Annotated in this window: 334 protein-coding genes, 4 tRNA genes, 3 pseudogenes and 2 riboswitches (1 of these 343 cut by a window edge); of the genes and pseudogenes, 151 read left to right on the forward strand and 190 right to left on the reverse strand. The window is 74.1% G+C overall.

What is annotated here, in order from left to right:
- Window positions 1-114: the 5' end (the start) of a helix-turn-helix domain-containing protein gene (locus H505_RS0103175; protein ID WP_084549797.1), read on the reverse strand. The gene continues 702 nt to the left of window position 1, outside the view; 114 of the gene's 816 nt are visible here — the first part of the coding sequence; its start codon is at window positions 112-114; the stop codon falls past the left edge of the window.
- A gap of 99 nt (window positions 115-213) precedes the next feature.
- Between H505_RS0103175 and H505_RS39595 the strand changes: the two genes are divergently transcribed.
- The 3 genes and pseudogenes from H505_RS39595 (at window position 214) to H505_RS0103185 (ending at window position 1,522) form a co-directional block, all read left to right on the forward strand.
- The gene (locus H505_RS39595; protein WP_051300136.1) at window positions 214-642 is read left to right on the forward strand and encodes an ATP-binding protein; all 429 of its coding nucleotides are present in this window, start codon (window positions 214-216) and stop codon (window positions 640-642) included.
- Window positions 643-709: 67 nt separating this feature from the next.
- Window positions 710-832 (forward strand): annotated as a pseudogene (locus H505_RS51400) (IS5/IS1182 family transposase); the annotation flags it as partial.
- A 207-nt stretch (window positions 833-1,039) separates the two neighbouring features.
- Window positions 1,040-1,522 carry a protein-tyrosine phosphatase family protein gene (locus H505_RS0103185; protein ID WP_051300138.1) on the forward strand — a complete coding sequence of 161 codons (483 nt, stop codon included), beginning with the start codon at window positions 1,040-1,042 and terminating at the stop codon, window positions 1,520-1,522.
- A 35-nt stretch (window positions 1,523-1,557) separates the two neighbouring features.
- On the opposite strand, the gene H505_RS0103190 is transcribed toward H505_RS0103185, so the two are convergent.
- Window positions 1,558-2,007, reverse strand: coding sequence for a pyridoxamine 5'-phosphate oxidase family protein (locus tag H505_RS0103190; protein WP_245592438.1), 450 nt, complete (start codon window positions 2,005-2,007; stop codon window positions 1,558-1,560).
- A gap of 720 nt (window positions 2,008-2,727) precedes the next feature.
- Between H505_RS0103190 and H505_RS0103195 the strand changes: the two genes are divergently transcribed.
- Genes H505_RS0103195 through H505_RS0103205 form a run of 3 tightly spaced genes read left to right on the forward strand, consistent with a single transcriptional unit; the run spans window position 2,728 to window position 3,948 of the window.
- Window positions 2,728-3,027, forward strand: coding sequence for a hypothetical protein (locus H505_RS0103195; RefSeq protein ID WP_026400807.1), 300 nt, complete (start codon window positions 2,728-2,730; stop codon window positions 3,025-3,027).
- A 43-nt stretch (window positions 3,028-3,070) separates the two neighbouring features.
- Complete coding sequence (locus H505_RS0103200; protein WP_157432885.1) at window positions 3,071-3,586, forward strand: SH3 domain-containing protein; 516 nt, start codon at window positions 3,071-3,073, stop codon at window positions 3,584-3,586.
- Entirely contained in the window at window positions 3,583-3,948 is a 366-nt protein-coding gene (locus H505_RS0103205; protein WP_026400809.1) for a hypothetical protein, read from the forward strand. Before H505_RS0103200 ends, H505_RS0103205 begins: the two co-directional genes overlap by 4 nt.
- A 51-nt stretch (window positions 3,949-3,999) precedes the next feature.
- On the opposite strand, the gene H505_RS52270 is transcribed toward H505_RS0103205, so the two are convergent.
- Window positions 4,000-4,632, reverse strand: a complete 633-nt coding sequence (locus tag H505_RS52270) for a hypothetical protein (RefSeq protein WP_034516490.1) — start codon at window positions 4,630-4,632, stop codon at window positions 4,000-4,002.
- A gap of 211 nt (window positions 4,633-4,843) precedes the next feature.
- On the opposite strand from H505_RS52270, the gene H505_RS0103215 reads away from it, so the two are divergent.
- Window positions 4,844-5,350, forward strand: coding sequence for an ArsR/SmtB family transcription factor (locus H505_RS0103215; protein ID WP_026400811.1), 507 nt, complete (start codon window positions 4,844-4,846; stop codon window positions 5,348-5,350).
- 12 nt (window positions 5,351-5,362) lie between these two features.
- Window positions 5,363-6,232 carry a M23 family metallopeptidase gene (locus tag H505_RS0103220; RefSeq protein WP_026400812.1) on the forward strand — a complete coding sequence of 290 codons (870 nt, stop codon included), beginning with the start codon at window positions 5,363-5,365 and terminating at the stop codon, window positions 6,230-6,232.
- A gap of 234 nt (window positions 6,233-6,466) precedes the next feature.
- Here H505_RS0103220 and H505_RS39600 read toward each other — a convergent pair whose 3' ends face one another.
- Window positions 6,467-7,960 (reverse strand): carboxylesterase/lipase family protein, encoded by a 1,494-nt coding sequence (locus H505_RS39600; protein ID WP_051300142.1) that lies wholly within the window; start codon window positions 7,958-7,960, stop codon window positions 6,467-6,469.
- Window positions 7,961-8,256: 296 nt separating this feature from the next.
- Between H505_RS39600 and H505_RS0103230 the strand changes: the two genes are divergently transcribed.
- The 16 genes from H505_RS0103230 (at window position 8,257) to H505_RS39610 (ending at window position 29,732) form a co-directional block, all read left to right on the forward strand.
- A tRNA-Trp gene (locus tag H505_RS0103230) sits at window positions 8,257-8,332 on the forward strand.
- 49 nt (window positions 8,333-8,381) lie between these two features.
- Window positions 8,382-8,454, forward strand: a tRNA-Trp gene (locus H505_RS0103235).
- Between the two features lie 2 nt (window positions 8,455-8,456).
- Window positions 8,457-10,649, forward strand: coding sequence for a hypothetical protein (locus tag H505_RS0103240; RefSeq protein ID WP_051300143.1), 2,193 nt, complete (start codon window positions 8,457-8,459; stop codon window positions 10,647-10,649).
- A gap of 192 nt (window positions 10,650-10,841) precedes the next feature.
- Complete coding sequence (locus tag H505_RS0103245) at window positions 10,842-11,312, forward strand: hypothetical protein (RefSeq protein ID WP_245592424.1); 471 nt, start codon at window positions 10,842-10,844, stop codon at window positions 11,310-11,312.
- The gene (locus H505_RS0103250) at window positions 11,312-12,691 is read left to right on the forward strand and encodes a hypothetical protein (protein WP_026400815.1); all 1,380 of its coding nucleotides are present in this window, start codon (window positions 11,312-11,314) and stop codon (window positions 12,689-12,691) included. Before H505_RS0103245 ends, H505_RS0103250 begins: the two co-directional genes overlap by 1 nt.
- A complete protein-coding gene (locus H505_RS0103255; protein WP_026400816.1) occupies window positions 12,688-14,175 on the forward strand; it encodes a vWA domain-containing protein in 1,488 nt (495 codons plus the stop codon). The genes H505_RS0103250 and H505_RS0103255 overlap by 4 nt, the downstream gene beginning before the upstream one ends.
- Before the next feature lie 28 nt (window positions 14,176-14,203).
- The gene (locus H505_RS0103260; protein ID WP_026400817.1) at window positions 14,204-15,313 is read left to right on the forward strand and encodes an ATP-binding protein; all 1,110 of its coding nucleotides are present in this window, start codon (window positions 14,204-14,206) and stop codon (window positions 15,311-15,313) included.
- Window positions 15,310-18,135 (forward strand): DUF5682 family protein, encoded by a 2,826-nt coding sequence (locus tag H505_RS0103265; protein ID WP_034516493.1) that lies wholly within the window; start codon window positions 15,310-15,312, stop codon window positions 18,133-18,135. Before H505_RS0103260 ends, H505_RS0103265 begins: the two co-directional genes overlap by 4 nt.
- Before the next feature lie 124 nt (window positions 18,136-18,259).
- Entirely contained in the window at window positions 18,260-20,794 is a 2,535-nt protein-coding gene (locus tag H505_RS0103270; RefSeq protein WP_084549801.1) for an outer membrane protein assembly factor BamB family protein, read from the forward strand.
- 429 nt (window positions 20,795-21,223) lie between these two features.
- Window positions 21,224-21,742: an ATP-binding protein gene (locus H505_RS47260; RefSeq protein ID WP_051300145.1), complete on the forward strand. Its 519-nt coding sequence runs from the start codon at window positions 21,224-21,226 to the stop codon at window positions 21,740-21,742.
- Window positions 21,739-22,566, forward strand: a complete 828-nt coding sequence (locus H505_RS0103280) for an SAM-dependent methyltransferase (RefSeq protein ID WP_051300147.1) — start codon at window positions 21,739-21,741, stop codon at window positions 22,564-22,566. The genes H505_RS47260 and H505_RS0103280 overlap by 4 nt, the downstream gene beginning before the upstream one ends.
- 111 nt (window positions 22,567-22,677) lie before the next feature.
- Window positions 22,678-23,724, forward strand: a complete 1,047-nt coding sequence (locus tag H505_RS0103285; protein WP_026400821.1) for a hypothetical protein — start codon at window positions 22,678-22,680, stop codon at window positions 23,722-23,724.
- 48 nt (window positions 23,725-23,772) lie between these two features.
- The gene (locus tag H505_RS0103290; RefSeq protein WP_051300148.1) at window positions 23,773-24,540 is read left to right on the forward strand and encodes a class I SAM-dependent methyltransferase; all 768 of its coding nucleotides are present in this window, start codon (window positions 23,773-23,775) and stop codon (window positions 24,538-24,540) included.
- Window positions 24,541-24,549: 9 nt separating this feature from the next.
- The gene (locus H505_RS0103295; protein WP_026400823.1) at window positions 24,550-25,152 is read left to right on the forward strand and encodes a methyltransferase domain-containing protein; all 603 of its coding nucleotides are present in this window, start codon (window positions 24,550-24,552) and stop codon (window positions 25,150-25,152) included.
- A 163-nt stretch (window positions 25,153-25,315) separates the two neighbouring features.
- Window positions 25,316-26,443 (forward strand): FKBP-type peptidyl-prolyl cis-trans isomerase, encoded by a 1,128-nt coding sequence (locus tag H505_RS0103300; RefSeq protein WP_026400824.1) that lies wholly within the window; start codon window positions 25,316-25,318, stop codon window positions 26,441-26,443.
- A 181-nt stretch (window positions 26,444-26,624) separates the two neighbouring features.
- Window positions 26,625-29,732 carry a transglycosylase domain-containing protein gene (locus tag H505_RS39610; RefSeq protein ID WP_157432886.1) on the forward strand — a complete coding sequence of 1,036 codons (3,108 nt, stop codon included), beginning with the start codon at window positions 26,625-26,627 and terminating at the stop codon, window positions 29,730-29,732.
- A gap of 10 nt (window positions 29,733-29,742) precedes the next feature.
- On the opposite strand, the gene H505_RS0103310 is transcribed toward H505_RS39610, so the two are convergent.
- Complete coding sequence (locus H505_RS0103310; RefSeq protein ID WP_125621187.1) at window positions 29,743-30,117, reverse strand: hypothetical protein; 375 nt, start codon at window positions 30,115-30,117, stop codon at window positions 29,743-29,745.
- A gap of 263 nt (window positions 30,118-30,380) precedes the next feature.
- On the opposite strand from H505_RS0103310, the gene H505_RS0103315 reads away from it, so the two are divergent.
- From H505_RS0103315 to H505_RS49665, 3 genes are all read left to right on the forward strand, one after another.
- The gene (locus tag H505_RS0103315; RefSeq protein ID WP_026400826.1) at window positions 30,381-36,725 is read left to right on the forward strand and encodes an SseB family protein; all 6,345 of its coding nucleotides are present in this window, start codon (window positions 30,381-30,383) and stop codon (window positions 36,723-36,725) included.
- A complete protein-coding gene (locus tag H505_RS0103320; protein ID WP_026400827.1) occupies window positions 36,722-37,090 on the forward strand; it encodes a hypothetical protein in 369 nt (122 codons plus the stop codon). Before H505_RS0103315 ends, H505_RS0103320 begins: the two co-directional genes overlap by 4 nt.
- A gap of 270 nt (window positions 37,091-37,360) precedes the next feature.
- Window positions 37,361-38,227, forward strand: a complete 867-nt coding sequence (locus tag H505_RS49665) for a hypothetical protein (protein WP_157432887.1) — start codon at window positions 37,361-37,363, stop codon at window positions 38,225-38,227.
- 7 nt (window positions 38,228-38,234) lie between these two features.
- On the opposite strand, the gene H505_RS0103330 is transcribed toward H505_RS49665, so the two are convergent.
- Window positions 38,235-39,050, reverse strand: a complete 816-nt coding sequence (locus H505_RS0103330) for a TrmH family RNA methyltransferase (RefSeq protein ID WP_026400829.1) — start codon at window positions 39,048-39,050, stop codon at window positions 38,235-38,237.
- A gap of 210 nt (window positions 39,051-39,260) precedes the next feature.
- Here H505_RS0103330 and H505_RS0103335 point away from each other — a divergent pair, with 210 nt between their 5' ends.
- The 3 genes from H505_RS0103335 (at window position 39,261) to H505_RS0103345 (ending at window position 45,147) form a co-directional block, all read left to right on the forward strand.
- On the forward strand, window positions 39,261-41,600 hold the full coding sequence (locus tag H505_RS0103335) for a substrate-binding domain-containing protein (RefSeq protein WP_026400830.1): 2,340 nt from the start codon (window positions 39,261-39,263) through the stop codon (window positions 41,598-41,600).
- A gap of 260 nt (window positions 41,601-41,860) precedes the next feature.
- The gene (locus H505_RS0103340) at window positions 41,861-43,444 is read left to right on the forward strand and encodes a sigma factor (protein ID WP_026400831.1); all 1,584 of its coding nucleotides are present in this window, start codon (window positions 41,861-41,863) and stop codon (window positions 43,442-43,444) included.
- A gap of 224 nt (window positions 43,445-43,668) precedes the next feature.
- Entirely contained in the window at window positions 43,669-45,147 is a 1,479-nt protein-coding gene (locus H505_RS0103345) for an RNA polymerase sigma factor (protein WP_026400832.1), read from the forward strand.
- A 13-nt stretch (window positions 45,148-45,160) separates the two neighbouring features.
- Here the strand turns inward: H505_RS0103345 and H505_RS0103350 are convergent, their stop codons facing one another.
- Window positions 45,161-46,264, reverse strand: coding sequence for a phosphotransferase family protein (locus H505_RS0103350; RefSeq protein WP_026400833.1), 1,104 nt, complete (start codon window positions 46,262-46,264; stop codon window positions 45,161-45,163).
- Between the two features lie 430 nt (window positions 46,265-46,694).
- Between H505_RS0103350 and H505_RS39615 the strand changes: the two genes are divergently transcribed.
- Window positions 46,695-47,333 (forward strand): hypothetical protein, encoded by a 639-nt coding sequence (locus tag H505_RS39615; RefSeq protein WP_084549804.1) that lies wholly within the window; start codon window positions 46,695-46,697, stop codon window positions 47,331-47,333.
- Here the strand turns inward: H505_RS39615 and pdxR are convergent.
- The gene (gene pdxR / locus H505_RS0103360) at window positions 47,330-48,673 is read right to left on the reverse strand and encodes a MocR-like pyridoxine biosynthesis transcription factor PdxR (RefSeq protein WP_026400834.1); all 1,344 of its coding nucleotides are present in this window, start codon (window positions 48,671-48,673) and stop codon (window positions 47,330-47,332) included. The two genes, H505_RS39615 and pdxR, sit on opposite strands and share 4 nt — an antisense overlap.
- A 69-nt stretch (window positions 48,674-48,742) precedes the next feature.
- Between pdxR and H505_RS0103365 the strand changes: the two genes are divergently transcribed.
- The 4 genes from H505_RS0103365 to H505_RS47265 all read left to right on the forward strand — a co-directional run bounded on the left by H505_RS0103365 (window position 48,743) and on the right by H505_RS47265 (window position 51,158).
- Window positions 48,743-49,390, forward strand: a complete 648-nt coding sequence (locus H505_RS0103365) for a pyridoxamine 5'-phosphate oxidase family protein (protein WP_026400835.1) — start codon at window positions 48,743-48,745, stop codon at window positions 49,388-49,390.
- Window positions 49,391-49,435: 45 nt separating this feature from the next.
- Window positions 49,436-50,029 carry an oligoribonuclease gene (gene orn / locus H505_RS0103370; protein WP_026400836.1) on the forward strand — a complete coding sequence of 198 codons (594 nt, stop codon included), beginning with the start codon at window positions 49,436-49,438 and terminating at the stop codon, window positions 50,027-50,029.
- A 53-nt stretch (window positions 50,030-50,082) separates the two neighbouring features.
- A tRNA-His gene (locus tag H505_RS0103375) sits at window positions 50,083-50,158 on the forward strand.
- Window positions 50,159-50,600: 442 nt separating this feature from the next.
- Window positions 50,601-51,158, forward strand: coding sequence for a hypothetical protein (locus H505_RS47265; protein WP_157432888.1), 558 nt, complete (start codon window positions 50,601-50,603; stop codon window positions 51,156-51,158).
- Window positions 51,159-51,164: 6 nt separating this feature from the next.
- On the opposite strand, the gene H505_RS39625 is transcribed toward H505_RS47265, so the two are convergent.
- Entirely contained in the window at window positions 51,165-51,986 is an 822-nt protein-coding gene (locus H505_RS39625) for an ABC transporter permease (protein WP_034516503.1), read from the reverse strand.
- On the reverse strand, window positions 51,983-52,858 hold the full coding sequence (locus H505_RS0103390; protein ID WP_026400838.1) for an ATP-binding cassette domain-containing protein: 876 nt from the start codon (window positions 52,856-52,858) through the stop codon (window positions 51,983-51,985). Before H505_RS0103390 ends, H505_RS39625 begins: the two co-directional genes overlap by 4 nt.
- 63 nt (window positions 52,859-52,921) lie before the next feature.
- Here H505_RS0103390 and H505_RS0103395 point away from each other — a divergent pair, with 63 nt between their 5' ends.
- On the forward strand, window positions 52,922-53,680 hold the full coding sequence (locus H505_RS0103395) for a TetR/AcrR family transcriptional regulator (protein WP_026400839.1): 759 nt from the start codon (window positions 52,922-52,924) through the stop codon (window positions 53,678-53,680).
- A gap of 3 nt (window positions 53,681-53,683) precedes the next feature.
- On the opposite strand, the gene H505_RS50500 is transcribed toward H505_RS0103395, so the two are convergent.
- The 7 genes from H505_RS50500 to H505_RS0103430 all read right to left on the reverse strand — a co-directional run bounded on the left by H505_RS50500 (window position 53,684) and on the right by H505_RS0103430 (window position 60,716).
- Window positions 53,684-54,331 carry an NUDIX hydrolase gene (locus tag H505_RS50500; RefSeq protein ID WP_051300150.1) on the reverse strand — a complete coding sequence of 216 codons (648 nt, stop codon included), beginning with the start codon at window positions 54,329-54,331 and terminating at the stop codon, window positions 53,684-53,686.
- The gene (locus tag H505_RS50505; protein ID WP_026400840.1) at window positions 54,328-55,860 is read right to left on the reverse strand and encodes a hypothetical protein; all 1,533 of its coding nucleotides are present in this window, start codon (window positions 55,858-55,860) and stop codon (window positions 54,328-54,330) included. Before H505_RS50505 ends, H505_RS50500 begins: the two co-directional genes overlap by 4 nt.
- Before the next feature lie 79 nt (window positions 55,861-55,939).
- Entirely contained in the window at window positions 55,940-57,532 is a 1,593-nt protein-coding gene (locus H505_RS0103410; protein WP_026400841.1) for a hypothetical protein, read from the reverse strand.
- Window positions 57,529-58,419 carry an ATP-binding cassette domain-containing protein gene (locus H505_RS0103415; RefSeq protein ID WP_026400842.1) on the reverse strand — a complete coding sequence of 297 codons (891 nt, stop codon included), beginning with the start codon at window positions 58,417-58,419 and terminating at the stop codon, window positions 57,529-57,531. Before H505_RS0103415 ends, H505_RS0103410 begins: the two co-directional genes overlap by 4 nt.
- A gap of 2 nt (window positions 58,420-58,421) precedes the next feature.
- Entirely contained in the window at window positions 58,422-58,811 is a 390-nt protein-coding gene (locus tag H505_RS0103420) for a hypothetical protein (RefSeq protein WP_026400843.1), read from the reverse strand.
- A gap of 95 nt (window positions 58,812-58,906) precedes the next feature.
- Window positions 58,907-60,079, reverse strand: coding sequence for a sensor histidine kinase (locus tag H505_RS39635; protein ID WP_084549810.1), 1,173 nt, complete (start codon window positions 60,077-60,079; stop codon window positions 58,907-58,909).
- Window positions 60,066-60,716, reverse strand: coding sequence for a response regulator (locus tag H505_RS0103430; protein WP_026400844.1), 651 nt, complete (start codon window positions 60,714-60,716; stop codon window positions 60,066-60,068). The genes H505_RS39635 and H505_RS0103430 overlap by 14 nt, the downstream gene beginning before the upstream one ends.
- A gap of 168 nt (window positions 60,717-60,884) precedes the next feature.
- Here H505_RS0103430 and H505_RS0103435 point away from each other — a divergent pair, with 168 nt between their 5' ends.
- Window positions 60,885-61,454, forward strand: coding sequence for a response regulator transcription factor (locus H505_RS0103435; protein ID WP_026400845.1), 570 nt, complete (start codon window positions 60,885-60,887; stop codon window positions 61,452-61,454).
- Window positions 61,455-61,538: 84 nt separating this feature from the next.
- Window positions 61,539-61,611: transfer RNA gene (locus H505_RS0103440), tRNA-Lys, on the forward strand.
- Window positions 61,612-61,770: 159 nt separating this feature from the next.
- Here H505_RS0103440 and H505_RS0103445 read toward each other — a convergent pair.
- The 3 genes from H505_RS0103445 to H505_RS0103455 all read right to left on the reverse strand — a co-directional run bounded on the left by H505_RS0103445 (window position 61,771) and on the right by H505_RS0103455 (window position 66,939).
- Window positions 61,771-62,178, reverse strand: coding sequence for a DUF3592 domain-containing protein (locus H505_RS0103445; RefSeq protein ID WP_157432891.1), 408 nt, complete (start codon window positions 62,176-62,178; stop codon window positions 61,771-61,773).
- Between the two features lie 106 nt (window positions 62,179-62,284).
- Complete coding sequence (locus H505_RS0103450) at window positions 62,285-63,127, reverse strand: alpha/beta fold hydrolase (RefSeq protein WP_026400847.1); 843 nt, start codon at window positions 63,125-63,127, stop codon at window positions 62,285-62,287.
- A 131-nt stretch (window positions 63,128-63,258) separates the two neighbouring features.
- Window positions 63,259-66,939 (reverse strand): WD40 repeat domain-containing serine/threonine protein kinase, encoded by a 3,681-nt coding sequence (locus H505_RS0103455; protein WP_026400848.1) that lies wholly within the window; start codon window positions 66,937-66,939, stop codon window positions 63,259-63,261.
- 456 nt (window positions 66,940-67,395) lie between these two features.
- Between H505_RS0103455 and H505_RS0103460 the strand changes: the two genes are divergently transcribed.
- Complete coding sequence (locus tag H505_RS0103460) at window positions 67,396-69,360, forward strand: TerD family protein (protein WP_245592440.1); 1,965 nt, start codon at window positions 67,396-67,398, stop codon at window positions 69,358-69,360.
- Here the strand turns inward: H505_RS0103460 and H505_RS39640 are convergent.
- The 6 genes from H505_RS39640 to H505_RS0103495 form a co-directional block, all read right to left on the reverse strand.
- On the reverse strand, window positions 69,342-71,117 hold the full coding sequence (locus tag H505_RS39640) for an ABC transporter ATP-binding protein (protein ID WP_051300153.1): 1,776 nt from the start codon (window positions 71,115-71,117) through the stop codon (window positions 69,342-69,344). The genes H505_RS0103460 and H505_RS39640 overlap by 19 nt on opposite strands.
- Window positions 71,114-71,614, reverse strand: coding sequence for a thioredoxin domain-containing protein (locus tag H505_RS0103470; RefSeq protein WP_026400850.1), 501 nt, complete (start codon window positions 71,612-71,614; stop codon window positions 71,114-71,116). Before H505_RS0103470 ends, H505_RS39640 begins: the two co-directional genes overlap by 4 nt.
- Window positions 71,615-71,642: 28 nt before the next feature.
- A complete protein-coding gene (locus H505_RS0103475; RefSeq protein WP_026400851.1) occupies window positions 71,643-72,164 on the reverse strand; it encodes a MauE/DoxX family redox-associated membrane protein in 522 nt (173 codons plus the stop codon).
- Window positions 72,165-72,184: 20 nt separating this feature from the next.
- Window positions 72,185-72,325 carry a hypothetical protein gene (locus tag H505_RS50510; protein WP_169528792.1) on the reverse strand — a complete coding sequence of 47 codons (141 nt, stop codon included), beginning with the start codon at window positions 72,323-72,325 and terminating at the stop codon, window positions 72,185-72,187.
- A gap of 159 nt (window positions 72,326-72,484) precedes the next feature.
- Window positions 72,485-72,994, reverse strand: coding sequence for a S26 family signal peptidase (locus H505_RS39645; RefSeq protein WP_084549864.1), 510 nt, complete (start codon window positions 72,992-72,994; stop codon window positions 72,485-72,487).
- Between the two features lie 78 nt (window positions 72,995-73,072).
- Window positions 73,073-73,702, reverse strand: a complete 630-nt coding sequence (locus H505_RS0103495) for a hypothetical protein (protein ID WP_051300157.1) — start codon at window positions 73,700-73,702, stop codon at window positions 73,073-73,075.
- A gap of 98 nt (window positions 73,703-73,800) precedes the next feature.
- Between H505_RS0103495 and H505_RS0103500 the strand changes: the two genes are divergently transcribed.
- Both H505_RS0103500 and H505_RS0103505 read left to right on the forward strand, forming a co-directional pair.
- Window positions 73,801-74,775 (forward strand): helix-turn-helix domain-containing protein, encoded by a 975-nt coding sequence (locus H505_RS0103500; RefSeq protein WP_034516506.1) that lies wholly within the window; start codon window positions 73,801-73,803, stop codon window positions 74,773-74,775.
- 150 nt (window positions 74,776-74,925) lie between these two features.
- Window positions 74,926-78,273 (forward strand): DUF4132 domain-containing protein, encoded by a 3,348-nt coding sequence (locus H505_RS0103505; protein ID WP_051300159.1) that lies wholly within the window; start codon window positions 74,926-74,928, stop codon window positions 78,271-78,273.
- Window positions 78,274-78,542: 269 nt separating this feature from the next.
- Here the strand turns inward: H505_RS0103505 and H505_RS0103510 are convergent, their stop codons facing one another.
- The 3 genes from H505_RS0103510 to H505_RS0103520 form a co-directional block, all read right to left on the reverse strand.
- Window positions 78,543-79,556 carry a zinc-binding dehydrogenase gene (locus tag H505_RS0103510; RefSeq protein WP_026400856.1) on the reverse strand — a complete coding sequence of 338 codons (1,014 nt, stop codon included), beginning with the start codon at window positions 79,554-79,556 and terminating at the stop codon, window positions 78,543-78,545.
- A 134-nt stretch (window positions 79,557-79,690) separates the two neighbouring features.
- A complete protein-coding gene (locus H505_RS0103515; protein ID WP_051300161.1) occupies window positions 79,691-80,308 on the reverse strand; it encodes a TetR/AcrR family transcriptional regulator in 618 nt (205 codons plus the stop codon).
- 59 nt (window positions 80,309-80,367) lie between these two features.
- Window positions 80,368-81,003 carry a TetR/AcrR family transcriptional regulator gene (locus tag H505_RS0103520; RefSeq protein WP_026400858.1) on the reverse strand — a complete coding sequence of 212 codons (636 nt, stop codon included), beginning with the start codon at window positions 81,001-81,003 and terminating at the stop codon, window positions 80,368-80,370.
- 88 nt (window positions 81,004-81,091) lie between these two features.
- On the opposite strand from H505_RS0103520, the gene H505_RS0103525 reads away from it, so the two are divergent.
- Together H505_RS0103525 and H505_RS0103530 are read left to right on the forward strand one after the other, a co-directional pair.
- Entirely contained in the window at window positions 81,092-81,922 is an 831-nt protein-coding gene (locus H505_RS0103525; protein WP_026400859.1) for an SDR family oxidoreductase, read from the forward strand.
- A 44-nt stretch (window positions 81,923-81,966) separates the two neighbouring features.
- A complete protein-coding gene (locus H505_RS0103530) occupies window positions 81,967-83,130 on the forward strand; it encodes an NADH:flavin oxidoreductase (protein ID WP_026400860.1) in 1,164 nt (387 codons plus the stop codon).
- A 40-nt stretch (window positions 83,131-83,170) separates the two neighbouring features.
- Here the strand turns inward: H505_RS0103530 and H505_RS0103535 are convergent, their stop codons facing one another.
- Complete coding sequence (locus H505_RS0103535; protein WP_026400861.1) at window positions 83,171-84,694, reverse strand: CocE/NonD family hydrolase; 1,524 nt, start codon at window positions 84,692-84,694, stop codon at window positions 83,171-83,173.
- An 80-nt stretch (window positions 84,695-84,774) separates the two neighbouring features.
- Here H505_RS0103535 and H505_RS0103540 point away from each other — a divergent pair, with 80 nt between their 5' ends.
- Complete coding sequence (locus H505_RS0103540; protein WP_026400862.1) at window positions 84,775-85,362, forward strand: TetR/AcrR family transcriptional regulator; 588 nt, start codon at window positions 84,775-84,777, stop codon at window positions 85,360-85,362.
- Window positions 85,363-85,386: 24 nt separating this feature from the next.
- Here the strand turns inward: H505_RS0103540 and H505_RS0103545 are convergent, their stop codons facing one another.
- Complete coding sequence (locus H505_RS0103545; protein WP_026400863.1) at window positions 85,387-85,803, reverse strand: MerR family transcriptional regulator; 417 nt, start codon at window positions 85,801-85,803, stop codon at window positions 85,387-85,389.
- Window positions 85,804-85,850: 47 nt separating this feature from the next.
- On the opposite strand from H505_RS0103545, the gene H505_RS0103550 reads away from it, so the two are divergent.
- A complete protein-coding gene (locus H505_RS0103550) occupies window positions 85,851-86,660 on the forward strand; it encodes an MBL fold metallo-hydrolase (protein ID WP_034516508.1) in 810 nt (269 codons plus the stop codon).
- Window positions 86,661-86,804: 144 nt separating this feature from the next.
- Here H505_RS0103550 and H505_RS0103555 read toward each other — a convergent pair whose 3' ends face one another.
- Window positions 86,805-87,614, reverse strand: coding sequence for an SAM-dependent methyltransferase (locus tag H505_RS0103555; protein WP_026400865.1), 810 nt, complete (start codon window positions 87,612-87,614; stop codon window positions 86,805-86,807).
- Window positions 87,615-87,659: 45 nt separating this feature from the next.
- Here H505_RS0103555 and H505_RS0103560 point away from each other — a divergent pair, with 45 nt between their 5' ends.
- From H505_RS0103560 to H505_RS0103580, 5 genes are all read left to right on the forward strand, one after another.
- Window positions 87,660-88,949 carry a cytochrome P450 gene (locus H505_RS0103560; RefSeq protein ID WP_084549812.1) on the forward strand — a complete coding sequence of 430 codons (1,290 nt, stop codon included), beginning with the start codon at window positions 87,660-87,662 and terminating at the stop codon, window positions 88,947-88,949.
- Between the two features lie 135 nt (window positions 88,950-89,084).
- On the forward strand, window positions 89,085-89,459 hold the full coding sequence (locus H505_RS48710) for a CHAT domain-containing protein (RefSeq protein WP_084549814.1): 375 nt from the start codon (window positions 89,085-89,087) through the stop codon (window positions 89,457-89,459).
- A gap of 111 nt (window positions 89,460-89,570) precedes the next feature.
- Entirely contained in the window at window positions 89,571-90,608 is a 1,038-nt protein-coding gene (locus H505_RS0103570) for a hypothetical protein (protein WP_157432892.1), read from the forward strand.
- An 88-nt stretch (window positions 90,609-90,696) separates the two neighbouring features.
- Window positions 90,697-92,478 carry a glycoside hydrolase family 15 protein gene (locus H505_RS0103575; RefSeq protein ID WP_425248241.1) on the forward strand — a complete coding sequence of 594 codons (1,782 nt, stop codon included), beginning with the start codon at window positions 90,697-90,699 and terminating at the stop codon, window positions 92,476-92,478.
- A gap of 10 nt (window positions 92,479-92,488) precedes the next feature.
- The gene (locus tag H505_RS0103580; protein WP_026400870.1) at window positions 92,489-93,541 is read left to right on the forward strand and encodes a glucose 1-dehydrogenase; all 1,053 of its coding nucleotides are present in this window, start codon (window positions 92,489-92,491) and stop codon (window positions 93,539-93,541) included.
- On the opposite strand, the gene H505_RS39650 is transcribed toward H505_RS0103580, so the two are convergent.
- Both H505_RS39650 and H505_RS0103590 read right to left on the reverse strand, forming a co-directional pair.
- Window positions 93,525-94,784 carry an acyl-CoA dehydrogenase family protein gene (locus H505_RS39650; RefSeq protein ID WP_051300165.1) on the reverse strand — a complete coding sequence of 420 codons (1,260 nt, stop codon included), beginning with the start codon at window positions 94,782-94,784 and terminating at the stop codon, window positions 93,525-93,527. The two genes, H505_RS0103580 and H505_RS39650, sit on opposite strands and share 17 nt — an antisense overlap.
- A 9-nt stretch (window positions 94,785-94,793) precedes the next feature.
- Complete coding sequence (locus H505_RS0103590; protein WP_026400871.1) at window positions 94,794-96,353, reverse strand: class I adenylate-forming enzyme family protein; 1,560 nt, start codon at window positions 96,351-96,353, stop codon at window positions 94,794-94,796.
- Window positions 96,354-96,479: 126 nt separating this feature from the next.
- On the opposite strand from H505_RS0103590, the gene H505_RS0103595 reads away from it, so the two are divergent.
- Together H505_RS0103595 and H505_RS0103600 are read left to right on the forward strand one after the other, a co-directional pair.
- Window positions 96,480-97,076 carry a TetR/AcrR family transcriptional regulator gene (locus tag H505_RS0103595; RefSeq protein ID WP_026400872.1) on the forward strand — a complete coding sequence of 199 codons (597 nt, stop codon included), beginning with the start codon at window positions 96,480-96,482 and terminating at the stop codon, window positions 97,074-97,076.
- A gap of 184 nt (window positions 97,077-97,260) precedes the next feature.
- On the forward strand, window positions 97,261-98,526 hold the full coding sequence (locus H505_RS0103600) for an SLC13 family permease (protein ID WP_026400873.1): 1,266 nt from the start codon (window positions 97,261-97,263) through the stop codon (window positions 98,524-98,526).
- 18 nt (window positions 98,527-98,544) lie between these two features.
- Here H505_RS0103600 and H505_RS0103605 read toward each other — a convergent pair whose 3' ends face one another.
- A complete protein-coding gene (locus tag H505_RS0103605) occupies window positions 98,545-98,997 on the reverse strand; it encodes a CBS domain-containing protein (RefSeq protein ID WP_026400874.1) in 453 nt (150 codons plus the stop codon).
- A gap of 324 nt (window positions 98,998-99,321) precedes the next feature.
- On the opposite strand from H505_RS0103605, the gene H505_RS0103610 reads away from it, so the two are divergent.
- Window positions 99,322-100,599: an ArsB/NhaD family transporter gene (locus H505_RS0103610; RefSeq protein WP_245592425.1), complete on the forward strand. Its 1,278-nt coding sequence runs from the start codon at window positions 99,322-99,324 to the stop codon at window positions 100,597-100,599.
- A gap of 86 nt (window positions 100,600-100,685) precedes the next feature.
- Window positions 100,686-101,114, forward strand: coding sequence for a ChaB family protein (locus H505_RS0103615; protein ID WP_026400876.1), 429 nt, complete (start codon window positions 100,686-100,688; stop codon window positions 101,112-101,114).
- 310 nt (window positions 101,115-101,424) lie between these two features.
- On the opposite strand, the pseudogene H505_RS52665 reads toward H505_RS0103615, so the two are convergent.
- Window positions 101,425-102,021: pseudogene (locus H505_RS52665) on the reverse strand (esterase/lipase family protein); the annotation flags it as partial.
- A 120-nt stretch (window positions 102,022-102,141) separates the two neighbouring features.
- Here H505_RS52665 and H505_RS0103625 point away from each other — a divergent pair.
- From H505_RS0103625 to H505_RS0103635, 3 genes are read left to right on the forward strand one after another with little or no spacing between them, the layout of a single operon-like run.
- The gene (locus H505_RS0103625; protein ID WP_051300167.1) at window positions 102,142-102,993 is read left to right on the forward strand and encodes an enoyl-CoA hydratase; all 852 of its coding nucleotides are present in this window, start codon (window positions 102,142-102,144) and stop codon (window positions 102,991-102,993) included.
- The gene (locus tag H505_RS0103630) at window positions 102,983-104,113 is read left to right on the forward strand and encodes an acyl-CoA dehydrogenase family protein (protein ID WP_026400878.1); all 1,131 of its coding nucleotides are present in this window, start codon (window positions 102,983-102,985) and stop codon (window positions 104,111-104,113) included. The genes H505_RS0103625 and H505_RS0103630 overlap by 11 nt, the downstream gene beginning before the upstream one ends.
- The gene (locus tag H505_RS0103635; protein ID WP_026400879.1) at window positions 104,110-105,024 is read left to right on the forward strand and encodes an acyl-CoA dehydrogenase family protein; all 915 of its coding nucleotides are present in this window, start codon (window positions 104,110-104,112) and stop codon (window positions 105,022-105,024) included. Before H505_RS0103630 ends, H505_RS0103635 begins: the two co-directional genes overlap by 4 nt.
- Here the strand turns inward: H505_RS0103635 and H505_RS0103640 are convergent.
- From H505_RS0103640 to H505_RS0103650, 3 genes are all read right to left on the reverse strand, one after another.
- Window positions 105,021-106,583: a FadD3 family acyl-CoA ligase gene (locus tag H505_RS0103640; protein ID WP_026400880.1), complete on the reverse strand. Its 1,563-nt coding sequence runs from the start codon at window positions 106,581-106,583 to the stop codon at window positions 105,021-105,023. The two genes, H505_RS0103635 and H505_RS0103640, sit on opposite strands and share 4 nt — an antisense overlap.
- A gap of 51 nt (window positions 106,584-106,634) precedes the next feature.
- Window positions 106,635-108,026 carry a glycoside hydrolase family 1 protein gene (locus tag H505_RS0103645; protein ID WP_026400881.1) on the reverse strand — a complete coding sequence of 464 codons (1,392 nt, stop codon included), beginning with the start codon at window positions 108,024-108,026 and terminating at the stop codon, window positions 106,635-106,637.
- 83 nt (window positions 108,027-108,109) lie between these two features.
- Entirely contained in the window at window positions 108,110-108,475 is a 366-nt protein-coding gene (locus H505_RS0103650) for a DUF1330 domain-containing protein (RefSeq protein WP_026400882.1), read from the reverse strand.
- Between the two features lie 230 nt (window positions 108,476-108,705).
- On the opposite strand from H505_RS0103650, the gene H505_RS49670 reads away from it, so the two are divergent.
- The gene (locus tag H505_RS49670) at window positions 108,706-108,876 is read left to right on the forward strand and encodes a hypothetical protein (protein ID WP_157432893.1); all 171 of its coding nucleotides are present in this window, start codon (window positions 108,706-108,708) and stop codon (window positions 108,874-108,876) included.
- A gap of 125 nt (window positions 108,877-109,001) precedes the next feature.
- Complete coding sequence (locus tag H505_RS0103665; RefSeq protein ID WP_026400883.1) at window positions 109,002-110,216, forward strand: MFS transporter; 1,215 nt, start codon at window positions 109,002-109,004, stop codon at window positions 110,214-110,216.
- On the opposite strand, the gene H505_RS0103670 is transcribed toward H505_RS0103665, so the two are convergent.
- Complete coding sequence (locus tag H505_RS0103670; RefSeq protein ID WP_026400884.1) at window positions 110,188-110,781, reverse strand: TetR/AcrR family transcriptional regulator; 594 nt, start codon at window positions 110,779-110,781, stop codon at window positions 110,188-110,190. The genes H505_RS0103665 and H505_RS0103670 overlap by 29 nt on opposite strands.
- Window positions 110,782-110,851: 70 nt before the next feature.
- On the opposite strand from H505_RS0103670, the gene H505_RS0103675 reads away from it, so the two are divergent.
- Complete coding sequence (locus H505_RS0103675; protein WP_245592426.1) at window positions 110,852-111,652, forward strand: class I SAM-dependent methyltransferase; 801 nt, start codon at window positions 110,852-110,854, stop codon at window positions 111,650-111,652.
- Window positions 111,653-111,791: 139 nt separating this feature from the next.
- Here H505_RS0103675 and H505_RS0103680 read toward each other — a convergent pair whose 3' ends face one another.
- Window positions 111,792-112,838, reverse strand: a complete 1,047-nt coding sequence (locus H505_RS0103680; protein ID WP_245592427.1) for a DUF4267 domain-containing protein — start codon at window positions 112,836-112,838, stop codon at window positions 111,792-111,794.
- A 265-nt stretch (window positions 112,839-113,103) separates the two neighbouring features.
- Between H505_RS0103680 and H505_RS52610 the strand changes: the two genes are divergently transcribed.
- Window positions 113,104-113,469, forward strand: a complete 366-nt coding sequence (locus tag H505_RS52610; protein ID WP_064743471.1) for a cold-shock protein — start codon at window positions 113,104-113,106, stop codon at window positions 113,467-113,469.
- Window positions 113,470-113,549: 80 nt separating this feature from the next.
- Here the strand turns inward: H505_RS52610 and H505_RS0103690 are convergent, their stop codons facing one another.
- Window positions 113,550-114,032: a DoxX family protein gene (locus H505_RS0103690; protein WP_026400887.1), complete on the reverse strand. Its 483-nt coding sequence runs from the start codon at window positions 114,030-114,032 to the stop codon at window positions 113,550-113,552.
- A gap of 247 nt (window positions 114,033-114,279) precedes the next feature.
- Between H505_RS0103690 and H505_RS0103695 the strand changes: the two genes are divergently transcribed.
- From H505_RS0103695 to H505_RS0103720, 6 genes are all read left to right on the forward strand, one after another.
- Window positions 114,280-114,513, forward strand: a complete 234-nt coding sequence (locus H505_RS0103695) for a hypothetical protein (protein WP_026400888.1) — start codon at window positions 114,280-114,282, stop codon at window positions 114,511-114,513.
- Between the two features lie 139 nt (window positions 114,514-114,652).
- On the forward strand, window positions 114,653-115,555 hold the full coding sequence (locus H505_RS0103700; RefSeq protein ID WP_026400889.1) for a LysR family transcriptional regulator: 903 nt from the start codon (window positions 114,653-114,655) through the stop codon (window positions 115,553-115,555).
- A 99-nt stretch (window positions 115,556-115,654) separates the two neighbouring features.
- On the forward strand, window positions 115,655-116,599 hold the full coding sequence (locus H505_RS39660; protein WP_034516514.1) for a cucumopine synthase-related protein: 945 nt from the start codon (window positions 115,655-115,657) through the stop codon (window positions 116,597-116,599).
- Window positions 116,596-118,860 carry an FAD-dependent oxidoreductase gene (locus H505_RS48720; protein ID WP_157432894.1) on the forward strand — a complete coding sequence of 755 codons (2,265 nt, stop codon included), beginning with the start codon at window positions 116,596-116,598 and terminating at the stop codon, window positions 118,858-118,860. Before H505_RS39660 ends, H505_RS48720 begins: the two co-directional genes overlap by 4 nt.
- Window positions 118,861-119,041: 181 nt before the next feature.
- Window positions 119,042-119,581, forward strand: coding sequence for a putative immunity protein (locus H505_RS0103715; protein ID WP_026400891.1), 540 nt, complete (start codon window positions 119,042-119,044; stop codon window positions 119,579-119,581).
- A 33-nt stretch (window positions 119,582-119,614) separates the two neighbouring features.
- Window positions 119,615-120,571: a threonine ammonia-lyase gene (locus H505_RS0103720; protein WP_026400892.1), complete on the forward strand. Its 957-nt coding sequence runs from the start codon at window positions 119,615-119,617 to the stop codon at window positions 120,569-120,571.
- On the opposite strand, the gene H505_RS0103725 is transcribed toward H505_RS0103720, so the two are convergent.
- Window positions 120,568-120,975 carry a hypothetical protein gene (locus H505_RS0103725; protein WP_026400893.1) on the reverse strand — a complete coding sequence of 136 codons (408 nt, stop codon included), beginning with the start codon at window positions 120,973-120,975 and terminating at the stop codon, window positions 120,568-120,570. The two genes, H505_RS0103720 and H505_RS0103725, sit on opposite strands and share 4 nt — an antisense overlap.
- 49 nt (window positions 120,976-121,024) lie before the next feature.
- Here H505_RS0103725 and H505_RS0103730 point away from each other — a divergent pair, with 49 nt between their 5' ends.
- The gene (locus H505_RS0103730; protein ID WP_084549816.1) at window positions 121,025-121,639 is read left to right on the forward strand and encodes a TetR/AcrR family transcriptional regulator; all 615 of its coding nucleotides are present in this window, start codon (window positions 121,025-121,027) and stop codon (window positions 121,637-121,639) included.
- A gap of 1 nt (window position 121,640) precedes the next feature.
- Here the strand turns inward: H505_RS0103730 and H505_RS0103735 are convergent, their stop codons facing one another.
- Window positions 121,641-122,228 (reverse strand): TetR/AcrR family transcriptional regulator, encoded by a 588-nt coding sequence (locus tag H505_RS0103735; protein WP_034516521.1) that lies wholly within the window; start codon window positions 122,226-122,228, stop codon window positions 121,641-121,643.
- Window positions 122,229-122,307: 79 nt separating this feature from the next.
- Here H505_RS0103735 and H505_RS0103740 point away from each other — a divergent pair, with 79 nt between their 5' ends.
- Window positions 122,308-122,634, forward strand: a complete 327-nt coding sequence (locus H505_RS0103740; protein WP_026400896.1) for a rhodanese-like domain-containing protein — start codon at window positions 122,308-122,310, stop codon at window positions 122,632-122,634.
- A 272-nt stretch (window positions 122,635-122,906) separates the two neighbouring features.
- Here the strand turns inward: H505_RS0103740 and H505_RS48725 are convergent, their stop codons facing one another.
- A complete protein-coding gene (locus H505_RS48725) occupies window positions 122,907-123,080 on the reverse strand; it encodes a DUF397 domain-containing protein (RefSeq protein WP_084549817.1) in 174 nt (57 codons plus the stop codon).
- Complete coding sequence (locus H505_RS39665; RefSeq protein WP_084549818.1) at window positions 123,077-123,889, reverse strand: helix-turn-helix domain-containing protein; 813 nt, start codon at window positions 123,887-123,889, stop codon at window positions 123,077-123,079. Before H505_RS39665 ends, H505_RS48725 begins: the two co-directional genes overlap by 4 nt.
- A 103-nt stretch (window positions 123,890-123,992) precedes the next feature.
- Between H505_RS39665 and H505_RS0103760 the strand changes: the two genes are divergently transcribed.
- The 3 genes from H505_RS0103760 to H505_RS0103770 all read left to right on the forward strand — a co-directional run bounded on the left by H505_RS0103760 (window position 123,993) and on the right by H505_RS0103770 (window position 125,362).
- Window positions 123,993-124,391, forward strand: a complete 399-nt coding sequence (locus tag H505_RS0103760) for an ATP-binding protein (protein ID WP_084549819.1) — start codon at window positions 123,993-123,995, stop codon at window positions 124,389-124,391.
- The gene (locus H505_RS0103765; protein WP_026400898.1) at window positions 124,388-124,609 is read left to right on the forward strand and encodes a hypothetical protein; all 222 of its coding nucleotides are present in this window, start codon (window positions 124,388-124,390) and stop codon (window positions 124,607-124,609) included. The genes H505_RS0103760 and H505_RS0103765 overlap by 4 nt, the downstream gene beginning before the upstream one ends.
- Window positions 124,610-124,738: 129 nt before the next feature.
- Entirely contained in the window at window positions 124,739-125,362 is a 624-nt protein-coding gene (locus H505_RS0103770) for a glycoside hydrolase family 25 protein (RefSeq protein ID WP_026400899.1), read from the forward strand.
- A gap of 276 nt (window positions 125,363-125,638) precedes the next feature.
- Here the strand turns inward: H505_RS0103770 and H505_RS0103775 are convergent, their stop codons facing one another.
- Together H505_RS0103775 and H505_RS0103780 are read right to left on the reverse strand one after the other, a co-directional pair.
- Window positions 125,639-126,427 carry a DUF6585 family protein gene (locus H505_RS0103775; protein ID WP_026400900.1) on the reverse strand — a complete coding sequence of 263 codons (789 nt, stop codon included), beginning with the start codon at window positions 126,425-126,427 and terminating at the stop codon, window positions 125,639-125,641.
- 51 nt (window positions 126,428-126,478) lie between these two features.
- Window positions 126,479-127,159, reverse strand: coding sequence for a hypothetical protein (locus H505_RS0103780; protein ID WP_026400901.1), 681 nt, complete (start codon window positions 127,157-127,159; stop codon window positions 126,479-126,481).
- 98 nt (window positions 127,160-127,257) lie between these two features.
- Here H505_RS0103780 and H505_RS0103785 point away from each other — a divergent pair, with 98 nt between their 5' ends.
- Window positions 127,258-128,124, forward strand: coding sequence for a hypothetical protein (locus H505_RS0103785; protein ID WP_026400902.1), 867 nt, complete (start codon window positions 127,258-127,260; stop codon window positions 128,122-128,124).
- Here the strand turns inward: H505_RS0103785 and H505_RS0103790 are convergent.
- The 14 genes from H505_RS0103790 to H505_RS0103855 all read right to left on the reverse strand — a co-directional run bounded on the left by H505_RS0103790 (window position 128,102) and on the right by H505_RS0103855 (window position 141,957).
- On the reverse strand, window positions 128,102-128,905 hold the full coding sequence (locus H505_RS0103790; RefSeq protein WP_026400903.1) for a MaoC/PaaZ C-terminal domain-containing protein: 804 nt from the start codon (window positions 128,903-128,905) through the stop codon (window positions 128,102-128,104). The two genes, H505_RS0103785 and H505_RS0103790, sit on opposite strands and share 23 nt — an antisense overlap.
- Entirely contained in the window at window positions 128,902-130,077 is a 1,176-nt protein-coding gene (locus H505_RS0103795) for a lipid-transfer protein (protein ID WP_026400904.1), read from the reverse strand. Before H505_RS0103795 ends, H505_RS0103790 begins: the two co-directional genes overlap by 4 nt.
- Window positions 130,074-130,478: a MaoC family dehydratase gene (locus H505_RS0103800; protein ID WP_026400905.1), complete on the reverse strand. Its 405-nt coding sequence runs from the start codon at window positions 130,476-130,478 to the stop codon at window positions 130,074-130,076. Before H505_RS0103800 ends, H505_RS0103795 begins: the two co-directional genes overlap by 4 nt.
- Window positions 130,475-131,530, reverse strand: a complete 1,056-nt coding sequence (locus H505_RS0103805) for an acyl-CoA dehydrogenase family protein (protein WP_026400906.1) — start codon at window positions 131,528-131,530, stop codon at window positions 130,475-130,477. Before H505_RS0103805 ends, H505_RS0103800 begins: the two co-directional genes overlap by 4 nt.
- Window positions 131,530-132,468, reverse strand: a complete 939-nt coding sequence (locus H505_RS0103810) for a bifunctional MaoC family dehydratase N-terminal/OB-fold nucleic acid binding domain-containing protein (RefSeq protein WP_026400907.1) — start codon at window positions 132,466-132,468, stop codon at window positions 131,530-131,532. The genes H505_RS0103805 and H505_RS0103810 overlap by 1 nt, the downstream gene beginning before the upstream one ends.
- The gene (locus H505_RS0103815; RefSeq protein WP_026400908.1) at window positions 132,465-133,628 is read right to left on the reverse strand and encodes an acyl-CoA dehydrogenase family protein; all 1,164 of its coding nucleotides are present in this window, start codon (window positions 133,626-133,628) and stop codon (window positions 132,465-132,467) included. The genes H505_RS0103810 and H505_RS0103815 overlap by 4 nt, the downstream gene beginning before the upstream one ends.
- Window positions 133,629-133,642: 14 nt before the next feature.
- On the reverse strand, window positions 133,643-135,316 hold the full coding sequence (gene casI / locus H505_RS0103820) for a steroid-22-oyl-CoA synthetase (protein WP_026400909.1): 1,674 nt from the start codon (window positions 135,314-135,316) through the stop codon (window positions 133,643-133,645).
- Window positions 135,309-135,440: a hypothetical protein gene (locus H505_RS52275; RefSeq protein ID WP_267898560.1), complete on the reverse strand. Its 132-nt coding sequence runs from the start codon at window positions 135,438-135,440 to the stop codon at window positions 135,309-135,311. The genes casI and H505_RS52275 overlap by 8 nt, the downstream gene beginning before the upstream one ends.
- Before the next feature lie 116 nt (window positions 135,441-135,556).
- The gene (locus tag H505_RS0103830) at window positions 135,557-135,904 is read right to left on the reverse strand and encodes a hypothetical protein (RefSeq protein ID WP_026400910.1); all 348 of its coding nucleotides are present in this window, start codon (window positions 135,902-135,904) and stop codon (window positions 135,557-135,559) included.
- A gap of 7 nt (window positions 135,905-135,911) precedes the next feature.
- Window positions 135,912-136,661: an ABC transporter ATP-binding protein gene (locus H505_RS0103835; RefSeq protein ID WP_026400911.1), complete on the reverse strand. Its 750-nt coding sequence runs from the start codon at window positions 136,659-136,661 to the stop codon at window positions 135,912-135,914.
- A gap of 29 nt (window positions 136,662-136,690) precedes the next feature.
- Entirely contained in the window at window positions 136,691-137,440 is a 750-nt protein-coding gene (locus H505_RS0103840; protein WP_026400912.1) for an ABC transporter ATP-binding protein, read from the reverse strand.
- Window positions 137,427-139,661 carry an ABC transporter permease gene (locus H505_RS0103845; protein ID WP_026400913.1) on the reverse strand — a complete coding sequence of 745 codons (2,235 nt, stop codon included), beginning with the start codon at window positions 139,659-139,661 and terminating at the stop codon, window positions 137,427-137,429. Before H505_RS0103845 ends, H505_RS0103840 begins: the two co-directional genes overlap by 14 nt.
- 34 nt (window positions 139,662-139,695) lie before the next feature.
- On the reverse strand, window positions 139,696-141,111 hold the full coding sequence (locus H505_RS0103850) for an ABC transporter substrate-binding protein (protein ID WP_026400914.1): 1,416 nt from the start codon (window positions 141,109-141,111) through the stop codon (window positions 139,696-139,698).
- 84 nt (window positions 141,112-141,195) lie between these two features.
- Window positions 141,196-141,957: an SDR family NAD(P)-dependent oxidoreductase gene (locus H505_RS0103855; RefSeq protein ID WP_026400915.1), complete on the reverse strand. Its 762-nt coding sequence runs from the start codon at window positions 141,955-141,957 to the stop codon at window positions 141,196-141,198.
- A 245-nt stretch (window positions 141,958-142,202) separates the two neighbouring features.
- Here H505_RS0103855 and casG point away from each other — a divergent pair, with 245 nt between their 5' ends.
- Window positions 142,203-143,828, forward strand: a complete 1,626-nt coding sequence (gene casG / locus H505_RS0103860; protein ID WP_026400916.1) for a steroid-24-oyl-CoA synthetase — start codon at window positions 142,203-142,205, stop codon at window positions 143,826-143,828.
- A 9-nt stretch (window positions 143,829-143,837) separates the two neighbouring features.
- Here casG and H505_RS0103865 read toward each other — a convergent pair whose 3' ends face one another.
- Window positions 143,838-144,614 carry an AraC family transcriptional regulator gene (locus tag H505_RS0103865; RefSeq protein WP_026400917.1) on the reverse strand — a complete coding sequence of 259 codons (777 nt, stop codon included), beginning with the start codon at window positions 144,612-144,614 and terminating at the stop codon, window positions 143,838-143,840.
- Between the two features lie 64 nt (window positions 144,615-144,678).
- Here H505_RS0103865 and H505_RS0103870 point away from each other — a divergent pair, with 64 nt between their 5' ends.
- Both H505_RS0103870 and H505_RS0103875 read left to right on the forward strand, forming a co-directional pair.
- On the forward strand, window positions 144,679-145,293 hold the full coding sequence (locus H505_RS0103870; protein ID WP_026400918.1) for a TIGR03086 family metal-binding protein: 615 nt from the start codon (window positions 144,679-144,681) through the stop codon (window positions 145,291-145,293).
- Window positions 145,294-145,409: 116 nt separating this feature from the next.
- The gene (locus tag H505_RS0103875; protein ID WP_034516524.1) at window positions 145,410-146,510 is read left to right on the forward strand and encodes a serine hydrolase domain-containing protein; all 1,101 of its coding nucleotides are present in this window, start codon (window positions 145,410-145,412) and stop codon (window positions 146,508-146,510) included.
- Between the two features lie 2 nt (window positions 146,511-146,512).
- Here H505_RS0103875 and H505_RS0103880 read toward each other — a convergent pair whose 3' ends face one another.
- The 3 genes from H505_RS0103880 to H505_RS0103890 all read right to left on the reverse strand — a co-directional run bounded on the left by H505_RS0103880 (window position 146,513) and on the right by H505_RS0103890 (window position 149,402).
- Window positions 146,513-147,895: a family 2B encapsulin nanocompartment shell protein gene (locus H505_RS0103880; RefSeq protein WP_026400920.1), complete on the reverse strand. Its 1,383-nt coding sequence runs from the start codon at window positions 147,893-147,895 to the stop codon at window positions 146,513-146,515.
- Window positions 147,896-148,041: 146 nt separating this feature from the next.
- A complete protein-coding gene (locus H505_RS39670; RefSeq protein WP_051300175.1) occupies window positions 148,042-148,731 on the reverse strand; it encodes a DedA family protein in 690 nt (229 codons plus the stop codon).
- 122 nt (window positions 148,732-148,853) lie between these two features.
- Window positions 148,854-149,402 carry a winged helix-turn-helix transcriptional regulator gene (locus tag H505_RS0103890; protein ID WP_026400921.1) on the reverse strand — a complete coding sequence of 183 codons (549 nt, stop codon included), beginning with the start codon at window positions 149,400-149,402 and terminating at the stop codon, window positions 148,854-148,856.
- A gap of 80 nt (window positions 149,403-149,482) precedes the next feature.
- Here H505_RS0103890 and H505_RS0103895 point away from each other — a divergent pair, with 80 nt between their 5' ends.
- Window positions 149,483-150,232 (forward strand): class I SAM-dependent methyltransferase, encoded by a 750-nt coding sequence (locus tag H505_RS0103895; RefSeq protein WP_026400922.1) that lies wholly within the window; start codon window positions 149,483-149,485, stop codon window positions 150,230-150,232.
- Window positions 150,233-150,403: 171 nt separating this feature from the next.
- Here the strand turns inward: H505_RS0103895 and H505_RS49675 are convergent, their stop codons facing one another.
- Window positions 150,404-150,661, reverse strand: coding sequence for a hypothetical protein (locus H505_RS49675; protein WP_026400923.1), 258 nt, complete (start codon window positions 150,659-150,661; stop codon window positions 150,404-150,406).
- Between the two features lie 282 nt (window positions 150,662-150,943).
- Window positions 150,944-151,849, reverse strand: coding sequence for a LysR substrate-binding domain-containing protein (locus H505_RS0103910; protein ID WP_026400924.1), 906 nt, complete (start codon window positions 151,847-151,849; stop codon window positions 150,944-150,946).
- A 71-nt stretch (window positions 151,850-151,920) separates the two neighbouring features.
- Here H505_RS0103910 and H505_RS39675 point away from each other — a divergent pair, with 71 nt between their 5' ends.
- Window positions 151,921-152,955: a YeiH family protein gene (locus H505_RS39675; protein ID WP_084549825.1), complete on the forward strand. Its 1,035-nt coding sequence runs from the start codon at window positions 151,921-151,923 to the stop codon at window positions 152,953-152,955.
- 61 nt (window positions 152,956-153,016) lie between these two features.
- Here H505_RS39675 and H505_RS39680 read toward each other — a convergent pair whose 3' ends face one another.
- Both H505_RS39680 and H505_RS0103925 read right to left on the reverse strand, forming a co-directional pair.
- On the reverse strand, window positions 153,017-154,552 hold the full coding sequence (locus H505_RS39680; RefSeq protein WP_084549828.1) for an SMI1/KNR4 family protein: 1,536 nt from the start codon (window positions 154,550-154,552) through the stop codon (window positions 153,017-153,019).
- A 37-nt stretch (window positions 154,553-154,589) separates the two neighbouring features.
- Entirely contained in the window at window positions 154,590-155,969 is a 1,380-nt protein-coding gene (locus tag H505_RS0103925; RefSeq protein WP_026400925.1) for an MFS transporter, read from the reverse strand.
- A gap of 92 nt (window positions 155,970-156,061) precedes the next feature.
- Between H505_RS0103925 and H505_RS0103930 the strand changes: the two genes are divergently transcribed.
- Window positions 156,062-156,640: a TetR/AcrR family transcriptional regulator gene (locus tag H505_RS0103930; protein WP_026400926.1), complete on the forward strand. Its 579-nt coding sequence runs from the start codon at window positions 156,062-156,064 to the stop codon at window positions 156,638-156,640.
- 37 nt (window positions 156,641-156,677) lie between these two features.
- Here the strand turns inward: H505_RS0103930 and H505_RS0103935 are convergent, their stop codons facing one another.
- Genes H505_RS0103935 through H505_RS0103950 form a run of 4 tightly spaced genes read right to left on the reverse strand, consistent with a single transcriptional unit; the run spans window position 156,678 to window position 159,133 of the window.
- Window positions 156,678-157,508 carry an EamA family transporter gene (locus H505_RS0103935; protein ID WP_026400927.1) on the reverse strand — a complete coding sequence of 277 codons (831 nt, stop codon included), beginning with the start codon at window positions 157,506-157,508 and terminating at the stop codon, window positions 156,678-156,680.
- Window positions 157,505-158,026 carry a MarR family winged helix-turn-helix transcriptional regulator gene (locus tag H505_RS0103940; protein ID WP_026400928.1) on the reverse strand — a complete coding sequence of 174 codons (522 nt, stop codon included), beginning with the start codon at window positions 158,024-158,026 and terminating at the stop codon, window positions 157,505-157,507. Before H505_RS0103940 ends, H505_RS0103935 begins: the two co-directional genes overlap by 4 nt.
- 52 nt (window positions 158,027-158,078) lie before the next feature.
- Window positions 158,079-158,603: a nitroreductase family protein gene (locus H505_RS0103945; protein WP_034516527.1), complete on the reverse strand. Its 525-nt coding sequence runs from the start codon at window positions 158,601-158,603 to the stop codon at window positions 158,079-158,081.
- Window positions 158,600-159,133 (reverse strand): sugar O-acetyltransferase, encoded by a 534-nt coding sequence (locus H505_RS0103950; protein ID WP_157432907.1) that lies wholly within the window; start codon window positions 159,131-159,133, stop codon window positions 158,600-158,602. The genes H505_RS0103945 and H505_RS0103950 overlap by 4 nt, the downstream gene beginning before the upstream one ends.
- Window positions 159,134-159,382: 249 nt before the next feature.
- Here H505_RS0103950 and H505_RS0103955 point away from each other — a divergent pair, with 249 nt between their 5' ends.
- Window positions 159,383-160,297, forward strand: a complete 915-nt coding sequence (locus H505_RS0103955; RefSeq protein ID WP_026400931.1) for a TIGR03854 family LLM class F420-dependent oxidoreductase — start codon at window positions 159,383-159,385, stop codon at window positions 160,295-160,297.
- A gap of 15 nt (window positions 160,298-160,312) precedes the next feature.
- On the opposite strand, the gene H505_RS0103960 is transcribed toward H505_RS0103955, so the two are convergent.
- The 3 genes from H505_RS0103960 to H505_RS0103970 all read right to left on the reverse strand — a co-directional run bounded on the left by H505_RS0103960 (window position 160,313) and on the right by H505_RS0103970 (window position 164,076).
- On the reverse strand, window positions 160,313-160,789 hold the full coding sequence (locus H505_RS0103960) for a (2Fe-2S)-binding protein (RefSeq protein ID WP_026400932.1): 477 nt from the start codon (window positions 160,787-160,789) through the stop codon (window positions 160,313-160,315).
- Window positions 160,790-160,799: 10 nt separating this feature from the next.
- Window positions 160,800-163,076, reverse strand: coding sequence for a molybdopterin cofactor-binding domain-containing protein (locus H505_RS0103965; RefSeq protein WP_026400933.1), 2,277 nt, complete (start codon window positions 163,074-163,076; stop codon window positions 160,800-160,802).
- A 238-nt stretch (window positions 163,077-163,314) separates the two neighbouring features.
- Window positions 163,315-164,076, reverse strand: coding sequence for a DUF899 family protein (locus tag H505_RS0103970; protein WP_026400934.1), 762 nt, complete (start codon window positions 164,074-164,076; stop codon window positions 163,315-163,317).
- Between the two features lie 372 nt (window positions 164,077-164,448).
- On the opposite strand from H505_RS0103970, the gene H505_RS47275 reads away from it, so the two are divergent.
- Window positions 164,449-165,252, forward strand: a complete 804-nt coding sequence (locus H505_RS47275; protein WP_051300179.1) for an alpha/beta hydrolase — start codon at window positions 164,449-164,451, stop codon at window positions 165,250-165,252.
- 257 nt (window positions 165,253-165,509) lie between these two features.
- Window positions 165,510-166,268, forward strand: coding sequence for a class I SAM-dependent methyltransferase (locus H505_RS0103985; RefSeq protein ID WP_034516530.1), 759 nt, complete (start codon window positions 165,510-165,512; stop codon window positions 166,266-166,268).
- A gap of 12 nt (window positions 166,269-166,280) precedes the next feature.
- Here the strand turns inward: H505_RS0103985 and H505_RS0103990 are convergent, their stop codons facing one another.
- Genes H505_RS0103990 through H505_RS0104005 form a run of 4 tightly spaced genes read right to left on the reverse strand, consistent with a single transcriptional unit; the run spans window position 166,281 to window position 171,829 of the window.
- Complete coding sequence (locus tag H505_RS0103990; protein ID WP_051300181.1) at window positions 166,281-166,892, reverse strand: PaaI family thioesterase; 612 nt, start codon at window positions 166,890-166,892, stop codon at window positions 166,281-166,283.
- Window positions 166,889-169,054, reverse strand: coding sequence for an acyl-CoA dehydrogenase family protein (locus H505_RS0103995; RefSeq protein ID WP_026400937.1), 2,166 nt, complete (start codon window positions 169,052-169,054; stop codon window positions 166,889-166,891). The genes H505_RS0103990 and H505_RS0103995 overlap by 4 nt, the downstream gene beginning before the upstream one ends.
- 2 nt (window positions 169,055-169,056) lie before the next feature.
- A complete protein-coding gene (locus tag H505_RS0104000) occupies window positions 169,057-170,217 on the reverse strand; it encodes a steroid 3-ketoacyl-CoA thiolase (RefSeq protein ID WP_026400938.1) in 1,161 nt (386 codons plus the stop codon).
- Window positions 170,210-171,829, reverse strand: coding sequence for an acyl-CoA synthetase (locus H505_RS0104005; protein ID WP_026400939.1), 1,620 nt, complete (start codon window positions 171,827-171,829; stop codon window positions 170,210-170,212). The genes H505_RS0104000 and H505_RS0104005 overlap by 8 nt, the downstream gene beginning before the upstream one ends.
- Window positions 171,830-171,999: 170 nt before the next feature.
- On the opposite strand from H505_RS0104005, the gene H505_RS0104010 reads away from it, so the two are divergent.
- Window positions 172,000-172,923: a 3-oxoacyl-ACP reductase gene (locus H505_RS0104010; protein WP_026400940.1), complete on the forward strand. Its 924-nt coding sequence runs from the start codon at window positions 172,000-172,002 to the stop codon at window positions 172,921-172,923.
- Window positions 172,924-172,978: 55 nt separating this feature from the next.
- Here H505_RS0104010 and H505_RS0104015 read toward each other — a convergent pair whose 3' ends face one another.
- The 3 genes from H505_RS0104015 to H505_RS0104025 form a co-directional block, all read right to left on the reverse strand.
- Complete coding sequence (locus H505_RS0104015; RefSeq protein WP_026400941.1) at window positions 172,979-173,767, reverse strand: SDR family oxidoreductase; 789 nt, start codon at window positions 173,765-173,767, stop codon at window positions 172,979-172,981.
- Between the two features lie 13 nt (window positions 173,768-173,780).
- Entirely contained in the window at window positions 173,781-174,530 is a 750-nt protein-coding gene (locus H505_RS0104020) for an SDR family NAD(P)-dependent oxidoreductase (protein WP_026400942.1), read from the reverse strand.
- 63 nt (window positions 174,531-174,593) lie between these two features.
- Window positions 174,594-175,208, reverse strand: a complete 615-nt coding sequence (locus H505_RS0104025; protein WP_026400943.1) for a TetR/AcrR family transcriptional regulator — start codon at window positions 175,206-175,208, stop codon at window positions 174,594-174,596.
- A gap of 150 nt (window positions 175,209-175,358) precedes the next feature.
- Between H505_RS0104025 and H505_RS0104030 the strand changes: the two genes are divergently transcribed.
- Both H505_RS0104030 and H505_RS0104035 read left to right on the forward strand, forming a co-directional pair.
- Window positions 175,359-176,876 carry an FAD-binding protein gene (locus H505_RS0104030; RefSeq protein ID WP_026400944.1) on the forward strand — a complete coding sequence of 506 codons (1,518 nt, stop codon included), beginning with the start codon at window positions 175,359-175,361 and terminating at the stop codon, window positions 176,874-176,876.
- Window positions 176,877-176,878: 2 nt separating this feature from the next.
- On the forward strand, window positions 176,879-178,057 hold the full coding sequence (locus H505_RS0104035) for an alpha/beta hydrolase family protein (protein ID WP_026400945.1): 1,179 nt from the start codon (window positions 176,879-176,881) through the stop codon (window positions 178,055-178,057).
- Between the two features lie 39 nt (window positions 178,058-178,096).
- Here the strand turns inward: H505_RS0104035 and H505_RS0104040 are convergent, their stop codons facing one another.
- The 5 genes from H505_RS0104040 to hsaA all read right to left on the reverse strand — a co-directional run bounded on the left by H505_RS0104040 (window position 178,097) and on the right by hsaA (window position 181,413).
- Window positions 178,097-179,302 carry a phospholipase D-like domain-containing protein gene (locus H505_RS0104040; RefSeq protein WP_051300184.1) on the reverse strand — a complete coding sequence of 402 codons (1,206 nt, stop codon included), beginning with the start codon at window positions 179,300-179,302 and terminating at the stop codon, window positions 178,097-178,099.
- A gap of 29 nt (window positions 179,303-179,331) precedes the next feature.
- Complete coding sequence (locus H505_RS0104045; RefSeq protein WP_026400947.1) at window positions 179,332-179,574, reverse strand: DUF6411 family protein; 243 nt, start codon at window positions 179,572-179,574, stop codon at window positions 179,332-179,334.
- A gap of 135 nt (window positions 179,575-179,709) precedes the next feature.
- The gene (locus tag H505_RS0104050; protein WP_026400948.1) at window positions 179,710-180,042 is read right to left on the reverse strand and encodes a helix-turn-helix domain-containing protein; all 333 of its coding nucleotides are present in this window, start codon (window positions 180,040-180,042) and stop codon (window positions 179,710-179,712) included.
- On the reverse strand, window positions 180,039-180,185 hold the full coding sequence (locus H505_RS39690; protein WP_245592428.1) for a type II toxin-antitoxin system RelE/ParE family toxin: 147 nt from the start codon (window positions 180,183-180,185) through the stop codon (window positions 180,039-180,041). The genes H505_RS0104050 and H505_RS39690 overlap by 4 nt, the downstream gene beginning before the upstream one ends.
- A 61-nt stretch (window positions 180,186-180,246) precedes the next feature.
- The gene (hsaA, locus tag H505_RS0104060) at window positions 180,247-181,413 is read right to left on the reverse strand and encodes a 3-hydroxy-9,10-secoandrosta-1,3,5(10)-triene-9,17-dione monooxygenase oxygenase subunit (protein ID WP_026400949.1); all 1,167 of its coding nucleotides are present in this window, start codon (window positions 181,411-181,413) and stop codon (window positions 180,247-180,249) included.
- A gap of 158 nt (window positions 181,414-181,571) precedes the next feature.
- On the opposite strand from hsaA, the gene H505_RS0104065 reads away from it, so the two are divergent.
- From H505_RS0104065 to H505_RS0104085, 5 genes are all read left to right on the forward strand, one after another.
- Window positions 181,572-182,732 (forward strand): 3-ketosteroid-9-alpha-monooxygenase, oxygenase component, encoded by a 1,161-nt coding sequence (locus H505_RS0104065; RefSeq protein WP_026400950.1) that lies wholly within the window; start codon window positions 181,572-181,574, stop codon window positions 182,730-182,732.
- Window positions 182,729-182,971 carry a hypothetical protein gene (locus tag H505_RS0104070; RefSeq protein ID WP_026400951.1) on the forward strand — a complete coding sequence of 81 codons (243 nt, stop codon included), beginning with the start codon at window positions 182,729-182,731 and terminating at the stop codon, window positions 182,969-182,971. Before H505_RS0104065 ends, H505_RS0104070 begins: the two co-directional genes overlap by 4 nt.
- Window positions 182,964-183,776: an SDR family NAD(P)-dependent oxidoreductase gene (locus H505_RS0104075; protein ID WP_026400952.1), complete on the forward strand. Its 813-nt coding sequence runs from the start codon at window positions 182,964-182,966 to the stop codon at window positions 183,774-183,776. Before H505_RS0104070 ends, H505_RS0104075 begins: the two co-directional genes overlap by 8 nt.
- Window positions 183,773-184,567, forward strand: coding sequence for an SDR family NAD(P)-dependent oxidoreductase (locus H505_RS0104080; protein ID WP_026400953.1), 795 nt, complete (start codon window positions 183,773-183,775; stop codon window positions 184,565-184,567). Before H505_RS0104075 ends, H505_RS0104080 begins: the two co-directional genes overlap by 4 nt.
- Before the next feature lie 157 nt (window positions 184,568-184,724).
- A complete protein-coding gene (locus H505_RS0104085) occupies window positions 184,725-185,207 on the forward strand; it encodes an RICIN domain-containing protein (RefSeq protein ID WP_026400954.1) in 483 nt (160 codons plus the stop codon).
- A gap of 48 nt (window positions 185,208-185,255) precedes the next feature.
- On the opposite strand, the gene H505_RS0104090 is transcribed toward H505_RS0104085, so the two are convergent.
- Entirely contained in the window at window positions 185,256-186,920 is a 1,665-nt protein-coding gene (locus H505_RS0104090) for an AMP-binding protein (RefSeq protein WP_051300186.1), read from the reverse strand.
- Window positions 186,921-187,116: 196 nt separating this feature from the next.
- On the opposite strand from H505_RS0104090, the gene H505_RS0104095 reads away from it, so the two are divergent.
- The 5 genes from H505_RS0104095 to H505_RS0104115 are packed head-to-tail and all read left to right on the forward strand — an operon-like array spanning window position 187,117 to window position 192,660.
- Window positions 187,117-188,727, forward strand: a complete 1,611-nt coding sequence (locus tag H505_RS0104095; RefSeq protein WP_026400956.1) for an ABC transporter substrate-binding protein — start codon at window positions 187,117-187,119, stop codon at window positions 188,725-188,727.
- A gap of 16 nt (window positions 188,728-188,743) precedes the next feature.
- A complete protein-coding gene (locus H505_RS0104100) occupies window positions 188,744-189,700 on the forward strand; it encodes an ABC transporter permease (protein ID WP_026400957.1) in 957 nt (318 codons plus the stop codon).
- The gene (locus tag H505_RS39695; RefSeq protein WP_034516535.1) at window positions 189,693-190,718 is read left to right on the forward strand and encodes an ABC transporter permease; all 1,026 of its coding nucleotides are present in this window, start codon (window positions 189,693-189,695) and stop codon (window positions 190,716-190,718) included. Before H505_RS0104100 ends, H505_RS39695 begins: the two co-directional genes overlap by 8 nt.
- Window positions 190,719-190,726: 8 nt before the next feature.
- Window positions 190,727-191,698, forward strand: a complete 972-nt coding sequence (locus H505_RS0104110; RefSeq protein WP_034516537.1) for an ABC transporter ATP-binding protein — start codon at window positions 190,727-190,729, stop codon at window positions 191,696-191,698.
- Window positions 191,698-192,660, forward strand: coding sequence for an oligopeptide/dipeptide ABC transporter ATP-binding protein (locus H505_RS0104115; RefSeq protein ID WP_026400959.1), 963 nt, complete (start codon window positions 191,698-191,700; stop codon window positions 192,658-192,660). Before H505_RS0104110 ends, H505_RS0104115 begins: the two co-directional genes overlap by 1 nt.
- A gap of 345 nt (window positions 192,661-193,005) precedes the next feature.
- Here the strand turns inward: H505_RS0104115 and H505_RS0104125 are convergent, their stop codons facing one another.
- The 13 genes from H505_RS0104125 to H505_RS39705 all read right to left on the reverse strand — a co-directional run bounded on the left by H505_RS0104125 (window position 193,006) and on the right by H505_RS39705 (window position 206,370).
- Window positions 193,006-193,794 (reverse strand): ABC transporter permease, encoded by a 789-nt coding sequence (locus tag H505_RS0104125; RefSeq protein WP_026400960.1) that lies wholly within the window; start codon window positions 193,792-193,794, stop codon window positions 193,006-193,008.
- Window positions 193,791-194,732 carry a daunorubicin resistance protein DrrA family ABC transporter ATP-binding protein gene (locus H505_RS0104130; RefSeq protein WP_026400961.1) on the reverse strand — a complete coding sequence of 314 codons (942 nt, stop codon included), beginning with the start codon at window positions 194,730-194,732 and terminating at the stop codon, window positions 193,791-193,793. Before H505_RS0104130 ends, H505_RS0104125 begins: the two co-directional genes overlap by 4 nt.
- Window positions 194,733-195,206: 474 nt before the next feature.
- The gene (locus H505_RS0104135) at window positions 195,207-196,049 is read right to left on the reverse strand and encodes a DUF4097 family beta strand repeat-containing protein (RefSeq protein ID WP_026400962.1); all 843 of its coding nucleotides are present in this window, start codon (window positions 196,047-196,049) and stop codon (window positions 195,207-195,209) included.
- Between the two features lie 41 nt (window positions 196,050-196,090).
- Complete coding sequence (locus H505_RS0104140; protein WP_026400963.1) at window positions 196,091-196,618, reverse strand: hypothetical protein; 528 nt, start codon at window positions 196,616-196,618, stop codon at window positions 196,091-196,093.
- Window positions 196,619-196,879: 261 nt separating this feature from the next.
- Window positions 196,880-197,674, reverse strand: a complete 795-nt coding sequence (locus H505_RS0104145; RefSeq protein ID WP_026400964.1) for an SDR family NAD(P)-dependent oxidoreductase — start codon at window positions 197,672-197,674, stop codon at window positions 196,880-196,882.
- Entirely contained in the window at window positions 197,671-198,132 is a 462-nt protein-coding gene (locus tag H505_RS0104150; protein WP_026400965.1) for a nuclear transport factor 2 family protein, read from the reverse strand. The genes H505_RS0104145 and H505_RS0104150 overlap by 4 nt, the downstream gene beginning before the upstream one ends.
- Window positions 198,129-199,007, reverse strand: a complete 879-nt coding sequence (locus H505_RS0104155; RefSeq protein ID WP_026400966.1) for an LLM class F420-dependent oxidoreductase — start codon at window positions 199,005-199,007, stop codon at window positions 198,129-198,131. Before H505_RS0104155 ends, H505_RS0104150 begins: the two co-directional genes overlap by 4 nt.
- The gene (locus tag H505_RS0104160) at window positions 199,004-200,482 is read right to left on the reverse strand and encodes an FAD-dependent oxidoreductase (protein WP_026400967.1); all 1,479 of its coding nucleotides are present in this window, start codon (window positions 200,480-200,482) and stop codon (window positions 199,004-199,006) included. The genes H505_RS0104155 and H505_RS0104160 overlap by 4 nt, the downstream gene beginning before the upstream one ends.
- A 4-nt stretch (window positions 200,483-200,486) precedes the next feature.
- Window positions 200,487-201,389, reverse strand: a complete 903-nt coding sequence (locus H505_RS0104165; protein WP_026400968.1) for a VOC family protein — start codon at window positions 201,387-201,389, stop codon at window positions 200,487-200,489.
- A gap of 77 nt (window positions 201,390-201,466) precedes the next feature.
- Window positions 201,467-202,651, reverse strand: coding sequence for an acyl-CoA dehydrogenase family protein (locus H505_RS0104170; RefSeq protein WP_026400969.1), 1,185 nt, complete (start codon window positions 202,649-202,651; stop codon window positions 201,467-201,469).
- 44 nt (window positions 202,652-202,695) lie between these two features.
- Entirely contained in the window at window positions 202,696-203,742 is a 1,047-nt protein-coding gene (locus H505_RS0104175) for a ferredoxin--NADP reductase (protein ID WP_026400970.1), read from the reverse strand.
- A 13-nt stretch (window positions 203,743-203,755) separates the two neighbouring features.
- Window positions 203,756-205,462 carry an FAD-binding protein gene (locus H505_RS39700; RefSeq protein ID WP_051300188.1) on the reverse strand — a complete coding sequence of 569 codons (1,707 nt, stop codon included), beginning with the start codon at window positions 205,460-205,462 and terminating at the stop codon, window positions 203,756-203,758.
- A complete protein-coding gene (locus H505_RS39705) occupies window positions 205,459-206,370 on the reverse strand; it encodes an alpha/beta fold hydrolase (protein WP_051300190.1) in 912 nt (303 codons plus the stop codon). The genes H505_RS39700 and H505_RS39705 overlap by 4 nt, the downstream gene beginning before the upstream one ends.
- Window positions 206,371-206,574: 204 nt before the next feature.
- On the opposite strand from H505_RS39705, the gene H505_RS0104190 reads away from it, so the two are divergent.
- On the forward strand, window positions 206,575-207,177 hold the full coding sequence (locus H505_RS0104190) for a flavin reductase family protein (RefSeq protein ID WP_026400971.1): 603 nt from the start codon (window positions 206,575-206,577) through the stop codon (window positions 207,175-207,177).
- Window positions 207,178-207,194: 17 nt separating this feature from the next.
- On the opposite strand, the gene H505_RS0104195 is transcribed toward H505_RS0104190, so the two are convergent.
- Entirely contained in the window at window positions 207,195-208,103 is a 909-nt protein-coding gene (locus H505_RS0104195) for an IclR family transcriptional regulator (RefSeq protein ID WP_026400972.1), read from the reverse strand.
- A gap of 179 nt (window positions 208,104-208,282) precedes the next feature.
- On the opposite strand from H505_RS0104195, the gene H505_RS0104200 reads away from it, so the two are divergent.
- Both H505_RS0104200 and H505_RS0104205 read left to right on the forward strand, forming a co-directional pair.
- A complete protein-coding gene (locus H505_RS0104200) occupies window positions 208,283-209,152 on the forward strand; it encodes a TIGR03619 family F420-dependent LLM class oxidoreductase (RefSeq protein WP_026400973.1) in 870 nt (289 codons plus the stop codon).
- On the forward strand, window positions 209,149-209,643 hold the full coding sequence (locus H505_RS0104205; RefSeq protein ID WP_026400974.1) for a nuclear transport factor 2 family protein: 495 nt from the start codon (window positions 209,149-209,151) through the stop codon (window positions 209,641-209,643). The genes H505_RS0104200 and H505_RS0104205 overlap by 4 nt, the downstream gene beginning before the upstream one ends.
- A gap of 7 nt (window positions 209,644-209,650) precedes the next feature.
- Here H505_RS0104205 and H505_RS0104210 read toward each other — a convergent pair whose 3' ends face one another.
- The 3 genes from H505_RS0104210 to H505_RS0104220 all read right to left on the reverse strand — a co-directional run bounded on the left by H505_RS0104210 (window position 209,651) and on the right by H505_RS0104220 (window position 213,418).
- A complete protein-coding gene (locus H505_RS0104210; RefSeq protein ID WP_026400975.1) occupies window positions 209,651-210,454 on the reverse strand; it encodes a maleylpyruvate isomerase family mycothiol-dependent enzyme in 804 nt (267 codons plus the stop codon).
- Window positions 210,455-210,601: 147 nt separating this feature from the next.
- Window positions 210,602-212,638 (reverse strand): elongation factor G, encoded by a 2,037-nt coding sequence (gene fusA / locus H505_RS0104215; protein WP_026400976.1) that lies wholly within the window; start codon window positions 212,636-212,638, stop codon window positions 210,602-210,604.
- Between the two features lie 129 nt (window positions 212,639-212,767).
- Complete coding sequence (locus H505_RS0104220; RefSeq protein ID WP_026400977.1) at window positions 212,768-213,418, reverse strand: GntR family transcriptional regulator; 651 nt, start codon at window positions 213,416-213,418, stop codon at window positions 212,768-212,770.
- A gap of 156 nt (window positions 213,419-213,574) precedes the next feature.
- Between H505_RS0104220 and H505_RS0104225 the strand changes: the two genes are divergently transcribed.
- Window positions 213,575-214,366, forward strand: a complete 792-nt coding sequence (locus H505_RS0104225; protein WP_026400978.1) for a DUF1932 domain-containing protein — start codon at window positions 213,575-213,577, stop codon at window positions 214,364-214,366.
- A 35-nt stretch (window positions 214,367-214,401) separates the two neighbouring features.
- On the opposite strand, the gene H505_RS0104230 is transcribed toward H505_RS0104225, so the two are convergent.
- From H505_RS0104230 to H505_RS0104285, 11 genes are all read right to left on the reverse strand, one after another.
- Window positions 214,402-215,361 (reverse strand): catechol 2,3-dioxygenase, encoded by a 960-nt coding sequence (locus tag H505_RS0104230; RefSeq protein ID WP_026400979.1) that lies wholly within the window; start codon window positions 215,359-215,361, stop codon window positions 214,402-214,404.
- Entirely contained in the window at window positions 215,351-216,496 is a 1,146-nt protein-coding gene (locus H505_RS0104235; protein WP_245592429.1) for a 4-oxalomesaconate tautomerase, read from the reverse strand. The genes H505_RS0104230 and H505_RS0104235 overlap by 11 nt, the downstream gene beginning before the upstream one ends.
- A complete protein-coding gene (locus H505_RS0104240) occupies window positions 216,493-217,218 on the reverse strand; it encodes a 4-carboxy-4-hydroxy-2-oxoadipate aldolase/oxaloacetate decarboxylase (RefSeq protein WP_026400981.1) in 726 nt (241 codons plus the stop codon). Before H505_RS0104240 ends, H505_RS0104235 begins: the two co-directional genes overlap by 4 nt.
- Complete coding sequence (locus H505_RS0104245; protein ID WP_026400982.1) at window positions 217,215-217,955, reverse strand: PIG-L deacetylase family protein; 741 nt, start codon at window positions 217,953-217,955, stop codon at window positions 217,215-217,217. The genes H505_RS0104240 and H505_RS0104245 overlap by 4 nt, the downstream gene beginning before the upstream one ends.
- 40 nt (window positions 217,956-217,995) lie before the next feature.
- The gene (locus tag H505_RS0104250) at window positions 217,996-219,090 is read right to left on the reverse strand and encodes an FUSC family protein (protein ID WP_026400983.1); all 1,095 of its coding nucleotides are present in this window, start codon (window positions 219,088-219,090) and stop codon (window positions 217,996-217,998) included.
- 102 nt (window positions 219,091-219,192) lie between these two features.
- Window positions 219,193-219,987 (reverse strand): VOC family protein, encoded by a 795-nt coding sequence (locus H505_RS0104255; RefSeq protein ID WP_026400984.1) that lies wholly within the window; start codon window positions 219,985-219,987, stop codon window positions 219,193-219,195.
- A gap of 78 nt (window positions 219,988-220,065) precedes the next feature.
- Complete coding sequence (locus H505_RS39710) at window positions 220,066-220,848, reverse strand: VOC family protein (RefSeq protein ID WP_051300192.1); 783 nt, start codon at window positions 220,846-220,848, stop codon at window positions 220,066-220,068.
- 85 nt (window positions 220,849-220,933) lie between these two features.
- Window positions 220,934-222,208, reverse strand: coding sequence for an alpha/beta hydrolase-fold protein (locus H505_RS39715; RefSeq protein ID WP_051300194.1), 1,275 nt, complete (start codon window positions 222,206-222,208; stop codon window positions 220,934-220,936).
- Between the two features lie 407 nt (window positions 222,209-222,615).
- Window positions 222,616-223,347 (reverse strand): DUF4097 family beta strand repeat-containing protein, encoded by a 732-nt coding sequence (locus tag H505_RS0104275; protein ID WP_026400985.1) that lies wholly within the window; start codon window positions 223,345-223,347, stop codon window positions 222,616-222,618.
- Window positions 223,348-223,443: 96 nt separating this feature from the next.
- Entirely contained in the window at window positions 223,444-224,412 is a 969-nt protein-coding gene (locus H505_RS0104280) for a TIGR03557 family F420-dependent LLM class oxidoreductase (protein WP_026400986.1), read from the reverse strand.
- 44 nt (window positions 224,413-224,456) lie between these two features.
- Window positions 224,457-224,993 carry a ferritin-like domain-containing protein gene (locus H505_RS0104285; protein ID WP_026400987.1) on the reverse strand — a complete coding sequence of 179 codons (537 nt, stop codon included), beginning with the start codon at window positions 224,991-224,993 and terminating at the stop codon, window positions 224,457-224,459.
- A gap of 249 nt (window positions 224,994-225,242) precedes the next feature.
- Here H505_RS0104285 and H505_RS0104290 point away from each other — a divergent pair, with 249 nt between their 5' ends.
- From H505_RS0104290 to H505_RS0104305, 4 genes are all read left to right on the forward strand, one after another.
- Complete coding sequence (locus tag H505_RS0104290; protein ID WP_026400988.1) at window positions 225,243-225,509, forward strand: hypothetical protein; 267 nt, start codon at window positions 225,243-225,245, stop codon at window positions 225,507-225,509.
- Window positions 225,510-225,626: 117 nt separating this feature from the next.
- A complete protein-coding gene (locus tag H505_RS0104295) occupies window positions 225,627-225,854 on the forward strand; it encodes a hypothetical protein (protein WP_026400989.1) in 228 nt (75 codons plus the stop codon).
- The gene (locus H505_RS39720) at window positions 225,851-227,221 is read left to right on the forward strand and encodes a hypothetical protein (protein ID WP_199747912.1); all 1,371 of its coding nucleotides are present in this window, start codon (window positions 225,851-225,853) and stop codon (window positions 227,219-227,221) included. Before H505_RS0104295 ends, H505_RS39720 begins: the two co-directional genes overlap by 4 nt.
- Before the next feature lie 200 nt (window positions 227,222-227,421).
- On the forward strand, window positions 227,422-228,435 hold the full coding sequence (locus tag H505_RS0104305) for an alpha/beta hydrolase (RefSeq protein ID WP_026400990.1): 1,014 nt from the start codon (window positions 227,422-227,424) through the stop codon (window positions 228,433-228,435).
- A 17-nt stretch (window positions 228,436-228,452) separates the two neighbouring features.
- On the opposite strand, the gene H505_RS0104310 is transcribed toward H505_RS0104305, so the two are convergent.
- A complete protein-coding gene (locus tag H505_RS0104310) occupies window positions 228,453-229,694 on the reverse strand; it encodes a PP2C family protein-serine/threonine phosphatase (RefSeq protein WP_245592430.1) in 1,242 nt (413 codons plus the stop codon).
- A 296-nt stretch (window positions 229,695-229,990) separates the two neighbouring features.
- Between H505_RS0104310 and H505_RS0104315 the strand changes: the two genes are divergently transcribed.
- The 3 genes from H505_RS0104315 to H505_RS0104325 all read left to right on the forward strand — a co-directional run bounded on the left by H505_RS0104315 (window position 229,991) and on the right by H505_RS0104325 (window position 233,576).
- Window positions 229,991-230,854 (forward strand): HalD/BesD family halogenase, encoded by an 864-nt coding sequence (locus H505_RS0104315; protein WP_026400992.1) that lies wholly within the window; start codon window positions 229,991-229,993, stop codon window positions 230,852-230,854.
- A gap of 70 nt (window positions 230,855-230,924) precedes the next feature.
- Window positions 230,925-231,734: a class I SAM-dependent methyltransferase gene (locus tag H505_RS0104320; protein WP_026400993.1), complete on the forward strand. Its 810-nt coding sequence runs from the start codon at window positions 230,925-230,927 to the stop codon at window positions 231,732-231,734.
- Between the two features lie 60 nt (window positions 231,735-231,794).
- Window positions 231,795-233,576 (forward strand): choline/carnitine O-acyltransferase, encoded by a 1,782-nt coding sequence (locus H505_RS0104325; RefSeq protein ID WP_026400994.1) that lies wholly within the window; start codon window positions 231,795-231,797, stop codon window positions 233,574-233,576.
- A 3-nt stretch (window positions 233,577-233,579) separates the two neighbouring features.
- On the opposite strand, the gene H505_RS0104330 is transcribed toward H505_RS0104325, so the two are convergent.
- From H505_RS0104330 to H505_RS39725, 4 genes are all read right to left on the reverse strand, one after another.
- Entirely contained in the window at window positions 233,580-234,155 is a 576-nt protein-coding gene (locus H505_RS0104330; RefSeq protein ID WP_026400995.1) for an antibiotic biosynthesis monooxygenase, read from the reverse strand.
- A 107-nt stretch (window positions 234,156-234,262) separates the two neighbouring features.
- Window positions 234,263-235,471 carry an ABC transporter permease gene (locus tag H505_RS0104335; RefSeq protein ID WP_034516542.1) on the reverse strand — a complete coding sequence of 403 codons (1,209 nt, stop codon included), beginning with the start codon at window positions 235,469-235,471 and terminating at the stop codon, window positions 234,263-234,265.
- Window positions 235,471-236,154 (reverse strand): ABC transporter ATP-binding protein, encoded by a 684-nt coding sequence (locus H505_RS0104340; protein ID WP_026400997.1) that lies wholly within the window; start codon window positions 236,152-236,154, stop codon window positions 235,471-235,473. Before H505_RS0104340 ends, H505_RS0104335 begins: the two co-directional genes overlap by 1 nt.
- Complete coding sequence (locus tag H505_RS39725; protein ID WP_157432896.1) at window positions 236,151-237,287, reverse strand: peptidoglycan-binding protein; 1,137 nt, start codon at window positions 237,285-237,287, stop codon at window positions 236,151-236,153. The genes H505_RS0104340 and H505_RS39725 overlap by 4 nt, the downstream gene beginning before the upstream one ends.
- A gap of 63 nt (window positions 237,288-237,350) precedes the next feature.
- On the opposite strand from H505_RS39725, the gene H505_RS39730 reads away from it, so the two are divergent.
- Window positions 237,351-238,325, forward strand: coding sequence for a sensor histidine kinase (locus tag H505_RS39730; protein WP_084549832.1), 975 nt, complete (start codon window positions 237,351-237,353; stop codon window positions 238,323-238,325).
- On the opposite strand, the gene H505_RS39735 is transcribed toward H505_RS39730, so the two are convergent.
- The gene (locus H505_RS39735; RefSeq protein ID WP_051300196.1) at window positions 238,307-239,065 is read right to left on the reverse strand and encodes a helix-turn-helix domain-containing protein; all 759 of its coding nucleotides are present in this window, start codon (window positions 239,063-239,065) and stop codon (window positions 238,307-238,309) included. The two genes, H505_RS39730 and H505_RS39735, sit on opposite strands and share 19 nt — an antisense overlap.
- Before the next feature lie 281 nt (window positions 239,066-239,346).
- On the opposite strand from H505_RS39735, the gene H505_RS39740 reads away from it, so the two are divergent.
- From H505_RS39740 to H505_RS39745, 5 genes are all read left to right on the forward strand, one after another.
- On the forward strand, window positions 239,347-240,708 hold the full coding sequence (locus H505_RS39740) for an ATP-binding protein (protein WP_051300197.1): 1,362 nt from the start codon (window positions 239,347-239,349) through the stop codon (window positions 240,706-240,708).
- Window positions 240,705-241,151, forward strand: a complete 447-nt coding sequence (locus H505_RS0104370) for a roadblock/LC7 domain-containing protein (RefSeq protein WP_233617898.1) — start codon at window positions 240,705-240,707, stop codon at window positions 241,149-241,151. The genes H505_RS39740 and H505_RS0104370 overlap by 4 nt, the downstream gene beginning before the upstream one ends.
- Window positions 241,148-241,501, forward strand: coding sequence for a DUF742 domain-containing protein (locus H505_RS0104375; protein WP_026401000.1), 354 nt, complete (start codon window positions 241,148-241,150; stop codon window positions 241,499-241,501). The genes H505_RS0104370 and H505_RS0104375 overlap by 4 nt, the downstream gene beginning before the upstream one ends.
- Window positions 241,479-242,114, forward strand: a complete 636-nt coding sequence (locus H505_RS0104380; RefSeq protein ID WP_084549836.1) for a GTP-binding protein — start codon at window positions 241,479-241,481, stop codon at window positions 242,112-242,114. Before H505_RS0104375 ends, H505_RS0104380 begins: the two co-directional genes overlap by 23 nt.
- Window positions 242,115-242,317: 203 nt before the next feature.
- A complete protein-coding gene (locus H505_RS39745; protein WP_051300199.1) occupies window positions 242,318-243,499 on the forward strand; it encodes a cytochrome P450 family protein in 1,182 nt (393 codons plus the stop codon).
- On the opposite strand, the gene H505_RS48735 is transcribed toward H505_RS39745, so the two are convergent.
- The 6 genes and pseudogenes from H505_RS48735 to H505_RS39760 form a co-directional block, all read right to left on the reverse strand.
- A complete protein-coding gene (locus H505_RS48735) occupies window positions 243,471-244,112 on the reverse strand; it encodes an ADP-ribosylglycohydrolase family protein (protein WP_245592431.1) in 642 nt (213 codons plus the stop codon). The genes H505_RS39745 and H505_RS48735 overlap by 29 nt on opposite strands.
- Before the next feature lie 199 nt (window positions 244,113-244,311).
- Window positions 244,312-244,467, reverse strand: a pseudogene (locus H505_RS52615) (ADP-ribosylglycohydrolase family protein); the annotation flags it as partial.
- A gap of 107 nt (window positions 244,468-244,574) precedes the next feature.
- Entirely contained in the window at window positions 244,575-245,072 is a 498-nt protein-coding gene (locus tag H505_RS39755) for an STAS domain-containing protein (RefSeq protein ID WP_125619355.1), read from the reverse strand.
- Window positions 245,073-245,133: 61 nt separating this feature from the next.
- The gene (locus tag H505_RS0104400; protein WP_026401002.1) at window positions 245,134-247,191 is read right to left on the reverse strand and encodes a xanthine dehydrogenase family protein molybdopterin-binding subunit; all 2,058 of its coding nucleotides are present in this window, start codon (window positions 247,189-247,191) and stop codon (window positions 245,134-245,136) included.
- The gene (locus H505_RS0104405; RefSeq protein ID WP_026401003.1) at window positions 247,188-248,189 is read right to left on the reverse strand and encodes an FAD binding domain-containing protein; all 1,002 of its coding nucleotides are present in this window, start codon (window positions 248,187-248,189) and stop codon (window positions 247,188-247,190) included. The genes H505_RS0104400 and H505_RS0104405 overlap by 4 nt, the downstream gene beginning before the upstream one ends.
- On the reverse strand, window positions 248,186-248,785 hold the full coding sequence (locus H505_RS39760; RefSeq protein ID WP_199748083.1) for a 2Fe-2S iron-sulfur cluster-binding protein: 600 nt from the start codon (window positions 248,783-248,785) through the stop codon (window positions 248,186-248,188). The genes H505_RS0104405 and H505_RS39760 overlap by 4 nt, the downstream gene beginning before the upstream one ends.
- Window positions 248,786-248,896: 111 nt before the next feature.
- Between H505_RS39760 and H505_RS0104415 the strand changes: the two genes are divergently transcribed.
- Window positions 248,897-251,047: a terpene synthase family protein gene (locus H505_RS0104415; protein WP_026401004.1), complete on the forward strand. Its 2,151-nt coding sequence runs from the start codon at window positions 248,897-248,899 to the stop codon at window positions 251,045-251,047.
- Between the two features lie 7 nt (window positions 251,048-251,054).
- Here the strand turns inward: H505_RS0104415 and H505_RS0104420 are convergent, their stop codons facing one another.
- The 5 genes from H505_RS0104420 to H505_RS0104440 form a co-directional block, all read right to left on the reverse strand.
- Window positions 251,055-251,828, reverse strand: a complete 774-nt coding sequence (locus tag H505_RS0104420) for a sulfite exporter TauE/SafE family protein (protein ID WP_026401005.1) — start codon at window positions 251,826-251,828, stop codon at window positions 251,055-251,057.
- Entirely contained in the window at window positions 251,825-252,376 is a 552-nt protein-coding gene (locus tag H505_RS0104425; RefSeq protein ID WP_051300206.1) for a rhodanese-like domain-containing protein, read from the reverse strand. The genes H505_RS0104420 and H505_RS0104425 overlap by 4 nt, the downstream gene beginning before the upstream one ends.
- A 14-nt stretch (window positions 252,377-252,390) precedes the next feature.
- Window positions 252,391-253,761, reverse strand: a complete 1,371-nt coding sequence (locus tag H505_RS0104430) for an MBL fold metallo-hydrolase (protein ID WP_026401007.1) — start codon at window positions 253,759-253,761, stop codon at window positions 252,391-252,393.
- Between the two features lie 100 nt (window positions 253,762-253,861).
- Complete coding sequence (locus H505_RS0104435; protein WP_026401008.1) at window positions 253,862-254,131, reverse strand: metal-sensitive transcriptional regulator; 270 nt, start codon at window positions 254,129-254,131, stop codon at window positions 253,862-253,864.
- Window positions 254,132-254,190: 59 nt separating this feature from the next.
- Window positions 254,191-254,712 (reverse strand): NADAR family protein, encoded by a 522-nt coding sequence (locus H505_RS0104440; protein ID WP_026401009.1) that lies wholly within the window; start codon window positions 254,710-254,712, stop codon window positions 254,191-254,193.
- A 212-nt stretch (window positions 254,713-254,924) separates the two neighbouring features.
- Here H505_RS0104440 and H505_RS49680 point away from each other — a divergent pair, with 212 nt between their 5' ends.
- The 7 genes from H505_RS49680 to H505_RS39780 all read left to right on the forward strand — a co-directional run bounded on the left by H505_RS49680 (window position 254,925) and on the right by H505_RS39780 (window position 262,410).
- The gene (locus H505_RS49680) at window positions 254,925-255,074 is read left to right on the forward strand and encodes a hypothetical protein (protein WP_157432897.1); all 150 of its coding nucleotides are present in this window, start codon (window positions 254,925-254,927) and stop codon (window positions 255,072-255,074) included.
- Window positions 255,075-255,315: 241 nt separating this feature from the next.
- On the forward strand, window positions 255,316-256,587 hold the full coding sequence (locus tag H505_RS0104450; protein ID WP_026401010.1) for a nucleotide sugar dehydrogenase: 1,272 nt from the start codon (window positions 255,316-255,318) through the stop codon (window positions 256,585-256,587).
- Window positions 256,584-257,942 carry a glycosyltransferase family 2 protein gene (locus tag H505_RS39765; protein ID WP_051300207.1) on the forward strand — a complete coding sequence of 453 codons (1,359 nt, stop codon included), beginning with the start codon at window positions 256,584-256,586 and terminating at the stop codon, window positions 257,940-257,942. Before H505_RS0104450 ends, H505_RS39765 begins: the two co-directional genes overlap by 4 nt.
- Window positions 257,935-259,536, forward strand: a complete 1,602-nt coding sequence (locus H505_RS0104460; RefSeq protein WP_026401011.1) for a polysaccharide deacetylase family protein — start codon at window positions 257,935-257,937, stop codon at window positions 259,534-259,536. Before H505_RS39765 ends, H505_RS0104460 begins: the two co-directional genes overlap by 8 nt.
- Before the next feature lie 35 nt (window positions 259,537-259,571).
- Window positions 259,572-260,927 carry a polysaccharide deacetylase family protein gene (locus H505_RS39770; protein ID WP_051300209.1) on the forward strand — a complete coding sequence of 452 codons (1,356 nt, stop codon included), beginning with the start codon at window positions 259,572-259,574 and terminating at the stop codon, window positions 260,925-260,927.
- Window positions 260,924-261,670 carry a polysaccharide deacetylase family protein gene (locus H505_RS39775; RefSeq protein WP_051300211.1) on the forward strand — a complete coding sequence of 249 codons (747 nt, stop codon included), beginning with the start codon at window positions 260,924-260,926 and terminating at the stop codon, window positions 261,668-261,670. The genes H505_RS39770 and H505_RS39775 overlap by 4 nt, the downstream gene beginning before the upstream one ends.
- Window positions 261,670-262,410, forward strand: a complete 741-nt coding sequence (locus H505_RS39780; RefSeq protein ID WP_051300213.1) for a hypothetical protein — start codon at window positions 261,670-261,672, stop codon at window positions 262,408-262,410. Before H505_RS39775 ends, H505_RS39780 begins: the two co-directional genes overlap by 1 nt.
- On the opposite strand, the gene H505_RS0104480 is transcribed toward H505_RS39780, so the two are convergent.
- Complete coding sequence (locus tag H505_RS0104480; RefSeq protein WP_157432898.1) at window positions 262,391-263,401, reverse strand: hypothetical protein; 1,011 nt, start codon at window positions 263,399-263,401, stop codon at window positions 262,391-262,393. The genes H505_RS39780 and H505_RS0104480 overlap by 20 nt on opposite strands.
- Before the next feature lie 125 nt (window positions 263,402-263,526).
- Here H505_RS0104480 and H505_RS39785 point away from each other — a divergent pair, with 125 nt between their 5' ends.
- Together H505_RS39785 and H505_RS51420 are read left to right on the forward strand one after the other, a co-directional pair.
- On the forward strand, window positions 263,527-263,979 hold the full coding sequence (locus tag H505_RS39785; protein WP_051300215.1) for a hypothetical protein: 453 nt from the start codon (window positions 263,527-263,529) through the stop codon (window positions 263,977-263,979).
- 110 nt (window positions 263,980-264,089) lie between these two features.
- Window positions 264,090-265,676, forward strand: coding sequence for a hypothetical protein (locus H505_RS51420; RefSeq protein WP_026401013.1), 1,587 nt, complete (start codon window positions 264,090-264,092; stop codon window positions 265,674-265,676).
- On the opposite strand, the gene galT is transcribed toward H505_RS51420, so the two are convergent.
- The 4 genes from galT to H505_RS39790 are packed head-to-tail and all read right to left on the reverse strand — an operon-like array spanning window position 265,663 to window position 270,456.
- Entirely contained in the window at window positions 265,663-266,727 is a 1,065-nt protein-coding gene (gene galT, locus H505_RS0104495) for a galactose-1-phosphate uridylyltransferase (protein WP_026401014.1), read from the reverse strand. The two genes, H505_RS51420 and galT, sit on opposite strands and share 14 nt — an antisense overlap.
- 9 nt (window positions 266,728-266,736) lie before the next feature.
- Window positions 266,737-267,318, reverse strand: coding sequence for a GTP-binding protein (locus tag H505_RS0104500; protein WP_026401015.1), 582 nt, complete (start codon window positions 267,316-267,318; stop codon window positions 266,737-266,739).
- Window positions 267,299-267,664 carry a DUF742 domain-containing protein gene (locus tag H505_RS0104505; RefSeq protein WP_026401016.1) on the reverse strand — a complete coding sequence of 122 codons (366 nt, stop codon included), beginning with the start codon at window positions 267,662-267,664 and terminating at the stop codon, window positions 267,299-267,301. The genes H505_RS0104500 and H505_RS0104505 overlap by 20 nt, the downstream gene beginning before the upstream one ends.
- Window positions 267,661-270,456 carry a nitrate- and nitrite sensing domain-containing protein gene (locus tag H505_RS39790; RefSeq protein WP_051300217.1) on the reverse strand — a complete coding sequence of 932 codons (2,796 nt, stop codon included), beginning with the start codon at window positions 270,454-270,456 and terminating at the stop codon, window positions 267,661-267,663. Before H505_RS39790 ends, H505_RS0104505 begins: the two co-directional genes overlap by 4 nt.
- A gap of 137 nt (window positions 270,457-270,593) precedes the next feature.
- Between H505_RS39790 and H505_RS39795 the strand changes: the two genes are divergently transcribed.
- Window positions 270,594-271,862, forward strand: coding sequence for an ABC transporter substrate-binding protein (locus H505_RS39795; protein ID WP_084549842.1), 1,269 nt, complete (start codon window positions 270,594-270,596; stop codon window positions 271,860-271,862).
- 129 nt (window positions 271,863-271,991) lie between these two features.
- Entirely contained in the window at window positions 271,992-273,734 is a 1,743-nt protein-coding gene (locus H505_RS0104520; protein WP_034516547.1) for a glycoside hydrolase family 3 protein, read from the forward strand.
- A 44-nt stretch (window positions 273,735-273,778) separates the two neighbouring features.
- Here the strand turns inward: H505_RS0104520 and H505_RS0104525 are convergent, their stop codons facing one another.
- From H505_RS0104525 to H505_RS0104545, 4 genes are all read right to left on the reverse strand, one after another.
- A complete protein-coding gene (locus H505_RS0104525; protein WP_026401018.1) occupies window positions 273,779-274,819 on the reverse strand; it encodes a family 2 encapsulin nanocompartment cargo protein polyprenyl transferase in 1,041 nt (346 codons plus the stop codon).
- 243 nt (window positions 274,820-275,062) lie between these two features.
- Entirely contained in the window at window positions 275,063-276,454 is a 1,392-nt protein-coding gene (locus H505_RS0104530) for a family 2B encapsulin nanocompartment shell protein (RefSeq protein ID WP_233617452.1), read from the reverse strand.
- 596 nt (window positions 276,455-277,050) lie between these two features.
- Window positions 277,051-278,427, reverse strand: coding sequence for an MFS transporter (locus tag H505_RS0104540; RefSeq protein ID WP_051300219.1), 1,377 nt, complete (start codon window positions 278,425-278,427; stop codon window positions 277,051-277,053).
- Window positions 278,428-278,490: 63 nt separating this feature from the next.
- Window positions 278,491-279,051, reverse strand: a complete 561-nt coding sequence (locus H505_RS0104545; protein ID WP_026401021.1) for a hypothetical protein — start codon at window positions 279,049-279,051, stop codon at window positions 278,491-278,493.
- A gap of 211 nt (window positions 279,052-279,262) precedes the next feature.
- Between H505_RS0104545 and lpdA the strand changes: the two genes are divergently transcribed.
- Window positions 279,263-280,666, forward strand: coding sequence for a dihydrolipoyl dehydrogenase (gene lpdA, locus H505_RS0104550; protein WP_026401022.1), 1,404 nt, complete (start codon window positions 279,263-279,265; stop codon window positions 280,664-280,666).
- Window positions 280,667-280,720: 54 nt separating this feature from the next.
- On the opposite strand, the gene H505_RS0104555 is transcribed toward lpdA, so the two are convergent.
- The 8 genes from H505_RS0104555 to H505_RS47285 all read right to left on the reverse strand — a co-directional run bounded on the left by H505_RS0104555 (window position 280,721) and on the right by H505_RS47285 (window position 287,407).
- Window positions 280,721-281,584 carry a phosphorothioated DNA-binding restriction endonuclease gene (locus H505_RS0104555; protein WP_026401023.1) on the reverse strand — a complete coding sequence of 288 codons (864 nt, stop codon included), beginning with the start codon at window positions 281,582-281,584 and terminating at the stop codon, window positions 280,721-280,723.
- 27 nt (window positions 281,585-281,611) lie between these two features.
- Window positions 281,612-282,112, reverse strand: a complete 501-nt coding sequence (locus H505_RS0104560) for an Imm21 family immunity protein (RefSeq protein WP_026401024.1) — start codon at window positions 282,110-282,112, stop codon at window positions 281,612-281,614.
- A gap of 29 nt (window positions 282,113-282,141) precedes the next feature.
- The gene (locus H505_RS0104565) at window positions 282,142-282,579 is read right to left on the reverse strand and encodes a DUF1707 SHOCT-like domain-containing protein (RefSeq protein WP_064743473.1); all 438 of its coding nucleotides are present in this window, start codon (window positions 282,577-282,579) and stop codon (window positions 282,142-282,144) included.
- A 123-nt stretch (window positions 282,580-282,702) separates the two neighbouring features.
- Window positions 282,703-284,007: an MFS transporter gene (locus H505_RS48740; RefSeq protein WP_199747654.1), complete on the reverse strand. Its 1,305-nt coding sequence runs from the start codon at window positions 284,005-284,007 to the stop codon at window positions 282,703-282,705.
- Window positions 284,004-285,227 carry a M20 metallopeptidase family protein gene (locus H505_RS0104575; RefSeq protein WP_084549878.1) on the reverse strand — a complete coding sequence of 408 codons (1,224 nt, stop codon included), beginning with the start codon at window positions 285,225-285,227 and terminating at the stop codon, window positions 284,004-284,006. Before H505_RS0104575 ends, H505_RS48740 begins: the two co-directional genes overlap by 4 nt.
- Before the next feature lie 440 nt (window positions 285,228-285,667).
- Window positions 285,668-286,288, reverse strand: coding sequence for a hypothetical protein (locus H505_RS39805; RefSeq protein WP_157432899.1), 621 nt, complete (start codon window positions 286,286-286,288; stop codon window positions 285,668-285,670).
- Window positions 286,289-286,371: 83 nt separating this feature from the next.
- On the reverse strand, window positions 286,372-286,566 hold the full coding sequence (locus tag H505_RS0104585) for a DUF397 domain-containing protein (RefSeq protein ID WP_026401028.1): 195 nt from the start codon (window positions 286,564-286,566) through the stop codon (window positions 286,372-286,374).
- Window positions 286,535-287,407: a helix-turn-helix domain-containing protein gene (locus H505_RS47285; RefSeq protein ID WP_341849553.1), complete on the reverse strand. Its 873-nt coding sequence runs from the start codon at window positions 287,405-287,407 to the stop codon at window positions 286,535-286,537. Before H505_RS47285 ends, H505_RS0104585 begins: the two co-directional genes overlap by 32 nt.
- 112 nt (window positions 287,408-287,519) lie before the next feature.
- On the opposite strand from H505_RS47285, the gene H505_RS0104595 reads away from it, so the two are divergent.
- The gene (locus H505_RS0104595) at window positions 287,520-287,882 is read left to right on the forward strand and encodes an ATP-binding protein (protein ID WP_169528794.1); all 363 of its coding nucleotides are present in this window, start codon (window positions 287,520-287,522) and stop codon (window positions 287,880-287,882) included.
- 177 nt (window positions 287,883-288,059) lie between these two features.
- Here the strand turns inward: H505_RS0104595 and H505_RS0104600 are convergent, their stop codons facing one another.
- Complete coding sequence (locus H505_RS0104600; RefSeq protein ID WP_026401030.1) at window positions 288,060-288,791, reverse strand: class I SAM-dependent DNA methyltransferase; 732 nt, start codon at window positions 288,789-288,791, stop codon at window positions 288,060-288,062.
- A 114-nt stretch (window positions 288,792-288,905) separates the two neighbouring features.
- Here H505_RS0104600 and H505_RS0104605 point away from each other — a divergent pair, with 114 nt between their 5' ends.
- Window positions 288,906-289,745 (forward strand): alpha/beta fold hydrolase, encoded by an 840-nt coding sequence (locus H505_RS0104605; protein ID WP_026401031.1) that lies wholly within the window; start codon window positions 288,906-288,908, stop codon window positions 289,743-289,745.
- Here the strand turns inward: H505_RS0104605 and H505_RS0104610 are convergent.
- Window positions 289,726-290,172: a hypothetical protein gene (locus H505_RS0104610; RefSeq protein ID WP_157432901.1), complete on the reverse strand. Its 447-nt coding sequence runs from the start codon at window positions 290,170-290,172 to the stop codon at window positions 289,726-289,728. The genes H505_RS0104605 and H505_RS0104610 overlap by 20 nt on opposite strands.
- Window positions 290,173-290,342: 170 nt before the next feature.
- Here H505_RS0104610 and ddaH point away from each other — a divergent pair, with 170 nt between their 5' ends.
- Window positions 290,343-291,182, forward strand: coding sequence for a dimethylargininase (gene ddaH, locus H505_RS0104615; RefSeq protein WP_084549845.1), 840 nt, complete (start codon window positions 290,343-290,345; stop codon window positions 291,180-291,182).
- Here ddaH and H505_RS39815 read toward each other — a convergent pair.
- Complete coding sequence (locus tag H505_RS39815; RefSeq protein WP_051300222.1) at window positions 291,179-292,255, reverse strand: FAD-dependent oxidoreductase; 1,077 nt, start codon at window positions 292,253-292,255, stop codon at window positions 291,179-291,181. The two genes, ddaH and H505_RS39815, sit on opposite strands and share 4 nt — an antisense overlap.
- A gap of 50 nt (window positions 292,256-292,305) precedes the next feature.
- On the opposite strand from H505_RS39815, the gene H505_RS0104625 reads away from it, so the two are divergent.
- On the forward strand, window positions 292,306-292,869 hold the full coding sequence (locus tag H505_RS0104625) for a TetR-like C-terminal domain-containing protein (protein ID WP_034516550.1): 564 nt from the start codon (window positions 292,306-292,308) through the stop codon (window positions 292,867-292,869).
- Here the strand turns inward: H505_RS0104625 and H505_RS39820 are convergent.
- Window positions 292,828-294,174, reverse strand: coding sequence for an MFS transporter (locus tag H505_RS39820; RefSeq protein ID WP_245592432.1), 1,347 nt, complete (start codon window positions 294,172-294,174; stop codon window positions 292,828-292,830). The two genes, H505_RS0104625 and H505_RS39820, sit on opposite strands and share 42 nt — an antisense overlap.
- A 16-nt stretch (window positions 294,175-294,190) precedes the next feature.
- Window positions 294,191-294,766, reverse strand: a complete 576-nt coding sequence (locus H505_RS0104635; protein WP_026401035.1) for a helix-turn-helix domain-containing protein — start codon at window positions 294,764-294,766, stop codon at window positions 294,191-294,193.
- A 65-nt stretch (window positions 294,767-294,831) separates the two neighbouring features.
- Here H505_RS0104635 and H505_RS0104640 point away from each other — a divergent pair, with 65 nt between their 5' ends.
- Window positions 294,832-295,767, forward strand: a complete 936-nt coding sequence (locus H505_RS0104640; protein ID WP_034516551.1) for an NAD(P)/FAD-dependent oxidoreductase — start codon at window positions 294,832-294,834, stop codon at window positions 295,765-295,767.
- A gap of 34 nt (window positions 295,768-295,801) precedes the next feature.
- On the forward strand, window positions 295,802-296,872 hold the full coding sequence (locus H505_RS39825) for a hypothetical protein (RefSeq protein ID WP_051300226.1): 1,071 nt from the start codon (window positions 295,802-295,804) through the stop codon (window positions 296,870-296,872).
- On the opposite strand, the gene H505_RS0104650 is transcribed toward H505_RS39825, so the two are convergent.
- Entirely contained in the window at window positions 296,850-298,295 is a 1,446-nt protein-coding gene (locus H505_RS0104650) for a WS/DGAT/MGAT family O-acyltransferase (protein ID WP_026401037.1), read from the reverse strand. The genes H505_RS39825 and H505_RS0104650 overlap by 23 nt on opposite strands.
- 245 nt (window positions 298,296-298,540) lie before the next feature.
- Between H505_RS0104650 and H505_RS0104655 the strand changes: the two genes are divergently transcribed.
- Window positions 298,541-299,218, forward strand: coding sequence for a uracil-DNA glycosylase (locus tag H505_RS0104655; RefSeq protein WP_026401038.1), 678 nt, complete (start codon window positions 298,541-298,543; stop codon window positions 299,216-299,218).
- Window positions 299,219-299,224: 6 nt separating this feature from the next.
- On the opposite strand, the gene H505_RS0104660 is transcribed toward H505_RS0104655, so the two are convergent.
- The gene (locus tag H505_RS0104660; protein WP_026401039.1) at window positions 299,225-300,085 is read right to left on the reverse strand and encodes a hypothetical protein; all 861 of its coding nucleotides are present in this window, start codon (window positions 300,083-300,085) and stop codon (window positions 299,225-299,227) included.
- Window positions 300,086-300,216: 131 nt separating this feature from the next.
- Here H505_RS0104660 and H505_RS39830 point away from each other — a divergent pair, with 131 nt between their 5' ends.
- Window positions 300,217-300,990, forward strand: a complete 774-nt coding sequence (locus H505_RS39830; RefSeq protein WP_034516554.1) for a lysophospholipid acyltransferase family protein — start codon at window positions 300,217-300,219, stop codon at window positions 300,988-300,990.
- 142 nt (window positions 300,991-301,132) lie between these two features.
- Entirely contained in the window at window positions 301,133-302,326 is a 1,194-nt protein-coding gene (locus H505_RS0104670; protein ID WP_026401040.1) for a DUF5925 domain-containing protein, read from the forward strand.
- A gap of 201 nt (window positions 302,327-302,527) precedes the next feature.
- Here H505_RS0104670 and H505_RS39835 read toward each other — a convergent pair whose 3' ends face one another.
- The 3 genes from H505_RS39835 to H505_RS39840 all read right to left on the reverse strand — a co-directional run bounded on the left by H505_RS39835 (window position 302,528) and on the right by H505_RS39840 (window position 306,181).
- The gene (locus H505_RS39835) at window positions 302,528-303,667 is read right to left on the reverse strand and encodes an RNA-guided endonuclease InsQ/TnpB family protein (RefSeq protein ID WP_034516557.1); all 1,140 of its coding nucleotides are present in this window, start codon (window positions 303,665-303,667) and stop codon (window positions 302,528-302,530) included.
- 185 nt (window positions 303,668-303,852) lie between these two features.
- Window positions 303,853-305,034 (reverse strand): trans-sulfuration enzyme family protein, encoded by a 1,182-nt coding sequence (locus tag H505_RS0104680; protein WP_026401041.1) that lies wholly within the window; start codon window positions 305,032-305,034, stop codon window positions 303,853-303,855.
- A gap of 271 nt (window positions 305,035-305,305) precedes the next feature.
- Complete coding sequence (locus tag H505_RS39840; RefSeq protein WP_051300227.1) at window positions 305,306-306,181, reverse strand: DUF2470 domain-containing protein; 876 nt, start codon at window positions 306,179-306,181, stop codon at window positions 305,306-305,308.
- A 62-nt stretch (window positions 306,182-306,243) separates the two neighbouring features.
- On the opposite strand from H505_RS39840, the gene rpsD reads away from it, so the two are divergent.
- Window positions 306,244-306,849: a 30S ribosomal protein S4 gene (rpsD, locus tag H505_RS0104690; protein WP_026401042.1), complete on the forward strand. Its 606-nt coding sequence runs from the start codon at window positions 306,244-306,246 to the stop codon at window positions 306,847-306,849.
- Between the two features lie 3 nt (window positions 306,850-306,852).
- Here the strand turns inward: rpsD and H505_RS0104695 are convergent, their stop codons facing one another.
- From H505_RS0104695 to H505_RS0104740, 10 genes are all read right to left on the reverse strand, one after another.
- Window positions 306,853-307,329, reverse strand: a complete 477-nt coding sequence (locus tag H505_RS0104695) for a MarR family winged helix-turn-helix transcriptional regulator (protein WP_051300265.1) — start codon at window positions 307,327-307,329, stop codon at window positions 306,853-306,855.
- A gap of 96 nt (window positions 307,330-307,425) precedes the next feature.
- Entirely contained in the window at window positions 307,426-308,412 is a 987-nt protein-coding gene (locus H505_RS0104700; RefSeq protein WP_026401044.1) for a hypothetical protein, read from the reverse strand.
- A 21-nt stretch (window positions 308,413-308,433) separates the two neighbouring features.
- A complete protein-coding gene (locus tag H505_RS0104705) occupies window positions 308,434-309,750 on the reverse strand; it encodes an MCE family protein (protein WP_026401045.1) in 1,317 nt (438 codons plus the stop codon).
- Window positions 309,747-310,856 carry an MCE family protein gene (locus H505_RS0104710; RefSeq protein WP_034516563.1) on the reverse strand — a complete coding sequence of 370 codons (1,110 nt, stop codon included), beginning with the start codon at window positions 310,854-310,856 and terminating at the stop codon, window positions 309,747-309,749. The genes H505_RS0104705 and H505_RS0104710 overlap by 4 nt, the downstream gene beginning before the upstream one ends.
- Window positions 310,856-311,914 (reverse strand): MCE family protein, encoded by a 1,059-nt coding sequence (locus H505_RS0104715; protein ID WP_051300229.1) that lies wholly within the window; start codon window positions 311,912-311,914, stop codon window positions 310,856-310,858. The genes H505_RS0104710 and H505_RS0104715 overlap by 1 nt, the downstream gene beginning before the upstream one ends.
- Window positions 311,914-312,942, reverse strand: a complete 1,029-nt coding sequence (locus H505_RS0104720) for an MlaD family protein (RefSeq protein ID WP_026401048.1) — start codon at window positions 312,940-312,942, stop codon at window positions 311,914-311,916. Before H505_RS0104720 ends, H505_RS0104715 begins: the two co-directional genes overlap by 1 nt.
- Window positions 312,942-314,021, reverse strand: coding sequence for an MCE family protein (locus H505_RS0104725; RefSeq protein ID WP_026401049.1), 1,080 nt, complete (start codon window positions 314,019-314,021; stop codon window positions 312,942-312,944). Before H505_RS0104725 ends, H505_RS0104720 begins: the two co-directional genes overlap by 1 nt.
- Entirely contained in the window at window positions 314,018-315,139 is a 1,122-nt protein-coding gene (locus tag H505_RS39845) for an MlaD family protein (RefSeq protein ID WP_064743475.1), read from the reverse strand. The genes H505_RS0104725 and H505_RS39845 overlap by 4 nt, the downstream gene beginning before the upstream one ends.
- A complete protein-coding gene (locus tag H505_RS0104735) occupies window positions 315,136-315,990 on the reverse strand; it encodes an ABC transporter permease (RefSeq protein ID WP_026401050.1) in 855 nt (284 codons plus the stop codon). The genes H505_RS39845 and H505_RS0104735 overlap by 4 nt, the downstream gene beginning before the upstream one ends.
- Window positions 315,991-316,794 (reverse strand): MlaE family ABC transporter permease, encoded by an 804-nt coding sequence (locus tag H505_RS0104740; RefSeq protein WP_026401051.1) that lies wholly within the window; start codon window positions 316,792-316,794, stop codon window positions 315,991-315,993.
- A gap of 320 nt (window positions 316,795-317,114) precedes the next feature.
- Between H505_RS0104740 and H505_RS39850 the strand changes: the two genes are divergently transcribed.
- The 3 genes from H505_RS39850 (at window position 317,115) to H505_RS39860 (ending at window position 319,511) form a co-directional block, all read left to right on the forward strand.
- Window positions 317,115-317,669, forward strand: a complete 555-nt coding sequence (locus H505_RS39850) for a MarR family winged helix-turn-helix transcriptional regulator (protein WP_051300230.1) — start codon at window positions 317,115-317,117, stop codon at window positions 317,667-317,669.
- Between the two features lie 423 nt (window positions 317,670-318,092).
- Window positions 318,093-318,767 carry an aggregation-promoting factor C-terminal-like domain-containing protein gene (locus H505_RS52900; protein WP_482146146.1) on the forward strand — a complete coding sequence of 225 codons (675 nt, stop codon included), beginning with the start codon at window positions 318,093-318,095 and terminating at the stop codon, window positions 318,765-318,767.
- A 78-nt stretch (window positions 318,768-318,845) separates the two neighbouring features.
- On the forward strand, window positions 318,846-319,511 hold the full coding sequence (locus tag H505_RS39860) for a TetR/AcrR family transcriptional regulator (RefSeq protein WP_051300233.1): 666 nt from the start codon (window positions 318,846-318,848) through the stop codon (window positions 319,509-319,511).
- A gap of 49 nt (window positions 319,512-319,560) precedes the next feature.
- On the opposite strand, the gene H505_RS0104760 is transcribed toward H505_RS39860, so the two are convergent.
- The 3 genes from H505_RS0104760 to H505_RS49690 form a co-directional block, all read right to left on the reverse strand.
- Window positions 319,561-320,667 carry a hypothetical protein gene (locus H505_RS0104760; RefSeq protein WP_157432902.1) on the reverse strand — a complete coding sequence of 369 codons (1,107 nt, stop codon included), beginning with the start codon at window positions 320,665-320,667 and terminating at the stop codon, window positions 319,561-319,563.
- 166 nt (window positions 320,668-320,833) lie between these two features.
- Window positions 320,834-321,217, reverse strand: coding sequence for a hypothetical protein (locus H505_RS0104765; protein ID WP_026401053.1), 384 nt, complete (start codon window positions 321,215-321,217; stop codon window positions 320,834-320,836).
- Window positions 321,218-321,291: 74 nt separating this feature from the next.
- Complete coding sequence (locus H505_RS49690; protein WP_157432903.1) at window positions 321,292-321,465, reverse strand: hypothetical protein; 174 nt, start codon at window positions 321,463-321,465, stop codon at window positions 321,292-321,294.
- 214 nt (window positions 321,466-321,679) lie between these two features.
- Here H505_RS49690 and H505_RS0104775 point away from each other — a divergent pair, with 214 nt between their 5' ends.
- Window positions 321,680-322,264: a TetR/AcrR family transcriptional regulator gene (locus tag H505_RS0104775; RefSeq protein WP_233617448.1), complete on the forward strand. Its 585-nt coding sequence runs from the start codon at window positions 321,680-321,682 to the stop codon at window positions 322,262-322,264.
- A gap of 50 nt (window positions 322,265-322,314) precedes the next feature.
- Here the strand turns inward: H505_RS0104775 and H505_RS0104780 are convergent, their stop codons facing one another.
- The gene (locus tag H505_RS0104780; protein ID WP_026401055.1) at window positions 322,315-323,778 is read right to left on the reverse strand and encodes a flavin-containing monooxygenase; all 1,464 of its coding nucleotides are present in this window, start codon (window positions 323,776-323,778) and stop codon (window positions 322,315-322,317) included.
- Window positions 323,779-323,893: 115 nt separating this feature from the next.
- On the opposite strand from H505_RS0104780, the gene H505_RS0104785 reads away from it, so the two are divergent.
- Entirely contained in the window at window positions 323,894-324,484 is a 591-nt protein-coding gene (locus H505_RS0104785; RefSeq protein ID WP_051300235.1) for a TetR/AcrR family transcriptional regulator, read from the forward strand.
- Between the two features lie 44 nt (window positions 324,485-324,528).
- On the opposite strand, the gene H505_RS0104790 is transcribed toward H505_RS0104785, so the two are convergent.
- Entirely contained in the window at window positions 324,529-325,209 is a 681-nt protein-coding gene (locus H505_RS0104790; protein ID WP_245592433.1) for a TetR/AcrR family transcriptional regulator, read from the reverse strand.
- A gap of 109 nt (window positions 325,210-325,318) precedes the next feature.
- On the opposite strand from H505_RS0104790, the gene H505_RS0104795 reads away from it, so the two are divergent.
- From H505_RS0104795 to H505_RS0104805, 3 genes are all read left to right on the forward strand, one after another.
- Window positions 325,319-326,425 (forward strand): ferritin-like domain-containing protein, encoded by a 1,107-nt coding sequence (locus tag H505_RS0104795; protein ID WP_026401058.1) that lies wholly within the window; start codon window positions 325,319-325,321, stop codon window positions 326,423-326,425.
- A 45-nt stretch (window positions 326,426-326,470) separates the two neighbouring features.
- Window positions 326,471-327,331: an SDR family NAD(P)-dependent oxidoreductase gene (locus H505_RS39865; protein WP_051300237.1), complete on the forward strand. Its 861-nt coding sequence runs from the start codon at window positions 326,471-326,473 to the stop codon at window positions 327,329-327,331.
- A gap of 109 nt (window positions 327,332-327,440) precedes the next feature.
- Window positions 327,441-328,427: an AurF N-oxygenase family protein gene (locus H505_RS0104805; RefSeq protein WP_051300239.1), complete on the forward strand. Its 987-nt coding sequence runs from the start codon at window positions 327,441-327,443 to the stop codon at window positions 328,425-328,427.
- A 325-nt stretch (window positions 328,428-328,752) separates the two neighbouring features.
- Here the strand turns inward: H505_RS0104805 and H505_RS0104810 are convergent, their stop codons facing one another.
- Window positions 328,753-329,514, reverse strand: a complete 762-nt coding sequence (locus tag H505_RS0104810; RefSeq protein WP_026401060.1) for a hypothetical protein — start codon at window positions 329,512-329,514, stop codon at window positions 328,753-328,755.
- A gap of 76 nt (window positions 329,515-329,590) precedes the next feature.
- Here H505_RS0104810 and H505_RS0104815 point away from each other — a divergent pair, with 76 nt between their 5' ends.
- Complete coding sequence (locus tag H505_RS0104815) at window positions 329,591-331,126, forward strand: ATP-dependent DNA ligase (RefSeq protein ID WP_026401061.1); 1,536 nt, start codon at window positions 329,591-329,593, stop codon at window positions 331,124-331,126.
- Between the two features lie 9 nt (window positions 331,127-331,135).
- Here the strand turns inward: H505_RS0104815 and H505_RS0104820 are convergent, their stop codons facing one another.
- Together H505_RS0104820 and H505_RS39870 are read right to left on the reverse strand one after the other, a co-directional pair.
- A complete protein-coding gene (locus H505_RS0104820) occupies window positions 331,136-331,498 on the reverse strand; it encodes a YybH family protein (RefSeq protein ID WP_026401062.1) in 363 nt (120 codons plus the stop codon).
- Between the two features lie 67 nt (window positions 331,499-331,565).
- The gene (locus tag H505_RS39870) at window positions 331,566-332,651 is read right to left on the reverse strand and encodes a hypothetical protein (RefSeq protein ID WP_064743477.1); all 1,086 of its coding nucleotides are present in this window, start codon (window positions 332,649-332,651) and stop codon (window positions 331,566-331,568) included.
- Window positions 332,652-332,736: 85 nt separating this feature from the next.
- Between H505_RS39870 and cds1 the strand changes: the two genes are divergently transcribed.
- Window positions 332,737-333,873: an L-cysteine desulfhydrase Cds1 gene (cds1, locus tag H505_RS0104830; protein WP_026401063.1), complete on the forward strand. Its 1,137-nt coding sequence runs from the start codon at window positions 332,737-332,739 to the stop codon at window positions 333,871-333,873.
- On the opposite strand, the gene H505_RS0104835 is transcribed toward cds1, so the two are convergent.
- Complete coding sequence (locus tag H505_RS0104835; protein ID WP_026401064.1) at window positions 333,866-335,164, reverse strand: M50 family metallopeptidase; 1,299 nt, start codon at window positions 335,162-335,164, stop codon at window positions 333,866-333,868. The genes cds1 and H505_RS0104835 overlap by 8 nt on opposite strands.
- A 292-nt stretch (window positions 335,165-335,456) precedes the next feature.
- A riboswitch (glycine riboswitch) is annotated at window positions 335,457-335,552 on the forward strand.
- Window positions 335,553-335,556: 4 nt separating this feature from the next.
- A riboswitch (glycine riboswitch) is annotated at window positions 335,557-335,645 on the forward strand.
- A 74-nt stretch (window positions 335,646-335,719) separates the two neighbouring features.
- Here H505_RS0104835 and gcvT point away from each other — a divergent pair.
- Genes gcvT through H505_RS0104860 form a run of 5 tightly spaced genes read left to right on the forward strand, consistent with a single transcriptional unit; the run spans window position 335,720 to window position 340,205 of the window.
- Window positions 335,720-336,829, forward strand: coding sequence for a glycine cleavage system aminomethyltransferase GcvT (gcvT, locus tag H505_RS0104840; protein WP_026401065.1), 1,110 nt, complete (start codon window positions 335,720-335,722; stop codon window positions 336,827-336,829).
- Window positions 336,830-336,845: 16 nt separating this feature from the next.
- Complete coding sequence (gene gcvH / locus H505_RS0104845) at window positions 336,846-337,250, forward strand: glycine cleavage system protein GcvH (protein WP_026401066.1); 405 nt, start codon at window positions 336,846-336,848, stop codon at window positions 337,248-337,250.
- A gap of 2 nt (window positions 337,251-337,252) precedes the next feature.
- Entirely contained in the window at window positions 337,253-338,515 is a 1,263-nt protein-coding gene (locus H505_RS0104850; RefSeq protein WP_425248239.1) for a serine hydroxymethyltransferase, read from the forward strand.
- Window positions 338,516-338,568: 53 nt separating this feature from the next.
- Entirely contained in the window at window positions 338,569-339,942 is a 1,374-nt protein-coding gene (locus H505_RS0104855; protein ID WP_026401068.1) for an L-serine ammonia-lyase, read from the forward strand.
- 23 nt (window positions 339,943-339,965) lie between these two features.
- Window positions 339,966-340,205 carry a hypothetical protein gene (locus H505_RS0104860; protein WP_026401069.1) on the forward strand — a complete coding sequence of 80 codons (240 nt, stop codon included), beginning with the start codon at window positions 339,966-339,968 and terminating at the stop codon, window positions 340,203-340,205.
- A gap of 292 nt (window positions 340,206-340,497) precedes the next feature.
- On the opposite strand, the gene H505_RS0104865 is transcribed toward H505_RS0104860, so the two are convergent.
- The 9 genes from H505_RS0104865 to H505_RS0104905 all read right to left on the reverse strand — a co-directional run bounded on the left by H505_RS0104865 (window position 340,498) and on the right by H505_RS0104905 (window position 345,962).
- A complete protein-coding gene (locus tag H505_RS0104865; protein ID WP_026401070.1) occupies window positions 340,498-341,070 on the reverse strand; it encodes a hypothetical protein in 573 nt (190 codons plus the stop codon).
- A complete protein-coding gene (locus tag H505_RS0104870) occupies window positions 341,070-341,684 on the reverse strand; it encodes a DUF6286 domain-containing protein (protein WP_026401071.1) in 615 nt (204 codons plus the stop codon). Before H505_RS0104870 ends, H505_RS0104865 begins: the two co-directional genes overlap by 1 nt.
- Window positions 341,681-342,064 carry an Asp23/Gls24 family envelope stress response protein gene (locus H505_RS0104875; protein ID WP_026401072.1) on the reverse strand — a complete coding sequence of 128 codons (384 nt, stop codon included), beginning with the start codon at window positions 342,062-342,064 and terminating at the stop codon, window positions 341,681-341,683. The genes H505_RS0104870 and H505_RS0104875 overlap by 4 nt, the downstream gene beginning before the upstream one ends.
- The gene (locus tag H505_RS0104880; RefSeq protein ID WP_425248240.1) at window positions 342,061-342,261 is read right to left on the reverse strand and encodes a hypothetical protein; all 201 of its coding nucleotides are present in this window, start codon (window positions 342,259-342,261) and stop codon (window positions 342,061-342,063) included. Before H505_RS0104880 ends, H505_RS0104875 begins: the two co-directional genes overlap by 4 nt.
- Before the next feature lie 13 nt (window positions 342,262-342,274).
- Window positions 342,275-342,673, reverse strand: coding sequence for a hypothetical protein (locus H505_RS51430; protein WP_245592434.1), 399 nt, complete (start codon window positions 342,671-342,673; stop codon window positions 342,275-342,277).
- On the reverse strand, window positions 342,670-343,167 hold the full coding sequence (locus tag H505_RS0104890; RefSeq protein ID WP_026401074.1) for an Asp23/Gls24 family envelope stress response protein: 498 nt from the start codon (window positions 343,165-343,167) through the stop codon (window positions 342,670-342,672). Before H505_RS0104890 ends, H505_RS51430 begins: the two co-directional genes overlap by 4 nt.
- Before the next feature lie 161 nt (window positions 343,168-343,328).
- Window positions 343,329-343,493 (reverse strand): hypothetical protein, encoded by a 165-nt coding sequence (locus H505_RS49695; RefSeq protein WP_157432904.1) that lies wholly within the window; start codon window positions 343,491-343,493, stop codon window positions 343,329-343,331.
- A 76-nt stretch (window positions 343,494-343,569) separates the two neighbouring features.
- Complete coding sequence (locus H505_RS0104900; protein ID WP_026401075.1) at window positions 343,570-344,283, reverse strand: response regulator; 714 nt, start codon at window positions 344,281-344,283, stop codon at window positions 343,570-343,572.
- Window positions 344,280-345,962, reverse strand: coding sequence for a sensor histidine kinase (locus H505_RS0104905; protein WP_245592435.1), 1,683 nt, complete (start codon window positions 345,960-345,962; stop codon window positions 344,280-344,282). The genes H505_RS0104900 and H505_RS0104905 overlap by 4 nt, the downstream gene beginning before the upstream one ends.
- Before the next feature lie 111 nt (window positions 345,963-346,073).
- On the opposite strand from H505_RS0104905, the gene H505_RS39880 reads away from it, so the two are divergent.
- A complete protein-coding gene (locus H505_RS39880; protein ID WP_245592436.1) occupies window positions 346,074-347,483 on the forward strand; it encodes a cation:dicarboxylate symporter family transporter in 1,410 nt (469 codons plus the stop codon).
- Window positions 347,484-347,564: the final 81 nt, after the last annotated feature.

Genomic DNA, 347,564 nt, shown 5'->3' on the forward strand with positions numbered 1-347,564 from the left:
TCGGCCGCACTGGGTCAGCGACAGCCCGGCCCTCTCTCGAAGAAACCGCAGGTAGAAGGCAAGGAAGTGCCACTGAGACGCCTTGGGGTCGAGAGGTTCGCGGACGATCGGCAAGACCGCTCCTGTTTATGTCTGTTTACATCAACACGCCGACCATAGAAGACGTCAGCGACCCTCGTCACAGGAAAACGAAAATCGAGGCGAGGGGGATCGATGTCGATCACTGCGACCGGGGACCTGATCATTCCGCTGCTGGGGACGCCGTCGGCCGTGGGGCTTGCGCGGACGCTAGCGGGCGCCCGGCTAAACCAGTGGAATTGTCGCCACATTTCGGACGATGCGCTTCTCATCGTGTCGGAACTCGTCACGAACGCGGCGCGGCAGACGCCGCATGAGGAGATCCGGCTCCAGGTGAGCCGGGACGTCGGCGGGATCGTCGTCGCGGTGTGGGACGCGAGCCCGGAGATCCCGCAGGCCCGGCCGCTGCCGGAAGTCGTACCGGACGACCTCGGCGCGGCGGACGGCTCGTTCGAGGATGCCGGTGGGCGCGGGCTGCCGCTCGTCCAGGCGCTCTCGTCCGCGTGCGGCGTCACACGGGATCCCAAGGGCGGGAAGTGGGTCTGGGCCCGGCTCAGCCCTTAGAGCCTGTCCGGTGAATCTTGGTGTTCGGCTACCCGGCGGGACGAGCCGGACACCCCGACAGGTCGGCGGGCAGGCGCTCGGGCGGTCGCGGGGCGGGCTGACCACCAAGGTCCACCTGACCGCCGACGGGCGCGGCCTGCCGCCGTCGATCCAGGTGACCGCCGGGAACGTCAACGACCGCACCGCCTTCCCACGGCGGGCGCCTGGCGGAGCAGGGCGAGAGTACGGTCACGTTCGCCGCCGCGACACCCCATTCGTACTGCGGTCGACCACAGTACGCCGTGAGGGGAACCCCATAGCGAATGCCGCATCGGCTTCGTAGCTTTGAGTTCGTGATCAGGACGCCTCACAGAAAGCACGTCGTCACCATCTCGCGCAATGGGCAGGGAGGTTCCTGATGAACGAAACGACGAACGAGCAGGACGGCAAGGGCACCGGCACGGGCGGACGCCTCGCGGGCGCGATCCGCCTACCGGACGACTCCTGGGTGCGAGGACGCGGCCTGCGCAATGGACCCGCGTCCGGTCCTGAACCCGGCTTCGGGCTCTACCTCGGCACCGCGAAACTCCGCGAGCGCCACGAGGACGAGTTGCGGTGGCCGCACACGTGGATCGAATGGCCCGACTTCCGGCTCCCCCGCGACCGGGACACGGCCGTCCGGGAGATCCGGGGCCTGCATGAACGGGCCAAAGCGGGCGAGGCGGTGGAGGTCGCCTGCGGGGGCGGCATCGGCCGCACCGGAACGGTCATCGCCTGCCTCGCCGTCCTGGCGGGAGTCGCCCCGGGGAACGCCGTCGGCTGGGCGCGCGAGCACCACCACAAGCGGGCCGTCGAGACCCCGTGGCAGCGCCGCTGGGTGCGCAACTTCCCACCAGGCTGAGGCGGCGCCCCTACGGGACGGGCGGAGTCCGCACGTCACCGGGTGGTCGACCACGACCCGTCACGGTGCTCGGCCGCGGCCGGAACCAGTCCGTAGGGGTCGGGGTGGATCCTGCGGGAGAAGTCCATGAGTTCGACCATGTGCGGAGTGAGCCGGATCAGCACGAAGTCGTTCCCGGCCGGGCCGTCCGGAAAGAAGCTCTTCAAACCCTCCTCCCACCGGGCCACCCGTTCCGCCACGTCGTCGACGACTTCGGCGTCCGCTTGGAGGCACACGTAGGCGAAGGCGGCCCGGTCTTCCACCGCATAGGACACATGCGGCCCCCGCGAGACCTCGGCGGCCTTGCGGGAGGCCGGGCTCGTCCCGATCCAGACGGTCCCGTCGTCATCGACCCCCACATGCTGGACGAGCCGGGTATGCGGTCGCCCATCGTCGACCGTCGTCAGGAACCCGTACGGGTTGGTCCGCAGAAGCTCCAACGCCACCTCGACCAATTCGCCTGGCACCGCTCCCCCTGACCACTCGCGACGTTCCGAAGCATCCTTCACCGACCCGACTTGCTGATCAAGAGGGCTGGTTCTCCGGACAACGCTGATGTCCCGTGCCCACCACGGGCTCATGCGACCATCGCCGACGCACCATGAGCGGGCCAGGCAGCATCCCTCCCCCGCCGAGGACTCCCCCGAACCACCCGCTCTCCGCTCGCACGAAGATCTCCCGGCCCTGAGTTGCACGGAACCGGCGCGGAACACCAGAGCACCCTGTCACCCCCTACGCCCGGCTCGCCCGGCTCGCCCGGATCGCCCCAACCTTCACCCCCCTGCGGCCGTGTCGGCGCAGGCGGCGCCACCCGATGGAACAACTCGCACAACTCGTCCGGCTGCCAGCCGTCGCCGCGGGTCCTGTGACCGGGGAGTGACCGGGGTGAGAGTGCGGCGGGAAAGCATCGGCGGCATCCGGAGTCGGTCGGCTCTCGGCAGGTTGTGAAGTCGTCGCGGTGCCCGCCGAACGAACCGACCGTCATCCGGGCGGATGTCCATCAGGCCGAGGGAGGCCAGTGCATGGTGACGAAGTTCAGGGCCGTGGCTCGAAGACGGGGGGCGTTCACCGTCGCGACCGTGGCGGCCGCCGTTGTGGCGGCGCAGGGAGTCGGTACGGGTACGGCGGCGGGGCGGGAGATACGCAGTGCGGAGTCGGCGACGCGTGTGAACTGCGTGGTGCCGGGTCTGTCGGTGGTCTACACGGTGTGCAGCAACCCGTTCCTGGTCGCGCCCGGCCAGGAGGTGCACATCCGCCTGGTGGCCTCGGGCGGCAAACCGGTCGCATTCTGCCTGGAACCGGCGGGCGGAGGCTGGGACCACGGCTGCGTCAAGTACGCCATGCGCCCCGGCGAGAGCGCCCGCGTCTGGCACAACAGGACCGGCGCGACGCACAACGTCCAGCTCATCGCCAACACCAACGAACGCGTCGACGTGCGGGTGCAGGGCGACCTGACGCTCCGGTAGCGCCGCCCGCGTTCACCTCGCTCAGCCGAAAGGAAAGACGACCATGACCGCCCCGAAACTCTTGGGGGTCGGCCTCCTGGCCACGGCCGGCGGCCTGCTCATGACCCTTTCCGCGCCCGCCGGGGCCGCGGAGACCACGTCCGCCGCGCGCGCGGCGGCCCCGGCGGAAGCGGCGGCCGCCAGCGGCCCGTCCGCCGTGTCGACATCGGCCCGCCGGGACGTCCGCGTCCAGGTCGCGCAGTGGGCGCAGCCCTTCCTGCGTGTCCGGAACAGCCCGGGTTGGCCGGGCGGGCAGCCGGGCGACGTGATCGGCACGATGCGGCCCGGGGCTCCCGCCTCGGCCGTCTGCTGGACCAAGGGCGCCGACATGACCGCCTACGGACGGACCGGCTCGATCTGGATCAAGATCAGGCTGGGCTCGCCGCCCACCGCCTGGGTGTGGGACGGCGGGCTCAACCCCCACGCCGCGCCTCCCCCGTGCGGCGGGTGCGACAGGAGCGCACCGGGCGGCGCGGCCGGCCCGGACGACTGCCCGGCTCGTGAGGAGGAAGGCCGATGAACATCACCCGCATCGGGGCCGGGACGGTCGCGGCGTTGGCGCTGCTGGCCGTGGTGCCGCCCTCGGCCGCGAACGCCGACTCTCCGGCCCGCACCCGCGCGGACCGGGTCACCGTCGGCGACTGGGCCAGGCCCCTGCACATCCGGAGCGATCCAGGCGCGCCGGGCATCCCGCCCGGCAGAGTCATCGGCTCCATCATGCCGCCCGCCGAGGCGAGCGCCCTGTGCCAGATCCCCAACGGCGCGACGATGACCTCCTGGGGCCGCACCAGGTCGGACTGGGTCAAGATCCGGTACGGCTGGGAGGGGCATGCGTGGCTGTGGGGCGGCGGCCTGAATCCCTACTCGCTCCGCGAGTGCTGAACGCCGCCGAGCGGAGGCCGGGCCCCGGCACGGTGTGAGCGGGGCGTTCGGTCAGTTCCCCGGGACGGGCGGCAGGTCCTTGTGGACGACCGTGAAGCCGCCCCGGGTGACCGGACCGAACGGGGCCGGCGCCATCCCCTTCCCGGTGTGGGGGTTCTCGATCCACCGGCCGTTCTCGTCCTGCGTGAGGTTCATGAACTCCCAGCCGTAGCCGACGCGGTCGCGGGTGCGGCCGGGCCTGTCCTTGCCGCCGTCGTAGACGCTGAACCCGAGGCGGCGCCCGACCCAGTCCGGGCCGCCCTCGCTCACCTCGTCGATGACGGCGGTCATGGCCGCGTAGCCGGGGGCGGTCGTCAGGGAGTCGACGTGCCCGGACGCCGTGATCGTCACGTTCAGGCCGGGCGAGTAGTGCGAGATGCGGACCGTGCCCTTCGCGTCGTTGGGGGAGCCGGGGAAGTCGCCCTCGGCGGTGGCGTAGGGGGTCGCGCGGGCGTCGAAGGCGAACGCGCGGACGTCCTGGTCCTGGTGGTACGTCCGGCGCATCTCCCCCCATCCGGTGACGCTCGCGACCTTCGGCTCCTTCTTCTCGGGACGGGCGGACGCGGCGGGGGCGACGGCCGCCGTGACGGTGAGGGCGGTGGCGGCGGCCACGGTCAGGGCGGCGGCGGTGCGCAGTTTCGGCATGGTTCCCTCCGGGGTCTGGTCGATCTCCGTCGAGGCTGCCGAAGGGCCCCGGGGAGGCGCCTCGCCCGTGCGGGCGGGCCGCCTCCCCCGCACGGGCGAACCGGCCCCTCCTCGCGCTCCCCCCTCGCCCTGACTACGGAATTACGTAGAACTCACCTCGCCGACCTCCCTTCGGGTCGCCACTCCTACGGAATTACGTTATTCTGGAGCCATGGAGGACGGACTGGAGGAGCGGCTCGCGCGGCTCGAGCGGCGCGTCGAACGCCTGGAGGGGCCCGGCGACGCGGCCCCGGCGGCGTCCGAACCGCTCGACGGCGACGTCTTCTGGGCCCTGAACGGACTCAAGGTGCGGGTCGCCGAACCGGGCGCGGTGATGTTCACCGGCACCGTCGACCTGCCCACCGGTGAGCACTACGAATGGCAGGAGGGCCGGACGGCCGACGAGCTGCTCGACACCGACTGGGGCGAGCTGGCGCCCGCCCTGGCGGCGCTCAGCCATCCCGTGCGGCTCCTGCTGCTGCAGGAGATCCTGCGCGGCGCGCGGACGGCGTCCGAGCTGGCGGCGCACGAGCGGCTCGGCACCACCGGGCAGCTCTACCACCACCTGCGCGCCCTCGTCACCGCCGGATGGCTGCGCGCCGGAACCCGCGGCCGGTACTCGGTCCCGGGCGAGCGCGTCGTCCCGCTACTGGCCGTCCTCGCCGCCGTGCGCAGGTAAGGAAGGAACCCGATGAACGGCAAAGTCGTGCTCCAACTGAGCAGGTACCAGCTCCCGCTGATCGTGGCGGGCCTGGCCCTGGTCTTCACCGAGCCGCTGCACGGCTCGGTGTGGCTCAGCGCGGCGGGCGCGGTGCTGATCGGCGCCGGGCTGCTCGTCTTCGTGGCGGGGCTGGCGGTCACGCCGGCGGAGCCGCCGCGCGCCCCCGTGCCGCTGCGGGCGCCCGTCCGGGGCCGCTGGGTGGCGGTGAACAGCCCCGCCGACAAGGTCCCGAGCCACGGGACGCACGAACTGGGCCAGTCCTACGCCATCGACCTCGTGCACCAGCCCGACGAGAAGGCGTCCTGGGAGGCGCTGCACGCGTGGCCGCCGATGCGCCGCCCGTCCGCCTTCCCGGCGTTCGGGGAACCCGTGCTGGCCCCGGCGGACGGCGTCGTCGTCTCGGTGGGCCGGTGGCAGCGCGACCACTGGAGCCGCAACTCGTGGATCGCGTTCCCGTACCTCATGGCGGAGGGCATCGCGCGGGGCATCCTGTCCATGGCGACGCTCTCCAGCGGACGGTTCATCCTCGGCAACCACGTCATCCTCGACCTCGGCGACGGCGTGTACGGGGTGTTCGCGCACCTGAAGCGCGGGTCGGTGCGGGTCCGCAAGGGCGACCGCGTGACGGCCGGGCAGCCGCTCGGCGACTGCGGCAACTCGGGCAACTCGTCTGAACCGCACCTGCACTTCCACCTGATGGACCGGCGGCGTCCGGGAATGGCCGCCGGGCTCCCGTTCACGTTCGCCTACGAGTCCGGCGGCGCCGCGCACGAGGGCGTCCCCGCAGGCCGCCACCCCTTCACCGTCCCGGCCGGCGACCGCCTCGACCGGGCCGCCTGACCCCCGCCCGTCCGAGCCCCGGAGCCGACGACTTGGCCGAGGAGCTCGACCGAAGACCCGGCCCGGCGGCACGGGGCGGCCCGGACCGCGCAAAAGCGCCGGACACGGCGGAACCGGGGCTCGTCGGAAGACGGCCGAAGCACGCCGGTGGCCCGGGCGGGCCGCCATAGAGCCGGCCCGCCCGGGCCCGGTGCGAGCGGGTTGAGTGGGAGCCGCTCGCACGTCAGGGACAGGTCACGCGGTCCCCGGGATGTCCGGGAGCCCTTCCGTGTTGTCCCAGAGGGCGCAGGTGTGGTCGGTGTAGTAGCGGGCGTCCCGCACGTTCGTCACGCCGTCCGCGTGGAGGTTCTGCACCTTGCCGATGACCGGACGGTACGCGGGCCACTCCGGCAGCCCCGCGCCGTTCGGGTCGCCGGTGGCGGCGAACCGGCTCCAGTAGCCGACCATGGTCGCGGCGAGCCGCTCCTGCGCCGCGTCCAGATCGATCGGGCGGGCCGGGAAGTCGAACAGCAGCGGCAGTTCGGCCCCGTGGTAGGCGCCCAGTTCGAGCTCCGGCGGGGTCGCGTAGACGCTCGGGACGTCCGGCTCGGTGAACTCGTACATGTGCACCGGGACGCCGTCCTCCAGCACCTTCGCGTCGCGGCGGGCGGGGCAGGCGAACGCGGCGTTCGTCAGCGCCCGGACGATCGGCGAGTCGGGGGCGCCCTCGACGCCGGACGACAGCAGGAGCGTGCTCGCCTCGTGCAGGGTCGTCCCGATCATCATCGGGACCTTCGCGTACTCGCCCGCCGGGAACGCGTCCGCCGCGGCCTTCGGCAGGACGGGGGTGCCGGTGGTCGGCGCGAGGGTCAGCGCGAGCGCCGACTCGCCCTCGGCGGGGACGGTCGCGTCGAGCAGTTCGGCGGCGGGCCTGCCGCGCAGGCACTCGGCGGTGGTGCAGCCGACCTCCTGCGCCAGCTCGGTGCCCGCGGCCTCGGCGTCCGGCAGGGTGCGCGCCACGAGCTGGCACGGGCCGCTCTGCATGACCGCCCGGTGGAACAGGCCGCGCGACGACGGCGACAGGACGTGCGAGCAGACGCTGCCGCTCCCGGCCGACTGGCCCGCGATCGTCACGTTGCCGGGGTTCCCGCCGAACGCGGCGGCGTTCGCCTTCACCCAGCGCAGCGCGGCCTGCTGGTCCAGGATCCCGAAGTTCCCGGCCCCTTCCGCGGCGGGCAGCTCGGGATGCGCGAGGAACCCGAACACGCCCAGCCGGTAGTTGATCGACACGACGACGTTCCCGGCGGCGGCGAGCCGCTGCGCGTCGTAGGTCGAGCCCGACCCGTACGCGAACGCGCCGCCGTGGATCCACACGATCACCGGGAGGTCCCCGGACGCCTGCTCGGGCGTGTAGACGTCCAGGTAGAGGCAGTCCTCGTTGGTGACCTGGTCGCGCCCCATGAACGGCGAGGCGTTCTGCGCGCAGGGCCCGCCGTGCTCGGTCGCGGGGCGGACGCCCTCCCACGCGGCGGCGGCCCGCGGCGGTTTCCACCGCAGCGGACCGACGGGCGGGGCGGCGTAGGGGATGCCGCGGAACACCCGGCCGAGGCCGGTGGCGACACCCTCGACCCTCCCCTTGTCGGTGGCGACGACGGGTCCGCCGTCCGCCGCGGCCCCCGTCGCCGGCGCCGCGAGGAGCGCCGCGGCGACGGCGCAGGCGGCCGCGAGGCCGAGTACGCGTCGAATCATGCTTCCTCCCTGGGTATGGGAGGCGAAGACTGCCCTCCGGCGCCCCGGACGGGTATGCGTTCGCCGCGCAATCGGGCGCCGTGATCCGCGAACCTGGATGAGTGGCGGCGCCCGGGGACGCGGTGCCGTTGCGCGGCGGGATGACCGTTCGCGGTGCCGTGTGCGGCCGGCGGCGTGCAGCTCAGCCAGGAGAGCACCGGGCTCAGTCCCCGAAAGGCGCGGGGACGGATTCCGCTACGTGCGGCGACGTTATCCGGTTGCCGCCGTAAAGGCGGCAACCGTACCGTTCGCCCGATCGGCGTGTAGCTCAGCCAGGAGAGCACCGGGCTCCAGTCCCGGAGGGCGCGGGGGCAGGACCCGCCACGCCGGCCACGTTATCCGGTTGCCGCCGAAAAGGCGGCGACCGTACCGTTCACCCGATCGGCGTGTAGCTCAGCCAGGAGAGCACCGGGCTCCAGACCCGGAGGGCGCGGGGGCGGAACCCGCCACGCCGGCTATGAACGAGGTGCAGGCGAACCCCGGTTACGCCGCCGGGCAGATGGCCAAGGCGTTCACGACCGCGATGTCGCACGAGGACGCCGACACGCGCCGCCGCGCGGAGGAGCGGCTGGCGCGCTGGCGGCGCGTCCTCGACGGGATGGGCGACGGCTCCCTGACCGTGGGATCGCGGACGCCCGTCGCGGGGCTCCCCGCCTGGGCGACGCTCGAGGTGGCGCGCGGCGGGTTCGCGACGGGCGCGGCCGCGGCGGGCGGCGCCCTGCTCGGCTTCGAGGCGGACGCGGCGCGGCGGGCCGGGGTCCCCGCGCGGCGCGCGGCGCTGTTCCGGCGCATGCTCACCGAGGACGGCGTCCGCGAGCTGGAGGAACGCCTCGACGACGGCCGGTACGAGATCGTCCTGCCGGAGGAGTCGGCGCTGCTCGTCGTGGCGTGGCTGCTGCGGGCCGGTGACCGGGCGGGCGCGCTGGAGGTGCTGGAGGAGATCGGCCCGTTCGCCGACCGGCTGCGGTTCGCCCCGCGGCCCGGCGCGCAGCCCGCGGACGCGTCGCTCGTGCGCCGCGAGCCGGTCGGGGAGATCCGGCGGCGGATCGCCGGGCGCGGCCCGAACGCGGCCGTCGAGACGATGAACGAGGCGCTCGCGGTGTGGAACCCGTTCGCCGACGAGCTGCTGGAGCACTGGCTGGAGACGGTCCGGGACGGGCGCGTGCTCGCGGTCGAGCCGGACGGCTGGCGCGGGCGCGGCACCGCGCTGCTCGCCCGGTACGAGCGGCTGGCGGCCGAGCACACCCGCTGCACGAAGCACCGCCGGCCCAAGGAGAACGCGGCGGTCCTGCGGACGTCGCTGGCGGACGTCCTCGCGGGCCGCGCGCCGTCGCGGCTGCTGCGGCACGCGATCGCGTCGATGGTCGCCCGGCGCGGGACGCCCGGATCGGCGGAGCACGCGGCGCTGCGCGGGCGGCAGGCGGCGGACGCCGCGCGGGGCACGCACCACGCGCTCGCGCAGGTCGTCCTCGCCCGGCTGGCGGACGAACCGGACGACGCGGGCGTCCCGGCGGTCGAGCCGTTCGTCGGTCCGGTGACCGCGGACGAGGCGCGCCGCACGGGCGTGGCGGAGGGCACGCGGGTCCCGGACCGGCTGCGGGACACGGTCGAGACCGCGCTGGAGGCCCCGGTGGCGACGCTGGTGGAGCGCGGCGTCGTCCCGTCGGCGGAGGTGCTGGCGGCGCTCGTGCCGCAGCTGACCGCGGCGGCGACCTCGCAGGCGTACGCGGACCCGGCGCTGCAGCGGGTGATGGCGGCGACGTACCGGGCGTTCCGGAACCGGCGGTCGCTGCTGCTGACGAACCTGGAGAGCCAGGTCCGGCTGCACGAACTGCCGTGGGTGCGGGCCGCCGAACGGCACCGCGACGCGGGCGCCACCGCGCCGCGGGTGCGCGGCGTCCTGACCCGGCTCGCGGAGCTGGCGCTGCAGGGCTTCCCGGGCACGATCCTGCCGAACCCGCTGGTCGCGGAGCTCCGCGCCCTCGCCGAACGCGCGGGCCTGGACCTCCCGTTCGTGGAGGAACTCGCCGCGGACATCTTCATGGGGCGCTTCTCCGGCAAGTTCGCGAAGGCCGCCGCGCACGCGGGGGAACTCCTCGACGGCACCCTCTACGCCCGCTACTACGGCATCGACTACCGCGCCCTGGACGCGCGGCGGTTCGGCGACCTGTGCCGGGCCCGTTCCGGCGTGACGGGCCTCTGGTCGGTCGCCGGGAACGGGATGGTCATCGAGCAGGCGCAAATCCTGACGACGCACAACCTGGCGTCCCTCGTGCACCCGGTCGGGGCGGACCCGCTGGACGGGTGGGACGGTCTCGCGCGCCGCGCGTTCGGCACCGCCTGCCGGCTCGTCCGGAAGGTGCACGGCGACCCGCACCCGCTCGGCGCGATCAAGGACGCGGCGTACGCGTGGCGGCAGGCGGTCTTCTTCCTGGCGCTGTGCGGGCTGAAGGAGCAGGTCGCGGTGGTCGCGTGGATGCAGGACGAACTGGACCGGCAGGCCCCGGGCGTCGTGCGGCGGCTCGATCCGGTGCTGGCGGGGCTGCGGCACGTCCTGGCGGGCGGGAGCCTCGACGACGGCGCGGCCCCGCCGCGCGTCCGGCGCCTGCTCGGCTGGTCGGCCGGCGGCCACTGGATGCGCGACGCCTGACGCTCCCCGGTCCGGTTCGTCCGATGGAGCTCTGCCTCCGCCCGTCACCGCCGCGGCGTGACGAACGCGCAGGTCGTCCCGGCTCCGTCCGGTCGGGGCCGGGTGGCGGTCACCGGTTTGTCGGACCTCGCTGCAAGTGTGGATCACGGCTGAACGGTTCGTGTTCCACCGGCGGGAGGTCGTGGTTTGGGCGTGTTCGAACGGTCGAGTTCGGTGCGGGTGGTCCCGCCCGTCCGGCCGCGGAAACTGGCGAAGGTGCCCTTCGTCGAACTCGCGGACGGGCGCCTCCAGGGCGTCGTGTCGAGCGGGTCGGACGTCGCTCGCGTGTACGTGTCGTCGATCACGGCGGGCACGCACGGGCTGAGCTGCAGCACCAACAACAACCGCCCGTGCGGCGGGCTGCGCGGGTCGTACCCCTGCAAGCACCTGCAGTCGCTCGTCGCCGAGGCCGTCCTGCAGTACGGGCGGGAGCGGGTCGGGCGGTACCTGAAGGTCGACGCGGGCGAGGACGGCGACCTGGCCGGCGCGCTGAACGGGACGAAGGACGCGGCGCCCGCGGCCGTGGTGTTCAACCGGTTCCTGCGGCACCTGGCGTACCTGGAGGTGCCCGCGTCGCCGGAGCCGCTGCCCGAGATGCACTGGTTCCCGGGAGGGGCGCACTGATGCAGGCGGTGGGGCTCGAGGAGCTGACCGGCGGGACGCCCGCCGGGGTCGACGAGGCGCTCGGCCTGGTCGACGGGTTCGACGCGGCGCTGGCGGGCGGGTTCGGCCGGCTGGGCGCGGAGCAGGCGGCGGCGCTGGCCGCGCTGGCCGGGGCGCTCGCCGGGTCGCCGCTGGGCGGTCCGGCGGCCGAGGCGGCCGAGAAGATCGCCGCCGGGGCCGTCGCGGAGGCGCACCTGCTGACGCTGGCCGGGGCGCGGACGGCGCTGCTCGGCTCGGTGCACGACGCGCTGCTCGCGCGGCTGGACGGGGCCGCGGGCCGCACCCGCGCGGACGGCCCGGCCGCCGCGGGCGACGACATCGCCGCGAACCTGCTCGCCGGCTGCCGGTCCTGGCTGGCCGAACTGGCGATCGCGGGCTGGCGCGGCGTCGACCACGACCTGGTGTCGGCGGCCGACCAGTTCGTCGAGGGCCTGCTGAAGGAGCCGCGGCTGCGCGGCGCGGCCGTCCTGCTGGACGGGCTCGCGGCCGAACTGCGGGCGTCGTCGCCGGTCGCGGCGATGGAGGCGGTCCCGGAGCGCCGCTGGGCCGACCTGTGGGCGCGCGGGATGCTGCTGACCCGCGCGGGCGCCGCGGCCGCCGAGGCCGAACCGGTGTCGGGACGGCTGCTGGTGCTGGGCGCGGACGTGCACGAACACGGCACGTCCGTCCAGGTGCAGGTGCACGGCGTGCTGGAGGTCGCCGGCGGCGACGCGCGGCTCGTCCGGACGTCCGTGGCGGCGTCGAAGGTCGACACCATCACGGGGCCGCAGATGTGGCGCCTCCTCGACGCCCACCCGACCCTGCTCAAGGCGCTCGCGGAACGCCGGTGCCTCAACGTCGCGGACATGGCGCTCCGTCCGGGCGGTGACCTCATCTGGGACGACGCGAAAGCGCGCGCGGGCAAGGAGGCGGATCCCTTTGCGGTGGCACGGGTGCAGCTTGCGGAGGCGGTCGCGCCGGGGCCGCCGCCGCTGGACCGGCACCCGGTGCGCATCGCCGAGCCGGTGTTCCTGGAGGGGTACGCGGTGAACGGCACCGCCCTCGAACTGGACGGACGCGCGATCGACCTCGACGTCGAGCGGCTGCCCGCGTGCGGCCCCGTCACCCCCGACCTCGTGCGGGCCTCGTCGTCCTGCATCGGGCTCGTCCGGTGGGACGCCGGCACGTGGCGCGTGCAGCCGCTGGCCGTCCGGGCGACGGTGAAGAAGAAGCCGGTCGAGGCGTGCACGGGCGACTGGGCGCTCGGCCCCACGGACCCGAAGGTGCTCAAGGCGGCCAACCGGACCGGCGACGCCGTCGGCGTGCTGCGCGAGCGGGCGGGACGGTTGCTGCGCAAATGAGCGATATCGAGGAGAAGCGGCGGCAGGTGCTGTACTGGCGGCTGCTGGCCCGCCTGTTCGAGCCCGAGGAGCAGCCCGCGCTGGAGTCGTCGAGCGTCGCGATCGTGGACGACCTCGGCCTCCCGCCCGCACTGCTCGCCCCGGGCGTTTCGGTCGACGGCCTGGTCCAGCGCTTCCCGGACCTCGGCCCCGAGTTCGAGGCGCTCGCCGACCTCGCCGAGCCCCCGGCCGCGCCGGACGTCCCGTCCGCATCCCCGCAGGCGGGCGCCCCCGCCGGGGCGGGCGAGGCGGCCGGACGACCGGCGCCCCCCGCGGCACCGCCCGACGATGCGGCGGACGCGGAAGCATCCCCGGGCGCGGACGACGATGCGGCGGACGCGAATGCGCCCGCCGGGGCCGGGGGCATCGTCGCCGGTGACTCGGCCGGTGGTGTGGAGGAGGGTGACGGCGGTTCGGTGCGGCGGGCGGCGCTGATGTCGAAGCTGCTGCTCAACGTGTTCTCGACCGGGGCCGGCGCGGTGTCGGCGACGCAGCTCGCCGACTGGCAGCGGGACGCCGGGTGGCTGAAGTGCGCGCTCGGCGACGAGGGCGGCCGGGAGGTCGCGGGGACGCTGTCGGAGCTGGAGGGCGACCTCGTGCGGCGGATGGCGCTGCGGGAGGTGCTGTCGGACTCGCGGCTGGCGGGGCGGCTGTCGCCGAGCATGTCGCTGATCGAGCAGCTCCTGCGGGACAAGGCGAACCTGTCGGGGGTCGCGCTGGCCAACGCGAAGGCGCTGATCCGCCGGTTCGTCGACGAGGTCGCCGAGGTGCTGCGGACGCAGGTGCAGCAGACGAGCACGGGCGTCATCGACCGGTCGGTGCCGCCGAAGCGGGTGTTCCGCAACCTCGACCTCGACCGGACGATCTGGAAGAACCTGCCGAACTGGAGCCCGGAGGACGAGCGGCTCTACGTCGACAAGCTGTTCTACCGGCGCACGGCGAAGCGGACGACGCCCGCGAAGATGATCGTGGTGGTGGACCAGTCGGGGTCGATGGTCGACTCGATGGTGAACTGCACGATCCTGGCGTCGATCTTCGCGGGGCTGCCGAAGGTGGACGTGCACCTGGTGGCGTACGACACGCGGGCGCTGGACCTGACGCCGTGGGTGCACGACCCGTTCGAGGTGCTGCTGCGCACGCGGTTGGGCGGCGGGACGGACGGGCGCGTCGCGCTGGAGCTGGCCCGGCCCAAGATCACCGATCCGCGCAACACGGTCGTGGTGTGGATCTCCGACTTCTACGAATGGGCGGGCGAGGCGATCTTCGCCCAGTTCGAGGCGGTGCACCGGTCGGGGGCGAAGTTCATCCCGGTCGGGTCGGTGAACAGCTCGGGGAGCGCGGTGGTGAACCCGTGGTTCCGGGAGCGGTTCAAGGGGCTCGGGACCCCGGTGCTCTCGGGCCGCATCCAGAAGCTCGTGACCGAACTGAAGAACTTCCTGGCCTGAGGCCAGGGCACAGACGATGAGGAGAGCGATGTCCGAGATGCTGCGCGCCCCCGCCGAGGTCAAGTACGCCGAGGAGCTCGACTACCTGGAGTCGGTGGACGACGGCCCGAAGCCGTTCGCGTGGCGGCTGTCGCCCCGGATGGTGCGGCTGTTCGTGCTCGGGTCGGAGCGGGCGGACGGCCTCGACCGGGAGATCCCGCAGAAGTGGTTCGGCGACCGCAGCTTCGTGGAGCGGAGCATCGTGACGCTGGCGTCGGACCGGGGGCTGCTGCTGATCGGCGACCCGGGCACCGGCAAGAGCTGGCTGGCGGAGCTGCTGTCGGCGGCGATCTGCCGGAACTCGACGCTGGTCGTGCAGGGCACGGCCGGCACCACCGAGGACCACATCAAGTACTCGTGGAACGTGTCCATGGTGATCGCGAAGGGGCAGTCGCGGGAGGCGATGATCCCGTCGCCGATCATGACGGCGATGGAGTCGGGGGTGATCGGCCGGTTCGAGGAGCTGACCCGCTCGACGAGCGACGTGCAGGACGCGCTGATCTCGATCCTGTCGGAGAAGTACGTGTCGATCCCCGAGCTGGACGACGACAACATCGTGTTCGCGCAGCCCGGGTTCTCGATCATCGCGACGGCGAACAGCCGCGACCGGGGCGTGAACGACCTGTCGTCCGCGCTGAAGCGGCGGTTCAACTTCGTGCGCATCCCGGTGGTGACGAACAAGAAGAGCGAGGCGGAGATCGTCCGGTTCCGGACGGCGGAGCTGCTGCGCCGCCACGAGATCGACCTGGAGGTGCCGCCGACGCTGCTGGACGTCCTGCTGCAGAGCTTCTCCGACCTGCGGGCCGCCGCCGAGTCGGCGACCAGCGACGACGAGAAGCTGGAGTCGGCGCTGTCGACGGCCGAGCAGATCGGCGTGCTGGAGGACGCGATCCTGCACAGCCAGTTCTTCGGCGACCGGACGCTGACGGCGGAGACGCTCGGCAGTTCGCTCGTCGGGTCGCTGGCCCGCCGCTCCCCGGAGGACCTGGCGATCCTCAACAAGTTCTGGCACGGGGTCGTCGAGCCGCGCGGCAAGGACGACGGCACGTGGCGGGGCTTCCTGGAGGGCGGCCGCGACACCATCGCGACGCTCTCATGACCGGAACCGCCACGAAGGGCACGGCCGCGGGGGTGTTCGGCCCGCTCCGCGAGCAGCTGCTGGACGCGGCGCGCGCGTTCGGGGACGGCGAGGCCGCCGGGGACGGCGTCGCGCGGCTCCTCGCCGGCATGGTCGACGACGTCGACCGGGCGCTCCGGGAGGAACTGGAGATCTTCCCGGTGTGCCACCATTCGCCCGCGTCGGCGCTGGCGATGGCGCGGCGGCTGCGGGAGAAGCGGCCGAAGGTCGTCTACCTGGAGCTGTGCGAGGACTTCGCGCCGCTGCTGGCGGAGCTGAAGAACTGCCGGCTGCCGGTGGCGCTGCAGTCGTTCGCGAACGAGCTCGACGGGTTCCCGAAGAAGTGGGCGCCGCTGAGCGTGGTCGCGCCGATCACCGAGGCGTCCGCCGAGTACCAGGCGATCGCGTACGCGCAGGAGACCGACGGGGTGGAGCTGGTGCTGGTCGACCGGTCCACCGACCACGTCTACCAGTGGGACCCGCCCGAGTCCGACGGCCCCGCCGGACCGGACGTCCCGGACGGGTCCGGCGACGAGGACGGGCTGCACGGCGACGCCGTCGGAATCGAGATCGGCGACCTGCGGCCCGGGTTCGCGGAGCTGGAGGAGCACCTGCTGCACCACGGGAAGGTGCGGCACTGGTCGGAGTGGTGGGACCAGTACGTCGAGCAGCCGCTCGTGGGCGCCGACTACGCCACGTACCGGCAGGTCATGACGCTGATCGGCAGCCTGTTCCGGCGGCTGGACCCGCACGCCCGCAACCGGGAGCGCAACGAGCGCCGCGAGCGGTTCATGTGGACGCGGATGCGCGAGCACATCGCCGCGACCGGCGCCGACCCGGCCGACTGCCTGTACGTGTGCGGCGCGGCGCACGCCGTCAGCCGGGTCGACGGGTTCGGGCTGCGCCCGGAGGCGGCGGAGCCGTTCGACATCCCGCCGCGCACCGGCACGAAGTGGCGGTACGGGCTGATCCCGTCGAGCCATTCGGCGATCGAGGCGCAGTTCGGGCTGGCGTCGGGGTCGGTGTCGATCGCGGCGGCGACGTTCGCGAAGGCCGTCAAGCGGGGCGGGGTGGCGCCGTTCCGGCTGAAGGGGCAGCGGGGCGCGTCCGCCGCCGGGCGGAAGAAGGCGCCCGCGCCGGCCGTCCCGGCGGGCGCGGGCGCCGCGGACCGGTTGTCGGGGTTCCTGGCCCGGCCGCCCGCCCTCGACCCGCTGGACGAGTCGGAGCTGCTCGGCTGGTGCGTCGACATCGTCGGGCTCGCCCGCCGCAACGGGTACCTGGCGTCGACCGCCGACGCGATCGCCGTGTTCGAGACGTCCGTGCTGCTCGCCGGGATGCGGGGCCGGACCCGCCCGACCCCGTACGACTTCCAGGACGCCGCCGTCACCTGCATCGAGAAGGACCGGGTGCCGGGGCGGCGGGACGTGGCGCGGCTGTGCGAGATCCTGCTCGGCGGCGACCGGGTCGGGCAGGTCGGGTACGAGTCGCTGCCGCCGCTGGCCCGCGACGTCCTCGACCGGCTGGAGCCGCTGGGCCTCGACCTGGGCAAGCGGACGGTGCAGCGGGCGCTGCTGAACCTCGACGCCGATCCCGCCCTGCGCCCGTGCTCCGACCTGCTGTGGGTGCTGCGGCGGCTGCTGCCCGACGACGCCGTCCGCCCGATCATGGGGGCGCGGGAGCTGGGCGAGCGGTCGATCCAGGAGAGCTGGGACCTCGCGATCGGCCGCAACCAGCGGTCGCTCGTCGAGCTCGGCTACGAGGGCGTCACCGCCGAGCAGGTCCTCGAGCGGCGGCTGCGGCGCGCCGTGTACGACCCGAAGGCGACGGCGGCCGCGGCGCTGCGCGCGGTCGAGGACGCCGTGGTGTACCTGGACGCGGGGCGGTTCGCCGACGAGCTGGGCGCGCGGGCCGTCGAGCTGCTGGCCGCCGAGCGGACCGTGGACGACGCGCCCGAGGTGCTGCGCCGGATCCGGCGGCTCCTCGCGCACTACCGCGCGACCGAGCCGGAGCTGCCGGAGTGGTGCCGCGAGTTCGTCACCGCCGGGTACGCGCACTACTGCACGCTGCTGCCGACGGCGTTCGTGGACGAGCACTCGGGCGTCCGGCAGGTCGCGGCGATGCTCGGGTTCCTGCTCGGGATGGAGAGCCTCGCGCTGTCGCTCGGCTGCGACCGGGCGCAGCTCGAGCTGGCGGTGCGGCAGTCGCATCCGGAGGCGCCCGCGAAGGTCGCGCTGCTGTGGGCGGCGAAGTCGCAGCTCGGCCTGATGCCGCTGGCGGACGTGCGGGCCCAGTGCGACGAGCTGCTGGCGTCGCCGCTGTCGGTGCCGTCGTTCCCGCACTACCTGAGCGGTTTCGTGCAGGCCCTCGATCCCGCGCCGGGGCTGGCGCCGCTCGTCGTCGAGGTCCTGTCGAAGGCGTTCGGGCGGCTCCCGGACCGGGTGCTGCTGCCCTGGCTGCCGAAGCTGATCACGACGTTGAAGGACCACGCGCGGGAGATGGTGCCCGTGCTCGTCCACGAGGCGTCCCGCACGTTCCCGGGTTCCCTTCCGGCCCTGGACGCGTGGACGCCCCCGTGGTCGGGCGACGCGGAGGCCCCGGCGGCGGCCGCTCCGTCGGCGGCGTCCGGTCCGGTGGCGAACCTGCTGGCGGGGCGCCCGGCGACGACCGAGGCCGTCGCCGCCCTGCTGGGCCACCCGGTGGAGTGGCGCTCGGCCCCGGCCGCCGCAGGCGGCGGTGAGGCCGCGGCCCTGGTGGCGCGGCACCCCGAGGCACCGGAGGCCGTCGCGGCCCTGCTCGCCCGGTAGCGGCGCACGAAACCGGTGCCGCGGCGGGCCGGCCGCCGCGGCACCGGCCGTGTCCGGCCGGGGCGGAACCGGGGACGCGCCACGGCCGTCCCAGCCGGGACGTCCGATCACCGGGTTTCCACGCATGAGGTGCCGCTTGCTGCCGAAGTCGAACCGGGCGCGCGCGATGGCCGCGGGAGCCGTCCTCCTGGCGGTGGTGGCGGTCCTCGGCGCGGTGTGCGTGCTCGGGGACGAGGCCGCCGCGCCCCTGCCGGACGGCGAGCGCCGCCCGGCGCCGGTCCGGTTCGGCGAATCCCCGATGTGGACGACCCGCGACCTCGGCATGGTGGAGGCCGCGGGGATCGGGCTGCACGGCGGCGACGCCGTCGTCGCGGGCGACGCGGGCGGCAGGGACCGGCTGGCCGTCACCGGTCTGCGGACCGGCGAACCGCGCTGGGTCCTGGAGAGCGGGGAGCCCCTGCTGGACGGTGACGGCGCGCACGCCGATGCGGGGCCCGGTGCCCTGTGGGGCGCCATGGGCGAGCCGCTCGCGTACGGCCAGGGAGACGACTGGTCCGTGCTCGTCCGGTACGCCGGGAAGCCGCCGCACCGGGCGGAGACCGGGGTGGCGGCGCTGTCGGGCGAGGACGGCGGCGTCCGCTGGAAGCGCGCGCTCGCCCGCCCCGGGTCCGGCGGCGACGGCCCCGGGCCGAGGGTGCGGCTGCTCGCGGCGGACACGCGAGCGATCCTCGCGAGCGTGGAGGCGGAGCGGGGCGCGCGTCCGAAGACCGTCGCGCTGGACCCCGCGACCGGCCGGGTGCTGTGGGAGCACGAGGGCGGCTGGGCCTACCGGTTCGCCGGCGACGCGGTGCTCGGTGAGACGCGCGGCGAGCAGCCCCCGGCGGAACGACTGGGGCCGCGGCGCACGGGCACGGACGTGTTCGCCTTGGACGTGCGGAGCGGCCGGAAGCTCTGGGACTCGGGCGACGTGTTCGGCAGCGCCCATCTGGACGCGGTGGCGGGCGACACGGCCGTCGTCGACGTGACGGAGCCGGAACCGGGAAGGATGCTGCCGGACTACCGGACGGTCCTGCTCGACTCGGCCACCGGCCGCGTCCGCGGGTACGCCGACCGCCTGCGCGACTGCGCCGACGACGGCCGGACGCTGATCGCGTGCTCGACCCTGCACGGGCGGCTGGCGACGGTCCGCTCCGGTACCGGCGGGAAGGTGTTCACGGCGGGGACCCCGCCGTTCGACGAAAGGACGTCGTTCCGCGTCAGCTCGGTCTGGCGGGACCGCATCTTCGTCACCGAACAGCCCGGCGGGCTCCCCCGGCAGGCGATGGTCGACCGGGCGGCGAACCGGCTCGGCCCGGTGCCGTCCGACGGGATCGCCGCGCTGTCGCCGGACGCCGCCGCGTTCGAGGTCGACGACGGCGACCTGGCCGTGGTCCCCGCCGCCGTCGGCAGGAAACCGGCCGAAGCGGCCGAACCGGCCGAACCGATGCCGCGGTCTCCCGGAATCGCGACGGCGCCGCTGTGGCGGGCCGAGGTGGAACCCGCCCCCGACCCGCCCGGCAGGGACACCGGCCTGAGCAGGGTGATCGACATCGAACTCGCCGGGGACTCCGTCGTCTACACCGGCCCGCGGCGCGACCACGACGAGACCGACACGCAGGTCGTCGCCGACGCGGGCACCGGGAAGGTGCGGTGGTCCGTCGCCGAGGGCGCGCCGCTCGGCGACGGCGCCGAGGCGGCGGACGTCCTCCGGGTCCGCGTCGTCTCCGCGGGCGGGGAGCGGCTGTCGCTCGTCCGCTACCGGGCGTCCGGCGGCGCGGAGGGCGTCGCCGCGCTCTCGCTGGACGACGGCGGCGTCCGGTGGAAGAAGGAGGTCGTCCGGGGGGACGGCTTCGTGTCCCTGGCCGCGGCCGGCGACGAGGCGTTCGCGGTGGAGATCTCGCCGGCCGTGCGCGGCGGCGAGGACGTCATGGCGGTGTACGCGACCGGCACGCGGCGGGAGCTGTGGCGCGAGCGCGGGATGACGCCCGAGAGCATCGGCGGCGGGCTCGTCCTCGCCGCCGAGACCGCCCGCGACGAGGAGGGGAAGCGGAAGCCGCGCGACCTCGTCGCGTACGGGACGGCGGACGGCGAGCCGCGCTGGCGGCTCGGCGACCGGTACCGGGAGCCCGGCCTGCTGTACGACGGCGGCGGCGCCGCGGTCGTCGGGACGGCGGACGGCGGCGCCGTGCTCGACCGGGCCACCGGCCGCGAACTCGCCCGGACGGTGCGGCTCCGCCGGTGCGAGGGGGACGGCGGCGCGCTGATCGTCTGCGAGGCGGGGGCGGTGGGGGCGACGGGCCCGGTCGGGCGCGCGGTGACGGTGCGGGTCCGCGACGGCGCCGCCCGGGTCCGCGACCTGCTGGAGACGGGCTCCCTCTCGCTCTACGGGGCGGCCGGGGACCGGTTCACGGCCGTCCACCGGCCCGACGGCGTCCGGCCCGGCGGGGAGGGCGAGCGGTTCCTCCTCTTGGACGCCGCCGGACGCCGCGTGTCCGACGGCCTGCCGGGACGGCCGGCGACGATCGGCGGCGGCTTCGCGGTCCTGACCCCGTCCGAGATCGTCCACCGGGTCGGCGGGTCCGGGGTGCGGGGCTTCGCCGTCCACCGGGTGCGGGGCTGACCCGCCGGCACGGCCGGCGAGTGCCGACCGGCGCGGGTGCTCCGGTCAGCGGAACTGGTGAACCCCAGGGCGTCCGGGCCGAGGTGCCGTCGACGGCACGGGACGGAAGGTGTCCGCGCGCCCGGCCGGACGGCACGGCCGCGTTCGGCCACGGGGATTTCGGCGGGTTCCGGTGGCGGTCCGGTCCGTTACCGGATCGGTATGCGGTGGATCTTGGACGGTGCGTGACGCGGTGCAGGCGGGCGCAAGGTGCTTGCGCGCGTGCAAGCGACCGTGACCGGGGCCCGCGCGCTGCGTCAGAGTGGATGTCGTGCGAGCGGAAACGCCAGGTCGCCCGCAGAGTTCCTGCCCATGCCCGAGACTCCCACCAGGTCATGGAACATGATGTTCGCTTACAGCCCGACACGGAGACGTGAAGCCGTCGCTGCCATGAACGCCACCGACACGTGGTCCGGGACGCCGGTGCTCGTCCCGGTCTCCGCGCCCGCCCTGGAACTCTCCGCTCCCGCCGCCCGCGCCAACGGCTCGTCCGGCCGGCTGATCGGGGAGATCGACCTCGCCGCCACGCCGCCCGCCGTGCGGCTCGCCCGGTCCTACGTCCGCGAACTCGTCGGGCAGCACTTCGGCGCCGACCGGTCCCGGCTCGGCGACCTGGAGCTGCTGACGAGCGAGGCCATGACGAACGCGGTGCTGCACGGCCGGCCGCGGCCGGACGGCACCGTGATGCTGGCGGTCCTGCACATCGACCGGTTCGTCCGCGTGGAGATCACCGACGGGGGGCCGCCGCCGGGGCGTCCCGGCGGACCGGACGAACCGGGCCCGGCGGACGGCCGGGCACTGGCGCTGATGCAGGCGCTCGCCGCCGACTTCGGCGTCCACCGCGGCCCGAGCGGGACGGCGGTGTCCTGGTTCGGGATCGCGGTCGACGAAGGGTGGCGGCTGCCGTGACGCGGGGGATCGCGTTGAGCGCGGGCCGCCGGCCCGGCCCGTCCCCGGACGGGGGCGTGGACGGCGGCGCGCGTTTCGGCGGGGTCCTCCCGAACATCGCGCGGATGTGCGACTACTACCTCGGCGGCAAGGACAACTACGCGCTCGACCGGGAGTCGGCCGAGCGGGCAAGTCGGCTCGCGCCGGTGATCACGCGGCTCGTCCAGGCGAACAGGGGCTTCCTGGAACACGCCGCACGGCTCCTCGCCGAGACGGAGGGGGTGCGGCAGTTCGCGGACATCGGCTGCGGACTGCCCGCGCCCGTCAACACCGCCGACGTCGTCCGCCGCGCCGACCCGTCCTGCCGCGTCGCCTACGTCGACAACGACCCGATGGTGCTGGCCCACGCGCGCGCGTTGCTCGCCGCGGAGCCCGGCACGGCGGCCGTCGCGGGCGACCTGCGCGACCCGGCGGGGCTGCTCGCCCGGCTGCGCGGCCCGCTCGACTTCGACCGGCCGGTCGGGGTGCTGCTGTGCGGGGTGCTGGAGTTCCTGACCGACGCGGACGACCCGCGCGGCGTCGTCGCCGCGCTGGTGGCGGGGCTCCCGCCGGGCAGCAGCGTCGCGCTCACGCACGTCGAGCGGACGCCCGAGCTGGCCGAACTGGGGGCGCGCGGCCACGAGACGGGCCTGCCGTTCACCCCGCGGAGCCGTGCGGAGATCGACCGGATCTGCGGGGCGCTCGCGGTGACCGGCCCGTACCCGGCGGCGGTGCCGCTCGCCGCCCCCGGCCGCCGGTCCGGTCCGACGCCGCTCGTCGGCTGCATCGGCCGCAGGCCGGACTGACCCGGGCGCGCCGCCATGCCGTGTCACCGCGCGTCCGCCGTTCCGGGGCGCCCGAAGCGCCCCGCTTCGCTACGATCGAACCGTCCATACCTGCCACTCCCGGGACGGGCGATGACCGCGGACGGCGAGCCGAAGTCACTCTCCGAGATCACCAAGGACATGGGCCTGAACATGTCCGACGTGGCCGCGTTCTCGGGGCTGGACGAGAGCACCGTGTTCCGGCTGTGGGACAACCCGGAGTGGCTCGACCGGGTGACCGGGCGGTCGCTGCAGGCGCTGATGTCGTCGATCCCCGGGATCGCCGAATACTCGATGGCGCACGCCGTCCGCAAGCGCCGCGACGCGCTGGTCGCCGACCTGCACGCCGCCGGCCTCGACGTGGACGTGGACGTCCTGGAGCGGTCGACGCTCCCGCAGCAGCACCTGCTGAACGCGCTGGAGGCGGGGCTGCACATCGTCCGGGGGCAGGCGACGCAGAAGACGTCGTCGTTCATCGCGCGGTTCTGGGGCCGCGAGCAGGACAGCGCGCTGGAGTCGCTCTACTCGGCCGAGCCCGGCCAGGGCCTCCTGCGCAACCCGCAGCGGCTCTTCGAGTCGTCGGTCGATCTGGCGCCGCGGCTGAACCGCAAGTCGTACTCGTTCCACTCGATCCTGGCGCTGAACATCCTGACGCACCAGGTCAGCAAGGTCGGGGCCGAGCTGGAGACCGACCTCGGGTTCGAGGTGCCCGGACGGCAGGACGCGTTCATGATGCGCGGCGTCGTCATGGGCCAGCTGATCAAGACCGGCGACCTCGACCTCGCCGAGCGCTACCGCAGGGAACTGGACGCCACGCCCGTCTACGCGGCGCTGGAGGAATGGTCGTTCCCCACCTACATGCGGGACGGGCGGATCAGCTCCGACTTCACGCTCCCCAGCTCGCTGTCGCTGCGCAACACCGCGAACGAGGTCCTGCGGGAGATCACCGCCTACAACGACGCCTGCGTGTACTACCTGGCGTCCACGTACGTTCCGCTCGCGCTGAAGCGCGACCCCGCGTTCGGCGGGAAGCTCCCGGAGCTGGTCCGGGCGCTGCAGCTGCGGATGGCCGACTGCACGGACCGCAGGGTCCGCGAGAGCTGCGAAACGCTGGTGCGCCAGCTCAAGGGCCGCATCTGAATCGACGTCCCGGACGCGGACGCTATGACGGGAAAGAATGGGGAGCCGGTGGAGGACACGGCGGAAGCGATCGCGAAGCTGACGCGGCAGCGATGGGAGGACAACGCCGAGTACTGGGTCAGGGTGATCCGGGAGCGCCGCGACCGGTACCGGACCGAGCTGACCGACGCGGCCGTCCTCGACGCGCTCGGCGACACCGCGGGCCTGCGCGTCCTGGACGCCGGATGCGGCGAGGGGTACATCGCCCGGAAGCTCGCCGCGGACGGCGCGGACGTCCTCGGCGTCGACGTGTCGCAGGGGCTGGTCGACGCGGCCGCGGCGGCCGCCCCGCCGGACGTGCGGGGCTCGCTGTCGTTCGTCCGCGCGGGCGTCGACGACGTCCCGGCCGCGGACGGCGAGTTCGACCTCGTCGTCTGCAACCACCTGTTCAGCCACTTGCAGGACCCGACGGCCGCGATCGGCGAGTTCGCGCGGGTGCTGCGCAGCGGCGGACGGCTGGTGGTGCTGACCCTGCACCCCTGCTTCTACGTGGAGAACTCCGAGCAGGGCGCGATGAACAGCGTCCCCGCGTCCCGCTACTTCCGGCCGCGCGGCGTCGACCAGTACTTCAACGTGGACGGCCTGGAGTCCCCCGCGATGATCACATCGTGGCTGCGGCCCCTCGAGTACTACTCTGGAACGCTCCGAGACGCCGGCTTCGTGATCGCCGACCTGCGCGAGCCGCACCCGACGCCGGAGCAGCTCCAGGACGACCCGTGGTGGCGCAAGGGCTTCCCGACGGCACTGTTCATGCTGCTGATCGCGGAGCGCCGCTAGCCTCGGGGCATGGACGACAGCGTACCGCCGGACCTGGCCGACCACCCCGACCGCCTGCGGTGGAACGCCAAGTACGCCCCGGACGGCTCCGCGGGCGCGGACGCCGACGCGCCGGTGCCCCCGGCGCATCCGCTCGCGGCCGACGCGCTCCGCGCGGCCCCGGACGGGCCCGTCCTCGACCTCGCGTGCGGGCCGTCCGGCGCCGCGCTGTCGGCCGCCGCGGCCGGACGTCCCGTCACCGCGGTCGACATCTCGGACGTCGCGCTCGCCCGGCTCGGCGCCGCGGCCCGCCGCCGCGGGCTCGCCGCGCGGATCACGCTCGTCCAGGCCGACCTCGGGACGTGGCGGCCGCCCGCCGCGGCGTTCGCGGCCGTCCTGTGCACCGGGTTCTGGGACCGCGCCGCCTTCGCCGCCGCCGTGCCCGCCGTCGCGCCCGGCGGCGTCCTGGCGTGGGAGGCGTTCACCGCGGCGGCGCGCCGGGACCGCCCGCACCTGCCCGCCGCGTGGTGCCTGGCCCCCGGGGAGCCCGCGTCCCTGCTCCCGGCCGGCTTCCGCGTCCTCGACCAGCGGGACGTCCAGGGCGGGAAGCGTCGCATCCTGGCGCGGAGTTAGTACGCTGGGGGCCGCTTCCAAGCCGCCGAGCGGCCCCTTCATGGGGGTATGACCGGTAGATTGCGGGTCGGCCTCCTTCACGCGGTTTTCACACTGCGCTTAGCCCGGGCCTGGAAGGGTGGTCAATCCGTGTTGTCGTCGAACCCGGAGCGAGTGAGGAAACATGTCCGAGGATGACAAGCCCCGGGGCGAACCGGCGGTCAAGGCGAAGATCCCGAACGCCAAGAGCATCCGGAGCCCGGAGTTCACCCCGCACGGCATCAGCGCCGGACGCGGCAGCGGCCTCAACCGGCCCTCCGCGCTCACCGCCAAGCAGGCGAAGCGCCGCCGCATCGCGGCGATCGCGGGCGCCGTCGTCGCCGTCGTCGCCATCGCGGGCGGCACGACCTACTACCTGACGCGCCCGGACCCGGCCGTGTCCGTCACCGGCGCCTTCGGCAAGGCGCCCAAGGTCGAGATCCCGACCGAGGTCGCGCCGCCCAAGTCGCTGCAGGTGTCGACGCCGATCGTGGGCGAGGGGAACAAGGTCGCCAAGGGCGACACCGCGTTCCTCCAGTTCGTCTACTACAAGTGGTCTCCGAAGGACGACCCGGAGAACTCGAAGGTCAAGAGCTCCAGCGAGAAGTCCGAGAGCACCTACGAGCAGGGCGAGGGCGTCACACCGATCAAGGTCGGCGAGAGCCCGGTGAAGGGCCTCGACGAGGGCCTCATCGGCAAGACCGTCGGCAGCCGCGTCGTCGTGGAGGTCCCGCCGGGCAAGGGCTTCGGCGAGCAGGGCGCCCAGCTCGGCATCGAGAAGACCGACTCGCTGCTGTTCGTCGCCGACATCCGCGCGTCCGTCCCGCAGAACGCGGTCCCGAAGGGCACCGAGAAGAAGGTCGACGACGACGGCCTGCCCACCGTCGAGGACAAGGGCGCCGGCAAGGCCCCCGAGGTGAAGATCCCCGACGCGGACGCGCCGAAGGCGCTGAAGGCCGTCACCCTCGTCGAGGGCACCGGGCCCGCGCTGGCCAAGGGCGACAAGGCCGTCATGAACTACCAGGGGCGGCTCTGGCGGAACGGCGAGGTCTTCGACTCCAGCTGGGAGACCGGCCAGATGCAGGCGTTCCCGATCGGTGAGGGCGCCACCATCCCCGGCTTCGACAAGGGCCTCACCGGCGTCAAGGTCGGCAGCCGCGTCATGCTCGTCCTCCCGCCGAAGGAAGGCTACGGCGAGCAGGGCAACCCGCAGGCCGGAATCAAGGGCGACGACACCCTCGTCTTCATCGTGGACGTCCTCGCCAAGTTCTGAGCGCGCGAGTTCTGAGACCGAGCGCACTTCCGCGAGCGGCGGGACCCGGAACCGGGTCCCGCCGCTCGCGCGTTCTCCGATGACGACAACCGCGCGGGGACGTCGGCCGTCCTTCTCATCGACGGCTCGCCGCACCGACCCCCTCGGGTATCGTCGGTAACGCATTGATCACGGGGGGCTTGTGAGCAACAGGAGAAAGGGCGCCGGGCGCGCCCGGGACGGCGACGGCACCGCGCCCGACCAGGCGTCCGACCAGGCGCCCGAAGGGACGTCCGAGCGGCCGGAATCCGCGGCTCCACCCCCGCCCGAACCCGAAAAAAGCCGCGAGAACGACATATCTCAGAACGGCGACAAGGCGCCAGGAGCTTCCATCCCTCACGACGACGAATCCCCGCGGACCCCCGAATCGGAACGCCCCGCCCCCGATTCCCCGCCCCCCGCCACTTCCCCGACGCCCCCCGCCCCGGACGCGGACACGAACGGCCCCCGCCCACCGGAACCGGACGCCCCAGCGGACGCCGGGGCGGACGAACCGGCGGACGACACGGCGGACGACGAGACCGACCGCGAGGCCGACGAGGCGAACCGCGAGGCGGACCGCGAGGCGGACCGCGAGGCGGACGAGGCCGCCACGGACGCGGCGAGCACGGCGAGCAGCCCGCCGGAGACGGACAAGGCGAGCGCGGCGGATAAGGCGGATGAAACGGGCGCCGAGCCGGACGCGAGTGACGCGGACGCGGCCGTCCGCCCGTCCGGCGCCGACACCACCCGCGCAGAGGATGAGATCGCCGACGCCGACGACACCGGCGCAGACGAGACCGCCCCCGCTGGCGCCGCCGCCGCAGTCGGCACCGCCGCCGGGGCCGGGGGAATCGACCGCGACAGCGACGACGCGGACGGGGACGGCCACCGGGACGGGGACGGCGCTGCGGAAGGCTTCGGTGATCGGTCCGCGGGAACGGGTGCCGGGGAGACGGCCGTCGATCCGGGCGGGACGCCCGCGGGCGGTGCGGGTCGGGGACGCGCGGAGGGCGCGTCCGAGGCGAGAACTGCGTCGGGGGGCGTGGTGTCCGAGGAAGGACCGGACGGGCCCGGGAAGAAGGGGCCCGGGAAGAAGACGCGCAGCAGGAAGCGGCGGATCATGCGGCGGGTCGTGTTCGCCGTGCTGGGGTTCCTCGGGTTCTGCGCGGCGGCGTTCGCCGTCGCGTACCTGTTCACCCCGGTGCCGTCGCCGCAGGAGAAGGCGCTCGCGCAGGGCCCGATCTTCTACTACGCCGACGGCGAGACGCAGATCGCCAAGACCGGGGTGAACCGGACGGCGGTGGAGCTCGACCGGATCCCCGAGCACGTCCGCAACGCGGTGATCGCGGCGGAGAACGACACCTTCTACGACGACCCCGGGGTCTCGCTCCAGGGCACGACGCGCGCCGTGTGGTCGACCGTGACCGGCAAGCAGCTGCAGGGCGGGTCGACGATCACCCAGCAGATGGTGCGGAACTACTACGGCGGCATCGGCCGGGAGCAGACGATCACCCGGAAGCTCAAGGAGATCATGGTCGCCCTGAAGGTCGACCGGTCGAAGTCGAAGGACTGGATCCTCGAGCAGTACCTCAACACCATCTACTTCGGGCGGAACGCGTACGGCGTGCAGGCCGCCGCGAAGGCGTACTACGGCAAGGACGTCAGCGAGCTGACGGCGGCGGAGGGCGCCTACCTCGCCGCGGCGATCCAGCAGCCGAGCAACTTCTCCGAGCTGACCGAGGAGAACCAGGCGCGCGTCGAGGCGCGGTGGCGGTCGGTGCTCGGCAACATGGCCGACAACGGCATGGTGACGTCGTCGCAGGCGTCCTCGATGCGGTTCCCCGAGCCCGTCGAGCAGCACGTCACGGACATCCTCAAGGGCCAGAAGGGCTACATGGTCAACGTGGCCCGCAAGGAGCTCGTCGAGCGGCGCGGGTACACCGAGGACGAGATCAACCGCAGCGGCCTGAAGATCACCACGACGTTCGACAAGCGGCTGATGGACGCCGCGAAGGAGGCCGTCGAGTCGAACGTCCCGGACGGGACGAGCAAGAAGACCCGGGCCGGCCTCATCTCGGTGGATCCCGCCACCGGGAAGGTCGTCGGCTTCTACGGCGGCCGCGGCTACCTCGAGGAGGCGCTGACCAGCACGTTCGGCGACTGGGCGCAGGCCGGGTCCGGATTCAAGCCGATCGCGCTGATCGCCGCGCTCGACGCGGGCAAGTCGCTGTCCACGACGTACAACGGCAGCTCGCCGATCTACATCAACGGCACCCCGATCAGGAACGACGGCGGCCGCAGCTTCGGGACGGTCAACCTCGCGCAGGCCACCCAGAACTCGGTCAACACCGCGTACGTGAACCTCGGCCGGGACATCGGCAACGACACCATCCTCGAGATGGCGGAGAAGCTCGGCATCCCGTCGTCGCAGATCACCGAGGGCCAGCGGGGCGCCGCGACGCTGCCGCTCGGCATCGTGTCGCTGCACCCGGTGCAGCAGGCGGGCGTGTACTCGGCGTTCGCGTCCGAGGGCGTGTTCCGGCAGCCGTTCACGGTCGAGTCGGTCACCGACAACGAGGGCCACAAGCGCACGTTCACCGAGAAGGGCGAGCGGGCGTTCAGCGCCCAGGACGCCCGGGACGCCACGTACGCGATGCAGCGGGTCGTCCAGTACGGCACGGGGACGGGCGCGCAGCTCCCGGACGGGCGCGACGTCGCGGGCAAGACGGGCACCACGGACGAGGGCAAGGCGATCTGGTTCAACGGGTTCATCCCGCAGATGGCGACGAGCGTGGCGATGTTCAACAGCGACCGCAAGCCGCTCGACATCCCCGGCTACGGCGCGTACGGCGGGGCGCTCCCGGCGCAGATCTGGCGCTCCTACATGTCCGAGGCCGTCCGGATCGCCGACCTGGAGCCGAAGTCGTTCGGCGAGCCGTCGATGCGTCCGGGCGGCGGCTACGGCGGGGCGCCGCAGACCGGCGGCACCGAGGACCGCGACGACCCCGAGCCGTCCGGCCCGCCCGACGGTCCGCCGTCCCAGGGGCCGGAGGAGCCGGACGGCCCGCCCCCGCCGACCGGCGACGGCGGCGGCACGGCCCCGCCCGACCCGGGCGACGGCGGAGGCGACGGCGGCGGCGGGGACGACGGCGGCGGCGACACCGGCGGCGGAGGCGACACCGGCGGTGGCGGCGGCGGTGGCGGCGACGGTGGCGGCGGCGACACCGGCGGCGGGGGCGGGGGCGGCCCGCCCGGCGGGACGGGCTGACCCGCCCCGGTCACCCGTCGCAGACGGCGCCGATCTTCGCGGGGGCGTCCCGCAGGACGGCGTCCAGCTCGGCGACGTCGCCCTCCGCGAGCCGCCCCGAGGCGGCCTGGAGGCGGGCGGTCTGCTGCTGGAGGACGTCCTTCAGCCGCGGATCGTCCGCCTTCTTCGCCAGCGCGTCGATACGCCCCGCGAAGCTCTGCGTCGCCTGCCGCCACGGGCCCCCGTCGGACGCGGACGCCCGCTCGATCTCGTCCGTGAACCGCCGGTACTCCGCGGTGACGGACGCGCACACCTCGTCGGAGTTGCCGCTGAGCACACCGCACCCGCCCAGCAGTCCCGCGGCGCCCGCCAGCAGCACGGCCCCGGCAAGTGTCCGAATCGGCATTGATTCCTCCCGCTCGATGCACGTTCGCCCCCGCACATACTTCCGTATCGCGCCGGGTTCACCGGACCGGTGGAAGGCGCGCGGGACGACGCTTACGCTGTCGGTGGACCGGGACCCGCAATCGGATCCGCGTCACCCTCGCGGACCGGGCCGTCCCGCTGACCTGCGGGGACTCCCGCACCGCCGGACGTATAGGCTCTTTGGTCCTGTTCGCCCATGTAGCGTAGGCAGTCGCGTGGGGACGAGCACGGAAGAAACAGGGGGTGGCGACCGTGGCCGACGCGTGGCGACCCACGTCGGAACTCGAGCGCCGACTGCACGAGAGCGTACGGGCCGGCGACCAGGAAGGCTACTTCCGCGTCCTCGCGGACAGCGAACTGGTCCTGCCCGTCCCGCCGGACGTCGTCGACGACGTCCTCGCGAACACGGCGCAGCCGACGTGGCCCACCCAGGAAGAGGACGGCCGCGTCCACGTCCTGACCTACACGTCCGCCGCGGCGATGCGCGCCTGCCTCGGCCCCTCCTACCGGCACTTCATGACGCTGCGGTTCGAGGACATCGCGCAGAGCTGGCCGGACGCCGCCTGGTGGCTCGCCGTGGACGTCCCCGGGCCCGGCGTCGACGCCGCCCTGCCGATCGAGGCGCGGCTCCCGTCCTGGTTCGTCCGGCAGGTCGCCGAGGGCGACGGGCGCCCGCCCCGCGTCGGCCGTCCCGGCGCGCCCGCCGAGGGACCGTGGGAGGAGCTCCGCGGGCAGCACCGCGACCTGCCCCGCGAGGCCCGCCGGCCCGAGTTCCAGCCCGCCAACGACGTCGAACGCGAACTGCTGCGGGCCGCCGCGAACAACGACCACGACCTCTTCCTGCAGACGCTCGCCGGAACCGAGGTCCTGCTCCCCGTCCCCGAGGACACCGACTACTCGCTGCGCCCCGGCCGCCCCGGCTTCCCGTGGCAGACCCGCGACGTCGACGGCGCCACGGTCGTCCCCGTCTTCACGTCCCCGGAACGGCTCATCGAGGCCGCGCGCGCCGCCGGGACCGGCACCGAGTACATCCGGCTGCCGTTCACCGTCGCGCTCCGCTACTGGCCGCACCCCGACTGGCAGCTCGCGATCAACTCCGGCTCCCCCGCCGGCGGCACCGTCCAGGCGCAGCAGCTCCCCGGCCTCGCGACCTGGGCCGACCAGCGCGCCGCGCAGCGGATGACCGACGGGTTCGAGCCGCAGAACGAGATCGAGCAGCGCCTCTTCGACGCCGCCCGCCGCCGCGACACCGACGCCTTCTACAAGATCCTGCTCGGCGCGCAGGTCCTCGTCCCCGCCGACCCCGACACCCCGTGGGGCGTCGCCCCGGACGACCCCGCGTTCCCGTGGCAGCCCGTCGACGTCCACGGCCGCACGTCCATCCAGGTGTTCACGTCGCTGAAGTGGATGAACGACGCCCTCAGCTCGTCGCGCTTCGTGATGCCGACCCTGCACGAGATGGTCGCCGCGTGGCCCGACACCGCGTGGACGTTCGTCCTCAACCCCGGCACCCCGATCGACGCGAGCATGCCCGGCGACCAGGTCCGCGCCCTCGCGGGCCGCACCGTCCCCGAGGAGCCCGCGACTCCCCCGTCCGCCGCCACGCCCCCGCCGCCGGACGCCCCCGCCGTGCCCGTCGCCCCACCCGTCCCCGCCGGGCCCGAACCGTCCGGCGGCGACCCGTCGCAGACGGCGGTCGACGCCCTCGAATCCCTCGGCACCCGCGTCGCGCCCGGCCCGGACGGCCCCGGCACCGCGTGGCCGCAGCACGACGCCGCGGGCACCGGCCCGTCCGTCCGCGAACCGGCACCGCCGACGGGCGACCCGATCGGCTGGCCGCAGCACGAGCCGTCCGCGCACGCGGGGGCCCCCGGCCCGCAGGCGGACGTCCCGCTGGACGGCACGGGAACCAGCGAACACCCACCCCCGTACGGCACCACGGACCGCCCCTCGGCACCCGAAGGACTCGGCGACCCCGCGCAGCCGCCCACCGGCCCCGAACACGCCCAGGCCCTCCCCGCCTACCCCACCGGCACCGACCCGACCGCGCCCCCCGGCGAACTCGGCCACCACGCCCAGACCGGCGCCGACCAGCCCGCGGCAGCCCACGGGCTCGGCGACCCCGCGCAGACGCCCATCGGACCCGAAAGCGCCCAGGGCCTCCCCGCCCGTCCCGATCCGGCTGCGGTCCCCCATGCGCCCGGCCACGCCGCGCCGACGGCCACCGGCACCGACCAGCCCCCGCCCCTTGAGGGGTTCGGCCAGTCCGCGCAGGGCACCGACGGCAACGGGCCCGCCCCGGCAGCAAGCGGCGCCGACCGGCCCGCAGGCCCCAACGAACCCGCGCAGACGTCCATCGGCGACGAACACGCACGCCCCCAGGGCGTCCTCGCGCACCCCACCGGCCCGACCGCGGCACCCGATGCGTTCGGCGCCGCCCCGACGGCGACCGGCACCGAACCCGCCACGGCCGCGCCCAGCGATAACGACCACGCACGGACCGACGGACTCCCCGGCCAGCCCGCCCAGACCTCCGGCGGCCCCCAGCCCGCCCCGGCAGCGACCGGACCCGGGGGCGACCCGGCGCAGGTGCCTGGCCTCCCCGGTCAACCCGTCGGCACCGACCACCCCGCAACACCCGGCGAACTCGGCCACCACGCCCAAGCCGTCGGTGGTGCCGAGCCCGTCCAGGCGACCGGCGACCAACACGCGCGCACCCCCGGACTTCTCGGGTACCCCACCAGCGTCGACCAGCCCCCAACACCCGACAGGCCCGGCGAGCCCGCGCCGTCCATCGGCGGCACCGACCACGCCCCAACGGCCACCGGAGGCGACCCGGCGCAGCCACACGCGCTCACCGGCCACCCCGGCCAGAGCACCAGCGGACCCCAGCACGGCCCGATAGCAACCGGCGACGCCGAACACGCTGGCACGCACGGGCTCCCTGGCCAAGCCGCCACCGACCAGCCCGCCCAAACCGTCGGCGGCGCCGAACCCGCCCAAGCGGCCGACGACCAGCACGCGCGCACCCCCGGACTTCTCGGGTACCCCACCAGCATCGACCAGCCCCCGGCACCCGGCGGGCCCCAGCACGGCCCGGCAGGACCCGGGGCCGGGGACGACCCGGCAGACGGCCTCCCCGGCCACCCTTCCAGCACCGAACAGGCCCCGACATCCGACGGGCTCGGCAACCCCGCCCAGGCCACCGGCACCACCGGGCACGGTCAGGCAGGGACCGGAGTCGGCGGCGACCCGGCACAGCCACACGGCCAGCCAGCCCAGGCCACCGGCGGCCCCCAGCACGGCCCGATAGCAACCGGCGACGCCGAACAATCACGCACGCACGGACTCCCCGGCCAACCCACCGTCGGCGGTGCCGAGCTCGCCCAAGCGGCAGGCACCACCGGGCACGGTCAGGCAGGGACCGGAGTCGGCGGCGACCCGGCCCAGCCGCCCGGCCAACCGACCCAGGCAACCGGCGGCGAGCACATACCGCCGCAGGGAGCCCCCGGCCGTACCGGCGGCGCCGAACAGACCTCGGCACCCGACGGGCTCGGCGAGCCTGGTCAGACCACTGACGGCATCGAGCCCGCCACAGCGGCGAACGGCGACATCGGGAACGGCGTCCCTGGCCAACCCGCCCACACCGAGCAGGCCCCCACACCCGACGGGCTCGGCCAGCACGCCCAGGCCACCGGCGACACCGGACACAGCCCGGCGGCCGGGATCAGCGGCGACCCGGCACAGCCGCACGGCAACACCGCCCAACCGGCCCAGGCGACCAGCGGTGGCGAGCACGTACCGCCGCAGGGAGCCCCCGGCCAACCCGGCGGCGCCGAACAGACCTCGGCACCCGACGGGCTCGGCGAGCCTGGTCAGACCACTGACGGCATCGGGCACGCCCCGGCGGCCGGGGTCGGCGGCAACCCGGCACAGCCGCACGGCCTCACCGGCCAACCGGCCCAGGCGACCAGCGGTGGCGAGCACGTACCGCCGCACGGGCTTCCCGGCCAGCCCGGCGGCACCGAACAGGCGCCGACGTCCGGGGCGCTCGGCGACCCCGCCCAGGCCACCGACGGCACCGGGCACGCCCCGGCGGCCGGGGGCGACCCGGCGCAGCCACATGGGCTCACCGGCCAACCGGCTCAGGCGACCGGCGGCGAGCACATACCGCCGCAGGGAGCCCCCGGCCAGCCCCGCGGCGTCGAACAGCCCTCGGCGCCCGACGGCCTCGGCGACGACGCACAATCCGCCGACGGCACCGGGCACAGCCCGGCGGCCGGAAGCGAGGGCGATTCGGCACCGCCACACGGGGTTACCGTCGAACCGGCCCAGGCCACCGGCGGCACCGGGCACGCCCCGGCGGCCGGGGTCGGCGGCGACACGGCGCGGCCGCACGACCTCACCGGCCAACCGGCTCAGGCGACCGGCGGCGAGCACGTTCCGCCGCAGGGAGCCCCCGGCCAGCCCGGCGGCGCCGAGCAGACCGCGGCACCCGACGTGCTCGGCCAGCCTGCTCAGACCACTGACGGCATCGAGCCCTCCGCAGCGGCGGCCGGGGGCATCGAGAGCGGCCCGGCAGCGACCGGCGGCGCCGGACAGGCGCCGACGTCCGGGGGGCTCGGCGACCCCGCCCAGGCCACCGGCGGCACCGGGCACGCCCCAGCGGCCGGGGACGAGGGCGACACGGCGCGGCCGCACGGGCTCACCGGCCAACCGGCCCAGGCGACCGGCGGCGAGCACGCACCGCCGCAGGGAGCCCCCGGCCAGCCCGGCGGCGCCGAACAGACCTCGGCACCCAACGGGCTCGGCCAGCCTGCTCAGACCACTGACGGCATCGAGCCCGCCACAACGGCGACCGGCGACACCGGGAACGACCCAGCAGTGATCGGCGGCACCGAACACGCACCGCCGCACGGGCTTCCCGGCCAGCCCGGCGGCGCCGGACAGGCGCCGACGTCCGGGGGGCTCGGCGACCCCGCCCAGGCCACCGGCGGCACCGGGCACGCCCCAGCGGCCGGGGGCGAGGGCGACACGGCGCGGCCGCACGACCTCACCGGCCAACCGGCCCAGGCGACCGGCGGCGAGCACGCACCGCCGCAGGGAGCCCCCGGCCAGCCCGGCGGCGCCGAACAGACCTCGGCACCCGACGGGCTCGGCCAGCCTGCTCAGACCACTGACGGCATCGAGCCCTCCGCAGCGGCGGCCGGGGGCATCGAGAGCGGCCCGGCAGCGACCGGCGGCGCCGGACAGGCGCCGACGTCCGGGGGGCTCGGCGACCCGGCCCGGGCCACCGGCGGCACCGGGGACGGCCCGGCGGCGACCGGTGGTGAGCGCGTGCCGCCGCGGGGGCTTCCCGGGCGGACCGGTGCCGAACGGCCCCCGGCGTCCGATGGTGGTGAGTCGGCTCAGGCGTCCGGCGGGTACGAGCACGCGCAACCGGTGCAGTCCGCCGGTCCGGCCGCGGTGTCCGATGTGCCCGGTCAGGGCGCGTCGGGGGGTTACGGGCTTCCGGGCCGGACGGGCGGGTCGGACGGCGGGCGCGGACTGCGGGCCGTTCCGGACGCCGAAGCGGGGTTCGAGCCCGGCAACCGCATCGACCAGGAGCTGTACGACGCCACCCTCGCGGGGGACTCGGACGCCTTCCTGCGGGTCCTGCTGAACGCGAACGTGCTCGTCCCGATACCGGAGGACGCGCCGCTCGAGGTGACGCCGATCCAGCGCGACTTCCGGTGGGACGCCGCGCTGCGGGACGACGCGGCGGTTCGGGTGTTCACGTCGCTGGTGCGGCTGCGCGAGATCCTGCCGGAGGCGCGGTTCGTCTACGCGGACTTCCGGGAGCTGATCGGCGCCTGGCCGCGCGAGGACTGGGCGATGCTGCTCAACCCGGGGACGCGGATCGGCGCGTCGCTGCGGGGGGAGCAGGTGCGGGCGCTCAGCGAGTGGGCGATCCGCGTGGGGCTGATCCAGGCGCGGCCGGCCGCGCCGCCGTCCCGCGAGCCGCGGCCGGAGCCCGAGGCGCGACCGGTGCCGCAGCCGGCCGCGGACCCGGACGACCGGGTGTCGCAGCTCGCGATCATGCAGAAGGTCGTGCCGCACGGGCATGTCGCCTGGTACCTGGAGCAGGGGTACGACCGGGTCGGCGGGTTCGTGCATCTGACGAGCGACGTGGCGGAGTTGCAGACGCCCGCGCAGTTGTACGAGGCGCTGGGGCTGCTCTACGACGACTCCCCGTTCGCGCCCGGGGACGAGGGCGTCTACGTGATCCGGTGGCCCGCGTACTGCCCGGACGTCTACCGGGTGCCGTTCGGCGGCGCGACGGAGGCGGAGATGGCCGCGTGGGGCGAGGCCGGGTGGGTCGTCGAGCGGGCGCCGTTCGTCGGGACGGGGTTCGCGCCGGGCAGCGCGGGCTCGATCCGCGAGTTCAAGGTGGACAGCATCCGGCTGCCGTACGGGTCGGAGATGTACTACCTCGCGCCGGACCGTTCGGAGCGGTTCGTGGCGATGTACGACCCGGACCGGCTCGGCTGGCTGCGGCCCGAGCCGGGCGCCGAGGGCGGGGACGGACGGACGGAGGCCGCGCAGTGATCCGGGACGGGTACGTCGCACGGTGGCTCGGGCGGGACTTCGAGGCGTCGCCCGGTGCGGACGGCGAGGTCCGGCTGTACACGCCGGATCCGACGGAGGGGTTCGAGGAGCTGCGGCCGGGCCGGTACCGGCGGGTCGTCCCGGCGTCGGAGGTCGAGGAGCTGCGGTACGTGCGGACGGCGTGCACGTGGCGCGGCGAGCCGTTCGTCGTCGTGGGCGAGCACGAGTCGTGGGTGCGGGTGGAGTACACCGGCGGCCGGGCTCCGGCCGCCGAGCGGCTCGGGCTCGACCGGATCGACCACGGGGTGTGGCAGGCGTGGGCGCCGCGCGCCGAGGTGGAGGACGTCCGCCAGGAGTTCGTCTGATCGGGGGTTGATCCGGGCCGGGATCCGTGTTCGCATGTGTCCGGGGCCGATCCCCCCTTGCGTTACGGCCGTTCATGAGACGACGGAGGTGCTGCGGCGGTGGTCTGCCGACCGGCGGTGAAACCGCTCTTCGTAGGGTTCGCCGCCGCGGCGGTGCTCGCGGCGGGCGGTGCGTCCGCCGTCGCGGCCACGGATCCGACCCCGACGCCTTCGACGTCCCCCTCGGACAGTCCCGCTCCCACGCCGACGGAGACGCCCGGCACACTCGCCGTGCAGGTCACGGTGCCCCCCGAGAAGTTCGAGGTGGGGGACGAGGCGAAGCTGACGACGCACATCGCGGCGAAGGACGGGACGCTCGAAGAGGTGCGGATCGTGGGCGTCAAGGCGACGTCGACGGGTCCGAAGCCGATCGTGGCGAGCGACTGCGCGGAGCCGTTCGAGTCGGCGGCGTGCGTCATCGGGACGGTCGGGAAGGGCGACAAGAAGGAAGTCATCACGACGGTTTCGGTGCCGGAGTCGGCGAAGAAGGACGTCAAGGTCACCCTCGTCGTCACGGTCGGCGCGGCCGGCGTGGAGGAGGACGTGCCCGCTGAGGCGTCCGTCACGTTCAAGGCTCCGCCGCCCCCGACCGGCGGTCCGACCGGCAAGCCCACGGGCAAACCGACGAAGACCCCGTCTCCGAGCCCGTCCGGCGGGAAGGACGACGACGAAGGTTCGTCCGGTTCGTCCGGTTCCGGCGACTCCTCCGGGTCGAGCGGCTCGTCGGGCTCGTCGGGGTCCGGCGGGTCGGCCGACGTGGACGTGCCCGACTACCCCGACACCTCGCCGAACGCGTCGTTCGGCGCGCGGAGCCCGGGCGTGGAGCTGCCGTCGATCTCGGCGCCGAGCCCGTCGGTGGCGCCGAACCCGGTCCCGGCGACGCCGCAGAGCCGGCTGCGGGAGAACAAGGCGCCGGTCGCTCAGGAGCTCACGTTCGAGCGGATGGCGAGCACGCAGGTGGCGTGGCTCGCGGCGCTGATCGTGGTGTTCGGGCTGCTGCTGACGCAGGTGCGGCTGGGGCGGCGGGCCGCGATGGCGCGGGGACGGGCGCCGCGGGGGCAGCACCGGCGGACGCGCCGCGGCATGTTCGGCCGCTGAGCCCCCGTCAGCCGCGCAGCAGCGCGTGGCAGGCGATGGCGGCGGCCGCCGTGACGTTGAGGGAGTCGACGCCGTTCGCCATGGCGGCGGCGCTCATCGGGATGCAGACCCGGTCGTCGGCCTCGTCGAGCCAGTGGGACGACAGGCCGTCGCCCTCCGAGCCGAGCATGAGGGCGACGCGGTCGCCCATCGGGGCGCCGTCCAGCGGGGTGGCGGACTGGTCGGGGGTGAGGGCGAGGAGCGTGAACCCGGACGCGCGCAGCTTCGCGAGGTCGTCCCGCCGGTTCGCCATGCGCGCGTAGGGGACGGCGAAGACGGCGCCCATGGACACCTTGACGGCGCGGCGGTAGAGGGGGTCGGCGCACCGCGGGGACAGGACGACGGCGTCGACGCCGAGGGCGGCGGCGCACCGGTAGATGGAGCCGACGTTGGCGTGGTCGACGAGGTCTTCGAGGACGAGGATGCGGCGGGCGTCCGCGACGACGGCGTCGACGGGCGGCAGCGGCAGGCGGGCCATGGACGCGAGGGCGCCGCGGTGCACCTGGAATCCGGCGATCTCCTGGAGGACGTCGTCGGCGGCGATGTAGACGGGGGCGTCGAGGCCGTCGAGGAGGTCGGCGAGGGGGTCCGCCCAGCGCCGCGCCATGAGCAGGGACCGGACGGGGTGCCCGGCGGCCACCGCGCGGCGGATGACCTTCTCGCCCTCGGCGACGAACAGTCCGTGCTCGGCCTCGAGGCTCTTGCGGAGGTTGACGTCGCGGAGCCGGACGTAGTCGGCGAGGCGCGGGTCGGTGGGGTCGGTGACGGGGACCAGGGTGGCCATCCCCCCATTGTGCCGGGCCCGCAAGGCCGGTTACGGCCATGCGGCGTCGTTGTGTGCCCGCGCCGCTACTGTGGTGCAGGATGCCAGGTTCGTCCAAGCATACGCTCATGACCTGCGTCATTAACAGTTTTGCGCTCTTTGTAACCTCTATGTCGTACTACTACAGTGCCGGGGAACATCGGCCGGGTTTTGGGTGAATCGAGGGCAGCCATGAGCGGACGTCATCGCAGTGACTTCCCCGAGGGGGACGACGGGTGGGACCCGTCCAAGCCCATCTTCGGACCGGCGAACGACGGATCGTCCGACTGGTTCGGCACCCGGGACCCGCAGACCCCTCCGGCCGGGCAGGGCGGGACGGGACGGCCCGGTGAGACCGGCGAGTGGTCGGGCTCGCGGCGGTCGTCCGAGCAGCCCTCGTACGGCGGCCCGTCCGGTACCGGGGGGTACGGCACAGGGGGGTACGGCACGGGGGGTTACAGCACCGCGCGCCCCGAAGGCTCCGGTTCGTCCGGTGGCTACGGGACGGGCGGGTACGGCGGCGGCTCGGGCGCCTACGAGCAGCCCGGACGGCAGGGCGGTCCCGGTTCGGGCGGTTACGCGGCTTCCGGCGGGACCGGCCCGTACGGCACGCCGCCGGAGCGGTCCCCGGAGAGTTCGCCCCTCGCCGGCACCGGATACAGCGAGTACGAGTCGATCCGCGGCTCCGACGAGACCCCGTCCGGGTTCTTCGGCGGACGGGCGGGCGGCGGCTCCGGCGGGTCGGGCGAGTACGGCGGCTCGGGCGAGTACGGCGGGTCGGGCGGCTACGAGTACGGCCGGAAGCGCAAGAAGAAGAAGCGGAAGGGCGCGCTGCTGGGGCCGCTGGCCGGGGCGGTCGGCCTGGTGGTGCTGCTGGGCGGCGGCGTGTACGCGTTCGCGCAGAGCGGCGGCGGCTGCTCGGGCGACGACGCGATGACGCTGTCGGTCGCGGCGGCGCCCGACATCCAGCCGGTGATCGTGAAGGCGGCGGGCCGGTTCAACGACGCCGGGCACGAGGTGTCCGGGAAGTGCGTCCAGGCGCACGTGAAGTCGGCCGAGCCCTCCGCGGTGGCGACGCTGCTGTCGGGGCAGGGCGTGGCGGCCGACTCCGAGGACCGCCCGGACGTGTGGATCCCGGACTCGTCGCTGTGGCTGTCGCGCGCGGCCCGCAACGACGGCAAGGCGGAGGTCGCGTCGTCGACGTCGGTGGCGAAGAGCCCCATCGTGATCGGGATGCCCTCGACGCTGGCGCAGCAGCTCCAGCAGAACGGCGTCACCTCGACGCCGTCGTGGGACAACCTGCTGAAGGCGGCGGGCGGCGTCGCGGGCGGCGCGGTCACCAAGAACCAGATGATCCCGGCCGGGTCGGTGCGGCTCTACGTCCCGGACCCGATGCGGAACGCGGCGGGCATGGGCTCGCTGATGGTCACGAGCACCCTGCTGGCGAACGACCCCAACCGCGACTCGATCTTCACCGGGATCGTCCGGACGGTGCGGGAGAGCCAGGTCCCGACGGTGGACGCCCAGTTCGAGCAGTTCGGCAAGGGGCAGGGCGGCGGCAGGCAGCCGATCTCGCTGTCGTCGGAGCAGGCGCTGTGGTCGTTCAACCAGAAGAACCCGAAGGTCTCGGCGGTGGCGCTGTACCCGATCGAGGGCACGCTGTCGATGGACTACCCGTACACCGTCGCCGCGCAGGACGCCGGCGAGCGGGAGGCCGCGAAGCTGCTGGAGGAGGCGCTCGGCGACTCCGCGACGCAGGAGGACCTGCAGGCGGCCGGGTTCCGCACCTCCGACGGCAAGGCCCCGGCGGGGTTCAGCGAGCAGGGCGGCGTCAGCCAGGCCCGGCCGCGGCAGCTGCCGGCGCCGAAGACCGAAGAGGTCAACAACGTCATGCAGGCGTGGGCGAAGCTGACGCTCGGCCTGCGGATGCTGACGCTCATCGACGTGTCCGGCTCGATGGCGGAGATGGTCGACGAGAACACCAACCGGCTGCAGGCCATCGGCGCGGTGGCGCAGGGCGGCCTCGGCATGATGTCGGACGACACCGAGCTGGGCCAGTGGCTGTTCTCCACGAACATGAAGGAGGGCGCGCCCTACGAGGTCGCGGTGCCGATCGGGCCGCTCGGCGAGCGGATCGGGTCCAACTCGCGGCGGAACCGGGTGCTGTCGATGCTGAGCAAGATGCGCCCGAACCCGACGGGCGACACGGCCCTGTACCGGACGATGCTGGACGCCTACGAGAAGATGAACGAGACGTTCAAGCCGGAGTTCGGCAACTCGATCCTGCTGCTCACCGACGGGAAGAACGACGACGCGGAGGGCCCGTCGCTGGACGAGACCCTCAAGCGGCTCAAGGACATGCGCGACCCGAACAAGCCGATCCAGGTCAACATGATCGGGTTCGGTCCGGGCGTCGACCGCAACGAGCTGGAGAAGATCGCCGAGGTGACGGGCGGCGGTGTGGCGGTCGCGCAGACGCCGGAGGACATCCAGAAGATCTTCCTGCAGATGCTCTCCCGCCGCATGACGTGACACTTCCGACACGTTAAGTAGTTTCCACTTTTTCCGCATAGATCTGTCAACCGGGCGCCGGGGTCGCCCGTCGAACATATGGAGGCCCGACGGGGAGCGGGGCCGTCGGGCCTCCGACCTACCTTCCTCCTCTCCGGCCCAGCGCCGACGCCCTCGAGCTCGGCGGCCGGGAGAGTCGAACGCTCCCCCCCTGTCTCACCGGCCCGCCCGTCCCTGCCGACGCGGACGGCGGCCGTGCTCTCAGCCCGCGGGAGGACCTCGTGTCCGGATGGCCCACCTTCGATCGCGCCGACGACGAACGGTCGGCCCTCGCCCTGGCGGGCGGCGACCCCGCCGCGCTCCTCCAGGTCATGGACCGCTACGCCGCCCGCCTCTACGACTACTGCCACGCGCTGCTGCGCGACCGCGACGAGGCCGCCGGGGCGCTGCACGACGCGCTCGTCGGCGCGCACGCGCAGATCTCGCGGCTCCGGGAGCCGCACCTGTTCCGGGCGTGGCTGTACGCGCTCATCCGCGCCGAGTGCCTGCGGCGGCTGGGCGACCCCGGCCGTCCGGTGGAGCGGCACGAGGCGCCCGAGGTCGAGGACGGCTTCCTCGGCGAGGACGAGCTGGCGCGGCGCCTCGAGGCGCGCCGGCTCGTGCGCGGCGCCCTGGCGGTGCTGCGCGGCCGCGAGCGCGAGTCGCTGGACCTGATGCTGCGGCACGGCCTGGACGACGCGGAGATCGGCGGCGTCCTCGACATGGACGCGCCGGAGGCGGCCGAGCTGACCGGCGCCGCCCGCGCCCGGCTGGACGACGCGATCGCCGCCGCCCACCTGCTGCGCACGGCGCCGGACGCCTGCCCGCACCTCGCCGGCGTCGCGGGCGGCGGCGACGCGTGGCCGCTGCCGGCGCCGGCCGTCCGGGACCTCGTGCGGCACGTCGGGTCGTGCCCGCGGTGCGCGCCGCACGTCGACCGGTCCCCGTCCGCGGGACGGCTGCTGGGGCTGCTGCCGGTCGCGATGATGCCGCACGACCTGCGCGGCCGCGTGATGACCACGGCCACCGACCCGGCGATGGCCGCCGAGTACGCCGCCGTCGCGGACCGGTCCGGGCCGTTCGACGAGTGGGGCTGGCCCGTCTCCGGCGACGGCGCGTCCGGGGCCGCCGCCGGGACGTCCGGCGGCGCCGGACACGGGGACGGGCGGGACGGGCGCGGGCGGCGCGGGCTCCTGCCGGCCCTCGGCGCCGGGGCCGCCGTGGTCCTGGTCGTGCTCGCGGCGTTCGCGATGATGCCGGACGCGTCGGACGAGAGCCCGCTCGGCGCCCGTCCCGGCCCGAGCGGCACCGCCGCCGTGGCGCCCGACCCGTCGCGGTCGCCCGCGGACTCGGCGTCCCCGTCGGAGTCGCCGTCCCCGAGCGACACCCCGACCCCGTCGGCCACGCCGTCGACGACGTCCGCGTCGCCCAGCCGGTCCGCGACGCCGCGCCGGACGCCGACGCGCTCGTCCCGGCCGTCCCGCCCGTCCGGCCCGGACGGCGGCGGGCAGGCGTCGGGGGCGCTGCGGGTGGACGGCGGCGGGTGCAGCCTGAGCGGTTCCGGCGACGGGTGCTCGATTCCCGTGCGCGCGGTCGGCGGCCCCGTGCGCTGGTCGGCCGGCGCGTCGGCCCCGCTCTCGGTCTCGGGCGGCGGCACGCTGGCGAGCGGCGGCAGCGGCGCCGCGAGCGTGTCGCTGTCCTGCTCGGAGCCCGGATCGGGGACGGGCGCGGTAGCGTTCTCCCCCGGCGGCGCGTCGGTCCAGGTGTCCTGGACGTGCCCGGGAGGGGACGACGGCGACGGGCAGGGCGGCGGCGCGGACGGGTAGCGACCGGCCGGTCATGAGACCCACATCACTTCCGCGCGCGTAGTACCTGATCAAGGCGCGGAAACGGCCACGGGGCGTGCGTCGCCCGTCACAAAGATTCGGTCATCAGGGAGAAATCCGCGAAATTTGGTGGCAAGATCGGGCAACCAGAGCGCCCCGGCGGACGTCGGCGCTCACCGGGGGCACACGATCGCACACACCGAAACCGACCGAGGAGGACACCCGTGGCCGGTGAGCCGAGGTCCGGGCAGCACGACGCCGTCCGGCTGACGGAGTCGCTGCGCGCCGGGGACGTCATCGCGCTGACCGAGGTCTACGACGCCTACGCGCCGTTCCTCTACGACTACTGCCACGGGCTCCTGCGCGACCGCGTCGAGGCGGCCGGGGCCCTGCGGAACTGCCTGATCGCCGCGCGCGAGCACGCCGACCGGCTGACCGAGCCGGAGCGGCTGCGCGGCTGGCTGTACGCGATCGCCCGCAAGGAGTGCATGCGGCGCCGCGACAGCCCCAACCGCCACACCGGGCAGGAGGCGCCGGAGGCCGACGACGGCCTGTCCCCCGAGCAGCTCGCGCGCCGCGACGAGCGCCGCAAGCTCGCGCACAGCGCGCTCGCGGCGCTGAGCGGGCGGCAGCGCGAGACGATCGACCTGCACGTCCGGCACGAGCTGGACGAGGTCGACCTGTGCGGCGTCCTGGGCGTGCCGCTGGAGGACGTCTACCCCCTCGTCGAGCAGACGCGCCGGGACCTCGGCGCCGGGGTCCGCGCGGCGCTGATCGCGCAGCACCACCTCCGGGACTGCCCGGCGGCCGCCGGGCTCGCCGACGCCTGGCCGCTGCCGCCGCAGGCCGCGGCGGCGCTCGTCCGGCACGTCGCGGAGTGCCAGGCGTGCGGGTCGCGGGAGCTCCAGGTGCCGCCGCCGGACCGGCTGCTGGCGGTGCTGCCGATCGCCGCCATCCCCGCCGACCTGCGGCTGGACGTGCTGACCGCCGCGACCGCCGAGGACCGCGCCGGGAACCGCCGCGCCATCGCCGCGTGGACCGAGCCGTTCGACGAGTACGGCTGGCCGCTCCCCTACGAGCCGACCGTCACGCGCGCGAAGGAGAAGCCGCAGCGCAAGCGCGGGCCGGTGTACGCGGTCGCCGGCGCGGGGATCACCGCGGTCGTGGTGCTCGCCGGGGCGCTCACCGCGTTCGGCGGCGAGGACGACGGCACGTCGGCGCTGCCGGAGATCAGCGTCCAGCCGAGCATCAGCGAGGCGACCGGCGGGCCGGTCCCGACCGAGTCGAAGCCGGTCGACCCGTCGCCGACGAGCTCGTCGCCGAGCCCGACCGAGTCGGCGTCGCCGTCGGAGTCGCCGACGCCGTCCGAGACGCCCTCGCGGACGCCGACGTCCACGCGTCCGGCGGAGCCGCCGCCGAGCACCCGGGCGCCCGAGCGCCCCTCGCCGGGGACGCTGCGGGTGTCCGGATGCAGCATGGGCCGCGACGAGTCCTGCGCCGTCACGATCAGCGCCGTCGGCGGGCCGGTGAGCTGGCGCGTCACCGGGACGTCGGGCGAGGTCAGCGCGAACGGCGGCGGCCGCCTGTCGCCGGGGGAGAGCGCCACCGTGGCCGTGTACCGGCCGGACTCGTGGTGCTGGGGGGAGAAGTCCGGTTCGGTCTCCTTCTCCCCCGGCGGATCGGCCCCGGTGTCCTACTGCTGACGCGGCCCGCGGGTCAGAACGTGCCCGTGTCGAGGACGCGGTGCGCGCGGGCCAGCAGCACCGGCACCGCGTCCCCGATCCGGTCGAAGCCCTCGCCGACGGTCGCCTTCTGCAGGTACCGGGCGTGGATGCCCTCGAGGATGACCGCGAGCTTGAAGCAGGCGAACGCGACGTAGTAGTCGAGGTCGGCGACGTCGAAGCCGGTCAGCTCGGCGTACCGGGCGGCGAACTCGGCACGGGTGAGGAACCCGGGCGCCGCGGTGATCGTCGCGCCGACGGGCAGCAGCTCGTCCTCGGCGTCGGCGGCCTCCGCCCAGTACACGAGCGTCAGGCCGAGGTCCGACAGCGGGTCGCCGAGCGTGGACATCTCCCAGTCGACGACCGCCGCGATCTCCGGTTCGGGCTCCAGCCGGGCCAGCGCGTTGTCGAGCCGGAAGTCGCCGTGCACGAGCCGGGCCGGGGCGTCCGCGGGCAGCCGCTCGCCGAGCCGCGCGACGAGCCGGTCGTACTCGGGCAGGTCGCGGACGGCCCCGGTGGCGCGGATCGCCTCCTGCGAGCCGTCCCACTGCTTGCCCCACCGCTTCAACTGCCGCGCCATGTAGCCGTTCGGACGGCCGAAGTCGCCGAGGCCCGCGGCGTCGACGTCCACGGTGTGGATCGCGGCGAGCGCCCGGACGAGCGCCTCGCTGAGCCCGCGCGCCTGCTCGGGGCTCATCCCCGCGGCGTCCTCGCGGGTGCGCAGGACCTTGCCGTCGACGAAGTCCATGAGGTAGAAGCGGGCGCCGATGACGTCCTCGTCGTCGCAGAACGCCAGCGTCCGCGGCACCGGGACGGACGACTTCCCGCCGAGCGCGCTCAGCACCCGGTACTCGCGGGCCATGTCGTGGGCGGTGGGCTGGACGTGCCCGAGCGGCGGGCGGCGCAGCACGATGCGGCGGCCGCCGCCGTCCGCCCCGCCGTCCAGCGCGATGCCGTAGGTGAGGTTCGAGCGGCCGCCGGCGATGAGGTCGATCGCGGTGATCCGGCCGCCGCCGGGCAGCGCGCCGGCCAGCCAGTCCGCGAGGCGGGGGACGTCGATGCCGGGGACCCCGGCCGGAAGGTCTGCGTCAACGGTCATGACGCCCTATTAGAACGCGACTCGGTTCGGAAGGTAAACCCCCGCGGGGTTTGGGTGCGGTCGGATGTCCTTGCTCACCGTAATTAATCGGCCACATCCGGCCGTCGCGTCACACTGATTTACCGAGCGTCAAGTGCCAGTGTTGACTTGCGCCGGATTCACCCCCGCATGGACCGGTTCATGAGAATCTCGCCCGGCTTTTCGGCACCGCGCCGGGCTCCGGGACCGCGGGGGGCCGCGCGAGCGACGACGACCCGGGTGAAGTGGGCACCCGGGGCGACGTCGCGGCCGCCGACACCGGCCCGTGGCGGCAAGCTGGACATTCCGGTCTCGCTGGGCTATGAGAATAGGACTAGACCATTCGGGGCCGACCCCGGCCCGATTGGGGGGACGCACCGTGGCAGACGCATGGCTGCCGGGAGCCGCACGCATGCCCGTACGAGTCGACGGCGGAGGAATGCAGGGAGGTGCGCCCCGGGTCGTCTGGTTCACCGGGGACCACGATCCCCGCTCCGTCTCCGCCCGCTCCGTGGCCGCCGACCTGGCCAAGCAGAACCGCCCGACGCACCTGGTCTGGCATCCCGGCACCGGCGAGGTCGTCCAGCTCCTCCCCGCCACCCGCGCCGCCCGGCTGCTCGCCGCCCCCGTGTGCCGTGAGGGCCGCACCTGCCTGCAGATCATGGTCGTCGGCCAGGCCCGCGTCCCGTTCACCGGCTCGCTGCTCACCGGCATCGACGGCATCATGCGCTGGCTGGACGCCTGGCACATCGCCCGCCGCTGGCCCGCCGGACCGCCGCTGCCGTCGCCGCAGTCGTACCACTCGCAGCGCAGCCGCCGCGACTGGGCCCGCGGCGGGCACTTCGGCGCCTCGCAGGCCCCGCTCGCCGAGCGCCCCGACCCGGGCGGCATCGACATCCGCCGCATCACCGGCCCGGACACGCCCGTCGCGCCCATCCCCCGGCCGCGCGCGCCGCTCCCCGAACCGTCCCTGCTGACCCGCACGGCGCCGCTCCCCGGCCCGGCACGCCCGCCGGCCGGTGACCCCGTCCCGGTCGGCGCGCGCTCCTAGCCGGCGAGCCCGCGGATCACCGCGCAGCCCGCCCGCAGCTCCGCCGGGCCCGCCGCCGTCCCGTACCCGATCACCAGCCCGGACGCGGCCGGCGGCCCGGCGGAGTGCTCCTCCAGCGTGTCCACCAGCACGCCCCGCGCCGCCGCCCGCGCCGCGACGTCCGCCGGATCCCCCGGGACGTCCACCACCAGGTGCAGGCCCGCGGTGTCGCCGTGCAGCCGCAGCCCGTCCAGCGCCCCCACGACCGCCGCCCGCCGCCGCGCGTACTCCCGGCTCATCCGGCGGACGTGCCGGTCGACGTCCCCGCGCTCCAGCAGCAGCCGCAGCGCCTCCTGCGGCACCACGGCGGTCCGGTCGTTCAGCTCCACCCGCCGCCGCGCGACCGCCGCGACCAGGTCGGGGCGCCCCACCAGCCACCCCACCCCCATGTCGACCGTGAGGATCTTCGACGTCGTCCCCAGGTACACCACGACCTCCGGGTCGAGCCCGTACAGCGCGGGCAGCGGCGCGACGTCGTACCGGAACTCGCCGTCGTAGTCGTCCTCGGCGATCAGCGCGCCCGTCCGCCGCGCCCACGCCAGCAGCGCCCGCCGCCGCGGCACCGGCAGCACCCCGCCCATCGGGAACTGGTGCGACGGCGTCGCGTACACCAGCCGCAGGTCGTCCGGCAGCGCCTCGACGACCAGCCCGTGCTCGTCCACCGGGCACGGCACCAGTTCGGCGCCCCGGCCCGCCAGCACCGCCCGCGCCCGCCGGTAGCCGGGGTCCTCCACGCCGACCCGGTCGCCCGGCCGCAGCACCGTCGCGGCCAGCAGGTCCAGCCCGTTCGTCGCGCCCCGCGTCACCAGGACGTCCTGGCAGCTCACCCCGCGGTTCCTGCGCACGTGCTCGGCCAGCGCCGCGCGCAGCCCCGGCAGCCCGCGCGGGTCCTGCCGCCGCCGCGGCGTCACCCCGGACGCCAGCCGCCACGCCCGCCGCCACGCCGGCGTGTCCAGCGCGCCCACCCACGGCAGCCCCGGCCGCAGGTCGATCACCCCCCGCTCCGGCTCGGGCTCCGCGGCCGGGACCCGTCCCGCGCCCGGCTCCGGGTCGGCCGTCACGCCGTCCGCGACGTAGGTGCCCGACCCGTGCCGCCCCTCCAGCCAGCCCTCCGCGTACAGCTGCTCGTACGCCTCCGTCACCACCGTCCGGCTCACCCCGAGCCGCACGGCCAGCGTCCGCGTCGCCGGCAGCCGATCCCCCGCCGCGAGCCGTCCGTCCCGCATCGCGCCCCGCAACTGCCCCGCGAGCTGCGCGTGCAGGGACTCGTCCGCGTCCCGGTCGACGACGAGGGGCAGCAAAGTGGTCTCTCCCTTTCGGCTCCGAGTGGCCCTGACGACCAGGCCACCGCCGACCTAGCGTAAACGGACATGGACCCGCTCTCCACGACGCCCCGCACCCGCCTCCGCCGCGTCCCCGAACGCTCGTCCGCCGACCGCGCCGACCTCTACGCGATCCTCGACGCCGCGCTGATCTGCCACCTCGGCGTCGTCGTCGACGGTTCCCCGCGCGTCGTCCCCACCGGCTTCGGCCGCCTCGGCGACACCCTCTACCTGCACGGCTCCTCCGGCGCCGCGAGCCTCCGGCACGGCCCGTCCCGCGACGTCTGCGTCACCGTCACCCACCTCGACGGCGTCGTCGTCGCCCGCTCCCTGTTCCACCACTCGCTGAACTACCGCAGCGCGGTCGTCTACGGCACCCCGACCGTCCTCGACGGCGACGACAAGCTCACCGGCCTCCGCGCCATCACCGAGAACCTCGCGCCCGGCCAGTGGGACACCGCCCGCCGCCCCACCCGCAAGGAGCTCGCGGCCACGACCGTCCTCGCCCTCCCCCTCGCCGAGGCGTCCGTCAAGATCCGGCAGGGGCCGCCCGCGGACGACCCCGAGGACCTCGCCCTCGACGTGTGGGCCGGCGTCGTGCCCGTCCGCCGGACGTTCCTGCCCCCGGTCCCCGACCCGACCCTGCGCCCCGGCATCGAGCCCCCGCCGCACATCGCGTCCCGGACGGCGTCCTGACACTCGATGCCCCGCGTGCTCGCGCATGGTCGTAAGGTGAAGGCCATGAACGAGCGGCTCGTATGGGTGGATTGTGAGATGACGGGGCTCGACCTGCGCAAGGACGCCCTGATCGAGATAGCCGCGCTGGTGACCGACAGCGAGCTGAACATCCTGGACGAGGGCGTCGACATCGTCATCAAGCCCCCGCCGGAGGCCGTCACGCAGATGACCAAGGTCGTCCGGGACATGCACACCGCCTCCGGCCTGCTCGACGTCCTCCCCGGCGGCGTCACGCTCGCCGAGGCGGAGAAGACCGTCCTCGACTACGTCCGCGGGCACGTCAAGGACGCCAACAAGGCCCCCCTGTGCGGCAACTCGATCGCCACCGACCGCTCGTTCCTCGCCCGGGACATGCCCGCCCTCGACGCCCACCTGCACTACCGCATGGTCGACGTCTCCTCCATCAAGGAGCTGTCCCGCCGCTGGTACCCCCGCGCGTACTTCGCCAGCCCGGAGAAGAAGGGCGGCCACCGCGCCCTCGCCGACATCACCGAGAGCATCCAGGAGCTGCGCTACTACCGCGCCGCGGTCTTCGTCCCCCAGCCGGGCCCCGACTCCGAGACCGCCCGCGCCATCGCCGCCGAGGTCTCCGGCTGACCCACTCCCGCGGACCCGCTACACTACTTGGAGCCGGACGAGTTCCGGCCACGGTGGGTGTAGCTCAGCTGGCAGAGCACTTGGTTGTGGTCCAAGATGTCGGGGGTTCAAGTCCCCTCACTCACCCCAGGCAGAAGCCCTGGTCACCGAGAAGGCGACCAGGGCTTCTCTGCGTCCGGTGCGAGTCGCCGCAGCGTCGCCCCACCCGAGCAGCGAGCAGAAGTCTCTACAATCGGCCGACCCATAAGCGCGACCTTCCTGAAGGACAAGGGCTGCACCGCGCCGATCCTGGTGGACCGCCAGGCATACAAGGGCCCCGGCCGGGGCACCGTCGGCCGGCCGGAGAAGGTCGATCTCACTGATCATGACCGCCGTCCTCGAATCGTTGTAGCGGCGCGGCGCGGGATTCAACCCTCCCACCTTCGCTCCGGGCTCTCCAACAGCCACCGTCAGGGTGTCTCGATCACACGGCACCCGGCGGCCCAATGCCCGGTCGCTTACTGTGCTGGTTTCGGGCGGGTGGGCGGATTAGGGTCTTCGGGTGGTTTTGAGGGCCGTTAAGCGGGCTTTGGTGGTGATCGGAGGGACGCTGCTCGTCGGGGCGTTCGGGGCGTGGGTGGATGAGGGGCTCGGGCGGGACTCGCTCGGTATGTTCATCGTCGTCGCCGGGGGGCTGGTGTGCGGAGGCGGGACGTTCTGGTACGTCGGCGACGAGTCCTCCGCAGGGTGCGCCGCGGCATTCGTCGGGGTGTTCGCGGGGCTCGCGTTCGGGGTGGGGCTGTCGCTGGAGTTCAACACCCGGCTGCTGCGCGAGCACGGTGTCGACGCCGCGTGCCGCTTCGAGCGGCGGCTGCCGCCGCCCGGCGAGAACGCCGTCCGGTGGCGGCTGCGGTGTCCGGACGGGCGGTCCGCCGACCTCACGACCGACCGGCTGACGAGGGACGCGGACGGGCTCGTCCCGGTCCGGTACGACCCACGGGGCCGGACGGACGCCGTCGAGGCGCACGTCTGGGAGGAGCGGCGCGGGAACCCTTGGCCCCGCCGGCTCCTGGTCGGCGGCGGGGCCGTGGTCGTGTGCCTGCCGGTCGCCGTGGCGCTGGCGCGGCCCCCGGGGGGCGGCGACGGGTGAGGCCGGTCAGGTGCGGGCGATCTTGCGGGGGAAGACGACGGCGGTCAGCCAGATCGCGAGGGCCATCAGGACCGTGCACCAGAGCAGGCCGATCCAGGCGTCCGAGCCCGGGGCGTGGCCGTTCATCAGCGCGCGGGACGCGTCGATGATCGGTGTCATCGGCTGGTGCTCGGCGACGGGGCGCAGCCAGGACGGCATGCTCTCGACGCGCGCGAAGCCGCTCGACACGTAGGGCAGGAAGAGCAGGACGAAGCCGTAGCCGTTCGCGGCCTCGGCCGACCCCGCCAGCATCCCGAGCATCGCGAACACGCACGTGATCATCAGGATCCAGACGGCGATGAGACCCACGGCGGCGAAGAACCGCGGGACGCTCGCGTCGGTGCGGAAGCCGACGGCGAAGCCCACGAGGATCACCACCGCGGTCGCCAGCATGTTGCGCACCATCGAGGACGCCGTGTGGCCGAGGAGCACGGTCACGGACGGGAACGGCATCGTGCGCAGCCGGTTCATGAACCCGGCGGTCATGTCGTTGCTGACCACGACGGACGTGTAGGACGCGCCGAAGCCCGCGGCGGTCAGCGCGATCGCCGGCATGACGAACGACAGGTACGCCTCGCGCCCGCCGCCCCCGCCGACGTCCATCGCGCCGCCGAGGACGTAGGTGAAGACCAGCATCAGCATGACGGGCAGCAGCACGGCCATCAGCAGGGACTCGCCGTCCCGGAAGGAGTGCCGGAGGCTGCGGACGGTGAAGACGTGCAGGCCGGTGAGGAAGCCGGCGCCGCGGGCGGGCGCGACGGGCGGCGCGGTCACGTGCGCGGCGGTCATGCTGCCTTCTTTCCGGTGAGCTGGAGGAACACCTCGTCGAGCGTGGGGCGGCGGACGGTGACCTGGACGTCGGGACGTGCGGCGGCCAGGGCGGCGAGGTGCCGGGAGACCTCGGCGGCGGAGCCCCGGGTGGCGATCTCCTCGACGACGCGGCCGTGGCCGTCGTGTACCTGGATGGTCGAGCCGCCCACGCGCTCCTTGAGCTGGGACGCGGTGCCGTCGGCGACGATGCGGCCGCCGTTCAGGACCAGGATCCGCTCGGCGAGGACGTCGGCCTCCTCGAGGTACTGGGTGGTGAGGAAGATCGACGTGCCGCCGGCGGCGAGCGCGGTGATCTCGTCCCACAGCGCCCGCCGGCTGCGGGTGTCCAGGCCGGTGGTGGGCTCGTCGAGGAAGATCAGCCGGGGGTGGGCGATGAGGCTCACCGCGATGTCGAGCTTGCGGCGCATGCCGCCGGAGTAGGTTCCGACGAGCCGGCCCGCCGCCTTCGCGAGGTCGAAGCGGTCGAGCAGGTCGGCGGCGCGGGAGGCGGCGGCGCGGCGGGAGAGGCCGAAGAGCCGCCCCATCATGAGCAGGTTCTCGGTCCCGCTGAGCCGGACGTCCACGGCGGCGTACTGCCCGGTCAGCGAGATCAGGCGCTGGAGTTCCTTCCGGTCGCGGCGGACGTCCAGGCCGAGCACGCGGGCGGCGCCGGAGTCGAAGGGCGTCAGCGTGGACAGGATGTTGACCAGCGTGGTCTTGCCCGCGCCGTTGGGGCCGAGGAGCGCGTGGACGCCCGGGGGGAGCCGCAGGTCGAGGCCCTTGAGCACGTCGTGCTTCCCGAAGCCCTTGGTGAGCCCGTCGAGCTCGACGAGATGTTCTGTGTATCGCATACACTGAGTATGACATACACCGTTTATGACGTACACAGATGCGGAGGTGAGAGCATCGGGGCCATGGGAGAGACCACCGAGACCGGCCTGCCGCGCGCCGTCGCGATCGCCTGGGGCGTCCACGACGTCCCGCAGCGCGGCCCGAGCCGGGGGCTGACGCACGAGCGGATCGTGGCCGCCGCGATCGAGATCGCCGACGCGCACGGGCTCGGGGCCGTGACCATGCAGGCGGTGGCGAAGTCGCTCGACTTCACCACCATGTCGCTCTACCGGTACGTGTCCAGCAAGGACGAGCTCCTGCGCCTCATGCAGGACGCCGCGGTCACCATGCCCGAGAAGGTCGAGCTGCCGGACGACTGGCGCGACGCCCTGCGGGTGTGGGCGGACCTGGTCCGGGACGCCTACCGCGCCCACCCCTGGGCGCTCGAACTCCCGCGCGGGCAGACCGCCGTCCTCATGCCCCGCACGATCCGCACCGCCGACCTCGGGCTCGCGGCGATGGCGGGCCTCGACCTGTCCGACGGCGAGAAGGTCGGCGCCATCCTCCTCATCTCCCAGCACGTCGCCGCGATGGTGGAGCTGGAGCGGTCGCTCGCGGCCGAGGGCGGCGTCGTCGCCACGCCGGAAGGGGTGGAGATGCTGCGCCGCGCCATCACCCCCGACCGCTTCCCGCACATCGCCGGGGTCATGGCCGCCGGGGGCTACATCGTCGACGCCCCCGCGCACCCGGACGACCCCGAGGGCGTGGACGCCGAGTACGCCTTCGGCCTCGACCTGCTCATCGCCGGCCTGGAGTCCCTCGAACGCCGCGGCCGGGAGTAGCCGTCACGGCCGGACGAACGGGGGCAGCGACCGGCGCCGGGCGCCGAGCAGCGCCGCCAGCGTGAACGAGTCGGTCAGTTCGCCGTCGTCCTGGAGGTCGTCGAGGGCGCAGGGGTCGAACAGGGCGACGCTCTCGATGCCCTCGTCGGCGGCGGCGCGGCGGGGCGCGTCGACGCGGGCCCAGAACAGGTCGGCCGCGCCGCCCGTGATGCCGGTGTCGGCGTGGACCCGCCCCAGCGGCGTCAGGTCCCGCGCGGTCGCCCCGATCTCCTCGCGGAGTTCGCGCCGGGCCGTGTCCGCCGCGGACTCGCCCGGGCAGGCGAAGCCCCGGGGGATCTCCCAGTGCCACCGCCGGGTCGCATGGCGGAAGTGCCGGACGAGGACGACCCGGTCGCCGCACACGGGGAGGACGGCGGCGCCCGCGCCGCCCGCCGTCGGCAGGATGCGGACGTGACCGCCGACGGAGCCGTCCGGGAACTCCACCGCGTCGCGCACGACGGTGATGTAGGGGTCGCGGTAGCGGACGCCGTACGGGCCGCCGCCGGCCGGCGCGGACGGCAGGAGCCGCACGGGCGCGCCGGGCGGTTCGGCGAACGCCTCCGGCCGCTCCCGCCGGAGGCGCTCGTACGCGGCGGCCGGGTCGTCGCTCACTCCGCCTCGCGCGACTGGTCGGCCCCGTTCTGCGCCGGGTCGATCCGGGTGCCGTGCGCCGCGAGCCAGTCGATGATCTTCTGCGCCTCGCGGGCGGGATCGTCCATTCGCAAGTCCATGATCTGCGCGGTGTTCTCGATGCGGTGGCGGGCCCGGGACTCCAGCAGCCGGCCGAGCCCGAGCCGGACGGTGACGCGCGCGGCCCGGCCGAGCGCCATCGCCGCGGCGTCGCCGACGACCTCGTACCCGATCGCGTGGTCGTTCATGTAGACCACGTTGATCGTCACCGCGCCGATGTCGATGGCCAGCTCCGCCAGCCCCCGGAACCGGCGGCCGGCGCCGTCCTGCCAGTTGGCGGCGTGGATCTCCTCGGCCTTCTCCAGCATCGCGACGTACGCGCCGGTGACCGCGGCGGCGCCGCCCGCGTCGGACGCGACGTCCTCCACGGAGGCGGTGCCGAGCAGCCCGGCGAAGGTGTCGCGGTACACCCGCCACTCGCGTTCCGCGCGCACCTCGCGGATGTCCGCCAGGGTCAGCCGGTCGAGGCTCGGCACCCGCTCCAGCAGGCCCTGCACGCTCTCGAAGGTCAGGTCGCGGATCATCCGGACGACCTGGTCGGCGTCGGTGCCGGCGAGGGCCCGCCGCCCGGTCCGCGACCGGTCGGCGATGCCCTCCTGCAGCGCCGTGCGGCGCGGCGACCCGCCGGGGGTGATGGCGTACACGTCGATCGCGTCGGCGAGGTTCGTGCTGTACTTCAGGTCGAGCAGCTGCTTCAGCGGCGCGACGTGCGGCAGGTTCCGGTCGTACTCGCGGGCCGCGACGTCGCCGCCCTCGCCGACGATGAACCGCTCGTAGAGCATCTGCCGGGTCACCGGGATCCCGCTGTTGGTGCGCTCGAACGCCCACGCGGCCACCTCCCTGAGGTGGCCGCACACCGCGTCGGCCTCCTCCTCGCCCAGCCCGAGGTCGCGCCGCAGGGACGGCGCGCGGAACTTCCCGAGCCGGGTGAGGAAGTTCTCGAAGCCGTCGCTCATCTGCAGGACGAGCTCCGAGTACGCCGCGTCGTCCCAGGCGAGGCGGAGGCACGACATGGGGGTGGTCTCCGCGACGGCCCGCCATCCCTCGAACCCCTCGGTCACGTGGAACGCCGGGGCGGTCCGCGGGACGGGCGACGTCTCGTCCATGAGGAACGGAATGATCGTCCCGTCGGCCAGCAGGGCGCGGAACGCCTTCCGGTCGAGGCCGTCCCGGACGAAGTCCCGGTACACGATCGCGCTGTTGTACAGGTACGCCCGGTTGACGATGACCTTCTCGGTGTTCAGCAGCGCCCGCAGGTACTCGCGCCGCGCCCGGCGCCGCTGCTCGGCGGCGATCGCCCCGGTGACCCGCCCGGCCCGCAGCGCCCTGGCGAGCAGCTCGTCGTCCAGCCAGTGGTTGTCCAGCGACTGCGGCACGGCGGTGATCGTCCCGGCGAGGTCGCCGGCGCCGAGTTGCTCGAAGGAGACGTCCCCTTCGTGGTGCGCGACCATGTACGGCTCCTCAGTCGACGGTCCTGTCCCTCATCAGACGCCGTGAATGATCCACATGGTTCGGTATCCGCCGCAAGAGTCATGCGGCGCGTGCGGCCCGGCGCGGCACGGGACGGACGGCGGCGGTGAGGACGGCGGCCGCGAGGAGCGCCGCGGCCAGGCCCGCGACGAGCGGCGGGGGCGGGCCGCCGGGGGCGGCGCCCAGGAAGTCCAGCGGCGCGAGGCCGTTGAACGCCCCGTACCACAGCGGCGGGTAGACGGCCTGGAACACGCGCGGCGTGCGGCTCACCCGCCCGGCGGCCAGCGCCAGCGACGGGATCAGCAGCGCGCCCCCGAGCCAGGCGGACGCCCCGTCCGTGTCGGCGGCCGCGACCATGCGGGCCAGCGGGGCGAGCCCCAGCAGCACCGTGACCGCGAACCCGGCCGTCCACTCGGCGAGCAGCCGCCGGACCGGGGACGGGTACGCGCCGAGGAGCCCCTCGACGCCGGCGAGCCGGGGGCGGGTGCCGAGCCGCGACCACAGCAGGACCGGCCACACCCAGGCCAGCGGCAGGGCGACCGGCGCGACCGCGTCGGACGGGACGGCGAGCGCGGTCGCCGACAGGCCCGCCGCGACCAGCCACCACCACCGGTTCGCGTCCCGCAGGACGAGCGCCAGCTCGCCCGCGAGCAGCCTGCCGAACGTCCCCCCGCGGACGGGCGCGGCGGCGGGCAGCCCGCGGTAGGCGTACGCGGGCTCGGGGGCCGGCTCCCGCACCGGAGCCGCGCCGGCGGCCCCGCGCAGGGCCTCCGCCAACCCCCGGCGGGGACGTCCGCGGGCGGGGTCGAACCGGGCGAACCAGAGGGCGGGCAGCAGCGCCGCGACGACGGCCGCCAGCGTGAGGGACGCGCGCCCGGCGAGGAACCCGGGCGTGAGCGCGAAGCCGTCCCACGGGAACGCCTCCAGCGGCTCGGGCACCTCCGTCAGGCCGAGGCTGAACGAGTACCCGGACCGCCACAGGCCCCGCTCGACCATCGTGGCGCGCAGGCCGTCGACGACGTGCCGGGCGCCGAGCAGGTCGAACGGCGCGCGCTCGGACACGCCCGCGAGGACGCCGGCCATCCACACGAAGAACCAGCCGACGTTCCCGACGCCGCCCCGCAGCACGGGGACCGTCTCCGACAGCAGCGCCGCCGCGGCCGTGACGGCCACCGCCGGCAGCGCGATCACGGCGAACGGGACGAGCAGCGCGACGGGGTCGACCCACCGGTCCTCGCCCCGCGCGACCTGCATCACCGCCGCCGTCACCGCGAGGACGGCCACCATCGAGCCGAGCACCATCGCGTTCGCCAGCCACTTCCCGGCCAGGTAGGCGGTGGTGCGCAGCGGCGACGCGGCGAGCAGCCGCCCCACCCCGGTGCGCTCGTCGCGGCCCACCGCGCCCCGCACGACGTAGAAGCCGCCGAGCGTCAGCCACAGCGCGCTCGCCAGCGCCGTCGCCGTCCCGACGTAGGCGCTGCCGTAGACGCCGCGGTGCTCCCCGATGTACATGATCACCAGGCGCCCGCCGGGGTCCGGGACCGCCAGGTAGCCGAGGCCGACCGCCGCCAGCAGCGTCACCGCGTAGGCGGGGCGGCGCACCCGGTCGCGGACGTCGCCGAGGGCCGTCCCGCCGATCGCGCGGAGCGTCATCGGACGCCTCCCGCCGCGAAGCCCGCCGGTGCGTGCAGCAGCCCGAGGTACACGTCCTCGAGGTCGGGCTCGGCGGGCGACGCGCCGGGGCCGGGCGGCGCGTCCGCGACGACCCGCAGGTGGACGCCGTTCGCCGTCCGCGCCATCCGGCCGACCGGGTACCGCGCGCGGAGCGCGTCGGCCTCCGGCGGCGACACGAGCAGTTCCCACACGCGGCCCCGCTGCGACCGGATCAGCTCCTCCGCCGGGCCCCGGCGCAGCAGCCGCCCCGCCGCGACGATCGCGATGTCGGACGCCGCCGCCTCGACGTCGGAGACGATGTGCGTCGACAGCATGACCACCCGGTCGGCGGCGAGGTCGGCGAGCATCGCGCGGAACCGCGCCCGCTCCTGCGGGTCGAGGCCCGCCGTCGGCTCGTCCACGACGATCACCTTCGGGTCGGCGAGCAGCGCCTGCGCGATGCCGACGCGGCGCAGCATGCCGCCGGAGTAGCCGCCGAGCGGCCGCTTCGCCGCCCCGGTGAGGTTCACCGTCTCCAGCAGCTCGTCGATGCGGGCCCGCGCCGAGCGCCGCGACAGCCCCTTCGCCGCCGCCAGGTACCCGAGGAACTCGCGCGCCGTCAGGTTCGGGTAGACACCGAAGTCCTGCGGCAGGTAGCCGAGGTTCCGCCGCAGCGCGTCCGGGTCGGCGACCGCGTCGGCGCCCTCGAACAGCACCCGCCCCGACGTCGGGCGGGTCACGGTCGCGGCGATCCGCATCAGCGACGACTTGCCCGCGCCGTTCGGGCCGAGCAGCCCGACCAGTCCCGGGCCGAGCCGTAGCGTCACGCCGTCCACGGCCCGCTTGCCGCCCCGGTACACCTTCGTCACGTCCAGCAGTTCGAACACCGTCACTCCCCCGGCCCGCGCAGGTCCGTCGGCTCCCCGTCGCGCAGCACCCGGACGCCCCGGGGCACCTCGACCCGGAACCGCGCGTCGCAGTTCGCGAAGCCGGTGCAGGTCGCGTCCATCTCGAGGGCGCCGCCCTCGAGCCGCCACCACGCGTCCGACCAGGGGCTCCGGTCGTCGAACCAGCGGGTGACCTCGACATCTCGCCGGTCGGCCGCGACCACGTCCGTCGGGACGTCGTGCGCCCGCACGTCCAGCGTCGTCCCGGCGAACGCGAACGTCCGGCTCACCGGGTCGGCCTTGTCGGCGTCCGCGACGCAGCCCCCGGTGGCCCCGGCCGCCGCCACCACGAGCGCGAACACCGCGAGCGGGCCGGTCTTTCGTGAAACCATCGAAACCCTCCTGAAGTGCCGAGCCGATCGGCACTCCACAAGGCTCCGGCCCGCACGGGGGCCGCCACATCTCCCGTTCGGCAGAGATCCCGGAGTCAGTCCCGGGCCCGGACGGCGGGCAGCACGCACACGACCGACCAGCCGTCCCCGTCGGGCCCGGCCGCCAGCGTCCCGCCGTGCGCCCGGACGCGCGCGTCCAGCTCGGCGAGCCCGGTGCCGCCCCGCCTCCGCCCCCGGCCCGGCATCCCGCCCCGGCCGCCCGCGCCGCCGTCGTCGCCGACCCGCAGCTCCACACCGTCCGGCACCGCCGCCACCGCCACCCGCACCCGCGTCGCCCGCCGCGCGTGCCGCCGGACGTTCGTCAGCGCCTCGAGCACCAGCCGGTACGCCGTCCCGTCCGCCTCGCGCGAGAGGCGTCCGGGCAGCGCCGGGTCCATGTCCAGCTCCGCGTGCGGCACCCCGGTCCCGCCGAACCGCCCCACCAGCTCCGGCAGATCGCCCAGCCCGTACAGGCGGGTCGGCGGCAGATCGCCGGACGGGCCCTCGTCGCGCAGCGCCCGCAGCGTCTCGTCCATCGAGTCGAGGGCCCGCAGCGCCGCCTCCTCGATCCGCCGCTGCACCCCCCGCGACCCGTCCGCGTCCAGGTCCCGCAACTGCGCGGCCTGCGCCTCCAGCACGATCCCCGTCACCTCGTGGGCGACGAAGTCGTGCAGGTCCCGCGCCAGCGCGAGCCGCTGCGACCGCCGCGCCTCCGCGACCGCCCGCACCCGCCGCCCGTCCAGGTCTCGCAGGTACAGGCCGACCCCGATCGCGCACCCCGCCAGGAACATGAACATCACCGACCCGACCGCCAGCGCCTCCACCCGCGCGGGCATCGGCGACCGCAGCGCCGCCCGCGCCGCCAGCCCCAGCGTCGCCGCCGTCAGCGCCGCCGCCAGGACGGCCGCGCCGCGCGGCGGCTCCCGCCGCACCACCCGTCCGATCAGCACCAGCAGCGCCGGGACCTCCACCGCGGCGTACACCCCGATCGGCGCCTGCGGCCCCCGGTACACCGCGCTCGCCGCCAGCGACACCGCCACCGTCACCGCCAGCACCGCGCCGAGCCGCACCCCCCGGTACGGCCACCGCGCCAGCACCGCGCCCGCCGCCACCGCCGCCGGGACCGACGCCACCGGCCCGTACGGCGGCACCGCGAACCCCGACGCCGCGACCACCGCCGCCACCGCCGCGGCGCCGAGCACCCGCGCCCCCGGCCTAACGCCCCGCATAACCCATCTCCCAGGCGTGCATCGCGACCCCCACCCGGTTCTTCGCCCCGAGCTTGCGCTGGATCGCCGCCAGATGCGTCTTCACCGTCCCCGGCGAGATGAACAGCTCCGCCGCGATGTCGGCGTTGCTCTTGCCCTGCGCGACCTGCCCGGCGATCTCCTTCTCCCGCTCCGTCAGCGGCTCCCGGGGCGGGTCCGGCCGCCGCGCCGGCTCCGTCACGTGCCGCAGCAGCCGCACGGTGACCGACGGGCTGATCAGGCTCTCCCCGCCCACCGCCGCCCGCACCGCCTCGATCAGCAGCGCCGGCCCCGACCGCTTCAGCACGAACCCGGACGCGCCGTGCCGCAGCGCCGGATAGACGTACTCGTCCAGGTCGAACGTCGTCAGGATCACCACCCGGACCCGCACGTCCGCGTCCGGCCCCGCGAGCCGCCGCGTCACCTCGATGCCGTCCAGCCCGGGCATCCGCACGTCCACGAGCGCCACGTCCGGCCGCAGCCGTCCCGCCAGCCGCAGCGCCTCGACGCCGTCCGCGGCCTCCCCCACCACCTCGATGCCCGGATCGCTCCCGAGGATGTCCCGCACCCCGCGGCGCACCATCTCCTGATCGTCGGCGATCAGCACCCGGATCGTCATCTCCCCCGGCCCCTTTCGGACATCGCACCAGGATCCCGTCCCGACGCCGGTACCGCATCTCCCGTTCGGCAGAGATCGCCGCAGGTCCCGCCCGGGTCCATCGACTATGGATCACCGGCCGGTTATGCTCCGTCTTCATACCTGTCGACGACACCCCAAGGGCAACGGATGAGTGTCGATGAAACGGCCCCCCTGCGCGTGCTCGTGGTGGACGGCGACGCCCGGGCACGCGCCGACGTGATCGCCCTGCTGGAAGCCAGCGACGAACTCTCCGTCGTCGCCGACGCCGCCGCCGGGACCGACGCCCTCGCCCTCGCCGAACGCCTCCGCCCCGACATCGTCCTCGTGGACGCCGCCGCGGCCCGCCTCTCCTCCGCCCTCGCCCGCACCGCCCGCGTGTTCGTCCTCGCCGCACCCGGCGACGGCGCCGCCGCGGCCGCCGTCCGCGACGGCGCCTGCGGCCACCTCGTCCCCGGCGCCTTCACCGCGCAGGACCTGATCCGCGGCGTCCGCGACGCCTCCCGCGTCTCCCTCGGCCTCTCCGCCCGCGAAGCCGAGGTCATGGACCTCATCGCCACCGGCCGCTCCAACGGCGAGATCGCCCGCCAGCTCTTCCTCAGCGAGAAGACGATCAAGAACCACGTCAACCGCATCTACGCCAAGCTCGGCGTCAGCTCCCGCGCCACCGCCATCGCCCTGTGGCGCGGCATGATGAGCGTCATGCCGGCCAAGGACTGAACCGATTCGCACTGGTCCGCAGGGGCTGATACTGTTCTTCCTGTCGCCAGGGACACCGGCCAAGGCCGGAGCCCCGATCGACAGGCGCCGTTAGCTCAATTGGCAGAGCAGCGGACTCTTAATCCGCGGGTTCGGGGTTCAAGTCCCTGACGGCGCACCCCGCATCACCAGGGCATTCGCAGCGAAAAGCGGATGCCCATCATCTTTTTCGGCCCCCTCCGGGCCACCGCGGGTTCACCAGGAGAAGCGCCGCCGATACCGGCAAGGCTTGCCCGGCCCGTCCGGTCTGCGGCTCTTTCGTCTTCTCCGCCAATCGTCAGGCGAACATGCCGGGCACCGCGAACCCCAGGAACAGCACTCCGATGAACAGGAGCATCCCGTTTTCCAAAAGGGACCTCACCATGTTCCCTCGGGTGAAAATGAGCATGACCTGCGGCTTGTGCGCCATGTACACCACAGGCACTTCCTTCCCCGGCTCCAGCTTCGCGTCCATGCGCACGATCGGCTTGCAGGCCACCCGGTCGCCGTGCTCGCCCGCGAACGCGATGATCGGCGCCCACCGCGTTCCCGCATCGGCCGGGGTCACCGCGTGGTCGACCACGACGCCGGACGTGCGAATGCCGCGCCGCCATAGCCGCAGCACGTTCACGACGTCCCGCAGATAGGCCGCGAGACAGCCCGCCCCGACCATCCCGATGATCACAATAGGGATCAATTCGCCCACGCCCCGCCCCCTGCGCCTCACGGCTCTCAAAGGGTTAGGACGTCGGCGGATACTTCGAAGTTCGCGTCCCGTTCCCCGCGGGGACGACGGGCGCGCCCGCGGTGATTCAGCCGAGGGCGGTGACGGCGGCGGCCAGTTCGTCGGGAATCGAGAGGAACGGCGAGTGGGAGGCGTCGAGCCGGACGACGGACATCGGGGCGTCCGGGAAGGCCGCGTCGGCCTCGGCGATGAACCTCGCCTGGAGGGACGGCCCGATCGCCGCGTCCTTCGCGCACACGAGGTACGTGCGCCGCACCGATCCCCAGCCGTCGCGGGTCAGGGCGGTGGTGCCGAGCATGATGCCCGTCGGGCCGTCGGGCGTCAGCAGGCCGGTGGCGGCGTCGGCGAGGACCGGGTCCACGTCCCCGTAGAACGCCTCGCGGAGCCGCCGCCGGTAGTCCGCGTCGTCCGTGGCGAGGTCCAGCCGGAGCGCGCCGATCCGGGCCGGGTCGCCCCGCAGCAGCGGCGCGACCTGGTCGCCGGCGGCTTCGGGCGTCCGCGTGTAGGCCGCGGCCGGCACGCCGGAGGCCGGCATGTACGCGGAAAGGTACACCGCGTGCGCGATCAGTTCGGGCGTCTGCTGGGCCACTCGCGTCAGGACGGGCCCGGCCGCGCTGTGCGCGACGACGGTGACCGGCTCGCCGCCGCCGATCCGCGTGACCTGGGACGTCAGCAGCTCGGCCGCGTCGTCGAGGCGCACGTCCGCGACCGGCGACACCTCCGTGCCGACCTTCCCGGGGTCGTACGGTCCGGTGGACCAGCGAGGACGGCGGGCGTACAGCCCGTGCCCCGCCATGTCCACCGCGACGGCCGCGCGGCCCGCGGCCACCACGTGGGGGACGACTTCGCTCCAGCACCAGGAGCCGTGCCAGAAACCGTGGACGAAGACCAGCGTGGAGGTGGGGGACATCGATTCTCCCTGGTGGCGTCTACGCCGAGGACGAAACGGACGTCTCCAGTGTCGTCGCGCCGCGCCGGCTCGGCCACGGAGCGACAGTCCCTGGCTGAGCCGGCCGGAGTGTGGTTCCCCGGTGCGGTGCGTCAGGATCCGCTCAGGGACGGGCAGGTGTCGCGGTAGTCGATGCCGGGCGGGACGTACTGGGCCCATTCGGCGCGCGTGAGCGTGCGCCCGGCGATGGTGCAGGCGGTCGCCGCGGGGTCGGCGGGCATGGCGATGTTCCACCGCCGCACGGTCGCCGCCCCGTCGCTGGTGGTCAGGACCGCCGCGTCCGGGTCGAAGGACATGGCGGCGACCCGGTCGGCGTGGCCGGTGAGGGGCGCGCCGATCTGGCTCTGCCCGGTGACGTCCCACAGCCTGACGACCCCGTCGTCCCCGCCGGTGGCCAGGGTCTCCCCGTCGCGGCTGAAGGCGAGGGAGGTCACCCGGTCGCTGTGCCCGGCGAGGGGTGCGCCGATCTGGCGCCGTCCGCGGACGTCCCACAGCGTGGTCGCGTCGGCGGCGCCGATGGCGAGGGTCCGGTTGTCGGGGGCGAACGCCAGGGCGGCGACCGTGCCGGTGAGCCCGCTGATCGGCGGGTCGAGCTCCTCGCCGTCGGCGACGTTCCAGAGCCGGACGGTCCGCCCGATACCGGCGGCCAGTGTCGTGCCGTCGGGGCTGAAGGCCAGGGCGGTCACCTGCTCGCCGGAGGTGAACAGCGGCCCGTCACCGATCGGTGCGCGCGCGTCGAGGTCCCACAGCTGCACCCTGCCGTCGGCGGGCCGGTCGGGCGCATGGACCAGGTGGCCTCTCCCGGCGGCCAGGATCCGCCCGTCCGGGCTGAGCGCCATCGCGTTGACCACGCCGCCGGGGCCGTCGTCGAGGACGGACCAGCGGCGGGCCGCCTGGTCCCAGAGCTTGATCCGGGCTTCGAGATCGGCGACGGCGAAGGCCCCGCCGCCGGGGCGGACCACGATCGGGTCCGCGTCCGTCCGCCCGTTCGCGTCGGACGGCGCGGGGACGGGAGGCCGCGTCTGCTTCCCGGTGCCGACGTCCCACGTCCGGAAGGCGTCCTGCCCGCCCACCGCGGCGAGGGTGACCATCGTCCGCCGGTCCGGGGAGAACCCGTGCCGGTTGAGGCCGTCGCGTTCGTCCGGCGGTACGGGGTCGAAAGGACGGCGGTCGGGCTGGTGCACGGTGACGTCCCACAACCGCACCGTGTTCCTGGAGAAGTCGTTCGCGGTCAGGGAGACCACGGTGTGCTCGCCGGCGAACGAGACGATCTTCGCGTCGTCCCCGGAGTCCACGGGGAGAGTGCCGAGGCGCGCGCCGGTGGCGGTGTCCCGCAGCTGGGTGCCGATGAACACGGCGCGTCCGTCCGGGCTGAACGGTCCCACGTCCGGGGCCAAGGACGTGCGGATCGGCTTGCTCCGCTGCTTGCCGGTCCGGGCATCGTAGAAGCGCACGTAGGTGTCGTAGTCCTCTCCGGACTCCGCCGTGACGACGGTCCGCGCGTCCGGGCTCAGCGCCACCGCCGCCCCTTCGACCGGGAAGGACGCCGTGCGCTCGCCGGAGGCCAGATCCCACACCCCCAGCTCGCCCGAGACCTCACCGGTCGCCACCGCCGTGGCGTCGGGGCTGACCACGGTGAAGGTGCCGTAGTCGCTTTCCGCGGCACGCACGACGGGACCGCGCCGGCGCAAGGTCGTCCCGACGTCCCAAAGAGCGATCTCCGCGCCGTCGTTCACGGCCGCGCTCTTCCCGTCTGGAGCGAACACCACCGAACCGGGACCGGACGACACGGGCAGTTCGCCCAGCGGCCGGCGGGTGCGCACATCCCAGAACCGCACCGTCCCCCGCACGTCGCCGTCGGCCCAGGTGCTGCCCGCCGCGCTCTCCTCGTCGGCCGCGGCGCCCGCCAGCGTGCGGCCGTCCGGGCTGAGCGCCACCATCATCGGGACGTCGGAGCCGTCCCCCTCGAACAGGCGGAGGAAGCCGCCCGCCCGGCGGTGCCTCCGCACGTCCCACAGCCCGATCGTGCCGTCCTTGTTGCCGATCGCGAGCAGCCGTCCGGCACGGTCGGCCGCGACCGCCCGGGGATCGCCCCGGTATCCGTTCAGGACGCCGCGGGCGGGGTGCGTGACGATGTTCAGCAGCGCCGCGCGGCTCTCGGGCGTCTCGCGGATGCCGTGGGCGGCGACGGCCAGCAGGGCCGCCTTGTCCGGGGCGGTGGCGCCGAACTGCCGGCTCTGCGCGGCCAGTTGCCGCGAGGCCGCGATGTCGCGCTGGTCCACGGTGGTCCGCTGGGCCCGGATCGCCCATCCCGTGGCCGTCAGGGACACCAGCGTGGTCACCGCCAGCACGGCGGCGGCGGCGCGGGTGCGGCGGCCCCGCGCGGTCCGGGCGCGGGTGCTGGCGTCCAGCAGGCCGCGCTCCAGCCGGTTGAGGGAGGGGCCGCTCCCGGCGGCGGTGGCCCAGCGGACGGCCTCGTCCAGGTGCGCGCCGGTCAGCACGTCGCCGCGGCGCCGCCCGTGGTCGGCCCAGGTGCGGGCGGCCTCGCGGACGCGGTGGTGCACCCGCAGCCCGTCCCGCTCGTCCTCGGCCCAGTCCCGCAGCCGCGGCCAGGCCCGCAGCACCGCCGGACGCGCCAGGACGACCTGGTCGCCCGCCACGACCAGCAGCGGCTCGAAGGCCCGCACCACGTGCTCCAGCGCCCGCGCCTCGTCGGGGCGCTCCCGGTCGGACAGCTCCGCGAGCGCCACGGGACGCGTGGCCAGGCTCCCGTCCTCGCCGGGGACCACGCACCGCAGGAACACCTCCGGGACCAGGCCCTGCTCACGCGGCGGCAGGGCGGCGTAGACGTCCTCGGCGACCTTGCCCAGCGCCGGGTCCCCCGGTTCCCACCGGGACCGCAGCCCCGCCTGCGCGGCCCCGGCGGCGACCAGGTCGTCCGGACCGCCGGGCCCCTCGCGCGGGTCGCGGGTGAGCGCCGCCAGGACGGCCCGCGCGGACGGGCGCGCCAGCGGGTCCTTCGCCAGCGCCGCCTCCACCAGCGGGCGCAGCGCGTCGGGCAGCGCCGCCAGGTCCGGGTGGTGGGTGCGGATCCGGTGGGCGATCTCCGGCAGCGTGCCGCCCTGGAACGCGTGCTCGCCGGTGGCGGCGAACACCATGATCGCCCCCCAGGCGAACACGTCCGCCTCGGCGCCGGCGCGCCGCCCCGCGTACACCTCCGGCGCCATGTACCGCAGCGTCCCGGCGAACGCCCCCTCGGTGGCCGAGTGGGTGTCCAGCACCCGGGCGATCCCGAAGTCGATCAGGCGGGGGCCGTCCGGGCCCAGCATCACGTTGCCGGGCTTGAGGTCGCGGTGCACGACCTTGGCCTGGTGGATGGCCGTGAGCGCGGTGGCGATGCCGATCCCGAGGCGGTGCAGATCGTCCCCGGCGAACCGGCGCCCCGGCCGTCCGGCCGCGCCCTTGACGGTGCCCTGCAGGCTGAGCCCGTCGATGTACTCGCTGACGATGTAGGGCCGCGGCGGCTCCAGCCGCACCTGGAGGATCCGGGCGGTGCAGAACGAGGCGACCCGCTGCGCCGCCCGTGCCTCGGCGGCCATCAGCGCCAGCTCCCGGGGCGCCTCCTGCGCGCCGTGCAGCACCTTGACCGCCACCCGGGTCCCGTCCGGCCCGTAGGCGTCGTAGACCACGCCCTGCCCGCCGGCGCCCAGCCGCCCCGCCAGCCAGAACTCACCGATCCGCTCGGGATCCCCCGCCTCAAGCCGATCCGACATCCGATCATCCCGTCCAGCGCGTCCCCGGCGGCGGCGAGCCGCCCCCGCCGTCACGATCAGTAGTCGATCGCCACCCACTACGACGCCGCACCCCGCCCCCGAGTTCGCCACGACCGCCACGGAGAGGCGCGACCGCCCCCGACGCCCGGCGGTGTAGACGACCGCGTCAAGCCGTCCGACGCCGGACGCCGCCGATGCCGGCGGCGGCACCGGTGATCAAGCCGGCCTGTGCACCACCGCCACCCGCCGATAGGGCAGGGCTCGGGGGCTGTTTCTGGGGTTGTGGCCGGGTGTGGCCCCTGTCAGGGGGATGTGTCGCTCGTCGGCGCCGCGCGACGTACGCTGCCTCTGCGCATGCGGTCGGTCGCCCTGCGTGCTCGCACGTCTGTGGCGGTCGGTGCTCCCGCTGTGTGCGCGATTACCGGGCGCGAGCAAAGGAGCGAACGCGTGCATCAGATGTCCAAGGGCGCCAACATCGACCTGCCCGGGCCGTCCACGGCGACGGGTCCGGTCACCGTCGCGTTGAGCTGGATCGATCCGTCCGGTGCAGGCGAGGCCGACGTCTCGGTGCTCTTGGTCGGCGAGAGCGGCAAGGTCGGGGGCGACGCCGACTTCGTCTTCTACAACCAGCCCGCGACCGCGGACGAGTCGGTGCGGCTGCTCGGCAAGACGCCGACCGCGACCGGCAGCGAGGACCGGATCCTGGTCGACCTCGGTGCGCTGCGGCCCGACGTGCACCGCGTCGTCGTGGCCGCCAGCCGTTACGCGGGGGCGACGTTCGGCGCGCTGGACGATCTGCGGCTGACCGTCTCCGGCGGTGCGGGAGACGCGCTGCTGGCCTTCGACATCGGGGACGCCGACCGGGAGACCGCGTTCATCTTCGGCGAGCTGTACCGCAGGGGCGGCGGGTGGAAGTTCCGGGCGGTCGGCCAGGGCTATGAGTCCGGGCTCGCGGGGCTGGCGTCCGACTTCGGCATCAACGTCGACGACGGCGACGAGGGGACCGACGAGGGGACCGGCGGGGCGCCCGCGGAGGCGGTCGGCGCGCCCGTCGGCCCGGCGCCGCCCGAGGACGCCCGCCCGAAGCGTGTCCGGACGGCCAAGCGGAAGACGACCGTGCGGAAGGCGGCGAAGGTCGACCTGGCGGAGCATCCGTCGTGGCAGCACGCGCGGCTGTTCCCGGTCACCGGGTTGCGCAACGACCAGGAACGCGAAACCCGCGCCACCGCCACCCTGCTGGCCGTGATGGCGCAGGTCCCGGAGTTCGGCCGCCGCCTGACCGCCCGGTTCAACGCCCCCGCCGGGACGATCCAGACGTTCGCCGAGACCTCCTTCAAGCACGGTGACGGCAAGGTCCGGCCGGACGGCGTGCTGCGCGTGGCCCGGGCCGGACGGATCTGGACCGCCCTGATCGAGACGAAGACGGGCGGCAACCCGCTCAAGGCCGACCAGGTGGCGGCCTACCTCGAGGTGGCGGCGCGGCAGGGTTACGAGACCGTGATCACCCTGTCGAACGATCTCGCGCTGGACAACGAGCATCCGCTGAACGTCGACAAACGGCTGCTGCGCAAGGTGGCGCTGCGCCACCTGTCGTGGGCCGAGGTCGCCCACGAGGCGGAAATGCTGTGCCTGCACGACGGTGTGGCGAATCCCGTCCACGCGTGGCTGCTCGGCGAGCTGCTGCACTACCTGCGGCAGGACAACGCCGGCTGCCAGGGGTTCCGGGACATGGGCGCCGCGTGGGTGCCCGTGCGCAACGCGGTCACCGCGGGCACGCTCCGGCTCGGGGACCGGCGCGCCATGCAGGTGGCCGAGAGCTGGGAGAAGCTCGTCCGGCAGCTGTGCCTGCGCCTCGGCGGACGGACGGGCCTCGCCATCGCGCCCGTGCTGCGCAGGCGGCGCGACGGGGACGCCTCGGTACGCCGCCTGCAGACGGTGACGTCGCTGGTGGAGTCGGGACGCATGAGCGCCGAGATCCGCGTCCCGAACGCCGGCGGGCCCGTGCTGCTCGAGGCCGACCTGCGCACCGGCCAGATCGAGACCACCGTCGAGATCCCCGCGGCGGCGCGCGCCCGTCCCCTGACGCGCGTCCAGTGGCTGCTGCGGCAACTGGCCGGCGCCCCGCCGGAGCTGCGCGTCGAGGCCCTCGCCCCCGGACAGAAGACGGGCCCCTGCGACCTGCTGAAGAACCTCGTCAGTGAGCCGGGCCTGCTCGTCCCCGGCGACGCGCGGCAGATCGGCGCCTTCCGTCTGACCCTCGCGACGGGCCTGGGGACCAAGCGCGGCACCGAGGAGGCCGGCTTCGTCCGCAGTGTCGACACCGCCATGGACCGCTTCCACCAGGAGATCCTCCAGGTGCTGAAGCTCGACTCCGCGCCCGCCGAGGGGAAGAGCGGCGGGGGTCAGGGGTCGGGGGTGTAGGGGGTGGCTTGGAGGGTGAAGAGGCGAGCGTAGTCGCCGTCGGCGGCCATGAGGGTGTCGTGGGTGCCGTGTTCGGTGATGCGGCCTTCGTTGAGGACGACGATGAGGTCGGCGTCGCGGACGGTGCCGAGGCGGTGCGAGATGAGGACGCTGGTGCGGTCGCGGCGGTGGCGGCGGAGGGACGTGTGGACGGCGTGCTCGGCCTCGGCGTCGAGGCCGGAGCTGGGCTCGTCCAGGAGGAGCAGGTCGCGGTCGCGGCGCAGGAGGGCGCGGGCGAGGGCGAGGCGCTGCCACTGCCCGCCCGACAGGGCGACGCCCGCGCCGTCCTCGCCGCCGAAGATGCGGCTGAGCATCGTGGCGTAGCCGTTCGGGAGGGCCTCGATCGCGTCGTGGACGCCGGCCTGCCGTGCGGCTTCCCGGATGCGGGCGCCGTCCTGGACGGCGAGGTCGCCGAGGCCGATGTTGTCGGCCGCGGTGAGGTCGTACTCCATGAAGTCCTGGAAGACGACGCCGATGCGTGCGCGGAGTTCCGCGGGGTCCATGTCGCGCAGGTCGACGCCGTCCCAGGTGATCGAGCCCTTGTCCGGGTCGTAGAGCCGGCAGAGGAGTTTGACGAGGGTGCTCTTGCCCGCGCCGTTCACGCCGACGAGGGCGACGCCGCGGCCGGACGGGACGAACAGGTCGACGCCGCGCAGGATCCAGGGGTGCTCGTCGCCGTAGCGGAACCACACGTCGCGGAACTCGATGCCGTGCCGCAGGGCCGGGACGGGACGGCCCGGACGTGCGGGCATCGCTGGGGGCGCGGTCACGACCGCCGAGTAGTGGCCGAACATGAGCAGGGCGTTGTGCGCGTCGGCCCACCGGTCGATGACGGACGCGAGGGCGGCCTGGACGCCCGCGACCGCGGCGACGAACACGGTCACGTCGCCCGGGGTGAGGCGGCCCGCGGCGGCTTCCCGGACGGCCCAGACGAGGCCGCCGCCGGCGACGGCGGCGCCGAGGAGGGCGAGGAGGGACTGGCCGCGGAGGGTGGTGAGGTCGATCCGGCGTTCGGCGTCGTTGGTGGCGCGGATCTCGGTGAGCATCCGGGTGCGGAAGTGGTCGCCCAGGCCGAACAGGCGCGTCTCCTTCGCGGCCTCCGGCCGGGTCAGGAGCTCCCCGTAGAAGACCTCGCGCCGCATGCCGGGGCTGATGCGCCACATCGTGCGGGCCCGTTCGCGGCTCAGCCGGAGCTGGATCGAGATCGCGGGGAGGGTCGCCAGGAAGATCACCCCGACGAGGAGCGGGTTGATCACGAGGAGGGTGCCGACGAAGCCCGACATGGTGATGAGCGCCTGGGCGATGGCGAGGGCGCCGCCGATCAGCCGGTCGGGGGCGTGCTGGCTGGACTCGTGCGCCAGCCGGAGGCGGTCCTGGAACGCGGGGTCCTCGAGGCGGCGCAGGCCCGCGTCGGCGTTGACGGCGCCGAACAGCCGGTCGACGGCCAGGGCGCGGACGGCGCGGCGCAGCTGGGCCTGCGCGTAGGTGGAGGCGTGCGGGACGAGGACGACGGACAGCCCGCACGCGGCGAGCCCGGCGGCGAGGAGGGTGAGGGCGCCCGGGTCGGCGCCGCGGGCGAGGCCGTCCAGGACGAGTTTGGTCAGCCACGCGGTGGCGACCGGGGCCAGGCCGGCGAGGACGGCGAGGAGGACGGACGCGGCGGTCGCGCCCGGGTGCGCCCGCCACGCCAGCCCGGCGACGGCCCCCGCGCGCCTCACGTACCGGCCGGCACGGGCAGCCCGGACGGTTCGAGCGCCGCGGCGGTGACGACCGCGTCCGGCCCGACGACGTAGAAGCCGGGGAAGGCGGGACGTCCGAACGCGGCGGCGACGGGGCCGTGCGGCGGTTCGACCACGACGGTGGCGAGGGGGGACAGCGTCCCGGCGTACGGTTCGGCGTCCCCGTCCGCTTCGACGACGGCCAGGACGCGGGCCCCGCGGACGCGGTCGGCGAACTCGGGCAGCCGCTCCCGGCAGGAGGGGCACGTGGTGGAGAACAGGCCGACGATCGTGGGTTCGGTGAAGAACGCGCGGGACACGGCGGTGCCGTCGAGGGCGGTCGCGGTGAACGCGCCGAGCGGGGTGCCGGGGGGCGTGAACGGGACGGGCGGCGCGGCCGGGTGCTCGCGGAGGCGGCGGACGACCGCCAGGATCAGGACGAGGTCGAAGACGCTGAGGAGGCCGACGAAGACGACGCCCGCGACGAGGTATGGCAACGGTGGTCCCTTGGTGGCCCTGGCCGCGTCATCGGGGAGCGGGCGCGGTCAGGAGGTCGGTCAGTTCGTCGAGGAAGACGAACACGAGGGTGAGGACGCCCGCGCACGCGACGGCGACGGCCGCTCCCCCGGGGTGCACCGGGGCGGCCGCCGGGTGGGCGGCGAGGCCGGCCGCGGCGACGGCCGCGAGCGCGAGGTTGCGGACGACGTGGACGCGGCCGACGGGGGCCGTCCCGGTGCCGAAGCAGCGGCAGGCGGCGGGGCGGCCGGCGCGGAGCGAGCGGTGGACGGCGGCGGCGAACGCGAGCAGGACCGCGCCGGCCAGCGCGAGGCCGGCCGGCGCGGTCCGCGCGGTCGCCTGGAGGGCGGCGGCGGCCGCCTCGGCGGCCACGACGGCGACGGCCGTCGCGGTCGCCGGGAGGCCGGGCGCCAGCCCGGGCACCGAGCGCCGGAACTCCGCGAACGCCGTCCGGCCGCGCAGCTTGCCGACCACCGCGACGAGGAAGACCGCGGCGATGGTGCAGCGTGCGGCCAGCGCGACGTACTGCATGGCGTCGGTGCCCCGGTGCCCTAGCGGCAGTAGGTCTTGCCGGCGTACATGCAGCAGCGCATGCCGGTGTCGGTCCACCAGCAGGGCTCGGCGCGGGCGGTGGTGGTGGGCAGGATCCGACCGAGAATCCGGTCGCCGAGGCGGTTGACTGCACGGATCATGAGGGGTCCTCCTCCGGTCGTGCCGGGGCTAGCCGGCCGGCGGGGTGTCGGGCGGCGCCTCTCGGAGGTGATCGGCGCTCGCTGCCCAGAAGCTAACCCCGGTGATCATCTCCGGCAAGGGACCGTTCCCGGCGCGGAGCGATCTTGTGGAGTGTGCGCTCAACGGCCCCCGCCGGTTGGTGGGTTTTCGCCATGGGACGGGCGTTGACCGGGCCCCGGCGACACGCTCAAGCGGCGCACCACCACACCCAGTAGCCGGTCGCCCGGGTAGGGCCCGCGGTGGCGGGAGTCGACGCTGTCGGGATTGTCGCCGAGGACGGCGAGCGCCCCGGCGGGCACCGTGCCGTCCGGTCCGGGGACGCCCGGGGGGAGCGGGTCGCCGGGGAGGGCGGCGACGCGCTTGACGTTCCAGGTGCGGCCGTCGGGGCCGGGCGGGCCCGGCAGGCGGGTCGCGTCCGGGGGCGGTTCGAGGACGACGACGTCCCCGCGGCGGACGCGGTGCAGGGGCCGCCGGCGGACCAGGACGCGGTCGCCGTCGTGCAGGGCGGGGGTCATGCTGGTCCCGCCGACGGTGACGACCACCAGCCGCCCGCGCGCCCATCCGAGGGCGGCCAGCGCCGCCGCGACGGCGGCGGCGACCGGCACCAGCCGTCTCCGTGAGATCGACATCCGGCTCATGGCCGACAGATCGTAGCCCGCGCGGCCGGACCGGCGCCCGCAGCGCCGGGCCCCGGTCGGGCCGCGGGGTCAGTTCGCCCAGGTGATGGGGCTGTCCTCGTAGGCGTCCTCCTCGTAGGCGGCGCCGGCGACGGACCCGCCCGCGCGCGCCGCCTGGAGCCGGCACGACCGGTACTGGGCGCCCGCGGCGGCGAAGGCGTCGTCGGGGCGGCCCCGGTCGCAGCCGGGGATCGTGCCGATGACGACGGCGCCGGTACCGCCGCCGCCGGGGCCGACGCCGGTCAGCAGCGGCGCGGAGCTGCGCGACAGGTCGGTCCCGCCGACGTTCTCCACCGTGTAGCGGATGTAGAACGGCGTCATCCCGGCGGCCTTCGCGCCGAACCGCTGCTGGAACGCGGCCTGGTCGCCGGGCTCGATCGCGGTGACCGTGATGCCGAGCATGCCGGTCGTCCCGGCCCGCTCGTACGGGACGACGGCCCGCTGGCCGATCCGCAGCTTCGTGCCCGGCGGGGTGGCCTGCGCGCTGCCCGCCGCGGGGGCGGGGTTCTGCGGGGCCGGGTTCTGGGGTGCCGAGGTGGCCGGGGCGGGCTGCGCGGGCGGCGGCGCCGCGTCCGGCTCGTCGTCGGAAGAGGGGAACACGCACCCCGTGAGCAGCAGCGCGGCGCCCAGCGCCGTCACCGGGCCGATCAGTTTCCGCATGGCTTTCCCTTCGCGTTCGATCAACTTCGTGGAACCTTTTCGGCGGCGCGCCCATCTCTTCTGTATAAGCGGTACACAGAAGAGGAGGGGTCCGCGTGATGGAGACCGTCTTCGACAGTGCGGACCTGCCGCCGGCCGACCGCTTCGGCTGGTGGCGCGAGTGCCTCAGCAACACCCACGCGCCCCTGGAGATGACCAGCGCGCACGCGGACGGCTTCCGCGTGCGGCAGCGGGTGCTGCGGCTCGGCGCGGCGACCGTCTGGCCGGCGGCGTTCCAGCCGATGGTCTGCCGCCGGACGCCGCGGCTCATCCGCCGGTCGGACCCGGAGACCTTCCACCTCTCGCTCGTCCTGCGGGGGACGGCGGGGGCGTCGTGGGGGAAGAACGAGGTGACCTACGGGCCGTCCGACCTGCACGTCCAGGACAGCTCGCGCAGCTGCACGACCTGGGCGGACGGGGCCGGCACCATCAGGACCGTCGGGCTGGAGGTCCCCCGGTCCATGCTGGCGGTGCCGCCGCACCTGGCCGACCGGATGATCGGCGCCCCGCTGCCCGGCGGGTCGGGGATCGGCGGGCTGCTGTCCGGCTTCCTGGCCCGGCTCGCCTCCGACGCCGGCGCCTACCGGCCGTCGGACGCCTCACGGCTCGGGACGATCCTCCTCGACCTGGTGTCGGCGCTGTTCGCGCACACCGCCGAGGCCGAGCGCGAACTCGTCCCGGAGTCCCGCGGGCGGACGCTCGTGCTGCGCGTCCGCGCGTTCATCGACCGGCACCTGCAGGACCCGGACCTGTCCCCGAGGTCCGTCGCGGCCGCCCACCACATCTCCGTCAGCTACCTCCACCGCGTCTTCCAGGCGGACGGCACCACCGTGGCGGGCTGGATCCGGCACCGCCGGCTGGACCGCGCCCGCCGGGACCTGGCCGATCCCGCGCTGCACGGCGTCCCGGTCGGCCAGATCGCCGCCCGCTGGGGCTTCTCCCACCCCGCGGTGTTCACCCGCGCGTTCCGCGCCGCCTACGACGTCACCCCCAGCGAGTACCGCCGGAGCGGCCCGGGACTCGATCGGGCGTAGCCGTCCGGCCGGTGTCGTCTCGATCACGGTGCCCCAGCATGGCGGCCGCGCGGGTCCCGCGGTTGATCGCGCGTGCACAGCCGCTTGACCGAGCGTCGACGGCGCGACGGCGGCGCGCGGCGTCGGTGCCCGGTGCTAGCGTCCGCACGCATGATCGATTCGGCGACGGACGAGGACGTCCTGGAAGTCCCCCGAGGGTGGCGGCGGCACGTGCATCCGCGGCGCGGCGGGTGGCCCGCGCAGCGGGTCGCGGTGGCCGCGCTGGACGAGGCGGAGCTGCGCGCGGAGCACGCGAAGGCCGTCGAGGAGGCGCTGGCGCACCCGGGAACGGATCCGGCGTTGGCCGCGGCGGGGCGCCGCCACCTGGCCGGGGACACGAGCCCGCTGGGCGCGGCCGTGGTCGCCGCCGTCCCGGAGTCGGACATCCATGCCGGCGGGATGACCGTCCGGTTCGTGGACGCGTGGGTCACGACGTACGGGCTGCCGTTCGCCGTCCACGCGTTCGTCGAGCGGTGCGACCTGGCGCCCGGCTCCTACGGCGCCGCGCACCACGGCCTGGCGGGCGAGGCGGCGGGCTTCGACGAGTACCGGCTGGCGGACGCGGCGAAGCGGCTGCGCGCGCTCCTCGCCGCGGCCCCCGACACCGAGTACCGGGAGGCCGTCGCGGTCCTCGGCGGGCTGCGGACGTCGCCGCGGCGGCGGATGCTCGGCGCGTACCTCGCCCCAACCGAGTCGGCGTGGGTGGCCGAGTGCTGCGCCGAGCCCGACGCGGTGCCGCGGACGATGCTGCTGCGGTCCCTGGGGTCGGCCGAGCACTACGCGATGCTGGGGCCGGAGCGGCGGATCTCCGTCGCCGACTGCTACCAGATCGAGAACCTGGTGACGCTGGCGGAAGGCGCGGGCCCGGTGATCGCGCCCTACCTGGCGGAGGCGTTCGACGAGCACCACGACAGTCCGCCGCGGCGCAAGGCGCTGCTCGACGTGCTGGGGCGGCTGCCGACCGACGAGGCGTTCCGGCTGATGCTGGAGCGCGCCGGGAACCGGCACATGGGCGCCGCGCTGCGGGAGACGATGGAGCGCTACCCGGTCCGCGCGATCCGCGTCCTCGCGTCGGCCCCCGGCGCCCTGGCCGCGGAGCTGCTGGACGAGCATCTGCGCGGGCACGCGGACCTGGTGGAGCGCGTGCTGCCGGAGCTGCCGGAGGACGTCCGGAAGGTCGTCGGGACGGCGGCGGAGGACGGGGTCCCGGAGGCCGCGGCGGACGACCTGCCGCGGCTGCTGGCCGATCCGCCGTGGGCCCGCCCGAAGCCGGACCCGGTCGTCCTCGAAGGGCTGCCCCTGCCCGGTGAGCGGTCCATGGTGTGGGGCCCGGGCGAGCGCGGGGAGTGGCTGCGGACCGCGATCTTCTTCCCCTACCCCGACAGCTGGCACAAGCCGTCGAGCGAGCGCGGGTGGGGCGAGGTGGCCCAAGTTCCGCCCCCGCAGGAGCGGGCGGAGCGGTGGGACCGCTTCGCCGCGGCGTTCGCGGCGGGCGAGGTCCGGGAGGACGTGTCCTGGCTGGCCGGGCTGTTCGCGATGGGGCCGGAGGACGTGGTCCGCCCCCTGCTGCGGGACTGGACGCCGGGCAAGTGGGAGCGTCCGGGCGGCTACTGGAGCCCGGAGACCTGGCTGAGGGTGCTGATCGCCCGGTTCGACGCCGACGCGCTGCCGCTCGCGCTGCGGTTCGCCCGCGCCAAGCCGGCGCGGGGCGCGGAGCTGCTGCTGCCGTACCTGGACGGCGACGTCGCGGACGCGATGGCCGGCTGGCTGCTGCGGACGAAGTCGGCGCGCGGCGCCGTGCTCGCCTGGTTCGAGCGGCACGGGGCCGGAGCGGCGCGCCACCTCGTGCCGGTGGCGCTCGGCAGCCCCGGAAAGGCCCGGGAGGCCGCCGAGCACGCGCTGCCGTTCCTGGACCGGGAGGCGGTCGCCGAAGCCGCGCGCGCCCACGGGGAGCGCGCCGTCGAAACCGTGGAGGCGCTCCTGGCCTCGGACGAACCGACCCGGCGGAAGATCCCCGCGTCGCTCGGCGTGAACGCCGCGGTGCTGCCGCAGGTGCTGCTGCGGGGGCGGGAGCGCGCCCTGCCGCAGGAAGCGGTCCGGACCCTGCTCACCCTGCTGGCGATCTCCGAACCGGACGATCCGGCCCCCGGCCTCGCGGACGCGCTGGACGCCTGCGACCCCGACTCCCTCGCCGAGTTCGGCTGGGCGCTGTACAAGCACTGGGGAGAGAAGGGCGGGCGGCCCGAGCACGCCTGGCAGTTCACCGCGCTCGGACGGCTGGGCGACGACCGCACCGTGCGCACGCTCGTCCCGCTCGTCCGCGCCTGGCCGGGGAGCGGCGGCCACCACCTCGCGGTGCGCGGCCTGGACGTCATCGCCATGATCGGGAGCGAGCTCGCGCTGCGCGAGGTGCACGGCATCGCGCAGACGGTGAAGTACAAGGGGCTGCGCAAGCACGCGCAGGAGAAGGTCGAGCAGATCGCGGCGGCGCGGGGGCTGACGGCGGAGCAGCTCGGCGACCGGCTGGTCCCCGACTTCGGGCTGGACGCGGCGGGCTCGCTCGTCCTCGACTACGGGCCGCGTCGGTTCACCGCCGGGTTCGACGCGTCGCTGCGGCCGTACGTCGTCGACGCGAGCGGGAAGGTCCGGGCGAACCTCCCGAAGCCGGGCGTCCGCGACGACGCCGAACTCGCGCCCGCGGCCCACCGCCGGTTCGCCGAGCTGAAGAAGGACGTCCGCGCGGTCGCCGGGGTGCAGCTGCGGCGGATGGAGCTCGCGATGGCGACGGGCCGCCGGTGGAGCGCGGACGAGTTCCGCGAGTTCTTCGTCGAGCACCCGCTGATGTGGCATGTCGCGCGGCGGCTCGTGTGGATGGCCGAGCACGACGGCACGGGCCGGGCGTTCCGGATCGCCGAGGACCGCACGTTCGCCGACGCCGCCGACCGCGCGTACACGCCGCCGGACGGCGCCGCGATCGGCATCGCGCACCCGGCGCGCCTCGGGCCCGCGGTGCGGAACTGGACGCGCCTGTTCGCCGACTACGAGATCGCCCAGCCGTTCCCGCAGCTCGACCGCGAGGTGCACGCGCTGACCGCGCCGGAGCGGGCCGGTGACCGGCTCGCGCGCTTCGAGGGGACGCCCGTCCCGGTCGGGAACGTGCTCCGGCTGGAGCGGCGCGGCTGGCTGCGGGGGCCGGTGAACTCCGACGGCGGGATCGAATGCCTCGTCCGCCCGGCGGGGAACGGGCGGTACGTCGTCGTCACGCTGGATCCGGGGCTGTTCGTCGGCTACGTCACAGAGTCCGGGGACCAGAAGATGGAGGCGGTGTGGATCGGCACCGACCCGGAACCGGGCTGGTCCTCGCACACGCGCCGCGAAAGGGAGCGGTGCGCGTTCGGCGAGCTCGATCCGGTGACCGCCTCGGAGGTGCTGGGCGACCTCACGGCCGTCCTGGCCTGAGGACGCGGGGACGGGGACGGGATCGGGTTTCGCGGGACGCGGGGAGGCACGGGTGCGGACGAGTCTGCGGCGGCTGCTGGCCGAGGAGCCGGCCGACCCGGAGGTCGTGGCGGAGGCCCGGCGGCGCAAGGAGTCCGCGCTCATGGACTTCGCCGTCGGGCAGAGCACGGTGGCGTCCTGGCTGTACAGCAAATGCCACCACCACATCCCGACCGCGACAGTGCCCACGGCGGCGGTGGCGGCCGTCGGCGGTGGCGGCCGTCCCGTGCTCAGGGCCGCAGGACCAGCCGGATCGGGTCGCCTTCCTTGCTCGCGAGGCGCTCGACGGCCTGCGGCGCGTCGGCGAGGGGCAGGACGTCGCTGACGGACTCGGCAAGGTCGAGGCGGCCCTGCTCGACGAGCCGGACGAGCTGCTCGACGTGCTCGGGTTCGGAACCGTAGTGCCCGAGCACCTGCTGCCGCAGGTAGCTGAACAGGGTGTCGTGCGCGATGGTGACGGACCGTCCGCTCAGGCCGACCAGGACGAGCCGCCCGTCCCGGCCGAGCACCCCGAGCGCCTGGTCGCGGACGGCGGAGACGCCCGCGAAGTCGAACGCGACCGCGAGCCCGCGGCCGCCGGTGGCGGCCCTGACCCGGTCGCCGAAGCCGGCGTCGCCCGGGTCGAGCGCGACGTCGGCGCCGAACCGCAGGGCGCGCTCCCGGGCCGCTTCCACGGGGTCGATCGCGATGATGGGGGCGGCGCCGAGCAGGCGCAGCAGCAGGACCGCGTGCGCGCCGAGCCCGCCGAGCCCCCAGACGCCCGCGGCCTCGCCGGGCCGCGTCCGGGCGGTGGTGCCGACGGCGGCCCACGGGGTCGAGACGGCGTCGGGGATGACGCACGCCTGCTCGAACGGCAGCGCGTCGGGGATCGGGACGACCGTCCGCTCGGCGGCGACGGCGAACTGCGCCCAGCCGCCGTCGTAGTCGACGCCGCGGGTGCGGATCGTCCCGTCGGGGTCCTCGTCGCCCGCCAGGAGGAGGACGCGCCGTCCGGGGGCGAACCGGGTCGCGCCCTCGCCGGCGGACTCGACGACGCCCGCGACCTCGTGGCCGAGCGTGACCTCGTCCCCGCCCAGGTAGAGCGGGCTGAGCGTGCCGTCGATCAGGTGCAGGTCGGACAGGCAGACGCCCGCGGCCTTGACCGCGATCCGCACCTCCCCGTGCCCCGGCTCGGGCACCGGGACCTCCTTGACGGCGAACCTCCGGGTCCGCACGTCCAGCCGTCCGGCCAGCATCTCCGCCATCTCCCCCGACCTCCGTGCGCCGCGTGCTCCGACGGGCCCGTCGTACCCACCGGCCGGACCCCGATGCGGGACGGGCCGGGCCGGGGCCTCGGGGACGGCGCGGGGTCGGGTCGGCGGGGTCGGGGGCGGCGGGGTCAGGCCGGCGGGGTCAGCATGCGGGTGACGAGCATGTGCAGGTGGGCGCGGAAGCGTTCGACGGCGGCGGTGTCGCGCGGCCCGGTCCCCCGGCCGCCCAGCCGCTGCTGGCCGTCCTGCCGGTCGGTGGAGATGAGCCCGCCGCTCAGGAACCCGTAGACGCACCACACGGTCGTCCACACCACGTGGTCGGGGTCGATGCCGGGCGGGACCAGGGGGCGGACGGTGTCGACCACCCGCGTCGCCAGCGGCCTCGTGTAGTAGTCCTCCAGGCCGGGGACGTCGGCGGCGTCGCCCATCCAGCGGTGCATCCACAGCCCGAGGATGTCGGTGCGCTCGACGTAGAAGTCCAGGTAGGAGTCCACGAGCCGCAGCACGCTCGGCATGTCGGGGGTGAAGGCGGCCAGCGCCGGCTCCAGCGCCCGCCGCTCGGCCTCGTCGGCGCGCACGAACACCGCCCGGTACAGCTCGCCCTTGTTCTCGCCGACCGCGCGGACGTCCGCGACATCGACCCCGGCGGCGTCCGCGACGAGCTGGAGGGACGTCCCGTCGTACCCCAGCTCGGCGAACAGGCGCATGGCCGTGTCGAGCAGCCCGTCCAGCTCAAGTCGTTCCACGGATATCACTTTACGTGATCAGTCGGTGACGTAATGCACGGCGCCTGTTGGACGCCCCGCTACCGCGGGCGGCGCCGGTCGCGGTCGGCGGGCGGCGCGGTGAGCCCGGCGGTGACGAACGCGATCACGGTGCGGGTCTCGGGGAGGGGCGCGGCGGGCGCGTCGGCGGGCGCGACCGCGCGCCCGTAGATCTCCAGGAGCAGCGTGAACGCCAGCCGCCACCGGTCGGCGACCTCGCGGACGGTCAGGTCCGGGAGCGCGCGGCCGAGCATCACCTCGAACGGCGCCTGCCCGAACCACGGGGAGCTGGCGGGCAGCCGCGACGCGGCCAGCACCGACCGGGCCAGCAGATGGCAGAGCATGCGGCCCTTGCCGGTGCGGACCAGCTCCTCGAACGGCTCGACGATCGCGGCGACGAGGTCCGCGACGGCGAACGGGGCGCCGCCGTCCTCGCTCGCGGCGGACCGCTCGGCGATGCCCTCCAGCCGCTCCCCCCACAGCGGCAGCAGCTCCCGCTCCAGGAGCGCGGTGACGAGGCCCTCCCGGGAGCCGAAGTGGTAGTGGACGGCGCCGGGGTTCAGCCCCGCCTCGGCGTTGATCGCCCGGACGGACACCTGATCGGCGTCCTTGGCGAGGAACAGCCGCTCGGCGGCGTCGAGCAGCCGGTCGCGGGTGGAGGTCGGAGCAGGGGCCATGCGCACATTGCACCACACCTGCTGCAATCACAAATCAATCAGTGATTGAATAGTGTGAGCGATTTGACCGACCGTGAGGAGATCGGGCATGGGAACCTTCGCCGTCACCGGAACCGCGTCGGGCATGGGCGCCGCCACCCGGGACGTCCTGGTCAAGGCCGGGCACACCGTCATCGGCGTCGACCTGCGCGACGCGGACGTCATCGCCGACCTCGGCACCGCGCAGGGCCGCGCGTCGGCCGTCGCGGAAGTCCTGGAGCGCTGCGGCGGCACCCTCGACGGCGCCGCGGCCATCGCGGGCGTCGGGCCCGACATGCCGGACTCCGCCGCCGTGATGTCGATCAACTATTTCGGGCCGGTCGCCGTGCTGGACGGCCTGCGCCCCGCCCTCGCCCGCTCCGGCGCGGGCCGCGCCGTCGTCATCGCGTCGAACTCCGCGACGACCGTCCCGATGATCGACGACGCGCTCGTCGGGCACGCCCTCGCGGGCGACGAGGACGCCGCCCGCGCGCGGGCCGAGGAGGCCGCGCGGGAGGTGCCGGCGGAGCTCGCCGAACTCGCGCCGCCGTCGATCGTCGCGTACGCGTCCTCGAAGTTCGCGCTGGCCCGCTGGGTGCGCCGCACCGCCGTCGTCCCCGAGTGGGCGCGGCAGGGCGTGCTGCTCAACGCGATCGCGCCCGGCGCCGTGCTGACCCCGCTGATGACCGGCTCGACCGGTGCCGACGCCGACTTCGACCCCGACCGGTTCCCCACCCCGATGCCGCTCGGGATCTTCGGCGAGCCCGAGGACATCGCGTTCTGGGTCCACCAGTTCCTCAAGCCCGAGGCCCGCTTCACCACCGGCGCCGTCCTGTTCGTGGACGGCGGGACCGACGCGGCGATGCGCCCCGACGCGCAGCCGACCGCGTGGCAGCTCTGACCGTGCAACTCTGACCGTGCAGCTCTGACCGCCTGGAGGCGCACATGACCACCCCGGACGTCTTCGAGCCCGCCCGGCTGGGCCCGCTGACCCTGCGCAACCGCACGATCAAGGCCGCGACCTTCGAGGGCATGACGAAGGGCGCCCTCGTCACCGACGACCTCGTCGGGTTCCACCGCGCGCACGCGGCCGGCGGCGTCGCGATGACGACCGTCGCGTACTGCGCGGTCGCGCCCGACGGGCGCACCGAGTACGACCAGATCCACTGGCGCCCCGAGGCGCTGCCCGGCCTGCGCCGCCTCACCGACGCCGTGCACGCCGAGGGCGCCGCCGCGTCCGCCCAGATCGGGCACGCCGGACCCGTCGCGAACGGCCGCTCCAACGGCGTGCCGTCGATCGCGCCGAGCAGATCGTTCAACCCCATGTCGATGCGGATGACGCGCGCGGCGACCCGCGCCGACATCGAGCGCCTTACCCGCGCCCACGCGGACGCCGCCCTGATGGCGATCGAGGCCGGGTTCGACGCCGTCGAGATCCACCTCGGGCACAACTACTTCGCCAGCTCGTTCCTCTCCCCGAAGCTCAACAAGCGGACGGACGAGTACGGCGGCTCGCTCGCGAACCGCGCGAAGGTCGCGCTCGGCGCGGCCCGCGCCGTCCGCGAGGCCGTCGGCGACCGCATCGCGATCCTCGCCAAGCTGAACATGGACGACGGCGTGCCCGGCGGGTTCTGGCTCGACGAGAGCCTCCAGGTCGCGACGTGGCTCCAGCAGGAGGGCACCGTCGACGCCCTCGAACTCACCGCGGGCAGCTCGCTGCTCAACCCGATGTACCTGTTCCGCGGGGACGCCCCGGTGCGCGAGTTCGCCGACACGTTCACGCAGCCGCTGAAGCTCGGCGTCCGGCTCGCGGGCGAGAAGTTCATCCGCGCGTACCCGTACGAGGAGGCGTTCCTGCTCGACAGCGCCCGCCAGTTCCGCGCGGCGCTCGACCTGCCGCTCGTCCTGCTCGGCGGCGTCACCGAGCGCGCCACGATGGACCTCGCGATGGCGGAGGGCTTCCAGTTCGTCGCGATGGGCCGCGCCCTGCTGCGCGAGCCCGACCTGATCAACCGCATCCAGGCCGACGCGTCGACGAAGTCGCTGTGCATCCACTGCAACAAGTGCATGCCGACGATCTTCAGCGGCACGCACTGCGTGCTGGCGTGAGCGGCGGCGCCGGGCCCCGCCGGGGCCCGGCGCCGGCACGTCAGCCCGCGGCGGTCGGGACCGTCACGGTCGCCGCGTCCACCGTGATCCAGCCTGCGGCGCGCTGCTGGTTGAACACCGCGCTGTTCGGGATGATCTGGAGCTTCAGCTCCGAGCCGGGACGCAGCCGCCACACGACGTCCTCCAGGTCGATCGTCAGCCGCCGCGCGGTGCCGTCCAGCGTGACCGGCACCGGGGTCACCATCCCGTTGACGACCTGCGGGTCGCCCTCGCCGAGCGGCGGGATCACCGACGCGGGCAGGTCGCCCGGCACCGGGACGCTCGCGTCGACCAGCTGCGCGTAGACGGACGTCTTCGCGTTCGTCGCCCGGCCCTTGTACCGCATCGTCAGCTTCGGCGCCCCGACCAGCACCCCGCCGTCCGGCGCGTCGACCGGGACCTCGATCGCGTTGCGCGAGTACCCGCCGGTGAACATGGCGCCGGAGTTGTCGGCCGGGCTGAACAGCGTCGTGCCCTCGCCCGACCCGCGGGCCGGCTTCGCCGCCGGGGGCGGGAACGCCGCGGCGGAGTGCCGGGCGCCGGTGTTGTCCGGGTACGTGAACTCCGGGCCCGTCCGGACGCTCCGGTCGCCGCGCAGGTACCGCTGGAACCACGCGAGCGTCGCCTCGCGGTCGACGGACGCGTCGTGCTCGGCGTCCATGCAGTTCGCGTGGCCGCCGCACGTCCACACCATCTTCACCGGGGCGCCGTTCGCCTTGACCTTCCGGTACCCGGCGACGGCGTGGCTCACCGGGAACAGGGTGTCGGTGACGCCCTGGACGAACAGCGTCGGAATGTCGATGTTCTTCATCAGGAAGTCGGGGCCGTGCTCCCGCATCCACTGCTCGTCCGGCTTCGTGACCGTCCCGGTCGCCAGCGCGCGCAGGCAGATCGACGAGACCCGCGGGTGGAACCGGTTGCCGTTCTGGAGGCCCGCCGAGCACAGCCCGAACGCCCACCCGGCCTTGATCGTCCGGTTGGGGTACAGGGCGTCGTTCAGCGAGTGGTACGTGTAGCCGGGGACGATCACGTCCACGCGGTCGTCCATCCCGGCCGTCACGAGCTGGATCGCGCCGCCGTAGCTGCCGCCCGCCATGCCGAGCCGCGGGTCGCCCCGCCCGTCCAGCTTCGCCTCGGGCTGCCGCGCGATCCAGTCGATCAGTTTCCGCATGTCGCGGCCCTCGGCCTGCGGGTGGTCGATCTGCACCGCCCCGCCGGACCCGAACCCGCGCGGGTTCCAGGTGACCACGTTGTACCCGGCGTCCAGCAGGTAGCCCAGCTCGCCCGACTCGGGGTCGGTCGCACCGCGCCCGCCGAACCCCGACCCCAGCAGGACGGACTCCGCGCGCTCGCCCTTCGCCAGCCCGGGCGCCGGGAAGAAGTTCGTGACGATCTTCGTGCCGTCGAACGACGCGACCTCGACCGTGCGCCGCCCGGACGCCTCGTCGGCGGCGGCGGGCGGGGCCGCGAACGCGGCCGGCAGCAGAACGGTTCCGGCCGCCAGGGCCGCGATCTTGGAGCGCATGCCGGAAACCTAATGAAATTCAGATTTCGCGTCCAGACACGAAACCATCTCATTTCCGGGCCTGCAGTACGGTCGGGCCCGTGACGACCCAACGCAAGCCGCGCGGCCCGTACCGCAAGGGCGTCCGGCGACGGGAGCAGATCCTCGACACCGCGCTCGAGGTGTTCGCCCGCCGGGGCGACGCGTCCCTCCAGGAGATCGCCGACCGCGTCGGCCTGTCGCAGGCCGGGGTCCTGCACTACTTCGGCTCCCGCGAGGAGCTCCTCCTCGCCGTCCTGCGCCGCCGCGACACCCTCGACCTCGCGGCCTGCGCCGAGTCCGGCGGCCCCGGCGAGGCCGTCGCCCGGACCGTCCGGCACAACATGGACCAGCCGGGCCTCGTCCGCCTGTTCGTCGCGCTGTCGTCCGCCGCGACCGACCCGTCCCACCCCGCGCACGGCTTCTTCGCCGACCGCTACCGCGACCTCACCGCCACGATCGCCCGCGGCCTGGAGTCGGGCCGCCGGGCCGGCACCGTCCGCGCCGACGAGGACGCCGAGCACCTGGCCCGCCTCCTCGTGGCCGTCTCCGACGGCCTCCAGCTCCAGTGGCTCCTCGACCCTTCGGTCGACATGGCGGCCCTCATCGAGACCTTCGACCGCCTCTGCACGCCCCCACCCACCGAATGACCGCCGGGCGACGGGCGTCCGGAATCACTCCGGTTCGGCGTCCCCGAGTTGCCGCGGGTCGCGGAGGGTGGTTTTGAAGTGGGGGCATTCGACGAGCGGGGTGTGGGTGCAGGTCGATGCGTGGTGGAGGCTGTCGCGCATGCGGGTGAGGCGGGCGATGTCTTCCTCCAGGGCCCGGGCCTTGTCGGCCATGCGGGCGCGCAAAGCGTCGTCGCCGGGCGTCGCCCGCAGGAAGCCGGCGATCTCGGCGATGGTGAACCCCGCGCTCCGGGCGCAGGAGATGAGGGCGAGGCGGTCGAGGACGTCCGGCCGGTAGATCCGCCGCAGCCCGTTGCGTCCCGCCGGGGAGATCAGCTCGCGCCTCTCGTAGAACCGCAGCGCCGACGCCGTCAGCCCGGACCGTTCGGCAACCTCGGAAATGTCCAGCAGCGTCCCGCCCATCGCTCCTCCTTGACTTGAACCGCGGTTCAAGTTACAGGCTGGCCGCCATGCAGATCCACCACCTCAACTGCGGGTCCGTCCGGCAGATCGAAGCCACCTACCGGGGCCCGGCTCCCGCACACGCCGTCAACCACTGCCTGCTGGTCGAGACGGACTCCGACGGGCTGGTCCTCGTCGAGACCGGCCTGGGCCTGGACGACGTGCGCGACCCCGCCGGCACCCTCGGCGCCGACTGGGTCCAGCTGGCGGAGCCGGTACTGGACGAGCGGGAGACCGCCATACGGCAGATCGCGGGGCTGGGCTACTCGCCCGACGACGTGCGCCACATCATCGTCACCCACCTGGACGTCGACCACTGCGGCGGCCTGCCCGACTTTCCCGCCGCCCGCGTCCACGTCCTGGCGGCCGAACTCGACGCGGCCGCCCGCCAGGCGCCGAGCTTCCGGTACCGCCCGGCCCACTGGGCACACGACCCGGACTGGGTCGCCTACGCCACCGACTCGGGCCCCGACTGGTTCGGTTTCGTCTCCCTGCGGCCCGAGGGGCTCGGCCCGGAATTCCGTCTCGTCCCGCTCGGCGGCCACACCGCCGGCCACACCGGGGTCGCCGTGCACGACGGCGACCGCTGGCTCCTGCACTGCGGGGACGCCTACTACTACCACCGGGAACTCGACCCCGACCCGCACCCGCACCCGGTCCTGGACCTCGTGCAGACCAGTTCGGAGACCCACCGCGACCTCAGGCTCGGCACCCAGGCCCGGCTCCGCGAACTCCTCCGCCGGCACGGCGACCAGGTCGAGGTCTTCAGCGCCCACGACCCCTGGGAACTCGACCGCTACCGCACCCCGGCCCCGTGAGCGGGGGCGTGCCCGCGCGCGGGGGCGCGGGCCTGCCGCGGCCGGTCAGGCGCCCTGGAGGTGGAGGGCGGCGGCGTCCGCTCGGCCAGTCGGCGCACATCGGGCATCGCTCACCGGAGCATGCCCGCGCGGTGGGCGGGCGAATCAGGGGATGCGGGCGGCGGCGCAGTACATCGAGACGTCCTCGACGCTGGGGCGGTGCCGCGGCGGGAGGTCGGGGCGCCATTCGACGACGTTGGCGACGCCGGGGTCGACGAGGTCGAGGCCGTCGAAGAATCGGGTGAACTCGGCGCGGGTGCGGAGGCTGAACGGGACGCCGCTGAGGCGGTTCGTCTCCACGGCCTCCTCGTACTGGCCGGGCGTGAGGTGGTCGCCGGTGGCGTGCGTGATGACGACGTGGCTGCCGGGCGGGAGGGCGCCGACGAGCCGCGCGACGAGCCCGTACGGGTCCTCGTCGTCGGAGACGAAGTGCATGATCGCGACGAGCATCAGCGCGACGGGACGGGTGAGGTCGAGGGTCGCGGCGAGTTCGGGGGCGGCGAGGATCTTCTCCGGCTCGCGCAGGTCCGCGTCGATGTAGGCGGTGCGGCCCTCGGGCGAGCTGGTCAGCAGGGCGCGCGCGTGGACCAGGACGACGGGGTCGTTGTCGACGTAGACGATGCGGGACGCCGGGTCGATCGCCTGGGCGACCTCGTGGACGTTCCCGGCCGACGGCAGCCCGGTCCCGATGTCGAGGAACTGGGTGATCCCGGCGTCGCGGGCGAGGTACCGGACGGCGCGGGCCATGAACTTGCGGTTCTCGCGGGCGGCGAGGGCGACGGTGGGGAAGCCGGACGCGACCGTCTCGGCGGATTCGCGGTCGACCGCGAAATTGTCCTTGCCGCCCAGCCAGTAGTTGTAGCGGCGCGAAGGGTGAGCCTTCGTCGGATCGATCCCCGGTGGAACCGGTTCCATGGGCGCCTCCCGCATGTTTTGGCCCACTTTATTGCGTCCGCCCGCATGACCGGGACGCGGGCGGGCCGGAGTTGTCGTGAATTGGTGGCGGGCGTCCCCCGGAACAGGCAGGATCGCTTCCGCAGCGCGCCGCCGAACCGGGAGAACATCGCCGTGGAGACCTTCTACAGTCCGTTCGACTTCACGATCCAGGACGACCCTTACCCGGTGTACGCGCGGTTGCGCGAAGAGTCGCCGGTCTACCGGAATGACAAGGACGATTTCTGGGCCCTGTCCCGGCATGAGGACGTCATTGCGGCACTGAAGGACACGAATCGTTTCTCCAGTGTCAACGGACTGCGGCTGGAGCCCGCTTTCTGGGGCCCGGACGCGGAGAAGTTCTTCTCGTTCGTCGCGATGGACCCACCGCGGCACACCCGGATGCGCGGGCTGGTGTCGCGGGCGTTCACGGCGCGGCGCGTCATGGAGCTGGAGCCGCGGATCCGGGAGATCGCCCGGGAGTGCGTCCGCCCGTACGTCGAGGGCGACGCGTTCGACATGATGACGGACTTCGCGGCGCGGTTCCCGATGGACGTGATCTCCGAGCTGGTGGGCGTCCCGGAGGCGGACCGCGCGAAGGTCCGCGACCTCGGCATGGCGATCATGTACCGGGAGGAGGAGGGCGACGACCTGCCGCCGGAGGCGCTGCAGGCGATCGGCGCGCTCGTCGGGTACTACACCGAGCTGACGGTCGAGCGGAGCCGGGAGCGCCGGGGCGACCTGCTGTCGGGGCTGCTCGACGCGGCGGACGGGGCCGACCGGCTCACCCCCGAGGAGATCGTCGGGGTACTGATCCTGCTGGTGGGCGCGGGCATCGAGACGACGATGCTGCTGCTCGGCAACGCGTGGCACGCGGCGTGGCTGCACCCGGAGGCGCGGGCGGCGGCGTTCGGCGGGCGGATCCCCGACTGGATCGAGGAGACGCTGCGCTGGGACCCGCCGACGCAGGCGATCGCCCGGACGACGACCGAGGCGGTCGAGCTGCACGGCGCGACGATCCCCGCGGAGGCGCGGATCCTGCTGCTCACCGGCTCCGCGAACCGCGACCCGCGGGTGTTCGACGACCCCGACCGGTTCGACCTCGACCGCGACACGGGCGCGTCCCTCGCGTTCGGCAACGGCCGCCACCACTGCCTGGGCGCGAACCTCGGGCGGCTGGAGGCCCGGATCGCGCTGGAGGAGATCACCGGGCTCGTCGCCGACTACGAGATCGACGAGGCGAACGCGAAGCGCGTCCGCTCGTCCAACGACCGGGGGTTCGCGGCGCTGCCGTCCCGCATCACCCGCCGCCGCTGACCCGGCCGGGCCGGGAGGCGGGGCCGGGAGGCGGGGCCGGGAGGCGGGGCCGGGAGGTGCGGCGCCGGAAGCGGTCCGGAAGCGGTTTCGTGCTTTCGGCGCAAGCCGGCGCACCGGTCTGCTGGTGCCGTCACGATCCCGGCCTTCAGGAGGTCCAGATGGACGACCGTCACCGTCGCGGACATCGCCGCGAGCACGCACGGCGGCGAGTTCGCGTTCCTGTCGGCCTGCAAGACCGCGACCGGCGGCGTCTCCCTCCCCGACGAGGCCGTCACGCTCGCCGCCGCCCTGCAGTACACGGGGTACCGGCACGTGGTCGCGACGCTCTGGTCCGTCCCGGACGCGGCCGCGCTGTGGATCGTCGACACCGTGTACGACGTCCTCACCGAGGGCGGGACGTTCGCCCCGGACGGCACCGCGGCGGCGCTGCACGCGGCGGCGCGGGAGCTGCGGGCCGCGTCGGCCCCGGACCTGTCGGGCTGGGTCCCGTTCGCGCACTTCGGCCCCTGACCGGAGCGGAGCGCGACGGCGGGGCCCCGCTGCGTCAGCAATTCTTACGGGCCGCGAACAGGACGTTCTCCGCGCCGCCCACCGGCCTCGAAGATCATTAACTTCGCTCCCATGTCCCACATGACGATCCACCGCCGGGCGGGCCTGGGGGCCGCGGCCCTCGCCCTCGCCCTTCCCGCGGCGTTCGCCGCCGCCCCGTCCGCCGCCGCCGACACGACGCCCCGGGTTGCGTCGACCAGCGTGTCGCCCGCCGTCATCACGGCCGGCGGGGAGGCGCTGCAGACCGTCCGGCTGACCGCGCCCGCGCCCGCGGGCGGGCTCGGCGTCGAAGTGATCAGCGTCGGGTTCGCCGACGGCAACTACCAGTACTCCACGGACGGCGGCCACGTGCGCGTCCCCGAGGGGAAGACGAGCGTCACGTTCCCGATCCGGCTGGAGGCGTACGAGGACGAGACGGTCGTGCCGCTGCTCGCCCGCCGCGACGGCGCCACCGCCGGGACGAGCGTGACGGTGCGGCCGCTCGACTGGCGCGAGCAGACCGTGACGGGCATCGACCTCGACGTCCCCGGGGACGCCAAGGCGGTCGTCGCGGGCACGAAGGTCACCGGCTCGGTGGAGCTGGCGGCCCCCGCCGGGATCGGCGGGACGTCGGTGGACCTGCGGGTCGCGCACGTCTCGGGACTCCCCGGCGGCCCCACGCCGAAGATCCCGCGCTACACCGTCGTCCCCGCCGGGAGCACCCGCGGCACGTTCACGATGGAGTACCCGGCCGTCCCGGTCGGCGGCATCGGGATCACCGACATCGCGGCCGACCTCGGCCACCCGCCCATGCGGGTCGCCCCGCTGCTGGTGCCGAAGCAGTACACGGTCGGGGTGGTCCGCGAGCTGCGCGCGGGCGACCGGAACAACCTCGGGGCCGTCGGGCTGGGCGACCGCTGGCACCCGTTCGGCGCGGTCATCGAGCTGACCAGCGACACCCCCGGCGTGACGGTGCCGCGGAAGATCGAGATCCGGGCCGAGGAGGCGGGCGCGAACTTCCCCATCACCGTCGACCCGTCCGTCCCGGCGGGCACGAAGGTGCGGATCTCCGCGACGTGGGTGCTGTCCACCGCGGGGACGGTCACGACCGAGGCCGTCGTCGCCGGATAGCGGGCACGTTCCCCCGCGCGAGCTTTCACTCCCCCGCGGACGGGTACGCACGTGGGCGTCCCCCCATCCGAGGAGTGAACCTGTGGCGTTGCGGATCGAGGACTACGGGCTGCTCGGCGACCTGGAGACGGCCGCGCTCGTGGGCCGCGACGGGTCGATCGACTGGCTGTGCCTGCCCCGCTTCGACTCGCCCGCGTGCTTCGCCGCCCTGCTGGGCGACGAGCACGCGGGCTTCTGGCGGATCGCCCCCGCGGCGGGCGGCATGTGCGCCCGGCGCCGCTACCGCGGGGACTCGCTGATCCTGGAGACCGAGTGGGAGACGCCCGAGGGCGCGGTCCGCGTGATCGACGCGATGCCGCGCCGGGGCGAGGCCGCCGACGTCGTCCGGATCGTCGAGGGCGTCCGCGGCCGGGTCCCGGTGCATATGGCGCTGCGGCTGCGGTTCGACTACGGCCGGGTCGTCCCGTGGGTGCGGCACCGCGACGGGCAGCTCAACGCGATCGCCGGACCGGACGCGGCGTGGCTGAAGACGCCCGTGCCGCTGGAGGGCCGCGACGAGACGACGTACGCGGACTTCGCCGTGTCGGCGGGCGAGCGGGTGCCGTTCGTCCTGACGTACCGGCCGTCGCACGAGCCGCGCCCGCACCCGGTGGACCCCGAGCGGGCCCTCGCCGACACCGAGGCGTTCTGGGCCGACTGGATCAAGGACTTCCGGTACGCGGGCCGCTGGCCCGAGGCCGTCCGGCGGTCGCTGATCACGCTGAAGGCGCTCACGTACCACCCGACGGGCGGGATCGTCGCGGCCGCGACGACGTCGCTGCCCGAGCAGCTCGGCGGGCCGCGCAACTGGGACTACCGGTTCTGCTGGCTGCGGGACGCGACGTTCACGCTGCAGGCCCTCCTCGGCACCGGGTTCGTCGCGGAGGCGAAGGCGTGGCGGGAGTGGCTGCTGCGGGCGGTCGCGGGCAACCCCGCCGACCTGCAGATCATGTACGGGATCGACGGGACGCGGCGGCTCCCCGAGTACGAGCTCGACTGGCTCTCCGGGTACGAGGGCGCGTCGCCGGTGCGGATCGGGAACGCGGCGTCCGGGCAGTTCCAGCTCGACGTGTGGGGCGAGGTCATCGAAGGGCTGCACCTCGCGCGGGAGGCCCGCATCGAGGCGGACGAGACCGCGTGGGACGTCCAGCGGGCCCTGCTCGACTTCCTGGAGGGGCACTGGAGCGACCCCGACGACAGCCTGTGGGAGGTCCGCGGGGACCCGCGGCACTTCGTCCACTCGAAGGTGCTGGCGTGGACGGGCGTCGACCGGGCCGTCCAGGCGGTGGAGCGGTACGGGCAGGACGGGCCCGCCGACCGGTGGCGGGCGCTGCGCGACACGATCCACCGGGACGTCTGCGAGAACGGCTACGACGCCCGGCGGAACACGTTCACGCAGTTCTACGGGTCGGACGCGCTGGACGCGGCGACGCTGCTGATCCCGCAGGTCGGGTTCCTGCCGTGGGGCGATCCCCGGGTCGTCGGGACGGTCGAGGCGATCGAGCGCGACCTCTACCGGGACGGGTTCGTCCTGCGCTACGACACGGGCGCCGGGGTGGACGGGCTTCCCGGTAACGAGGGCGCGTTCCTCGCCTGCACGTTCTGGTTCGCGGACGCGCTGCACGGCATCGGCCGCACCGCCGACGCCGTCGACCTGTTCGAGCGGCTCCTCGACCTGCGCAACGACGTCGGGCTGCTCAGCGAGGAGTACGACACCGCGGCCCGCCGGCAGGTGGGCAACACCCCGCAGGCGTACTCGCACGTCGGGCTGGTCAACACCGCCCGGCACCTCAGCGGCGCGCCGCCGGCGGCGCGCCCCGCCACGCGATGAAGGAGACGGCATGCGCGCGTTGACCATCCGCCCCGGGCGACCGGGTTCGCTGTCGGTCACCGAGGTCCCCGACCCGGAGCCGGGCCCGGACGAGCTGCTCGTCGAGGGGCTCGCCCTGGGGGTGTGCGGCACCGACCGGGAGATCGCGGCGGGCGAGTACGGTGCGGCCCCGCCGGGACGCGACCGCCTGGTCATCGGGCACGAGTCGCTGGGCCGGGTGCGGCACGCGCCGCCCGGCGGCGGCTTCTCCCCCGGCGACCTGGTCGTGGGCGTCGTCCGGCGGCCCGACCCGGAGCCGTGCGGGGCGTGCGCGCACGGCGAGTTCGACATGTGCCGCAACGGCCGCTACACCGAGCGCGGCATCAAGGAGCTCGACGGGTACGCGAGCGAGCTGTGGCGGGTCGAGACCCGGTACGCGGTGGCGCTCGACCCCGCGCTCGCGGACGTCGGCGTGCTGCTGGAGCCCGCGAGCGTCGTCGCGAAGGCGTGGGAGCAGGTCGAGCGGGTCGGCGGGCGCGCCTGGTTCGAGCCCCGCACGGCGCTGGTCACCGGTGCGGGGTCGATCGGGCTGCTCGCCGCGCTGCTGGGCGTCCAGCGGGGCCTGGACGTCCACGTGCTGGACCGGGTCGCGGACGGCCCGAAGCCCGGCCTCGTCGCCGACCTCGGCGCCGCGTACCACCACGACGGCCTCGACGCGGCGGTGCGGGCGGCGCGGCCGGACGTGGTGATCGAGGCGACGGGCGCCGCGGAGCTCGTGTTCGGCGCGATCGGGTCGACCGCCGCCTACGGCGTCGTGTGCCTGACCGGCGTGTCGCCCGCGGGACGGAACCTGACCGTGGACGCGGGCGCGCTGAACCGCGACATCGTCCTCGAGAACGACGCGGTCGTCGGCTCCGTGAACGCGAACCGGGCGCACTACGCGGCCGCGGCGGACGCCCTCGGGAAGGCCGACCCGGGCTGGCTCGGCCGCCTCGTCACCCGCCGCGTCCCGCTGGACGACTTCGCCGAGGCGTTCGACTCCCGCCCCGACGACGTCAAGGTCGCCCTCACCCTCGGCTCGTAGCCCCCTCCCCGGCCGCCTCCCCGGCGGGCGCCGCGGCGAGAACCTCCGCGTACATCGACAGGCCCTTCGCGATCGCGTTGCGCTGGATCTCCGAGGTGCCGGTCAGGACGCGGAACATGCGGACCTTCCGGAACAGGTACTCGACCTCGGTCCCCTGCACGAGCCCCTCCTTGCCGTGGATCTGCACGGCCTCGTCGAGGATCCGGAACGCGGCCTCGGCGACGTACAGCTTGCACATGTACGCTTCGAGGCGGGGGCGGGTCCCGGCGTCGAGCGCGGCGATGGCGCCGTAGGTCATCGAGCGGGCCGCGTAGTACTCGGTGGCCATGTCGGCGAGCTTGTGCTGGATGGCCTGCAGCTTCAGCAGCGGCGCGCCGTGGACGATCCGGGTCTGCGCCCGCACGAGCGACAGTTCGAGCGCGCGGCGGGCCATGCCGAGCAGCGTCGGGCAGTGCAGGAGGCGGTTGACGGTGACGCGGCCGAGGCCGATGCGCATGCCCTCGCCCTCGGCGCCGATCAGGTTCGCGGCGGGGACGCGGCAGCCGTCCAGGACGATGTCGGCCTCGATGTTCTCGCCGGACATCGGGGTCGCGCCGTCCTCGACGCGGCAGCCGGGGGCGTCGAGGTCGACGAAGAACGCCGAGTACGCGTCCTTCGCGCCGTCCTCCGCGCCGTCCGTGCGGGCGATGACGATGGCGAAGTCGGCGAACGGCCCGGCGGTGCTGAACACCTTGCGGCCGGTGAGCCGGTACCCGTCGCCGTCGCGGACCGCGACCGTCCGCATGGCGCGGACGTCGGAGCCCGCGTCGGCCTCGGTGAGCGAGAAGCAGCAGGCCCGCTCGCCGCGCGCGACCGGCAGCAGGTACTCCTTGATCTGCCGTTCGGTGGCGTGGCGGAAGATGTCGCCGGCGCGGAGCGGGCCGCCCATCTCGCCGAGCACGCTGTGCCCGAGGACGCGCCCGCCCGCGGCGATCTCCTCCTTGAGCGCGGCGAGCCGGGTGTGCGGCAGGCCGCGGCCGCCGTACTCCTCCGGCAGGTGGATCCCGTAGAAGCCGAGCTCGCGGCTGCGCCGCCAGACCGGTTCGAGGAGCCCGCGGGTGAGCCGGGTGGTGCGGTCGACGCCGTGCTCGCGCTCGTAGTCGGCCAGTTCCCCGGCGAGGTAGCCGCGCAGGGACGCGACGAGCCCGTTCAGCTCGGGGTCGTCGTCGTAGGACGGCCGGAGGGTGAAGGTGGAGTGGCTCATCGGGTCCCCTCAGTTGACGCGCCGGTCGACGCCGGCCCAGAACGGTTCCCGCACGGCCTTGCGGTCGGTCTTGCCGTTGCGGTTGACCGGCAGCTCGGCGACGAAGTCGACCGAGCGCGGCTTCTTGTAGCGGTCGAGGCGGTCGGCGCAGAACTCGATCAGCTCCGCGGCGGAGACGTCCGCCCCGTCGTGCCGGACGACGACGGCCTTGACCGCCTCGCCCCACGTCTCGTCCGGGACGCCGACGACGCACGCCTCGCGGACCGCCGGATGCTCGTAGAGGGCCGACTCGACCTCGGTGCAGTAGATGTTGAACCCGCCCGAGATGATCATGTCTTTCTTGCGGTCGACGATGAACAGGTAGCCGTCCTCGCGCATCCACGCCAGGTCGCCGGTGTGCACCCAGCCGTCCCGGAACGTCTCCTCCGTCAGCTCGGGCTCGCGCCAGTACTCGCGGACGCAGTCCTCGCCCCGCACGACCATCTCGCCGACCTCCCGGGGCGGCAGCTCGCGGCCCGCGTCGTCCACGATCCGGATCTCGGTGTCGTAGGCGGCGCGGCCGCAGGACGCGAGCAGCTCGGGGTCCTTCTCGACGGCCTCGGCGAGCGCGGCGGCGCCGATCCCGGCGACGACGCTGGTGGTCTCGCCGAGCCCGTAGCCCTGCGCGACGATCGGCCCGAACGTCTCGACGGCCTGCCGGAGCCGCTGCGGGGACACCGGCGCCCCGCCGATCCGCAGGCTCGTCAGGCTCGACAGGTCGCGGTCGCGGACACCGGGCTCGGCCAGCAGCATGTTCAGCATGGCCGGGACGATGAACGTGGCGGTGATCCGCTCGCGCTCGATCGTGTCGAGGAACGCGCCGGTGTCCCACGCGGGCAGGATGTGCGCGGTCGCGCCGCCGAACACGCCCGCGAGCAGGCCCATCCCGGGGGCGTGCGTGATCGGCCCGCACGCCAGGTAGCGGACGCCCGGCCGGGCGCGGGAGTCGTCGCTCATCATCTGCTTGCGCATGTTCGCGCGGCGGTTGCCGAACGTCTGCGTCGCGGCCTTCAGCTTGCCCGTCGACCCGGACGTGAAGTGCAGCGTGCAGGGGTCGTCCGGCGAGACGTCCACGGCGACCGGCTCGGGCCCGCCCTCCTCGAGCAGTTCGGCGTAGGTGAGCGGGCGGGCCTCGCCGGTGAGGTTGCCGGGGTCGAACACGACGGGCTCGCAGCCGGCGCGGACGGCCGCGAGGGCGTCGTCCGCGTGCGCGGCGTCGAACAGCAGCAGCTTCGCGCCCGCGTAGTCGAGGACGTGCTCGATCTCCCCGCGGCCGAGGCGCGCGTTCACGGGGGCGCGCAGCAGCCCCGCCTTGTAGAGGGCGAACTCGGCCACGACCAGTTCGCCGCGGTTCCACGCGAGCGACGCGACGGCGTCGCCGGGCCGCAGCCCCCGGGCGAGCAGGGCCGACGCGAGCCGGTTCGCCTCGTCCTCCAGCGCCCGGAACGTCCACGCGCGCTCGCCGCAGACGACGGCGCGCTCGTCCGGCCAGTAGCGGGCGCTGCGGGTCAGGTAGCTCCCCAGGTTCATGCACATCTCCGTACCAGTAGACCAATAGTAGACAGAGTGTTCAGTAACTCTCGGGTTGTCAAGAGGTCTCTACACTTGGGGACCGCCGGCGAGCGCGGGCGGATTCACGGTGAACGAGGGACGGCGATGGCTGAGGACAGGCGGACACGGCGGACGCGCAAGGCGCTGCGCGACGCCCTGGTGGGACTGGTGCTGGAACGCGGCTACGCGTCGATCACCGTCGAGGACGTCACCGAGCGCGCCGACATCGCCCGCGCCACCTTCTACAGCCACTGCCGCGACAAGGACGACCTGTTCACCCGGCTCACCAAGGACCTGCTGGACGAGCTCGGCGCGCGGCAGCGCCCGCTGATCGCCGAGAACGCCGTGGGCTTCACCGGCAAGCCCGTCCTGGAGCTGCTCCGGCACGCCGAGCAGGAGCGCGACCTGTACCGGATCATCCTGCGGGGCGAGGGCGACGGGAAGCCGCTGCGGATGTTCACCGAGTCCTGCGTGCGGGTGACCGCCGAGGAGTTCCGCGGCCGCTCCGAGCGCAACGGCGTCGAGCCGCGCATCAACCCCGGGCTGCTCGCCCGCGCCTGGGTCGGCGAGCAGACCGCCGTCCTGCAGTGGTGGCTGGAGATCGACGACCCGCGCCCGCCCGCCGAGGAGGTCGCGCGGATGCTGCTCGACCTGGCCGTCCACGGCCGGTACTGGGCGAGCGGATTCGACGCCCCCGCCTAGCATCCGGGGCCGCCGCGCCCTCCGACCAGCGGCGACTTCCCGCCCCCGGCCGCACCCGGCCGGGGGCTTTTCCGTGCGCCGCCCCCTTGAGGAGGCGGGAAATGTGACGTAGATTGCCCGACACTCTGCACGTAACTGAACACTTCGTTCAGGAACGTCCCGTGTCTGGAGAAGTGATGACCCCATGACCGCCGACGAGATCCTGTCCCTGGTCCTGCTGCTCGCCGTGTTCGCGGTGGCGATCTGGCGGGACGTCAACGTCGGGCTCGTCGCGCTGCCCGCCGGGCTGCTGCTCGCCAAGATCGCCGGCGTGCCGGGCGAGCAGGCCCTCGCCGCCTTCCCCGTCCAGATCGTCGTGCTGATCATCGGCGTGATGTACCTGTTCGGCCACGCCCAGCGCAGCGGGGCCATCGACCGGCTCGTCCACCTCGTCGTCCGCGCGTCCGGCGGGCGGGACTGGCTGCTGCCCTGGACGATGTTCCTGGTCGGCGCCGTGCTCAGCGCCATCGGCACCCTGCCGAGCGCCACCGTCGCGATCGTCCTGCCCATCGCCATGCGGCTCGCCCGCAACCGCGGCATGGACCCGGTCGTCATGGCGGTGGTGGCCTGCGCGGGCGCCGGCGTCGGCGGCTTCTCGCCGCTGTCCCCGTGGGGCGCGATCGTCCGGGAGCTCTCCGAGAAGCAGGGCGCCGCCTTCTCCCCCACCGGCCTGTTCCTCGGCCTCGCCGCCATCAAGACCTGCACCGCGATCCTGACGTACCTCCTTCTGAAGAAGTTCATCCGCCGCGGCGCGCGGCCCGAAGCCCCCGCCGGGCCCACCGAACCCGCCGCCGCCCAGGCCGCCGCGCCGATGAGCCGCTACGAGCTGGGGTCCGCGGCGGGGATCGGTGCGTTCCTCGTGATGGTGCTGGCGCTGGGGATGAACCCGCTGTTCGCGTCGCTGCTCGTGGGCCTCGTCCTGCACGTGGTGTTCAAGCCCGACACCCGGCAGGTGATCGGGGACCTGCCGTGGAGCGTCATCGTGCTGACCTCGGGCGTCCTCGTGTACGTCGGCGTCCTCGAACGGGTCGGGACGCTCGACACGCTCGCCGGGCACCTCGGCGGCATCGACATCGCGCTGCTGACCGTGCTGGCGATCGCCTACCTGGCGGCGCTGTTCGCCACCGTGGAGTCGTCCACGGTCGCCGTCCTCGGCGTGATCATCCCGCTGACTGCGACGGCGCTGCCGCACCAGTCGTCCGCCGGGTTCACCGCGCTGCTCATCGCGATCTGCGGGGTGATCGGCGCGGTCGGGATCAGCCCGATGCACCTCGGCGGCGGGCTGGTCCTGGCCAACACCGGCGACGAGGAGAACCCGCGGGTGTTCCGCTGGCTGCTCGGCATCTCGCTGGTGGCCGCGCTCGTCCTGCCGCTGCTGTTGCTGCTGGTGCCGCTCGGCGTCGGGGTGTGACACCCGGGCCGGGGCGGGTCACTCCCCCGGCAGCAGCCGGGTGAGCAGGTGCGGGACGGCGATGGCGCCGAGCATCGCCTCCCCGCGCCGCTCGCAGACCGCGACGAGCGGGCTGCGGGCCTGGTCCATGACGCTGGCGATCTCCATGACCGTCGCGTCGGCGCCGACCACCGGGAGCGGCAGCTCGTCCTGCCGGAGCAGGTCGGCGACGGTCCGCTCGGCGAGGGGCGCGCACAGCCGGTCGGCGTGGTCCTCGTCGTAGACGTGCGCGAGGGCGGGGTCGTCCCGGACGTACCGCGGGATCAGCAGGCGGAGCAGCCGCGAGCCCGGCAGGACCGCCACCGGGCGGCCCCGCGCGTCCGCAACGATCAGCGCCGGGAGCCCGTGCCCGGCGAGCAGGCGGGCGGCGTCCAGGGCGCCGTCGTCCGGCGTGACGGTCGGGTACTCGACGGCGAGTTCGCGTGCGCGCACGTCTCGTACGTACCCCGCGCCCGTCCGGTGGACCCCGCGTCTGGATGGGACGCGCGGATCCGGTTAAGGTCTCCTCCGGTGTGCCGGGAAGTCCGGTCGGCGTGACGTCCGCCGACCCCGAAAGCTCCCGATGACGACGGACCCGCGAGGCTTCGGCCGGGGGCGCGAGCCGCCCGGCCGGTCCCGCCCGACCGCCGCGGGACGGGCCGCGCCGGGGAGTCCCCCGGCGCGCACGGGGAACGTCCCGGACGATCGGCCCGCGGCGCGCCGACGAGCGACCCGCGCACCCGTACCGCCCGCACCACGCACCCGATCGGAGCCCTCTTGGCCGCCGCCGCAATCGCGATCTTCGTCGTCGCGTACGTCCTGATCGCCTCGGAGAAGATCCACCGCACCGCCGTCGCGCTCGGCGGCGCCGGGCTCATGCTCCTCCTGCACGTCGCCGACGCCGAGTCGGCGTTCTTCTCCGAGGAGACCGGCGTCGACTGGAACGTCGTCTTCCTGCTGCTCGGCATGATGGTGATCGTGTCCGTGCTGCGGCAGACCGGCGTGTTCGAGTTCGTCGCGATCTGGGCGGCCAAACGGGCGCGCGGGAAGCCGTACCGGCTGATGGTCATGCTCGTGCTCATCACCGCGTTCGCGTCCGCGCTGCTGGACAACGTGACGACCGTGCTGCTGATCGCGCCCGTGACGTTCCTGGTCTGCGAGCGGCTCGGCCTGAAGGTCGTCCCGTACCTGATCGCCGAGGTGATGGCGTCGAACATCGGCGGCACCGCCACCCTCGTCGGCGACCCGCCGAACATCATCATCGCGAGCCGCGCCGGGCTGTCGTTCAACGACTTCCTCGTCCACCTGGCGCCGCTGGTCCTCGTGCTCGTCGCCGTGTTCTGCCTCCTCTGCCGGGTGCTGTTCCGCTCCGCGTTCCGGTACGACCCGGAGCGCGCGAAGGAGGTCATGGCGCTGAACGAGCGCGAGGCGATCACCGACCGGCGGCTGCTGTGGCAGGGCCTCGCCGTCCTCGCGGTCGTGATCGTCGCGTTCGTCCTGCACCCGGTGCTGCACTACGAGCCGTCCGTCGTGGCGCTGCTCGGCGCGGGCCTGCTCGTCGCCGCCACCAAGGTGACCACCGAGGACGCGCTGCGCGAGGTCGAGTGGCCCACGCTGGTGTTCTTCGCGGGCCTGTTCGTGATGGTCGGCGGGCTCGTGGAGACGGGCGTCATCGGCGAGGTGTCGGCCTTCGCCGCCGAGCGGACGGAGGGGCGGCTCGGGCTCGCCGCGATGGTGCTGCTGTGGGGATCGGCGCTGATCTCCGCGATCGTCGACAACATCCCGTACGTCGCCACGATGAGCCCGATCGTCGCCGACCTCGTCCAGGGCTACCCGGGCGACGACGGCCAGGTGCTGTGGTGGGCGCTCGCGCTCGGCGCCGACCTCGGCGGCAACGCCACCGCGATCGGCGCCAGCGCGAACGTCGTCGTGCTCGGGATCGCCGCCCGCAACGGGGCGCCGATCAGCTTCTGGCACTTCACCAAGTACGGCATCGTCGTCACCGTCGCGACGATCGCGCTGGCGACCCCGTACCTGTGGCTCCGCTACCTGTGACGGCCCCGCCGCGACCCATGCCACGTGATTAACCGGGCTTCTCGGGTATCGCCACCGGCAGAGGCGATCAGAAGGGAGCCAGGACGATGCCGAAGACCACCGGCAAGGGCCAGGCGAAGAAGGAGGAGCTGCCCGACACCATCAAGCGCTCGGACGCCAAGGCGCAGCGCACCTTCGCGAAGGCGCACGACTCGGCCGTCGAGGAGTACGGCGAGGGCCGCCGCGCCCACCAGGTCGCCTACGCGGCCCTGAAGCACACGCACGAGAAGGTCGGCGACCGCTGGGAGCCGAAGTCCGGCGGCAAGGGCCCGTCCGACGCGCAGGCGGAGGGCGGCCGCGACACCTCCCGCAAGACGGCCGGCGGCGTGGACGCCAACGCGTCCAAGACCCACCTCTACGACGTCGCGAAGCGCCTCGACATCTCGGGCCGCTCGAACATGAGCAAGAACGAGCTGGTGAAGGCCATCGAGAAGGCCAACAAGAGCGAGACGCGCAAGGCGCGCGGCAAGTCCTGACCCGGCCCGGGCGCCGCCGGGCGCCCCGGCAGGCGGCCCGCCCCGGGACCGGGGCGTCGTCCTTGGAGCACTTGAGCCGCCCGCCGCCGCGCAGCGTCGCCTGCTGGAGCGTCCGCTGCCCGTAGCCGACGAGCGGGCGGACGAGCCCCGAGCGCTCGTGCGGCGAGTTCAGGTCCGCGAGGAACGCGCGGGACGCCCGGACGCGCGCGGCGTCGAGGTCGAGGCCGTCCACGATCTCGGCGGGGCGCCGGGCCTCGCCGGCGGCGCCCGCGCGGCGGTCGGCGACCGTCCGGTACATCGGCAGGAGGTCGTACACGCCGGGGACCTCGCGGAGCGTCCCGGCGAGGCGGCGCAGCCGGGCGGGGCCGAACTTCGGGCCGTTGACCAGGTAGTCGAGCGCCTTCACCGAGCCGCGGAAGGGCGTGCCGGCGGTGATGACGCGGTGGCAGTCGCCGTCGTGGTCGTGGTGCCGCAGGTAGTGCGTCGCGACGAGCCCGCCCATGCTGTGCGCGACGATGACGACGCGGGGGCCGTCCACGCGCTCGGCGAGCGCGGCCAGCCGGGGGCGGATCGCGGCGGCGAGGCGGGCGGAGTTCACCGCGACCGGGCGCCGCCAGTCGTACGGGAACTCGAGGTAGTTGAGGTCGTCCAGCTCGAAGCGGGCGCGCAGTTCGCGCCGCAGCGCCCCGTACGGGCCGAGCACCCTGGACAGGTACGGGACGGGCACCGCCATCAGCCCGTCCGGTCGGACGCCGTCGTCGAAGCCGGGGTCGCACAGGGCGTCGTATCCGGCGGCGAGCAGGTCGGGGTCGCGGACGGCGGTGCGCATGTCGGCCGAGAGGCCCCAGGCGACCCTGCCGTCGCGGCGCAGCGAGCTTCCCAGGATGCCCGGCGCGCTGGTGCGCATCGCGCCGGGCGGGTCCCGGCCGCCTTCCGGGCGGAGTCCCGGTCGGCGGGAGGGGGTCGACGGCGGGGGCGTCCGGCCGCGTACTCTACCAAACAGTTGTTAGAAAGAAGGGAGGCGAACATGGTGGTCGAGTACGCGCGGCGGGGGGACGTCGCGGTGGTGACGATGAACCGGCCGGAGTACCGCAACGCGCAGAACTCCGCCATGACCTACGCGCTGGACGAGGCGTTCTACCGGGCGGCCGGGGACGACGACGTCAAGGTGATCGTGCTCGCCGGTGCGGGGCCGCACTTCTCGGCCGGGCACGACATCGGCACCCCGGGACGGGACGCCGACCGCACCTTCCCCCGCAAGGCCGGGATGTGGTGGGACCACGTCGGCAAGGCGGGCGCGGAGAGCCGGTTCGCGCGCGAGTCGGAGGTCTACCTCGGGATGTGCCGCCGGTGGCGGGAGATCCCGAAGCCGATGATCGCGTCGGTGCAGGGCGCGTGCGTGGCGGGCGGGCTGATGCTGGCGTGGGTGTGCGACCTGATCGTCGCGTCGGACGACGCCTTCTTCGCCGACCCCGTGGTCCGGATGGGCATCCCCGGCGTGGAGTACTTCGCGCACCCGTGGGTGATGCCTCCGCGCATCGCGAAGGAGTTCCTCTACACCGGCGAGCGCATGACGGCGGCGCGCGCGCACGAGCTCGGCTGGGTCAACCGCGTGGTCGCGCGGGACGCGCTGGAGGAGGAGACGTTCGCGCTGGCCGACCGGATCGCGGCCATGCCCCGGATGGGGCTCGCGCTGACGAAGAAGGCCGTGAACCAGGCCGAGGACATCCAGGGCATGCAGACCGGGATGGACTCGGTGTTCGGCCTCCACCACCTCGCGCACGCGCACAACGCGGAGACGGGCGCGGACTCCCTGGCGGGGCAGGACGCGAAGAGCATGAAGGCGGCTTCGGAGAAGGCGGCAGCGAATGGATCTTGAGTTCGGGACGGCGGACGAGGAGTTCCGCGCGGAGGTGCGGGCGTGGCTGGCGGAGCACGTGCCCGCCGAGCCGCTGCCGTCGCTGGAGACCGAGGAGGGCTTCGCGGCCCACCGGGAGTGGGAGCGGACGCTCGGCGCCGACCGGCTGTCGGTGGTGTCGTGGCCGGAGGAGTACGGCGGCCGCGGCGTCTCGGTGCTCCAGTGGCTCGTGTTCGAGGAGGAGTACTACGCGGCGGGCGCGCCCGGCCGGGTCAGCCAGAACGGCATCAACCTGCTGGCGCCGACGCTGCTGAAGCACGGGACGCCGGAGCAGCTCGCGCGGGTGCTGCCGCCGATGGCCGCCGGGGAGGTGATCTGGGCGCAGGCGTGGTCGGAGCCGGGCGCGGGCAGCGACCTGGCGGCGCTGCGCGCGACGGCGACCCGGACGGACGGCGGGTGGCTGCTGAACGGGCAGAAGACGTGGAGTTCGCGGGCGGCGTTCGCCGACCGGGGCTTCGGGCTGTTCCGGTCCGACCCGGACAGCGAGCGGCACCGGGGGCTCACGTACCTGATGTTCCCGCTGGACGCCGAGGGCGTGACCGTCCGGCCGATCGGGCGGCTCGACGGCAAGCCCGCGTTCGCGGAGCTGTTCCTCGACGGCGTGTTCGTCCCGGACGGCGACGTCATCGGCGAGCCCGGGAAGGGCTGGAGCGTCGCGATGAGCACGGCGGGCAACGAGCGCGGGCTGACGCTGCGCTCCCCCGGCCGGTTCACCGCCGCGACGGAACGGCTCGTGGAGCTGTGGAAGGAGCGGGCCGACCCGGCGGACACGGCGCTGCGGGACCGGGTCGCGGACGCCTGGATCCGGTCGCGCGCGTACCGGCTGAAGGGCTTCGAGACGATCTCCCGGGACGACGACATCGGCGCCGAGTCGAGCCTGAACAAGGTCTTCTGGTCGGAGCTGGACGTGGCGCTGCACGAGACGGCGCTCGACCTGCTCGGCGCGGACGGCGAGCTGGAGTCGGAGTGGCTGGAGAACTACGTGTTCTCGCTCGCCGGCCCCATCTACGCGGGCACCAACGAGATCCAGCGGAACGTGATCGCCGAGCGGCTGCTCGGCCTGCCGAGGGGGGCACGGTGAAGTTCGTCCTGTCCGAGGAGCAGCGGATGTTCGCCGGGACGCTGCGGCGGCTGCTCGCCGAGGCCGGCACCGCGAAGACCGTCCGGGCGTGGGCGTCCGGGGACCACGCTCCGGGCCGCGCGGTGTGGGCGGCGCTCGCGGAAGCCGGCCTGTTCGCGGTGGCGGTGCCGGAGGAGCACGGCGGCGCGGGCCTGCTGCCGGTGGAGCTGGTCGCGGCGATGGAGGAGGTGGGGCGGGCGGCGGCGCCCGGCCCGTACGTCGAGACGCTCGCGGCGGCGGAGCTGCTGCCCCGGACGGGCGGCGGCGGGCTGCTGGAGGGCATCGCCGAGGGCACCGCGATGGTGACGCTCGGCGTGCCGCACGCGCTGGACGCCGACGCCGCCGACGCCGTCCTCGGGACCGACGGGAAGCCGCGCGCGGCCTCCGGCGGCCCGCTGGCCTCCCTCGACCCGGCCCGGCGCCTGTTCCGCGTGGACGGCTCCCCGGGCGGGCGGCCCGACTTCGGGGTGCTGATGTGCGCGGCGCAGCAGATCGGGCTCGGCCGGGCGCTGCTGGACGTGACGGTCGAGTACGCGAAGACGCGGCGGCAGTTCGGGCGCCCGATCGGCGAGTACCAGGCGGTCAAGCACCACCTGGCGGGCGCGATGGTCGAGCTGGAGTTCGCGCGGCCGCTGCTGTACGGCGCGGCGCTCGCGCACGGGACGCCGGAGTTCGGCCGGGACGCGGCGGCGGCGAAGGTCGCCGCGTCCGACGCGTGCTACGGCGCCGCGAAGGCCGCCCTCCAGGTGCACGGCGCGATCGGCTACACCGACGAGTACGACCCGTCGCTGTGGATCCGCAAGGCGCGGGCGCTGCACTCGGCGTGGGGCACCCCCGCCGAGCACCGCGCCCGCGTCGCCGCCTCGCTCTAGCGGGGCAGGTCCACGCGGCGGACCTTGCCGGACGCGGTCTTCGGGAGGTCGTCCACGAAGACGACCTCCCGGGGGACCTTGAAGTTCGCGAGCCGCTCCTTGCAGTGCGCGATCAGCTCGTCGGCGGCGACGGACGCGCCGGGGCGGGTGCGCACGTAGGCGCGGGCGACCTCGCCGAGCCGCTCGTCCGGGACGCCGATGACGCCGGACTCGGCGACGGCGCCGTGCCGGGCGAGGACGTCCTCGATCTCCGCCGGGTACACGTTGAACCCGCCGACGGTGAACATCTCCTTCGTCCGCCCGGTGATCCGCAGGTTGCCGCGCTCGTCGAGGCGGCCCCGGTCGCCGGTGTCGAGCCACCCGCCGCGGAGCGTCGCGGCGGTCGCCTCCGGGTCGTCGAGGTAGCCGCTCATCACGTTGTAGCCGCGCACGAGGACGGCGCCGTCCTCGCCGGGCGGCAGCGGGTCGCCCTTGTCGTCGGCGACGACGACCTCGACGTCGTCGATGGCGCGGCCGCACGTGGTCGCGATCGTCTCGTCGTCGTCGTCCACCGAGCAGGCGGTGACGGTGCCGGACGACTCGGTGAGCCCGTAGGCGGTCACGACCTGCGGGAACAGCTCGGCGCGGATGCGGCGGACGAGCGCGACGGGGACGTCGGCGGCGCCCGTGACGGCCAGCCGCAGCGACGACAGGTCGCGGTCGGCGCGGCCGGGGGCGTCCAGCAGCGTCGTGTAGATCGTGGGCGGGCCGGGCAGGACGGTGATCCGCTCGCGCTCGATCAGCGCGAGGGTCTCGCCCGCCTCGAAGACGCGCTGCAGCACCATCGTGGCGCCCTGGAGCACGCACGCCAGGACGCCCGCCTTGTAGCCGAACGTGTGGAACATCGGGTTGACGATGAGGTACCGGTCGCCCGCGCCGACGCCCGTCCGCCCGCACCACGCCCGGTACGTCCGGATGTTCTGCTCGTGCGTGCACAGGACGCCCTTCGGCCGTCCGGTGGTGCCCGAGGTGAACAGGATGTCGGCGACGTCGCCGGGCGCGACGGCGGCGGCCCGCGCGTCCGCCTCCGCCGGCGGGACGGCCGCGCCCGCGCCGAGGAACGCGTCCCACGTCGTCACGCCGGGCCGCTCGGGCCCGTTGAACGTGACGATGCCGCGCAGGCCGGGCAGCCCGGGGACGGCGCCGGACGCGTCCTGCCCGAGCATCCCCGGGTAGTCGATGCCGAGGAAGCCGTCCTCGACGAACAGCAGCTTCACCCGGGCCTTCTCCAGCGGCCAGCGCGCCTCGTCGCCCTTGTAGCGGGTGTTGAGCGGGACGAGCGCCGCGCCGGCCGACACGGCGCCGAGCACGGTCACGATCCACTGCAGCCCGTTCGGCGCCCAGATCGAGACGCGGTCGCCCGGTTCGACGCCCGCCGCGGCGAACGCGCGCGCGGCGGCCCGCACCCGGTCGCGCAGCTCGGCGTAGGTGACGCGGACGGGCCCGTCGACGACGGCCTCCGTGTCCGGGGACGTGGCCGCGGCCCGGGCCAGCACCCCGGGAATCGTCAACTCGCTCATGACCGCCCATCGTCGCCCGCGCGGGCGGGCGGCGGTACCCGGCGGTCCCGCTCACCGGTACCGGGCGATGCGCTCCCGGAACCAGTGGTAGGACGCCTTGGGCGTGCGGGCGCCCGTGGCGAAGTCGACGTGCACGAGACCGAACCGCTGCGCGTAGCCCTCGGCCCACTCGAAGTTGTCGAGCAGCGACCAGACGAAGTAGCCGCGGACGTCCACGCCGTCGTCGATCGCGCGCTGCAGGGCGCGCAGGTGGCCGTCCAGGTAGTCGATGCGGTCCTGGTCGCGGCGGGCGGGGTCGTCGTCGGGGGCGGAGCAGCCGTTCTCGGTGACGAGGATCGGCGGCAGCCGGTCCCCGTAGGCGTCGCGGAGACCGGTGAGCAGCTCGTGCAGGCCGTCCGGGACGACCGGCCAGCCGAACGCGGTGAGCGGGTGGCCCTCGATCGGGACGTCCTCGAACGGGAGTCCGGCGCCCTCGATGCGGTCGGCGGCCTCGGCGAGCACCGACCCGCCCGCCGCCGGGGCGGCCGGGGCCGCGGCGCCGCGCGGGGCGGCGATGCGGGTGGGGCTGTAGTAGTTGACGCCGAGCCGGTCGATGGGCGCGGCGATGGCGGCGAGGTCGCCGTCGCGGACGAACGGCAGCGCGTCCGCCGCGATGCCGTAGGCGCCCATGTCGGGCAGGCGGCCGAGCAGGACCGGGTCGGTGAACAGGCGGTTCTGCAGGACGTCGAACGCGTCCGCGGCGGCCCGGTCGGCGGGGTCGCCGCTCGCGGGCCGCACCGGGCTGTAGTTGTTGGTGATGCCGATCGGGGCGGCCGAGCGCTCGCGCAGCACCGGGACGGCGAGGCCGTGGGCCAGCAGCATGTGGTGGGCCGCGGGGAGGGCGTCCAGGAGGAGGGCCTCGCCGGGCGCGTGCGTCCCGATGCCGTACCCCTCGGTCATGTGGACGAACGGCTCGTTCAGGGTGAGCCAGGCGCCGACGCGGTCGCCGAGGCGGTCGGCGACGATGGCCGCGTACTCGGCGAGCCGGTGCGCGGTGTCGCGGTCCATCCAGCCGCCGCGGTCCTGGAGGGCCTGCGGCAGGTCCCAGTGGTAGAGGGTGACGACGGGCGCGATGCCCCGCTCGGCGAGGGCGTCGACGAGCCGGTCGTAGAAGTCGAGCCCCTTCGGGTTGGCGGGGCCGCGGCCGTCCGGCTGGATCCGCGGCCACGCGACGGAGAAGCGGTAGGCGTCGACGCCGAGGCCCGCCATGAGCGCGACGTCCTCCGGCCACCGGTGGTAGTGGTCGCACGCGACGTCGCCGGTGTCGCCGTTCCTCACCCGTCCGGGCTCGGCGGCGAACGTATCCCAGATGCTCGGGCCGCGGCCGTCCTCGGCGACCGCGCCCTCGATCTGGTAGGCGGCCGTCGCCGTCCCCCAGAGCCAGCCGTCGGGCAGTGCGCCCATGGACCCTCCCCGCCTGATCCGACCGAGCGTCACATTAAACATGAACAAATGTCATGTTCGCTAGGCCGGTCGTCCCGGCGGGCTCAGGCCAGGGGGACGGTCGCCTGGAGCACGGCCTCGGTGAGCGCCTCGGAGCGGAAGTGCGCGACGGCCTGGAAGTCGGGGTCGGCGACCATCCGCGCGAACACCTCCCGCGACGGGTACCGCACGAGCAGGACGGCGTCCCACGCCTGCCCGTCCTCGGCGACCAGCGCCGTCGACCCCTTGCCGTAGTAGAGGACCTCGGAGTCGTACCGGCCGAGGATCAGCTCGCCGACCGTCTTGGAGTAGCGCGCGTAGCTCTTCTCGCCGCCCTCCCGGAAGCGCAGCAGGTTGAGCATCACCACCGGCCCGCCCGGGTCCTCCGCGAGGAACCGCTTCAGCCCTTCGCCGGTCGGATCGACCGCCATGTCGCCTCCCTCTCCCGAATCGGATTCTGACCCTAGCCGCCCGCCCCCCGCCCGCACACGGTCCGGGACCGCTCCTTGGACGGCGGCACCGGCGCCGCCCGACCGGGTTGGGACCGCCGCACAACCGGGGTCATCCGGGCGGGCCGCCGGAGCCGCCGGAGCCGCCGGGGCGGACGAGGCCCGCCTCGTACGCGAGGACGACGACCTGCGCGCGGTCGCGGACGCCGAGCTTGCCGCCCACCGCCAGGCCCACGGCGACGACCCCCGCGCCCGCGCCCGAGCCCGCCCCGTCGATCGAGTACGGCGCGCCGGACGGCACGGGCAACGGCGGCCTCATCGACTTCGACGACGAGGTCGTCGACGCGTCCGACCTCGGGAAGATCACACTCGTCGTGCGGTGAGCGGCCCCTGACACGCCCGTACAACCCGGGGTTGTCGCCCGCCCGCGCGGCGGTTGTTGGCGCGGCGGCGCGCGTCCCTGCTTAGATCTCGCGGTCGGCGGCGGGCGAGCGGAGGACGGCGGGGCATGGGCGGGGAACGCCGGTTCGGCCCCTTCTGGACGGCCTACGCGGCGAGCACCTTCGGGACGATGCTCGCGTTCGACGCGTTCGCCCTGATCGCGATCCTGGTGCTGGACGCGGGACCGGCCGCGGTGTCGTTCCTCGCGGCGGCCGGGACGGCGGCGGGCGCGGCGCTCGCGGTGCCGCTCGGCCCGTGGGCCGAGCACCGCCGCAAGCGCCCGGTGATGATCGCGATGGACCTGCTGCGGGCCGCGGCGCTGCTCAGCGTGCCCGCCGCGCACGCCCTCGGCCGGTTGACCTTCGTCCAGCTCGTGGCCGTGGCGGTCGTCATGGCGGCGGCCGACATCGCGTTCCGGGCGGCGAGCGGCGCCTACCTGAAGCAGCTCGTGCCGCCGGACCGGCTGCTCGCCGCGAACGGGCGGCTGGAGGCGACGACCTGGACCGCGACGGCGCTCGGGCCGCCGCTCGGCACCGCCGCGATCGGGCTGTTCGGCCCGGTCGCGACGGTGCTCGCGAACGCGGCGGGCCTGCTGGTGTCGGCCGCGTCGCTCCGCGCGGTCCGCGGGCGCGAACCGCGGCCCGTCCGGACGGGCGCGCGGGGCGAGGGCGCCCTGCTGGAGGGCTGGCGGCACATCCTGGCCGACCCGGCGCTGCGGGCGCTGTTCCTCAACACGGTCCTGGTCAACGGGCTGATCATGGCGGCGGGGCCGCTGCTGGCCGTCCTCATGCTCGACGGGCTCGGGTTCGCGCCGTGGCAGTACGGCCTCGTGTTCGCGCTGCCCTGCGCGGGCGGGCTGGTCGGGTCGCGGCTGGCCCGCCGGCTCGTCCCCCGGTTCGGGCCGCACCGGGTGCTGCTGGTCGCCGGGACGCTCCGCGCCTGCTGGCTGCCGGGGCTCGCGTTCGTCCGTCCGGGGGCGGCGGGGCTGCTGCTCGTGATGGCGGTCGAGCTCGGGATGATCACCTGCATCGGGGTGTTCAACCCCGTGTTCGCCACCCGCAGGCTCGAGCTGACGGCGCCGGACCGGCTCGTCCGGACGCTGGCGGCGTGGACGGTCACGAGCCGCCTGGCGACCGCCGCCCTGACCGCGCTCTGGGGGCTGCTGGCGGCCGCGACCGGGCCCCGCGCCGCGATCGCCGCCGCGGGCGCCGCCGCCCTCGCGACGCCGCTCCTGCTCCCGCGCCGCGCGCGGGTCACGGTCGCCGCAGCGCCCCCGCGATGACCGTGGTGACGACCGCCCGGACGGCGTCCGCGTCCGGCGGCGCGGCCGTCCGGTCGGCGAACAGCAGGTGCCCGGCGCCGATCAGCGCGGGGGCGAGCGCGTCGAGGTCGGCGTCCGCCGCGACGCGGCCGCGGTCGCGCTCGGCGGCGAGGTAGGACGCGACCATCGCCGCGGCCTCCGTCAGGAGCGGCACCCCCGCCGGACGGTCGCGGCGCAGGCGCGCGCGCAGTTCGTCGCGGGAGGTGACGAGGCCGACGATCGCGACGGCGACCGTCCCGAACAGCTCGGTGAGCGCGGCGGTGAGGTTGCCGGCGACGGTGCCGGTCCCGGCGGCGGCGCGCAGCGCGGCGCCCTGCGCGTCGAGCCCGGCGACGCGGTCGCGGACGAGCTCGGCGAGGAAGGCGTCGAAGTCGGCGAAGTGCCGGTGCAGGACGCCCTTGGCGCAGCCGGCCTCCGTGGTGACCGCGCGGCTGGTCAGCCCGCTCGGCCCGTCCCGCAGCAGGACCCGCTCGGCGGCCCCGAACAACTGCCGCCGCACGTCCCGGATGGCCACCCCTGTCGGCACCGTCCACGCCCCTTTCCCCGCCCGGCCTCCCATTCTGGACGAGTGGGCATGCGCCCACTAGAGTGGGCGCATGCCCACTCCTGAGCCCCACCGCGTCCGCGCCATGGCCGAGTCGTTCGGCGAGGACGCCGAACGCTACGACCGGACGCGCCCCCGCTACCCCGACTCCCTGATCGCCGCGATCACCGCCGCCTCCCCGGGCCCGGACGTCCTCGACGTCGGCTGCGGCACCGGCATCGAGGCCCGCCAGTTCGCCGCGTCCGGCTGCCGGCTCCTCGGCGTCGAGCCGGACGCGCGCATGGCCGCGTTCGCCCGCGCCCGGGGCCTCGACGTCGAGGTCGCGACGTTCGAGGACTGGGACCCCGCCGGCCGCACGTTCGACGCCGTCGTCGCCGGGACGGCCTGGCACTGGGTGGACCCCCGCGCCGGCGCGGCCAAAGCCGCGCGGGTGCTGCGCCCCGGCGGCCGCCTCGCGGCGTTCTGGAACGTGTTCGCGCTGCCGCCCGAGGTCGCCGCGGCGACCGCCGACGCCTGCCTCCGCGTCATGCCCGACTCACCGATCGACTTCCGCGCCGTCGCGAGGGGCGGCGTCGACGGGTACCGGCCGATCCTGGAGAAGACCGCCGACGGCATCCGCGCGACGACCGGCTTCGGCGCCGTCGAGCAGTGGGTCCACGACTGGGAGCGCCCGTACACCCGCGACGAGTGGCTCGACCAGATGCCCACCCAGGGCGCGTTCACCCGCCTCCCCCCGGACGCCCTCGCCCAGGTGCTCGACGGCGTCGGCGCGGCCATCGACGCACTCGGCGGCGCCTTCACCATGCGCTACTCCGCGGTCGCCGTCACCGCCCCCTACCGCCCCGCCCCCTGACCCCCGCGCGGGTCGGCGGCGGGACGCGCCGAACGGCCGGGCGGTGGTGTCGTTCACCGCGGCCTCGGACCCCGGGGACGGCGGCGCGCGCCGGTGGCGCGGCAACGAGCCGTCATGACGCCGCCGGGTCGGTCCGGGGTCAGCGGCGGGTCGCGCGGAGGAGGAGCAGGGCCGAGGCGAGGACGGCGGCGGCGGTCGCGCCGTGGACGCCGAACGCGGTGGCCGCCGAGCCGTCGTGCCGCAGGATCGTCAGCATGTCCCCCGCCGGGATCGCGGAGAACGCGAGCATCACCCGGCCGAGCGCCTCGTGCCTCCCGCGGGCGAGCAGCGCGATGACGGCGAGGCCGCTGCCGAGGTCGCGCACGCCCTTGATCTCCAGCCAGGCCGCGGCCTCCCCGGCCGGCCACGCCGGGAGGCCGAACCCCGCCGCCGTCCCCACCGGGTCGATGAGGAAGCTCAGCCCGATGCAGGCGATGCCGACGCCGGTGAGCGCGGCGAGGGCGGCGCCGGTCCGGGACGTGCGGACGTCCTCGCGGAGCCGCCGCATCCGGGCGGCGTGGCGCCGCTCCCCGAAGCGCCGCCAGAGCACGCGGGCCGGGGCGGGCAGCGCGGCGAGGAACTCCGCGCGCTCCGCGGGCGTCGCGTCCTCCAGCACGATGCCGAGGAAATCGAGGATCTTCGTCTTCGGGGTGTTCCGCACGAAGTGGTCGCCCTGCGCGCCCCACTCGTCCGGAGTGAGGTGGCGTTCGGCGATCGGCAGCAGGTTCGCCTCCTCGTCGTCCAGGTGCTCGGCGAGGACGGCCCGGTGCTCGGCCAGCGCGTCCGCGAGGGCGTCGCGGGCGGACGCGTCCGCCGTGCGGGCCCACGGGGCGGCGAGCTCGCGCAGCCGCGCGACCGACGCGGCGACCCGCTCGTGCTGCGCCTCCATCCGCAGCACGACGTCGGCGTCCAGGTCCGCCCGCGCGAGCAGCGGCGGCCAGATCAGCTCGTCCTCGCCGTGGTGGTGGTTGTGCAGGCCGAGCAGGTAGTCGGCGAGGTGCGCGGCGAGCGCGCGGGCGCGGCGCCGGTCGCCGGGACGGGCCGCGGCGACCAGCTCGGCCAGCAGCCGGGACTCGCGCCGGAGCCCGCGGTGAATGACGACCATGGATTGGGTGAACGGCGCGCTGGCGCGAATGTCGGTGCTCATGCCCACGAGCCTGCGCCGCGCCTCTTGGAACTCGCTTGGAACGCGACTTGGAACGGCCCGCCCGTCGACCCGCGGACGGAATTCCCAGGGAGGGGGTCCGCGTCGAGGTGGTGGTTCTCGGCGTGGACCTTGCGCGGCGCCGGGTGCGGCTCGGCTGATCGGCGTCACCGGCCCGCAACGCACGCGCCGTCGGGCGTCCATGTCGCCGCCCCGGGCGATACGGACCGTGCCGCTAACGTCACGGGCACAGCGCGGGGGTGATGCGATGGCCGAGGGCAGCGTGAGGTGGTTCAACGACGAGCGGGGCTACGGCTTCATCGTGCCGGACGACGGCGGGCCGGACGTGCGCGTCCGGTCCCGCGCCGTCCGGAGCCCGGGCCTGCCGCTGGAGGACGGCGCGCGGGTGCGGTTCACCGTCGAGCGCGGCGAGGCCGTCGAGGTCGTGGCACTGGGTGCGCCGGAGGTGCCGCCGGGCCGGGCCGTCCGGGTCGCGATCGGGGCGCTCGTGGTCCTCACGCTGGCGTGCGCCGTGACGTTCGTCGTCCTGGTGGTGCAGGGCAGCGGGCTGTCGGCGCTGTTCCTGTGCACGCTCGTCGGGGTGGGGTTCGCGCTCGAACGGCTCGGCGGCTGAGCCGGTAGAGGCCGAACCGGTACGCCGCGGACGCCGCCGCCGGCGCGAGGGCCGCGCCGGGACGCCCGCCTGACAGTGCGTCAGGCCGTGGTCGGGGTGCCGGCCGGGCGGTGCCGCACGGCCCGCAGGTGCTGAGCGGGCACGCTGAGCGCGGCCGCCACGAAGACGACCTGCATCAGCGTCCGCGGGACGAGCTGGTCCTCCCACGGCAGGTCCGATCGGCTCAGCGCCCAGTGGACGTTCGCCGGGAACATCCCGATCATCAGCAGGCCGAGCCCGCCGGCCGCCCACGGCGCGGTCCGTCCCCACAGGAGCGCGGCGGCGCCGGCCAACTCCAGGACGCCGGTCGCGGTGACCAGGAACTCCGGTGCGGGCAGCGCGGGCGGGACCATGTCGATCATCTCGTCGCGCATGCCGACGAAGTGCGCGAGCCCGGTCACGGTGAACATCAGCGCCAGGCCGCCGCGCACGGCCACCGGCCACGGCCGCAGCCGCCGGACCCCGGACCGGCCCGCGACCAGACCCGCCAGCGTGCCTCCGATCAGGAACATCAACGGTGCCATTGCGGTGCCTCCTCCACTTGAACTTGACACTGTCTAGATTCGCTCGCGCGCCCCCATCTTGTCAATGCCTAGATGAGGATCCGCGTGCGGGCGGGCGAAGTTCGACGCCCGGGTGGCCTCCGCCTTACCTTTGAGTCACTCTGTGTTGCACCGATGTAGCTGTACGTAATTCCTCGGATACCGGCACTTCGATGGATCGTCACACAATGTAGCCACACCGATGTGCACCGTCACACATGGAGGGTTCATGAGCCTGAAGAAGGCCGCAGTCGTCGCCGCGCTCGCGGGCGCCACGCTCTCGACGGGGGCGTTCGTCACCCCGGCCCACGCCGCGAGCTGGCACAACACCGGGCAGACGTTCTACTGGTACGCGAGCTGCAAGGCCGCCGGCGAGGCGGGCGTGCGCTCCGGCTGGCAGTCCTACGACTGCAAGGGCAGCTCCGCGCCGTGGGCCAGCTACGAGCTGTGGGGCCTGTACTGATCACCGCTCCCGGATGACCGGAGGCCGTTCCCGCTCGCGCCGGCGGGGGCGGCCTCCGCCGTGCCCGGTCCGCCGGACGTCCGGGCGCGCGAGGACATGGGGACGGGGGCGAACCCGGAGATCGTGTGACGATCTCCGGATGGAGCTCCAGCAGATACGTTACGTCGTCGCCGTCGCGGAGACGAGCAGTTTCACCCGGGCCGCCGAGCGGTGCCTGGTCGTCCAGTCCGCGCTGAGCCACCAGGTCGCGCGGCTGGAGCGGGAGCTCGGCGCGCGGCTGTTCGAGCGCACCAGCCGCCGGGTGCGGCTGACCCCGGCCGGGGAGGCGTTCCTCCCCGCGGCCCGGCAGTGCCTGGAGGCCGCCGAGCGCGCGGCCGCCGAGGTCGCGGCGGCCGTCGGGGAGATCCGCGGACGGCTCGCGGTGGGCCTGATCCCGACGGTCGCGGCGGTCGACGTCCCGGCCGCGCTGCGCGACTTCCGCGGCCGGTACCCGCACGTGCGGATCAGCCTGCGGGTGGGCGCGAGCGAGGAGCTGGCCGAGCAGGTCCGGGAGGGGCGGCTCGACATCGCCTTCCTCGGGCTGCCGACGACCGCGCGGCCGCGCGGCGTCGCCGCCCGCGAGCTCGCCCGCGACCGGCTCGTCGCGGTGGTCGCGCCGGACCACCCCCTCGCGGGCGAACCGGCGGTCGACCTGCGGCGGCTCGCGTCCGAGGTGTTCGTCGACCTGCCCGCCGGGACGGCCGGGCGCGCCCAGTCCGACCTGGCGTTCGCGGCCGCCGGGCTCGACCGGGACGTCGCGTTCGAGGTGACCAGCGCGGAATTCATCGACCGGCTCGTCGGGCAGAACCTCGGCGTGGCGATGCTCCCGTCCGCCTACGTCCCCCGGCTCACCGGCGTCACCACGATCGAGGTGACGGACGCGCCGGCCCGCGTCGAGCACGCCGTGTGGAGCCGGTTCGGCCGCACCCCGGCGACGTCCGCCTTCCTCGCCGTCCTCGGCATCGACCCCGACCCCGGCGCGGAGGCCGAGACCGGCAAGTGATCTATGCGCATTTTACTTCCATAGTGTAATCAATCACGCACTCTCGGTTGCATCACGCGTGCGAGGGATGTTCGGGCGGTATCTCACCTGGGGGCAGGCGTGCGGGACAGACGGATCCAGATCGAGTGGGCGGAGCTCGGCATCACGGTGAGCGCGGAGCTGGACGGGCGCAACCCGGCGCTCGCCGACGCCCTGTGGAACGCGCTGCCGTACCGCAGCCTGCAAGGCCACGCCCTGGTGGCCGGGCACCACCTCTTCCACGTCGCGCCGGTGCACGAGCTGCTGCACCTGCCCGCCGAGCAGAAGGTGGACCGGCGGACCGTCCCCGACGGCACCGTGTTCTGCTCGCGCCTCCAGCACCTCGGCATCAAGTACGGGGAGCTCACCGAGCCGATGCCCGCGACACCGGTCGGGCGGGTGCGCGCGGCCGACCTGGACGCCCTCGCCGAGGCGGGACGCGCGGTGTGGGACGCGGTGTACTCGTCCAAGCGGCCCGTGTTCGCCGAGGTGGCCCGGCACGGCGAGGAGGACGGCGAGTGCCGGGTTCCGCGGCTGGAGGCCGCGGACCCGACGGTCGACGCGCTGATCGGCAAGGTGCACGCCGAGACCGAACGCGTCTGGACGCACCCGCCGGAGGAGCTCGTCGAGCTGCACGAGGGCCGGATCGCCTCCCGCGCGGGCAGCTTCGACACCGTCCTGACCACGCTGCTGTTCGTCAACGGCGAGACCCGGCCGCTCGGCTACTGCGCCTACGGCGGCCTGGTGCGCGCCGCCGCCGAGGAGATGCCGCTGGACTGCCTGCGGCAGATGGCCCGCATCCTCACCGCGACCCCGGCGGAGTTCCTCGGCTACTGCGGGCTGGAGACGCTGCACCACTTCGCCGAGAGCGCGCTCGACGCCGCCGGCCGGATCGAGCGGCGCGCGGACTTCCTCGCCCTCATGGCGCAGATGGCCCTCTACGTGAACTGCCTGGGCGGCTGGAACCTCCAGCTGTTCCCGTGGAGCGTGGGCCACCACCTGCGCCGGGAGGCGTGCCCGGCATGACCGGGGCGGTGGTCATCGGCGGCGGGGTGATCGGCCTGTCGATCGCCGCGCACCTCGCCCGGGACGGCGTCGCGACGACGCTGCTGGAGCGCGGCGAGCTGGGGTCGGGGGCCTCCCGGGCCACCGCCGACGTGCTGCGCTCCTACTTCGCGGGCGACCCCGACGGCTCCCGCCTCGCCGCGCGCAGCCTGCGGGCCTACGCCGCGGCCGGGCTGCCGATGCGGCGCGTCGGGTACCTGGTGCTGTTCACCGAGCCCGAGCAGGTCGCGGCGTTCGAGGCGGAGCTGCCCGCGCAGCGGGACGCGGGCGTCCGGGTGGAGCTGGTCGGCGCCGACGAGGCGCGGCGCCGCAACCCGCTGGTCGACGAGCCCGGCCTGCTCGCCGCCGCCTGGTCGCCCGACGCCTTCGTGAGCGACACGCGCCGGATCGTCCGGCACTTCGCGGACGAGGCCCGGCGGGCGGGCGCGGTCCTGCGCACGCACTGCGAGGCCACCTCGGTGGACGCCGCGGCCGGACGCGTCGAGACACCGGACGGGCCCGTCACCGCGGGGGCGATCGTGTGCGCCGCCGGGGCGTGGTCCCCCCGGATCGCGGCGGCCGCCGGGGTGGACGTCCCCCTGACGGGCGCGGCCGTGCAGGAACTCCTGCTCACCGGCCCGGTCCCCGGCCTGCCGGACATCCCGGTGACCCTGCACGCCGCCAGCGGGCTGCTGACCCGGGCCCGCGAGGGCGCGCTGCTGATCGGCATGGGGCACCCGGGGTCCGACCGCGAGGAGTGGCTCGCGCGGGTGAAGTCGCAGCTCGCCCGCACCTACCCGGCCGCCGACCCGGCGGACCTGCGGACGGCGGTGACCGGCCCCAGGGACGCCAGCCCCGACCGGTCGGCGTTCATCGGCCGCCGCCCCGGCACCCCCGCCTTCCTGTACGCCGCCGGCTTCTCCGGCCACGGGCTGTGCCAGGCGCCCGCCGCCGGAGAGCTGGTCAGCGCCCTCTACCACGGCCGCGCCCCCGCCGTCCCCGCGGACCGCCTCGCCGCCGCCCGGATCCGCCCGGACCGGATCGCCGTCGACGGCCGGATGCGCGACGTGCACGCCCAGAACGAGCGGCTGCGCCGCGCGGGCCCGGTCGTCCCGGTCGAGCTGCCGGGGCCGGTGCGCGCGTGGGCCGTCACCCGCCACGACACCCTGCAGGCGGCGCTCGTCCACCCGGACCTGTCGAAGGAGCTGCGGCACTGGGCCGACTGGTCGGCGGGCCGGGTCCCGCGCGACTGGCCGCTGAACAACATCGTCACCGCCCAGTCCATGATCACCAAGGAGGGGGCGGAGCACCGCCGGCTGCGGGCGCTCGTCGGCAAGGCGTTCGGCGCGCGGCGCGTCGACCGGCTCCGGCCCCGCGTCGCCCACCACGCCGCCGCGCTCCTCGCGGAGCTGGCGCACCGCGCGCCCGGCCCGGTCGACCTCCGCCGGCACTACGCCTACCCGCTCCCCCGCAACGTCATCTGCGAGCTCGTCGGCATGCCCGAGACCTGGCACACCGACCTGCGCAAACTCACCGACGCGCTGATCCGCGTCACCGACGACGCCGACTACGCGACGTCCCGCATGGGCACCCTGCGCGAACTGTTCGCCGAGGTCATCGACCTGCGCCGCCGCGAGCCCGGCGACGACCTGACGAGCGCGCTGATCGCCGTCCGCGACGAGGAGGGGAACCGGCTCACCGAGCGGGAGCTGCACGACATGGTGATGACCCTGTTCATCGCCGGGCACGAGACGACCATTAACCTGATCACCAACGCCGTCCGCGCCCTCCTGGCGCATCCCGGCGAGCTGGCGCGGCTGCGCGCCGGGACGCTCCCGTGGAGCGCGGCCGTCGAGGAGACCCTCCGCTGGGACTCCCCGGTCGCCTTCTTCCCGATGCGCTACGCCACCCGGGACGTCGACCTGGACGGCGTCCGCGTCGCCGCGGGCGACGCCGTCGTGGCCTGCTACGCCGCCGCGGGCCGCGACGAGCGCCGCTACGAGGACGCGGCCGCGTTCCGGCCGTCCGATCCCGCGCCGGACCACCTGTCGTTCGGGCACGGCGAGCACTTCTGCCTGGGCGCCGCGCTGGCCAGGATGGAGGCGGAGACCGCCCTCGAATCCCTGTTCACCGCCTTCCCCGACCTCGCGCCCGCCGACGCGTCCGGGAAGCCGGAGCCGCTGGCGACCCCGCTGAGCAACAGCACCCGCACCCTGCCCGTCCTCCTCGGCCCCCCGGCGTGACGACGGCCGGGGGCGGACCGTGGCGGTCGACCGGTTCGCTGGGGAGGCTCTCGCAACCCCGTGAGTGATCCTCGTTTGAGGGTTCGCCCGGCACCAGGCGCCTAAAAGCCGCCGAAGGTTAGACCGAGGGTTCAACGATACGGTCGAAGTACCCCCGTTCCCCCGGTTGAAGGCTGGTGCCATGGCGGACGACGCCGCGACGATCGAGCTCTCCCTGCCCGAACTCCGCGAGGTGACGGGCTTCGCGGCGGCGTGCGCGGCCCCCGCGCTGGCGCTCTTCGAGGACGCGCGCCCCGGCGACGGACGTCCGCGCGCCGCGCTCGACGCCGCGCGGGCGTTCGCGGCGGACGCCCGGCGGACCAAGCTGCTGCGCGACACCGCGTGGGCGGCGCACCGCGCGGCCCAGGAGGCCCGCGACGCGGGGCACGCCGCGGCGGGCGAGGCCGCGCGCGCCGCCCTGGCCGCGGCCAGTGCCGCCTACCTGCACCCCCTGGCGAAGGCCACGCAGGTCAAGCACATACTCGGCGCCGCCGCCCACGCGGCGCGGGCGTTCGAGCTGGCCGCCGGAGACGACCCCGCCGCCGGGGCCGAACATCTCGCGACGGCCCGGACCCTCGCCCGTCCCGCCGTCGTGGCCGTCCTGCGCCGCTACCCGCCCGCTCCCCCGGGCGGCGCACGGCCCGGCGAGCTGATGCGCGGGCTCGACGCATCGCTCCGCTGACCGCCCCCACCGACGGCGCTACGCTGCCGTACCGTGAGTGGGACGCGCCTCGACGGCGCCCGCATCCGGGACGCGCGCCGGGTGATCGATCCGGTCTTCCTCGACAGCCCGCTGTACCGCTGCGAGGCGCTGGAGCGCGTCCTCGGGTGCGCGGTGAGCATCAAGCTGGAGACGGCGAACCCGGTCCGCTGCTTCAAGGCGCGCGGCACCGAGGTCGTCGCGAGCCGGCTCGCCCGCGAGGGGCCGCACGCCGCCGTCTGCGCGAGCGCGGGCAACCTCGGCCAGGCCCTCGCGTGGTCGGGCCGCGCCCGGGGGCTCGACGTGACCGTCGTGGCGTCGCGCGCCGCGCCCGCCGCCAAGCTCGACCGCATCCGCGCGCTGGACGCCCGGCTGGAGCTCGTGGACGGCGACTTCGACACGGCCCGCGACCGCGCGGCGGCCATCGCGCGGCACGACGGCGTCCGCCTCGTCGAAGACAGCCTCGACCTCGAGACCTGCGAGGGCGCCGCGACCATCGGCCTCGAACTCGCGGACGCGCCGTTCGACGCCGTCCTCATCGCGCTCGGCGGCGGGGCGCTCGCCACCGGCGTCGGCCACGTGGTGAAGAACCGGACCCCGGCGGCCGAGGTGGTCTGCGTCCAGCCGCTCGGGGCGCCGGCGATGACGTACTCGTGGCACCGGCGGCGCGTCGTCACCACCGGCCCGACCGACACCATCGCCGACGGCGTCGCGGGCCGCCGTCCGATCCCGGCCGTCCTGGACGACCTCCTGGCGGTCGCCGACGACGCCGTCCTCGTGCGGGAGTCGTCGATCGTCGCCGGCATGCGGCTGCTGTTCGACCACGCCGGCCTGGTGGTCGAGCCGTCCGCCGCGCTCGGCGTCGCGGCGATCCTCGAGGACCCCGCCCGGTTCGCCGACCGGCACGTGGTCACCGTCGTCTGCGGCGGCAACGTCGACCTGGACGCCTACCGCCGCTGGGTCGGCGTCTAGACGTCGTCCCAGGCCGCCGAGGCCATCTTCCACCCCGCGCTCGTCCGGACGAACTGGGTCGTCTGCCGTCCGGCGCCCTCGAACCATGCGCCGTCACGGTAGCCGGACTTGCCGTAGGCGCTGAACCGGTGCGCTATCGAACCGAAGATCTCCGTCTCCTCGGCGATCTCCCATTCGGAGAACTCGGTCAGCGTCCCGTCGGTGAGCATCTCCTGCCGGGGGGCGATGAACGAGTCGATGTCGTAGACCTCGGTCTCGCCGCCGACGTTCTTGATGATCACGGCTTGCGGCAGGAACATCTCGCGGATGACGCCGAGGTTCGGCCCGGTGCCGCCGACGTTCGCGAACGCGCCGAACAGGGCGCGCATCATCCGGTCGAGTTCGTCCTTGACCTCGGTGTCCATAAGACCTCCCATTTCCATAACACGTGTTATGTGAATGTAGCCTGTCGGCATGCCGCGCCACAAGGGAGACCACGAAGCACGACGCCGCGAAGTGTCCGGGGCGGTGTGGCGGGTCCTGGCCGCGCAGGGGTTCGGCGGCCTGACGCTGCGCGCGGTGGCCACCGAGATGGGCGCGACGACCGGCCTGCTCACGCACTACTTCCCGAACAAGAAGGCCCTCGTCTCGTACGCGCTGGCGCTCCTGGAGGAGCACCGGACGGCGACGCGCGGGGCGCCCGGCGAGCCCGAGGGGCTCGGCGCGCTGCGCGCGATGCTGCTGGAGATGCTGCCGTCCACGCCCGGGGCCGCCGCGGACAACCGGATCTGGATCAGCTCGTGGGACACCGCGCTGGCGGCCCCCGACCTCGCCGCCGGGCACGCGGCCCGCTACGCACGCGCGCGCGAGCTGATCCGGCACCAGGTGCGGGCGGCGCAGCGCCTGGGCGAGCTGCCCCCCTCCGACCCGGACGACCTCGCCGCGGCCGTCCAGTCGTTCGCGCTCGGCCTGATCGTGCAGGCGCTGTTCAGCCCGGAGGACTTCCCGCCCGAGCGGCAGACCCGCATCCTGGACGGCTACCTCGCCGCGCTCGCCGCCGCGCCCGGCGACCCGCCGCGCCCCCGGTAGGTCAGGCCGGCCCCGCCGCGACGCTCGCGGCGAGCCGCCGGACGCCCGCGCGGAGCCGCACCTCGCCGACGTCCGGCAGGACCGCCGCCACATGCTCGGCCGCCAGCGCCGCGAGGACGGCGTGCGCCGCGTGCTCGGGGTCGGGCGTCCCGTCCAGCAGGATCGCCAGGTGCCGGTGCCAGAACCGGTAGGCCCCGATCCGGTACCGGGCCCCGGGCGCCGCCGTCTCCGACATGCGGACGAGCGCGAGGTGTTCGAGCAGGTGGTCGAGGTAGGCGTCGACGAACGCGACCGCGCGCTCCGCGTTCGGCGCCCCCGGGCCGAGCGGCGGCGGCCCCTCCAGGATCGCCTGCTGCAGCACGCGCTCCCGGGCGTCCAGCAGCGCCGCGGCGAGGCCCGCCTTGTCCCCGAAGCGCCGGAACAGCGTACCTTTGCCGACCCCCGCGGCGGTCGCCACCTGGTCCATCGACACGGCGTCCACGCCCCGCTCGGCGAAGAGCCGCGCGGCCGCGTCCAGCACGGCCGCCCGGTTCCGCGCCGCGTCCGCCCGTTCCTTGGGCGGCGGCGTGCGCAGCAGTTCGAGCGGCATTGCGGAAGCGGACCGTGGTCCGGTATCGTCCTGAGCCATGAACCGGACTATAGTCCGTTCTCACTCTGGAGGTATCACCATGACCGCACTCATCGCCCGCGACGAGCTGAAGGCCGCGATCGACGCGGGCGCCGTCACCGTCGTGGACGCGCTCGGCGGGGAGTACTACGCGAAGCAGCACCTGCCCGGCGCCGTCCCGCTCGTCCGGGACGACGTGGACGCGCAGGCGCCGACCCTGCTCCCCGACCGCGGCGCCGCGATCGTCACCTACTGCTCCAACCCGGCCTGCCCCAACAGCGGCCAGGTCGCCGACCGCCTCACCGCGCTCGGCTACACCAACGTGCGCAAGTACCGCGACGGCATCGAGGACTGGGTGGCCGCCGGCCTCCCGACCGAGTCCGCCTGACGGACGGCGGGACCCGCAACCCGCCAAGACGGCCACATGCAAAAAGACGATGCTGTATTTTTACTGCAACGGACGGCCGGTCCTCTCACCGTGTTGCGGGGCACGGCGAGGATCGGTCGTCTGGACACCGGTCAGGTGCGGCGGCGCACCAGGCCGACGATGGCACCGGCCGGCACGTCCGGCCCCGTCGACCACGCCCCGCACCTCGGCACCATCACGAGCAGCCGACTCGATCCGCGCAAAGCCACCGCGCGGCGCGCGGGACACCGGCATCAGCGCTTCAGGTCGGCCACCAGCGCCGCGAACACCTCCCGGCGGACGACGAGTCTCGGCCCGCCCGGATCCTTGCTGTCACGCACGGCGATGTTTCCGACGACGTCCGCAACCTCCACGCAGTTGGACTGACCGCTCGTGCTGCTGCGACTCGACTTCCGCCACTCGATCATGAAAGCCTCTCCAGTTCGGCCACCAGAATGGCTCGAGAGGGAGCCACCGGGGCAGCTCGGTCGCTTATCGAGTCGTACCTTACTGCTATCTCCTGGACATCGAACGGGTCCGTGAGGAAGCACCCGCGCGTGGTCGCCTCGATGTACGCGATGTCTCGCTGGTCCACCGTCAGCAGCATGAACGGCCCCTCCAAACCCTGATGCGCACCGGCTTCGTTCTCGAGCACACGAATGCTCACGTGCGGGAGCTCGCTGAGTTCGACCAGATGAGCGACCTGGCCGCGCATGATGTCCCGCGTGCCGACCAGTTGCCTCAGGGCCGCCCAGCTGAGAAACGCGGTCACACGTGGGGGATCGCTTCTTTCGAAGATGGCGGCCTTGCGCGACATTCTCCGGTCGAGATCGACGTCCAAGTCGTTGGCGACTCCTGCCATGAGCGCGGCACGCGCATACTCCTGAGTTTGGAGCAGACCGGGCACGACCGCGTACTCCCACATCCGGATGCGGGTCGCGCGACTCTCGAACTCCGTCAGAGAGAGCAGCCAGTCGCCTTCGTCGGCCCGCGCCGCGAAACCGATCAGGTCAGCGAACATGCCGTCCGCCTCGAAAAGGCGGTCGATGATCTTCGCGTGGGCGGGCTTGAGCTTGAGCGTCGCAGACTCGTACCTGGAAACGGTCGAACGGTCGCAGTCGAGAGCGGTGGCGAGAGCCTGCCCGGACATTCCACACGCTTCGCGGTATCGCCGCAGGTGAACCGCGATGAAATGCCACAGCGACCTTGACGGGTCCAGTGCTTCTCGTGCGTACATGACACCCCCGAGTGTTGCGGATGATTCCGGAACGTAGCGAGCCTAACGCGGAGTGTGCACGCTGGTCAGGCGAACAACGGAGGAAACATTCCGAGGAGCACGCATGTCATCAGCAGCACTCGCACCCGAGGTTCCCACGCTGGTTCTGGAAGCGGACGAGCGGGCGCCGGCGGCGGCGCGGAAGTTCCTGGCGGAACAATTCCGCGAATGGGGCATACGCGACGACTTCGCCGCTCGGCTCGTGGTGTGCGAACTCGTGACGAACGGCTACCGGCACGGGGAGGGGCCGATCGTCGTCCGACTGTTCCGGGACGAACGGGACGGGCTCGTGGTGATCGAGGTCTGGGACGGGGGTGCGGGACGTCCGGTCGTGCGACCCCCGGACCGGGCCGGGACGTCGGGGCGCGGGCTGCGGCTGGTGTCCGGGCTCGTCCACGCGTGGGGCGTTCGGGAACTCAACGAGGGCGGCAAGGCCACGTGGGCGAAGCTTCCGGCGGAGTGAGCGACGAGCCGGCGCTCGACCGCCTCCGACACCTCCACCCCGGCTGGACGATCTCCCGCGACGTCCACGGCGTCTGGCGGGCCGCCGGACGGACGCACGTCGCGGCCTCGTCCGTGCACGGACTGGTCGACGCGATCGGCCGCGCGGACTCACTTCCTCCGCCGACGCACCGGATGGTGCCGACGCGGGGCGTGGTGTACCGGACCGGGCGGGCGTGAGTAAAGCCTGTGGGCGGGGCAACACGAATACCTGGCTGTAGCGACAGGAACGAACCGGGTAGCTACTTTCTGTAGCGAAAATCCGTTACGGCAACCCCTCGCCCCCAGGAGGCACCGTTGATTTTCGGAGTGGACGTAGCGAGCTATCAGGGAGAACCGGACTGGGAGGCCGTCCACGGCGACGGCATCCGGTTCGCGTTCTCGAAGGTGACCGAAGGGACCGGGTACACGAACCCGACCTGGGGTCACAACCGCGACGGGATGACCGCCCTCGGCGACGGCTTCCTCCCCGGCGCGTACCACTTCCTGCACGGCGGGGACGGCGCCGGCCAGGCGCGGTACTTCCTCGACAAGGCGGGCGACGTGTCCGCCTTCGCCGTCGCGCTGGACGTCGAGGCGTCCGGGGCGGACGCGGAGACCGCCCGCGACTGGGTGGCGGAGTTCAAGGACCGCACGGACGGGCACCCGGTGTTCGGCTACTTCCCCCGCTGGTACTGGGAGCAGACCGGCAAGCCCGACCTCGACTTCTTCGACACGATCTGGCAGTCGCACTACGTGAACGGGTCGGGGCCGCCGGAGTCGCTGTACGAGAAGGTCAAGGACTCGTGGTGGAAGGAGTTCGGCGGCGAGCCGATCTCGATCCTGCAGTTCTCGTCCAGCGGCACCGTCGAGGGGATCTCGGGCCGCTGCGACGTCAACGCCTACCGGGAAGGGCTCGCCGACCTCAAGGCGCTGGCTCTCGGGCAGAGTTGAGCGGCCGCTCCACCGTCCGGAAGGTGACGGACACGCGGCGGCCCACGGCGGCAGCGGCGGCGCGGCGCGGCGCCGCGCACGCCGCGGCCGCCGTAGTCGTAGCGGTGGCCGTAGTGCTGGACGCGCCGCCGCAGCAGCGTCGACCACGGTTCGGCGTCGATGGCGGCGGCCAGCCGCCGCTGCTCGTCCTCGTCCAGGAAGCCATGGAGGCTCAGGAGCCCGGGAACCATGTTCGAAAGTGTATTCGAATCGGTCGGCGCCCGGCGGCGGTTCGGGTCAGTGCGCCCGTTCGCGGAGGCTCTCGGCGAGGGCGTGGAAGACGGGGAAGTTCGGGACTTCGCCGACACGCTTCCTGAGCAGCGGCCGCTTGACGTCCGCGGCCCTGACCTCGAGCTGGCCGGCGTACAGGCGGAACCGGTCGATCCGCGACCACGGCACGGCGTCCCCGTCCGCCGTCCTCAGCTCGTGCGCGGTCACCTGGAGCGGGCCGAACGTCACCGTCCGGCCGTCCTCGATCATCCGCGCGACACGGGGCAACTGCACGGCGGCGGTCCTTCGCTGGATGGTGCCGCCCCACGACTTCGGGTCGACGAAGGCCGGACCGCGGACGGTCTCGACGGCGTCGAAGAAGTGCGTCCGCGGGGCCGCCGCGTTGTCGCCGATGATGAGCACCCTGCGGTCGTCCCCCATCAGCGCGTACACGTACGTGCTCTCGACGGTGCCGTTCTTGTGGCTGTGGATGATGCTGCTCACGAACGAGAGGGTCTCCCACCGGAACTCGAACACGTTCGTGCCGGGCCCGGTGACCCGGAGGCCGCGCGCGAAGACGTCGAGCCGCGCGCCCTTGCCCCGGGCGGCGTGGCGGACCTTGCTCCACGTGACCCAGCCGTACACCGCCAGCACGAACGCGTAGCCCAGCGCCAGCCAGACGGTCCCGATGAGGGCGATGGGCAGGGAGAGCACCAGTGCGGCTCCCGCGATCGACGTCCCGATCCACGGTTCCGGCTTGGGCTCGTACGTCGCGCGATGCGCGCCGAGGGGCGATGCGGTTTCCGGCCTCGTCATCTCTGATCCTTGTGGAGGGTGCGGGCGGGCACGGGGTGGGTCGAGAGCGGGTCAGTCCTGGATTTCGGTGTTCCAGTAGCCGGGGCCGACGAGCCAGGGCTTCCCGTACGTCGGGACCAAGGGCTCCTCGATGGCCAGTCGCACGGCGTCGCCGTCGCGCTCCGCGCACGTGACCTTGTAGAGCCCCACCCAGCGCGGCTCGCCGCACCTGCCTGGGTCGTCCCCCACGGTCTGCGCGTACTCGTTGAGGTCGTGCCGCGACAGGTCCAGCCGCACCTCGCCCGGCGGGAAGGCGCCCAGGACGACCATGACGGCGAGCGTGAGGAGCGCGGGGACGCTCGTCCGCAGCGTCCACGCCTTCGCGTCGCGGCGCGGCAGCCAGAACGCGAGAGCCGTCCGCCCGATGACGCCGACCACCGCGACGAAGCCCGCCAGGAACACGATGACCTGGATGTTCGTGTCCACTGCCAGGGACCAGTCGGACGCCAGCACGACCACGCCGACGGCCGCGACGGCGCCGGTGAACCAGGGGCCGGGCGGGGCGCCCAGCATGCGCGGCCAGAGCGCGAGGGCCGCCCGGACCAGGGCGGTGAGCACCGCGAGGACCGCCCCCAGCGCCAGGTAGTACCGGACCTCCGAGCCGTTCTGGACGAACCGGGTCGCTGCCAGCCAGCAGAGGACGGGCACCGGCACGATGCCGATGAACCATCGGCTGGGGGGTTTGCCGACCATGCCCGAATGCTAGGGGAACAGCTTCGTTCTTTTAAAGCTCGGCTCGTCACCGCGCGTGGCGGGGGAAGTGTCGCAGGTGGCTGCGACACTCCTCAACGATGACGACACGACCGAAGTGGACCGACGACCTGTTCCCGTTCCCCACCCCGCCCGCGCTCGCCAAGGTGATCGACATCGCCTGGGAGGAGGGGTTCCTCGAGACCGACCTGTTCGAGGAAGGGCTCTACGACCCGTTCCGCGTGCAGACGAGCTTCGCCCTGCCGTTCGACCTGTGCGAGGTGCCTCCCGCGCCTTCGGGCTGGGAGTACCGCGACGACGAGGAGAGGTTCCGCCGGCACCACGTGCCGTTCATGTCCGTCCCGGAGCTCCTGCCCTTCGCCGATCTGGGCAACGGCACCTGCATCGGGTGGGTGGTCCCCGCGCCGGAACTCGGACGCACCGACCACCCCGTCGCCTCGTTCGGCCACAAGGAGCCGGGCGTCATCGGCCGGAACACCCTGGACGGCCTCACCTTCCTGCTCTCCGTCGCCCTGCGGAGCGGAGGGGAGCGCCGCGTCGTCCAGGTGGAGCGCCTGTCGGCCGAACTCGGCGTCCGTCCCGCCCCCGAGTACGGCGTGGGCCCCGACGGCGGCGACACGGAGGTCCCTCTCGAGCTCGCCCCGCCGGACGGCTGGCGCCACGAACCCGACCCGTCCGGCGTCGGCATCGGCGTGCTCGCGCCGCACGACGCCTTCGGCGACGAGCACCCCTCCTTCGCCGGGGAGACGGACGCCGTCCTGGCCGACGCTGCCCGGATGCTCGACGCGGGCCACCCGGCGAGCGCCCTGCTGGGGCTCACCGCCGCCTACCACGAGGACGGGCGGCGCCTCCCGGACCTCCACCCCCTGTGGGCCCGCGCCTATGACGACCTCGGCCGCCCGCTGCTCCGCGAACGCCTCGACGTCATGCTGGACGACCACCGGTGAAGGCGGCCCGTCCCCCCGAGATGACCGTGCGGTCGCCGACGGCGGCCTCGAACAGGACCGCGCCCGCGTCCCGCCACGTCTCGATCGTCAGCTCGTCGCCGGGGAAGACCGGGGCGGCGAAGCGGCCGTCGAGTTCGGCCAGGTCGGCGGGGTGCGCCTCGTAGGCGTCCGCGACGGGCAGGACGATCGCGGCGAGCGTGCACAGGCCGTGCATGAACGGCCGGGGCATGCCGGCCGCCTTCGCGGCCGCGGGGTCGATGTGCATGTGGTGCCGGTCGCCCAGGAGCCGGTAGAGGGCCGCCTGGTTCGGGGACGTCCGCAGCGCGAGGGTGCGGTCCGGGTCGCCGGACGGGCGCCGCCGCGCGGACGGGCCCCGTTCGCCGCCGAAGCCGCCCGCGCCGGGCGCGAAGATCGACCACGTGGCGTCGAAGTAGGCGCTCTCGACGACCACCTCGAAGACGGCCGCGCGCCCCTTGTCCCAGACCTCGCCGACGCGGGCCGTCATCGCGACGGTCCCGGACGGCGGCAGGGGCTCGCGGACGCGCAGGCGCTGCGAGCCGTGGACGGCGGTGGCCGTGTCGAACGCGCCCGCGGGGCCGAGTTCGTCCGGCGCCCACTGCGCGAGGGTCAGCGCGAACGCGGGCAGGACGCGCAGGTCCTTCTCGAACACGAGGTCGAGGGCGCTCGCGGGGGCGCCGACCGCGAGCGCGTAGAGGATCGCGCGGGTCTCGTCGTAGGTCGCCTCGCGGGTGCCGAGAGTCCGGCCGCGCCACTCGCTCATCCGTCCGCTCCGAGGATCAGGCCGCTGGTCGGGACGCCGGTGCCGGCGGTGACCAGGACGTGGTGGACGTCGCCGGGCTGGTTCGGGGACGTGCCGCGCAGCAGCCGCACGCCCTCGGCGATGCCGTTCATGCCGTGGATGTACGCCTCGCCGAGCTGGCCGCCGTGGGTGTTGAGCGGGAGGCGGCCCCCGATCTCGAGGTTGCCGTCCGCGATGAAGTTCTTCGCCTCGCCCTTCGCGCAGAAACCGAGCTCCTCCAGCTGGGGCAGGACGAGCGGGGTGAAGTGGTCGTAGAGGATCGCGGCCTGGATGTCGGACGGCGTCAGCTTGCTCTGCGCGTACAGCTGCCGGCCCACGAGGCCCATCTCGGGGATGCCGGAGATCTCGGACCGGTAGTAGCTCGTCATCATGTGCTGGTCGTTGCCGGAGCCCTGGGCGGCGCCCCAGACGAGGGCGGGGCGGTGCGGGAGGTCGCGGGCCCGCTGGGCGGACACGACGACGATGGCCTGGCCGCCGTCGCTCTCCTGGCAGCAGTCGAGGAGGCGGAGGGGTTCGGCGATCCAGCGGGACGCCTGGTGGTCCTCCAGGGTGATGGGCCGCCCGTGGAACCAGGCGGCGGGGTTCCGCGCGGCGTGCCTGCGGTCGACGACGGCGATGCGGCCGAAGTCCTCGCTGGTCGCGCCGTACTCGTGCATGTAGCGGCGGGCGAACATCGCGACCCACTGGGCCGGGGTGTTGAGCCCGAACGGCGTCATCCACGAGTACGCGGCGCGGTCGGCGCTGACGTCCATCGGACGGTCGGCCTGGCCGAGGCCGTAGCGGACGCCGGAGCGCTCGTTGAACGCGCGGTAGCAGACGACGACGTCGGCGACGCCGGTCGCGACGGCCATCGCGGCCTGCTGGACGGTGCCGCAGGCGGCGCCGCCGCCGTGACCGATGCGGGAGAAGAACTTCAGCTCGCCGATGCCGAGGTTGCGGGCGATGTGGATCTCGGAGCTGGTGTCGGCGGTGAACGTCACCATGCCGTCCACGTCGGACGGCTGGAGGCCGGCGTCGGTGATCGCGGCGAGGACGGCCTCGCAGGCGAGGCGCAGCTCGCTGCGGCCGGACTCCTTGGAGAACTCGGTGGCGCCGATGCCCGCGATGGCGGCGGCTCCGGGCAGCACGCTCATGCCTCGTCCCTTCGCAGTCGGACGACGACGGTGCCGGTCACGTGCGGGCCGAGCGCGTTCACGCCCGTGACGGCGATCTCGACGTCGTCGCCGTCCAGGGCCGTGACGGTGCCGGTGAGCCGCATCGTGTCGCCCGGGTAGTTGGGCGCGCCGAGGCGGATCCGGATCGCCTTGACCGTGCAGGCGGGCCCGGCCCAGGCGGTGACGTAGCGGTCGACGAGCCCGTTCGTCGTGAGGATGTTCATGAAGACGTCCTTCGAGCCGCGTTCGGCGGCGAGGGACGGGTCGTGGTGGACGTCCTGGTAGTCGCGGCTCGCGATGGCGGTCGCGACGATCATGGTGCGGGTGAGCGGGACGTCGAGGGGCGGCAGCTCGTCGCCGACGGAGACGTTCGTTCTCACAGGGCGGCTCCGAGGAGGGCGAGGTCGGCGGAGGCGCCGCCGAGGGTGCCGGAGATCTGCTTGCCCCACAGGAAGTACCGGTGGATCGGGTAGTCGACGTCGACGCCTATGCCGCCGTGCAGGTGCTGGGTGCGGTGCACGACGTTGAGGCCGCCCTCATCCGACCACCACTTGGCGACGAGCGCGGCCTGCTCGACGTCCTCGCCGGCGGCGACGAGCGACACCGCGTGCCAGAGGCAGACGCGGAGGGCGTCGATCTCGATGTAGGAGTCGGCGAGCTGGTGCTGGACGGCCTGGAAGGTGCCGAGCGGGCGGCCGAACTGCTCGCGGGCCGCGAGGTAGTCGGCGGTCATGCGCAGGGCGCCTTCGGCGACGCCGAGCTGGACGGCCGCGAGGGCGATCCGGGACAGCCGCAGGGCGGTGCCGAGGGCGCCGTCGCCGAGGCGTTCGGCGGGGGCGCCGTCGAGGGTGACGGTGCCCGCGACGTCGTGCGCGGTGGTGCGGGCGTCCTCCCGGGCCGTGCCGGGCGCGGCGGTGTCGACGGCGAACAGCGCGGGGCCGTCCGGGGCGGTCGCGGAGACGAGCATCCGGTGCGCGGCGGACGCCGACGGCACGACGGCCTTCGTGCCCGTGAGCCGCCAGGCGCCGCCGTCCGGGACGGCGCGGCAGGACGGTTCCGACGGCTCGTGCAGGCCGAACTCTTCGAGCGCGAGCGTGTACCGGAGGGCGCCGTCCGCGACCTCCGGCGGGCAGGTGCCGTGCTCGGCGAGGGTGAGGCCGGCGACGAGGGCGGGCCACAGCGGGACGGGCGCGACGGTGCGGCCCTGCTCCTCGAGGAGGATCGCGAGGCCGGAGACGCCGAGGCCGGCGCCGCCCGCGGACTCGGGGAGCGGGACGCCGAGCAGGCCCGCGGCGGCGAGCTCCTTCCAGAGCGGTTCGTCGACGCCGGTCGCCTCGGCGGCGCGGAGCCGTTCGGGGGCGGTGCGGTCGGTGAGGATCTGCCGGGCCAGGTCCCGGACCGCTTCCAGTTCCTCGCCAAGGGTGAAGTCCATCAGCTCTCCTTCGGGCGGAAGATCGGCAGGGACAGGTCGGGGTCGGCGTCGAGCCAGTCGAGGACGACGGGCATGCCGATCTCGACGTCCGCGGGGTCCGCGCCCGCCATGTTCGCGATGAGGCGGGTGCCTTCGGCGAGCTCGATGACGGCGACGACCAGCGGGTAGTCGAACGCGGGGTGCCGCGGGTGGTGGTTGACCGTGAACGTGTAGACGTGCCCGTCGCCGGACGACTCGACGGTGTCCCACGCGAACGAGCCGCACTGCGGGCAGGCGGGGCCGGGCGGGTGCCGGAGCGACTTGCACTCGGCGCAACGCTGGATGACGAGGTGGTGCTCGCGGGCGGCCTCGAACCAGAAGGCGTTGTCGGGGTTGATCGCGGGCCGCGGGCGGAGCGGCTTCGGGGCCTTCTTCTCGGCCGGGCGGAACCGGAGCGTGCGCCACCGCTGCGTCGCGACGACCTCGCCGTCCGCGTCCCGGTACGTCTTGACGGTGCTGATGAACCGTCCGGTGCCGAGGGCGGTCTTCTTCTCCGGGGAGATCGACTCGACGCGCTCCTCGACGCTGACGCGGTCGCCGGGCCGCAGCTCCCGGACGAACGCGAAGTCGGAGTCGGTCGCGACGACGGAGGTGTAGCCGCCTTCGTCGAGGAGGTCGACGAGGTCGTCGAACGGCGAGCGGGCCGCGTCGGGGCGGACGGTCGCGGCGTAGCCGCGCATCGTCCACGCCTGGACCATCGAGGCGGGGGCGACGATGCCGTCGCGTCCGGTGGCGCGGGCCGCCTCGTCGTCGACGTAGACCGGGTTGCCGTCCTCCATGGCCTCGACCCAGTGGCGGATCATGGGGGCGTTCACGGGGTCCGGGCCGGGCCGGCGGGAGAGGAGCTCGCGGCCGGCGAACGCCTGGAGGCGGGCTTCGTAGTCGTCGGTGGCGCTCATGCCCGCTTCCCCCGGGGGAGGCCGAGGCCCTGCACGGCGACCATGTCCCGCAGGACCTCGTTGACGCCGCCGCCGAACGTGTTGACGATGCCCTGCCGGGAGAGCTGCTCGATCTGCCCGTGCAGGGCGGCGCCCGGCGACTCGGGGCGGATGCGGCCCGCGGCGCCGAGCACGTTCGTCAGGGTGCGCTGGACGTCGATGTGCGTCTCGGTCCCGTACGCCTTCGCCGCCCCGGCCTGCGCGCCGGTGAGGGTGCCGTGCTCGACGGCCATCGTCATCTTCCAGTTCATGAGGCGCATCGCCTCGAGCTTGGCGTGGGTGCGGGCGAGGTCGCGGCGGACCCACGGGACGTCGATGACGCCTTCCTCGCGGGCCCACGCGGCGACGTCCTCCCAGAGGCGGATCATGCGGCCGCCGAGCGCGGCGAGGCCGATGCGCTCGTGGTTGAGCTGGGTGGTGATGAGGCCCCAGCCGCCGTCGACGTCGCCGACGACGGACGAGGCGGGCACCCGCACGCCGTTGTAGTAGGTGGCGGTGACGACCATGCCGCCGACGCACTGGATCGGGCTCCACGAGAACCCGTCGGCGTCGGTGGGCACGATCAGGATCGAGATGCCCTTGTGCTTCGGCGCGTCGGGGTCGGTGCGGGCGGCGAGCCACACGTGGTCGGCGGTGTTCGCGCCGCTCGTGAAGACCTTGCTGCCGTCGACGACGAAGGAGTCGCCGTCGCGGACGGCGCGGGTGCGCAGGGACGCGAGGTCGGTGCCGGCGTCGGGCTCGGTGTAGCCGATCGCGAAGACGATGTCGCCCGACAGGATGCCGGGGAGGTACGCCTTCTTCTGCTCGTCGGTGCCGAACCGCATCAGGGTGGGGCCGACGGTGTTGACGGTGACGAACGGGAACGGCAGCCCGGCGCGCTGCACCTCGTCGAAGAAGACGTACTGCTCGGCGGTGGAGCGGCCCTGGCCGCCGTACTCGGCGGGCCAGCCGTAGCCGAGCCAGCCGTCGTCGCCGAGCCGCTTGACGATCTCGCGGAACCGGTCGCCGCCGACGCCCTCCTCGCCGGCGCGGCGGCGGACGTCCGGAGGCAGCAGGTTCGCGAAGTACGCGCGCAGCTCGGCCCTCAGTTTCCGATGTTTGGCGGTTTCGCGCAGGTCCATGGCGGCTCTCTTTCTCAGGGGAGGAAGCGGCGGCGGCCGTTGGCGACGAACTCCTCGCGCAGCGCCGTCCTGTCGTCGTCGGTCATCAGGACGTAGGAGGGGGCGCCGCGGCCGGTCCAGCGGTAGACGGGGTCGGCGGTGCGCCAGCCCTCCAGCTGCATCTCCTTCTTGCGCAGCTTCCCGGAGCCGGTGGTGGGCAGGGCGTGCGACACCCGGACGAACCGAGGCGCGCCCTTCGTGCCGAGGTCGTCCTGCGCGGCGAGGAACGCGGCGAAGTCGAGGTCCGCGAACTCCACGCCGTCGGGCAGCTCGATCGCGGCCATCACCTGGTCGCCCGAGCGCGGGTCGGGGACGCCGAACGCGACGGCGTCGACGATCTTCGGGTGGCGGCGGATGACGAGCTGGGTGAGCAGCGCGGAGATGTTCTCGGAGTCGACGCGGATCCAGTCGCCGGAGCGGCCCCCGAAGTACAGGAAGCCGTCGCCGTCGACGTAGCCGAGGTCGCCGGTCCAGTACCAGCCGTGCCGGACGCGTTCGGCGTCGGCCTCGGGGTTCTTGTAGTAGCCCTCGAACTTCGCGGCGCCGTGCACGTCGACGATCTCGCCGACGGCCTGCTCGGCGTTGACGACGCGGCCGTGCTCGTCCAGGACGGCGGGCGCGCACGTCTCGCGGGTCTCGGGGTTGACGATGCGGACGCCGTCGTGGGCGGGCCGGCCGAACGCGGTCGGCGGCGTCGCCGGGTCCCGTCTGATCATCCCGGCGCCCTCGCTGGAGCCGTAGCCCTCGACGAGGCGGGCGCCGAAGCGGCGGTGGAACTCGGCCTTGTCCTCGGGGGACGCCTCGGTGCCGAACCCGTGCGTGAGCGTGTTGTCGGCGTCGTCCGGCTTCTCGGGGGTGGCGAGGACGTAGCCGATGGCCTTGCCGACGTAGGTGAAGAACGTCGCACCGTAGAACCGGACGTCCGGGAGGAAGCCGGACGCGGAGAACTTCGGCGTCAGGCAGACGCAGCCGCCGGCGGCGAGCGTGGGCGCCCAGAGGGCCATGAGGGCGTTGCCGTGGAACAGCGGCATCGGGCAGTACGACACCTCGTCGCGCTTGATGTCGTACTTGGCGGAGTTGTTCCGGCCGAGTTCGGCGAGCCGCCCCTGCGAGCAGCGGGCCGCCTTGGACGCGCCCGTCGTCCCGGACGTGAACAGCAGCAGCATCTGGGTCGCGGGCGTGACGGCCGGGTCCGCGGCGGGCTCGCAGGCGTGCGCGGCCACGCGGGACGCGTACGCGTCGTCGTCGACCAGCAGGAACCGGTCGCGGGGGACGCCGATGTCGAGGCCGTCGAGGAGCCGCGCGCCCGCCGCGTCGGTGACGACGAGCTGCAGGTCGGTGTGCCGGACCTCCTGCTCCAGGTAGGCGCCGGTGCGGGTCGGGTTGATGCCGACGACGGTGGCGCCGCTCAGCGCGGCGGCGCCGAGCCACAGGACGTACTCGGGCACGTTGTCGAGCAGGACGCCGATGTGGAACGGGCGGTCGTCCAGGCGCAGCGAGCGGGCGAGCGCCGCGCGGGCCGCGCCGTCCCAGACCACCTCGTCCCACGTCCACGTCCGGTCGCGGCTGCGCAGGCCGGGACGGTCGTCGCCGAGCCGCGCGAGCAGCAGGCCGGCGATCGTCTCGGTGCGGCCCGTCGTCTCAGCCACGGACGCTCCCCCGGGCGGACTCGGCGGACGGCGCGCCGCGGGTCGCGGCCTTGACGCTGCGGTCGCGGAGCGTGACGGGTCCCAGCCTCGCGGGGGCGAGCACGTCCGGAACTGGCGATGTCATGGATCCTCCGTCAACACGTGATGCGACTGGCACGAACGTAATGAGCGGGATGCCCGGACGGTCCGGACATCCCGCTCACTGGGAGCGACGGGCGCCGCGGGGCGGCCGCGCCTGGGTCAGCCCTTGAGGGCGGCGGTGAGCTGGTCGGCGCGGGCCTGCGACTCGACGAGCTGGCGCAGCAGCCACAGCCGCAGGACGCGCGCGAGCACGGCGGCGACGTACAGCGCGGCGCCGAGGACGGTCACGCCCACGAAGCCCGTCGCCATGATGTGCAGCGACCCGACGTTGCGGATGTCGTCCTGCGCGAGCGAGATGTTGTAGCAGACGAACGCGCCGACGACCCCGGTGACCATCAGCAGCGCGCCGATGATGCGCAGCGCGCCGTCGTGGCGGGACTGGTCGGTCTTCAGCCGCTCGTCCGCCACGTCCTTCTTGAACTGCTCGCGTCGTTCCTCGGTGAGCATGGTTCCGTCAACCTCCCAGGTAGTCGCTGGACAGCCGGTCTTCGATCTCGGCGGGCGCGCCGGCCGCGACGACCCGTCCGTGGAGCATGAGGGCGGCGGTGTCGGCGATCGGCAGCACTGTGCGGGCGAACTGCTCCGCCACCAGCACCGACAGGCCGCCCTCGACCAGTTCGGCGACCGTCTCGTACATCCGCGAAACGATCATGGGGGCGAGGCCCATGGACAGTTCGTCGAGCAGCAGCACCGCGGGGTCGGTGCCGAGCGCGCGCGACAGCGCGAGCATCTGCTGCTCGCCGCCGGACATGGACCCGGCGAGCTGGTCGCGCCGCTTCGCCAGGATCGGGAAGCGGGCGAACGCCTTCTCCTCGACGTCCTCGCGGCGGGCGCCCGTCCCGGTGGCGGCCCACAGGTTCTCCCGCACGGTCAGGTTCGGGAAGACGCCGCGCCCCTCCGGGATCGAGCACACGCCGAGCCGCGCGGCCTGCTGCGCGGTGACGCCGTTCATCTTGCGGCCCGCGAACCGCAGCTCGCCCCGGGACGGCGCGTGCAGGCCGCTGCACACGCGCATCGTGGTGGACTTGCCGCCGCCGTTCGGGCCGAGCAGCGCGAGCAGGGACCCCGGCCGGAGCGCCAGGTCCACGCCGTGCAGGACCTCGATGGCGCCGTAGGCGGCGTGGACGCCCCGCAGTTCGAGCAGCGGCTCCGCACCGGCCGCCGTCCCGGCCCCGGCCGCGGACTCCGTCTTCGCCTTCGTCATGCGTGCCTCTTGTGGGCGGCGACGTGCCGTCATGCGGCCTCCTCCGTCCCGATGTAGGCGGCGATGACCTCGGGGGACTCCTTGATCTCGGCCGGGGTGCCGGACGCGATCAGGGCGCCGTAGTCGAGGACGTGGATCGTCGAGCACAGCCGCATGACGAGCGGCAGGTCGTGCTCGACGAGGCAGATCGCGAGGCCGTCGGCGGCGAGGCCGGTGAGCATCTCCGCGAACGCCTCGGTCTCCTGCTCCGTCTGCCCGGACGCGGGCTCGTCCAGGAGCAGGACGCGCGGGGACGTCATCAGCGCGCGGGCGACCTCGACCACGCGGGCCCGCCCGATCGGGATGTCCGACACCTCCCGGTGGGCGATGTCGGTCAGGCCCGTGCGCTCCAGGATCCGGTCGGTCTCCGCTTCGAGGTCGAACCTCTTGCGGCGTCCGCCGGCGCGCAGGACGTCCCCCGCGACGCGCACGTTGTCGCGCACGGACAGCGACAGGAACAGCTCCAGCCGCTGGAACGTGCGCGCCATGCCGCGCCGCGCGCGCTTGGCCGGGGGCAGTTTGGTGATGTCGGCGCCGTCCAGCAGCACCTGCCCGGACGCCGGCTTCTGCAGGCCCGTGACGGTGTTGAACATCGTCGTCTTGCCCGCGCCGTTCGGGCCGATCAGCCCGGTGATCCGGCCCTCGGCGACGGCGAGGCTGACGTCGTCCACGGCGGTGTTGCCGCCGAACCGGACGGTGACGCCCCGGGTTTCGAGCAGGGGTGCTTCACGCGGGGACACCGGCCCCTCCCTTCAACGTTCCGCTGGTGACGGGCAGCCCGAGTTCCTGGTCCAGGCGCGCGCGCACTTCGTCGGTGTAGGGCTCGTCCACGCCGAGCAGTTCGAGCGGCGTCTCCCGCTTGCGCCCCTCCTCCAGGACCATGCGGCCGACGACCGGCAGGAGCATGATTACGCTGAGGGCGATGAGGGAGAACGTCCACGAACCGATCACGCCGGTGACGGCGAGGACGTACAGGACGGCCCCGAACGCGGCCGCCCCGTAGAGGAGCGGTTTCGCGCCGCGCATCGCCCGGTAGCCCTCGACGACGTCGTGGACGACGCCGCTGGGGTTCTTGCCGACGCCCATCCCGACCAGCGCCGTCAGCACCATGACGAGGTGGCCCAGCGCGGTGAAGATCTGCGCGGGCCCCTCGTGCTCCAGGGCGAGGTCGCCGAACGTCCCCACCAGCACCGCGCCGCCGACGCCCGCCATCAGCCCGCCGAACAGGGCGCCGGTGATGTAGCCGATGCCGGCGACGACGACGAGCATCAGCAGGCTGAGGCTCACGGTGAAGGTGAAGTTCTCCTGCGCGACGGTGCCGGTCGCGGACGACATCAGGATGCCGCCGAGGCCCGCGATCGCCGCGGAGATCATGAAGACGCCGAGCTTGAGCCGGACGAGGTTCTGCCCGAGCATCGCCGTCGCCGCCGGGCTGTCCTTCATCGCCGCGAGCCGCCGCCCGTACCCGCCGGCGCGCAGCGCCGCCAGACCGATCGCGATCAGCGCGAACAGGACGGTCGCCGTCATCAGGAACGCGGTGCCGTTCCGCAGGTCGACCGGGCCGAACTTCGGCGGCGGGACGACGAGGGAACCGCCGGGGAACAGCGTGAACTTCACCCCGAACAGCTCGTGCTGGGTGGTGTCGCGCAGCACCATGTTCGACAGGAACACCCCGAACGCCATCGTCGCCAGGGCCAGGTACAGGCCGCGCAGGCGGAGCGCCGGGAGGGCGATCAGCCCGCCGACGACCGCCGCGGCCAGGACGCCCAGCAGCACGCCGTGCACCCCGAGCCGCGCCGCGAGGCCGCTGCCCTGCACCCCGAAGTGGAACGCGACGACCGTGGCGACCGCCCCGAACGCCAGCGGCGCGAGGTTCAGCTCGCCCGCGTAGCCGGTCAGGACGGTCAGCGACAGCGCGATGATCGCGAACGACATGCCGAGCGCGAGCGTCGAGACGCCGCCGTCCGACAGCAGCAGGCTGTAGAGGTAGACGACCGCGACGAGCACGGCGCCCCACACCGCCGCCGAGCGGACCGTCGGCGGGCGGTACCGCTCCCGGGTCCGGACGGCCGCGCCCCGCAGCCGGTCCTGCGGCAGCACCACCAGCACGACGAACAGCAGGATCATCGGCAGCGACACCCGCAGGTTGCCCGCGAACGTCCCGGCGGACGGCATGTACGCGAGCACGTAGTTCGCCGCGAGGCCGAGGACGATCGCGCCCGCGAACGTCCGGGGGATGCTGCGCAGCCGCCCGAACATCGCCGCCGCGAACGCGTCGATCACCAGCAGGGTCAGCATGTTCGCGTCCAGCCCGCCGCCGCTGATCGGGACGATCAGGACGCCGGCGAGCACGGCCAGCGTGGACCCGAGGGCCCACGCGAGCATCGCGGCCCGCTCGGGGTCGTGCCCGTTCAGCCGCACGAGGTCGGGGTCGTCGACGGACGCGCGCATCACCACGCCCGTCCGGCTGCGGGTGAACAGCAGCCGCAGGCCGACCGCGATCGCCACGGCGGCGGCGAGGCAGACGATCTCGTGCCAGCGGACCACCACCCCGGCGACGGTGATCTTCGCGCCGCCGCCGAAGAACATGTCGACGGTGTACGCCTCGTCCGGGTTCCACGCCCACTGGGCGAGGTAGACCGTTCCAAGGAGCACCGCCACCGTCACGATGATCTTCGTGACCTCGGCGGTGCCGCGCAGCCCCCGCATGATCACCGCGTGCAGCGCGGCGCCCATCGCCGGGCCGACCACGCCCACCACGACGACCAGCGCCAGCCAGACCGGCCAGCCCCACACGTTGGTGAACTGCCAGTAGAGGAACGTTCCGAACATGGCTTGCGCGCCGTGGGCGAAGTTGAAGATGCCCGAGGTGTTGTAGGTGAGGACGAGTCCCGAGGCCGCGATGAAGTACACCGCGCCCAGGACGAGCCCCAGGATCGTGTACGTCAGGAACGTCGTCATGCGCGAGTTCCTCCCATCGGTCGTGCCGTGCGCCTCACGAGGTCTGCGGCTTGATGACGTCGTCCGTCAGGAACTTCGTGGAGATCCGGTCGTCGTCCAGCTCGGTGCCCCACGTCTTGGCGTCGGTCTCCACCACGTAGTCGTCGCCGCAGGAGAACTCCCCGGTCTCCTCCGGGAAGACCTGGTTCCACTTCTCGCCGGTCAGCTTCACGACCAGCGCGCAGCTCGCGGGCTTGTTGGCGCCCGGGTCGGTCGGGGCGTGCAGCCCGCCGCCCGTCCACTCGTGGACCTTCGCCAGCTCGTTGACGACGCACTGCCGGGTGAGGTCGGAGCCGCACTTGTCGGCGGCCGTCGCCCACAGCAGGAACGACGACGTCGCCTGCATGCCCAGCAGCGCGATCTTGCCGTCCTTGGCCTCGACGAGGTCCATGTACTGCTTGACCGCGGGCGCCTTGCCGGCGTTCTCGAACGGCTGGAAGATCATGCCCGCGTACAGGTTGTCGCCCGCGCCCGAGCCCTTGTTCCACTCGGAGACCTTGGTGCTGTACCAGGTCGCCTCCATCAGGTACTTCGGCTCGGCGCCCGCCCGCTTCACCGACTCCAGCAGGCTGAACTGGCCCGGGTCGGGGGTGTCGGACGACCACAGGTACCCGGCGCCGCACTTCTTGATCTTCTGCGCGAACGGCATGTAGCTGCTCTCGCCCGCGTCGTTCAGCCGGACGCCGCACTCCATCGGCTCCACGCCGACCTGCTTCATCGCGGACACGACCTTGTTCGTCCCGGTCGTCACCGCGGGCGACGTCGACAGCAGCACGTCCGTCTTGCCGTCGAAGTCCGACCACATCTCCTGCGCGATGCGCAGCGACCCGATGTTCATCCGGTCCACCGGGTACGGGACGGCCTCGAACTTCATCGGCCCCATCGCCGCGTTCGGGCCCACCGTGAAGCCCGCGACCGTCGGCAGCTTGCACGCCACCCGGTACTGCTCGGCGGCGTCGTCCATCGCGAAGCCCTGCCCGACGAGCATGAAGTCCTGCTTGCAGGACTCCTGCACCACCTTCGCGGCGTGCATGTAGGCGCCGTCGTACTGGTTGCCCTTGATCTTGCGGCCGTTGATGCCGCCCTGCCCGTTGCACCAGTCGATCAGCGCGGAGACGGCGTCGCCCATCTCCTTCGACAGGCCCGGCGCGGACGCGAAGCCCCGGTCGTCGCCGAAGCCGATCGTGATGGCGTCGTCGGTGACGCCCTGGTCCGTGGCGCCCTTCGCGTCGCCCGGTCCGCAGGGCGACGGCAGCGTCCCGAACTTCTCGGCGGACGCGGCGGCCTGCCCGCCGCCGCCCGCGCCGTCGCCCTGCATCAGCGCGGTCCCGGACCGCTCGCTGGTGCAGGACGCCACCAGCGCCACGGCGAGGGCACCCGCCGCGAGGCGTCCGATCTTGTCGACCTTCATCCGGTCGTCTCCTTTAGTGGGTGGGGGTGGTGATGGCGGGGGGCGTGGTCCTTGGCGGGGAGGCCCGTGCGCCGGCGGCGCGCGTCAGCCGAAGAACGCCTGGCCGCCGTCCAGCGGGATCGTCGCGCCGGTCAGGTAGCGCAGGTCGGGCTGGACGAGCGCGAGCACCGCCCGGCCGATGTCCTGCTCGCAGTCGCCGATGTAGCCCAGCGGGATCGTCTTGCGGAACTCCTCGGCGGCCTCCGGGAACGCGTCGGCCCACCGCCGCAGGCCGGGCGAGAGGGCGTGCGGCGCGATCGAGTTCGCGCGGATGCCGTCCGGGCCCCACTCGGCCGCGGCCGTCCGGGTCAGCGACCGGAGCGCCTGCTTGGCCGCCGCGTACGCGCCGTACGTATGCGGGTCCCAGCGGACCATCGCGGAGGTGACGAGGTTGACGATGCTGCCGCCGCCGCGCGCCTTCATGTGCGGGTGGCAGGCCCGCATGAACGCGAACGCCGCGAACGGGCCGGTGCGGAAGCCCTTCTGGAAGTCGGCGTCGCTCATCTCCAGCAGCGGCCCGTACTTCCCCGAGTAGGCGTTGTTGACCAGGATGTCGATGCCGCCCAGCCGCTCGGCGACCGCGTCCACGAGCCCGGGGATCGCGTCGGTGTCGGCGACGTCGCAGGCGAACGGCTCGGCGCGCGCCCCGCGCTCCCGTACGAGGCCGCACGTCGTCTCGAGCTTCGCCGCGGTCCGGCCGAGCACCGCGACCGCCGCGCCCTCCGACGCGAGCGCCAGCGCGATGCCCTGCCCCACGCCCTGCCCGGCGCCCGTCACGATCGCGACCTTGCCGTCGAGGGTTCCCATGCTGCGCTCCCGTGTTCGATTGACCCTGGTGGTGCGGCGCCGGACCAGGTGGTCGGCGTGTCGCCGCGGGCCGCGGCCCTGGTTGCGGCCATCGTGATGTGACGCGGCCCACGCGGGCCGTCCAGTCCCGCTCACCGGGAACCCGGTGCGCGCCCCTGCGGAAACGCCGGTCCCGCTCAGCGGAATGGTCTGGTGCCTCCGGCCGGGCGGATGAGAATCTGCGGCAACGCCAGCGAGGAGGAGCCATGACGGCGATGGAGATCGTGCAGGGGCTGGTCGGCCCCGGCGGCGAGTTCGAGCTCCGCGAGGAGGAGGTGCTGGGCACCCGGCTGCCGGTGTTCACCGGGCGGGCCCGCAACCTCGGCGCCGTCCTGGCCGCGTCCGCCGCCTACGGCGACCGCGACTACATCGTCACCGCCACCCGCCGCATCTCCTTCGCGGAGCACGCGGCGCGGGCGGCGTCGCTCGCCAAGGCGCTGCGGGACGACCACGGCGTGCGGCCCGGCGACCGCGTCGCGATCAACGCGGCGAACTCCCCCGAGTGGATCCTGGCGTTCTGGGCCGTGCTCGCGGCCGGGGGCATCGCCGTCGCCTACAACGCCTGGTGGACGCCCGCCGAGATCGAGTACGCGCTCGGCCACACCGAGCCGGTGCTGGTCATCGCCGACGCCAAGCGCGCCGAGCGGACCGCCGGTGCGCGGGTGCTGACCGTCGAGGACGACGTCCCGGCGCTCGCCGCACGCTACCCGGACGCGACCCTCGCCGCGCTGGGCGTGCCCGAGGCCGCCGAGGACGACCCGGCGGTCATCCTCTACACGAGCGGGACGTCGGGACGCCCGAAGGGCGCCGTGCACACGCACCGCAACCTCACGTCGGTGATCGAGTACCACCGGTTCAACGACGCGCTGATGCGCGCGATGGGCGTCCCCGGCGACCCCGCCGACCGCCGCTACCTGCTGGTCCTGCCGCTGTTCCACATCGCGAGCCTGCACAACCTGGCCGTCCCGCGGCTGGCCACCGGCTCCGCCGTGATCATGCACGAGGGCCGGTTCGACGTGGACGCCGTCCTCGGGCTGATCGAGCGGGAGCGCGTGACGAACTGGGGCGCGGTGCCGACGATGGCGCACCGGATCGTCGAGCACGGCGCCGCGGCGAAGTACGACCTGTCGTCGCTGACCGCGTTCTCGCTGGCCACCGCCCCGTCCTCGCCCGCGTTCAAGGAGCGGCTGCGGGCGGTGTTCCCGCCGGCCAAGGACGCCCTCGTCGACAGCTACGGCCTCACCGAGTCGTGCACCGGCGTCGCCACCGCCACGCCCGCCGACCTCGCCGAGGCCCCCGGGACGCTCGGCCGCCCCGTCATCGGCGTCCAGCTCGAGATCCGCGACCCGGACGGCAACGCGCTGCCCGAGGGCACGGAGGGCGAGGTGTGCGTCCGCAGCGCCTACAACATGCTCGGCTACTGGAAGGACCAAGCGGCCACCGACCAGGCGATCCGCGCGGACCGGTGGCTGCACACCGGCGACATCGGCATGGTCGAGGGCGGGCGGCTGCGGCTCACCACCCGCCGCTCCGACCTGATCCTGCGCGGCGGCGAGAACGTGTACCCGGCGGAGATCGAGAACGTCCTCGCCGAGTTCCCGGGCGTGCGCGAGTGCGTCGTCCTGGGCGTCCCGCACGCCGACCTCGGCCAGGAGGTGACGGCCGTGGTGGTCTTCGCGGACGCCGTCCCGGCGGAGGACGAGATCGCGGCGTTCGCCCGCGAGCGCCTCGCCTACTACAAGGTGCCGTCGCGGTGGCGCCTCACGACCGAGCCGCTGCCGCGCAACGCGACGGGCAAGGTCGTCCGGCGCGAGGTCGCGACGTCCGGCTGACCCCGGACGTCAGCGGGCGTAGCGGGCGGGGGGCTCCCCGACCGCCGCCGTGAAGTCGCGGACCAGGTGCGCCTGGTCGTAGTAGCCCAGCTCGCCGGCCAGGGCGGCCCAGTCGACCGGGACGCCCCGGTCGGCGCGGGTCGCGGCCTCGTGCAGGCGCGCCCGCCGCAGCACCCACTTCGGGCTCGCCCCCACGTACTCGGCGAAGAGCCGCTGGAGCGTCCGGGACGAGACGTGCAGCAGGTCGGCGGCCTGCCCGACGCGGAACACGGCCGGGGACGCGGTGAGCCGCTCGACCATCTCCGCGACCTCGGCGGCGACCGGGTCGGGGGCGGGCAGCCGGGGCAGCAGGAACTCCTCGGCCGCCTTCGCCATCAGGTCGGTGTCGGACGAGCCGAGGACCTCGCGGTTCGCGGCGCCGACCGCGGGGCCGAAGAACTCCGCGGCCGGGAACCTGCCGTCGGCCAGCCCGATCACCGGCCGTCCGGCGAACGGCCGGAAGCAGCCCGGCCGGAACTTCACGCCGAGGACCTGCCCCTCCCCCTCCAGGCGGCGGACGAACAGGTCGCGGTCGACGCCGTAGACGAGCGGCTCCGGCTCCTCGAACACCAGGTGGACGCTCGGATGCGACAGCACCTTCGTGTCGTACGGCTCCGGGGTGCGCCACCGGACGTGCCAGTAGTGCTCCACGATCCCGCGCAGGCCCGCGCCGGGCGGACGCCGCTCCAGGTCGACGATGGACGCCTGCCTCTGCGGGTACAGCACGCCCCGTCCGAACTCGCCCATGTGCCCAGGATATTGGCGCTTTTCTCCAAGAGGCCGCCGCGCGCGCGAACATACTGTCGAACACATGAACGAAAAGGACGTCGAGCGCTACCACGCTTACATGAAGGAGTGCGCGGCCGAGGCCGCGCGCGTCGCCCGCGCCGTCGCCGCCGCCGGTCCGGACCGGCTCGGCGACCCGACCCCGTGCGCCGCCTTCGACCTGCGGACGCTGGTGAACCACTGGGTGCTCTACACCTCCCACGGCCTGGAGCACCGGGCGCGGCGCGAGCCGCTGCCCGAGGAGCTGACCGGGCGCGACTTCACCGCCGGCGGATCGTGGGCCGAGGAGTATGCTGCCCAACTCGACCGCGCCGTCGCCGCGTGGGCCGACCCCGCCGTGTGGGAGGGCGACGTGGACTTCGGGGGCGGCTCCGCGCCCGCCGTCGACGTCGCGTCCATGGTGATCAAGGAGATGGCCGTGCACGGCTGGGACGCCGCCCGCAGCGTCGGGGCGGAACTGCGCGTCTCGCCCGAGGCCGGGGCGTTCGTCCTCGGCGTGGTCGAGGAGCACGGCGACATCTACCGGAAGTACGACGGGTTCGCCGACCCGGTGCCGGTCCCGGCGGACGCGCCCGCGTTCGAGCGCGCCCTCGGCGCGTCCGGCCGCGACCCGAACTGGCGCGCCGGCGGCGGCGTCTGACAGCCGCCCGCGCCGCACCGCCCCCGCGGAGCCAGACGGGATCCGGTACCCGGGCGGGACGACCGTCCGGCACGGGCGCTCGTAGCGTGACGGTCTCCCCAGCGTAAGGAGACACCATGCTGCGCAAGGCGATCGCCGTCGCCGGCCTCGCCGGGCTGGTCGCGGCCGGGACCGCGGTGCCCGCCGCGGCCGGCGAGGACCGGCCCCGGCTCCGGCGGCTGCTGCACACCCTCACGGCGGAGGACGGGGCGCCCGGCGCGCTCGCCGCGGTCCGGGACCGGCGCGGCCGCACCGTCCTCACCAGCGGCGTCGGCGACGTGCGGACCGGCGCCCCCGTCCCGCGCGAGGGCCACTGGCGGATCGGCAGCATCACCAAGACGTTCACCGCGACCGCGGTGCTGCTGCTCGTCGAGGACGGGCTCGTCGACCTCGACGCGCCCGTCGAGCGGTACCTGCCCGGAACGGTGCGCGGCAACGGCCACGACGGGCGGAACATCACCGTCCGGCAGCTCCTCCAGCACACCAGCGGCCTGCCGGACTACCTCGATCACCTCGGCATCGGCCGCATCGTCGAGAACCCCCTCGAACGGCACGACCGCGACGACCTGCTCGCCCTCGCGCTCGCCCACCCGCCGGAGTTCGCGCCCGGCACCGGCTGGTCCTACTCCAACACCGGCTACCTCCTCGCCGGGCTCGTCGTGGAGGCCGTCACCGGCGACCCGCTCGCCGACGTGGTCGAGCGGCGCGTCCTGGACCCGCTGCGCCTGGACGACACCGGCGCCCCCGGCGCCGCGACCGGCCTGCCGTCGCCGCACCCCCGCGGGTACGTCCGCCTGGACGGGACGCTGCTCGACCGGACGCGGCTCAGCGCGTCCACCGCGTGGGGCGGCGGCGACCTGGTGTCGGACGCCTCCGACCTCAACCGGTTCTTCACCGCCCTGGTCGGCGGCCGGGTCCTGCGCCCCGGGACGCTGCGCGAGATGATGCGGACGACGGAGGTCAGCCCGGAGTACGGCCTCGGCCTGCGGCGCGTCCCGAGGTCGTGCGGGGCGCCCGTGTGGGGCCACGCCGGCGACATGGTCGGCTTCAGCACCCTCAGCGGCGCGACCCGCCACGGCCGCGGCGCGACCGTCACGGTGAACGTCAAGCCGGGCCTGAGCGACGCCGGGGAGCAGCGGCTGAAGGACGCCTTCGACGCGGCCCTCTGCGACGACTAGCGTCAGCGGGCGGTCTCGACGTCGTGCAGCACGCCGAGCGCGTCGGGGACGAGGACGGCCGCGGAGAAGTAGACGCCGACCAGGTACGAGCTGATCGCGCGGTCGTCCACGCCCTTGAACCGGACCGACAGCCCCGGCTCGCGCTCGTCCGGGATGCCGGTCTTGTGCAGGCCGATGACGCCCTGGTCGTCCTCGCCGGTGCGCATGGCGATGATCGAGCTGACCCCGGTGCGGCTCACCGGGATCTTGTCGCACGGCAGCAGCGGCACGTTCCGCCAGGCCGTCACCCGCGTGCCGTCCACCTCGGTCTGCTTCGGGTAGACGCCCTGGCGGGTGCACTCGCGCAGGAACGCCGCGATGCCGCGCGGGTGCGCGAGCAGCACGCGCGTCCCGCGCCGCCGCGCGAGCAGCTCGTCCAGGTCGGCGGGCGACGGCGGGCCGCTCCGGGTGGTGAGCCGCTGCCGGGGGTCGGCGTTGTGCAGGAGGCCGAAGTCCCGGTTGTTGACCATCTCGTGCTCCTGGCGCTCCCGCAGCGCCTCGATCGTCAGGCGGAGCTGCTGCTCCACCTGGTCCATCGGGTCGCTGTAGAGGTCCGCCACGCGGGTGTGCACCCGCAGCACCGTCTGCGCCAGGCTCAGCGGGTACTCGCGCGGCTCCGCCTCGTACTCGACGAACGTGCCGGGCAGCCGCGGCTCCCCCGCGTGCCCTGACGCGACGTCGACGGACGCCTCGCCGCGCTTGTTCACCGCCGGCGGGCCCGACTCCCGGAACCGCTCGAGCCGCTCCTGCAGCGCCGCCGAGTTCGCCGCGACCTCCGCGAACGCCTCCCGGGTCAGCGACAGCACCGTGCAGCCCGTCGCCGCCTTCGCGGTCGCCTCCCACACGGCGTCCTCGTCGGTGAGGGCCTCCGCGCCGAAGTACTCCCCGCCGGCCAGCGCGCCCAGCCGCGCCGGCGTCCCGTACGCGCCGTCGCCCAGCCGGACGACCTTCCCGTGCACGATCAGGTGGACCCGGTCGGCCGGGCGCCCCGCCTCCGCGATCACGTCGCCGGCCGCGTACTCCGCCTGCACGCACCGCCCCGCGAGGACCTCCAGCACCCGCGCGTCCGCGAACCCCCGCAGCGGCGCCAGCTCCGCGAGCTCCGACGGGATGACCCGGACCTGCGCGCCCGTGTTGACGAACGCCACCCGCCCGTCGCACACCTGGTACGCGAGCCGCCGGTTCACCCGGTACGTCCCGCCCGAGACCCGCACCCACGGCAGGACCCGCAGCAGCCAGCGGGACGAGACGCCCTGCATCTGCGGACGCGTCTTGGCGGTCGTCGCGAGGTTCCGCGCGGCGTCCGTCCCCAGGCTGAGCCGCGTGCCGGTCCCACCGTTCGTCATTCGGTCGCCCTCCGTCGCATCACGATTCTTCGCATCACGATGTGCCACCGCGACGCTACGTTGCGCGTTCGGGGGCCCTCTATGGCCGATCGGCGCGGGCAGCCGCACCGGGCGGACACCCACATGTCACCGCGGGGTCCGGCGCGTCAGGCGGACGCGGCGTCCGAGCAGGGCCGCTCCGCGACCGCGGGCGGCTCGGCGGCGGGCTCGGGCGCCTCGTCGCGGGCGCGGCGGGCGCGGCGGCGGAGGAGGAGCACCGCGGCGGCCGCAGCCGCGGCCAGGCCGAACAGGATCCAGGCGCCCCAGCCGAAGAGCTGCTCCAGGCGGGACGCGGACGCGCCCGCGAACGCACCGATGCTGACGAACACCGCCGCCCAGAGCAGCGACCCGGCGAGCGACGCGAGCAGGAAGCGGCGGTACGGGACGTTCGCGACCCCGGCCGCCGCGGGCGTGAGCGTCCGGACCACCGGGACGAGCCGGGTGACGAACACGGCGGCGGCGCCGTACCGGCGGAGGGCCGCCGCGGCGCGGTCCCAGTGCCGGACGCCGAGCCGGCGCACCGCGCGGGTCTCCCGCATCCGCTCGCCGTTCGCGCGGCCGAGCAGGTACCCGACGTGGTCGCCCGCCGTCACGCCCAGCGCGACGACGAGCAGCATCACCGGGTAGCGGGCCGGGTCGGCGGCCGCGGCGCCGAGGACCACGACGGCCGTCTCCCCCGGGACGACCGACCCGACGCCCAGCCCGGACTCGGCGAACGCCAGCACCCCGGCCACCGCGAGCAGCAGCGGGAAGGGCAGGTCGCTCAGCCCCCGGACCCACTCCGTGACCCATTCCATTCATCCCATCGTCCGCGAAGCCGGGCTTGCCGGAATCCGCCGGGAAGATGATGTTCCGCCTCACCCGGAAGGGTGACCGCCGCCGCCCGGCCCCCGACCAAAGGCGGGTCCGCCGGCCCGCGTCACCCCTCCGCGGGACGAGGCCGCCCCTGATCCGCGTCCGGGTCTTCGGCGGCGCGCGCGAGGAGGAGGGGGCCGAGGACGCGCGTGGCGGGGCCGACGCGGCCGCCGGGGCCCGGGCGCTGGTCGGTGTTGCCCACCGTGAGCGGCTCCCCGCAGTGCGCGCAGGCGAGGACGGGCGTGGTGTCGTGCCCGCAGTCGCGGTGGCGGATGCGCGCGGGCGGGCCCGCCTCCCCCGCGTACCAGCGGTCGCCCCAGTTCATCAGCGCGAGCAGGACCGGGTAGAGCTCCTTGCCCTTGTCGGTCGGCCGGTAGTGCGCGCGGGGCGGGTGGTCCTGGTACTGCTCGCGGGTCAGGACGTCCTCCTCGACGAGGCGCGCGAGCCGCGCGGAGAGGACCTTGCGGGAGATGCCGAGGTCGCGGGCGAGGTCGTCGAACCGGGTGATCCCGAGCAGGACGTCGCGCATGATCAGCGCGGTCCAGGCGTCCCCGAACAGGTCGGTCGCGCGGGCGATCGAGCAGGCCGCGTCGGACAGCGGGGTACGGGTCATGCCCGGCAGGCTACCCGAAGGTTCCCTGAGGGAACTCAGTTGGTATCTTGAGGGAACTCACGAGGGAGAGGACGCCCGGCATGGGAACCGCACCGCTCATCGAACTCGACTCCACCCGCCCCGGCGCCGTCGACGGGCGCCGCCTGCGCGCGATCGCCTTCCAGGACGTGCGCATGGCCTACCTCGCGGAGCACGGGCTCGCCCGGGGCCGCGCGCTCGTCCTCGGCGGCGGCACCGGGGAGCTGCCGCACGGCATGGCTCGCGCCGGCCTGGACGTGACGGCGCTCGACCCGTCCCCGGCGGCGACCCGCATCGCCGAGGCCGCCGCCGGAGACCTGCCCGTCGTGCACCGCACCGCCCGCGCCGAGGACTTCGACGTGCCCGCCGCGTCCTTCGACCTCGTGTACGCGGCCGACACCTTCGAGATCACCGGCGACCTCGACCGCGTCGTCGAACTGGCCGCCCGCGCCCTGCGGCCCGGCGGCGCGCTCGTGTACGACACCGTCAACCGGACCGTCCCGGCGAAGCTCGTCTACCTCGGCGCCTTCCAGCGCCTCCCGTGGACCCGCATCATGCCGCCCCGCCGCTACGCGAGCGACCGGCTGCGGCGCCCGTCCGACGTCGCCGCCGTCCTGTCCCGGCACGGTTTGCACGCCGAGGACGTCTGCGGCTTCAAGCCCGCGAGCGCCGTCGGCCTCGTGCGCACCGTGCTGGCCCGCCGCCGCGGCGCCGTCGGGGACGACGAGGTCGCGGCGCTGGCCGGGTTCGTCCTCGACCCGGGCGGCCCCCCGGTCGTCACCTACCTCGGCCACGCCCGCAAGCCCGCCTGACCTGGCGTGTCCATGGGGCAGGTCCAGGGTCCAGCACTACTACGCGACGCGGGCGGACCTCGTCGCGGACGCGGTCACCCGGGCGGTGCGGGCGCTCGACGCCCGCATCGAGGCGTCGATCCGGGCGGCGGGCGCCGAAGGCGACCCCGAGACGATCCTGCGCTAGTGCCTCTACGCGATCCTGGCCGCGACGAGGAGGGCCTGCGGCTGCTCCGGCTGTCCGTCGCGGTGCTCGGGCAGGCGGTGTCCGACCCGGCCATGGCCGCCGTGCTCGCCCCCGGCGACGACGGGCTGCTGCCGTTCACGGCGGACCTCATCGCCGCCGCCCGCGCCGCCCGCGGCACCCCGGCCCGCGGCGACGACCGCGTCGCCGCCGACATCTGCTGGACGCTCGCCACCGGCCTCGGCGTCGACGTCGCGCTGGGCCACCGCTCCCCGACGCCGCCAAGGCGGTGCTCGACCACCACGTCGACACCGTCCTCGCCCCGCCCACCGCCTGACCTCCCGCCGGACGCCTCGGGGCCCGCCCGCCAAGGCCGACCGGCCCCCGCGTCCGCCGCCCCCGGCACCTCCGTACAGACCCTCATGACGGGGCCGACGGCAGGCCCACCGGCGACCCTCGATCGACTCGCCCCGCGTCCGCACGTCCCGCGACACCGCGCTCCCCGGCGGGACGGCGTTCGGCTCGGCGGGCAGGGCCGACCGGGCGGGTCAGGGGGCGGGGCGGCGGGCGGCGCGGGCGAGGAGGTCGGCGGCGGGGCCGGCGGGGTCGGTGCCGGTGCGCCAGACCGCGCGGAGGGAGCGTTCGAGCGTCATGCCCTCGATGGGGATCTCGGCGAGGGTCCCGGCGGCGAGGTCGGGGCCGACGACGAGCTCGCTGATCAGGGCGGGCCCGGCGCCGGCGGCGACGGCGTTGCGAACAGCCGTGCCGGAGCCGAGTTCCAGCAGCGGCGGGGCGAGTTCGAGGTCGCGGGCGGCCATCGCGCGGACGGCGGCCTCCCGGGTGCCCGAGCCCGCCTCCCGGCTGATCAGCGGCGTCGCGGCGACCTCGGCGGGCGGAACCGGGCGGGCGCGGCGGGCCCAGCGGTGGCCGGGCGGCGCGACGAGGACGAGCCGGTCGCCCGCGACGGCCCGGCTGCGCAGGCCGGACGGGCGCCCGGGGGACTCGATGAAGCCGATGTCGACGTCGCCGTTCCGCGCGAGCTCGCAGACGCGGGCCGAGTTCGTCACCTGCATGCCGACGTGGAGGCCGGGGTCGTCGCGGCGGAGGTCGCCGATCCAGGCGGGCAGCAGGTGCTCGGCGACGGTGACGCTGGCCGCGACCGTGAGCCGCCCGCTGCGTTCGCGGCGGAGCGCCTCGGCGCCGTCGGTGAGCGCGGTGAGGTCGTCCAGGACGCGGCGGGCCCACCCGGTCACCAGCAGCCCGGCGGGGGTGAGGGCGGAGCCGCGGCGGGTCCGGTCGACGAGGCGGAGGCCGAGCCGCCGTTCGAGGCGCGACAGCCGCTTGCTGGCGGACGGCTGGCTGACGCGCAGTTCGGCGGCCGCGGCGGTCAGGCTGCCGTGCTCGGCGACCAGGACGAGCAGCCGCAGCGATTCGACGTCCGGCGGCGCGGTCATGCCCCGAGGCTATGACGTGAGGTCGAACCGCCCGGTACCGGGATGGCCCGGACGGGCGGAGGCTCGGTGGCATGGACGTCGAACGCGAACGGGCCGAGAACCGCCGGACGGCGCGCGCCCGCGGCGCGCGGGCCCGGTGGGCCGCCGCCGGGCCGGGGGTGTCGGTGGCGGCGACCGGGGCGGGCGCGGCGATGGTGCTCGCCGGGTTCGCGCCGGCGCTGAGCCCGCTGACGGTCGCGGTGCTGCTGGGGGTGGTCGCGGGCGGCGCGCTGCCTGCGGCGACGGCGGACGGCCTGGCGTGGGCGACGCGGAGGTTCCTGAGGGCGGGGGTGGTGCTCCTCGGGTTGCAGCTCGGCCTCGCGGAGGTGCTGCGGCTCGGCCCCGGGACGCTCGCCGCGGTGGTCGTGACGGTCGCGGCGGGGTTCGCCGGAACGATCGCGCTCGGCCGGCTCGTCGGGGTGCCGCGGGGACTCGGCCTGATGGTCGCGACGGGGTTCTCGGTCTGCGGGGCGTCGGCGATCGCGGCGATGGACGGGGCCGCCAGGACCGAGCGGGAGGACGTCGCGGGCGGTGTCGCGCTCGTGACGGTCTACGGGAGCGCGGCGATGGTGCTCGTCCCGTTCCTCGGCGCCCGGGTGTTCGGGCTGGACGGCGAGGCGCTCGGGATGTGGGCGGGGCTGAGCGTGCACGAGGTCGGGCAGGTGGTGGCGGCCGCGTCGCCGGCGGGCGCGGCGGCGGTGGGGACGGCCGTGGTCGTGAAGCTCACCCGCGTGGTGCTGCTCGCGCCGATGGTCGCGGCGGTGGGCGTCCTGGAGCGGCGGCGGCCGGGCGGCGCGGGGGCGCGGCCGCCGATCGTTCCGCTCTTCGTGGTCGGGTTCCTGGCGGCCGTGGCGCTGCGCGGCGCGGACGTCCTGCCCGGGGCCGTCCTGGCGGGCGCGGCGGACGTCTCGACGGTGCTGCTGGCCGCCGCGATGTTCGGGCTCGGGACGTCCGTGCGCGTCGGGACGCTGCTGCGGACGGGACGGCGCGGCCTGTTGCTCGGCGCGCTCTCGACGGCCCTGGTGGGCGGCGTGTCGCTCGGGGCACTGACCGTCCTCGGCGCGTGACGGGCCGCCCGGACGGGCCGGTCCGGGCCGGTCCGGGCGGGGCCGGGGCCCGCCCGGGGCGTCACCGCACGCTTCCCTCGAAGTACTCCGGGGCGTCGAGCGGCTCGTCGGGCCGGAACCCTTCGGCCCACTCGCGGATCTGGCCGGGCGCGGGGTCGCCCGCGAGCTCCGCGGCGGACAGGCCGGGCACCGCGCCGACCTCCCGCCACTGCTCGGGCGACAGCGTCAGCGACAGCAGCCCGTCCAGTTCGCGGACCACTCCGAGGCCCCGGACGGCCGACCCGGACAGGTCGAGCGCCTGCAGGCGCGGCAACGTCCGCAGGACGCCGAGGTCGACGGGCTCGCTCGTCTTGAGCCGCACCGCGCGCAGGGCCGGGTGCCCGGCGAGGGGCGCGAGGTCCACCGCGCCGAGTTCGACTTGCAGCATCTCCACCGGCGCGTCGCGCAGCGGGGCGAGGTCGGCGGGGCCGTCCCCGAACAGCGTCACCGCGTGCAGGTGCGGCGCGCTGCGGACGGGGCTCAGATCGACGTCGCGGACCTTGTCGACGACGAGGTGCCGGATCCGCTTCGGCTTCGCCGGGATGGGGGCGTTCCCGCGCCAGAACGACTTGCTCGGGTCCAGGTAGCTCGGGAACTCCGCGTCCACGTGGAGGTATCCCTCGTCGTTCCGGTACGCGCCGCGGTCGAGGGCCGCCACCAGGGCGCGCAGCATGTGCGTGACGGACGGGGCGACGAGCATCGGCGCGCCCCCGTAGTTCCGCCCCATGCGGATGACCTGCCCCGGACGTCCGGCCGGTCCGGGGTCCATGTCGACCGCGAGGAAGTCGCCGCCGGTGCTCGTCGCGAACGGCACCCATTTCGGAGTGCCGACCCACCGCCGGACGACCCCGGGCGGAGTCCCGCCGGGCGTCGACCACAGCGGGTTCATCCTCCACGACCACGGCTCCTCGTGCTCGACGAGCGTCGTGCTCTCCAGCGCGAACCACGGATGGTTGTGGAAGAGCCCGGTGTCCTCGTCCCCGTCCGCCTCGCCGTACAGGGCCAGCAGGTCGGGCGGGAGCTCGCCGTCGAACCGGTCCAGCAGCGCCGCCCGCTCGTCCTCGGCCAGCGGCTCGGCCAGCCATTCCTCCTCCTCGAGGATCTCCCGGCGTTTGCGCAGGTACTCGCGGAACAGCCGGACGGCCTCGTCCGGGTCCCCGGCGAACGTCGGGTTCGCGCAGGGCGGTTCGAGGGCGCCGGGCTGCTCCGGGAGGACGTCCGGCCGCAGCACGTACAGGACCCGGTCACGCTCGTACCGGGAGCGCGTGAGCGACCGTCCGACCACCGCCTCGAACCGCCCCGAGGGCTCGACGAGCAGTTCGACCGCCACCTCCTCTCCCCCGCCGACCAGCTCGTACAGCTTCCGCACGTCGAGAGAGGGCGACAGGGAGTCGCCGTCGCCCTCCGTCTCGTACCAGCTTCCGGTGCCGCCCCTGCCGTGCGGCGTGGCGTACTCGCGCACCAGCGCCCGGCGCCATCCGTCCGGCGCGCCTTTCATGATCTCTTCGGCCGCGTGCAGCAGCACACCGTGCGCGGCCTCCCTCTGGTGATCATCCATAGCGGGCAGTTCTACCGTTTCCCCCCGACACCGCCGGTCACGCGGGTGCGGGGGCGCGGCCGGGGGTCAGCGGCAGCGCGGCGGCCGCGCCGGCGGCGGCGGCGACCGCGGCGAGGGTGAACGCCCCGGTGAAGCCGTCGAGGGTGGTTCCGGCCAGGCTCGCGGCGGCGACGCTCGAGACGACGGCGGCGCCGAACGACGCGCCGAACTCGTGGAACGAGCTGACGATGCCGGAGGCGATCCCGGCCTCGTGGGGCGCGACGCGGCCGAGCGCGGTCGCCGAGGCGACGACGAACAGGGCGCCGGTGCCCGCCGCCGCGACCGACACCCCGGCGACGACGGCGACCGGGTTCAGCGACACCGCCGGGGCCGCCATGCCGGCCGCCGCGACCAGCAGGCCCGCGACGGCCGGCGCCCGGCCGCCCCACCGGCCGATGACCCGCCCGGTCGCGTTCGCGCCGAGCATCGTCGCGACCGCGACCGGCAGGAACAGCAGGCCCGTCCGGAGGGCGCCGTAGCCGCGGGCGTGCTGGAAGTAGAACGTGCCGAGGAAGAACACCGCGATCATCAGGGCCGTCGCCATGAAGATGAGGAACGCGCCCGTCGCGACCGGGCGCCGCGCCAGGAGCCGGACGTCCATCAGCGGGGACGCGGCCCGCCGCTGCCAGAGCGCGAACAGCGCGTAGCCGACGGCGGCGGCGAGGACGAGCAGGCCGGTGCGCGCGGTGAGCCAGCCGTCCTCGCCCGCCCCGATGAGCGCGTAGATCAGCGCGGCCGAGGAGCCGGTCACCAGGACGGCGCCGGGCACGTCGACGCGGCCCCGCGCGGCGGCGGGCGGCCGCGCGGGCAGCAGGACGGCGAGGGCGGCGGCGATCGCCGCGCCGATCGGCACGTTGACGAGGAAGACCCACGACCAGCCGGGGCCCGCGGTGAGCAGGCCGCCGAGCAGGACGCCGAGGGCCGCCCCGCCGCCGCCGAGCGCGGACCACACGCCGAGGGCCTTGTTGCGCTCGTCCCCGTCGAACAGCGCCACGACCAGCGACAGCGCGGCGGGCGACAGCAGCGCCGCGCCCGCGCCCTGCGCGACGCGCCCGGCCAGCAGCACGGCGGCGGACCCGGCGAGGCCGGTCGCGAGGGACGCCGCGGTGAACAGCAGGAGCCCGGCGAGCACGACGCGCTTGGCGCCGGCCAGGTCCGCGATGCGCCCGCCGAGCAGCATCAGCCCGCCGAAGGTGAGGGTGTACGCGCTGACCGTCCAGGTCAGGGCCTCGCGGCCGACGCCGAGGTCGGCCTCGATGTGGGGCAGCGCGATGGCCACGACCGTGACGTCGAGGATCAGCATGAGCTGCGCCACCCCGAGGAAACCGAGCACGCGCCACCGTGCCGGGTGCGGCGTCGCCGCGGGCGACTGGGTCATCGGGTCCTCCCGGTGCAATAACTCGTACATCTGAATACGAGTTCTGCGGCCACCATAACTCATACATGGCCGTACGAGTTAGAGTGATGTCCATGACCGCACCCTCCGCCCGTCCCCGGCGCCGGGCCGACGCCGAGCGCAGCATCGCCCGCATCGTGTCCGCCGCCCGCACCCTGCTGAGCTCCGACCCGAACGCGAGCACGGACGACATCGCCCGCGCGGCGGGCGTCGGGCGGATGACCCTGTACGGGCACTTCCGCACCCGCGCCGACCTGGTCGAGGCCGCGCTCACCGACGCCCTGCGGGACGGCGAAGCGGTGCTGGCGGCCGTGGACCTGTCGGGGGACCCCCGCGCGGCGATCGGCAGGCTGCTCGCGTCGAGCTGGGAGCTGGTGGCCGAGTCGGGGGCGCTGCTGGCCGCCGCCGAGGACGTGCTCCCGGCGGGCCGCGTCCGCGAACTGCACGACCCGCCCGCCCGGCGCATGGCCGACCTCGTCCGCCGGGGCCGCGACGAAGGCGTGATGCGCACCGACCTGCCCGAGGCGTGGCTCGTCGGCGCCGTCCACTACCTCGTGCACGGCGCGGCCACCGAGGTCCGCGCGGGACGCCTCGCCGCCGAGGACGCCCCGGACGCGGTGACGAAGTCGGTCCTGTCCGTCCTGACGGGCTAGCCTCGCAGCCCCCGGGACGTCCGGCGCCCCGGTTTCGTCAGGGAAGCGTCAGCAGGACGACGGCGGCCGCGGCTCCCGCCAGCCCCGCCCCCTGCGCGGCCGACAGCCGCTCGCGCAGCCAGCCGACGCCCGCCAGCACGGGCACCACGGGGTACAGCGACGCCAGGACGACCGCGACGACGGTGAGCTGCTCGCGGGCGGCCTCCAGGTACAGGACGAGCGCCGCCGCGGCGACCGTCCCGTTCGCCGCCGCCCACAGCGCCGTCCGCGCGTCCGGCGGCCCCGCGCGCCGCGCCGGCGCCGCGATCACGAGCACGGCCGCGACCCGTCCGGCCGCGACCGGCCACGCGCCGGACTCGTCGCCCGCCTGCGCGAGCGCGAGGTACTGCACCCCGATGCCGAGGCTCGCGACGAGGCCGTCCCGCAGCGCGGCGCGCGCCGGGCCCCGCTCGTCCGGGCGGGACCGCGACACCAGCCACAGCGCGGGCAGCACCACCGCGATGCCCGCCCAGGCCGGGGCCGAGGGCCGGTCGCCGAGCAGGACGACCCCGGCGGCGACGGGGAGCGCGACCCCGCCGACCGCGCTCACCGGCACCACCACGCTCATAGCGCCCCGCGCGATGCCCCGGTACAGGAAGACCATGGCCGCGCCCGTCCCGGCGCCCGACAGCGCGCCCCACGCCAGGTCCCCGGGCCGGACGTCCGGGGCCGGGAGCAGCAGCGCGGCGAGCAGCGCGCAGCCGAGGCCCCCGGCCTGGCCCAGGAAGGCGACGGCCCGGAAGTCGGCGCGGCGGGCCAGCAGCCCGCCGGCCACGTCGGCGACGCCGTAGCAGGCGGCCGAGCCGAGCGCGAGCGCCGCGCCGGTCATGACGCCGGCCGGGCCCGGCGGTCCGCCTCCCCCACCGGGCAGACCGCCCCGTCGGTGCAGCACGCCCGGTCGCAGAGGCGGCACATGACGTCCGGGTCGCCGATCTCGTCGTAGAGGCGGCCGAGGAGCTTGCCGAGCAGCGCCCCGAGCGTCGCGCGCTCGTCGTCGTCCAGGACGGCGAGGGCGCCGGCCAGCGGAGCGCCGCGCGCGGCGAGCATCGTGCGCGCGGCCGCCCGTCCGGCGGGGGTCGGCCGGACGCGGACGACGCGGCCCGCGGCGGGCAGCCGCTCGACGAGCCCGGCGGCCTGCAGGCCGTCCACCATGCGGGCCGCCGCGGACTGGCTCAGCCCGACACGGCGGCCCAGCTCGGTGACGCCGAGCTCCGGGTCGTGCGCCAGGACGATCAGCGCCGCGGCCCCGCTCGGGCCGACCCCGCCCGCGCCGGCGGTGCCGGCGAGGATCACGTCGGTCACGGCCAGCGAGGCCGCCCCCAGCAGGTTCGCCACTCGATCATGCATGACTCATGCATATCAAGGTCCGGACGACCGCGACAAGGGCCGCGTCCCGGGGCTAGTCGGACGTCCAGAGGGTGTCGAGGCCGTGGCGCCCGGTCGGGATCGCCGAGGTGCCGGACGGGCGCGGCGCGGGGCGGCCGAGGGCGATGCCGGTCCGCACCCGCCACGGCTCGCCGAGCCCGGCGATCGCGGTGGCGCGCGCACTCTTCGCCTCCGGGAAGAACGTCACCGGGCAGGTCCCGAGCCCCAGCAGGTGGGCCGCGAGGACGATTGTCTGGGCGACGCGGCCGCCGTCGAACTCGGCGTCCGCGTGGCTCCGGTCGAGCGCGAGCAGGACGACGACCGGGGCGGCGCGCAGGTGCAGCGCGTACGCGCCGCACTCGCTCAGCGCGCGGCGGGTCTCCGCGGAGCGGACCGTGTGGAACCGCCACGGCTGCCGGTTGCGCGCCGACCCCGTCCACCGCGCCGTGTCGAGGATCTCCCGCAGCGTCGCGTCGTCGACGTCCTCGCCGGTGAACCAGCGGGTCGCCCGCACCGCGCGGAGCGCGGCGAGCGGGCCGGACGGGGGCCGGCCGGTCACAGCGACCGGACCACCCGCGCCGGGGTGCCCACCGCGACGACGTCCGGCGGGACGTCCTTCGTGACGACCGCCCCGGCGCCGATCACGCTGTTGGCGCCGACGGTCACCCCGGCGAGGACGATCGCGCCGCCGCCGATCCACACGTTGTCCCCGATCACGATCGGCGCCGCGCCCTCGATCTTCGCGCGCCGCCGCGCCGGGTCGAGCGGGTGCGTGGGCGTGAGCAGCTGGACGTTCGGGCCGATCTGGACGTCGTCGCCGATCGTGATCGGCGCGACGTCCAGCGCGGTCAGCCCGTAGTTCGCGAACGAGCCGGAGCCGACGGTGATGTACGTGCCGTAGTCGACGTGCAGCGGCGGCCGGATGTGCGCGTCGGGGGCGATCGAGCCGAGCAGCTCCTCCAGGACGGGCCGGGCGGCGTCCGGGTCGGCGGCGTACATCTCGCCGTACCGGTGGGCCAGCGCCACCGACCGCCTGGACGCGGCCTCCAGCTCGGGGTCGTCGGCGATGTACGGGTCGCCGGCCAGCATGCGTTCACGGTTGGTGCGGGTGTCCCCGGCGAAGAAGTCGGTCACGCGGCCACCCTACGGGCGCGGTCACGGCAGGTGCTGGGGCTCGGCGGGCCCGCAGCCGCTCGATCAGCTCGGACGTCCGAGGCGCCCGCGACGCCCCGCACGTCCCGGGCGAGCGCGTCGAACCGGCCCTGCGCGGCCTGACCACCGGGACGGCCCCGTGACGCGCCCTTGACCGGGCGCCGCGCACGGGGTTCTGATGGCCGGATGAAGATCCGCATCGGCGTGGGGGACGTGCCCGAACGCGGCGCACCGGACGGCCCGGGGCTCGCCGGCCTCGCGGCCGACCTGGAGGCGCGCGGCATCGACTCGCTGTGGCTGTCGGACCTGGCGGCCGCGCCGGACACCGTCGACCCGCTGGTCGGCATGGCGTACGCGGCGGGCCGCACCGAGCGGCTCAAGCTGGGGACGGGCGTGCTGGTGCTGCCCGGCCGCAACCCGGCCGTCGTCGCGGCGCAGCTCGCCGGGCTCGCCGCGCTCGCGCCCCGGCGCGTCCTGCCGGTCTTCGGCGTCCGCCCCGCGCGGCCCGCCGACCGTCCCGTCTACCCCGTGCCGGACGGGCCCCGCGCGGACGTGTTCGAGGAGGCCCTGCGCGTGGTGCGGGCGCTGCTCACCGAACCGTCCGTCACCCACCGCGGCCGGTACTTCCGCCTCGACGGCGCGTCGGTCGCGCCGCGGCCCGCCAAGCCGCTGGACCTGTGGCTGGGCGGCCGCGTCCCCGCCGCCATGGACCGGATCGGACGGCTCGGCGACGGCTGGCTCGGCGCGACCGTCACCCCCGCCGACGCCGAGGAATGCCGCGCCCTCATCCTGCGCGCCGCCGACCGGGCCGGACGGGCGATCGAGGAGGACCACTACGGCACCTACCTCACGGTCGTCCCGGACGACGCGGACGACCGCGCGGTGGACGCCCTCCTGGCGCGGCTCCGCAAGGACCGCCCCGACGTCGCCGACCCGCGCGACCTCCTGTGCTGGGGCTGGGACGGCGCCCGCGACCGGCTCCGCCGGTTCGTCGACGCCGGCCTGTCGAAGTTCGTCGTCCGCCCGGCGGGCCGGGTGGCGTCCCGCCGCGACTTCCTCGACGCCTTCGCCGCCGAACTGCTCCCCCTCGAGAACCGGTAGCGGCGCGCGGCGGCGTCACATCCGCTCGGCCCCGGACCTGACGGCGTCGCGGATGCGGGCGTAGGTGCCGCAGCGGCAGATGTTGCGCAGCTCGTCCAGGTCGGCGTCGGTGATCTCGCGGCCCTCGGCGCGGACCTGCCGGACCTTCGCCACCGCGGACATGATCTGCCCCGGCTGGCAGTAGCCGCACTGGGCGACGTCGTGCTCCAGCCACGCCTCCTGCATCGGGTGCAGGTCGCGGTCCACCGTGCCCGGCAGGCCCTCGATGGTGACGACCTCGTCGTCCGGGCCGATCCGGGACACCGGCACCGAGCAGACGTTGACCGCCTTGCCGTTCACGTGGGAGGTGCACGCCTGGCAGACGCCGATGCCGCAGCCGTACTTGGGGCCGGTGACCCCCAGCAGGTCGCGCAGCACCCACAGCAGGCGCACGTCGTCCTCGGCCTCCACGGTGATCTGCTCGCCGTTGAGCCGGAAGGTATGGGTGGGCACGTCGGGCTCCTTAGAACGCGCGGTCCAGGCCGTCGACCGGGGACTGCGGTGTGGACGGCTGCAACGGGAGGGGCTCGAAGGCGAGCGTGTCGTGGTTGATGGGGAACCGGGTCGGCATCGTCCCGGTCGCGCGGGCGTAGGCGCACGCCACGGCCGCGAGGGCGGGCGCCACCGCCAGCTCGCCCGCGCCGCCCGGCTCGTCCTCGCTCGGCGGCATGACGATCACGCGCGTCTCCGGCGGGGTGTTCCACTGCCGCGTGTAGAAGTAGTTGTCCCAGCTGCCTTCCAGCGGGACGCCGTCCCTCATGTGGAGGCTGGACGTCAGCGCCATCGCGATGCCGTCGTTGAGGCCGCCGATCATCTGCGCGTCCAGGCCGCGCGGGTTGATCGGCAGGCCCACGTCCACCACGACCAGCGCGCGCGTCACGCGCGGGCCGGTGACGCCGTTGCGGATCGGGCGGTTCACGGTCTCGGGGCGGCAGTCGATCTCGACGAGCACCGCGCACGCCGACCGGTACTCGCCGGCGAGCGCGACGCCCTGCGCGACCCCCGCGGGCAGCGACCGCCCCCAGTCGCCTTCGGACGCCGCCCGGTCCAGGACGGCCCGCAGCTTCCCGTCGTCCAGGAAGGCGCGGCGGAACGCGACCGGGTCCTTGCCCATCTCGGCGGCGAGCCGGTCGACGACGAGTTCCCGCGCGCACACGACGTTCGGCGAGTACACGTTGCGCATGCTGCCGGTCTTGAACTTCAGCGGGATCTCGGTCAGCGTCTGCTTGGTCGGCCCGAACCGGTACGGCGACGACTGGCTCAGGTGGAAGAAGACCTGGGCGACGGCGTCGTTCACCAGGACCGGGATGTCGGCCGCGTTCGCGCTGATCATGTCGCCGAAGCCGTGGCTGAAGCTGGTCTCGGTGCTGACGTGCCGCTGCTCGTAGGACACGACGTCCCCGCCCCGGTAGGCGGCGCGCACCCGGGAGACCGACATCGGATGCACGCGCCCCTGCCGGACGCTGTCCGTCCGCGACCACGACAGCTTGACCGGCTTGCCCATCTTCTTCGAGATCTCCGCGGCCTCGACCGCCGCGTCCGGATGCAGGTGCCGCCCGAACGACCCGCCGCCCTCCACCACGTGCACCTTCACCTGGGACACCCGCAGGCCCAGCCGCTTCGCGATCTCCGCCTGCGCGTCGCCCGGGACCTTCAGGCTCGCCCAGACCTCCGCGCTCCCCGACCGGACGTCCGCGACCGCGGCGTCCGGCTCCAGCGGCGAGTTGCTCGCGAACATGAACGCGAACTCGGCGTCGACCGTCCGGCTGAACAGCGGCGCCCCGCCCACCCGCGGCACCGCTCTCTTCAGCTTCGCCAGGACCGTGTCGTCCGACTCCCCCGCCACCGGACCCGGACGCCACGACACCTCCAGCGCCCGGAGCGCGTCGATGCACTGGCCGAACGTCCGTCCCCGCACCGCCACGCCGTGCTTCAGCACCGCGACGTCGGTGATCCCCGGCATCGCCGCCACCTCGGCGGCGTTGCCCACCGACGCGACCGTCCCGTCGATCGTCGGCGGGCGCCGCACCATCGTGGGCAGCGCGTCCGGAACGTCCAGGTCCATGGCGAACCGCTTGCGGCCCGTGACGGCGTCGAGGGCGTCCACCCGCGTCGTCGGCTTCCCCACGACCGCGAACTCCGCCGCCTTCTTCGGCGTCGCCGACACCCGGGTCGTGCGGGTCACCGCCGCGGCCTTCGCGAGCGACCCGTAGGTCGCGCGCCGCCCGCCCCCGACCACCGCGCCGTCCTCGGTCGTCAGCTTGCCGGCATCCACGTTCCAGGCCCGCGCGGCGGTCGCCACCAGCCGCTCCCGCGCGATGGCCGCCGCCGTCCGCACCGGCCCGTACAGCGACCGCATCGACGTGGAACCGCCGGTGAACTGGTTGAACAGCAGCTCGGGCCGCGCGTCCGACAGCGACACCCGCACCTTGTCCAGCGGCAGGTCCATCTCCTCGGCGATCAGCATCGCGACGGCCGTGGTGATCCCCTGCCCCACCTCCGCGCGCGGCAGCGCGAACGCGGCCGTCCCGTCCTCGCCCACCTGGACGGCGACCAGCCCGGACGTCGGCGCCGACGCGAGCTTCACCAGGTCGCCGACGTCGAAGATCTCCTCCGGCTGCGGCGGCGTCGGGCTCGCCGCCGCCGGACCCCCCGTCCACTGCACGGCCACCGCCAGCGTCGGCGCCGTGACCAGATAGCCGAGGAACCTCCGGCGCCGCACGCCCGGTCCGTCCTCCATGGCGGCCTCCCGCTGTGGTAACTGACCACTTACGGGCGCAGCATCGCACACCGCCCCCACCCCGGGGAAGACCTTATTGGCGGATCGCCAATAACACTCCCGTCACACTCCGGTCAGCCCGAACACCGTCAGCGTCCACCCCGCCGAGCACGCCCGTCCCCCGCGCGAAGCCCGCATTGTGGGGGTGACGGCGTCGCGAACAGGACACGCCGCCACCCGACCACAGCGGGCCGCGAGATCAGTGGTACGGGCCGTGGCGGCCGAGGGTGTCGACGGGCCCCGCGCCGGGGCGCGTCCACTGCGGTACCGGGCGGCTCGTCGGGCCCCAGGTGGCATTGCCGTCCGCGTCCGAGCGCCAGTACCAGCACGGGACGTCGCCCTCGGGCCAGCCCTCCGGATTGTCCTGCCACGCCTCGCCGCGGCCGTAGGGCGTCATGTCGAGCAGGGCCATGGAGCCGTTGACCGGCTCCGTGCCTCGGCCCGTCGTGGAGTAGGTGAGGAACGTGCGCTCACCGTCGCGCAGGAAACTGGTCGCGTACCCCATCGCGCCGCCGACCGGCTCGTCCACACCGCGCACCGAGTACCAGGGCTCGGTGTAGCCCATGAAGTCGACGTAGGCGTCCACCTCGTCCCACTCGCCCGTCGTCAGCACGGCGTACGAGACGCCGCGGGCATTGAGGTAGACGGCGTCCTTCATGTGCCACACCGTGGTGGTGCAGCCCTCGCACTGGCCCTGCGGCGGCGCGTCGTCGTACCACATGTGCTTGTAGACGACGAGTTCCTCGCGGCCCTGGAACAGGTCGACGAACGGCACCGGACCGTCGGGCCCGACGATCTCGACCGTCCCGTCGAACTCCACCATCGGCAGCCGGCGCCGCGCCGCGGCGATCGCGTCACCCTCGCGCGTGTGGGCCTTCTCGCGGACCAGCAGCTCGTCCCGGGCCGCGCGCCAGGTGTCCATGTCGACGACGGGCGGACGCCCGGGCAGGTCGTCGGTCATCGTGTCCTCCGTTGTCTCTGTCGCATCGCTCGTCCGAACAGACCCGTACCCCGTTCCGAACTCATCGCGCCCGGGGAGAGAATCGGCCCCCTGGCTCCGGCGGGCGGAGCTCAGCGTGGAGGAGAGCGACCCCCGCGCGCGAGCGCTGTACGAGCGCTCGGGGCCGCGTTCGACCGCCGCCCCGAGTCCTGGGACGAACCGGCACCCGACGGGTCGATCCGCCGGTACGAGACGGTCTGCACGGTGATGCGCAAAGACCTCGCGCAGGCCCGACCCGCGAGCGTTCGAGTCGACCGCCCTGCGCGTCCAGAAACAGGGTTCTCCGGTGCTAGATCACGAAATTGGCTACTTTCGGGGCATGGGGGCGAGGGCATGAGCGGCATATCGCGGCGGGGTTTCCTGGCCGCGGCGGGCGTGCTGGCGGCCGGAGGCGGTGCCGCCGCGCTGGTGGAGGCGGGCGTCCTGCCCGGCAAGGAACGCGCGGCACGGGCCCTGGGCCGCTGCGGCGAGATGCCCGCTCCCCCGGCGGTGCCGACCGGACCGGTGCAGGAGCACACTCTGCGCTTGGGCGGCGAGTCCGTGCGCGCAGTGATCGGCCGTCCGCCCGGCGCCCGGCCCGGCTCCCGGCTGCCGGTCGCCGTCCTGCTGCACGGCGGCGGCGGAAACGCGCGCACGCCCTTTGACATGTACGCGATCCAGAACTACCTGGCCGACGCGGTGGCCCAGGGCACGCCGCCGTTCGCCGTGGCGTCCGTGGACCACTGGTACCGCGACGGCCTCGTCACCGACCACCTGCTCCCGTTCCTGGCCGACCAGGGGTTGGAGACCGGACGCTTCGGCCTGCTCGGCTGGTCGATGGGCGGAGACGGCGCCCTGCGCCTGGCGGCGGAGCAACGCGCGCGAGTGGCCGCGGTCGTGGCGACGTCACCCGCCATCGACGACGCGAAGGCCCGAGCCTACGCCCGGCGGCTGACCGGCATCCCGGTGTGGGCCGCGTGCGGCAGCCACGACTCCTTCGCCGACCCGACCGAGCGACTCCTCGCGTCCCTGCGCGATGCGGGCGAGGACCCAGAAGGCGGGATCTACGCGGGCTGCCACGACGCGGCGTTCCGCCGCAAAATGCTCCCCCGCCAACTCCCATTCCTGGGCCGCCACCTGACCGGCTCCGCCGACTGACCCACCCGTCACCCCCCGAGTTCGCCCCGCTTCACTCGGGAGAGCAGGTCGGCGAACGCCGCCCGATCAAGCGCCAGATGCCCGGCCTCCCGGCGCTGGAGAGCGGGCACGAGGAAGGGGGGCGCGGGCTGCATCTGGTGCGGGCGGTGGCGGCGGAGTGCGGGGTCCGTAGGACCGGGCCGTCCGGCAAGTGGGTCTGGGCGAGGGTCGCCGCCGGGTGCCCGTAAATCGGTTGCGCCCGTGGGGATGATGGGCGGGTGCGCGATTTCGATGATCTGGTCGCGGAGGCCGAGGCGGCGCCCGTCGAGGGGTGGGACTTCTCGTGGTTCGAGGGGCGGGCCACCGAGGAGCGGCCGTCGTGGGGTTACCAGCGGTCGATGAGCCGGCGGTTGCGGGAGGCCGGGGCCGCCCTGGACGTCCAGACGGGCGGGGGCGAGGTGCTCGCGGGGGCCGAGGCGTTCCCGCGGACGATGGTGGCCACGGAGGGGTGGCCGCCGAACGTCGCGAAGGCGACGCGGCTGCTGCATCCGCGCGGGGTCGTCGTGGTGGCGGACCCGGACGAGCCGCCGCTGCCGTTCGCCGACGGGGCGTTCGACCTGGTGACCAGCAGGCATCCGGCGACGGTGTGGTGGGGCGAGATCGCGCGGGTGCTCCGGCCCGGCGGGACGTACTTCGCGCAGCACGTCGGGCCCGGGACGGTGTGGGAGCTCGTCGAGTACTTCCTCGGCCCGCAGCCGGACGCGAAGCACAGGCGGCATCCGGACGTGGAGCGGGCCGACGCCGAGGCGGCGGGGCTCGAGGTGGTCGAGATGCGGATGGAGCGGCTCCGGATGGAGTTCTTCGACGTGGGGGCGGTCGTCCACTTCCTGCGGAAGGTCGTGTGGACGGTTCCGGGGTTCACGGTCGAGAAGTACCGGGAGCGGCTGCGGGACCTCGACGCGGGGATCCGCGCGGGCGGGCCGTTCGTCGCCCATTCCACGCGCGTCCTGGTCGAGGCCCGCAAGCCCGGCGGGTGACGCCCCCTCCGGTCAGCGGGGGCGGGGCGGGTATGTGGCGATGAACAGGCCCTCGGCGGTGACGCAGTCGCGGCCGTTGTGGCGGATGGCGCCGACCGTGCGGATCTTGCGGCCGTCCACGGACACCTGGCGGGCGGAGACGGTCAGGGGTTCGAAGAGGGGCGTCAGGCGGTGGTAGCGGAGGGTGAGTTCGGCGGTCATGCCGGACGCCCCCGCCCAGCCGTTCGCGACGCCGAGGGTGTGGTCGAGCAGGAGGGACGAGACGCCGCCGTGGACGCTCGACGGCGGCCCCTGGTACGGGAGGTCGAGGGTGGTCTCGGCCTCGATGCCGCCGTCCGGGGTGCCCGTGTACTCCAGCGGCGGGGCGATGGGGTTCTCGGGGCCGGTGGCCGGGTCGTGGCGGGTGTTGCCGTCGCCCCGCCACATGTCGACGAGGCGGTCGTGCAGGGCGGGCGCGGCGGCTTCGAGGTCGTCGGCGACGGCGTTGAGGCGGTCGGCGACGTCGGCCATGTCGGCGGTGGAGATGTCCCCGGCGCGGACGAGCGCGGCGATGACGCGGCGGGCGGCGGCGGAGGCGGCGTCGACGCCGCTGCGGCGGGGGGACGCCTGGAGGTCGATCGTCACGCGGGCCTCCCGGTCGGCTGCGGGTCGCGGGGCAGGCCGAGGATGCGCTCGCCGATGATGTTCAGCTGGACGTCCGTGGTGCCTCCGGCGATCGACATGTTGCGGGAGTTCAGGAACATCCACGTGGGGTCCTGCATGCCGCCGGGGCCCTCGCCGGTGAGGGCGCCGGGGCCGATCCAGTCGACGGCCGTCTCCCACACCTGCTGGATGTGCTCGACGCCGATGAGCTTGCCGATGGACGACTCGGCGCCCGGCTGCCCGCCGGCGAGCGAGCGCAGGGTGGTGCGGAGGCCGAACAGGCTGCTCGACTGGGCGTCGCAGAGGATGCCGCCGAGGGTGGCGAGGCGCTCGTCGTCGTCCGTCCGGACGAGCTTGAGGAGGGCCTCGCCGCCGCTGCCGAGGGACGAGTCGTTGGACAGCGACACCCGCTCGTTCGCGAGGGTGGTGCGGGCGAGCTTCCAGCCGTCGCCGGGGCGCCCGACGAGCAGGTCGTCCGGGATGAACACGCCGTCGAGGAACACCTCGTTGAACAGGGTGTCGCCGGTCAGCTCCCGGAGGGGGCGGATGTCGATGCCGGGCGCCTTCATGTCGAGGAGGAAGTACGACAGGCCCTTGTGCTTGGGGACGGACGCGTCGGTGCGGGCGAGCAGGATGCCCCAGTCGGCCTCGCGGGCCATGGACGTCCACACCTTCTGCCCGCTGATCTTCCAGCCGCCGTCGACCTTCTCGGCGCGGGTGCTCAGCGCGGCGAGGTCGGAGCCCGCGCCGGGCTCGCTGAACAGCTGGCACCAGCGGAGGTCGCCGCGCAGGGACGGCGGCAGGAAGCGCTCGTGCTGGGCGGGCGAGCCGTGCGCGATGAGCGTCGGCACCACCCAGTTGCCGATGATCATGTCGTGGGCGCGCAGGCCGGCGGCGCGCATCTCCTCGGCGATGACGAGCTGGGTGACGGCGTCGGCGCCCTTGCCCCAGGGGGCCGGGAGGTGCGGGGACGTGTAGCCGCGGTCGGCGAGGTAGTCGATGCGCTCCTTGCCGGTGAGGGCCCGCGCGGGGTCGAGTTCGGCGCGGACGTCGGTGCGGATCGCGTCGGCCTCGGGCGGGAGCTCGACGGACAGCTCGCGGCGGACGCCGTCGAGGGTGAGGCGCGCGACGCGGCGGCGCCAGTCGCCCGTGGAGCCGAGGAGGACGCGGAGGGTCTGCGCGCGGCGCAGGTACAGGCTCGCGTCGTGCTCCCACGTGAAGCCGATGCCGCCGAGCGTCTGGATGCAGTCCTTCGCGGTGGTGAAGGCGGCGTGCGGGGCGGTCGCGCCGGCGACGGCGGCGGCGAGGGACGCCTCGCGGGGGTCGGCGGTGTCGTGGGCGCGGGCGGCGTCCCACGCGCAGGCGCGGGCCTGCTCGGCGTGCGCGAGCATGCGGGCGCAGCGGTGCTTGACGCCCTGGAACTGGCCGATCGGACGGCCGAACTGCTCGCGGACCTTCGCGTACTCGGCGGCGGTCGCGGTCGCCCGGTCGGCGAGGCCGGAGGACTCGGCGGCGAACAGGACGGCCGCGAGGTCGAGCACGGTGCGGGTGCCGAGGTCGAGCGTCGCGTCCGGGACGGCGCCGTCGGCGTGCAGGCGGCCGAGGCGGCGGGTCAGGTCGTGGCTCGGGAGCTCCTCGGCGGGCGCGCCGGACAGGACGACCCACGCCGTCCGGTCGCCGGCGCGGGCGGGGACGACGAGGACGTCGGCGAGGTGCGCGCCCATGATCGGCTCGGACGTCCCGTGGAGCGTTCCGTCGGCGCGCAGTTCGAGGCCGCCGGGGCGGAGGCCGACGGCGCCGAGCGCCGCGCCGGACGCGAGTCCCGCGAGGTGGTCGCGGTGCCCCGCGCGGTGCAGGACGGCGCTCGCGAGGACGGTCGGGAGGAACGGCCCGGGGGTCATCGCGCGGCCGAGCTCCTCGAGGGCGACGGCGAGTTCGAGCAGCCCGTACCCGGCGCCGCCGGCGTCCTCGGGGAGGTGCAGGCCGAGGAGGCCCTGGGCGGCGAGGTCGTCCCAGAACGGCGGGAGCTTCTCGCGGTCGGCGTCCACGGCGGCGCGCACGGCGGCCTGCGTCACCTGGCGGGCCGTGAAGGCGCGGACGGCGTCGCGGAGGTCGCGGTGCTCCTCGGTCAGTCCGATGGTCATGCTCAGATCCGTTCGATGATGGTGGCGGTGGAGTGCGCGCCGCCCGCGCACATGGTGACGAGGGCGGTGGTGCGGTCGGCGCGCTCCAGCTCGTTGACCGCCTGGGTGATCAGCCGGGCGCCGGTGGAGCCGACGGCGTGGCCGAGGGCGATGGCGCCGCCGTTGACGTTGACCTTGTCCATGTCGGCGCCGAGGACGCCCGCCCAGGACAGGACGACGGACGCGAACGCCTCGTTGATCTCGACGAGGTCGATGTCGGACAGCTTCATGCCGGCGCGGTCGAGGACGTCGCGGGTCGAGTCGATGGGGCCGTCGAGGTGGTAGTGCGGGTCGGAGCCGACCATGGTGGACGCGACGATGCGGGCGCGGGGCCGCAGCCCGAGTTCGGCGGCGCGCTCGCGGGACATCAGCAGGACGGCGGCGGCGCCGTCGCTGATCTGCGAGGAGTTGCCCGCGGTGTGGACGCCGTCCGGGATGACCGGGTTGAGGGCGGCGAGTTTCTCCGGGGACGTCTCGCGGAGGCCCTGGTCGCGGGTGACGACCGCGGTCTCGCCGGTCGGGCCCTCCTTGGACATGACGGGCGCTTCGACCTCGATGATCTGGCCCGCGAAGCGGTCCTCGGCCCAGGCGCGGGCCGCCTTCCGCTGGGAGTCGAGGCCGAGCGCGTCGGCGTCCGCGCGGGTGATGCCCCGGTTCTTCGCGATGCGTTCGGCGGCGGTGAACTGGTCGGGGTAGTCGAAGTCCCAGCCGTCCGGCATGGGGCTGCCGGTCTCGGGGGTGAGGGCCTGGCCGAGGAAGACGCGGCTCATGGCCTCGACGCCGCAGCCGACGCCGGTGTGGATCGTTCCCGCGGCGATCAGCCCGGCGACGAGGTGGACGGCCTGCTGGGACGAGCCGCACGCGCAGTCGATGCTGGTGCAGGCGGTCGTGTACGGGAGGCCCGCGTACAGCCAGGCGTTGCGGGTGACGTTGTTCGCCTGCTCGCCCGCCTGGGTGACGCAGCCGCCGACGACCTGCCCGACCGTGGCCGGGTCGACGCCGAGCCGGTCGAGGAGGCCCTTCTGGGTGGCGCCGAGGAGCTGCGCCGGGTGCAGGCCCGACAGGGCGCCGTGCCGCTTGCCGACCGGGGTGCGGGCGGCGTCGACGATGACGGCTTCAGGCATGGGGGGTTCCTTCCTGCCCGGTCAGGACGCGCTTGGCCCAGCGGTAGTCGGCCTTGCCGCTGGGCGAGCGCATCACCGCGCCGGTGAACGTGATCAGTGCCGGGATCTTGTAGCCGGCGAGGTGGCCGCGGCAGTGCGCGCGGAGTTCGTCGGCGGTCGGGGCGGTGCCGGGGCGGGCCTCCACGACGGCGGCGACGCGCTCGCCGAACCGCTCGTCGGGGACGCCCGCGACCAGCGCGTCCATCACCGCGGGGTGGGCCTTGAGGGCCTGCTCGACCTCTTCGGGGAAGACCTTCTCGCCGCCGGTGTTGATGCAGCCGGAGCCGCGGCCGAGGACGACGACGGTGCCGTCGGCCTCGACGCGGGCCATGTCGCCGAGGACCGACCAGCGGACGCCGTCGATGACGGGGAACGTGGCGGCGGTCTTCTCGGGGTCGTTGTGGTAGCCGAGCGGGACGTGCCCGCTGCGCGCGATGTAGCCGGGTTCGTCCGATCCGGGCGGGATCGGGCGCAGCGCCGCGTCGACGACGGTGACGCGGGGGTTCGGCGACAGCCGCATGAGGCCGTCGGCGCCGACCGCGATGGTGCCGTCCACGCCCGACTCGGAGGCGCCGAACCCGTTGTTGACGTGCAGGTCCGGGATCAGCTCGGCGAACTCCTCCTGCACGCTGCGGGACAGGATCGCGCCGCCGGAGCCGAGCACCTTGACCGACGACAGGTCGTACGCGGCGCCGTGCGCGCGGATCGCGTCGGCGAGCGGGCGGGCGATGGCGTCGCCGACGACCATGACGATCAGCGGCTTCTCGCGCTCGATGAGCCGGAGCGCCTCGACGGGCTCGAAGCGGCGCATCAGCACGGTCGGGGAGCCGGTGAGCAGCGCGCTCAGCAGGTTGTAGGTCGCGGCGCCGTGCATGAGCGGCGCGGTGACCAGGTAGGTGAGGGGGAAGCCGGACTCGGCGGCGGCGGCGAGCGCCTCGGCGCTGCGGTGCGGCTCGCCGTAGTGGTTCCCGCCGCGCAGCGCGGCCATGTAGAAGTCCTCGTGCCGCCAGACGACGCCCTTGGGCAGGCCGGTGGTGCCGCCGGTGTAGATGATGAACCGGTCGTCGGGCGAGCGGCCGTCGCGCGGCGCGGCGGCGCCGTCCGGGACGTCCGGGTAGGCGGCGACGGCGATGCGGTCCGGCCAGGGCTCCTTCTCGGCCGGGCCGTCGCCGTCGCCGTCGCCGATGACGATCGCGAGGCGGAGCGCGGGGCAGTCGGCGGCGACGCGGGCGGCGGCGGGCGCGAACTCCGCGCCGACGAACAGGGCGGCGAGGCCCGCGTCGGTGTACAGGTGGTGCAGCTCCCGGTCGGTGTAGCGGAAGTTGATGTTGACCGGGACGGCGCGGGCCTTCACGCACGCCAGCAGCGCCTCGACGTACTCGGGGCCGTTGGTCAGGTGCAGGCCGACGTGCTCGCCGGGCCCGATGCCGGACGCCCGCAGCCGTGCGGCCTGCGCGTCGGCGCGGCGGTCGAGCTCCGCGAACGTGGCCCGGTGGTCGCCGCACACGAGGGCGAGGCGGTCCGGGACCGCCGCCGCCACGGTCTCGAAGAGTGTCGCCAGCTGAAGCGTCATGGGACCGAAGTTAGAATTGATTCTCGCCACCGGACAAGATCAGTCCCACTGAGTGGTTCGCGGCGGTCGGAGCGGGGGTCACCGGCCCGCTGAGCGGGATCGGACCGGCCGCAAAAATAGAATTCGTACTAGCCTCCGTCGGATCATCGCGAACACCGACGGGAGCACCGATGAACGCTGACCTCACCCTGGCGGGGCGCACCGCCGTCGTCACCGGCGCGGGCGCCGGGCTGGGCCGCAGCGAGGCCCTCGCGCTGGCCGGGCAGGGCGCGGCCGTCGTCGTCAACGACATCGGCCCGGCCGCCGAGGACGTCGCCGCCGAGATCCGCGACGCGGGCGGCGAGGCCGTCGCCGTCGCCGGGGACGTCGGCGACTGGACGCTCGGCGAGAAGCTGGTGCAGACGGCCGTGGAGACGTTCGGGAGCCTGGACGTCGTCGTCAACAACGCGGGCGTCCTGCGCGACAAGATGCTGTTCAACCTGTCCGAGTCCGACTGGGACGACGTGGTCCGCGTCCACCTGAAGGGCCACGCGGCCGTGTCCCGCGCCGCCGCCGTGCACTGGCGGGCCGCGAGCAAGGCCGCGGGCGGCCCGGTGTACGGACGGGTGGTCAACACGGCGTCCGAGGCGTTCCTGTTCGGTTCCGCCGGGCAGCCGAACTACTCGGCGGCGAAGGCCGGGATCGTCGCGCTGACCCTGTCCACGGCGCAGGGCCTCGCCCGGTACGGGGTGCGGGCGAACGCGATCTGCCCCCGCGCCCGCACGGCGATGACCGAGGCGTCGTTCGGCGAGGGCACCGCCCCCGGCGGCGTGGACGCCATGGCGCCCGAGCGGGTCGGGACGTTCGTCGGCTACCTCGCGTCCCCCGCCGCCGAGAAGATCAGCGGCCAGGTGTTCGTCGTGTACGGCGACATGGTCGCGCTCATGGCGGCGCCGACCGTGGAGCGCAAGTTCACGGCCGAGAGCGGCGTGTTCTCCCCCGAGGAGTTCGCCGCGCAGGTCACCCCGTACTTCGACGACCGCGACCCGCGCCGCACGTACGCCGCGTGGGACGTCGCCGCGCTCGACACGACGGGCACCAACCAGCCGCGCTGACCCCCGGGCCGGCGGCCGCCCCCGCAGCGCGCGGACGGGGGCGGCCGGCCGCCCGTCAGTACGCCCCGGGCCCGCGCAGCGACGCCTCCGCGCCGCCGTCCACGTAGACGACCTGGCCCGCCATGTGCGAGTTCGCCGGGGAGATCAGCCAGGCGAGCGCCTCCGCGACGACCTCCGGGCCGGCGTACCCGTTCAGCGGCATCGGGACGGCCCGGTCCATCGCCTCCCGCATCTTCGGGTCGGCGAACAGCGGCTCGCTCATCGGCGTCCGGACGACGCCCGGCGCGACCGCGTTCAGCGGGATGCCCGCGCCCGCCCACTCCGCCGAGACCGACGCCGCGCGCAGCCACCGCGCCAGGGCCGCCTTCGACGACGGGTACAGCCGGTTGCCCGCTCCGCGCCCGGCCGCCGCCTCCGCCGCCGCGAGCGCCGCGGGCTCGTCGCCGTCCAGGCAGGCCCGCAGGACGTCGTCGTCCACCGGCTGCGTCCCGGAGATCGACCCGACGGCGGCGGCGCGGGGCCGCCCGGCGCGGGCGAGCGCGGGCCGCAGCCCCGCCAGCAGGGCGACGGCGCCGAAGTGGTTGACCGCGACGGTGAGCGGCGTCGGGCCGGACACGCCCGCGCACGCCACGACGCCGTCGAGCGTCCCGCCCGACCGGTCGAGGACGCCGGCGACGGCGGCGGCCCGGCCCTCCGGCGTGCCGAGGTCGGCGCGGACGTCCGCGTCGCGCAGGTCGACGCCGATGACCTCGTCGCCGCGGTCGCGCAGCAGCTCCGCGAGGGTTCTGCCGATGCCGGAGGCGCTGCCGCTCACCGCGACCGTGCGTCCCGTGGTCCCTGCCATAGATGGGTCTCCTTCACATGTGGGAGCCGCCGTCGACCCGCAGGTCGACGCCGGTCTGGTAGGCGGCGTCGGACGAGCCCGCGTACGCGATCACCGCCGCGATCTGCTCGGCGCGGGCCTGCCCGAACGGGGCGGCGAGCCGCCCGAAGTACGTCGGGTCGACCCCGGCGGGGAACATGTCGGGCGCCCGGGTCAGCGGGGTGTCGGTGCCGCCCGGCGAGACCGACAGCACCCGGACGCGGCGCGGGCTCAGCTCGGCGGCGAGGCTCAGCGAGAACGAGATCACCGCCCCCTTCGACGCCGAGTACGCCGACATGTACGGGTTGCCCTGCACCGCCGACAGGGACGCGACGTTGACGATCGCGCCCGTCCCGTCCGGCAGGTGCGGCGCGGCCTCGCGGCAGAACAGCGCGGTGCCGACCAGGTTCACCTGGAACAGGCGGGTGAGGTCGGCGACGGTCAGGCTGCCGAGCGGCGTGGTCTTGTGGATCCCCGCGACGTTCACCAGCACGTCGATGCCGCCGAGCACCGCGGCCGCGTCCCGGACGGCGTCGACCACCGCGGGCTCGTCGGTGACGTCGGCGACGCGCGTCGCGATCGTCCCCGGGCCGGTGATCGCGGCGGCCGTCTCGGCGAGGCCGTCCGCGGACAGGTCCACCGCGTAGAGGGCGGCGCCCTCGCTCGCGAGGCGGTCCGCGGTGGCCCGCCCGATGCCCGACGCGGCCCCGGTGAGCAGCACTTTCACACCGTCATAGCGCTTCATGACCGCACGGTAGCGACGGCCCGGACGGGACGGCCGGTGCGATCCCGGCCACCGGAACCCGCGTCAGCCGGACGCGTTGGAGCGGGGCGCGAGCAGCAGCCGGCACGCCATCCGGATGTCGCTCTCCACGTCCGCCATGGACGCGCGCCCGTTCAGGCTCATCTGCAGCACCCCGTACCAGCACTGCATGAGCAGCCGCACGAGCCGGACGTCCTGCGCCGTCGGCACCTCGATGCCGATGGCCAGCAGCACGATCTCCTGGAACGTGGTGTCGATCTTGGCGGTGTCGACGACGGTCGCGACGTTCGCGCTGTTCGCGGCGTGCAGCATCGACGCCGACAGCAGCGGCTGCGCCATCAGCGTGCGGCTCGCGGCGACGAGCAGGTCGGCGACCGCGTCCTCCGGGTCGGTGCCGGGCGGCGGCGGGCCGACGCCCTCCCCGAACCGGTCCACCTGCGCGGCCATCACCGCGGTGAACAGGTGCACCTTCGAGGGGAAGTACCGGTAGAGCGTGCCGATGGCCACCCCGGCGGCCTTGGCGACCTCGTGCATCTGGACGCGTTCGAGGGGCTTCTCGCCGCCGATGCGCATGGCGGCGCGCAGGATGCGCTGCCGCCGGTCGTGCTGCTCCGGCGAGCTGGGCTCGGCCGACAGCCGCGCCGACGCGATCCTCGCCACGATCTCCCCCTCCGGCTCCGTCCTGACACGACAATATCTAGCCGCCCGGAACGGTCCGCCGCACACCGATACCGCTCAGTGGGACGCGGGGGCCCGCACGGCCGCACCGCGCTTACGTTTGCCGCGCCGAGATCGCGAAGGGGACGTCACGTGGGCGAATGGACGGACGAGTACGACGTGGTGGTGGCCGGGTCGGGTGCGGGCGCGCTGGCCGGGGCGCTCGCCGCCGCGGCGGGCGGGCGGCGCACCGCCGTCCTGGAGAAGACGGCGCTGCTGGGCGGGACCACCGCCTACGCGGGCGCGTCGATCTGGCTGCCCGGCACCCGGGTGCAGCGGCGCGCAGGGATCGACGACGACTCCACCGAGTCGGCCCGCGCCTACCTGACGGCGCTGCTCGGGGACGGTCCCGCCGCGCTGCGCGAGGCGTTCCTCGAGACCGCGCCGCAGGTCGTCGAGTTCCTGGAGAGCGACCCCGCCGTCGAGTTCGAGTGGCAGGCGTTCCCCGAGTACTACGACGCCCCGGGCCGCACCGCGCGGGGCCGGTCGTTCGTCCCGCTGCCGCTGCCCGCCGAACGGCTCGGCGACCTCGCGGCCCTCGTCCGCCCGCCGGTCGACCGGGACCGCGCCGGACTGGGGCACGACCCGTCCGTCCCGCTGGCGCAGGGCCGCGCGCTGATCGGGCGGCTGCTGCTGGCGTTCACCGGCACCGGGCGCGGCGACGTCCGCACCCGCACGGCACTGACCTCCCTGGTCACGGCGGACGGGCGGGTCGTCGGGGTCGAGGCCGACACCCCGGACGGGCCGGTACGGTTGCGGGCCCGGCACGGGGTGCTGCTCGCCGCGGGCGGGTTCGAGTCGTCCGCCGAGCTGCGCGCCGAGCGGAAGGTGGCCGGGTCGGCGGAGTGGACGATGGCGCCGGACGGCGCGAACACCGGCGACGCGATCGCGGCGGCCGTCGCCGCCGGGGCCGCGACCGGCAACCTGGACGAGGCGTGGTTCTGCCCCGGCCTCCTCGGCCCGGACGGCCGCGCCGCGTTCACCCTCGGCTTCCGCGGCGGCCTCATCGTCGACGGGACGGGCCGCCGGTTCGCCAACGAGTCGCTCCCCTACGACCGCATGGGCCGCGCGATGGCCGCCGCGCAGGGGCCCCTGCACCTGGTCTTCGACGCGAAGACGAAGGGGGCGCCCGCCATCACGATCCCCGCCGCCGACCCCGACGCCCACCTGGCCGCCGGCGCCTGGGCGCGGGCCGACACGCTGGCCGGGCTCGCCGCGGAGATCGGCGTGCCCGGCCCGGCCCTCGCCGCGACCGTCGAACGGTTCAACGGCTTCGCCGCCGCGGGCGCCGACGCGGACTTCCACCGCGGCGAGGACCGCTACGACCGATACTTCACCGGCGGCGGGCACGGCCTCGTCGCCGTCGACCAGGGCCCCTACTACGCGGCCCGGATGGTGGTCAGCGACCTCGGCACCAAGGGCGGGCTCCGCATCGACCCCGACGCCCGCGTGCTCGACGCGTCCGGCCGTCCGATCCCCGGCCTCTACGCGGCGGGCAACACCACCGCGTCCTTCACCGGCCCCGTCTACCCGGGGCCGGGCGTCCCCATCGGCACCGGAATGGCGTTCGCGTACCGGGCCGTGCGGCACATGGCATCCGAGGAGAAGTGAACATGACATCGATCAGGACGCGGGCCGCGCTCGCCGCCGCCGCGGGCGCCGCCGTGGCCGCCGCGACCTTCGGCGCCGCCGTGCCCGCGCAGGCGGACGTCCCGCCCGGCCACCGCGGACGCCTCCTGTCCGCGGGGCCCGTCGCGGGGACGGCGGCGCTGCCGAGCGCCGCCGCCAACCGCACGGTCGCCTACACGTCCGAGGGCGCCGACGGCCGGCCGGTCACCGTGACCGGCACCGTCGCGATCCCCCGGGGGACGCCGCCGCGCGGCGGCTGGCCCGTGCTGAGCTGGGCGCACGGCACGACCGGCACCGCCGACGTCTGCGCCCCCTCCGCCGACACCGCGGACGGCCCCGCGCACGACTACCTCGCGGTCACCGAGCGGTACCTCGACCGGTGGGTCGCGCAGGGGTACGCGGTCGTGCAGACCGACTACGAGGGCCTCGGCACCCCCGGCGGGCACCCGTACATGCACGGCCGCAGCGAGGCGAACGCCGTCGTCGACATCGTCCGCGCCGCCCGCGGCCTCGACCGCCGCATCGGCCGGAACTGGTACGTCGCCGGGCACAGCCAGGGCGGCCACGCGGCCCTGTTCACGGCCGCCGCCCGGCAGACGCCCCGCGACGTGCGCCTGCGGGGCGCGCTCGTCCTCGCGCCCGGCTCGCAGACCAGCGCGACCCCCGAGTACGTGCGGTCCGGGCTCCCGGGCGCCCAGGCGGCGATGCCGTTCCTGTTCGTCCTGCTCACCGGCGCCGAAGCGGCCGACCCGGCGATCGTCCCGGACGACCTGCTGACCGACGAGGCCCTCCCGATGCTCCAGGCCGCCCGGACGTCCGCGTGCACCTTCGGGCTCCGGAAGATGGCCGAGGGCTTCGACCCCACGAAGGTCTTCCGGCCCGACGCCGACCTGGGGCCGCTCGTCGCGTACCTGCGCTCGCAGGAGCCCACGGGCCTGACCCTGCGCGTGCCCGCGCTCGTCCAGCAGGGCACCGCCGACACGCTCGTCTCACCGGAGGCGACGAAGCTGCTGCTCGGCGACCTCTGCGAGCGCCGCGACGCCGTCGCCTACCGCGAGTACGAGGGCGCCGACCACCGCGCGCTGCTCGACGCGTCGTTCGCCGACGGCCTGCGGTACGTCGAGAGCCTGCGCCGCGGCGACGCCCCGCCCTCCGACTGCTGACCGCCCCGGGCCCGCGGCCGGCGCCGCGGGCCCGGCGGCTCACAGGAAGCGGCGGATGGGGACGACCGACGCCTCCATCGCGCGGTGCACGACCCCCCGCCGCCGCCAGCGCCCCGGCTCGACGGGATCGCTGACCGCCAGGTCCCGGGTGAAGTGCTCGTCCAGCTGCGCGGTCACCTCCCGGTCGATGACGGCGAGCATGATCTCCTCGTCGTGGTCGAGGGACCGCCGGTTGATGTTCGTCGAGCCGATCAGCGACGCCGTCCCGTCCATCGTGATGATCTTCGTGTGCAGCATGGACGGCCGGAACTGCGCGATCCGCACCCCCGCGTCCAGCAGCTCGTCGTAGTGCCGCTGCCCCGCGAGCCTGCTGACCCGCTTGTCGGCGTGCCGCCCGGGCAGCAGGATCTCGACCGCCACGCCGCGGCGCGCCGTCCGGCACAGCAGGTCGGTGAAGTAGTCGTCCGGCGCGAAGTAGGCCGTCGCCAGCCGCAGCCGGTGCTGCGCCGACTCCAGCACCACCCGGATCAGGGTCTGCATGTCCTGCCACCCCATGCTGGCCGAGCCCCGCACCACCTGGACGACCGCGTCCCCCGCGGGTTCGTGCGGGCGGAACCGGTCGCGCTCGTCGAACAGCTCGTCGTGGCACTCGGCCCAGTTCTGCGCGAACCCCGCGGCGATGCCGTCCACGGCGGGGCCGCGCACCCGCACGTGGGTGTCGCGCCACTCGCCGCTGTCGCGGGCGTCGCCCTTCCACTCGTCGGCGATGCCCACCCCGCCGGTGAACGCCGTGTGCTCGTCCACGATCAGGACCTTGCGGTGGCACCGGTGGTTCTGCTTGAACGGCGACAGGTACGGCGGCCTCCGGAACCAGGCGACCGTCACCCCCGCCGCGTCCATCGCGTCCAGCAGCTCCTTCTCGATCGGGTGGCTGCCGAAGCCGTCCAGCAGCAGCCGCACCCGCACGCCCGCGCGGGCGCGGTCCGCCAGCGCGCGGGCGAACCGGCTCGCGATGTCGCCCCGCCAGTACACGTACGTCATCATGTCGACGGTGTGCTCGGCGGACGCGATGGCGTCCAGCATCGCGGGGAAGATCTCGTCGCCGTTGCGCAGCGGCTCCACCGCGTTGCCCTCGGTCGCGGCGACCCCGAGCAGCCGCTCCAGCCGCCGCCGCAGTCGCACCGCCTTGGCGCCCGGCTCCCCGGCGCCGCCCGGCGCGGCCCCGTCCAGGGTGATCGACGTCATGCGTCCTCCCGCGTCGTCGGTGTCGGTGGTCAGAACGGTGAGCGGAACCGGGCCCGGCGCCCCGCGGCCCCGCTGCGGCCGACGGCCCGCGACGAGGACCGGAACGGCTTGCTCAGCAGGCGCCCGAGCGGACCCGGCGCCGAGGACCCCGCCCGCGATCCGAACCCCAGCGCCCGCTGGGTCCCCCGCTGCGGATGCCGCGACAGCCTCGGCAGCAGGAACGCCAGCACCAGCAGCACCGCGCACACGCCCACGATGGCGACGACCGCCATGTTCTCGCCCCTTCCGGAGATGTCCTCAACGTCTGGCGACGCTTTACCCCAGACAAACAAAGACATTCCGCCCGATCGACCTCACCGGTCAGGGGCGGGACGCTCCGTTGAGCGCGGCGACCGGCGGCGCGATCGTCAGGCGACCTTCCAGGTGCGGTCACCAAGGGTGGCCACCAGGTCCAGATGACCACCGAGCGCGGTGACGTAGTCGCGCACGACGTCGACCCCCGACACCTCGCCGTGCTCGATCTTCGAGATCCGGGCCTGGCTCACACCGAGCAGCTCGGCCAGTTCGGCCTGGGTCACACCGGCGGCCTTGCGGATCTCGGCAAGCTGGAAGCCGCGAACGTACGCCTCTCGCCGAGCACGCGCCGCGGCCCGGCCGGCCGCCCTTTCCTCCTCGCTGCGAGGATCCAGCGCCGCCGCCTCCGCCTTGACCTCCGACCACTTCTTGAAGTTCGTACTCATCCGTCCTCCTCCTTCAAGGCGATCAGGTGCTCCGTAAAGCGCTCGTCGGCCAGCGGGATGGACTCTTTGTACCAGTTCTCCCAGTTGCCCTCCTTGTCGCCCGCCACGAGGAAGATCGCTTCGCGTACGGGGTCAAAGCACACAAGAATAACCATAAGGTTATGTCGCCCAGCGCGACTTCGCGACTACCGATGGTGCGGCGGGTCAGACGAGGTTGTCTTCGATGGCGAGGCCGAACTCGCCGCGGCCGTACATGGACAGGGCGCGCTCGACGTCGTTGGCGACGTGGACGCTGCCCGCGTGGGCGTCGCGCCAGGCGCGCTCGATCACGTGGCCGCGGCGCAGCGAGTTGCCGCCGGCGGTCTTGAACAGGATGTCGATGGCCTCGATGGCGCGCTCGGTGCCGCGCACCTGGTCGCGGCGGGCGCGCAGGCGGAGCTCCATCGGGATCTCCTCGCCGCGCACCGCGTGGGCGTGCACGTCCCGCATGTTGCGTTCGGTCTGCAGGACGGCCGCGTCGATCTCCGAGGCGGCGCGGGCCACCGCGACCTGCGCGAACTCGTCCTCGACGAAGCGGCCGCCGCCGAGGCTCAGCCGGATCCGGTCGCGCATCTGCGCCACGTACGAGCGGTAGCAGCCCGCGGCCATCCCGATGACGCTGGACGAGACCGTCGTGGTGAAGACCGTGCCGAACGGGAGCCGGTAGAGGGGGCCGGTGTTGACCTTGCGGCCGGGGGCGCGCAGGCGCGCCTGGTCGTAGTTGCGCATCGCGCGGTGCGCCGGGACGAACGCGCGCTCGACGACGATGTCGTCGCTGGCGGTGCCGCGCAGGCCCATCGAGTCCCAGACCCGGCGGATCTCGTAGTCGGCGCGGGGCAGCAGGACGGTCATGAAGTCGACGGGGCGGCCCTCGGCGCCGACGACGAGCCCGCCGAGCAGCACCCAGGACGCGAACTCGCAGCCGGACGAGAACGCCCACCGGCCCGAGATCTCGAAGCCGTCCTCGACGGGGGTGAGCCGGCCGATCGGGGCGTAGGAGGAGGCGATGAGGGTGTCCGGGCCGGCGGCCCACACCTCGCGCTGCGCGGCGTCGGGGAACAGGCCGAGGTGCCACGAGTGGACGCCGAGGACGGCCGCGACCCAGCCGGTGGAGCCGCAGGCGCCGGAGATCTCCCGGACGGCGGCGTAGAACTCGACGGGGTCGCCCTCGGCGCCGCCGTACCGGGCGGGCTGCAACAGCCGGAACACGCCCGCGTCGGTCAGCTTCCTGATGGTGTCGGCGGGGATGCGGCCCTTCTCGTCCACGGTCCGGGCCCGCTCGTCGATGCCCGGCAGCAGCCCGCGCACGGCGTCCAGGACCTCACTGCTCATCCGCCCGCTCCTGTCCTCCTCGTCCGGTTCGTGCAGGACACCACGGGGGCCGGACGGGCGCGCGGAGGCGTCCCGGCCAGCGGGACCGGGCCCCGGACGGCGTGACCTGCGACATAGCGTGCGAACCATCTCGTCCATAGCCGAAGGGATGATCCACCGTGACCGCTGCCGAGTCGGACGCGATCCGCCGCATCGAGGCCGAGGCGATTTCCAGCCGGTTCGCCCGAGGATGGCACTGCCTGGGCCTCGCCGAGAAGTTCAAGGACGGCAAGCCGCACACGATCAACGGGTTCGGCCAGAAGCTCGTGGTCTTCATGGGCGAGGACGGCAAGATCAACGTGCTGGACGGCTACTGCCGGCACATGGGCGGGGACCTGTCCCAGGGCACCGTCAAGGGCAACACGATCGCGTGCCCGTTCCACGACTGGCGCTGGGGCGGCGACGGCCGCTGCAAGGGCATCCCGTACTCGCGTCGGGTGCCGCTGCGCGCGCGCACGGCCGCCTGGCCGACCATGGAGAAGAACCAGCTCCTGTTCGTCTGGAACGACCCCGAGGGCAAGCAGCCCCCGGCGGACGTCACGATCCCCGTCATCGAGGGCGCCACCCGCGACGACTGGACCGACTGGCGCTGGACGGAGCAGATCGTCCACACCAACGCGCGCGAGGTCATCGACAACGTCGTCGACATGGCGCACTTCTTCTACATCCACCAGTCGTTCCCGACGTACTTCAAGAACGTCTTCGAGGGCCAGACGGCCACGCAGATCATGAAGGGCGTGACGCGGGAGGACTCGCGGCGGCAGCGCGAGGGCAGCGGCGGGGGCGGCGGGCCGCGGATGCTCGGCAACACCTCGGTCGCGACCTACCACGGGCCGTCCTTCATGATCGACGAGCTCACGTACCACTACGAGGGCTACGACCTGAAGTCCGTCCTGATCAACTGCCACTACCCGATCGACGAGAACTCGTTCTCGCTGCACTCGGGGATCATCGTCCAGCACAGCGAGGCGCTGCCGCCCGCGGCCGCCGAGGCGACCGCGGAGAAGCTGTCCACGTTCATCCTGGCGGGCTTCCAGCAGGACGTCGAGATCTGGAAGAACAAGACCCGCATCGACAACCCGCTGCTGTGCGAGGAGGACGGCCCCGTCTACCAGCTCCGCCGCTGGTACCAGCAGTTCTACGTGGACGTCGCCGACGTCGAGCCGGAGATGACCGACCGGTTCGAGTACGAGATCGACACCACCCGGCCGGTCGAGTCGTGGAAGAAGGAGGTCGAGGAGAACCTCGCCCGCCTGGACGCGGCGGAGGCCACGGCGTGACGGTGCGGTCCGACGAGCGGCTGGACGGGGCGCCGATGCGTCCCGTCCGCTGCCGCCGCTGCGCCGGCGAGGTGCTGGCCCGCAAGTCCAGCTGGGAGCAGACCAGCATCCAGTGGACGGCCGAGGCGCGGGCCGCGTGCACCGGACTGGACGAGGACGAGCACGGGACGTGCCCGGCGCTGCGCTCGGCCATCCAGGAGGCGGCGCTCACCGGCGGCATCGAGGTCCTCGATGACTGACCCGCCCCCGGGCCGGCTGGCCGGGCGGGTCGCGGTCGTGACGGGCGCCGGGGACGGCATCGGCCGGGGCGTCGCGCGCCGGTTCGCCGCCGAGGGCGCGCGCGTCGTCGTCGCCGAGCTGGACGCGGCCGCCGGTGCGCGGGTCGCCGCCGAGCTGGCCGACGAGTTCGGCGCCGAGGCCCGGTTCGTCCCCACCGACGTGACGGTGCGGTCGCAGGTCGAGGCGATGGTCGCGGCGGCCGTCGACACGTGGGGCTCCGTGGACGTCCTGGTGAACAACGCGTGGGGCGCGGGCACGGTCGGGCGGGTCGAGCACAAGACGGACGAGCAGCTCGCGCGGGGCTTCGCGATGGGCTACTACGGGCCGCTGTGGGCGATGCAGGCCGCGTTCCCGCACATGCGGGCGCGCGGCTGGGGCCGCGTTATCAACATGTGCTCGCTCAACGGCGTCAACGCGCACATGGGCACGCTGGAGTACAACTCCGCCAAGGAGGCGCTCCGGACGCTGACCCGGACCGCGGCGCGCGAGTGGGCGCCGACGGGCGTCGTCGTCAACGCGGTCTGCCCGGGCGCGAAGAGCGCCGCGTTCCGCCGGACGGTCGCGGAGCACCCGGAGATCGAGGCGGCGGCCGACGCCGCCAACCCGATGGGCCGGCTCGGCGACCCGGAGGACGACATCGCGCCGGTCGCGCTGTTCCTGGCGAGCGAGGACGCCCGCTACCTGACCGGCAACACGCTGTTCGCGGACGGCGGTGCGCACATCAACGGGGTCTCCTGGACCCCCGATCTGGACGGAGAAGGATGATCGAGAAGTACGGGCCGTGGGCCGTCATCGCGGGCGGTTCGGAGGGGGTCGGCGCCGCGTTCGCGCACCGGCTGGCCGACGCGGGGGTCAACCTCGTGCTCATCGCCCGCAAGCCCGGCCCGCTCGCCGAGACGGCCGCGTCCGTCCGGGCCAAGGGCGTGGAGGTCCGCACGCTGGAGCTCGACCTGGTCGCGCCCGAGCCGCTGAAGGCGGTCCGGGAGGTCACCGACGGCCTCGAGGTCGGGCTGCTGGTCTTCAACGCGGGCGCGAACAGCTACGGGCACGAGTTCGTCACCGGCGACCTCGACCGCTTCCAGGGCGTCATCGACCTGAACATCACCGCGCAGCTCGCGCTGACCCGCCACTTCGCCGCGCCGATGAAGGAGCGCGGGCGCGGCGGCATCCTGCTCGTGGGGTCGCTCGCCGGGTACATGGGGCAGGCGCAGATCAGCGTGTACTCGGCGGTCAAGGCGTTCGGGCGGGTGTTCGCCGAGGGCCTGTGGCTGGAGCTCCGCGAGCACGGCGTGGACGTCCTGGAGCTGGTGCTCGGCGTCACGCGCACGCCCGCGATGGAGCGCGCGGGCCTCAACATGGACATCCCGGGCCTGAACGTCGCCGAACCGGACGACGTCGCCCGCGAGGGCCTCGAGCACCTCGGCGACGGCCCGGTCTGGGTCGCGGGCGGCAACTACGAGGCGGCGCAGAAGCGCAGCGGGTTCCCGCGCTCGGCGAAGGTCGCGGGCGCGCACGAGGCGATGAAGCGGATGCTTCCGAAGGAATCCGGCGAGTAGGCCGGGGCCGCCGGCGGCGGAGGGCTCACCGCCCCGCGCACGACGTTTACGTAGCGCAATTGGTTGACCACGTTATGTGTTGACTTTGGGGTCGCCGCGGGATGTGATTCATGGTGATCATCCATGTGATTCCGGAGGTGTCACCATGCGTTTTCGCATGCCCGCAGCCCTTTCCGCCGCCCTTTCCGTCGGTCTCGGCGGTGCCGCGCTCGTCCTGACGGGCCCGGCCGCGTCCGCCGAGCCGTACCCGCCGGGCGACTACCGGATCCGGACCGACCACGGCGGCCGCTGCCTGAACGGCCCGGCGGCGGCCGACGCCCGCGGCACGGTCGGGCCGTGCGGCACCGTCTGGCGGTTCCGGCTCATGTCGGACGGCATCCAGATCATCCGCGCGGCCCCGGACGACTGCCTGGGCGTCTCGCCGCGGAAGGTGTGGCCGCGCAACGTCGCGGTCCGGTCCTGCGAGAAGGAGCCGACGCTCTGGTACGCGACGCACGCGGGCGGCGGCCGCTACCTGATCTCGCTCGCGAGCGACGGGCAGCTCCTCACCTGGCACGAGAGCGAGCAGCACGCCCAGCTGGTGCCCGAGCGGCCCGACCACGACCACCAGCTCTGGACGTTCGAGCCCGCCGGCTCCTGACCGCCGGCCACCGACCGGCGGGCGCCCGACCGGCGGGCGCCCGGGCCGCTACCCGGCCGGGGACGCCTCCAGCCGGACGAACGCGCCCGACCGGCGCACGTAGACCGGGTCGCCGGTGTTCCAGGCCGCGTCCCGCAGCGGCCGCTTGACGACCTTGTTCGTCGGGGTGCGGGGCAGCTCCGCCATGACGCGCACGTACCTGGGCGCCTGCTTGGTGCCGAGGTCGGGCTGCCCCGCCAGGAACGCGGCGAACGCCGCCGGGTCGAACCGGCGGCCGGGCGCGAGCGTCACCGCCGCCATCACCTGGTCGCCGACCCGCTCGTCCGGGACGGCGTACACCGCGACGTCGGCGAACGCGTCGAACCGGGCGAGCAGCCGCTCCAGCGGCGCGGCGGCGAAGTTCTCGCCGTCCACCCGGAGCCAGTCGTCGCCGCGCCCGGCGAAGTACCAGTAGCCGTCGGCGTCGCGGTAGGCGAGGTCGCCCGACCACACCCAGCCGTTCCGGACGCGCTTCGCGGTGGCCTCCGGGTTCCGGTAGTAGCCCTCGAACCGCGCGGCGCCCCGCGTGTCGACGATCTCGCCGACGGCGTCGTCCGCGTTCACCAGGCGGCCGTGCGCGTCGAACTCGGCGGGCGGGCACTCGCGGAGCGTCTCCGGGTCGGCGACGATCACGCCCTCCTCGGCGACGCCGAGCGATCCGGGCGGAGTCCCGGGGACGCGGCCGATGCGGATCTCGCCCTCGCTCGACCCGTAGGAGTCGATGACGGTGCATCCGAACCGGGCGGCGAACGCCTCGATGTCGTGCTGCGCCGCCTCGTTGCCGAACGCGATGCGCAGCGGGTTGTCCGCGTCGTCCGGCTTCTCCGGGGTCGCGAGGATGTAGTTGAGCGGCTTGCCGACGTAGTTGAAGAACGTGACGCCGTACCGGCGGACGTCCGGGAGGAACCCCGACGCGGAGAACCGGCGCCGCAGCACCAGCCGACCGCCGGTGGCGACGGCCGGGGCGACGCCCGCCATCAGCGCGTTCGAGTGGAACATCGGCATCGCGACGTAGAACACGTCGTCGCGGCCGAGGTTCCGGCGGGCGGCCTGCTGGACGGCGATGCGCCCGAGCCGCCCCTGGCTGCACAGCACGGCCTTCGGCGCGGACGTCGTCCCGGACGTGAAGATCAGGCAGAACACGGCCGCCGGGTCGTCGCCCGGGACGCCGCCGAGCGGGGCCGTGCGGGCGAGCCGGTCCGCGTGGCCGCCGCCGTCCACCACCACGACGGGCACGTCCGCGCCGGTCAGCCCGTCGAGCAGCGCCGCGCGCGCCGTCTCGGTGACGACGGCGCCGCAGTCGGTGTGCGCGATGTCGCGGGCCAGCTCGGCGCCGCGCCGCGTCGGGTTCAGCTCCACCACCGGCACCCCGGCGAGCGCCGCGCCCAGCAGCCAGAACAGGTGCTCGGGCCCGTTCTCCAGGAACAGCCCGACATGCCACGGGCCGGGGCCCGCCCCCGCCAGGTCGCGGACGAGCCCGGCGCGCAGCCGCGCCTCCGCGACGACCTCGCGCCACGTCCACGAGCGGTCCTCGAACGACAGGCCCGTCCGGTCGTCCTCGCCGCGCGCCGCGACCAGCGCGGCGAACGTCCGGTCGTCGGCCGGGCGGTCGTCGCCCAGCACCCGGCCCTCGCCCGCGCCGGTGCTCCCGCCCGCGCTCCCGTCCCCGGTCATGCTCCTCCTCACCCGCCCGGCCGTGCCGGGGCGTCTACGCAGGGTCCGGCAGGACGGCCGCGGGCGGCGCCGCCCGATCCCGCTGAGTGGGACCTGGCGCACCCTCCGCCGCCTGCGCTGTTTATCTCGGTCGCACCTGCGAAGGCGTTTCGGTCGCGCGGAAAAGCGCGGCCGGGCGGCGGCCACGGGGAGGAACGTGCAGACTTCCACGAGCAGACGGTTCCGGCGCGCCGCCGGGGCGCTCGCCGTCGCGACGGCGGCGACCGCGTGCGCCTGGCAGTCCGGCGGCGGCGCGGCCCCCGAGGAGGCCCGGCCCGCCGAGTACCGGGTCGGCATGATCGGACCGGACCGCGGCGGGACGCCCGTGGACGGCGGCACCCTCACCTTCGCCGCCTACGCCGAGACCGGCCTCCTCGACCCCGCCGAGACGATCGTCGCCGGGTCCACCGGCGGCGTCGAGATGGCCGCGATCTACGACGTTCTGATGCGCTGGGACCCCGCGAGCGGGGACGTCGTCCCGCAGCTCGCCGAAAGCCTCGAATCCGGCGACGGCGACACCGCCTGGACGCTGCGGCTCCGCGACGGCGTCACGTTCGGGGACGGCACCGAACTCGACGCGGCCGCCGTCAAGTGGAGCATCGAGCGGTACGTGCGCAAGGGCGCCGATGAGGCCGCGCTGTGGAAGGCGAACGTCCGAGCCGTCAGAACACCGGACGAACGCACCGTGGTGTTCGAGCTCGCGCACCCCTGGCCGACCTTCCCGTTCATGCTGGCCGGCGGACCCGGAATGATCGTCGCCGAGTCGTCCGACGACGGCGAGAAGTTCCGGCCGGTCGGCGCCGGCCCGTTCGCGTTCGAGCGGTACGCCCCCGACGAGGAGATGCTCCTCAAGGCCCGGGACGACTACTGGGACGGCCGCCCGCACCTCGACCGCGTCCGGCTCGTCTACGTCGACGACCCCGACGCCGCCCTCGCCACCCTCGACAGCGGGCGCATCCAGGCCGCGTTCCTCCGCGACCCCGTCATCGTCCGGGACGCCCTCGAAGCCGGCTACTCCGGATTCCTCAACATGGTCGCGCTCGGCAACGTCGCCGTCATCAACGCCACCCCCGGCCACCCCGGCGCCGACCCGCGCGTCCGGACGGCCATGCACCTCGCCATCCAGCCCGAGGTGATCTACCGGCGCGCGTACCCGGGGACGGGCCTCGCGAGCAACGCGCTGTTCCCCGGGTTCTCCCGCTGGCACACCGGCGCCGAGCCGCTCCCCTACGACCCGGACCGGGCCCGCGAGCTGCTCGCCGAGGCGAAGGCCGACGGCTACGACGGCAAGGTCACCTGGCTGGACGCGCAGGACCCCGCGTCCCGCACCACCGCCCTCGCCGCGAAGGCGATGCTGGAGAGCGTCGGCTTCGACGTCGAACTCGACCTCGTCCGGTCCATCGCCGACCAGATCACCAAGGTGTCGGTGAAGAAGACCTACGACGTCTCCGGCTGGGGCATCAGCTGGCGCGAGGCCGGCCCGTTCGGGCGGATGTACGCCACCCTGCACTCCGAAGGCAACCTCACCGTCGGCATGGCCACCACCCCGGAGATGTCCGCGCTCATCGAGGAGCTGCGCGGCGCCGACGGCGAGGAGGCGCAGCGCGCCGTGATGGGCCGCATCCAGGAGCGGTGGAACCGGGACGTCCCCGCGCTCGTGTTCGGGCCGCAGCCCGAGCTGATCGCGTGGCCCGACCGCGTGCGCGGCGTCACCGGAACCGTCAACAGCATGGTCCTGCTGGACGACGCGTGGCTCGCGCGGAACTGAACCGGAGGTGCCGGAGGTGAACGTGCGCGACGCGGTGCGACGGCTGGTCGAGCTCGTGCTCGTCCTGCTCGTCGTCAGCACGGGCGCGTTCGCGCTCGTCGACCTGATGCCCGGCGACCCCGCCGTGGCCGTCCTCGGCGAGGGCCACACGCCCGCCGAGTACCAGGCGCAGCGGGAGGAGATGGGGCTGACCGACCCGCTGCCCGTCCGGTACGCGCGCTGGGTCGGGGACGCCGTCACCGGCGACCTCGGCACCTCGTTCGTCCCGCCCTACGACGACGTCGCCGGACGCATCGGCGCCGCCCTCCCGGTCAGCCTCGAACTCGCCGTCCTCGCGCTGCTCATCGCGCTGGCCGTCGCCGTGCCGCTCGCCATGTGGTCGGCGTACCGCGCCGGCGGACGCGTCGACCGGCTCGTCGGCGCGGGCACGTTCGCGATCCTGTCGGTGCCGAGCTTCCTCGCCGGGATGCTGCTCATCGCGCTGTTCGCCGAACGGCTCGGCTGGTTCCCCCGGCTCGAATGGGCGCGGCTGTCCGACGGGATCGGCGACAACCTGTACCACGCGTTCCTGCCCGCGCTGACGATCGCGCTCGTCGAGGTCGCCACGTTCACCCGGGTCCTGCGCGGCGACCTCATCGCCACCCTGCGGGAGGACTTCATCCTCGCGTCCCGCGCCAAGGGCATGCCGCCGGTCCACGTGCTGCTGCGGGACGCGCTGCGCCCCTCGTCGTTCTCCCTCGTCACGCTGCTCGGCGTCAGCCTCGGCAGGCTCGTCGGCAGCACCGTGATCGTCGAGCACCTGTTCGCGCTGCCCGGGATGGGCTCGCTGATCATCGGCGCGGCCGACGCCGGGGACGTCCCCACGGTGCAGGGCGCGGTGCTGGTCATCGCCCTCCTCTACGTACTGGTGAACGCGCTGATCGACGCGTCCTACGGACTCCTCGACCCACGAATCAGGCGGGCCCATGTCTGACGCCCCGAAATCCCCCCGGACCGGTTCCCTGCTCACCGGCGCCGCGCTCGCCGTCCCCGGCCTCGCCGTCCTGGGCGCGTCGGTGACGGTGCTCGCCGGCACCGGATGGCCGCAGCTCGGCGCCGTCCTCGCCGGCCTCGCCGCGACCTACGCCGGCCTCGACCGCACCGGCCGCGCCCTCTTCGGCCCCGGCTTCGACCTGCTGTTCTGGCTGTGCACCGCGTGGCTGGCCGTCCTGGTGACGGCCGCGGTCCTCGCGCCGCTGCTGCCGCTCGGCGAGCACCGGGACATCGTCGCGACCCTCGGATCCCCCGGCATGGCCGTCCCCGACCTGTCCACCGCGCACCCCCTCGGCACGAACAACTTCGGGCTCGACCTGCTCGCCCGCCTCGTCTACGGGGCCCGGTCGTCGCTCGTCGTCGCGCTCGGCGCCGTCCTCATCGGGACGGTCGTCGGCGGCGCCGTCGGGATCGCCGCGGGCTACCTGCGGCACGCCGACCCGCCCGTCGGCGTCCTCACGAACTCCCTGCTGGCGGTGCCGCCGCTGATCCTGCTGATCGCGCTCGGCACCGTGCTCGAACCGACCCTGCCGAACATCGCGATGGCCCTCTCGCTGCTCGCCGTCCCCGGCATGATCCGGATGGCGCGGGCGAACACCATCGCGTTCGCGCAGCGCGAGTTCGTCCTGGCCGCCGAACTGCTCGGCGCGTCCCGGTGGCGCGTCGCGACCCGCGAGCTGCTGCCGAACGTCGTCCCGCCGCTGCTGTCCTACGGCATGGTCATGGTGTCGGTGCTGATCGTCGCGGAGGCGTCGCTGAGCTTCCTCGGGCTCGGCGTGCAGCCGCCCGCCCCGTCCTGGGGCAACATGATCGCCGAAGGGGAGCAGAACAACGCGTTCACCGACCACCCGCACATCGTGCTCGTCCCCGGCATCACCCTCTTCCTGACCGTCTTCGCGTTCAACCTCGTCGGCGAGAAGGCCCGCAAGCGGTGGGACCCCCGGCAGGCGAAGCTCTAGGAGCCACGATGACCCCCCTCCTCACGGTCGAGGACCTGCACACCGAGATCGCCACCCCGCGCGGCCCGCTCCGCGCCGTCGACGGCGTCTCCTTCACCGTCCGCGCCGGCGAGATGTTCGGCGTCGTCGGCGAGTCCGGCTCGGGCAAGTCGGTGCTCGGCCGCACCGTGATGGGCCTCTACACCACCGGCCCCGGCATGACCGTGTCCGGACGCGTCGTGCTGGACGGCACGGACGTGCACGCGCTCGCGCCCACCGAGCGCCGCGCGCTGTGGGGGTCCCGCGTCGGCATGGTGTTCCAGGACCCCGGCACCGCCCTCAACCCGGTCAAGAAGGTCGGCCGGCACCTCACCGAGAGCCTGCGCCGCCACGGCCGCTCCCGCGCCGACGCCCGCGCCGGCGCCGAGGAGCTGCTGCGCCTCGTCGGCATCCCCGAGCCGCGCCGCCGCCTCGACCAGTACCCGCACGAACTGTCCGGCGGCATGCGGCAGCGCGTCGTCATCGCGATGGCCCTCGCCGGGGAACCCGACCTGCTCATCGCCGACGAGCCCACCACCGCGCTCGACGTCACCGTGCAGAAGCAGATCCTCGACCTGCTCGGCCGCCTCCAGTCCGAACTCGGCACCGCGATCGTCCTCATCAGCCACAACCTCGCCGTCGTCGCGGGCCGCGCCGACCGCGTCGCCGTCATGTACGCGGGCCGCCTCGCCGAACTCGCGCCCGCCCGCCCCCTGTTCGACGACCCCCGCCACCCCTACACCGAGGCGCTCCTCGCCTCGATCCCGCACCTGGGCGACCCGCCCCACACGGTCCTGCGGGCGATCGACGGCGCACCGCCGAACATGGCGGAACCACCGCCCGGCTGCCGCTTCGCGCCCCGCTGCGGGCACGCCACCGGCGTCTGCCGCACGGACGCCCCGCCGCTCGTCCCGTCGGGCGACCGCGCGTTCGCCTGCCACCACCCCCGAGGAGGCGCCTGATGGCCGGAACCGGAACCGCGCACCTGCGCCCCGACGCCGACCCCGTCCTCACCGTCCGCGACCTGACCGTCGAGTTCCCCGCGGGACGCGGCACCGTGCACGCCGTCTCCGGCGTCAGCTTCGACCTCCTCGACGGCGAGACCCTCGGCATCCTCGGCGAGTCCGGCTGCGGCAAGTCCAGCACCGGACGCGCCGTCCTCCAGGCGCCCCCGCCGTCATCGGGCTCGGTCCGCCTCGGCGGCACCGAACTCACCGGACTGCCCCCCGCGCGCCTCCGCGAGCAGCGCGCGCGCCTGCAGATGATTCTGCAGAACCCGGTCGCCGCGCTGAACCCGCGCCGCCGCGTCCGCGACCTCGTCGCCGAGGGCCCCGCCATCCGCGGCGAGCGCCCGTCCGCCGACCGCGTCGACGAGGTCCTGCGGTCCGTCGGGCTCGACCCCGCGACCGTCCGGGACCGGCGGCCGCACGAGCTGTCGGGCGGCCAGTGCCAGCGCGTCTGCATCGCCCGCGCGCTCATGACGGACCCGGACGTCCTCATCTGCGACGAGCCCGTCTCGTCCCTCGACGTCTCCGTGCAGGCGCAGATCCTGAACCTGCTCGAACGCACCCGCACCGAACGCCGGCTGAGCATGATCTTCATCGCGCACGATCTGGCGGTGGTCAAGAACGTCAGCGACCGCGTCCTGGTGATGTACCTGGGGAAGGTCTGCGAGGTCGTCCCGTCGTCCGCGCTCGCCACCGAGTCCCGGCACCCGTACACGCGCCTGCTCCTCGCGTCCGTCCCCGAAGCGCCCGACACGGCCGCCCCCGCCGCGAACACCGACCCCCCGTCCCCCCTGTCCCCGCCGTCCGGCTGCCGCTTCCGCACCCGCTGCCCCCTGGCCACCGACCGCTGCGCCACCGAAGAACCCGAACTCCGCGAACACGCCAAGAACCACCACCTCGCCTGCCACCACGCCTAACTCACCGACACCATCTTCAACGCCTTCGACCCCGACGGCGGCCCTTCGGCGTTTCACGATCGGCCCGGCAGCCGAGGGCAGCAACGAGCACACGCTCGGGCTGGCCCGGTACGAGGACTACATGCTCGATCTGTGGACGGTCCCTGAGCCCGCCCGGAGTCGGCTGCGCCGGGCCCGCCTCGCACGCGACGTCGGTTCCGACTAGCCGGTGGAACCCCGCCCGGTCGGCCTGGCCGCGTTCTGCGACGTCCTCGTCCAGCTCGACCGAGTGCGGGCCGTCGCCCTCCGCTGACCCCCGATCCGCCTGGACTCGTGCTCCATGCCACCCCGGCGGCGGGGCGGGGGTCAGTGGGCCGCGCGGTTGAAGCGGTACTTCGACCACAGGTAGCCGGCGACCGTGACGCCGGCGCACCAGGCGACGGCCTGGACGCCGCTGTCGCCGATCCGGTCGCCCATGAGGAGGCCGCGCAGGGTCTCGGTGAGGGGCGTGAAGGGCTGGTACTCGGCGAACCAGCGCAGCGCGGTGGGCATCGTGTCGGTCGGGACGAAGCCGCTGCCGAAGAACGGCAGGAGCAGCAGGATCATCGGGGAGTTGCTGGCGCTCTCGACGGTCTTGGCGGCGAGGCCCAGCCCCACCGCCAGCCAGGTGAGGGCGAGCGCGGTCCCGGTGACCAGGCCCGCCGCGGCGAGCCACTCGACCGGGGACGCGTCCGGCCGGAAGCCGATCGCGAAGGCGACGCCGACGACGACCACGATGCCCAGCAGGGCTTGGACGACGCTGGCGATCACGTGCCCGGTGAGCACCGACGGGCGCCAGATCGCCATGGTGCGGAAGCGGTCGACGATGCCCTCGGTCATGTCCATGGCGACCGAGATGGCGGTGCCCTGCGCGGTGGCGGCCATCGCCATCAGGATGAGGCCGGGCGCCACGTAGTCGACGTAGGCGCCGCGCCCGCCGGAGCCGCCCCCGATACCGTCGCCGAGGGTGCCGCCGAAGACGTAGACGAACAGCAGCAGGAAGACCACAGGCATGCCGACGAGCATCACCGTCAACGACGGGTAGCGCAGCATCCGCCGGAGCTGGCGGCGCAGCATCGTCGTCGTGTCGGTCAGGGAGTGGGTCACGGTGCTCATCGCTGGGGCTCCTTGTCGTGCCGGCCGGTGAGGGTGAGGAAGACGTCGTCGAGGTCGGGGGTGTGCACGGACATCTCCGCCACGTCGATCGCCAGGTCGTCGAGGCGGGCGAACAGGTCCCGCATCGAGCGGACGCCGCCGTCGCTCGGGACCCGCAGGGACAGGCCGTCCTCGCCGAGGGCGGCGTCGGCCAGGGCGCCGACGGCGGCGGAGACGGCGGCCGGGTCGGCGAACCGCAGCAGGATGTGGCCGCCGGGGATGAGGCGCTTGAGCTCGTCGGCGGTGCCCTCGGCGATCAGCCGCCCGCCGTCGAGGAGCGCGATCCGGTCGGCGAGCTGGTCGGCCTCCTCCAGGTACTGGGTGGTGAGGAAGATCGTGACGCCGCCCGCGACGAGGTCCCGGATGGTCCGCCACATGGTGCGGCGGCTGCGGGGGTCGAGGCCGGTGGTGGGCTCGTCGAGGAAGATCACGGCCGGGTCCCCCACCAGCGTCATCGCCAGGTCGAGTCTGCGCCGCATGCCGCCGGAGTAGGTGCTCGCCGGCTTCCGGCCCGCTTCCACCAGGTCGAACCGCTCCAGCAGCTCGTCGGCGCGGCGCCGGGACGCCGCCCGGCCGAGATGGTGGAGGTCGCCCATCAGGGCCAGGTTCTCCCGCCCGGTCAGCAGGTTGTCCACCGCCGAGTACTGGCCCGTGACGCCGATCGCGGCGCGCACCGCGTCGGCGTCCCGGGCGGGGTCGTGCCCGGCGATCCGCAGCTCGCCGCCGTCCGCGGGGATCAGCGTGGACAGGATCTTGACCATGGTCGTCTTCCCGGCCCCGTTCGGGCCGAGCAGCGAGAAGATCGTTCCCCTGGCGACCCGCAGGTCGATGCCGTCGAGCACGACCTTGTCGCCGTACGACTTGCGCAAGCCGGTGACCGTGATGGCCGGTTCCGTCATGATTACTCTCCGTGTTCACCGATGGGGACGAGAGGTCCGCAGGCGGCCGGGACCGACGCGCGACGTCGGTCGTCCCCTGCCTCTGCCGGTCGGGTGTGTGTATGTGTTGTCGGTGCTTAGGCCGGCCCGGACGCCGCCAGCCAGTAATGCCGGACGGTCTATTCCGCCCCGGACGGTCTAAGTGGCGTCGGGCGGTCTAAGTGGTGCCGGTGGTGTCAGTGCTCGGGTGGTGCCGATGGCCTTGGTGCCCATGGCCTCGGGTGGTGCCGTTGGTTGCCCGTGGTTCCGGTGGCCACAGGTGGTGGCGGTGGTGTTGGTGGCCTCAAGTGTTGTCAGCGGCCTTGGGGCTTAGCGGTGGCCTCGGGTGGGGCGGTGGGCGGGTCGGCAGGTCGCTGCCGGGCATGCGTGGCGTGGCCCTCGTCGGTGGGCGGCCGGAGGGTGGGAGGGTTCGTGCGTCCGGGGCGGTGGCGCGGGTCAGGCGCGGCGGACGAGGATGTCGGCGAAGCGGGTGCGGGCGCGGATCTCGACCATCTCGACGGCGGTGCCCGGGTCGTCGGCGGCCTCGAGTTCGCTTCGCACGTGGCCGTACTCGGAGCTCACCTCCAGCCAGGCCGCGGTGCCGTCGGGGACGCCGACCTCCACTTCGCCGAAGCCGGTCTCCAGGGTGGCGCCTCCGCTGACGGCCTCGCTGATCCGGACGCTGCCGTGCGCGGTCTTCGCGTGGACTTCCGCGCGGGAGCGGCCGATGAGGACGTCGCCGTTCGCGGTGACGAGCCGGGCTTCACCTGCCAGTTCGCCGATGGTGATGTCGCCGTTGGACGTCTTCACCGTCGCGGTGCCGTCGATCTCGCCGAGCCGGATCTTCGCCGAGGCCGACACCAGCTCGATGTGGCCGGTCGCCCGCCGGACGGAGATCTCCCCGGCGGCGGCGCGCACTTTCAGGCGTCCCGTCTCCTGCAGCCGGACGAAGCCGGCGGAGGTGTCGAGGTCGGTGTCGCCGAGCCGGCCCTCGCCGCGGAAGTGTCCGCCGCTCTTGCCCTCGACCTGCGATCCGGCCGGCAGGTCGATGGTCACCTCCACCGACGGCGGGGTGCCGACGAGGGTGCGGACCGCGTAGCGGGGCGTTTTGACCGAGAGCCGTCCCGCCTCGAACTCGACGCGGGTCTCCTCGGCCGCCTGGACGTCGAACTCCCGTGCGGCGTCGCTGGGACGCACGTCCACCACGGTGTCGGCGCGGTCTCCGGCGCGGAACCGGACCAGGCCGCCCGTGGTCTCGACGGCGGCGACGATCGCGTCCGGGGTGTCGAACGTGTGCACGTGGACCCCTTCCCGCTGCCCTGTGGATCTGGTCTGCATCTTCAGCGCACCCATCCGGTGTAGTTCCGCCCGATCGGCCGTCCCTCGCCGCCGTCCCGCGGGGGGCCGCCGGGGTCGAGGGCGGCGGTCACCGCCCGGACGAGCCAGGCATTGACCGACAGGCCCATCCGGCCCGCCGCCTCCTCGATCCGCGGTTTGAGGTGCTCCGGCAGGCGGAGCGTGACGCGCGACGTGCCGCCGGCCTCCTCCGGCTCGGCCGCCGGCGCCCGGATGCCCGCCGATACTTCGGGGACGGCGGGCGGCCGAGACGCCGCGGGCGCGGGTTCCGGAGGGGGCGTCACGACGAAGTCGGGATCGCGGCCGCGCAGCCGGACCTCGACCGAGCCGGGCGCGAGGTCCCGGGTGATCTCGTCGGCCGCGTCCGACAGGGCCTCCAGCAGGACGAGGCGGACCGCGGCCTCCAGTGGTGAGGTGAGCCGCTCCGCGAGGGCGCGGGCGTCCTCGCCTCCGGCTTCGGCCGCGACCGCGAGTTCGCGTCGAAGACCGTCGACGTACATCGCGAGATCCATGACGTCATGGTGGCGTCATGAGTGACGTCATGTCAAGTCGATCAAGGCGGCGTGGAGGCGCCCGGCGGCGAAGGGGGCTGCTGTGGTCGCCTGTTCCGCCTGTGTGAAGGCTCGGAAATGCCTGGTCAGAGGTGCCGGCGACGGCCGAAGGCGCCGGGGGCTGGTGTTCTGCGCGAGAGGGGCGAGTACGGGGGCGTAGTGACGCGGAGGTGGCGTCATCCGCGACTGCACCGTGACGTCACGGGTGGCGGCTCGGGGTGGTCAGGCGCGGTGGGGGCGGTTGGTCCAGCCGCGGTCGTCGGCGCGGACGAACCAGCCCGAGGCGGCCAGGGTGCCGCCGTCGACGGGGATGGTGTGGCCGGTGACGTAGCGGGCCTCGTCGGAGGCGAGGAAGGCGACGACGGCGGCGTAGTCGTCGGGACGGCCGAAGCGGGCCATGGGCACCCAGGTGTGCATGAGGTCCGGGTCGTAGCCGCGGAGCATCCAGGACGCCGGGGTCTGCTCGGTGTCGGCGAGGTCGGGGGCGATGGCGTTGACGCGGACGCCGTGGCGGCCGGCGGCGACGGCGAGGCTGCGGGTGAAGGCGGAGACGCCCGCGTTGAACGCCGAGTACACGGGGTGCTGGGGGATGCCGCGGAACGCCTCGACGGTGGAGTTGTTCACGATGGCGCCGGAGCCGTGCTCGATCATCGCGGGGAGCAGCGCGTGGGTGAGCTTGAAGACGTGCAGCAGGTTCAGCTCGTAGAGCCGCTGCCACTGCTCGGGGGTGCTCTCCTGAAAGGACGGGGCGGCGGGGCGGAAGTCGCCGACGTTGTTGACGAGGACGTCCGCGCGCCCGGCCGCGCGGACGACCGCGGCGACGGTGGCGTCCTCGACGATGTCGCCGACGACGGTGACGCAGCGGCCGCCGGCGGCCTCGATGTCGGCGCGGGTGCGGGCGGCGGCGTCGCCGTCGATGTCGTTGAGGACGACGAGGTCGCCGTCGGCGGCGAGGCGGCGGGAGACGGCGCCGCCGATGCCGAGGGCGCCGCCGGTCACCACGCTGACTCGGGTCATCGGCGTGCCTTCCGGACGGGACGGGTCTCGATCCAGTCGATCTGCAAGGAGCGGCGGGCGATGCGCCACGCGCCGTCCCGGCGCGTGTAGGCGTCGGTGTAGTGCAGGTGCCAGGCGAGGTCGGTGAGCCGGCCGTCGTGCTCGGTGATGTGGTGGGCGACGCACGTGACGTGCCCGGACGCCGTGTCCGGTTCGTCGCCCGCGTCGAACACCTCGCCCGCGAGTTCGTGGGACGTGACGGGGACCGCGCGCAGCGTCGCGAGGGCCCGGACGATCGCGTCGCGTCCGGTGTGGGTGCGGACGGGCGCGAGGTCGGCGGGCGGGTCGGGCAGGACGAGCGCGGCGGCGGGGGCGAACAGGTCCGCGAGGGCGTCGAAGTCGCGGCGGTCGGCGTGCAGCGCGTAGCGGGCGACCAGGTCGCACAGGTCGGTCCGGTCGCCCGCCGTGAGGTGCGTCATGCGAGGCCGAGGCGTTCGGCGCAGGCCGACAGTTCGTCCTTGGCCTCGTTCAGGTCGCGCGTGGGGGTCGCGCGGAGGACGAGCCGGTCGGCGCCCTGGGCCGCGAGCCTCTCCGCCTTCTCCGGCGTGACCTTGGCCAGGCTGTGGCCGAGGGTCAACTGAAGGGCGTCGGGGTCGCGGTTCGCCTGTTCGGCTTCCTCGCGCATGAGCTTGACGAGCGCTTGCAGTTCGTCCCCTGCGACGCCCAAGGGCTGTAGGCCCTGGCCGAGGCGTCCGGCTCGGCGAGCGGCCGCCTTGCTGTGCCCGCCGATGTGGATCGGGACGTCGCCTCGGACAGGCTTCGGGTAGCTCATCGCGTTGCGGAAGCCGAAGAACTCGCCCTCGTGGGTCGCGCCTTCGGGGGCAGTGTCGGCCCAGAGCGCGCGCAGGACGGCGATCTGCTCGTCCGCGCGGCGCCCGCGGGTGTCGAAGTCGGCGCCGCAGGCTTCGATCTCCTCGCGCATCCAGCCCATGCCGACGGTCACGCGGAGCCGTCCGCCCGCGAGGGCGTCGATGGTGGCGAGGCGCTTGGCGAGGACGACCGGGTGGTGGTTCGGCAGGACGAGGACGCCCGTGGCGAGCCCGATCCGGGACGTGCGGCCCGCCAGGTACGCGAGGAGGTCCAGCGGGTCGGGGATGTCGAGGTCGTCGGCGAGTTCCATCTTCCCGGACGCGTCGTACGGGTAGACGCTGTCGTAGCGGCTGGCGACGACGGCGTGCTCGACGGCGACGATGGACTCGAACCCGCAGGCGTCCGCGTGCTCGGCGTAGGGACCGATCCAGGCGGGGTCCGCGGTGACGCCGGCGGCGACGGGCGCCAGGACGGCGTACTTCACTCGTTCTCCTCTCGTGCGGCGGCGCGCCCGGCGCGGCGGCCGAAGAAGGTGCCGTCGCCCAGGGACGTCCCGCTGATGTAGCCCTCGCCGTGCATGCCGGACGACGCGCGTCCGGCGGCGTAGAGGCCGGGTACGGGGTCGCCGGAGTTGTTGAGGACCGCGCCGTCGACGGTGGTGTGCAGGCCGCCGAGGGTGAATCCGGCGGCCCCGGTGCCCTTGCCGCCGCCGCCGTCGAAGAAGCCCGCGCGGGGGTCGATCGCGGCGAACGGGGGGCGGAGCGGCCGCAGCCACTTCGGGTCCTTGTGGAAGTAGGGGTCCTCGCCGTTCTCGGCGTGCCGGTTGTACGTCTCGACCGTGGTCTCCAGGGCCCCGGCGGGCATGCCGAGTTCCCGCTCCAGTTCGGCGAGGGTCTCGGCGGCGTGGGAGGGGCGCAGGCCCCACCGGTCGGCCTCGGGGACGCTCTCGAACCCCTCCTCGTCGATGATCGTCCAGTAGGGGCCGGGCTGGTGCCGGACGGCGTGGACGCTGTAGTGGCCGGGGTAGACGTCCTCGTTGATGAAGCGGCGGCCGAGGCCGTCCACGAGCATGCCGCGGTTCACCATCGCGGGCAGCGCGGTGAGCGCGATCTCGACGGCGGACATGCGGCGGACGGCGGCGCCCGCGGCGGTGGCCATCCGGATGCCGGAGCCGTCGTCGAGGCCGTCGCTGACCTTGCCGTGCCCGAGCAGGACGGGCGCGTGGGCGGCCAGCATCTCCTCGTTGTCGACGAACCCGCCGGTGGTGATCACGACGGCCTTCCGGGCGCGGTAGGCGACGTCCCGCCCGAAGGAGCGGGCCGTGACGCCCGCGACCCTGCCGCCGTCCATGACGAGCGCGGCGGCCTGGGTGTCGGTGTGCGTCGCGGCGCCGGCCGCGGTGGCGGCGGCGGCGAGCTTCTCCATGAGGAGGCCGCCGGCGAAGCCGGGCGCGGCCGGGCGGTGGCCGCGGGGGGCGGGCTCGGCGAGCGTGTTGTACGGCCACGCGTTCTCGCCGAGCCACATGAGCCCGTCGTCGGTCATCGGCATCCACACCGGCGACGGGTAGAGGGTCGGCTTGAACGGCACGCCGCGCTCGCGGAACCACTCGAAGTGCTCGACGCTCTCGTCGCAGTACAGCCGGAGCTTGGCGGTGTCGGCGTGCGGGCCGAGCGCCGCTTCGAGGAAGGCGTACATGGCGTCCGGCGTGTCGTCGAAACCGCACGCCTTCTGGACGTCCGTACCGCCGCCGAGGTACAGCTCGCCGCCGGACTGCGCGGACGAGCCGCCGGGGCCGCTCGCCCGCTCCAGGACGATGACGTCCGCGCCCGCGCTCGCGGCCTCGTACGCGGCCGCGGCGCCCGCGCAGCCGAAGCCGACGACGAGGACGTCGCACTCGTGGTCGAACCCGCCGCCGACGGCGGACGCGGCGACGGGCTCGACGGAGGTTCGGCGGGTCACCCGTTCACTTCCCCTTCGGGACGAACGCGGCGAGCGGCTCGGAGCCGGACCAGTCGTGGCCCCAGTAGCTGTCGGCGGTGATCTCCTCGGCGGTGTAGTACGCCTCGTCGACGAGCATGCCTTCGCAGCCGTACTCGATGTCCCAGCCGCCGGGGGCGCGCACGTAGAACGACACCATCTTGTCGTTGGTGTGGCGGCCCAGCGTGGAGGAGATCGAGAAGCCGTTCTTCGTGACCTTGTCGAGGGCGATGCCGACGGCGTCCAGGGTGTCGGCCTCCACCATCAGGTGGACGAGCCCCGGGTCGCCGTCGTGCGGGGCGGGGCACACGGCGAGGCTGTGGTGGCGCTGGTTGACGCCCATGAACCGGACGCGCATGCGCTTGCCCGGCTCGCCGCTGCCGAAGGCGCCGCGCGGGAGGAACCCGAGGACGTCGGTGTAGAACGCGACGACCTCGTCCTGGCGGGGGGTCGGCAGGACGACGTGGCCCATGCCCTGCGGGCCGGTGACGAACTTCTGCGCGTTGCCGGTGACGACCGGCGAGTGGTCCAGGACCGGCCCGTAGAACACCTCGAGCGGGGTGCCTCCCGGGTCGGTGAACGCGATGGTGCGTTCGGCGTCCTCGCCCGGGGGCAGCTCGGTGACCTCCCGGCCGGCCTTCTCGACGGCTTCCCGGACGGCGGCGAGCGCGAACTGGTCGCGGACCTCCCAGCCGATGGCCAGGACCCGGTCGGTGTCGCCGGGCAGGACGGCGAGGCGGTGCCTGCGCTCGTCCATGCGCAGGTACAGGCCGTCCGGGTCGGGGCCGGAGCCCTCGGCGAACCCGAGCGCGTCGATCGTCAGTTCGCGCCACCGCTCGATGTGCTGCGTCTGGACCTTGAGATATCCGAGTCCACGGATGTGCGTCACTGTCCTCGATCCCTTCGAAGTCGCGGCCCGGCCGTCCGGCCGGGCGGGGTGCGGACGTGGGTCCGGAGCGGGTCCGGTCAGATCATCGAGCGCATCGGGCCCTGCGGGGGCTCGATGTCGAGGTCGGTCAGGGCGGACACGTGGTAGACGGCGCCGGGGACGTGGATGGCGTGCGCGAGGCCGACGTGGGCGTCCCGCCAGAACCGCTGGATCGGGTTGTCGGCGCGCATCGCGTTGCCGCCGGACCGGACGACGATCTCGTTCATCGCCTGCACGGCCCGCCACGCGGCGCGCACCTGGGTGCGGCGGCCGGCGGCGCGCTCGGCGAACGAGAACTCGTGCCCCGCGGCGGCCTTGTCGTACATGCGGGAGGCGTTCTCGATCAGCGCGGTGCGGGACGCCTTGATCTCCTCGGCGGCCTCGCTGATCGCGTACAGCACGTACGGGTCGTCCTTGATCTTGGTGCCGGTGATCTGGACGCGGGTGCGCTGGTAGGCGAGGTGGTGGTGCAGGGCGCCCTCGGCGATCCCGATCACGGCGGAGGTGATGCCGAGGGGGAACGCACAGGAGAACGGCACGAGGAACGTCGGGTTGGTCAGCCCCGCCTCGCGCGGCGCCGAACCGTCGATGATCTTGTTGAACGGGATCGTCCGGTACTCGGGGACGAACGCGTCGCGGACGATGATGTCCTTGCTGCCGGTGCCCTTGAGCCCGGCGACGTCCCAGGAGTCCTCGACGATCTCGTAGTCGGAGCGGGGCAGGATCATGTGCAGGGACGACGGCGGCTGCGCGACCTTGCCGTCCTTGTCGCCGAGCATCGCGCCGAGGAAGATCCAGTCGCAGTGGTCGGTGCCGGAGGAGAACTGCCAGCGGCCGTTGAAGATGTAGCCGCCGTCCACCGGGCGGGCCACGCCCATCGGCGCGTACGGGGACGCGATCCAGGTGTCGGGGTCGTCGCCCCAGATCTCCTGCTGCACCCGCGGGTCGGCCATCGCCATCTCCCACGGGTGCAGGCCGACGATGCCGGCGACCCAGCCGGTGGACCCGTCCAGGGAGGCGATCCCCATGACCGCCTCGGCGAACTCCCGCGGGTGCGCCTCCAGCCCGCCGTGCGTCCCCGGCTGCAGCATCCGGATCACGCCGGAGTCGCGCAGCACCTTGGCGGCCTTGTCGTCCAGCTTGCCGAGCCGCTCGTTGACCGGGCCCAGCTCGCGGATCTCCTCCGCCCGTTCCATGATCGTGTCGAGGACGCGGTTCGTCATCGCCTGTCTCCCGTGGTGTCGTGCGCGGTGCCGGGGCGCCGCGGTCAGCCGTCGTAAGTGATCTTCAGCCGGTCGCCGGCCGGCCGCGCCTGGCAGGCGAGGATGAGCCCGTCGGCGAGGTCCTGCTCGTCGAGGACGGTGTTGGCGTCCATGACCGCCTCGCCCTCCAGGACGACGCAGGCGCACGCGGCGCACGAGCCCTCCCGGCACGAGAACGGGGCGTCGACCCCGGCCCGCAGCAGGACGTCGAGGAGCAGTTCGGAGCGGGGCCAGGGCAGCGTGCGGGTCTCCCCGTCGAGTTCGACCTCGATCTCGCCGGGCTCGCCCGCGCCGTCCGCGCCGTCCGCGTCCCCGCCGGACGGCGCCGGGTCGGGGGCCTCGGGGGTCTCGAACGGGTCGGCGGCGAGCGAGAAGAACCGCTCGACGTGGACCTTCATGCCGAGGCCGGAGAGCGCCGCCGCCGCGAGGTCCATGAACGCGCCGGGCCCGCACACGAACACGTCACGCTGGGTGTGCGCGCGCGCCAGTGCGCGGAGGCCCGACTCGGTGGGGAGGCCCTGCACCGACTCCAGCCAGTGGACGACCGTGAGGCGCTCGCCGTGCTCCGCAGCGAGCTCCCGCAGTTCGTCCGCGAAGATGACGGACCGCTCGTCCCGGTTCGCGTAGACGAGGACGACCGATCCCGTGCCCCCGGCCAGGCACGACTTGAGGATCGACATCACCGGGGTGATGCCGCTGCCGCCCGCGAGGAGCAGCAGGTCCGCGTCCAGCGAGGCGGGCGTGAACGTCCCGGACGGCCGCAGCACCTCCAGGACGTCGCCCGCGGTGACGTTGTCGCAGATCCAGTTCGAGCCGAGCCCGCCCGCGACCCGCTTGACCGTGACCTTGAGCCGGTCGTCGGTGACCGGCGAGCTGCACAGCGAGTAGCAGCGCGCCGCCCACCCGTCCGGCGCGGGCACCCGGACCGTCAGGAACTGTCCGGGCTTGTACCGGAACCGGTCGCGGTCGCCCTCGGCCGGTTCCAGGACGAGCGAGTGCGCGTCGGCCGTCTCGCGGACGACCTCGACGACGCGCGCCTTGAGCCCGGTCATGGTCGCAGTCCCGTCATGCTCGCTCCGCCTCCGCGGCGGCCGCCCCCACCCCGGCCCGGCCCGCGGCGTGCCGCGCCGCGATGTAGCCGAACACGATGGACGGGCCGATGGTGGCGCCCGGGCCCGCGTACTCGTTGCCCATCACCGACGCGGACGTGTTGCCCGTCGCGTACAGGCCGCCGATCACCGAGCCGTCCGCGCGCAGGACCCTGCTGTGCTCGTCGCACACCAGCCCGCCCTTGGTGCCGAGGTCGCCGACCTCCAGCCGGAACGCGTAGTAGGGCGCGGACTCGACGACGTCCAGGTTCGGGTTCTTCAGGTTCGGGTCGCCGTAGTAGCGGTCGTAGGCGCTGTCGCCCCGGCCGAACTCCGGGTCCTTGCCCGCGCGCGCGTACTCGTTGAACTTCGCGACGGTCTCGTTCAGCGCGTCCGCCGGGACGCCTATCTGCTTCGCGAGGTCGTCGAGGGTGTCGGCCTTGAACACGATGCCCTGCTCGTAGAACGCCTTGGGGATCGGCGCGCCCGGCAGGATCTGCGCGAACGGGTAGCGCGCGCGCGTCTTGGCGTCCATGACGAACCAGCAGGGGACGTGCCCGCCCTCCAGCTGGTCGTGGACGAAGTTCACGTACGGGGACGCCTCGTTCGTGAACCGCTTGCCCTCGGCGGACACGATGACCATCCGCGGGATGGCCCGCTCGGACACCAGCGGGATCACGGCCCCGGCGGGATGCCGCACGGCGGGCATCCACCAGGCGTCGTCCATGAAGTCCAGGGCGGCGCCGAGCCGCTCGCCGAGCCGGATGCCGTCGCCGGTGTTCTCCCGCGCGCCCATCGCGAAGTCGGCGCGGCCGCCCTCCGGCAGGTACGCGTCGCGCATCTTCTGGTTGTGGTCGAACCCGCCGGTCGCCAGCAGCACGCCGCGCCGGCCGCGCAGCCGCAGCGGCGCGCCGTCGCGCTCCACGACGATGCCGGTGACCGTCCCGTCCTCGCCGGTGACCAGGTCGGTCATCGTCGTCTTCAGCCAGAGCGGGATCCCGGCGTCCTTGAGCGCCATCCGCATCCGGGCGACGAGCGCGCGCCCGCCCGTCGACATGTGCCGGCGGCGGACCAGGTTCGACGACACGCGCCACGCCGCGACCATCGACGCCCGGCGGCCCGCCCACGTCCGCTTGGCCATCGCCAGGTCGTGGTAGTCCTTCGCGGTGATCCACAGGCCCAGCGGGCCCTTCATGTTGTTCGGCCGCTGGTACTTCTCGTCCTCGCCGAGCTTGCGGGTGTCGAACGGCTTGGCCTCGATGGACCGGCCCAGCGGCCGTCCGCCCTCCAGCTCGGGGTGGTAGTCGGCGTAGCCCTTCGTCCAGAAGAACTGCATCCACTTGCTCTTGCAGATCAGCTCCATCGCGGCCGGGCCGTGGTCGACGTAGGCGTCGAGGCGGGCGGCCGGGACGCGGCCCTCGGTGAGCAGGTCGAGGTAGCGGCGGATCGACGCGCGGGTGTCGTCGTGGCCGCGCGCCCGCAGCGTCGGGTTGTTGGGGATCCAGATGCCGCCGCCGGACAGCGCGGTGCTGCCGCCGAACTTCTTGCCCTTCTCCACGATGAGGACGCTCAGGCCCTCCTCGTGCGCGGTCAGCGCCGCGGCCATCCCGCCGCCGCCGCTGCCGACGATGACGAGGTCGTACTCGTGGTCCCAGGCGCCGGACCCGTCCGCCGCCGCGCTCATGCCCGGCCCCGCTCACCGGCGGTGCGCCCGTTCGGGGCGGCCCCGCCCGCGGCGCGGGTGAGGAACGCCAGCACCGCGCTCTCCCAGGCTTCCTTCTGCTCGATCATCACCCAGTGCCCGCAGTTCGGGAAGATGTTGACCTGCACGTCCGGGATCGTCCGCATCGGCACCAGGGCCATGTCGACGGGGCTGACGCGGTCGTCGCGGCCCCACGTGATGAGGGTGCGGGTCTTCAGCTTGTGCAGCATCGCCCAGTACGGGGGCTGGTCCGACTTCGCCTGCACCTTGAAGTTCGCGGCCATCGCGGCCTTGCCGTACATGCGCCGCGCGGCGGCCAGCGTGTCGGGGTCGGTGGCCTGCTTCCACCGCTCCTCGATGAGCTCCTCGGTCACCAGCCGCGGGTCGTGGACCATCGAGTGCAGCCACTGGACGAGCGCCTCGCGCGTGGGGTTCTCGGTGAACTCCATCAGCAGGTTGATGCCCTCGCCGGGCGACGGGCTGAAGATGCTGCGGCCGATGCCGCCGATCGTGACGAGGGCGCCCACCCGGTCCGGATTCGCGAGCGCGACGTTCGTCCCGACGATGCCGCCCATCGAGTTGCCGATGACGTCGACGCGGTCGAGGCCGAGGCCGTCCAGGAAGCGGATCACCGAGCCGCCCGCCGCCATCATCGGGTGCTGGTCGGTCGGGTCGCTCACCCCGAAGCCGGGGAACTCGAGGACGAGGCAGCGGAAGTACTTCGAGAACAGCGGCAGGTTGTCGCGGAAGTTGCGCCAGCCCGTCACGCCCGGGCCCGAGCCGTGCAGCATCAGCAGGGGCGGGCCTTCGCCGGCCTCGTGGTAGCGCAGGACGCCCTGGTCGGTGGCGAGTTCCCGCAGCGTCGCGTCGTACGTCAGCTCCGTCGGCATGGCCTCTCAGTCCTTCAGGGTGGCTTGTCCGGAACGTATGCCCGCGCGCCTCGGCGGCACCTTCCCGGATCCCGATCAGCGGGACATTTCGGCCCCCGGCCCGTCCCGCCCGAACCCCGTTCCGCTCAACGGGATCGCTCGCGCGCGGCACGCCGCGCGGCGCTTACGTTCCGAATCAGTCCCGCGACGATCCGAGGTGCACCGATGCCAGCCGAACCAGCGCTCAGCACGCCGCCGCACACCGAGCCCGCCGCCCAGCCCGCCGCCGGGCCGGACCCCGCCGACTTCCGCCGGGCGATGTCCGAGTTCGCCACCGGCGTCACCGTCGTCACCGCGATCGACGGCGGCGAACCGACCGGCTTCGCCTGCCAGTCGTTCACGTCGGTCTCCCTGGAGCCCCCGCTGGTCCTGTTCTGCGCCGACCGGCGCGGCCGGTCCTGGCCGCGGATCCGCGCCGCCGGGCGGTTCTGCGTCAACGTGCTCGGCGAGGACCAGCGCGACCTGTGCCAGCGGTTCGGGTCCAGCCGGGGCCGCAAGTTCGAGGACCTCGACTGGGACGTCTCGCCGTGGGGGACGCCCGCGCTGCGGGACGTCCTGCTCGCCGTCCACGCGGAGGTGCACGACGTGCACCGCGCCGGCGACCACGACGTGGTGATCGGCCGCGTGCTCGCGGTGGAGCGGCCCGAGGACCGCCTCGACCGTCCGATGATCTTCTTCCGGAGCCGGTTCGGCGTGGACGAGCCGGAGGACCCGGGCGCGCTCGACGCGCCGGACGCCTGGTGGGCGGGCCAGTGGGGGTGGATGTGACGCCACCCCCGCCCGGGTCACATCCAGTCGCCGCGGCCGTCCACGGCCAGCAGCCGGTTCATCGTCTCGGCGGACCAGCAGTCCCGGTCGGACGACCGGTCCCCCGCGGGCTTCCGCGCGCGGGCCGTCCCCTTCCCGGCGCCGTCGTGCCGGGCGGGGGCCGAGCCGGGGAACAGCACCTGGGACGCCTCGCGGGCCGCGGTGACGACGAGCGGCGCGACGTTCTCCAGCGGCGCGCGGACGTCGCCGACCAGCGAGATGCCCGCGACCGGGCCCTCGGCGCCGCGGATCGCGGCGGCCACGCAGGCGATGCCGGGGAACGACTCGCCGCGCTCGAACGCCAGCCCGCGCCGCTGCCGGATCCGGTGCAGCTCCTGGTGCAGCGTGCCCAGCTCGCCGATCGTCCGGCTGGTCATCCGGGCGATCTCCGGGCCGAGCAGCGCGTCGACCTGCTCGGGCTCCAGCCACGCCAGCATCGCCTTGCCGAGCGCGGTGGAGTGCGCCGGGGCCCGGCCGCCGACCCGCGACGGCACGGAGGTGGCGAGCCGGCCGCCGAGCTTGTCCAGGTAGAAGACCTCGGCGCCGTCCAGCACGGCGAGGTGCGCGACCAGGCCGGTGGTGACCTGCAGCTCGTGCAGCAGCGGCGCCGCCGCCTCGCGGATCTTGCCGTGCCCGCCGTCCCGGCCGCCCAGCCCGAGCGCGCGCTGGCCGAGCCCGTACCCGTACGAGTGGTGCGACAGCCAGCGCTGGCGGACGAGCTGGTCGAGGATCCGGTGGGCCGTCGAGCGCGGCAGCCGGGTGCGGCGCGCGACGTCCTCCAAGGTCAGACGGGCGGACGGTCCGTTGAACGCGTCGAGGATCAGGGTCATCCGCTCGACCATCGACGGCGGGGTCTCCCGCCGTCCGGGCGCCATGAGCTCGGCCATCGCACCTCCCAGGGCACAAGACTGAAATGAATTCTTGTTAGGTGGAATGTAGCAAGCGCTGGGTGGCAACGGAAGGGGTCACGTAAGACCAGGTCAGGCAATCGTGTAGAACCGGTGGCAGGCCGGAGGCCGTGACCGCCCCGGAACTAGAACTCATTCCTACCGAAGGGAGTCCCTGGATGCGCGTCGGCATCGTCACGCCCGTGGTGGCCCAGCCGCCGCCCGGGCACGCCGCCTGGGAGCGGACCGCGGGCATCGACGAGATCGCCCGGATCGCCGAGACGGCCGACCGCCTCGGCTACCACCACGTCACGTGCAGCGAGCACGTCGCCGTCCCCGCCGAGGCGGCCGAGCAGCGCGGCGGCGTCTACTGGGACCCCCTGGCCACGTTCGGCTACCTCGCCGCCCGCACCGCCCGGATCCGCCTCGCCACCCAGGTCCTGGTGCTCGGCTACCACCACCCCCTCGCCATCGCGAAGCGCTACGGCACCCTCGACGCGGTCAGCGGCGGCCGCCTCACCCTCGGCCTGGGCGTCGGCAGCCTCCAGGAGGAGTTCGAGCTGCTCGACGCGCCCTTCAGCGGACGCGGCGCGCGCGCGGACGACGCGCTGGCCGCGCTCCAGGCGTCCCTGTCCCGGCGCACGCCGGAGTACCACGGCACCCACTACGACTTCTCGGGCTTCGTGGTCGAACCGCACGCCGTCCAGGAGCACGTCCCGATCTGGATCGGCGGCCGCACCGCCCGGTCCCTCCGCCGCGCCCTGGACGCCGACGGCTGGGTCCCGTTCGGGATCGCCCTCGACGACCTCGCGAAGATGCTCGCCGACGCCGACGTCCCCGCCGGCTTCGAGGTCGTCCTCGCCCCGTCCCGCCCGCTCGACCCGGTGCGGGACCCCGGCGCCGCCGCCGCGGCCCTCGTCCGCCTGCGGGACGCGGGCGCCACCGTCGCCGGCGTCCGCCTCGTGTCCGACTCCCCCGACCACTACCGCGAGCAGCTCGCCGCCCTGCGCGAGCTCGACTGCGGCCTGACCTTCGGAGACGTCCGATGACCGCGACCGGCCCCGACGACGACCGCCTCGCCGCCCTCGAGTCCCGGCTGCGCGCCCTGGAGGACGAGCGCGAGATCACCCGGCTGATCCTGTCCTACGGGCCCCTCGTCGACAGCGGCCGCGCCCCCGAGGTCGCCGCGCTGTGGGACGACGACGGCGTCTACGACGTCGACGAACTCCTCATGACCGGCCCCGCCGAGATCGACGCGATGGTGCGGTCGAAGAACCACCGGCGCTGGATCGCGGGCGGCTGCGCCCACTTCGTCGGCCCGCCGCACGTCACCGTCGACGGCGACGAGGCCGTCGCCGTCGGCTACACGCTCATGATCGTCAACGGTCCGGACGGCTTCGTGCTGCGCCGCGCGACCGCGAACCGCTGGACGCTGCGCCGCACCCCGGCCGGCTGGCGGGCCGTCACCCGCACCAACCGCGTCCTGGACGGCCGCGAGGAGTCCCCCGCCCTCCTCACCTCCGCCTTCCCGGCCGGATAGGCGCCGGTCAGGGGGTCAGGGACATGGCGGCGAGGACGCGGGCGGCGAGGTCCTCGTCGCCCTTCGTCCCGACCGTGACGGCGTCCGCCGTGCAGCGGCCGGCGGCGAGCCGCACGTAGGTCTCGAGGTCCATGGCGAGTTCGGCAGTGAACCCGGCGGGCTCGGGGTCCGCCGGGACGGCCCGGCCGTCGGGGCCGACGGTGTACGCCGCGCGGAAGGACGGCGGGCCGGTGATCGTGAACAGGACGGACGCGCCCGGCTCGGCCTTCGCGCGGCGCGCGACGACGATCGGCAGACCGGGGCCGAGGATGCTCCACAGGCAGTGCGCGGCGGGCGCGTCGAGGTTGCCCGGACGGCCGACCGCGCGCCGCACGTCCTGCTCGTGCGTCCAGCAGTCCATCGCGCGGAACGCCATGAACCGCTTGTAGGTGCCCTCCCTGCCGTTCGGCAGGGGGATGGGCTGCTCGGGGTCGATCGTCGGGAGCTGGGCGAGGCGCCGGTCGAGGGCCTCGGCGAGTTCGGCGGCGACCTCGGGGCCCGGGACGGCGCGGCGCGCGTGCACGGCGACCTCGAGGGCCTTGCCGAAGTCGTTGCGGAGGTGGTCGAACGCGGGCACGGCGACGTCCGGCTCGGGGTCGCCCAGCAGGGACCGCTCGATGCCGACGAGGTGGGAGAACTGGTCCTTGACCGTCCACCCCGGGCATTCGGTCGGACGGTCCCAGTCGGCGGCGTCGAGCGTCGCGGCGAGCTCGAGGGACGACCGCACGGTCTGCTCCCAGGCCGCCGTGTTGGTCCGCATTTCCTCGTCCATCCGGACTCCTCCCGTGATGCGACTTCGCGGTCACACTACGGGACCCGTCGGACGGCGGACCGCACGCCCCCGCCGCCCCCGAGACCGCACGAGGGGCGCGGGGGGGAAGCACCCCCGCACCCCTCGGCCGTCAGACCGGGTCGGCCCTCAGACGAGGCCGGCCGCGATGTGCGCCGGGACCTCGGCGTACGAGTCGAACTCCATCGCGAACACCGCGCGGCCGGACGTCATGCCGCGCAGGTCGCCGACGTACCCGAACGTCTCCGCCAGCGGCACCAGGGCGCGGACGACCCGGGCGCCGCCGCGCTCGCCGGTGCCCTCGACGCGGCCGCGGCGGGCGTTGAGGTCGCCGATGACCGCGCCCATGTGCTCCTCCGGGGTGGTGACCTCGACGGACATCACCGGTTCGAGCAGGACGGGCGCCGCCCGCCGGACCGCCGCCGCGAACGCGTGTGCGGCGGCCGTCCTGAACGCCGCCTCGGACGAGTCGGTGACGTGGAAGTCGCCGTCGAGGAGCGTGACGCGCACGCCCGTCAGCTCGTGGCCCGCGAGGACGCCCGCGCCCATCGCCTCCTGGCAGCCCGCGTCCACCGACGGGACGAACTCCTTCGGGACGCGGCCGCCGGTGACGCGGTTGACGAACTCGTAGCCGTCCGCGATCGGCTCGACGGAGATCTTCACCTTCGCGTACTGGCCCCTCCCTCCCGTCTGCTTGCGGTGCAGGTACTCGACGTCCGCGACCGGGCGCCGGATGGTCTCGCGGTAGGCGACGCGGGGCCGTCCGACGGCGGCCTCGACGCCGAACTCCTCCTTCATCCGGTCGACGAGGATCTCCAGGTGGAGCTCCCCCATCCCGCCGATCACGGTCTGGCCGGTCTCGGCGTCGGCGCGCACGCGGAAGGACGGGTCCTCCTCGGCGAGCCGCCGGACGGCGGCGCCGAGCCGGTCGGTGTCGGCGGACGAGCGGGGCTCGATCGCGACCTCGATGACCGGTTCGGGGACGTCCATGGACTCCAGGACGACCGGGTGCGCCTCGGCGCACAGGGTCTCGCCGGTCGTGGTCTGCTTGAGCCCCATGACCGCGACGATGTCGCCCGCCCCGGCGGCGCCGATCTCGCGGCGCTCGGCCGCGTGCACCCGGTAGACCTTGCCGATCCGCTCCCGGCGGCCCTTGACGCTGTTCAGCACCGCGGCGCCGGACTCGAGCCGGCCGGAGTAGACGCGGACGTACGCGAGCCGCCCGAGGTGCCGGTCGCTCGTGATCTTGAAGACGAGCGCGGCCAGCGGGGCCTCGTCGGAGACGTCGCCCGCGCCCCCGCCCGCGTCTAGTGGGGACGGCAGGTACCGGACGATCGCGTCCAGCAGCGGCTGCACGCCCTTGTTCTTGAACGCGCTGCCGCAGAGGACGGGCGTCACGGTCACGTCGTCCCTCCGGATCGTCAGCCGGCGGATCGCGGCGTGGATCTGCTCGTGGGTCGGTTCGCCCTCCAGGCACTGCTCAAGGAACGGGTCGTCGTGCTCGGCGATCGTGTCGACGAGCCGGGCGCGCCACGCGCGCGCCTCGTCGGCGAGGTCGTCCGGGACCCGGGTGACCTCGTACGCCTCGTCCGTCCACACGTGGGCGCGGAACCCGACCAGGTCGACGACGCCGGCGAACCCGGCCTCGGCGCCGATCGGCAGCTGCAGGACGAGCGGGACGGCGCCGAGCCGGTCGGCGATCATGCCCGTGCAGCGGGCGAGGTCGGCGCCCGCGCGGTCGAGCTTGTTGACGAAGCAGACGCGCGGCACGCGGTACCGGTCGGCCTGCCGCCACACGGTCTCCGACTGCGGTTCGACCCCGGCGACGCCGTCGAACACGGTGACGGCCCCGTCGAGCACGCGCAGGCACCGCTCGACCTCGATCATGAAGTCGACGTGGCCGGGCGTGTCGATGAGGTTGACGGTGTGGTCGGCGCCGTCCACGGACCAGTGGAAGGTCGTGGCGGCGGAGCCGATGGTGATGCCGCGCTCGCGTTCCTGCTTCAGGAAGTCGAGGGCGGCGGCGCCGTGGTGCACCTCGCCGATGCGGTGCGAGACGCCGGTGTAGAACAGGATGCGCTCGGCGGTCGTGGTCTTCCCGGCGTCGATGTGGGCCATGATCCCGATGTTCCGAACACCGGCCGCACCCAGGAACGTTGTGGTCATCGAAATCTGCCCTCCTCCGGGTCTCGGGAACGACGACCTGCCGCGCATGCGGATACGCCGCATCGCGGCCCCGTGACCGTAACCGTGCGGAGGAAGGGAAGGCGAAGGGTTTTCGGGCGTCCGGACCCGTCAGCGGTTCTCTTCGGGCAGCACCTTCGGGAGGGTCTCGAGGACGCTCTCCAGGTGGGCGCGCGCGGCCCGTTCGGCGGCGGCCGGGTCGCGGGCGGCGATGGCCTCGATGATGGCGAGGTGCTCGGGCAGGGACGTCTGCGGGCGCCCGGGGTGCAGCGCGAGCCGGAACTGGTGCCGGACGTTCTGCGCGCGGAGCCGCTCGAGGACGTCCGAGGCGGTGCCCTGCCCGCTGATCCCGCGGACGCGCGCGTGCAGCCGCTGGTTCAGGCCCGAGTAGCCGAACACGTCGCCGGACGCGACGGCGGCCCGCATGCCCTCGCCGATCTCGCGCAGTTCGGCGATGTCGGCGTCGGTGGCGCGCTCGGCGGCCTTGGCGGCGCACAGCCCCTCGAGCACCATCCGCACCTCGGTGATCTCGATGGCCTCGGCGAGGGACACCGCGCGGACGCGGGCGCCGCGGTTCTGGACGCGCTCGATGAGGCCCTCGTTGGCCAGTTCGAGCAGCGCGGCGCGCACGGCGGCGCGTCCGGCCCCGAACCGGTCGGACAGGTCGGCCTCGATGAGCCGCTGGTTCGGGACGAACTCGCCGGCGAGGATCGCCTCCCGGATGCGGGCGGCCACCGGGGCGGGCGGGCGGGACTCCGGCACAGGCCCTCCAGGATTGTCGCCAATTTTGTTGATGACTTAGCCTATCCGGACATGAGCCCGCTGCGCCCCGGCCGGGAACGCGCGGCACGCGGCGAGCACGGGCGGCCCACGAGCGGCCCGCGAGGGAACACGAGGGAACACGAGGGAAGAGGTCACATGTCCGGCGAGCCCATCATCACGGTTCTGGGCCTCGGCGAGGCCGGCGGCGCGTTCGCCCGCGACCTGGTCGCGGCGGGCGCGCGGGTCCGCGGCTACGACCCGGCCGTGCCCGCGCCGGACGGCGTGGCCGGTGCGGCGGGCGAGGCGGAGGCCGCGGCGGGGGCGGCGCTGGTGCTGAGCGTCAACAGCGCCCACGACGCCGTGGACGCGTTCCGCAACGCGGCCGCGGGGCTCGCTGACGGCGCGGTCTGGGCCGACCTGAACACCGGCCCGCCGAGCCTGAAGCGGGAGCTGGACGGTTTGGCGGCGGCGCGCGGCGTCCGGTTCGCGGACGTGGCGGTCATGGCGCCGGTGCCCGGCCGCGGCCTGCGCACCCCCATGCTGGCCTGCGGGGACGCGGCCGAGGACGTCGCGGCGCTGCTCGGGCCGCTCGGCGCGGCGGTGGAGGTGCTGGCCGGGGAGTCGGGTCCGGCGCCGGCCGGCGCCGCGGCCGGGCGCAAGCTGCTGCGCAGCGTGTTCTTCAAGGGCCTGGCGGCGTCGGTCGTGGAGGCGCTGGAGGCGGCGCGGGCCGCCGGGTGCGCGGACTGGCTGCGCGGCAACATCGTCGAGGAGCTGGTCCGCGCCGGCGAGCCGACCGTGGACCGGCTCGTCGACGGGACGCACCGGCACGCCGTCCGGCGGGCCGCCGAGATGCGCGCGGCGGCGGACATGCTGGACGAGCTGGGGGTGCCGAACGCGATGGCCGCGGCGAGCCGCGACCTGCTGGAGCGGCTGGCCGCGGCGCGCTGACGCCGGGCGCGGGGACGACCCGTCCCCGCGCCGGGTCAGGCCACGGGCGGCGTTCCGTGGGTGTGGAACGACTCGATGGTCTGGAGGCCCCACGCCTGGCCCTTGGCGCGTTCGGCCTCCGTCCAGGTGATCGTCCGCCAGTCGGGCGCGAGGACCAGCCGGGCGCCCGGGTTGCACAGTTCGACCCGGTTCCCGCCCGGCTCGTAGACGTACAGGAAGAACGTCTGCTGGATGGCGTGCTTGTGCGGGCCCGTCTCGATGAACACGCCGTTGTCGAGGAAGATGTCGGCGGCGCGGAGGATGTCCTCGCGGGTGTCGGTCGCGAACGCGATGTGGTGCAGGCGCCCGCGGCTGCCCGTCCGGTCCCGCGTGTACACGATGTCGTACGACTTGTTCGTGAACGTCATCCAGCGGCCGGCGATCGTCCCGTCGTCGAGCCTGATCTGCTCGGTGGGGCGCGCGCCCAGGACGTCCCGCAGGACGCCGGTGCTCGGCTCGACCTCGGCGGCCAGGAAGTTGACGTGGTCGAGCCGCCGGACGCACACCCCGAGCGCCGGGTACGCCTGCGCCTGGTTCTTCAGCGACGGCGCCAGCTCGGGCGGCGCCTCGTACCACTCCGACTCCCAGTAGAGCTCCAGCTCGTGCCCGTCCGGGTCGCGGAACACGTAGGTGGGGCCGAGGCCGGGGTCGCCGTCGCGCCAGCCGATGCCGAGCCCGGCGTCCTCGATCGCCCGCACGCGCCGGTCGAGCGCCTCCGGCGAGGACGTCCGCAGCCCGACCCGCCGGATTCCGGACGTGGTGTGCGCGGTGAGCTTCAGCGAATGGTGCTCGTAGTCGTCCCAGGTCCGCAGGTAGACCGAGTCGCCCTCGGTGCCGTTCTCGGTGAGGCCCATGACGCGGGTGAAGAACCAGAGGCTCTTCTCCGGCTCGGGCGTCAGCAGCTCGACGTGGCCGATGTGCGCGATCTCGTGGGCGGGCGAGCGGTCAGGTGCCATGGGGGTCTCCTGGGGGTCGGGGGAAGACGGTGCCGTCGAAGAGCTTGCGGGCGGTCCGGACGATCGCGGCCCGCCGGACGGCCGGGACGCCGACGCCGCCGCCCGGGCCGTCCGGGCCGTCCGGCGGCGCGCCGAGCCGGACGTCCACGTCGAGGCGCCCGGTGGGGTGCTCGATGCCCAGCGGCGCGCCGGGCGCGGGCGGCCGGGCCAGGTCGTGGCCGACGGCGCCGTCGATGAGCACGGCGGTCGCGACGGTGACGGCGCCCAGCACGCCGATGGAGGTGTGGGCGCGCAGCGGGATGAACGTGCGGGTGGCGATCGTCCCGCCGGCGCGGGGCGGGGCGACGAGGGTGGTCTTCGGGACGGACGCGCCGGCGACGTCCCCGAGTCCCATCAGCTCCCCGGCGCGCAGGCGGAGCGACTGGATCCGGTCCCGCAGCCGGTCCTCCAGCTCGGCGGGCGGCTCGTCGCCGGTGACGCCGAAGTCGGCGGCGGCGGCGACCACGACCGGCATCCCGTTGTCGATGAGGGTGACCTCGACGCCGTCGACGACGTCGCGGACGCGGCCGGTGGGCAGCAGCGCGCCGCCGGTGGCCGAGCCCGCGGTGCCTTCGAAGTCGAGCAGGACCGGGGCGGCCGTCCCGGGCACGCCGGAGATCGCGGTGCCGCCCGCGTACGCGGGGCGCCCGCCCGGGGTGGGGAACGTCGCGGTGGCGACGCTCCCGGAGTTCAGCATCCGGATCCGGACGGCCGTCTCCGCGCCGCGCGCCGCGGCGAGGCCCCGCTCGACGGCGAACGGGCCGACCCCGGCGAGCAGGTTGCCGCAGTTCTGCCGGTCGGAGACGGTCGCCTCGTCCACGCCGATCTGGAGGAACAGGTAGTCGACGTCGGCGGCCGGGTCCGCCGAGGGGGAGACGACGGCGACCTTGCTGGTCAGCGGGTGGGCGCCGCCGATCCCGTCGATCTGCCGGGGGTCGGGGGCGCCCATGAGGCGCAGCAGCAGGCCGTCGCGCTCGGCCGGGTCGGACGGCAGGTCGTCCGCGAGGAAGTACGCGCCCTTCGACGTCCCGCCCCGCATCAGCATGCAGCGCACCCCGTCGCCCCCGGTCACGCGGCCGGTCACGCGGCCGGTCACGCGCCCGTCCCGCCCTCGGCCGCGAGCTCCGCCTCGTACTCGGCGTGCGTGACGTACTCGATGCCCATCCCGGCGAGCCGGCCGCGCAGCCCGTACCGGTCGAGGCCCAGCTCGCCGCGCTGGAACGCGGCGCGCGTCGCCTCCTCCTTCTCCTCCCGGGCGCGGGCCGCGGCGACCGCCTCCGCGACGCGCCCGCGCGGGACGCACAGGACGCCGTCGTCGTCCGCGACGACCGCGTCGCCGGGGCGGACGACCTGACCGCCGATCGCGACCGGGACGTTCACGGCGCCGGGCGTGGCCTTCACCGTGCCCTGCGCGCTGACCGCCGCCGACCACACCGGGAACCCCATCGCGTGCAGCTCCGCGACGTCCCGCACGCCCGCGTCGATGACCAGCCCCCGCACGCCCCGGTGCTGCAGTGCCGTCGCGAACAGCTCGCCGAACATGCCGTCCGTGGAGGGCGACGTCGTCGCCACGACCAGGACGTCGCCGGGACGGCACTGCTCCACGGCCACGTGGATCATCAGGTTGTCGCCGGGCCACGACAGCACCGTCACGGCCGTCCCGGCGATCCGCGCGCCGAGGTGGACGGGGCGGAGGCCGGGCCCGAGGTACCCGGTGCGGCCGAGCGCCTCGTGCACCGTCGCGACGCCGAACGCGGCGAGCACGTCCACCTGCGCGAAGTCGGCGCGCGGCGGGTCGGTGACCACGACCGTCCTCATGCCAGCTCCCGCGTGGTCTGCGGGTACAGCCGGACGTACGCCTCGGCCATGGTGTCGACGGGCAGCCCGAGGTTCGGGCCCGCGTTCCGCTTGAGCTGGACGCCGCGCCGCTTCGCGAGCGCCGTGTAGTAGTCCCACATGTGCCGCTGCGCGGGCAGGCACTCCATCGCGCGCCGCTTGCGCTCGAACACCGGCGTGATGTCCAGCAGCACGTTCGGCTTGAAGTCGCACTGCTCGGGCTGGTGCGGCTCGAAGAAGAAGACGGGCGGGGCGCCCAGCGGCTCGCCCGGCGCGTCGTACCCGATCGCCTGCGCCAGCACCCGCGCCTGGAGCGCCATCCGGGCGGCGGCGGGGTGGTCGCCGTTGTAGGGGTCGGCGAGGGGGTGGGTCAGGACGACCGCCGGCTCGACCTCGCGGTAGACGCGCACCAGCCGGTCCACCAGCTCGTGGCTCTCGACCAGGGGGTAGTCGCCGGCGTCGAGGAACTCGATCTCCGCGCCCAGCTCCGCGGCGGCGGCCTCGGCCTCGGCCCGGCGGATCTTCTTGATCTCGTCCAGCCCCTTGCCCTCCCGCCACGCGCGCGCGGACTCGCCGCGCTCGCCGTAGCTCAGGCACACGACCTTGGCGCGGTCGCCGCGCTCGGCGGCCAGGGCGATGGCGCCGGCCGCGCGCCAGACGAAGTCGCCGGCGTGGGCGCTGATCACGAGGAGGGGGTCGGAGGGGTTCGCAGTGCTCATGGAGCCCTACATTCGACCCTGTAACCCAAATTGTCAACAATTATGGCGACAGTGCGGTGAGGGCGAGGCCGGACAGCCGCAGCAGCTCCCGGCGCGGGTCCCAGATGCCCGGCATCTCCGCCCCCGCCTCCCCGAACGACCGCTCCAGCCGGTCCTGCAGATCGCGGGCCCGCGCCCGGGCGTCGTCCGCCGCCGCGACCGACTCGCCCGACTCGCAGCGGACGATCTCGGCGAGGGCCCGCAGCAGCCCGGCGTAGTCCGCGCGGAACGTCCGGCCGAGGCGCAGCTCCCCGCTCTCCCCCTCGGTCGCCTCCCGCAGCGTCCCCGCGATCGAGCGCAGGTCGGCCGTCGCGTGCTCCAGCGTCGTCATCTGCCGCGGCGTCCCCCACTGGTCCGCCATCCGCGGCCGCAGCCGGAACCCCCACAGCCGCGCCCGGGGGTTCCCGCGCAGGCTCTCCCGGCCCTGGTCGACCGCGAACCGCGCCTGGTCGACGACGTAGCCGAGCCGCGGCTCCGCGTCGTCCCACCGGCCGCGCCAGTCCTCGTCCTGGTCCGCGACGCCGTCCGCCAGCGCCTCGAACGCCTCCGCCAGGACGTCCCGCACCTGCCGGACCGCGTACTCGCCGCGCCGCAGGTACAGCGGCGGGAACAGCAGGAGGTTCACGACCAGCCCGAACGCGAGCCCCACCCCGACGTCGTACAGGCGCGGATGGACGTACTCGACCACCCGGTCGCCGCCGACCAGCAGCGCGAACAGCGCCGTGAACGCCACCTGCGACGACTGGCTCCCGAACCCGCGCCAGCTCGACAGCAGGAGCCCCGCCACCAGGACGGCGGCGATCCCCGCGGCGTTCGGGCCGACGAGGATCCCGACCGGGATCGCGATGCCCGCGCCCACCAGGAACCCGGCCGCGTAGCCGATGCTCTCCCGCACCGACCGCGCCACCGTCGGGTACACCCCGAGCAGCGCCGCCAGCGGCGCGAAGTACGGCACGGCGTGCCCCACCAGGTACTTCGCGATGAACCACGCGCCGACCGCCGCGACGACGCCCTTCACCGTGATCTTGATCCGGTCTTCCCAGGACCGGCGGTCCGACCGCGGCGCCAGGCGCCGCACCGCTTCCCCGAGCTGCATCCGGTCTGGCTGCCCGCAGTCCGCCCGTCGAACCACCGGACGGACGCCGCCCGCCCCGGCGGTCGCCCCCGGGAAGCCCCGATCCGGGGCGATCGGCCCCCGCTACCGCGCGCGGCGCGGGCTGATCAGCCCGACGCGCGCCCCGGTCGGATCCATGACGACCGCGAACCGGCCGGGCTCGATGTCGTCCGGCGGCACGGTGACGGTCGCGCCCAGCTCGCCCGCGTGCTCCGCCGCGGCGTCGACGTCGGCGACCTCGAAGTAGGGGACCCAGTCGCCCGGCCACTCGGCCGGCCACGTCGCGTCCATGTGCACCAGCCCGGCCACCGGCCGGACGCCCGCCCTCCAGATCGTGTAGACCCAGTCGCGGTAGTAGCGGCGCTCCGACGCGCGCCACCCGAAGACCTCGCCGTAGAACCGCCGGGCCTTCTCGACGTTCCGGGTCGCCAGCTCCACCCAGTACATCGTCGACGGCTCCCCGGCGACCTCCGCGCCCCGCAGCTCGTCCCCGTGGGGCTGCCAGACGGCGAAGTCCGACCCCTGGAAGTCGGTGAACATCGCCGTCCGCCCCACGTGGGCGAACTCCCTCGGCGGGAGGCGCTCCCGCCCGCCCGCGGCGACGACCGCCCGCGCGACGGCGTCGACGTCCGCGACGGTGAAGTAGGACGTCCACGACGGGGGCTGGGCGGGATCCGCGAGCGTCTGCATCCCGCCGACCGACGGCCCGTCCGCCCCGCCGAGCGTGAAGATCTCGTAGTCGTTCGCCTGCTCGACGGACAGCGTGTACGAGGACCAGCCGAACAGGTCGCCGTAGAAGCGCCTGGACGTCCCGGGGTCCGGGCTCGCGAGGTCGATCCAGCACGGCGTCCCCGGCTCGTACCGCGTCACCTCGGGCATCGGAGGCCCTCCACTGCAGACATGGGTTCCACGCTACGAACGGGGACGCCAATCGCGCCCGAGGCGACCGCGAGGACTTCACCCGGCCCCGGGCAAGCCTTCGCCAACTCGGTCCGGGGCGATCATCGCCAGCCAGGCGCCCAGCGGGTCCACGACGGCCGCGACCCGGCCCGCCGCCGCGTCCCGCGGGGGGACGGCGACGCGCGCGCCCAGCTCGGCGCTCCGGCGCGCGGCGGCGTCGACGTCGGCGACCCGGAAGTACGGGATCCAGCCGCCCGGCCGCTTCTCGTCCATCGGGACCAGGCTCGCCACCGGCCGCGGCCCGACCCGCCAGCCCGTGCGGTCGCCGCGGTCCGCCGCTTCCCACCCGAACACCGCGCCGTAGAAGCGCCGCGCCGACTCGGCCTCGTACGCCGCCAGCTCCGCCCAGTACAGCGCCGACGGCTCCCCCGCGACGTCCGCGCCCTCCACGTCGCGCGGCTCCCAGACCGCGAAGTCGCTCCCCTGGGAGTCGCTGTACATGCCGACGCGCCCCAGGTTGGCGATCCCCGTCGGCGGCAGCAGCTCGTCCCCGCCCGCCGCCTCGATCCGCCGCGCGGCCCCCTCCACGCTCTCGACGCGGAAGTAGCACGTCCACGACGGCGGCTGGGCCGGATCGGCGAGCCGCTGCATCCCTCCGACCGTCGGACCGCTCACGCCGCCGAGCGTGAACATGTCGTAGTCGCCCAGCGTGTCGATGGTCAGCGTGTACGAGGTCCAGCCGAGCAGGCCGCCGTAGAACCGCTTGGACGCCGCCGGGTCCGGGCTCACGAGATCGAACCAGCACGGCGTCCCCGGCGCGTACCGCGTCACCTCCGCCATGCCGTCCACGCTACGGACGCGGACGCCAATCCCGCCGCGGGCGACGTCGCGGAGTTCGCCTGCGCACGGTCAAGCGTTCACCAGGTCAGAGCTTCTTCGCGCCGATCGCCCCGGCGACGAGCGGGAAGCTCTTGGCCAGCTCCGGGCGCCAGTACTTCCAGTTGTGCATGCCCTTGCCGTACAGGCTGTCGGTGACCTGGACCCCGGCCTTCTCCGCCGCCTCGACGAAGTTGACGTTCATCCGGTAGGCGAGCCGCTCGCCGACCCGCCCGGCGTCCCAGAACGCCGCGTTCGGGTTGTCGTACTGGCCGGGCTCGCCGTTCCCGCACGAGATGTACACGCCGACGCCCTTGAGCTTGTCGACCATCACCGTCGCGTCGTGCTGCCGCCACACGTTCCGGTTCATGATCGGGTCACCCCAGATCTTCGTCCCCGCCTCCTTGTTGATGGAGACGAGGAACGCGGGGACGCCCGGCGCCGTGATGTTCAGCGCGCCGCTGTAGGACGCGACGTACTTGAACATGCCCGTGTGCCGCTGGGCGTACGTCACCGCGCCCTGCCCGCCGGACGAGAGCCCGATCGCGGCGCGGCTCGTCCCGGCGTGGAAGTTGCGCTCCATCAGCGGGATGACCTCCTCGATGTGGAAGGTCTCCCACATCGGGATGCCGCCCTTGCCGTCGTTCCACCAGTTGCTGTACGAGCCCTGCCAGCCGCCTTCGGGCATCACGACCATCGCGTCGTAGTCGGCGACGACCTGCTCGATCTGCGAGTCCTTGGTCCAGGACTGGTAGTTGTTGTTGCCGCCGTGGTACGCGTACACGACCGGCCAGGACCGCTTGGCGCCGGCCTTCCAGCCCTTCGGCAGCAGCAGCCGCGTCTTGACCGTCGTCCCCAGCGCCGGGGAGGCGATGGAAACGTCGTACATGCGCGTGCCGACCTTCTTCACGCCGGTGATCTTCGCGCCGTCCGGCGCGGGCGCGTACTTGCTGGGCTTGTCGGCGGCGCCGCCCGGCAGGTGCGGCTTCTTGCCGTGGTTCGACGTGTTGGTGTCGGGGTCGTTCGAGGCCGGCTTGCCGGAGCCCGTGTTGAACGGGTCGGTGCTCATCGGCCGGTTCGGCACCTCGGGGATCGGCGACGCGGTCGGCGACGGCGAGCCTCCCGGCCCGGTCGGCGTCCCCGGTGCGCCCGGCTGCGTCGCCGGGCCGAAGGACGGCACGGGCTGCGACGCCCCCGCGTTCTCCGAGTCCTTCGTCGGCACGCCCACGCCCGCCTGCGCGAGCCCCACCATCAGGGCGGGCAGCAGAACGGCGGCCGTCGCGGTGCCGATGACGGCGATCTTCCGATCGGTACGCTTCTTCATGGGCTCCCCAGCAGCCGATGGCTCCCAGCCGGTCAGGCCGTGCTGTGCTCCGCGCCCCGGCCCGCTACTCACTCGCGGACGAAACTACTGTCCCGGACGTCCCAGTCGCAAGTATTGGCAAAGAATGCAATAGCAGCGTTACGCCGTAAAACGAGAACGGGAACGTGCCATTCACGGACGGACGGCCTTTCACGGACGGACGGCGCGGGCCGCGGCCTCGCGCTCCGCGTCCAGCCGGCGGGCCTCCTCCTGCTCGGCGGCGACGCGCGCAGTCGGCGGTGACGGCGGTCCTGCTCGCGGCGTTCGTCACCGCGTTCGGCCTGCGGGCGCGCCGCCGCGCGCCCGGACCCGCCGAGCCCGTCCCGTCCGCCGTCGAAGCCGCGGCCTGAGCACCGGCCCCGGACCGGTCAGGGGGCCGTCGCGGTGATGTCGCCGTTGCCGCTCTTCAGGTCGAGGCGGCGCGGGGCGGACGGGGCGGTGGGGACGTTGACGCGCTCGTCGCCGTTGCCGGTGGTCGCGGAGACGCGGTAGGGGCCGCCGGTGACGGTGACGGTGATGTCGCCGTTGGACGTCTCGGCGCGGACGTCCGCCGGGACGGACGGGACGAGGGTGATGGCGCCGTTCGACGTCTTCGCGTCGATCCGCCGGGCCTTCAGGTTGTGCCCCTCGATGCGGCCGTTGGACGTCTTCGCCCGGATCGGCCCCGTGACGCCGGCCAGGCGGATCGAACCGGAGCCGGTGGTGACGTCCACCTCGCCGGTCCCGTGGAGGTGCAGGGAGCCGCTGGAGGCGCCGCCGCTCACCGGGACGCCCGCCGGGACGTCCACCGTGTAGCTCGCCGAGCACCCGCGCCCGCAGCCGGCGAGGACCAGGACGCCGTCCTCGATCCGGTGGGTGGCGCCGTCCGGGCGGTCCGCCCGGTACTTGAGGGTGCGGCGCAGGTACGGCTTCGCGGCGCCGGCCCGCACCGTCACGCTGCCCGAGCGGACGTCGACGCGCACGGCCTCGATGCCGGACGGCAGCTTCGCCTCGTCCCGGTGCGTGTCCGCGGGGCCGAGCGAGGCGAACGAGACGTCGCACGCGGCCAGCGCGATCGTCCCGGCGGTGGTGAGGGCGAGGGCGCAGAGCAGCCGGTACACGTTTCCTCCCGGGTTCGTGGTTCGCCCCGAACCTACGAACCCGGGAACCGGGCGGTCGCCACGCCGGGGAGCCATCCCCGGTGTGGCTCCCAGGTCTCAGCCGAATCGCTCGCGAAGCGCAGGGAGGAGCTCCATCTCGGCCCAGGTGCGGAAGTCCTTCTGGTGCTCGGCCCCGGACTGGCAGAACGAGATGTGCGTGAACCCTGCGTCGGCCCACTGCTGGACCGCCTCCAGGTAGTCGTTCACGTCGTTCCCGCACGGGACGGACTGCGCCACGTCCTCGGGACGGACGGTCTTCGTCGCGGCCTCGAAGTTGACCGGGCCCGGAAGCTCCGCCATGACCTTCCACCCGGAGGCGGAGAACTTCCATGTGCGGTGGGCCCGCTGCTTGCACTCCTCGTAGTCCTGGCCGTAGGCGATCGGGATCTGGCCGTAGACGGGCTTGCCGCCGCCGCCCTCGCCGTGGAAGAGGGAGACGACGTCGGGCACCGGCTGGTCGGAGATGAGCAGGTCGGCGTGCCGCGCGGCGAGCCGTCCCGCGCGGGCGCCGAACGCCGCCATGCCGATGCGGACCGGTTCGTCCGGCAGGTCGTACAGCTTCGCCGAGTCGACGGTGAAGTGGCGGCCCCGGTAGTTCACGTAGTCGCCGCCGAACAGCGCCCGGATGATCTCCACGGCCTCGGCGAACATCTCGTGCCGGACGTCCACCGACGGCCAGCCGCGGCCGATGACGTGCTCGTTGAGGTTCTCCCCGGCGCCGAGGCCGAGGGTGAACCGGCCGTCCGACAGCACGCCCATCGTGGCGGCCTTCTGCGCCACGACGGCCGGGTGGTACCGCATGATCGGGCACGTCACGAACGTCATCAGCGGGATGCGGTGGGTGGCCTGGGCGAGCGCGCCGAGCACCGACCAGGCGTAGGCCGAGTGGCCCTGGTCCTCCAGCCACGGGAAGTAGTGGTCGGAGACGACCGAGAAGCCGAAGCCGGCTTCCTCGGCCTCCACCAGGTCGGTGACCAGCTGCTTCGGCGGGGTCTGCTCGCACAGGAGCGTGTATCCGAATTCCATGCCGCCCCGCATACCCGGCGTGTCCGGGGTGACACGGTCGCCGGTCACTTCCCGAGGAGGTCCATCAGGTCGTCGGCGTGCTCCTCCTCGTCCGCGAGGATGTCCTCCATCAGGCGGCGGGTGGTGACGTCGCCGTCGCCGAGCCAGCGGATGATCTCCTGGTAGGACTCGATGACGATGCGCTCGGCCACGAGGTTCTCCTCGAGCATGCCGCGCAGGTCGCCGTCCTCGAACGTCCGGTACTGGGTGTGCGAGCGCCGCGCGAGGGTCTCGGGGTCGAAGTCGGGGGTCCCGCCGAGCTGGCTGATGCGCTCGGCCGCCCGCAGCGCGTGGTGGCGCTCCTCGTGCGCGTGCTCGTTGAACTCGCCGGCGACCTGGGCCCGGTCGATGCCGGACGCGCTGATCGCGTGCTGCGCGTAGCGCATCCAGCAGACGACCTCGGTCGCGACGACGTCGTTGAGGACGGCGATGACCTCCTCGGGGCTCCGCCGGTAGCCGTCGGTCACCGGGCCCGCGTCCATCTTCTGCCGGGCGCGTTCCCGGATCGCCGCCACGTCGATGCTGAAGCTGCCGTCGGCCATGCTCTCTCTCCTCGTCCCCCGCGCGGATCAGGCCCTCGCCGACCGCTGTGACGCCCTCCTCCTACCCAGCTCGGAAAGGTCATGCATCGGACAAGCCGATGACACGCGGTAGCGAAAGGATCACCCTGAGAGTTGGCACTCTCCGTGAGGGGTGCTATACGTAGAGCTACACCGCTGCGAACCGCAGCGGGACAGGGACGACCGGTATCCACCTTGGAGTCCGGGCCTGACAAGGAGAAAAGGAACCACATGAAGTCCTTCAGCTACACCGAACTGGACATGCTCGCCGGCGAGGTTCTGCCGGAGCGCGCCGTGCTGTCCACCCTTCTCGTCGGTGGGGGCAACGAGAACGAGAACGCCAACCTGAACCTGGGCGGCCACGACGGCGACGACACCACGGTCGTCAGCGCCTGCTCCTCCAACAGCAACCAGCCGGCGACCGGCCTGCTCACCATCATCAACGGTGTGCCCGCGGCCAACTCGCAGATCTGCACGCCGGCCGCGATCCAGGGCTGACCTCAGTTCTGACATCGCGGGCTTCGGCCTGCACAGGAAGGGCTGGCGTTCGTACGCCAGCCCTTCCCCCTTATCGACCATGACCATCTGCTTACGGACGGACCCGAAAGCGAGCTCATGAACCCTCAGCAATACACCTACGCCGACCTGGAGCGCCTCACGGGCGAGGTGCTGCCGCAGCGCCTCGCGCTGTCGGGCGGCGGCGGCGACACGGTCGTCTTCTACGCCTGCCAGGCGACGTACTCCGCGGGCACCACCGGGCTGCTCGGCACCGGGCTGCTCGCCCAGCCGCCGCACTCCACGCTCACGTGCGTCCCGGCGGCCGTCGTCCACGACAACCCATGAGCACGGGCCCGACCCCGACCGTGGACGGCGCGGGGCCCCCCGCGGTCCTCACCCTGCCGACCCTCGCCGACGGCACCGAGCTGGTCGGAGAGTTCAAGAACTCCGGCTACCGCGAGCCGCCGCAGCTCGTCAGCCTGCCGAACCGCCAGCTCGTCCGGCTCCCGCCGCTGCTGTTCCACGTCGTCAAGGCGCTGCACGAGCACCGGCACCTGGCCGGGACGGCCGACGTCGAGACGGCCCTCGACCGGGTGGCCGACGCCGCCTCCCGGGAGGCGGGCGCCCGGCTGACCGGCGAGCAGATCGTCTACCTCGTCGACCGCAAGCTGGCCCCGCTCGGCGTCACCACCTACAGCGACGGCACCGCGCCGCCGGTCGTCAAGGCCAACCCGTTCCTCGGGCTGAAGTTCAAGGTCGCGGTGATCCCGGAGTCGGTGAGCTCGCTGCTCGGCGGGATGTTCGCCTGGCTGCTGAGCCCCTTCGCGATCATCCCGGTGCTCGCGGCGCTCGTCGTCAGCGAGGTCTGGGTGTTCACGTCCCGCTCCGTCGTCGACGCGCTCCAGCTGACCATCGTCAATCCCGTCGGCATCCTCATGATCATGGGCTTGGGGCTGCTGTCGGTGGCGTTCCACGAGGTCGGCCACGCCGCGGCGTGCCGGTACGGGGGCGTGAAGCCGGGCGTCATGGGGTTCGGCATCTACGTGGTGTGGCCCGCGTTCTACACCGACATCACCGAGTCGTACCGGCTCGGCCGGGGCGGGCGGCTGCGCGCCGACCTGGCCGGCGTGTACTTCAACGGCGTCTTCATCGTCGCGCTGACGCTGCTCTACCTGCAGACGGGGTACGAACCGCTCCTGGTCGCGCTGCTCTACGTCAACCTGGAGATCCTGCAGCAACTCCTGCCGACCATGCGGTTCGACGGCTACTACATCATGTCCGACCTGGCCGGCATCCCCGACCTGTTCAAGTACATCAAGCCGATCCTGCGCCGGACGCTGCTGCGGCGCCCGCCCGACGCGCTGCTGCGGGACCTGAAGCGCTGGCCGCAGGTCTTCGTCGCGTTCTGGGTCCTCGCGGTGTTCCCCGTGATGATCCTGCAGCTCTCACTGATCGCCTACCGGGTGCCCGAGCTGCTGGCGCTCGCCTGGGGGAAGGTGCGGCGGCTGATCGAGGACGCCGTGGCCGGCGGCGACCCGCTGGCGCTGGTCATCGCCCTGCTGCAGACACTGATGATCGTGCTGCCCGTCGCCGGGCTCGTGCTGATCCTCTACTCGGTCGGCCGGAGCCTGACGCGGTGGGCGGTCCGCTCCGTCCGCAAGCCCGCGCCCCCCGGCAAGGGTCCCGCCGCCGGCCCGGTGCCGGACGCCTGACCCGGTGCGCGCGGCCGCCCCGCGCGCAGCAACCGCCCATCGAGCGCCGGACGCCCGCGAGCGTCCGGCGCTCTCGCATGACCGTATAAAATGCACCGAACACACTCCAATGCATTTTATACGCCTTTCCGGCGCCGCATTCACGATCGGCGAAACGGGAACTTACTCTGAGTAGGTTCCTTTTCCCGAAAGGCTCCCCCGTGTTCCGCCGCAGCGCCGCCGCCGCATGCGCGGCGATCCTCGCCCCGACCGTCCTGTCCGCCCCGCCCGCGCTCGCCGCCCCGCCCGCCCGCGTCCCGCCGCACGCCGCCGCGCACGCCGCCGCGCACGCCGCGACGGGCGGCGCCCGGGTGGTCGCGGAGACCCGGGTCGCCCCCCGCACCCTGGACCTCACCATCGAGTCGCCGGCGATGGGCCGGCGCGATAAGGTGCGGCTGCTCGTCCCGGACGGCTGGTCGCGGGACGCGCACCGCACCTGGCCGACGCTGTGGCTGCTGCACGGCGGCGTCGACGACCACACCGCCTGGACCCGCGACACCGACGTCGCGGAACTCACCGCCGGCTCGGACGTCATCGTCGTCATGCCGAACGGCGGCCGGTGCGGGAACTACTCCGACTGGTGGAACTACGGCGACGGCGGCCCGCCGCGCTGGGAGACGTTCCACATGACCGAGGTCCGCGGAATTCTGGAACGCGAATACGGCGCCGGGAAGCGGCGGGCGATCGCGGGGAATTCCATGGGCGGGCTCGGCGCGATGCTGTACGCGGCGCGCTTCCCCGGCATGTTCGAGGCCGCCGCGGCCTTCAGCGGCTACCTGCACACCCTCGACGGGCACACCCCCGGCGACGACTCCATCGGCTGGGGCCCGTCCTTCTCCTGCCCGGGGACGGACTGGCGGCGCGTGTGGGGCGACCCCGACGACCAGGCCGCGATCTGGCGCGCGCACAACCCGACCGACCAGGCCGGACGGCTCGCCGGGGTGCGGCTGTGGGTGGCGAGCGGCGACGGCCGGCGCGGCGACCTCGGCGGGTGGCCGTTCACCGACCCGGTGGAGGCGGCGACGCACCGGCACGGCCGCGCGTTCGTCGACCGGCTCCGCGACCACGGCGTCCCGGTCACGGCGCGGTTCTACCGCGGGCAGCACACGTGGCCGTACTGGCAGCGCGAACTGCACGAGGCGTACCCGGTGCTGATGCGGGCGCTGCGCGGCTGACCCGTGCGGGCGCCGTCTCAGAGCCCGGTCAACCGTTTCGCCGCCCGCTCCCCGCCGGACGGCCCGTACCACTCCAGGAGCAGGACCGTGGCGTCGTCGTCCAGGCGTCCGGCGTGGTGCTCCAGGATGCCGCGGATGAGCCGCCGCAGCGTCTCGGGGACGGGCAGGCCCGCGGCGTCGTGCCGGACGATGAAGTCGACGAACCGGGCGATGCCGAACTCGCGCTTGCTCGGATCGCGGGCCTCGACGACCCCGTCGGTGTAGAGGATGACGCGGTCGCCCGGCTGGAGCTGCTCCTCGCACACCCGCGGGGGCAGGTCGAGGCCGGTGCCGAGCGGGACGCCCGGGGCGCACTCCAGGGTCGTCACCCAGCGCCCGCCGCGGATGACGATCGGCGGCGGATGCCCGTACGAGGCCCACGCGAGCATCCCGGTCGACAGGTGCAGGCTGGCCAGCACCGCGGTGACGAACCGGCCCGAGGAGTCCTGCTCGACGAGGGCCTCCTCGATGGCCCGCCCGTTCTCCAGGAGGTCGCCGCCCTCCACCCGGTTGTTCCGGTACGCCGCGACCGCCAGGTTGGACGTCAGGCCCGCGGCCGTGTCGTGGCCCATGGCGTCGAACACGCCGAGGTGCACGATCTCGCCGTACAGGCCGTAGTCGAAGGTGTCGCCGCCCAGCTTGTAGGCGGGTTCGAGCGCGGCGGCGATCACCATCTCGTTGTTGGCGAAGGTCATCGGGGGCAGCAGCCGCCACTGCATCTCCGCGGACACCGTCATGTGCCGGGTGCGGACCAGCCGGGCGAGCGAGTCGCTCGACGGGCCCTTGCTGACGATCATCAGCGCGGTGAGGGCCGCGAGCGACTCGGCGAGCCGCAGGGCCGCGGCGTCGTCCGCCATGGTGAGCCGCACCACGCCGAGGCGTTCGGCCCCGTCCAGCAGGGGCAGCCACCAGTGGCACAGCCCGTCGGCGGCGTCGCCGCCGCGCACCGGGACGACGCTCTGGAAGGCGCGGCCCGCGAGGGTCCCGTCGACCCGGATGTCCGGGACGGCGCCCTCGGCGGCGCCCTCCGCGATCTCGCGGTCCGTCTCCCGGCCGGTCAGGAGGCGGAGCACGCCCTGCTGCAGGTCCACCATGTAGATCCGCATGTCGTGCAGCCCGACCGCGGCGGCGTGCCCGGCGACGACGTCGGGGACCTGCTTCAGCGACGTCAGGTGGCTGGCGGTGAGCAGGTCCGCCAGCATGCGCTCGCCGCCGTCCACGCGCTCGGCCCTTCCGCTCGGATGCAGGTCCCGCGATGCGTGTACCCGGCTGCGCTGTGAAAACACGGCCCCGCACGGGGCCCCCACCGGGCTGGCGGGGCGTGCACGCGGCGTGAGATGGGACACACGGACGGGTGCGGCGGTGCGGCCGCCGCGATAATTTGGAACGTTCGAAAGCACAGGTCACCGGCCCCGTTCATCGGCTTCTGATAAATCGCCCCAGAAAGGTGCACCGTGAATTGATACAAGGGATGTGCTAAAACCCGTCTTGAGTTCGCCGAGGCGGAAGGACGTCCATGGGCGCGGCAACGGAACCGGACCGGGCGATCGACACCGAACGCTATCCCCTCGCCGCGCCGGCGAGCGCGCGCTGGGACGAGGTCGTCTCCGCGACCCGGGCCGAACTGGCGGAGACCGGCTGCTGCGTGCTGCCCGACTTCGTCCGCCCGGAATGGCAGGAGACGCTCCGGGCCGAATGCGCGTCCGTCGAACGGGACGCGCATTTCGACGTCGAAACGGTGAACGCCTACAACACCGACGTGCACGCGCCGCTGCCGGAGGGCCACCCCGGACGGCTCACCGTCGAGCGGGGGAACGCGTTCGTCGCCCGCGACCGCCTGCCGCCGCACCACATCGTCCCCCGGCTCTATTCGAACCCGCTTTTCCGGCATTTCGTCGCGAGCTGTTTCGGGCTGCCGGAGGTGCACGAGCTGGCCGACCCGCTGTCGGGGCTCGTGCTGAACGTCGTCCGGCCGGGGATGGAGCACCCCTGGCACTTCGACACGAACGAATTCACGGTCAGCCTGCTGACGCAGGAGGCGGAGGGCGGGGGCGTCTTCGAGTACTGCCCGAACATCAGGTCCGCGGAGGCGGAGAACTTCGACGACGTGCGGCGCGTGCTCACCGGCGAGGGCGCGCACCTGGTCCGCGGCCTCACGCTGCGGCCCGGCGACCTCCAGCTGTTCAAGGGGCGCTACTCGCTGCACCGGGTGAGCGCCGTCCGCGGCGCGACGGCCCGGCACACCGCGATCTTCGCCTACAGCGAGCGCCCGGGGGTGGTGGGCAGCGTGGCCCGCACCCGGCAGCTCTTCGGCCGCGTGCTGCCCGAGCATCACGCCGCCGAAGGCCGCGCCGTCCGGGTGGACGCCCTGCTCGACTGACCGCTCCCCTCCGCCGGCCCCCTCCTTCGAGCCCGTTCCTCCAGCCCCCCGTGAGGAAGGACCGCGATCCGTGCGCGTCGACACGTCCGGAAAGATCTCGCTCGACCACATCTACACGCAGCCCGACCCCCGCGCCTACTTCACGACGCTGCGGGACCTCGACTACCGCATCCCCCAGCTCGCCCGCCCGCACTTCGCCGCGCTGCTCGACGAGTACCGCGCGGCGCGGAACGTCGCCGTCCCGACCGTGCTCGACATCGGCTGCTCCTACGGCATCAACGCGGCGCTGCTGAAATACGGGATCACGATGGGCGAGCTGTACGAGCGCTACAGCGGCGCCGACGCCCACCGGCGGACCCGCGACGCGCTGCTGGCCCGCGACCGCGAGCTGAGCGGCCGCGCCGCGCGCACCGCCCCCGCGCGCTTCATCGGCCTGGACGCCTCCGGCAACGCCCTCGCCTACGCGCTCGACGCCGGGTTCCTGGACGGCGCCGTCCACGCCGACCTCGAGAGCGACGACCCGACGGGCCCGCAGCGGGACCTGCTCGCGGAGACCGACCTCGTCGTCTCCACCGGCTGCCTCGGCTACGTCACCGAGCGGACGATCGCCCGCGTCCTCGCCGCGTGCGGCGCGCGGCGCCCGTGGATGGCGCACTTCATCCTGCGGATGTTCCCGTTCGCCCCGATCGCCGAGACGCTCGCCGCGGCCGGCTACGAGACCGTCCGGAGCGAGGGCCTGTTCCGGCAGCGGCGGTTCGCCACGCCGCAGGAGCGCGAGAACGTGCTGCTGCGGCTCGCGGACGCCGGGATCGACCCGGGCGGTCTGGAGACCGACGGCTGGTACTACGCCGAACTGCACGTGTCCCGCCCCCGCCCCTGACGCGCGCCGGCGCCGGCCGGCACTCCCCCGACCCCACGACCCGGAAACCGAGGACCGACGTTGAACGAACCCTCCACCCGCACCTTCGGCAACGAGGACGCGCTGCCGCGGGTGCCGCTGCCCGCGCTCGACGAGACCCGCGAGCGGTTCCTGCGCTGGTGCGCGCCCCTGCTCACCGCGGACGAGCTCGCACGGACCGAGGCGGCGCTGGACGAGTTCGTCCGCCCGGACGGGCCGGGGCGGCGGCTGCACGCGGAACTCGAACGGTACGACCGGAGCGAGGGCGTGCACAGCTGGCTCGACACGTTCTGGCCGTACCGGTACCTGGGGCGCCGCGACCGCATCGCGCTCAACGCGAACTTCTTCTTCCTGTTCGGCGACTCCGGGGAGACGCAGGTCGCGCGGGCGGCCGGGCTGATCGCGGGCGCGCTGGACTACAAGCTGCGGCTGGACGACGAGCGAGTGCCGCCGGTCGTGCAGCGGGGGCGCCCGCTGTCGATGGAGCAGAACAAGTTCCTGTTCTCGACGACGCGGATCCCCGGGCCCGAGCAGGACACCGTCCGCGCCCCCTACAGCGACGCGTGGCCGGGGCCGTCGACCGCCCGGCACATCGTCGTGTTCTTCCGCGGGAACATGTTCCGGATGGACGTGATCGGCCCGGACGGCCGCCCGCACACGCTCGACGAGCTCGCCGCGGGCCTCGGGACGGTCCTGAAAGCGGAGCCGTCGCCGGAGCCGTCCCCGGGGCACCTGACGACGAAGGCGCGGGCCGAGTGGGCGGCGAGCCGGGACGCGCTGCTCGCCCTCGACCCCCGCAACGGGCGCGCCCTCGACACCGTGGAGACCGCCCTGTTCTGCGTCTGCCTCGAGGACTTCGCGCCCGCGTCGGCGCAGGAGGCGTGCGACGACCTGCTGCACGGCGACAGTGCGAACCGCTGGTTCGACAAGGCGGTCTCGTTCGTCGTCTTCGGGGACGGGACGGCCGGCATCAACGTGGAGCACTGCGGGCTGGACGGCACGACGATCCTCAGCTTCGTGGACGCGCTGCTCGGCGAGCCCGCGGCGGAGCAGTCGCGGCGGTCGGGCGCCCGCGGCCAGGGCCTCCCGGCGGTCGAGCCGATCGAGTTCGTCCTCGACGACGCCCTGCGCGCGGACGTCCGGGCGGCGGGCGCGGCGTTCGCCGACTACGCCGCCGCGACCGCGACGGCCTGCGTCCCGTTCGACGACTTCGGCTCGCGCGACGCGAAGGCCCTCGGGATGTCGCCGGACGCGTTCGTCCAGATGGCGTACCAGCTCGCGCACAAGCGCGCGAAGGGCCGGATCGGCGCGACGTACGAGTCGATCGCGACGCGGCAGTACCGGCGGGGCCGCACGGAGGCGATGCGGGTCGTGACGCCGGAGGTGCTGCGGTTCGTCGAGGCCATGGACGACCCGGACGCGGGGGCGGACGCCCGCCGGGACGCGTTCCGCGCCGCCGCCGACGCGCACGTCCGGCGCGCGAAGGAGTGCCAGTCGGGGCGGGCGCCGGAGCAGCACCTCTGGGAGCTGCAGCTCATCGCGAAGCGGCGGGGGGACACCGAGCCGCTGCCGCTGTTCGACTCCCCCGGCTGGACCGTCATGCGGGACGACTACCTGAGCACCAGTTCGGCGCCGTCGACGAACATCCGGTACTTCGGGTTCGGGTCGACGAGCGAGCAGTGCATCGGCGTCGCGTACGTCCTGCTCCCGGACCGGTTCAACCTGTACCTGAGCACGCCGCGCCCGGTCGCGGACGCGATGTACGACTTCGCCGACCGCCTCCGCGGCGCCGTCCGGGAGCTGCGGGAGCTGCTGTCCGGCTGACGCTCAGTGCCCCGGGCGCGCCGCCCGGGGCACCCGCCGGACCGGGTACAGCCAGCGCCGCAGCGCCCGGCTCAGCGCCGGCATGACGAGCAGGGTGAGCAGCGGGACGACGATCGCGGGGAACAGCAGGGCCTTCAGCGGCAGCGGCCAGTCCTGCGCGAGCGGGGTGACGAACGCCTGGAGCAGCAGGCTGAGCGGGTAGACGGCGCAGAACGTCACGGCGATCATCTTCGCCTTCGACGAGGCCGGCACCGACTCGCCCGGCAGGCTGAACCAGGTCTCGAGCCCGGTGGTGCGGTGCGAGTGCTCCTCGGCGATGCCGCCGAGCCGCTCGAACAGGTCGCGCCGCTCGGGCGAGTCGAGCCAGCCGTCGAGGCTCTCCTGGTCGTCGAACCGGACGACCGTGTAGTAGCGGTGCCGCCGGCCTTCGGCGCGCAGCCACGTCGCGTCCTCGTGCCCCGGGTAGCGGCCCGCGGCCTCGCGGAGCGACTCCGTCCACCGCTCGAAGTCGCGCTCGCGGCCCGGCGCGACGTCCCAGGTGAACACGACCGTCACCGGCTCCCGTCCGCGCTGCTCCATCCCAGGAGCCTCACCGCTGCCGCCCTTTCCATGCACGACCGCGCCGGCGGAGGCGGTCCGGGACCGGGCCCCGGACCGCCTCCGCCGCGGGTCGGCGCGCGGCCGCGTCAGGTGCCGGCGAGCGCCTCGGTCGGGGAGAGGCGGGACGCCCGGACCGCCGGGTACAGGCCCGCCGCCGCGCCGATGAGGAGCGTGGCGAGGACGCCGCCGCCGACCGCCCAGGCGGGCACCACCACCGGCCAGCCCTGGTACAGGGCGTAGACCGCGGTGATCAGTCCGCCGATGAGCGCGCCGCCGAGACCGCCGAGCGCGGACAGCAGCAGCGACTCGGTGAGGAACTGCGTGCGGACCTGGCCGCGGGTCGCGCCCAGCGACCGGCGCAGGCCGATCTCCGCGCGCCGCTCCAGCACCGAGATGACCATGGTGTTGGCCACCCCGACGCCGCCGACCAGCAGCGCGACCGCGCCGACGCCCAGCAGCAGCCCGGTGAACGCCTCGCCCGCGGCCTGCCGCGCGGCGAGCGCGTCGGACGGGCGCGACACCTCGACCTCGTTGGGCGCCTCCGGGTTCGCGGTGGGCCCGAGCACGCCGCGGACGTCCTCGACGGCGACGTCCCGCGACCGGGTGTAGACGGTCGTGGCGTACCCGTCGAAGCCGAGTTCGGACGCCGCGACCGGCCAGCCGACCAGCGCGGCGGTGTCCAGCTCGGGCGCCAGCCCGGCCGGTTCCAGGATGCCGATGACGGTGAAGTACTCGCCGCCGATCAGCACCTGGACGTCCGGTCCGGCGCGGCCGACGCCGAGCCGCTCGGCGGCCTTCGCGCCGAGGACGGTCGCCGGGTAGCGGCCCGTCGCGTCGTTCAGCCAGACGCCGTCGGCGAGTTCGGCGCCGACGGCGGCGCGCAGGTCGGTGCGCGCCGCGTACGCGGCGATGCCCTTGGTGTCGCTCTCCGGGATCTTCGAGGTGCGGTACACGCCCACGTCGTCGAGCAGGCCGATCGCCGACACCTCCCGGACGGGCGCGATCCGCCCGACCATCGTCTCGGCCTCCAGCGGGAGCTGCGCGTCCTCCCCGGTCATCGTGCTGCCGGGCGCCACGGTGAGCAGGTTGGTGCCGAGCGCGTCGAGGGCGCGGTCCAGCTCCGCCCGCGACGACGACGACACGCCGACGACGGCGACCATCGCGGCGATGCCGATCGCGATGCCGAGCGCGGACAGGAACGCCCGCATCGGCCGCGTCCGCAGCCCGACCGCGCCGGTCCGGACGACGTCGCGCGGCCGCATCCGGGCGGGCCGCAGGGCCGTGCCGTCCGCCATCAGGCCACCTCCGCGGGGTCGGCCGCGGAGTCGGACCGGACGCGGCCGTCGCGCATCCGGACCCGCCGCGGCAGCGCGGCCGCGATCTCCCGATCGTGGGTGATGACGACGACGGTGGTCCCGGCGGCGTTCAGCTCGCGCAGCAGCGCCATCACCCCGTCGCCCGAGACGGAGTCGAGCGCGCCCGTCGGCTCGTCCGCCAGCAGCAGCGCCGGCTCCCCGGCGACGGCCCGCGCGATCGCGACCCGCTGCCGCTCGCCGCCGGACAGCTCGTGCGGCTCGTGGTCGAGGCGGTGCCCGAGCCCGACGCGTTCGAGAGCGGCCGCCGCGCGGTCCCGGCGGGCGCCGAGCCGCAGCCCCGTGTACAGCAGGCCGTCGGCGACGTTGTCGAGCGCGCGCGTCCCGGCCGCCAGGTGGAACTGCTGGAAGACGAACCCGATGGCGGACGCCCGCAGCGCCGACAGCTTCGCGTCCGGGAGCCGCCCCACGTCGTGCCCGCCGATGCGGACGGTGCCGGACGTGGGCCGGTCGAGGGTGCCGAGCACGTTCAGCATCGTCGACTTGCCCGACCCGGACGGCCCGACGATCGCGACGAGCTCGCCCGCCGCGACGCGCAGGGACACCCCGCCGAGGGCCCGGACGCCGCCGGGGTACTCCTTCGTCACGTCCCGCAGCTCGATCACTCGGGGACCCCCACGACCGTGCCCTCGGTGATGCCGGGCCCGGAGATCTCGACGTTCCCGCCCGCGAACAGGCCGGTCTCGACGGGGACGAACGCCGCCGCGCCGTCCTTGACGACCTCCACGCCGAACCCGCCCTCGCTCAGCGCCACCAGCGCCGTCACCGGGACGGTCAGGACGTTCTCCTTCTGCCCGGCGGTGAACGTGACGTCGGCGGACGCGAGCGCGTAGCCGGCGGCGGCCTTCGCGGCCTCGCCGGAGTCGAGCCACACGGTCACCTCCACCTTCGTGGCCGGCTCCTCGCCCTGCCCGCCCGGGTCGATCACGGTGGTGACCTCGTCGATCTCCGCCCGGACCGGCTCGCTCTCCGGCAGGGTGACCTCGACCTCCGCGCCCTTCTTCGCCATCCGCTGCTCGGACGTCTCGAGCTCGGCGGTGACGGCCTTCGCGGTCCCGGTGTAGTCGAGCACCTTCGTGCCGGGCCCGACCCGCGCGCCGACGCTCGCCTGCAGGCCGTCCACCCGGACGGCGCCGCGCGCGAACACCACCCGTCCGGGCTCGACGGTCCCGGTCTCCTCGACGCCGATGTCCTCCTGCCACTCCCGGACGGCCGCGGCGGTCGCGGTCGAGTACGCGTCGTCCACCGTGAAGCCGCCGTAGCCGAGGGCGCTCAGGTTCTTCTCGAACCGCTCGACGTCCGCGCCCTCGGTGCCGGTCCGCAGCGGCCGGTAGGCGGGCTTCGACCCGTACATGAGGACCACCGGGTCGCCGTCCACCTCGTACAGCTCCCGCCCGCGCTCGATCTCCGACCCGCTCTCGGGCAGGTCGGTCAGGGTGCCCTTGAGTCCGGCGGCGGCGGTGGAGACCGGGCCGTACCCGAGTTCGCCGTCCACGGTCTCGGTGTCCTTGAGCGTCTGCCGGACGACCTGGGCGGTGTGCGCCGGCAGCCCGGTCGCCGCCGCCTCGCCCGTCCGGCCGCCGCCGTCCAGCGCGACGAACGCGCCGCCTCCGCCCGCGGCGGCGACGGCCGCGGCGGCGAGCGCGATCTGCAGCCGCGGCCGTCGGCGGCGGGACCCGCGCCGCCCGGCGGCGCCGCCGTCCGCCGCGGGGGGAACCCGGCGGGCGGGCGCGTCCACGCGAGGGGCGAGACCGTCGACACGGCCTCGGACGACCGCCTCCACATCACCCTGGAGAACCTGATGCGCGCCCAGACGAAGGAGGTGCGGGACGCGGCGGTCACCTCCCTCATCACCCAGGGGTCGATCGCGCTGCTGGTCGTCGGCGGGGTCGCGGCCGGGTTCGGGTGGCTGATCGCGGGGCAGGTCCTCGCGCCGCTGCACCGGGTCACCGAGACGGCCCGGCGGATCGCGGCGGCGCCCGCCGCGGACCGCGGCCTGCACGAGCGGATCGCGCTGCGGGGGCGGCGCGACGAGGTCGCGGAGCTGGCCGACACGTTCGACACGATGATCGAGCGGCTCGACCGGTCGTTCGACGGGCAGCGCCGGTTCGTCGCGAACGCGTCGCACGAGCTGCGCACGCCGCTGACGGTCGGCCGGGCGATGGTCGAGGTCGCGATGCACCGCAGGTCGGCGTCCCCGGACGTCCTGCGGCTGGGCGAGGCGCTGCTGCAGATCAACGCGCGGCACGAGCGGCTGATCGGCGGGCTGCTGCTGCTCGCCCGGTCGGAGAACGAGGTCGTGAACGCGGCGCCGCTGGACCTCGCGGACGTCGTCGCGCACGTGGCGGCGCAGACGGCGGACGAGGCCGCGGAGGCGGGCGTGGCGGTGCGGGCCGACGCGGGCGAGGCCGTGACGTCGGGCGACGCGCTGCTGCTGGAGCGGGTCGTCCAGAACCTCGTGGAGAACGGCATCCGGCACAACGCGGGCGCGGACGGCTGGGTGCGGGTCGCGTCGCGGACGGCGGGGCCCCGGGTGGTGCTGGAGGTCGCGAACTCGGGGCCGGTCGTGCCGCCGTACGAGGTCCCGGCGCTGTTCGAGCCGTTCCGGCGGCTCGACGCCGACCGGGTGGTCACCGCGAAGGGGGCGGGGCTGGGGCTGTCGATCGTCCAGTCGATCGTGCGGGCGCACGGCGGGACGGTGACGGCGCGGCCCCGGGCCGGCGGCGGCCTCGACGTCGAGGTCGTGCTGCCCGTCCGTCAGCCGGTCCCGGTCTGACCGCGCCGCAGCTCGCGGGGGCTGACGCCGAACCGGCGGCGGAACGCGGTGCTCAGCGCCCCGGCGGAGGAGAACCCGGCGGCGTGCGCCAGGTCGGTGATCGACACGGCGCGGTCGGCGGGATCGCGGAGCCGGTCGCGGACGAGCCGGAGCCGCTCCTCGCGGATGAGGGCGCGCGGCGTCGTCCCGGCCCGCTGGAGGGCGAGCTGGATCTGGCGGAGCGACCAGCCGAGCTCCTGCGCCATCACGCGGCCGGTGAGTCCGGGGTCGGTGGCGTGCGCCCGCACGTAGCGGCGGACGACCGCCTCGACCGCGGCGAGGTTCCCGGGCGCGGGCGGCCGCTCCGCGGCGCGTCCCGCGACGGCCATGCGGAGCAGTTCGGCGATCCGGTCGCAGGCCGCGTCGAACTCGGCGGCGCCGAGCGCGCCCGCCCCCGCCTCGGCGGCGACGGCCCGCGCCATGTCCGCGACGACCCGGCCGAGGCCGCACGACACGTCGACGCGGACGACGGCGCCGAGCGCGGCGGGCGGCAGTTCGCGCACCGGGACGGCCAGGGCGAGGGCCCGCCCGGCCGGGCGCGCGGGATGCGCGGGCGGCAGCAGGACCGCGGTCTCCGGGGGCAGGCCGGCGCCGTCCAGGGCGAGGCCGCCGCCGTCGGGGAGCAGGAGGCGGCCGGTGCCGCGCGGCGCGGGGTCGTCCGGCCGGTACCGGGCGACCCGGTAGGCGGCGCCGTCGCCCATCCGCGCCTCCGCCCGCACCCGCCGTTTTCCCGTACCGCCGCAGGTCAGGCTAGCGCGATCATGACCGAAAACCGGCATTAACTACCGGAAAGTAACTCCTTTTCGGCGCACGGTGATCATTCATGCGCGTGGCGGCGGCTTTTCTGCGCGTTCGCACAAGCGCCCAGGCCCGGGGCGTCCTACGGTCACCAAATCGCGACATTTCATTACTGTCCGATACCCCACCCCGGCCCCGGGCGCCCAGCGCCCGCCGCGGCCGTCCCCCTGCGCACGAGGAACCGATGGAGCACATCCTGTGGGCGGCGGCCCTGGCCGCCGTGGCCGGCGTCGCCGCCGTCCTGCTGGCCCGCGAGCGCCGGTCGGCCGCCGGGCTCCGCGACCGCGCGGCCGAACTCTCGGACGCCGTCGAACTGCGGGACCGGGAACTGGCCCACCTCGCGGCGGTACGGCTGCCCGAGCTGGCGGAGTCGCTGCAGAACTCGGCCGTCCGGGTGAGCGGCCCGCTGCACCGGCGGTTCGACGCGAAGGCGCCCGGGTTCGCCCAGGACGTCCAGAAGATCATGGACCTGTTCGGCGGGGCGGTCGAGCGGATCACCGAGCACGCGGCGCTCGCGAGCCGGTCCGCGGGCCGCTCGATGATGCGCACGATGCAGAGCCTCGCCAACGAGCAGCAGCTCGCCATCTCGACCATGCAGGAGCGGCACGACGACCCCGACGTGCTCGAGGGGCTGCTGCGCATCGACCACATGAACGCGCAGATCGGCCGCCGCGCGCAGGCCATGGCGGTGCTGAGCGGGTCGTGGCCGGGCCAGCAGCGGTCGGCGTCCTCGCTGAGCGACGTGGTGCGCGGCGCCACCTCCCGCATCCGCGACTACCTGCGCGTCAACGTGCAGAACCCGGTGAACATGGCGGTGACCAGCCGCGCCGTGGAGCCGGTCGTGCTGGCCGTCGCCGAACTGCTGGACAACGCCGCCCGGCACTCCCGGCCCGACACCATGGTCGAGGTCAACTTCCAGACGACCCACAACGGCGTCGCCGTCATGATCGACGACGCCGGGGTCGCGATGACGCCCGAGGAGCTGCGGCGGGCGGACGAGCGGCTGTCCGGCGACGTCCCGCCGGACGTGCAGTGGCTCGGCGACCCGCCGCAGGTCGGGTTCGCCGTCGCGGGCGTGCTCGCCGCGCGGTACGGGTTCTCGGTGTCGGTCGACACCCGCTCCCCCTACGGCGGCGTCCGCGCGGTGGTGCTCATCCCGAACGCGCTGCTCACGCCCGTCCCGGACACGCCGCGCCCGGCCGCCGCGCACGGGACCGGCGCGGGCCGCCCGGCGGACCGGGCGCCGGCCGGGGACGCCGCGCGGACCGGGACGGTCACCGCGGGCGGGCTGCCGAAGCGCAGCCGCGCCGCGGCCGCCGGGCGCGCCGCCGGGCGGGCCGAGGAGCAGACTTCCGGCGCGGGGGACGCGACGGACACCGCCGTGCCGGCGCCGGCCGCCGGCGCCGGCGAGGAACCGCCGGCCCGGCCGGCACGAGAGATCGCCGCGGGCCTCGGCGCCTGGCAGCGGGGGACGCGCTCCGGCCGTGCCGGCGCGCCGCCCGGGGACGCCGGCGCCTCCGGACCCGGAGGGGACCCGCGGCCATGAACGAGGGGTGGAACGGCTCGATGGACGACGGTGTGAACCGGCTCGGCTGGATGCTGGACGACGCCCTGCGGATGCCCGGGACGCGGTACGCGATCCTGCTGTCGGCCGACGGGCTGCTGATGGCGCACTCGGAGCGCATCGGCCGCGACGACGCCGAACGGCAGGCGGCGGGGATGGCCGGGCTGCAGTCGCTCGCCCGCAGCACCGCCGAGTTCTGCGGCACCGCCGACGCCGCCTGGCGGCAGACGATCAGCGAGTTCGACGACGGGTACGTGTTCCTCGTCGCGGCGGGGCCGGGCGCCTACCTGGCGGTGTCGGCGGCGCTGGACGTGGACATGGAGACCGTGTCGTTCCGGCTGCAGGAACTGGTGCAGCGGCTCGGCAAGGAGCTGACGAGCCCGCCCCGCCCGGACGCCGGCGGGGCCCGGGGCGGCATCGCATGACGCGCCGCCGCAACGACCGCGCGCTGGTGCGCCCGCACGTCGTCACCGGCGGCCGGGCGCACCCCACCCGCAACGTGTTCGACCTGGTCACGCTGGTCACCGCGAACACGGACCTGCCGCTCACCGGGCTCAGCCCGGAGAAGCTGCGGATCGTGGAGCTGTGCCGCGGCGGCGCGCTGTCGGTCGTGGAGATCGCCGGGCACCTGGAGCTGCCCGTCGGCGTCACCAAGGTGCTGCTGTCGGACCTGGTGGACGACGGCCACCTCACCACGCGGGCCCCGGCGCCCGCGGCGCGCACCCAGGCCCGGCTCCTGCAGGAGGTGCTCGATGGACTCCGCGCCACTCTCTGAGCCGCCCGCCGGGCGGCCCGACGACGGCGGGTACACGGGCGGACGGTACGTGCGCGACACCGTCCGGACGGCCGTCAAGATCCTCATCGTGGGGCACTTCGCCGTCGGCAAGACCACCTACGTCGGGACGCTGTCGGAGATCCGGCCGCTGCGCACCGAGGAGCGGATGACGCAGGCCGGGGCGACCGTCGACGACCTCGCCGACATCCGCGGCAAGACGACCACGACCGTCGCGATGGACTTCGGCCGGCTGACGCTGAGCGACGACCTCGTCCTCTACCTGTTCGGGGCGCCCGGGCAGCAGCGCTTCACCCGGCTGTGGAACGACCTGGCGCGCGGGGCGCTCGGCGCGCTGATCCTCGTCGACACCGCGCGGCTCGACCAGTCGTTCGCCGTCATGGACATCGTGGAGCGGCAGGGCCTGCCGTACGCGGTCGCGGTCAACCGGTTCGAGGGCTCGCCGTCCTTCCCCGAGGAGGAGGTGCGCGAGGCGCTCGACCTGGCGCCCGAGACGCCGCTGGTGACGTGCGACGCCCGCGACCGCGCGTCGTCCACCAAGGCCCTGATCGCGCTCGTCGACCATCTTCTTTTCTTGGACAGGGAGACTCCGTGAGCGAGCGTAAGGAGCGAAGCGACTGGAGCTCGCTCACGGAGGTGCCGGGGGGTGTGGGGGGTCGCCCCCCACAAGAAACAGGCAGCGAGCGTAAGGAGCGAAGCGACTGGAGCTCGCTCACGGAGGTACCGGGGGGTGTGGGGGGTCGCCCCCCACACGAAACAGGCAGCGAGCTTGAGGACGGTGGCGCGGCTTCGGGGCCGGTGAAGCTGTACGGTCCGGAGTTCGCGCGCGACCCCGGCGCGGTGTACGACCGGCTGCGGCGCGAGTACGGCGAGCTGGCGCCGGTGGAGCTGGCGCCGGGCGCGGAGGCGACGCTCGTCATCGGCTACGACGCGGCGCTGGAGGTCATGCGCGACCCCGGCCGGTTCCCGCGCGGCGGCGCCGAGTGGCACGCGACCCTCCCGCCGGACTCCCCGGTGCTGCCGGTCCTCGGCGACCGTCCCACCACCCTGTCGGCCAACGGCCCCGTGCACGCCCGCCTCCGCACGGCCATCACCGACAGCCTCGCCAGGATCGACCCGTTCGCGCTGCGGGGGTACGTCGAGTCGAGCGCGGACCGGCTGATCGACGCGGTCGCGGGGAAGGGCGAGGCGGACCTGGTCGCCGACTACGCGAAGCCGCTCCCGATCCTGGTGTCCAACGAGCTGTTCGGCTGCCCCGCCGAGATCGGTGACCGGATCTCGCGCGGCACCCGGGGCATGCTGGACGCCAGCGCCCCCGGCGCGATGCCCGCCGAGGAGGCGAACGCCATGTTCGCCAAGGCCACCCAGGACCTGGTGGCGCTCAAGCGGGAGAAGCCGGGCCCGGACGTGACGTCGTGGCTCATCGGCCATCCCGCCGGGCTCGACGACGACGAGCTGGCCGAGCAGCTCGGCATGCTGCTCGCGATCGGCGTCGAACCCCAGCTGAACCTCATCGCCAACGGGCTGCGGCTGCTGCTGTCGGACGACCGGTTCGGCGGGGACCTCGCGGGCGGCAGCCTGCCGGTCGAGGACGCTCTCGACGAGATCCTGTGGACCGACCCTCCGCTGGCCAACTTCGGCACGACCTACCCGCGCCACGAGGTGAACCTCCGCGGCCACCGCCTGCCCGCGCACCGTCCGGTCGTGATCAGCTACGCGGCGGCGACCACCGACCCGTCCCGGGCGTCCGCGGAACGGGCCGGGAACCGCGCCCACCTGGCGTTCGCGGCGGGCCCGCACGGCTGCCCCGCCAAGGGCCCGGCGCGGGTGATCGCGTCCCTGGCGATCGAGCGGCTCCTCGACCGGCTGCCCGACCTCGAACTGGCCGTCCGGGGCGACGAGCTGCGGTGGCGTCCCGGCCCGTTCCACCGCGCCCTCGTCGCGCTGCCCGTCACGTTCCCGGTGGAGGAGGCGCGGTAGGCGCCGCGGGCGGGTCACCGTCCGGGGCCGCGGGCGGGCGCATGTACGGCGGCGGGGGCGGCGGTTCCCATCCGGACGTCCCGCCGGGCGCGCCGGGCGCCTGCGGCGCGAACCCGGCGGGCATCCGGAAGCTCCAGCGGGTGAGCGGGTAGCCCGCCTCGTCCTTGGGCGGGTTCGGCCCGAACTCGGTCGCGCAGTCCCGGACGACGTCCTCGATCGCGCGCCGCGCCTCGACCGCCTCCCGCCAGCCGCGCGGCAGCGCGACCGTCCCGCCCGCGGCGCCGACCAGGTTGCCGCAGACCGAACCGGTCGAGTCGCTGTTGCCCCCGTGGTTCACCGCGAGCAGCAGCCGGCACCGCCCGGCCTCCTGCACGTCGTCCGCCGGGACGGGCGCGAGCGCCGCGTACACGCCGATCGCGAGGGCCTCGGGGCCCGTCCACCCGGCGCCGAGGGTCTGCAGCCGTTCGGCCGTCCCCGGCCCCGCGGCGGCGAGCGCGGCGGCCTCGGCCAGCTTGGCCGACGTCTCCCGGTGGCCCCGGTGCCGCCCCAGCTCGGAGCGGGCGGCGTCCAGGGCCACGCCCATGTTGCCGCCCCGCACCAGCACCGACACCATCGCCGCCAGCGCCCCCGCCGGGAGCTGCCCGCCGGGGTGGCCGTGCGTCAGCTCGGCCGCCCCGCGGCCGACCTCGAACGCGGTGGCCGGGTCGGTGTGCGGGAACCCGCAGGGCGCGGCCCGGACGACGCCCCCGCACCCCTTGGAGTCGTTGACCGGCTCGTCCGGCGACGAACGCCGTGACGCCGTCCGGCCCGTACCGGTCGCGGATCTCGCCGAGCGCCATGCCCTCCACCGGCGCGCCGAGCGCGTCGCCGATCGCGCCGCCGAGCAGGCACCCGAGCATCCGGTCGGGCTCGGCGTCCGGCCACGGCGCGTACCTCTCCCGGTCCCTTGCCATCCGGTCCATCGCCATGCGCGCACCCTAGTCCGCTCCGGCGCCGCGGCACCGCACCGGCCGAAGCCCCGGCCGAGGCCCCCGCCTCGTGACGGCGCCTCGTGACGGCGCCGCGTGACGGCGGGTCAGGTGCGGGGGCGGCAGTGGACCTGGAGGCCCGGGGCCGCGTTCCACCCGATGAGGCGGACGAGCCGGTCGATGTGGGCCGACACCGAGTGCAGGACGAGCATGTGGCCGAGGTCGTGCAGGTCCCGCGCGGCGCGGGCGAACGCGCGCAGGCCCGAGACGTCCACGAAGCCGACGCCGGCGAGGTCCACGTGGACGTCGCCGCCCGCGCGGGCCTGCGCGCCGTGCAGCGCCCGGGTGAGGGCGGGGACGTTCGACACGTCGATCTCGCCGGTGAGCCGCAGCCACGGCGAGCCGGTGGCGCCCGCGATGTGCAGCAGCGGCGAGTCGAGCTCGACGAGGTCGTAGCGGGGCGACGCCCGCTCCGGACGCGGCACACCCGATTCGGAATCCCCGCCGGTGATCCGCCAGACCGTCATCTGCTCCTCGCCCTTCGGGCGGGGCGCCCGCACCGTGATGATGCCGCCGTGGCGGCCCCGCACGTCCCAGGTTCTCACCTCGCCCGGCTCCGCGCCCTCACCTGAGCGGAAAACGTGGGGCGTTCGGTCGGTCACATGATCAAAGTCGCGGAAGCAGCCGGGCCGGGGTGATCGGCAGATCCCGGACACGGACGCCGGTGGCGTGGTGGACGGCGTTCGCGATCGCCGCCGCGGCGCCCACGATGCCGATCTCGCCGATGCCCTTGGAGCCCATCGGGTTGAGGTGCGGGTCGATCTCCTCGATCCACACGGCCTCGACGCTGCGGACGTCCGCGCAGGACGGCACGTGGTACTGCGCGAGGTCGCGGTTCAGGTAGTCGCCGAACTCCCGGTCCATGACGCTCTCCTCCATCAGCGCCATGCCGATCCCCATCGTCATGCCGCCGACGAACTGGGACCGCGCGGTCGTCGGGTTGATGATCCGCCCGGCCGCGAACACGCCGAGCATGCGCGGGACGCGGACCTCGCCGGTGTCGGCGTCCACCTCCACCTCCGCGAACTGCGCGCCGAACGCGTGCCGCGCGTAGTCCTCGCGGCGCTTCAGCGCTTCGGCGGAGTCCGCGGACGCCTCGATCCCGTCCGGCGGGACGTCGCCGTTCAGCCGGCCGCGGAGCGCCTCGCAGGCGAGGACCACCGCCGTCCCCCAGCTCGCGGTGCCGGACGAGCCGCCCGCGACGGGCGCGGCGGGGTGCGCGCTGTCGCCGAGCTCGATCCGGACGGCGTCGAGGTCGGCCTTGAGCGTCTCCGCGGCGATCAGCCCGAGCGCGGTGCGGGCGCCGGTGCCGATGTCGGCCGCGGCGATCCGGACGGTGAACGTCCCGTCGGGCTCGGCGCGCGCGACCGCCTTCCCGGGGCTCTGGTAGGCGGGGTAGGTGGTGGCGGCGACGCCGGTGCCGAGCAGCTTGCGGCCCACCCGGCGGACGCCCGGGGCGGGGTCGCGGCGGTCCCAGCCGAACCGCTCGGCGCCCTCCCGCAGGCACGCGACGAGGTTCCGGGAGCTGAACGGCAGGCCGCTCTCGGGCTCGGTGCCGGTGTCGTTGCGGACCCGCAGCTCGATCGGGTCGACGCCGGTCGCGACGGCGAGCTCGTCCATCGCCGACTCCAGCGCGTACATGCCGGGCGTCTCGCCGGGCGCCCGCATCCACGACGGGGTCGGGACGTCCAGCGCGACGACCCGGTGGGACGTGCGGCGGTGCTCGGCCCGGTACATCGTGCGGGTCGGCGTCGCGGTCTGCTCCACGAACTCCCGCACGGTCGAGGTCTGCTCGAACACCTCGTGCGCGATCGCGTTGAGGCGTCCGTCCGCGTCGGCGCCCAGCCGGATCCGCTGGACGGTCGGGGTGCGGTAGCCGGTCGTGGCGAACATCTGCTGGCGCGGGACGGCGAACTTCACCGGGCGCCCGACGGCCCGCGCGGCCATCGCGGCGAGGACCGCGCTCGGGCGCGGCGACCCCTTCGACCCGAACCCGCCGCCGACGTGCGGGGAGACCACCCGCACCCGCTCGGGGTCGAGCCCGAACAGCCGCGCCAGCGTCGACTGCACGGCGGACGCGCCCTGGTTCGAGTCGTAGAGGACGAGGGAGCCGTCCTTGTCCCAGTAGGCGACCGTGGTGTGCGGCTCCATCGCGTTGTTGTGCTCGGCCGGAGTCGTGTAGGTCGCGTCCATGCGCACGGCGGACGAGGAGAACGCGCCGTCCGGGTCGCCCTTCAGCGTGTCGGGCGGGAAACCCGCGTTGACCTTCTCGGGCCGGTAGAGGCCGGGGTGGTCGTCGCGCAGCCGGGTGTCCGGTTCCTCCTCGGCGTACTCGACGTGCAGGCGCCGCGCGCCCTCGACGGCCGTCTCGAGCGTCTCCGCGACGACCGCCGCCGCGAACTGCCCGCGGTACGCGACCGTCCGGGACTGGAACACCGCCAGCTCGGCGTTCGACGCGTCCTCCAGCCGCGGCGCGTTCTCGCAGGACAGGACGTCCAGCACGCCCGGCATCGCGCGGGCGCTGTCATGGTCCACCCAGCGGATCTCGCCCTTGCCGACGGACGCCTGGACGGCCGCCGCGTAGACGGCGCCCTCCACCGGGTACTCGTAGGCGTAGCGCGCCGCGCCGGTGACCTTCTCCCGGCCCTCCACCCGGCTCGTCATGACGAGACCTCCCGCAGTTCGAGCAGCGTCCGGACCATCAGGTTGCGGGCGAGCGGCACCTTGTAGCCGTTGTCGCGCAGCGGCTCGGCCGCCTCCAGCTCCGCCTCCGCGGCGCGCAGGAACGTCTCCTCGGTCGCCGGCGCGCCCCGCAGGACGTCCTCGGCGCGGCGGCACCGCCACGGCTTGTGCGCGACGCCGCCGAGCGCCAGCCGGACGTCGCGCACCACGCCGCCCGTGCCGTCCGGGACCGTCGCGCCCACCGTGCGGACCGCCGCCGCGACCGACACCAGCGCGAACGCGAACGAGGCGCGCTCGCGCACCTTCCGGTAGCGGGACGGCATCGGCAGCGGCGGGACCTCGACGGCCGTGACGAGGTCGCCGTCCCGCAGGTTCGCGTCGCGCTCCGGTGCGCCGCCCGGCAGCCGGTGGAACTCCCCGAACGGGACGGTGCGCTCCCCGTCGCGGCCCCGCACCCGCACGGACGCGTCCAGCGCCGCCAGCGCCACCGCCAGGTCGGACGGGTGCGTCGCCACGCACGCCGGGGAATGCCCCAGGATCGCGAGGTTGCGGTGCTCGCCGTCCCGCGCCGGGCACCCCGACCCGGGGTCGCGCTTGTTGCACGGCTTGGAGGTGTCCTGGAAGTAGGAGCACCGCGTCCGCTGCAGCAGGTTGCCGCCCACCGTGGCGCGGTTGCGGATCTGGCCGGACGCGCCCGCCAGCACGGCCTGCACCAGCATCGGGTGGGTCTCCCGGACGGTCCGGTCCGCCGCGAGGTCGCTGTTGCCGACGGCCGCGCCGATGAGCAGCGTCCCGTCCGCCGTCACCTCGATCCGGTCGTGCGGCAGGCGGGACACGTCCACCAGGCGGCTCGGCTCCTCCACGCCGAGGCGCATCAGGTCCACGAGGTTCGTCCCGCCGCCCAGGTACAGGGCCCCGTCCCGGTGCAGGTCCAGGGCGTCCTCCGCGCTCGCCGCGCGCTCGTACGCGAAGGGCCTCATGGGCGGGACGCCTCCCCGCCGCGCGCCGAGCCGATCCGCTCGGCCACCGCGCCCGGATCCCGCGCGGCCCGGTTCGGCTCGCCCGCCGCGTCGCGGACCGCCGCGACGATCCCGACGTACGCGCCGCACCGGCACAGGTTCCCGCTCATCCGCTCGCGGATCTCCTCGTCGTCCAGGAACGGGTCGCGCGAGACGTCCGCCGTGACGGCGCTCGGCCAGCCCCGCCGCGCCTCCTCGAGCACCGCCGTCGCCGAGCACAGCTGCCCCGGCGTGCAGTACCCGCACTGGAACGCGTCGTTCTCGATGAACGCCTCCTGCAGCGGGCTGAGCCGCCCGCCGTCCGCGAGGCCCTCCACGGTGACGATCTCCGCGCCGTCGTGCGCGACCGCGAGCGCGAGGCACGCGTTCGCGCGGCGCCCGTCCAGCAGGACCGTGCAGGCCCCGCACTGCCCGTGGTCGCAGCCCTTCTTGGAACCCGTGAGCCCCAGCCTCTCCCGCAGCACGTCCAGCAGCGACGACCGCGTGTCGACCCGGAGCCGATGCCCGGTCCCGTTCACGGTCAGGGCGACGTCCGCGTGCACCGGTTCACTGTCCATGTGACGCCCCCTACCCGGATTCGCGGCCGAGTCACGGCAAGCAAAACCTCACCCTAGGTAACTTTGCACGTGCTGTAAGTTGCGGACCGTCCCCGATGGAAAGGCCGGTCGATGCAACCGTTCGAGCTGCCCGACTTCTACGTCCCGTACCCGGCACGCCTGAACCCGCACCTGGAGAGCACACGCGCGCACAGCAAGACCTGGGCACGCGACATGGGGATGCTGGACGAGACTCGCGACCCGGGCACCCCGGACATCTGGGACGAGGCAGAACTCGACGCCCACGACTATCCGCTCCTGTGCGCCTACACCCACCCCGACTGCGACGGCCCCGAACTCGACCTCATCACCGACTGGTACGTCTGGGTGTTCTATTTCGACGACCACTTCCTCGAAGTCTTCAAGAAGCCGCAGGACCACCCGGGCGCGCGCGCGTACCTCGATCGGCTCCCGCTGTTCATGTCCCTGGAGCCGCCGGAAGCGACCAACGCGGTCGAACGGGGCCTCGCCGACCTCTGGGCCCGGACCGTCCCGGCCAAGTCGGCGGCCTGGCGCGAGCGGTTCGCCGTCAGCACCGACAACCTGCTCCGCGAATCGCTGTGGGAACTGCGCAACATCAGCGCCGGCCGCGTCCCGAACCCCGTCGAGTACATCGAGATGCGCCGCAAGGTCGGCGGCGCGCCCTGGTCGGCGGACCTCGTCGAGCACGCCGCCGGCGTCGAGATCCCCGAACGGGTCGTCGCCACCCGGCCGCTGCGCGTCCTGAAGGACACGTTCTCCGACGGCGTCCACCTGCGCAACGACATCTTCTCCTACCAGCGCGAGACCGAGCGCGAAGGCGAGATCAACAACTGCGTGCTCGTCATGGAGCGGTTCCTGGACGTCGCGCCGCAGGTCGCCGCCGACACCGTCAACGACCTGCTGACCTCCCGGCTCCGCCAGTTCGAGAACACCGCCCTCACCGAGCTCCCGCAGCTCTTCGAGGACGCCGCGCTCGACCCGTCCGAGCGCGCCGCCGTCGCCGCGTACGTCAAGGGCCTCCAGGACTGGCAGTCCGGCGGGCACGACTGGCACATGTCGTCCAGCCGGTACATGAACGCCAAGGGGTCGATCGGCATGTCGGCCGCGCGGCTGCCCGCGCTCGTGAAGTCCGCGCGGCTCAGCGTCCCGCACGTCCCGCACCAGAGAGTGGGGCCGACGCCGCTGCCCGACTTCGACATCCCGTACCCGGCGCGGGTGAACCCGCACCGCGACCGCGCGGGCCGCAACTGCGTCGCGTGGGCGGCCGAGATGGGCATGTTCTCCCCCCACCCCCGCCTCCCCGTCCCCGTCTGGTCGGCCGAGAAGCTCACCGGCTGCGCGCTCGAGATCTGCGCCGCGTCCCTCGCCCCCGACGCCACCCCGGAGGCGCTCGACCTCGCCGTCCAGTGGCTCGCCGTCGGCACCTACGGCGACGACTACTTCCCGGCCGTCTACAACCGCGACCGCGACATGGCCGGAGCGAAGCTGTTCAACGCCCGCGTCGGCGGCTTCCTCCCCCTCGACCTCGGCGCGACCCCGCCCCCGGAGAACGCCTTCGAGAAGGGCCTCGCGGACCTGTGGCGCCGCACCGCCGCCCCGATGGACGACCGCGGCCGCCGCGAGTTCCGCGCCTCCGTCGAGCACATGGTCGAGAGCTGGGTGTGGGAGCTGAACAACCACCTCCAGGGCCGCGTCCCCGACCCCGTCGACTACGTCGAGATGCGCCGCCACACGTTCGGCTCCGAGATGACGATGGCGCTCTCCCGCATCGAGCACTCCGCCGAGATCCCCGCCGAGGTGTTCCGCACCCGCACCCTCCGCGAGATCGACGTCTCCGCGATGGACGTCGCCTGCCTGATGAACGACGTCTTCTCGTACCAGAAGGAGATCGAGTACGAGGGCGAGCTGAACAACGGCCTGCTCGCCGTCCAGCACTTCTTCGACTGCGGCCGCGACGAGGCCCTCCCGATCGTGAACGACCTCATCACGTCCCGCCGCCGCCAGTTCGAGCACCTCGTCGCCAACGACCTCCCGCTCGTCTGCGACGACTTCGCCCTCGACGGCCGCGCCCGCGCGGCCCTCGCCGCGTACGTCGAGGAGATCCGCGACTGGATGGCCGGCATCCTCAAGTGGCACAGCGAGACCGACCGCTACAACGAACGCAGGATCGACGCCCGCGACCTGCGCCCGTCCGGCCTCGGCACCTCCGCCGCCCGCCTCTACCTGTCCTCGCGCGGGTAGGCGCGGGTCAGGACGCGAGGGTGGCCGGGAACAGGAGCGTCCGGACGGTCACGAAGGCGGCCACCGCGAAGACGAAGAGCGCGAACCAGCGGCGGAGCCGGGCGGCGTCGATGCGGGGCGCGAGGCGGGCGGCGGCCAGCGACCCGGCGATCGCCGCGCCGGTGAAGCCGCCGACGACGCCGACGTCGAGGGCGGCGTCGCCCGCGTGGACGGCGAACCCGGCGGCGGCGTTGGCGGCCACGATCACCAGCGAGGTGCCGACGGCCGCCGCCATCGGCAGGCCCAGGCCGAGGACGAGGGCCGGGATGACGAGGAAGCCGCCGCCGACGCCGAACAGGCCGGTGAGGACGCCGACGGCCGCCCCGGCGGCGGCGGACTTCGGCAGGCACGCCCGCCAGTCGACGCCGCCGCCGGGCAGGGCGCAGGCCCCGCCCGACGGGACGTCGCCCGCGAGCATGCGCGCCCCCGCGGCGACCATCAGCGCCGCGAAGCCGAGCATGATCGCCTGGTCGGGCAGCAGCCGGCCGAGGGCGGCGCCGCCGACGGCCGCCGCGGCGCCCGCGCCGCCGACGACCGCGGCGATCCGCCAGCGGACGTCGCGCAGGCGCGGGAGCGCGGCGGTCGCCGAGGAGATCCCGACGACGAGCAGCGACGCGGGGATCGCGGCGGACAGCGGCAGGCCCGCGCCGTAGACCAGGGCGGGCACCGCGAGGATCGAGCCGCCGCCGCCCAGCAGGCCCAGCAGGACGCCGATGGCCGCGCCGAGCACGAGGGCGGTCATCGGCGCAGCGCGGCTCGGACGTTCTCGATGGTGGTGCGGGGGCCGCGGTTGTAGGGGAGCTTCGACAGGGCCGTCCCCATCGCGCAGGTGCCGGAGAGGGCGGCGAACGTCAGCCCGCCGCCGATGGCGGCGGCGACCCACTTGGCGCGGGGGGCGGCGGTGCTGGCCAGGACCGACGTCAGGACGATCGAGCCGGCGACCAGGCGCACCTGGCGTTCGAGGTCCCAGCGGGGGCGTCCGGTTTCGACGGGGGCGCCGTCCGCCTGCCAGGCGGTCAGGCCGCCGGACAGGACGCGCACGCCGTCGACGGCGAGGGCCGCGGCGGCCTGCTCGGCGCGCGGGCCGGAGCGGCAGACGAGGACGGTCCGCTCGCCGAGGTGCCCGCGCAGTTCGGCGGCGTGCTCGCGGAGCACGTGGAGCGGGATGTTCAGCGAGCCCGGCACGCGCGGGCCCGCGAACTCGGCCGGGCTGCGGACGTCGACGACGCGGGGGGCGTCCGGGGAGTCGAGCAGGTGCCGCAGCGCGGCGGCGTCCAGGGTGTGCTTCACGGGGTTTCCTTTCGTCAGGCGGCGAGGCCGGTCGCGCGGTCGTAGGAGTCGTCGATGTGGACGACCGTGCGGCCGGCGCGTTCGAGGAGCGCGGCGGCGGCCGCGGCGCGGTAGCCGGAGCCGCAGTGGACCCAGACCGTCCCGGGCGGGACGTCGTCCAGCCGCGCGGGCAGCTCGGGCAGCGGCACGTGCACGGCGCCGTCGATGTGGCTCTCCCGCCACTCGCCGGTCAGCCGGACGTCCAGGACGACGTCCGGGGCGGGCAGGTCGCGGGGCGCGCGGCCCGCGCGGGCGGCGGCGAGGTCGGCGAACGCGGCGACCGGGGTGCCGGTGGTGCGGGCGGGGTCGCCGCCCGCCCAGTCCAGGGGGTCGCCCGCGGCGGCGCCGGACGGACGGTCGATGCCGATGCGCGCGAGTTCCCGCTGGGCTTCGGCGATCTGCTCGGGCCCGTCGCCGAGCAGGGTGACGGGCGCGCCCCACGGGACGAGCCAGCCGAGCCAGGTCGCCATGGGGCCGTCCAGGCCGAAGCTGAGGGTGCCGGCGAGGTGCCGGTGCGCGAACGCGCGGCGGGAGCGGAGGTCGACGACCCATTCGCCGGCGTCGACGCGGGCGCGGAGTTCGGCGGGGTCGACGGCGGCGGCGGGGGTGAGGTCGATCGGGTCGGCGCCGGCGGTGTTCCGCGCGCCCATGTGGGCGTAGTAGGCGGGGTAGGCGTCGAGTCCGGCGAGGGTCTCGGTGACGAAGTCGTCCGCTTCGAGGCGCAGCGCCGGGTTCGTGTCCCGCTCGCGGCCGATGGTGGACGCGGGCGCGTCCGACTGGGCGGCGGAGCAGAAGCTGCCGAAGCCGTGCGTGGGCCAGACGTGCGCGCCGTCCGGGAGGAGGTCGGCGAGGCGGCGGGCGGAGGCGTGCTGGCGGTGGGCGAGGTCGTGCGCGTGCCGCCCGCCGAGGAGGTCGGTGCGGCCGGTGGTGCCGAACAGCAGGGAGCCGCCGGTGAAGACGCCCTCGGAGCCGTCCGGGCCGGACAGGACGTAGGACAGGTGGTGGTAGGTGTGGCCGGGCGTGGCGACGGCGGTGACGCGCATGCCCGGGGACACGGCGATCTCGTCGCCGCCGGCCACCGGGGTGCGGTCGAACGCGACGTCGTCGGCGGCGGCGACCAGGTACGCGGCGCCGGTGAGGCGCGCGAGGGCGAGCCCGCCGGAGACGTAGTCGTTGTGGACGTGGGTCTCGGCGACGTGCGTGATGCGGACGCCGAGCCGTCCGGCGAGCGCCAGGACGCGGTCGATGTCGCGCTGCGGGTCGACGACGAGGGCGACCCGGCCGTCGTGGGCGAGGTAGCTGCGGTCGCCGAGGGAGGAGGTCTCCACCACCTCGGTGCGGATCATCGTGACTCCTTTCGTATACCCCCCGGGGTATACGCGACAGACAATACCCCCGGGGGTATGTGCCAGAGCGGGGCCCGCCCGGACTCGGGAGGGCCGTTCGTCAGGACAGGGACAGGAAGAGCTTCTCCAGCCGCTCCGGGGTGATCGGCGGCTGCTCGCCGCGCTCGCGGGCGACCTGGCACTGCTCCAGGCCGGTCGCGATGATCTTGAAGCCGGCGCGGTCGAGCGCCTTGGAGACGGCGGCGAGCTGGATCAGGACCTTCTCGCAGTCCTCCCCGTTCTCCACCATCGCGATCACTCCGCCCAGCTGGCCGTGGGCCCGCTTGAGCCGGGTGAGGGCGTCCGCCAGGACCGTCGCGTCCATCTCCATCGGGCTCCCCTTCCTCTCACCCGCTCCAACGTATACCCCTAGGGGTATGTTCCCGGGGGTCAGGCCAGGGAGGCGCGGACGGCCATGAGGGCCCGGCCGAGGAGGTTCTCGCCGCGCCAGGCGTCGGGGCGCTCGGCGCGGGGGTCGCCGGCGGTCAGGCCGATGCCCCAGATCCGGTCGAGGGGGCTCGCCTCGGCCAGGATCCGGTCGCGGGTGCCGAGGAGGTAGGCGCGCAGATCGTCGTGCTGCGCGAACTTCGCGAGGTTGCCGCGGACGACGATGCCGAGCCGGTGCTCGCGCCACACGGCCTCGTCGAACGCGGCGACGCGGCGGCCGAGGTCCTTGGCGCGCCCCGGGTGCGGCGCGTCCGTGATCGCCGCCACGGCGCGTTCGTCCCCGAACAGGCGCGCCTTCTCGGCCATCATGTAGTGCTCGGCCGTCGCGTACCGGACGCCGTCCACGGTGAACGGCGACGCGTGCCACTGGCTCAGGCACCCGGCGGGGCCGTGCTCCCGCCAGAAGAAGAGGAACTTGAGGCGGGCGCCGGACCGCTGCAGCGCGATCAGTTCGGGGACGTCCATGGGGGGAGAGTGCCAGGACGGGGCCGGGGCGGCCGGCGGTTTTCCCGGGACGGAATTGATCATGGAATGGGCGCGTTACCACGGGGGCGGATGATCCGCCACCGGTTCGCGGTCTAGACCATTTTGCCGAACCGGGTGGGTCATCGGAGAAGATCTCCTTATTTCGGTAGGCCGAGCCACCGAGAAGCGTCTACGGGAGGACAGAAGCAGAAATGGACAGCCCTCTGGCGAACCCTCGTCGCACCCAGCTCGACGCGTGGCCCACGGCGCGCTCCGCGGACGCGGAGGCGGAGCGGACCACGGCGTCCGTATCGTCCGCCGAGTCGTCCGGCGCGGGCGAGGACGACGGCGCCGAGCTCTGACCGCTCGGCGCCGGAGCGCCGGGATGCGTCCCCCCTGGGGGCGGATCCCGGCGTTCCGGCGTTCCGGCACAGCTCAAAGGGCATGATCGTGAGTGACGTTCGCCACGTCATCCGGCAAGTGGCGTAGGCGATATACGTCGCGGTGCGGTGCCCCGCCAAACGGCGGCCAAAGAGCATTTACTACGCCTTTGCCATTGGCTTGCCGTGCTCGCGGAGCACCACACGGGGAGATCTCACGTACATGCCCTCTGCCGCCCTGCCCACCGAGGCCCCGACCTACGACGTCGCCGTCATCGGGCTCGGCTATGTCGGCCTGCCGACCGCGCTCGCGTTCCACGCCCGGGGCCTGCGGGTCCTCGGCGTCGATCTGGACACCGGGCGCCTGGAGGACATCCGCAGCGGACGCGTCGACCTGCTGCGCGGCGACCGCGAGCGGCTCCGCGCGGCGGGCGACGCGCTGGCCGTGACCGCCGACCCCGCCGCCGCGGCCGCGGCGGACGCGGTGCTCATCTGCGTGCCGACGCCGGTGAACCGGCACCTCGTGCCGGACCTCGGGGCGCTCAGCGCGGCGTGCACGGCGGCCGTCGCGCACGCGCGCCCCGGGCAGACGATCGTCCTGACGTCGACGACGTACGCGGGGGCGACGCGGGACATCCTCGCCGCGCCGCTCGCCGCGCGGGGCCTGCGCGTCGGGACGGACGTGTTCGTCGCGTTCAGCCCCGAGCGGATCGACCCCGGCAACGACCGGCACGCCCACGAGGACGTCCCGCGCGTCGTCGGCGGGGTGACGCCCCGGTGCGCGGAGCGGGCCGCGGCGGTGCTCGGACGGTACGCCGAACGGATCCACCGGGTGTCGTCGGCGGACGCGGCGGAGATGACGAAGCTGCTGGAGAACACGTTCCGCGCGGTGAACATCGCGCTCGTCAACGAGTTCGCGGACGCGGCGGGCGTGCTCGGCCTCGACGTCATGGAGGTCATCGAGGCGGCGGCGACGAAGCCGTACGGGTTCATGCCGTTCTTCCCGGGGCCGGGCGCGGGCGGGCACTGCATCCCCTGCGACCCGCACTACCTGCTGTGGCAGCTGCGCGCCGACCGGCTGCACCCGCCGGTGGTCGCGGCGGCGATGACCGCGATCGCGACGCGGCCCCGGCAGGTCGTGGAGCGGGCGCGGCAGGTGCTGTCGGACGCCGGGCGGGGACTGGCCGGCGCGGACGTCCTGGTGCTGGGCGTCGCGTACAAGCCGGGCGTGGAGGACCTGCGGGAGTCGCCCGCCCTGGAGGTCATCGACGGGCTGCTCGCGGCGGGCGCCGAGGTCGCGTACCACGATCCGCGGGTGCCGGAGCTGGTCACCGGCGGCGGGACGAAGCTCGCCTCGGTCGCCCCGCGCCCCGCCGACCTCGTCATCGCGCACACCCCGCAGCCCGGCGTCGACCTCGCCGCGCTGCCGCACGACCAGCTCGTCCTGGACGCGACGTACCGGTTCACCGGCGCGGCCCGGCGCGTGGCCCTGTGAGGCGCCGCCCCCGCCTCCCGGCCCGCCCGCGGACCGGGAGGCTCACCGCGCTGGGCGCGCTCGCGCTGGTCGCGGCCATCTGCGCGCTGATCGTGTGGCACGTGGGCGTGAAGCTCGCGTACCTGCGCGGCGACCTGCTGCTGTCGGGCTACACGGTGCTGGTCAGCGGGTACGTGCTGAGCCGGTTCGCGCTCGCGGCGTGCTACCGGCCGCCGAGGGACGCGGGCATCACCCCGTCCGTCGCGATCGTCGTGCCCGCCTACAACGAGGGCGAGGCCGTCGCCCGGACGATCCACTCGTGCCTCGGCCTCGCGTACCCGGAGGACGGGCTGGAGGTCGTCGTCGTCAACGACGGGTCGAGCGACGACACGTGGACGCACATGCGGCGGGCCGCCGCCCGGTACCCGGACGGGCGGGTGCGCTGCGTCGACCTCGGCGAGAACCGGGGCAAGCGGGCGGCGATGGCGGCGGGGATCCGCGCGACCTCGGCGGAGATCCTGGTGTTCGTCGACTCCGACTCGATGCCCGCGCCCGAGTCGGTGCGCAGGCTCGTCCAGGGCTTCGCGGACCCGCGGGTCGGCGCGATCTCCGGGCTGACGTACGTCCGCAACGCGGAGCGCAACGTCCTGACGCGGATGCAGGCGGCCCGGTACTACGTGTCGTTCCAGCTCCTGAAGAGCGCCGAGTCGGTGCTGGGCGCGGTGACCTGCTGCTCCGGCTGCTTCGCGGCGTACCGGCGGGCGGCGATCGCGCCGCTGCTGGACGCGTGGGAGCACCAGCGCTTCCTCGGCGTCGAGTGCACGTACGGGGACGACCGGGCGCTGACCAACCGCGTCCTGAAGGCGGGCTGGACGACCCGGTACGACGCGCGCGCGGAGGCGTGGACGGACGCGCCCGACCGGTACCGCAAGTTCTTCCGGCAGCAGCTGCGCTGGAAGAAGTCGTGGAGCCGGGAGGGCCCGCTGCTGCTGGCGCACATCTGGCGGAGCCGGACCCGCGCGCTGCCGTCGGTCGCCGTGCAGACGATCGCGGGCATGCTCAGCCCGCTCGTCGTCCTGTACGGGCTGCTGGCGCCGCTGGCGGGCGGGCGGTTCCCGATGGTGTACTTCCTCGGCCTGTACCTGGTGGCGATGGGGTACGCGCTGCTGTACCGGATGCTGCGGAACGACGGCCTGTGGATCTACGCGTTCGTCGGCACGTTCTTCTACGTCGCGTTCTCCCCGCAGCTGCTGTGGGCGATCGCGCGGATCCGGGACGGCAGCTGGGGCACGCGGGACGGCGGCGCTGAACCGGCCGTCCCGGCGGTCCCGCGGGCGCTGCGGGTCTACGGCGCGACGGGCGGCGGCGATGCCTGACCCGGCGGGCGGGGCACCGGGCGGGACGGCGGACGCGGCGGAGGATGCGCCGTGGGAGCGGCCGCCGCCCGGGCGGGCGCGGGGGTTCCGCGCGGCCACGGGGTTCGTGTTCCTGTGCTCCCTCGCCCTCGCGATGGTGACGTGGGTGTCGATCAGCCGCCCGTTCGACCCCGGGCAGGCCGAGGCGGCGGCGGTCCGGCTCGACCCGGAGGTCGCGCGGGCCGCCGCCGCGCTGCCCGCGCACCCGGGGACGGTCGTCGCGCTGACCTACCACGGCGTCGACGACCGCGACGGCGCGCAGAGCACCCTCACCCGGGAGCGGTTCGGGGCGCACATGGCCGCGCTGGACGCCGCCGGGTACGAGACCGTGCGCCTGCGGGACGTCCTCGACCTGCTGCGGGGCCGGCCCGTCCGGCTGCCGCCGCGCGCGCTGCTGCTCACGTTCGACGACGGGCGCCTCACCGACTGGACGAACGCCGACCCCGTCCTCGCGGAGCACGGGTTCACGGCGGCGGCGTTCCTCGCGACCGGGCGGATCGTCGAACCGGGGACGCCGTCGTACTACCTGTCGACGAAGCAGGTGCGGGCGCTCGCCGGGACCGGCCGGTGGGAGTTCGGGTCGCACTCGCACGCGCTGGACGACCGGGTGCGGATCCCGGGCGACGTGGGCGCTCCGCTGCCGAACCGGATCGTCGCGGGCGGGCGCCCGGAGACGCTGGACGCGTGGCGGGCGCGCGTCCGCGCGGACCTGGCGCGGTCGCAGGACTTCTTCCGCCGGACGCTCGGCCGCGAGGCCGCCGCGTTCTCGTACCCGTTCGGGGAGGCGGCGGGCAACGACCGGCGCGCCGCCGCCGCGCTGCCCGGGCTGCTCCGGGACGCCGGGTTCCGCGCGGCGTTCACGGGCGAGGGCGTCCCGGACGGGCACGTGGACGCGGTCGGCGCGGACACGCCGCCGTACCGCGTCGACCGGATCGGCGTCCGCCGCACCACCTCGGCCGCCGGGCTGCTGGAGCTGATCCGCGCCGCGGTGCCCGCGCCGCCGCCGCACGCGCTCGCGGCGCTGCCGTGGCGCGGCGACGGCGCGGCGTGCGCCCGGCACGGCGCCGACCTGCGGGTCACGGGCGACCGGTACGGCGCGTGCGTGCTCGGCGGCACGGGCGACGGCGGGCCGAACACGAGCCGGTGGCGGGACTACCGGGTGACGGCGTCGGTCTCGGGCCTGGGCCCCCGTTCCGGCGCGGTCGTCGCGGTGCGGGACGGCGCGGGCGCCGGGCGTCCCGGCCGCGTCGAGGTCGTGGTCGGCGACGGGGCGGTGGTGGCGCGGCGGCAGGTCGGCGACCGCGCCCCGGTGCCGCTCGGCCGGGCCCGGCTGGACGGCCCGGACGGCGGCGACGGGGCCCGCGACGTCGCGGTCGAGGTGCGCGGGGACCGGCTGACCGTCGAGGTCGAGGGCGCCCGGCCGCTGCGCGCCGCCCTGGCCGGCGGGTCCGGCCCGCCGATCGACCGCGGCGGCGTCCGGCTGGGGATCACGGCGCGCGGCGGGTGCACGGTGACGTTCCACGATCCGACGTTCGTCCCGCTCGGGGGCCGCTGACCGCGCGCCCCCGCCCCCTTCACAGAGAGGCGACGATGCCTTCCCCCACACGCATCCCCCATGCCCGGGCTCCTCTTCCCCGGACCCTCCTCGTCCGCGCGGCGGCCGTCCTGGCCACCGCGTCCCTGCCGGCGGCGGCCCCGGCGGCGCTGGGCGCCATGCCGGCGCGGGCGGCGGCGGGCACCGTCGTGTCCCTGACGTTCGACGACGGGGCGCGGGACCAGTACGACAACGCCCGTCCCGTCCTGGACGCGCACGGCATGGACGGCACGTTCTACGTCAACAGCGCCCGTGTCGACGCGTCCGGCTACATGACCCGCGCGCAGCTGGAGACGCTCGCGGCCGGCGGGCACGAGATAGGCGGGCACACCGTCTCGCACGCGAACGTGCCGTCGCTGCCCGTGGCGGAGCGGCGGCGGCAGGTGTGCGACGACCGGGTCGCCCTGCTCGCCATGGGGTTCGAGGTGACGAGCTTCGCCTACCCCTACGGCGCGGTCGACGCCGGGGCCGCGGACGTCGTGGCGGACTGCGGCTACAACAGCGCGCGGACGGTCGGCGGGCTCGTGTCCCCGGGGAGCTGCGCCGGGTGCGACCGCGCGGAGGCGGTCCCGCCCGCCGCGCCGTACGCGGTCCGCACGCCCGACTCGGTCAAGACGGACACGACGCTCGACCGGCTCAAGCGGTACGTGACGCAGGCGGAGGAGGACGGCGGCGGCTGGGTGCCGCTCGTGTTCCACCACGTGTGCGACGGCTGCGGCGACTCCTACGCCGTGACGCCCGCGACGCTCGACGCGTTCCTCGGCTGGCTCGCCGCGCGGGCGTCCGGCGGCACGGTCGTCCGGACGGTCGACGAGGTGGTCGGCGGCGCCGTGCGGCCGCCGGTCCCGGGTCCGCCGTCGCCGACGCAGGTGCAGAACCCGTCGCTGGAGGCCGCCGCCGACGGCGTGCCCGCGTGCTTCCAGGAAGGCGGCTGGGGCACGAACACCTACACCTGGACCCGCACCCAGGACGCGCGCACCGGCCAGTACGCGCACCGGGTCGAGGTCACGTCGCGTACGTCCGGCGACAGGAAGCTCGTCACCCGCCAGGACGCCGGTACGTGCGCCCCCGCCGCGATACCGGGGCACAGGTACGCACTCGGCGTCTGGTTCAAGGGCTCGTGGCCCGCCACCGTCAACGCGAAGATGAGCATCTATTACCGCACCGCCACGGGCGCCTGGACGTTCTGGACGAACGGCCCGGCCCTCGCCGAGACGGGAACCTGGCAGCGGTCCCTGGTCACCACGCCGCCGGTTCCCGCGGGGGCGGCGAACCTCAGCTTCGGCATCGCGCTCCCCGGCACGGGCACCCTCACCGTCGACGACTTCTCCCTCACGGATCTGGACTCATGACCTCGGGCCCGACCGTCCGCCGCCACCTCCTCGAACTGGGTTTCGGGGTGCTCGCGCTGGCGCTCGTCCTTCCCCTGGCCCGGCACGAGCTCGGGCCGGGCGGGGGCGCGTCCGCGTCCGCCGCCGAGGCCCGCGACGTCCTCACCCCCGGGATGCTCGCGCCCGCGAGCACCGCGAACCGCTGCGCGCGGGGCCGCGTCGAGCTGACGTTCGACGACGGCCCGGACGTCTACACGCCGCAGATCCTCGAGGTGCTGCGCGCCCACGGCGTCCGCGCCGTGTTCTACGTGACCGGCGAGAAGGCCGCCGCCCGGCCCGGCATGGTCCGCGCAATAGTCGCGGCCGGGCACCGCGTCGAGAACCACAGCTGGGACCACCCGCACCTCACCGACCTGACGCCCGCGCAGGTCCGGCGGCAGCTCGCCGACACGTCCGCCGCCGTCGAGGACGCGGGCGCGCCCCGTCCGACGCTGTTCCGGCCGCCGTTCGGCGCGGGCGACGCGATGGTGGAGGCGCAGGCGCGCGCGCTGGGCATGCGGACGGTCCGCTGGACGATCGACACGCACGACTGGCGGGGGCGCACCCCGGAGGAGATCGCCGCGACCGTCCTTACCCGGGCGGAACCGGGCGCGGTCGTGCTCATGCACGACGGCGTCGCCCGTTCCGCGGCGACCGTCCGCGCCCTCCCGACGGTCGTCCGCGGGCTGCGGGCCCGCGGGTTCTGCACGGCGCTCCCCGGCTGATGCGCGCCCGGCTGATCGTCGCGGGCGCCCTCGCCGGGGCCGTCCCGGTCGCGTGGGCCGTCTGGGCGCTCGCCCGCCCGGACGGCCCCGGCCGCGCGCCCGTCCCTGCACGGCTCGTCGCCAACGAGTACGCGCACTGGAATCCGGGCGCCGCGGACGCGCGCCGCTCCCCCGTCTGGGACGTCACGAGCGGCTCCCTCTACGAGCGCGGCGGCCTGCTGTGGACGGGCCCGCCGGACACCGCCGCGCCGGACGCGGCGTCGTCCGGCGGCACCGGATCGAGCATGTTCCGCATGCACTCCCGCCGCACCGACCGCCGCGACGTCCACGTCGTCCTGGACGTGCGCAACGTGCGGCTGCTGCCCGGCGGCGCGCGGGCCACCGACGGGGTGCACGTGATGCTGCGCCGCCAGGACGAGACCGAGCTGTACGTCGCCTCACTCAACCGGCGGGACGGGCTGCTCGTCGTCAAGAAGAAGCTGAGGGGCGGCCCCGCGAACGGCGGCCGGTACTTCACCCTCGCGCAGGTGCGCCACCCCTACGCGTTCGGCGCATGGCAGCGGTTCGAGGTGCGCGCCACCGGGACGTCCCCGGTCGTCGTGACCGTCGCGCAGGCCGGACGCGAGCTGCTGCGGGCGGTCGACGACGGCCGCCGCCACGACCGCCCCATCGTCCGCCCGGGGTCGGTCGGGGTGCGCGGCGACCGGTGCGAGTTCGAGTTCAGGTTCCGGGTCCGCTGACGCGCGCCCGGTACAGGCCGGTGTCGGTCGCGGCGAGGAACGTCCCGTCGGGCGCCAGCGCCGCGCCGCCGACCGGCCCGGGCACCTCGACGCGGCCGAGCGGCTCCGGCCGGGCGACGTCCCGCACGGTGTAGGCGCCCTCCCGGAAGTCGCCGGCCGCGACCAGCAGGCGCCCGTCCACCCGGGCCGCCGCGACGTCCGCGTACGCGCCCGCGACCTCCGGCGCGTCCACGGCGGCCGCTTCCTCGCCGTCCGGGCTCCGCACCACGATCCGTCCCGGCTCCGCCAGGACCAGAGCGACGCCGCCCTCCCACGGGACCATCGGCGCCTCCCGGGCGGGGCCGCGGTCCAGCTCCGCGATCTGCCGCCCGAGTTCGGCGTCCAGCACGCCGACGACGGCGGAGCGGCGGGGGTCGGCGTCCTCGGCCCGCTCGGCGTCGCAGGCCCGCTCGGCGTCGCAGGCCAGGGCGATGAGCGGCCCCGAGTCCGGGGTGGCGTGCAGGACGCGCCGGTCCGGCCTCCGGTACCCCGACCACGTCTCGAAGTCCGCCAGCCGCTCCCCGGTGCGGGCGTCCCAGAGGATGATCTCCGCCTGCGGGCGCCGGTCGAACACCGTCACGACGGCCCCGCGCCCCCGGTGGACGGCGAGCCCCACCATGTCGGGGAACGACGCCTCCGCCTCGTCGATGACGACCTCTCCGCCGCCGTGGACGTCGTGGACGTGGACCCGCCCGCCGCCGGCCCACGCCACGACGGGCGAGTCGCCGCGGGGGCCCGGCAGGACGCCGAACGCCCACGCCTCGCCGTCGCAGGGGAATCCGGGCAGCGGGTCCCCCACCCGGGCGCCGCGCGCGAGGTCCCACGCGAGGCCGACGGCGCCGCCGTCCCCGACCAGCGACGCGCAGGCCGTGGCCGCGCGGCCGCCGGCGCTCCCGGCGGCCCGCACGTTCTCGAAGGATCCCTGCGCCAATAGTTCCGCACGCGCGACCATGCCCGCACACTAGGCCAGCCCATCGGCACCGTCCGTATTTTTGCGCAATCGCGGCCGGACCGTTTGGCCGCTTGTTCTTTACTGGGAGTTTCACCGAACATGGCGGAGTGGACTTCGCTCTTCAAATGGTCGAAATCACCTGGACCAAGCACGCGCGCGGCGGCAAGGGGGCCGCGCGCCGCAACGCGGCCCCGGTCGCCTTCCCCCTGCCGGACGAGCCGCCGCCGTTCGTCCACACGGTGTGGATGCGCGAGTGGGAGGACTTCTCCCCGCAGGCCGCCGTCGGGCATGAGCTTCCGCGCCGCATCGGCGTCGAGGAGGAACCCGAAGGGCTTCGTTTGGACTTCGGGAATCGTCCGCCCATACTGCTGAAACCGAACCAGTATTTGCGGCACCAGGAAACCTACCTGTCCGGCCGCGGCTGTTCCTGCTGCGGCACCCCCTGGTACAACATGCGCACACTGAACGTCGTCTACGGCAAAGTCCGCGCGGAATCCCTCCTGCACGAACCGACGAGGTATATCGACGACCGCCGCCTGCTCGGCGCCCGCCGCCGCTACGTCGGCGGCACCCGCTGACCTCCCGGGAACCGGCCGCGTGCCGCGCGGTCGCGCCGAGGCGGGGGTGACGAACGGGCGCACGTCCGGTATATCCGTTGACCACAAGATCACGGCGGGCGGAGGGACGCGTGGAGCCGGTCGAGCTGACGGCCGCCGAACGGCGGGTGTGGCGGGCGTTCCGGACGGGCGCGAAGGTCGACTTCTCGCGGGACGGCGACGACGCCGCGGACGGCGCCGCGTGGGGGCCCGAACGCACCGTGCGGGCATGGGTGCTGCGCAAGCTGCTGCTCCGCCCGCCGGAGAACGGCGAGGTCGCGGCCCTCCGGGTGTCCGGGGCGCGGATCACCGGGACGCTGGACCTCCAGTACGCCACGGTCGAGCACCCGATCCGGCTGTGGGCGTGCCACTTCGAGGAGGTCCCGAACCTGTACGCGTCGCACCTGACGCAGCTCAACCTGAGCAGGTCGTTCCTCCCCGGGCTGTTCGCCGCGACGATGCACGTCAGCGGCGTCCTGCGGATGACCGAGTGCCGGGTCCCGGGGCGGATGAGCCTCGGCGGCATCCGCGTCGCCCGCGCGCTCTTCCTCGAACGCGCCCGGCTCGGCACCCCGGGGGCGAACCAGGGCGAGATCCTCCACCTCAACCATTCGGTGCTGGAGGACGACGTGTGGGCGCCGGGCCTCGAAGCCCACGGCGAGATCCAGCTGAACAGCGCGTCCGTCACCGGCAACCTCAACCTCGAGGACGCCGTGCTGAGCAACCCCGGAGGCCACGCGGTGCTGGCGCAGAGCCTCAGCGTCGGCCAGAACCTGATCGGCAGAAGGCTCCGCAGCGAAGGGGAGATCGATCTGCGCCGGACGCGGATCGGCCACCGCATCGACTTCATCGACGTGCGCATGGAGAACGCCGACGGGCGGGCCTTGGACGCCAAGAGCCTCAGCGTCGGAACGGACGTGTCGGCGACGCGGGCACGGTTCACCGGTGAGATCGATCTGCGCGCCGCCGCGGTCCCCGGTCTGCTCGGCCTCCGCGGGGCCCGCCTGTCGTCGCTGCAGGCCACCAGCGCCGCGGTCGGCGAGCTCTGGCTGCCCGAGGCGCGCATCGACGGCGAGACCGACCTGCGGCGGGCCCGGTTCGGGCTGCTGCACCTGCCGCCGAGCGCGCTGCGCGGCGACGTCCGGCTGGACGGGCTGACGTACGAGTCGCTCGACCCGCGGCTGCCCCCGAAGGTGCGGGTGCCGATGCTCGAACGGGACGTCGAGGGGTACGTGCCGCACGCGTACGAGCAGCTCGCGGCGGCGTACCTGCGGGCGGGCGACGACGTCGCGTCCCGCAACGTCCTGCTCGCCAAGCAGCGGCGGCGCCGCCGGACGCTGCCCCTGTACCGGCGCGTCTGGGGCTACCTCCAGGACGCGACGGTCGGGTACGGGTTCCGGCCGCTGTGGGCGGCCGCGTGGCTCGCCGGGCTGCTGCTCGTCGGGACGGCCGCGTTCGGGTCCGAGCATCCGGCGCCGCTCAAGGCCGACGAGCATCCCGACTTCAACCCGCTGTTCTTCACCCTCGACCTCCTCCTGCCGATCATCGACTTCGGGCAGCAGAAGGCGTTCAAGCCCGCCGGGTGGCACCAGTGGCTCGCGTACACGCTGATCAGCACGGGCTGGGTGCTGGCGACGACGATCGCGGCCGGGGTGACGCGGACGCTCAGCCGGCAGTGACCGCGCGCAGCCGCGCGGCGGCGTCCTCCGGCGGGACGTCGTTGATCCAGGCGGCCATCCCCGACTCCGACCCCGCCAGGTACTTGATCTTGTCGGGGGCGCGCCGGACCGAGAACAGCTCCAGGTGCAGCCGCAGCAGGTCGCGGCCCGCGCGGACGGGCGCCTGGTGCCAGCCCGCGACGTACGGGAGCGGCGTGCCGTAGAGGGCGTCGAGGCGGCGCAGCAGGTCCCGGTAGACGGCGGCCAGCTCGTCCCGCTCCGCGCCGTCGAGGGCGGCGAGGTCGGGGACGTGCCGGTGCGGGGTGAGGTGGACCTCGACGGGCCAGCGCGCGGCGGCCGGGACGTACGCCGTCCAGTGCTCGCCCGCGTGGACGACGCGGGGCCCGGCGCGCTCGGCGGCGAGGACGTCGCCGAGCAGGTCGCCGCCGTGCGCGGCGGCCGTCGCGAGCATCCGCCGGGTCCGCGGGGTGACGAACGGGTACCCGTAGATCTGGCCGTGCGGATGGTGCAGGGTCACGCCGATCTCGACGCCGCGGTTCTCGAACACGTACACCTGCTCGATGCCGGGGAGCGCCGACAGTTCGGCCGTCCGGTCCGCCCACGCGTCGACGACCGTCCGGACGCGGGACACGGGCAGCCGGGCGAGCGCGGCACCGTGGTCGTCGGTGAAGCAGACGACCTCGCAGCGTCCGGCGCCCCGGGCCCGTTCGAACAGCGGGACGCCGTCCACCGCGGCGGGGACGGGCGGGGCGGCCGCGGCGTACGAGGGGAAGCGGTTCTCGAAGACGGCGACGTCGTACCCGGGGTCGGGGATCTCGGAGGCGGGGCCGCCGGGGCACAGCGGGCACTCGTCGGCGGGCGGCAGATGCGTGCGCGCGTTGCGGTGCGCGGTGATCGTGACGGGGTCGCCGGTGAGCGGGTCGCGCCGCGTCTCGCTGAGCGGCTCCACCGGCGGCAGCCCGCGCGGGTCGGGCACCGGCGCGCGGCCCGGCCGCTCGTCGTAGTAGACGATCTCTCGGCCGTCGCTGAGGCGGGCGCGGGTCCGGAACACCGCAGCAGGCTACCGGGCGGCCGCCTTCTCCTTCTCGTTGACCGCGAGCAGGTGCGTGACCAGCGTCGTCAGCACCTCCTTGCCGGACGTCCGGCTCCGCACGTCGCACAGCACCACGGGGACCGCGGCGCCGAGGTCGAGCGCCTCGCGGATCTCGTCGACGGTGTAGTCGTAGCCGTCGTCGAAGCAGTTCACGCCGATGATGAACGGCAGGCCGCGGCTCTCGAAGTAGTCGACGGCCGGGAAGCAGTCCTGGAGGCGGCGGGTGTCGGCGAGGACGACCGCGCCGAGCGCCCCCGACGACAGCTCGTCCCACATGAACCAGAACCGGTCCTGGCCGGGCGTCCCGAACAGGTACAGGACGAGGCCGTCGCGGACGGTGATGCGGCCGAAGTCCATCGCGACCGTGGTGGTCGTCTTCTGCTCGACGCCCTCGATGTCGTCGACGCCGACGCCCCGGTCGGTGAGCAGCTCCTCGGTCTGCAGCGGGCGGATCTCGCTGACGGCGCCGACGAGGGTCGTCTTGCCGACGCCGAATCCCCCGGCGATGAGGATCTTCACCGCGACCGGTTCAGAGGGCTTGGAGACCATGCAGCACTTCCCTGAGGAGACTTTCCTTGGAGAGCGGGCTCTCCTGCCGGGGGCGGGTGACGGTGATCAGCCGTTGGCCGAGCAGGTCCCCGAGGAGCACCCGGACGACGACGAGGGGCAGTTCGAGCCGCGCGGCGACCTCGGCGACCGGTTGCGGCGCGGCGCACATATCGAGGATGTGCAGGTGTTCGGGACCGATCCCGGGCGTCCCGGCGCGCGGCCGGCCCGCGGTGGCGATGAGACTGATCATGTCGAAGGGCTCGTCGCCGGCGGGCCGGGCCCGGCCGCGGGTCAGCGCGTACGACCGGACGATCGGTCCGGCCTCGTCGTCGAGCCATTCGCTCATCCGGAGTCCTCACCGTCCTCGACCTGGGCGCGCCCGCGCCGGGTGCCGCGCTGGATGGACGACATCATCGCGCGGGCCTCCTCGGGGGTGCGGCGCGCGGGGGCCGGCTCCTCGGCGCCGCCGTCCGCGGCCGCCGGTTCGGCGTCGCGGAGCTGCGCCGCCATGTTCTGCTGCCGGACCCGCTTCGGCAGCGCCGGCCGCTCCGCTCCGGGCTTGCGGCGCCGCACGTCCCCGAGCGGCCGCTGCCGCTCGCTCGGCGCGCCGCCGTCCGGAACGTCCCCGCGGTCCGCGCGCTCGGGCTCGGGCTCCGCGGGCGCCGCCTCCTCCGGCCGCGCGGGCGGCGCGGGCGGTTCGGGCGCGAACCGCGAGGGGCGGAGCGGGTCGGCCTCGTCCGGAACGTCCCCCAGGACGTTCCCCGCGACGTCCTCGGCGACGTCGTCCGCGACGTCGTCCGCGACGTCGTCCGGGGCGGCGGCGTCGTCCTGCCACGGCTCGTAGGGCGCCTCGCCGGGCTGCGGGGCGCCGCGGCGGCGCCGCGGCAGCGGCGTCCTGCGGTCGCCCGGCGCGCCGGGGCCGTCCGGGCGGCGGGCGCCGTTGGCGGACCCGCCGGGCGGGGCGGCGCCGCGCGGGGCGGCGGGCACGTCCCCGACCATGGAGGCGGGCAGGCGGAGGACGGCGCCGCGGTCCTCGCCCGGACGGGCGGGGGAGACGACGGTGCCCGCGGGCACGAGCGCCTCCTCGGCGCGCCGGGTGGTGAGCGCGGGCGGGCCGTCCGGCTCGTCGGCGCGGACGATGAGGTCCTCGGGCAGCAGCACGATCGCGGTCATGCCGCCGTACGGAGAGGTGCGCAGGGTGACCCGGACGCCGTGCCGCCGGGCGAGGCGGCCGACGACGAACAGGCCGAGCCGGCCGCTGTCGGACAGGTCGAACTCCTCGGCGGTCGCGAGCCGCTCGTTCGCGGCGGCGAGCGCGGCGTCGTCCATCGACAGGCCGCGGTCCTCGACCTCGATGCTGTAGCCGTGCGCGACGGCCTGCCCGTGCACCTGCACCGTGGTGTGCGGCGGCGAGAAGACGGTCGCGTTCTCGATCAGCTCGGCGAGCAGGTGGATGACGTCGGCGACGGCGGGGCCGACGACGGCGGCGCCGGTCATCGGGGCGACGTTGACGCGGGTGTAGTCCTCGACCTCGGACGCGGCGGCGCGGGCGACGTCGACGACCGCGACGGGGGTGCGCCAGCCGCGGCCGGGCGGCCGCCCCGACAGGATGATGAGACCTTCGGCGTGCCGCCGCATGCGGGTGGCGAGGTGGTCGACGCGGAAGAGGTCCTCGAGGTCGTCGGGCTCCTCGATGCGGCGCTCCATGGCGTCCAGCAGCTTGAGCTGGCGGTGCAGCAGCGTCTGGCTGCGGCGGGCCAGGTTGACGAAGACCTCGCTGACGTTGCGGCGCAGCGTCGCCTCGGCGACGGCCTCCTGGATCGCGGTGCGGCGGGCGGCGTTGAACGCCTCCCCCACTTCGTCGATCTCGCGGGCGGCGAACGCGAGCGGCGGGGCCTCCGCGGCGACGTCCACGTTCTCGCCGCGGCGCAGCCGCGCGACGACGTCCGGCAGCCGGACGTCGGCGAGGTCGATCGCCTCGCGGCGCAGCCGGGCCAGCTCGCGGATGATCGAGCGCGCCACCCACACCGCGATGACGAGGGACGCGACGAGCGCGAGGACGCCGAGGGCTCCGGCGAGGACGACCCGCATGATGATCCGGTCGGAGATCGGTTCGGCGCGCTGCTCGGCGTTGGCGGCGAGCGACAGCTCCAGCCCGCGCAGCCGGGTGAGGTTGGAGTCGACGGTGGTCCTCCACAGCCGCCCGGCCTCGCCGGACTCGGCGACGGCGCGGCGGGACCCGACGAAGTGCTCCTCGATCGCGCGCAGCCGCCGGTACTCGGGGAACTGCACGACCTGCTCGTAGTACCGGCGGTCGGCGGGGCGCAGGTCGGCCGCGGCGTGCGCGTAGAGGGTGCGCTGCGCGCCGACGAGCTGGACGAACGTGGAGTGCTCGCCGGCCGTCATGCGCCCGGCGGCGAGGGCGCCGGCGAGCCAGGCGTTCTCCTGGGAGAGCGCCTCCCGGGCCTCGGTCAGCTCGGCCTGGCTGCGCGCGTCCTTGGCGACCTCGGCGTTGTCGAGGGTGACGAGCGAGCCCTGCAGCGAGCCGACGTCGGAGAGCAGCGCCGTGTAGTCGGCGAACGCGCGGTGCCGGTCGACGGCGCCGGAGTCGATGGCGCGGCGCCGGTCGCCGAGCCCGTCGAGGGACTGCAGGATCTTGTCGGCGAGCCGCAGCGTCCGTCCCGGCACGTCCTGGTCCTCGCCGTGGCGGGCGAGGTCGCGGAACAGGCGCGCCTGCCGGTCGGTGACGAGCCGGCCGGACTCGAGCGCGGCGCCGGCGTTCTGGTCGCGGGCGCCGAGGTACACCATCGACAGCCGCCGCTCCTCCTGGAGGGCGCTGCCGAGGGCACCCGCCGGGTAGGCGTAGTGGTCCTGGACGGTCTCGACGTGCCGCAGGTTCAGGCCCTCGCCGAGCGCGATGTTCGCGGCGAACGACCACAGCGCGGCGAGCGAGACCACCGAGACGGTGACCATCAGCACGACCTTGAAGCGGATGGACCGGAACCGGGCGGCCTTGGGCCCGCGCCGCGCCGGGGCGGCGGCCGGGTCGGTCGGCTCGGCTGGAACCGCCTGGCCGGCCGGGTCGGACGGCTGGGCGGCGGGGACCGCGGGCGCCGCGGAACGGCCTCGTTGTGCCACTTTCAGGGGAACTTTCGGTTGTGCGGGATCTTCGGGGGGAGCGTCCAGAGAGCCTAGGACGCGGCGGCCCGCGTGTCGAGATCATCACCGTAGGTATGTACGGACACCCGAAAATACCTCTACGATCATCCGGCGTGATGCCCGAAACCCCCCGAGAGTCCAGTTCGCACCGTCCGGACGTCCGGCGTGCGCGCCCGGCGGCCCGCGTCCGGCGGTCCCGGACGCGCGCGCGGTCCGCGCTCGCCGCGGGGGCGCTGGCGCTCGTGGCGGGCCTGACCGGCGCGTGCGTCGGCGGCGGCGACGCCGCCGTGAGCCCGTCGGCGCCGCCCGACCTGCCGATCCGGCAGGACATCGGCGAGGGCGAGGGCCGCCTCGACCTCGTCGTCTGGACCGGGTACGCGGAGGACGGCGCGCACGACCCGAACGTCGACTGGGTGACGCCGTTCGAGAAGAAGACCGGCTGCCAGGTCAACGCGAAGATCGCGGACACCTCCGACGCGATGGTCGCGCTGATGGAGACCGGCCGGTACGACGGCGTGTCGGCGTCCGGGGACGCGAGCCTGCGGCTGATCTACGGCGGCCTCGTCGCGCCCGTCAACACCCGGCTGCTCAGCAACTACGCCGACATCGCGCCGTACCTGAAGGACCAGCCGTACAACTCCGTCGACGGCAAGATGTACGGCGTCCCGCACGGGTACGGCGCGAACATGCTGATGTACCGGACGGACAAGCTGCCGCAGCCGCCCGCGTCCTGGAGCGTCGTCTGGGAGGAGGACTCGCCCGCCGCCGGGCACGTCGTCGCCTACGACTCCCCGATCTACATCGCTGACGCGGCCCTCTACCTGAAGACGCACCGGCCCGAGCTGGGCATCACGGACGTGTACGCGCTCGACGAGGAGCAGTTCGCCGCGGCCGTCGACCTGCTGAAGCGGCAGCGGCCGATGGTCAACCAGTACTGGCACAACTACCTGGACGAACTCCAGTCGTTCGAGGTCGCCGCGAACTACGCGGGGACGGCCTGGCAGGTGACGGCGAACCTCGCGAAGGCGCAGAAGGTGCCGGTCGCGACGACCCTCCCGAGCGAGGGCGCCACCGGCTGGTCCGACACGTGGATGGTCTCCTCGAAGGCCAAGCACCCGTCCTGCATGTACCAGTGGATGAACTGGATCACGACGCCGCAGGTGCAGGCGCAGGTCGGGCAGTGGTTCGGGGAGGCGCCCGCGAACCCGAAGGCGTGCCGGTACACCGCGGCGGGCTTCTGCGACACCTACCGCGTCGGCGACCGCGAGTTCTACGACCGCATCGCGTTCTGGCGCACGCCCGTCCAGAACTGCGGCGACGACCGCGGCGACGAGTGCGTCCCGTACGAGCGGTGGACGCAGGCGTGGACGGAGATCAAGGGCTGACCGCCCGCGGGCGCTTCGGACGGCCGGGGGCGGGCACGCCCCCGGCGTGACCTTGGCAACTTTTCCCCTTGACGGCGCCGCCGCCGATCAACTGGTCTATACCAGATCGGACCAGTCCAGGAGGCGAAGATGAAGGTGCTCCCCGCGGTCGTCGCCGCGGCCCTCGGGCTCGCGCTGGCCCCGGCCGTGCAGCCGCGCGCCCACGCGCAGGCGCCCCCGCCCGACCGGGGGCGGCAGCGCTGCGACGCCGACGCGACCCTGGCGCGCATGACGGACGCCGAGAAGGTCGGCCAGCTCGTCATGGCGGTGACGCTCGACGGCCCCGACGGGATGCCGGACGAGCGGACGCGCCACCTGATTCAGGACCTGAAGCTCGGCTCGTTCATCACGTCCGAGCCGCGGACGCCGGAACTCGCGGCCCGCTACAACAACCGGCTGCAGGAGTGGGCGCGGGACACGCGGCTCGGGCTGCCGCTGCTCGCGTCCGGCGACTTCGAGTTCGGCACGACCCACAACGTCCGGGAGGGCACGACCGCCCTGCCGAACGCCATGGGGCTCGGCGCCGCGCGCAGCCCGGCGCTCGCCCGCGAGGCCGCGCTGATCACGGCGGCGGAGGCCCGCGCGATGGGCTTCCACTGGAACTACGCCCCGGTCGCGGACGTCAACACCCGGCCGGAGAACCCGATCATCGGCGTCCGCTCGTTCGGGGAGCGGACGGACCTGGTGAGCGGGCTCGTCGAGACGCAGGTGTCGGCGTACCGGCGGGCGGGGATGATCGCGACGCCGAAGCACTTCCCCGGGCACGGCGACACCGAGACCGACAGCCACACCGGCCTGCCGTCCGTCGGGTACGACCGCGCGACGCTGGAGAAGGTGCACCTGCCGCCGTTCGCCGCCGCGATCGACGCGGGCGTCCCGGCGATCATGACGGCGCACGTCATCGTCGAGGCGGTCGATCCCGAGCTGCCCGCGACGCTGTCGCCCAAGGTGCTGACCGGGCTGCTGCGCGGGGAGATGGGCTTCGACGGCCTGATCGTCACCGACGGCATGGCGATGGACGCCATCGACGAGAACTGGGGCACCCGCGACGCCACGGTGATGGCGATCAAGGCGGGCGCGGACGTCATCATGTCGACCGGCGACCACGCGGCGAGCGCCGAGGCCGTCGGCGCGCTCGCGGACGCGCTGCGCAGCGGCGAGCTGCCGGAGTCCCGGGTGGACGAGTCCGTGCGGCGCGTCCTCGACCTGAAGTGCACGTACGACGTCGCCGGGCACCGGTTCGCAAGTCCGCGGGCCGCCGCGGCGGTGTCCGGAAACAAGGCGTTCCGGCGGCGCGCGACGCGGATGGGCGTCGCGGCGACCACGCTCGTGAAGAACGCGGGCGGGGTGCTGCCGTTCGACGCGGGCTCCGGGGAGCGGACGCTCGTCGCGGGCGTCGTCCAGACCGAGCCGTTCGCCCGCGCGCTGGACGCGGCGTCGGAGGGGCCGGTGTCGCGCTGGGAGGCGCCGTCGCCCGACCCGACCGACGCGGACGTCGCGGCGGCCGTCCGGGCGGCGGGCGGCGCGGACCGGATCGTCGTGGCGACGTTCTCGTCCGGCACGCTGCCGGACGGGCAGGCGAAGCTGGTGCGGGCGCTGAGGGCCACCGGCAAGCCCGTCGCGGCCGTCGCGATCGGCCTCCCCTACGACATCACCGCGTACCCGGACGTCGACGCCTACCTCACCACGTACGGGACGACCGCCCGGACCCAGCGCGTCAGCACGGCGATGCACGAGGGCGCGGCCGAGGTCGTGTTCGGGAGGCAGCCCGGCGGCCGCCTCCCGGTCACGGTCGGGGACCTCTACCCGTACGGCCACGGCCTGCGGTACTGACGGCCCGCGGCACCGGCGGGGCCGGCGGCCCGCCGGTGCCGGTGTCAGCGGTCGCGGTGGGTGAGCAGGTGGGCGAGGGCCCGCAGCTCGCCCGCCGCGGCCGGGACGGGCGCGGCCGCGTCCAGGTCGGTGAGCGCGGCGGTGTACAGGGCGTCGGCCTTGCGTGCCGCCCACTCGCGCGCGCCCGCGTCCTCGACGAGCGCGGCGGCGCGGGCGGCGTCCGCGTCCGGCAGCGGCGCGTCCCGCCGGTAGATCTCGGCGAGCTCGTCCCCCGCCGGGGTGCCGGACGCGAGCGCCGCGACCACCGGCAGCGACTGCTTCCGGTTCCGCAGGTCGGAGTGGACCGGTTTGCCGGTGACGTCCGGGTCGCCCCAGATGCCGAGGAGGTCGTCGGCGAGCTGGAACGCGAGCCCGACGCGTTCGCCGAACGAGCCGAGCCGGTCGGCGCGCGGGCCGTCCGCGCCGCCGTGCGCGGCGCCGAGCGCGCACGCCGCGCCGAGCAGCGCGCCCGTCTTGCGGCCCGCCATCGCCAGGCACTCGGCGAGCGGCACCGCCTCGGCGCGCCGCTCGAACGACAGGTCTTCGCTCTGCCCCTCGACCAGTTCGAGCACGGCGCGGCCGAGCGTCCGGACGGACGCCGCCGGGGCCGGCCCGCCCGCGAGGGCCTCGAAGGCGCCGGCCAGCAGCGCGTCGCCCGCGAGGATCGCGGTGTTCGAGCCGAACACCGTCCAGGCGGTGGGGCGGTGCCGCCGGGTGGCGTCGCCGTCCATGACGTCGTCGTGCAGCAGCGAGAAGTTGTGCGCGAGCTCGACGGCGACGGCGGCGGGCAGCGCCGCGGCGGCCGTCCCTCCGACGGCCGCCGCGGACAGCAGCGCCAGCGCCGGGCGGACGGCCTTGCCCGCGTCGCCCGTCGCCGGCCGGCCCTCCGCGTCCCGCCAGCCGAAGTGGAATCCGGCGACGGCGCGGGTCGCGGGGGGCATGGCGTCGACCGCCGCGCGCAGCGCCGGATCGAGCAGGGCCCGGCTCCACGCCAGCACCTCGGCGGGCGGGCGCGGCGGCGCGTCGTTCCAGTAAGAGACTGACATGGCGGGCCTTCCCTCAGCGGGCTGTCTCAGCGGCTGTCTCGGCGGGCGGAGCGGGCGCGGGGCGCCCCGGCGGCGCGGCGCCCGCTCGCGGTGCGGGGCCGGGGGCCGGCCGCGGGTGCGCGCCCCTGTGAGCGCACCCGCGGCCGGGCCCGTGGCCGGACGCCCGGCGGTACGTCCTCGGGGACGTTCCGGCGGGCGCCCGGCGGTGCGTCTCCCCGGCCGGGAGGATGCTCGGACCGGACGTCACGCTCCCGCACCGTGGGCGATCTCGACGGACTCCAGCATCGCGAGCGCGTCCGGCACCAGGACGGCCGTCGAGTAGTAGGCGCTGACGAGGTACTTGATGAGCGCCTTCTCGTCGATGCCCATGAAGCGGACCGACAGCCCCGGCTGGTACTCGTCCGGCAGGCCGGTCTGGTGCAGCCCGACGACGCCCTGGGCGGACTCGCCCGTCCGCATCAGCAGGATCGAGCTGGTGCGGCGCGCGCTCACCGGGATCTTGTCGCACGGGAAGATCGGCACGCCGCGCCAGGCGGGGACCCGCTGGCCGAGGACGTCGACGTGGTCGGGGTACACGCCGCGGGTGCTGCACTCGCGGCCGAACGCGGAGATCGCCTTCGGGTGCGCGAGGAAGAACGCCGGCTCCTTCCACACGAGCGCGAGCAGCTCGTCCATGTCGTCCGGCGTGGGCGGGCCGCCGCGGGTGTGGATGCGCTGCGAGAGAGCCGAGTTGTGCAGGAGCCCGAACTCCCTGTTGTTGACCATCTCGTTCTCCTGGCGCTCGCGCAGCGCCTCGATGGTCAGCCGGAGCTGCTGCTCCACCTGGTCCATCGGGTGGTTGTAGAGGTCGGCGACGCGCGTGTGGACGCGCAGGACCGTCTGCGCGACGCTCAGCTCGTACTCGCGCGGCGAGGCTTCGTAGTCGACGAACGTGCCGGGCAGCGTCGGCTCGCCGGCGTGGCCGGCCGACAGGTCGATCGCCGCCTCCCCGTGCTGGTTGTGCGCGCGCGCCGGCGTGTTGCGGTACTCCTCCAGGTGGGCCTGGAGCGTCGGCGACTGCCCGAGCGTCTCCTGGAAGTCGCCGACGCTCATCGTGAGCAGCGTGCAGGACGTCACGGCCTTCACCGTGCTGTCCCACTCGGGCGCCTCCTCCTCGCCGAGGAGGGCCTGGTCGCCGAAGAAGTCGCCGTCGGCGAGCGTGCCGTGCACCGCCTCGGTGCCGTACTCGCCCGCGGTGACGCGGCTGAGCTTGCCGTGCGCGACGAGGACGACCTTGTCGACGGGCCGGCCCTCCTCGACGATGACCTCCCCGGGCTCGTACTCGTGCTGGACGAACCGTCCGGCGAGGGCGTCGAGGGCCAGGTCGTCGTCGTAGCCGCGCAGCGGCGGCAGCTCGCAGAGCTCGCGGGGGATGACGCGGACGTCGGCGCCGGTCGACACGAAGGTGACCCGGCCGTCGCCGAGCGTGTAGGTGAGCCGGCGGTTGACCCGGTAGGCGCCGCCCTTCGCCTCCACCCAGGGCAGCATCCGCAGCAGCCAGCGGGAGGTGATGCCCTGCATCTGGGGGACGGTCTTGGTCGTGGTCGCCAGGTTCCGTGCCGCCGAGGTACCGAGGCTCAACTGCTGTTCCGTCACGTGCACACCACCGATTCGTCGCCGTTCGCTTCGGAAATGGTCGATCGGGCACGGAAAAAAGGGGCCGGTGTTACGACCTGCCCGTTCCGCCGCGCCGCCCGATCGACCAACCGTGACGCTACCGACGGTAATCATTTGGGCGCAACGTGCGATCACCTTCACCCTTGCTTTACCCCGGGGTCACAGGACTCGCACCATCCCGTGATGGCGCTCCGCCGGACGATCGTCCGGACGTCCGGGCGCGCGGCGCGACGACCACCGGTTTTTACCGTCCAGTGTGGTTTCGCCGCAGGTCAGAGCGGTGCAAAGTGATACAAATCACCGGTTTCGGCGGGCCCGGCACGGAAACATCGGCCGCATAGTGGTGTTGTGCCTGATGCGCGACGGGTCCCGGGAGGCGGGACCCGGCCGGACCCGAGAGGAGGCCCCCAGTGATCGTGTGGACCGCACTCGCGATCGAGACCGTCGCCGGACTGGTGATCGCCGGAACGCTGGTGGGCTGGGCCCGCCGGTATTTCGCCCGCTGACACGGCGAAAGGCTCGCCCGGGGATCGCCGGAAAGAGCGATCCCCGGGCCGCATATCAACAGAAAACCGCTATTTCGCCCCGGAGCCCGCGAGTTCCGGGGCGTCCTCGTTCCCGACCTCGTCGATCGGCACCCGCGCCGTCTCCGGGATCTTCAGGATCGGGACGAACGCCACCAGCGCCGCCAGCATCAGGTAGAACGCGGGCACGTAGTTCGAGTCCGTCACGCTGATCAGCGAACCGACCACGACCGCGGTCGTCCCGCCGAACAGCGACGTCGAGATGTTGTAGCCGATCGCGAACGCCCCGTACCGCACGTTCGTCGGGAAGATCGCCGGGAACGTCGAGCCGATCACCGCCAGCATCAGCACCAGCAGGCCGCCGATGATCGCGTACCCGGCCAGCACGCCCAGCGCGTCGTTCGTCTGCATCAGCGCGAACGCCGGCCACGACAGCAGGAAGAACCCGACCGCCGCCGCGATCAGCAGCGGCTTGCGGCCGATCCGGTCCGACAGGGACCCCAGCGGCACGATGAACAGGATCATCACCGCCTCCACCCCGATCGTCACGAGCTGCGACGACGTGTCGTCGTAGTCGAGGTAGTCGATGAGGTAGGACGGCATGAACGTCAGCATCGTGTAGTCCGCGATGTTCAGCAGGAACACGATGCCGATCAGCAGGAGGATCCGCCGCTTGTAGTGGACCAGCGTCTCCTTCAGCGGCGAGGCCGCCTTCTTGCCGGCCTCCTCCATCTTCTGGAACGTCGGCGTGTCCTCGATGCGGGTCCGGACGTAGAGCCCGACGATGCCGAGCGGCAGCGCGATGAGGAACGGGATCCGCCAGCCCCACTCGCGCATCGCGTCGTCGCCGAGCACCACCGTCATCAGCAGCACCAGCCCGGCGCCGAGGATGTAGCCGACCAGCGTCCCCAGCTCCAGGAAGCTGCCGTAGAACCCGCGTTTGTTCGTCGGCGCGTACTCGGCGATCATCGTCGCCGCGCCGCCGTACTCACCGCCGGTGGAGAAGCCCTGGATCAGCCGGACGGCCAGCAGCACCAGCGGCGCCGCGATGCCGATCACCGCGTAGCTCGGCAGGATCCCGATCACGAACGTCGCGCCCGACATCAGGATGATCGTGGTGGCCAGGACCCGCTTGCGGCCCAGCTTGTCGCCCATCGGCCCGAAGAACAGCCCGCCGAACGGCCGGGCGAGGAACGCCGCCGCGATGAGCGCGAACGACCGCAGCGTCGCGCTGCCCGCCGAATCCTCGGGGAAGAAGACGTCCCCGATGATCGCGGTCATCACCCCGGCGCTGAACACGCCGAAGTCGAACCACTCGATGCAGTTCCCCATCGCGGAGGCGATCACGGCCTTGCGCACCGCCGCCTCGTCGACCTCCGCCTCGCCGCCCGCCGGTTCCGCGGGCGCCGCTCCGGACTCTGAGCTCATCGGCACCTCCCGGCCTTGGCCCTGCCCGAAGATCGACAAAGCTAACGCGGAGGTGCGAAGCGGTCACCCGCGGCGAGATTCCTCGACGGCCTCTTCGAGGTCGGCGGTGTCCCCGGCGGGGTCGCCGTCCCACGCCGCGCGCCCGTCCGCGTCGTCCGCGTAGTCCGCGTCGTGCGCGTCGTGCGCGTCGTCCTCGCCCATGCCGAGCAGCTCGTCGGTCAGCTCGGGCAGGCTCACGGTCCGCTGCGGATCGTCGGGCACGTCCAGCAGGTCGTCCTCGGGGATCGGCACGATCGCCTGCGTCTCCTGCGCCTCCCGGGTGATCACCCCGCTGGCCAGCACGTTGTACCGGTGCCGCAGCGCCCCGTTCTCGCGCAGCAGGTCGTCCGCCTCCCGGCGGACCCGCGCCACCCGCCGCGCCATCCGCGCGTGCATCATGTACCCGCCGGCGGACGCGCCGAGGACGAACCCCGCGACCGGCAGGCCCACCGCGGGCGGAACCAGCGCCGTCACCAGCGCCACCAGGACGGCCACCAGCACGACCAGCACGAACACCACCGCAAGCGCCCGCGTGTGCTGCTCCATCCAGTCCAGGACGGCGTTGACGCGCTTGGGGATCCGCACTCGTCTTCTCCTCCGGGTTCCGGGCGGGACGGGGACATCTGCCGACAACGACCGGGCGGGCTCGCCCTGTTCCACCGCCCGTGGAGACAACAGTACGTGACGGCGCGGGTCCCTCGGCGGGACCTCCCGGACCTCCCCCGCATCCCCTCCCCCGCGCCTCCCGCGCGACCAGGATGCGAGCACCGCCCGCGGCGGAATATCGTCACTCAATATGAGCGAACACTTTGATGTCGTGGTCCTGGGCGCGGGCCCGGGTGGATATGTCGCCGCGATCCGGTCGGCACAGCTCGGGCTGAAGACGGCGATCATCGAGGAGAAGTACTGGGGCGGGGTCTGCCTCAACGTCGGCTGCATCCCCTCGAAGGCGCTGCTGCGCAACGCCGAGCTCGCCCACATCTTCACCCAGGAGCAGAAGACCTACGGGATCAACGTCGAGGGCCGGGTGTCCTTCGACTACGGCGCCGCGTTCCAGCGGAGCCGCCAGGTCTCGGACAAGCTCGTCAAGGGCGTCCAGTTCCTGATGAAGAAGAACAAGATCACTTCCTACGAGGGCCGGGGCACCTTCACCGACGCCACCACCCTCCAGGTCGCGAAGGCCGACGGTTCGTCCGACACCGTCACCTTCGACAACTGCATCATCGCCGCGGGCGCGCACACGAAGCTGCTGCCCGGGACGTCCCTGTCCGAGCGGGTCGTCACCTACGAGGAGCAGATCCTCACCTCGGAGCTGCCCGAGAGCATCGTGATCGCCGGCGCCGGGGCCATCGGCGTCGAGTTCGCCTACGTCCTGCACAACTACGGCGTCAAGGTCACGATCGTCGAGTTCCTCGACCGCATGGTGCCGAACGAGGACGCCGACGTCTCCAAGGAGCTCGCCAAGCGGTACCGCAAGCTCGGCATCGACGTCCTGACCTCCACCCGCGTCGACTCCATCGACGACTCCGGCCCGAAGGTCAAGGTCACCATCACCGGCAAGGCCGGCGAGCAGCAGGTCATCGAGACCGACAAGGTGCTGCAGGCCATCGGCTTCCAGCCGAACGTGGACGGCTACGGCCTCGACAAGGCCGGCGTGCGGCTGACCGAGCGCGGCGCGATCGACATCGACGGCCGCTGCCGCACGTCCGTCCCGCACATCTACGCCATCGGCGACGTCACCGCCAAGCTGATGCTCGCGCACGCCGCCGAGGCCATGGGCATCGTCGCCGCCGAGACCATCGCGGACGCCGAGACGATGGAGCTCGACTACGTGATGATCCCGCGCGCCACCTACTGCCAGCCGCAGGTCGCGTCGTTCGGCTGGACGGAGGCGCAGGCCAAGGAGCAGGGCTTCGACGTCAAGGTCGCCAAGTTCCCCTACAGCGCCAACGGCAAGGCGCTCGGGATGGGCGAGGGCGACGGCTTCGTCAAGGTGATCAGCGACGCCAAGTACGGCGAGATCCTCGGCGCCCACCTGATCGGCCCCGAGGTCACCGAGCTGCTGCCGCAGCTCACGCTCGCCCAGCAGTGGGACCTCACCGTCCACGAGGTGGCCCGCAACGTCCACGCCCACCCGACCCTGGGCGAGGCCGTCAAGGAGGCCGTGCACGGTCTCGCCGGCCACATGATCAACATGTGAGCGCGCGGGCGTGCCCGCCCCCGGGCACGCCCCGCACAGCCGCCCGGCCGCCGCTCAGGCGGCGCGCGGGGCGCCGCGGAACACCTCCCGGCCGTGCCAGGCGACCCGCTCTGCGGCCACGGCCGGGAACGCCCGCTGCGGCGGCTCGACCGGGCGCCCCGCCAGGTCGAGCACCTGCGTCCGCGCGGCGGTCCCGCGCCCCACGAACATCGTCGACACGGTGATCCGGCGCTCCGCCGTCATGCCGAGCACGCCCTTGTCGAACAGCTTGTGGTGCATGACGCACAGGCAGATGCCGTTCGCGACCTCGTCGGGCCCGTTGAACGCCCACCACTGGACGTGCGCGGCGTCGAGCCCGACGGCCGTCCCGTCGAGCGCGCCGTCGAACCCGCAGAACGCGCACCGGTACTCGTAGGCGACCAGCACGTCCCGGCGGAACTCCCGGTCGCGGCGGCGGGCCCCGGCGGCGCCGTCCACGGCGAGCCCCACCGCCGCGCACAGCTCCTCGTGCAGCGACGGCTCGAAGTTCGCGTCGAGGACCGCGCGGCCGAGCCGCGCCGCGAGGCCCGGGTCGTCCCGCAGGTCGCGCACCAGGTCGTCCGCGAACCGCCCGGCGGCGCCCGTACGGCGCAGCGGCCCGACGTTCGGTCCGGGGCTGCCGCCGCCGTCGGCCGTCCGCACGTCCCACAGGCCGTCGCTCGCCAGGTGGTGGAACGGGTAGGCGGGGCTGCTTCCCTTCCGCCAGAACTCGTCGAGCAGGTGCTGCAGCCGGTCCTCGGCGTCGCGGTAGACGATCGGTTCGTCGCCGTGGTTCTGGAAGTGCCCGAGCGCGTACAGCAGCAGCAGCGGCTTGTGCGGCGCCCGCTTGTCGCCGCGCCGCCATTGGTTGACCGTCGTGACCCGCTCCGCCCAGTCCACGCCGGAACCCTACTGCCGGGCCGCCGGTCAGGCGGCCGGGTCGAGCCTCACCAGGTGCATCCAGGCGGACGCGTCTTCGCGATAGGCCGCGCGGACCCGGTGGGGACCCGGCGGGAGCTCGACGCGCAGGCGGTCGCCCGGCCCCGGTTCCGGGCCGGGGTAGGCGGAGTCGAACAGGACGGCGGGACCGCCCGCGTCCCACGTGAGCTCCTCGTCCCACCGGACGGACGAGCGCAGCGCGGTCTCCGCGGCCGCGACGAGGGCGGCCTCGGAGTCGGCCGCCGACCATCGCAGGAAGGCGCGTTCGTCCGGCAGGTAGGTGGTGGTCGCGGGCTCGTCGCCGAGGACGAGCGCGTGCCCGGCGCCGACCGGCACCAGCCCGATGTACCCGTCGACCGCGCAGGCCCGGCCGTAGTCGCCCCAGGTCTCCTCCGGGCCGTCGCCCTCCGCACCGGCCCACCGGACGAGCAGCGCCTCGGGCACGACCACCAGCGGCCCGCCGCCCGATTCGACCCACGTGAAACGCATGCTCCGAAACTACCGGCCGCGGACGCCCGTCAGTCGTCCTTGCTCGGCCAGAGGATGTAGGAGACGAGGACGGCGGCCCAGATGGCGAGCGGGACGAGCGGCCAGTAGAACTCCCACTCCCCGTCGCGGACGGCGTCGACGGCCCAGATCGTCGTCATGATCAGGGCGCCGCCGCCCCAGTAGCCCCACTCCTTGGTCCACTCGCGCTTGTCGGCCTCGGCGCGCGCGGCCCGCCGGGCGGCGGCCTCCCTGGCGCGGGCGGCGCGCGACACCGGCAGGTCGGCGGTGAGGGGGCGGAGCGCGCCGAGGGTGGTCGCGGCGGCGGCGACTTCGAGCCGCCGGTTGTACTCCGCGGTGTCGAGGGCGCCTTCGGCGAGGGCGTCGCCGAGGCGCTCGAACACCGCGTTGCGGTCGGCGTCGGACGCCCGCAGCTCGGCGCGCTCCAGGTCACCGGTCCGTGGTTCCATCGTGGCCCCCCGTGTGCTGGTCGGACGTCTCCAGCATCACGCGCGGCGCGGCCCGGATCGTCCCTCGGCGCGACGATTCGCCGGTACATCCTTCGGAGGACGGCCCCGCTCCGCGGGAAGGACTCAGCCCGCGCCGTCCGGGAGGTGCGCGCGGAGGCCGTCGCGGGCGTAGGGGCGGTACAGCGCGGCCGAGGCGAGGCCGTTCGCGGCGGTGAGGACGACCGTGGTGGCGAGCAGGCCGTACTGCAGCCCGAACCGGTCCCCGAGGTGGCCGGTGAGCAGCGCGTACCCGCCGATGGCGACGGACTCGACCATGTAGACGGAGACGGCGAACGCGACGGCCCGCAGGTGCGGCGGCACCACGGCCATCACCAGCGGCCGGTTCACGACGGGCACCTGCCCCTGGAGCAGCCCGACGGCCGCGAACAGCGCGATGTACGGCGCGATGCGGTCCGCCGAGACGGTGAGGGTGGCGCAGGCGGCGGCGGCGAAACCGAGCTGGCTGGCCTGGAGCATCACCACGCGGCCGCTGCGCGGCAAAGCCCGGTGCACGCGGTCCATGAGCCGCCCGCCGAGCAGGGTGCCGACGATGTAGCCGAGCGCGAACGGCAGCGCGATGACCGAGGCCGTGGCGGTGGTGAACCCGCGCTCCTCGACCAGGTAGACGATGCCGAAGGTCATCATGACGTTCTGGCCGGAGAAGAGGCGCTGCACCAGCAGGTAGCGGTAGGTGCGGATGCGCAGCAGTTCGCGGAGGTCGCGGCCCGCCTTGCGGGCGCTGAACCCCGACGGCCGGGGCGGCGCGGCGGGACGGGGGCGGCCGGGGTCGTCGAGGAAGGCCAGGATCAGCACCCCGACCAGCAGGCAGACCGCGCCCGAGGCGAGGTACCCGTAGCGCCACCCGTCGTCGAAGTGCGACAGGAGCCCGAACAGCGGCGCGCTGACCCCGGTGATGACCGCGACCCCGGCGTACAGGACGCCCGTGGCGCGGCCCCGGTGGTGGTCGTCGTAGACGTCGCCGAGGATCTCCAGCGCGATGGCGCCCGACCCGGCGAACCCGGCGGCGCCGATGCCGTAGAGGACGAGGAACACGGCGAAGTTCGGGGACAGGCCCGCCGCGATGATCCACGCGCCCCAGAAGCCCGAGCAGACCGCCAGGACCGTCCGCCGCGAGTGCCGGCGCGCGAGCAGCGCCCACGGGACGCTCGTGAGGGCGCCGGCGACCTTGGTGACCGCCGTGATCAGGCCGAGCGCCGCCCCGGACAGCCCGAAGGCGTCCCGCATCAGCGGGAACATCACCGTGGTGAGGCTGCTCTCGGTGTTGTCCATTGAGGTGGACGCGGTGAGCAGCGCGAGGTTCCGGCCGCGCGCCGCCCGCCCGCCGCTCCCGCGGGCCGCGGGCGCGGCCGTCTCGGCGGGGGCGCTCATCGCGCCGCCCCGTCGAGCGTCCGGACGGCCAGCAGCGCGAGCGCGGCGGCCTGGTCGGCGAGGACGCCGTCGTCGAACACCGCGCGGGGGGAGTGGTTCGGCGCGGGCGGCCCGTCGAGGCCGGGCGGGCCGGCCAGCAGCATCAGCATGGTCCCCGGCACCTCCCGGGTGACGAACGAGAAGTCCTCGGCGCCCATCGTGGGGTGCGGCGCCTCGACGACCCGGGCGTCGCCGAAGGACGCGCGGAGGACGTCCAGCGCCCGGGAGGTCGTGGCCGGGTCGTTGACGACGCTCGGGTACCCGGTGGTGACCTCCGTTGCGGCGGTCGCCCCGTGCGCCTCGGCGATGCGGGCGGCCACGGCGGGCAGTTCCGCCTCGACCCTGGCCAGCGCCTCGGGGGACATCGTCCGGACGGTCCCGCTGAGGCTCCCGGAACCGGGGATGACGTTGGCGGCGCCCGTCCCGGCGGCGAGGTTCGTCACCGACAGCACGACGGGGTCGAACACGTCGAACCGGCGGGTGACGAACGCCTGGAGGCCCAGCACGATCTCGGCGAGCACCGGCACCGGGTCGACCGCCTCGTGCGGCCTGGACCCGTGCCCGCCCCGCCCGGACACCTCCACGGCGAAGGTCGTCGAGCTCGCGGTGACCGTCCCCGGCCTGGTCACGAAGGTGCCGCGCGGACCGGGCCCGACGTGCACGGCGTACGCGGCGACCGGAGGTTCGCCGGTCACCTGGAGCAGCCCCTCGTCCAGCATCAGCCGGGCGCCGCCGAACCCTTCCTCGCCGGGCTGGAACATGAACACGACGTCCCCGGCGAGTTCGCCGCGGTGCTCGTGCAGGAGGCGGGCGGCGCCCACCAGGCCCGCGACGTGCAAGTCGTGCCCGCACGCGTGCATCGCGCCGTTGGACGACCGGAACGGCACGTCGGCGTCCTCTCGCAGGGGCAGGGCGTCCATGTCGGCGCGCAGCAGGACGGCCGGGCCGGGACGGGCGCCGCGCAGGACCGCGACCACCGAGGTCAGCGCCGTCCCGGTGCGCACCTCGAGGCCGAGCGGAGCGAGTGCGTCCAGCACCTTGCGCTGCGTTTCCGGCAGGTGCAGGCCCAGCTCCGGCGCGGCGTGGATCGCCCGCCGCAGGCCCACCAGGCCGGGCAGCAGGTCCGCCGCTCGAGCGACGAACCTGTCGCCGAGGGCGTCCCCCGGCCCGTTCGCAGCCATCTCCACCGCGACCTGCTGTTACCGAACGTTTTGTATGGTTTTGCTCACTGAGTACGTGATCGTAAGAGCCTACTGATCCACCGTCAATGCCCAGCGCGGACACAACTTCGCAGTTGAGCAGGATGAACAGCCCGCAGCACACACCCACACCGCCCCCGACGGTAGGCAGATGCACAGTTGCTTCTCAGACAGTAAGTTCAGAAACTGCCTTGCGTCGACTAAGCCGACGCGGCATACGAGCTGCGCCCGTTCAGGACGTCCGGGACGTGATGGACGAACACGAGGCGACGTCGACCACCGGGCTCACGATGCCCCGGTACAAGCTCGTCCGTCCGGCACTACACGGCGCGGCCGGGGCGATCCGTGGCTGCGGCCCTAACCCCGCCTCACGCAGGAGCCGAACGCCGAGCTGCAAGGCCTAAGGAACGAACCGCGTCCCATCACATCGATTCGGTGCCACTGCGGAGCAGGTCCAGGAGGGCGGCCTCCTGGGCGGGGTCGCGCAGAGGGGCCGGGCCCTTCGTGAGCGGGTGGAGTGCCCCACGGGCGGCGGCGCGCGGCTCGTGCCACAGCGCGGCATGCAGGGCCTTCGCGAACCAGCCGAGCATGAAAGCGGCGTTCCGCTCGTCGTCGTTCATCTTGGAGCAGGCGAAGTCGTTGAGCGATCGTCCCGCCCGACGTGAGCGCGCCAGCCACGAGCGGACGTGCACGCCGAGCTCGGACTCCGGGGACACGGTGACGCCCTCTCCGCGCTCGGCCGCGGCGACCGCCTCGGCGAGGCCCGGGGTGCCGTCGAGATGGAGGAGGGCCGCCAGCCGCATGGTCTCGCGCGCGGCGGCCGCGCGCAGCAGATGCGCCGGGGCGGCTTCGAGCGCCGCGCGCATGGCGGGGTCCGTGGGGCCCTGGGACAGGGCGGGCGGAGCCGGGCTGAACCAGGATTCGATCTCGGCGGACGGTAGTTCACCGGCGAGATCGCCGCGCCGCGGGACGGCACCGGTGATCAGGTGCGCCAGGTACGTCCAACGTCTTGAGCGCGCCCGGCCCACCATGGGAACGAACACCGACCCGGCCGCGTCCGTATCCGGTCACCCGAGCAGCGGGCCGATCCGCCGCCGGACGGACGGCGCGGGGACGGCCCTCGGGGTCAGCGGTCGAAGTCGCCGCGCCGGATGCGGTCCAGCAGGCCGCCGAACTCCCGGCGGGCGAAGCCGAGGCGCGGCCCGTCCGGATCCTTGGAATCGCGCACGGCAACGATGTCGTCTTGCAGTGGCGCCAACTCCACGCAGGCGTTGTCACTCATGCCGCCGCTACGTGAACTCTTGCGCCACTCGATCGTCATACTTCCTCGTTTCCCGTTCGATCAGTTCACGGGACGCGCCCTTGCTCCATGCACACGCCCCAATCTGGTCGAACCATAGCGCCAGGGTACGAACTTCGTCACCACCTTCAATGAGGCGTCCACCGATCTGAGCACCCACGTATGCGACATCCCGAGTACCGACGGTCTGGACCTGGAACGCGCCATCATGCCCTCGGTGAGCCCCGACCTCTCGCGGCACGATCCGAATCACGATCCGAGGGTGCTTCGAGAGCTCTATGAGGTGCCACAACTGCTCTCGCATAATCTGAGGACTTCCCACCAGACACTCGAGTACCTCCTGGTCCAGGAGAACCCAGATGTAGGGAATGACTCTTCGCTTGAGAATCTCTCGCCGGTGCCTACGCGCCTCGGCCTCCCGTTCCCCCGCTTCCTCCAAGCCCGCACTGGCCAACAGAGCACGGGCGTACCCCTCCGTCTGGATGAGGGCAGGGACCCTTTTTCCGTCGTAGATTTTAATAACGGACGCGTTCTCCTCATACTGGATGTACTGCTTGAACCAGTCCGGGTCGTGCCCAGTGCGAGCAAAGAACAGTAGCCGCTGGAAGTGGCCGCCCGTCTTCCATGCATCGTCCAGCAACTGCATGTGATCATCCTTGGGCCGATCGCGTCCGGCTTCCCAGTTGCATACCGTCCCGCGCGTCACTCGGACGATCTTGCCGAGCTGTGCCAGCGACAATCCTCGCTGCGTCCGCTGAAACCACAGGTCATACGCCAGCCACGACCAGAGAGAGGACCTCGGGTCGATCGCCTCCCGCGCACTCATGCCCACCCCCGATGTATGCGCATTCACTCCATACATCACACGCTAACTCGCCGCCGCCGATTCTGTGGACGGAATCACAGGAGAAGGGACGGCGGCCATGAGCGGTCAACACTCAGGAATAGAATGTGGCAAATCGGACGAAATGCGGATGACTCTGCTCGCTGTGGAATCGTCCGTCGTGCTCGCTCGCGAACTCGTCCGGTACGCGCTCGCGAATTGGACGTTCGAGCGGGCTGCCATCGACGACTCGACGGTCGTGGCGAGCGAGATCGTGACGAACGCGGTGAACGCGGCGTACGGGCGCGAGATCCGGATTCGTATCGCGGTGCGGGCGGGTGCGGCGCTGTTCGAGTGCTGGGATCCGTCGCCCGAACTCCCGCGAAGCCGGGAGGCGGGACCGGACGACCTGGACGGGCGGGGTCTCGCGATCGTCGCGGCCTACGCGAAGGACACAGGCATCCGGCCGTCCGCCACCGGGGTCGGGAAGGTCGTGTGGGCGCTCATGCCGTGAGCCCGTGCCGGACGAACGGGGCGTGGACCGGGTGTCGCGGAAGCGGTCGCCCTCCGCTCGGGCGGTGCTTCCGAGTCGGGAGGCGGGGGATGCGGGCAGTCGTCCACGACCGGTATGGCTCGGGGCTCGGAGGCGTCGCGCTTCCGCGTGGGAGACGAGGTCCACGGCGACGGGCGCTCACGGGGCGGGCTTGCGCCACACGGACACGTGCTCCTCGCTCTCGTGGGTGAACGGGGCGCGCGTCCACGTGGACCAGCGGCCGACGAGCTCCATGCCCGCGATGCGGGCCATCAGGTCGAGTTCGGACGGCCACACGTACCGGAACGGGATCGAGCGGAACTCGCCGCGGCCGTCCTCGACGGTGACGTAGTTCGAGCTCATCGCCTGCGTGGCGCAGTCGTAGCGGTCGTACGCCCAGCTCGTCGCGCCGACGCGGAAGGGGACGGTCGTCTGGCCGGGCGGGAGGCGGCGGAGGTCGGGGACGCCGACCTCGACGACGAAGCACCCGCCGGGCTCCAGGTGGGCCGCGGCGTTGCGGAAGCACTCGACCTGGGCGTCCTGCTCGGTCAGGTTGTTGATCGTGTTGAAGACGAGGTAGGCGAGCGCGAACGTGCCCGGGACGCGGGTCGCGGCGAAGTCGCCGATCGTCACGCCGATCGCGTCGCCGCCGGGCTTGGCGCGCAGCCGGGCGACCATGGCGGCGGAGAGGTCGATGCCGTGGACGGGGACGCCGCGGCGGGCGAGCGGCAGGGCGATGCGGCCGGTGCCGATGCCGAGTTCGAGGGCGCGGCCGCCGCCGGCGAGTTCGGCCAGCAGGTCGACCGCCGGTCCGACGACGTCCGGGGCGAACATCTCCGCCGACGTCTCGTCGTAGGTGGCCGCGACGCTCTCGCCGAAGTGGTCGTCCATGGTCGGGACGCTAGCCCCGAGCGAGGGCGCCGTCACCTCATTCATGACGCAAACCTCCCTATGAGCGTGTATAAGTGACCTTATAGGGAAGCTTGCAGAATGAAGAGGTGTGATGTGAGCACGATCTACAAGTCCCCCGAGGGGGAGCGTGAGCTTCTGCGGATGTACCGGGCGAACCTGGACGGGTGGCCGGTGCCCGCCGAGCACGTGCGGGTGCCGACGCGGGAGGGCGAGACGTTCGCCGTCGTCTCCGGTCCGGCGGACGCGCCGCCGGTGGTGCTCCTGCACGGGTCGGGGGCGAACGCGACGATGTGGCTGGACGACGTCGCCGTGTGGGCGCGCGACTTCCGCGTGCACGCCGTCGACCTCGTCGGGGAGCCGGGGCTGAGCGCGCCGTCGCGTCCGGAGCTCGGGACGGGCGCGCCCGCGCTGTGGCTGGACGACGTGCTGGATGGGCTCGGCCTGGCGGACGCGGCGTTCGTCGGGGCGTCCCTCGGCGGCTGGTTCGCGCTGGACTACGCCGTCCGGCGCCCGGAGCGGGTGCGGCGGCTGGCGCTGCTGTGCCCGGGCGGGCTGGGCCGGCAGAAGGTCGGCTGGCTCGCCAAGGCGCTGGTCGTGCGCGCGCTGGGGCGCGGCGGCGTGCGCCGGTCGGCGGCGGAGGTGACGGGCCTGCCGGACGGGCCCGTCCTGGACGGGCTGGTGCTGACCTTCGAACAGTTCCGGCCCCGGACGGAGCGGCTGCCGGTGTTTCCGGACGGCGCGCTGCGCGGGCTGCGCATGCCCGTGCTGGTGATCGTCGGCGGGCGCGACGTCATGTTCGACTCGCGCGGGACGGCGCGGCGCGTCCAGGAGAACGTCCCGGACTCGACCGTGGTGCTGCTGCCGGAGACCGGGCACGCGATCCTCGGGCAGACCGCGGCGGTCGCCGATTTCCTCACCAGTCGTCGAAGGTGAGGTCCTCGGCCATCTCGTCCCACGGCATGGGGCGCATCGCGCGGGCGGCGTCCGGGTGGACCATCCGGTCGCCCGCCTGCTGGAACCACACGACGACGAGCCGGGAGGTCCACCAGCCGTCGCCCGCGCGCGGCGTCGGGGGCCCTTCGAACAGGCCCGTGCAGCGAACGGGGTACAGGTACTCGTAGGCGTGGCCCGTGTGGTCGTCGAACTCGGGGGCGCTTCGCATCGGCGGGACGACCCACGCCGGGCCGCACCGGTACCGGCGGGCCGCCTGCTCGGCCGCATCCTCGATGATCTGGTCGTTCAGCCGGGGCTCCGGCGCGCCCTCGATCAGGCCGCCGTACGTGAGGCCCATCTCGATCGCCTTGAGCCGGATGGTGCCCCGATCGATCTCGATCGTGCACAGGTCGCTGGTCGAGTCCATCCGGGGCATTATCCAGTGTTCCTTACGGCACGCAACGTTTCGCCTCGGGTCGGGGCGAAGCAGCAACGAAACGCCAGATGAGCGCAAGGTTCGCGCATTGGTTCGCGGCGCGCGGCTTCTTAGGCTTTCGATAAGTCGGATTCTCTCTTCGGAAGCCTGTGGAGACACGCATGACCGTCATGCCGGCGATGGAGCCAGCACCCGCGCGGACCGCGCTGCGGCGGCACTACCTGATGTGCCGCCCGGACCACTTCGCCGTCACGTACGCGATCAACCCGTGGATGGACCCGGCGGCGGGCGCGGACGCGGGCCGGGCGGTCGCGCAGTGGGAGGCGCTGCGGGACGCGTACCTGGCGCTGGGGCACGAGGTGAGCCTGATCGAGCCGGTGGCGGGGCTGCCGGACATGGTGTTCGCGGCGAACGGCGCGCTGGTCGTGGGCGGCCGGGTGTACGGGGCGCGGTTCGCGCACGCGGAGCGGCGGGCGGAGGGCCCCGCGTACGCGGCGTGGCTGCGGGCGAACGGGTTCGCGGTGGTGCGCGAGCCGGAGCACGTGAACGAGGGCGAGGGCGACTTCCTCACGCTCGACCACGTGATCCTGGCCGGGACGGGCTTCCGGACGGAGATCGCCGCGCACCAGGAGGCGCAGGAGTTCCTCGGGCGTCCGGTGGTGACGCTCCGGCTGGTCGACCCGCGCTTCTACCACCTGGACACGGCGCTGTTCCCGCTGGGCGGCGACAACGTGGCGTACTTCCCGGGCGCGTTCTCGCCCGGGAGCCGGGCGGTGCTGGAGCGGCTGTTCCCGGACGCCGTCACGGCGGACGAGCGGGACGCGGCGGTGCTCGGGCTGAACGCCGTCTGCGACGGCCGCAACGTGGTGGTCAACGCCGAGGCGGAGGGGCTGATCGGGACGCTGCGCGCCCGGGGGTACGAGCCGGTTCCGGTGGACCTGTCGGAGCTGCGCAAGGCGGGCGGCGGCCCGAAGTGCTGCACGCTGGAGCTGCGCGGCTAGAAGTAGTCGGTGGCGGAGCGGAGCCACTTGACGTACGACTTGGTGGACCGGGCGTCCGGGACGAGCCCGGTGAGCGGCCCCTGGCGGCTGGGCATCTCGGTCGCGACCATGCGGGCGACGCGGCGGACGGTCCTGGCGCGGGCGCGCTCGTAGGCGCGCGGGTCGCCGGGGGTGCGGCTCAGCGCCCAGGCGTCCTCGACGGCCTGGGCGGCGCCCATCGCCATGGCCGGGGGCATCGTGTGGACGGCGTCGCCGAGGAGGGTGGTCGGGCCGCGCCCCCAGGTGGACGGGACGCGGTGCAGGTGGTGCGGGTAGAAGCCGGCGGTCTCGGCGTGTTCGAGCACCGCGGGGAACGGGTCGGGCCAGCGCCCGAACCGCTCGCGCAGCCGGTCCAGGATGCCGGGCGAGTCCCAGAAGCGGCTTCCGGGCTTGGCGCGCAGGTCGAACCACCACAGGGCGCGGCCGTGCCCGGCGGGGGCGATGCTGCCGAGCGACCGCCCGTCGGAGACGAGCACGGTCCGGCCGCCGCCGGCGATGTCGGACGGCAGGTCGGTGAACGCCTGCCAGGTGGCCCAGCCGTTGAGCCGCGCCTCGCGGCCGCCGAGGGCCCGCCGGACGACCGAGCGGCGGCCGTCGGCGCCGACGAGCAGGTCGCCGCGCGCGGTCCGCCCGTCGGCGAAGACGAGCTCCGCGCGGTCGGGGTCGACCTCGGTGATCTCGTGCCCGTAGCGGACGGGCACGCCGTCGGCGAGGCGCTCGACGAGTTCGCGGCGGGCGATGTGCAGGGCGGGCAGGCCGTCGAAGGCGCGCTCGACGGCGGTGAGGTCGATGGCGCCGAGGCGGCGGCCGCGCGGCGAGAGGCTCACCATCGCCTCCAGCCGGCGGCCCGCGCCGTCGAGGTCGACCTCGAACTCGCGCAGGATGCCGGCGGTCGCGGGCCAGATCGAGATCGAGCCGCCTTCGGTGCGGAGTTCGGGCGCCGCCTCGTACACCTCGACGTCGTGGCCGGCGAGGGCGAGGCCGCGCGCCGCGCTCAGTCCCGCGACACCCGCGCCGGCGATGAGTACTCTCATGTTCGGAACCCATTCTGAGACTTACAGTATCTGATACTAGGAGTATCACAATGATGGCTCGGGGGCGCAAGCCCGATCCCGCGGTGGACGCGCGCATCAAGCGGGCGGCGGTCGAGCTGCTGGTGGCGAAGGGGCCGTCGTTCACCGTGGACGAGGTGGCCGCGGCCGCCGGGGTGGGCCGGGCCAGCGTCTTCCGCCGCTACGCGACGAAGCGCGACATGCTGCTCGACGCGATCCGCGCCGCCATGGACGCCCAGGTCACGGCCGTCCCCGACACCGGCTCACTCGAAGGCGACCTGCTGGTGATCGTCACCGAGACGCTCGCCGTCTGGAACGCGCCCGAGTTCGCGGAGCGGACGCGCGAGATGTTCGGCGAGGCGGGCCGCGACCCGGCGGTCGGCGAGATCCTGCGCACCGCCATGCGCGACCGGATGGCCCGCAGCCGGCCGATCTACGACCGGGCGATCGAGCGCGGCGAGCTGGCCGCGGACGCCGACCTGTGGCTGCTGTCGGACATGGTCGTCGGCCTGGCCGTGTACCGGGGCCTCATCGGCGTGCCGCAGCCCGACCCGTCAGGCATGGTCCGCGCGCTGCTGCACGGCTTCGCCCGCTGACCCGCCCGGCCCCACGGGGGCGAGGCGGGCGAGTTCGCGGCGGGCGAGGCGGCGGGTGCGCAGCACCCCGGCGACGCCGACCGCCCAGACGAGCGCCTGCACGGTCCACGCGAGGCGGAACGCCTCGGGCGTGTACTCCCGGCCGGGCGACGCGGCGTCGAGCACGACCCCGACGAGCAGGATGGTGACGAGCGCGCCGACCGAGCCGCCGACGTTGACGATGCCGGTCGCGGCGCCGTGCCGTCCGGGCGGGTTGAACGTCCGGGCGTAGTCGAAGCCGATCATGGCGCCGGGGCCGCCGAGCGCGACGCACAGCACGAGGACGACCAGCAGCCAGGCGGGCGCGGGCGGCGGCCACGCGAGCGTCGCGGCCCACGCCCCGGCGTTGAGGCCGACGATCCCGAGGACGAGCCACGAGCGGCGCAGCGGGTGCCGCGCCACGAGCCGTCCGATGTAGGGGCCGGACACCATGTTCGCCAGGACGAACACGGTGAGGAGGGTCGAGGCGGTCGCGGGCTCCATGCCCTGGCCGGACACCAGGTACGGGTAGCCCCACATCAGGGCGAAGGCGTTCGAGGCGAACTGGGTGACGAAGTGCGTCCAGAGGCCGAGGCGGGTGCCGGGCTGCCGCCACGCGGCGCGCAGGTCGCGGCCGATCTCGCGCGGCGTCGGGGACGCGGCCCGCGCGGCGTCGGGCGGGGCGTCGCGCAGCACGGCGAGCGCGAGGACGCCGACCAGCACGCCGAGGGCGGCGGCGGACCCGAACGCGGCGCCCCAGCCGGGGCCGTGCAGCAGCGCGACCAGCGGGACCGCGCTGAGCACCTGCCCGAGCTGCCCGAGCAGGCCGGTGAGCTGGGTGACGACCGGGACGCGCGGCGCCGCGAACCACGCGCCGACGATGCCGAGCACGCTGATGAAGGTCATGGCGTCCCCGGCCGCGACGACGACGCGGGCGGCGACGGCGAGCGGGACGGACGTCGCGGCGGCCATCAGCGCCTGCCCGGCGGCCATCAGCAGCGCCCCGCCCGCGATCATCCGGCGCGGGCCGACGCGGTCGAGCAGCAGCCCGACGGGGATCTGCAGCCCCGCGTAGACGAGGAGCTGGACGACCGTGAACGTGGCGAGGATCCCGGCGGACGCGTCGAACCGGTGCAGGGCGTCCTCTCCGGTGACGCCGAACGACGTCCGGTGCAGGATCGCCGCGACGTAGGCGGCGATGCCCACGCCCCACAGCGCCCACGCGACGGGCGCGGTCCTGGTCTCTCCGGTCTCCTGGGGATGCTGGGGGGTTTGGGCGTTCTGCACGGAAAGCCAATGTATGTCACTTCCGTCTGGGTTGTGCGCGCATGTGCAAGCGCTCACCCTGCGGCCCCATCAGGCAGAGCACCTCGACCGGCCCGCCGACGCCCGCGAACCAGTGCGGCAGCCGGGTGTCGAACTCGGCGGCCTCCCCCGGCTCCAGGACCAGGTCGCGGTCGCCGAGGATGAGCCGCAGCCGCCCGTTCAGGACGTACAGCCACTCGTAGCCCTCGTGCGTCTTCGGCTCGGGCTTCCCCGGACGCTCCGGATGGATCATCTTGAACGCCTGGATGCCGCCCGGACGGCGCGTCAGCGGCATGACGATCAGGTCGCCCCGCTTCTGGGGCCGCAGCCGGACGCGCGGGTCGCCGACCTCGGGCGCGCCCACCAGCTCGTCCAGCGGCACCTGGTACGCCTGCGCGAGCGGCAGCAGCAGCTCCAGGCTGGGCCGCCGCTTGCCCGACTCCAGCCGCGACAGCGTGCTCACCGAGATGCCGGTGGACTCCGCGAGCGCGGACAGCGTCACCTCCCGCTCCCGGCGCAGCCGCCGCAGCCGCTCCCCCACGCCCGCCAGCACGTCCTCGATCGGTTCGCTCATGCGTCCATTGCAGTTTCGGCAACGAAGTTTGTCAATCCCGCAGGGCGTCGCGCATCCTCGGCGGCATGAGCGAACACCTGGGGAACGAGCAGCGGGAAGTACTGATCATCGGCGGCGGCCCGGCCGGGCTGAGCGCGGCCCTGGTGCTGGCCCGGGCCCGCCGCCGCGTGACCGTCGTCGACTCCGGCGAGCCGCGCAACGCGACCGTCGCGCACATGCAGGGGTTCCTGTCCCGGGACGGGATGCCGCCGGAGGAACTGCGCAGGATCGGCCGGACCGAGGTCCGCGGCTACGGCGGCGAGATCGTCGACGGCGCCGTCGAGCGCACCGAGCGGACCGCCGGCGGCTTCGCCGTGACGCTGCGGGACGGGACCGTCCTGCACGGCCGGCGGCTGCTGGTGGCCACCGGCGTCGTCGACGAGCTCCCGGACGTCCCCGGCCTGCGCGAACGCTGGGGCCGCGAGGTGCAGATGTGCCCGTACTGCCACGGCTGGGAGGTCCGCGACCAGAAGATCGTCGTACTGGCGACCGGCCCCATGTCGGTGCACCAGGCGCTGCTGCTCACGCAGTGGTCCGCGGACGTCGCGCTCGTCACCGCCGAGGCGCCGCAGGGAGCGGACGCCGACCGGCTCGCCGCCCGCGGCGTCACCGTCGTCCCGGGCGAACCGGCCCGGCTCGCCGTCGAGCGCGACCGCGTCACCGGCCTCGACCTGGCCGGTGGGGAGACCGTCCCGTGCGACGCCGTCTTCCTCGGCCCGCGCATGGTCGCCCGCTCCGGCCCGCTGACCGACCTCGGCTGCGAGCTGACCGAGGACGGCCAGGTGAAGACCGACCAGTTCGGCCTCACCAGCGTGCCCGGCGTGTGGGCGGCCGGGAACGTGGCCAAGCCCGCCGGACAGGTGATCATCGCGGCGGCCGACGCCGTCTGGACCGCCGGGCTGATCAACATGGACCTCATCGAGGAGGACATCGAGCGCGAGCTCGCCGCCCGCGCGGCGTGACCCCGCCCGCGCCCCGGTCCGTAGGGTGGCGGGCATGGACGGCGAGGCGCGGTGGCGGGACGAACGGGCGGCGCTCGACGGCGCGCGGGCACGGCTCGGGGAGGTCGCGGACGGCCTGTACCCGGACGTCCCGCGCGTCGCGGGCACGCCGCTGCGGTGCGCGGACGGCTGGGTTCCGGACGCGCCGGTCCCGCTCGGCGACGTCCGGCTCGCCTGGGACCCGGCGCCCCCGCCGCCCGCCGTCGCCGCCCCGCCGGACGGCCTGCCACCCGGGTACCGGACGTACGCGGAGGCCCTCGGGGCGCTCGCGCCGCCGGCGGTGTTCGAGGACCGCCCGGCCTACCGGCTCGTCGCCGTCGAGCCGCCGGCGGACCGGCCGGTGCTGCGGCTCTCGCCCGCGCGGTACTTCGACGGGGTGAACGTCGGCGAGGCGGTCGCGCACGAGCTGGCCGCCGGACGGCGCGGCCTGCGGGACCGGATCGGCGACCCGTGCGACCTCGCCCGCCGCACCGCGCTCCCGGCGATCACGACCGTGACGCTGACGGCGTCCGGGACGTACCTGCTGCACCGGCGCGACCCGGCGAAGGTGGCGCACGCGGGCGGCCTGCTCCAGGTGATGCCGGTCGGGGTGTTCCAGCCGCTCCGCGCGGCGGACGAGCGCCGCGACCTCGACCTGTGGCGCTGCATGGTCCGCGAGTACGCCGAGGAGGTGCTCGGCCGGGACGAGGACTACGGCGCCGCGTTCGACCAGGACGCGTGGCCCTTCCACCGCGCGCTGACCGCCGCCCGGACGGCCGGGCGGGCGCGCGCCCACCTGCTCGGCATCGGCGTCGACCCGCTGACGCTCGCGCTGGACGTGCTGACCGCCGTGGTGTTCGACGACGACGCGTTCGCCGAGCTGTTCGGGGACGCGGTCGAGGTCAACGCCGAGGGCGAGGTGGCGCGCGCGCCGTTCGACGGGACCGTCCCGGCGCCGATGCAGCCCGCCGGCGCCGCCGCGCTGGAACTCGCGTGGCGGCACCGGGAGGCGCTCCGGGTCACCCCGTCTCCGGTCAGTCCGTCACCGGTCAGTCCGCGACCGGTCAGTCCGCCACGAGGGCCTTGAGCTCGCCGAGGGCGTCGTCGAGGTGGTCGATGATCTCGGCCGGGTCGGGGACGAGGTCGCGGCAGGCGACGATGCCGATGTCGACCGTCCCGTCGTAGGAGAACACGGTGATGTTGAGGCCGCCGCTGACGTCCGTCACCACCGAGATCGGGTAGTAGCCGAGGACGCGCGCGCCGCACAGGTAGAGCGGGAACTGCGGGCCCGGCACGTTCGAGATCACCAGGTTGATCGGGCGGAGCGAGACGGCCGCGCCGGCCTGCAGGACGAGCCGCGTCAGCGGCCCGGCGACGGGCGCGGGGACGAGCCCGCTCAGCTCCCGCACCCAGCTTCCGGACGTCACGGCGAAGCGGCGCTTGACGAGGTCCATGTCGCGGCGGACGGCGGTGAACCGGCCGGCGGGGTCGGGGATGTGGGTGGCGAGCGGCACCGTCATGATCGACACCTGGTTGCACGCGTCGGTGGTGGACCGGCCGCCGCGCAGCGACACCGGGACGCCGGCGACGAGCGGGCGGTCGGGCAGCTCGCCGCGCTTGTCGAGCCACTGCCGCAGCGCGGTCGCGCACAGCGCCATGACGACGTCGTTGACGCTGCCGCCGAGCCCCCGGCCGATCCGCTTGACCTCGTCGAGCGGCAGCTCGCCGCAGGCGACGGCGCGGCGCGGGCCGATCGGCCGGTTGAACGGGGTGGGCGGCGCGCTGGACCGCGGGACGCGCGGCAGGCCCTCGCGGCGCAGCGCCCCCTGGACGAACGCGGACGCGAGGCCCACGCCGGGGATGGCGGCGACGCCCGGGATCTCGTCGGCGTGCGGGACGGCGCGGGCCATCGACAGCGCGGCCTTCACCGGGTGCAGCGCGGCCTTGAGCAGGCCGGTGCGGAGCATGTCGCCGAGCGCGGGGGCGCGCTCGGGGATCCGGTCGGGGTCGGGGTGCACCTCGCGGGGCTCGGGGGTGAGGTCGAGCAGCGCGGCGAGCGTCTCGGCGGCCATGACGCCGTCGGTCGCGGCGTGGTGCACCTTGGCGTAGACGGCGGTGAGGCCGCCTTCGAGCCCCTGGACGAGCACGATCTCCCAGAGCGGGCGGGCGCGGTCGAGGGGCCGCTCGTGGAGCATCGCGACGACCTCGGCGAGCTGCCGCCGGGTGCCGGGCGCGGGCAGCCCGATCTCCGAGATGTGCCGTTCGGGCGTGAAGTCGGGGTCGTCCTCCCAGTAGGGGTGGTCGAGGGAGAAGGGGACCTGGACGAGCCGCTGCCGCAGCGGCGCGGCCAGGTGCGCGCGCTCGCGGATCAGCGACGCCACCAGCGGGGCGGTGAGCCGCCCGCCGGGGCAGCCGGCCGGGTCGACGACGCCGACCCCGGCTATGTGCGCGTGCGTGGTGCCGGTCTCGGCGTGGAGGAAGGTCGCGTCCACGGTGGTCAGCTGGCCCATGCTCTCGTCCCGTCCGCTCGTCGTGCGCCTGCCTACCTCTTGAGAGTTATGTCGTGGCCGGGCGGCGGGTCAACATTGTGAGCGAGAAGAAATAAGGTCTTAACGGGGCATTCCCCCCTCACCTCGGCGTATTTTGAGCAGGTTTTCACGAAGTTTTGATTATTTTCCGCGCGACCCCGGTCAGGAAATCTCACCGGCCCCATCAAGCCGCGGCGTGTCCGATCATCTCGCTAGGGTGTGGCGCCATGACGGCACGCCCCCTCTCAGAGATCGTCGAAGCCGGCTGGGCGGACGCGCTGCGGCCCGTCGCCGGGACGATCGCCGCCGCCGGGGACTGGCTGCGCGCGGAAGTCGCGGCCGGGCGGCGGTACCTCCCCGCCGGGAACATGGTCCTGCGCGCGTTCACCCAGCCCTTCGACGACGTCCGCGTCCTCATCGTCGGGCAGGACCCCTACCCCACCCCGGGGCACGCGGTCGGGCTCAGCTTCTCCGTCGCGCCGCACGTCCGGCCGCTGCCCGCGAGCCTGATCAACATCTTCCGCGAGTACTGCGACGACCTCGGCCACCCCGAGCCGTCCACCGGCGACCTCACGCCGTGGGCCGAGCAGGGCGTCCTGCTGCTCAACAGGGCGCTCACCGTGATGCCCGGCAACATCGGCTCGCACCGCGGCAAGGGCTGGGAAGAGGTCACCGAGCAGGCCATCCGCGCGCTCGCCGGGCGCGGCCGCCCGCTCGTCGCGATCCTGTGGGGACGCGACGCCCGCAACCTCAAGCCGATGCTCGGCGGCGTGCCCTGCATCGAGTCGCCGCACCCGAGCCCCCGCTCGGCCGACAGCGGCTTCTTCGGCTCGCGCCCGTTCAGCCGCGCCAACGAGATCCTCCAGAAGCAGGGCGCGCCGCCCGTCGACTGGAAGCTGCCGTAGGCCCGCTCAGCTCTCGTCGGGGAGGCGGCGCAGCAGCGCGGCGAACTCGTCCGACCCGGACGGCGTCGCGTCCGGGTCCAGCGGGGTGAGGCGGCGCTCGCCGTGGCTCCAGTACACGCCCGGCGCGCACGGGTCGTCGGCGTCGCCGTGCATCTCGCGGACGACGTCCGCGAACACCGGCAGCACCTCCAGCACCGCCGCCGACGTGATCGGGTACAGCAGCAGCGTGCTGTGGCACGGGACCCCGACCAGCGCGCCGTGCTCGTTCGGCCACGGCAGGAACTGGTCGACCTCGCTGAGCAGCGCCGACACGTACCGGCTGCCCGGCTTCGAGACGACGCGGACGTCCCGTCCCGGCAGCAGCGGCTGCACCCGGACCTCGACGTCGGCGAGCTCGCGGTCATGGGTGTTCGTCATCACGTAACCGAGCTTGTGCAGGCCGAGCAGCCCGGCCCGCGCCTTCGTCAGCGGCCCCCCGTAGCGCGGGTGCTCGATCATCACCATCGCGTCGAAGTGGTCGCCGGCCGGGACGACGACGAGCCCCTCGCGCTCGCGCGGCGCGAGCTTCGGCACGATCCGCAGCCGCAGCAGCTCGCGGACGTCCCCGAACAGCTCCATCTCCCCGACCGCGAGGAACGCGCGGTCGCCGACCTCGCGCACCCACTCGTCCACCACCTTCGGCCATGCCGCACGGGGCTCGCGGGCGCAGCGCTCCAGCACCGTCCAGCTCGACGCCCGCGCCTCCGACCGGCCCACCGGCAGCACGACCTCCGAGGTGCCCGGGTCGAACCACGCGGTCGGCGCGAGGTCCGGCAGCACATCGCGGATGAGCGCGTGCACGTCCGCCGCCGCGTCCAACGGTTCCATTGCTCATCCCCCTCCACGGTTACGGGATCACGTCACACCACAACCTTCTCAGAGACGACCCCGGTTGTGCGATGCATCGCGGTTCTCCGCTCTCGGTCGCTGATCACCATGAGCTCAAGTACGGTGCTGACATGGCCGAACACGTGTACCCGCCGGTGATCAAGACGGCTAAGGGAGTCTTCAAGGCGCTCAACCTCAAGTTCCGTCTGGAGGGGACCGAGCAGATTCCCCGCACCGGGGGCGCGGTGCTGGTCAGCAACCACATCAGCTACCTGGACTTCATCTTCGCCGGGCTCGCCGTCCACCCCGCCGGGCGGCTCGCGCGCTTCATGGCGAAGAAGGAGATCTTCGACAACCGGATCGCCGGGCCGCTGATGCGCGGCATGCACCACATCCCGGTGGACCGGGAGGCCGGCGCCTCCTCGTACGCGGCCGCGCTCAAAGCGCTCAAGGGCGGCGAGATCGTCGGGGTGTTCGCCGAGGCGACGATCTCCCGCTCGTTCACCGTGAAGGAGATCAAGTCCGGCGCGGTGCGGATGGCGGTGGCGTCCAAGACACCGCTGATCCCCATCGCGCTCTGGGGCCCGCAGCGGCTCTGGACGAAGGGCCGCAAGCGCCGCCTGTTCCAGCGCAACGTGCCGGTCACCATCCTCATCGGCGAGCCGATGTACCCCAAGCGCGGCGACGACTACGAGGCGGTCACCGCCGAACTGCACCGCCGCATGTCGGAACTGCTGGACCGGGCGCAGCGCGAGTACCCCGACGTCCCCAAGGAGAACGAGCGCTGGTGGCAGCCCGCCCACCTCGGCGGGACCGCGCCGACGCCCGAGGAGGCCGAGAAGCTCGACCTCAAGGAGGCCGAGGACCGCAAAGCCGCCCGCGAACTCCGCGGCGGCTCCTCCTGACGGCCCGCCCCGGAGCGCCCCGGAGCGCGCCCCCGGCCCCCGAACCCCCGCGAGGCGGACGAGCCGCACCCGCCGTGACGAACCCGTCCGGTTCGGCTAATTCGGTGGACGCCGTCCGCCGCGGGGCCTGATCATCGAAACCATGACCACGCCGCACGAGCCGTCGCAGGAGGTCGTCCACCTGATCACGCCGAGGGAGCCCGGGGAGAGCGCCACCGCACCCGGCCCGGACGCGGCGCTGCCCGTGGTCTTCAACCTCAACGACGGCAACTCCCCCGCCGACGTGATGGACGTGCTGTCGCTGCGGCCGTTCGCGTCCGGGGAGCAGCCCTGGTCGCGGTCGACGCGGCTGACGCACGTCCGCCCGGAGGCCCCGCTGCGCCCGGACGGCGCCCGGCTGGTGCGGGTCGCGCACGAGAAGGGCAAGGAGTCGGTCCTCGCCGAAGGCGACGGGTGGACGCTGCTCAGCAACAAGTGGAGCAGCGGCATCGCCTACGTCGCCGTCTCCGCGGTGAGCGACGACCTGGCCGAGTCGGTCCTCGCGGCGTCGGTGCAGGACGCCACCGACCCGCCGAAGACCGACGAGACCAGCGTCGAGATGGGGTTCTGGCACCAGGCGCCGCACGGCCCGGTCCGCCAGGAGCGGGCCATCTCCGCCGACCCGTGGGACGACATCCGCGCGAACTACACCGCGCGGGTCGCCGACGACCTCGACGCGGTGATGAAGCTCGGCGCCGACGACGTGTCCGGCCGGCTCCTGCTGCTGCACGGCCCGCCCGGCACCGGCAAGACGACCGCGCTGCGCGCCCTCGCCCGCGCCTGGAACGACTGGTGCGACGCCGACTGCGTCCTCGACCCCGAGTCGCTGTTCGGCACCCCGAGCTACCTGATGAAGGTCACCGTCGGCGAGGACGACGACGAGGGCCGCTGGCGGCTGCTCATCCTCGAGGACTGCGACGAGCTGATCCGCGGCGAGGCCAAGCAGTCCGCCGGCCAGGGCCTGTCCCGGCTCCTCAACCTCACCGACGGGATGCTCGGCCAGGGCCGCAACGTGCTCGTCGCGATCACGACCAACGAGGACCTCGCGCGGCTGCACCCCGCGGTCGTCCGTCCGGGCCGCTGCCTCGCGCAGATCGAGGTCGGGCGGCTCACCCGGGACGAGTCCGCCGAGTGGCTCGCCGGGCCCGACGGCGCGGGCGACCCGGACGGCTCCCTCGCCGCCCAGGTCGGCCCCGAAGGCGCGACCCTCGCCGAGGTCGCGGCGCTGCGCAAGGGCGAGCGCCGCACCCTCGACCAGGACGAGGACCCCGAGACCGACACGGGCTTCTACCTTTGACGCGCTCCCCGGCTTGAATGCCGGGCATTCGGCCTGTGCCGCTTCGTTGCCGGTGCGGTCACTTCCGTGGCTTCCTGCTTCACCGGGCTGTGCCCTCGGCCGGGGCCGGGGGTCTTACCTGCCCTCCACAGGCGTTTAAGGTCTCCGCCTCCCCCGGGGGGACGCCCTGGGGGTTTCCGTCCGGCGGCGACCGGCAAAGCATCACCCGGAGGTGATGCGGCGCCCCTCGTGAAGAATGTTGCGGGCGGCATTGACGTCCCGATCATGCCCGGCCCCGCAGTGCCCGCATGTCCAGTGGCGGACGTGCAGGGGTTTGGGGCCGTCCCGGTACCCGCAGCCCGAGCACAGCTGCGAGGACGGGAACGCCCGGTCGACCCGCGCGAACGTCCGCCCGTACCGGCGCGCCTTGTACTCCAGCATCTTGGTGAACTGCGACCAGCCCGCATCATGCACCGATGCGGCAAGGCGGGTGCGCGCCAGCCCCTTCACACACAGATCCTCGACATAGACCGCTTGGCTTTCGCGGACCAGAGCCGTGGACAGCTGGTGATGGAACTCGCGGCGCGCATCAGCGACCCCCGCGTGAGCGCGGGCGACTTTGAGACGGGCCTTGTCCCGGTTGGCCGATCCTTTCTGCTTGCGTGACAGCGCCCGCTGCGCCCTACGCAGCTTCTTCTCGGCGCGGCGCAAGAACCTGGGGGAGGCGATCTTGCGACCGTCGGAGGTCACGGCGAAATGCTCCAGCCCCAGATCGATCCCCACATCGCAGCCCGCACCGAGGCCCTCGCCGGGGCCGGGCTCACCGGTCCCACCGCCGGTGGTCTCGACCACGAACGAGCAGAAGTACCGGCCCGCCGTGTCCTTGACCACCGTCACCGTCGGCGGCACCGACGGCAGCCGCCTCGACCACCGCACCTTTACCTCGCCGACCTTCGGCAGCGCGAGCTTGCCACCCGGCGTGATCTGCCAGCGGGCGTTGGCGGTGAACCGGATCGACCGGCGAGAATCCTTGCGGGACTTGAACCTCGGCGCCCCCACCTTCGGGCGTCTACCGGCCAGCCCGTCGAAGAACGCCCGGTAGGCCGCCTCCAGGTCCCGCAGCGACTGCTGCAGCACCACCGCCGACACCTCGCCCAGCCAGGCACGCTCGGGCGTCCTCTTCGCCGCCGTCATGGCCGCCGACAACTCGGCCGCCGTGACGTACGGCAGCCCCGCCTCGCGGGCCTCCTCCCGCGCCCGCAAGGCGTCGTTATAGACCACTCTGGCGCAGCCGAACGCCCGCGCGAGGGCGTTCTGCTGCCCCCGGGTCGGGTAGATCCTGAAGGAGTACCTGAGCTGCACGTGACCACAGTATTACTCTCCGGATGCGCGCGGAAGCGGGACACCGGAACCGGCCCGGTCCCATGCCGGGTGACGCCGGATCGCCCCGGGGGCGATCCGGCTTTTCCTGTCCCACTCCGCGGGAGGGGCGGCTTCACCCCCGCCCTGAAGGGCGGAGCACTGCCGACAAAACCGGTAGCGCCCGCTCAGTGCGCTTTGGCGAGCGCCCGCTCGATGTCCTCCCACAGGTCGTCCGGCGCCTCCAGCCCGACCGACAGCCGGACGGTGCCCTCGCCGATGCCCGCGGCGGCGAGGGCGGCGGCGTCGAGCTGCCGGTGCGAGGTGCTCGCCGGGTGCATGACGAGCGACGCGACGTCCCCGAGCGACGGGCCGAGCGCGATGAGCCGCACCGCCTCGGCGAAGGCGCGGCCCGCGTCCCGTCCGCCCGCCAGTTCGAACGACAGCACGCCGCCGTGCCCGTCCGGCAGGAGCCGCGCCGCCAACCCGTGCTGCGGATGGTCAGGGACGCCCGGGTAGTGGACGCGCGTGACGGACGGGTGCGCGGCGAGCCGGCCCGCCAGGTCCAGGGCCGTCGCGCTCTGCCGGGCGATGCGCATCGGCAGGGTGGCGAGCCCGCGGACGGCGAGCCAGGCCGCGAACGGGTCGGCGGTCGAGCCGAGCTCGACGGAGTGCTCCCACACCCGGCGGTGCACGTCCGCGTCGGCGAACACGGCGGCGCCGCCGAGGATGTCGCCGTGCCCCCCGATGTACTTCGTCGTCGAGTGCACCGCCACGTCGGCGCCGTGCGCGAGCGGCGCGAACAGCACCGGCGAGAAGGTGTTGTCGACGACGGTCAGCACGTCCGTGCCCGCGAGCGCCGCCGCCAGGGCGGGGACGTCCGTGACGTGCGTCGTGGGATTGGAGATCGTCTCCAGGTACAGCAGCCGCGTGCGGGGGCGCAGCGCGTCCCGCACCTCCGCCGGGTCATCGCCGCCGACCCGGGTGACCTCGACGCCCCACCGGTCGGCGAGGTCGGTCAGCAGCGCGTGCGTCCCGCCGTACAGGGACGCCTGCGCGACGACGTGGTCGCCGGACCGCAGCAGCCCCGTCAGCACGGCGTTGATCGCGCCCATCCCCGACGCGGTCGCCAGCGCGCGGGCCCCGCCCTCCAGGTCGGCGAGGGCCTCCTCCAGCGCCCGGACGGTCGGGTTGCCCATCCGCGAGTAGAAGAACGCCTCGTCCGGCCCCCCGAACGCGGCGGCGAGCGCGTCGGCCGAGTCGAAGCCGAACAGGTGCCCCTGGTAGATCGGCACGCCCAGGGGCCGGCTGCCCGCGGGGATCGGGACGGGCGGGTGGACGGCGCGGGTCTGCGGGTCGCGTGCGGTCATGGGTCCAGCGTGCGAGCCGCGCCGGCGGCCGGGTAGAGCCAATCGGGGCGAGTGGCCCGCAGGAGGGGCCCGGTCTCGGGCGCGCCCGATCGGTGCGGACGACCGTCGCCCGCCCACCCACCCCGCGAGGGCGGGCAGGCGATCGGATCCGCCCCGGCCGGGCCCTCGGGGCCGCGACCGGTGCAACGAGCATGACCCGGCGCGGGCGTCCACCGCATCCGGGAGACCACGGCCATTCGCGCGGATCCTCGATGTACGGGTCGCGGCGCGCCTACGGGTTCGCGCGGGCGAACAGGGTGCGGTAGGCGCGGCGCAGACCGTGGACGTCCCGCACCGGTTCGGGGAACGGCAGCCGGAGGTCGCAGGTCACCGCCCCGTCCGCGCACGGCATGCGGCAGCGCAGCCACAGCCCGTGCCGGTCGATGCCCAGCGGCCGCACGGCGTCGCACGTCCCGTCCCCGAGGTCGGCCAGGACGGACGCGGGCAGCAGGCCGGTCAGCTCGCCGCGGTGCGCGGCGTCGAGGTGGGTGAGCATCCCGGCCTCGACGGCGACGAACGGGTCCGGCGCGGCGGCCGCGTACTCCTCGGGTTCGAGGACGGCGCTGCCCCACGCGTCGTCGATCTCGACCTGCGCGACCTCGAGGGCGAGGATCGTCCACTGGCTGCCCTCGTCCGCCTCGCCGCCGCCCGCGCCCCGCGGCGGCGGGACGGGCGCGGCCAGGTCGAGCAGCTCGGGGCGCGGGTGCGGGCGCGACAGCCGCAGCGCGGCGTCGCGCAGTTCGGCCGCCGGGACCTCGGTGAGCCACCCGTGCAGCCGGGCGCGACCCCGCACCCGGTCGGGCAGCGGGACGGGCGCGACGTCGCAGATCCGCAGCGTCGCGGGCAGGTCGGGCTCGCCGGCGAGCGCGGCGACGATCGGGGACGACGCGGGCAGGAGCAGCAGCGGCCGCCCGTCGAGGTCGGTGGTGTGCGCCGGGACCGGCGCGTAGGGGACGCCGGCCGCGACCAGCACGCCGTCCGCCATGCCGTAGGCGAGGGTCCGCGCCCGTTCCGCCGGCGTGGGCCCGGAACGGGCCTCCGGGCTCCCGGCGCCGGCGCCGCGCGGGCCGCCGCCGTCCTGCTGCTCGGTCTCCGCTCGTCGCACCATGCCTCCTTGCTATGTTGGTTAGGCTTACCTAACTTAGGACTACCTAACCACTTGGAGCCTGCATGAACAACCCCCGGCCGAAGGTGCGGCTTTCGCGGGCGCTCGGCATTCCGCTGACGCCCAAGTCCGTGAAGTACTTCGAGGCGCGCCCGTACCCGCCCGGCATGCACGGGCGGGCGCGGAAGACGGAGTCCGACTACAAGGTGCGGCTGCGCGAGAAGCAGCGGCTGCGCGCGCAGTACAACATCCGCGAGGCGCAGCTCCGGAACGCGTTCGAGAAGGCCGCCAAGTCCGGCGGCAAGACCGGCGAGGCGCTGCTGGTCGACCTCGAACGCCGGCTGGACGCGCTCGTCCTGCGGGCGGGCCTCGCGCGGACGATCTACCAGGCCCGCCAGTTCGTCGTGCACCGGCACGTGCTGGTGAACGGGCGCCGCGTCGACCGTCCGTCCTACCGGCTGGAGCCCGGCGACGTCATCACGATCGCCGAGCGGAGCCGCGCGATGGACGCGTTCCGCGTCGCCGCCGCGGGCGGGCACACCGAGCACGTCCCGCCGTACCTGGACGTCCGGCACGAGGCGCTCGCCGCGCGGCTCACCCGGCTGCCGGAGCGCCCGGAGATCCCGGTGCTCTGCGACGAGCAGCTCGTGGTCGAGCACTACTCGCGCTGAGCGTCAGCGCAGGTCGAGCTCCTCGCGGGCGTGCGCGCGGAGCGTGCGCAGCGACTCCACCAGGCGGCGGCGCCCCTCGTCGGTCAGCGGGCCCGCGAAGTGGCGGCGCAGCGTCTCCGCGTGCACCCGCATCGCCTCGTCCAGCTTCGCGCGGCCGGCGTCGGTCAGCTCGACGAGCCGGCCGCGCCGGTCCCCGGGGGCGGCGTGCCGCGCGACCAGGCCCGACTCCTCCATCCGGTCGATCAGCCGGGTCATCCCGCCGCTGGTGAGGATCAGCTCCCCGGCCAGTTCGCCCATCGACGCGGACCGGTCGGGGCCGGCGGCCGACAGCCGCAGCAGCACCTCGAACGCCGCGTGCCGGATGCCGCAGCGGCGCTCCAGCTCCCGGCCCGCGATGCGCTCCAGCAGCGTGACCGTGCTCAGCAGCGTCCCGAACTCGGCGATCACCCCGTCGGGCGCGCTCGTCGGCTGTTCCGTCATCGCCGCCATCATGCCCGCCTTCGTCCGCATTCTCAGCAGAACGCGCCGCGCCCCGCCCGGCTTCCGCCGGGCGGGGCGCGGTCGCGGTCGGGGGCTCTAGTTCCCGGGCTTCTCGCTCGTGTCGGGCTTCGGCTGCTTCGGCTCCCCGCCGCCGGACGTCCCGCCGGTGGGGGTGCCCGCCGGGAGCTGGCCGGCGGTCGAGTCGTCGGTGCCCGAGGCGTACTGCTTGGTCACCTTCCACTCGTCGTCGATCTTGCCGAGGGACAGCCGCAGCAGCGTGCCGGGCGCGGACGTCGAGCCCTCGCTCGTCGTGACGTCGATGTCGACCATCACCACCGCGGTCGCGAACCGGCCGTTCACGCTGCCGACGAACGTCTGGTTCGTCTTGGACGACAGCGCCAGCTTCGGGTTCTCCTTGAAGGTGTTGCCGAGGTTCGGGAGCGTCGACTGCTTGAAGCTCTCCAGCAGGTCGCCGCCCATGAGCTTCTGCGCCTTGTCCATCTGCGCCTGGTAGTTGGACGCGTTGTAGTTCAGCGCCACGTCGCCGTAGGCCGACGCGACCTCGGCGACGGCCGCGCGCTCGTCCGCCTCGGACGTCGCGCCGCTCGCGGTGCGCCACTGCCAGACGGCGAGGCTCGCGAGCAGCGCCGTGAGGACGACGACCGCGATCAGCGCCGTCCGGCTCATGCCGAGGTACGTCGGTTCGGGCACGGCGGCGGGCTCGCGGGGGGACGGCTTCACCCGCGGCTTCGCGGGCTCGCCGCCGCTCGCCTTCTCGCCGGCCTCGTCCTCGTCGGCCTCGCCCTCCGGGGGCTCCAGGCGGGCGGGACGCGGCTTCGGCTTCGCCGGGGACGCCTCGGGCTTCGGAGGCGCGGCGGGCGCCGCGTCGCCGGGGTCGTCCGCGGACGTCTCCGCCTCCTCGGCGTCGAGGGCCTCGAGCACCTCGTCGAGGTCCTCGTCGTCGATGACCTCGATGACCCGCACCCGCCGCTTGCGCTTGGCGGGCCGCGCCGCCGGACGCTCCGGCGTCGCCGCCTCCGCGGCCTCGTCCGTGCCGACCTCGTCGACGTCCCTGCTGGACATATGGGGTAACTCCTTAGGCTCTCAGTCCTCGTCCCGGCGGCGCAGCCGGGACAGCCGGGACACCACGGGCACCGAGCCCGCCATGACCCTGATCAGCACCATCAGCGCGATCACCGGGGGCACGTACATCAACCACGGCGGCGGACCGCCGCCGGCGTCCTCCTGCGCGGCGGCCTGCTGCGCCCGCAACTCCTCCTGCCGGCCGATGGACGGATCGTGCGTCGGGATCGTGTCCCCGGGGTTCTCGGCCTTGAAGGGGGCCTGCTCGGTGTCCGCGGGCATCCGCCCGCCGGGGCAGGTCGGCACCTTGTTCACGGCGGGCTGCGGGAGCGGGTACTTGTACTCCAGCGCCGCCTGCTTGTGGACGGTGAGCATGAACACGACGTTCAGGATGGGCGCGTCGTCCGTCCCGCCGATGACGTTCTGCAGGACGACCCCGAGCTGCGGCGCCTTGGCCAGCGTGTCGTTCAGGTCGCGCAGGATGTCGGGGTTGTAGCGCTTCAGGCCCCAGTCGCCGAGCGACTGCACCGTGCACTCGAAGTCGGGGCCGGTCTTCTCCAGCAGCGTGTTGACGGTGTCGAGGAGCTTCGGGCCGCGGTCGCGCAGCTCGGCGATGTCGCCCTTCACCTGGCCGAGCGCGGCGGTCAGCGCGGCGAGGTCGTCGACGCCGGCGCCGAGGCTGCCCCGGTTCTGGTTGAGGACGGCGGTGATGCGGCCGAGGTCCTTGGTGAGCCCGTCGAGCAGCTCGGTGTTCTGCGCGAACGTCGCGGTGAGCTGGTCGGAGCCGTTGACGATCTGCCGGAGCGAGGTCTCGCGGCCCTCCCAGCCGGCGGCGAGCTCCCGGGTGAGCACCTTGGCGTCCTGCGGGTCGACGGCCCGCAGCGTGTCGAGGACCGAGGCGAACAGGTCGCTGTACTTGGGCGGCACGCTCGTCTGCGACACCGGGATCACCGCGCCCGCCTCCAGCGGCGCGGCGGCGGCGGACTTCGGGCCGGGGGTCAGCTCGACGACCGGCTCGCCGACCGCCGACTTGCGGGCGGCCGCCGCCGTGACGCCCTCGGGGACGTCGACGCCGCGCTCGATGTCGAGCGTGACGACGACCTTGTCCTTCACCAGCTCCACGGAGTCGATCTTGCCGATCCGGAGGCCGAGGTAGTCGACCTCGAAGCCCGGCTGGAGGCCCGGCGACGACTCGAACTCCACGGAGATCTGGTACGGCCGCTCGATGAAGTCGAACTTCACGACGTTGCCGAACGCCCACACGACCATGATGACCGCGAGGACGGCGAACGCCAGCAGGTTGATCGTGACGCGGTCGAACGCGAACCGTCTCTTCATCGGCGCGGCTCCAGCATCTTCTCGAGGCCCGGCAGCAGGCCCTCCAGCTCCCGGGGGAGCTGCGGGGAGCCGGCGTTCCGCTGCTGCTCGCCGGTCCCTCCGCCGGTCCCTCCGCCGGTCCCGCCGCCGGCGGATTCGCGGACGCCCGGGATCACCGGCGTGCCGTCCGGCCAGACGAGTTCGAGCAGCGGGTACAGCAGCAGCTGCCCGTCGTAGGTGGCGAGCGGGATCTTCGTCTCGAACTCGACCATGCCGTCCACCAGGGTCGTCAGCCGCTTCCGGCTGCTGCCCAGCTGGGCCAGCACGGGATCGATGTCCTGCAGCAGCCCGCGGAACCGCTCGATGCGCCCCGCGAGCACCTTGTTGTTCAGCTCGCGGGCGGCCCGGGTCAGCTCGTCCACCGCGTGGATGATCTTTTCCTTGTTCTCGTCCAGCAGCCGCGTCGTGCGCTCGATCTGCTCGGGCGCCTCGGCCAGGACGTCCTCGCGCTCGGCGAGGTCGCGGCCCAGCTTCGCGAACTGGTCCACCGACTCGGCGAGCGCGCGCCGCTGGTCGGCGAACACCTGCACCAGGCCGGACGCCTTGGCGATCGTCATGTTGAGCTTCTCGCCGTTGCCGTCGAGGGCCGTCGCGCCCGCGTTGACGACGTTCGCGAGGTCGTCGCCCGCGAGGGCCTGGATCAGCGGCCCGGCCTGCCCGACGACGTCCTCGAACGCCGGCTGCACCCGGGTGTCGGCGATCTTCCCGCCGTCGGCGATGAACGGCCCGGCGCCCATGCTCGCGCCGGGCGGCATCTGCAGGTCGACGAAGTTCTCGCCGAGCAGGGACGTCACCTTGATCTCGGCGCGGGTGCCCTGCGGGACCCGGACGCCGTCCTCGAGCGACAGCGTCACCTCCGCCCGGTACCCCTCGACGAGCTCGACCTTCATGACGCTGCCGACCTTGATGTCGGACATCTGCACGCTGTGCCCGGCGACGAGCCCCTGGACGTCGTCGAACGTCGCCGTCAGGGTCAGGTCGCCCTGCGGGGCGCCGGCCGTCCGGTAGGAGCAGCCGGACACCGCGACCGCGACGGCCGCCGCGAGGACGAGGATCAGCCCGCGCATCAGTTGCCTCCCTCGTCGTCCCACGGACAGTTGGAGTTGGGCGCGGGCAGCGGGCAGCCGACCTCGTCGGTGTCCATCAGCCCCTTGAGCCAGGTCCGCACGAACGCGTCCGTCGCGAAGCGGATGTACAGCGACTTCGTCTCCGGGTCGTAGCCGCCGATGAGCGCGTCGCTGATGCCCGGCATGACCTCCACGAGCTGCGCGAGCTCCTTGGAGTTGCCCTTGAGGACGAGCGCGGCGCGGGTGAGCACCGCCAGGTCGTACGGGAGCTGCCCCTCGTACTTGTCGAGGAGTTCCTGGCCGTTGTCGGCGAGGACCAGCATCCCCTTGATGAGCTCCTGCAGCTCGCCGCGCTCGCTGCTGAGCACCCGCGTCGCCTCGCCGAAGTTGCGGATCAGCGTGCCGAGCACCTGCTCGCGGCCGCGGACGACCCCGGCGAGCCGGTCCAGGTTCTCGGCGACCTCGATCAGCTCCTCGTCCTGCCCGGCGACGTTCTCGACCAGCCGGGCGCTCTGCTCCAGCGTGGCGTTGAACTGGCGGCCGTTGCCCTGGACGGTCTCGGCCGCGGTGCCGAGCGCGCCCTGCATCTTCGTGGGGTCGAGCGCGTCCGCGAGGTTGGTGAAGGCGTTCAGCGCGTCGTCCACCTCGACGGGCACGTGGGTGCGTTCGATCGGGATCGCGTCGGCCTTCTCCTTCGGCTGCCCCGGCTTCCACGCCGGGTGCAGGACGAGGTTGCGCTCGCCGATCAGGTTCAGCGGGACGATCGACGCCTGCACTCCCCGGGGAAGCGGGACGTCGTCGCGGATCGTGAACGTCACCTTGATCTTGTCGCCGATGTTCTGCACGGACTCGACGCGCCCGACGTCGGCGCCCATGACCTTCACCTTCGACTCCGGGTAGAAGGAGCGGGCCTTCGGGAAGTAGACGGTCATCGTGCGGCCGTCGTCGGACGCCGGGACGAGCGAGCAGCCGCCGGCGGACGCGGCGAGGGTGAGGCCCAGCACGGCGGCGAGGGCTTTGCCGCGGGCGGCCAGGGCGCGGGGGAAGCGGCGCGTCATCAGTTGCCTCCCTGACCCGCGGGGCGGCGGGTGGAGATCGGCCCCGGCGGCTGGATGGGGCCGAGGCCGGTGAGCAGCCCCTCGATCCACGGCCCGTCGCCCTTGAGGTTCGCTACCTGCTGGAACGTGGGGCCGAGGAGCGAGAAGTCGGCGTTCAGCGCGTCCATGTTGGGCGCGAGCCGGGTGGTGAGCAGGTGCAGGTCGCCGAGGAGCTTGTCCAGTTCCTTCTGGTTGCTCTCGATGACGTTCGACAGCGTCCGCACGGTCCGGCTGCCCTGCCCGATCGTGGCGGAGAGCTCGTCGCGGCGCCGCACGAGCGTCTGCAGCAGCACCTGGCTCGAATCGATGATCTCCCGGAGCTGCTGGTCCTTGCTCGCCAGCGTCCCGGTGATCTGCTTGCCGTTGTCGATCAGCTTCTCGATCTGCGGCGCCTGGTCGTTCAGCATCTCCGACACGTCCCGGAGGTTGACCAGGATGCGGTTCAGCTTCTTGGCGCCCGGCGACTCGATCTTGTTGATCTGGGTGAGCAGCTTGTCGATGTTCTCCTGGTCGAGCCGCCCGACGATGTCGTGCGCGCCCTCCAGGGCGTCCGGGACGGTGAACGGGACGCTCGTGCGCGCCAGCGGGATCCGCCGCCGCGACTCCGGCAGCGACTCCAGGTACGGCTTCGCGACCGGGCCCGACAGCTTCAGGTAGCGGCCGCCGAGCAGCGTCGTCGTGGTGACCTCCGCGCGGGTCTGCCGGCCGAGGTCGATCCCGGCGTCCACATGCCAGGTGATGATCACCTTGCCGGTGTCGAAGTCCGGTTCGACGCCCGTGACGCGGCCCGCCTTCACCCCGGCGACCCGCACGTCGTCGCCCGCCTTGATGCCGGCCACGTCGGTGAACTCGCCGCTCATCGTGTAGCCGCGGTCGAACAGGTGCAGCTGCCCGACGGCGAACGCGAACGTCACGGACGCGCCGAGCACGGCGAGGGTCACGATCGCGACGAGCTTCTGGTTGACGTCGCGCAGCGACTTCAGCGCCATCACTCGCCCCCCTTCGTCAGCATCGCCCGCAGCTTGTCGAGCTCCTGCTGCGTGGGCTCGTCCGTCCCGGGCGCCTTCGGCAGCTCCATCTCGAAGGGGCACGGCGCCTGGACGATGTTCAGGCAGAGCGCGTTGGTGCGCAGGAAGTGCCCGCCGTTCGCGGCCGAGAACAGCTGCCGCAGCGTCAGCGGGAGCCGCTGCACCATCTGCTCGAGCTGGTCGACGTTCAGCCGGAACGTCTCGCTCAGCTCACCCAGGTTCCGGATGATCCGGGCGAGCTGGGCGTCGTTGCCGCCGAGCACCCGGTTCAGGTTCGTGGTGACGCCGGCGATCTGCACGGTCGCGTTCTCCAGGAGCTGCCGGTTGTCGGCGAACACCTTGACGAGCGACTCGAGGTTGTCGATGCTCGCCGCGATCTGCTTGTCGCGCGTCGCGACCGCGCCGCTGACCGTCTCGTAGTCGTCGATCATCTTGCTGATGGTGTCCTTGCGGGACGCGAACGTCTGGAGCAGGACGTCCAGGTTGTTCGTCAGCACCGAGATGTTCTGCTCGTTGCCTTCGAGCGCCTGCGAGAACGAGAAGAGGATCTTGTTGAGCTGGTCGGGGTCGAGGTTGCGGGTGAGCGGCCCGAGGCTGTTGACGATCGCGCCGAGGTCCACGACCGACTGCGTGTGCCGCACCCGGTCGCCGTCGTCGAGCATCTCCTTGCTCGACCCCGGCTCCAGGTAGACGACCCGCTGGCCCATCACGTTGCGCCAGCGGATCGCGGCGGTGGAGTCCGCCGGGATCTTCAGCTCGGTGTCGACGGCCATCTCCACGCGGGCCTTGCCGCGCACGACCTCGATGCCCTCGACCCGGCCGACCGGGGTGCCGGCGACCTTCACCAGGTCGCCGTCCACCAGCCCGGTGACGTCGTCGAACGTCGCGGTCAGCCGGTACCGGTCGGCGAACGACGTGCCGAGGATCTGCTGGCCGATGAAGAACGTCAGCAGGCCCGTCACCGCGACGAACACGACGAACTTGGCCGTCGTCCGGTGGTCGGGACCGCGCGCGGCCTTGCCGCGCGGCCGCCGGCTCACGGCCGCCTCCCGTTCGTCCCGTCGGTTCCGTTCGTCCCGTTGGTGCTGTTCGTGGTGTTCGTTCCGTTCGCGTTCGCGCCGTTCCCGAAGGACGTCTCGAAGGACGTCGTCGGGCACAGGTCGCGGATGATGGCGCACATGTCGAGCGGCAGCCGGTTGGACGCCTGCGCGATCATCGTGCCGTCCGGCCCCGGGATGCGGATGATCTTCGCGAGCAGCCGGAAGAACCCGTTCAGGCTGTCGATCAGGACCGGGACGTTGCGCAGCTGCCGGTTCGCGACGTCGGCGACGTCCGCGGCGCCGTCCACGACGTCGCCGAGGTTGCCGCCCTGCCGCTGCAGGGTGCCGCCGACCCGCTCGCCGAGCACGCTCGCCTCGTCCAGCAGCCGCGTCACCTTGTCGGGCTTCTCGTTGATCACCGCGGACAGCTCGTTGACGTCGCCGGTGAGCGCGGTGACCGTGTCGCCGCGGGTGCCGAGCGTCTGCGAGACGCCGGCGATGTCGTTCAGCAGCGACCGGATCACCCCCCGGCTCCGGTGGGTCGCGTCGACGACCTTCGCGCCGTTGTCGATCGTCCGGCGCAGCGCCGGGCCCTGCCCGGACAGCCCGGTGCCGAACGTGTGCAGCAGCGTCGCGACGTCGTCGGGGTTGATCGCCTGGGTCAGTTCGTAGGTGGGCCACGCCGTGTCGGCGAGCTCCTGCGGGTCCCTGGTCTGGGCGATGCTGCCGCCGTCGTCGAGGTAGGGGCCGCTCAGCTCGTGCGCGCCGAGGTCCAGGGTGAGGTCCTTCGGCCCGAACACCGACACCGGCTCGATGGACGCCACGGTCGTGTCGGGGATCCGGACGCCCTCGTCCAGGCGGAGCCGGACGCTCACCCGGCCGTCGTCGCGCAGCTCCAGCGAGGCCACGGTGCCGACCTCGATGCCGCGGATCTTCACCTCGGACTTCTCGGGGTCGAGGCCCTGCCCGGCCGTCCCGAACCGCGCCGTGTAGTACGTGGAGCCGCCGTGGTCCTGCGTCGCGCCGACCGCGATCAGCGCCGCGGACGCCGCCAGGACGCCCGCGCCGACCAGCCCGAAGACCGTCCGGGAGCGGGCGGAGAGTGTCTCGTCGCTCATCCGGTCAGCTCCACCGTGCTCCCGTGGCCCCAGAAGATGTACGACAGGACCAGGTTCATGAGGATCATCAGGATCGTGGACTCCCGGATCGCGCGGCCCGCGGCGACGCCGACGCCGACCGGGCCGCCGGCGGCGTAGTAGCCGCGGTAGCAATGGACGAACATGATGATGAACGCGAAGATCGCCACCTTGATCACGCTGTAGAACACGTCGATCGGCGGCAGGTAGAGGTGGAAGTAGTAGTCGTAGATGCCGGGCGACAGCCCGAAGTACTGGATCGTGATGAACCGCGTGGCGAAGAACGCCATGAACAGTGACACGAGGTAGAGCGGGACGAGCGCGATGACGCCCGCCGCGACCCGGGTGCACACCAGGTAGGCGAGGGAGTTGATCCCCATGACCTCCAGCGCGTCGATCTCCTCGGAGATCCGCATCGCGCCGATCTCGGCGGTGAAGCCGGTGCCGACCTGCGCGACCAGCGCGACGCCCGCGATGATCGGGGTGACCTCGCGGACGTTGGAGTAGCTGGAGATCAGCCCGGTGAACGCCTCGGCGCCGATGCGCTCCAGCCCCGGGTAGCCCTGGAGGCCGACCATCGCGCCGGTCGCCAGCGACATCGTGGCGATCACGAAGATCATGCCGCCGCCGATGACGAGCGCGCCGACGCCGACGGTGATGTCGCTGACCTGCTTGGCGAGCGTCTTGCCGTACTTGCGGCGGATGATGATGTCGAAGAACAGGTGGTAGAGGACCCGGCCGAGGAACACCGGCAGGTTGGCGGAGGCCGTGAGGCCCGCCGTCCGCGTCTGCACGGCCCGGCCCAGCTTGCGTACGGGGGAAATGGCGACCATCTAGAACTTCCGGGGGATGAGGACCTGGTAGACCATCTCGACGACGTAGTTGATGGCGAACACCACGATCGAGGTGACCACCACCGCCCGGTTGACCGCGCGGCCGACGCCGACGGGCCCGTAGTCGCAGTTCATGCCCATGTAGCAGGCGACGGCGGCGGCGACGAAGCCGAACACCCACGCCTTGAACAGGGTCACGACGAGGTCCGAGAACTGCAGGAGGGTCGTGGCGCCGTCGAAGAAGGCGCCGGGGCTGACGCCCTGCTGGATGACGTTGAAGTAGAAGCCGCCGAGCACGCCGGCGAGGATCACCACCGAGCACAGCAGCGCGGACACGGTGCTGGCCGCCCACAGCCGCGGCGTGACGAGGCGGTGCACGGGGTTGATCCCCATGACCTCCATCGCCGACAGCTCGTCGCGGATGTTGCGGGCGCCCATGTCGGACGTCATCGCCGAACCGCCCACGCCGGAGACCAGCAGCGCGGCCGCGAGCGGCGCGACCTGCTGGATCATCGCGGCGACGAGCAGCGCGCCGGTGCCGGACGCGGCGCCGAGCTGCCGCGCGATGTCGCCGACCTGCAGCGAGATCGTCGCGCCGAGGGGCACCGCGATCAGCATGACCGGGACGGCGGTGACCCGCGCGAGGAACCAGCACTGCTCGATGAACTCGCCCCACCACTGGCGCAGGTCCCAGCTGCGGCGCAGCCCCTCCAGGAGGGTCACGCACAGCAGCCCGGTCTCGTCGAGGGTGCGCTCGACGCGCCTGCGCGCCAGATCGGGGGCCCGGGACAGACTCAGCGCCATCAGCCGGCGACCTCCCCCTGGGGGACGGGGCGAAGGGTCATACCAGCCTCCTTCGTTCTCGGACGTCGGCGCTCATCCGATACGCCGGCCCTCCGCCGTCCGGAAAAGGGCGCGCGACGTCCAGGTTCCTCTCGCGCGCCTTCCGGTCTCGGCCGAGATCCGGTACCACATGCGAAAGCCCCGGCTCGCCAGAGCACGCGGGCCTCGCCTGTGATCTGCCGCACTCTATTAGAAGAAGGTCTAAGAATCGAGTACTTACATCCACCTTTGTCCGAAGCTACGATCTCGGGGTGCGAACCCCGCCACAACGAACCACAGACGTGAACGGGAGTGACGGCGTGGACCCGCTGGTCACCGGCATCAAGGACCGCTGGGACGGACAGGAACTCCGCGGCGACCCGGGCCCTTTCATGGCCATCTGCTCGGTGGGCCGCCTGAACCAGTTGCTGAAGAAGGCGCTGGAGGAGGAGCTCGGCCGGTTCGACCTCGGCCGCACCGGCTACGCCGTCCTCACCACCCTCGCCCTCATCCGCTCCGGGCAGGCCGGCCTCAGCACCCTCGGCCGCTGGCTGATGGTGCATCCGACGACCGTGACGCTCACCGTCGACCAGCTCCGGGCGGACGGCCTGGTGGAGCGGATCCGGCACCCCCGCGACCGCCGCGCCGCGCTCGTCCGGATCACCGCGAAGGGCCGGGAGCGCGTCAACGAGGCGAACCTCGCGCTGGAGGCGCCCGGCAGCCCCCTCGCCGGGCTCGCCGGCGGGGGCCACGACGGGCTGTTCGACGGGCTGGAGGCGGCGCGGATCGCGGTCGGCGACCTGGAGTTCTTCGATTCGGCCGACAGCGGTGATCCGCAGGGCGGCGCGCACCCCTAAAATCGGCGAACCGGACACAACTCCCGGCCGATAAGGCAGTCTTCTCCTATGCCCCAGAGTCACGGCAACCGCAGACGCCCCAAGAAGGAATCCCGCTTCGCCCGCGGTGGGCGTGGCGAGCAGGCGCAGGCGGACGCCCCCCAGCAGGATCTCCCGCACGACGCCCAGGCCCCCGGCGACCCGAACGGCACCGGGGCCCCGTACGGAGCGGACGGCCCGTACGGCGCGGGCGACCCGTACGCCGACGGCGCCCAGGCGCCCGGCGCGCAGTTCCCGCCCGAGTACCCGTCGGACGTCCCGTACGAGGCCGGGCCGCCGCCCGGCCCGGGCGCCCCGCCCGGTCCCGGCGCCGCGGACGCCCCGCCCGGACGGACGTCGCCCGCGCTGCAGGCCGCCGGGCGGTTCAAGCCGAACCGCGGCACGGTGCTGCGCGTCCTCACCAGCAACGTCACCATCACCGCGGTGGGCCTGGCGGTGGTCGCCGCCGTCCTGGTGCTCGTGCCCATCGGCGGCGGCGAGGACGACAGCGAGCCTCCGGCGATCGCGGCGGAGGGCATGTCCGCCAACGAGATGCTGGAGATCATGCGCGGGTCCGCGATGGACCCGGTCGCCGCCGACGCCGTCGCGACCGCCAAGAAGCGCGCCTACGAGAAGCAGAAGGCGCAGGCGAAGCAGGAGAAGGCGGAGAAGGACAGCGACGAGTCCGTCAAGAGCACCTTCGACAAGCCGGAGCCCGAGACGCCGTCCGGCGGCGGCGGCGCCATCCCGAACGCGCCCGCCGGCGGCGGCGACACGTCCGTGGCGCAGAACAAGGCCATGGGCCAGCGGATGAACGCGCTCAAGGGCTGGAGCGGCTGCTGGTCCGCCCTGGAGAGCCTCTGGACGAAGGAGAGCGGCTGGAACGAGCGGGCGCAGAACCCGTCCAGCGGCGCCTACGGCATCCCGCAGTCCCTCCCCGGCTCCAAGATGGCCAGCGCCGGGTCGGACTGGCAGACGAACGCCGCCACGCAGATCGCGTGGGGCCTCAGCTACATCGACGCCCGCTACGGCACCCCGTGCGAGGCGTGGGGCCACTCCCAGAGCGTCGGCTGGTACTGAGCCGTCCCCCGAGACGACCGCGGGCAGCGGCGCCCGTGCCGCGCGGCGGCGCGGGCGCCCGCCTGGCACCATGGGGGGATGCGGACGAGCAGGACGCGCCAGGCCGGTGAGGCGAACGGCGAGACCGGGGGCGGCGGCGGACGGCAGTGGGCGCGCGCCGACGCGACCCGCCAGGCGCTGCTGACGGCCGCCCAGGAGGTCTTCGCCGACCGCGGGTACGCCGACGCGGGCATCGCCGAGATCGTCGAGCGGTCCGGGATCAGCGTCGGCAGCCTCTACCACCACTACGGCGGCAAGGCCGGCCTGTACGTGGCGCTGTGGGAGGAGCTCACCGGGGAGCAGGAGCGGCGCGCGGCGCAGGCCGTCGCGGCGGCCCGCGAGGACGGCGAGCGCGACCCGATCGCCCAGTTCATCGCGGGCGCCCGCGCGTACCTGCGGGTCTGCTGGGAGCGCCGGGAGGCGGCGCGGCTGTTCCTCGCGGGCGAGGGCCCGCCCGGGTCGTCGCTGATGCGGCGCAGCCGCACCCAGCGGTGGGTCGCCCGCAACACCAAGCTGCTGCGCGGCCGCAGCGCGGCCCGCGCGGCCGAGCCGCCCGCGACCGGACGCGCCGAGGAGGTGCTCGGGCTCGTCCTCACCACCGTGATCGGGGAGGCCGGGCGGGAGATCGCGACCGCCGAGAACGAGGCGGAGGCGGGCGAGATCCTCGAGGAGGTCTGCCGGATCCTGATCCGGCTCGCGCGCTGACCGGGGCGTCACGGCGGGGGCCTCGGGGGCTCGGTCTCGGGGGCGCGGGTCAGGGGCGGGGCCGGTAGGGCTCCGCGGGCAGCAGCGCGATCCGCACCCCGTGCTTGGACGGGCGTCCGCGGCGGTCGACCCGCCCGTACGTCCGGCCGTACACGCGGCGCGGCGGCGGGCCCGCGCGGCGCGCGAGGCGGATCCGCAGCAGCGCCAGGACGACCGCCGAGCCGAGCGCGGCGAGCACGCCCGCCTGGAGGGCGCCGAGCTCCTCGATGGGGGACGCGTCGTCCCCGAGCCCCCGCAGGCTCGACATCGGCACGACCGCGTTCGACAGCGGCGCGACCCGCGGGGCCGCGACCGGCGGCAGCGCGACCCGCGGCGCCCGGACGTCGCCGAGCAGCCCCGGCACCGACGACGGCAGCCCCGCCAGCACGCCGGGCGGCGTCACCGGCGGCAGCGGCCCGGAGGTCAGCGCGGCGAGGTCGGCGGGGACGGCGCCGGCCGGGTCGGTGACGACGAGGTCGAACGAGCGCGTCGCGGTCTTCATGCCGGCCGCGGAGAGCGCCACGGTCACCCGCACGGCGCGGGGCCCCGAGTCGGCGGGCACGGCGACGGTCACGGTCGTGTTCCCGCCCGCCGAGCCCAGCGTTCCGACGCTCCGCCGCGCCGGGCTGACGGACGCGCCCGGCGCGGTCACCCGCACGGCGGCGCCCTTCGCGGTGGCGCCGAACGCCCAGTAGTGCGCCGTCACCCGGATCGACCCGCCGGGCCGCACGGTCGTCCCGGTCGCGGAGAGCTCCAGGGCCAGCCGCTTGGGGCCGGTGGTCTCGCCGGGATCGGTGGGCGTGGGCGTCGGGGTCTCCGGCGGCGTCGTGGTCGGCGGCGGCGTCGTCCCGTCCGTCGGGGTGGGGGTCGGCGGCGGGTCGGTGGGGGTCGGGGTGGGCGTGGGGGTCGGGGTGGGAGTCGGTGTGGGGGTGGGCGTCGGCGTCGGGGTCTCCGGCGGCGGGGTGGGCGTGGCGGTGTCGGTCGGCGGCGGCGTCGTGTCCGTGGACGTCGTGGTCGGTGTCGGCTCCGCCAGCGCGGGGGCCGCTCCCGACACCGTGAGGACGGCCGCCGCGCCCACTCCCGCGATCAGTGTTCCGCCGGTCGAACGTGAACGCACCTGTCCGCCTCCCCCGCCTAGTGACGATCGGTACAATTGTCGGAATCGAATCCAAGCACGGGGCGAACGGGCCGGACAAGGGCGGAGAACGCCGGACGGGCGATCGCTCACTGCAGCGGGTGATTCCTCCTTACGGATCGTCAGGACGGGCGCGTGAACGCGCTCGTCAGTCGCCGTCCCGGTCCATCCGGTTCAACTGGTCGATCCGCCGGATCCGGCCATCGGGCCCCAGCCGGCCGAACAACTGCGACTCCGTCACCAGCACGCCGCCCTTGCGCATCGTCGTGCGCATCGTGGTGTGGGCGGCGAACCGGTCGCCGTCCACCAGCGCCCCGTGGACCTCGACGTCCGATTCGGCCGCGTTCTTGCGCGCCGGACGGGCGTGGTCGATGACGCGTTGGCGGTCGAGCACGATGTCGTCCGTCCGCCAGGCGAAGTCGCGGACGAAGTATCGGTCGAGGACCTCGCCGGGGTCGTTCTCGGCGGCGACCATCTCGCGCGGGTAGTCGCGGAGGAAGTCGGCGAGGTCCCGCTCGGTGGTGATGCCCATGGCGCCTCCCGTAGGCGTACGATGTACACGTAACGCGCATACGGTACCCCCGAGGGGTGCCTTCCCGTCAACGGTCAGCCGGCCGGGCGGACGCGCTCGATCCGGTCGAGCCGGCCCGCGAGCAGGTCGTCGCGGGCGATGGCGAAGCCGCCGTTCGGCAGGTCGCCGGTGTGGGCGTCGAGCGCCGGGGCGACCAGGACCCATACAGGGTCGTTCCGGTGAATACGGCCTCGGCCATTGATACGCACATGTCCGGCGAAAGTAGTCGAACCACCGCGAACGCGCGGTCGGACCGGCGGAAACGTCCGGACGACGGGGACGTTCGGGTCACATGGGACGCGCGGGACCGTTATCCTGACCTTCGGGTTACCGCTCCCTGACGGAAAGTCGAAGAGGTCCATGCCGACGTCAACCTGGTTCCGCCTGAACGTCGCAAAGCGCGCGCGCGTGCTTGAGGTGGCGATGAAGGAGTTCGGGGAACACGGGTACTCGACCGGCAGCCTCAACACGATCGCGCGCGAGGCCGGCATCGCCAAGGGCTCGCTGTTCCAGTACTTCAACGACAAGCTGGAGTTCTTCGCGTTCGTCTGCGACGAGGCGTCCCGGCGCATCCGCGAGGAGATGGAGCGCCGCATGGCGGCCATCGACTTCGACCAGCAGTTCGACGAGTGGCTGTTCGACGTCATGTGCGACTGGTCGGAGTACATGGAGGCGCACCCGCTCGAGCGCGGCGTCACCGCGGCGACGAACTTCGAGCTCGACAACGCCGTCCGGTCCGTCGTCCGCGACACCGCCAACCAGCACTACCTGCAGGTCATCCACCCGACGCTGCAGCTGTGGCAGGAGCGGGGGCAGATCCGCGCGGACGCCGACCTCGAGGTCCTCGCCACGACGATCCTGTCGCTGCTGCCGTTCCTCGCGCTGGCCCCCTACTACGACGGCCTGGACCCGATCCACGGGCTGCGCGGCCGGACGCCGGCCCAGCAGCGTCCGGTGATCCGGCAGCTCATCGCCGGGTACCGGCCGATGTTCGCCCCCGAGAAATGACCGCGCGGGCGGGGGCCGGAGCGGCCCCCGCCGCCCCGGCCCGCCCCGGGTCACGGGAAGAGGGTGTACTCCTCCGGCCGCGCCTTGCGGCCGCTCGCCCAGAACTCGAACGTGTGCCCCGGCCAGAGCGTGCGGTTGACGCCCTGGTCGTCCAGGTACCAGCTCTGGCACCCGCCGTCGCTCCAGACGGCCTTGCGCAGCCGCCGGTGCAGCCGGTCGTTGAACCGGCGCGCGGCCTCCGGCTTCGGCTCGATCGCGTCCGCGCCGCTCTCCTGGAGCATCCGCAGGCAGCTCAGCACGTGCCGGATCTGCACCTCGATCATGAAGACGACCGAGTTGTGCCCGAGGCCGGTGTTCGGGCCGAGCAGCATGAAGAAGTTCGGCAGGCCCGGGATCGTCGTGCCGCGGTGCGCCTCGATGCCGTCCGCCCACAGCTCCTGGAGCTTGACGCCGCCGCGCCCGGTCACCCGCAGCTCGGCGAGCGCGTCGGTCACCTTGAAGCCGGTGCCGTAGATGATGCAGTCGACCTCGTACTCGCGGCCGTCCCGCGTGACGACCGAGTGCTCCCGCACCTCCGCGATCTCGGACGTCTCGACCTCCACGTTCGGCCTCGTCAGCGCGGGATAGTAGTCGTTGGACAGCAGCACCCGCTTGCAGCCGATCGTGTAGTCGGGCGTCACCTTGGCGCGCAGCGCGGGGTCGGGGATCTGCCGCTTCAGGTGCCGGCGGGCGAGCCACTCCATCGGGCCCGACAGCCGCGGGTCGATGGTGAAGCCGACGGCGCGGGCCTCCAGCGCCCAGTAGATCCCGTTGCGGAACCCGCGCGCCGCGCCCGGCACCTTCTCGAACGCCGTGCGGACGGCCGCCGGGATCTCCCGGTCGGGCTTCGGCTGGATCCACGGCGGCGTCCGCTGGAACAGCGCGAGGTGCTCGACCTCCTTCGCGATCCGCGGGACGAACTGGACCGCGGACGCGCCCGTCCCGATGACGGCGACGCGCTTGCCGGCGAGGTCGTAGGAGTGGTCCCACTCGGCGGAGTGGAACGCGGTGCCCTGGAAGCGCTCGATGCCGGGCAGGTCGGGGAAGGACGGGATGTGCAGGGCGCCGATGCCGGACACGACCGCCTTCGGCGTGAGGACCGTCCCGCCGGCGAGCGCCACGTTCCAGCGCTTGGCCGCGTCGTCGTACTCCATGCTCTCGACGGCCGCGCCGAACCGGATGTGCTCGCGCACCCGGTGCTTGTCGGCCGTCCGCTCCATGTACGAGCGGATCTCCGGCTGCGGCGCGAACATCCGCGACCAGCCGGGGTTGAGCTCGAACGAGAAGGAGTACATGTGCGAGGGGACGTCGCAGGCGCACCCGGGGTAGGTGTTGTCGTGCCACGTGCCGCCGAGGGCTTCGCTCTTCTCCAGGATGACGAAGTCGTGGAATCCGGCCTTCTTGAGGCCGATCGCCATGCCGAGCCCCGCGAATCCGGAGCCGATGATGACGATCGCCGGTGCGCGCTCGCTCATAACCGTCCTCTCCCGTTACCTACTCCCGGTAAGTTACCGGCAGTAGCTTACTGACGGTAGGTCCAACAGATAGGATTTCCCTGTGAGTGCCGCCACACCGCCCCACCGACGCCGGATGTCCCGTGCCGAGCGCCGGCGGCAGATGCTGGACGTCGCGGAGCAGGTGTTCGGCGAACGCGGCTACCAGGCCACCTCGATGGACGAGATCGCCGACCGCTGCGGCGTCTCCAAGCCGATGCTCTACGAGCACTTCGGCTCCAAGGACGGCCTGCTGCTCGCCTGCATGCGCCGCTCCAAGACCGAGCTGTTCGAGGTCACGCAGAAGGCCATGGCCCAGGCGACCGACCCCGCCGACATCCTGTGGCGCGGCATGGTCGCCTACTTCGGGTTCGTCGAGTCGCACAGCGCGTCCTTCGCCATGATCCTGCGCGAGCCGATCGGCCCGCCCGAGACCATGAAAGCCCTCGACGAGGCGCGCGCGCAGCAGAGCGGGCTGATCGCGGGCGTCCTCACCACGTTCGTCCCGGAGGCCCCCGCCGACGTCGTCGCGGCCTACACGCAGATCATCATGGGCGCGAGCGAGCGGCTCGCGCAGTGGCAGACCGGCCGGCCCGACGTGACCGCCGAGGACGCCGCGCGCTACATGACCGACTTCTGCTGGAGCGGGCTGAGCCCGTACATCGCCGAGCCGCCGAAAACCCGCTGACCCGCCGACCGGCCGCCCCGCCGACCGGCTACCGCGCCGGACGGCTACCGCGCCGGACGGGCGCGGGGCAGCGCCTCCAGGGCGGCGATCAGCAGGTCGAGGCCGAACTCGAAGTCGGCTTCCGGGTCGTGCCGGGAGAGCTCGCCCGCGAGCGCGATGACGTGCGGGAACTCGCCGGGGTCCAGCCGGGCGAAGTCGGCGGCCGGGCTAGTGTCGAGGTGATGCAGCCACTTGCCGAAGCCGATCTCGCGCATCTGCGTGCCGAGCGCGTACGCCATCAGCGCCCGCGTGATCCGCACCGCCGTCGCGCCGTCGAACCCGGCCGCCTCGGCCAGCGCGAGGGCGCGCTCGGCGGGCCGCAGCCCGATCGTGGTGTCGAACTTCCGCGTCAGGACGACCGTCATGCAGCGCGGGTACTCGTGCGCGAACGTCCGGAAGGCGCGCACCAGCGCGCGCGCACGGTCCTGCCAGGGGGCGGACGGGTCGTCGTCCAGTTCCATCCCGGCCACGACGTGCTCGGCCACGCCCTCCAGCAGGGCATTCTTGTTGGGGACGTGGTTGTAGAGCGACATCACGGCGACGTCGAGCTCGGCCGCGACCCGCCGCATCGACAGGGCGTCCGCGCCCTCCCGCTCGATGAGCCCGATCGCCGCGCGCACGATCCGTCCCCGGTTGAGGGCCGGACGCCGCTCGGGCACCGGGCGCTCGGGAGTGTCGGAGGTCACGTTCGCCGCCCGTCCCATCGTCTATTGACAGCCCCTGTGGGCCGTGTCACGGTACGTACAGTGTACGTCGGACGTACGCCGTACGTTGCGTCCTCGAGGGGGAACGCCGATGTCGACCCATGATCTCTACACCTCGCCCGTCGACACGTCCACCTGGAACGTCCCCATCACCGGAGACACCAGGTTCACGTGGGAGTACGACGACGGCCGCGACCGGCTCCTCGCCCTGTACCAGAAGGGCAAGGACAAGCAGTGGGACTCCGCCAAGCGCATCGACTGGGACCTGGAGGTCGATCCGCACGACGTCCTCGGCGTCCCCGACCAGTCGCTCGCCGTCTACGGGACGAAGCACTGGGACAGGATGTCGGAGAAGGACCGCGGCGAGCTGCGCAGGCACTCGGCGTCCTGGCAGTTCTCCCAGTTCGTGCACGGCGAGCAGGGCGCGATGGTCACCGCCGCCCGCATCGTCGAGTCCGTCCCGGACCTGGACTCCAAGTTCTACTCCGCCACCCAGGCGATGGACGAGGCCCGCCACGTCGAGCTCTTCTCCAAGTTCCTCCAGGAGAAGATCGGCCTCGTCTACCCCATCAACACCAAGCTCCAGGAACTCCTCGACGAGACCCTCGCCGACTCCCGCTGGGACATGCCCTACCTCGGCATGCAGGTGCTCATCGAGGGCCTCGCGCTCGCCGCGTTCGGCGTCATGCGCGACGTCACCACCAAGCCGCTGCCGAAGCAGATCCTCGCCTACGTCATGCAGGACGAGGCGCGGCACGTCGCGTTCGGGCGGCTCGCCCTCCGCGACTACTACAAGCAGCTCTCCCCCGCCGAACTCCGCGAGCGCGAGGACTTCGTCATCGAGGGCTGCCACCTCATGCGCGACCGCATCCGGGGCCGCGAGGTCTGGGAGAACATCGGGATCCCGCCGGCCGAGATCGACGAGATGATCGAGAACTCGCCGTACATGCGGATGTTCCAGAGCATGCTGTTCAGCCGGATCGTCCCGTGCGTCAAGGACATCGGGCTGTGGAGCGAGCGCATCCGGAAGACCTACGACGACATGGGCGTCCTCGAGATGGGGAAGGCCGATCTCGACGCCCTGATGAACCAGGACGAGGAGATCGCGGACCGGCTCGACGGCGAACGCTTCGCCGCCGAGGAGGCCGCCCGCAAAGCCGAGGTCGACACCGTCATCGCGGAGGCGTCCTCCGGCTGAGTACCTTAGAGCCCACTCATCGGGACGTTGTTCACGGAGGTTGGCATGCCCCTCGCGCACTTCGACGGCGCGCTCGCCGTCGTCACCGGAGCCGGCAGCGGGTTCGGCCGGGCGATCACGCTCGCCCTCGCCGAGCGGGGCGCCACGGTGATCGCGGCCGACATCGACCTGCCCGCCGCCGAGCGGACGGTCGAACTGGCCAAGACGCTCGGCTCCGGCGGCGCGTCGTACGAGGTCGACGTCTCCGACCGGGCCGCGATGGAGGCGTTCGCCGCCGAGGTGAAGGACACCCACCGCGTCCCCGACATCGTCGTGAACAACGCGGGCATCATCGTCAGCGGCCCCTTCATGGACACCGGCACCGAGGACTGGGAGCGCATCCTCGGCGTCAACCTGTGGGGCGTGATCCACGGCTCCCGCCTGTTCGGCAAGCAGATGGTCGACCGCGTCGAGGCGCTGCCCAACAAGCCCGACAAGCCGAACTTCGGCGGCCACATCGTCAACATCGCGTCCGCCGCCGCCTTCGCCCCGTCCCGCGCCGTGCCCGCCTACTCCACCACGAAGTCGGCGGTGCTCATGCTCACCCAGAGCCTGCGGGCCGAGCTCGCCGGGCACCGCATCGGGGTCAGCGCCATCTGCCCCGGGTTCGCCAGCACCGGCATCGTCCGGAACGGCATCGTCGTCGGCGGCACCGCCGCCGAGCAGGCGCGCCTGAAGGAGCGCACCCAGCGGGCCATGCGGCTGCGCAACTACCCGCCCGAGAAGGTCGCCGAACGGGTCGTCGAAGCGATCATCAAGAACCGCGCCGTCGTCCCGATCAACTTCGAGGGCCACCTCCTGCACACCCTCTCCCGGCTCTCGCCGGGAGCCATGCGCCTCATCGCCCGCATCCCCGCCCCCCGGTAGGCGCGGGCACGGCGGCCGCGGCGGCCGTCCGCTCGTACCGCGCACCCGGGACGCGGGGAGACGCCCCCTGCTTCGAACGACCCCCGCCCCGGTGAGAGGAGCCGGACCCATGCCCCCCGAAGCCCTCGTCCAGCAAGACCGTGCCCGGAACCGGACCGCGCGGATCCGGTGCCGGGACGGCGACCACACGCTGGAGCTGACCGACCGCGAGGTCGTGGCCGAACGCCTCCTGCGGACGTCCCGCAAGCACTCCTTCGACCCCGAGGCGGACGTCGACTGGGACGCCCCCCAGGACCCCGACGTCTTCTACATGCCGCCGCAGCTCGTGTCCCTCTACGAGACCCCGCTGTGGGACGCCATGAGCCACCGGCGGCGGGTCGAGCTGTCGAAGCACGAGGTGTGCAGCATCGCCTCGTTCGGCATCTGGTCGGAGATGCTGCTGATGCAGTCGCTCGTCATGCACGCGTACCGGAAGCGGTACGACAGCGAGCACGTCGCGTACGCGCTGACGGAGATCGCCGACGAGTGCCGGCACTCCACGATGTTCGCCCGCATGGTGCGGACGTGCGGGCTGCGCACGCACCGTCCGCGGGCGGTCGAGTTCCAGGCGGCGAAGCTGCTCGGCGTCGTGTACGACCCGATGCCGATGTTCGCCGGGACGCTCGTCGTCGAGGAGTTCACCGACGCCTTCCAGCGGCTGACGTTCCCCGACGAGGACGTCCAGCCGATGGTCCGGCAGGTGACGCGGATCCACGTCATCGAGGAGGCCCGGCACATCAAGTACGCGCGGGAGGAGCTGAAGCGGCTGGTCGCGCGGGCCGCCCCGGCGCGGCGGCGCGCCGCCGCCTACGGGCTGGCGCGGGCGACCCGGTTCATGGCGTCCCAGGTGATCCATCCGTCGTGCTACGAGGCCGTGGGGCTGGACCCGAAGGCCGCGAAGCGGGCGGCCGCGCGGAGCGCCCACCGGCGGGCGACGCTGACGTGGGCGTTCCGCAAGTGCACCGGTTTCTTCGACGAGGTCGGTTTCCTGGACGGCCGCGCCCGCGGCGTCTGGGAGCGCGCTGGACTGCTTGCACCGATAACGCGAACCCGTTGAAGGGTGCCATTTATCTCGATGTCGAGCATGACATTACCGAATGGCACTCTAATCGCGTGCAATGGTCCGGCTCCGGCAACGGAAAGGGCCGCGGAGTGGAGTCCACTCCGCGGCCCTTCGACGAGAACATGTTGCCGACCTGGGGTTCACACCCAGGAAACTCCGTCCGATGGCCCGGCCACGTCGTCGACCTCCTCCTCCCCGAAGGCATCGCACGCCCGCCGATCGCGTCCCGACCGGGGACTCGACCGGCGAACTCCCTCCCCTTTACCCCCACACCCTAGAAGGTACTGACAGTAAATATGCCATGATCGGCCGATTCAGGTCAGAATTGTAGAGACGTGAGAACTTCTCGCGCCACGGCGGCCGCCGCGTCGAGGCATCGCCGTTCTTGCGCGGCACTCTCGCCGCGCTCGCTGTAGCTGACCGTGATCACTGCGTTCCGGGTCCGCGCGGTCACCTGCCCGACGACCGTCGGCTGCCCCTCGTCGCTCTTGAACCACCGGTACGCCTCGTCGCCGAGGCCCGGCTGCCGCTCCAGCGTCACCGTCCGGACGAGCGGCGCCTCGTGCGCCTGCCGCCACTGCGCGTCGAAGGACCGCCGCGCGTCCTCCACCGGCGTGGCCGTGTTCGCGGGCGCGTACAGGTGCGCCTCCACCCGCAGCCAGCGGAACGCCGAACCGGTCGACGAGTACGTGCACGTGGTGAGCGTCGAGTTCGCGCTGTCCCGCTGCCGCGCGTCCGGGACCGTCCGCCGGACGGTCTCGTCGGTCACCATCCCGCACGGTTCGGGCAGCGCCGCGATCGGCTCCGCCGGGGCGGGCTCCGCCGGCGAGGGGGCGGCCGAGGCCGGACCGGTCGGCGACGGCGCGGCCGTCCGGGGGGCGGGCTCCTCCCCCGACCGCAGCAGCAGCACCCCGCCGCCCGCGGCGCCCAGCACCACCGCGACCGCCAGCACCGCCAGCAGGCCCGGACGGCGGGACGGCGACGGCGGATCGGGCGCCGAGTACACCCGCTCGAACGGCTCGGGCGGCCGCGGAAGGCCCGTGCCCTCCCGGCTCGCCGCGTCCGCGCCCGATCTCCCCACGTTCGTCAACGTAGTCAGGGACGCCCGGACTGACCAGGTCCCCCGGCCGATCGTTTTGTCAGACCGCCCGGTCACAATGGGAAGCGTGCGGATCATCGAGGTCGCCCGGACGTCGGCCGTCGTCGCCGAGACCTCCGGGCGCAAGGCCAAAGTCGCCGCGCTCGCCGAGTGCCTCGGCCGGGCGGGGGCGCGGGAGGCACCGGTCGTCGTGGCCTACCTGTCCGGGGAGCTGCCGCAGCGGCAGATCGGCGTGGGCTACGCGTCCCTGCGCGACCTGCCGCCGCCCGCGGACGCCCCGGAGCTGACGGTCGCGGAGGTCGACGCGGCGTTCACCGAGATCGGCGCCGTGTCCGGCAAGGGGTCGGTCGCCCGCCGCCGCGAGCTCGTCGCCGGGCTGATGGGCCGCGCCACGCGCGGCGAGCAGGACTTCCTCGTCCGGCTGCTGTCCGGGGAGCTGCGGCAGGGCGCGCTGGACGGCCTGATGGCCGAGGCGATCGCGGCCGCCGCGGGCGTGCCGGCGGCGGACGTCCGGCGGGCGTTCATGCTGCGCGGCGCGCTCGGACCGGTCGCGGCCGCCGCGCTCGCCGACGGCGCCGCGGGGCTGCGGGCCTTCACGCTCGAGGTCGGGCGCCCGGTGAAGCCGATGCTCGCCGCGGCGGCGCCGTCCATCGACGACGCGTTCGGCAAGCTCGCCGCGGAGGCCGCCGTGGAGTGGAAGCTCGACGGCGTCCGCGCGCAGGTGCACGTGTCGGGCGGCGCGGTGCGCGTGTTCACCCGGACGCTCGACGACATCACCGAGCGGCTCCCCGAGGTCGTCGCGGCCGTCCGGGAGCTGCCGGTGCGCGACGCGGTCCTCGACGGCGAGCTGATCGCGCTGCGGCCCGACGGGCGCCCGCACCCGTTCCAGGTGACCGGCGCCCGCACCGCCACCCGCACCGCGAAGGACACCGAACCCGTCCCGCTCACCCTGTACCTGTTCGACGTCCTGCACCTGGACGGCGCCGACCTGCTCGACGCGCCCGGCGCCGAACGCGGCGCCGCGCTCGCCCGGATCGTCCCCGAGCACCTGAGGATGCCCCGGCTCGTCACCGGCGACCCGGCGGCGGCGAAGGCGGTGTTCGACGAGGCCGTCGCGCGCGGCCACGAGGGCGTCGTCGTCAAGTCCCTCGACACCCCCTACACGGCGGGCCGCCGCGGCGCCGGCTGGATCAAGGTCAAGCCGCGCCACACGCTCGACCTCGTCGTCCTCGCCGCCGAGTGGGGGCACGGCCGCCGCAGCGGGCTGCTGTCGAACCTGCACCTCGGCGCGCGCGACCCCGAGTCCGGCGGGTTCGTCATGCTCGGCAAGACCTTCAAGGGCCTGACGGACGAACTCCTCGCCTGGCAGACGCGCACGCTGCGGGAGCTCGCCGTCCGCGAGGACGACTGGACGGTGCACGTCCGTCCCGAACTCGTCGTCGAGATCGCGTTCGACGGCGTCCAGCACAGCACCCGCTACCCCGGCGGCATCGCGCTCCGCTTCGCCCGCGTGCTCCGCTACCGCCCCGACAAGTCCGCGGGCGAGGCCGACACGATCGACACCGTCCGCGCCGTCGCCCCCGTCATGGACTGACCCGCCGCGTCACACGACCCGCGGCTGGTCCATGACCCACAGCCAGGTGCCGTCCGGCTGCCGCCGGGCGACCTCGGCGGTGGCCCCGCCGTCCGGCAGCCGCACCGACGTCAGCGCCAGGTCGCCCCGCCGGAGGGTGGGCCGCTGCTCTCCGGGCGCGAACACGGGCCCGTCCGCGACGAGCCGCTCGTACGCCCGCCGGATCTCGGCGTGCCCGGTGGCGACGCCGCCGCCGGGCAGGGCGAGCACCGCGTCCGGCTCGTACAGCGCCACCAGCCCGTCCACGTCGCCCGCGTTCAGCCGCTCCACGACGAACCGGCTCAGCTCCTCGGGCCGTCCGGCCCGCTCGTGCGCACCCGTGCCGTCCGCCATCCGCAGCCTCCCCAGGAGTCCTTCCGCACCGACCCGATCGTCTCAGGCGGGTGCGACGTTCCGGGCGCTAGCCGCGCTCCGCGGGCTCGGTTCCGCCCGTGCGGCCGGGGGCGGACCCGTCACCGCCGTTCGGGCGGCGGGCGGCGTACTCGGGGGCGGGCGCGTCCCGGGGGCGGGGCGCGCGGTCGCGGCCGAGGCGCAGGCGCGGGTTGCGGGGCGCGTCGCCGCGGGCGGGCTCGGCGCGGCGGGCCCGGAGCCTCGCCGCGGCGCGGATCCGGACGTCGGCGACCGTGCCGCGCCGGGCGCGGGCGGCGGCGCGGCGCCGGTGGCGGACGAGCCTGCGGCGGCGGGCGCCGTCGGCGGCGGCGCGGCGGTGCCGCAGTTCGGGCGGGATCAGGTCGTGGCGTCCGGCGATGAACTCCTGCACCCAGATCTTGCCGCGGATGAGCGGGCGGCGGATCCGCTTCTCGCGGCGGACGGCGCGCGCGAACTTGCGCGAGTCGGCGTCGTACCGCCAGCGGGACCAGGGCGAGCCCGGACGGGCGACGCGGACCGCGCCGACGAGCAGCAGCGCGGGCACGAACAGGCCGATGAGGCCCGTCCAGATCTTCCCCTTGAGCAGCGTGATCACGGCGAAGACGAGGTTGACCGCGAGGGACGCCGCGTAGAACCCGGAGATCAGCTCGACCTGGACGCCCGGGACGGACGGGAGCGGCGAGCCCTCGACGCCGAGCGGGTTGACGCCGAGCAGCAGCAGCCCGGTGACGGCGATCGCGACGAACACGGCGTCGACGGACGCGCGGCCCTTCTCCGTCCAGTAGACGTCGCTGAGGTGCAGGATCAGCGCGAACTCGTCGAGGACAAGCGCCGAGCCCATGCCGAAGACGACCGCGGCGGCGAGGTCGAACCCGACGCGGCCGTCCGGGACGGCGAGGCTCGCGACGCCGCCGACCAGCATGAGGACGACGCCGAAGACGACGTGGTGGATGTGGACGTCGCCCGCCTTCACGTTGCGGAACCACCAGCGGACGTTCGCCCGGATCAGCCGGACGTTCACCCGCGTGAGGACGAACGTGACGATGAACGCGACGAAGAAGCCGAACAGCGGCAGGCGGCCGGTGTCGACGATGCGTTGCTCGAACAGTTGGATCATGAGCCCCCCGTGGGCTCCATGATGCCCGGTGACTTGCACCGTTATCGTGGGAACCTGCCGATCATGGACGATCGAGGGGGGAACCGTGGGCGGGACCGTGGATCGCTGCGACCCCGGCGGGCGCGCCTGGATCGCCGAGGCGATCCGGCTCGTGGAGGCGGACGCGAACCGCAGCGCGGACACGCACCTGCACGTGTTCCCGCTGCCGCCCGAGTGGGGCATCGACCTGTACCTGAAGGACGAGTCGGTGCATCCGACGGGCTCGCTGAAGCACCGGCTGGCGCGGTCGCTGTTCCTGTACGGGCTGGCGAACGGGTGGATCACCCGCGACACGACGATCATCGAGGCGTCCAGCGGGTCGACGGCGGTGTCGGAGGCGTACTTCGCGCGGCTGCTGGGGCTGCCGTTCGTCGCGGTGATGCCGGCGTCGACGAGCCCGGAGAAGATCGCGCTGATCGAGTTCCACGGCGGGCGCTGCCACCTGGTGGACGAGCCGGGCGCGATCTACGACGAGTCGCGGCGGCTCGCGGCCGAGTGCGGCGGGCACTTCATGGACCAGTTCACGTTCGCCGAGCGGGCGACGGACTGGCGCGGCAACAACAACATCGCCGAGTCGATCTTCGAGCAGCTCCGGCTGGAGCGGTTCCCCGAGCCGTCCTGGGTGGTGGTGGGCGCCGGGACGGGCGGGACGTCCGCGACGATCGGCCGCTACGTCCGCTTTCGGCGGTTCCAGACGCGGCTCGCGGTGGTCGATCCGGAGGGTTCGGCGTTCTACGGCTCGTTCGAGGACCACGACCCGGGGCGGACGGCATCCGGTTCGCGCATCGAGGGCATCGGGCGCCCGCGCGTCGAGCCGTCCTTCCTGCCGACGGTGATCGACCGGATGATCCGGGTACCGGACGCCGCGTCGATCGCGGCGATGCGGTGGACGAGCGCGGTCGGCGGGCGCAGCGTGGGCGGGTCGACGGGCACGAACATGTGGGGCGTGGCGCGGCTGGTCACCGAGATGCGGGCGCGCGGGGAGCGCGGCAGCGTCGTGACGCTGATCTGCGACGGCGGCGAGCGGTACGCGGGGACGTACGGGTCGGACACCTGGCTGCGCACGCAGGGGCTCGACATCGCGCCGTACCTGGTGGCGCTCGAGCGGTTCCTGGAGACCGGCGACCTGCCGGACGTCGGACCGGACGCCGGACCGGACGCGCCGGGCGGCGGCGTCACATGAGCCGGATCGGGTTCACCAGGTCGGCGTAGATCAGCAGGCCGCCCATGACGATCAGCACGATCGCCATGGCGTACGTGACGGGCAGCGCCTTGGCGACGTCCACGTAGCCGGGGTCGGGCCTGCGGAAGACCTTCGCGAAGAACTTCTTGAGCGCCTCCAGCAGGGCGCCGGCGATGTGGCCGCCGTCCAGCGGGAGCAGCGGGACGAGGTTGAACAGCCCGACCGCGAGGTTCAGCGAGCCGAGCAGCATGACGAAGTAGGAGACCTTCTCCTGCCCGGTGAGCGCGTCGGACGCGGCGATCTCGCCGCCGAACCGGCTGACCCCGACGACGCCGACCGGCCCGTTCGGGTCGCGCTCCTCGCCGCCGAACGCCGCCTCCCACACGCCGACCATCTTCTGCGGCATGTTGAGCAGCGCCTCGACGGTGCGGCCGGTGAGGTCGGCCATGTGCTCGGCGACGGCGCCGGGCCCCTGGCGTTCGAGCTCGCGGGTGGGGGTGATGCCGAGGAACCCGACGGTGACGACCTTGTCCGGGTCGTCCAGGCTGGCCAGCTCGTTGCGCGCGATCGGGACGCTCACCCGCTGCGTCCGCCCGTCGCGCTCGATCGTCATCGGGACGGTCTTGTTCGCCGAGTCGCGGATCAGGAGCTGGAGCTGCTCGTAGTCCTCGATGCGGGTGCCGCCGAACGAGACGACGCGGTCGCCGGACTGGAGCCCGGCCTGCCGCGCCGGGGTGGGCGTGGCGCCCGCGGGGCAGGTGTCGACGTTCGCGGCCTGGCTCGCGGGGATGATGCAGTCGGAGACCTGGTTGATGACGGGCTTGCTCACGTACGTGCCGAGGCCCATGATCAGGATGCCGAAGAACACCACCGCGAGCAGCAGGTTCATCGCGGGGCCGCCGAACATGATCAGCAGCTTCTGCCACCAGGGCTTGGCGTAGAAGACGCGGTTCTCGTCACCGGGCCGGACCTCTTCGAGGGCCGCGCCGCGCGCCGACTCGATCAGCCCCTGCCACGGGCCGGTGCTGATCTGCCGGATCTCGCCGGGCTTGTCGCCTTTGCGGGGCGGCAGCATGCCGATCATCCGGATGTAGCCGCCGAGCGGGATCCATTTGATCCCGTACTCGGTCTCGCCCTTGTGCCGCGACCACAGCGTGGGGCCGAAGCCGACCATGAACTGGGTCGTGCGCACCTTGAACAGCTTGGCGAAGGAGAAGTGCCCCAGTTCGTGCAGCGCGATGGACGCCATCAGGCCGAAGAAAAGGATGAGTACGCCGGCCAGCCAGCCCATGCGTCACGCCCCTCCGGTCGTCCGAGCCCCGCCCGGCGGGGTGATCTCCGTGAACCAACTCAGCGTACGTCATGCGGCGGGCCGTCCGGATGCCCCGGGAATCGCCCATTCCGAAGGTCATTTTGCGCATGACGCCCAAATATGGACGAGCCGGTTGGCGAAGCCGCCGATATCCGCGCGCCCCCGGTGGCGCGCGTGATGGCGCGGCCCCGTCCGTCCGCCGGGCCCGCCCGCCGGACGGTGCGGGGCTGGTCGGTCCGGCGACGCCGCTGCTAGCCTGACGCGAAGCCGTTGATCCCGTGCGGGAGAGTCCCCGGCAGCCGGCCCGGGACGCCGAAGGAGCAAATCCTCCCCGGAACCTCTCAGGCCCACGGACCGCACGGACCAGGCGACCTCTGGAAAGCGGGGACCCCGGTCCCCCGCCGAAGGTGAAAGCCCGCCGTCCGCCGCGGGTGAAGCTCTCAGGCGCCGATGACAGAGGGGGAGGCACCGAGCCGCCCGGTGCGCGAGTGGGACGATGGACCACGTCGCGCCCGTGACGAAGGAGCCGAACCCATGTCCGCCGATCCGAACGCGAAGACTCCGAGCGCGAAGACGACGCCGCTGCACGACGTCCACACGGACCTCGGCGCGCACCTCGTCGACTTCGCCGGGTACCTGATGCCGCTGCGCTACGCGAGCGAGACGGCCGAGCACCGCGCCGTCCGCACCGGCGCGGGGCTGTTCGACCTGTCCCACATGGGGGAGGTCTTCCTCTCCGGGCCGGGCGCCGGGGAGGCGCTCGACCACGCGCTCGTCGGCAACCTGTCGCCGATGAAGGTCGGCAAGGCCCGCTACACGATGATCTGCGCCCCCGACGGCGGCGTGCTCGACGACCTGATCGTGTACCGGCTCGCGGACGAGACGTGGATGGTGGTCGCGAACGCCGCGAACGCGGACGTCGTCCACGACGCCCTCGCCGAGCGGGCGCGCGGGTTCGACGCGGCCGTCGAGGACCGCTCGGCCGCCTACGGGCTCGTCGCGCTGCAGGGCCCGCACGCGCAGGAGACCCTCGCGCGCTTCACCGGCGCCCCGCTCGACGGCCTCGCGTACTACTCCGTGCTCGCCGACCGGGTCGCCGGCATCGACGTGCTCGTCGCCCGCACCGGCTACACCGGCGAGGACGGCTTCGAGCTGTTCGTCGACGCGGGCGACGCCGTCCGGCTGTGGCGGGAGCTCGCGGCCGCGGACGGCGTCGTCCCGTGCGGCCTCGCGGCCCGCGACAGCCTCCGGCTGGAGGCGGGGATGCCGCTGTACGGCAACGAGCTGACGGCCGAGACCACCCCGTTCGAAGCCGGGCTGGGCCGTGTCGTCAAACTGGACAAGCCCGTCGACTTCGTCGGGAAGTCCGCCCTGGCGGCGCAGGCGCAGACCCCCGCGGGCCGTAGGCTCGTGGGACTGGTGGCGCGGGGGCGTCGCGCGCCCCGCAAGGGGTATGCGGTCGTCACGTCCGACGGCGCTCCGTGCGGCGTCGTGACGAGCGGCGCGCCGTCGCCCACACTGGGCAAGCCGATCGCCATGGCGTACCTCGACACCGGTGTCGAGGAGTCCGGGCTGGCCGTGGACGTCCGCGGCCGGGCCGAACCGGTCGACGTGGTCGCCCTGCCGTTCTACAAGCGTTCCTGAAAGAGAGAGCAACAACGTGAGCGTTCCGGAGCAGCTCCGCTACAGCGAAGAGCACGAGTGGGTGGCCGGTCTCGACGACAGCGGGCAGGCGCCCGAGGACGGCATCGTCACGGTCGGGATCACGGCCCACGCCGCCGAGGCCCTCGGGGAGATCGTCTACCTCGAGCTGCAGCCGTCCGAGGGCGACACCGTCGAGGCGGGCGAGCCCTGCGGCGAGGTGGAGTCGACCAAGTCGGTCAGCGACCTGTACTCCCCGGTCACCGGCGAGATCACCGCGATCAACACCGGCGTCGCGGACGAGCCCAGCGTGATCAACGACGACCCGTACGGGGAGGGCTGGATCTTCAAGGTGCGCATCTCCGAGGCGCCCGGCGACCTGCTCGACGCGGCCGCCTACGGCAAGCTCATCGAGGAGGCGTGAGCGTGTCCTCCTCCCTGTACGCCTCGCTGGCCGAGGCCGACCCGCAGGTCGCCGAGGCCGTCGGCGCCGAGCTGCGGCGCCAGCAGTCGACGCTGGAGATGATCGCGTCGGAGAACTTCGCGCCGACGTCGGTGCTGGAGGCGCAGGGCTCGGTCCTGACGAACAAGTACGCCGAGGGCTACCCGGGCCGCCGCTACTACGGCGGCTGCGAGTACGTGGACGTCACCGAGCAGCTCGCGATCGACCGCGCCACGGAGCTGTTCGGCGCCGAGCACGCGAACGTCCAGCCGCACAGCGGCGCGCAGGCCAACACGGCCGTGTACTTCGCGCTGCTGCAGCACGGCGACACGATCCTCGGGCTGGACCTCGCGCACGGCGGGCACCTCACCCACGGGATGCGGCTGAACTACTCCGGCAAGGTGCTGAACGTGGTGCCCTACCACGTGCGCGCGGAGGACGGCCGGGTCGACATGGACGAGGTCGCCGCGCTGGCGGCCGAGCACCGGCCGAAGATGATCGTGGCCGGCTGGTCGGCGTACCCGCGGCAGCTCGACTTCGCGGCGTTCCGGGAGATCGCCGACTCGGTCGGGGCGCTGCTCATGGTCGACATGGCGCACTTCGCGGGGCTCGTCGCGGCGGGCCTGCACCCCTCGCCCGTCCCGCACGCGGACATCGTCACCACGACGACGCACAAGACGCTGGGCGGGCCGCGCGGCGGGCTGATCCTGTCCCGCGAGGAGTACGGCAAGAAGATCAACTCGGCGGTGTTCCCGGGCATGCAGGGCGGGCCGCTGGAGCACGTGATCGCCGCGAAGGCGGTGGCGCTGAAGATCGCCGGGTCGGACGAGTTCCGCGCGCGGCAGTCGCGCACCGTCGAGGGCGCGAAGATCCTGGCCGAGCGGCTCCTCGCCGAGGACTCGGCGAAGGCCGGGGTGAAGGTGCTGACCGGCGGCACCGACGTCCACCTGGTCCTGGTCGACCTCGTGGACTCGGAGCTGACCGGGCGGGACGCCGAGGACCGCCTCCACGACATCGGGATCACCGTCAACCGGAACGCCGTCCCGAACGACCCGCGCCCGCCGATGGTGACGTCCGGGCTGCGGATCGGCACCCCGGCGCTGGCCACCCGCGGCTTCACGACGGAGGACTTCGCCGAGGTCGCCGACGTGATCGCGCTGGCGCTCCAGCCGTCGTTCGACCGGGACGCGCTGGCCGCGCGGGTGAAGACCCTCGCGGACCGGCACCCGCTGTACCCGAACCTCTAGATCGCCGCTCCCCTCCGCCCGGGCGCCGGGCGGAGGGGAGCGCGGGGGCATCCATGGCCATCAGCGTTTTCGACCTGTTCAAGATCGGTATCGGCCCTTCGTCCTCGCACACCGGCGGCCCGATGGCGGCCGCGCACCGGTTCGCCCGCGGCCTGGACCGGGACGGGCTGCTGGAGAAGACGGCGTCCGTCCGGGCCGTCCTGTACGGGTCCCTCGGGCTGACGGGCAAGGGGCACGGCAGCGACAAGGCCGTGATCCTCGGCCTGGGGGGCGACAAGCCCGAGACCGTGGACGTCGACACGGCCGACGAGCGCGTCGCGGACGTCCGCGCCCGCGGGACGCTGCGGCTGTTCGGCGCCCGGGACGTCCCGTTCGAGGTCGGCGAGCACCTGGTGTTCGAGCGGAAGGAGTCGCTGCCGGGGCACCCGAACGGCATGCGGTTCACCGCGTTCGACGACGCAGGAAACGAACTGCGCGCGAGGGTGTACTACTCGGTCGGCGGCGGGTTCGTCGTGGACGAGAACGCGGCCGGCGCCGACCGCATCAAGCCGGACGACACCGTCCTGCCGCACCGCTTCGACACGGCCGCCGAGCTGCTGGAGCGCTGCGCGGACACGGGCCTGTCGGTCTCGGGGCTCATGCTGGAGAACGAGCGCGCGTTCGGCCGCTCGACCGCCGAGATCCGCGCGGGCCTCCTGGACCTCTGGCGGGTCATGCGGGCGTGCGTCGACCGCGGCTGCGACAGCGAGGGCCTGCTGCCCGGCGGCCTGAAGGTCCGCCGCCGCGCGCCCCAGCTGCACCGGCAGCTCATGGCGGAGAAGCCCGCCGACCCCCTGCACGCGATGGACTGGGTGACGCTGTTCGCGCTCGCCGTCAACGAGGAGAACGCGGCGGGCGGCCGGATCGTCACCGCCCCGACGAACGGGGCCGCGGGCATCGTCCCGGCCGTCCTGCACTACTACGACCGCTTCGTCCCCGGACGGGACGACGACGGGATCGTCCGCTTCCTGCTGGCCGCCGGGGCGATGGGCGTGCTGTTCAAGCAGAACGCGTCCATCTCCGGCGCGGAGGTGGGCTGCCAGGGGGAGGTCGGGTCGGCCTGCTCGATGGCGGCGGCCGGCCTCACCGAGGTCTTCGGCGGGACGCCCGCGCAGGTGGAGAACGCGGCCGAGATCGGCATCGAGCACAACCTCGGGCTGACGTGCGACCCGGTGGGCGGGCTCGTCCAGGTGCCGTGCATCGAGCGGAACGCCGTCGGCGCCGTCAAGGCGATCAGCGCGGCCCGCATCGCGCTGCGCGGCGACGGCCGCCACTTCGTCACGCTCGACAAGGCGATCAAGACCATGCGCGACACCGGCCGCGACATGCTCGACAAGTACAAGGAGACGAGCCGAGGCGGCCTGGCCGTCAACGTCATCGAATGCTGACGCTCAGTCCTAGGCTGCGCGGTATGTGCGCTGATCGGCCGGACCACCCGAACGACCCGAGCGGCGCCGCCACCGACGCCACGCCCACGATCGAGGAGGCCGCCGACCTCGTCTTCGAGATGCGCGAGGCGCTGTTCGCGAGGCTTGCGCGGGCCGGCGGACGCGGCGAGCACCGGGCGCTGCTCGGGGAGGTCATCAACGAGGACGCCCCGCTGCGCGACCGGCTGGGGGAAGGTGTGATCACTCGCCCGACCTCGTGGTAATCGACGCGGCATTCCGCCGCGGGCGGGTGCCGGGGCAGGTGAAGGCCCGGGGGGCGCGGTGGAAATGGGAAGTGCCGCGCCCCCGGGCCGGCGGGCCGCTCAGTGGAAGGGGCCCCTGCCGTGATCCGTGTGTTCCCTCCGTACGTCGTAGAGCCCCTCTGCGGAGCCGCCCGTGCGTGGGTGGTGGGACAAGCGCGCCTCCTCTTGCTCTCGACGTCAGGTTCTGTATTCGGACATTAGTCGCATATCCGGCACCCGCGGCCCATACGCGTTCCAAAGCGCAGTCAAGGCTTCAGACGACGGTCGTCGGTTCGTCCTTCGGCACCAGGCGCAGCCGGACGACCGTCGGCACCGTCTCGCGCTCGAGCGCGGCGCACAGGCGGGGGACGCCCTCCTCCTGGATGCGGCGGCGCAGGTCGGCGGCGTCCGCACGGTGCCCGTAGGCGACGCTGAGGTGCAGCTCGGGCTCGCGGGACGAGCCGAGCAGCCGGGCGCGGACCCGGCGGACGCCCGGGTACTCCTCGATCTCCCGCTCCAGCGCCCCGGTGACGGCCTTCGCCGACAGGCGCGTCCGGCCGCCGTCGGGGTCCGGCTCCATCGCGAGTTCGGGGACGCGGCGGGTGCGGACCTGCCCGACCAGCCAGAGGACGCCCACGAGGGCGAGGACGACGGCGGCGGCCGCGATCGCGGGCCAGAACCACGCGTTGTCCTCGGCGAACCGCCGGACGTCCGAGGACAGCACCCGCGCGGACGGGTCGGCGAACAGGCCGGCGCCGCGGGCGAGGCCCGCCCCGCCGGCGGCGAGCAGGACGGCGCCCAGCACGATGAGGCCGGTGCGGTTCGTGCGGGCGGGGTGCCGGTCCATCAGTCCCCCTCGGCCCGGAGGCGGACCTTGACCGCGCGGGGCGGGAACGGCCGGAGCCGGTCGAGCCGCTCCTGGACGGACGAAGCGACGCCCTGCCCGAGGCCCTCGGGATCGTGCACGGGCGTCTCGGCGCGCACCTTCACCGTGCGGCGGCCGAGCTTCACCTTGCGGACGCGCGAGACGCCGGGGGCGTCCTCGGCGGCGGCAGCGGCGGCGCGCTTCAGCCCGCGCCGGTTCACGCCCATCATCACGTCCGGGTCGTCGCCCTGCAGCGGCACCATGCGGGTGCGGCCGGGCAGCAGCCCGGCGAGGACGAAGAGCAGGCCCAGCGCGGCGAGCGCGGCGGTGATGCCGAGGACCTTCGGGTCGTTCCAGGCGGCGTCCGAGACCCGTTCGTACGGGATCAGGTGCCAGGGCCGGTCGAGCAGGCCGGTGATCACCTCGATGGCGGTGAAGACGGCGGCGGCGGTCAGCAGGACCGCGGCGAGCGTCGCGACCCGGACGCGCCGGGACCGGAACGCGTGCCGGGCGGCCCGGTCGGCCTCGCGGGCCCGGACGGCCCGGTCGGCGTGCCCGGTACGGGGCGGGCGGACGTGCCCCGCGTGCGTCGTCATCGGACCGTCCTCTCACGCGCGGCCGGGTGCTCCAGCTCGGCGACGTCCACGTCCACCTGCCGGACGGTCAGCCCGGTCAGCCGCTCGACCCGTTCGCGCACGGTGTCGCGGACGCGGCGGGCCGTCTCCCGCACCGGCATCGGGTAGGTCACCGACAGCGCGACCCGCGCGGTGACGATGTGGCCGTCCACCCGGACCTCGGTGCGGGCGGTGCGGCGCCCGGGGACGGGCACGCCGAGCACCGAGCGGCCGAGCCCGCCGGACTCCTCGACCTCGCCGGCGGCGCGGGCCGCGATGCGCGCGACGGCCCGGTCGCTGATCCGCGTCTCGCCCCGTGCGTCCGGCGGCGCGGCCCGCCGGGCGCCGGGCGGCGCGGTCATCGCGGCCGCTTCCCGGTGTTCAGCGTGAACAGCTGCCGGATGTCCAGCTCGCCTTCGATGGCGCGGCCCACCAGGAAGCCGAACGCGCCGAGCAGCAGCACGATGAAGAACGCGCCGAAGCCGCCGAACGCGCCCGCGAACCCGAGCGCGATGCCGAACGCCAGGCCGACCAGCGGCCACAGCAGTCTCATGTCCATCCGGATCTCCCCCTCAGCTCGCCGCGTCGGCGAGGTCTCCGATCAGCACGTCGACCGCGCGCCCCTCGCACAGCGGGCGGACGAGCCCGCGGACGTCCTCGGCGACCAGCGGCAGCGGCCGCCCGTACCGGGCGACGATCCCGACCTCGACCACGCCGGCGCGGACGGCGACGCCCGCGAACGGGGCGCCCGGCCGGTAGGTCGCGACGCGGCCGTGCGGGCCGGCCGTCAGCGCCACGACGTCCGCGCACGACAGCACCCGTTCGGCGATGCGCTCGGCGAGGACCTCGGCCGGCGACGGCTCGACCGGCGGCGCCGCCGGTCCCGCGGCGGGGGCCGCGCCCGCACCGGGGGCCGGCCCGGTCTGCCGCGGCACCGCGGACCGCTCCGGCGCGTTCGTCCAAGTGATCATCGGACCCGCGGCTCCTCGGGCTGCTGCTGCTCGTCCTCCTCGGCGAGGTGCACGTCGTCGACGGCGATGTTCACCTCGACGACCTCCAGCCCGCACATGTGCTCGATCTCGTTGCTGACGTTGCGGCGGACCGCGTTCGCCAGGTCCGGGATGGAGACGCCGTACTCGACGACGACGTCGATGTCCACGGCGGCCTGCCGCTCCCCGACCTGCACCTGCACGCCCTGCGTGGTGTCGCTCGACATGCCGGGCATCCGCTCGCGCATCGAGCCGATCGTGCGGCTCATCCCGGCGCCCATCGCGTACACGCCGCCGACCTGCCGGGCGGCCATCGACGCGATCTTGGCGACCACCACGTCGGCGATCGTGGTCTTCCCGCCCTGCGTGACCAGCTCGCTGCGGCCCCCCGATTCGGGCCGCCGCGACTGCTGCTGCGGCGGCTTGTGCATCGTCCCGGTCGTGCCCTGGCCGGTCCGCCCGTCGTCCTGACTCACGACGTCCCCCCAAATGCGTCGGTAACGTCAGGGTGATGCTCGCTACCGCCGAAGCAAAACCGAAAAAATGGACAAAGCCCAGGTCAACGCGCTTTTGCGGGGATGCGAAGGGGCCGGTGGCGCCCACCGGCCCTCGCACGGGAACGCCTCCGCCGAGCCGCCTACCCCTTGAACATCGCGCGCATCTTGCGCGCGGCGTCGCCCGGTTTCGGCGCCGCGCCCTTGCGGCGCTGCCCGGCGTCCCGCGCGGGCGCCCGCTCGTCGCCCTCGGCCGCGGCGTCGCGGGCCCCCTCGCCCTGGGTCCTGCGCTCGGTCTTGTCGCTCACGTCACCCACGACAACTCCCCCGATGTCGTTGCACTGACGAACCTTCGTCCCAGTGGTACCCCGAGTCGCACCCGTTCTACCCGGCGGCCTGCGCGCGCTCCGGGTAGAAGCGCACCTCGGGGCGTCCGATCTGCCCGTAATGGGGGCGGCGCGCGGCCAGCCCGTTGTCGGCGAGGTACTCCAGGTAGCGGCGGGCGGTGACGCGGGAGACGCCGGTCAGGTCGGCGACGGCCGCGGCCGACAGCCCGTCCGCCGCGCCGGACAGCGCCGCGCTGACCCGCTCCAGCGTGTCGCCGCTCATCCCCTTCGGCAGCGCCGGCTGCCCCGGGGCGCGGAGCGCGGCGAGCATCCCGTCCACGTCGGCCTGCCCCGCGACCTCCCCGTCCCGCGCCGTCTGGTCGCGGAACCGCGCGTACCGTTCGAGCCGCTCCCGCAGCGACGCGAACGTGAACGGCTTCAGCAGGTACTGGACGATCCCGGACGACACCGCCGACCGGATGACGGTCAGGTCCCGCGCGGACGTGACGGCGATGACGTCCACGTCGCGGCCCTCGGCCCGCAGCGCCCGGCACACGGTGAGGCCGTGCGTGTCGGGCAGGTAGAAGTCCAGCAGGACGACGTCGACGGGCTCGCGGCGGCAGAACCGCAGGGCGTCCGCGCCCGAGTGGACGACCCCCGCCACCTCGAACCCGGGGACCCGCTCGACGTAGACGCGGTGCGCCTCCGCCGCGACGCGCTCGTCCTCCACCACCAGCACCCGGATCGCCGCGCCGCCGTTCGTGCCGCTCATCGCACCGTCTCCTCCGTCCGTTCGCGGACCGGCAGCCGGACGGCGAACTCCGCCCCCGACTCCCCGCGGCCCTCTTCCGTGCCCGCCTCGGCGCTCCGCACCTCGACGGTCCCGCCGTTGCGGCGCACCGCCTGCCCGACGAGCGCGAGGCCGAGGCCGCGCCCCACCGCGTCGTCGCCGGCGTCCTTGGTCGTCCAGCCGCGCCGGAACAGGTCCGGGACGGCCGCCGGGTCGACGCCCGGGCCGCTGTCGGCGACCGTCAGCAGCAGCGCGTCCGGCGCGGACCGCACGGTGACCGTCACCCGGGGCGGCCGCCGGCCGGCCCCGGCGACCGCCGCGTCCACCGCGTTGTCGATCAGGTTGCCGAGGATCGTGACGAGGTCGCGCGGCTCGACGCCGCCCGCCGGGCCGTCGAGCGCCGAGTCGGCGCCCAGGTCGAGCTCGACGCCGCGTTCGGCGGCCTCGGCGGACTTGCCGAGCAGCAGCGCCGCCAGCACCGGCTCGCTCACCGCGCCGACGACCCGGTCGGTGAGCCGCTGCGCCGCCGCGAGCTCCGACGTCGCGAACTCCACGGCCTGCTCCGGACGGCCGAGTTCCACCAGCGACACCACCGTGTGCAGGCGGTTCGCCGCTTCGTGCGCCTGCGACCGCAGCGACTCGGCGAACCCGCGCACGGTGTCCAGCTCGCCGGTGAGGCCCTGCAGCTCGGTGTGGTCCCGCAGCGTCACGACGTTCCCCATCGCGCGGTCCCCGGACCGGACGGGCGAGGTGTTCACGACCAGGACCCGCGTGTCCCCCACGTGGATCTCGTCCGAGCGCGGCGCGGGCGACACGAGCGCCGCGGTCAGCGCGTCCGGCAGCCCGAGGTCGGCGGCGGGGCGGCCGCGCGCCCGCCCGGCCGGCGGCAGCCCGAGCAGGTCGCGGGCCGCGTCGTTGTACAGCACGACGCGGCCGGCCCGGTCGGTCAGCAGCAGCCCCTCCCGGACGGCGTGCAGGATCGCCTCGTAGTAGTCGAACATCTCGCGCAGCTCGCGGGGCGCGGCGCCGCGCGTCTGGCGGCGCAGCCGGGCGGAGATCAGGTAGCTGCCGGCGATCCCGACGCCCAGCACCGCGACGGCGACGAGGGCGAGCGACACGAGCCGCTCCTCGAACTCCGCGGAGATCTCCCGGACGGTGATGCCGACCGCGACCAGCGCCACCACGCGGCCCCGCTCACCGGACGCGGCGTCGCCGAACACGGGCGCGACCGTCCGGACGGACGGGCCGAGGGTGCCGGTGTAGGTCTCGCTGAACGTGCGCCCCGCGAGGGCGGGGGCGGTGGTGCCGATGAACCGGCCGCCGATCCGCGCGGGCTCCGGGTGGGTGTAGCGGGTGCCGTCCGGCGCCATGATCGTGATGAAGTCGATGCCGGTGTCGTGCCTGATCAGCTCGGTGTAGGGCTGCAGGACGGACGTCGGGTCGGGCCCGTCGAGCGCGGCCCGCAGGTTCGGGGAGTCGGCGATGCTCTCGGCGACGGCCGTGACGGTCTGCTCGGCGCGGTCGTGCGCCGCGCGGCGGGCGTCCAGTCCGGCCAGGGCGGTGCCGACGACGACGAGCAGCCCGACGACGACGGCCTGCAGCACGAGCAGCCGCCGCGCCAGGCTCCAGCGTCCGTAGGACGCCGCTGCCAGCGCCTTCACCTTCCGCAAACCTCCGGTGCCCGACACGTGAACGAAATGTACACAAACGTGACTGGGGTCACAGGCCGCGCGCATAGTGTGCCCGCCGGATTGAGCAGAGGAGACAGAACTGTGACCGCCACTCCCACCCCAGCGGGCCGCAAGCGCAAGGACCGCATGCACTACCTGTATCTCGCGGTCATCGCGGCCGTGATCGCCGGCGTGGCCGTCGGGATCGCCGCGCCGGACTTCGCGCTCGAACTGAAGCCGATCGGCGAGGGCTTCGTCAAACTGATCAAGATGATGATCGCGCCGGTCATCTTCTGCACGATCGTGCTCGGGGTCGGCTCGGTCGCCCGCGCGGCCAGCGTCGGCAAGGTCGGCGTCATCACGATCGGCTACTTCCTGCTGATGTCGACGTTCGCGCTGACGATCGGCCTGGTCGTCGGCAACATGCTGCACCCGGGCGAGAACATGCACCTCGACCCGTCGAGCGTGTCGTCGGCGCACGAGCAGGCCGAGGGCGGCGAGGGCACCGTCGACTTCCTGCTCGGGATCATCCCCGACACGCTCGTGTCGGCGCTGACCACGGGCGAGGTCCTGCAGACGCTCCTGGTCGCGCTGCTGGTCGGGTTCGCGCTGCAGCAGCTCGGCGCGGCGGGCGCCCCCATCCTGCGCGGCATCGAGCACCTCCAGAAGCTCGTCTTCCGCGTGCTGTCCATGATCATGTGGGCGGCGCCGGTCGGCGCGTTCGGCGCGATCGCGGCGGTCGTCGGCTCCAGCGGCTGGGACGCGCTGCGCAGCCTCGCCGTCATCATGGTCGGCTTCTACATCACCTGCGTCGTGTTCGTCTTCGTGATCCTCGGCGCCGTGCTGTGGGCGGTCGCCCGGATCAACGTGTTCACGCTGCTGCGCTACCTCGCCCGCGAGTTCCTGCTGATCCTGTCGACGTCCTCCTCGGAGTCGGCGCTGCCCCGCCTCATCGCGAAGATGGAGCACCTCGGGATCAGCCGCCCGGTCGTCGGCATCACCGTCCCGACCGGCTACTCGTTCAACCTCGACGGCACCGCCATCTACCTGACGATGGCGACGCTGTTCATCGCGTCCGCGCAGGACCAGCCGCTGTCGGTCGGCGAGCAGATCCCGCTGCTGCTCTTCATGATCATCGCTTCGAAGGGCGCCGCGGGCGTCACCGGCGCCGGGCTCGCCACCCTCGCCGGCGGGCTCCAGTCGCACAAGCCCGAGCTGGTGGACGGCGTCGGCTTCATCGTCGGCATCGACCGCTTCATGTCGGAGGCCCGCGCCCTCACCAACTTCGCGGGCAACGCCGTCGCGACCGTCGTCATCGGCATCTGGACCCGCGAGTTCGACCGGGACAAGGCCCGCCGCGTCCTCGCCGGGGAGGACCCGTTCGACGAGGCCACGATGCTGGACGACCACCACGGCGGCGGCCCCGACCGTCCGGACGGCGACACGGACGGCGACACGGACGGGCGCGGGGGCGAGCCGGAGCCGGCGGCGGCCGGCACCGCCAAGCCCTGACCCGGGCCCCGCCCGCCGGGGTGCGGCGGGCTCCGGAGCAAGCGGCGCGGCCGGGCCCGCGGGACGCGCGTCCCGCGGGCC

The sequence above is a fragment of the Actinomadura rifamycini DSM 43936 genome (genome assembly GCF_000425065.1).
Lineage (GTDB): Bacteria > Actinomycetota > Actinomycetes > Streptosporangiales > Streptosporangiaceae > Spirillospora > Spirillospora rifamycini.

Bases quoted from the DNA above. Each gene is read 5' to 3' on its own strand.
- H505_RS0104720 (WP_026401048.1), bottom strand. From the start codon at position 312,942: ATGGCGCTGAAGTCGCTGCGCGACGTCAACCAGAAGCTCGTCGCGATC.
- H505_RS39720 (WP_199747912.1), top strand. From the start codon at position 225,851: ATGAGCACGGGCCCGACCCCGACCGTGGACGGCGCGGGGCCCCCCGCG.
- H505_RS39870 (WP_064743477.1), bottom strand. From the start codon at position 332,651: ATGATCCAACTGTTCGAGCAACGCATCGTCGACACCGGCCGCCTGCCG.
- H505_RS0104020 (WP_026400942.1), bottom strand. From the start codon at position 174,530: ATGAAGCGCTATGACGGTGTGAAAGTGCTGCTCACCGGGGCCGCGTCG.
- H505_RS0103460 (WP_245592440.1), top strand. From the start codon at position 67,396: ATGTCCAAGGGCGCCAACATCGACCTGCCCGGGCCGTCCACGGCGACG.
- H505_RS0104035 (WP_026400945.1), top strand. From the start codon at position 176,879: ATGACATCGATCAGGACGCGGGCCGCGCTCGCCGCCGCCGCGGGCGCC.
- ddaH (WP_084549845.1), top strand. From the start codon at position 290,343: ATGACCGTCATGCCGGCGATGGAGCCAGCACCCGCGCGGACCGCGCTG.
- H505_RS0104170 (WP_026400969.1), bottom strand. From the start codon at position 202,651: ATGACGAACCGCGTCCTCGACACGATCATGGAACGGGCGGAGGAGATC.
- H505_RS0104405 (WP_026401003.1), bottom strand. From the start codon at position 248,189: ATGAGGCCCTTCGCGTACGAGCGCGCGGCGAGCGCGGAGGACGCCCTG.
- H505_RS0103830 (WP_026400910.1), bottom strand. From the start codon at position 135,904: ATGCTCACCGAGGAACGACGCGAGCAGTTCAAGAAGGACGTGGCGGAC.
- H505_RS0104245 (WP_026400982.1), bottom strand. From the start codon at position 217,955: ATGAGCACTGCGAACCCCTCCGACCCCCTCCTCGTGATCAGCGCCCAC.
- H505_RS0104050 (WP_026400948.1), bottom strand. From the start codon at position 180,042: ATGAGTACGAACTTCAAGAAGTGGTCGGAGGTCAAGGCGGAGGCGGCG.
- H505_RS0104210 (WP_026400975.1), bottom strand. From the start codon at position 210,454: ATGGACGAGGAAATGCGGACCAACACGGCGGCCTGGGAGCAGACCGTG.
- H505_RS0104655 (WP_026401038.1), top strand. From the start codon at position 298,541: ATGACGGCACGCCCCCTCTCAGAGATCGTCGAAGCCGGCTGGGCGGAC.
- H505_RS52270 (WP_034516490.1), bottom strand. From the start codon at position 4,632: ATGCCGAAACTGCGCACCGCCGCCGCCCTGACCGTGGCCGCCGCCACC.
- H505_RS48725 (WP_084549817.1), bottom strand. From the start codon at position 123,080: ATGATCGAGTGGCGGAAGTCGAGTCGCAGCAGCACGAGCGGTCAGTCC.
- H505_RS0104175 (WP_026400970.1), bottom strand. From the start codon at position 203,742: ATGACCGGGCTCAAGGCGCGCGTCGTCGAGGTCGTCCGCGAGACGGCC.
- H505_RS0104560 (WP_026401024.1), bottom strand. From the start codon at position 282,112: ATGCGTTTCACGTGGGTCGAATCGGGCGGCGGGCCGCTGGTGGTCGTG.
- H505_RS0103895 (WP_026400922.1), top strand. From the start codon at position 149,483: ATGGGAACCGCACCGCTCATCGAACTCGACTCCACCCGCCCCGGCGCC.
- H505_RS0104735 (WP_026401050.1), bottom strand. From the start codon at position 315,990: ATGGTCGCCATTTCCCCCGTACGCAAGCTGGGCCGGGCCGTGCAGACG.
- H505_RS47260 (WP_051300145.1), top strand. From the start codon at position 21,224: ATGAACGCCACCGACACGTGGTCCGGGACGCCGGTGCTCGTCCCGGTC.
- H505_RS0103615 (WP_026400876.1), top strand. From the start codon at position 100,686: ATGCCGAAGACCACCGGCAAGGGCCAGGCGAAGAAGGAGGAGCTGCCC.
- H505_RS39680 (WP_084549828.1), bottom strand. From the start codon at position 154,552: ATGGATGATCACCAGAGGGAGGCCGCGCACGGTGTGCTGCTGCACGCG.
- H505_RS39730 (WP_084549832.1), top strand. From the start codon at position 237,351: ATGCGCGCCCAGACGAAGGAGGTGCGGGACGCGGCGGTCACCTCCCTC.
- H505_RS0103965 (WP_026400933.1), bottom strand. From the start codon at position 163,076: ATGGAGGACGGACCGGGCGTGCGGCGCCGGAGGTTCCTCGGCTATCTG.
- H505_RS0104200 (WP_026400973.1), top strand. From the start codon at position 208,283: ATGCGCGTCGGCATCGTCACGCCCGTGGTGGCCCAGCCGCCGCCCGGG.
- H505_RS0104285 (WP_026400987.1), bottom strand. From the start codon at position 224,993: ATGGCCGACGGCAGCTTCAGCATCGACGTGGCGGCGATCCGGGAACGC.
- H505_RS39600 (WP_051300142.1), bottom strand. From the start codon at position 7,960: ATGATTCGACGCGTACTCGGCCTCGCGGCCGCCTGCGCCGTCGCCGCG.
- H505_RS51430 (WP_245592434.1), bottom strand. From the start codon at position 342,673: ATGATCACTTGGACGAACGCGCCGGAGCGGTCCGCGGTGCCGCGGCAG.
- H505_RS0103675 (WP_245592426.1), top strand. From the start codon at position 110,852: ATGCCCACTCCTGAGCCCCACCGCGTCCGCGCCATGGCCGAGTCGTTC.
- H505_RS0103730 (WP_084549816.1), top strand. From the start codon at position 121,025: ATGCCGCGCCACAAGGGAGACCACGAAGCACGACGCCGCGAAGTGTCC.
- H505_RS39635 (WP_084549810.1), bottom strand. From the start codon at position 60,079: ATGCGGGGCGTTAGGCCGGGGGCGCGGGTGCTCGGCGCCGCGGCGGTG.
- H505_RS39650 (WP_051300165.1), bottom strand. From the start codon at position 94,784: ATGAGCCACTCCACCTTCACCCTCCGGCCGTCCTACGACGACGACCCC.
- H505_RS0104370 (WP_233617898.1), top strand. From the start codon at position 240,705: ATGAACGAGGGGTGGAACGGCTCGATGGACGACGGTGTGAACCGGCTC.
- H505_RS0104565 (WP_064743473.1), bottom strand. From the start codon at position 282,579: ATGGAACCACGGACCGGTGACCTGGAGCGCGCCGAGCTGCGGGCGTCC.
- H505_RS0104115 (WP_026400959.1), top strand. From the start codon at position 191,698: ATGGCCGGAACCGGAACCGCGCACCTGCGCCCCGACGCCGACCCCGTC.
- H505_RS0104205 (WP_026400974.1), top strand. From the start codon at position 209,149: ATGACCGCGACCGGCCCCGACGACGACCGCCTCGCCGCCCTCGAGTCC.
- H505_RS39705 (WP_051300190.1), bottom strand. From the start codon at position 206,370: ATGCCGACGGAGCTGACGTACGACGCGACGCTGCGGGAACTCGCCACC.
- H505_RS0104710 (WP_034516563.1), bottom strand. From the start codon at position 310,856: ATGCGCGGGCTGATCCTCGTCCTCGCGGCGGCCGTCGCGGTCGCGGTG.
- H505_RS0103410 (WP_026400841.1), bottom strand. From the start codon at position 57,532: ATGACGCTCCGCGCGATCGGCGGGACGGCCCTCGGCGACGTCCGCGAC.
- H505_RS0103300 (WP_026400824.1), top strand. From the start codon at position 25,316: ATGTCCGAGGATGACAAGCCCCGGGGCGAACCGGCGGTCAAGGCGAAG.
- H505_RS0104705 (WP_026401045.1), bottom strand. From the start codon at position 309,750: ATGAAGAGACGGTTCGCGTTCGACCGCGTCACGATCAACCTGCTGGCG.
- H505_RS0103775 (WP_026400900.1), bottom strand. From the start codon at position 126,427: ATGACGAGGCCGGAAACCGCATCGCCCCTCGGCGCGCATCGCGCGACG.
- H505_RS47275 (WP_051300179.1), top strand. From the start codon at position 164,449: ATGAGCGGCATATCGCGGCGGGGTTTCCTGGCCGCGGCGGGCGTGCTG.
- H505_RS0104415 (WP_026401004.1), top strand. From the start codon at position 248,897: ATGCAACCGTTCGAGCTGCCCGACTTCTACGTCCCGTACCCGGCACGC.
- H505_RS0104145 (WP_026400964.1), bottom strand. From the start codon at position 197,674: ATGACCCGAGTCAGCGTGGTGACCGGCGGCGCCCTCGGCATCGGCGGC.
- H505_RS0103430 (WP_026400844.1), bottom strand. From the start codon at position 60,716: ATGACGATCCGGGTGCTGATCGCCGACGATCAGGAGATGGTGCGCCGC.
- H505_RS0104015 (WP_026400941.1), bottom strand. From the start codon at position 173,767: ATGGCAGGGACCACGGGACGCACGGTCGCGGTGAGCGGCAGCGCCTCC.
- H505_RS0103350 (WP_026400833.1), bottom strand. From the start codon at position 46,264: ATGACCGTTGACGCAGACCTTCCGGCCGGGGTCCCCGGCATCGACGTC.
- H505_RS0104140 (WP_026400963.1), bottom strand. From the start codon at position 196,618: ATGGATCTCGCGATGTACGTCGACGGTCTTCGACGCGAACTCGCGGTC.
- H505_RS0103285 (WP_026400821.1), top strand. From the start codon at position 22,678: ATGACCGCGGACGGCGAGCCGAAGTCACTCTCCGAGATCACCAAGGAC.
- H505_RS0103205 (WP_026400809.1), top strand. From the start codon at position 3,583: ATGAACATCACCCGCATCGGGGCCGGGACGGTCGCGGCGTTGGCGCTG.
- H505_RS0103495 (WP_051300157.1), bottom strand. From the start codon at position 73,702: ATGCGGAAACTGATCGGCCCGGTGACGGCGCTGGGCGCCGCGCTGCTG.
- H505_RS0103790 (WP_026400903.1), bottom strand. From the start codon at position 128,905: ATGAGCGAGTGGCGCGGCCGGACTCTCGGCACCCGCGAGGCGACCTAC.
- H505_RS0103335 (WP_026400830.1), top strand. From the start codon at position 39,261: ATGAGCGGACGTCATCGCAGTGACTTCCCCGAGGGGGACGACGGGTGG.
- H505_RS0103520 (WP_026400858.1), bottom strand. From the start codon at position 81,003: ATGGCCCCTGCTCCGACCTCCACCCGCGACCGGCTGCTCGACGCCGCC.
- H505_RS0103850 (WP_026400914.1), bottom strand. From the start codon at position 141,111: ATGAAGGTCGACAAGATCGGACGCCTCGCGGCGGGTGCCCTCGCCGTG.
- H505_RS0103420 (WP_026400843.1), bottom strand. From the start codon at position 58,811: ATGGTTTCACGAAAGACCGGCCCGCTCGCGGTGTTCGCGCTCGTGGTG.
- H505_RS0104875 (WP_026401072.1), bottom strand. From the start codon at position 342,064: ATGACCGCGCCGCCCGGCGCCCGGCGGGCCGCGCCGCCGGACGCACGG.
- H505_RS0103570 (WP_157432892.1), top strand. From the start codon at position 89,571: ATGTCCCACATGACGATCCACCGCCGGGCGGGCCTGGGGGCCGCGGCC.
- H505_RS0103200 (WP_157432885.1), top strand. From the start codon at position 3,071: ATGACCGCCCCGAAACTCTTGGGGGTCGGCCTCCTGGCCACGGCCGGC.
- H505_RS0104255 (WP_026400984.1), bottom strand. From the start codon at position 219,987: ATGCCCGAGGTGACGCGGTACGAGCCGGGGACGCCGTGCTGGATCGAC.
- H505_RS0104315 (WP_026400992.1), top strand. From the start codon at position 229,991: ATGGGCGCGGCAACGGAACCGGACCGGGCGATCGACACCGAACGCTAT.
- H505_RS0103645 (WP_026400881.1), bottom strand. From the start codon at position 108,026: ATGGGCGCACTGCCCGACGGCTGGCTCTGGGGGACGGCGACGGCCGCC.
- H505_RS0104075 (WP_026400952.1), top strand. From the start codon at position 182,964: ATGACTGACCCGCCCCCGGGCCGGCTGGCCGGGCGGGTCGCGGTCGTG.
- H505_RS0104295 (WP_026400989.1), top strand. From the start codon at position 225,627: ATGAACCCTCAGCAATACACCTACGCCGACCTGGAGCGCCTCACGGGC.
- H505_RS0103560 (WP_084549812.1), top strand. From the start codon at position 87,660: ATGACCGGGACGCGGGCGGGCCGGAGTTGTCGTGAATTGGTGGCGGGC.
- H505_RS0104610 (WP_157432901.1), bottom strand. From the start codon at position 290,172: ATGGACTCGACCAGCGACCTGTGCACGATCGAGATCGATCGGGGCACC.
- H505_RS39865 (WP_051300237.1), top strand. From the start codon at position 326,471: ATGCCCCTCGCGCACTTCGACGGCGCGCTCGCCGTCGTCACCGGAGCC.
- H505_RS0103510 (WP_026400856.1), bottom strand. From the start codon at position 79,556: ATGGCGGAGATGCTGGCCGGACGGCTGGACGTGCGGACCCGGAGGTTC.
- H505_RS0104335 (WP_034516542.1), bottom strand. From the start codon at position 235,471: ATGGCGGACGGCACGGCCCTGCGGCCCGCCCGGATGCGGCCGCGCGAC.
- H505_RS0103890 (WP_026400921.1), bottom strand. From the start codon at position 149,402: ATGACCCGTACCCCGCTGTCCGACGCGGCCTGCTCGATCGCCCGCGCG.
- H505_RS0103810 (WP_026400907.1), bottom strand. From the start codon at position 132,468: ATGAGCGCCACCGACGACTACGAAGCCCGCCTCCAGGCGTTCGCCGGC.
- H505_RS0104880 (WP_425248240.1), bottom strand. From the start codon at position 342,261: ATGGACATGAGACTGCTGTGGCCGCTGGTCGGCCTGGCGTTCGGCATC.
- H505_RS0103970 (WP_026400934.1), bottom strand. From the start codon at position 164,076: ATGACCGACGACCTGCCCGGGCGTCCGCCCGTCGTCGACATGGACACC.
- H505_RS0103450 (WP_026400847.1), bottom strand. From the start codon at position 63,127: ATGTCCCCCACCTCCACGCTGGTCTTCGTCCACGGTTTCTGGCACGGC.
- H505_RS0104230 (WP_026400979.1), bottom strand. From the start codon at position 215,361: ATGGCACCTGACCGCTCGCCCGCCCACGAGATCGCGCACATCGGCCAC.
- H505_RS0104150 (WP_026400965.1), bottom strand. From the start codon at position 198,132: ATGACGCACCTCACGGCGGGCGACCGGACCGACCTGTGCGACCTGGTC.
- H505_RS0103395 (WP_026400839.1), top strand. From the start codon at position 52,922: ATGGGAGAGACCACCGAGACCGGCCTGCCGCGCGCCGTCGCGATCGCC.
- H505_RS0103640 (WP_026400880.1), bottom strand. From the start codon at position 106,583: ATGAGCGAGTTGACGATTCCCGGGGTGCTGGCCCGGGCCGCGGCCACG.
- H505_RS0103630 (WP_026400878.1), top strand. From the start codon at position 102,983: ATGGATCTTGAGTTCGGGACGGCGGACGAGGAGTTCCGCGCGGAGGTG.
- H505_RS0103995 (WP_026400937.1), bottom strand. From the start codon at position 169,054: ATGACCATCGGACTGACCGAGGAGCACCGCGACCTCCGCGACGCCGTC.
- H505_RS52275 (WP_267898560.1), bottom strand. From the start codon at position 135,440: ATGACATCGCCAGTTCCGGACGTGCTCGCCCCCGCGAGGCTGGGACCC.
- H505_RS50505 (WP_026400840.1), bottom strand. From the start codon at position 55,860: ATGGTCGCGCACCACGAAGGGGACGTCTCCTTCGAGCAACTCGGCGCC.
- H505_RS39670 (WP_051300175.1), bottom strand. From the start codon at position 148,731: ATGGAATGGGTCACGGAGTGGGTCCGGGGGCTGAGCGACCTGCCCTTC.
- H505_RS50510 (WP_169528792.1), bottom strand. From the start codon at position 72,325: ATGATCCGTGCAGTCAACCGCCTCGGCGACCGGATTCTCGGTCGGATC.
- H505_RS0103930 (WP_026400926.1), top strand. From the start codon at position 156,062: ATGACCGCACCCTCCGCCCGTCCCCGGCGCCGGGCCGACGCCGAGCGC.
- H505_RS0103695 (WP_026400888.1), top strand. From the start codon at position 114,280: ATGAGCCTGAAGAAGGCCGCAGTCGTCGCCGCGCTCGCGGGCGCCACG.
- H505_RS0103835 (WP_026400911.1), bottom strand. From the start codon at position 136,661: ATGACGAAGGCGAAGACGGAGTCCGCGGCCGGGGCCGGGACGGCGGCC.
- H505_RS39775 (WP_051300211.1), top strand. From the start codon at position 260,924: ATGACCTCGGGCCCGACCGTCCGCCGCCACCTCCTCGAACTGGGTTTC.
- H505_RS0103650 (WP_026400882.1), bottom strand. From the start codon at position 108,475: ATGGCGGTCGATCCGACCGGCGAAGGGCTGAAGCGGTTCCTCGCGGAG.
- H505_RS0103595 (WP_026400872.1), top strand. From the start codon at position 96,480: ATGGCTGAGGACAGGCGGACACGGCGGACGCGCAAGGCGCTGCGCGAC.
- H505_RS0103295 (WP_026400823.1), top strand. From the start codon at position 24,550: ATGGACGACAGCGTACCGCCGGACCTGGCCGACCACCCCGACCGCCTG.
- H505_RS0104000 (WP_026400938.1), bottom strand. From the start codon at position 170,217: ATGCCTGAAGCCGTCATCGTCGACGCCGCCCGCACCCCGGTCGGCAAG.
- H505_RS0103795 (WP_026400904.1), bottom strand. From the start codon at position 130,077: ATGAGCGTGCTGCCCGGAGCCGCCGCCATCGCGGGCATCGGCGCCACC.
- H505_RS48740 (WP_199747654.1), bottom strand. From the start codon at position 284,007: ATGAGCGCCCCCGCCGAGACGGCCGCGCCCGCGGCCCGCGGGAGCGGC.
- H505_RS0104040 (WP_051300184.1), bottom strand. From the start codon at position 179,302: ATGACGTCGATCACCCTGGACGGGGCCGCGCCGGGCGGCGCCGGGGAG.
- H505_RS0104585 (WP_026401028.1), bottom strand. From the start codon at position 286,566: ATGACGATCGAGTGGCGCAAGAGTTCACGTAGCGGCGGCATGAGTGAC.
- H505_RS0104280 (WP_026400986.1), bottom strand. From the start codon at position 224,412: ATGGAATTCGGATACACGCTCCTGTGCGAGCAGACCCCGCCGAAGCAG.
- fusA (WP_026400976.1), bottom strand. From the start codon at position 212,638: ATGACCACAACGTTCCTGGGTGCGGCCGGTGTTCGGAACATCGGGATC.
- H505_RS39825 (WP_051300226.1), top strand. From the start codon at position 295,802: ATGGACGGCGAGGCGCGGTGGCGGGACGAACGGGCGGCGCTCGACGGC.
- H505_RS39760 (WP_199748083.1), bottom strand. From the start codon at position 248,785: ATGGACAGTGAACCGGTGCACGCGGACGTCGCCCTGACCGTGAACGGG.
- H505_RS0103310 (WP_125621187.1), bottom strand. From the start codon at position 30,117: ATGCCGATTCGGACACTTGCCGGGGCCGTGCTGCTGGCGGGCGCCGCG.
- H505_RS0104090 (WP_051300186.1), bottom strand. From the start codon at position 186,920: ATGACCGGGGACGGGAGCGCGGGCGGGAGCACCGGCGCGGGCGAGGGC.
- H505_RS0103865 (WP_026400917.1), bottom strand. From the start codon at position 144,614: ATGGGCGAGTTCGGACGGGGCGTGCTGTACCCGCAGAGGCAGGCGTCC.
- H505_RS39675 (WP_084549825.1), top strand. From the start codon at position 151,921: ATGGACGTCGAACGCGAACGGGCCGAGAACCGCCGGACGGCGCGCGCC.
- H505_RS0103535 (WP_026400861.1), bottom strand. From the start codon at position 84,694: ATGCGCTCCAAGATCGCGGCCCTGGCGGCCGGAACCGTTCTGCTGCCG.
- H505_RS0103855 (WP_026400915.1), bottom strand. From the start codon at position 141,957: ATGGGAACCCTCGACGGCAAGGTCGCGATCGTGACGGGCGCCGGGCAG.
- H505_RS39615 (WP_084549804.1), top strand. From the start codon at position 46,695: ATGCCCGTACGAGTCGACGGCGGAGGAATGCAGGGAGGTGCGCCCCGG.
- H505_RS39780 (WP_051300213.1), top strand. From the start codon at position 261,670: ATGCGCGCCCGGCTGATCGTCGCGGGCGCCCTCGCCGGGGCCGTCCCG.
- H505_RS0104600 (WP_026401030.1), bottom strand. From the start codon at position 288,791: ATGGACGACCACTTCGGCGAGAGCGTCGCGGCCACCTACGACGAGACG.
- H505_RS0104010 (WP_026400940.1), top strand. From the start codon at position 172,000: ATGAACGCTGACCTCACCCTGGCGGGGCGCACCGCCGTCGTCACCGGC.
- H505_RS39785 (WP_051300215.1), top strand. From the start codon at position 263,527: ATGGTCGAAATCACCTGGACCAAGCACGCGCGCGGCGGCAAGGGGGCC.
- H505_RS0104500 (WP_026401015.1), bottom strand. From the start codon at position 267,318: ATGGTCTCCAAGCCCTCTGAACCGGTCGCGGTGAAGATCCTCATCGCC.
- H505_RS0104540 (WP_051300219.1), bottom strand. From the start codon at position 278,427: ATGAGCTCAGAGTCCGGAGCGGCGCCCGCGGAACCGGCGGGCGGCGAG.
- H505_RS0103725 (WP_026400893.1), bottom strand. From the start codon at position 120,975: ATGGACACCGAGGTCAAGGACGAACTCGACCGGATGATGCGCGCCCTG.
- H505_RS0103365 (WP_026400835.1), top strand. From the start codon at position 48,743: ATGGACCCGCTCTCCACGACGCCCCGCACCCGCCTCCGCCGCGTCCCC.
- H505_RS0103500 (WP_034516506.1), top strand. From the start codon at position 73,801: ATGGAGACCGTCTTCGACAGTGCGGACCTGCCGCCGGCCGACCGCTTC.
- H505_RS48720 (WP_157432894.1), top strand. From the start codon at position 116,596: ATGACCGGGGCGGTGGTCATCGGCGGCGGGGTGATCGGCCTGTCGATC.
- H505_RS0104125 (WP_026400960.1), bottom strand. From the start codon at position 193,794: ATGAGCACCGTGACCCACTCCCTGACCGACACGACGACGATGCTGCGC.
- H505_RS0104695 (WP_051300265.1), bottom strand. From the start codon at position 307,329: ATGACGGAACAGCCGACGAGCGCGCCCGACGGGGTGATCGCCGAGTTC.
- casG (WP_026400916.1), top strand. From the start codon at position 142,203: ATGACGGCGATGGAGATCGTGCAGGGGCTGGTCGGCCCCGGCGGCGAG.
- gcvT (WP_026401065.1), top strand. From the start codon at position 335,720: ATGTCCGCCGATCCGAACGCGAAGACTCCGAGCGCGAAGACGACGCCG.
- H505_RS0103845 (WP_026400913.1), bottom strand. From the start codon at position 139,661: ATGACGACGTTCCTGACGTACACGATCCTGGGGCTCGTCCTGGGCGCG.
- H505_RS0103435 (WP_026400845.1), top strand. From the start codon at position 60,885: ATGAGTGTCGATGAAACGGCCCCCCTGCGCGTGCTCGTGGTGGACGGC.
- H505_RS0104525 (WP_026401018.1), bottom strand. From the start codon at position 274,819: ATGTCAGTCTCTTACTGGAACGACGCGCCGCCGCGCCCGCCCGCCGAG.
- H505_RS0103735 (WP_034516521.1), bottom strand. From the start codon at position 122,228: ATGCCGCTCGAACTGCTGCGCACGCCGCCGCCCAAGGAACGGGCGGAC.
- H505_RS49680 (WP_157432897.1), top strand. From the start codon at position 254,925: ATGGACAGCCCTCTGGCGAACCCTCGTCGCACCCAGCTCGACGCGTGG.
- H505_RS39595 (WP_051300136.1), top strand. From the start codon at position 214: ATGTCGATCACTGCGACCGGGGACCTGATCATTCCGCTGCTGGGGACG.
- H505_RS0103665 (WP_026400883.1), top strand. From the start codon at position 109,002: ATGGGCGGGGAACGCCGGTTCGGCCCCTTCTGGACGGCCTACGCGGCG.
- H505_RS0103545 (WP_026400863.1), bottom strand. From the start codon at position 85,803: ATGGGCGGGACGCTGCTGGACATTTCCGAGGTTGCCGAACGGTCCGGG.
- H505_RS39625 (WP_034516503.1), bottom strand. From the start codon at position 51,986: ATGACCGCCGCGCACGTGACCGCGCCGCCCGTCGCGCCCGCCCGCGGC.
- H505_RS0104130 (WP_026400961.1), bottom strand. From the start codon at position 194,732: ATGACGGAACCGGCCATCACGGTCACCGGCTTGCGCAAGTCGTACGGC.
- H505_RS39740 (WP_051300197.1), top strand. From the start codon at position 239,347: ATGGAGCACATCCTGTGGGCGGCGGCCCTGGCCGCCGTGGCCGGCGTC.
- H505_RS0103475 (WP_026400851.1), bottom strand. From the start codon at position 72,164: ATGCAGTACGTCGCGCTGGCCGCACGCTGCACCATCGCCGCGGTCTTC.
- H505_RS0103525 (WP_026400859.1), top strand. From the start codon at position 81,092: ATGGGAACCTTCGCCGTCACCGGAACCGCGTCGGGCATGGGCGCCGCC.
- H505_RS0104805 (WP_051300239.1), top strand. From the start codon at position 327,441: ATGCCCCCCGAAGCCCTCGTCCAGCAAGACCGTGCCCGGAACCGGACC.
- H505_RS0104680 (WP_026401041.1), bottom strand. From the start codon at position 305,034: ATGACCGCACGCGACCCGCAGACCCGCGCCGTCCACCCGCCCGTCCCG.
- H505_RS0103270 (WP_084549801.1), top strand. From the start codon at position 18,260: ATGAGGTGCCGCTTGCTGCCGAAGTCGAACCGGGCGCGCGCGATGGCC.
- H505_RS39845 (WP_064743475.1), bottom strand. From the start codon at position 315,139: ATGAGCGACGAGACACTCTCCGCCCGCTCCCGGACGGTCTTCGGGCTG.
- H505_RS0104860 (WP_026401069.1), top strand. From the start codon at position 339,966: ATGTGCGCTGATCGGCCGGACCACCCGAACGACCCGAGCGGCGCCGCC.
- H505_RS0103780 (WP_026400901.1), bottom strand. From the start codon at position 127,159: ATGGTCGGCAAACCCCCCAGCCGATGGTTCATCGGCATCGTGCCGGTG.
- H505_RS0104575 (WP_084549878.1), bottom strand. From the start codon at position 285,227: ATGGCTGCGAACGGGCCGGGGGACGCCCTCGGCGACAGGTTCGTCGCT.
- H505_RS0103700 (WP_026400889.1), top strand. From the start codon at position 114,653: ATGGAGCTCCAGCAGATACGTTACGTCGTCGCCGTCGCGGAGACGAGC.
- H505_RS0103555 (WP_026400865.1), bottom strand. From the start codon at position 87,614: ATGGAACCGGTTCCACCGGGGATCGATCCGACGAAGGCTCACCCTTCG.
- H505_RS39700 (WP_051300188.1), bottom strand. From the start codon at position 205,462: ATGAGCGCGGCGGCGGACGGGTCCGGCGCCTGGGACCACGAGTACGAC.
- H505_RS0103880 (WP_026400920.1), bottom strand. From the start codon at position 147,895: ATGACGAACGGTGGGACCGGCACGCGGCTCAGCCTGGGGACGGACGCC.
- H505_RS0104005 (WP_026400939.1), bottom strand. From the start codon at position 171,829: ATGACGCTTCAGCTGGCGACACTCTTCGAGACCGTGGCGGCGGCGGTC.
- H505_RS0103955 (WP_026400931.1), top strand. From the start codon at position 159,383: ATGAAGATCCGCATCGGCGTGGGGGACGTGCCCGAACGCGGCGCACCG.
- H505_RS0104700 (WP_026401044.1), bottom strand. From the start codon at position 308,412: ATGTCCAGCAGGGACGTCGACGAGGTCGGCACGGACGAGGCCGCGGAG.
- H505_RS39735 (WP_051300196.1), bottom strand. From the start codon at position 239,065: ATGGGCGACGGCGCCGCCTACCGGGTCGCCCGGTACCGGCCGGACGAC.
- H505_RS0103870 (WP_026400918.1), top strand. From the start codon at position 144,679: ATGAACGAAAAGGACGTCGAGCGCTACCACGCTTACATGAAGGAGTGC.
- H505_RS0104820 (WP_026401062.1), bottom strand. From the start codon at position 331,498: ATGGCGGACGGCACGGGTGCGCACGAGCGGGCCGGACGGCCCGAGGAG.
- H505_RS0103875 (WP_034516524.1), top strand. From the start codon at position 145,410: ATGCTGCGCAAGGCGATCGCCGTCGCCGGCCTCGCCGGGCTGGTCGCG.
- orn (WP_026400836.1), top strand. From the start codon at position 49,436: ATGAACGAGCGGCTCGTATGGGTGGATTGTGAGATGACGGGGCTCGAC.
- lpdA (WP_026401022.1), top strand. From the start codon at position 279,263: ATGAGCGAACACTTTGATGTCGTGGTCCTGGGCGCGGGCCCGGGTGGA.
- H505_RS0103455 (WP_026400848.1), bottom strand. From the start codon at position 66,939: ATGTCGGATCGGCTTGAGGCGGGGGATCCCGAGCGGATCGGTGAGTTC.
- H505_RS0104225 (WP_026400978.1), top strand. From the start codon at position 213,575: ATGTCCGGCGAGCCCATCATCACGGTTCTGGGCCTCGGCGAGGCCGGC.
- H505_RS0104430 (WP_026401007.1), bottom strand. From the start codon at position 253,761: ATGATCCGCACCGAGGTGGTGGAGACCTCCTCCCTCGGCGACCGCAGC.
- H505_RS0103550 (WP_034516508.1), top strand. From the start codon at position 85,851: ATGCAGATCCACCACCTCAACTGCGGGTCCGTCCGGCAGATCGAAGCC.
- H505_RS39830 (WP_034516554.1), top strand. From the start codon at position 300,217: ATGGCCGAACACGTGTACCCGCCGGTGATCAAGACGGCTAAGGGAGTC.
- H505_RS0104375 (WP_026401000.1), top strand. From the start codon at position 241,148: ATGACGCGCCGCCGCAACGACCGCGCGCTGGTGCGCCCGCACGTCGTC.
- H505_RS0104780 (WP_026401055.1), bottom strand. From the start codon at position 323,778: ATGAGCGAGCGCGCACCGGCGATCGTCATCATCGGCTCCGGATTCGCG.
- H505_RS39860 (WP_051300233.1), top strand. From the start codon at position 318,846: ATGCGGACGAGCAGGACGCGCCAGGCCGGTGAGGCGAACGGCGAGACC.
- H505_RS0103760 (WP_084549819.1), top strand. From the start codon at position 123,993: ATGTCATCAGCAGCACTCGCACCCGAGGTTCCCACGCTGGTTCTGGAA.
- rpsD (WP_026401042.1), top strand. From the start codon at position 306,244: ATGAACAACCCCCGGCCGAAGGTGCGGCTTTCGCGGGCGCTCGGCATT.
- H505_RS0104740 (WP_026401051.1), bottom strand. From the start codon at position 316,794: ATGGCGCTGAGTCTGTCCCGGGCCCCCGATCTGGCGCGCAGGCGCGTC.
- H505_RS0104785 (WP_051300235.1), top strand. From the start codon at position 323,894: ATGTCCCGTGCCGAGCGCCGGCGGCAGATGCTGGACGTCGCGGAGCAG.
- H505_RS0104775 (WP_233617448.1), top strand. From the start codon at position 321,680: ATGAAGGAGTTCGGGGAACACGGGTACTCGACCGGCAGCCTCAACACG.
- H505_RS39645 (WP_084549864.1), bottom strand. From the start codon at position 72,994: ATGTCGATCTCACGGAGACGGCTGGTGCCGGTCGCCGCCGCCGTCGCG.
- H505_RS39840 (WP_051300227.1), bottom strand. From the start codon at position 306,181: ATGGTGCGACGAGCGGAGACCGAGCAGCAGGACGGCGGCGGCCCGCGC.
- H505_RS0103715 (WP_026400891.1), top strand. From the start codon at position 119,042: ATGGCGGACGACGCCGCGACGATCGAGCTCTCCCTGCCCGAACTCCGC.
- H505_RS0104380 (WP_084549836.1), top strand. From the start codon at position 241,479: ATGGACTCCGCGCCACTCTCTGAGCCGCCCGCCGGGCGGCCCGACGAC.
- H505_RS0103185 (WP_051300138.1), top strand. From the start codon at position 1,040: ATGAACGAAACGACGAACGAGCAGGACGGCAAGGGCACCGGCACGGGC.
- H505_RS0104240 (WP_026400981.1), bottom strand. From the start codon at position 217,218: ATGAGGACGGTCGTGGTCACCGACCCGCCGCGCGCCGACTTCGCGCAG.
- H505_RS0103330 (WP_026400829.1), bottom strand. From the start codon at position 39,050: ATGGCCACCCTGGTCCCCGTCACCGACCCCACCGACCCGCGCCTCGCC.
- H505_RS47285 (WP_341849553.1), bottom strand. From the start codon at position 287,407: ATGTATGGAGTGAATGCGCATACATCGGGGGTGGGCATGAGTGCGCGG.
- H505_RS0103220 (WP_026400812.1), top strand. From the start codon at position 5,363: ATGAACGGCAAAGTCGTGCTCCAACTGAGCAGGTACCAGCTCCCGCTG.
- H505_RS0103785 (WP_026400902.1), top strand. From the start codon at position 127,258: ATGACGACACGACCGAAGTGGACCGACGACCTGTTCCCGTTCCCCACC.
- H505_RS0104650 (WP_026401037.1), bottom strand. From the start codon at position 298,295: ATGGGCCAGCTGACCACCGTGGACGCGACCTTCCTCCACGCCGAGACC.
- H505_RS0104435 (WP_026401008.1), bottom strand. From the start codon at position 254,131: ATGGAGATGGACGCGACGGTCCTGGCGGACGCCCTCACCCGGCTCAAG.
- H505_RS0104195 (WP_026400972.1), bottom strand. From the start codon at position 208,103: ATGGCCGAGCTCATGGCGCCCGGACGGCGGGAGACCCCGCCGTCGATG.
- H505_RS0104330 (WP_026400995.1), bottom strand. From the start codon at position 234,155: ATGGAGCAGCGCGGACGGGAGCCGGTGACGGTCGTGTTCACCTGGGAC.
- H505_RS0103505 (WP_051300159.1), top strand. From the start codon at position 74,926: ATGATCGATTCGGCGACGGACGAGGACGTCCTGGAAGTCCCCCGAGGG.
- H505_RS0104865 (WP_026401070.1), bottom strand. From the start codon at position 341,070: ATGGACCGGCACCCCGCCCGCACGAACCGCACCGGCCTCATCGTGCTG.
- H505_RS39795 (WP_084549842.1), top strand. From the start codon at position 270,594: ATGCCCGAAACCCCCCGAGAGTCCAGTTCGCACCGTCCGGACGTCCGG.
- H505_RS0104900 (WP_026401075.1), bottom strand. From the start codon at position 344,283: ATGAGCGGCACGAACGGCGGCGCGGCGATCCGGGTGCTGGTGGTGGAG.
- H505_RS48735 (WP_245592431.1), bottom strand. From the start codon at position 244,112: ATGGTGTCGGTGCTGGTGCGGGGCGGCAACATGGGCGTGGCCCTGGAC.
- H505_RS0103690 (WP_026400887.1), bottom strand. From the start codon at position 114,032: ATGGCACCGTTGATGTTCCTGATCGGAGGCACGCTGGCGGGTCTGGTC.
- H505_RS0104045 (WP_026400947.1), bottom strand. From the start codon at position 179,574: ATGGCGGTCGTCGCCATCGTGGGCGTGTGCGCGGTGCTGCTGGTGCTG.
- H505_RS0104815 (WP_026401061.1), top strand. From the start codon at position 329,591: ATGGGAAGCGTGCGGATCATCGAGGTCGCCCGGACGTCGGCCGTCGTC.
- H505_RS0103250 (WP_026400815.1), top strand. From the start codon at position 11,312: ATGCAGGCGGTGGGGCTCGAGGAGCTGACCGGCGGGACGCCCGCCGGG.
- H505_RS0104190 (WP_026400971.1), top strand. From the start codon at position 206,575: ATGCCAGCCGAACCAGCGCTCAGCACGCCGCCGCACACCGAGCCCGCC.
- H505_RS0103910 (WP_026400924.1), bottom strand. From the start codon at position 151,849: ATGACCGCGCCGCCGGACGTCGAATCGCTGCGGCTGCTCGTCCTGGTC.
- H505_RS0103530 (WP_026400860.1), top strand. From the start codon at position 81,967: ATGACCACCCCGGACGTCTTCGAGCCCGCCCGGCTGGGCCCGCTGACC.
- H505_RS0104480 (WP_157432898.1), bottom strand. From the start codon at position 263,401: ATGGTCGCGCGTGCGGAACTATTGGCGCAGGGATCCTTCGAGAACGTG.
- H505_RS0103680 (WP_245592427.1), bottom strand. From the start codon at position 112,838: ATGAGCACCGACATTCGCGCCAGCGCGCCGTTCACCCAATCCATGGTC.
- H505_RS39665 (WP_084549818.1), bottom strand. From the start codon at position 123,889: ATGTACGCACGAGAAGCACTGGACCCGTCAAGGTCGCTGTGGCATTTC.
- H505_RS0104635 (WP_026401035.1), bottom strand. From the start codon at position 294,766: ATGAGCGAACCGATCGAGGACGTGCTGGCGGGCGTGGGGGAGCGGCTG.
- H505_RS0103390 (WP_026400838.1), bottom strand. From the start codon at position 52,858: ATGCGATACACAGAACATCTCGTCGAGCTCGACGGGCTCACCAAGGGC.
- H505_RS0103590 (WP_026400871.1), bottom strand. From the start codon at position 96,353: ATGAACCTGGGGAGCTACCTGACCCGCAGCGCCCGCTACTGGCCGGAC.
- H505_RS52610 (WP_064743471.1), top strand. From the start codon at position 113,104: ATGGCCGAGGGCAGCGTGAGGTGGTTCAACGACGAGCGGGGCTACGGC.
- H505_RS0104460 (WP_026401011.1), top strand. From the start codon at position 257,935: ATGCCTGACCCGGCGGGCGGGGCACCGGGCGGGACGGCGGACGCGGCG.
- H505_RS0103255 (WP_026400816.1), top strand. From the start codon at position 12,688: ATGAGCGATATCGAGGAGAAGCGGCGGCAGGTGCTGTACTGGCGGCTG.
- H505_RS0103940 (WP_026400928.1), bottom strand. From the start codon at position 158,026: ATGCATGATCGAGTGGCGAACCTGCTGGGGGCGGCCTCGCTGGCCGTG.
- H505_RS0104855 (WP_026401068.1), top strand. From the start codon at position 338,569: ATGGCCATCAGCGTTTTCGACCTGTTCAAGATCGGTATCGGCCCTTCG.
- H505_RS0104420 (WP_026401005.1), bottom strand. From the start codon at position 251,828: ATGACCGCCCTCGTGCTCGGCGCGGCCATCGGCGTCCTGCTGGGCCTG.
- H505_RS0104440 (WP_026401009.1), bottom strand. From the start codon at position 254,712: ATGGACGTCCCCGAACTGATCGCGCTGCAGCGGTCCGGCGCCCGCCTC.
- H505_RS0104595 (WP_169528794.1), top strand. From the start codon at position 287,520: ATGACTCTGCTCGCTGTGGAATCGTCCGTCGTGCTCGCTCGCGAACTC.
- H505_RS0104835 (WP_026401064.1), bottom strand. From the start codon at position 335,164: ATGGGCTGGCTGGCCGGCGTACTCATCCTTTTCTTCGGCCTGATGGCG.
- H505_RS0104870 (WP_026401071.1), bottom strand. From the start codon at position 341,684: ATGACGACGCACGCGGGGCACGTCCGCCCGCCCCGTACCGGGCACGCC.
- H505_RS39715 (WP_051300194.1), bottom strand. From the start codon at position 222,208: ATGAAGAAGCGTACCGATCGGAAGATCGCCGTCATCGGCACCGCGACG.
- H505_RS39770 (WP_051300209.1), top strand. From the start codon at position 259,572: ATGCCTTCCCCCACACGCATCCCCCATGCCCGGGCTCCTCTTCCCCGG.
- H505_RS0103740 (WP_026400896.1), top strand. From the start codon at position 122,308: ATGACCGCACTCATCGCCCGCGACGAGCTGAAGGCCGCGATCGACGCG.
- H505_RS0104450 (WP_026401010.1), top strand. From the start codon at position 255,316: ATGCCCTCTGCCGCCCTGCCCACCGAGGCCCCGACCTACGACGTCGCC.
- H505_RS0103600 (WP_026400873.1), top strand. From the start codon at position 97,261: ATGACCGCCGACGAGATCCTGTCCCTGGTCCTGCTGCTCGCCGTGTTC.
- H505_RS0104660 (WP_026401039.1), bottom strand. From the start codon at position 300,085: ATGGAACCGTTGGACGCGGCGGCGGACGTGCACGCGCTCATCCGCGAT.
- H505_RS39695 (WP_034516535.1), top strand. From the start codon at position 189,693: ATGTCTGACGCCCCGAAATCCCCCCGGACCGGTTCCCTGCTCACCGGC.
- H505_RS0104400 (WP_026401002.1), bottom strand. From the start codon at position 247,191: ATGACGAGCCGGGTGGAGGGCCGGGAGAAGGTCACCGGCGCGGCGCGC.
- H505_RS0104085 (WP_026400954.1), top strand. From the start codon at position 184,725: ATGCCCGCAGCCCTTTCCGCCGCCCTTTCCGTCGGTCTCGGCGGTGCC.
- H505_RS0104505 (WP_026401016.1), bottom strand. From the start codon at position 267,664: ATGAGCGAATGGCTCGACGACGAGGCCGGACCGATCGTCCGGTCGTAC.
- H505_RS0104520 (WP_034516547.1), top strand. From the start codon at position 271,992: ATGAAGGTGCTCCCCGCGGTCGTCGCCGCGGCCCTCGGGCTCGCGCTG.
- H505_RS0103625 (WP_051300167.1), top strand. From the start codon at position 102,142: ATGGTGGTCGAGTACGCGCGGCGGGGGGACGTCGCGGTGGTGACGATG.
- H505_RS0103805 (WP_026400906.1), bottom strand. From the start codon at position 131,530: ATGGACTTCACCCTTGGCGAGGAACTGGAAGCGGTCCGGGACCTGGCC.
- H505_RS39710 (WP_051300192.1), bottom strand. From the start codon at position 220,848: ATGGCGGAGGTGACGCGGTACGCGCCGGGGACGCCGTGCTGGTTCGAT.
- H505_RS0104080 (WP_026400953.1), top strand. From the start codon at position 183,773: ATGATCGAGAAGTACGGGCCGTGGGCCGTCATCGCGGGCGGTTCGGAG.
- H505_RS0104765 (WP_026401053.1), bottom strand. From the start codon at position 321,217: ATGGGCATCACCACCGAGCGGGACCTCGCCGACTTCCTCCGCGACTAC.
- H505_RS0103260 (WP_026400817.1), top strand. From the start codon at position 14,204: ATGTCCGAGATGCTGCGCGCCCCCGCCGAGGTCAAGTACGCCGAGGAG.
- H505_RS0104625 (WP_034516550.1), top strand. From the start codon at position 292,306: ATGATGGCTCGGGGGCGCAAGCCCGATCCCGCGGTGGACGCGCGCATC.
- H505_RS0104110 (WP_034516537.1), top strand. From the start codon at position 190,727: ATGACCCCCCTCCTCACGGTCGAGGACCTGCACACCGAGATCGCCACC.
- H505_RS0104250 (WP_026400983.1), bottom strand. From the start codon at position 219,090: ATGCAGCTCGGGGAAGCGGTGCGGCGCCTGGCGCCGCGGTCGGACCGC.
- H505_RS0103950 (WP_157432907.1), bottom strand. From the start codon at position 159,133: ATGCTGGCCGGCGACCCGTACATCGCCGACGACCCCGAGCTGGAGGCC.
- H505_RS0104715 (WP_051300229.1), bottom strand. From the start codon at position 311,914: ATGACGCGCCGCTTCCCCCGCGCCCTGGCCGCCCGCGGCAAAGCCCTC.
- H505_RS0104290 (WP_026400988.1), top strand. From the start codon at position 225,243: ATGAAGTCCTTCAGCTACACCGAACTGGACATGCTCGCCGGCGAGGTT.
- H505_RS39815 (WP_051300222.1), bottom strand. From the start codon at position 292,255: ATGAGAGTACTCATCGCCGGCGCGGGTGTCGCGGGACTGAGCGCGGCG.
- H505_RS0104670 (WP_026401040.1), top strand. From the start codon at position 301,133: ATGACCACGCCGCACGAGCCGTCGCAGGAGGTCGTCCACCTGATCACG.
- H505_RS0103580 (WP_026400870.1), top strand. From the start codon at position 92,489: ATGCGCGCGTTGACCATCCGCCCCGGGCGACCGGGTTCGCTGTCGGTC.
- H505_RS0103935 (WP_026400927.1), bottom strand. From the start codon at position 157,508: ATGACCGGCGCGGCGCTCGCGCTCGGCTCGGCCGCCTGCTACGGCGTC.
- H505_RS0103240 (WP_051300143.1), top strand. From the start codon at position 8,457: ATGAACGAGGTGCAGGCGAACCCCGGTTACGCCGCCGGGCAGATGGCC.
- H505_RS0103265 (WP_034516493.1), top strand. From the start codon at position 15,310: ATGACCGGAACCGCCACGAAGGGCACGGCCGCGGGGGTGTTCGGCCCG.
- H505_RS0104795 (WP_026401058.1), top strand. From the start codon at position 325,319: ATGTCGACCCATGATCTCTACACCTCGCCCGTCGACACGTCCACCTGG.
- H505_RS0103215 (WP_026400811.1), top strand. From the start codon at position 4,844: ATGGAGGACGGACTGGAGGAGCGGCTCGCGCGGCTCGAGCGGCGCGTC.
- hsaA (WP_026400949.1), bottom strand. From the start codon at position 181,413: ATGAGCAGTGAGGTCCTGGACGCCGTGCGCGGGCTGCTGCCGGGCATC.
- H505_RS0103925 (WP_026400925.1), bottom strand. From the start codon at position 155,969: ATGACCCAGTCGCCCGCGGCGACGCCGCACCCGGCACGGTGGCGCGTG.
- H505_RS0104640 (WP_034516551.1), top strand. From the start codon at position 294,832: ATGAGCGAACACCTGGGGAACGAGCAGCGGGAAGTACTGATCATCGGC.
- H505_RS0103815 (WP_026400908.1), bottom strand. From the start codon at position 133,628: ATGGACCTGCGCGAAACCGCCAAACATCGGAAACTGAGGGCCGAGCTG.